This is a genomic window from Rhizobium sp. A37_96, from assembly GCF_053521765.1.
This window is the reverse complement of sequence record NZ_JBNWDS010000003.1, coordinates 1-429257: the sequence shown is the minus strand read 5'-3', so window position 1 is coordinate 429257 and position 429257 is coordinate 1. Positions and strand designations below refer to the sequence as shown.

At 61.3% G+C, this 429257-nt stretch carries 386 protein-coding genes, 3 pseudogenes and 1 riboswitch; of the genes and pseudogenes, 188 read left to right on the top strand and 201 right to left on the bottom strand.

Annotation, left to right across the window (positions count from 1 at the left end; all coding sequences use genetic code 11):
• Positions 1 to 194: 194 nt before the first annotated feature.
• On the top strand, positions 195 to 1556 hold the full coding sequence (locus ACQZ6J_RS13715) for an NAD-dependent succinate-semialdehyde dehydrogenase (RefSeq protein ID WP_449084454.1): 1362 nt from the start codon (positions 195 to 197) through the stop codon (positions 1554 to 1556).
• A 498-nt stretch (positions 1557 to 2054) separates the two neighbouring features.
• Here ACQZ6J_RS13715 and ACQZ6J_RS13710 read toward each other — a convergent pair whose 3' ends face one another.
• The 5 genes from ACQZ6J_RS13710 to bcsN are packed head-to-tail and all read right to left on the bottom strand — an operon-like array spanning position 2055 to position 11267.
• Positions 2055 to 4487 carry a cellulose synthase gene (locus ACQZ6J_RS13710; RefSeq protein ID WP_449084453.1) on the bottom strand — a complete coding sequence of 811 codons (2433 nt, stop codon included), beginning with the start codon at positions 4485 to 4487 and terminating at the stop codon, positions 2055 to 2057.
• Complete coding sequence (locus tag ACQZ6J_RS13705) at positions 4478 to 5527, bottom strand: glycosyl hydrolase family 8 (RefSeq protein WP_163985179.1); 1050 nt, start codon at positions 5525 to 5527, stop codon at positions 4478 to 4480. The genes ACQZ6J_RS13710 and ACQZ6J_RS13705 overlap by 10 nt, the downstream gene beginning before the upstream one ends.
• On the bottom strand, positions 5524 to 8034 hold the full coding sequence (locus ACQZ6J_RS13700) for a cellulose biosynthesis cyclic di-GMP-binding regulatory protein BcsB (protein WP_449084452.1): 2511 nt from the start codon (positions 8032 to 8034) through the stop codon (positions 5524 to 5526). The genes ACQZ6J_RS13705 and ACQZ6J_RS13700 overlap by 4 nt, the downstream gene beginning before the upstream one ends.
• Positions 8034 to 10223 carry a UDP-forming cellulose synthase catalytic subunit gene (gene bcsA, locus ACQZ6J_RS13695; RefSeq protein ID WP_163985181.1) on the bottom strand — a complete coding sequence of 730 codons (2190 nt, stop codon included), beginning with the start codon at positions 10221 to 10223 and terminating at the stop codon, positions 8034 to 8036. Before bcsA ends, ACQZ6J_RS13700 begins: the two co-directional genes overlap by 1 nt.
• A gap of 57 nt (positions 10224 to 10280) precedes the next feature.
• Positions 10281 to 11267 carry a cellulose biosynthesis protein BcsN gene (gene bcsN, locus ACQZ6J_RS13690; protein ID WP_449084451.1) on the bottom strand — a complete coding sequence of 329 codons (987 nt, stop codon included), beginning with the start codon at positions 11265 to 11267 and terminating at the stop codon, positions 10281 to 10283.
• A 364-nt stretch (positions 11268 to 11631) separates the two neighbouring features.
• Between bcsN and ACQZ6J_RS13685 the strand changes: the two genes are divergently transcribed.
• Together ACQZ6J_RS13685 and ACQZ6J_RS13680 are read left to right on the top strand one after the other, a co-directional pair.
• Positions 11632 to 13113, top strand: coding sequence for a cytochrome P450 (locus ACQZ6J_RS13685; RefSeq protein ID WP_449084450.1), 1482 nt, complete (start codon positions 11632 to 11634; stop codon positions 13111 to 13113).
• Positions 13110 to 14123 (top strand): lysophospholipid acyltransferase family protein, encoded by a 1014-nt coding sequence (locus tag ACQZ6J_RS13680; protein WP_449084449.1) that lies wholly within the window; start codon positions 13110 to 13112, stop codon positions 14121 to 14123. The genes ACQZ6J_RS13685 and ACQZ6J_RS13680 overlap by 4 nt, the downstream gene beginning before the upstream one ends.
• Positions 14124 to 14195: 72 nt before the next feature.
• Here the strand turns inward: ACQZ6J_RS13680 and ACQZ6J_RS13675 are convergent, their stop codons facing one another.
• Positions 14196 to 15206: a zinc-binding alcohol dehydrogenase family protein gene (locus ACQZ6J_RS13675; RefSeq protein WP_449084448.1), complete on the bottom strand. Its 1011-nt coding sequence runs from the start codon at positions 15204 to 15206 to the stop codon at positions 14196 to 14198.
• A 152-nt stretch (positions 15207 to 15358) separates the two neighbouring features.
• Positions 15359 to 16495 (bottom strand): mannitol dehydrogenase family protein, encoded by a 1137-nt coding sequence (locus tag ACQZ6J_RS13670; protein ID WP_449084447.1) that lies wholly within the window; start codon positions 16493 to 16495, stop codon positions 15359 to 15361.
• A gap of 461 nt (positions 16496 to 16956) precedes the next feature.
• Here ACQZ6J_RS13670 and fba point away from each other — a divergent pair, with 461 nt between their 5' ends.
• Entirely contained in the window at positions 16957 to 18021 is a 1065-nt protein-coding gene (gene fba / locus ACQZ6J_RS13665; RefSeq protein ID WP_449084446.1) for a class II fructose-bisphosphate aldolase, read from the top strand.
• 9 nt (positions 18022 to 18030) lie between these two features.
• On the opposite strand, the gene ACQZ6J_RS13660 is transcribed toward fba, so the two are convergent.
• From ACQZ6J_RS13660 to ACQZ6J_RS13630, 7 genes are all read right to left on the bottom strand, one after another.
• Complete coding sequence (locus ACQZ6J_RS13660; RefSeq protein WP_449084445.1) at positions 18031 to 19773, bottom strand: glycerol-3-phosphate dehydrogenase/oxidase; 1743 nt, start codon at positions 19771 to 19773, stop codon at positions 18031 to 18033.
• A 60-nt stretch (positions 19774 to 19833) separates the two neighbouring features.
• Complete coding sequence (locus tag ACQZ6J_RS13655) at positions 19834 to 21363, bottom strand: FGGY-family carbohydrate kinase (RefSeq protein ID WP_449084444.1); 1530 nt, start codon at positions 21361 to 21363, stop codon at positions 19834 to 19836.
• A gap of 55 nt (positions 21364 to 21418) precedes the next feature.
• The gene (locus tag ACQZ6J_RS13650; RefSeq protein ID WP_348643450.1) at positions 21419 to 22174 is read right to left on the bottom strand and encodes a DeoR/GlpR family DNA-binding transcription regulator; all 756 of its coding nucleotides are present in this window, start codon (positions 22172 to 22174) and stop codon (positions 21419 to 21421) included.
• Between the two features lie 269 nt (positions 22175 to 22443).
• Positions 22444 to 23391 (bottom strand): D-ribose ABC transporter substrate-binding protein, encoded by a 948-nt coding sequence (locus tag ACQZ6J_RS13645; protein ID WP_163985190.1) that lies wholly within the window; start codon positions 23389 to 23391, stop codon positions 22444 to 22446.
• 104 nt (positions 23392 to 23495) lie between these two features.
• The gene (locus ACQZ6J_RS13640) at positions 23496 to 24548 is read right to left on the bottom strand and encodes an ABC transporter permease (protein WP_163985191.1); all 1053 of its coding nucleotides are present in this window, start codon (positions 24546 to 24548) and stop codon (positions 23496 to 23498) included.
• A 22-nt stretch (positions 24549 to 24570) separates the two neighbouring features.
• Positions 24571 to 26115: a sugar ABC transporter ATP-binding protein gene (locus ACQZ6J_RS13635; RefSeq protein ID WP_449084443.1), complete on the bottom strand. Its 1545-nt coding sequence runs from the start codon at positions 26113 to 26115 to the stop codon at positions 24571 to 24573.
• The gene (locus tag ACQZ6J_RS13630) at positions 26112 to 26768 is read right to left on the bottom strand and encodes a DUF2291 domain-containing protein (protein ID WP_163985193.1); all 657 of its coding nucleotides are present in this window, start codon (positions 26766 to 26768) and stop codon (positions 26112 to 26114) included. The genes ACQZ6J_RS13635 and ACQZ6J_RS13630 overlap by 4 nt, the downstream gene beginning before the upstream one ends.
• A gap of 899 nt (positions 26769 to 27667) precedes the next feature.
• On the opposite strand from ACQZ6J_RS13630, the gene ACQZ6J_RS13625 reads away from it, so the two are divergent.
• The 7 genes from ACQZ6J_RS13625 (at position 27668) to derI (ending at position 34969) form a co-directional block, all read left to right on the top strand.
• Positions 27668 to 29218: an FGGY family carbohydrate kinase gene (locus tag ACQZ6J_RS13625; RefSeq protein ID WP_449084442.1), complete on the top strand. Its 1551-nt coding sequence runs from the start codon at positions 27668 to 27670 to the stop codon at positions 29216 to 29218.
• A 78-nt stretch (positions 29219 to 29296) separates the two neighbouring features.
• Positions 29297 to 30808: a glycerol-3-phosphate dehydrogenase gene (locus ACQZ6J_RS13620; protein WP_163985195.1), complete on the top strand. Its 1512-nt coding sequence runs from the start codon at positions 29297 to 29299 to the stop codon at positions 30806 to 30808.
• A gap of 29 nt (positions 30809 to 30837) precedes the next feature.
• Positions 30838 to 31770 carry a sugar phosphate isomerase/epimerase family protein gene (locus ACQZ6J_RS13615; RefSeq protein ID WP_449084441.1) on the top strand — a complete coding sequence of 311 codons (933 nt, stop codon included), beginning with the start codon at positions 30838 to 30840 and terminating at the stop codon, positions 31768 to 31770.
• Between the two features lie 128 nt (positions 31771 to 31898).
• Positions 31899 to 32843: a sugar-binding transcriptional regulator gene (locus ACQZ6J_RS13610; protein ID WP_449084440.1), complete on the top strand. Its 945-nt coding sequence runs from the start codon at positions 31899 to 31901 to the stop codon at positions 32841 to 32843.
• Between the two features lie 115 nt (positions 32844 to 32958).
• Positions 32959 to 33735 (top strand): DeoR family transcriptional regulator, encoded by a 777-nt coding sequence (locus ACQZ6J_RS13605; protein WP_163985198.1) that lies wholly within the window; start codon positions 32959 to 32961, stop codon positions 33733 to 33735.
• Entirely contained in the window at positions 33732 to 34502 is a 771-nt protein-coding gene (locus ACQZ6J_RS13600) for a triose-phosphate isomerase (RefSeq protein ID WP_449084439.1), read from the top strand. Before ACQZ6J_RS13605 ends, ACQZ6J_RS13600 begins: the two co-directional genes overlap by 4 nt.
• 11 nt (positions 34503 to 34513) lie before the next feature.
• Positions 34514 to 34969, top strand: coding sequence for a D-erythrulose-4-phosphate isomerase (gene derI / locus ACQZ6J_RS13595; protein WP_449084438.1), 456 nt, complete (start codon positions 34514 to 34516; stop codon positions 34967 to 34969).
• 142 nt (positions 34970 to 35111) lie between these two features.
• Here derI and ACQZ6J_RS13590 read toward each other — a convergent pair whose 3' ends face one another.
• Positions 35112 to 35798: an OmpW/AlkL family protein gene (locus tag ACQZ6J_RS13590; protein WP_449084437.1), complete on the bottom strand. Its 687-nt coding sequence runs from the start codon at positions 35796 to 35798 to the stop codon at positions 35112 to 35114.
• A 267-nt stretch (positions 35799 to 36065) separates the two neighbouring features.
• Between ACQZ6J_RS13590 and ACQZ6J_RS13585 the strand changes: the two genes are divergently transcribed.
• Positions 36066 to 36683 carry a hypothetical protein gene (locus ACQZ6J_RS13585; protein WP_449084436.1) on the top strand — a complete coding sequence of 206 codons (618 nt, stop codon included), beginning with the start codon at positions 36066 to 36068 and terminating at the stop codon, positions 36681 to 36683.
• 45 nt (positions 36684 to 36728) lie between these two features.
• On the opposite strand, the gene ACQZ6J_RS13580 is transcribed toward ACQZ6J_RS13585, so the two are convergent.
• Positions 36729 to 37697 carry a DUF1402 family protein gene (locus ACQZ6J_RS13580; RefSeq protein WP_449084435.1) on the bottom strand — a complete coding sequence of 323 codons (969 nt, stop codon included), beginning with the start codon at positions 37695 to 37697 and terminating at the stop codon, positions 36729 to 36731.
• Between the two features lie 211 nt (positions 37698 to 37908).
• On the opposite strand from ACQZ6J_RS13580, the gene ACQZ6J_RS13575 reads away from it, so the two are divergent.
• On the top strand, positions 37909 to 38232 hold the full coding sequence (locus tag ACQZ6J_RS13575) for a hypothetical protein (protein ID WP_246725681.1): 324 nt from the start codon (positions 37909 to 37911) through the stop codon (positions 38230 to 38232).
• Here ACQZ6J_RS13575 and ACQZ6J_RS13570 read toward each other — a convergent pair.
• Complete coding sequence (locus ACQZ6J_RS13570; RefSeq protein ID WP_449084434.1) at positions 38220 to 38894, bottom strand: transglutaminase-like cysteine peptidase; 675 nt, start codon at positions 38892 to 38894, stop codon at positions 38220 to 38222. The two genes, ACQZ6J_RS13575 and ACQZ6J_RS13570, sit on opposite strands and share 13 nt — an antisense overlap.
• A 282-nt stretch (positions 38895 to 39176) precedes the next feature.
• Between ACQZ6J_RS13570 and ACQZ6J_RS13565 the strand changes: the two genes are divergently transcribed.
• Positions 39177 to 41648, top strand: coding sequence for a glycoside hydrolase family 3 C-terminal domain-containing protein (locus tag ACQZ6J_RS13565; RefSeq protein ID WP_449084433.1), 2472 nt, complete (start codon positions 39177 to 39179; stop codon positions 41646 to 41648).
• 204 nt (positions 41649 to 41852) lie between these two features.
• On the opposite strand, the gene ACQZ6J_RS13560 is transcribed toward ACQZ6J_RS13565, so the two are convergent.
• On the bottom strand, positions 41853 to 43928 hold the full coding sequence (locus ACQZ6J_RS13560) for a putative bifunctional diguanylate cyclase/phosphodiesterase (RefSeq protein WP_449084432.1): 2076 nt from the start codon (positions 43926 to 43928) through the stop codon (positions 41853 to 41855).
• Positions 43929 to 44428: 500 nt separating this feature from the next.
• Between ACQZ6J_RS13560 and ACQZ6J_RS13555 the strand changes: the two genes are divergently transcribed.
• Positions 44429 to 45718 (top strand): pilus assembly protein TadG-related protein, encoded by a 1290-nt coding sequence (locus ACQZ6J_RS13555; RefSeq protein WP_449084461.1) that lies wholly within the window; start codon positions 44429 to 44431, stop codon positions 45716 to 45718.
• 135 nt (positions 45719 to 45853) lie between these two features.
• Here ACQZ6J_RS13555 and ACQZ6J_RS13550 read toward each other — a convergent pair whose 3' ends face one another.
• Positions 45854 to 46771, bottom strand: coding sequence for a LysR family transcriptional regulator (locus ACQZ6J_RS13550; RefSeq protein WP_449084431.1), 918 nt, complete (start codon positions 46769 to 46771; stop codon positions 45854 to 45856).
• A 140-nt stretch (positions 46772 to 46911) separates the two neighbouring features.
• Here ACQZ6J_RS13550 and ACQZ6J_RS13545 point away from each other — a divergent pair, with 140 nt between their 5' ends.
• The 4 genes from ACQZ6J_RS13545 (at position 46912) to queE (ending at position 49976) form a co-directional block, all read left to right on the top strand.
• Positions 46912 to 48018, top strand: a complete 1107-nt coding sequence (locus ACQZ6J_RS13545) for an aldo/keto reductase (RefSeq protein WP_449084430.1) — start codon at positions 46912 to 46914, stop codon at positions 48016 to 48018.
• 166 nt (positions 48019 to 48184) lie between these two features.
• A complete protein-coding gene (gene queC, locus ACQZ6J_RS13540) occupies positions 48185 to 48895 on the top strand; it encodes a 7-cyano-7-deazaguanine synthase QueC (protein WP_449084429.1) in 711 nt (236 codons plus the stop codon).
• Entirely contained in the window at positions 48895 to 49251 is a 357-nt protein-coding gene (gene queD / locus ACQZ6J_RS13535) for a 6-carboxytetrahydropterin synthase QueD (RefSeq protein WP_449084428.1), read from the top strand. Before queC ends, queD begins: the two co-directional genes overlap by 1 nt.
• A complete protein-coding gene (queE, locus tag ACQZ6J_RS13530; protein WP_449084427.1) occupies positions 49248 to 49976 on the top strand; it encodes a 7-carboxy-7-deazaguanine synthase QueE in 729 nt (242 codons plus the stop codon). The genes queD and queE overlap by 4 nt, the downstream gene beginning before the upstream one ends.
• 23 nt (positions 49977 to 49999) lie before the next feature.
• On the opposite strand, the gene nrcR is transcribed toward queE, so the two are convergent.
• A complete protein-coding gene (gene nrcR / locus ACQZ6J_RS13525) occupies positions 50000 to 50350 on the bottom strand; it encodes a transcriptional regulator NrcR (protein ID WP_163985212.1) in 351 nt (116 codons plus the stop codon).
• Between the two features lie 328 nt (positions 50351 to 50678).
• Between nrcR and ACQZ6J_RS13520 the strand changes: the two genes are divergently transcribed.
• Positions 50679 to 50882 (top strand): hypothetical protein, encoded by a 204-nt coding sequence (locus tag ACQZ6J_RS13520; protein WP_163985213.1) that lies wholly within the window; start codon positions 50679 to 50681, stop codon positions 50880 to 50882.
• Between the two features lie 74 nt (positions 50883 to 50956).
• Here ACQZ6J_RS13520 and ACQZ6J_RS13515 read toward each other — a convergent pair whose 3' ends face one another.
• Entirely contained in the window at positions 50957 to 51847 is an 891-nt protein-coding gene (locus tag ACQZ6J_RS13515) for an SMP-30/gluconolactonase/LRE family protein (RefSeq protein ID WP_449084426.1), read from the bottom strand.
• Between the two features lie 90 nt (positions 51848 to 51937).
• On the opposite strand from ACQZ6J_RS13515, the gene ACQZ6J_RS13510 reads away from it, so the two are divergent.
• Positions 51938 to 52357, top strand: coding sequence for a GlcG/HbpS family heme-binding protein (locus ACQZ6J_RS13510; protein WP_449084425.1), 420 nt, complete (start codon positions 51938 to 51940; stop codon positions 52355 to 52357).
• A gap of 108 nt (positions 52358 to 52465) precedes the next feature.
• Positions 52466 to 53224 (top strand): SDR family oxidoreductase, encoded by a 759-nt coding sequence (locus ACQZ6J_RS13505; protein ID WP_449084424.1) that lies wholly within the window; start codon positions 52466 to 52468, stop codon positions 53222 to 53224.
• A gap of 407 nt (positions 53225 to 53631) precedes the next feature.
• Here the strand turns inward: ACQZ6J_RS13505 and ACQZ6J_RS13500 are convergent, their stop codons facing one another.
• The 9 genes from ACQZ6J_RS13500 to ACQZ6J_RS13460 all read right to left on the bottom strand — a co-directional run bounded on the left by ACQZ6J_RS13500 (position 53632) and on the right by ACQZ6J_RS13460 (position 63449).
• Complete coding sequence (locus tag ACQZ6J_RS13500; RefSeq protein WP_163985217.1) at positions 53632 to 54042, bottom strand: hypothetical protein; 411 nt, start codon at positions 54040 to 54042, stop codon at positions 53632 to 53634.
• 337 nt (positions 54043 to 54379) lie between these two features.
• A complete protein-coding gene (gene dhaL, locus ACQZ6J_RS13495; RefSeq protein WP_163985218.1) occupies positions 54380 to 55036 on the bottom strand; it encodes a dihydroxyacetone kinase subunit DhaL in 657 nt (218 codons plus the stop codon).
• 54 nt (positions 55037 to 55090) lie between these two features.
• Positions 55091 to 57187 (bottom strand): bifunctional sugar-binding transcriptional regulator/dihydroxyacetone kinase subunit DhaK, encoded by a 2097-nt coding sequence (locus ACQZ6J_RS13490; protein ID WP_449084423.1) that lies wholly within the window; start codon positions 57185 to 57187, stop codon positions 55091 to 55093.
• Positions 57188 to 57319: 132 nt separating this feature from the next.
• Positions 57320 to 57961 (bottom strand): dihydroxyacetone kinase subunit DhaL, encoded by a 642-nt coding sequence (gene dhaL, locus ACQZ6J_RS13485; protein WP_163985220.1) that lies wholly within the window; start codon positions 57959 to 57961, stop codon positions 57320 to 57322.
• Between the two features lie 13 nt (positions 57962 to 57974).
• Positions 57975 to 58967, bottom strand: a complete 993-nt coding sequence (locus ACQZ6J_RS13480) for a dihydroxyacetone kinase subunit DhaK (protein ID WP_449084422.1) — start codon at positions 58965 to 58967, stop codon at positions 57975 to 57977.
• A 33-nt stretch (positions 58968 to 59000) separates the two neighbouring features.
• Entirely contained in the window at positions 59001 to 59774 is a 774-nt protein-coding gene (locus tag ACQZ6J_RS13475; RefSeq protein ID WP_449084421.1) for an SDR family oxidoreductase, read from the bottom strand.
• A 62-nt stretch (positions 59775 to 59836) separates the two neighbouring features.
• Positions 59837 to 60826 carry a substrate-binding domain-containing protein gene (locus ACQZ6J_RS13470; protein WP_449084420.1) on the bottom strand — a complete coding sequence of 330 codons (990 nt, stop codon included), beginning with the start codon at positions 60824 to 60826 and terminating at the stop codon, positions 59837 to 59839.
• A gap of 84 nt (positions 60827 to 60910) precedes the next feature.
• The gene (locus ACQZ6J_RS13465; protein WP_449084419.1) at positions 60911 to 61915 is read right to left on the bottom strand and encodes an ABC transporter permease; all 1005 of its coding nucleotides are present in this window, start codon (positions 61913 to 61915) and stop codon (positions 60911 to 60913) included.
• A 55-nt stretch (positions 61916 to 61970) separates the two neighbouring features.
• On the bottom strand, positions 61971 to 63449 hold the full coding sequence (locus tag ACQZ6J_RS13460) for a sugar ABC transporter ATP-binding protein (protein ID WP_449084418.1): 1479 nt from the start codon (positions 63447 to 63449) through the stop codon (positions 61971 to 61973).
• Positions 63450 to 63821: 372 nt separating this feature from the next.
• Here ACQZ6J_RS13460 and ACQZ6J_RS13455 point away from each other — a divergent pair, with 372 nt between their 5' ends.
• The 4 genes from ACQZ6J_RS13455 to ACQZ6J_RS13440 all read left to right on the top strand — a co-directional run bounded on the left by ACQZ6J_RS13455 (position 63822) and on the right by ACQZ6J_RS13440 (position 67670).
• The gene (locus ACQZ6J_RS13455) at positions 63822 to 64538 is read left to right on the top strand and encodes a FadR/GntR family transcriptional regulator (RefSeq protein WP_449084417.1); all 717 of its coding nucleotides are present in this window, start codon (positions 63822 to 63824) and stop codon (positions 64536 to 64538) included.
• A gap of 62 nt (positions 64539 to 64600) precedes the next feature.
• Positions 64601 to 65572 carry a mannonate dehydratase gene (locus ACQZ6J_RS13450; RefSeq protein ID WP_449084416.1) on the top strand — a complete coding sequence of 324 codons (972 nt, stop codon included), beginning with the start codon at positions 64601 to 64603 and terminating at the stop codon, positions 65570 to 65572.
• 40 nt (positions 65573 to 65612) lie between these two features.
• Positions 65613 to 66515 carry a 5-dehydro-4-deoxyglucarate dehydratase gene (kdgD, locus tag ACQZ6J_RS13445; RefSeq protein ID WP_449084415.1) on the top strand — a complete coding sequence of 301 codons (903 nt, stop codon included), beginning with the start codon at positions 65613 to 65615 and terminating at the stop codon, positions 66513 to 66515.
• A 63-nt stretch (positions 66516 to 66578) separates the two neighbouring features.
• Positions 66579 to 67670, top strand: coding sequence for a lactonase family protein (locus ACQZ6J_RS13440; protein WP_449084414.1), 1092 nt, complete (start codon positions 66579 to 66581; stop codon positions 67668 to 67670).
• A gap of 49 nt (positions 67671 to 67719) precedes the next feature.
• Here the strand turns inward: ACQZ6J_RS13440 and ACQZ6J_RS13435 are convergent, their stop codons facing one another.
• The gene (locus ACQZ6J_RS13435; RefSeq protein WP_449084413.1) at positions 67720 to 69816 is read right to left on the bottom strand and encodes a putative bifunctional diguanylate cyclase/phosphodiesterase; all 2097 of its coding nucleotides are present in this window, start codon (positions 69814 to 69816) and stop codon (positions 67720 to 67722) included.
• A 335-nt stretch (positions 69817 to 70151) separates the two neighbouring features.
• Between ACQZ6J_RS13435 and ACQZ6J_RS13430 the strand changes: the two genes are divergently transcribed.
• Positions 70152 to 71066 (top strand): DMT family transporter, encoded by a 915-nt coding sequence (locus ACQZ6J_RS13430; RefSeq protein ID WP_163985231.1) that lies wholly within the window; start codon positions 70152 to 70154, stop codon positions 71064 to 71066.
• 91 nt (positions 71067 to 71157) lie between these two features.
• Here ACQZ6J_RS13430 and ACQZ6J_RS13425 read toward each other — a convergent pair whose 3' ends face one another.
• On the bottom strand, positions 71158 to 72183 hold the full coding sequence (locus tag ACQZ6J_RS13425) for a GlxA family transcriptional regulator (protein WP_163985714.1): 1026 nt from the start codon (positions 72181 to 72183) through the stop codon (positions 71158 to 71160).
• A 212-nt stretch (positions 72184 to 72395) separates the two neighbouring features.
• Here ACQZ6J_RS13425 and ACQZ6J_RS13420 point away from each other — a divergent pair, with 212 nt between their 5' ends.
• The 7 genes from ACQZ6J_RS13420 to ACQZ6J_RS13390 all read left to right on the top strand — a co-directional run bounded on the left by ACQZ6J_RS13420 (position 72396) and on the right by ACQZ6J_RS13390 (position 78193).
• Positions 72396 to 73277 (top strand): ABC transporter substrate-binding protein, encoded by an 882-nt coding sequence (locus tag ACQZ6J_RS13420; RefSeq protein ID WP_449084412.1) that lies wholly within the window; start codon positions 72396 to 72398, stop codon positions 73275 to 73277.
• Between the two features lie 178 nt (positions 73278 to 73455).
• Complete coding sequence (locus ACQZ6J_RS13415) at positions 73456 to 74208, top strand: amino acid ABC transporter ATP-binding protein (protein WP_163985233.1); 753 nt, start codon at positions 73456 to 73458, stop codon at positions 74206 to 74208.
• Positions 74209 to 74218: 10 nt separating this feature from the next.
• Positions 74219 to 74878 (top strand): amino acid ABC transporter permease, encoded by a 660-nt coding sequence (locus tag ACQZ6J_RS13410; protein WP_449084411.1) that lies wholly within the window; start codon positions 74219 to 74221, stop codon positions 74876 to 74878.
• Complete coding sequence (locus ACQZ6J_RS13405) at positions 74875 to 75537, top strand: amino acid ABC transporter permease (protein WP_449084410.1); 663 nt, start codon at positions 74875 to 74877, stop codon at positions 75535 to 75537. Before ACQZ6J_RS13410 ends, ACQZ6J_RS13405 begins: the two co-directional genes overlap by 4 nt.
• A gap of 48 nt (positions 75538 to 75585) precedes the next feature.
• On the top strand, positions 75586 to 76773 hold the full coding sequence (locus ACQZ6J_RS13400; RefSeq protein ID WP_449084409.1) for an Atu1372/SO_1960 family protein: 1188 nt from the start codon (positions 75586 to 75588) through the stop codon (positions 76771 to 76773).
• Between the two features lie 5 nt (positions 76774 to 76778).
• Positions 76779 to 77996: an FAD-dependent oxidoreductase gene (locus tag ACQZ6J_RS13395; protein WP_449084408.1), complete on the top strand. Its 1218-nt coding sequence runs from the start codon at positions 76779 to 76781 to the stop codon at positions 77994 to 77996.
• Between the two features lie 56 nt (positions 77997 to 78052).
• Positions 78053 to 78193 (top strand): hypothetical protein, encoded by a 141-nt coding sequence (locus ACQZ6J_RS13390; protein WP_449084407.1) that lies wholly within the window; start codon positions 78053 to 78055, stop codon positions 78191 to 78193.
• Positions 78194 to 78416: 223 nt separating this feature from the next.
• Here ACQZ6J_RS13390 and ACQZ6J_RS13385 read toward each other — a convergent pair whose 3' ends face one another.
• The 7 genes from ACQZ6J_RS13385 to ACQZ6J_RS13355 form a co-directional block, all read right to left on the bottom strand.
• Positions 78417 to 79625, bottom strand: coding sequence for a GNAT family N-acetyltransferase (locus ACQZ6J_RS13385; RefSeq protein ID WP_449084406.1), 1209 nt, complete (start codon positions 79623 to 79625; stop codon positions 78417 to 78419).
• A 76-nt stretch (positions 79626 to 79701) separates the two neighbouring features.
• A complete protein-coding gene (locus ACQZ6J_RS13380; RefSeq protein ID WP_449084405.1) occupies positions 79702 to 80847 on the bottom strand; it encodes an LLM class flavin-dependent oxidoreductase in 1146 nt (381 codons plus the stop codon).
• Positions 80844 to 81116 (bottom strand): hypothetical protein, encoded by a 273-nt coding sequence (locus ACQZ6J_RS13375; RefSeq protein WP_449084404.1) that lies wholly within the window; start codon positions 81114 to 81116, stop codon positions 80844 to 80846. The genes ACQZ6J_RS13380 and ACQZ6J_RS13375 overlap by 4 nt, the downstream gene beginning before the upstream one ends.
• Positions 81109 to 82785 carry a dipeptide ABC transporter ATP-binding protein gene (locus ACQZ6J_RS13370; RefSeq protein WP_449084403.1) on the bottom strand — a complete coding sequence of 559 codons (1677 nt, stop codon included), beginning with the start codon at positions 82783 to 82785 and terminating at the stop codon, positions 81109 to 81111. Before ACQZ6J_RS13370 ends, ACQZ6J_RS13375 begins: the two co-directional genes overlap by 8 nt.
• Positions 82782 to 83621, bottom strand: coding sequence for an ABC transporter permease (locus tag ACQZ6J_RS13365; protein WP_449084402.1), 840 nt, complete (start codon positions 83619 to 83621; stop codon positions 82782 to 82784). The genes ACQZ6J_RS13370 and ACQZ6J_RS13365 overlap by 4 nt, the downstream gene beginning before the upstream one ends.
• Positions 83618 to 84664, bottom strand: a complete 1047-nt coding sequence (locus ACQZ6J_RS13360; protein WP_449084460.1) for an ABC transporter permease — start codon at positions 84662 to 84664, stop codon at positions 83618 to 83620. Before ACQZ6J_RS13360 ends, ACQZ6J_RS13365 begins: the two co-directional genes overlap by 4 nt.
• Positions 84649 to 86244 (bottom strand): ABC transporter substrate-binding protein, encoded by a 1596-nt coding sequence (locus ACQZ6J_RS13355; protein WP_449084401.1) that lies wholly within the window; start codon positions 86242 to 86244, stop codon positions 84649 to 84651. Before ACQZ6J_RS13355 ends, ACQZ6J_RS13360 begins: the two co-directional genes overlap by 16 nt.
• A 347-nt stretch (positions 86245 to 86591) precedes the next feature.
• Between ACQZ6J_RS13355 and ACQZ6J_RS13350 the strand changes: the two genes are divergently transcribed.
• From ACQZ6J_RS13350 to ACQZ6J_RS13320, 7 genes are all read left to right on the top strand, one after another.
• Positions 86592 to 88349 (top strand): ABC transporter substrate-binding protein, encoded by a 1758-nt coding sequence (locus ACQZ6J_RS13350; RefSeq protein WP_449084400.1) that lies wholly within the window; start codon positions 86592 to 86594, stop codon positions 88347 to 88349.
• 16 nt (positions 88350 to 88365) lie between these two features.
• A complete protein-coding gene (locus ACQZ6J_RS13345; protein WP_163985245.1) occupies positions 88366 to 89976 on the top strand; it encodes a dipeptide ABC transporter ATP-binding protein in 1611 nt (536 codons plus the stop codon).
• Positions 89969 to 90919, top strand: a complete 951-nt coding sequence (locus tag ACQZ6J_RS13340) for an ABC transporter permease (protein ID WP_163985246.1) — start codon at positions 89969 to 89971, stop codon at positions 90917 to 90919. Before ACQZ6J_RS13345 ends, ACQZ6J_RS13340 begins: the two co-directional genes overlap by 8 nt.
• A gap of 2 nt (positions 90920 to 90921) precedes the next feature.
• Positions 90922 to 91914, top strand: coding sequence for an ABC transporter permease (locus ACQZ6J_RS13335; protein ID WP_449084399.1), 993 nt, complete (start codon positions 90922 to 90924; stop codon positions 91912 to 91914).
• Between the two features lie 144 nt (positions 91915 to 92058).
• Positions 92059 to 93309: an acyl-CoA dehydrogenase family protein gene (locus ACQZ6J_RS13330; protein ID WP_449084398.1), complete on the top strand. Its 1251-nt coding sequence runs from the start codon at positions 92059 to 92061 to the stop codon at positions 93307 to 93309.
• A gap of 11 nt (positions 93310 to 93320) precedes the next feature.
• Entirely contained in the window at positions 93321 to 94244 is a 924-nt protein-coding gene (locus ACQZ6J_RS13325; protein ID WP_449084397.1) for a hypothetical protein, read from the top strand.
• Between the two features lie 21 nt (positions 94245 to 94265).
• The gene (locus ACQZ6J_RS13320) at positions 94266 to 95555 is read left to right on the top strand and encodes an NtaA/DmoA family FMN-dependent monooxygenase (protein ID WP_449084396.1); all 1290 of its coding nucleotides are present in this window, start codon (positions 94266 to 94268) and stop codon (positions 95553 to 95555) included.
• A gap of 185 nt (positions 95556 to 95740) precedes the next feature.
• Here the strand turns inward: ACQZ6J_RS13320 and ACQZ6J_RS13315 are convergent, their stop codons facing one another.
• From ACQZ6J_RS13315 to ACQZ6J_RS13215, 21 genes and pseudogenes are all read right to left on the bottom strand, one after another.
• Positions 95741 to 96802 (bottom strand): amino acid ABC transporter permease, encoded by a 1062-nt coding sequence (locus tag ACQZ6J_RS13315; RefSeq protein WP_449084395.1) that lies wholly within the window; start codon positions 96800 to 96802, stop codon positions 95741 to 95743.
• Positions 96799 to 97893 (bottom strand): amino acid ABC transporter permease, encoded by a 1095-nt coding sequence (locus tag ACQZ6J_RS13310; RefSeq protein WP_449084394.1) that lies wholly within the window; start codon positions 97891 to 97893, stop codon positions 96799 to 96801. Before ACQZ6J_RS13310 ends, ACQZ6J_RS13315 begins: the two co-directional genes overlap by 4 nt.
• A gap of 112 nt (positions 97894 to 98005) precedes the next feature.
• The gene (locus tag ACQZ6J_RS13305; RefSeq protein WP_163985253.1) at positions 98006 to 99046 is read right to left on the bottom strand and encodes an amino acid ABC transporter substrate-binding protein; all 1041 of its coding nucleotides are present in this window, start codon (positions 99044 to 99046) and stop codon (positions 98006 to 98008) included.
• Between the two features lie 216 nt (positions 99047 to 99262).
• Positions 99263 to 99470, bottom strand: a pseudogene (locus ACQZ6J_RS13300) (ISNCY family transposase); the annotation flags it as partial.
• Positions 99471 to 99545: 75 nt separating this feature from the next.
• Complete coding sequence (arsH, locus tag ACQZ6J_RS13295) at positions 99546 to 100256, bottom strand: arsenical resistance protein ArsH (protein ID WP_449084393.1); 711 nt, start codon at positions 100254 to 100256, stop codon at positions 99546 to 99548.
• Positions 100249 to 100677 (bottom strand): arsenate reductase (glutaredoxin), encoded by a 429-nt coding sequence (gene arsC / locus ACQZ6J_RS13290; RefSeq protein WP_449084392.1) that lies wholly within the window; start codon positions 100675 to 100677, stop codon positions 100249 to 100251. Before arsC ends, arsH begins: the two co-directional genes overlap by 8 nt.
• Positions 100674 to 101732: an ACR3 family arsenite efflux transporter gene (arsB, locus tag ACQZ6J_RS13285; protein WP_449084391.1), complete on the bottom strand. Its 1059-nt coding sequence runs from the start codon at positions 101730 to 101732 to the stop codon at positions 100674 to 100676. The genes arsC and arsB overlap by 4 nt, the downstream gene beginning before the upstream one ends.
• 1 nt (position 101733) lies before the next feature.
• The gene (locus ACQZ6J_RS13280; protein WP_449084390.1) at positions 101734 to 102261 is read right to left on the bottom strand and encodes an arsenate reductase ArsC; all 528 of its coding nucleotides are present in this window, start codon (positions 102259 to 102261) and stop codon (positions 101734 to 101736) included.
• Between the two features lie 38 nt (positions 102262 to 102299).
• Positions 102300 to 102653 carry an ArsR/SmtB family transcription factor gene (locus ACQZ6J_RS13275; protein WP_449084389.1) on the bottom strand — a complete coding sequence of 118 codons (354 nt, stop codon included), beginning with the start codon at positions 102651 to 102653 and terminating at the stop codon, positions 102300 to 102302.
• Between the two features lie 129 nt (positions 102654 to 102782).
• Positions 102783 to 105956, bottom strand: coding sequence for an efflux RND transporter permease subunit (locus ACQZ6J_RS13270; RefSeq protein WP_449084388.1), 3174 nt, complete (start codon positions 105954 to 105956; stop codon positions 102783 to 102785).
• Positions 105953 to 107395, bottom strand: coding sequence for an efflux RND transporter periplasmic adaptor subunit (locus ACQZ6J_RS13265; protein ID WP_449084387.1), 1443 nt, complete (start codon positions 107393 to 107395; stop codon positions 105953 to 105955). The genes ACQZ6J_RS13270 and ACQZ6J_RS13265 overlap by 4 nt, the downstream gene beginning before the upstream one ends.
• Positions 107392 to 107766: a FixH family protein gene (locus ACQZ6J_RS13260; protein ID WP_449084459.1), complete on the bottom strand. Its 375-nt coding sequence runs from the start codon at positions 107764 to 107766 to the stop codon at positions 107392 to 107394. The genes ACQZ6J_RS13265 and ACQZ6J_RS13260 overlap by 4 nt, the downstream gene beginning before the upstream one ends.
• A 159-nt stretch (positions 107767 to 107925) precedes the next feature.
• On the bottom strand, positions 107926 to 108309 hold the full coding sequence (locus ACQZ6J_RS13255; protein ID WP_449084386.1) for a hypothetical protein: 384 nt from the start codon (positions 108307 to 108309) through the stop codon (positions 107926 to 107928).
• 398 nt (positions 108310 to 108707) lie between these two features.
• Entirely contained in the window at positions 108708 to 109709 is a 1002-nt protein-coding gene (locus ACQZ6J_RS13250; protein ID WP_449084385.1) for an IS30 family transposase, read from the bottom strand.
• Positions 109710 to 109865: 156 nt separating this feature from the next.
• Positions 109866 to 111170, bottom strand: coding sequence for a hemolysin family protein (locus tag ACQZ6J_RS13245; RefSeq protein WP_449084384.1), 1305 nt, complete (start codon positions 111168 to 111170; stop codon positions 109866 to 109868).
• A gap of 109 nt (positions 111171 to 111279) precedes the next feature.
• The gene (locus ACQZ6J_RS13240) at positions 111280 to 112188 is read right to left on the bottom strand and encodes a TIGR03571 family LLM class oxidoreductase (RefSeq protein WP_449084383.1); all 909 of its coding nucleotides are present in this window, start codon (positions 112186 to 112188) and stop codon (positions 111280 to 111282) included.
• A 181-nt stretch (positions 112189 to 112369) separates the two neighbouring features.
• Positions 112370 to 112945, bottom strand: a complete 576-nt coding sequence (locus tag ACQZ6J_RS13235; RefSeq protein WP_449084382.1) for an RBBP9/YdeN family alpha/beta hydrolase — start codon at positions 112943 to 112945, stop codon at positions 112370 to 112372.
• A gap of 123 nt (positions 112946 to 113068) precedes the next feature.
• Complete coding sequence (locus ACQZ6J_RS13230) at positions 113069 to 113239, bottom strand: hypothetical protein (RefSeq protein WP_449084381.1); 171 nt, start codon at positions 113237 to 113239, stop codon at positions 113069 to 113071.
• 50 nt (positions 113240 to 113289) lie between these two features.
• Entirely contained in the window at positions 113290 to 114123 is an 834-nt protein-coding gene (locus tag ACQZ6J_RS13225; protein ID WP_449084380.1) for a sugar phosphate isomerase/epimerase family protein, read from the bottom strand.
• Between the two features lie 229 nt (positions 114124 to 114352).
• Positions 114353 to 115015: an HAD-IA family hydrolase gene (locus ACQZ6J_RS13220; RefSeq protein WP_449084379.1), complete on the bottom strand. Its 663-nt coding sequence runs from the start codon at positions 115013 to 115015 to the stop codon at positions 114353 to 114355.
• On the bottom strand, positions 115015 to 115935 hold the full coding sequence (locus ACQZ6J_RS13215; protein WP_449084378.1) for a sugar-binding transcriptional regulator: 921 nt from the start codon (positions 115933 to 115935) through the stop codon (positions 115015 to 115017). Before ACQZ6J_RS13215 ends, ACQZ6J_RS13220 begins: the two co-directional genes overlap by 1 nt.
• 229 nt (positions 115936 to 116164) lie before the next feature.
• Between ACQZ6J_RS13215 and ACQZ6J_RS13210 the strand changes: the two genes are divergently transcribed.
• The 10 genes from ACQZ6J_RS13210 to ACQZ6J_RS13165 all read left to right on the top strand — a co-directional run bounded on the left by ACQZ6J_RS13210 (position 116165) and on the right by ACQZ6J_RS13165 (position 127079).
• On the top strand, positions 116165 to 117115 hold the full coding sequence (locus ACQZ6J_RS13210) for a tagatose-bisphosphate aldolase (protein ID WP_449084377.1): 951 nt from the start codon (positions 116165 to 116167) through the stop codon (positions 117113 to 117115).
• Positions 117108 to 118520: an ROK family protein gene (locus tag ACQZ6J_RS13205; protein WP_449084376.1), complete on the top strand. Its 1413-nt coding sequence runs from the start codon at positions 117108 to 117110 to the stop codon at positions 118518 to 118520. The genes ACQZ6J_RS13210 and ACQZ6J_RS13205 overlap by 8 nt, the downstream gene beginning before the upstream one ends.
• Positions 118521 to 118747: 227 nt before the next feature.
• The gene (locus ACQZ6J_RS13200) at positions 118748 to 119737 is read left to right on the top strand and encodes a substrate-binding domain-containing protein (RefSeq protein ID WP_163985275.1); all 990 of its coding nucleotides are present in this window, start codon (positions 118748 to 118750) and stop codon (positions 119735 to 119737) included.
• 109 nt (positions 119738 to 119846) lie between these two features.
• Positions 119847 to 120911 carry an ABC transporter permease subunit gene (locus ACQZ6J_RS13195; RefSeq protein ID WP_449084375.1) on the top strand — a complete coding sequence of 355 codons (1065 nt, stop codon included), beginning with the start codon at positions 119847 to 119849 and terminating at the stop codon, positions 120909 to 120911.
• Complete coding sequence (locus ACQZ6J_RS13190) at positions 120904 to 121650, top strand: ATP-binding cassette domain-containing protein (protein WP_047634459.1); 747 nt, start codon at positions 120904 to 120906, stop codon at positions 121648 to 121650. The genes ACQZ6J_RS13195 and ACQZ6J_RS13190 overlap by 8 nt, the downstream gene beginning before the upstream one ends.
• Positions 121651 to 122017: 367 nt before the next feature.
• Positions 122018 to 122869: a MaoC/PaaZ C-terminal domain-containing protein gene (locus tag ACQZ6J_RS13185; protein WP_449084374.1), complete on the top strand. Its 852-nt coding sequence runs from the start codon at positions 122018 to 122020 to the stop codon at positions 122867 to 122869.
• Positions 122866 to 123636 (top strand): histidine utilization repressor, encoded by a 771-nt coding sequence (gene hutC / locus ACQZ6J_RS13180; RefSeq protein ID WP_449084373.1) that lies wholly within the window; start codon positions 122866 to 122868, stop codon positions 123634 to 123636. Before ACQZ6J_RS13185 ends, hutC begins: the two co-directional genes overlap by 4 nt.
• On the top strand, positions 123633 to 125147 hold the full coding sequence (locus ACQZ6J_RS13175) for an HAL/PAL/TAL family ammonia-lyase (RefSeq protein WP_449084372.1): 1515 nt from the start codon (positions 123633 to 123635) through the stop codon (positions 125145 to 125147). Before hutC ends, ACQZ6J_RS13175 begins: the two co-directional genes overlap by 4 nt.
• Positions 125148 to 125258: 111 nt before the next feature.
• A complete protein-coding gene (locus ACQZ6J_RS13170; RefSeq protein WP_449084371.1) occupies positions 125259 to 126263 on the top strand; it encodes an ornithine cyclodeaminase family protein in 1005 nt (334 codons plus the stop codon).
• Positions 126264 to 126269: 6 nt separating this feature from the next.
• On the top strand, positions 126270 to 127079 hold the full coding sequence (locus ACQZ6J_RS13165; RefSeq protein WP_449084370.1) for a phosphate/phosphite/phosphonate ABC transporter substrate-binding protein: 810 nt from the start codon (positions 126270 to 126272) through the stop codon (positions 127077 to 127079).
• 31 nt (positions 127080 to 127110) lie between these two features.
• Here the strand turns inward: ACQZ6J_RS13165 and ACQZ6J_RS13160 are convergent, their stop codons facing one another.
• Complete coding sequence (locus tag ACQZ6J_RS13160) at positions 127111 to 127692, bottom strand: nucleoside 2-deoxyribosyltransferase (protein WP_449084369.1); 582 nt, start codon at positions 127690 to 127692, stop codon at positions 127111 to 127113.
• A gap of 224 nt (positions 127693 to 127916) precedes the next feature.
• On the opposite strand from ACQZ6J_RS13160, the gene ACQZ6J_RS13155 reads away from it, so the two are divergent.
• The 3 genes from ACQZ6J_RS13155 to pepT all read left to right on the top strand — a co-directional run bounded on the left by ACQZ6J_RS13155 (position 127917) and on the right by pepT (position 131342).
• Entirely contained in the window at positions 127917 to 129164 is a 1248-nt protein-coding gene (locus ACQZ6J_RS13155; RefSeq protein WP_449084368.1) for an adenylate/guanylate cyclase domain-containing protein, read from the top strand.
• Positions 129165 to 129411: 247 nt separating this feature from the next.
• Positions 129412 to 129933: a DUF992 domain-containing protein gene (locus tag ACQZ6J_RS13150; RefSeq protein WP_449084367.1), complete on the top strand. Its 522-nt coding sequence runs from the start codon at positions 129412 to 129414 to the stop codon at positions 129931 to 129933.
• Positions 129934 to 130109: 176 nt separating this feature from the next.
• Positions 130110 to 131342, top strand: coding sequence for a peptidase T (pepT, locus tag ACQZ6J_RS13145; RefSeq protein ID WP_449084366.1), 1233 nt, complete (start codon positions 130110 to 130112; stop codon positions 131340 to 131342).
• A gap of 124 nt (positions 131343 to 131466) precedes the next feature.
• On the opposite strand, the gene ACQZ6J_RS13140 is transcribed toward pepT, so the two are convergent.
• The 5 genes from ACQZ6J_RS13140 to ACQZ6J_RS13120 all read right to left on the bottom strand — a co-directional run bounded on the left by ACQZ6J_RS13140 (position 131467) and on the right by ACQZ6J_RS13120 (position 135193).
• A complete protein-coding gene (locus ACQZ6J_RS13140) occupies positions 131467 to 132087 on the bottom strand; it encodes a hypothetical protein (RefSeq protein WP_449084365.1) in 621 nt (206 codons plus the stop codon).
• A 37-nt stretch (positions 132088 to 132124) separates the two neighbouring features.
• Complete coding sequence (locus tag ACQZ6J_RS13135; protein ID WP_449084364.1) at positions 132125 to 132412, bottom strand: hypothetical protein; 288 nt, start codon at positions 132410 to 132412, stop codon at positions 132125 to 132127.
• Complete coding sequence (locus ACQZ6J_RS13130) at positions 132396 to 134138, bottom strand: diguanylate cyclase (RefSeq protein WP_449084363.1); 1743 nt, start codon at positions 134136 to 134138, stop codon at positions 132396 to 132398. Before ACQZ6J_RS13130 ends, ACQZ6J_RS13135 begins: the two co-directional genes overlap by 17 nt.
• A 458-nt stretch (positions 134139 to 134596) precedes the next feature.
• The gene (locus tag ACQZ6J_RS13125) at positions 134597 to 134884 is read right to left on the bottom strand and encodes a hypothetical protein (RefSeq protein ID WP_163985287.1); all 288 of its coding nucleotides are present in this window, start codon (positions 134882 to 134884) and stop codon (positions 134597 to 134599) included.
• A gap of 30 nt (positions 134885 to 134914) precedes the next feature.
• Positions 134915 to 135193: a hypothetical protein gene (locus ACQZ6J_RS13120; RefSeq protein WP_449084362.1), complete on the bottom strand. Its 279-nt coding sequence runs from the start codon at positions 135191 to 135193 to the stop codon at positions 134915 to 134917.
• Between the two features lie 232 nt (positions 135194 to 135425).
• Here ACQZ6J_RS13120 and ACQZ6J_RS13115 point away from each other — a divergent pair, with 232 nt between their 5' ends.
• From ACQZ6J_RS13115 to ACQZ6J_RS13105, 3 genes are all read left to right on the top strand, one after another.
• Positions 135426 to 135983: a GNAT family N-acetyltransferase gene (locus ACQZ6J_RS13115; RefSeq protein ID WP_449084361.1), complete on the top strand. Its 558-nt coding sequence runs from the start codon at positions 135426 to 135428 to the stop codon at positions 135981 to 135983.
• 73 nt (positions 135984 to 136056) lie between these two features.
• Positions 136057 to 137016, top strand: coding sequence for an acetylxylan esterase (locus ACQZ6J_RS13110; protein ID WP_449084360.1), 960 nt, complete (start codon positions 136057 to 136059; stop codon positions 137014 to 137016).
• On the top strand, positions 137013 to 137741 hold the full coding sequence (locus ACQZ6J_RS13105; protein WP_449084359.1) for an esterase family protein: 729 nt from the start codon (positions 137013 to 137015) through the stop codon (positions 137739 to 137741). Before ACQZ6J_RS13110 ends, ACQZ6J_RS13105 begins: the two co-directional genes overlap by 4 nt.
• A gap of 60 nt (positions 137742 to 137801) precedes the next feature.
• Here the strand turns inward: ACQZ6J_RS13105 and ACQZ6J_RS13100 are convergent, their stop codons facing one another.
• On the bottom strand, positions 137802 to 137990 hold the full coding sequence (locus ACQZ6J_RS13100) for a hypothetical protein (RefSeq protein ID WP_163985292.1): 189 nt from the start codon (positions 137988 to 137990) through the stop codon (positions 137802 to 137804).
• A gap of 353 nt (positions 137991 to 138343) precedes the next feature.
• On the opposite strand from ACQZ6J_RS13100, the gene ACQZ6J_RS13095 reads away from it, so the two are divergent.
• Positions 138344 to 140680: a glucose/quinate/shikimate family membrane-bound PQQ-dependent dehydrogenase gene (locus tag ACQZ6J_RS13095; protein WP_449084358.1), complete on the top strand. Its 2337-nt coding sequence runs from the start codon at positions 138344 to 138346 to the stop codon at positions 140678 to 140680.
• A gap of 37 nt (positions 140681 to 140717) precedes the next feature.
• On the opposite strand, the gene ACQZ6J_RS13090 is transcribed toward ACQZ6J_RS13095, so the two are convergent.
• Both ACQZ6J_RS13090 and ACQZ6J_RS13085 read right to left on the bottom strand, forming a co-directional pair.
• Entirely contained in the window at positions 140718 to 142007 is a 1290-nt protein-coding gene (locus ACQZ6J_RS13090; protein WP_449084357.1) for a DUF763 domain-containing protein, read from the bottom strand.
• A gap of 105 nt (positions 142008 to 142112) precedes the next feature.
• Complete coding sequence (locus tag ACQZ6J_RS13085) at positions 142113 to 143249, bottom strand: aminotransferase class I/II-fold pyridoxal phosphate-dependent enzyme (protein WP_449084356.1); 1137 nt, start codon at positions 143247 to 143249, stop codon at positions 142113 to 142115.
• Positions 143250 to 143377: 128 nt separating this feature from the next.
• On the opposite strand from ACQZ6J_RS13085, the gene ACQZ6J_RS13080 reads away from it, so the two are divergent.
• A complete protein-coding gene (locus ACQZ6J_RS13080; protein WP_449084355.1) occupies positions 143378 to 144049 on the top strand; it encodes a helix-turn-helix transcriptional regulator in 672 nt (223 codons plus the stop codon).
• A gap of 24 nt (positions 144050 to 144073) precedes the next feature.
• Here ACQZ6J_RS13080 and ACQZ6J_RS13075 read toward each other — a convergent pair whose 3' ends face one another.
• The 5 genes from ACQZ6J_RS13075 to ACQZ6J_RS13055 all read right to left on the bottom strand — a co-directional run bounded on the left by ACQZ6J_RS13075 (position 144074) and on the right by ACQZ6J_RS13055 (position 149041).
• Positions 144074 to 144817, bottom strand: a complete 744-nt coding sequence (locus ACQZ6J_RS13075) for an aspartate/glutamate racemase family protein (protein WP_163985297.1) — start codon at positions 144815 to 144817, stop codon at positions 144074 to 144076.
• 4 nt (positions 144818 to 144821) lie between these two features.
• The gene (locus tag ACQZ6J_RS13070; RefSeq protein ID WP_449084354.1) at positions 144822 to 145643 is read right to left on the bottom strand and encodes an ABC transporter permease; all 822 of its coding nucleotides are present in this window, start codon (positions 145641 to 145643) and stop codon (positions 144822 to 144824) included.
• A gap of 1 nt (position 145644) precedes the next feature.
• Entirely contained in the window at positions 145645 to 146556 is a 912-nt protein-coding gene (locus tag ACQZ6J_RS13065) for an ABC transporter permease (RefSeq protein ID WP_449084353.1), read from the bottom strand.
• A gap of 66 nt (positions 146557 to 146622) precedes the next feature.
• Positions 146623 to 147921, bottom strand: a complete 1299-nt coding sequence (locus ACQZ6J_RS13060; RefSeq protein ID WP_163985300.1) for an ABC transporter substrate-binding protein — start codon at positions 147919 to 147921, stop codon at positions 146623 to 146625.
• Between the two features lie 31 nt (positions 147922 to 147952).
• Positions 147953 to 149041, bottom strand: coding sequence for an ABC transporter ATP-binding protein (locus ACQZ6J_RS13055; protein WP_449084352.1), 1089 nt, complete (start codon positions 149039 to 149041; stop codon positions 147953 to 147955).
• A 267-nt stretch (positions 149042 to 149308) separates the two neighbouring features.
• On the opposite strand from ACQZ6J_RS13055, the gene ACQZ6J_RS13050 reads away from it, so the two are divergent.
• Positions 149309 to 150022 carry a GntR family transcriptional regulator gene (locus tag ACQZ6J_RS13050; RefSeq protein ID WP_449084351.1) on the top strand — a complete coding sequence of 238 codons (714 nt, stop codon included), beginning with the start codon at positions 149309 to 149311 and terminating at the stop codon, positions 150020 to 150022.
• 34 nt (positions 150023 to 150056) lie between these two features.
• Positions 150057 to 150209 (top strand): annotated as a pseudogene (locus ACQZ6J_RS13045) (metal-dependent hydrolase); the annotation flags it as partial.
• Between the two features lie 74 nt (positions 150210 to 150283).
• On the opposite strand, the gene ACQZ6J_RS13040 reads toward ACQZ6J_RS13045, so the two are convergent.
• Both ACQZ6J_RS13040 and ACQZ6J_RS13035 read right to left on the bottom strand, forming a co-directional pair.
• Entirely contained in the window at positions 150284 to 150424 is a 141-nt protein-coding gene (locus ACQZ6J_RS13040) for a hypothetical protein (RefSeq protein ID WP_449084350.1), read from the bottom strand.
• A gap of 427 nt (positions 150425 to 150851) precedes the next feature.
• A complete protein-coding gene (locus ACQZ6J_RS13035) occupies positions 150852 to 151106 on the bottom strand; it encodes a hypothetical protein (RefSeq protein WP_112508621.1) in 255 nt (84 codons plus the stop codon).
• A gap of 194 nt (positions 151107 to 151300) precedes the next feature.
• On the opposite strand from ACQZ6J_RS13035, the gene ACQZ6J_RS13030 reads away from it, so the two are divergent.
• The 6 genes from ACQZ6J_RS13030 (at position 151301) to ACQZ6J_RS13005 (ending at position 157378) form a co-directional block, all read left to right on the top strand.
• Positions 151301 to 151996, top strand: coding sequence for a FadR/GntR family transcriptional regulator (locus ACQZ6J_RS13030; RefSeq protein ID WP_163985302.1), 696 nt, complete (start codon positions 151301 to 151303; stop codon positions 151994 to 151996).
• On the top strand, positions 151993 to 153159 hold the full coding sequence (locus ACQZ6J_RS13025; RefSeq protein WP_449084349.1) for a PLP-dependent transferase: 1167 nt from the start codon (positions 151993 to 151995) through the stop codon (positions 153157 to 153159). Before ACQZ6J_RS13030 ends, ACQZ6J_RS13025 begins: the two co-directional genes overlap by 4 nt.
• Positions 153160 to 153198: 39 nt before the next feature.
• Positions 153199 to 154458: an ABC transporter substrate-binding protein gene (locus ACQZ6J_RS13020; RefSeq protein ID WP_449084348.1), complete on the top strand. Its 1260-nt coding sequence runs from the start codon at positions 153199 to 153201 to the stop codon at positions 154456 to 154458.
• Positions 154459 to 154548: 90 nt separating this feature from the next.
• Positions 154549 to 155481: a carbohydrate ABC transporter permease gene (locus tag ACQZ6J_RS13015; RefSeq protein ID WP_163985305.1), complete on the top strand. Its 933-nt coding sequence runs from the start codon at positions 154549 to 154551 to the stop codon at positions 155479 to 155481.
• 3 nt (positions 155482 to 155484) lie between these two features.
• Positions 155485 to 156315 carry a carbohydrate ABC transporter permease gene (locus tag ACQZ6J_RS13010; RefSeq protein WP_113422706.1) on the top strand — a complete coding sequence of 277 codons (831 nt, stop codon included), beginning with the start codon at positions 155485 to 155487 and terminating at the stop codon, positions 156313 to 156315.
• Positions 156316 to 156319: 4 nt separating this feature from the next.
• Entirely contained in the window at positions 156320 to 157378 is a 1059-nt protein-coding gene (locus tag ACQZ6J_RS13005) for an ABC transporter ATP-binding protein (protein ID WP_449084347.1), read from the top strand.
• A gap of 22 nt (positions 157379 to 157400) precedes the next feature.
• Here ACQZ6J_RS13005 and ACQZ6J_RS13000 read toward each other — a convergent pair whose 3' ends face one another.
• Complete coding sequence (locus ACQZ6J_RS13000) at positions 157401 to 158546, bottom strand: M24 family metallopeptidase (RefSeq protein ID WP_449084346.1); 1146 nt, start codon at positions 158544 to 158546, stop codon at positions 157401 to 157403.
• A gap of 257 nt (positions 158547 to 158803) precedes the next feature.
• Here ACQZ6J_RS13000 and ACQZ6J_RS12995 point away from each other — a divergent pair, with 257 nt between their 5' ends.
• From ACQZ6J_RS12995 to ACQZ6J_RS12980, 4 genes are all read left to right on the top strand, one after another.
• Complete coding sequence (locus tag ACQZ6J_RS12995) at positions 158804 to 159031, top strand: DUF1127 domain-containing protein (protein WP_449084345.1); 228 nt, start codon at positions 158804 to 158806, stop codon at positions 159029 to 159031.
• Between the two features lie 69 nt (positions 159032 to 159100).
• A complete protein-coding gene (locus ACQZ6J_RS12990; RefSeq protein WP_449084344.1) occupies positions 159101 to 159952 on the top strand; it encodes a helix-turn-helix domain-containing protein in 852 nt (283 codons plus the stop codon).
• Positions 159953 to 160034: 82 nt separating this feature from the next.
• Entirely contained in the window at positions 160035 to 160196 is a 162-nt protein-coding gene (locus tag ACQZ6J_RS12985) for a hypothetical protein (protein ID WP_449084343.1), read from the top strand.
• 256 nt (positions 160197 to 160452) lie between these two features.
• Entirely contained in the window at positions 160453 to 161079 is a 627-nt protein-coding gene (locus ACQZ6J_RS12980) for a hypothetical protein (protein WP_449084342.1), read from the top strand.
• An 844-nt stretch (positions 161080 to 161923) separates the two neighbouring features.
• Here the strand turns inward: ACQZ6J_RS12980 and ACQZ6J_RS12975 are convergent.
• The 5 genes from ACQZ6J_RS12975 to ACQZ6J_RS12955 all read right to left on the bottom strand — a co-directional run bounded on the left by ACQZ6J_RS12975 (position 161924) and on the right by ACQZ6J_RS12955 (position 167136).
• Complete coding sequence (locus tag ACQZ6J_RS12975) at positions 161924 to 163189, bottom strand: ATP-binding protein (RefSeq protein WP_449084341.1); 1266 nt, start codon at positions 163187 to 163189, stop codon at positions 161924 to 161926.
• Complete coding sequence (locus ACQZ6J_RS12970) at positions 163186 to 163917, bottom strand: response regulator (RefSeq protein ID WP_163985719.1); 732 nt, start codon at positions 163915 to 163917, stop codon at positions 163186 to 163188. Before ACQZ6J_RS12970 ends, ACQZ6J_RS12975 begins: the two co-directional genes overlap by 4 nt.
• Before the next feature lie 495 nt (positions 163918 to 164412).
• Positions 164413 to 164658, bottom strand: a complete 246-nt coding sequence (locus ACQZ6J_RS12965) for a helix-turn-helix domain-containing protein (RefSeq protein WP_163985312.1) — start codon at positions 164656 to 164658, stop codon at positions 164413 to 164415.
• A gap of 319 nt (positions 164659 to 164977) precedes the next feature.
• Positions 164978 to 165511, bottom strand: a complete 534-nt coding sequence (locus ACQZ6J_RS12960; protein ID WP_449084340.1) for an NUDIX hydrolase — start codon at positions 165509 to 165511, stop codon at positions 164978 to 164980.
• A 296-nt stretch (positions 165512 to 165807) separates the two neighbouring features.
• Positions 165808 to 167136 (bottom strand): dicarboxylate/amino acid:cation symporter, encoded by a 1329-nt coding sequence (locus ACQZ6J_RS12955; protein WP_163985314.1) that lies wholly within the window; start codon positions 167134 to 167136, stop codon positions 165808 to 165810.
• Between the two features lie 218 nt (positions 167137 to 167354).
• On the opposite strand from ACQZ6J_RS12955, the gene ACQZ6J_RS12950 reads away from it, so the two are divergent.
• Together ACQZ6J_RS12950 and ACQZ6J_RS12945 are read left to right on the top strand one after the other, a co-directional pair.
• The gene (locus tag ACQZ6J_RS12950; RefSeq protein WP_449084339.1) at positions 167355 to 169232 is read left to right on the top strand and encodes a sensor histidine kinase; all 1878 of its coding nucleotides are present in this window, start codon (positions 167355 to 167357) and stop codon (positions 169230 to 169232) included.
• Positions 169229 to 170602, top strand: a complete 1374-nt coding sequence (locus ACQZ6J_RS12945; protein ID WP_449084338.1) for a sigma-54-dependent transcriptional regulator — start codon at positions 169229 to 169231, stop codon at positions 170600 to 170602. The genes ACQZ6J_RS12950 and ACQZ6J_RS12945 overlap by 4 nt, the downstream gene beginning before the upstream one ends.
• Positions 170603 to 170672: 70 nt before the next feature.
• On the opposite strand, the gene ACQZ6J_RS12940 is transcribed toward ACQZ6J_RS12945, so the two are convergent.
• The 3 genes from ACQZ6J_RS12940 to ACQZ6J_RS12930 form a co-directional block, all read right to left on the bottom strand.
• Positions 170673 to 172280, bottom strand: coding sequence for a hypothetical protein (locus ACQZ6J_RS12940; RefSeq protein ID WP_449084337.1), 1608 nt, complete (start codon positions 172278 to 172280; stop codon positions 170673 to 170675).
• Positions 172281 to 172510: 230 nt separating this feature from the next.
• Positions 172511 to 173386, bottom strand: a complete 876-nt coding sequence (gene yghU, locus ACQZ6J_RS12935) for a glutathione-dependent disulfide-bond oxidoreductase (RefSeq protein ID WP_163985318.1) — start codon at positions 173384 to 173386, stop codon at positions 172511 to 172513.
• Between the two features lie 582 nt (positions 173387 to 173968).
• Positions 173969 to 174115 carry a DUF1127 domain-containing protein gene (locus ACQZ6J_RS12930; protein ID WP_015342994.1) on the bottom strand — a complete coding sequence of 49 codons (147 nt, stop codon included), beginning with the start codon at positions 174113 to 174115 and terminating at the stop codon, positions 173969 to 173971.
• Between the two features lie 229 nt (positions 174116 to 174344).
• A riboswitch (TPP riboswitch) is annotated at positions 174345 to 174441 on the top strand.
• A gap of 50 nt (positions 174442 to 174491) precedes the next feature.
• Between ACQZ6J_RS12930 and thiM the strand changes: the two genes are divergently transcribed.
• From thiM to ACQZ6J_RS12910, 4 genes are read left to right on the top strand one after another with little or no spacing between them, the layout of a single operon-like run.
• Positions 174492 to 175295: a hydroxyethylthiazole kinase gene (gene thiM / locus ACQZ6J_RS12925; RefSeq protein ID WP_449084336.1), complete on the top strand. Its 804-nt coding sequence runs from the start codon at positions 174492 to 174494 to the stop codon at positions 175293 to 175295.
• Positions 175292 to 175927 carry a thiamine phosphate synthase gene (thiE, locus tag ACQZ6J_RS12920; protein WP_163985320.1) on the top strand — a complete coding sequence of 212 codons (636 nt, stop codon included), beginning with the start codon at positions 175292 to 175294 and terminating at the stop codon, positions 175925 to 175927. The genes thiM and thiE overlap by 4 nt, the downstream gene beginning before the upstream one ends.
• Positions 175924 to 176745, top strand: coding sequence for a bifunctional hydroxymethylpyrimidine kinase/phosphomethylpyrimidine kinase (thiD, locus tag ACQZ6J_RS12915; protein ID WP_449084335.1), 822 nt, complete (start codon positions 175924 to 175926; stop codon positions 176743 to 176745). The genes thiE and thiD overlap by 4 nt, the downstream gene beginning before the upstream one ends.
• A complete protein-coding gene (locus ACQZ6J_RS12910) occupies positions 176742 to 177506 on the top strand; it encodes a 3-oxoacyl-ACP reductase (protein ID WP_449084334.1) in 765 nt (254 codons plus the stop codon). The genes thiD and ACQZ6J_RS12910 overlap by 4 nt, the downstream gene beginning before the upstream one ends.
• Before the next feature lie 79 nt (positions 177507 to 177585).
• Here the strand turns inward: ACQZ6J_RS12910 and ACQZ6J_RS12905 are convergent, their stop codons facing one another.
• The 3 genes from ACQZ6J_RS12905 to ACQZ6J_RS12895 all read right to left on the bottom strand — a co-directional run bounded on the left by ACQZ6J_RS12905 (position 177586) and on the right by ACQZ6J_RS12895 (position 179681).
• Entirely contained in the window at positions 177586 to 178458 is an 873-nt protein-coding gene (locus tag ACQZ6J_RS12905) for an undecaprenyl-diphosphate phosphatase (protein WP_449084333.1), read from the bottom strand.
• Between the two features lie 199 nt (positions 178459 to 178657).
• Positions 178658 to 178870: a hypothetical protein gene (locus tag ACQZ6J_RS12900; RefSeq protein ID WP_163985324.1), complete on the bottom strand. Its 213-nt coding sequence runs from the start codon at positions 178868 to 178870 to the stop codon at positions 178658 to 178660.
• A gap of 106 nt (positions 178871 to 178976) precedes the next feature.
• On the bottom strand, positions 178977 to 179681 hold the full coding sequence (locus ACQZ6J_RS12895) for a transcriptional regulator NanR (protein WP_449084332.1): 705 nt from the start codon (positions 179679 to 179681) through the stop codon (positions 178977 to 178979).
• Positions 179682 to 179981: 300 nt separating this feature from the next.
• Here ACQZ6J_RS12895 and ACQZ6J_RS12890 point away from each other — a divergent pair, with 300 nt between their 5' ends.
• On the top strand, positions 179982 to 180998 hold the full coding sequence (locus ACQZ6J_RS12890) for a dihydroxyacetone kinase subunit DhaK (protein ID WP_449084331.1): 1017 nt from the start codon (positions 179982 to 179984) through the stop codon (positions 180996 to 180998).
• A complete protein-coding gene (gene dhaL / locus ACQZ6J_RS12885; protein ID WP_449084330.1) occupies positions 180998 to 181642 on the top strand; it encodes a dihydroxyacetone kinase subunit DhaL in 645 nt (214 codons plus the stop codon). Before ACQZ6J_RS12890 ends, dhaL (ACQZ6J_RS12885) begins: the two co-directional genes overlap by 1 nt.
• Before the next feature lie 115 nt (positions 181643 to 181757).
• Here dhaL (ACQZ6J_RS12885) and ACQZ6J_RS12880 read toward each other — a convergent pair whose 3' ends face one another.
• Both ACQZ6J_RS12880 and ACQZ6J_RS12875 read right to left on the bottom strand, forming a co-directional pair.
• Positions 181758 to 183800, bottom strand: a complete 2043-nt coding sequence (locus ACQZ6J_RS12880) for an oxidoreductase (RefSeq protein WP_449084329.1) — start codon at positions 183798 to 183800, stop codon at positions 181758 to 181760.
• 66 nt (positions 183801 to 183866) lie between these two features.
• Positions 183867 to 184784 carry a DMT family transporter gene (locus ACQZ6J_RS12875; protein WP_449084328.1) on the bottom strand — a complete coding sequence of 306 codons (918 nt, stop codon included), beginning with the start codon at positions 184782 to 184784 and terminating at the stop codon, positions 183867 to 183869.
• Between the two features lie 106 nt (positions 184785 to 184890).
• On the opposite strand from ACQZ6J_RS12875, the gene ACQZ6J_RS12870 reads away from it, so the two are divergent.
• The gene (locus ACQZ6J_RS12870; RefSeq protein WP_163985330.1) at positions 184891 to 185766 is read left to right on the top strand and encodes a LysR substrate-binding domain-containing protein; all 876 of its coding nucleotides are present in this window, start codon (positions 184891 to 184893) and stop codon (positions 185764 to 185766) included.
• Here the strand turns inward: ACQZ6J_RS12870 and ACQZ6J_RS12865 are convergent.
• Positions 185741 to 186733: a GlxA family transcriptional regulator gene (locus tag ACQZ6J_RS12865; protein ID WP_449084327.1), complete on the bottom strand. Its 993-nt coding sequence runs from the start codon at positions 186731 to 186733 to the stop codon at positions 185741 to 185743. The two genes, ACQZ6J_RS12870 and ACQZ6J_RS12865, sit on opposite strands and share 26 nt — an antisense overlap.
• A 106-nt stretch (positions 186734 to 186839) precedes the next feature.
• Here ACQZ6J_RS12865 and ACQZ6J_RS12860 point away from each other — a divergent pair, with 106 nt between their 5' ends.
• From ACQZ6J_RS12860 to ACQZ6J_RS12820, 9 genes are all read left to right on the top strand, one after another.
• Positions 186840 to 187742, top strand: a complete 903-nt coding sequence (locus ACQZ6J_RS12860) for a beta-keto acid cleavage family enzyme (protein ID WP_163985332.1) — start codon at positions 186840 to 186842, stop codon at positions 187740 to 187742.
• 7 nt (positions 187743 to 187749) lie between these two features.
• Positions 187750 to 189240 (top strand): carnitine 3-dehydrogenase, encoded by a 1491-nt coding sequence (locus ACQZ6J_RS12855; protein ID WP_449084326.1) that lies wholly within the window; start codon positions 187750 to 187752, stop codon positions 189238 to 189240.
• Positions 189241 to 189252: 12 nt separating this feature from the next.
• Complete coding sequence (locus tag ACQZ6J_RS12850; RefSeq protein ID WP_449084325.1) at positions 189253 to 190413, top strand: acyl-CoA dehydrogenase family protein; 1161 nt, start codon at positions 189253 to 189255, stop codon at positions 190411 to 190413.
• Between the two features lie 4 nt (positions 190414 to 190417).
• On the top strand, positions 190418 to 192475 hold the full coding sequence (locus tag ACQZ6J_RS12845) for an acetate--CoA ligase family protein (protein WP_449084324.1): 2058 nt from the start codon (positions 190418 to 190420) through the stop codon (positions 192473 to 192475).
• Positions 192476 to 192481: 6 nt separating this feature from the next.
• Positions 192482 to 193264 (top strand): carnitinyl-CoA dehydratase, encoded by a 783-nt coding sequence (locus ACQZ6J_RS12840; RefSeq protein ID WP_449084323.1) that lies wholly within the window; start codon positions 192482 to 192484, stop codon positions 193262 to 193264.
• 127 nt (positions 193265 to 193391) lie between these two features.
• Entirely contained in the window at positions 193392 to 194981 is a 1590-nt protein-coding gene (locus tag ACQZ6J_RS12835) for an ABC transporter substrate-binding protein (RefSeq protein ID WP_163985337.1), read from the top strand.
• 97 nt (positions 194982 to 195078) lie between these two features.
• On the top strand, positions 195079 to 196086 hold the full coding sequence (locus tag ACQZ6J_RS12830) for an ABC transporter permease (RefSeq protein ID WP_449084322.1): 1008 nt from the start codon (positions 195079 to 195081) through the stop codon (positions 196084 to 196086).
• A complete protein-coding gene (locus ACQZ6J_RS12825; protein ID WP_449084321.1) occupies positions 196083 to 196910 on the top strand; it encodes an ABC transporter permease in 828 nt (275 codons plus the stop codon). The genes ACQZ6J_RS12830 and ACQZ6J_RS12825 overlap by 4 nt, the downstream gene beginning before the upstream one ends.
• The gene (locus ACQZ6J_RS12820; protein WP_449084320.1) at positions 196903 to 198534 is read left to right on the top strand and encodes an ABC transporter ATP-binding protein; all 1632 of its coding nucleotides are present in this window, start codon (positions 196903 to 196905) and stop codon (positions 198532 to 198534) included. Before ACQZ6J_RS12825 ends, ACQZ6J_RS12820 begins: the two co-directional genes overlap by 8 nt.
• A gap of 60 nt (positions 198535 to 198594) precedes the next feature.
• Here ACQZ6J_RS12820 and ACQZ6J_RS12815 read toward each other — a convergent pair whose 3' ends face one another.
• Positions 198595 to 199704, bottom strand: a complete 1110-nt coding sequence (locus ACQZ6J_RS12815; RefSeq protein ID WP_449084319.1) for a thioesterase domain-containing protein — start codon at positions 199702 to 199704, stop codon at positions 198595 to 198597.
• Positions 199705 to 199944: 240 nt separating this feature from the next.
• The gene (locus tag ACQZ6J_RS12810; RefSeq protein WP_449084318.1) at positions 199945 to 200730 is read right to left on the bottom strand and encodes a helix-turn-helix domain-containing protein; all 786 of its coding nucleotides are present in this window, start codon (positions 200728 to 200730) and stop codon (positions 199945 to 199947) included.
• 122 nt (positions 200731 to 200852) lie between these two features.
• Here ACQZ6J_RS12810 and ACQZ6J_RS12805 point away from each other — a divergent pair, with 122 nt between their 5' ends.
• Positions 200853 to 202433 (top strand): ABC transporter substrate-binding protein, encoded by a 1581-nt coding sequence (locus ACQZ6J_RS12805; protein ID WP_449084317.1) that lies wholly within the window; start codon positions 200853 to 200855, stop codon positions 202431 to 202433.
• A 21-nt stretch (positions 202434 to 202454) separates the two neighbouring features.
• The gene (locus ACQZ6J_RS12800) at positions 202455 to 204458 is read left to right on the top strand and encodes a CocE/NonD family hydrolase (RefSeq protein WP_449084316.1); all 2004 of its coding nucleotides are present in this window, start codon (positions 202455 to 202457) and stop codon (positions 204456 to 204458) included.
• A 1-nt stretch (position 204459) separates the two neighbouring features.
• On the opposite strand, the gene ACQZ6J_RS12795 is transcribed toward ACQZ6J_RS12800, so the two are convergent.
• From ACQZ6J_RS12795 to ACQZ6J_RS12755, 9 genes are all read right to left on the bottom strand, one after another.
• Positions 204460 to 205380: an alpha/beta hydrolase gene (locus ACQZ6J_RS12795; protein WP_449084315.1), complete on the bottom strand. Its 921-nt coding sequence runs from the start codon at positions 205378 to 205380 to the stop codon at positions 204460 to 204462.
• Positions 205381 to 205500: 120 nt separating this feature from the next.
• Positions 205501 to 205623: a hypothetical protein gene (locus tag ACQZ6J_RS12790; protein ID WP_281411018.1), complete on the bottom strand. Its 123-nt coding sequence runs from the start codon at positions 205621 to 205623 to the stop codon at positions 205501 to 205503.
• 208 nt (positions 205624 to 205831) lie between these two features.
• Positions 205832 to 206230 (bottom strand): (R)-mandelonitrile lyase, encoded by a 399-nt coding sequence (locus tag ACQZ6J_RS12785; RefSeq protein ID WP_449084314.1) that lies wholly within the window; start codon positions 206228 to 206230, stop codon positions 205832 to 205834.
• A gap of 140 nt (positions 206231 to 206370) precedes the next feature.
• A complete protein-coding gene (locus tag ACQZ6J_RS12780) occupies positions 206371 to 208002 on the bottom strand; it encodes an FGGY-family carbohydrate kinase (protein ID WP_449084313.1) in 1632 nt (543 codons plus the stop codon).
• Positions 208002 to 208730, bottom strand: a complete 729-nt coding sequence (locus ACQZ6J_RS12775) for an SDR family oxidoreductase (RefSeq protein WP_449084312.1) — start codon at positions 208728 to 208730, stop codon at positions 208002 to 208004. Before ACQZ6J_RS12775 ends, ACQZ6J_RS12780 begins: the two co-directional genes overlap by 1 nt.
• A 25-nt stretch (positions 208731 to 208755) precedes the next feature.
• Positions 208756 to 210006 carry a sugar ABC transporter permease gene (locus tag ACQZ6J_RS12770; protein WP_449084311.1) on the bottom strand — a complete coding sequence of 417 codons (1251 nt, stop codon included), beginning with the start codon at positions 210004 to 210006 and terminating at the stop codon, positions 208756 to 208758.
• The gene (locus ACQZ6J_RS12765) at positions 210003 to 210824 is read right to left on the bottom strand and encodes an ATP-binding cassette domain-containing protein (protein WP_163985350.1); all 822 of its coding nucleotides are present in this window, start codon (positions 210822 to 210824) and stop codon (positions 210003 to 210005) included. Before ACQZ6J_RS12765 ends, ACQZ6J_RS12770 begins: the two co-directional genes overlap by 4 nt.
• 85 nt (positions 210825 to 210909) lie before the next feature.
• A complete protein-coding gene (locus tag ACQZ6J_RS12760) occupies positions 210910 to 211995 on the bottom strand; it encodes an ABC transporter substrate-binding protein (protein ID WP_163985351.1) in 1086 nt (361 codons plus the stop codon).
• Between the two features lie 201 nt (positions 211996 to 212196).
• Positions 212197 to 213081: a helix-turn-helix domain-containing protein gene (locus ACQZ6J_RS12755; protein ID WP_449084310.1), complete on the bottom strand. Its 885-nt coding sequence runs from the start codon at positions 213079 to 213081 to the stop codon at positions 212197 to 212199.
• Positions 213082 to 213837: 756 nt separating this feature from the next.
• Here ACQZ6J_RS12755 and ACQZ6J_RS12750 point away from each other — a divergent pair.
• Positions 213838 to 214296 (top strand): annotated as a pseudogene (locus ACQZ6J_RS12750) (penicillin-binding transpeptidase domain-containing protein); the annotation flags it as partial.
• A gap of 79 nt (positions 214297 to 214375) precedes the next feature.
• Here ACQZ6J_RS12750 and ACQZ6J_RS12745 read toward each other — a convergent pair.
• From ACQZ6J_RS12745 to cydD, 9 genes are all read right to left on the bottom strand, one after another.
• Positions 214376 to 214603, bottom strand: coding sequence for a hypothetical protein (locus ACQZ6J_RS12745; protein WP_348643441.1), 228 nt, complete (start codon positions 214601 to 214603; stop codon positions 214376 to 214378).
• 53 nt (positions 214604 to 214656) lie between these two features.
• Positions 214657 to 214782, bottom strand: a complete 126-nt coding sequence (locus ACQZ6J_RS12740) for a hypothetical protein (protein ID WP_449084309.1) — start codon at positions 214780 to 214782, stop codon at positions 214657 to 214659.
• Positions 214783 to 214804: 22 nt separating this feature from the next.
• Entirely contained in the window at positions 214805 to 215209 is a 405-nt protein-coding gene (locus ACQZ6J_RS12735; protein ID WP_449084308.1) for a DUF983 domain-containing protein, read from the bottom strand.
• A 197-nt stretch (positions 215210 to 215406) separates the two neighbouring features.
• Entirely contained in the window at positions 215407 to 216810 is a 1404-nt protein-coding gene (locus ACQZ6J_RS12730) for an aminotransferase-like domain-containing protein (protein ID WP_449084307.1), read from the bottom strand.
• A 326-nt stretch (positions 216811 to 217136) separates the two neighbouring features.
• The gene (gene cydX / locus ACQZ6J_RS12725) at positions 217137 to 217262 is read right to left on the bottom strand and encodes a cytochrome bd-I oxidase subunit CydX (protein ID WP_449084306.1); all 126 of its coding nucleotides are present in this window, start codon (positions 217260 to 217262) and stop codon (positions 217137 to 217139) included.
• Positions 217263 to 217280: 18 nt separating this feature from the next.
• Positions 217281 to 218435: a cytochrome d ubiquinol oxidase subunit II gene (gene cydB, locus ACQZ6J_RS12720; RefSeq protein ID WP_449084305.1), complete on the bottom strand. Its 1155-nt coding sequence runs from the start codon at positions 218433 to 218435 to the stop codon at positions 217281 to 217283.
• A gap of 6 nt (positions 218436 to 218441) precedes the next feature.
• Entirely contained in the window at positions 218442 to 220043 is a 1602-nt protein-coding gene (locus tag ACQZ6J_RS12715) for a cytochrome ubiquinol oxidase subunit I (protein WP_163985357.1), read from the bottom strand.
• A 76-nt stretch (positions 220044 to 220119) separates the two neighbouring features.
• Positions 220120 to 221811 (bottom strand): thiol reductant ABC exporter subunit CydC, encoded by a 1692-nt coding sequence (gene cydC, locus ACQZ6J_RS12710; protein ID WP_449084304.1) that lies wholly within the window; start codon positions 221809 to 221811, stop codon positions 220120 to 220122.
• Complete coding sequence (cydD, locus tag ACQZ6J_RS12705; protein WP_449084458.1) at positions 221808 to 223487, bottom strand: thiol reductant ABC exporter subunit CydD; 1680 nt, start codon at positions 223485 to 223487, stop codon at positions 221808 to 221810. The genes cydC and cydD overlap by 4 nt, the downstream gene beginning before the upstream one ends.
• A gap of 799 nt (positions 223488 to 224286) precedes the next feature.
• Between cydD and ACQZ6J_RS12700 the strand changes: the two genes are divergently transcribed.
• The 6 genes from ACQZ6J_RS12700 to ACQZ6J_RS12675 all read left to right on the top strand — a co-directional run bounded on the left by ACQZ6J_RS12700 (position 224287) and on the right by ACQZ6J_RS12675 (position 231663).
• Positions 224287 to 224742: a universal stress protein gene (locus ACQZ6J_RS12700; protein ID WP_163985360.1), complete on the top strand. Its 456-nt coding sequence runs from the start codon at positions 224287 to 224289 to the stop codon at positions 224740 to 224742.
• Between the two features lie 131 nt (positions 224743 to 224873).
• Entirely contained in the window at positions 224874 to 226130 is a 1257-nt protein-coding gene (locus ACQZ6J_RS12695; protein ID WP_449084303.1) for an arsenic transporter, read from the top strand.
• Between the two features lie 57 nt (positions 226131 to 226187).
• Positions 226188 to 226790, top strand: a complete 603-nt coding sequence (locus ACQZ6J_RS12690; protein WP_163985362.1) for a TetR/AcrR family transcriptional regulator — start codon at positions 226188 to 226190, stop codon at positions 226788 to 226790.
• A gap of 41 nt (positions 226791 to 226831) precedes the next feature.
• Positions 226832 to 227809, top strand: a complete 978-nt coding sequence (locus tag ACQZ6J_RS12685) for a zinc-binding dehydrogenase (RefSeq protein WP_163985363.1) — start codon at positions 226832 to 226834, stop codon at positions 227807 to 227809.
• A 201-nt stretch (positions 227810 to 228010) separates the two neighbouring features.
• Positions 228011 to 229189 carry a GGDEF domain-containing protein gene (locus tag ACQZ6J_RS12680; protein WP_449084302.1) on the top strand — a complete coding sequence of 393 codons (1179 nt, stop codon included), beginning with the start codon at positions 228011 to 228013 and terminating at the stop codon, positions 229187 to 229189.
• A 137-nt stretch (positions 229190 to 229326) separates the two neighbouring features.
• Positions 229327 to 231663, top strand: a complete 2337-nt coding sequence (locus ACQZ6J_RS12675; RefSeq protein WP_449084301.1) for a heavy metal translocating P-type ATPase — start codon at positions 229327 to 229329, stop codon at positions 231661 to 231663.
• Between the two features lie 74 nt (positions 231664 to 231737).
• On the opposite strand, the gene ACQZ6J_RS12670 is transcribed toward ACQZ6J_RS12675, so the two are convergent.
• Positions 231738 to 232532: an AraC family transcriptional regulator gene (locus tag ACQZ6J_RS12670; RefSeq protein WP_449084300.1), complete on the bottom strand. Its 795-nt coding sequence runs from the start codon at positions 232530 to 232532 to the stop codon at positions 231738 to 231740.
• A 119-nt stretch (positions 232533 to 232651) separates the two neighbouring features.
• On the opposite strand from ACQZ6J_RS12670, the gene ACQZ6J_RS12665 reads away from it, so the two are divergent.
• Together ACQZ6J_RS12665 and ACQZ6J_RS12660 are read left to right on the top strand one after the other, a co-directional pair.
• Positions 232652 to 233842 (top strand): FAD-dependent oxidoreductase, encoded by a 1191-nt coding sequence (locus tag ACQZ6J_RS12665; RefSeq protein ID WP_449084299.1) that lies wholly within the window; start codon positions 232652 to 232654, stop codon positions 233840 to 233842.
• A 10-nt stretch (positions 233843 to 233852) separates the two neighbouring features.
• Entirely contained in the window at positions 233853 to 234278 is a 426-nt protein-coding gene (locus ACQZ6J_RS12660) for a hypothetical protein (RefSeq protein ID WP_449084298.1), read from the top strand.
• A gap of 95 nt (positions 234279 to 234373) precedes the next feature.
• On the opposite strand, the gene ACQZ6J_RS12655 is transcribed toward ACQZ6J_RS12660, so the two are convergent.
• The 8 genes from ACQZ6J_RS12655 to ACQZ6J_RS12620 all read right to left on the bottom strand — a co-directional run bounded on the left by ACQZ6J_RS12655 (position 234374) and on the right by ACQZ6J_RS12620 (position 243434).
• Positions 234374 to 235414, bottom strand: a complete 1041-nt coding sequence (locus ACQZ6J_RS12655) for an LLM class flavin-dependent oxidoreductase (protein ID WP_449084297.1) — start codon at positions 235412 to 235414, stop codon at positions 234374 to 234376.
• Positions 235415 to 235426: 12 nt separating this feature from the next.
• Positions 235427 to 236365 (bottom strand): ABC transporter substrate-binding protein, encoded by a 939-nt coding sequence (locus ACQZ6J_RS12650; RefSeq protein WP_449084296.1) that lies wholly within the window; start codon positions 236363 to 236365, stop codon positions 235427 to 235429.
• 75 nt (positions 236366 to 236440) lie between these two features.
• A complete protein-coding gene (locus ACQZ6J_RS12645) occupies positions 236441 to 237385 on the bottom strand; it encodes an ABC transporter substrate-binding protein (protein ID WP_449084295.1) in 945 nt (314 codons plus the stop codon).
• Between the two features lie 92 nt (positions 237386 to 237477).
• Positions 237478 to 239256 (bottom strand): amino acid ABC transporter permease/ATP-binding protein, encoded by a 1779-nt coding sequence (locus tag ACQZ6J_RS12640; RefSeq protein WP_449084294.1) that lies wholly within the window; start codon positions 239254 to 239256, stop codon positions 237478 to 237480.
• A 40-nt stretch (positions 239257 to 239296) separates the two neighbouring features.
• Positions 239297 to 239845: a GNAT family N-acetyltransferase gene (locus ACQZ6J_RS12635; protein WP_163985373.1), complete on the bottom strand. Its 549-nt coding sequence runs from the start codon at positions 239843 to 239845 to the stop codon at positions 239297 to 239299.
• An 8-nt stretch (positions 239846 to 239853) separates the two neighbouring features.
• Positions 239854 to 241053, bottom strand: a complete 1200-nt coding sequence (locus ACQZ6J_RS12630; RefSeq protein ID WP_449084293.1) for a M20 aminoacylase family protein — start codon at positions 241051 to 241053, stop codon at positions 239854 to 239856.
• 15 nt (positions 241054 to 241068) lie between these two features.
• Complete coding sequence (locus tag ACQZ6J_RS12625; RefSeq protein ID WP_449084292.1) at positions 241069 to 242418, bottom strand: LLM class flavin-dependent oxidoreductase; 1350 nt, start codon at positions 242416 to 242418, stop codon at positions 241069 to 241071.
• Positions 242419 to 242441: 23 nt separating this feature from the next.
• Positions 242442 to 243434, bottom strand: coding sequence for an LLM class flavin-dependent oxidoreductase (locus tag ACQZ6J_RS12620; RefSeq protein ID WP_449084291.1), 993 nt, complete (start codon positions 243432 to 243434; stop codon positions 242442 to 242444).
• Positions 243435 to 243982: 548 nt separating this feature from the next.
• Between ACQZ6J_RS12620 and ACQZ6J_RS12615 the strand changes: the two genes are divergently transcribed.
• Positions 243983 to 244246, top strand: coding sequence for a hypothetical protein (locus tag ACQZ6J_RS12615; protein WP_449084290.1), 264 nt, complete (start codon positions 243983 to 243985; stop codon positions 244244 to 244246).
• A gap of 169 nt (positions 244247 to 244415) precedes the next feature.
• Here ACQZ6J_RS12615 and ACQZ6J_RS12610 read toward each other — a convergent pair whose 3' ends face one another.
• The 3 genes from ACQZ6J_RS12610 to ACQZ6J_RS12600 form a co-directional block, all read right to left on the bottom strand.
• Complete coding sequence (locus ACQZ6J_RS12610) at positions 244416 to 245144, bottom strand: FadR/GntR family transcriptional regulator (protein WP_163985378.1); 729 nt, start codon at positions 245142 to 245144, stop codon at positions 244416 to 244418.
• Positions 245145 to 245277: 133 nt separating this feature from the next.
• Positions 245278 to 245988 carry a FadR/GntR family transcriptional regulator gene (locus ACQZ6J_RS12605; protein WP_449084289.1) on the bottom strand — a complete coding sequence of 237 codons (711 nt, stop codon included), beginning with the start codon at positions 245986 to 245988 and terminating at the stop codon, positions 245278 to 245280.
• A complete protein-coding gene (locus ACQZ6J_RS12600; protein WP_449084288.1) occupies positions 245985 to 247427 on the bottom strand; it encodes an FAD-binding oxidoreductase in 1443 nt (480 codons plus the stop codon). The genes ACQZ6J_RS12605 and ACQZ6J_RS12600 overlap by 4 nt, the downstream gene beginning before the upstream one ends.
• A gap of 109 nt (positions 247428 to 247536) precedes the next feature.
• Between ACQZ6J_RS12600 and gloA the strand changes: the two genes are divergently transcribed.
• Positions 247537 to 247953, top strand: a complete 417-nt coding sequence (gloA, locus tag ACQZ6J_RS12595) for a lactoylglutathione lyase (protein WP_163985381.1) — start codon at positions 247537 to 247539, stop codon at positions 247951 to 247953.
• Positions 247954 to 248035: 82 nt separating this feature from the next.
• On the opposite strand, the gene kduD is transcribed toward gloA, so the two are convergent.
• The 5 genes from kduD to ACQZ6J_RS12570 all read right to left on the bottom strand — a co-directional run bounded on the left by kduD (position 248036) and on the right by ACQZ6J_RS12570 (position 252824).
• Positions 248036 to 248800 (bottom strand): 2-dehydro-3-deoxy-D-gluconate 5-dehydrogenase KduD, encoded by a 765-nt coding sequence (gene kduD / locus ACQZ6J_RS12590; RefSeq protein WP_449084287.1) that lies wholly within the window; start codon positions 248798 to 248800, stop codon positions 248036 to 248038.
• Complete coding sequence (kduI, locus tag ACQZ6J_RS12585) at positions 248797 to 249633, bottom strand: 5-dehydro-4-deoxy-D-glucuronate isomerase (protein ID WP_449084286.1); 837 nt, start codon at positions 249631 to 249633, stop codon at positions 248797 to 248799. Before kduI ends, kduD begins: the two co-directional genes overlap by 4 nt.
• A gap of 72 nt (positions 249634 to 249705) precedes the next feature.
• Positions 249706 to 250545, bottom strand: coding sequence for an ATP-binding cassette domain-containing protein (locus ACQZ6J_RS12580; protein ID WP_163985384.1), 840 nt, complete (start codon positions 250543 to 250545; stop codon positions 249706 to 249708).
• Positions 250542 to 251609: an ABC transporter permease gene (locus tag ACQZ6J_RS12575; RefSeq protein ID WP_449084285.1), complete on the bottom strand. Its 1068-nt coding sequence runs from the start codon at positions 251607 to 251609 to the stop codon at positions 250542 to 250544. The genes ACQZ6J_RS12580 and ACQZ6J_RS12575 overlap by 4 nt, the downstream gene beginning before the upstream one ends.
• A 132-nt stretch (positions 251610 to 251741) precedes the next feature.
• Entirely contained in the window at positions 251742 to 252824 is a 1083-nt protein-coding gene (locus tag ACQZ6J_RS12570; RefSeq protein ID WP_163985386.1) for a substrate-binding domain-containing protein, read from the bottom strand.
• 166 nt (positions 252825 to 252990) lie between these two features.
• On the opposite strand from ACQZ6J_RS12570, the gene ACQZ6J_RS12565 reads away from it, so the two are divergent.
• A complete protein-coding gene (locus tag ACQZ6J_RS12565; protein WP_449084284.1) occupies positions 252991 to 254028 on the top strand; it encodes an aldo/keto reductase in 1038 nt (345 codons plus the stop codon).
• A 292-nt stretch (positions 254029 to 254320) separates the two neighbouring features.
• On the opposite strand, the gene ACQZ6J_RS12560 is transcribed toward ACQZ6J_RS12565, so the two are convergent.
• Positions 254321 to 255235, bottom strand: coding sequence for an agmatinase (locus ACQZ6J_RS12560; protein ID WP_449084283.1), 915 nt, complete (start codon positions 255233 to 255235; stop codon positions 254321 to 254323).
• A gap of 283 nt (positions 255236 to 255518) precedes the next feature.
• On the opposite strand from ACQZ6J_RS12560, the gene ACQZ6J_RS12555 reads away from it, so the two are divergent.
• The 13 genes from ACQZ6J_RS12555 to ACQZ6J_RS12495 all read left to right on the top strand — a co-directional run bounded on the left by ACQZ6J_RS12555 (position 255519) and on the right by ACQZ6J_RS12495 (position 270653).
• Complete coding sequence (locus ACQZ6J_RS12555) at positions 255519 to 258290, top strand: ATP-binding protein (RefSeq protein ID WP_449084282.1); 2772 nt, start codon at positions 255519 to 255521, stop codon at positions 258288 to 258290.
• A gap of 101 nt (positions 258291 to 258391) precedes the next feature.
• Complete coding sequence (locus tag ACQZ6J_RS12550; RefSeq protein WP_449084281.1) at positions 258392 to 258940, top strand: transporter; 549 nt, start codon at positions 258392 to 258394, stop codon at positions 258938 to 258940.
• A gap of 403 nt (positions 258941 to 259343) precedes the next feature.
• On the top strand, positions 259344 to 260174 hold the full coding sequence (locus ACQZ6J_RS12545; protein WP_449084280.1) for an alpha/beta fold hydrolase: 831 nt from the start codon (positions 259344 to 259346) through the stop codon (positions 260172 to 260174).
• An 82-nt stretch (positions 260175 to 260256) separates the two neighbouring features.
• Complete coding sequence (locus ACQZ6J_RS12540; RefSeq protein ID WP_449084279.1) at positions 260257 to 261198, top strand: MBL fold metallo-hydrolase; 942 nt, start codon at positions 260257 to 260259, stop codon at positions 261196 to 261198.
• Positions 261199 to 261709: 511 nt separating this feature from the next.
• Positions 261710 to 262723 carry a taurine ABC transporter substrate-binding protein gene (gene tauA, locus ACQZ6J_RS12535; protein WP_163985393.1) on the top strand — a complete coding sequence of 338 codons (1014 nt, stop codon included), beginning with the start codon at positions 261710 to 261712 and terminating at the stop codon, positions 262721 to 262723.
• 55 nt (positions 262724 to 262778) lie between these two features.
• Complete coding sequence (locus ACQZ6J_RS12530; protein WP_163985394.1) at positions 262779 to 263567, top strand: taurine ABC transporter ATP-binding protein; 789 nt, start codon at positions 262779 to 262781, stop codon at positions 263565 to 263567.
• A complete protein-coding gene (locus ACQZ6J_RS12525; protein ID WP_163985395.1) occupies positions 263564 to 264418 on the top strand; it encodes an ABC transporter permease subunit in 855 nt (284 codons plus the stop codon). The genes ACQZ6J_RS12530 and ACQZ6J_RS12525 overlap by 4 nt, the downstream gene beginning before the upstream one ends.
• A gap of 81 nt (positions 264419 to 264499) precedes the next feature.
• Positions 264500 to 265582 (top strand): LLM class flavin-dependent oxidoreductase, encoded by a 1083-nt coding sequence (locus ACQZ6J_RS12520; RefSeq protein ID WP_449084278.1) that lies wholly within the window; start codon positions 264500 to 264502, stop codon positions 265580 to 265582.
• 164 nt (positions 265583 to 265746) lie between these two features.
• The gene (locus ACQZ6J_RS12515) at positions 265747 to 266388 is read left to right on the top strand and encodes a DUF47 domain-containing protein (protein WP_449084277.1); all 642 of its coding nucleotides are present in this window, start codon (positions 265747 to 265749) and stop codon (positions 266386 to 266388) included.
• The gene (locus ACQZ6J_RS12510) at positions 266388 to 267392 is read left to right on the top strand and encodes an anion permease (RefSeq protein WP_449084276.1); all 1005 of its coding nucleotides are present in this window, start codon (positions 266388 to 266390) and stop codon (positions 267390 to 267392) included. Before ACQZ6J_RS12515 ends, ACQZ6J_RS12510 begins: the two co-directional genes overlap by 1 nt.
• A 159-nt stretch (positions 267393 to 267551) precedes the next feature.
• Positions 267552 to 268001 carry a manganese-binding transcriptional regulator MntR gene (mntR, locus tag ACQZ6J_RS12505; protein WP_163985399.1) on the top strand — a complete coding sequence of 150 codons (450 nt, stop codon included), beginning with the start codon at positions 267552 to 267554 and terminating at the stop codon, positions 267999 to 268001.
• Positions 268002 to 268225: 224 nt separating this feature from the next.
• Positions 268226 to 269692, top strand: coding sequence for a diguanylate cyclase domain-containing protein (locus tag ACQZ6J_RS12500; RefSeq protein ID WP_449084275.1), 1467 nt, complete (start codon positions 268226 to 268228; stop codon positions 269690 to 269692).
• A 121-nt stretch (positions 269693 to 269813) separates the two neighbouring features.
• Entirely contained in the window at positions 269814 to 270653 is an 840-nt protein-coding gene (locus ACQZ6J_RS12495; protein ID WP_163985401.1) for a mechanosensitive ion channel family protein, read from the top strand.
• A 167-nt stretch (positions 270654 to 270820) separates the two neighbouring features.
• On the opposite strand, the gene ACQZ6J_RS12490 is transcribed toward ACQZ6J_RS12495, so the two are convergent.
• From ACQZ6J_RS12490 to ACQZ6J_RS12480, 3 genes are all read right to left on the bottom strand, one after another.
• Positions 270821 to 271483, bottom strand: coding sequence for a hypothetical protein (locus ACQZ6J_RS12490; protein ID WP_449084274.1), 663 nt, complete (start codon positions 271481 to 271483; stop codon positions 270821 to 270823).
• Positions 271484 to 271853: 370 nt separating this feature from the next.
• Positions 271854 to 272945: an LLM class flavin-dependent oxidoreductase gene (locus tag ACQZ6J_RS12485; RefSeq protein ID WP_449084273.1), complete on the bottom strand. Its 1092-nt coding sequence runs from the start codon at positions 272943 to 272945 to the stop codon at positions 271854 to 271856.
• 154 nt (positions 272946 to 273099) lie between these two features.
• The gene (locus tag ACQZ6J_RS12480) at positions 273100 to 274002 is read right to left on the bottom strand and encodes a LysR substrate-binding domain-containing protein (protein WP_449084272.1); all 903 of its coding nucleotides are present in this window, start codon (positions 274000 to 274002) and stop codon (positions 273100 to 273102) included.
• Between the two features lie 103 nt (positions 274003 to 274105).
• Here ACQZ6J_RS12480 and hglS point away from each other — a divergent pair, with 103 nt between their 5' ends.
• The 4 genes from hglS (at position 274106) to ydiJ (ending at position 281403) form a co-directional block, all read left to right on the top strand.
• Positions 274106 to 275500 carry a 2-oxoadipate dioxygenase/decarboxylase HglS gene (gene hglS / locus ACQZ6J_RS12475; RefSeq protein ID WP_449084271.1) on the top strand — a complete coding sequence of 465 codons (1395 nt, stop codon included), beginning with the start codon at positions 274106 to 274108 and terminating at the stop codon, positions 275498 to 275500.
• 61 nt (positions 275501 to 275561) lie between these two features.
• A complete protein-coding gene (gene amaB / locus ACQZ6J_RS12470; protein ID WP_163985406.1) occupies positions 275562 to 277094 on the top strand; it encodes an L-piperidine-6-carboxylate dehydrogenase in 1533 nt (510 codons plus the stop codon).
• A 5-nt stretch (positions 277095 to 277099) separates the two neighbouring features.
• A complete protein-coding gene (locus ACQZ6J_RS12465; RefSeq protein WP_449084270.1) occupies positions 277100 to 278335 on the top strand; it encodes a pyridoxal phosphate-dependent aminotransferase in 1236 nt (411 codons plus the stop codon).
• Between the two features lie 32 nt (positions 278336 to 278367).
• Positions 278368 to 281403: a D-2-hydroxyglutarate dehydrogenase YdiJ gene (ydiJ, locus tag ACQZ6J_RS12460; RefSeq protein ID WP_449084269.1), complete on the top strand. Its 3036-nt coding sequence runs from the start codon at positions 278368 to 278370 to the stop codon at positions 281401 to 281403.
• A 125-nt stretch (positions 281404 to 281528) separates the two neighbouring features.
• Here the strand turns inward: ydiJ and ACQZ6J_RS12455 are convergent, their stop codons facing one another.
• On the bottom strand, positions 281529 to 282632 hold the full coding sequence (locus tag ACQZ6J_RS12455) for a saccharopine dehydrogenase family protein (protein ID WP_163985409.1): 1104 nt from the start codon (positions 282630 to 282632) through the stop codon (positions 281529 to 281531).
• 138 nt (positions 282633 to 282770) lie between these two features.
• On the opposite strand from ACQZ6J_RS12455, the gene ACQZ6J_RS12450 reads away from it, so the two are divergent.
• On the top strand, positions 282771 to 283202 hold the full coding sequence (locus ACQZ6J_RS12450) for an Lrp/AsnC family transcriptional regulator (RefSeq protein ID WP_163985410.1): 432 nt from the start codon (positions 282771 to 282773) through the stop codon (positions 283200 to 283202).
• 180 nt (positions 283203 to 283382) lie between these two features.
• Here ACQZ6J_RS12450 and ACQZ6J_RS12445 read toward each other — a convergent pair whose 3' ends face one another.
• The gene (locus ACQZ6J_RS12445; RefSeq protein WP_163985411.1) at positions 283383 to 283883 is read right to left on the bottom strand and encodes an invasion associated locus B family protein; all 501 of its coding nucleotides are present in this window, start codon (positions 283881 to 283883) and stop codon (positions 283383 to 283385) included.
• Between the two features lie 409 nt (positions 283884 to 284292).
• Between ACQZ6J_RS12445 and ACQZ6J_RS12440 the strand changes: the two genes are divergently transcribed.
• Together ACQZ6J_RS12440 and ACQZ6J_RS12435 are read left to right on the top strand one after the other, a co-directional pair.
• Positions 284293 to 285315, top strand: coding sequence for an LLM class flavin-dependent oxidoreductase (locus tag ACQZ6J_RS12440; RefSeq protein ID WP_449084268.1), 1023 nt, complete (start codon positions 284293 to 284295; stop codon positions 285313 to 285315).
• A gap of 496 nt (positions 285316 to 285811) precedes the next feature.
• Complete coding sequence (locus ACQZ6J_RS12435; RefSeq protein ID WP_163985413.1) at positions 285812 to 287314, top strand: globin-coupled sensor protein; 1503 nt, start codon at positions 285812 to 285814, stop codon at positions 287312 to 287314.
• Positions 287315 to 287423: 109 nt separating this feature from the next.
• Here ACQZ6J_RS12435 and ACQZ6J_RS12430 read toward each other — a convergent pair whose 3' ends face one another.
• A complete protein-coding gene (locus ACQZ6J_RS12430; RefSeq protein WP_449084267.1) occupies positions 287424 to 288302 on the bottom strand; it encodes a LysR family transcriptional regulator in 879 nt (292 codons plus the stop codon).
• A gap of 169 nt (positions 288303 to 288471) precedes the next feature.
• On the opposite strand from ACQZ6J_RS12430, the gene bla reads away from it, so the two are divergent.
• The 8 genes from bla to ACQZ6J_RS12390 all read left to right on the top strand — a co-directional run bounded on the left by bla (position 288472) and on the right by ACQZ6J_RS12390 (position 297153).
• Positions 288472 to 289347 carry a class A beta-lactamase gene (bla, locus tag ACQZ6J_RS12425; protein WP_449084266.1) on the top strand — a complete coding sequence of 292 codons (876 nt, stop codon included), beginning with the start codon at positions 288472 to 288474 and terminating at the stop codon, positions 289345 to 289347.
• Positions 289348 to 289416: 69 nt separating this feature from the next.
• Positions 289417 to 290640, top strand: a complete 1224-nt coding sequence (ampC, locus tag ACQZ6J_RS12420) for a class C beta-lactamase (protein ID WP_449084265.1) — start codon at positions 289417 to 289419, stop codon at positions 290638 to 290640.
• 545 nt (positions 290641 to 291185) lie between these two features.
• The gene (locus ACQZ6J_RS12415; protein ID WP_163985417.1) at positions 291186 to 291572 is read left to right on the top strand and encodes a hypothetical protein; all 387 of its coding nucleotides are present in this window, start codon (positions 291186 to 291188) and stop codon (positions 291570 to 291572) included.
• Positions 291573 to 291770: 198 nt separating this feature from the next.
• A complete protein-coding gene (locus ACQZ6J_RS12410; RefSeq protein WP_449084457.1) occupies positions 291771 to 292460 on the top strand; it encodes a GntR family transcriptional regulator in 690 nt (229 codons plus the stop codon).
• 67 nt (positions 292461 to 292527) lie between these two features.
• On the top strand, positions 292528 to 294042 hold the full coding sequence (locus ACQZ6J_RS12405) for a putative N-acetylmannosamine-6-phosphate 2-epimerase (RefSeq protein WP_449084264.1): 1515 nt from the start codon (positions 292528 to 292530) through the stop codon (positions 294040 to 294042).
• A gap of 44 nt (positions 294043 to 294086) precedes the next feature.
• Complete coding sequence (locus tag ACQZ6J_RS12400) at positions 294087 to 295412, top strand: ABC transporter substrate-binding protein (protein WP_449084263.1); 1326 nt, start codon at positions 294087 to 294089, stop codon at positions 295410 to 295412.
• Positions 295413 to 295463: 51 nt separating this feature from the next.
• Positions 295464 to 296330: a carbohydrate ABC transporter permease gene (locus ACQZ6J_RS12395; protein WP_449084262.1), complete on the top strand. Its 867-nt coding sequence runs from the start codon at positions 295464 to 295466 to the stop codon at positions 296328 to 296330.
• A gap of 1 nt (position 296331) precedes the next feature.
• On the top strand, positions 296332 to 297153 hold the full coding sequence (locus ACQZ6J_RS12390) for a carbohydrate ABC transporter permease (RefSeq protein WP_163985422.1): 822 nt from the start codon (positions 296332 to 296334) through the stop codon (positions 297151 to 297153).
• Between the two features lie 86 nt (positions 297154 to 297239).
• Here the strand turns inward: ACQZ6J_RS12390 and ACQZ6J_RS12385 are convergent, their stop codons facing one another.
• Genes ACQZ6J_RS12385 through ACQZ6J_RS12370 form a run of 4 tightly spaced genes read right to left on the bottom strand, consistent with a single transcriptional unit; the run spans position 297240 to position 300671 of the window.
• Positions 297240 to 298226, bottom strand: a complete 987-nt coding sequence (locus ACQZ6J_RS12385) for a branched-chain amino acid ABC transporter permease (RefSeq protein ID WP_449084261.1) — start codon at positions 298224 to 298226, stop codon at positions 297240 to 297242.
• Positions 298223 to 299131 (bottom strand): branched-chain amino acid ABC transporter permease, encoded by a 909-nt coding sequence (locus ACQZ6J_RS12380; RefSeq protein ID WP_163985424.1) that lies wholly within the window; start codon positions 299129 to 299131, stop codon positions 298223 to 298225. The genes ACQZ6J_RS12385 and ACQZ6J_RS12380 overlap by 4 nt, the downstream gene beginning before the upstream one ends.
• Entirely contained in the window at positions 299128 to 299877 is a 750-nt protein-coding gene (locus ACQZ6J_RS12375) for an ABC transporter ATP-binding protein (RefSeq protein WP_163985425.1), read from the bottom strand. Before ACQZ6J_RS12375 ends, ACQZ6J_RS12380 begins: the two co-directional genes overlap by 4 nt.
• Positions 299874 to 300671, bottom strand: coding sequence for an ABC transporter ATP-binding protein (locus ACQZ6J_RS12370; RefSeq protein WP_449084260.1), 798 nt, complete (start codon positions 300669 to 300671; stop codon positions 299874 to 299876). The genes ACQZ6J_RS12375 and ACQZ6J_RS12370 overlap by 4 nt, the downstream gene beginning before the upstream one ends.
• Positions 300672 to 300793: 122 nt before the next feature.
• Between ACQZ6J_RS12370 and ACQZ6J_RS12365 the strand changes: the two genes are divergently transcribed.
• The 8 genes from ACQZ6J_RS12365 (at position 300794) to ACQZ6J_RS12330 (ending at position 307988) form a co-directional block, all read left to right on the top strand.
• Positions 300794 to 301528 carry a GntR family transcriptional regulator gene (locus ACQZ6J_RS12365; RefSeq protein WP_204326273.1) on the top strand — a complete coding sequence of 245 codons (735 nt, stop codon included), beginning with the start codon at positions 300794 to 300796 and terminating at the stop codon, positions 301526 to 301528.
• Positions 301525 to 302013 carry a DUF3830 family protein gene (locus tag ACQZ6J_RS12360; protein ID WP_449084259.1) on the top strand — a complete coding sequence of 163 codons (489 nt, stop codon included), beginning with the start codon at positions 301525 to 301527 and terminating at the stop codon, positions 302011 to 302013. The genes ACQZ6J_RS12365 and ACQZ6J_RS12360 overlap by 4 nt, the downstream gene beginning before the upstream one ends.
• A gap of 1 nt (position 302014) precedes the next feature.
• A complete protein-coding gene (locus ACQZ6J_RS12355; RefSeq protein ID WP_449084258.1) occupies positions 302015 to 302368 on the top strand; it encodes a TIGR04076 family protein in 354 nt (117 codons plus the stop codon).
• A gap of 5 nt (positions 302369 to 302373) precedes the next feature.
• Complete coding sequence (locus ACQZ6J_RS12350) at positions 302374 to 303429, top strand: aldo/keto reductase (RefSeq protein ID WP_449084257.1); 1056 nt, start codon at positions 302374 to 302376, stop codon at positions 303427 to 303429.
• Positions 303426 to 303854, top strand: a complete 429-nt coding sequence (locus ACQZ6J_RS12345; RefSeq protein WP_449084256.1) for a DUF4440 domain-containing protein — start codon at positions 303426 to 303428, stop codon at positions 303852 to 303854. Before ACQZ6J_RS12350 ends, ACQZ6J_RS12345 begins: the two co-directional genes overlap by 4 nt.
• Before the next feature lie 54 nt (positions 303855 to 303908).
• Complete coding sequence (locus ACQZ6J_RS12340; protein ID WP_163985432.1) at positions 303909 to 305165, top strand: ABC transporter substrate-binding protein; 1257 nt, start codon at positions 303909 to 303911, stop codon at positions 305163 to 305165.
• Positions 305166 to 305298: 133 nt separating this feature from the next.
• The gene (locus ACQZ6J_RS12335; RefSeq protein WP_449084255.1) at positions 305299 to 306597 is read left to right on the top strand and encodes an NAD(P)/FAD-dependent oxidoreductase; all 1299 of its coding nucleotides are present in this window, start codon (positions 305299 to 305301) and stop codon (positions 306595 to 306597) included.
• 173 nt (positions 306598 to 306770) lie between these two features.
• Positions 306771 to 307988, top strand: a complete 1218-nt coding sequence (locus ACQZ6J_RS12330; protein ID WP_163985434.1) for an SfnB family sulfur acquisition oxidoreductase — start codon at positions 306771 to 306773, stop codon at positions 307986 to 307988.
• A 70-nt stretch (positions 307989 to 308058) separates the two neighbouring features.
• On the opposite strand, the gene ACQZ6J_RS12325 is transcribed toward ACQZ6J_RS12330, so the two are convergent.
• Both ACQZ6J_RS12325 and ACQZ6J_RS12320 read right to left on the bottom strand, forming a co-directional pair.
• Positions 308059 to 309264 (bottom strand): acyl-CoA dehydrogenase family protein, encoded by a 1206-nt coding sequence (locus tag ACQZ6J_RS12325; RefSeq protein ID WP_163985435.1) that lies wholly within the window; start codon positions 309262 to 309264, stop codon positions 308059 to 308061.
• Positions 309265 to 309336: 72 nt separating this feature from the next.
• Positions 309337 to 310380: a substrate-binding domain-containing protein gene (locus ACQZ6J_RS12320; RefSeq protein ID WP_163985436.1), complete on the bottom strand. Its 1044-nt coding sequence runs from the start codon at positions 310378 to 310380 to the stop codon at positions 309337 to 309339.
• A gap of 406 nt (positions 310381 to 310786) precedes the next feature.
• Here ACQZ6J_RS12320 and ACQZ6J_RS12315 point away from each other — a divergent pair, with 406 nt between their 5' ends.
• From ACQZ6J_RS12315 to ACQZ6J_RS12295, 5 genes are read left to right on the top strand one after another with little or no spacing between them, the layout of a single operon-like run.
• A complete protein-coding gene (locus tag ACQZ6J_RS12315; protein WP_163985437.1) occupies positions 310787 to 311794 on the top strand; it encodes a sugar ABC transporter substrate-binding protein in 1008 nt (335 codons plus the stop codon).
• Positions 311795 to 311850: 56 nt separating this feature from the next.
• Positions 311851 to 313401 carry a sugar ABC transporter ATP-binding protein gene (locus ACQZ6J_RS12310; RefSeq protein ID WP_449084254.1) on the top strand — a complete coding sequence of 517 codons (1551 nt, stop codon included), beginning with the start codon at positions 311851 to 311853 and terminating at the stop codon, positions 313399 to 313401.
• Positions 313391 to 314410 carry an ABC transporter permease gene (locus tag ACQZ6J_RS12305; protein ID WP_449084253.1) on the top strand — a complete coding sequence of 340 codons (1020 nt, stop codon included), beginning with the start codon at positions 313391 to 313393 and terminating at the stop codon, positions 314408 to 314410. Before ACQZ6J_RS12310 ends, ACQZ6J_RS12305 begins: the two co-directional genes overlap by 11 nt.
• 2 nt (positions 314411 to 314412) lie before the next feature.
• Positions 314413 to 315390, top strand: coding sequence for an ABC transporter permease (locus tag ACQZ6J_RS12300; RefSeq protein ID WP_449084252.1), 978 nt, complete (start codon positions 314413 to 314415; stop codon positions 315388 to 315390).
• A gap of 36 nt (positions 315391 to 315426) precedes the next feature.
• Positions 315427 to 316824, top strand: a complete 1398-nt coding sequence (locus tag ACQZ6J_RS12295) for an LLM class flavin-dependent oxidoreductase (RefSeq protein WP_449084251.1) — start codon at positions 315427 to 315429, stop codon at positions 316822 to 316824.
• A gap of 3 nt (positions 316825 to 316827) precedes the next feature.
• Here the strand turns inward: ACQZ6J_RS12295 and ACQZ6J_RS12290 are convergent, their stop codons facing one another.
• Complete coding sequence (locus tag ACQZ6J_RS12290) at positions 316828 to 317499, bottom strand: TetR/AcrR family transcriptional regulator (protein WP_449084250.1); 672 nt, start codon at positions 317497 to 317499, stop codon at positions 316828 to 316830.
• Positions 317500 to 317606: 107 nt separating this feature from the next.
• Between ACQZ6J_RS12290 and ACQZ6J_RS12285 the strand changes: the two genes are divergently transcribed.
• Positions 317607 to 318974: a cytochrome P450 gene (locus ACQZ6J_RS12285; protein WP_449084249.1), complete on the top strand. Its 1368-nt coding sequence runs from the start codon at positions 317607 to 317609 to the stop codon at positions 318972 to 318974.
• A gap of 43 nt (positions 318975 to 319017) precedes the next feature.
• Here ACQZ6J_RS12285 and ACQZ6J_RS12280 read toward each other — a convergent pair whose 3' ends face one another.
• Entirely contained in the window at positions 319018 to 320055 is a 1038-nt protein-coding gene (locus ACQZ6J_RS12280; protein WP_449084248.1) for a dipeptidase, read from the bottom strand.
• A 381-nt stretch (positions 320056 to 320436) separates the two neighbouring features.
• On the opposite strand from ACQZ6J_RS12280, the gene ACQZ6J_RS12275 reads away from it, so the two are divergent.
• On the top strand, positions 320437 to 321321 hold the full coding sequence (locus tag ACQZ6J_RS12275; RefSeq protein ID WP_449084247.1) for a LysR family transcriptional regulator: 885 nt from the start codon (positions 320437 to 320439) through the stop codon (positions 321319 to 321321).
• A 27-nt stretch (positions 321322 to 321348) separates the two neighbouring features.
• On the opposite strand, the gene ACQZ6J_RS12270 is transcribed toward ACQZ6J_RS12275, so the two are convergent.
• Positions 321349 to 322215, bottom strand: coding sequence for a D-amino-acid transaminase (locus ACQZ6J_RS12270; protein WP_449084246.1), 867 nt, complete (start codon positions 322213 to 322215; stop codon positions 321349 to 321351).
• 794 nt (positions 322216 to 323009) lie between these two features.
• Between ACQZ6J_RS12270 and ACQZ6J_RS12265 the strand changes: the two genes are divergently transcribed.
• A complete protein-coding gene (locus ACQZ6J_RS12265; RefSeq protein ID WP_163985723.1) occupies positions 323010 to 324155 on the top strand; it encodes a helix-turn-helix domain-containing protein in 1146 nt (381 codons plus the stop codon).
• Between the two features lie 271 nt (positions 324156 to 324426).
• Positions 324427 to 324648, top strand: a complete 222-nt coding sequence (locus ACQZ6J_RS12260; protein WP_163985447.1) for a hypothetical protein — start codon at positions 324427 to 324429, stop codon at positions 324646 to 324648.
• 674 nt (positions 324649 to 325322) lie between these two features.
• On the opposite strand, the gene ACQZ6J_RS12255 is transcribed toward ACQZ6J_RS12260, so the two are convergent.
• Positions 325323 to 325694 (bottom strand): hypothetical protein, encoded by a 372-nt coding sequence (locus tag ACQZ6J_RS12255; RefSeq protein ID WP_449084245.1) that lies wholly within the window; start codon positions 325692 to 325694, stop codon positions 325323 to 325325.
• A gap of 139 nt (positions 325695 to 325833) precedes the next feature.
• Positions 325834 to 326448: a glutathione S-transferase family protein gene (locus tag ACQZ6J_RS12250; protein ID WP_449084244.1), complete on the bottom strand. Its 615-nt coding sequence runs from the start codon at positions 326446 to 326448 to the stop codon at positions 325834 to 325836.
• Positions 326449 to 326545: 97 nt separating this feature from the next.
• Between ACQZ6J_RS12250 and ftrA the strand changes: the two genes are divergently transcribed.
• A complete protein-coding gene (ftrA, locus tag ACQZ6J_RS12245; RefSeq protein ID WP_449084243.1) occupies positions 326546 to 327586 on the top strand; it encodes a transcriptional regulator FtrA in 1041 nt (346 codons plus the stop codon).
• Positions 327587 to 327593: 7 nt separating this feature from the next.
• Here ftrA and ACQZ6J_RS12240 read toward each other — a convergent pair whose 3' ends face one another.
• Complete coding sequence (locus ACQZ6J_RS12240) at positions 327594 to 328007, bottom strand: hypothetical protein (RefSeq protein ID WP_246725687.1); 414 nt, start codon at positions 328005 to 328007, stop codon at positions 327594 to 327596.
• A 424-nt stretch (positions 328008 to 328431) separates the two neighbouring features.
• Here ACQZ6J_RS12240 and ACQZ6J_RS12235 point away from each other — a divergent pair, with 424 nt between their 5' ends.
• Positions 328432 to 329202: an NYN domain-containing protein gene (locus ACQZ6J_RS12235; protein ID WP_449084242.1), complete on the top strand. Its 771-nt coding sequence runs from the start codon at positions 328432 to 328434 to the stop codon at positions 329200 to 329202.
• Positions 329203 to 329460: 258 nt separating this feature from the next.
• Here the strand turns inward: ACQZ6J_RS12235 and ACQZ6J_RS12230 are convergent, their stop codons facing one another.
• Entirely contained in the window at positions 329461 to 330459 is a 999-nt protein-coding gene (locus ACQZ6J_RS12230; protein WP_449084241.1) for a LacI family DNA-binding transcriptional regulator, read from the bottom strand.
• A gap of 166 nt (positions 330460 to 330625) precedes the next feature.
• On the opposite strand from ACQZ6J_RS12230, the gene ltnD reads away from it, so the two are divergent.
• The 6 genes from ltnD (at position 330626) to ACQZ6J_RS12200 (ending at position 336085) form a co-directional block, all read left to right on the top strand.
• Entirely contained in the window at positions 330626 to 331534 is a 909-nt protein-coding gene (ltnD, locus tag ACQZ6J_RS12225) for an L-threonate dehydrogenase (RefSeq protein WP_449084240.1), read from the top strand.
• A 3-nt stretch (positions 331535 to 331537) separates the two neighbouring features.
• Positions 331538 to 332812 carry a 3-oxo-tetronate kinase gene (gene otnK, locus ACQZ6J_RS12220; protein ID WP_449084239.1) on the top strand — a complete coding sequence of 425 codons (1275 nt, stop codon included), beginning with the start codon at positions 331538 to 331540 and terminating at the stop codon, positions 332810 to 332812.
• Positions 332809 to 333459: a 3-oxo-tetronate 4-phosphate decarboxylase gene (gene otnC / locus ACQZ6J_RS12215; protein WP_163985455.1), complete on the top strand. Its 651-nt coding sequence runs from the start codon at positions 332809 to 332811 to the stop codon at positions 333457 to 333459. The genes otnK and otnC overlap by 4 nt, the downstream gene beginning before the upstream one ends.
• A 2-nt stretch (positions 333460 to 333461) precedes the next feature.
• Positions 333462 to 334226 carry a hydroxypyruvate isomerase family protein gene (locus ACQZ6J_RS12210; protein WP_449084238.1) on the top strand — a complete coding sequence of 255 codons (765 nt, stop codon included), beginning with the start codon at positions 333462 to 333464 and terminating at the stop codon, positions 334224 to 334226.
• A gap of 99 nt (positions 334227 to 334325) precedes the next feature.
• On the top strand, positions 334326 to 335312 hold the full coding sequence (gene denD, locus ACQZ6J_RS12205) for a D-erythronate dehydrogenase (RefSeq protein WP_449084237.1): 987 nt from the start codon (positions 334326 to 334328) through the stop codon (positions 335310 to 335312).
• Positions 335309 to 336085 carry an SDR family oxidoreductase gene (locus ACQZ6J_RS12200; RefSeq protein ID WP_449084236.1) on the top strand — a complete coding sequence of 259 codons (777 nt, stop codon included), beginning with the start codon at positions 335309 to 335311 and terminating at the stop codon, positions 336083 to 336085. The genes denD and ACQZ6J_RS12200 overlap by 4 nt, the downstream gene beginning before the upstream one ends.
• 63 nt (positions 336086 to 336148) lie before the next feature.
• On the opposite strand, the gene ACQZ6J_RS12195 is transcribed toward ACQZ6J_RS12200, so the two are convergent.
• Both ACQZ6J_RS12195 and ACQZ6J_RS12190 read right to left on the bottom strand, forming a co-directional pair.
• Positions 336149 to 337111: a S1C family serine protease gene (locus tag ACQZ6J_RS12195; RefSeq protein ID WP_449084235.1), complete on the bottom strand. Its 963-nt coding sequence runs from the start codon at positions 337109 to 337111 to the stop codon at positions 336149 to 336151.
• A 160-nt stretch (positions 337112 to 337271) separates the two neighbouring features.
• Positions 337272 to 338849 (bottom strand): diguanylate cyclase domain-containing protein, encoded by a 1578-nt coding sequence (locus ACQZ6J_RS12190; RefSeq protein ID WP_449084234.1) that lies wholly within the window; start codon positions 338847 to 338849, stop codon positions 337272 to 337274.
• Positions 338850 to 339401: 552 nt separating this feature from the next.
• Here ACQZ6J_RS12190 and ACQZ6J_RS12185 point away from each other — a divergent pair.
• Positions 339402 to 340619 carry an ROK family transcriptional regulator gene (locus ACQZ6J_RS12185; protein WP_449084233.1) on the top strand — a complete coding sequence of 406 codons (1218 nt, stop codon included), beginning with the start codon at positions 339402 to 339404 and terminating at the stop codon, positions 340617 to 340619.
• A 95-nt stretch (positions 340620 to 340714) separates the two neighbouring features.
• Here the strand turns inward: ACQZ6J_RS12185 and ACQZ6J_RS12180 are convergent, their stop codons facing one another.
• The 11 genes from ACQZ6J_RS12180 to ACQZ6J_RS12130 form a co-directional block, all read right to left on the bottom strand.
• Positions 340715 to 342742: a beta-N-acetylhexosaminidase gene (locus tag ACQZ6J_RS12180; protein WP_449084232.1), complete on the bottom strand. Its 2028-nt coding sequence runs from the start codon at positions 342740 to 342742 to the stop codon at positions 340715 to 340717.
• 22 nt (positions 342743 to 342764) lie between these two features.
• Positions 342765 to 343235 (bottom strand): GNAT family N-acetyltransferase, encoded by a 471-nt coding sequence (locus ACQZ6J_RS12175; RefSeq protein WP_163985462.1) that lies wholly within the window; start codon positions 343233 to 343235, stop codon positions 342765 to 342767.
• 23 nt (positions 343236 to 343258) lie between these two features.
• Entirely contained in the window at positions 343259 to 344185 is a 927-nt protein-coding gene (locus tag ACQZ6J_RS12170; protein ID WP_449084231.1) for an ABC transporter ATP-binding protein, read from the bottom strand.
• Positions 344182 to 344997, bottom strand: a complete 816-nt coding sequence (locus ACQZ6J_RS12165) for an ABC transporter ATP-binding protein (RefSeq protein ID WP_449084230.1) — start codon at positions 344995 to 344997, stop codon at positions 344182 to 344184. Before ACQZ6J_RS12165 ends, ACQZ6J_RS12170 begins: the two co-directional genes overlap by 4 nt.
• A complete protein-coding gene (locus ACQZ6J_RS12160) occupies positions 344994 to 345896 on the bottom strand; it encodes an ABC transporter permease (RefSeq protein ID WP_449084229.1) in 903 nt (300 codons plus the stop codon). The genes ACQZ6J_RS12165 and ACQZ6J_RS12160 overlap by 4 nt, the downstream gene beginning before the upstream one ends.
• Positions 345893 to 346876, bottom strand: a complete 984-nt coding sequence (locus ACQZ6J_RS12155) for an ABC transporter permease (RefSeq protein ID WP_163985466.1) — start codon at positions 346874 to 346876, stop codon at positions 345893 to 345895. Before ACQZ6J_RS12155 ends, ACQZ6J_RS12160 begins: the two co-directional genes overlap by 4 nt.
• A gap of 22 nt (positions 346877 to 346898) precedes the next feature.
• The gene (locus ACQZ6J_RS12150; RefSeq protein ID WP_163985467.1) at positions 346899 to 348590 is read right to left on the bottom strand and encodes an ABC transporter substrate-binding protein; all 1692 of its coding nucleotides are present in this window, start codon (positions 348588 to 348590) and stop codon (positions 346899 to 346901) included.
• Between the two features lie 441 nt (positions 348591 to 349031).
• On the bottom strand, positions 349032 to 349427 hold the full coding sequence (locus tag ACQZ6J_RS12145; RefSeq protein ID WP_449084228.1) for a RidA family protein: 396 nt from the start codon (positions 349425 to 349427) through the stop codon (positions 349032 to 349034).
• A 242-nt stretch (positions 349428 to 349669) separates the two neighbouring features.
• Positions 349670 to 351469 carry an NAD(P)/FAD-dependent oxidoreductase gene (locus ACQZ6J_RS12140; RefSeq protein WP_449084227.1) on the bottom strand — a complete coding sequence of 600 codons (1800 nt, stop codon included), beginning with the start codon at positions 351467 to 351469 and terminating at the stop codon, positions 349670 to 349672.
• 64 nt (positions 351470 to 351533) lie between these two features.
• Positions 351534 to 352607: a 2,3-butanediol dehydrogenase gene (locus tag ACQZ6J_RS12135; RefSeq protein WP_449084226.1), complete on the bottom strand. Its 1074-nt coding sequence runs from the start codon at positions 352605 to 352607 to the stop codon at positions 351534 to 351536.
• Between the two features lie 164 nt (positions 352608 to 352771).
• Positions 352772 to 354649 (bottom strand): sigma-54-dependent Fis family transcriptional regulator, encoded by a 1878-nt coding sequence (locus tag ACQZ6J_RS12130; protein WP_449084225.1) that lies wholly within the window; start codon positions 354647 to 354649, stop codon positions 352772 to 352774.
• On the opposite strand from ACQZ6J_RS12130, the gene ACQZ6J_RS12125 reads away from it, so the two are divergent.
• From ACQZ6J_RS12125 to ligD, 3 genes are all read left to right on the top strand, one after another.
• Positions 354637 to 355677: a glycosyltransferase family 25 protein gene (locus ACQZ6J_RS12125; protein ID WP_449084224.1), complete on the top strand. Its 1041-nt coding sequence runs from the start codon at positions 354637 to 354639 to the stop codon at positions 355675 to 355677. The genes ACQZ6J_RS12130 and ACQZ6J_RS12125 overlap by 13 nt on opposite strands.
• Before the next feature lie 169 nt (positions 355678 to 355846).
• Positions 355847 to 356641: an SDR family NAD(P)-dependent oxidoreductase gene (locus ACQZ6J_RS12120; protein ID WP_449084223.1), complete on the top strand. Its 795-nt coding sequence runs from the start codon at positions 355847 to 355849 to the stop codon at positions 356639 to 356641.
• A gap of 89 nt (positions 356642 to 356730) precedes the next feature.
• Positions 356731 to 357618 (top strand): non-homologous end-joining DNA ligase, encoded by an 888-nt coding sequence (gene ligD / locus ACQZ6J_RS12115; RefSeq protein WP_449084222.1) that lies wholly within the window; start codon positions 356731 to 356733, stop codon positions 357616 to 357618.
• 2 nt (positions 357619 to 357620) lie between these two features.
• Here the strand turns inward: ligD and ACQZ6J_RS12110 are convergent, their stop codons facing one another.
• From ACQZ6J_RS12110 to ACQZ6J_RS12085, 6 genes are all read right to left on the bottom strand, one after another.
• Complete coding sequence (locus tag ACQZ6J_RS12110; RefSeq protein WP_449084221.1) at positions 357621 to 358187, bottom strand: methyltransferase family protein; 567 nt, start codon at positions 358185 to 358187, stop codon at positions 357621 to 357623.
• A 3-nt stretch (positions 358188 to 358190) separates the two neighbouring features.
• A complete protein-coding gene (locus tag ACQZ6J_RS12105) occupies positions 358191 to 358928 on the bottom strand; it encodes a glutathione S-transferase (protein ID WP_449084220.1) in 738 nt (245 codons plus the stop codon).
• A 30-nt stretch (positions 358929 to 358958) separates the two neighbouring features.
• Positions 358959 to 359252, bottom strand: coding sequence for a DUF3175 domain-containing protein (locus tag ACQZ6J_RS12100; RefSeq protein ID WP_449084219.1), 294 nt, complete (start codon positions 359250 to 359252; stop codon positions 358959 to 358961).
• A 23-nt stretch (positions 359253 to 359275) separates the two neighbouring features.
• Entirely contained in the window at positions 359276 to 359590 is a 315-nt protein-coding gene (locus tag ACQZ6J_RS12095; protein ID WP_449084218.1) for a plasmid stabilization protein, read from the bottom strand.
• A 39-nt stretch (positions 359591 to 359629) separates the two neighbouring features.
• Positions 359630 to 359824, bottom strand: coding sequence for a hypothetical protein (locus tag ACQZ6J_RS12090; RefSeq protein WP_449084217.1), 195 nt, complete (start codon positions 359822 to 359824; stop codon positions 359630 to 359632).
• Positions 359825 to 360107: 283 nt separating this feature from the next.
• Positions 360108 to 360452, bottom strand: coding sequence for a DUF2934 domain-containing protein (locus ACQZ6J_RS12085; RefSeq protein WP_449084216.1), 345 nt, complete (start codon positions 360450 to 360452; stop codon positions 360108 to 360110).
• A 277-nt stretch (positions 360453 to 360729) separates the two neighbouring features.
• On the opposite strand from ACQZ6J_RS12085, the gene ACQZ6J_RS12080 reads away from it, so the two are divergent.
• The 3 genes from ACQZ6J_RS12080 to ACQZ6J_RS12070 all read left to right on the top strand — a co-directional run bounded on the left by ACQZ6J_RS12080 (position 360730) and on the right by ACQZ6J_RS12070 (position 364058).
• The gene (locus ACQZ6J_RS12080; protein ID WP_449084215.1) at positions 360730 to 362193 is read left to right on the top strand and encodes a phospholipase D-like domain-containing protein; all 1464 of its coding nucleotides are present in this window, start codon (positions 360730 to 360732) and stop codon (positions 362191 to 362193) included.
• Between the two features lie 123 nt (positions 362194 to 362316).
• On the top strand, positions 362317 to 363156 hold the full coding sequence (locus tag ACQZ6J_RS12075; protein ID WP_449084214.1) for an endonuclease/exonuclease/phosphatase family protein: 840 nt from the start codon (positions 362317 to 362319) through the stop codon (positions 363154 to 363156).
• Between the two features lie 104 nt (positions 363157 to 363260).
• Positions 363261 to 364058, top strand: a complete 798-nt coding sequence (locus tag ACQZ6J_RS12070) for an NAD-dependent epimerase/dehydratase family protein (protein WP_449084213.1) — start codon at positions 363261 to 363263, stop codon at positions 364056 to 364058.
• A gap of 25 nt (positions 364059 to 364083) precedes the next feature.
• Here the strand turns inward: ACQZ6J_RS12070 and ACQZ6J_RS12065 are convergent, their stop codons facing one another.
• From ACQZ6J_RS12065 to kdpF, 12 genes are all read right to left on the bottom strand, one after another.
• Positions 364084 to 365124: a sulfate/molybdate ABC transporter ATP-binding protein gene (locus ACQZ6J_RS12065; RefSeq protein ID WP_163985482.1), complete on the bottom strand. Its 1041-nt coding sequence runs from the start codon at positions 365122 to 365124 to the stop codon at positions 364084 to 364086.
• Between the two features lie 11 nt (positions 365125 to 365135).
• Complete coding sequence (gene cysW, locus ACQZ6J_RS12060) at positions 365136 to 366008, bottom strand: sulfate ABC transporter permease subunit CysW (RefSeq protein WP_163985483.1); 873 nt, start codon at positions 366006 to 366008, stop codon at positions 365136 to 365138.
• On the bottom strand, positions 365998 to 366855 hold the full coding sequence (gene cysT / locus ACQZ6J_RS12055; protein ID WP_163985484.1) for a sulfate ABC transporter permease subunit CysT: 858 nt from the start codon (positions 366853 to 366855) through the stop codon (positions 365998 to 366000). The genes cysW and cysT overlap by 11 nt, the downstream gene beginning before the upstream one ends.
• 6 nt (positions 366856 to 366861) lie before the next feature.
• Positions 366862 to 367890, bottom strand: coding sequence for a sulfate ABC transporter substrate-binding protein (locus tag ACQZ6J_RS12050; protein ID WP_163985485.1), 1029 nt, complete (start codon positions 367888 to 367890; stop codon positions 366862 to 366864).
• Positions 367891 to 368050: 160 nt separating this feature from the next.
• Positions 368051 to 368506, bottom strand: a complete 456-nt coding sequence (locus ACQZ6J_RS12045) for a PTS sugar transporter subunit IIA (protein ID WP_163985486.1) — start codon at positions 368504 to 368506, stop codon at positions 368051 to 368053.
• A 103-nt stretch (positions 368507 to 368609) separates the two neighbouring features.
• Positions 368610 to 369302, bottom strand: coding sequence for a response regulator transcription factor (locus ACQZ6J_RS12040; protein ID WP_163985487.1), 693 nt, complete (start codon positions 369300 to 369302; stop codon positions 368610 to 368612).
• A complete protein-coding gene (locus tag ACQZ6J_RS12035) occupies positions 369299 to 372010 on the bottom strand; it encodes a DUF4118 domain-containing protein (RefSeq protein WP_449084212.1) in 2712 nt (903 codons plus the stop codon). The genes ACQZ6J_RS12040 and ACQZ6J_RS12035 overlap by 4 nt, the downstream gene beginning before the upstream one ends.
• Positions 372011 to 372069: 59 nt before the next feature.
• Complete coding sequence (locus ACQZ6J_RS12030; protein WP_449084211.1) at positions 372070 to 372675, bottom strand: K(+)-transporting ATPase subunit C; 606 nt, start codon at positions 372673 to 372675, stop codon at positions 372070 to 372072.
• A gap of 12 nt (positions 372676 to 372687) precedes the next feature.
• On the bottom strand, positions 372688 to 374775 hold the full coding sequence (kdpB, locus tag ACQZ6J_RS12025) for a potassium-transporting ATPase subunit KdpB (protein ID WP_449084210.1): 2088 nt from the start codon (positions 374773 to 374775) through the stop codon (positions 372688 to 372690).
• A 47-nt stretch (positions 374776 to 374822) separates the two neighbouring features.
• Positions 374823 to 374984, bottom strand: a complete 162-nt coding sequence (locus ACQZ6J_RS12020) for a hypothetical protein (RefSeq protein ID WP_163985491.1) — start codon at positions 374982 to 374984, stop codon at positions 374823 to 374825.
• A gap of 12 nt (positions 374985 to 374996) precedes the next feature.
• Entirely contained in the window at positions 374997 to 376700 is a 1704-nt protein-coding gene (gene kdpA / locus ACQZ6J_RS12015; RefSeq protein WP_449084209.1) for a potassium-transporting ATPase subunit KdpA, read from the bottom strand.
• 27 nt (positions 376701 to 376727) lie between these two features.
• On the bottom strand, positions 376728 to 376817 hold the full coding sequence (gene kdpF / locus ACQZ6J_RS12010) for a K(+)-transporting ATPase subunit F (protein WP_163985493.1): 90 nt from the start codon (positions 376815 to 376817) through the stop codon (positions 376728 to 376730).
• A 637-nt stretch (positions 376818 to 377454) separates the two neighbouring features.
• Between kdpF and ACQZ6J_RS12005 the strand changes: the two genes are divergently transcribed.
• Positions 377455 to 378474 (top strand): LacI family DNA-binding transcriptional regulator, encoded by a 1020-nt coding sequence (locus ACQZ6J_RS12005; protein ID WP_449084208.1) that lies wholly within the window; start codon positions 377455 to 377457, stop codon positions 378472 to 378474.
• Between the two features lie 24 nt (positions 378475 to 378498).
• Here the strand turns inward: ACQZ6J_RS12005 and ACQZ6J_RS12000 are convergent, their stop codons facing one another.
• The 7 genes from ACQZ6J_RS12000 to ACQZ6J_RS11970 form a co-directional block, all read right to left on the bottom strand.
• Positions 378499 to 379509, bottom strand: coding sequence for a zinc-dependent alcohol dehydrogenase family protein (locus ACQZ6J_RS12000; protein ID WP_449084207.1), 1011 nt, complete (start codon positions 379507 to 379509; stop codon positions 378499 to 378501).
• 101 nt (positions 379510 to 379610) lie between these two features.
• Positions 379611 to 380669 carry a carbohydrate kinase family protein gene (locus ACQZ6J_RS11995; RefSeq protein WP_163985496.1) on the bottom strand — a complete coding sequence of 353 codons (1059 nt, stop codon included), beginning with the start codon at positions 380667 to 380669 and terminating at the stop codon, positions 379611 to 379613.
• Complete coding sequence (locus tag ACQZ6J_RS11990) at positions 380669 to 381340, bottom strand: D-lyxose/D-mannose family sugar isomerase (RefSeq protein ID WP_449084206.1); 672 nt, start codon at positions 381338 to 381340, stop codon at positions 380669 to 380671. Before ACQZ6J_RS11990 ends, ACQZ6J_RS11995 begins: the two co-directional genes overlap by 1 nt.
• Positions 381337 to 382494, bottom strand: coding sequence for a Gfo/Idh/MocA family protein (locus ACQZ6J_RS11985; protein WP_449084205.1), 1158 nt, complete (start codon positions 382492 to 382494; stop codon positions 381337 to 381339). The genes ACQZ6J_RS11990 and ACQZ6J_RS11985 overlap by 4 nt, the downstream gene beginning before the upstream one ends.
• Before the next feature lie 22 nt (positions 382495 to 382516).
• Entirely contained in the window at positions 382517 to 383341 is an 825-nt protein-coding gene (locus tag ACQZ6J_RS11980; RefSeq protein WP_163985499.1) for a class I fructose-bisphosphate aldolase, read from the bottom strand.
• Between the two features lie 193 nt (positions 383342 to 383534).
• The gene (locus ACQZ6J_RS11975) at positions 383535 to 384527 is read right to left on the bottom strand and encodes a Tim44 domain-containing protein (RefSeq protein ID WP_449084204.1); all 993 of its coding nucleotides are present in this window, start codon (positions 384525 to 384527) and stop codon (positions 383535 to 383537) included.
• A gap of 208 nt (positions 384528 to 384735) precedes the next feature.
• Positions 384736 to 384957 (bottom strand): hypothetical protein, encoded by a 222-nt coding sequence (locus ACQZ6J_RS11970; RefSeq protein ID WP_163985501.1) that lies wholly within the window; start codon positions 384955 to 384957, stop codon positions 384736 to 384738.
• A 341-nt stretch (positions 384958 to 385298) separates the two neighbouring features.
• On the opposite strand from ACQZ6J_RS11970, the gene ACQZ6J_RS11965 reads away from it, so the two are divergent.
• The 7 genes from ACQZ6J_RS11965 (at position 385299) to ACQZ6J_RS11935 (ending at position 393329) form a co-directional block, all read left to right on the top strand.
• Positions 385299 to 385577, top strand: coding sequence for an HU family DNA-binding protein (locus ACQZ6J_RS11965; RefSeq protein WP_163985502.1), 279 nt, complete (start codon positions 385299 to 385301; stop codon positions 385575 to 385577).
• Between the two features lie 429 nt (positions 385578 to 386006).
• Complete coding sequence (locus ACQZ6J_RS11960; RefSeq protein ID WP_449084203.1) at positions 386007 to 387020, top strand: LacI family DNA-binding transcriptional regulator; 1014 nt, start codon at positions 386007 to 386009, stop codon at positions 387018 to 387020.
• 20 nt (positions 387021 to 387040) lie between these two features.
• Complete coding sequence (locus ACQZ6J_RS11955; RefSeq protein ID WP_449084202.1) at positions 387041 to 388360, top strand: ABC transporter substrate-binding protein; 1320 nt, start codon at positions 387041 to 387043, stop codon at positions 388358 to 388360.
• Positions 388361 to 388411: 51 nt separating this feature from the next.
• The gene (locus tag ACQZ6J_RS11950; RefSeq protein WP_449084201.1) at positions 388412 to 389257 is read left to right on the top strand and encodes a carbohydrate ABC transporter permease; all 846 of its coding nucleotides are present in this window, start codon (positions 388412 to 388414) and stop codon (positions 389255 to 389257) included.
• Positions 389254 to 390087, top strand: a complete 834-nt coding sequence (locus ACQZ6J_RS11945; protein ID WP_163985506.1) for a carbohydrate ABC transporter permease — start codon at positions 389254 to 389256, stop codon at positions 390085 to 390087. The genes ACQZ6J_RS11950 and ACQZ6J_RS11945 overlap by 4 nt, the downstream gene beginning before the upstream one ends.
• Positions 390088 to 390117: 30 nt before the next feature.
• Positions 390118 to 392226: an ADP-ribosylglycohydrolase family protein gene (locus ACQZ6J_RS11940; RefSeq protein ID WP_449084200.1), complete on the top strand. Its 2109-nt coding sequence runs from the start codon at positions 390118 to 390120 to the stop codon at positions 392224 to 392226.
• A complete protein-coding gene (locus ACQZ6J_RS11935; RefSeq protein ID WP_449084199.1) occupies positions 392226 to 393329 on the top strand; it encodes an ABC transporter ATP-binding protein in 1104 nt (367 codons plus the stop codon). The genes ACQZ6J_RS11940 and ACQZ6J_RS11935 overlap by 1 nt, the downstream gene beginning before the upstream one ends.
• 100 nt (positions 393330 to 393429) lie before the next feature.
• On the opposite strand, the gene ACQZ6J_RS11930 is transcribed toward ACQZ6J_RS11935, so the two are convergent.
• The 4 genes from ACQZ6J_RS11930 to ACQZ6J_RS11915 form a co-directional block, all read right to left on the bottom strand.
• Positions 393430 to 394527: an FUSC family protein gene (locus ACQZ6J_RS11930; protein ID WP_449084198.1), complete on the bottom strand. Its 1098-nt coding sequence runs from the start codon at positions 394525 to 394527 to the stop codon at positions 393430 to 393432.
• 231 nt (positions 394528 to 394758) lie between these two features.
• Entirely contained in the window at positions 394759 to 395313 is a 555-nt protein-coding gene (locus ACQZ6J_RS11925; RefSeq protein WP_449084197.1) for a DUF1269 domain-containing protein, read from the bottom strand.
• Positions 395314 to 395363: 50 nt separating this feature from the next.
• Complete coding sequence (locus ACQZ6J_RS11920; RefSeq protein WP_449084196.1) at positions 395364 to 395654, bottom strand: hypothetical protein; 291 nt, start codon at positions 395652 to 395654, stop codon at positions 395364 to 395366.
• Positions 395655 to 395817: 163 nt separating this feature from the next.
• Positions 395818 to 397449 (bottom strand): Na+/H+ antiporter, encoded by a 1632-nt coding sequence (locus ACQZ6J_RS11915; RefSeq protein WP_449084195.1) that lies wholly within the window; start codon positions 397447 to 397449, stop codon positions 395818 to 395820.
• Between the two features lie 255 nt (positions 397450 to 397704).
• Between ACQZ6J_RS11915 and ACQZ6J_RS11910 the strand changes: the two genes are divergently transcribed.
• Positions 397705 to 398184 carry a pyridoxamine 5'-phosphate oxidase family protein gene (locus ACQZ6J_RS11910; protein ID WP_449084194.1) on the top strand — a complete coding sequence of 160 codons (480 nt, stop codon included), beginning with the start codon at positions 397705 to 397707 and terminating at the stop codon, positions 398182 to 398184.
• A gap of 61 nt (positions 398185 to 398245) precedes the next feature.
• Here the strand turns inward: ACQZ6J_RS11910 and ACQZ6J_RS11905 are convergent, their stop codons facing one another.
• A complete protein-coding gene (locus ACQZ6J_RS11905; protein ID WP_449084193.1) occupies positions 398246 to 398470 on the bottom strand; it encodes a hypothetical protein in 225 nt (74 codons plus the stop codon).
• A gap of 821 nt (positions 398471 to 399291) precedes the next feature.
• Here ACQZ6J_RS11905 and ACQZ6J_RS11900 point away from each other — a divergent pair.
• On the top strand, positions 399292 to 399885 hold the full coding sequence (locus tag ACQZ6J_RS11900; protein ID WP_163985513.1) for a putative nucleotide-diphospho-sugar transferase: 594 nt from the start codon (positions 399292 to 399294) through the stop codon (positions 399883 to 399885).
• A 34-nt stretch (positions 399886 to 399919) separates the two neighbouring features.
• Here ACQZ6J_RS11900 and ACQZ6J_RS11895 read toward each other — a convergent pair whose 3' ends face one another.
• Positions 399920 to 400849 carry a phytanoyl-CoA dioxygenase family protein gene (locus tag ACQZ6J_RS11895; protein WP_449084192.1) on the bottom strand — a complete coding sequence of 310 codons (930 nt, stop codon included), beginning with the start codon at positions 400847 to 400849 and terminating at the stop codon, positions 399920 to 399922.
• A gap of 97 nt (positions 400850 to 400946) precedes the next feature.
• On the opposite strand from ACQZ6J_RS11895, the gene ACQZ6J_RS11890 reads away from it, so the two are divergent.
• Positions 400947 to 401771, top strand: coding sequence for a helix-turn-helix domain-containing protein (locus ACQZ6J_RS11890; RefSeq protein WP_449084191.1), 825 nt, complete (start codon positions 400947 to 400949; stop codon positions 401769 to 401771).
• A 53-nt stretch (positions 401772 to 401824) separates the two neighbouring features.
• Here ACQZ6J_RS11890 and ACQZ6J_RS11885 read toward each other — a convergent pair whose 3' ends face one another.
• Positions 401825 to 402721, bottom strand: a complete 897-nt coding sequence (locus ACQZ6J_RS11885; RefSeq protein WP_449084190.1) for a helix-turn-helix domain-containing protein — start codon at positions 402719 to 402721, stop codon at positions 401825 to 401827.
• A gap of 95 nt (positions 402722 to 402816) precedes the next feature.
• On the opposite strand from ACQZ6J_RS11885, the gene ACQZ6J_RS11880 reads away from it, so the two are divergent.
• On the top strand, positions 402817 to 404379 hold the full coding sequence (locus ACQZ6J_RS11880; protein ID WP_449084189.1) for a 4-hydroxyphenylacetate 3-hydroxylase N-terminal domain-containing protein: 1563 nt from the start codon (positions 402817 to 402819) through the stop codon (positions 404377 to 404379).
• Positions 404380 to 404389: 10 nt separating this feature from the next.
• The gene (locus tag ACQZ6J_RS11875; RefSeq protein WP_163985518.1) at positions 404390 to 404902 is read left to right on the top strand and encodes a flavin reductase; all 513 of its coding nucleotides are present in this window, start codon (positions 404390 to 404392) and stop codon (positions 404900 to 404902) included.
• A 188-nt stretch (positions 404903 to 405090) separates the two neighbouring features.
• Here the strand turns inward: ACQZ6J_RS11875 and ACQZ6J_RS11870 are convergent, their stop codons facing one another.
• The 5 genes from ACQZ6J_RS11870 to ACQZ6J_RS11850 form a co-directional block, all read right to left on the bottom strand.
• Positions 405091 to 405792, bottom strand: coding sequence for an ABC transporter ATP-binding protein (locus ACQZ6J_RS11870; protein WP_163985519.1), 702 nt, complete (start codon positions 405790 to 405792; stop codon positions 405091 to 405093).
• Entirely contained in the window at positions 405789 to 407504 is a 1716-nt protein-coding gene (locus tag ACQZ6J_RS11865) for a branched-chain amino acid ABC transporter ATP-binding protein/permease (protein WP_449084188.1), read from the bottom strand. The genes ACQZ6J_RS11870 and ACQZ6J_RS11865 overlap by 4 nt, the downstream gene beginning before the upstream one ends.
• Positions 407491 to 408360 carry a branched-chain amino acid ABC transporter permease gene (locus tag ACQZ6J_RS11860; protein ID WP_449084187.1) on the bottom strand — a complete coding sequence of 290 codons (870 nt, stop codon included), beginning with the start codon at positions 408358 to 408360 and terminating at the stop codon, positions 407491 to 407493. Before ACQZ6J_RS11860 ends, ACQZ6J_RS11865 begins: the two co-directional genes overlap by 14 nt.
• A 106-nt stretch (positions 408361 to 408466) precedes the next feature.
• On the bottom strand, positions 408467 to 409648 hold the full coding sequence (locus ACQZ6J_RS11855; protein ID WP_163985522.1) for an ABC transporter substrate-binding protein: 1182 nt from the start codon (positions 409646 to 409648) through the stop codon (positions 408467 to 408469).
• A gap of 50 nt (positions 409649 to 409698) precedes the next feature.
• Entirely contained in the window at positions 409699 to 411360 is a 1662-nt protein-coding gene (locus ACQZ6J_RS11850) for an amidohydrolase (RefSeq protein WP_449084186.1), read from the bottom strand.
• 375 nt (positions 411361 to 411735) lie between these two features.
• Between ACQZ6J_RS11850 and ACQZ6J_RS11845 the strand changes: the two genes are divergently transcribed.
• Positions 411736 to 412095 (top strand): NIPSNAP family protein, encoded by a 360-nt coding sequence (locus tag ACQZ6J_RS11845; protein ID WP_449084185.1) that lies wholly within the window; start codon positions 411736 to 411738, stop codon positions 412093 to 412095.
• A 279-nt stretch (positions 412096 to 412374) separates the two neighbouring features.
• Positions 412375 to 414546, top strand: coding sequence for a CHASE2 domain-containing protein (locus ACQZ6J_RS11840; RefSeq protein WP_449084184.1), 2172 nt, complete (start codon positions 412375 to 412377; stop codon positions 414544 to 414546).
• A gap of 35 nt (positions 414547 to 414581) precedes the next feature.
• Here ACQZ6J_RS11840 and ACQZ6J_RS11835 read toward each other — a convergent pair whose 3' ends face one another.
• From ACQZ6J_RS11835 to ACQZ6J_RS11825, 3 genes are all read right to left on the bottom strand, one after another.
• Positions 414582 to 415631 (bottom strand): FecR domain-containing protein, encoded by a 1050-nt coding sequence (locus ACQZ6J_RS11835; protein ID WP_449084456.1) that lies wholly within the window; start codon positions 415629 to 415631, stop codon positions 414582 to 414584.
• Positions 415632 to 416115: 484 nt separating this feature from the next.
• Positions 416116 to 417594, bottom strand: coding sequence for an aldehyde dehydrogenase (locus ACQZ6J_RS11830; protein WP_449084183.1), 1479 nt, complete (start codon positions 417592 to 417594; stop codon positions 416116 to 416118).
• Between the two features lie 75 nt (positions 417595 to 417669).
• A complete protein-coding gene (locus ACQZ6J_RS11825; RefSeq protein WP_163985525.1) occupies positions 417670 to 419124 on the bottom strand; it encodes an APC family permease in 1455 nt (484 codons plus the stop codon).
• A 317-nt stretch (positions 419125 to 419441) separates the two neighbouring features.
• Between ACQZ6J_RS11825 and ACQZ6J_RS11820 the strand changes: the two genes are divergently transcribed.
• The 10 genes from ACQZ6J_RS11820 to ACQZ6J_RS11775 all read left to right on the top strand — a co-directional run.
• Positions 419442 to 420227, top strand: a complete 786-nt coding sequence (locus ACQZ6J_RS11820; protein WP_449084182.1) for an IclR family transcriptional regulator — start codon at positions 419442 to 419444, stop codon at positions 420225 to 420227.
• Positions 420227 to 421480, top strand: coding sequence for a Tm-1-like ATP-binding domain-containing protein (locus ACQZ6J_RS11815; RefSeq protein ID WP_449084181.1), 1254 nt, complete (start codon positions 420227 to 420229; stop codon positions 421478 to 421480). Before ACQZ6J_RS11820 ends, ACQZ6J_RS11815 begins: the two co-directional genes overlap by 1 nt.
• On the top strand, positions 421477 to 422127 hold the full coding sequence (locus ACQZ6J_RS11810; RefSeq protein ID WP_163985528.1) for an HAD-IA family hydrolase: 651 nt from the start codon (positions 421477 to 421479) through the stop codon (positions 422125 to 422127). The genes ACQZ6J_RS11815 and ACQZ6J_RS11810 overlap by 4 nt, the downstream gene beginning before the upstream one ends.
• A gap of 16 nt (positions 422128 to 422143) precedes the next feature.
• Positions 422144 to 423499 (top strand): aminotransferase class III-fold pyridoxal phosphate-dependent enzyme, encoded by a 1356-nt coding sequence (locus ACQZ6J_RS11805; protein WP_449084180.1) that lies wholly within the window; start codon positions 422144 to 422146, stop codon positions 423497 to 423499.
• Between the two features lie 2 nt (positions 423500 to 423501).
• The gene (locus tag ACQZ6J_RS11800) at positions 423502 to 424785 is read left to right on the top strand and encodes an aspartate aminotransferase family protein (RefSeq protein WP_449084455.1); all 1284 of its coding nucleotides are present in this window, start codon (positions 423502 to 423504) and stop codon (positions 424783 to 424785) included.
• A gap of 7 nt (positions 424786 to 424792) precedes the next feature.
• On the top strand, positions 424793 to 425812 hold the full coding sequence (locus ACQZ6J_RS11795; RefSeq protein ID WP_449084179.1) for a homoserine kinase: 1020 nt from the start codon (positions 424793 to 424795) through the stop codon (positions 425810 to 425812).
• Between the two features lie 54 nt (positions 425813 to 425866).
• Entirely contained in the window at positions 425867 to 426253 is a 387-nt protein-coding gene (locus ACQZ6J_RS11790; protein ID WP_163985531.1) for a 5-carboxymethyl-2-hydroxymuconate Delta-isomerase, read from the top strand.
• 43 nt (positions 426254 to 426296) lie between these two features.
• On the top strand, positions 426297 to 427814 hold the full coding sequence (hpaE, locus tag ACQZ6J_RS11785) for a 5-carboxymethyl-2-hydroxymuconate semialdehyde dehydrogenase (RefSeq protein WP_449084178.1): 1518 nt from the start codon (positions 426297 to 426299) through the stop codon (positions 427812 to 427814).
• A gap of 40 nt (positions 427815 to 427854) precedes the next feature.
• On the top strand, positions 427855 to 428835 hold the full coding sequence (gene hpaD, locus ACQZ6J_RS11780) for a 3,4-dihydroxyphenylacetate 2,3-dioxygenase (protein ID WP_449084177.1): 981 nt from the start codon (positions 427855 to 427857) through the stop codon (positions 428833 to 428835).
• Positions 428836 to 428903: 68 nt separating this feature from the next.
• Positions 428904 to 429257, top strand: a 354-nt coding sequence (locus tag ACQZ6J_RS11775) for an aldehyde dehydrogenase family protein (RefSeq protein WP_449084176.1), incomplete at its 3' end; no start/stop codon positions are given.

The following is a 429257-nucleotide window of genomic DNA, read 5'->3' as shown; positions in this document are numbered from 1 at the left end:
AGGGCGCCAAGGGCGTGCAGCTGGCCGAGCTGGCGCAGAAGAGCTGGGCAGAACGCCGATGGATCGACGTCCCATCGCTCGCCGCAAGATAAGGAGACGCGTCTTCGAGACGGCGACCGGACGCGGGGCCGATGTCGATCGCGTTTCCATGGTTTTTAACGTCAGTGATGAACGATGTTCGGAGGAGAACGAAAATGAGCTTTCAATCCTACAATCCGACGACCGGTGAACTCATCGGAACTTACGAGGAGCACAGTGATTCCGAGGTCGAGCGGCTGCTGCAGCAATCCCATGATACCTGGAAGAGCTGGTCGAAGACGCCGATCGAGGATCGCTCCGCCTTCCTCATCCGACTTGCCGACCTCCTCGAAAGTCGCGCGGAAGAATACGGCGCCCTGATCGTATCGGAAATGGGCAAGCCGCTGGCGGAAGCGGTGGGCGAAGTGAAGAAATCGGCTTTCGGCGCCCGTCATTTCGCCGGCGACGGCCCTGCCTATATCGCAGACGAAGCCATTCCAGGCACGCCGAGCAAGATCGTCTATCAGTCTATCGGCCCGATATTCGGCGTCATGCCCTGGAATCTGCCGTTCTGGCAGGTGCTGCGCTTCTTCATCCCGGCCGCGCTGGTCGGCAATACCGTCGTCGTCAAGCATGCGGAAAGCGTGCAGGGGTCTGCGGCAGCGATCGAGAAGCTGATCCTGGATGCCGGCGCTCCTGCTGGCCTCTATACGAATCTTGTCATCGACCGCCGGCGCGCGCCGCAGATCATCCGTGATCCGCGCATCGCCGCCGTCACCGTAACGGGCAGCACGCAGGCTGGGCGCTCCGTGGCGGAGCAGGCAGGCGCGCTCGGTAAAAAGGTCGTGCTGGAGCTTGGAGGCTCGGATCCCTTCATCGTTTTTGCCGATGCGGATTTCGACAAGGCCGTGCAGATGGCGGTCGTTTCACGCTACTCCAACAATGCCCAAAGCTGTATCGCAGCCAAGCGGTTCTTCATCGAGGAGTCGATTGCCGAGCGTTTTACCGCGGCTTTCGTCGAAGCCGTGAAAAAGATCCCGGTCGGCGATCCGATGAAGTCGGAAACGAAGCTCGGGCCGCTGGCGCGCAGGGATATTCGCGATACCGTGCAGCGTCAGGTCGATGAGGCGATCGCGGCCGGCGCCAAGCTGCTGGCCGGCGGCAAGCCGATCGAGGGACCGGGCAATTTTTACGAAGCGACGGTGCTTTCCAATCTTCCTCATGATGCTCCGGTCGCCCGCGAGGAGTTTTTCGGGCCGGTCGCAATGCTCTTCACCTTCAAGAGCGAGGAGGAAGCGATCGATCTTGCCAACGATACCGAATATGGTCTTGGCGCCACAGTCTGGAGCGGCAACCCCGAAAGAGCCGAACGCATCGCTTCGCGGATCGAGGCTGGTGCCGTGTTCATCAACGATTTCGTCCGATCCGATCCCCGCGCGCCTTTCGGTGGCGTCAAGGGATCGGGCTTCGGCCGCGAGCTCGGAGGTCTTGGCGCTCGGGAATTGACGAACGCAAAGCTCGTATGGAAAGGAGCCTGAGGCTCTTGGCTTGTCATCGGGGCTTTTCGAGTTCGTCGCAGCGCTTCCGTTCGGGTGCGGCGTTGATTGCGGAGCCCGCCAGTCTGCTTTCAAGCGCGGTCGTATGACCTGATGCCCCGCCGTGAAGGGGGCCGTGCGGATGTTGGAAAAGCACTCGTCGAACCTTTGCCTGCACCGTAGGGCAACGTCGCCGGCCATATGCAAATACCATAAAGCCGCCGTGCAAAACTGCGCGGCGGCTTTATGGTTGTTCAGGCGCTTGCCGAATTCCAAGGGCGCCAGGGCCTACCTGGGATTTCGTTACAAAAAATCAGGATGAATGTCCTGTCATATTTCCTCATCGCGAGGCGGGTAACCACGCCTCGCGACCGGGCACCGAGCGATTGGGCAATCGTTTCCGCCGGATTCCTTTGGATTTTGCGCTCGTCGTCAATGTCGAAGCAGCGAAGCCTCTTGCCGAAGTGTTCTCATCAAGCGCTTGATCTCAAGTAGCTACTGTCAGTAATCCCCTGGCTGGGGGTGGGTCGCAAGCATCAGGTCCCTGAGACCGCGGCTGCCGTCGCGGTTGCCGGTGGCGGCAACCGCGGTGAAGATGCGCTCGGCATCGTCGTACATTTTGAGATTGAGGTAGCTGTATCCGCGCAGCACCATGAGATCGACGCGCTCCTGTTGCAGCTGCGCGCGCTGGTCGAGGTAGAGCAGTGTCTCTTGATAGCGTTTGCTTGAAAACGCCGAGAGCGCGCGGTCGGCCAGTATGGCCACTTGAAGTTCGGCCGCGCGCTGATGGTTCATCGGTGCCTTGGTTGCCGCGACGGCTGCGTTGTTCGCCAGCCCGGCCCGCAGATAGGCAAGGCTTTGACCGTAGGCTGCCTCTTCCCGCGACTTGGGATCGCTATTGTTCAGCGCGACGCCGAAGGCTTCCACGGCTTCCATCGGCCGATTGAGGTTCATCAGGCACCAGCCGCGTCCAAGTGCATTGCCCGGTGTCAGCAGCTCCGCATTGGCGGTGGTGGTGCATCCAGCCGGCTGGCGGGCCGAGCGGGTCACTGTCCGGGCACGGGCTTCCGGCGCGGCATAGTCCGGCGAAGGGGCGCGGCGACCGGGAGCAACCGGCTGTGCGGCGATCTGTGTGTTGCCATAGGGCTGGGCTATTTGGGGCTCAGGCGCAACCTGCGAAACCATCGGCGGCGCGCTCTGCAGCGTACCCGGCTGCGTCATTTGCGGTGCCGTCTGGGGCAGCAGTTGAGGTGTCGCTTGCGCGGCCTGGTTGGGAGATGGCAGGGGTGCGTAGACCGGCGTGCGCGGCGCAGGTTCGCCAAGGACCGCGATGCGCTGCGAACGCCCGGCCCACAGCCGCTGAACCTCGGCGACGCCCTGACGATCGTTCAATTGATTGCGCGTGATGGCAAGCCCGTAGGCGGAAGGTTCGTCGTCGGGCTTCCAGCGCAGAGCCGTTTCGAACCATCTTGCCGCCGCCTGCGGCTGATTCATCGAGCGGGCGAACCATCCGAATTGCTGCGCCGTCGGCACGTATTTCTGCTTCGTCACCTCGGCGGCGATGCGGCCAAGGATATCCTCGCTGAGATTGGCGGGCGGTTGCAGGGCCATCAGATTGGCGGTCGCGGCAAGATAGGTCGCCATGGCGTCTTTGGACTCGTTGCGCCACTTGTACATGGCGTCCTCGGCTTCCTGCGGCTTGTGGTCGGCGATCAGCACCAGGGCAAGGCCCTGCGAGATCGTTGCGGAGTCTTCCTTCTCGTGCGCGGCTTTGAACCACTGTTCGGCGTCCGTGTAATTGCCGCGGCGCAGATAGTACCAGCCGAGGAGCGAGTCGTCCGACGCCAGACCCTGGCTGCGTGCGACACGCTCGACTTGCGAGAGATAATCCTGCGCGACCGCCAGCTTCGGATCGTCATTGCCCTGGGCGACGAAACGGCGTGCCAGATCGGTCCGTATGCTGTCGAACTCCCGACCGCCATTGCCATCCGGCTTTTCGAGCGCCAAAAGATCCTGCATCGGCTCGTAAGGCAGCAGGGCAGACGCCTTCTGGACGGTCGCAAGTCTTTCCTGCGGATTGGTGCAGGTCTTCAGAATATACTTGTAGGCGTCCTGGCCTCGTGCTGCGCGATCTGTACGGATGAAGGCTTCCGCCACCCGCCACAGGATGTCGATATCGCTGCAGGTCAGCAGGCTCGGCGTTTTGGCGCCGATATCGATAACCGTCGCATATTGTTTGAGATCGGAGGCGTTGACGAGACGCGTGCGCGCTTCTGCTATGTCGAGACGCTCCAGAAGATCCGTGGGCGCCTGCCAGCCGGCATCGGCCGCCTGGCGATCGGCTATGGCCTTGCGCACTTCGGCATAGCGGCCCTCCGAATAGAACTGCCACATGGCCTCGAGCTGCTTGTCGCTGTTTTGCGGAATGGCAAGCGGGTCGGCAGGGGGTGTCCAGTTCGGATAGAGTGTCTGCAGCCGCGAAATTTCGGCCTGGAGCCGGGCCTTGTCGCCGCGGCTGGCGAAATAGCGCAATGCGCTTTCATCCACCTTGGGCACGTTGCCGGCGGCTTGGGCCGGTGCCGGCTGCGGCGTCGCCGGTTGCGGTGTTGGCTGCTGCGCAGTCTGCTGCGCGGGCGCCGCCTGTGCGACCGATTCGGACGCGACGGCGGATGATGGCTGCGTCGTCGGCGGATCGGAGAGGACCGACGACGGCGCGGTTGCCTGGATATGGTCCGCAAGCGTTTGCAGATCGACCGGCTGCCCCAGGATGCCACCCTGCGTTGTATCGGCGGCGAGCGTGATTTGCGGATCGATGCGTCTGGATTTCGCCAGCTTGATCTTGTCTTCGGGCGAGTCGTGATCTTTCGTCGCGAGCGTAAATCCCGCCACGGCGACGGCCACAAAAGCCATGATCAAGGTCGACTTTATAAACACTCCGGATGTTTCTCCGTGATGAAAGCCAAGCTCAAGAGCTGCAAGGTGGCCGGATAATAAAGCGATGGCGCGAACTGCCGAACCGATGCGGGCAGTTTCGTTCCACTCACCACACACGCCACAACATCGTTAACAATTCTATAACCGGGGTCGGAAAGCAGGTCTTTCGGCTTGCCCGTTACCAGGTCGATCGTCGCCGGTTCGTCGCCTTCGACCGTCATGCCCTGCTGCAGACGTGCGAGCAGAGCTTTGTCGCCAATGCCGGCGCGCGCGAGGTAGAGCGGGATTCTGACGGCATTATAGCCGAATTCTGCGTCGAACCCGTCGGCAGGTGTCGGCTTGGCGCGCAGGCTGACCCAATCGGCGGGCAGTTTGCGCGGGCCGAACTGCATCGAACGCAGCAGGGCGAGCCCGTCGTCGCTCAGCTTCTGCCAGCGATCGGACGGGGCGAGCAGCGCCATGACGGGAATAGCCTCGAAGATCCAGTAAGACGGGTTGATGACGGGGCCGTCCTTGCGGCCCGGAGCCCTGTAGCCGTCCACGCCGGGAATGAGCAGCGTCCGTCCCGCGGCATTCACGACCACGCGGGACAGGATTGCTCTTGCCATGTTTGCGGCGGCTTGCAGGTAATCCTTCTTGTTCCAGGCCGAGCCCGCCAGTGCCAGCGCATAGGCGATCAGCAGATCGCCGTCGGAGGCATTGTTCGTATCCGTCACATGCGGCGTGACGGCAGGATCCCATTTCCAGACGGCAAGGCCATCGTCACGCAGCAAAAGCTCGGTACGCGTAAAGTACCAGATCTGCTCGAAATCGGCCTGATTGTTGGCGAGATAGGCCAGCAACAGACCGTAGCCTTGACCTTCGCTGTGGCTGATGCCGCCGTTGCCGTTGTCGATGATGCGGCCGTTCGTATCGAGGAACTTCGTCTTGTAGTCAGTCCAGGCTTGCGGATCGAGCGCCGCATGCTGAGCGGCTGCCGGCTGGGCGACCGCGAGGATGGCGGCGCTGCAGATCGCAAGAAAGGAGCGCCGGACACTCATTCGCGCCTGCCGATCTTGGAGAGAACGCTTGCGGTGCTGATACCGAGCAGGAAGGAGCCGGCGACGAACAGCAGCGCATAGGACAATATGTTGCTGGAAAGCCAGTTCGCCGCAATCAGGCGGTAATTGGTCAGGGACCAGGGCTGGGACATGACGAATGTGAACCGGCTGACCGGAACCGTATCGATCTTTCCGGTCTTGCCGGAATAGACCGTTATGCGGCCACCGATTTGCGACCATGTGCTCTGCGCCGTCATCGCTTCGACGCCCGTGCGCAGGTCTCCGCTGCTCGGCGCGGTCACGACGGTCCAGGTCGCGTCATTGGTCGGATTGGCTTCCTGCGCGATCAGGAAGGTATTGGTGTTCGATGGTGTGAACACCTGCTCCGAGCTGGGTATGAAACGCAGCGAGCTCAGCGTGATATCGAAATTGCGATGCATCCATTGCTGGAAACGCTCCATCTGTCCCTGCAAAAGCCCGCCGCTGACGCGCGAGCGCCAATCGGCAATCGTCACGGACGCTTCCGGCGTGCCTCCTTGCCCGGGAGCAGGCGGCCGCCAAGCGACCTGGCTCGATGCGGTGATGTTCATCTGCGTCAGAATTGTCGACGGCAGTTGTGAGACGGAGCCTATGAACAGGGCGTTGCGGGTGCCGACCGTGCTTGGCGAAGCGGTCGGCTCCAGCGTGATCGGGTGCCCGGCGACGAGCGCCATCTGCCCGAGCAGCGTCGCGGTCGCGGATAGCGTGTCGGCATCCGCCCGATCGATGAACAGAGCGGTCGGCTCGGCGTCGCGATTGTAAGGGTAGCCGGTGCCGGCAAAGGCCGCGAGGTTCGGACGCTGCGCGACCCTGGCAAAATCGGGGACGCGGAACTGGCTGGTGTCGAACAGCGCGAAGCGGGGCGTCGTGTTGGATGTCGCCGCGGGCGCGCAGGCGGTGTCCTCGTCGGCCATCAGCATGGCCTCAAGTGTCACCGTATTCAGGCCCGGCTTGAAATGACGCATGGTGATGCGGATCGGCAATTGCCGGAAAATGCCGCCGCCCGTCGCGGTGATCGGCTTGGTCGTGGCGATGCTGCCGTTGACATACACGTCGATATGGCTGCCCGGCCGCACATCTTCGGCATAGGCAGCGTCGAGCAGGATGGTGGCTTCACCATAGGCATTCGCATAGAAATCGGATGGAATGGCGACGTTGAAACTGGTGTGGAAATGCCGCCCGGAGAATTCCGTCGTCTTGACGCCCAGCTGTTCGAAGGAAAGGCTGGTGCCGGAATAGATCAAAGGCGCGTCCGGCGCACTCCAGCGTTGTGTCACCAGGAGATCGCGGCGGCTATCGGGGTCGCGGTCGGTCGGCGAAACGACCATATCGATCGCCGAGGAGATCGCCTGCCAGGAGGGGCCGCTGACGAGCAGCAGTTGCTGGCCACTGCGCGGATCGGTGGCAAATGTCGCCAACGCCCCATTCTGGGCGGAAGAGGGAACGGCAAATACCGGCTGCAATTCAGCAGGCGTGCCGACCACGACGGTCATCTTGCCGGGGCCTCCAGGCGGCAGCTGGTCCGTGCCGAAGGAAAAGGTCTCGTTCGGCATTCCGCTAAGTAGTGCCAGCCCCTGCGCGAGCCGCAGGATCGGCTTGGTCGTTCCGGGCTGGGAAAGCGCCGGCACGACAAGGTTGAACCGGGTCTTGCCGACATCGTCGACGCCGATCGCGCGGATTGCGTCCGTGGTCGACAGTTTCTCCGCCTCGCGTCCGGCAAAGCTCAGATAGGTCTTGGCAGGATCGAGATCGGACCACAGTTCGTAGGTCGAAGGAATGTCGCAGTCGACGCGGTGGCGTTGTACCGCCTCGAAGGTGAGCAGATTGGCTCCCGGCTGCAAGAGCCCGCGCGGGATATCGAAGCTCACATTGGATTCGTTATCGGACGAGCCGATCTGCTGCTGGTGCACCACGCGATCATTGATGAGAACCGTAAGCTGCGACGCCTCGGGCGCGACGACGACCGCATTCTGATAGGCAAAGCTGAATTTCGCGGGTGCCGCCGCCTGCTCGGGGGTCAGGTAGATCGACCAGGACTTGCGATCGGCTTCACCCTCAAGGCGCAATTTCGCGAAGGGAACAACATAGCGACGCAACCCGGTTGCCGCGGCTGTCGCGCCCGGCGCGCCCTGTGCGGGCGTTTGAACCGGGGAAGCGGGTGTACCGGTTTGCGTGACAGTCGTTTGCGGCGTTGCCGCCTGTGGCGTGACTGGCGGCGGTGTTGTCGCCAGAGGCGCGGTTGCCTGAGGGGCCGCAGCCTGCGGTGCAACGGTCTGCGGAGCGATGGCCGGAGGTGCCGCCGTCACCGGCGGTGCAGTCTGCGGCATCGTTGTTTGCGGAGCGATAATCTGCGGCACTGTCGGCGGTTCGCCTTTCGGGCGCTCACCCGACATGTCGAAAGGCGTCGTCTGCGCCTGTGCGGCGGCGGCGCCGAAGAGAAGGATAAGGGCAGGTAGGATGCGGTTCATCAGCTTCTCGCCTTCGCATCCTGCCGCTGCTGCGCGCGCTCCGAGCCAACGCCTCTGAAAAGATAGATCAGGCCACGGCTGGTCTGGTAAAGCGACAGGCTCAGGAACCAGATGGTGCCACGGATGATGCCGGGATTGCGGCGCCGTGCCTGCTGGAATTTCGTCCACTGATCGGAATTGGCAAAGACAAGGTCGGCGATCAGGCGATGATCGGCGGCACCCTTTGGAATATACTGGCAGCCGATGGCCGTGATATCCCCCATCTGCTCCATGTTGCGCACGACGACCGACAGCGTCACCATCTCGGCGCCGCTATAGGATTGGAAGCGTATGGTCGCTTCCGACCCGACCTTGATCTGCTCGAGATCCTTGTTGAACACGTTCAGCCTGGCGCCATGGACGGAAACATCCTCGATCGACGCCGAATTCCAGCGACCGTCGATCCCGAAATCGCTGCGGCGATCGACCCTCACTCGTCTTGAAGAGGCGCGCTCCCCGCGCTCCGAAACAACGCCCAGCGCGCAGCCGGAAAGGATAAGGTTGATGATGTTCCAGCCGCCGACGACGAGCGTGACATCCGCCTTATAGGGCTCCGCATAGACGCGGTAGATGGTGACCGCCAGTGCGACGATCTGAACCGCGAAGATAACGAAGAACGGACGGCTGATTTCCGAAAGCCGGCTGACGGCGATCGACTCGTCCTTGGCCGTGACCTTGAAGGTCGGCTTGCGCGGATTGAGCATGACCGAAACGACCGCCGGCAGCAGATGCACCGTCTGGACATATTCGTAGAGCTCGGAAATCCACGGCCAGCGGAAGGATCCGTAGAGATAGTTCTGCATCATCAGGTTCACGAGCATGTAGGCGAGCGTATAGGCAAGGAATTCGCTGCCGGATGCGGTGAAGATTTCAAGATCGAAGAAGAGGTAGAAGAGCGGCGCGAACAGGAAGGTCACACGGGGGAACGGAAACAGCCAGAACAGCGTCGAGGACATGTAGCAAAGGCGCTGCGGCAGCGTCAGACCGCGCTTGAACAGCGGGAATCGGAAGCGCAGGATCTGCATCATGCCCTGGGCCCAGCGGCTGCGCTGGCCAATGAAGCTGGCAAAGGTTGCCGGCTGCAGGCCGGCAATCAGCGGCTTGTCGACATAGATGCTGTTCCAGCCGGCGCCGTGAAGCGCCAGCGCGGTTTCGCAGTCTTCGGTGATGCTGATGCCGCTGAAGCCGTTTTGCGATTCCAGCGCCTTGCGGCTGAGCACGGCCGCAGAGCCGCAGAAGAAGGCCGCGTTCCACTTGTCGAGGCCGCGCTGAATGATGCCGTAGAACATCTCGTTCTCGCTCGGCATGCTGTCGAAGGTGCGCAGGTTGCGCTCCAGCGGATCCGGATTGATAAAGAAATGCGGCGTCTGGACGAGGAAGAGCTTGGGGTCGTCCTCGAAATAGCCGACGGTTTCGCGCAGGAAGTCGCGCGCAGGCGCATGGTCGGCATCGAAGACCGCGATCAGCTCGCCGCTCGAATGCTGCAATCCGTTGTTGAGATTGCCGGCCTTGGCATGTTCGTTGCGCTCGCGGGTCAGATATTCGACGTCGAGGTCGGCACAGAGCTGCTTGAGTTCGTCATGGCGCGCGATGGCGGCCTGCGATTCCAGAACCTTGGTCGAATTGCGCTTCTGCGCGGTGCCGCCGTCGTCAAGCAGCCAGACCTTGAGCCTGTCGGCCGGATAGTCCATCGCCTTGGCGGAGGCGAGCGTATTGGCAAGAAGATTGGTATCCTCGTTATAGGACGGCACGAAGACATCGACCCTCGGGAAATGCGTTGTCTCGGATGCGCGCGTCGTGCGCGGCGGCAGAGGAGTGGCGACGATGAAGAGGCTGAGCATCAGCATCGCCACGTTGTACATTTCCGCAAGATAAAGCAGCAGGCCGGGAATGAAGTTCTCGAGCTGGTTGACCGGCGGCAACGTGTTGGTGGTCCGCCAATATACGTAGCGCAAGACGATGGCAGTGCCGAAGGCGAGCGCAACCAGCCGCCAGGTGCCCTGGCGCTTGAGGATCTTGATGATCGCCATCATGGTGACGACCACGGTGCTGGCAATCAGCTGAGTTTGAAGGTTGACGGGAAGCGTGATCAGCACGACGCCGCATAGCGCTATCACGGCCCATATCAAGATGCTGCGTGCGGTCTGCATCGATGTCCCTTCAAAGGTATTGCCAGACGCCATCCTGGCGCCCCGAGGTGGTTCCGCTTAGCGGCATACCCCAGATATGGCAGCTTCTCGGTTACAGTCCGGTAAAGGCACGATCATATTGCCCGCTGTATTTACAGGTGGTGGCGACGGCACCATCGATGTCGGTCCGCCGGCGCCATTCGTCTGTGAGGAATCGCTCTGTCCATCCGGCAGCGGTACACGCGGGCCGATCATCGGCGGCAGGGTAGGCTGAATCTGCGGCTGGGGTTGTATCACGGCCGGCCTGCGGATGATTGCCGGCCGGGTTGCGGCCGGTCGGTTCTGGTATCCGATGTCGATCGGAGCGGTGCGATAAGGCGTTGCGTCGGGATAGACCATCTCGCCGGGCTTGCCGAGCACGGCGTCGGCGCTGCGTGGTCCGCCGAAAGGGTTCAACGCGGCACCGGCAAAGTGTCCGGCGATCGTATAGCCATAGACGGTGCCCAACAGCTGGCGCTCCGTCGCACGGGCATCGCAGAGCCGTATGCGAACCTGAACCATGCCGAAATTGCGTTGCTCCTGCGACGGAGCGAAGCCGGCCTTCACCTGCTGCCATGCATAGAGGCAGGTGTCGCCCGTCCTGCTCTGGCCGGACGCGTAACCGAACGGGCCGTAGCTGTTCTGAACGAGAACTGCGGAGCGGGCGAGCCTTACGCCGGGTACCGCGGCGGCCATTTCACGGGCAATCGCACCCTCGCTGATCGTGTTGAAGGGCCTGCTCCCAAGCCCGGGATTCGAGCCGGTTATGCCGAGAAACTGCACCTTGAGGAAATTCTGACCGGGAACCGAAGAGGAGGTGAACAGCGAAATCGTCTGCTCCACATCCTTGGCATGCTTGCGCTCGACGATATTGACGATCGCCGGGCCGCCGGGCGGCGGGAAAGCCAACGCCTTGTCGCTGGAGACGGTTTCCACGCCGATCGACTGATGCACCTGGCCGGTTGTCGTGCAACCCGTTCCGAGGCAAGCAAGGCCAATCAGCGCTATCGTTCTTATAGGGTGCATCTTTTGGGATCGCGACAATCGTTTGTGGTCACATTTATCGGCAAATTGCGCGCCGGTTCCGGGAATCAAGTCATTGTATTCGATATGGCGAATAAAGGTGATTATGGTTAACCAAGGGTTAACTTCAGGTCGTCGGCGTGCCGGAAGAGACCAAGAAACCATGCCGAACGCGGCCTGTCGCACTGATGGCGCGAAAAGCGAGACATGGTTGGCGGCCCGCAGGCGCCGGAGGCTGGATGGGCTGCCGATGCCGGAAAGCGCCCACGCGAAGGCAGGTGTTTCGGGGCGCAGAAAGGTCGCCGCTTCACCAAAGCGGGGCTTTTCTGCGGTTGCGAAATGAATATAGTGAGTTCGACCGGGCGTCGTGACACTCGGCCGCCTTCACATTGTCACCGGCCGCAAGGCGCGAAAGTTCTGCACCGTTATGCTGGCCTGGCTTGATCAGAAAACCGAAATCGTCGAACGCACCGATCCGTCATCACGATATTTCGAGCCGGCTCATGCCGCCTATTACAACGGAAAGCCCGGCCAGCCGCTAAAACTCATGCTGCAGGCGCGCAGCGACTTTCTGTCCATCTGGCGTCGGTCGGATTACCGCGAGCATGTGGCGGAATTCAAGCTGCTCGGCCGTCAGCTCATCATCGTCAATTCGCCGGATGCCGTCCGCTATGTGGTCGCCAAGCGCCACGAGAATTTCGAGCGCAAGACGCCGCAGATGCGCCGGGCGCTGGAATATCTGCTGGGAGACGGGCTGTTTATCTCTGACAAGGAGACGTGGAAGCAGCGCCGGCCACTGGTCTCCGACATCGTGCACAAAAACCGCGTGCCGGCTTTCGGTGCCATCATGCAGGATACGGCAAGCGAGCTTGCCGATCGCTGGCAAAGCCTCGGCGAGGGCGCCGAGGTCAATGCCCTGTTCGAGATGGCGGGATTGACGGCCGAGATCATCTCTCGCAGCGTCTTCGGCAACGATCTCGGCGAGGAAAGCGCCAACGCCGTGACGGAAGGTTTCGCCAGCTACCAGTCGTTGGTCGATTCCATCAATCTCGGCTATTTTCTCGGCTTCGACGAGGGGTTGCCGATCATCAAGACGCCGAGCTTGAGCCGGTCGGTCAAACGCATCCATCGCATCATCGATCAGGTGATCGAAGAGCATCTGGCCGGCAAGGGCGATAACAGTTCGATGGTCGAGCTGCTGATCCGCCGGCAGCAGCGCAATCCCGAGCTGAAACTCGATGTCGTGGCGTTGCGAAACGAGGCGGCCACGATCTTCATGGCTGGCCATGAGACCACGGCCGCGACGCTCACATGGGCCTGGTATCTGCTCGCCGGTGCGCCCTGGGTGGAGGCGGCAATTCATGCGGAAATCGAGGCCGTCTGCGGCGACCGGGTTCCGTCGATCGACGACGTTCCGGCTCTTGACTGGTGCCGGGCGGTCATCGAGGAGACCTTGCGCCTTTATCCGCCTGTGCCGATTCTGGCGCGGCAGGCGGCCGAGGCCGACGAAATCGGCGGCGTGAAGGTGCGCAAGGCAGCGCTCGTCATGATCGTGCCATGGATCCTGCATCGCACGGAGACGCTGTTTGCCGAGCCGCACCGCTTTCACCCGGAGCGCTTCCTGGGCGCGGCGCGGCCGACGCCCTACAGTTACATTCCCTTCGCCGCCGGTCCGCGCGTATGCCCCGGTCTGCAATTCGGTCTTACCGAGGCGATCCTCTGCCTGGCGATCCTTGCCCAGCGTTTTCGGGTGCGCATCAGGGAAGGGCACAAGGTCCAGCCGCAGTGTCGCCTGACGTTGCGCCCGCGCGACGGCATGCCCGTGACGCTCCACAGGCGCCGGGGATGACGATGAAGGACGAGACCGGCAGGACGGTTGCCGCCGGCAAGCGCAAGGCCTGGACCTATGAACCGCCGAGGCCACCTCCGTTCGCCGATTTTCTGGCGGGCGGCGCCCGGCGCAAGGCGTTCCTGCGCTATTGGCTCCATGAAAATATCGATAACGCCGCCGATCTGTTCTTCTATTTCGCCTTCATGCTCCTGCCGGCCAGGGTCTGTTCCGCGCTTGGCGGCTGGCTCGGGCGGTTCCTGGCGCCGCGCTTCCATAAAGGAGCTTACGTACGCGCTGCAGCCAACCTGAGGATGATAAGGCCGGAACTCGCAGATGCCGAGCTTGAGAGGCTGCTGGATGCCTATGCCGATTCCCAGGGCCGGCAGATGGCGGAATATTCCGTGGTGCCCAGATTGGCGCGCCGCCATGTGCGCAAGATCGGCCTTGGGGAATTGGTCGAGCGCTGTTCCGAAGGCCCGGTCATCTTCATCGCGCCGCATGTCAGCAACTGGGAGGTGCTCTGGCATTGCCTTCTCGACATGGGGCTCGCCGTCACCATGAACTACGACCCGCCGAAACGCCGCTCGCGCCACTATATCGTCAACCGCTTGCGCAAGGGGGCTGGCCTTGGCATCCTGAAACCGGGGCGCAGCTTCGTGCGCCCCGCTCTGCGGATCCTCGAAGATGGCGGCAACCTGCTGATGTTCTGCGACGAGGGCTTCAACGGCCACATCCGAGCGCCCTTCTTCGGCCGGCCGCCGCATCTTGAAGGCAACTACGCGCTCATCGCGCGCATGGCGCGGAAGACGAATGCGCTGATATATCCGCTTTATATTGTTCGGGAGGCGCAAGCGAGTTTTGCGCTCCACGGCGTCGAGCCATTCAGGCTGCCTGCGAAGGACGAGGTTCGAGAGCAGCTGATCGAGGACGTGCAGTTGCTGAATGCAGTAATCGAACCAATGGTGCGTAACTATCCGGAACAATGGTATTTTATCGACAATCGGATGCCGAATGTCGGTCGCGCGTGATCAACATGATGCCTTCATCTTGTCGGATGAAGGCATCACGGCATGCACTACGCTATTCAGGACAGGCTTGGCTCAGATCTCCAGAATAGCCTTGATGACCCCAGCTTCCGGCTTCAGCCATTCCTTGAAAAGTGCTGGCCCCTCCTGAAGCGGACCGCGATGGGTATTCAATGCTGCCGTCGGCACCCGGCCATTTTCCATCTGCCTCACGACCTCCGCAAAATCGTCCGGCTGAGCGTTGCGGCTGGCGAAGAGGGTCGTTTCGCGCTTGTGGAACTCCGGATCGGAGAAGGTGATGTCGTCGCGCACCACACCGACGAGAACGTAACGGCCGCCATGGGCGACGAAGCCGAAACTGCGTTGCATCGCTTTGGCGTTGCCGGTTGCGTCGATGACGACGTCGAAGAAATCGCCGCCGGTCAGGTGCTTCGCATGGGCCTCAGCGTCGTCGTTGGCGAGCATCGTCCGGTCGGCGCCGAGCGAGGCGACCGTGAATTCCAATCTGTCCTCGCGCATATCCATCACGGTGACGTCTGCGCCGCGCGCCTTGGCGAAGATGACGGCGGACATGCCGATCGGGCCGGAGCCGACGACAAGGACGCGATCTGTGGCGGCAATACCGCCGCGCTTGACGCCGTGTGCGCCGATCGCCAGGAATTCGATCATCGCGGCTTCTTCCAGCGAAGCCTTGCCGGCCGAAATGACGTTTTGTTCCGGCAGGCAGACGAACTCCGTCATGCCGCCGTCGCGATGCACGCCGAGTACGGAAAGGCTTTGGCAGGCATTGGTGACGCCGCGCCGGCAGGCAACGCATTTGCCGCAGGCAAGATAGGGAACGATATAGACGTTTTCTCCCGCCTTGAGACGGCTTGAACCGTTTGCATCCTCGACCGTGCCGGACAGCTCGTGCCCCATGACGCGCGGATACTCGAGAAAGGGATGCTTGCCCTGATAGATGTGAAAATCAGTGCCGCAGACGCCGATGCGTCTGATGCGCACCAGTACCTCGCCCGCGGCGGGGGTCGGGACATCGCGCTCGATCAGGGAGAGACGGCCGGGTTCGTCACAGATCAGTGTTCTCATGGTGATGCGCTCTCGAAAGGCCGGAGATGCCGGCCGTTTGCGTTAAAAATAGGTGTGCGGCCGACGCCGCGAAGCAAGGAGCATCGGCCGTTCCGGCCCCTCCTTGCCAATCCATCTGCTCCAGCCTCGGCTCGAAACTCGTTCAACGACGGTCATGGCGCAGTTTCCATCATGGGATAGCGAGCCGCGATTGCTCTCAGCACCGGCGCGCGCGAAGCACCGCCGGCCTTATCCGCCCAGTCCAGGAAAGCATGGATGCGTCGGCCGACTTTCTCACGATGATGCTGACTGATATCGGCGATGCGATGATTGAGAAATGGATTGAGGAAGCGGTCGAGCGTGGTCGTAACATAGGTCCTCGCCTCGTCGCCCATGCCATTTGCGGCAAAGCCCGGCAGCACTTCGCTTTGATAGAGCGCGTTCAGCCTTGCTCGAATGTCGCTGTCGGCCAATATGGCGCGCACCGTTTCGTCCGCCGGGCGGTCTTCACGCTGCCAGATTTCGGCAAGGAAGGTATGGCCGAGATTGAGAATGTGCAGCTTCAGGCGCTCGTAAGGCTCGAGATCGTCTGTCAGCACGATATTTGGGTGGCTGCAGGGTGGCCGCACGCCCGGAGCCCGCTTGATCGCCCATAGCGCATAAGGTTCCGCAACGGCGCCGATCGGCTCGATCGCTTCCGAGACGATGCGGTCGACCAGCGTCTCGGCGAAAGCGACATGCTCGTCGAGCCAGGCATGGAACCCCGCCGGCTCGGCGTTGCGCCTGGCGCATTCGACGACCACCTGTTTCAGGATGCGGCCGTTACCCGTCATCAATTCGCAGGGAAGGATGACCAACGGGCGGCCGGATGCCTGCCAGCGCTTGACGAGGAGGGCGGCAAGCTTCGCGGGGAATGATCGCGGAACTCGGTCATCCAGGCCAAAGCCGTCTTCCTCGGGACAGGTCCTGTATCCGGTTTCGCCGGTGTTGGAGATGACGAACTCGGCATCTTCGGCAAAGATCGTCGACAGCTCAGCCCAGTGTTCGACGGCGGACAGACCGCGATCGACACTAGTGACCTGCACGGTGCGGTCGATGGGCTGCCCGTCCGCAATGCCGCGGATGATGACCGGATAGCCGTCCGGATTGGCAAAGGCACCGACGCGTCCGCTGCGGCTGCTGGCGCCCGAAACCTGGACGACGGTGATAGGACCGACATCCTGGCCCGCTTGCCGCGCCTCGTGCACGAAGAATGCCGCATGTGCCTGCAGAAATCGGCTGGTGCCGAACTGGATGATCCGCGAGCTCACGCCAAACTCCTCATGCCTTCGATGCCGGTAGGCATGGCTGCTGGGTTGATGTGACATGCAGACACGCAGCTTTCCTCCCGATATCTGTTTTTTATCTATAGAAAACAGTTAAGCGCCCAGAGGTCAAATGTTTTTTATCCGAATAATCAGACGCGGCGATGTGTCTTTCAGGGATGTCGCATGATTGAAGCGCGATCGGCCGGCCGGTGTTTCTTGAGGGGAGGCGATAATTTAAGGCGCCATGCTGCTTTTCATAAATATCACAACAAAATGTCATAAAAAGTGTGATTTTGTAATTTTTATTTGTTATGAAATGCAATGATGATGCGCCTGCATCTGGCCTCAGGTTTTTGAGGAAAGCTGGCGACCGGCGGCAAGCATCCTGTTTTATGGCGCCGCTTGAAACGGACGGCATCATCCGCGCGATCACAGAGACACATCACGACCCCGGAGAGAGTTGAATGGCACGTATTACCTTAAGGCAACTGCTCGATCACGCCGCCGAGAACGGCTATGGCGTGCCTGCTTTCAATATCAACAACATGGAGCAAGCGCTTGCCATCATGGAGGCGGCCGATGCGGTCGGCGCCCCGGTGATCATGCAGGCCTCCAGGGGCGCCCGGGCCTATGCCAATGACATCATGCTGAAGCACATGATGGACGCCGTCGTCGAGATCTATCCGCATATTCCCGTCTGCGTGCATCTGGACCATGGCAACGACCCGTCGAGCTGCATGACGGCAATCCAGGCCGGCTTCACGTCGGTCATGATGGACGGCTCGCTCAAGGCGGACGCAAAGACGCCGGCCGACTGGGATTATAATGTCGTCGTGACGAAGACGGTCACCGACATGGCTCATCTCGGCGGTATTTCCGTCGAAGGCGAGCTTGGCGTGCTGGGCTCGCTGGAAACCGGCATGGGCGAGGCCGAGGACGGTCATGGCGCGGAAGGCAAGCTCTCTCATGACCAGTTGCTCACCAACCCGGACGAGGCGGTCAAGTTCGTACGCGAAACCAAGGTCGATGCGCTGGCGATCGCCATGGGCACCTCGCACGGCGCCTACAAGTTCACGCGCAAGCCGGACGGCTCGGTGCTGGCGATGAACGTGATCGAGGAGATCCACCGCAAGTTGCCCAATACACATCTTGTCATGCACGGCTCTTCCTCGGTTCCCGAAGAGCTGCAGGACATCATCAACAAATATGGCGGGCAGATGAAGCCGACCTGGGGCGTGCCGGTCGATGAAATTCAGCGTGGCATCAAGAATGGCGTGCGCAAGATCAATATCGACACGGATGGCCGCATGGCGATGACGGGCCAGATCCGCCGCGTGCTGCAGGAGGACCCGAGCGAGTTCGATCCCCGCAAATATATGAAGCCCGCCATGGCTGCGCTGACGAAGCTCTGCAAGGAACGCTTCGAGCAGTTCGGCACGGCCGGGCACGCCTCGCGCATCCGGCCGCTGACCGTCACCGAGATGGCCAAGCGTTACACGTCCGGGTCGCTCGACCCTGCTTTTTCCTGAGCCAGGGGATCAGCGTGACGCCGGGCTTGCTGCCCGGCGCAGGCTTTCTTCGGTCAATGTCTGACCATGAAACTTCGACAGCGACACAACGACATCGTCGATTTCTTTGGCCAGTCGCTGCCCGTCCCACTGCAGGGCTGCCGCCGCGATCGCGCCGATTTCGCGCAAGCCCTGGATCGTCAAAAGGCCCTCGATCGCCATGGTCGTCCGACGGAAGACGATATCGGACAGATGCACGACCAGTTCCTGCCGCGCGATCCAATCGATTTCAAGCGCGCTATGGCGCTGCGCGCCGCTGATGCGCTGGCTGTCGCTATAACTGGAGCGATGCGCAAGGATGGCCGCAGCCGTCGTGCCGTATCGGCTTAACAGCTCGTCCGCTCTGCTTGCCTCCACGCCGGTTTTTGCGGCGACCGATCGGATCCAGCTTGCGCGCTCCTTGGAATCGAGCGGGAAATCCCGGCCGCCGCCGATGGCGAGCCTCTCGGTGGAGGTTTTGCGCGCGCGCTGCAGGCGTGTAAGGACCGTATCGGCCACTTCCTCGGCGAAGCCTCGGAACGTGGTCCATTTGCCGCCGACCAATGAGACGATCGGGAAGGGACGCCCGGCCTGCGGCTCGAAGACGGGCGCGGAGTGATCGCGGCTGATCAGGCCCGGCGACGATGCATCCGAGGCGGGCAGGGGGCGAATGCCGCTATAGCTGTAGGTTACCTGGTCGCGATCGAAACGGAGGCCGGGCAGAAGCGACCGCACGCTGTCGAGAAAATAATCGATCTCGGGCTCTTCGCAGCGAACATTGTCCGGATCGTCGCAGGGAATATCGGTCGAGCCGACCAGCGCCTGGCCCAGATAGCCATAGACCAGGCAGATGCGGCCATCATCGGCTTCAAAATAGATCATGTGGCCGTTCAGGCTGCGCACCAGTTCGGGGTGGTCCAGCAGGATATGCGATCCCTTGGTGCCGCCGATCAGATGAGCCGGCGCGCCGAGAGCGGCGTTGACATGATCGATCCAGGGACCGGCGGCGTTCACCACCAGCTTCGGCTTGACCGAGAAGGCATAGCCATCCGCGCGCTGAAAGGTAAGCACGCCATCGGCTGCGGATACGAGCGTGGTGACGTTTGCCGCCAGCGCGCCCTTGTTGGCTGCCAGCCCATCGTTGACCAGCTCATAGACGAGCCGCTCCGGCCGGCTGATCTTGGCGTCGTAATAGATGCCGCCGGCGACGATCTGCGGCGTCACATGCGGCATTTCCTTGAGCGCGCGGCCTTTCAACAGGAATCTGTGGCGCGGCATGACGCGGTTGCGCGAACCGAAGAAGTCGTAGAGCGCAAGTCCGATCTTGATGAGCACCGCGCCGCGGCTGCGGGGAGCGGTCGTCGATCCGAGAAGCGTGCGAAGGGCTGCCGGTATGCCGCGCATCCAGGAGAAAATCGGCACGAAAGTGGGCAATGCCTCGACGCAATGCGGCGCGTTCCTCAACAGCAGGTTCCGCTCCAGCGCTGATTGGGCGACCAGCCGGAACTCGCCGGTTTCCAGATATTTCAGGCCGCCGTGGATCAATCGCGATGGCGCGGCACTCGTGCCCGAGCCGAAATCGGATTTGTCGACGATCAGGCAGTTGACGCCTTGTACGGAGAGATCGCGAAACAGTCCGGCACCGTTGACCCCGGCGCCGAGGATGACGACGTCGACATCTCCATCTTGAAGTTGCGAAAAGCGTTGTTTCAGATCGGCGGCCATATCGGTCATAACATCATCGTCCTGCTGAACTGCCGCGACAACAGCCTGTCGGCGCGGCGCATTGGCGGTCTAGTCTTGGGAGTGTTGATTTGCGAGATCGCCGATCCGCGGCCAGAGTGGCGTCATCGCTTCGGCAATGTCGCGGAAGAGCTGGTAGCGGATGCGATATTCGGCGTTGCGGGCGGGATCCGGTTCATAGGTCGTGGCGATTTTGCCGACATCGCGCGGATCGTTCTGAGGACCCGCATAGACGCCGATACCGGCACCGGCGCAAAGCGCGGCCCCCCAGGCCGCAGCCTCGTCGGTCTCGGTCACGGTAACAGGCATGCCGAGCACGTCGGCAAACATCTGAACGACGATCGGATTGCGCGACACGCCGCCTGCCAAACGTGCTCGATCGAAGGAAAAACCGTCACTTAGGGCGTCAATGTGAATCTTGTGGTTGAAGGCGATGCCTTCAAGGACGGCACGCAACATGTCGCCACGATCATGCCAGCCGCCAAGCCCGAAGAAGCTGGCGCTTGCCTCGGCGCCATAGGGCGAGCCGAACAGGTAGGGATGGAACAGCGCGCTCGACGGACGGGCGAAGGCCGCCTCGATCTCGGGGGCCAGCAAGGCGTGGATCGACTGGCCGGCAGCTTCGGCGTTTGCAATTTCCCTGGCGCAGAGCTTGTCCAGGAACCACTCGTAATTCGCCGACGATGCCGGCGAGATCGACATGTTGTTCCACTGGCCCGGCGCAATCGCATTGCGGCAGAACCAGCGGCCATCGACCCGCGGCTCGGAGGAGAGCGTTTCGTTGATCGAATAGGTGCCGGCGATCACGGCAACGACGCCTTCGGCATAGCCACCGGCTCCGAGCGCGGACGCGGTCACGTCGTGCAGTCCGGCAACGACCGGCGTGCCTTCGGCGAGCCCCGTCCGCTTCGCCACGGCTTCCGTCACATGGCCGACCACTTCGTCAGACCGGGAGACTGGCGGCAGTGCGCCAGTCAGTTCGCCGACGTTGAAGAGCGTCAATGCGTCCGGCGAATAGTTCTGCGTCGAGACATTGGTGAAGGAGGTGCTGGCCTCGGTCCGATCCGTTCCGGCGACATCCGTCAGGCAGAAGCGCAGCCAGTCCTTGCAGCTCAGGATGTGGCCGATCTGAGCATAGCGCTCGGGCTCCTTGGCCTTGATCCAGGCGAGCAGCGCCGATGGAGCCGAGACATGCGGCAACTGCCCGGTCAGCGACAGGGCTTTGTCGGCAAGCGGGCTCTTCAGCCATTGTTCGACGATCGATCCGGCGCGGCTGTCGAGCGAAAGGATGGCGCGTCCAAGCGGCTTTTTTGCCTTGTCGAGCAGATAGATGCCATCGCCATGCGCAGTCGCCGCAATGGCCTGGATGTCGCTGGCGGGACGGTTGCTGAGCTTGATCGCCTCGGCAATGGCGTCGGCGGTCCGGGTCCAGAGTTCGTCCATGTCGCGCTCGACATGGCGAGCCTTCGGCATGAACTGGGTCACGCGACGGCGCGCGACGGCAAGCGGCGTTCCATCGATGTCGAAGATGACGGCTTTGGTAACGGTCAGACCGCTGTCAATTCCGAGCAGACTCGGCATTCTCATTACTCCTGATGGTGAGGAACGTGACGGACGCCCGAGCCTGGGCCAATCGTCAGGATCGTTCCTTGTCGCCCTTGGCGACAACCACATTGATATTCTTGTTCCGCATTCGCTCCAGATGAGCGGCAGGCGTCTTCTCGTCGACGATGACGACATCGAATTCGCTCAGATGCGCGAAACTGTGGAGTGCGCGCCGCTCGAATTTCGTATGATCGGTGAGCAGGATGCGCTTGGCCGCACTGTCGAACATCGCCCGCTTGATATCGACGATCTCGGGCGACTGATGGAACACGACGTCATCTATGATGGCCGACATCGAGATGAACGCAACGTCGGCGCGCAAGCGGTTGATTTCGTTGATCGTCATACGCCCCATGAAGGCGTTGCACCAATTGTAGTATTGGCCGCCGAGCGCCAGAAGCGTTACGTCATGCATATCCTTCAGCGCGTTCATCAGCGTCAGCGAATTGGTGATCGCGGTGAGCGGAACCTTGGCCGGCAGATGCGAGGCCATTTGCAGGACGGTGGTGGAATCGTCGAGGAAGATGGCCTGACCGGGCTCGATGAACTGCATTGCAGCAGCGGCGATCATCTTCTTTTCGCTCGCCTGGCGGTTGGCGCGATAGACGTCGCTCGATTCAATCAGGCTCGTCGCCGCGGCGGAAACGATGCCGCGCGTTTTCCGGAACAGGCCACGGCTGACCAATTCGTCGACGTCGCGATGCGCCGTCATCAGGCTGATGCCGAAACGATCGGTCAAATCCTCGATGCGCATGGAGCCTTCGGCCATCACGGCTTCGGCGATCATCTGCCGCCGGGCGAGCTGGCGGGAATGCCGGCTGTCGCTCGGCAGTTCGTCTTGCAGGAAGGATACGGGGCTTGTCTTGTCTGTCACCTTGGCCTCTGACGCTGAGCCTTGCGGATACTAACGCGCTACAGCGAACGCCATGCTATGTGAAAAGAGTATAAAGAACAATTCTCTACCAGGATTTCTGCAAGTACGGTCTGATCTTCCGCCAGGAATGGTCGATAGCGGTCGAACGATGGGGACGCCGGTGTCCGGCGCCCCCGATATCGTTACTCGGACAGAACGAACGGCGCGGTGTACTTGTCGACATTGTCCTTGGTGATCAGGATGCAATCGAAAAGCTGCTTTTCGCTCGTAGCGCCGGTCTTGCCGGTCTTGATGAAGCTGTCAGCCTGCTTGACGGCTTCTTCCGAGAAGACGGCAACCGGCTGGAGAACCGTGTACTGCAGTTCACCGGCCTTGATGGCGGCGACAGCGTCCGGCGAACCGTCGAAGCCGCCGACCTTGACGTTGGCGAGCTTGCCGGCTTCCTTGAGAGCGGCAATCGCGCCGAGCGCCATTTCGTCATTGCCGGAGATCACGCCGGTAATGTCCGGATGGGCCTGCAGGATGGACTGCATCTTGTTGTGGCCCTGGGTGCGATCCCAGTTGGCAACTTCCTTGGCAACCTTCTGCAGGTCCGGGTACTGGGTCAGAACCGTTTCATAGCCGTTCGAACGCGTTGCGGCGTTGTTGTCGGACGGTGCGCCGAAGAGTTCGGCATACTTGCCCTTGTCGCCAACGGCTTCGACCCACTGTTGAGCACCGATTGCGGCGCCCTGGGCGTTGTTGGAGACGAGCTGCGCCTTGGCGAGGCCTTCCTGGTTGATTTCAGCATTGACCAGGAACACCGGAATACCGGCGGCAACGGCCTTCTTGACCGCACCGACGGAACCGTCGGCGTTGGCCGGATCGAGGATGATGGCGACCGACTTGTTGGTGATGGCCGTGTCGATCAGATTGCTCTCGGTGTTGGTATCGCCCTTGTGGGCGCCGACCGTTGCCGTGTAGCCGAGCTTTTCGGCGGCAGCCTTGGCGACATTGCCTTCCGTCAGCCAGTAGGGGTTCGACGGGTCGTTGACGATGATCGTCATCTGGCCGGCGGCCCAAGCTGCTCCTGTCAGAAGCGGTGCGACTGCAACCGCTGCCATGACGATGCGCAAACCTTTTTTGAACATTAGTCTCTCTCCCTTTTGATGAGCTCTGATGATACCGGCGAACCGGCGGTGCTTTCTCCGATCGGCGATTTTCACCGATCGGTGACAAGTTCGAATATCGAGCGTCAGCCGGACTTGGTCCGGCGTCCGTACTGGATGCTGTTCATGAGCACGGCGAGCACGATGACCGCGCCGGTAAAGACCGTCTGCCAGTAGGCCGACACGCCGATGATGACGAGGCCGTCCGACAGAAAGCCGATGACGAAGGCGCCGAGCATGGTGCCGCGCACCGTGCCGCGGCCGCCCGTCAGAGCAGCACCACCGATGACGACGGCGGCGATCGCCGTCAGCTCGTAAGTGGTGCCGGCGGTCGGGCCGGCCGAAGTCAGCTGCGACGACAGGACCAGGCCGGCGATGGCGGCGCAAACGCCCGACAGGACGTAGACGATGATCTTGACATGCTTGACCGGAACACCGGAAAGATCGGCGGCGCGCTCGTTGCCACCCGATGCATAGAGCCATCGGCCAAAGGCGGTGCGGCTGAGAACGAGGCCGCAGATGATGGCGAGCACGGCAAGCACGATGACGCCGATCGGGATGCCGGCGAGGCGGTTGAAACCGAGCCAGTCAAAGCCGGTATTGCCGAGTTCCGGGCGGCCGCCGAGATTGTTGTAGGTAAGGCCGTTGGTCATCAGCAACGCGATGCCGCGCGCGACATAGAGCACGCCGAGCGAGGCGACGAAGGCCGGAACACGCAAGTAAGCGATGAGAACGCCGTTGACGGCGCCCACGACCGCACCAAGCGCGCACGTCAGGATGACGACGGCCCAGACCGGCGGATAGAGAATGACGCCGAAGCTCGAAAGCGTGACGCCCTGCATCAGGAAACCGGCGATACAGCCGGCAAGACCGAGCGTCGACCCGACCGAGAGGTCGATACCGCCGTTGAGGATGACCAGCAGCATGCCAATGGCAAGAATGCCGAAGATGGCGACATGCGAGGCCATGGTCAGGAAGTTGCCGAGCGTGAAGTAATAAGGCGACAGGAAGGAGAAGACCGCGATGATGACGATCAGCGCGAAGAAGGCGCGTCCTTCCAGGATCAGCCGCACGAGATTGACGTTCCGCCGCTGTCCGTTCGAAACTGGTTTCTTTTCTGTGATGTTCGTGACTGACATAATCAGTGCTCCATGAATGCGGCTAGTGCGCGACCACTGCTTCGCCGGAGGCGGCCATGATCTTTTCCTTGGTGACGTCAGGACCGAATTCGGCAGAGATCTTGCCGCGGTGCATGACGATGATGCGATGGGCGATGCTCAGGCATTCGGCGACTTCCGATGTCGAATAGATCACCGCCAGGCCTTCCTTGGCGCGCTCGGCGAGCAGCTTGAAGACTTCGGCCTTGGCCCCGATATCGATGCCGCGGCTCGGCTCGTCGAGCAGGATCACGCGTGGTTCCGTCGCCAGCATCTTGCCGATGACGACCTTCTGCTGATTGCCGCCGGAGAGCGATCCGATCGGCGCTTCGCCGCCATCGGTCTTGATATGAACCTTGCGGATCGAGTCGTTCACCAGCGCCCGCTCACGACCGCCTGACGTGAAAAGACCCTTGGTAAAGGCGCCGATGCTGGCAAGCGACAGGTTCGACCCGACCGTCATCGTCTGGACCAGGCCATCGCGTTGCCGGTCTTCCGGCACCAGAACCAGCCCCTGGGCGATGCGGCCGGCGATGCTGAGGCCGCCGACGTCGGTATTGCCCAGAAGCACGCGGCCGCCGCTCGATTTCAGGCGCCCAGCCACGCATTCGAGCAATTCGGTGCGGCCCGCGCCCATGAGCCCGTAGATGCAGACGATTTCGCCGGCGCGGACCTGGAGCGACATGCGGTCAACCGCATTGTAGGCAGCACCCGATGGGCCGGGAACGGTGAGGTTGTCGATCGTCAGTGCGACCTCGCCCATCTTGTGGCCGGTCGGAGGACTGCCGAGATCGAAATTGTCGCCGACCATGTTGCGCACGATCCATTCGAGATCGATGTCCTTGCGCTCGGCATAGGCTGTCATGTTGCCGTCGCGCAGCACGACGGCATGATTGGTGATCTGCAGCGCTTCTTCCAGGTGGTGCGAGATATAGACGATCGAGACGCCGCGATTCGTCAGATCGCGGATGACCTTGAACAGAACTTCGACCTCGGTCGCGCTCAGCGCCGATGTCGGCTCGTCCATGATCAGGATGCGCGAATTGACGGAAAGGGCGCGCGCGATTTCTACGATCTGTTGCTGTCCGAGACGCAGATCCTCGACGGGGGTCAGCGGATCGATGTGCTCTTCCAGCTCCTCCATCAATATGCGGGTCTGACGCTCTTCCTCGGCGAAATCGACCACGCCGCCCTTCATGAGTTCGCGGCCCATGAAGATGTTGTCGCGGACGCTGAGATTGGGCGCGAGGCTTAATTCCTGATGGATGATGGAGATGCCGCAGGAGCGTGCGTGCGTCGAAGAGGCAAAGGTGATCGGACTGCCGTCGAGGATGATGTCTCCCGATGTCGGCTGGATGACGCCGGACAGGATCTTCATCAGCGTCGACTTGCCGGCGCCGTTTTCGCCGAAAAGCGTCGTCACTTCCCCGCGGCGGATATCGAAGTTGACACCCTTCAGCGCGTGGACGCTGCCATAGGCTTTGGCGACGTTGCGAGCGGCGAGGACAACTTCGCCCGTGGTTGCGCCGTTTAGCTCGAGCGCGCTCATTTCACGTCGACCTTTACCGGGGTTATGAGCCAGTTCTTCGGATTGATGAGCTTGAACACGCCGACAACCGTAGCCGTCTTGCCCGTCAGCTTTTCCGGATCGAGGCTCCCGAGGGTTGCTTTCTTCATCTCGTTGTTGATGGCGGAACCGGCATCCTGATATTCGATCTGGTTGGTGAACTGGCCGAATTGAATCGTGCCGGTCGCATCGCGTAGATCGGTACCGTTGACCGCGGGGCCGGTTTGCACCCGGACCGTGATCCCGTCCGGCATGCCATCGACCTTGAATTCGTTGAGATTGGCCTTGCGATCGCCGAACGTACCGGTCAGCGAGACGGGAAGGACGGGGCCGGTGGTGGTGGCGACGCCATATTTTTCGCCAGCCGCTTTCTTGTCGGCCAGAACGGCGGTGGCAAGCGTCACCGCATCGACGGCGCGCTTTTCGACATCTGCCTGCACCTTGGGGAATTCCTGTGCGCCGTAGCTTTCGGGCTGGAAGCCCTGCTCGCGCACATCGTGGGCCGAGCCGATCTTGACCACCTTGGTATCGGCGGCAATGGCGCCGATCACGATCACCACGGCGGCGACGCCCGCCACGATCTTGAACTTCGAGCCTGTCGGCTTGGCTGTTGCATATTGAGCTTGCGTATTCATGTTCAAACGACCTTCGGCATGTTTGCCGGATTGCCCGATGGAGAAATGGAGAACGGTTCCGCGCGTCCGCTTAGCTGAGGTCTTGCCCCTGCTTTTGGATCTGCCGGCGCTGCGCTCGGCTTCGGATCGCGCCGCTATCGGAAAGGAAATTCAACATCAGGAGCCTCCTCAGCGTGCGGATGGCTGTCTCCTCCAGCCGTCCATTCAGGTTCACAATCGCCCTGTCGATGCGACATTTGTGATAGAAGTATGTTAATAACTGCAATTCATATGTTATAAATTTTGGGGCCTGTCAACGGCGATTTCTTAGGATTTGTGTATCCACAGCTTCCAGGCACGTCAGCATTCCATTCTCAATATGTATCGAGGCCGCCATCTTGGCTGCTTGCATCCGGCAATTTCACAACGGCATCCGTTTGGTCTGCTTTGCATGAGGATATCTAGTTAATACATTGATATTCATGCGTAATAACAGAGAATCTATCGTGCATGCCGCGCAGGGATAGCGATTCTCCCTGATGGGCGCCATCTTTTGTTTCTGTTTCCCTCGTCGCGTGTTTAAGGCTTCTTCCCGTTGCGGTCGGGGAATTGACAGCAATCATTTTATATGAAAAAAATTACAACACCAGAAAAATATTACTGCAACTGTGATATCTCTATGTTATAAGATACTGAGCCGATCGCTGGATCGCCTCTGGCTTGGATCTGGTCGCGCGGTTGGTGTTGAATATGTGCCGGTGCGCCGTTCGCGCTTGCTTAGGCCGGATCGGCGTGCGGGAGCTGCGATGCGCGCGGGCTGGAACGGATTATACTCGCGGCTGCGTGGGGAGGAATGAAGATGTTCGTGATATATGCCGCAGCCCCTGTCGCAGGGGGAATGATGGCGAAGTGGCCGTGCAATGCCTAAGAGTGACGGGATCATCATCGGGATCGATGCGGGGACCTCCGTTTTGAAGGCTGTCGCCTTCGAATTGTCCGGAAAGCAGATCGCTTCCGCATCGGCGCGCAATCGTTATGAGACCGGCGAAGACGGTTCGGTCACGCAGTCGCTTGGGCAGACCTGGGCGGATTGCGTGAGCGCGTTGCGTGGTCTTGGAGCGAAGGTCGAGAACCTTGCTGCGCGCACGGCAGCGATAGCCGTTACCGGTCAGGGCGATGGAACCTGGCTCGTCGGCGCCGGCAATGTTCCGGTCGACGATGCCTGGCTTTGGCTCGACGCCCGCGCCGCATCGACGGTCACGCGTCTGAGCGCCATGGCGGGCAACCGCGCCCGTTTCGAGGCGACCGGCACTGGCCTGAACACCTGCCAGCAGGGCGCGCAGCTCGCTCATATGGACCGCTTCATGCCGGAGCTTCTGGATCGGGCGGAGACGGCGCTGCATTGTAAGGACTGGCTCTACCTGAACCTCACGGGCGTGCGTGCGACAGATCCGTCGGAAGCAAGCTTTACCTTCGGCAATTTCCGCGATCGCCAATATGATTCGGTCGTGATCGATGCGCTCGGTCTTGCGCGCCGGCGTTCGCTCCTGCCGGAAATCATCGATGGAACCGAGATCAGCCACCCGCTGACGGCCGCCGCCGCCGAGGCCGCCGGCCTGCTTGCCGGGACGCCGGTCTGTCTCGGTTATGTCGACATGGTCATGACAGCGCTCGGCGCCGGCGTGCGCACCGGCGGCCATAACGCAGCCTGCTCGACGATCGGATCGACGGGCGTGCATATGCGCGCCAAGGCGGTAGCCGACGTCCAGCTCAATAGCGAGGGGACGGGATATGTCATTGCCCTGCCGATCCCCGGGATCGTGACCCAGGTCCAGACCAATATGGGCGCGACGATCAATATCGACTGGATCCTGCGGATCGCCGCGGATCTGATGTCCGCGAGCGGCAGCAGGATTTCCTATTCGGATCTCATTCCGCGCATCGATGACTGGTTTGCCGAGGCGCGTCCGACGAACCTTCTCTATCACCCCTATATTTCCGAGGCCGGCGAGCGCGGTCCCTTCGTCAATGCGCATGCCCGTGCCGGCTTTACCGGACTTTCCACGCGGCACGGCTTTGCCGACATGTTGAGGGCCGTCGTCGAAGGCCTCGGCATGGCGACGCGCGATTGCTATGCGGCCATGGGCGACATGCCGTCCGAACTGCGCATTACCGGCGGTGCGGCCCGCTCGCGCGCGCTGCGCGGATCGCTTTCCGCCGCCGTCAACGCGCCGGTGCGGATTTCGGAGCGTGAAGAGGCGGGCGCCGCCGGTGTCGCGATGATGGCAGCTGTCGCCATCGGCGCCTATCAGGACATGGACAGCTGTATCGCCGATTGGGTGACGCCGCTGCTCGGAGAGGCCGAGGCGCCGAATGCGGAAAATGCCGAACGCTATGACCGCTTGTTCGACGCCTACAAGGACGTGCGGCAGGCGATCGCTCCCGCCTGGGACAAGCTGGCCCGGCCTTAGCCCTCAAACTGGCCGGAGAGCGAGCGCCGCCGGAGAAATTTGATTTGATGATGCCCAGTGCATCCGAAGGAGCATGACATGATGGAACCGGAAATCTTTGATCTTTTCGTGATCGGTGGAGGCATCAACGGTGCCGGCATCGCTCGCGACGCGGCCGGCCGGGGCCTTTCGGTGATGATGTGCGAGAAGGGCGACCTTGCGGAGGGAACGTCCTCGCGCTCCGGCAAGCTGGTGCATGGCGGTCTGCGCTATCTCGAATACTACGAATTCCGTCTGGTGCGCGAGGCTTTGATCGAGCGCGAGGTTCTCCTGAATTCGGCAAGCCACATCATCTGGCCGATGCGCTTTGTGCTGCCGCACAGCCCGACGGATCGTCCGGCCTGGCTCGTCCGCCTTGGGCTGTTCCTCTACGATCATCTCGGCGGCCGCAAGAAGCTGCCGGGCACGCGCTCGCTGGATCTTCATCGCGACCCGGAAGGCGCGCCGATTCTCGATCAGTATTCCAAGGGGTTTGAGTATTCCGACTGCTGGGTCGATGACGCCCGGCTCGTCGTCCTCAATGCGATCGATGCTTCGGCAAAAGGCGCGCGGATCCTGACGCGGACTGCGTGCGTCAGCGCCCGTCGCGATCAGGGAACCTGGGTCGTCCAGGTGCGCGACCAGCGCTCCGGCGAGGTACGGACCGTGCGCGCCCGGGTGCTGGTCAATGCGGCAGGGCCCTGGGTCAATGACATCATCGGCCGCGTCGTCGGCTCGAACAGCCAGCGCAGCGTCCGGCTCGTCAAGGGCAGTCACATCATCGTTCCGAAGTTCTGGAGCGGTCAGCAGGCCTATCTCGTCCAGAACCACGACAAGCGCGTCATCTTCATCAACCCGTATGAGGGCGATAAGGCGCTGATCGGCACGACCGACATTCCCTATGAAGGCAGGCCTGAAGAGGTGGCAGCCGACGAGAAGGAAATCGATTATCTGATCACGGCCGTCAATCGCTACTTCAAGGAGAAGCTGCGCCGCTCCGATGTGCTCGAAAGCTTCTCCGGCGTTCGCCCGCTGTTCGACGATGGCAAGGGCAATCCTTCGGCCGTCACGCGCGATTATGTGTTCGATCTCGACGAGACCGGCGGTGCGCCGCTCTTGAGCGTCTTTGGCGGCAAGATCACCACGTTCCGCAAGCTCTCCGAGCATGCGATGCAGCGGCTTGCCAAATTCTTCCCGAAGATGGGGGGCGACTGGACCCGCAGCGCCACTCTTCCCGGCGGCGAGATTCCGAATGCCGATTATGTCGCCTTTTCCGATGCGCTACGCTCGGCCTATCCCTGGATGCCGCGCGCGCTCGTGAACCACTACGGCCATCTCTATGGCGCGCGCACCAGCCAGATCGTTGGTGACGTCACCTCGCTGGCGGGGCTTGGCCGTCATTTCGGCGGCAATCTCTACGAGGCCGAAGTCCGCTATCTCGCGGCCTCTGAGTGGGCGCAGACGGCGGAAGACGTGCTGAAGCGCCGCACCAAGGAAGGCCTGCGCATGACGGCCGAAGAGAAGGCGGCTTTCTCTGCCTGGTTCGATGCCGAACTGGCGCTTGCCGCCTGAACGAACAGACCTTTGCCGGGAGACTGTAAATGCCCTTGACGCTTTCACTCAACACCAATCCGCTGGTGAACCGCTTTGCCGAGCCGGCCGATTTGATCGAGACCGTGGCGCGCGATCTGCGCATTCGCGACCTGCAGCTCACCCACGAGTTCATCAATCCGAGCTGGCAGGCGCCCGTGATCCGCCGGCTGACGCGGGATATGCAGGCAGCGCTGAAGCGTACCGGCGTTCGTGTGACATCAGGCATGACCGGTCCTTATGGCCGTCTCAACCATTTCGGCCATCCGGACAGGGATGTCCGGCGCTATTATGTCGACTGGTTCAAGACCTTTGCCGATATAACGGCCGATCTCGGCGGTCATTCCGTCGGCACGCAGTTCGCGATCTTCACCTACAAGGATTACGACGATCCGGTCCGGCGCGAGGAACTGATCGAGATCGCCATCGATTGCTGGGGCGAGGTGGCGGAGCACGCGCGCGCCGCCGGTCTCTCCTACATCTTCTGGGAGCCGATGAGCATCGGCCGCGAATTCGGCGAAACCATTCAGGCATGCGTAGCCTTGCAGGATCGGCTGACCAGGGCTCCGTTCGCCATACCGATGTGGATGATGGCCGATATCGATCATGGCGATGTCACCTCGTCCAATCCCGACGACTATGACCCCTATGCCTGGGCGCGTGCCGTGCCGAAGGTTTCGCCGATCATCCACATCAAGCAGAGCCTGATGGACAAGGGCGGCCATCGTCCCTTTACGGCGGAGTTTAACGCCAAGGGTCGGATCCAACCCGAACCGCTGCTGAAGGCATTTGCCGAAGGCGGTGCCAAGGACAATGAAATCTGCCTGGAGCTGTCGTTCAAGGAACGTGAACCCAACGATCGCCAGGTCATCTCGCAGATTGCCGAAAGTGTTGCCTTCTGGGCGCCTCATATCGACACGGGCGTCGGCGACTTGCATATCTAGCGGCTGGAGCGGCCGAGTCTGGAATCGTCAAGCTTCCACCTTCTCAAGAGCGAGGTGGAAGCTTGATCTGACGGCCGGAGAGAAAGCAGGCGAGGGGTTATGCGGAAAGAAAAGAAAGGGAACGGTCGATGACGGATGCGGATGCTTCGCTCGCCGTGCGGGCGGCCTGGTTGCACTATGCCGGCGGACTGACGCAGTCCGAGGTGGCAAAGCGTCTCGGCGTTCCCTCGGTCAAGGCACATAGGCTGATCGCGCGCGCGGTCGCCGAAGGCGTCGTCAAGGTAACGATCGACGGCGATATCGTCGAGTGCGTCGAACTTGAAACGGAGCTGGCGGCGCGGTTCGGCCTGCAATATTGTGAAGTCGCGCCCGATCTCGGCGAAGCGGGCTTCGAATTTCGCGCGTTGGGGCAGGCGGGCGCCGGCTTTCTGCGGCGGGAGATCGAGAGCGGCAACAACAAGGTCATCGGGCTTGGCCATGGGCGAACGCTTTCTTCCGCTGTTCATCACATGTCGCGCGTCAATGCCAAGGATTTGCGTTTCGTCTCGTTGCTCGGCGGTCTGACGAGAAACTACGCGGCCAACCCATATGACGTGATGCATCGTATTGCCGAAAAAACCGGAATGCAGTCGCATGTGATGCCGGTGCCTTTCTTTGCCAATACGCGGGAAGATCGGGACGTGCTGCTTGCCCAGCGTGGCGTGAAGGAAGTCTTCGATCTCGCAAATGGCGCCGATCTCAAGCTTGTCGGTCTCGGCACCGTGGATACCGACGCCCAGCTCGTTCTCTCGGGAATGGTCGAGCCGAAAGAGATCAGGGAAATTACGGCGGCAGGCGGCGTTGGTGAAATTCTCGGTCATTTTTTCGATGCCGATGGCAATATTCTGGAGACGACGCTGACGGCGCGCACGCTTTCGGCTTCGCTCCCGCGCAGCGAAAGCGAGCGGCTTGTGGCCCTTTCCGGCGGGTTGCCGAAGGTCGAGGCCATCCGCGCCGTTCTGAAGAGCCGCTGTCTCTACGGACTGATCACGGATGAGAAGACGGCACGGGTGCTGTTGAAAGCAGAAGCTTGATATCGCCGCATGAAAACATGAATCCATCTCAATATAACAAATGTTATGTTGAATTGTGAGATTTCGATGTTATATTCGTATAGTTCCAATTTCGGGCCAATGGCCGGAGTGCAAGGTGAAACGGGAAGAGCGCCAGCAATCGATCATCAATCTGCTTGTCGAGAACAAGACCGTCGATCTTGACGAACTGGCCGATCGTTTCGCTGTGTCCAAGATGACGATCCATCGCGATCTCGACGACCTCGAGCAGGCCGGCGTGCTGCGCAAGGTTCGCGGCGGCGCGACCATCGATGCCGGGACGCAGTTCGAAAGCGATTTTCGTTTTCGCGAACGTCAGGGCCATGATGAGAAGCTAGCCATGGCGCGCTCGGCGCTGGAACTGGTCGAGCCCGGCATGACGGTCATGATCAATGACGGTTCGATGGCGGCGGTTCTGGGCGAGATGCTGCTGCAGAAGCGGCCGCTGACGCTGATAACCAACAATGCCGCAATCATAGACCGCATGAAGAATGAGGGCGGCATCACGCTGATTGCGCTCGGCGGCGTCTATTCCGCCAAGTTCAACGCGTTTCTGGGTGTGGTGACGGAGGAGGCGCTGTCGCGGCTAAGGGCCGATATTGCCTTCCTGTCGACGCCGGCCGTTTCCGGCAAGCTCGCCTATCACATGGACGACAACGTCGTGCGCACGAAGCGGGCGATGATTGCTTCGGCCGCCAGGACCTGCCTGCTCGTCAACCACAATCGCATTGGGCACACCGCCCTGCATGTGATGGCCGATCTTGCCGATTTCGATGCGGTGATCACCGACCATGCGCCCGATGCCACAATCCTTGAGCAACTCCGCCGGGACGGCATCACCCTGACCATTGCCTCGAACCAGGATATGACATGACAGATACGCCTCGCTATTGGATCGGCACGAGCTGGAAGATGAACAAGACGCTGGCGGAGGCGCGCGCCTTTGCCGAGGCCTTGAATGCTGCCGATGCCCTGCGGGACGCCCGCATCCAGCGTTTCATTATTCCGCCCTTCACGGCGGTACGGGAAGTCAAGTCGATCCTTTCCGACAGCTCCGTCAAGGTCGGCGCACAGAACATGCATTGGGCCGACCAGGGTGCCTGGACGGGCGAGATTTCGCCATTGATGCTGAAGGACTGCAATCTCGACATCGTCGAGCTCGGCCATTCCGAGCGTCGCGAGCATTTCGGCGAGACCAACGAGACCGTGGGCTTGAAGACCGAGGCGGCCGTCCGCCACGGCCTGATCCCGCTCATCTGCATCGGCGAGACATTGAACGATCGGGAAAGCGGCCGTGCGACGGACATTCTGAGCGAGCAGGTCATCGGCGCGCTTTCCAAGCTTTCCGCTACGCAGAAGCAGGCCGAAATCCTGCTGGCCTATGAGCCGGTGTGGGCGATCGGTGAAAAGGGGATCCCGGCCGAGCCTTCCTATGCCGATGCGCGTCAGGCCGAGATCATTGCGGTTGCGCAAAACGTGCTCGGTCGGAAAATTCCGTGCCTCTACGGCGGATCGGTCAATCCGCAAAACTGCGAAGAACTCATATCCTGCCCGAACGTAGACGGGCTCTTCATCGGCCGCTCGGCCTGGAATGTCGAAGGTTATCTCGACATCCTCGCCAAGTGCGCCGCCAAACTCTGAGGAGAAATATCATGAAGCTTGCAATTGCTGGAGACAGCGCCGGCGAAGGCCTGGCCAAGGTTCTTGCCGACCACCTGAAGGATCGTTTCGACGTCAGCGAAGTGTCTCGCACGCCGGATGGTCCGGATGACTTTTATGCCAATCTCGCCGACCGCGTCGCGTCCGGCGTCCTCGATGGCACCTACGACAAGGCGATCCTCGTCTGTGGCACCGGCATTGGCGTCAGCATTTCCGCCAACAAGGTGCCGGGCATCCGCGCGGCCCTGACCCATGACACCTATTCGGCGGAGCGCGCAGCACTGTCGAACAACGCCCAGATCATCACGATGGGCGCCCGCGTCATCGGCACCGAACTTGCCAAGGCCATTGCCGATGCCTTCCTGGCGCAGACCTTCGACGAGAACGGCCGCTCGGCCGGGAACGTCAAGGCGATCAACGAGGTCGATGCCAAGTACAACGCCCGTTAAGTCCTGTCTCCCAAGACGCGGAAAGCCCGGCCGATTCGTCTGATCGACCGGGCTTTTCTGTATCTGCGCGATTGTTGCCGCGTCGTGGACAGCGCGTTTGTAGCCTCAGATATGCGCCTCTATAGACCCGGACTATCCACTGCTAGAAGCGATAGGTGATACCTGCGCCAACCAGCCAGGGGTCGAGTTTTGCCTTTCCGCTGACATTGGCGCCGCCGACCGTTGCATCGAAATCCGGGCGCAGGAAAATCTTCTTAACATCGAGGTTGGCGCCCCAGTGTTGGTCAAACATATAATCGAAGCCTGCCTGCAGCGCGACGCCGAACGTATTTTTTACATCGAGGCTGTCCGCGCTCTTGCCGGACTGGTTGTAGAAAACCGTATAGTTCACGCCGGCGCCGATATAGGGCTTGAAGGCGCCGAAATCGGTGAAATGATATTGCAACGTCAATGTCGGCGGCAGCAGCCAGGTCTTGCCGACTTCGCCGAGCCCCGCAATCGAGCCTTTGCCATAGATCTTGGAAGACGTCGTGCCGAGGATCAGTTCCGCGGCGATGTTGTCGGTGAAGAAATAGGAGACATCGAATTCCGGGATGACCGAATTGGATGACGATAGGCCCGATCCGGCGATCCCGTCCACGCGACCGGAATCGTTGGTGATCACGCCGAGAGCACGCAAGCGAATCTGCCAGGGGCTCTGCGTGTTCGGTGCATCGGCGGGTGCCGCCGGTGCGGTCGTTGTCGCGAGGTCCGCTGCCGCTGCCGTGCCGCATCCGGCAATCATCATGCCTGTGGCGATAGCTCCGACGATGATCCAGTTTCCGCTCATTATGTCAGCCCTTTCAATGACGAATATTTTCGCTATGAATCAACCTATTGGGGCCTCGGTCGTGGCGATTTGAGCTAGATCAAAGACACGGTGATTTATCGGCGGCTTTGCCCTGTCCCCGTCACAGGAAAGCGACGCGGGGCGTGTCGCTCGCATCCCGGCTGACGCCGAGCGAAACGCCAGGATTTCAGTTCCGCATCACCAATGCTTCAGCGCTTTGTCAGACGTCATTGCTAAAGCACGGCCGTATTCTCCTGGACGACGGCATTGGCGCGCAAGACTGCAATCATCGTCGGCAACGGAAAGCCGGAGCACGATCTCTCCGGAATCGTGGACGACGCGCAATTCGTGATGCGCTTCAACGAGCCCAACCTTGCCGGAGGCATGAGCGGCGAGCGCACCGACATGGTCATGCTGGCCGCATCGAGCAAGATCCTGTACCGGCGGCTGATCGATCCCGGTTTCACGGACAATGCCGCGCTGAAGGCGGCAAAGGTCCTGATGCTCGCCTATCACCCTGATATCATCCGCAGATATCATCCGCGCCCCAACATCTTCCAGCGCTTGCGCGGCAGGAGGGCCGATTGGACGATGCAAGCGATCGACGTGATGGGCAAGGCCGGCAAGGAGATCCGCATCATGCCGCCGCAGACCTACATTGATGGCTGCAACGAGCTTGATATTGCAGGGTCTCAAATGCGCAAGGTCTTTCCGAGCACCGGCTTCCTTGGCATCCGCTATACGCTCGCAAATTTCCCCGCGTCCGAATGGGACGTCAAGCTATGCGGTTTCAGCTGGGAAGGATGGAAACGGCATGACTGGCGGAATGAGCGTGCCTGGGTCGAAAACAAGATCGTGACCGATCGCGTCAGCCTGCTTGTCTGAACCGCGATGTTCCCGGCTGCGAGCGCCTGGCGGCGCGATGTGCGGTTACTGTTCTGCGAGCAAGCCGCGCAGTTCCGGCAGCCGGTCATTCACCAGCCAGCCATAATAATTCTCTTCCGGCAATTTTTTCCCGCCGGCCGCATCCGCCGCCTGCCGTAGGGCAAGCGCCCGCCGACGCGGCTGCCCGACATTGTAGAGCGTCGCCGTCAGGCCGGGATTGTCGGTGATATCGAAGCCCTGGGCGCGATAGGCGTCGATCGCGTCCCTGACGATCGCCGCGATATAGATCACGCTTCGATCGGGATCCATGATGTCACGATAGATCGCCTGCGGGTCGTCGACGGACAGTTTCGGCAAGCCGCTGGTGGCGTGCACGAGATCGGTAACTTCGAGCGCCGTCAACGGGCTGATCTGGCCAAGACCAAAAGTTTGCCCTGCGAAGAAAGGTTGGAAGAAGGCGCGCTGGAACGTCATGTTTTCATAGGTGACGCCATCGACGACCTTGCCGCGAAAACTGCCGTCCCAGGTTTCGTCGCGGCATTCCCACAATTGCGCGCTGCCGGTGAACGCATCGCAATGGGCGAATTCCGGCCTCTTGACGAAGGACTGGACAGTCACGTCCTTGTAGCTGAACTTGAAATCGGACTGCGAATAGGCAAGGGCCTTGACGTAGTAGGACTTCACCCTGTTCACGATCGTAATGTTATAGGTGTGTTCGCCGACAAGGGCGCCGACGATATGGATGGGGTCGATCTGGTAGGCTTGCGCCGCTTTCCTGATCGAGGCCATCAGATCCTTGTCGTCGCGAAGCACGCCGACGATCTTCTGGTATTTTTCCTCATAGGTCGTGTTGAACGCTTTGGCCCGAAGTACCGAGGTGTTGGGTATGGGAGGCTGGCTGCTGTTGCGATTGCCCGCAGGCACGCGCACGAGTTCGTGCGCGAAGGAGGCGCTCGTCAGGAGCGATATGATGAGCAGACCGAGTGCCGGGATCCTCGACAGGCGTGTTCGCATTCGCAAAGTAACTCTCAAAAATGTTCCCGGGCCCGAGGACGATCTTCATACGCGATCGGCATGCGAAGGCAAGGATCAGTCCTTCTGCCGGCGCGCGAATCACAATAAACTTTCCGTAAGTCGGCTTCCGGCTGCAAAGCGGGTAACGGTATTGTTGCGACGGCTTGCAGGCTTGCCGCTCAGCTTTTCGGGGATGCCAGTGAAACATCTCATGATGGCAGGAAGTATCCTGCTTGCGGCCGCGCCGGGCGAGGCAATTCCGACGATGGCCGACGTGCCGGATCTGGCAAAAGCGGCGGTCGCCCGACGGATAGATGTGCCAGCCTCCGCCATCCATATTCTGAGCGCCAGGCCCAGCGAACGAATGCCCGGCTTCGTCGTGTGCGGCCGGGTTGAAGACTCAACCGGCAACGAAGGCGACGACACCGGTGGCGGCCAGCGCTTCTTCGTCGTCATACCGGGGGATTTCGCCATCCTGGATCAGGACGGCAAGGCGCTCGTCGATACCTACTGGTCCGCCAATCATTGCGGGTGAGCGGCCAGCGCCTTGCTGATCATCGCAAGTTCCTCGGGCGTGCGTCCCGATTCGAGCCGGACCCAGTTGTTCGGGTCGTCGGCCGATTGGCGCTTGATGAAGGTATACCCTGTCGCGTCCCACGTCTTGATCGTATCGGTGAGATTGTCGAGGATCAGATCGCCGTCGTCGGTGCGCGCCATCAGCACCAGATGCCCTTCGTTGTGCGTGTCCAGAACGACCGTCAGCAGCAGCGCCGATCGCGGCCATCCGGCTTCCACGAGCAGCTTCTTCTTCAGCAGGACATAGTCGTTGCAGTTGCCGCCGCCATCGTCGGGATAGGTCCACCAGTTGATGATGCCGAGCTTGTAGATACCGTAATGGTCGTTGTCGCCAATGCCCTGGATCTCGTGATTGACTAGGCTGTCGATCTGCTGCAACTGCGTCCTGCGTTCGCTGTCGAGAGCAATGGATGCATTGCTCTTCTGGCCGAACGTGCATTCGGCAGGTTGGGCTTTGCAGAAGGCGGTCCAGCCGACAGGCGCGCTCGCATCGGCCACGACGCGGGCGAACTGGTGCGGGCGTGCGGCATTGGCATCCGCGGTCGGCTTTGCGGTCGTCACCGTCGAAAACAACAGGCTTGCACCAAAGAGAAGGCTTGCCGTGACCAGGAATGAACGCATACTCGGCTCCATGAACTGGGCTCATGAAATCCGATGCGGTCAAATTTATTCGGAAAAAGATCGTTCGCATTTTAGCGAACTGCCGCCTGCAGCCGCTACGCCGGTTATCGGGCACGGAATTTATGATTTCCCGTTCGTTACGAAGGTGGCTTTGCGTGAAAAAGATATGCTATTTCATCGACATATCACCCTAGCGAAAGCCCATCCGACACGTTTATGATTTGTTTGTCTTAAATGCGAATCTCCGCCGGACGGCGGCCAGGAAACAGCTCGGGGGGCTTAATGATCGACGATATTCTCGACCGAATGACGCTTGAGGAGCAGGTTTCGCTGCTCTCTGGCGCCGATTTCTGGACGACGGCGTCGATCGACCGTCTCGGCGTTCCGAAGATCAAGGTCACGGACGGGCCGAACGGCGCGCGTGGTGCCGGCTCGCTGGTTGCGGGCGTCAACGCCGCCTGCTTTCCCGTCGCCATCGCGCTCGGCGCGACGTGGAATCCGGCGCTTGTCGAACGCATGGGGGTAGCTCTGGCCGGCCAGGCCAAGAGCAAGGGCGCATCCGTGCTGCTGGCGCCGACGGTCAATATTCATCGCTCCGGCCTGAACGGGCGTAATTTCGAATGCTATTCGGAAGATCCCATGCTGACGGCCGCGCTTGCGGTTGCCTATATCCGGGGCGTGCAAGGCCAGGGCATCGCCGCCACGATCAAGCATTTCGTCGGCAATGAGTCCGAGATCGAGCGCCAGACGATGTCGTCTGATATCGGCGAGCGGGCGCTTCGCGAAATCTATCTGCCGCCGTTCGAGCAGGCCGTGAAGAAGGCCGGCGTGATGGCGGTTATGTCCTCCTACAACCACCTGAACGGCACCTATACGAGCGAGCATCCGTGGTTGCTCACGAAGGTTCTGCGTGAGGAATGGGGTTTCGACGGCATCGTCATGTCCGATTGGTTCGGCTCTCATTCGACGGCTGCAAGCGTCAATGCCGGGCTCGATCTGGAAATGCCCGGTCCGACGCGCGACCGCGGCGAAAAGCTCGTGGCAGCGGTGCGAAATGGCGATGTCAAGCCGGAGATCGTGCGGGAAGCCGCCCGCCGCATTCTGGCGTTGATCGAGCGCGTTGGTGCATTCGAGAAAGCGCCGGATCTGAGGGAACATGCGCTGGATCTGCCGGATGACCGCGCCCTGATCCGTGAGCTCGGCGCCGAAGGCGCGGTACTGCTGAAGAATGACGGCATATTGCCGCTCAAGAAGGCAGGGCTCGGGCATGTTGCGGTCATCGGGCCGAATGCGGCGGAAGCCCGCGTCATGGGCGGCGGCAGCGCCCAGATTGCCGCGCATTACAGGATCAGCCCGCTTGAGGGTATTCGTCAGGCACTGTCCAATGCGAACAGCATTCACCATGCGGTGGGCTGCCGCAACAATCGACTGGTCAATGTCTTTTCCGGAGAGATCCGTGTTGAGTATTTCTCAGGCCGCGACCTTGCCGGTCCCGCGGTGGTCGCCGAGGCGGCAAGCAAGGGCGAGTTCTTCTGGTTCGACCTGCCGTCCCTGGAACTCGATCCGAACGATTTTTCCGCCCGCATTTCCGCTTCCTACAGCCCGGCGGAAAGCGGCGAGCATATCTTCGGCATGACCAATGCGGGTCTCGCCAGGCTCTATGTTGACGGCGAGCTGGTCGTGAACGGCTATGACGGCTGGACGCGCGGCGACAACTATTTTGGCACGGCCAATGTCGAGCAGCGGCAGTCCATCCATCTGGAGGCCGGCCAGCGCTATCAGGTGGTCGTCGAATATTGCTCTTCGGCAACGAGCGAGGAAGGGATCAACCTGACGGCGGTGCGCTTCGGCGTGGAAAAGCCGCTCGGCGAAGACGCTATGCTGGACGCCGTTGAAAGGGCTGAGAATGCCGATGTCGTCCTGCTCTTTGTCGGTCGTGACGGCGAGTGGGACACCGAGGGCCTCGATCTTCCCGATATGCGTCTGCCCGGCCGGCAGGAGGAACTGATCGAACGGGTGGCGGCAGTCAATGCCAATGTCATCGTGGTGCTGCAGACAGGCGGCCCGGTCGAGATGCCCTGGCTCGACAAGGTCCGGGCCGTATTGCAGATGTGGTATCCCGGCCAGGAATTGGGTCACGCCGCTGCGGATGTGCTCTTCGGCGATGTCGAGCCTAGCGGTCGTTTGCCCCAGACTTTTCCGAAGCGCCTGTCGGACAATTCCGCCATGACCGGCGATCCTCACGTCTATCCGGGCAAGGATGGGCATGTGCGCTATAACGAAGGCGTTTTCGTCGGCTACCGTCATCATGATGCGCACGGTATCGAACCCTTGTTTCCCTTTGGGTTTGGGCTCGGCTACACGCACTTTTCCTGGGGCGAGGCAAAGGCATCGTCAACGAAGATGGAAGCGGATGGGATGACCATCACCATCGATGTCACCAATATCGGCGACAAGTCGGGTTCCGAGCTCGTGCAGCTGTATGTGCGGCCGCTCGCTTCCACGATCGAGCGGCCGGAGAAGGAGCTGCGTGCTTTTGCGAAGCTTCGCCTGGAGCCGGGCGAAACCGGTACGGCATCGCTGGTGGTGCGGCCCCGCGATCTCAGCTATTTCGATGACGCGACGAAGACGTTTCGCGCTGCGGCCGGTCGCTACGAGCTTCTCGCCGCGGCCAACGCCGCCGACATTCGCTCCGTGGTGACGATTGAGCTGGCAAACGACTGGGCCGGCGAGCTGTCCGATCGTTCGATTTGATCTTCCGAGCCCCGGCGGCAAGGGCGTCGGGGAATTGACGATGGGTCGCAATGACATGCGGCCCAGAATCGCTTCTTACCGTGTCACTGCCCTTAAGATATCCGCAGAGCCTTTCCGCTTTTCTTCGGATCGCGAAAACGCTCTATCCTTTTGTGTTGCTTAGTTCCGGACGGAAAACCGCTACGCACTTTTCCTGGAATAACTCTAGCGCCGGCGCATGCGTTGCGGCGGTACACGCCCGGAAAACGATGCCTCTTCGTCTCCATTCGCGGCCTCCACCTGAAAGATCTGTTCGACCGGCTTCGGGCGGCCGAGGAAGAATCCCTGGGCCTCGTCGCAACCTTCGACACGAAGAATTTCCAGCTGATGATCGGTTTCAACGCCTTCGGCAAGAACCGGTATGTCGAGGCTCTTACCAAGCGTGAGCACGGCACGCACGATCGCCTTTGCCTGGATGCTCTGATCCACCTCGCTCATGAAGGACCGATCGAGCTTGATCTTGTCGAAGGGGAACGAGCGCAGCGTATCCAGCGAGGAATAGCCTGTGCCGAAATCATCGATCGCGATTGTCACGCCAAGCGCCCGGATCTGCCGCAGCACATGCAGGGTGCGGCTCTTGTCGGCGATGATGGTGGACTCGGTAATTTCCAGCTCCAAGCGCGCCGGAGGCAGGCCTGTTTCGAGAAGGATCGCGTGGACAAGCTTGGCAAGGTCGGCATGGGCGAACTGCACCGGCGAGAGATTGACGGCGATCTTGTAGGGCGCGTCCCATGACGCCGCCTCGCGGCAGGCGGTCCGCAGCACCCATTCGCCGATGACGAGGATCGTACCGCTCTCTTCCGCGATGGGGATGAATTCCGATGGCGGCACGGCGCCGCGTTCGGGATGATGCCAGCGGACCAGCACCTCATAGCCGCAGATTTCGCCGGTACTGACGGAGGTTTGCACCTGGTAGTGCAGGTCGAACTGCTCCAGTTCGACGGCGCGGCGCAGGTCCTGTGCAAGCATGTGGCGGGCGCGGGCCGCCTCATCCATTTTGGATTCATAGAAGCAGACGGCGCGGCCGACATCGGCTTTGGCGCGATACATGGCAAGATCGGCATTGCTGACCAGGCGCTCCTGATCGATCCCGTCGTCGGGATAGACGGCGACGCCGATGCTTGCTCCGGTTACGGTCTCGAAATCGTCGATGCGGATGGGCTCGAACAGAACCTTTTCCAGGCGGGCGACAAAATCCAGAAGCTCGTTCTGGCTCCTGAACCGCTTGGCTGCCGCGAATTCGTCGCCGCCGACGCGTGCGACGAATTCGCCATCCTTGACGAGACGCGCGAGGCGGCGGCCGATGGCTTTGAGGGCCTGGTCCCCTGCCTTGTGGCCGCGTAGATCGTTGATTTCCTTGAAACGGTCGAGGTCTATGCCGATGACCGCGAGCTTCACGCCGTCCTCCTCGGCGTGTTCCATTTCATTCTGCAGATTGTCGGCGAAGCTGCTGCGATTGGGCAAGCCCGTCAGCAGGTCGTTGAGCGCCATATGCTGGAGCTTCTGAATGGATTCGCGCGAGGCGCGCTCGTCTATCATGTAGCTCGCAACGCCGGTGCCGATCATGAGCAACCCGCCGCCTGCAACCGCAACGGCCATGGCCTCCATTGCATAGGGGTCGGCAAGGTTTGCGCCGGTTATCAGCGGCGTGACCGAGACGGCAGTCATCGCGGTGAAATGAAGGGAAACCACGGCAAGCACGAACAGGACAAGCCCGGCGATGCCGGCGAAGCGCCAGGGTCGGCGGATCGCCTGATGGAGCGCAAGCGCCGCGAAAGTTACCGAAAGCAGGACGGAGGCGACGACATAGCCTTTGTTCCACTCGACGATGCCGTCGACATGGTAGGCCATCATGCCGGTGTAATGCATGAGGGTGACGGCCAGGCCGACGATCGCACCGCCGAATTCCGGAGCGACGCGCGGCAAGCGCGACAGCGTGACTGCAAAGCCCCCGGCACAGCCGAAGACGGCCAGCAGAAATGAAGCCATGGTGAGGATCGGATCGAAGGTCACGGGTGCGGCGACCTCATATGCCAGCATGGCAATGAAATGCGTGCACCAGATCGAAGACCCGGCGGCGACTGCCGTCAGAAAGACCCAGCCGCTGCGTTGAAGGTCATGCGTGCTCTCGGCGCGCCGCAGCAGGTTGAGCGTGATCCAACCACCGCTGACACAGACAAACGCTGCAAGAAGAACGAGCCACAGATTATGTTCCGTGAGGATGCAGGAGAGAACGCGCACGCAAAAATCCCAACTCTGGTCACCAGGGGCGAGGGCACTTCCGACCGTGGCTTTCGCGCCTGTAATGGATGGCCTTGCTTTCGCGGGTAAACATTAAAAATCGGGTAAAGACAGTTTGGGCATGGCTGTGAGCGCTGCTTATTTCAGGCAGCCATGATCGGGTCCTGAAACGTTGGCCGCATCTTCTTTTTCAGAAAAAAGCTGATTCCAGCGCAAATGAAGTTAATTTCAGGACAAATACGGGGTCGATTTTCATTTGCCGGCTTCTGGTGCCCGTGACTATATTTTCGACTGTTGGTAAATTTTCCACCAACATCGATAATATAAAATGGAATCATATCTATTATCGGATTTTCAACAGTTATATTGGACAATATTATATAAGTATATTTGAAAGAAAACACTCTTTCAATGCGCGAATGATTTGGATACGCAACTAGAATTATAGGAAGAGCTTGCTCGTGAAGAGAGTCTGGGGCCATCGGCTGACGCTGGTTGTTTTGCATAAGCTTTCGCGAAAATTGCTTGGGGACAGGTCGGGCAATTTTGCGGTGACGACCGCCGTGGTTGCCGTTCCATTGATCGCGATGGGTGGCCTGGCGCTCGATGTCACCAATGCAATGCTCGTCAGAACGGAATTGCAGAACGCCGCCGATGCGGCCGCCGTCGGGGCAATCGCCGATTCATCCCCGGCAGTCGCAGCCGCCATGACCATGACGAACGACGGAACGGTTACGATCGGTCAGGACGACGCCAACAAGCTCTTCCTAAGCCAGGCGTCGAACGATCTTCAGAACATACCGGTCAACGTCAATGTCGCGGTGACACGCACGGGAAATATCGTCTCATCGACAGTCAATTTTTCCGCCAACGTTCCGACCACGCTCAGTCAGGTCATCGGGAAGACATCCATTCCCGTCAGCGGCTCGGCCTCCGCCCAGTATCAGACGGCAACATTCATGGATTTTTACATGTTGCTGGACAACACGCCTTCGATGGGGGTCGGTGCGACGGCGACCGATATCCAGACGATGGTGTCGCATACGTCCGATAGCTGTGCGTTTGCATGCCACAATCTCGATACGACGAACAACTACTACAATCTGGCGAAGAGCCTGGGAGTGACGACCCGTATCGACGTTGTCCGGCAGGCAACGCAAAAGCTGACCGATACGGCGGCGGCAAATCGCGTCACGTCGGATCAATACCGCATGGCCGTTTACACCTTCGGCACGCAGGCGGAGAATGCCGGTCTCACCAGCGTATCGCCGCTTCTGTCCGATATGTCGCAGGTCAAGAGTGCCACAAGCGCCGTCGACCTGATGACGATCCCTTATCAGGGCTACAACAATGACCAGACGACTAGCTTCGACACGATGCTGACGCAACTTGCGCCGATCGTCGGGACAGGCGGCGGCGGGACGACCAGTTCCGATCGCCAGAAGATCCTTTTTCTCGTTACGGACGGCGTCGGCGACAGCTACAAGCCCAATACCTGTACCAAGCCGACAACCAGCGGCCGCTGCCAGGAGCCGCTCGACATCTCCTTCTGTCAGCCGCTGAAGAACCAGAACGTCAAGATCGCCATCCTGTACACGACCTATCTGCCCCTGCCGACAAATGGTTGGTACAACCAATGGATCGCGCCCTTCCAATCGCAGATCGGAACGGATCTGCAGAATTGCGCTTCACCCGGTCTCTACTTCGAAGTCAGCCCGACTGAGGGTATCTCCGACGCGATGAACGCCCTGTTCCTGAAGGTCATTCGCACGCCGCGGATCACAAGCTGACGGTATGTCGCCGCGGTGGCATGGTTATCGGCCTTGAGCCGGGCCGATGACGGATTCGGGAGTGCCGAGGATGGTCGTTTCGATGACTGTATCGTCCCGCTGCCAGTAAAAGGGTGGAGCGGGGACAAATAGCACTCACGCCTGACCGGTGGCCGATTGGCGGCCGACCTGCCGTACCGTGTCGATGAAGGCTCTAAGTTTCGGCGCCAGCTCGGCGCGACGTGGGAAATAGAGAAAGAGACCTGCTTCCGTAACAGCATAATCGCTGAGGAGCTGGACGAGCCTGCCGGATGCGATCTCCGCCCGTACCAGGGGCTCGAAGACATAGGCGAGGCCGACCCCGGCCAAGGCCAGTTCGATCGCCGAATGCGATTCCGTGACGATTGCCCGGCCGTTGACGGTGACGGCCACGTCTCGCCCTTCCTCGACGAATTCCCATTGGTAGAGACCGCCGGAGCGGATCAGCCGGTAGCCGACGCAATTGTGGCTGGAAAGTTCGGCGAGCGTGTTCGGCCGGCCGAAACGTCCGATGTAGCCGGGGGAGGCGACCACGATCGACTGGAAGGGTGGCGTGAGGCGCACGGCCACCATGTCCTGCGCGATCATTTCGCCGATGCGTATGCCGGCGTCGAAACCTTCGGCGACGATGTCGGTCAGCCGCTCGTCCGAAAAGATCTCCACCTCGACTTCGGGATAGCGGTCTGTCATGGCGGCGATGACGCGGGTGACCGCCAGCGGCAGGCAGACGCGCGCCGCATTGATGCGCAACAGGCCGCTCGGCCTTCCCTTGACGGCCTTGATGCGCTCGATGCGCTCATGAATGTCCTGCAGCGCCGGGGTGATGGTGCCGATCAGGCTCTTGCCGGCTTCGGTCAGCGCCACGCTGCGCGTCGTGCGCGCAAACAGCGGCTGCCCGAGCCTTTCCTCCACCAGTCGCACGGCATGGCTGACGGCCGATGCGCTCATGTTCAATTCATTCGCGGCCGCGGCAAAGCCTCCGCGGCGTGCCACGGCGGCGACAATGGGCAGATGTATCAGCAGGTCGCGATCCATTGCTGCAGCATATCGCATAATGTGTGCGAATTAAATGACCTTATCGAAAGGATGAAAATCGGCGAACGTCGGCACTCCAAGCGCTGCGGGCTGTCCGGACCATCGGAAGACGGCCCCGCATATCTCAGAGGAGCATGACGATGAGCATGGAGTTTTACACGCTGGGCAATAGTGGGCTGAAAGTCACGCGGCTCGCCTTGGGTACGATGACCTTCGGCACAGAATGGGGGTGGGGAGCCGACAAGGACGCAGCGCGGGCCATCTTCAACGCCTATGTCGATGCCGGCGGCAATTTTTTCGATACTGCTGATGCCTACACAGGCGGCACTTCCGAGACGTGGCTCGGCGAGTTCATTGCCGAACGTGGACTGCGCGACGACGCGGTGATTGCCACCAAATTCACCATGAACCTGAGCGCGCGCACGCCGAACGCGGCCGGCAACGGTCGCAAGAACATCCTGCGCGCCGTCGAGGGCTCGTTGAAGCGGCTCAACACGGATCATATCGATCTCTATCTGCTGCATTGCTGGGATCGCCTGACGCCGCCGGAGGAGGTCATGCGAACCTTTGACGACCTCGTTCGCTCGGGCAAGGTGCGGCACGTCGGCCTGTCGGATGTCCCTGCATGGTACGCCAGCCGTGCCCAGGCCGTGGCCGAATATCGCGGCTACGAGCCTATTTCGGCGCTGCAGCTCGAATATTCGCTGGCCGAGCGCAATATCGAAAACGAGTTCGTGCCGTTCGGCACGCGTTATGGCGCCGGCATCATGGCCTGGAGCCCGCTCGCCAGCGGTCTCCTCAGCGGCAAATATCGTCCAAGCGGCAAGGGGGAAATCTCCGGCCGGCTCGAAACCCTGCGCGGCTCGACCAATCCCGGCTTTCAGAAATTCAACGAGCGCAATTGGGCGATCGTGGCCGAGCTGGAGAAAGTGGCGTCGGAGCTTGGCCGCAGCATGGCGCAAGTGGCGGTCAACTGGGTCATGACCCAGCCCGGGATCGCCTCGATCATCGTCGGCGCCACGAGGCTGGAACAGCTGAGGGACAATCTCGGCGCCCTGGATTTCGTGATACCGGCCGAACTACGCCGGCGCCTCGATGATGTCAGCGCCTTGCAGCCCACCTTCCCCTATTCCTTCTTCGGTCCCGAGATTCAGGGCAGCCTTACCGGTGGTCAGACGGTAGGAGGCAAGCCGGCGGATTACTATCCGGATCTCAATATTTCCGGGAGCTTCGCCGGCGTCAGCTGACCACCTCCCGATCGCAGCGACATGCCGGGAGCCACCGGCGTGTCGGCTTGAAATAAAGAGGATGCCTTGTTTCCTCCGGTTTCTGCTGCTACGGAGCCTGCCGTGGCTATTGATAGCCATGAAATCCGGTCGCAGCCCACCCGGTCAAAACAAGGGATCCTACATTATGAAGACCATCGTCATCTGCTCCGGCGGATTAGACTCCGTTTCGCTCGCCCACAAGGTCGCAGCCGAACATCAGCTTATCGGACTTGTCTCCTTCGATTACGGCCAGCGGCATCGCAAGGAGCTGGAGTTTGCCGCAGCCTGCGCCAGCCGGCTCGGCGTGCCGCATCAGATCATCGACATCACCGCCATCGGCAAGCATTTGACCGGCTCGGCACTGACCGACGACGTCGACGTACCGGACGGGCACTATGCCGAGGAAACGATGAAGGCGACGGTCGTGCCGAACCGCAATGCCATCATGCTGGCGATCGCTTTCGGTCTTGCCGCCGCGCAGAGGGCGGATGCGGTTGCCGTCGCCGTTCATGGCGGCGATCATTTCATCTATCCCGATTGCCGCCCCGGCTTCATCGATGCCTTCCAGCAGATGCAGAACCATGCGCTCGAGGGCTATGCCAGCATTTCGCTCCATGCCCCCTATGTCACCATATCGAAGGCGGATATCGTCACGGACGGCGCGCGGCATCGAACCCCGTTTGCCGAAACCTGGTCCTGCTATAAGGGCGGCGCGCGCCATTGCGGTCGCTGCGGCACCTGCGTCGAGCGGCGCGAAGCCTTCCATCTCGCCGGCGTCGAGGATCCCACCGACTACGAGGATCCCGATTTCTGGGTATCGGCGACCGCGCGATTTTCGGCCGAGGAGGTCAAGTGATGTTCCACATCACCAAGGAGTTTCATTTCTCCGCCTCGCATCGGCTGGCGCACTTGCCGGACGATCATCAATGCGCCCGCCTGCATGGGCACAACTACATCGTCGTGGTGGAACTTTCTGCCAGGGAACTCGATGGGAACGGCTTTGTGCGGGACTACCATGAGCTGCAGCCGCTGAAGCGCTACATCGAAGATGAGTTTGATCATCGTCATCTCAATGATGTGCTTGGCCATGATCGTGTCACGTCTGAATGCCTCGCCAAACATTTTTATGATTGGTGCAAGTCGCGTTTGCCCGAAACATCCGCCGTGCGCGTCAGTGAAACGCCGAAGACATGGGCGGAGTACCGGCCATGAGCGAGGCGCGCATTCGCGTCAGCGAGATCTTCGGGCCGACGATCCAGGGCGAGGGGATACTGATCGGCCTGCCGACGGTGTTCGTGCGCACAGGCGGCTGCGACTACCGATGCGCGTGGTGCGACACGCTGCATGCGGTCGACAGCGACTATCGCGATCATTGGCAGCCCATGTCGGTGAACGAAATCTGGTCGGAGGTGAAAAGGCTTTCCGGCGGCAAGCCGCTGACGATATCCCTGTCTGGCGGCAACCCCGCGATCCAGCCGCTTGGCCCGCTGATCGCGCGCGGCCATGCGGAAGGCTATCGTTTCGCGCTGGAGACGCAGGCAAGCCTGGCCAGGGAATGGTTCGCCGCGCTTGATGTATTGGTGCTGAGCCCGAAGCCGCCGTCAAGCGGCATGGTGACGGATTGGACAGCGTTTGAGGACTGTCTTCGCATGGCGGGTGGCGACCCGCAGATCGCGCAGAAGATCGTCGTCTTCGATGATCTCGACTACGCTTACGCACGAGAGGCCGCCGCCCGCTATCCGGATCTGCCTCTCTATCTGCAGCCCGGCAATCACACGCCGCCGCCGGCCGATGCGGAGGATGCCACCGTCGACATGGACGGCATTGTCGAACGCATGCGATGGCTGGTGGACAAGGTCAGCGCCGACCGGTGGTTCGAGGCGAGGGTGCTGCCGCAGTTGCATGTGCTCGTCTGGGGCAACAAGCGCGGCGTCTGAGTACGGCGCTCGTCGGCGCCGGGCTATTCCCTTTCGCCACGAGCGTCATCGGCGTCCACCGGCGGCTTGAGTTCGGCTTCGAAGATGTCGGCAAGCGTTCTCAATATCTGCTGAACGCCGGGGTGGTCGCAGGTATAGTATCTGAATTGCGCCTGACGGCGGACCTTCACGATCCCTGAGTGATGAAGACGCGTCAGATGCTGGCTCAGCGCCGATTGCGATATTCCGAGCTTTCTGGCCAGACTGTTGACGTCCTCCTCGCGGCCGGACAGGTGAATGCAGACCTCCAGACGCTTGGGGTTCGAGAGCTGGTTGAGAAGCTCTGCATGATAGATGAGACGCTCATCTTCTACGGTCTGATCTGAGGAATACATTGGCGCGGCCGATCGTTTATGGTTAATCTTTGGAGCCCCCGGCATCGCGCGATAATAAACGCAAAAGTTGCAAAATTATGGTCGGAATTATTGCAAAACGTTGCGCCTTCGCGGAGCAAACGGACCTCCCAGTTAAGGTCGATCGCCACTGATCAACCTCTGCTATTTGATAGTTAGGGTCCTATTGTAATTTTGGAATATGTCGCGTCACAGGATTTGCAATTATTCTGTAACAAAATCGAACGAACTGCCTTGTTTTTGTCCGTCTTTTGACATCGCACTGCTAATTAAGCCGGTTATCTTCCGTTGCAACGAACAGGAGGTAACCATGACCCATAGGGACTTGACGATCGCCGAAGTTCTCAGAGACCCGCTGATCCGGCAGGTCATGCGCGCGGATCACATTTCCGTAACCGGATTGGCAGTTTTGCTGCAGAACGCCGCGCGCAGACAGGATCTCGCCCTGTCCGCCAATCTCGCACCCGTGGCGCAGGCGGCTTCACATTCCATGCCACAGGCTGATCTGCGCTGATCGTTTTGCAGGATGCGCTATGGCCACGCCATATCGCGGGCGATCCTGACAGCGCTAATCTAGGTCGTGGCCTGTCAGAGCGCACCGCTCCGATTGAGCGAGATCGAATAGACGCTGGTGGTCGCCGTCATGAAGAGCCTGTGTTTGCCTCGGCCGCCGAAGCAGAGGTTGGAGACGGTTTCGGGCACGAGAATTTTGCCCATCAGATGACCGTCTGGCGCGATGCAGTGCACGCCGTCGGCAGCCGACGACCAGAGATTGCCGTCGCTGTCGAGGCGCATGCCATCGGCGCAGCCCGGCGAAATCACATGAAACACCTCGCCGCCGGATAGCCGCCAGTTCTCGCCGACATTGAAGACGCGAATGTGCTGCGGATCGCTGCCGTGAATGCGGCCGGTATCTGCGACATAGAGCTTCTTCTCGTCGGGGCTGAACGCGAGCCCGTTCGGGCAGTTGAAATCCGTCAGAATGGCGGAGATCGTGCCAGCCGCGTCGACGCGATAGACGTTGCACGGCAGTTCCTGCTCGCTTCTGTGACCCTCATAGTCCGTCGCGATGCCGTAGTGAGGATCGGTGAACCAGATGGCGCCGTCCGAGGCGACGACGACGTCGTTAGGCGAATTCAGGCGTTTGCCCTGATAGCTGTCGGCGATAACGGTGATCGATCCGTCATATTCGGTCCGCGTGACGCGCCTGCCGCCATGTTCGCAGCTGACGAGCCGGCCCTGGCGATCGCGCGTGTGGCCGTTCGAAAAATTCGAAGGGTCCCGGAAGACACTGATGCCTATGCCCGGTATCCAGCGCATGATGCGATTGTTGGGAATGTCGGAAAACAGCAGGCAATTCAGATCGCCGAACCAGACGGGTCCCTCCACCCAGTCAAATCCCGTAGCGATTTGCTTGACCGGGGCATTGCCCAGGATGAATTTCCCGAAGGCCGGGTCCATGGTCTCGAAGAACGACATTGTGACAATACCTCCCAGAAAGTTGCATCGCAGGATCGATCCGTTATCGATAACCCACTCAAACGAATCCGCAAGTTGCGAGGAGAGTGCATGAGCCATATTCTGACGTCGAGTGTCTTGAGCGACCAGGGAGTGATGACGCTCTTGACGGCGGCGATCTCCGCCGCGACCGAGATGGGGCAGCCGCAATGCATCGTCATCGTCGATCAATCCGGTGTGACGCTCGGCTCCTTCCGTATGCGCGGTTCGCGTTTCCAATCGCTGAAGAGCGCGCTTGCCAAGGCGCAAACGGCGGCGTCCATCGGTGCACCGAGCAATTCCTTGCCGGACCATGCGCGATTGCCGCTGGCCGTCGCAACGCATGGCGGGATGACGGGATTGCGCGGGGGCCTGCCGATCCGCGTTGCCGGCACGCTCGTTGGCGGCATCGGTGTCGGATCCGGGTCAGGCGAACAGGATGAGCAGGTAGCGCTCGCGGCGCTGAGGGCAATCGGCGCCGATCTCGACTAGATTTGGTCCGCGCGCGAAATCCACCATGCGCGTTTTCCCGCGGCAGGGAATATTCCCGACAACACAAACACAATGCCGATCATTGGCGCAGTGAAGGAAGAGGAAACGATGTCTCTCGGTCTTTTTGATCTCAAAGGGCGCCGCGCTCTGGTGACGGGGTCTTCGCAAGGCATCGGCCTTGCGCTTGCCAGGGGGTTGGCCGCCGCCGGCGCTGAGCTGGTCCTTAACGGCCGCGACAAGGAAAAGCTTGCCAAGGCGGCGGATGGTCTCGACGGCAAGGCGCATGTCCTGGCATTCGATGCCACTGATCATGATGCCGCGCGGCAAGCCGTCGATACGTTCGAGGCCGAGACGGGTGCAATCGACATTCTCGTCAACAATGCGGGCATGCAGTACCGCGCGCCGCTCGAGGATTTTCCCGCTGACGCCTTCGAACGGCTGCTGCGGGCAAACATATCGAGCGTCTTCAATGTCGGCCAGGCCGTCGCGCGCCATATGATCAGGCGCGGCGCCGGAAAGATCATTAATATCGCCAGCGTGCAGACGGCGCTGGCCCGCCCGTCGATCGCTCCTTACACGGCGACCAAGGGCGCGGTCGGCAATCTCACCAAAGGCATGGCGACAGACTGGGCCGGGCATGGGCTGCAATGCAACGCCATCGCGCCCGGCTATTTCGATACACCATTGAACGCAGCCCTTGTCGCCGATGCCGATTTTTCGGCGTGGCTGGAAAAACGCACACCGGCCGGCCGGTGGGGCAGGGTCGAGGAATTGGTCGGTGCCTGCATCTTCCTCGCTTCTGACGCGTCCTCCTTCGTCAACGGCCATGTGCTTTATGTGGACGGCGGTATCACCGCCTCGCTCTGATGGCCGGGAGTTCCTTCCGGAGCGTCTTTCGCCTCGGCGGCTTGGGCGACGCCGGGTCAGCCAAAGTCTGCGCACCGGCCCCGACGGGATCAACGCCCGACCGCACGAAACCTGCGAGCCGCCGAGCGGGTCGCGGATATCAAGGTGTTGCGCAGTTAGACCGATGCGACGGTTTCATCGCTATTGATGATGCGATGCAGTTACGCCAGGCGCGGCTGTAGCGCCAAGGGAAATGGCACGGGTCATGCCATTTCCTGCTGCCGGGATCGGCGTGTAGCCGGATCTTTTCCGGCCGGTCTCGATGATTGTCATCGGGAGCGAAACGGTTCTTCCGTCGTCCGGCAGCTTTCGGGCGAAAATGAAGAGCATGACGCTCTGTCTTGCCATTATCGAGCGTTCGGATGCGGCTATTCGCCGACGGCGTTCACGATGCGGCAAAGGTTCTTGCTGACGCCGGGAGCGACTTGCCCTGCTTGCACGATGAACACGGCATCGACGCGGCTTCCTTTGCCGTTCTTGCGCACGACGACACGCAGGGTCTGCGGCCTGCCGGATCCGCTCGTTTCCTGTTGCGCGGTCAGCGTGCCGAGCTTCTTTTCCACGTTCACATCGACAAAACCTTCGGCGAGAACGGCGCGCGATACTTTGTCAAACGCGGCATTGGGATTGATGGACGGAAACACCATCCACGTCTTGTAGGTGATGCCGGTAACCAAAGGAACGCCGCTGCTTTCATAATGATCCGAGCAGCCGTCAGCAAATGCCGGGGTCGTCGAAAGAAGGCCGAGAGCGAGGGCGCAAGCTATCCTTGTATGCATGATTTCATAGCCTCGTTGACAGTGGGGGAGACCGTCCAGGTCAATGCGATGATGTTGATAATATCGAGCGGTGGGTGTGTCTATCGATTATTGCGCTCTCGAGTAGTGGAATTTTAGATGGAAAGCATGATCCACGTCCTGCAGGACGGTTGGCGAGAGAACTAGGTCGCTATCGCAGATTGACAATGATGCCCAAGGGCAATTTTCGCGCGGATTTTCCGGCATCTTCCCGCAGGCGAATTCGTTGTCGACTAAATCCGAGGCGGCGAAGCGCCGCGGCCGCAAGCTGGAACGAGTTTAAACCGCTACGGCGGCGATCTGACAATGCAGCGACAATTCAGCTGCCGGTCCTGCCATCCACGAACGTATCCCGCATGGCCCGCAGGATGATTACGGCCGAAGCCGCGCCTGGGTCGATATGCCCAAGAGATCGCTCGCCCAGCCGCGCCGCGCGGCCGCGGGCGGCAACCATGGAGCTTGTGGAATTGGCTCCTGTTTCTGCGGCGTCGAGGATATGGTTCCACATGGCGATGACGTCGCGCGAGTGCGCCTTCGCGTCGACTGCGGCTTCGGCCGCGGGGATCCAGGCATCGAGCATGGTCTTGTCGCCGCGCTGGCCCTTGCCGCGCTGCTGAATGCCGGCCCGCATCTCGTCGACGATCATCGCCTGGCAGGCAGGCGATAGGGATTCGTCCGTTTTCAGCGCCTGCGAAGCCCGGCGAAAGGCTGTGGCATAGAGCGGGCCTGTCGACGCACCGACGGCGTCCAGGAAAGCGGAGGCGGCGGTCGAGAAAATCTCGGACGGCAATGCCCGCGCAAGATCGAGCTTTGCCAGTTCGGCGTTCACCGCCATGAAGCCGAGGGCCATGGTGATGCCGTGATCGGCGTCGCCGATCGCGCCGTCCAGCTCGGAGAGCCGGTCTTTTTCGGCGTTGATCGCGATCGATATGCGCTGAAACATGGTGCCCAGGCATCGCGCGGCTTTTTCCGACATCGTCGTCCTCCCGGTCCCGGCTGTTCCTATGTCGCCAGGCACTTTCTTATAGGTTCATCCGACCTTCAAGGTGAAGGTGTCGCACGGATGATGCAGCAGTTCCGTCAGTTCCTGATCGAGATGCAGGATGGATATGGATGCGCCGGTCATGTCGAGCGACGTGCAATAATGGCCAACCCAGTTCGCCTCGATCCGGATATCCTTGGCGCTCAGCCTCTGCTCGACGCGCCTGAAGAGAATGTAGAGTTCCATAAGCGGTGTTGAGCCGAAGGAATTGATGAGCACGGCGACACGATCACCCGCAACCGGTTTCATCTCCGAGAAGATTCGGTCCATCACCCGGTCGGTGATTTCGTCGGCACTCATCATCTTCTCGCGGGTGACCCCGCGCTCGCCGTGAATGCCCATGCCGAATTCGATATCGTCAGGCCCGATCTCGAAATTGTGGCGCCGCGTCTGCGGCAACGAGCAGGGCTCGAGCGCAACACCCATGGTAAAGGTCCGGTCGTTGGCCTTGCGCGTCACCGCCTCGCAGGCGTCGAGCGATAGTCCTTTGTCGCAGGCGGCACCTGCAATCTTGAAGATGAAGAAGTTGCCGGCAACGCCGCGGCGCCCCTCGCGGTCCTCGATCGGCGACGAGGAGATATCGTCCGTCGTCAGGACGGTGCGAACCTCGATCTGCTGCTCCTGCGCCAATTCCGCGGCCATCTCGAAATTCATGACGTCGCCGGCATAGTTGCCATAGACGAAGAGAACGCCTTTTCCACCGGAGGACGCCTTGGCGCATTCCAGGATCGGCGTCGGCGGTGGCGAGGAAAAGATATTGCCGATGGCGACGGCATCGGCGAGGCCCTTGCCGACATAACCGACAAAGCAGGGTTCATGGCCGGTGCCGCCACCGATCACGAGGCCGACCTTTCCGACCCTCGGGCCATGGCGGGCGACCAGTGTCCGGTTCGATCCCTTGATCGGCGCGACATGCGAGGCATGGGCCTTGACGATGCCTTCGAGCATCTCCTCGACGACGTCGTCGGGATTGTTGAGGAACTTCTTGATATGCGTGCGATAGCTGCTGGGCAACGCGGCGCTATTATCCGTTCTCGGACGATGCTGGGATTTCTGATCGAACTCGGTGACGCCATCCGCGTTGAGAATGCCGCGCCCCGTGGCGGCATCGGTGATGAGCACATTGATATAGCCGCCACGCAATGCCGCGAGGATCGCGGGCACCTTGTCGAAACCGCCGGCGACCGCGACGCGCAGGCTGATGGATTTCAGCATTTCAAGGGATATGCCGATGGTGCGCTCGTCGAGCGGTCCCAGAACCGGCTGGCCCTTCGCATCTATGAAGCGGCCGGCAAGAACGCCGACGGCATTCTTGGCCAGATAGTCCTGCAACGAGACGGATTCGAAGAAGCCGCTGCTGTGGATAGTGGAATTCGGTCTCAGCGACGCCACGCCGAAAACCGCCTTGTTGGCTTTGGCGAGGGTCGAGAACTGATCCTCGACCAGCGGCTCGCGCAGCAGGATGTCGCGGACCTCGGGGGCAGAGACGATGGCGGGCGCGGTAATATTGATCAGCTTGCCGCCTGTCGCATTCGCAAAGGCGCTGGCGCAGAGTTCCGGCGTGTAGGCAAAGCGCGCGCGCGTGCCGCCGGTCGCCTGAACGATGGTGACATCCTGAAGGTTGGGCACATTCGCCTGCTCGCCGACGGCGAGGACCGTTCGTCCCCAGGCGACGGCAAGCGTGTCGCCCGATTTCAGAAGCCTGGCCATGGCCTGCGCGCCGGCCGTCCCGAGGCGGTCGATCAGCGGCCGGGTTCCATCGTCGCTCGGCACGACAAGACAGTCATGCAGGCCAAAATGGCGCTTGAGTTCCTGTGCAATGGAAAGAGAGCTCAGCCGCGAGGGCTCGAGCGAAATATTGACGATGCCGCGGCTGCGTGCGTCGGCAAGATAGCTGTTCACCGTTGCCCGCGAAATCCCCATGATCTCGGCGATATCGCCCTGGGTCTTGCCATCTTCATAATAGAGCCAGCAAGCCCAGACATAGGGATCGTCGCCATAGCGCAGTGGCATGGTGTCGATTGAGTCCGGGACGCCGGCCTTGCTTGCACTATTTTTGCCGACCGAGGATGCCTTGGCTGTCATGACGATTCACAATTCCCTTTTCCCGCCCGAACATGGAAGCAATGGCGCATGTTTGCAAATGCTTCTTCCTGGGGCGGGCGGCGCGCGCCCCCGCGACGGATCGCGGGATCGCGCGGCCTTGGGAGAACCCGTTTATTGCAGCCGTTCGCGCGCACCCAGGGAAAGTTCCTTGAGGATGATCGCACAGGAGGTTGCACCTGCATCCAGCACGCCGAGCGAGCGCTCGCCGAGCCGGCTGGCGCGGCCGATCCTGGCCACGAGATTGAGCGTGGAGTCGCGGCCGGCCTCGGCGGCGGCGACCAAGGCGTCGAGCGCCTCGGCAAAGGACGTGCCGGCCGCATCCGCAGTATCGAAGGCCTCGATCGCCGGAACCAGCGTATCCAGCAGGGTCTTGTCGCCGACCTTGGCCGAACCGATCGACTGGATGCCTTCGAGCCCCGCATGCAGTGCCCGGCTATAGGCCGCACTGTCGATCGCGTCGATGCCTTCGAGCTTTTCGGCGAACTCGGTGAACATGACGCCATAGAGCGGGCCCATGGAGCCGCCGATCTCCGTCATCAGCACGGTGCCGAGCGTGTCGAGCGACGCCGACAGCGACTGGTTCTTGCCCTTCAGGCGCTCCGCGGCCATGCCGAAGCCCTTGGCCATGTTGACGCCGTGATCGCCATCGCCGATCTTGCCGTCGATCTCGCTGAGATAGGCCCGGTTTTCGACGATGCGCTCGGCCATTGCCAGGACGATGTCGCCGGCCGCTGCGTTGTTGAATGTCTGCATGCGTGCGTCCCCCTCAGAGCAGCGTCGTGCACTTGACCTCGACGTCCAGAAGCTCCTTGAGCTCCTCGTCGAGCGCCATCACGGTCAGCGTCGCGCCGATCATTTCCAGCGACGTGAAGTAGTTGCCGATATAGGTCTTGTAGATCTTGAGGCCACGCTCGGAGATCTTCGTTTCGATCGTGTCGTTCAGGATATAGAGCTCGTTGACCGGGGTCGCACCCAGGCCCGATACGAGGACGGCCACTTCCGCTCCGGCCGGCAGATTGTGATCGTCGAGAACGATCTGGCACATGGCCTCGCCGATCTCGGCTGCCGTCTTCAGCGGCTCGACGCGAACGCCGGGCTCGCCATGGTGGCCGATGCCGACTTCCATCGTGCCGGGTTCGATCTGGAAATTCGGATGACCGACGGCGGGCAGGGTGCAGGGACCCAGACCGATGCCGACGGAGCGGCAGCTGTCGATTGCCTTCTGCGCGGCGACGCGGACTTCCTCGAGGCTTGCGCCCCTGGACGCCTTGGCGCCGCCGACCTTCCACATGAAGATTTCGCCGGCCACGCCGCGGCGCTTCTCGCGCTCCTCGGGCGGTGCCGAGCAGACATCGTCGTTGGCGACGACGGTGGCGACCTCGATGCCGTCCTTCGCGGCAAGCTTCGTCGCCATCTTCACGTTCATATTATCGCCGGCATAGTTGCCGTAGAGGCAGATTACGCCGCGGCCGCCATTTGCCTCGCGAATGGCATCGTGGAAGCTCTTGGCCGTCGGCGACGAAAAGAGTTCGCCAACCGCGACCGCATCCAGCATGTTCTTGCCGGCATAGCCGATAAAGGCCGGCTCGTGGCCCGAACCGCCGCCGGTGATCACGCCGACCTTGCCGGCATGGGGTGCATCCTTGGCGACGACGACGCGCGGATTTTCTGCCAGACGAACGATGTCCGAGTGTGCCTTGATGAAGCCTTTTACAGTATCTTCAACGACTTCATCCGGATTGTTGATGAACCGCTGCATGGTCTCTCCTGTAGAATTGTCGAGCGTATGCGCTCAGAGAATGGTGTAGCCGCCGTCGATCAGAAGATCGGCGCCGTTGATCATGTCCGCGCCGGACGACGAGAGGAAAACAGCCGCGGCTGCGATCTCCTGCGGGAAGGCGAAACGGCCGGTGGGGATGCGCTTCTTGGCGGCCTCGCCCTTCTCGCCGGCCCAGGCCTTCTTGCCGAGTTCGGTCAGGACGATCGTCGGCGAGATGGTGTTGACGTTGATGCCGTGCTTGCCCCATTCGGCGGCGAACGTCTTGGACATGCCGATGACGCCGAATTTGGAGGCGCAATAGGCGACATGCTCTTCGATGGCGACCGTCCCGGCCTGTGAGGCAAGGTTGACGATCTTGCCGCCCTTGCCGGCGGCGATCATGGCGCGACCGACAGCCTGTGTGACCAGGAACGTGCCTTTGAGATTGATGTTTATCGTTTTATCCCAATAGTCTAGCGGAAGATCTTCAGCCGGTGCGAGAAAAACGACGCCAGCGCTGTTGACGGCGATATCGATGCCGCCGAAATGCGAGACCGCATCGCTGACGGCCTTGTTGACCGAGGCGGGATCGGAGACGTCGCAGACAAATGCCGCAGCGCCGCCGCCGATTTCGGATGCCTTGGCCTTCGCCATGTCGACATTGATATCGAGAACCGCGACCTTTGCGCCCTTGGAGGCGAATGCGGCTGCGACCGCGGCGCCGATGCCGGAGCCGCCGCCCGTGACCAGGGCGATCTTGCCGGAGAGCGGGAAGTTCAAATCAATGTCTGGAGATGTCTCGGTCATCTTGTTCAAGCCTCTAGCTGGGGATTGGGTGGGGCGAGACGATCGCCCCACCTTCACTGATTCTACTTGCGGGTTTCGAGCAGCTTGTCGACGTTTTCTGCCGTTACCGGGGTCCACGGAACATTGTAGTTCTTGTCCTTGCCGTCGTTGAACGGCATGGCTGGATACTGTTCCCAGATCTTGGATTCCGGCTTGTAGTCGCCTTTCTTGGCGGCGAAGATCGCGAGATCGAGGGCGCCCTGCGCCTGTGCGCTGGCGTCCTGCAGGATGGAGGTCATCGTGCCGTCCTTGACGGCGTGGAGCGCATCGGTGATCCCGTCGATACCGGCAATGGCGAAATCCTTGACGTTGAGCTTCGCGGCCTTGATTGCCTCGATCGCGCCGAGCGCCATCTCGTCGTTCTGGCCGATGACGCCGTTGATCTGGCCCGGGTGAGACGTCAGCCAGTTTTCCATCAGCGTCTGGGCTTCGGCACGCGACCAGTTGGCGGTCTGATCTTCCAGCACCTTCACATTCGGGCACTCGGCAAGCGCCTTCTTGTTGCCTTCGAGGCGCGAGATTTGCGCCGACTGGCCGATCGGGCCTTCGAGGATGACGACGTTGCCCTTGCAGCCGATCTTGTCGAGCACGGTCTTGGCTTCCATGTAGCCGGAGATCGTGTCGTCGGAACCGACATAGGAGGTCAGGAGATCGGAGTTGACGCGGGTGTTGGAGCCGACAACCGGGATGCCGGCGTCATGGGCTGCCTGAACGGCGGTTGCCGCAGCTTCGATATCGATCGGCACGAAGATGATCGCATCGAACTTCTGCGTGATCATCGTGTTGACCTGCTCCTGCTGGACGAGCGCGTCGTAACGGCCGTCGAAGATGGTCAGATCCACGTCGCCGTTCTTGACGGCGGGATGTTCCTTCAGCGCCGCGGACCAGATCTGCATGAACTCGGCATTGAGGCCATAGGGTGCCGCGCCGATCTTCAGTTTCTTGTCCTGGGCGAGGGATGGCGAGGCCAGAAGCGCAGTGGCCGCTGCAAGAGCAATCAATAATTTCTTCATTATAAGTCTCCTCCGTTGAAAGTCCGGCGGCCGTTCTGACGCGCCGTTGGGTTTCCGAGTGCGAACACAGGGATTTCTTTGGGCTCAACCGCCCAGGTTTCTCTTTTGGTCGAGCATGACGGCGCCGACGATGAGCGCGCCCTTGAGGACCTGCTGGTAGTAGGACTGGATCCCCATGAGATCGAGGCCGTTGTTCATGACGCCGATGATCAATGCGCCGATCAGCGTGCCGGTGATGCGGCCGACGCCGCCGGAAAGGCTGGTGCCGCCGATGACGACAGCGGCGATTGCATCGAGTTCGTAGGCGATGCCGGCCTGCGGCAGGGCGGAACCCGTGCGGGCTGCGAGGATCATGCCTGCCAGCCCGGAAAGGCCGCCGGAGATGACGTAGACGAGGAAGCGCAGCTTGCCGACATTGATGCCCGAGGTGATGGCGGCATGCGGATTGCCGCCAACGGCATAGATGTAGCGGCCGAAGCGCGTGCGGTTGAGAACCCACCATGCGACGACGAAGACGATGGCAAGCAAGATGACCGGCATCGGAATGGAGAGGACGCTGCCGGTGCCGATCCAGCGGAAATCGGGCGTGAGAGCGGGAACCGGCTTGCCGCCGCCATAGATCAGCGTCAGGCCGCGTGCTGCCGATAGCATGCCGAGGGTCGCAACGAAGGCGGGAACGGCAAAGCGGGAAACGATGAACCCGACCACGGCGCCGCAGGCGATACCGACCAATATTCCAACCGCAAGTGCGACATAGGGCGGGTAGGGTGCGCCGACGATGCCGGCCGTCGCCGAGGTCGTCGCGAAGCTCGCGCTGACGATGCCGGTCAGTGCGACCACCGAGCCGACGGAAAGATCGATGCCGCGCGTCAGGATGACGAAGGTCATGCCGATCGCCAGCACGCCGTTGATCGAGGTCTGCAGCAATACGTTGGAGATGTTGCCGGCCGTCAGAAAATACTCATTCGAGAACGAGAGGACGGCGGCAAGCAGCAGGAAGGCGAGAAAGATCCCGTATTCCTGAATGATCAATCTGCGCCGGTCCGAGCCGAACCAGGAATTGGGCTGATTGTTGTCAGTGGCGGACATTGCAAATACCTCTTGTTGCCGGGCGCTGGTTCTTGGGCTTCGTTCTCTGTCGCTTTCAGGTCGACAGATGCACGAGCGATTGCGCGTCGGCCTCCTCCCTCTTGAGAATTCCGGCAGAGCGTCCCTGGCGCATCACCAGGATGCGGTCCGACATGCCGAGAACCTCGTCTATTTCGGACGAGATCATGATGACGGTGCCGCCTTCGGCGGCGAAGTCGCAGATGATGCGATAGATCTCGCGCTTGGCACCGACGTCGACGCCGCGCGTCGGCTCGTCCAGCAGCAGCACTTTCGGCTTGCGCAGGAACCACTTGCCGAGCACGACTTTCTGCTGGTTGCCGCCCGAAAGACCGGAAACCGGCATGCTGTCGCGCGCCGCCTTGATCCCGAAGCGCTTGATCATGTCCTGGCTGGCGCTGGCTTCCGCCCGACGGTCCATCGAGAAGCGCGGGCTCATTTCGGGAAGGCTCGCCAGGCAGATATTGTTGCGCACGCTGTCGATGAGATTGAGCCCCGTCAGCTTGCGGTCTTCCGTCACGAAGGCGATGCCGTGCCGCATGGCTTCGGCCGGCTTGCGCACGACAATGGGCTGGCCTGAAAGCCTGATCTCGCCGCTCGTCACGGCGTCGACGCCGAAGATGCAGTTGAAGATCTCGGTGCGGCCGGACCCCATGAGGCCATAGATGCCGAAGATTTCTCCCTTGTGGGCGGTGAAGGAGATGTCGTCGACTTTGCCTTGCGCCGTCAGGCCGGCAACTTCCAGCCCCGGCGTCGCGGTCGGTACGTTCGTCTTGATGTATTCCTCGCCAAGCTCGCGGCCGACGATCATGTGAATGAGGCCGGGCCGGTCGATATCGGCAAGCGCGCCGCTGCCGACATAAGACCCATCGCGGAAGGCCGTGTAGGAATCGGCAATCTGGAAGATTTCGGACAGCCGGTGCGAGACATAGACGACGCCTTTGCCCTCGGCCTTCAGCCGCTCGATGGTGGCAAACAGCTGCTGCGCTTCCTTTTCGCCGATCGCCGAGGTGGGTTCGTCCATGAAGATCACTTCGGCGTCGTGACTGAGCGCCTTGGCGATTTCGACCAGCTGAACCTGCGCGACCGAAAGGTTCATCATGAATTGCGTGGCGCGAATATTGAACTCCAGCCGGTCGAGCAGCGCCTGCGCGTTGCGGTTCATCGTCTTGAAGTCGATGCCGCCGAACCGGGCCGATGGCTCGCGGCCGAGATAGATGTTCTCGGCAACCGTCATGTGCGGGATGGGGCTGAGTTCCTGTTCGATGATGGCGATGCCGGCGGCGAGCGCTTCGGCGGGGCTGGCGTAGTCCACTTCCTTGCCGCGGCGGCGAATGGAGCCGGCATCGCGCTTGTGAATGCCCATCAGAATCTTGAGGAAAGTCGACTTGCCCGCACCGTTGCCGCCGCACAGGGCGTGGACGGAGCCGGGCCGCAACTGAAAGCGCCCGTCGCGCAATGCCGCGACGCCGCCAAAGGACTTTTTCAGTCCCTCTACTTCAAGCAGGAATTCCACTTTCCCCTCCGCACTCCCGATGCCGAAACAAGCTCTGACGACAGAGACGATTGCTGCTCGGCACCAATATTGACAATATTCGGAGTGCTTTCGACAAATGTCAAGCATGCGATTTTGAATTCGCTGCGAGAGGCGGCGAGGCTGTTAAATCTCGGAGAGTGGCCGACGGGTGGGAGGGGCGGAGCGTCGATCGTGGGGAGTGATCGAGGTGCCCCCGCTATCGGGGCGGCGAGCGGAAATCCCAACGTCATCTCGGACGCTCGGCCCGGAAGGTTTTGAAGCATGCTATGTTGACATTAGGTCATATTATGATTTGCTGCGGATAGCAGGTTTCTCGCTATTGGTTGCGGGTGGCTAAACAAGGGATTGAGAATGACGATCAGTGCCCAGGCACGGCAGCGGCTGGCGCAACGGGTCATCGACCAATTGCGCACGCAGATCGAGACCGGCAAACTTCGGGCAGGCGACCAGCTTCCGACGGAGCCGCGGCTCGAGGCTGCGTTTGGGGTCAGCCGGACCGTCGTGCGCGAGGCGATCGCCGATCTGCGAGCAGCCGGGCTCGTCAGGCCGGTTCAGGGGAAGGGCGTATTCGTTTCCGATACGCCGACGAGGCCCGCTCTCATATTGACGCCCGTCGAGATCAAGACCATTCCCGAGACGCTGGAATTGCTGGAGTTTCGTATGGCGACCGAAGGTGAGGCTGCTGCAATCGCGGCGTATCGCAGGACCGCGGAACAAGAGGCAGCCATTGCTGCGGCCAACCGGAAGATGGCTGCTCTGATGGAGCAGGGGCTTTCAACCGTCGATGCCGACTTCGAGTTTCACATGGCGGTCGCGGTCGCGACAAACAACCGCTTCTATGTCGATATACTCAGGCATATCGGCCCGCGCACCATTCCGCGGGGACAGTTTCCGACGCTTCCGGAGGCCAATGATCATGCCTATCTGGAGAAGGTTCATGCCGAGCATGTCGAGATTCTGGCGGCGATTGTCGATCAGGATCCGGAACGGGCACGCCAGGCGATGCGCGCCCACTTGATGGCGAGCCAACGGCGCTACCGCCTGCTGGCTGAACTCCAGCCGCAATAAGGTTCGACATGCCATTTAATCATAATATGTCATATGATATGGCCGTTTAGGGAGCGTGGCGGGTGTATTTGGGAACGCAGATCGAGGCGCGCGACGACGACTATCGGATGTTCGCGCAACTTGGAGTGAAGCACATTTGTGCCGACCCACCCGGGAGGCCCGATAACTGGACCTTGTCCGATCTTGAGCGACTTCGCGACAAGGTCGAAAGCTTCGGGTTGGTGCTGGACATGATTCAGCTTCCGTTGTCGTCACAGCCCGTCGAAAAAGCTACCTATCCCGATATCCTGCTTGCAGGGCCTGATCGCGATCGCCAGATCGATGCCATCTGCAGGCTGATCGAGGATGTGGCGACCGCCGGAATTCCCGCGGTGAAATACAATCTCAATCTCATCGGCATACCGCGCACCCCGGATGAGCGGGGGCGAGGGGGTTCGCTGAACGCGAGTTTTCGATGGAATATGACCGACCCTCGCGCCGCACCGGGCCTTGCGGGCGTGCTGTCGGAAGACGACAACTGGGAACGCATCGACTATTTTCTGGAGCGGATCGTTCCGGTGGCGGAAAGCAATCGCATTCGCCTCGCCTGCCATCCGCATGATCCCTATACACCGCCGGGCTACCGTGGCGTGACGCGCGTCCTCGGTTCGGTCGCAGGCCTTAAGAAATTCGTGCTGATGCGGGAGAGCCCCTATCACGGTCTGAATTTCTGCCAGGGATCGATCGGGGAAATGCTTGACCATCCGCGCGAGGAAATCGACGACGTTATCCGCTGGTTTGGCAGCCGCGGCAAAATCTTCAACGTCCATTTCCGCAACATCCGGGGCGGCAAGCTCTCCTTCATGGAGACCTTCCCCGAGGAGGGCGACATGGACATGGTGCGCTCCGCCCGGATCTACAGGGAAGTCGGTTATTCATACATGCTGATGCCCGACCACGTACCGACGATCAGCGGCCGGGATCCGACGGGCGTCGCCTTCGCCTTCTGCTACGGCTATATCGCCGCTCTTCTCCAGACGCTCGATCAAGCCTGAACGAACACCACTCAACCAAGATCTAGAACAGGATATCGCCATGGACGCGAATGAACTGAAAAAGGCTGTTGGCAGCGGTCTGCTATCGTTTCCCGTCACCCATTTCGGTCAGGATCTGACGTTCGACGAGGCGAAATATCGAGGTCATATCGAATGGCTGGCCGGCTACGGAGCCGCTGCGCTTTTTGCCGCGGGAGGCACCGGCGAGTTCTTCTCGTTGAACCCGGCCGAGATCCCGCAGGTCGTTCGTGCTGCGAAAGCATCGGCGGGCAGCACGCCGATTATCTCCGGGACCGGCTACGGTACGTCGCTTGCTATCGACATCGCCAAAGCGGCGGAAAGGGCCGGCGCGGACGGTTTGCTGCTTCTTCCGCCCTATCTCATGTTTGCGGAACAGGCGGGCCTCATCGCTCACGTCAAGGCGGTCTGCCAGGCCGTCGGTATCGGCGTCATCGTCTATAATCGCGACAATGCCGTGCTCAGCGCCGAGAGCCTGGTCCGTCTTGCCGACGAGTGCCCCAATCTGATCGGCTACAAGGACGGGGTCGGCGACGTCGATAAGGTGATCGAGATTACCACCACTCTCAAGGACCGCCTGGTTTATGTCGGTGGCATGCCGATCCACGAGGTCTATGCGCAGGCCTATTTCGCGGCGGGCGTCACGACATATTCCTCGGCGGTTTTCAATTTTGTCCCGACGTTGGCACAGCGTTTCTACGCGGCACTTCGCTCGCGCGATCAGGTGACCGTCGACCATATTCTCAGAAGCTTCTTCTTTCCGCTGGTGACGTTGCGCAATCGAAAGAAGGGCTATGCGGTGTCGATCATCAAGGCGGGCCTGCGTGTTCTTGGCAGGGACCCCGGGCCGGTAAGACCGCCATTGACCGATCTGACGCCGGAGGAAATGGCAATACTGGAAAAGATTATCGCGGCAGCAGAGTGAGATTTGCTAGAAGGTTCGCATCATCGCCGGTCACGCCGGTACGATGCTCGAACGAGGTCACGCATGGTTCAACCTTCCTTCAGCACAGCGTCTCGCACATTCGTCTATGCCGCCGCCGCTATCGCCGGCACGATCGACATCTACAGCATGGATGAGGCGACTGGCGCGCTCGTGCGGGTGACCAGCGTGGACGTGGGGCATGCCGTCATGCCGATGGCCGTCAGCCCGGACAGGCGGCATCTCTATGCCGTCATCCGTTCGCAGCCCTACCGGGTGCTGACGCTGGCAATCGACAGCGCGACCGGCAGGCTCACCCGGGAAGCCGTAGCGGCACTGCCCGACAGCATGGCTTATGTTTCGACCGATCCGTCAGGCAGGTTTCTTTTCACGGCCTCCTATGGCGGCAACCTGGTCGCCGTCTTGCTCGTCGACGGGGACGGACGCGTCACCGCCGAAGCCAGCCAGGTGATGCCTACGGGGCGCAACGCTCATTCGATCGTCAGCGATCGATCGGGACGATATGTCTTCGCCACAAATCTCGGTTCCGACGCGCTGCAGCAGTTCATCTTCGATTCCGAGATCGGGATACTGGCGGCGAATGATCCCATGCAGGTCGAGACCGGTCCTGGTTTCGGTCCGCGTCACATAGTCGTATCGCCGGACAATGCATCCCTCTACGTTCTGACGGAACTGACCGGCCATGTCATCCACTATGCCCTCGACGCTGTCACAGGCACTTTGACCGAGATCGCAAGTGTCGCTTCCGTGCCCCCAGATGCGGGACTGTCTCCCGGCATTCCCCCGTCGGGGGCAAATGCGGCCGATGACGGCAAGCCGAAGGTCTGGGCTGCGGATATCGGCATCACGCCGAATGGCAGGTTTCTGTTCACGACTGAGCGAACCACCAGCCGGATAGCACTTTTTCATGTCTCGGAACACGATGGAACGCTGACTTACATCGCGAATTATCCGACCGAACTGCAGCCGCGGGGCATCCGTATCGATCCCTCGGGCCGTTTTCTTGTCGCGTCCGGCGAAAAATCCGACAGCTTGTCGGTCTATGCCATCGGCCAGATGGACGGTGCCCTCGGATTGGTCGGCCGATACCCGGTCGATGCGGGCGCGAACTGGATCGAGATCGTGACTTTCACCTGAAGGAGAGACCGCCGGCGACAAGCGTCCAGCGGATGATCGCGCACCGTTCCTAGTCGGCTTTTCCCGACAGCCTGGCGATCAGGCTTTCGATCTCGGAGGCGGGAAGGGGCTTGGCGAACAGATAGCCCTGAAACATTTCACAGCCGGCTTGTTCGAGGAAGCGCGCTTGCTCTTCCGTTTCTACGCCTTCGGCGACGACTTCCAGCTCCAAAGTTCGGCCCAGGGATACGATAGCGGAGGTAATCGCCATGTCGCCGGGCTTGTCGGGGATCTCGGCAATGAAGGAGCGGTCGATCTTGAGACGGGAAAGCGGAAAGCGTCTGAGTGTGCTGAGGCTTGAATAGCCCGTGCCGAAATCGTCGATCGCAAGGCTGACGCCGAGTTTCTTCAGTTCCTGCATGCGCTCGATCGCCCCAGCGACATCGCGCATGATCAGGCTTTCCGTCAATTCGAGCTCGAGCCATTCCGGATCGAGATTGGCCGACCGCAGTGCCGATGCGACCTGATCCGTCAGCGAGCTTTCCAGAAACTGCCGCGCCGACACGTTCACCGCGATGCGGAGCGGCGGCAGGCCCCGGTCCTGCCATGCCCGCGCCTGTCGGCAAGCCTTCTGCAAGACCATATCGCCGATCGAGACGATCAGCCCCGTTTCCTCGGCCAATGGGATGAAGGCACCTGGCGGCAGCAGACCTTCATCGGGATGCTGCCATCGCACGAGCGCCTCGACCCCGATCACCTTGCCTGTGCGGATATCCTTTTGCGGCTGATAGTGGAGCAGGAACTCGTCCCGTTCGACCGCGTGGCGCAGTTCTTCGATGCGTGTGAGCTTGTTGCGCGCGTCTTCGGCCATGGCCGGCGAGAACAGTTGAATGCCGTTGCGCCCGGATTCCTTGACGCGGTAGAGCGCCATGTCGGCGTTTGCAAACAGGTCCGAAGCCGTAGTGCCGTGCTCGGCAGAGCAGGCCACGCCGATGCTGCAGGTTGTCCGGATGGCGACACCGGCGATGGTCAAAGGTTCCGATATCGCTTCAAGGATGGCCTTCAACTTGTCGTGTATGGAATCGTGAGCCTGCCGGAGGACAAGGATGAACTCATCGCCGCCGATCCTCGACACAAGGCCGTCATTTCCAACGCAGGCGGATATTCTCCGGGCGACCACCTTCAGCAATTCGTCACCGGCCGCATGACCGAGATTGTCGTTCACCAGCTTGAAATTATCCAGATCGACGAAGGCGACGGCGAGAGGCACCCCGTCTGTTGCCGCCGTCTCCAACAGACGGCCGAGCTTGCTGTCGAGGAGCGTGCGATTTGGCAGGCCGGTCAGTGCGTCGTGCTCGGCCAGATAGGCGATGCGCGCGATATCCCGATGGCGATCAATGGCGATTCCGACCGTTTGCGCTATGCCGGCAAGGAACTCCGTAAGCCCGGCTTCGTTGCCGTCGGTCTTCGCTACCACCAGCGTTCCGTGCCTGCCGCCATCTCGCGAGGAAATGGGGAATTTCAGAATCTCGCCGGCAATCGGCGCGGGTTGCTCATCACCGAGAATGAAGCTGACTGGCCTTCCGTTCAGCAGCCGCTCAAGCAAAGCGCGCGCTTCCTGGAAAAACAGGTCGAGGTCGACGCCTCGCGCGACCTCCCGCAGCAGCTTCGTTTGTGCGCTCATCAACTCTTCCGCCCGTTTGCGGGCGGATATATCGCGGGAGGCTCCGACAACGCCGATGATGTTGCCGTTCCTGTCTCTCAGCGGCACCCGGGACATCATGAGCCAGCCTTCGCCCCTTAGGCGTCGCTCCTCGACGCCCAGGTCGGCCTCGCCGGTCTCCATGACGCGCCTTTCCACTTCCTCGATCTTGTGGGCATCAGCTAGCGGATGGATTTCCGCGTCCGTCAGGCCAATCAGTTCCTCGACATGCGTGAAGCCGTTGTTGAGGACGGTGGCCCGGTTCGCAAAGAGGAAGCGGCTGTCTCTGTCCTTGGCATAGATGAAGTCCGGCACATAGTTGATCATCGCCTCGAGCCATTCGTAGCGCTCGGAGAGGGACTGATATTGGGCCCGGAGCAATTCGAGCATGCTACGACGCTGCCGGTCGTCGCTCTTTTCATCCCCATGCGGTCGCTTGGGCGATTTACCCGGCTGCTGTGTCATCTACATACTCTCACTCGGCGAGCGGACAATATCGGCAGGCAATTATGCAATCATGACGGCGTATCGAGCATCTTGGCTTCCGAAGCAGACGCGCATGGCTTCTGATCCGACGGCCGGCAGCCTGGCTCATCCATCCGTGTGGATATTGTCATATAATATAATGTATGAATATCCGCTCAATCGGGGCGGTAAGATTGTCGCTGCTTTCCCGAGACGGCCGGCGGCGCGGCAGAGCCTTCTTCTGGAGCAGACAGAGCGGATTGCCTTGCGGGAAGAGGGCAAAACCGGCTAAAGCCCGGATGGTGGGAATTCAAGAATCGCAAGGATAAATCAGTATGCGTGCTGGCAAAGCCGTAGCGAACGGCAATCTGGTGCTCGCCGGCATGCTTTTGATGCTTTTCGGCGACTTTCTGTTCTCGTTGAACGATGCCATGGGCAAATGGCTGGTCGCGAGTTTCTCGGTCGGACAGGTGCTGGTTATCCGTTCGTTCGGTGCGTTCCTTATTCTTGCTCCCATGATCGCGAGACAGGATAAGGCAGCCCTGTTTCGCCTCGAACAGCCCTCGCTGCAGCTGCTGCGGGTGGTGATGGCGACAGTCGATGTCGCCCTTTTTTATGCTGCGGTCACCTATCTGCCGCTTGCCGACGTGATGACCTTCTATATGGCCGGCCCGATCTATGTCGCGGCGATCTCGCACTTCTTCCTGGGCGAGAGGATCGGCTGGCGGCGCTGGCTGGCGGTTCTCGTCGGCTTTATCGGTGTATTGATCGCGCTCAGGCCTTCTGCAGCGATGTTCTCCTGGCCGTCGTTTTTCGGCCTTGGCGGAAGCCTTGCATTCGCGCTGACGCTGGTGCTCGGGCGGCGACTGCGCCAGACGGGCGACGCAACGCTCGTTGCCTGGCAGACGATTGGCGCGCTTGCGGCCGGATTGGTGCTCAGCATCGGCAATTGGCGATCGGTATCGGTTCTTGATATCGGCGCCATGCTGGCGCTCGGCATCGTTGCCGGCAGCGCCCATATGTTGATTACCCGCTCGCTGAAGCTTGCCCCCGCGTCGCTTCTGGCTCCGCTGCAGTACAGCTTGCTCATCTGGGCGATCGTGCTGGGTTTTGTCTTCTTCGGAGATATTCCGGACGCCCAGATCATCATCGGATCTGTCATCATCGTGCTCGCCGGCCTTTTCATCTTCCACCGCAAGAATGTCACCGACACGATCCCCAAGGAAGCCGTCGCCCGGGACGGGCACTAGACGCGCCGCCGGCCATTCTCCAGCGAGTAATCTTGCTGCGCTCGTCCGGTGAAGCGCGGATGCGTCGCCTGGCGGCCCTTTCGGGCGATCTTCACTTGCTGACTTTCCGCATTTCGCTCGGTGATGTACCGTATTTCTTGCGATACGCAGTTGCCAGATGCGCGGAATCGGAAAAGCCGGTTTCATGCGCGATGGCTGTGATCGCCAGCGAGCCATTTTCGAGCAGAAAGCGTGCATAGCGCAGCCTCGTTTCAAGAATGAAATGTTTCGGCGTCATGTCGATATGCGTTTGGAAGAGGCGGGCGAACTGACGTGGCGAAAGGCCCACGGCGGCGGCTGCCTGTTCCGGTGATACGTCGCGTCCTTTCCGGCTTTCGATGAGCACGATGGCCTTTTGCAGGCGTGCGTCGCTCACATGGCGAAAGGTCGATGCTCTTTCGTGGTCGAAGACACTCATGCCCTTCGGAGTTGTGAGGGATAGCTGGTGGACGGCCTTCGCCGCGCGGTCCGGTCCGCAATGATTGTGGATGAGCTGGGTCATCAGTGACAGGATCGAGGTTCCCCCCGGAACGGTGATGCGCCCCTTGTCGATCAGAAAGTCGTCCCGTGTGGAAAAGGCCTGGCGCGGGAAGGCAGTTCGGAAATCCTCCGAATGATAGGGATGGACGGCAGCCTTGCGATCGACGAGCAGGCCTTCCTGCGCGAGGATGAACGATCCCGTGCAGGCCCCGATGATCGTCACGCCGGCGGATGCCGCCACGCGCAGATAGTCACGATGCGAAGCGGGGGCGGCTCTGAGATGCGGCAGCAGGCCGCCAATGGCGACGACATAGTCGAAATCCGTCGGATTGATGTAGGCGGCATCTGCCTGGACGCGGATGCCGCAGCTCGCCGCAGCGCTATAGCCCGGCTTGCCCATGATCGACCAGCGGCAATGAAGCGGCCGCGAATTGTCGCCGAAATCGGCGGCATGACGAAGCGGCTCGATGACGCCCGTCAGCGACATCAGGGGAAAGGTCGGCCAGAGCAGGATGCCCACCGAAATATCCGGCTTGTGGTCGCGCGCCGAAAGCAGGCGTTCGGCCCACAGGCTGTCCAGCCAGCCGACGTAGTCCATATCCTTCTGTCCATCCGAAACGCCGGTCTTTTCGTCCACAGCACTCTCCCTTGATGGGAAAGCATAGCCTGGCATGTCCGTTTTTAAAAGAAAATGTCCAATTTATAAAATCCAACCCGTCGGTTTGGCGGCATTCTTTACGCGTTGAACACAAGCATCCGGACCGCAAAAACAACCGGATCAGGGAACTCTTAACGTCAAGGATCTGACAAATGGCACTTTCTCTTTCGAGAAGGCTGGTGGTGTGCGCGCTGCTGGCAGGCGGGAGCTTTTCGGTTTTTTCGACCGCCGCGAAGGCTTTCGAATTGGTGGAACAGGGCAAACTAACGGTCGCCTTCACCGGCGACATGCCGGGCTCCGGCTGGCAGGACGGCAAGCTGATCGGCTATGACGGCGAAATCATGCAGAAAATCGCCGACAAGCTGGGGCTGAAGATCCAGCCGGCGTTGATGGAGTGGTCGGGCACGATCGCCTCTGTTGAGTCCGGCCGCGTCGACGTCATGCTCGGCACGATGGGCTGGACGGAAAAGCGCGCCAATATCATGTCGCTGTCCGAGCCGATCCACTACTTCAAGAACGGCATCATGCAGTCCGACAAGACCAGCTGGGACAAGCTGTCCGATCTCGAAGGCAAGAAGGTCGGCACGATCACCGGTTTTTCCTTCGTGCCGGAACTCAAGAAAATCAAGGGACTGGAGCTTTCGCTCTATGACACGGCGGACGCCGCCGTGCGCGATTTGATCGCGGGGCGCATCGATGCCGTCATCGGCGATCCGCCGGTCGTTTCCTTTGCGATCAAGAAGAATCCCGATTGGCACATGCATTTCCTCGCCTTCATCGATACCAATCCCGACTTCCCGCTGCTGACCGGTCTCGGTCAGGTCGTCTATGGCTTCAACAAGAAGAACGACGATTTGCACCAGAAGGTCGACGCCATCATCGACGAGATGTGGAAGACCTGCGCGATGAAGGAAATCGGCGAGCGCTACGGCCTTTCCGCCGATGTCTGGTACACGCCGGCTGGCGAGAACTTCCGCGCCGGCGTGGACCGCCCGGCCGATTACAAGCTGCCGTCCTGCAAGACGGCCGGCTGATATCGGAGGAGTGACAGCAAAAGCGCGCAGCGGTTTTGCCTCCGAAGTTGCACGGAAACGGAAAGGACGGAGCCTTTCAGGTGATCTCGTCTCCACCGGTTAAGTCTTCAAGACCTGGACGGCGCATTTTAGGGCGCCGTCCCTCTGGTTCGACCAAAACGATAAAAAGGGGAATGCCATGAGCCCGCTGCTGAGCGTGACGGGTCTGCGCAAGAGCTATGGAACCGTGGAGGTTCTGAAGGGGATCGATTTCGAGGTGGCGGCGGGCGAGAAGATCGCTTTGATCGGCCCATCCGGCTCGGGAAAATCCACCTGCTTGCGTTGTCTTAATTTTCTGGAGAAGCCGACAGCCGGAGAGATCCGCCTCGATGACGAGCAGATCGGCATGGCCGCCGGCCGGCCGATGAACGACCGTCAGCTTGCGCCACAGCGCGCCGAGATGGGCATGGTTTTTCAGCTCTTCAATCTTTGGCCGCATCTTTCCGTGACCGAAAACGTGGCGATCGCCGCCCGCAAGGTGCGCGGCCTTTCGGCGAAGGAAGCGCGTGAGCTGGCGCTCGAAATGCTGGCCAAGGTCCATATGACGCATCGCGCCGATGCGTCGCCGCTCGAACTTTCCGGTGGCCAGCAGCAGCGGGTGGCGATCGCCCGCGCTTTGGCCCAGAAACCGAAATTGATGCTGTTCGACGAACCGACGTCGGCGCTCGATCCCGAACTGGTGCACGAAGTGCTGAAGGTGATGGAAGAACTGGCCGCCGAGGGGCGCACCATGCTGATCGTCACCCACGAGATTGCCTTCGCCCGCGACATCGCGGATCGGGTGATGTTTCTCGACGGCGGCGTGATTGCCGAACAGGGGGCGGCGCGGGAGTTGATTCTCGCACCGCGCGAACGGCGCACGCAGGCTTTCCTCAAGCAGATCCGGCATTGAGGGCGGCGCGATGAGCGGATTATCGATCTTTCTTATGGTGTTGGAGGGGCTTGCCGCCGGCATCGGCGTCACTGTGCTGGTCACGCTCGCCTCACTGGCGCTGGGCGTCTGCCTGGGCTTTGGACTGGCGCTCGCCCGTCAATTCAGCAAGCTGTGGGCGGTTCACGCCCTGATCGACACCTATTGCGAAATCATGCGCAACATTCCGGCGCTCACCCATCTCTTCATCCTGTATTTCGGGCTGGCGAGCATCGGCCTCCGGCTTTCGTCCATCGCCGCGGCCATTCTCGGCCTCGGCCTGATCGGTGGCGCGGTGACTTGCGACCTCTTCCGCTCGGGCTTTGCGGCGCTGCCGAACGGCCAGCGCGAGGCCGCGCTCGCCGTCGGGTTTACGCCGCTCCAGACGATTTTCGACATCCTGACCCCGCAGGCCCTGCGCATCGCATTGCCGTCGCTTGGCAACTACGCCGTCCAGCTTCTGAAGGACACCTCGATCGTTTCGGCCATCGCCGCGCCGGAGATCATGTTCTATGCGCGTTCGATGGTCACGTCCTCGTTCCAGACGACGCTGATCTATGCGACGGCCGCCGGCCTCTACCTGCTGCTCGGCTTGCCGCTGATGCAGGCGATCCGCGTTCTCGAAACCCGTTACGGGAGGGTCAAGGCATGACCGCATTCTTTGAACCCTATGTCGAATACGGTGCGGAATGGCTGCCGGCGCTTCTCGAAGCGATGTGGACGACCGCGGCTCTGTCGGTCACAGCCTTCGCACTCTCGTTGGTCCTCGGTCTCTTGCTGGCGCTGTGCCGCAATGTTCGTTCGCCCCTCCTGCAACGTCTCGTTTCGCTGTATGTTTCGGTCGTTCGCGGCATACCGCTGCTCGCCATTCTGTTCCTGCTCTACTTCGGTCTTCCCGGCATCGGCATCACCTTCAATGCCTTCACCGCCGGCGTATTGGGGCTGGCGCTCGCCTTCGCGGCGCAAGTAGCGGAATTGTTTCGTGCCGGGTTGATGGCGATTGCGAAGGGACAGCGCGAGGCCGCGCTTGCCGTCGGCTTCACGCCGTATCAGAGCTTCAGGCTGATCGTTCTGCCGCAGGTGATGCGTGTCATCGCCGCGCCGCTGATCGTGACTTTTGTTGCGTTGCTGAAGGATTCTTCGCTCGCCTCGCTGATCACGGTCGACGAACTGATGCTGACGGGCCGATCGATGTCGACGGATTATTTCCTCCCGCTGCAAATCTTTCTGGCCGTGGGACTTTGCTACTTCTTCATCGCCTGGCCGTTTTCGCTGCTGTCGAAACGGCTGTCGCCGCGCACTGTCCGTTAGAGCGCATCGCCGTCGCATGACACCTCGTTCGAAACAAGAGACAAGACCATGAATACGAATGACCAAGGACGCATCGCGCCGCGCCGGCCGATCATCCTGACGTCCCCGGATTTCCGGGCGTCCGACATCGCCGAAACCGAGGCGGAATATGTGGTGCGGGCCAACTATGCCGAGGCGATTGCACAGGCCGGCGGCATTTCGTTGATCCTGCCGTATCAGAGCCAGCATATCGCCATGCTGGTTGCCCTAGGGGACGGCGTTTTGCTGACCGGCACGACGCCTGGTCGTGAAGCGCTTCCCGAGCGGCGGGAATTCGAGCTGGAACTCATCCGGCAAACACTTCAGGCAGGCAAGCCGTTGCTCGGGATCTGCAACGGGATGCAGATCATGGGCGAATTTCTCGGCGGAACCTTCACGACGAGCCTGCCGGATGGGTCTGTCGATCATATTCCCGCCGACATTCCCGACCGTATCGCCCACAGGATCGCGGTCGAGCCCGGCAGCATGCTGGCCTCCATTGCGGGAATGACGGAGGTTTCCGTCAATAGCCTGCATCGCCATGCACTGACCGGTGCGGGTCGGTTCCGCATTGCGGCGCGCGCGCCCGATGGGGTGGTCGAGGCGATCGAGGGCGAGACGGATACGTTCTGCCTCGGGGTGCAATGGCATCCGGAATACCACCTGAGCGAATTCGACCGTGCGATCCTCAGGCGCTTCATCGGGCACAGCGCCGGCCGCAAGCCGCAAGCCGATTCGCCGGAAACCTGCTCGGTCCGCAGGCGGCTTGCCGCCCTTGGACTGGCTTTGCCGGAAGCTTCCGGGCCCCCAGGTGCGTTTGTCGGAGCCTTGACCACCGGCAACTTCGTCACTGTGTCCGGTCAGGTGCCGCTCAAGGATAAGGCCGTGCTTTGCAAGGGGCATCTTGGCGGTGCCGTCAGCCTCGATCAAGGTCGGGAATGCGCGCGGTGGGCGCTGCTCAACGCACTGGCACAATTGGAACTCGCCGCCGGCGGGCTGGATCGGGTGAAGGGGTTCGTGCGGCTGGCCGGCTATGTGGCGGCCACTCCGGAATTCACAGAGCACGGCGCGGTGATAGACGGCGCGTCCGAGTTGCTGCGCGAGCTCTTTCCAACGTGCTGGCAGCACGCCCGCATCGCCATCGGCGTCGGATCGTTGCCGCGCGGCGTGCCGGTGGAGATCGAGCTGACCGCCGTGACGAACGGCGGAGAGGGATGATCTCCATGCGAGTTGCCGTCATTGGGGCGGGCGTTGTCGGCGTCGCCTCGGCTTACATGCTGGCGAAGGCCGGTCACGCAGTCACGCTTATCGATGCGGAAGTCGAGCCGGGGCGAGGGGCGAGCGCCGGCAATGCGGCCCAGCTTTCGTGGGCCTATGGCGATGCGATGGCGTCTCCGTCGCTTCTGAAACATCTGCCGGGGATCGTCGCCGGCCATGATCCGGCCTTCCGTGTCCGCTTCCGGCTCGATCCGGATTTCATGATCTGGGGATTGCGGTTTCTCGCCAATATGCCGGACAGGCGCTGGTGGAGCAATACGAGCGCAATCCTGCAGCTCGCGGATGAATCCCGCCGGGAACTAGCCGCGCTTCTGGACGAGGCGCCGCTATCCTTCGACTACCGTGTCGCCGGCAAACTGCATTTCTATCCGGATGCGGCGAGCTTTTCACGCGCCGGTCCGCTGGTTGAGCGCAAGCGCCAGCTTGGATTGGACCAGCGGCTTTTGTCGCGGGCGCAAGCCGATGAGGTCGAGCCGGCCTTGAAGTCCTATCAGGGCGAAATTGCCGGGGCAGTACATACGCCCGGCGATGCGCTTGGGGACGCGGCGGCCTTCTGCCGCGAACTGACCGGTTTCGCTGTCGCTCGTTACGGCGTCGAAAGGCTCTTCGGCGCGAAGGTCGCCGGATTCGAACGCTATAAGGACAGACTATCGGCGGTAAAATTCGCCGACCGCGATGCGCTCGCCGTCGATGCGGCCGTCGTCACCGCCGGGCCGCTGATCCGCACGCTTGCCGCCGCCTTGCCGGAAGCGGCCTCCGTGCAGCCGGTGCGCGGGTATTCGCTGACGGTTCAATGGCGGGACGGCGCGCCGCGCGTAAGCTTGACGGACGTGAAGCGCAAACTCGCCTTCGCCGCCATCGGCGTTCGTTTGCGCGTGGCCGGCCTTGCGGACATCGAAAGATCGGGCGCCGGCTTCGATACGGACCGGTTCGCGGTTCTGCGGGATATGGCAAACAGCGTCCTGCCGGGCTATTTCACAGCGCAAGCCGGTGAAGCGCGTTGGTCTGGCGAACGCCCAATGACGCCATCGTCACAGCCGATCATTGCGCCATCCCGCAGAATTCCCGGCCTCTATGTCAACGGCGGTCACGGCATGCTCGGCTGGACGCTGGCGATGGGCAGCGCGCGCCGGCTGCTTAATATCTTATCTTCGACGACCTGAAGGCTCGGTCTGTTGGCCATCCTCGCTCCTGGCTTTCACAGCCGTTGGAGGGGCCGATGAAAGATCGCGCGCTGGCGGATGTCTGGACTGAGTATCGAGATGATCCGAGAACATCTGGATCTTCTCAAGGACAGGCGGCATCGACCTTTCATGGCTTGCGGGTATCGGCGTGGCAGGTGGCGCTTATCTACTACTGAAGCGCGTTGTTCGCTCGCCTGTGCGAGAGGAAGCCGATCGGTGATCCCTGTCACACTGCCATTGAAGCTATCCGGCCCGCTTGCAATTGCTTCAATTGTTGGCCTGCCTGGCGCGTTGGTTACGACAACTAAAGGGTCCATCGTCTTGGATTATATCCCTTTTTGCTCTTCCAACTCTCCTGCCAGGCAGCTTCGTCGCGGGCTGGGGCAATGCATGTCGCTCTCAGAATGAGATGCCTGAATGAGGCTGGCGGCTGGCGGCAAACACGCGGTCCAGCTCCTCGGCCACGTCCACGGAGGTCGTCTTGATGCGCCCGGAAGCAGCAAGAAGCGAGGCGTTCTGCGCCCCGAAGATCAGCGTGGCCAGTTCCGCGATTGTGACATGAGCCTCCGCCGTCTCGCTGCCTCGCTCCGCACCCTTCGGACCGAGAGACCAGGTACCGCCATTGTCATGGAACAAGTCGTCTTCGACGGCAATCGTGACCTGGCGCGTGCCGCCATATCGGCGGGCCGAAAGCAAGGCTTCGAGATCGAGAGGTCGTATCCAGCTTTCGTCGCGCCGGCCGGATATCTCCAGCGCTCGAGGATTGTGGAGAAGCAAAGGCAGCGGATCATCCACCGGCCGGGATGGAAAGGTGACCTGGTGCAGGATATCCTGCGTGAAGAGGTGGCCAATCAGGGCCCGCCAGGCTTCATCGTCATGGGCGACGAGATCGTCGACGATCACGGTACGACGCGATGAGGTGAACCAGTTGTCCGAGGACTCGACATGGAAGCGCAAATAGCCGCGCTCGTGACCCTCGGCACCGAAGACGACGGCGTGATGGGGCGTTGTGCCGGAGACGGTACGGAATTCCTGAATGGACCACCAGCCATCCCAGCGCGATAGCGTCGCTGCTCGCGGCGACGGATCCGCGTCGGCAATTTTTCGAAACAAGGTGAAGCTCTCACGAGCATCGACGATGCGAAGTCCTTCTCGCGCGGTTGAGACCGCAAGCCCGGTGCGGGTAAGATCGAGTTCATGCCGGACCGACCAGGAGGCAACGCCGTAACCGTATCGGCCGTAGATGCGGGCATCCGATGCCCGCAAGCCCGCGACGACATAGCCATCTGCGCGGGCACGGCGAAGCTGCTCGATGATGAGCTGGCGAGCAATCCCGCGACGTGTCGCGTCCGGAGACACGCCGACATGTGTGACGGAGAGATGGCGCACGCGCCGGCCGCCGGGTAGGGTGATTGATGAATCATAGCCGTTGACGACGCCTCGCAGCACATCGCCCTCGAAGCCGCCAAGCGGTTGGCCCTCTGCCAGAAACCGGGTTTCGGTGTCGGGATTGGTGCGCCCAAAGTCACCGATACCCAGCAAGGCCTGCCGGAACAGGGCAAAAGCCTTGCGCCGGCCGTCTTCATCATTCAGCGATCGTATGTCCATGCGAATGTTGTCCAATGTCATTTTACGACTTTCGGGAATTCAGTCTTCGATTGCAGGTGATGACATGTGCCATTTCTTATGATTGCGCGGACACCGGAGCGAGAAGGCCCCGCGCCTTGAGAAGCGCCGCTGCGCCCTCGCCGAAATGCCAGGCCTCCTCGAGATGAGGCTGCCCGGAGAGGATGAAATGGTCGAAGCCGACGCGATGGTAGGCTTCGATGAGGTCGGCAACTTGCGCATGGCTCCCGACGAGAGCGGTGCCCGCTCCCCCGCGCACGAGGCCATAGCCGGACCAGAGGCCGGGATGGATTTCCAGTTCACGCGCCGAAGCCGGGACGCCTTCGCGCCCCACATGCAGCGCCGACATCTGGCTCTGGGCGACGGATTCGGATTTGGCGAGGAGCTCCCGGTTCTTTCGCACCCGCTCCGGCGAGAGCCAGGCAAGAAGTTTGTCGGCCGTGGCCCAGGCTTCATCCTCTGTATCGCGCGAAATGACATGCAGGCGCACACCGAAGCGCAGCGAACGACCTCTGGCAGCCGCTCGCGCTTTTAGCTGTGCGATATTGTCGGCCTCCATTGCCGGCGGCCGCCCCCAGACCAGGTAGACATCGGCCTGACCGGCCGCGACCTCTTGGGCGGCAGTGCTTGCGCCGCCAAAGAAGATCTCCGGCAGATCGTACGGACCGGTGTCGATGCTTGCCTCGCGGATGTCGTAATGCTTACCCTTGAAAGAAAATGGCTGGTCCGCAGACGCGGACGTCACGCCGCGCACCACCGAGAGGAATTCCTCCGTCCTCTCATAGCGGGTGTCATGGTCCAGATGATCGCCGAAGCGCGCCTGCTCGAAGCGATCGCCGCCCGTCACGACGTTGAGAAGCAGCCGCCCACCGGTCATCCGCTGGAAGGTCGCCGCCTGATGGGCGACGAGCGTCGGCGATATGAGGCCAGGCCTGAAGGCGACGAGAAATTTCAGCCGCTTCGTTTCGCGGGAAAGCGCGGCGGTGGTAATCCAGGCATCCTCGCACCATGTGCCGGTTGGCGTAAGAACGGCGTGGAAATTCTGCGCTTCAGCGGCGCGTGCCACCTCGCCGAGATAGGCGAGAGTTGGTGCGCGGAAGCCGCCGGAAAATTCCACGACATGGCTATCGGCTCCAGAGCCTGTCAGGCCCCGGCTGTCGCCATTTGTCGGCAGGTACCAATGAAGGTGGATGTTGCCACTCATGCCGGGATCCTTTTATTGGCCGCAGCCGAACGATGATCCCGGTCAAGCGCGGTGCGGCTTCCGCGAATGATGGCGAAGGCCGCATCGGGATGATCCGCTCCCAAGGCGCCGGTGCCAATCAGGCGATCAGGGAGCGTCGCATTGGCGACGGGGAGATTGTCGATCACATGGCGCCAATGTCCCTGGGGGACGTGGTTCGCGGTGTTCATTCTGAAGGTGTCCAAAAACAGCGGCTTGCGGGCCGCCTCCCGGTTTGTCAGCTCAATCATGGGGCATTTCTTCAAGGACTCGAGACGCGTTGTTTGCAGCGGATTCCATCTCTCTGTTCCGACCCGGAACCGCGGCAACAAGCGCACGGGCGTAAACGGATTGTGGCGCCAGCAGAAGATCGGCGGTCGCGGCCTCTTCCACGATCAGTCCGTGCTGCATCACCGCAATGCGGTCGGCCACCCTGGCCGCCACGCGCAGGTCGTGGGTAATGAACAACATCGCAAGCCCGAGGTCGCGTTGAAGTTCGGCCAGGAGATCGAGGACCTGTGCCTGCACGGACACGTCGAGCGCGGAAACCGGCTCGTCGGCCACCAGCAGCCGCGGCTTTGGCATCAGCGCACGGGCAAGGCCGATGCGCTGGCGCTGGCCGCCGGAAAAGGCATGCGGCTTCCGATCGGCGGAGGAGGGATCCAGCCCTACGCGCAAGAGCAGCTCCGCCATGCGGGATTCGGCTTCTTCTCTCGATAGGCCGGCTTGCAGCACAGGCTCCGTCAGGATGCGACGGATGCTGTGGCGTGGATTGAGAGAGGATTGCGGATCCTGGAACACCATCTGCACGGCAGGCCGTCTCTCGTGCGTGAACAGCTCCTGAGCACGGCTTATCGCCTCGCCGGAAAGACGGAAGGTGCCGGCATCGCGTTCGACAAGACCGGTGATGACCTGCCCGAGAGTGGATTTGCCCGATCCGCTTTCACCGACCAGCGCAACCGTCTCGCCGATGCGCAATGTCAGATCGATCCCCCTCAGCGCCTGTGTCGCCGGCCGGGCTGGGCCAAGGAAGCGGCGGCGGCTGAAATGGGTCTTGTCAATGCCTTCAAGCTCCAGCACTGGCGGCAGACCTGAAGGAAGCGGAGGGCGCCGGGCTTCAAGTTTCGGCACCGCGGCAAGCAGCCTCTGCGTGTAGGGATGGGCCGGCGCGGCGAGCAATTGTTCCGCGTTCCCCTGTTCGACGATCTCGCCGGCCTGCATGACGACGATGCGGTCGGCGATGTCTTGTACCACGCCGAAATCATGGGTGATGAACAGCACGGCGAGCCCGTGACGGGCCCGCAGGTCGAGAATGAGCCGCAGGATTTCCGCTTGCGTCGTCACATCGAGCGCGGTGGTCGGTTCGTCGGCGATCAGGAGATCGGGCCCGCAGGCCATCGCGATGGCAATCGCCACGCGCTGGCGCTGGCCCCCTGAAAGTTCGTGCGGATAACGCCGGCCGAGCGTGCCCGGATCGGGTAGACGCATGGCGGCAAGAAGCTCTGCGATCCGTTCCGGCGGTGCTGGGTGGCCATGAGCCGTGAGCGCTTCCGCGATCTGCCGGCCGATGGTCAATAGCGGGTTGAGCGCCGTCATCGGTTCCTGGAAAATGTAACCGATCCGCGCGCCGCGCAGGCGCCGGAGCGCCGTTTTATTGAGAGAAAGCACATCCTCGCCCGCAAAACGCAGGTTCCCCCGCTCGACCCGAAGGCCGTTGCCGGGAAGAAGGCCGGCAATGGCAGAGGCGAGCACCGACTTGCCCGAGCCGCTTTCGCCGACAACGCAGAGCACTTCGCCGCGCGCGATGGACAGGGTCGCGTCACGAACGGCAAGCTCCCGCTCGCCGCCCTCCGGAAGCCGTATGTCGATATTTTCGATTTCGACCAGGGGTGCCGTCGCGGCGGATTGCGATTGGCTCATCGCCCGCCTCCCGCTCCGCTTTTCGGATTCATCCAGCGTTCCAGGCCATCGCCGACCAGATTGAAGGCAAGCACGGTGAGAAAGATCGCCAGTCCGGGCAGGGTGGAGAGCCACCAGTTGACGCTGAAGGCGGTACGGCCGGATCCGAGCAGAAAGCCCCAGGAGACGGCGTCACGATTGCCCAGTCCGAGAAAGCTGATGCTGGATTCGATCATGACCGCACCGGCAACGAGAAGAGAGGCCTGGATCATCACCTGCGGCAATACGTTCGGCAGCACATGCAGGAATGCGATGCGCAGATGCGACAGTCCGCTGACACGGGCGGCGCGAACCCAATCGAGCCGACGCAGCGACAGCACCTCGGCGCGGACGATGCGCACGACCGGCGGCCAGGAGATGAGCGCGATCGCCAGGACGACGATGAGGCGGGTCGGTGACAGGATCGCCACGATGATGATCGTCAGCAGGAGCCCCGGAATCGTCTGGAAGAACTCGGTAATGCGCATCACCACTTCATCGACGGCCGCGCCGAGATAACCGGCGGCAAGGCCGAGCGTCACGCCAAGGCCGATGGCAAGGCAGACGACGCTGAGCGCGACGGCAAGGGTGGCGCGGGCACCATGGACGAGGCCGGCGGCCAGATCGCGGCCGAGCATGTCGGTCCCCGCCGGGTAGCCGGGCGACAGCGGCGGCAGATTTGGCCGCGCCACCATGCGCCAGGGATCCCCCGGATAAAGCACGTCGGCGAAAATGATGCAAAAGGCGAGGAGTGCGAGTACGGCGAAGCCGAACAGGACCGGCGCGCGGAGCAAGGGATGGCGTGGGCGGCGGATCATGTCCTCGCCTCCCGGTCGATCCTCGGGTCGATCATGCGGTAGGCCATGTCGGCGACGAGGTTGGCGATGAGAACGCCGAACGAGGAAAGGATGAACACGGCGATAAGGACGTTGTAGTCGCGGCTTGCAAGCGAATCGAAGGCAAGCCTGCCGATGCCCGGCCATGCGAAGACCGTCTCGACTAGGATCGAACCGCCGATCAGTTGGCCGGCCTGCAAGGCCGCAACGGTGATCGTCGGAAGAAGCGCGTTTCGCAGGAGATGATCGCGCCAGACGAGCCAGGCCGGAAGGCCCTTGGCCCGGGCGGTGCGGATAAAATCCATGTCGGAGATCTGCAGGAGCGCTGCGCGGCTGACCCGCGCGTGGATCGACATGTAGTAGAGGCCAAGCGTCAGAACCGGCAGGACCATATGCGCGGCGAGATTGCCGAATGCCGCCCAGCCGCCCTTGGCTGCAGCCGAAGGGGTCTGCATGCCATAGGACGGCAACCAGCCCAGCTTCACGGCGAAGACGATGATAAAGACCAGCCCGATCCAGAACATCGGCATGGCGAAGAAGGCGACGGATATCGTCGTGACGATGCTGTCGATCGCAGAGCCCGGCCGGCGTGCTGCAAGGGCGCCGAGGCCCACACCCGCGACGATGGAAAAGACGAAGGCGGAAACCGTCAACAGCAATGTTGCCGGCAGTCTTTCCAGCACGATGTCGATCACCGGCCGCTGATCGCGATAGGAGGTGCCGAAGTCGAGCCTGACAATCGCCTGCAGATAATGCCAGAGCTGCACGTCAATCGGACCGTCGAGACCGAGATGCTGGCGGATTTCGGCGACGAACGCCGGATCGCTTCCACCCTGATCGCCTGCGAGCAGGAGGGCGGGATCGCCCGGGGCAAGGCGGACGAGTACGAATGTCAGGACGATGACCGCCAAGAGAATGAACCCGGCCTTGGCAAGCCGAAGCGAAACGGCCCTGGCGAAGGCCAAGGCTGCTCCCTGTCCATGCACGCGACCGCGTTTAGACGCCTGGTTCATTTCTTGAGCCAGACCGATGCGAAGTTGTCGTCCGTGCCGAGCGCGGTCGTGATCAGATCCTGCACCCTGTCTCGATACAGGGTGGGGAATACGATGTCATGGGTCCAGACCAGAGGCACGTCATGCGAAACGATCTGCTGCACCTTCGAGTAAATCTCTTTGCGCCTGGCTTCGTCGGGCTCATGGGCGCCCTGATCCAGCAAGGCATCCACTTCCGGGTTGGAGTAGCCGTTGACATTGGCGCCGGTCGTGCCGGCATTGTCGCCCTTGACCGTCTTGTAACCGTAGGAAATACCGATCGCCGGGTCGGCGGTCGTATAGACGAAGTTCTCGGCGATGTCATAGTCGAAGGTGGTTAGTCGTTTGAACCAGCCGGCAACGTCGGTGGAAACGATATCGACCTTGATTCCCACTGCGCCGAGAGCCTCGCGCAGATATTCGGCCTCACGGGACCAGAGTTCGCCATAGGGAAGCGGGACCAGTTTCAATGTGAAGCGCGTGCCGTCCGGCCCCGGCCTGTAGCCGGCTTCGTCAAGCAGCGCCGCAGCCTTCTGCGGATCGAACGGGTAGACGGTTTCGACGCTTGCATCCTTGTAGACAGACAGGCTCGAAAACGGACCGTTGATGGGCTTGCCGAAGCCCGCGAAGATCGTGTTGATGATAAAATCGCGATCGATGGCCTGCGTGATGGCCTGTCGAACCTGCAGTTTCGCGAGGATCGGATTGCGGTTGTTGAGGTGAACATAGCCGATCGGTTGCAGATATTCCCAGCCGTCCTCGCGTGTCTTCACGCCCTCAAGCGCCGATAGACGCGGGATATCGAAATTCTCGACATCGCCCGACCGCAGCGCATCCACCTGGCCGGTCTCGAAAGCAATCGCTCGCGAATTTGCATCCGGTATGATCTGGAAATCGATTTCGTCGAGATAGGGTTTGCCGGCATCCCAATATTTGTCGTTGCGCACGAGGCGGATCAGGCTGCCCTTCTTCCACTCCGCGAACTTGAACGGCCCTGTGCCGATGAATTCGGCATTGGCCGGCGCGTTACGGAAATCGGTGACGCCGACATATTTGTGCGCGGGAACAATGGCTGCGTTCAGCGAGCGAAGGAAAGCCGGATAGGGATTTTTCAGGGTGAAGACGACGGTTAGATCGTCCGGCGTTTCTATGCGGTCTATCTCGTTGCGCAGATCGCGCGAGCGGGCTTGCAGCGCAGGCAGGAAGTCATTGTAGCTGAAGGCAACGTCCTTGGAGGTGAAGGGCACGCCGTCATGCCAGGTAACGCCAGATCTGAGCTTGAACGTATAGGTCTTGCCGTCGGGCGAAACGGTCCAGCTTTCGGCGAGCCGCGGGATCGGCGCCAGATCCTTTTGGGCGTAGCTGACGAGCGAATCGTAAATCTTGTCGCCGACGAAGGTTGCCGGCCCGAGGCGATTGATGCCCGGGTTCAGGGAGATCGGTTCCGGCTGCACGATCAGGTTCAGCGTGCCACCCCTGTCTTCCGCAAAGGCGGCGCCGGAGACAAGCACCAGCCCGAGCAGGGCGCCCAGAAAGCGCGAAGCCGTGTTTCTCGAAAGTCCGTCGAAGGCCATAGATCCTGGTCCATTTATTTTCTATAGATTTGATAGATTTATGCAACGGAATACGATCGTTGGCGCGGTCGTTCCGTTCTAAAAAGCGCAATTTGTGGGGAAAATCGTTCTCCGCTTTCATGATGCGGCCGCCTGCCGTGACGCAGTCCATGCAGACGGTGATTTCGGCGAATGGCTTCGCGGCGTGGATGAGAGCATCTCAAAACGGCACGCTTTTTTCGACGAAAGCCAATTTTCGGCAGATTATTTTCTTCGCGGGCAGCTCAATTGGAACGTTCCACCGTTTCAATTCTACATAAAAACTATAGAAAATAAGTGGAAACAATCGAAGCCGAGGCAAACTCCCAATGCATGTCACTGTCTTTCTCCGCGCCAGGCGGATCGCCGTTTCTTTTCTCGCGGCTTACACGGCCCTTTGCGCCCCGGCGTTTGCCGATGAGCCGAAATTCGGTGGCACGCTGCACATCGCCTCGCTTGAAGCCGATCTCGACGCTTTCGACCCGCTAACCGGCTACAGCATTGAATCTTGGGAAATTTTGCGTGCGACGACACGCCAGCTCGTTACCTATCCCGGTTCGCCGATCGGCCTCAAGGAAGATACGACCTTGGTGCCGGATCTGGCCAAATCCTGGGACGTCAGTCCGGACGGCAAGACCTATACGTTTCATCTGAAGGACGACATTTTCTTCTCGGGCTCCATCGAACGTAAGATCGTCGCCGGCGATTTTGTCTACGGCATAAAGCGCTTCTGCGACCCCAACAAGCAGGTCGCAGCCATCAATTATTTCAATCTCGTGCTGTCGGGCTTTGTCGAATACTGCAAGGATTTTTCCAAAGTGCCGACCGGGGATCTGGCGGCAAGCAAGGCCTTTATCGATAGTCACGAGATTTCCGGTGTATCAGCTCCGGATGACAAGACCCTGGTGATCCATTCCGATACCAAGAACTACGACTTCCTCAATATTCTCTCGATGAATTTCGTATCGCCGGTGGCGCCTGAAATCGCGTCGAAATATTTCCCGGACGCACTGGAATCGCGAAAGAATCTACCATCGAGCGGGCCGTACTATGTTGCCTCCTACGATCAGGGCCAGAAGCTGGTCCTGAAGAAGGCCAAGAACTTCAAGCCGGAATCGGACGAAGCCCGCAAGGCCTATGTCGATGAGATCGATGTCGATTTCACCGCCAACAGCGAAGATGCAGTCGTTCAGAAGATTCAGACCGGGGAGGCCGATCTCTCGCTCTATCTCGACGCGCCTCCGCGTGGCACCATCCAGCAATATGTATCTAAGAATAGCCCCTACCTGCACGCGACCAACAGCGGCTCGGCCAACTTCATCACCATAAACGCGCAGAAGAATGTCACCAGCGAAGGTATCGAGGCGTTGCGCAAGCCGGAGGTGCGCCAGGCCTTGTCCTATGCGGTCAATCGCGCCCATCTGGTTCAATCGCAAGGCGGATCGATCGCGGCCGTACCTCTGTCGCAGATCATCACCTCCACCATCTCGGGCTACGAACAGTTCGATCCTTATCCGACTGCAGGCAACAAGGGAGATCCGGCAAAAGCGAAGGAGCTTTTGGCGAAGGCCGGTTATCCTAATGGCATCACGCTCGACGCGCTCTATCGTACCAACGCACAGAACGAAACGATTGCGGTCACTCTCAAGGAGGATTTGGCGGCTGCTGGCATTACGCTGAACCTAATCCCGGCACCTGCCAGTGGATGGCGGGCTTACATTCAGGATCCGAAGTCGCGTTGGGACGTGTTCCTGAACGGCAGCTTTTCACCCGATTGGCAAGGTCCGAGCACGCGAATGCTGCTCGGTGGTTGGCTGAACTCGGATGCCGCGCCGTGTGGCACCGGAAATGTGTATGCGATTTGCTATAGCAATCCGGAGTTGAACAAACTCGCCGCCGAAGCTTATCCGTCCGACAATGCGACCCCACTCTGGACCAAAGCGGACAAGATCGTATCAACCGATCTGCCTTGGATCCCGCTCTTCGAAAAGCGCAAGATCGCCATCACGTCGGACCGCGTCACCCACTGGACCTGGTCTTCGCTCGCGGTGCAGGCCGACATCACCAACATCGCGGTGAAGAACTAGGCAGTGGCGTAGTTTGATGTCCGTCTTTTCCGTAAATGATCTACGAGTTCGCTTCGGCGGTGTCCAGGCGGTGAGGGGTGTCTCCTTCGCCGTCGAAGCCGGAAAGACGCTTGCAATTGTCGGCGAGTCCGGGTCGGGCAAGAGCGCCAGCCTTCTCGGCGCGACGGGGCTCGTGCCGGCTTCCGCCGTGGTGGAGGGCAGCGTGCGGCACTGCGGCCGGGAGATCCTCGGTCTGCCCCATAGGGAATTACGCAGGCTTCGCGGCGCGAAGATCGGTTTCGTCTTCCAGGATCCGCTCAGTAATCTGCACCCCTTGAAGACGATCGGCGAGCAGATCGGCGAGGCGATCTCGGTTCATGGCGGAGTTGGTCGCAGGGAGAGGCGCGAGCGCGTGCTGGCGCTTCTCGACAATGTCGGTATTGCCGATCCGCAGGCGCGGCTCGCGGACTACCCACGCCACCTTTCCGGCGGCATGCGCCAGCGGGTGATGATCGCCATCGCCATCGCGCTCGATCCAGGACTGATCATTGCGGACGAGCCGACGACGGCTCTCGACGTCACCGTTCAGGCGGCCATTCTCGATCTTCTCAAGCGTCTGCAGCAGGAGCACGGAACCGCGCTGATTTTCGTCAGCCACGATCTCGCGGTCGTGTCCGACATTGCCGACGACGTTGTCGTCATGCGCGAAGGCGTCGTCATCGAGAAAGCGCCTGCGGCCGAGATCTATCTCCGGCCACGGCAGGATTATACCCGGGAATTGTTGGGTGCGGCGCGCCTCGGCGGCCCGAAGACCTACGCGGCGGCCGGAGGCCGGGAAGCGTCCCGCCCTTTGCTTGCCATGCATGGAATTGCCCGTTCCTTCGGCACGCGTTCGGTACTCGATGACGTCTCCTTCACCATAGGCGAAGGAGAGATCCTCGGCCTCGTCGGTGAGTCCGGCTCCGGCAAATCGACCATAGGGCGGCTGATCGCCGGTCTGGACCGGCCCGACGCGGGTCTGATCAGCTTGCGGGGAAGGGACTATTCCCAGCCCGGATCCGGCGGCGTCCTGCTGCAGGGCGATCTGCGCAAGGCTATCCAAGTGGTGTTTCAGGATCCCTATGCCAGCCTCAATCCCAGACGGCGGATCGAGGCCATCCTTTCCGATCCCTTTGTCATTCATGGCTCCATCGGCAAGGCGGAACTGCGCGAGAAAGTGAAACAACTCGTGGCCGACGTGGAACTGCCGGAAGAGATTCTGAACCGGTTGCCGTCGCAATTGTCCGGCGGGCAGCGGCAGCGAGTCGCCATTGCGAGAGCGATCGCGCTCCGGCCCTCCCTGATCGTTGCCGACGAACCGGTTTCCGCCCTCGACATCACCACCCAGGCAAAGGTCATCAGGTTGCTCTCCCGGCTTCGCGACAAGCTCGGAGTCTCCTTCCTGTTCATTTCACATGATCTTGGCGTCATCGGCGAGCTATGCGACCGGGTGATCGTGCTGGAAAAGGGACAGATCGTGGAAACCGGCCAGACGCGACAGGTCTTCAGGCGCCCGGTCCACGACTACACTCGACGGTTGCTCGCATCCATTCCAGGAAACAAGCGTCTATCGGCCGATGCAGAGCTTGAAGAGGTGAGCCATGGCTGACCGCATTCAGTCCGTCGCCGCCCTGGCGCCTTCCGACCCGTCTCCGTCGCCGCTCACCCTGCTTTTGAAGCGCCTGTGGCGCGAAAGGGCGGTGCGCGCCGGCGCCATCATCGTTGGCTTCGTACTGCTGGCAGCGCTGTCGGCGCCCGCGGTCGCCAATCTCCTGGGGCACGGTCCGATGGAACAGTTCCAGGATACGGCGCTCGATGAAATGGGATTGCCCACGGGCCCGACACTCGACTTTCCTCTCGGAGCCGATGGAAACGGCCGCGATGTGCTGGTCAGAACCCTTTACGGTGCGCAGGTTTCGCTCATCGTCGGCATTCCGGCGACAACGATCGCGATGATCATCGGTACGGCCATCGGCCTGGTCAGCGGCTTTTTCGCGGGCCGAACGGATCGTATCATTTCGCAGGCCATAGACGTCGCTCTCTCTTTTCCCTTCGTGGTGACGGCACTCAGCCTTTTGTCGCTCAACCGAGGGGGAACGGGCCAGCCGATCGTTCCGCCGGTCATCGTGGTGATCCTCGTCATTGCCTTGTTTTCCTGGGCCTATTTCGCCCGCCTCACGCGGGGGCTCGTGGTGGAACTGCGCACCAGTCCGATGGTGGAGGCCTCGCGCACGATCGGCGCGTCATGGGCGCGCATCATCTGGTTCGATATCCTGCCGAACATCCTGCCGACGATATTTGTTTACTGGGCCGTGCAGCTGCCCGCCAATATCGTCGCGGAGGCGACCCTCTCCTTCCTCGGTCTTGGCATTCAGGCGCCAATGCCCAGCTGGGGCAATATGATCGCGGAAGCGCAGCGGACGTCCCTCTATCAGAACCAGCCCTGGTTTCTGGCAGGGCCCGGCCTCGCCCTGTTCCTGACGGTGGTGGGCTTCAATACGTTGAGCGCCGGGCTGCGAACCGTGCTCGATCCCCATCATAGAGGCGCGTGATCATGGTGAGCCGGTTTGCCTCCACCGCCGTGCGTTCGCTCTCGACGCTCGTCATCGTCCTCATCCTCTCGTTCTTCATCACCAGGATCGCCTATCGCAATCCCGCCGCGATGCTGGCGCCGCGCAATGCGACGCAGGAAACGATTGACGGCGTCGCGAGAGCGCTTCGCCTCGACGAGCCCTGGTATCTGCAGCTTTGGCACTACCTGTTCCGCGGTCCGGACATCCAGGGCGCGCCGATGGGCTTGATGCACTGGCCACCGGCTCTTGGCTTTTCCTTTCGCAAGCAGGCGCCCGTCACGGATCTTATCCTCGCCAAGGCGCCGGTGACGCTCTCATTGGCCTTTGGCGCGGTGATCATCTGGATGACGATCGCCATCATTTCCGGTGTTGTCGCGGCGCGCTGGCATGGCCGGCTCATCGACCACCTACTCGCCTTCCTCGCCTACGTCGGCCTTTCGGTTCCCACGTTCCTCAGCGGTATCCTGATCTCCTATTTCTTCTTCTTCCAGCTATCGAACCACGGCGTTTCATGGTTCCCCAGCAGCGGCTACGTTCCCTTGAGCGAGGACCCGCTGCAATGGGCGCGACATCTGGTGCTTCCGTGGGCGACGCTCGCGATTGCGGAGATCGGGATTTTTCAGCGCATGGTCAGGGCGAGCATGCTCGACGTGCTCGGGCATGATTTCATCCGCACGGCCCGGGCCAAGGGCGTGCCCGAGCGCCGGATCTATTTCTCCCATGCTCTGAAATCGGCGTTGAATCCGATACTGACGCTCGGCGGGCTGGAGCTTGCCTCCATCATGGGGGGCGCAATCGTGACGGAAACGATCTTCGGTCTGGATGGAGTTGGCCGCATGGCGATCACTGCCGCTCTGGATGGCGATTTCCCCGTCGTCATCGGCACGACCATCTTTGCCGCCGCCGCTTTCATCCTCACGACCCTCGCGGTCGACCTTGTCGCGCTGTGGCGCGATCCGGCAAATCGAAACTGAGCATCTTGGCGGATCAGGCTCACCATCCATACGATGGAAAAATCCAGGCATGAGCACAACGCGCGACCGCGACCGAACAAGCCCGGAGACACATTCCGTTCCCCCGTTTCTCGATGCAGCACCACTAAGAAGGAGAGAACAAATATGACCGCAGTGGATGCCCCAACTTCGCTGACCTACTTGCGCCCCGCCACCGCGACGGAAGAAGACCTCGTGGCGCGCTTCCAACCGGTCTTCGACCGTATCGCCGAGGGCAATGTCGAGCGTGAACGCAATCGTACTTTTCCTTTGGAACAGGTGCAGTGGCTCAAGGATGCCGATTTCGCTCTGGTGCGCGTACCTGAGGAGTTTGGCGGATGGGGCGCCTCGCTTGAACAGACATATTATCTCCTGGCTTTGCTGGCGGAGGCAGACGCGAATGTCGCCCACGTATGGCGCAATCACCTGGCCTTCATCGAAGACCGTCTCAACGCGCGGCCGTCACCGACCAACGACCGCTGGTTCCAGCGCTTCCGTGACCGCGAATTCGTTGGCGGCGGCTGGACGGAAGCCAATAACGGCACCTACGCGACCATAAAGACGACCGTGACCCGCGAAGGCGATCATTACAAGGTCACCGGCGCGAAGTTCTATGCCACCGGCAGTCTCTATGCCGACTGGCTGGACGTGATCGGCAAGGGCGAAGACGGTTCCCTCATTACTACACTGGTCAGCCGTCACCAGCCGGGCGTCGTGCTTACTGACGACTGGCCGGGTTTTGGCCAGCGCACCACGGCAAGCGGCAGCGCCACCTACCGGGATGCCGTTGCGCATGAGGGCGACGTCTTCCCGGCGAGCGAGCGCGTCGTCTACCAGGGGCACTTCTATCAAACGGCGCTGCTGGCCGTGCTCACGGGTATTACGCGTGCGATCCTGCGCGACGGTATTGCGGCGCTCAAGTCGCGCGGGCGCAACTACCCGCAAGGTCTCGATCCGGTACCGGCGCTTGACCCGCAGCTGCTGCAAGTGATCGGCGAGGTGTCGGTTCGGGTTTTCTCCACGGAGACAGCGCTACGCCGTGCCGCGAATTCGCTCGACCGCATCGCCGCTGCCCATGCCGCCGGCGACGTTGCCTTGCGCGACGAGCGGGCGACAGCTGGAGAAGTGGCTGTATCGCAGGCGCAACTCGCGATCATCGACGGCGTCCTCTTTGCCGCCACGCACATCTTCGGCGCTCTCGGGGCGTCCGCAACCTCCGAGGAAACCGCTCTCGACCGCCACTGGCGCAATGCGCGCACCCTCGCATCCCATAATCCGGTCGCCTACAAGGCGCGCATCCTCGGCGACTACTTCGTCAACGACAAGTCGCCCGTGTCGAGCATCGCCCGGCTCGGTCGCGGTGGCCAAGGCAACTAGGGAGACGCAGGATGACCAAACCCTACCTTGCGCTTGGCTTGGCCGGGCCGCATTTGATAGAGCTTACCGCAAGCCGCGCTCTGCTGTCGCGATGGGATAGATTGCCGGTTGCGTTCAGCGTGCTGGGAATCGACCGTGTCGATGGCAGCGCGCCGGCGCCGGTCACGCTGACCAGCAGTGCCGCCGGCGCCACTTTGGCCGGTGCCACCAACTACGGTCGTTTCCTCATCACTGCGACGCCGCAGCGCGACCACCCGTACAATGTCGCGCGCCGCGTCGCCTCGCTTGCCCACCTTTCGCATGGTCGCAGCGGCCTTCTGATCGGCGTGCGCGACGCCTATGCCCCCGAAGGTCCGAAGGAAGCACCGGCCTGGGGTGGAGCAGGGCTCGGCGGTGGGGCGCCGCTCACCGCTCAGACGGCCTATGACGCCGCCCTTGCGGTGCGCGCGCTCGAGCAGAGCTGGCCGTACGACTCGATCATCGGCAATCGTGAGACCGGCATCCTGGTGGAGTCGAATCGTATCGTGCATGTCGATATCAACAACAGCTTCTCCATCGCGGGGCCATTGAACGCACCCGAGCCATCCACAGGCGCGTCGGTGATCGCGTGGTATGCCGCAACGGCTGCGGATATCCCGCCGGCAAGCGCCAACGACCCGATCGAGCTTGTCCTGGGCGCTTCGGGCTCTGTGCCGATCGTGGCTCTGGGGCAGGAGCCGCCGCCACATGCTGTTGCGGGTGTCGTGCTGCGCGCGGGCCTTGAGCAGTCGGTGGGTGATCTCCTCGACACCGCCGAGCGGTGGCTTGCAGATGGTTTTGCTCCCATCGCGCCAGGCGGATCTCTGCGCACCGCGTTAAACCTGACGGCGCCAGCGCCGCTGCCGTCCACGGCGCGCGCGGCTTTCCCTCTGCCGCAACCGCATGTCTCTCTTTAGAGAGCAACGGAGATATCACTCATGACAAACAAGCGATCTGGTCACGTCCTCCTCGGGATCAACGCATTGGTGCTAGGTTATCTGCCGGCGGCATGGAAGACGCCGCTGTTGAAGAAGGATTCCTTCATTGACCCGGATTATTGGACGAACCTTGGCAAGACGGCGGAACGCGGCACCCTTGACGCCATATTCCTGGCTGATGGCCCGCTGCTGGGCGACCCAGCCTATGACGCCAATCCGATCCGCCTCGAGCCAACGGTGAACTGGGGTCATGTGGCCGCGGCAACCCCGCGCGTGGGCCTTGTCGCCACCGCCTCGTCCACCTTCAACGACCCTTTCGAACTCGCCGAGCGCTTCCTCTCATGGGACCAACAAACGGGTGGTCGCGCGGCGTGGAATGTCGTCACCACGCGCGGCGTGCCTGCCGCGCGCAATTTCGGCATGCCCGATATCCCCTTTCGTGACGATCGCTACGAGCGTGCAAGCGAATTCGTCGATGTCGTGCGGGCATTGTGGGAATCCGCGGCCACGGGTCGAGATGTGCATCACCATGGTGAATTCTTCGATGTCGACGGCCGTTTGCGGGTGCCGCCGTCGAAGCAAGGCCACCCGGTCATCTTCCAGGCGGGTGGTTCGCCGCAGGGTCGCGCCCTGGCGGGACGCGCGGCTGAAGGTGTCTTCGCGGCCGAACTCACCAAAAATCAAGCCATCGAGCACTACCGTTTGGTCAAAGGTCTCGCGCGGAGTAATGGCCGTTCACCCGACGATATCAAGATCCTCCCAGGCTTGTTGCTGAGCTTGGGCAGCAGCGAGGAAGAGGCGCGTCGCCGCAGCGATGAGATCCATGACGCAGGCCCGCCATCATATTCCATCGCCTGGCTGTCACAGGCGATCGGCTACGACGCCTCGAAACTCGAACTGGATGAGCCGTTTCCCGAGGATGTCCTCGGCCCGATCAAGGACACCCAGACCTTCCTCGGCAGTATCGGCTTTCGCGAATCGATCATCACGCAGATCCGCAAGACCAACCCCACCGTGCGCGAGTATCTCAAGCAGACGCGGTATACCGGGTCGGGTCATGCCGGATTCGTCGGCACGCCCGAGCAACTCGCCGACCACATCGAAGATTGGTTCCACGCCGGAGCCATCGACGGCTTCAACCTGCAGCCGGATCGCCTGATCGATGGTCTTGCCGTGATTGTCGACGAACTCGTGCCGATTCTGCGCAGGCGCGGCCTGTACCGCCACGAATACGAGACCGAGACGCTGCGCGAACATTTCCAGGCAGCGTCACCAACGCCTCCCTTCTAAGGCCCGTCGCAGCCGATCGGCTTTGGAATTCGATGTTTATCCGATTTGCGGTTCGTTTTGCCCGTGCAAAAGGAAGCGTCATGGGTCAGGTGTAGCCGATCGAATGATGGGAGAAATGACGGCAACCGATATGCTGCCGTTCATTTCCGGGAGGCGAGGGGATTCGCCGACTCGTGCAACCGTCGTCACCGTGCCCGCAGCCGCGCCTCCAGCCACAGGCTGTATCGCGAGGCGGCGAAGCTGATTGCGAAATAGATGCAGGCGGCAAAGATAAACGTCTCCGTATAGAAGCCGAGCCAGTTCGGGTCTGTTGCTGCGGTCTTTGCTGCGTTCAGAAGGTCGGTGATGCCGATGACGGCAAGCAGCGAAGTATTGAGCAAGATGCCGATCGATAGATTGACGATGGCCGGAATGACTGTCCTCAGCGCCTGGGGCAGCACGATCAACCGTGCTGTCCGCCAATAGCCCAGACCGAGGGAATAGGCTGCTTCCGTTTGACCAGCCGGGATCGATTGCAGACCCGCGCGAATGACTTCGGCCAGATAAGCGGAAACGAAGAAGGTGATGCCGACTTGCGCGCGCATCAGTTTGTCCAGCAGCGCGTCTGCCGGCAGCGCCATCGGAACGATAAGCATTGCGACATAAAGCACGGCGATCAGCGGGACGCCGCGCAGGCATTCGATGAAGATCACGGCAAGGCTTCGCAGGATGCCCATTTTGGATCGACGTGCGAGAGCCAGCAGCAAGGCCAGGGGAAAGGCAGTGGCGAGGCCGATCAGCGAGACCAGGATCGTTATCGGCAATCCGCCCCATTGGTTGGTCGGAGCTTCCGGCGGTAGGAGAGTGCCGGCCATCAGCAGCCAGCAGACAGGCACGGCAACAAGCCAGAGAATAAGAAGTCGCTTGCTCCAGAATTGCGGTTTTGCAGATAGGAAAAGCAGAGCCTCGATCCCGAGAATGACCAGAGTAGGGCGCCATTGCAGGGCGGGCGGATAGAAGCCGAAGATGATGAAGCGGAATTTCGCGCCGATAAATGCCCAACAGGCTCCGGCGCCATCGACGTTGCAGTTCTGTGCCGGCCCGGCCCAGACGGCGTCGTCAATAGCCCAGCGCCACAGGGGCATGAGAAACCAAATGGCGACGGCAAGGCAAGCGAGGGTTATGAAGCCATTCAGCTTGCTGTCGAAAAGTCCTGCTGTCAGGGGTCGCCGGGCGCGCTTGGGAAGTGTGATTTGCAATTCGCTCATCGCTGCCGAGCATCCTTGAGCATTATATTTCGATTATAGAGGTTCATCAGAATGGAGACGACCAGATTGATCGACAGATACGCGATCGCGATAATCGCGAGCGCCTCCAGCGTTTGGCCGGTCGTATTGGCGGTTGTATTGGCGACATTCACAAGATCGGGAAAGCCGATAGCCACGGCGAGGCTCGAGTTCTTCGTCAGGTCGAGATAGCTCGATGTCATCAGTGGCGTGATGACGCGGAGCGCCTGTGGCAGAACGACAAGCCGCATGATATGGCCGGGCCGCAGCCCCAGCGCGCGGGCGGCCTCCCATTGGCCGTTTCCAACCGATTGGATGCCGCTTCTGACGATTTCGGCGATGGTGGCGGCGGCGTTGAAGACGAGCCCGGTCAGAAGTCCGGCAAATTCCGGCGTCAGCGACAGGCCGCCGCTGATGTTGAACCCGCCTCTTGCAGGTATTTCGGCTGATATGTGAACACCCGCCGCCCAGCAGATCGTTATAAAAACCGCAACGGCGATGATAGCGATACGGCTTGCGTAAAAACGCCGGCCGAACAACAGGCGTCGCAAGACGAAGATTGTGACGCAGGCGGCAGCGCCGGCGAGGGGCAGCCAGATCAATATGGAAGGCCCATCGACGATCAGCTTGGGGACGAAGACGCCGCGATTGGTGAGGAAGAAGCTGCCGGAAACGTCGATCGCTCGGCGCGGCGGCGGGAGGCTATGGAAAATCGCACTCCACAGAAAGAGCTGGAGCAGAAGCGGCGTGTTGCGGAATATCTCGACATAGCCGCGAACGAAGGACGAAAGCACACGGTTTCCGGAAAGACGGGCGATCCCGAGGATCACGCCGAAGACGGTCGCGAGCAGGCATCCGAAGAAGGCAACATTGATCGTGTTGAACAGCCCGACCAGGAGCGCCCGGCCATACGTATCCGAAGACGAATAAGCAATCAGGCTCTCGCCGATCTCGAAGTTTGCTCGTTGAGAAAGGAAGGCAAAGCCTGGCTTCAGGCCGAGCCTGTGCATCGTCTCGATGACATTGTCGCCGAGATAGCAGAAAAGCGCGATGATGAGGAGTAGCACTGCCACTTGGGTCAGCGGTGAAGGACCGAGCCATTGACGGATTCGATCCGGGAAACCGGGCTTCGCGAAGCCCGGTTCGGAACTGTTCCGTGATGCCATATGCAACAACGGCATGAGATCAGCGGAAGGGCGGAGAGTAGATGAGGCCGCCCTTGGTCCAGAGCTGGTTCAAGCCGCGATCGAAATTGAGCGGCGTACCCTTGCCGACATTGCGCTCGAAGATTTCCCCGTAGTTGCCGACAGCCTTGATGATGTTGTAGGCAAATTTCGGATCGAGGCCAATCGCCTCGCCGAGGGAGGGATCGACGCCGAGGAAGCGTTTGATCGCCGGATCGTCGCTCGTCAGGAAGGTATCGACGTTCTCTTTGGTAATCCCAAACTCCTCAGCCTGGATCGTGGCGTAAACCGTCCAGTTGACGATCTCCAGCCACTGGTCATCGCCGGCGCGGATGGCAGGTGCAAGAGGCTCCTTGGAAAGCCGTTCCGGCAGAAGGATGTAATTGTCGGGCTTGGTGAGCTGGGTCCGCTTCGCGGCCAGATCGGTCGAATCCTGCGTCAAAGCATCGACGCGGCCGGTGTCGAGCGCCTTGGTAAACTCGCTCGTTTCCTCGATCGTGACAGGGGTGAACTTCTTGCCGGTCTTCCGGAAGAAATCGGCGATGTTGAGCTCACCCGTCGTGCCGCTTTGGACGCCGATCGTCGCCCCATCGAGATCTTCGCCCTTGGTGACACCAAGGTCCTTGCGAACGAGCAGCCCCTGGCCATCATAGAAGACGACAGGCCCGAAGTGGAAGCCGAGCTTGAAAGCACGGGTGATGGTTTCCGTCACCCCGGAAAGGAGAATGTCAAATTCACCAGCCTGCAATGCGGGAAGACGCTGCTGCGGTGAGGAGTTGGTGAATTCAACCTTGTCGGGATCGTTGAAGACCGTAACCGCCAGCGCCCGCCCGAAATCGACGAAGAAGCCCTGCCACCGGCCATTGCTGTCGGGTGTGAAGAAGCCCGGTGTCGTGCCCACGCCGACTTTGATAAGACCACGCTCCTTGATCTTGTCGAGGGTTTGCCCCGCTTCGGCTGCGAGAGGCGCAAGGGCCGTCGCAGCGAGTATCAGAGCGCCAATAGTGCTTTTAAAAGACTGAAGTATCGAAATGGGTCGCATGAAATGCTCCTTTAATGTATCGCCCCCGCCGGCGGCATCAAACTTGGGAGGATCAGCCACCGGCAAAAACTAACTTAAATACTTATTATCTATAGAATAGATAGATTATTGCGGATCGCCGGATGAAAATGAAACGATTTGCTCATTAATTCATCATTTCGTTTCAGGCGTTTGCGGTGGCCGAACTTTGCCTTGATACCGCTTTGCATCTTAGGTTCGGGCAACCGCATAGGCATAGGTTTCCACATAACGACGGAGCAGACCGCGCGTCACCTCGGTCTCTTTCCTGCGGCAGGATCCACTTGCGCTCAAACGAAAACGTCAGCTGCGATCCGACACAATGCTGCTCGCGCTTGCACAGGATCTCGGACAACCGATCCGGTGCAAGATTCATCCGCCGATGCGGGTCGTCGGACCGGGCAGGAGCGCAGTCGCCTCAGGTGTCGGTCGTGCTCGGGAGTTCCTCGTGGGCGCGGTTGCGCCGAATAGCTGCCAGCCGTCAGATGGACTCCAATTGCACCCGCTGCTCAAGCTTCTCGGCGTCCTCCTTCCGCTCGCTGTAGCGGTCGGTCAGGTAGGGTGAGGCGTCGCGTGTCAGCAGCGTGAACTTCACCAGTTCCTCGCAGACGTCGACGACGCGGTCGTAGTATGGCGACGGCTTCATCCGCCCGTCGGCGTCGAATTCCTGAAAGGCCTTCGCGACACTGCTCTGGTTCGGGATGGTGAGCATCCGCATCCAGCGACCGAGTACGCGCATCTGGTTCAGGGCGTTGAAGGATTGGCTACCGCCGGACACCTGCATCACCGCGAGCGTCTTGCCCTGCGTCGGCCGGACGGAGCCGACAGCCAGAGGGATCCAGTCGATCTGGGACTTCATGACGCCCGTCATCGCGCCGTGACGCTCCGGGCTGATCCAGACCTGTCCCTCGGACCATTCGGAAAGCTCCCTGAGCTCCTGGACCTTTGGGTGGCTTGCGGGGGCATCGTCCGGCAGGGGTAGTCCCTTTGGGTCGAAGAGCCTGACTTCGCAGCCGAGACGCTCCAGCAGGCGGCGGGATTCGTGAGCGAGCAGCCGGCTGTACGAGACCTCGCGGATCGAGCCGTAGAGGATCAGGATCCGGGGCTTGTGCGCGGAGAATGACGGACGAAGGGCGTTGAGGTCGGGCTGGCGGAGATGGTTTTCATCGAGGGCCGGGAATCCTTCAGACAATGCGCTTGCCCTCCGCGTCGAGAACCCGTTCGCCGCCTTCCTTGGTGAAGGCGCCCTTGTGGGTGTCGGGCAGGATGTCGAGCACGACCTCCGAAGGTCGGCTCAGTCTGGTCCCAAGCGGCGTGACGACGAACGGCCGGTTGATGAGGATCGGATCCTTCAGCATGGCGTCGAGCAACTGGTCGTCGGTCAGAGCGGGGTTGTCGAGCCCGAGTTCCGCGTAGGGGGTTCCCTTCTCGCGGATGGCCTGACGGACGGTCAGGCCGGCGTCCACGATCATCTTCGTCAGCTCGGCGCGCGACGGCGGCGTTTTCAGATATTCGATCACGGTCGGCTCGATGCCGGCGTTGCGGATCATCTCCAGCGTGTTGCGCGAGGTCCCGCAGGCGGGATTGTGATAGATGGTGACGTCCATGGTCATGGCCTTTCGGTTGCGGTGTTCTTGGCGACGGCGGGTGCGGCCTCGTACCAGCCCTTGCTGCGGTTCACGATCCAGACGACCGACAGCATGACCGGAACCTCGATGAGGACGCCGACGACGGTTGCGAGTGCCGCTCCGGACTGGAAGCCGAACAGGCTGATGGCAGCGGCGACGGCGAGTTCGAAGAAGTTGCTGGCCCCGATCAGGGCCGATGGTCCGGCGACGCAATGCTGTTCGCCCGACATCCGGTTCAGCAGGTAGGCCAGCCCGGAGTTGAAGTAGACCTGGATCAGGATCGGAACCGCCAGCAGGCCGATGATCGTCGGCTGCGCGATGATCTGCTCTCCTTGAAACCCGAAGAGCAGGATCAGCGTCGCGAGCAGCGCGACGAGCGAAAGCGGCTGCAGTCTGGACAGAAGGGCGTCGAGAGACCGCGTCGTGCCGTCGGCGGTGAGCAGCTTGCGGACGACCTGGGCGATGGCGACCGGGATCAGGATGTAGAGGACGACCGAGATCGTCAGCGTGTCCCACGGCACTGATATCGCCGAGAGGCCCAGCAGCAGGCCGACGATGGGCGCGAAGGCGACGATCATGATGGCGTCGTTCAGCGCCACCTGCGACAGGGTGAAGTGCGGCTCGCCCTTCGTGAGGTTCGACCAGACGAACACCATCGCCGTGCACGGAGCCGCCGCCAGAATGATCAGCCCCGCGATATAGGAGTCCATCTGGTCGGCCGGGAGCAGGGGACGGAAGAGCCAGCCGACGAACAGCCAGCCGAGCAGCGCCATCGAGAAAGGCTTGACCGCCCAATTGACGAAGAGCGTCACGCCGATCCCGCGCCAGTAGCTGCCGACCTTGGCCAGCGACCCGAAGTCGATCTTGAGCAGCATCGGGATGACCATCAGCCATATGAGTACGGCGACAGGGATGTTCACCTTCGCCATCTCGGCTGCGCCGATGGCATGGAAGACGCCCGGCATCATGTGGCCGAGCGCGATGCCGACGACGATGCAGAGGAAGACCCAGACGGTCAGATATCGTTCGAAGATGGACATCTCATTCCGCCTTTGCGGATTTCACGGATGCGCCTTCGAGCGTGCCGATCTGGCGCAAATGCTGCTCGAGAGCGAGCCTGTCGACGCTGGAATGCGGCAGGGCGAGAAACGCTGATATGCGGTTCCTCAGGAACCGTGCTGCCTGATTGAACGCTCTCTGTATCTCAATATCCGTTCCCTGGACGGCTGCCGGGTCTTCGATACCCCAGTGTGCGGTCATGGGATGACCGATCCAGACCGGGCAGGCTTCGCCGGCCGCGCTGTCGCAGACGGTGAAGATAAAATCCATCTGCGGTGCACCTGGTTCGGCGAAGACGTCCCAGCTTTTTGACGAGAAGCCCGCGGACGGATATCCGAGCGCCTCGAGTTCCCTGATGGCGTGAGGGTTGACTTCGCCCTTGGGTTGGCTACCGGCGGAGAAGGCTCTGAAGCGTCCGCCGCCTTCCTTGTTCAGGATGGATTCGGCGAGGATGGAACGTGCGGAATTGCCCGTGCACAGGAAGAGCACGTTGTAGGTCTTGTCGGTCATTGGTTTGCGTCCGTGTTAGGTCGGTGCTCTGTTTAGTCTCATGTTCGGGAGGCCTCCGGCGGGCAGCAGGGTGTGAGATCGGCGATCAGAGGCGCACACAACTCCGCGTTCCCACCGCAGCAGTCCTTGAGGAGGAATAGGGTCAGTGCGCGGAACCCTTCGAGATCGGCGCGATAGATGATGGAGCGGCTCTGTCGCTCGCTCTTGACGATGCCGGCGCGCTGCAGCGTGGCGAGATGCGCGGACATGGTGTTCTGCGGGACGTCGAGCATTCGGGCCAGCTCTCCCGCCGGAACACCCTCCGGTTCCGCCTTCACGAGCAGACGGAAAGTTTCGAGCCGGGTGGTCTGTGCCAGTGCGGCCAGTGCCGCGATCGCGAGTTTTGATTCCATATATCCAGAATGATGGATGTGTTGGGAGATGTCAACTGAAGGTTCTTTTCGATCAGTACATGGAAGCTGCTTTCAGTCGACAAAGGAGGGCCGACACACGTAGGCGCGACCCTCCCTCGATAACCGGTCTTATTCGGCGGCTTCGAGGCCGCGATCGTCGTCGTCCGAGGCGGCACTTGCTGATTCGGCTGTTGCCGGCAGCCGCCACCCCTTGATCAGCCCATAGACCGCCGGAATGACGATCAGCGTCAGCAAGGTCGATGATACCATGCCGCCGATCATGGGTACGGCGATGCGCTGCATGATTTCCGAGCCCGTGCCGGTCCTCCAGAGGATTGGCACGAGGCCGGCCATGATGGCGACGACGGTCATCATTTTCGGCCGGACGCGCTCGACCGCGCCGACCATGATCGCCGTGTTGAGGTCCAGCTTCGAGAAGGTGCGGCCTTCCTTTTCGCTGGCTTCGCGCCGCTCCTTCATCGCATGGTCGAGGTAGATAAGCATGATCACCCCGGTCTCGGCAGCGACGCCCGCCAGCGCGATGAAGCCGACGGCGACCGCCACCGACGCGTTGAAACCCATCCACCACATCAGCCAGATGCCGCCGACCAGCGCGAACGGGAGCGACAGCATGACGATGACAGTCTCGGTCAGCGCCTTGAAGTTCAGGTAGAGCAACAGGAAGATCAGCGCCAGCGTCAGGGGAACGACGACGGCAAGCCGGGCCTCCGCCCGTTCGAGATATTCGAACTGGCCGCTCCAAGCGACGGAATAGCCTGATGGCATTGTCACGCTCTTGGCAACCGCCTGCTGGGCTTCCGCTACATAGCCGCCGAGATCGCGGTTGGCGATGTCGACGTAGATGTAGACGGCGAGCTGGCCGTTCTCGGTACGGATCGTCGTCGCGCCGCGGGTCAGCTTGACGTCGGCGACCTCTCCGAGCGGAACCGTTCCGCCGCCCGGCAAGGATATCTGCACGTCCCTGGCGATCGACTGCGGGTCGCTTCGGGCTGCCCGTGGATATCTTACAGCCACGCCATAGCGTTCCCGGCCTTCGACCGTCTGGGTCACGACCTCGGAGCCCAGTGCCATGCCGACGACGTCCTGGACATCGTTGATGGTCAAGCCATAGCGCCCGAGCGCCGTCCGATCTGGAACGATATCGAGATAGTAGCCGCCGATCACCCGCTCCGCATAGGCGCTTGAGGTTCCAGGAACAGTCTTCAGCACGGTCTCGATCTGACGGGCGATCTTCTCCATCTCACCGAGATCGGTGCCGTAGACCTTGACGCCGACAGGCGTCCTGATCCCGGTCGATAACATGTCGATGCGGGCGCGGATCGGCATGGTCCAGGCGTTGGAGACGCCGGGGAACTGCAGGGCTGCATCCATCTCCCGCTTCAGACTGTCGGTGGTGACCCCGGGCCGCCATTCCGATTTCGGCTTCAATGTAATGATCGTCTCGAACATTTCCGTTGGAGCGGGGTCGGTGGCGGTGAGCGCGCGTCCGGCCTTGCCGAAGACGCTCTGGACTTCGGGGAACGATTTGATGATGCGATCCTGCGTCTGCATCAGTTCCGCCGCCTTGGTGATGGATATGCCGGGCAGGGTGGTCGGCATGTACATCAGCGTGCCCTCGTCGAGATTGGGCATGAACTCGCTGCCGATATGTTGGACGGGCCAGACGGTGACCCCGAGGATCACGAGCGCCGCCAGTATGGTCAGCGTCTTCACGCGCAAAACGCCCGATATGACCGGACGATAAATCCATATGAGAAATCTGTTCAGAGGGTTCTTATGTTCCGGGACGATGTATCCCCGGACGAACAGGATCATCAGCGCAGGAACGAGCGTCACCGAAAGCAGCGCGGCGGCGGCCATCGAGAAGGTCTTGGTGAAGGCGAGCGGGCCGAACAACCGGCCTTCCTGCGATTCCAGCGTGAAGATCGGCAGGAACGACACCGTAATGATCAGCAGGCTGAAGAACAGCGCCGGTCCGACCTCGCTTGCCGCTTCCACCAGGATTTCCACTCGCGGCTTGTCGGGTGGCGCCCGTTCAAGATGCTTGTGGGCGTTCTCGATCATGACGATCGCCGCGTCGATCATTGCGCCGATGGCGATGGCGATGCCGCCGAGGCTCATGATGTTCGCCCCGATGCCGAGCAGCTTCATGGCAATGAAGGCCATCAGGATGCCGACGGGGAGCATGATGATGGCAACAAGGGCGCTGCGGACATGGAGAAGGAAGGCAATCGTCACCAGGGCGACGACGATCGATTCCTCGACCAAGGTGCCTTTCAGGGTTTCGATGGCAGCTTCGATGAGCGTGGAGCGATCGTAAACAGGAACGATTTCGGTCCCCGCCGGAAGACTGCTCTTGATGGAATCGAGGCTCTTCTTGGCGTTGTCGATGACATCAAGCGCATTGGCCCCGAACCGCTGCAGCACGATGCCGCTCGCGACCTCGCCTTCGCCGTTCAGTTCGGTGATGCCGCGTCGCTCGTCTGGAACGAGTTCGACCCTGGCGACGTCGCTCAGCTTGAGCGGCACGCCGTTCCGGCTCTTCAGGACGATATTCTCGATGTCAGGGATGCCCTTGAGATAACCGCGCCCACGCACCATGAACTCGAACTCGGAGAGTTCGACCGTGCGGCCGCCGACGTCGGTATTGCTGGCGCGCACCGCATTGGCGACGTCGTTGAGCGTGACGCCCTGCGCCTTCAGCCGAGCCGGGTCGACGACGATCGAATACTGCTTGACGAAGCCGCCGACGCTCGCGACCTCGGACACGCCTTCGGACTTGGAGACGGCGAAGCGGATCACCCAGTCCTGCAGCGATCGCAACTCGGCGAGCGATAGTTGCTTGGCGACGACGGCATATTCATAGACCCAGCCCACGCCCGTCGCATCCGGCCCGAGTGTCGGCGTCACGCCCTGCGGCAGCCGGCTCTGGGCGGCGTTCAGATATTCCAGCACCCGGCTGCGCGCCCAGTAGGGATCGGTGCCGTCTTCGAAGATCACGTAGACGAAGGAGACGCCGAAGAAGGAGAAGCCGCGCACGACCTTCGATTTCGGCACGGTCAGCATCGAGGTCGTCAGCGGGTAGGTCACCTGGTCCTCGACCACCTGCGGCGCCTGGCCCGGATATTCGATGTAGACGATCACCTGGATGTCGGAGAGATCGGGGATGGCGTCGAGGGGCAGGGACCGCAGGGCGTAGATGCCGCCCGCGACCGCAAGTGCCGCACCGACGAAGATCAGGACGAGATTGTGGGCGGACCACGAGATGAGGCGGGAGATCATGGTTTCGTCTCCTCTGATGTCATGGCGCTGAGCGCCGAGTTCAGGTTGCTTTCGGCGTCGAGCAGGAAGTTGGCGGCAACCACCACCTTGTCGCCGGCGGCGACGCCCTCGATGATCTCCGTCTGATCCTCGCCCCGGGCGCCGAGCTTGACATCCTTTGGCTCGAAGCGGCCGTCGCCCTTGTCGATGAACACGACCTGCCGGTCACCGGTATCGATCACGGCGCTGTTCGGCACGGCGACCACTGGCTTTTGCGCGCCGGCCTCGATCTCGACGTCGGCATACATGTTGGCCAAGAGCACGCCATCAGGATTGGGAAGCTCGATACGCACTTTCGTCGTCCGTGTCTGCATATCGACCTGCGGATAGATCAGATCGATCAAACCCCTGAACGTTTTGCCGGGAAGGCTCCTGACGGTGACATTGACCTCTGCTCCGTCGCGGACCGACGCCAGATCATATTCCGGCACGTCGGCCATCACCCATACGTTGGAGATATCGGCGATACGGAACAGCACGTCGCCGGGCTTGGCCATCATGCCTGTTGTCGCCGCGCGCTCGAGGATGATGCCGTCGCGCGGGGCGACGTAGCCGATACTGGCCGGCACCTGACGGGTCCGCGCGATCGTATCGATCACCTGCTGGGGAACGCCGAGATTTTTCAGACGCAGAGCGGAGCCCGCGTCTGCATCGCCGCGGCCGTCGTTTCTCCCGGCCGCATACTCGGAGGCGGCAGTCGCTATATCCTTGGAGTAGAAGCTGAAGAGGCTTTGGCCCTTCCTTATGCGGTCTCCAGTGGTGACATTGGCGACGTCGTCCACGAACGAATCCGTCCGCATCGAAATGACGCTGACAAGCCGCTCGTCGAGGGCAACGGTACCGGGCACCTGGATCTTGCGGCTGATGCCGGTCATCTCGGCGGTGGCCGTCTTCACGCCCGTGCGCTGCAGTTTTCCGAGCGAGACTTTTACCGTCGAGGCATCGCTCTGATCGCCCTCGAAGACCGGGATATAGTCCATGCCCATGGAGTCCTTTTTCGGCACCTTGGAAGTATCGGGCAGGCCCATCGGGTTGCGATAATAGAGAAGTTTTCCCTTCGTCGCGGTGGTGTCGGATGACGTTGCGGTCGCTGCCGCTTCGACCGGTTTGGGTGCCGCCGTGGCGAAGCTCACGTCCTCACTGGCATGGACGGCGATGAATGGTCGTCCATCCTCGGTATTTTTCGGTGTTGCGGAAAACCTTGGTTGGCCGTCCGGATGACGGTAATAGATGATCGCCCCGGCTGGAGCGATCATGGAAGCGGCGGGCGTGGCAAGAGCGGGCTTAACAAGATGAAGTCCGAGCCGCGCGCCAAGATCGTTCGTGCCAGCCCAATAGCCTCCCCCGCCGAACAATACGGCGAGGGAGAGCGTGGCTGCCACACGGGATGGCGTGTTCAAGGCGCGGCCTTCAGGACAAGTTCGCCCTGGACCGTATCAGGTTCACCCTGGATCTTGGCGGCAAGCTTGAAGCGCCAGCCGCCCGCCATCGTGAAGTCGGTCTTGAAAGCATAGACGCCGGGTTCGGTCGAGGTGGCGGCCTCGACGGGCGTTGTCATCATCTCCATGCCCTCCGGGGCCATGTCCATGCGGGTGGTGAAGATGACGGCATCGGGAACGGGTTTGCCGGTCCGCTTGTCGATCAGGCGCACGGAGACCAATGATCCCTGTCCCTGTTTGACATCGGTCGAAACAGGCTGGAATTCGTAGTCCTGGGAGGCTGCAAGAGTCACGGTGGCGGAGCCAACGATCAGTACGCCGGCAAGGAGCATCGCTCCCGCGGAAAGAGAGGGCTTGTTCATGATTTTCGATCTCATCGGGACGGATGTGTTGATCGCGTCCTCGGGTCAAAATTGATAGCCATTGGGCAGAAGGAGACGCGCTCAGGCGTTCCACGCTATCCGCAGGCATGTTTCAACAATGGCGGGAGATCAGGCTTTCGGAGGGCGGGCCGGAGGCTCGACGAATGCGGACATCAGTTGCGATGTCGGCAGCAAACCGTAGCGGTGGGACTGCCAGGAAATGGCGAACGACCAGCCATGGCTGTCTGGAGCATGGGCGAAGATCGAGGTCGTGCAGACCAGGGCCAGCGGGCAGCCCTTGGCGCAATCCAGCTTGACGGGATGCTTCTCGGGGCAGCATGGCATCTCTTCCGCCATCTGCATGCCGGGCATGACGCTGCCCATAGCCTCCATCGTCGCCGCACCCGAAGACGCCATGGCGCTGCTGGCCACCCCGATGCTCATCGGGCCGACGACGACCGCGAGCATGGCGACGAGCAGGAACAGACGACGGGCGACCCTCAGCAATTTCATGGGCAAAATATTGGCATGCCGGTTGCGGAATTGGAAGCGGGCTCACGGAGATGTGTTGCCGCGCGACGCCGGACATCGCTCGATCCGAACACGCTGACTGACGGCCGGACCCAAGGCTCGGTCGCCGCCGTGGTCGATAATTGTTTTAGAGGGTGCCATGACGGGCATTCCAAGCAGAGTTCTGCGAACTGATTTTTACCGACGCCCATGCCATCTTGTTGACCAGAACCTTGTGCTCGACCAGGCTGAAGATCGTCATCCTTGCTCCCGACGTTGGCATTGACCAGCGCATCGAGAGGCGAGACTGTCGCATCTCTAACTGGCCCAACTGTCGCATTACTAAATAGCCCTGGAGAAGCTAACCCAAGTGCATCATGGCCGCCTTGGAGGGTAGGGCATCAGCCACCTTCGCGCAAATAGGCAGCAAAGGCTTCGGCGGGGGTCCGGTATCCGAGGCATTTGCGAGGCTGTGAGTTTAGATGATACGCCAAGTCGGTCAGCTGTTGCTGGGTGACATTGGCAAGATCCGTGTCACTAGGCATGAAGCGTCGGATGCGTTTGTTGGTGTTCTCAACGGCGCCTTTTTGCCATGGCGCGCTTGGATCGCAGAACCAGCTCCTCGCGCCGATGCCTTCCTCAAAAGCCCTGAAGCCGCTGAACTCCGTGCCGCGATCGAAGGTAAAGCTCTGCCGCGCCAACGCTGGCAACAGCGAGAAAGCATGAACGATCTTATCCATGATCGGTCGCGAATGACGACTGTTGTTCTTGAGCATGACCGTATAGCGGCTCTTGCGTTCAACCAGTGAGGTGACATTGGTCGGCCCAAGCTCCCGCTTGAAGATCAGCAGATCGCCTTCCCAATGTCCGAACTCGGTCCGATTGCCAATAAAATCAGGTCTTTGGGATATCCTGCAATCGGCCGGGAAGACGTTGCCGCGCGGTCGGCGAGAGCCCCGAGGGCGACGCTTGCGACGTGCCTCCGGCAGGTAGCGATAGAGGCCCAGACCATAATCCTCCTTGCAGTAGACAAAGCGATAGATGGTCTCCGGGCAAATGCGAACGGGGTTTGCGCTGTCTTCGGCAAGGCGACCGGCAATCTGTTCCGGTGACCAATAGGCCTTCAGGCGGTCAATGACCAGCTCGCGCAGTCTTGGATGCCGCCTGAGCTTGCGCAGCCTTCGGCGCCGCTCCTTGGCGATGTCATCGGCGATCGTATCAAAGTAGCCGGTGTACTCGGGAAACTCGCGATCGTGGAAAGTGTTGCGCTTGAGCTCACGATAGATCGTTGAGCGATGACGTCCGAGCTGGCTGGCGATCTCGCCAACTGGCACCTTTCGCTCTCTGAGATGATAAAGACGGCGACGATTGGCGAGGGTGAACTGCTGATAGCAAAGCGACATGCCAAAATCTCCAAAGTGAAGCCATTGAATTTACTGGCATGTCGCACTTGGAAATAGAATGTACCCCCCTACAAGAAAAAATCAGATAATCTATCTTATGGAACTATAGCAAGCCCATGACATGCCGGGATACCGCTCCTCAAATCTCTGGCAATATCAATGCCTTCCTTCGCGAGCACTCTCGTCCGAACTCACCAGCAGTTTGTCGATCCTGCGGCCGTCGAGATCCACGACCTCGAAGCGCCAGCCGTTCTTGGTGAAGCTTTCGCCGACATCCGGAAGATGGCGCAGTTCCTGCAGGACGAAGCCTGCAACCGTTTGGTAGTCACGATCGTCGTCGATCTGGAGGTTCATGAAATCGGCGAATTCGTCTATCGGCATCCAGCCGGACACGAGGTAGCTGCCGTCGTGGCGACGGACGATTGCCTGTTCGCCGCTGGCATCCGCTTCTTCCTGCACGGCGCCAAGGACGGCTTCGAGAATATCGCCCGAGGTGACGACGCCTTCGAAGTGGCCGTATTCGTCATAGACGAGCACCATATGCGCGGAGGAGCGGCGTAGCGCCTTGACCACATCAAGCGCGCTCGAAAGATCCGAAACGATCGGCACCTGCTTGGCCAGCGTCTGAATATCGACGCGGCCGCCGGATGCCAGCGCATCGAAGAAATCCCTGGTCGTCAGCACGCCGACGATTTCGTCCGAGCTGTCCTTGCGCAGCGGCAGCCGCGCCTTGTCCGTGCGGCGAATCTGCTCCCGAACCTCTTCGAAACTGTCCTCGATATCGATGACCTCCACGTCGCGACGCGGCGTCATAAGCCCTCTGGCATTCCGGTCGGCCAGGCGCATGACGCCTGATATCATGGCTTGTTCTTCCGTTGCGATCACGCCGGCGCTCTGCGCCTCCGCGAGAACGGTTTTGATTTCCTCGTCGCTGACGCCGTCTGCCGCCTTGCCGGATTGGCCGAGCGCGCGCAGGACAAATCGTCCCGAAAGATCCAGCAGCCAGACGAGCGGCGCGGCCGCTCGCGAAAGAAACACCATGGCCGGTGCGATCTTGGCGGCCACGGCTTCAGGGGCGCGAAGCGCAACCTGCTTCGGCACCAATTCACCGATGATCAGCGAGAGATAGGTGATGGCGACGACGACGGAGCCAACGCCGATCGCGTCGGCCGCGGCAACCGAAAGCCCTTGCGCGGCAAGCCAGCCCGACAGCCGAGCGCCAAGTGTGGCGCCGGAAAAAGCGCCGGAAAGAACACCGACGAGCGTAATGCCGATCTGCACCGTCGAGAGGAAGCGGCCGGGTTCCTCGGCCAGCCTCATCGCCATCGCGGCACCTCTGCTTCCTTGGTCCGAAAGCACTTTCAGGCGGGCGGGCCGGGATGAGACGATCGCCAATTCCGACATTGCCAGTACGCCGTTAAGAAGGGTGAGAACGATAACGATTGAAATTTCGAGAAGCAAAGTCGGCCCTTTTTTGTTTCAGCGGAAAGATAGGTGGCGCATGCTGCAAATGCCAGCATCCAATAGACATGATTTCCATGGCACCACCATTACGGGCAAATCGCCGATGCTAACGCATGGCCGGCAGGATATCCGCTGCGATCTCCTCCATCACCTCGCCGGGCGGCCTGCCCTGGGCGGCGAGGTTAAAGGCGACATGGTGAATGCCGGCTTCCCGCATCGCCGCGAGCGCTCCGATCAGCCCTCGCCTGCCGCTTCTGCCACCGAGATTCGCCTCCTCATACGCCGCCTCGGGATTGTCGAGCAATTCCAACACCATGGACTGTCCGAATCCGCGGAAATCGGTGGTGACTTTTGTCCGAGCATTGCGCCAGAGCGCCAAGCGATCCTTCTGGATGGACAGCGGGCGGTAATAGGTCATCCAAGCCGACGCGTGCCGGGCGATCCACTCGAGAGATTGCGACGACGAACCCACGGCCACCATCGGAATGGATCCTTGCTGCAGGCTGGGTCTTATGGCGAATTCGCTGCGCACGCGGCCACCTTCGTCAATGACTTCCGGGTTCTGCCGCAGCGCGGCGGCGAGGCGCTCCCAATGAAATTGAAAGAGCGTCTTGCGGTTCTCGATATCCGCTCCGAATATTTCGTACTCCGTCGGCCTGTCTCCCGAACCGAGACCAAGGACGAAACGCCCCTTCGACAAGGAGGCCATCGAAAGGGCTGCCTTGGCGATGTGGAGCGGATGCCGCAGAGGCAGCACGATCGCGCCCGTCGCCAGGGCGATCCTGGATGTGGACGCCGCCAACGCGCCGAGGAAAACCCAGGGGTCGGCATGCCCGACGGGGTCGGGGTAGCTTGCGCTGTTGAGAGGGACATCCCTTACCCACAGGGCATCGAAATCCAGCCTATCGGCGTGGCCTGCCATATCGAGCTGGGTATCGAACCGTATGTCGGTTGAGGTCTTCGCCTGTACCGGCAGGACTATGCCGAATGAAAGTCGGTCTGGATGGAAAAGCACGCCGCGTCCCGAAACTTATTGCCCTGACAGAAAGATAAGGACGATCGCCTGCGAGAAAAGGGCCGCGTTGCGGGAGATCTAGCCATGGATCGAGGCTGGAGCGATATGCCTTGCGGATTGACGGCGACTAGCAAACTAGCTGGCTTTCGCGAACCGCCCGGCATTGCGCGATGGATGCAGCTTACGGTCGATGCGCCGGCGCTGAAAGCAGCGAGAGGAACTGGCCAAGAAGAACGAGGCCTTGCGGCCAGAGTTCCAGTTTTTCAGCAGCGCCAATATGGCCCAGCGGGCCGGCATTGACGAAGACGGAACCCCACGCATCGGCGAACTGCCTTGCCCGTTCGATGGAGACATGCGGGTCGGTACTGCTGGCGACCACCATGGATGGAAACGGCAGAGGCCTCAATGCCATGGGCGCGAATCCGGTGATGGCCGTATTGGCCAGGGCCGCCTCGGTATCCCGATCGGTCGGCGCAACGAGGAAGGCACCTGCGATCCCATCGGTCGATCCCTCCTGCGCCCATCGTGTGAGTAGCGAGGTGCCGAGACTATGGGCGATGATGATGATCGGTCTGTTGCTCTGCGTCACCCTCGCGGACAGGTTCCTTGCCCACTTGACATAGTCGGGGTGATCCCAATCATCCTGGCTGACACGTTGTATCGTGGGGAATGCTCGTTCCCAGTGGCTCTGCCAATTATCCGGCCCGGAATTATGCCAACCGGGGAGCGTAAGAACGTCGAATCCATCGAAAAGCAAGGCCGAATCCCTTTGGTCAGTCTTTCATGTCGGTTGACATGATTGCAGGCATCGGAGCGCCGCGAAAGATACAGACAGGATCGCCGACGCCAAACTGTCTTGGTCGAGCCATCGGTACAGTTTTCAAGCAACTTCGGGAAACGTGAGCGACTGCTTTTCGTCGGGAATTGCGTCGGAACAGGGAGATCGAACGGTCGCCCTCGCCTCGATCAGCACGTCGCCTGCCTTCGACTTTTCAAGCTCAATCGTCATCAGCGCAAGCGGCTTGCTGGTTACGGCCGCTCGTCTATCCATATATTTCCGTTTGAAAACAAAATAGTGTCGCCGATATCTCGTCTTATGTCTTAACTGACGGACTTCGCCCACAAATCGCGTATCTCCTGCCGCATAAGCAGGGATTCTTCCCACCGGTCGGTGGTGTCTTCGTCATCCCTTCCCGTGATCGCATAGGGTTTCGGCCCCAGCTCGCAGGTAAAGGCGAGTGTGGCGTCTTTGCCTGCGCGCTTCCGCCAGCTCTTGAAGCCGTAGTCCCACCAGCCGAGGAAGAGGTCGACCCAAGGCCTGTGATGCGGGAAGGAAATCTCGATCTGGACCTGCTCGCGCGAGGCGACGCGGCCGTGGAAGGCCCAGCAACTATCCAGTATCCGATGAATAAGCGCATGATTTTCGTCGGATACCGGCCAGGCGAATTCCCGCCCGACGAGGAAATGCGAGATGTCGCCCAGCAGCCGCAGATCAGGCATGCGATCGAGCAGGTCGAGCGTGAAGAACAGGTCCGTCGTCATCCGGTCGCGATGCGTCTCGATCCAGACGTCGATGCCCGCCTCATCCGCCAGCCGCTGCCAGCCTTCCAGCAGGGGAATGCAATCCTCCAATCGCCGCAGCCGCACGTCCGGCTGGAGGCAGATGTGATGGACATTGTGTTCGGCGGCGATTTCCAGCACTGGCTTCAGATCATCGACGCTCTTGGGAAAGCACTGGCCTTCCGCCTGAAGTCCGTGCTGCTTGAGCAGGCCCGCGACGCGGGAGACGATGTTGCGATCGTGCCAAGGCGTGCTGATGCCATCGAAGCCGGCGGCGGCGATCTTTCCGATGTTTTCCTCGAGAGAGAGCTCCGGATAGCGAGCGCTGCGTCGCTCCATGGCCCAAAGCGACTGGAATATGAGCAAGTTCTGCATGGTTCCTCCCGTACCGGTAGGCTGCTCAGATCATGAATCCGATGTCTTTGCCAGATGGCGCGGCGATGGGTTTTGATCCCGGGCGCGTTTCATTGCAAGGCCGATGTATTCGGCTGTCCGGAACCCGCAGCGTGATGGTTTTTCATCAAGATACTCCCGGCCCCAGATCGCCGATAGCATCCGGATTGCGGATGCAGGACGTACTGAGGACAGGCAAGTGCAGCTCAGCTCAGGTCAACCTGTTTGCCAGACGAAGAGTGCCGATCGCGTCGATACCCAGGCTAAGACGATCATAATCTTCGACACTTGGATGCCGCGTGGCCGGCGGCCCCCGATGGGTCGCGCTGATGACAAGCACCGAAGCGCCCGCGGCTTCCGCTGCCTCTATTCCCGCCGGCGCGTCTTCGAAAACGAGGCAATCTTCAATAGGTTGCGCCAATGTCCTTGCAGCCAATATGAAGCAATCCGGTGCCGGCTTGCCGTTCTGTACGTCCTCGCCGGCAATCAGAACCGGCGGCCAGGGAAGGCCAGCCGCCTCAAGGCGAACCTTGGCCAGTTCCCGCGGGGCGGAGGTGACGATCGCCCATCGATCCGGCGGCAGGCTTTTCAGAAAGGCGATAGCGCCTGCGATCGGTTCGACGCCGGCAACGTCGTCGATTTCGGCCTGCGTGAGAATCCTGACTTCTTCAGCGGGATCGATCCCCGCGAGGCCGAGCTGGGTGATCGTCTCGATCGCCTTGCGGCCGTGAACCGTCGCCAGCAAGCTGACCGCATCGACGCCTCGCCGTTCCGCCCAGGCGGTCCAGACTCGTTCTGCGACCGCAATCGAATTGAGGACGGTTCCATCCATGTCGAACAGGAAGGCGCCGAAGGAGCGGCTGTCAAAGAGCATCAGGATCGATCCTCGGCTTTCTGATGGGATGACAGGCGATCCAGAATGGCCTGCGCGGTGTTGGCGTCGGTCACCAGGGCGTTGATCATTCCCGACCGCGCCGCGCCGATGATGCCGCTTGCCTTGCCGGGCGTGGCTGCAACGGCGATGCAGAGCGGCACCTTGCGCAATTGTTCGGGCGAGGCTGCAATCATGCCCTCCTCCCCGTCCCAATGCAGGATTTCGCCGGCCTCGGTCACATAGTGGCGCAGCACGTCGCCGGCCGCATGGCTCAGCGCCTTTTCGCCCGGCAGCGCCGCTTCCGAGGGGTTCGCCGCATGCGTCAAGCCGACACCGACGATCGCCGCGTCCAGCCTGTCCCAGAGAGAGGTGACCTGCTGCACCGTGGGGTCGCCCAGAAACGCATCCCTGAGTTCGGTAGAGGAAATATAGGGGGCATGCAGGAAGTGCGGCACGCCGCCCATCTGGGCTGCCGCCTGCCGCACGAATTCGTTGATCTGGAAGTGCGCGGCTGCCTGTTGCATGCCGCCATTGAGCGCAACGGTCGTGATGCCAGGAAACTGCGGCAGGCCGGCCATGGTCACCTCGCGGACCGCCCGCCCCCAACCGATGCCCAGCGTCGAGCCGGAGCGCATACCCGCCTGCTGCAAAAGCGCGCCGACGGGTGCCGCCAGTGCGCTCAGCACGTTGGACGACGGCGTATCGATCACCGCGGCCGTTTGCAATTTCAGGCCGTCGATCAACGCGGCACTCAGATCCTCGGCGGGCGAAAGATCGATCACCTCGATCCGGACGATCCCGACCGCCCGCGCTCGCTGCAGCAACCGTGAAACCGTCGCAGTCGATAGGCCCAGCTTCCTCGCAATATCCACCTGCGACATGTCGGACTGGTAGTGCAATTTGGCGACGGTATGCAGCAATGCGCGATTTGCCGCAGCCTCCTGCGATTGAGACGAATTCAGGTTGAAATTCCTTTCTGCAATGTGTTACATCTACTGCACTTGAGGGAGTTATGGCGCAAAACAGCCGATTTCGCAACGTTTATACAGCGCGCAGCAGCCCTCAATTTCAAGAGCAGTGCCTTCTTCGGGGAGTGGAGAAGGCATGGCTGCGTCGGTGCCGTCTTGCGACGGCTGGAGGAAAGATCACATGACGAAATTGACGACAGCGGAGATGCGCGGCTACCAGCAGATTTGCGGCAGCGACGGCGCCATGATGGTAATTGCCTGCGACCAGCGCGGCGGGATGCGCAGCCTCCTGGCCAAGGATCCGGCCGAACAGGCGGCCATCTCCGACAAGGTGCTGGGGGACACGAAGGCCGATATCGCCCGGTTCCTGGCCAGCAAGGCATCCTGCGTTCTGGTCGATCCGATCTGCGCCGTGCCTGCCCTGGTCGACGATCGGGTCCTTCAGCGCGATACCGCGCTCCTGATCGGGCTCGACGCTTCCGGCTGGGATACATCGCCGGAGGGCTATCGCCTGTCGAAGCTGGTTCCCGGCATTTCCGCACGCCGCGTGCGCCAGCTGGGTGCGACCGGCGGCAAGATCATGGTCTACCTGCGCTCGGACCGGGATGCGGCAAATGTCCACAATATCGAGATCCTGAAGCGCTGCATCGAAGACTTCGCGCATGAGGATCTTCTGCTTGTCGTCGAGTTCCTGACCTACAAGTTCGATGACGAGGATGACGCCGATTACAAGGCCAGGCTACCGTCGCTGATCGTCGGCGGCAGCAGGATCTGCCTGGATCTCGGCTCGAAGGTTTTGAAGATCCCCTATCCGGGCTCGTCGGACGCCTGTGCCGAAGTTACGCGCCTTGCCGGCGCCGCCGGCGACGTGCCGTGGGCGGTGCTGTCGGCTGGCGTCGACCATGAAACCTTCCTGGCGCAGGTCGAAGATGCCATGCGAAACGGCGCTTCGGGGGTCATTGCCGGCCGCTCCCTCTGGAAGGATTGCATCTCCCTCGACCGCTCGGTAACCAGGGATCGGCTGGAATCGGTCGCGGTGCCACGGCTTCGTGAAATCCAGGCCGTCATCACGACGCACTTCAAAGGCGCAGGCTCGCACGGCGCTGACGGAAGGCAGCGCGCCAATGGCTGACATCGCCATCGGCGTCGATATCGGCGGCACGAATATTCGCGCCGCCCTCGTCTCCGCTGCCGGCGAAATTCTTGCCAAGCGGTCGGAACGCACACCGAGCGATCCCTTGCAGGTATTGGAGCGCGTCATCGCGATGGCGCGCGAACTCGACGCATCCGAGGTTTCCGGTATTGGCGTCGGCATACCGGGGCGGGTCGATGTCGCCAGGCGCGAGATCCTGTCCGGCGGTATCGTCAATCTGGCGGGCCTCGATTTCGTCCGGCGGCTGGAGACCGCGCTCGGAAAGAAGGTCGTCATCGAAAATGATTGCAACATGGCACTGATCGCCGAGATGCGCATCGGTGGCGCCAAGGGCTATCAGAATGTTGCGATGCTGACGATCGGAACGGGCATTGGCGGTGCCGTCGCCCATGCGGGTCGCATCTATCATGGCCACAGGGCTGCGGGGCAGCTCGGTCATATCTGCGTATCACAGGACGGTCCGCCCTGCCCTTGCGGCCGGCGCGGCTGCGTCGAGACCTTCAGTTCCGGAACCGCCTTGCGCCGGCACATCGCCGAAGCCGGATTGTCCGTTGCGACGATCCGCGAAGTCTTCGACATGGCGGCCGGGGGAAACGCTGCGGCAACCCGTGTATTGCGCCAATGGGCCGGTCCGCTGCGTACGGCTCTCGACAATATCGCCGCGACGATGGATCCCGAAGTCATCCTGCTCGGCGGCGGCCTCGGCTGCGATGCGGCGCGTGCCCTTGCCGACTTGCCGGCAGAAGCGCCATGGTTTTGCCCGGCAATATTGCCGGCGAAGCTTGCCGACGATGCCGGCGTGATCGGCGCTGGCCTGTCTGTTTTCGGGGATGCCCTTCCGCGGCAGGGAAAGCGGGTCGTTCTGGTGAACGGCGTGCCGGCCTCCGGCAAAAGTCGGCTTGCGAAGGCTTTGTCCCAGCGAACCGGTTGGCCGATCCTGTCTCTCGACGACATCAAGAATCCCTTCCTGCAGCACATCGGCCCTGTCGATCGAGACTTCAACCGGACCTTGGGCAAGGCGAGCTACCAGGCGATCTGGTCTTTCGTCGCGGAAGCTCCCGCCGGTTCGACTTTCATCATCGATGCCTGGTTCGGCTTCCAGCCGAGGGAACAGCTCGAGAGCTATATCGGCGCGGCAAAGATCGAGCATGTCGCCGAGCTGTGGTGCAAGGTGCCGGGGTCGGTTGCCGGCGAGCGCTATACCAGCCGGCTGAAGGATCGGTTGCCCGGCCACCCGGGCGCCGAATACGTGCCGGAGCTGATTGCGCTCGCCGATCGGGCCGAGCCCATGGGTTGTGGCCCCGTAATGACGGTCGACCGGACCCTGGAGCCGGATATGGATGCCATCATGGCGTGGGTATCGCAGGTCTTCGACTGCGGATAAGGTGTGTCGCCGCGCAAGCGATGGCATGATTGCGGAATAATTCGGAACCCGTGTGCGACGCTATGTCCTCGACGGACCATACCAGTATGCACATATTCGAATTATCTAAGTATATCAATGAATTAAAGGAAATTCATTACAGAAAAAAATTACTTGACGCGTGGCAACAACCCACTGATTATCGCTGTGCCGGACAGGGGAGGTTCGGCTTCAAGAGGAGGAAAATTATGGAGCGCCGCTCATTTCTAAAGGCCACAGCCGTGGCATCGCTCGCTACCGGTGTTGCGGCAGTTGCCGGTGGCACTAAAGCTGCAGACAAGAAATTTACGATTGCCCTCATTCCGGGCCTGACGACCGATGCTTTCTACATCACCATGCGCAAGGGTGCCGAAGCGGCAGCCAAGGCGGTCGGTGCCGAACTCGTATTCCAGGGTGGGCCCGATTTCAACCCGGTGACCCAGGTTCCGGTTCTTGACGCGGTGATCGCCAAGAAGCCCGATTTCATTCTCATTGCGCCGACAGACAAGGATCAGTTGATCCAGCCGCTCAAGAAGGCCGCTGACGCGGGCATCCCGATCATTACCGTCGATACCTTCATAGGCACCGGCGTCTACCAGACGGGCAACGGCGATGCCGATTTCCCGCTTGCCTATATCGCTTCCGACAATCTGCTCGGCGGTGCGATCGCCGCACGCGCACTGGCAAAGGCCGTGGGCGAAAAGGGCAAGGTCTACGTTTCCAACGTCAAGCCCGGTGTATCGACCACCGACCAGCGCGAGCAGGGCTTCAAGGAGGAAATGAAGAAATACCCGAACATCACCGTTCTTGAGACGCAGTACAACGACGACGACGCCAACAAGGCGGCATCGCAGCTTCAGGCTGTCTATGCCCGCAACTCCGATCTCGACGGCGTCTTCGGGGCAAACCTGTTCTCCGCCCTCGGCGCCGCCAACGGCGTGCAGCAGGCCGGCCAGACGGGCAAGATCCGCGTCGTCGCCTTCGATGCGCCGACGTCGATCATCGACAACATCAACTCCGGCCTCGTCGATCTGGCGATCGCACAGCACCCGGCTGAAATCGGCTATTTCGGCGTGATGGCAGCCTATGCCCATCTGACCGGGAATTCGATCCCGACGGCGATCGGCACCGGCTTCACCGTCATCGACAAGTCGAACGTGACAGACAAGAACATCGCGAAGTTCATCTACTCCGATTAACTCGGGGATAGCCTGTGCCTCGCCGGTTCGGCGAGGCACATCATCCAACGATGATAGAGCGAACGGCGCCGCAATCTCGTGCCGATAACGCTCCAGTTTGGACCAGTCCATGACAATCGACAATGCAGACGTTCGCAAGACGGATCAGCATGTGGCGCCTCAGGCAGACCACGGCGACCAGGAAAAAACTATCCTTAATCGTATCGCGCAATTGCGCGCATGGCTCTTTCTTGCCGCGCTTATCGTGACGTTCGAGATCTGGGCACGGATCGACTTCGGCGGCACCTTCATCGGCTCCAGCTTCAATTGGCAGTCCGTCGCGGTCTTCGCAGTGGCGCCGCTGCTGCTGGCGATCGGGCAGACTTTCGTCATCATTTCCGGCGGCATCGATCTGTCGACCGGCTTCATCATGGGACTTGCGGCCGTCGTCGCCGCGCACGTCGCCAATATCGCCGGCCTTTATATGCCTTTGCCGCTGGCAATGGTGTTCGGCATTCTCGTCTCCATGCTGGCAGCCGCCGTCCCCGGCTTCGTAAACGGTCTTCTGATCTCCCGGCTCAAGGTTCCGCCGTTCATCGGCACGCTCGGCATGTTCGGCGTTGCGCGTGGCACGGCCTTCCTGCTCGCCGGCGGCACGACGGTGCCCGTCAAGAATTCCTATTTTGCCGAACTCGGCAACGGGCGCTTCTTTGGCGTGCCCTATCTCGTCATCGTCACGCTCGTCTTTGTGCTGATCATGCATTACCTGCTGAGCCAGACCCGTTTCGGCCAGCATAACTACGCCATCGGCGCCAATGCGCAGGCCGCGCGCCGCGCCGGTATCGACATCAAGTCCCATCTGCTGCGGCTCTATATTCTTTCGGCCGTCTGCGCGGGATTGGGCGGGGCGCTCTACGCGGCGCGCTTCACCGCCGGCGCGGCCCAGGCCGGCGAGCCGCTGCTGCTCGATAGCGTCGCCGCCGTCGTCATCGGCGGCGCGAGCCTGTTCGGCGGCTCCGGTACGATCATCGGCACCATTGCCGGCGCTCTGGTCATCGCCGTCATCCAGTACGGCCTCGTCTTCATGAATGTGGAGCCGTTCTGGCAGTTCATCGCCGTCGGCGTCGTCATCATCATTTCGGTGCTCATCGACCAGGCACAGCGCAGGTTCAGCGGAGCGAAGCAGGATGAATAGTGTCACCCCCCTCCTCGAGGTCCGCAATCTCTCGCGTTATTTCGGCGCCGTGCGTGCCCTGGACAACTGCTCCATGGTCGTCAGGCCCGGCGAAGTCGTGGCACTTGCCGGCGATAACGGTGCCGGCAAGACGACGATGATCAAGGCGATCTCCGGCGTCTATCCGCCGACCGCCGGCGAAATCCTGATCGAAGGCAAACCCGTTACCTTCTCGTCACCGCAGGATGCGCGCGAGAAGGGCATCGAGACGATCTACCAGGACCTCGCGCTTGCCGACAACCTGCCGATCGGTGCGAACATCTTCCTCGGTCGCGAGCCGATGAAGAAGCTCTTCGGCTTCCTGCCGGTCCTGGATCGCAAGGCCATGGCGGAAGCGGCGCGCAAGACGATGGCGGAGCTCGACTTTCATGTGAAGCGGCTCGACGCCCCGGTCAGCAATTTCTCCGGCGGCCAGCGCCAGGCAGTCGCGATCGGCCGCGCGGTCTACTGGAATGCCCGCATCCTGGTCATGGACGAGCCGACGGCTGCGCTCGGCGTACCGGAGCAGCGCAAGGTCGTCGCCCTGATCAAGTCGCTGAAGGCGCAGGGGCGTGGCGTCATCTTCATCTCGCATAATCTGCAGGATATTTTTGCCGTCTCCGATCGCATCGTCGTCCTGCGGCGCGGGATTGTGGCCGGGGAGCGGAACATCGCCGACACCAATCACGAGGAAGTCGTCAGGCTCATGATCGGCGGCTAGCGTGAACGCCGGCATGTAGTTCGAAAAGAGGAAGCGGCAATGGCAATGAAACGTCATTGCCGCTTTGCTATTTGCGGCCGATTTGATGCCCGATTCATCCATTGATCCACGGTATCTTGAAACTCGGACCAATGGCCTATCCCGAAAGAAGCGCTCTGCCCGGTGGCCGTAGACCGGGTTGCCAATGGCGAAGCCGCCTTCATTTTAAGCGGTTCCGATTATTGCCTTGCAACTGCCCACGCGCTGTGCCTGTATATACAGGCGACAGGACTGGATAAGCCATGCGAATGCGTATTTACAATGATGAAACAGTGCTTCCGATGATTGCCGCCACCCGCTGCCAGATCGTCGCAACGCGGGTTTGACCATGCCCATCACGGCACAGTCCCTCATGGCATATCCCATTCCCGACATGCGGCGGGCGGTCAGCGCACGGGACGCAATTCTTTACGCGCTTTCCACCGGCTATGGCAACGATCCTTTGGATGCGGCACATTTGCGGCGGGTTCAGGAACGGGACCTCGTCGTCACGCCGACATTGCCGAATGTTGTGGCCGATGCGGGTTCCTGGATGGAAGATGCCGGTGTCGACTGGCAGCAACTGGTCCATGCCGAGCATCGCCTGACGATTCACGCGCCCGTGCCTGTCGATGTGCCCCTGCTTTCGCGCTCGCGTATGCGTTCGATCGTCGACCGCGGACCTGATAGGGGCATGTTCGCCACCTTCGACCGGACGATCATGACTGCCGGCGATGAGAAGATCGTCGCAACCATGTCTCAGACGAATGCCTGTCGTGGCGATGGCGGATGCGGCTCGGCCGGGACGCCGCCCGAAGCGCTGCGGCCTGTTCCATCGCGCGCGAGCGATGCAAGGCTTGCGGTAGCGATCCCGGAGGATGCAGCACTCCTTTATCGCCTGAACGGCGACCTCAATCCGCTGCACGCCGATCCGGCCTATGCCGCCCAGGCCGGGTTTCCGCGCCCGATCCTCCATGGTCTCTGCACATTCGGCTATGCGGGCTATGCCATAGGGCGCCTGCTGGGAAAGCAGGACTTCGCGGATATAGGCTTCATCGCGGCGCGTTTCACGGCGGTCGTTTTTCCCGGCGATACCCTGGAATTCGACATCTGGCGTGACGGACAGGATGTCTATTTCCAGGCGCACGTCCCCGCCCGTGAAGCGACGGTGCTCGATTACGGCAATGCGAGGCTGGCATGACGAGCTTGGAAGCCGAGCCGCCGAACGACATGCCGCGTTACCTGCGGATCAAGGAGCGGATCGTCGGCCTGATTGCCGAGGGCAAGCTCAAGCCGGGCGATCGCGTCTATTCCGAAAGCGAGATCGTTTCCTCCTTCGGCGTCAGCCGCATGACCGCCAATCGGGCCTTGCGGGAGCTGATGTTCGAAGGCGTCTTGACCCGTTGCGCGGGCCTCGGAACCTTCGTTTCCTCACAGCGTGAGGATATCGATCTGCTGCAGATCAGGAACATCGCCGACGAAATATCCGAGCGCGGCCACCGGCACACCGCCAAGGTTCTGGTCGCCGACCGCATCAAGGCGGATGCCCGCATCGCGCAGGCCCTTGATTTGACGCCCGGCACGGAGGTCATGCACAGCCTGATCGTGCATCTGGAGGACGGCCAGCCGATTCAGGTGGAAGAACGCTATGTCAATCCCGCCGTCGCGCCGGATTATCTCGCCAATGATTTCAGCACGATCACGCCGAACGAGTATTTGACGCAGCTGGCGCCGATCACCGAATTCGAACATTTCGTCGAAGCTATCAAGCCGGATGCCGAGATCAGGAAGTTGCTGGGCGTCAAAGCAGATCAACCCTGCCTGCGCGTCTTCCGGCGCACATGGTCCGGCAAGTTGGTGGGCACATGCGCGCTGCTGACCTACCCCGGCAACAAATATCGTCTGGAGGCCGGCTCCAGAAAAAGACACCGGATGCCCGGCGCTTTTCCCGGAGGCAAGCAAGAATGACCGAGGCCGCAGACATGGTGTCCTTAACCGGTGCCGCGCCGACGATCGGCGACATCGCTTCCATCGCGCGACGCGGTGTGCGGATCGTGGTTTCGCCGGAGGTCGAAGCGAAGATCAATGCTGCCCGTGCCGTCGTGGAACGCTATCTGGCTGCCGACCGGCCCGTCTATGGCCTGACGACAGCCTTGGGTGCCGGTGTCGATACGCGATTGGCCGCAGACGATCTCATCGCTTTCCAGCTGCGGGTGCCGCAAGCCCGTGCCGTCGGGGTCGGGGCGGCGCTGCCGCGCGAAGCCGTCAGGGCGATGATGGCTGCTCGTATCGCCGGGATGGCGGCCGGTGGCTCCGGCGTGTCGCTGCCGGCTTTCACCGGTCTCGTCGCCGCGCTGAACGCGGGCTTCCATCCAGTCGTGCCATCGCTCGGCTCGATCGGCGCTGCCGATCTTGCACCCTTGGCCCACATGGGACGGGCCCTGCTCGGGGATGGCGAGGCTGAAGTGGACGGCATGGTCATGCCGGCGCTCGATGCGCTTTCGAAGGCCGGGCTGAAGCCATTGCCGATCGCGCCGAAGGATGGCCATGTCCTTGTGGTCGCCAACAGCCTGTCAGTCGGCAAGGCCTGTTTATGCATTGAGGATATCGAGCGTCTGTTTGACTGGTCGCTTGGCGCTGTCGCTTTGAATTTCGAGGCATTCCGCGCCAATGTATCGGCCTTCGACGACAGGGCACTGGCGGCAAGGCCAGCCTTCGGCCAGCGCGAGGCAGCCGCAAGACTTCGCGAGCTGCTTTCCGGCAGCTCTCTGCTTGCCGATGGCGCCGCGCGTCGTCTGCAGGATCCTTTGAGCTATCGTTGCGCCCCCCAGGTATGGGGCGCCCTCCTCCATGCGATCGGCGAAGCGCGTGTCGCCACGGAAATCGAGCTTGCTAGTTCCGGCGACAACCCTGTCGTGCTCGCCGAAGAAGGGCTGATCCTGTCGCATGGCAATTTCGACATGACGGCCTTCGTTTTGGCCTGGGAGCGGCTCGGCCAGGCAATCGCCCATTGCGCAGCGGCAACGGCCTATAGAACCATGAAGATCATGTCGGCGGGCATGTCGGAGCTGCCGCGCTTCCTGACGCCGCTCGGACAGAGCAGAACGGGGTTTGCCACCGTTCAGAAGACGGTCTCGGCCCTCGAAGCAGAGATACGGCATCTGGCTGCTCCCGTCTCGCTTACGCCCATCCCGGTTGCGGACGGCGTCGAGGATCAGGCTTCGATGGCGCCGAGCGTTCTGGCAAAAATCGAAGCGATGATCGAGCGATTGCGCTATCTTGTAGCGATCGAACTTGTCGCGTCGGCGCAGGCCGTCGATTTGCGCGGCGTCGCGGGCGAGCTTGGCAGCGGAACGTCGCACGCCTATCGACAGGTGCGCCAACGGGTGCCGCCGCTTGAAGAGGACCGCGCCCAAGGGCCGGATTTTCAAAGAATATCGGACTTTATCGCCCATAGCGCCCTGCAGGCGGCTTCCTGAGCGACATGCGGCCAGGCCGTTGCGCCTGCCACTTCCTTTTGCCGCAGGCCATCCAACGGCCCGCATCATTCGATAGACCGGCATTGCCGGTGAAAGGCCTGGAGAACGGTAATGCAGGAAATCTGGATCGACTATTTGAACGCCATCGACGCCAAGGCGCTGGCGCTTTCCAACGACGAAATCCTTGAGGCCGTGACCAAGGCGCTCGATGCGCAAGGGCGCGGCGAGACCGTGATCGAGCCTCGCGTTCATCTCGTGCCGGAGAGTTCGGACAAGGGACATTTCAACGTGCTGCGCGGCTATGTGAAGCCGCTCGACTATGCCGGCGTCAAGGTCGTCGGCGATTTCGTCGACAACTACAAGCAGGGGCTGCCCTCGGAAATGGCGGTCCTCAATCTGTTCGATCCGCGCACCGGCGTGCCGAAGGCCATCATCGACGCGACCGCGATCACCGACATGCGCACCGGTGCCGTCACCGCCATCGGTGCGCGCCATCTCGCCCGCAAGGGCAGCAAGATCCTCGGCCATATCGGCGCGCGCGGCACCTCCTACTGGAATGTCCGGTTGCTCGATCACATCTTCGATTTTGACGAGATCCGCGTGCATTCGCGTCGTCCGGAAAGCCGCGATGCCTTTGCCGCGCGTCTGGAGAAGGATCTCGGCAAGAAGATCATCGTCACGGACAATTGGGAGGATTGCCTGAAGGGCGCCGACATCATGATCGAGGCAAGCCGCCTTCCGGAGCCGACGCCGCTCTTCAAGACTGCATGGGTCAAGAAAGGCGCCTTCGTCGTGCCTTACGGCACCATGAGCGCGCTCGAATTCGACCTGACCGACATCATGGACAAGGTCGTCGTCGATGATTGGGGGCAATGCGGTCCCGGCCGGCCCTTCGGTGCGCTTCGCCGCCATGTCGACGAGGGCAAGGTGACGGCCGAAACGCTGCATGCCGAGATCGGCCAGATCGTGTGCGGCGCCAAGCCGGGCCGTGAAAGCGATGACGAGACCATTCTCTTCTGGCACCGTGGACTCAGCACGACCGATGTCGCGCTCGGGGCGGCGATGGTCGAAAAGGCAAAACGTATGAATATCGGCCAGCGCCTTCGGTTTGCGTGACCAGCCATGACGACTTCAGCCGCCATCGCCTGCTCGCGAATGTACAACCTTAGCCCAAAGATATCAGCATCTTGGGATCGGTTCTTCCATTGGCTTGCGCACCGGTCGGGCGTCGAGCTTGAGGTTATCGCCCATGCGGCTCCCGCTCCGCTTTCCGAGCTGTGGGGGCGCCCCGACATGGGCGCCGTCTTCATGTGCGGCTTTCCATTTTCCAGGCTTGCGGCAGATGAGCGCCCGCTGCCATTGGCCGCTCCCGTTTCGCTGGCGGATTGGGCAAAGGGGCAACCCGTCTATGCGAGCCACATCGTCGCGGCCCGCGAAAGCCCGCTCAAGGAAGCCGATCTTGTGTCCGCCCGTTGGGGTTGGACCGTGCGCGACTCGCAGTCCGGCTACAACGCGCCGCGGGAATTCTTTGCAGCGCTTGCGGGCGGACAGCCGGCCCGCGAGACCATTGGCTCGCTCCTCAATCCGCGCGGCGTTGTCGAGGCGATCCGCTCCGGTGCGATCGATGTCGGCGCGATCGATGCCTACGCCTACCAGCTTCTGGCACTGCACGAACCGGAGATGGTTGCGCCATTGCGCATTGTCGCCACGACGAAACCGGCACCCTTCCCCTTGCTGGTCGCCGCCAGACAGCAACCTCCCGAGATCGTTGAGGCGCTTCGCGGCAACCTTCTCAGCGCCCACCGGGATCGGGAAGGTCTTGCTCTCCTGGCGGCGCTCGGGCTGGCCCGCTTTGCGGAACCGGATATCGCTGCCTATGATCAGCTTCCCGCAAGAGCGCGCGCTATCGATGAGGCTCTTGGACCCTGGTGAGCTTCGGCAGGCAGGCCTAACCGCCAAGCTGTTATGCCCCGGCGGCTTCCTTCAGCAGTTTCTCGGCAGCCAAGCCCAGGCATTCCTCGAATGCGGTCAGGTCCGTAAAGAGCTGATCCGCCGAAACCTTGCGGGTGACGATCACGCCGCCGCGTGCGGCAATGCCGCCGTCGAGCATCAGATTGTCGGCCATGTCGAAGTTTTCCAGCGCCAGCCCGTCGGGACCGCGATGGCGTCCGTCCGGACCAAGATGAACCTCCCCACCATAAAGCCCGCGCACACGCTCGAAGTGGTTTTCGGTGCAATTGGAAAAAGCGAATGCAGGGCAGCCGCGGGCACACATGAAGCCGAGTTCGAAGGCCGTGCCGACATCGGCGGCAACACCGCGAAACGGCGTCAGATTGGCGATGATAAGATCGGCGCTCGACATCAGCTTCTCGTTGATGGCGCTGATGGCAAGGCCGCGCTGCCTGCGTGTTTCCGTCTCGGGAACGGAGAGGTCACCCGGCGAGACCGGCGTAAAGCCATAGCTGCGCGTCAGCGCGATCTTGCGATCGAGGATTTCCCTCGCATTCGGGAGAAATACCTCCGGACCTGCCAAATACGCTCTCATTCCCTTGCCTCTTCGCCAGAATATTGCACCGCGGGAGTTGCGGGACCATATGAGGCCTATGGCCGATTCACGGCGCTTCTGCCATAGCCGGGCGCATAATTTACGATATCGCGAAATAGAGGCGATAGCCGTTCCCGGTCCTTGGCTCGACGCGTATAGTGATGTTCGGGATCGAACGGCGCTGACGGCCTGCGACAGGTGACGGAATTTGTGGGGTAAAGGAAATGCAATCTTCCATTGAGGCTATTGCCGCCTCGACACATGACGATCACGGCAGCTGGCCGACGAAACAAAGCAAGATACTCGATTGGCTGATGAATGACGTCCGCGATCAGCGCTTCATCGACAACATCCTCGTCGAACTCTGCGAAAAGATGCGGGTAGCCGGAATTCCGGTTGCGAGGGCGACCATGCATTTCAGAACGCATCATCCGCAATGGCTCGGCGCGCGGATTCTCTGGCGGACGGGGATGAAGGAGGCCGATATCGCCATGTTCAGCTACGGTGTCGAAAACACGCCGCAGTTTCTGGCAAGCCCCATCAACGAAATCTTCAACGGCGCGACGGAAGTCCGCAAAAATCTGGAGATTTGCGAAAAGGCGGAACTCGACTATCCCCTCTACAGGGAGATGCACGCGGAGGGTTTGACCGACTATATCGCCTGGCCGATCTATCACACGCTCGGAAAGCGTCACATTGTCACGTTCGCCTCGGATGCTCCCGGCGGTTTCACCGAACGGCATATTACTTTCCTGAAGGACCTGCTGCCGGCCCTGACGATGGTGACCGAGATCCGGCTGAAGAACGTCATGGCGCGCACGCTGCTGCGCACCTATGTCGGGCCGCATGCCAGTGAGAAGATCCTGGCGGGCGCCACGACGCGCGGGAGCGGCACCACGGTCGGCGCGGCGATCCTCATCTGCGACCTGCGCGATTTCACCACCATTTCGGATATGTGGCCGCGGGACGACGTGATCGAACTGCTCAACGGCTATTTCGACGCGATGGTCGAGCCGATCGAAAAGCACGGCGGCGAAATCCTCAAATTCATGGGCGATGGGCTATTGGCCATCTTCCCATTGAGCGACCCCAATGCCTGCCACAATCTCCTTCTCGCCATCAGCGAAGCGCAAACGGGCATTGCGGCACTCAATGAGGAGAACCGCAAGCATGGCCGCGAGGTGCTGCGTTATGGCGTCGGAGTGCATGTCGGCGATGTGATGTACGGCAATATCGGCTCGCGCACCCGGCTGGACTTCACGGTGATCGGGCCGGCCGTCAATATCGCGTCGCGGCTGGAATCCCTGACGAAGGAGGTCAAGCGGCCCGTGCTCCTGTCGAAGGCTTTCGTCGATATGGCCGGCTGCCAGCGGGATATGGAAAGTCTCGGCTCCTTCCCCCTCAAGGGTCTGGGGGAACCGGTCGATGTCTTCGCTTTCGCGGCAAAGGAGAAGCTGCTGCAGCACAGCTGATCGTCAGGCGGGAGAAAACCTTGCAAGCCGTCGATTTTGTACGGCGCGATTCAGTCGGTTGCAAAACGTGAAACGATTAGGGGATGCCGTCCCGGATGGACCTCCCTATATTGTGATGGAGATCATGACGATAGCCGCCTTATTTTGGGGATCGTTCTGCGCGTACACACGTTAAATACGGGTTGATTCCATCGGCTCGACGACGAGGGTGCATGCCACCCATAATACTCTGACAAGGAGAAAACAGATGAGAAAAATCCTGACCCTGACGCTTTCAGCAGCATCGTTGATCATTGCAGGCGCGGCTGCAGCGCGGGCGGCGGACATGCCGACGACCTACAATGAGGAGCCGGATCAGCGCAACGGCGTGAAGATCGGCTATCTCGATTGCGAAATCGGCGGCGGCGTCGGCTATGTTCTCGGTTCTGCCAAGGAAGTCGATTGCACCTTCCATTCGACCGTCGGACGCGAGCGCATCGATCACTACACCGGCGCGATCAGAAAGATGGGCGTCGATCTCGGTTTCACGACGCGCAGCCGGCTCATCTGGGCTGTCTTTGCGCCGACAGCCGGCTATCATCACGGCTCGCTGAGCGGCCTCTATCAGGGCGCCACTGTTGAAGCGACCGTCGGTGCCGGCGTGGGCACGAACATCCTTGTCGGCGGCACCTCCGGCTCCATCCATCTTCAGACGGTAAGCGTGACCGGCCAGCTCGGCCTCAACGTCGCCGCAACCGGCACCTCCGTTACCCTGACCTCGACCGATTAAGGCTTTCGGTCGTCCCGATAGCTTGACGTTTGGCCGCTCCCGCAGAACGCTGGAGCGGCCATTCTTTTAAGGCGGACGGCGCAAATCCATTTCGGATTTCACTGTATTTCAGCGTGAAATCGGCTTATCGCCGCTATAATTTACGCAAGACCGAATGATTCATGGGAGCCAGGTTCATGACCGATACCGTCACCGATCGCTTTCTTCGCTATGTTGTCGTCGATACTCAATCGGACCCGACCTCCACCACGCAGCCTTCCACCGAAAAGCAGAAAAACCTCGGACGCATCCTCGTCGCGGAGCTGCTGGCAATGGGACTGACCGATGCGCATCTGGATGAGCATGGCTATGTCTATGCCACCATTCCGTCGAATGTCGACAAGCCGGTTCCCGTGATCTGCTTCTGCTCCCATATGGACACCGCGCCCGATTTCACCGGCACGAACGTCAAGCCACAGATCCTGCGGAACTACGCCGGCGGCGATATTCGCCTTTCCGGCGATCCGCAGCAGGTCATCCGCGTCGACGAGCACCCTGCCCTGCGCGATCAGATCGGCAATGACATCATCACCTCGGACGGCACGACGCTGCTTGGAGCCGACGACAAGGCGGGGCTCGCCGAGATCGTGGCAGCGGCCAAATATCTCGTCGACAATCCCGACATTCGTCACGGCACCATCAAGTTGCTATTGACGACCGACGAGGAGATCGGCCGCGGCGTCGACAAGGTCGATCTGAAGAAACTGGGCGCGCAATTTGCCTACACGGTCGACGGCGAAACGGCTGGACATATAGAAGACGAAACATTCTCGGCCGACAGCGTCGAAATCGTCATCCAGGGCGTAGCCATTCATCCGGGCTTTGCCTTCGGAAAAATGGAGAACGCCATCAAGATCGCCGGAGCGATCATCGACCGGCTGCCGAAAGAGATCGCCCCTGAGACGACGGCGGAACGCGATGGTTTCATCCATCCGACGGGCGTCAGCGGCTCGATGGAGAAGGCTTCGCTCGGCCTCATCATCCGCGATTTCGACGAGGCCAGCCTTGCGACCAAGGAAGCCATGCTGGAGCAGATCGTCAAGGACGTGATGGCGGGCTATCCGGGCTCGTCGCACACATTCACCGTGCGGCATCAGTATCGCAACATGAAGGCGGTTCTCGATCGCCATCCGGAAATCGTGGAAAATGCCGTCGAAGCAATCCGACGCGCCGGCATGACGCCGGTTCGCGGCAGTATTCGCGGCGGTACCGACGGATCCAGACTTTCCTTCATGGGACTGCCGTGCGCCAACCTTTTTGCCGGCGGCCATGCCTTTCATTCGCCACTGGAGTGGGTCAGCCGGCAGGATATGGAAAAAGCCGTGAAAACACTCGTCGAATTGGCGAAGATCTGGGCAGAGCGCTCTTAACCTCGTCCAGGAGTAGACTTTATTCCCAATTTGAAAGCCGGTGGCCCTGTTGCGAAACAGGGTACACTTGTTCGTTTCGATGAAGATGATCGTGACCGAACACCAAGCGGCACTCCGCACCGTCCTACCAATCTATGCGGCCGACATCGTCAAGCGCTTCGCGGCCGCGCCGCAGCATGACGCCGGGGGCATCCGCCGCCCGGATCAATAGATGGCGCGCACCGGCCAACGGGTGAAAGCCCTCCTCTTCTCTCACTATCGGAGGAGGATCGTCAGCCTTCATCACGGGCAGCGCAGCCTGAGCATATTGCGGATGCCCAGCGATCAATGGATCGCGCGTTTCGCATTGTGGCAGGCAGCGGTCGAAACGCTCGACGCCACCCGATGCAGCAACCTTCATCCTGGCCACATCGCCATGCGAGGCGACCTTCTTTCCGACCGGCGTGCCGCTTTTGGCCGCGGCGAGAGGCGATGGCTGCGGGATCGGCACGGACATCAACTGCAGGGCGGGACTTGCATCTACCGCGACCTGCAATCCGTTCTTCGACGAATGCGCCAAAGGCGCAAGGCCGCCTAGAACAATGCGGCCGCTATCGTCGAAGACGCGCATCGCTTGTTCGGTCGGGGCCGTCTGGACGACGATATAGAGAGCACCGACCACTATGCCGCACACAGCAAGCCCGGAACTCAGCCGCCGGGTCATTTCGGTTTGGCCATTCCACCATTTCATCGGCTGCGTATCCATCGACCGCTCCTCTGGAATAGATATCGAATGCCCATTCTCACGAGAACTGTGGCGTGTCCTTTACCGAAACATGGCCAATTGCCGGCCTTTTGCAAAGAAATGTTGACGAGCAGGGAGCGGTGACTGCGAAAACCGGCTCTCGAACACGGACGCCGGCAATAGTCTTCGACGATGGCAAGATGTGGCCTTCTGGCGCCAGTTCATCTGCTTCGCAAGCGCGGCGCGATGGTCGAAGATGGTCAACATAGGCTCGACGCTTTTCTTCGCTGATGAAACTGTAACGCCCCATCATCGTCGTGGTCGCCGCATCAAGCGGCGTTTGCATCACCCGCTTTTTCCGGGCCGCTTCCCCCTGTAGACACGGCCGTTGTCTCCTCCGTTCCGATATCGGATGAACAGACCAGATTGCGTCCGCCCCGCTTGGCTCGATAAAGCCGCCTGTCGGCGACGATAGCCAGCTTCTCCCAATCCGCGATCGTACATTGCGTGCGCCAGTCGACGCCGAAGCTCGCCGTGACCTTCAACCCGTGTTGGTCGCTGATGACGGCCCGCTCCAGCGTTTCCCTCAATCTCTCCGCAGTCGCCCGCGCCGATGCTTCGGTCGCATCGTTCAGCACGATAATGAACTCCTCGCCGCCATAGCGCGCGAAAAGATCATCGGGCTTCAGGCACGGCTCCAGGATCTGGGCCGTCCGCTGAAGCACGAGGTCGCCGACGGCATGCCCGTGGCGATCATTGATCGATTTGAAATGGTCGATATCGAACATGATGATACCGATGCTGCGGGAGCGGGAGCCGGAACCGGTAGCGGCGAATAGCTGCTCCACGGCCTCGCCAAGCGCACGCCGATTGAGAAGACCGGTGAGCGCATCCGTCTGCGAGAGGCGCCTCAGTTCCTCCGTCATCGATTTGCGCTCCGTTTCCAGATGCCGTTTGAAGCGCTGCTGCTCACGCAGAAGATCCAGCCGCCGGAACATCTCGCCCACCTCGCGTCCGGCGTGAGGCATTCGTGGCGGCTGCACGAGGTTGCCGGCGGCAATGTCGTCGATCTGGCGTATCGCGGCAAGCATTGGCTGGAAAAGCGACCGTCTCAGCACATAGGCCAATCCGATCACGACGGTAATTGCCATGCCGGCGAGAAGGGCCGAGATCAGCATGGCCTTCAACTCTTTCTGCTGAACCTTCTCGAGCGACGTCACTGCGGTCGTCTCGATGAGTTCGCGCAGCGTTTCGGTGGACTTCATTCCCGGAACGTATTTCGTCGTGAACTCGCCCGGTGTCGGCGCATTGCCGTTATTCAGATCGAAGGCGACACGCTGAGCATATGGCAGCGATCCAGCGAAATAGCTGACCGCGACCTGATCCAGCAAACTTGCGATGGCCTGGGATTGAAGCGTGGTGGATGCATAGGTCTTCAGAAGCGCATTCACTTCGAGAACGCGGTTCAATTCGCTATCGAACTCGGCCCGATAGTGCGAACGGGCCTGCCCTTGCGAGGTCATCATCATCACCACGTAGGAACCCAGTCTTCCCGCGCGTTCCCGCAGCGTCCCGGCCATCGATGCCAGCATGACCTCGGCGCCCGTTTCCGGCGCCAGCGCAATGATTGATCGGCCGGCGGCATCCCGATAGTCCTGCGCACGGTCCGCCGCGCGGAACATCGTCTGGATCGCCTCCGCAATCTTCGCGCCGCTGCGCTCCTCGAGCGGCGTCGCGGCCACCGCATCGACGGCCTGCCTGCCGGCTTCCAATTGAGCCTTCACCGCCGTGAACGTACTGCGCATCTCCGGCGACTGATCTATTTCCGTGCGAAACAGGGTTTCGAGCCTGGCGATATCCTTGTCGGTCTCGTCGCGGCTTGTCATCAGAGCAGCGGCAAATTGTGACCGCTCCTCGTCCGACGCCCCCATGAGACTATTTGCCGGCCCCCGTTCTCTGGAGATTGTCGCCGCGGCATGCAAGGCGGCATGAAAGCGGCTGAACTCCGTCACGCCCCGCCTGTAGTTGACATAATCGGAAAAACTGAAAGCAATCGTCGAACAGGCCATCATCAAGCAAACCATGATAACAGCTACTGCACCGATCCATTGCAGCTGTTGAATTCCAAGCCGCGACAAGAAATGCTCTCCAAAACTACCGTCCGTTCCAGATTACACCAGATTTGGTGGAATCTTCATTTAACGAACAGGTTCAAATCCTCTTCATTTTCGTGGAGCGATGCTATCGGGTAACCTCCAATGGCCGCAGCTCCCTGAAACATGGGAGGATTGTACTTTGCGGACCGAAATGATGTGCCTGCCCCTTCCGGTGCCGAAGCGCGGCATTATTGCCGATAACCGGCGTCGCGCTCGCAAGCGCAATAGAAAAGAATAGTGCCGAAAATGAGTTCGCAGGATGTATCTATGATGTATCGATACATTCCAGCAAGTAGATTTCGCTTGAAATTCCGAAGAGATGGCAGGAAAAAGTTTCGAACAACCGGCGCGTCAAGCCGGCATAGCAGAACGAGCTAGTCTTGCTCAAAGGCCGAAGGCATGAAATTGGCGCGGGCAGAATAGTGCTGCTGGCCGGCTACATGCGATATCACCAGCGCATAGACCAGGATCGCACCAAGGGCGATGACAATTCCGTTCAGCGGAAAGCTTGTCTTCGAAGGTGTGCCGGACGATGTTTCGGGAGGGCTGGCGGATGCAGCCTTCGTCGCGAAGGGAAGCAATAGTTCCCGTTCTATACGGGCCTGCGCATCGAGGTGCTTGCCATATCTTGTTGTGGGTCGGAACTGAATGACTTCGCCCATTTTTCACGCGGTCCCTTTTACCGCTCGCGGTTATTGCTCATTCTCCTGGCCGTTGTCCGCATCGGTATAATCGACACGAACGACCACCTTTTCAGGCCGTTGCTCACCATGCGGAATGATCACGGTCACGATACAACGTTTCTCACGCGGCTTGACGGACAGCAGGCGTCCTTTCGTTTTCCACAAGACCTGATCCACCGCACTCGAACAATCCTGGATCCTGTAGGCGCCTTGAACGATCTGACTTTGCTCCGCCGATGCGCAGCCTGCAATCGAAACTCCCGCAAGTATTGTTAGCAACCTAATCATGCCTCACTATACTCCAACGCGGGCCGGGAAGCGACAGCGGTTCGCAAAAACCACAGTCTATTTGCGTCATCTTTTCGACATGAGCGGCCAAGTCACAAAGACCAGATCGCGGCGGAAAAGATGGACTCCTCCAGCAAATTCGTGGATGGAGAATTTTCCGGTTTCGTGACGTTTGCAGGATGCTGCGTGCCCCTCATGTCGCCCAAGTCAATCCATTCGCGCAGGGAGCCTAATGCTTATTCTCGAAACGTCCCGACTTGTCCTCAGGCCCTGGCGGGATAGCGACCACGCTCCGTTTTCCGCCATCAACGCGGATGCCGAGGTCCGGCGATACTATTATCCGCACCTCCTCACGTCGGAGGAAACCCGCGAGCTGATCGACGAGGCCAACGAGCAGCTGACACGGAGAGGCTTCGGCTTCCTCGCCGTCGAGCGCAAAGCCGACGGCGCCCTGATCGGCGGCGCGGGACTATCTCGACCCGGACCGGAAGTTCCGGGCAACTTCCCGCTTGAAATCGGCTGGATTCTGGGCCGCGCCCATTGGCGCAAGGGCTATGCGACGGAAGTCAGCCACCGTTTCCTGGAGTTTGCCTGGCAGCAGCTGCAGGCCGAATGCGTGATCGGCTATACCTCCGATATCAATTTCCCGTCGCGCCACGCGATGGAAAAGATCGGCATGGTGCGGGTCGAAGACGGCGATTTCGAAGACACTACTGTCCCGCCTGGCCATATCCTGCGACCGCATGTGCTCTATCGCATCGATCGCCCCACGCAACAGACCCATCAATGAACGGCTGCGGCCGGCGATGTTGGCGATCGAGTTCGCCCTTGCGTCGACGGTGCTTTCACGAGACAAATTTCAGATGACCATACCGACGGCCCATCCCTTTGATTTCGATCCCACCTACGGCATGGAGCAGGAACAGCTGCTCGCCATCCAGCCGCCGGAAGCGCCGCCCGGCTTCGACGAGTTCTGGCAGCAGCGCTACAAGGCCGCCATCGCTATCGATCCGCAACCGCGACTTCGCCATAGCAGGCTGCGACACGACGATTGGCATGTCTTCGATGTCAGCTACATGTCAACGGGATCGTTTCAGATCAACGGCTGGCTGATCGTTCCCCGCACCGGCCAGGTGCGGCGCGGCCTGATCGTCGGCCATGGATATGGCGGAAGAGACCAGCCCGAATTCGATCTGCCGGTCGAAGAGACGGCTGTCCTGTTTCCCTGCAGCCGAGGCCTTTCCCTCAGCGCCAGCCCGCAGATCCCATCCGATGCGTCCGGTCATGTCCTCTACGGCATCGAAAGTCGCGATACCTATATTATCGGCGGCTGTGTCGAGGACATCTGGCTCGGCGTTTCGGCGTTGCATACCCTCTACCCATGGCTTGCCGGCCATATCGGCTATAGCGGCATCAGCTTCGGAGGCGGTATCGGCGCCCTGGCAATTCCATTCGATGCGAGGATCAAGCGCGGGCATCTGGTGGTTCCGACGTTCGGCCATAGGCAATTGTGGTTGACCTTGCCGACCGTCGGCAGCGCCCAGTCCGTCCAGGCCTATCAGAAGCAGCATGGCAGCGTTCTGGAAACGTTGCGTTTCTTCGACGCGGCGATCGCGGCGAGCCGGATCACCGTGCCGATGCTCGTCGCCCCTGCCCTGTTCGATCCTGCCGTTGCGCCCCCGTGCCAATTCTCCGTCGCAAATGCGCTACAGAAGTTTAACGAAATCTTCATCCTGGATGCCGGCCACTTCGATTATGCTGGCAGCGAAGAGCAGAACGCAATTCTGCGAGACAAGGTGGGGCGATTTTTCAAGGTGCCATGAACCGCGAATATCTGCGCTGGTACAGCCCGAGGCTGGAACGAGACATGGAGCTGCTGGTGTTCGGCCACGCAGGCGCAAAGGTATTGGTGTTTCCCACGCGCGAAGGCCGTTTCTGGGAATATGAGCAGATCGGCATCGTCGCAAGCCTTGCCGACAAGCTGAATGCCGGGCAGCTTCAGCTCTATTGCATCGAGGGACTGGCTGCGGAAACCTTCTACGGCTCCCATCGACACCCTGCAGAGCGCATTCGCCGACACAACGCTTTCGAGGAATATATTCTGAACGAAGTCCTGCCGCTGATGGCGCAGAAGAACCCTCATGAGTGCATCATCGTTCACGGCTGCAGCCTCGGGGCCTTCCAGGCCGCCAGCCTCGTCTTCCGTCACCCTCACCTCTTTCGCAAGCTGGTGGCATTTTCCGGTCGCTACGATCTGACGATGAAGGTCGAATCCTTCACGGATCTGTTCGACGGCTATTATGACGACGACATCTATTTTCACACGCCGACGCATTTTCTGCCGGGGCTTGCCTGCGAATGGCAACTGGAGAAGCTACGCCAGATCGATATCGTCATGACGATCGGCGGCACCGACCCTTTCTTCGACAACAATCGCCATCTCAGTCGCCTGCTGGCCGAGAAGCGGATCAATCATCAACTGCACATATGGGATGGGCGCGCGCACCGCGCCGGCGCGTGGCGGAGGATGGCGCCGCTCTACGTCTGACGCGGCAATCGGCTTTCGATATGCCGCGCGCCGAAGCAAGCGGCACTCACCGCCGCCATTTCAGGCTAGCGCAGCCGGGATCGGCCGGAGCACCTTGCGGGCACCGTAGTCCCGCTCGTGGGACTTGCGATGCTGCTGCTCGGAGCCCGCGGAAAATTCGACAAGAATGCGCTCCATCATACCGTCCGGATAGGTTCCGGTGTCCTCGGTCTCGACTTCAGACTGGGCGGTAACGATCTTCAGATTCATCTCTAGTCCTCCGGCTCTGCACGGAAATCCTTGATTCCAATGTTTGTTCCATTAGTATCCGGACAATTGTTAAAAAATTAACTACGTCCGTTAATCAATTGGGGCGCCACGGTATCGAACTTGAACGGCTGGCCGGATTGGAACATTCTCCCGCTTTCGGCGTTCAATCTCTGATTGATTGGGGAGCTTGATGCATCGGTCCGAATTGCCCTGGAAACGGCACCCGTCGCTGCCACAGGATAAACCAACATCGATTTCGACATAGACTAACCTCGGGATCCTTCCGGCGCCCGCGTGGTTTTGCATGCCTTCCATCAATCACTGTCCAATCGGCGGATAGACTGGAGCGGATCATGGCCATTCTCATCACTTCGATCATTCTGGCACTCATCGGCCTGGCGCTTGGCGGCGGCGGCCTTTGGCTGGTGCTGCTCGGCGGCAGCGCCTTCTATGTGCTGGCAGGCCTGGCCTTTCTCGTGACGGCGATCCTGCTTTTCATGCGCAAGGCCGCGGCGCTCTGGCTCTATGCCATCTTCGTGCTCGCCGCACTTGCCTGGGCGATATGGGAGGTGGGCTTCGACTGGTGGCAGCTTGGTCCGCGCGGCGGCCTGATCATTCTGATCGGCCTTTGGTTGCTGACACCCTGGATCCGGCGGCCGCTCGGCTTTCGCAGCCTCGACGGCGTTCATTATGGGGCCAACCCATGGCCGCTCGCCGTCTCGCTGTTCATCGCGATCCTCGCCGCCGCCTATTCGATGACGACCGATCCCCACGATCTCTCGGGCGAATTGCCGACAACGGTTGCGACCAATGCGCAGATGGGAGGCGATGTCCCGAACGGCGAATGGCATCAGTATGGCCGAACCTCCTTCGGCCAGCGCTACTCGCCACTCGATCAGATCAATGCGCAGAACGTTGCCAACCTCAAGGAAGTCTGGCGATACCAGACAGGCGACGTGAAGCGGCCTGACGATATCGGCGAGACGACCTACCAGGTCACGCCGCTCAAGATCGGCGACACTCTTTTCATTTGCACGCCCCATAGCCTGGCGATCGCCCTCGACGCAAAGGACGGCAAGGAGAAATGGCGGTACGACGCCAATGCCGGCCTGAACCCCAACCGCCAGCATCAGACATGCCGCGGCGTCTCCTACTATCACGACAGCGCAGTCGCCGCGGGAGCGCCCTGCGCCGACCGCGTCTATCTGCCGACCTCGGATGCACGGCTGATCGCGCTCGACGCCGCCAATGGCAAGGTATGTTCCAGCTTCGCCAACGAGGGGACGCTGCATCTCGAAACCGGCATGAAGTACAATCCGGCCGGTTATTACTATTCGACGTCGCCGCCCGTGATCGTTGCCGACAAGATCATCATCGGCGGCGCTGTCAACGACAACTACTCCATCCAGGAACAGTCCGGCGTCATCCGCGCCTTCGACGCAAGGACGGGCGCGCTGCTCTGGAACTGGGATTCCGGCAACCCGGACCAGACGGCGCCCCTGCCTGCCGGCCAGACCTATACAACCAACTCGCCGAATAGCTGGTCGGTCTCCAGCGCCGACGAGAAGCTCGGCGTGGTTTATGTCCCGCTCGGCAACCAGACGCCCGACCAGCTCGGAATGGGCCGCAGCGCCAACGTCGAGCGCTTCTCCTCCTCGGTGGTGGCGCTGGACATCAACACCGGCCAGCTCAAATGGGTGCAGCAATTCGTTCATCACGATCTCTGGGATATGGATGTGCCGGCCCAGCCCGTGCTCGTCGACCTGACCAAGGCCGATGGCAGCACCGTGCCTGCGCTCGTCGCCTCGACCAAGCAGGGCGACATCTATGTGCTGGATCGCCGCACCGGAGCCCCGATCATTCCCTTCAAGGAGATTCCGGCGCCCAGCGGCACCATTCCCGAGGATCACGCCTCACCGACGCAGCCGATCTCGGACCTGACGTTTTCGCCGCCGCCTCTGCAGGAAAAGGACATGTGGGGCGTCTCGCTGTTCGATCAGCTCGCCTGCCGCATCGCCTTCCATCAGCATCAGTATGAAGGCCGCTACACGCCGCCGTCGCTGCGTGGCTCGATCATTTTTCCCGGCAATTTCGGCACCTTCAACTGGGGCAGCGTCGCAGTCGATCCCGAACGGCAGATCATGTTCGGCATGCCGACCTACCTGGCCTTCACCTCGAGACTGGTGCCGAGGGCCGACATCCCGCCGAAGGGAGCGGGCGACAAGGGCAGCGAACAGGGCCTGAACCGGAACGAAGGGTCTCCCTACGGCGTCTATATGGGGCCATTCGTCAGCCCGCTCGGCATTCCCTGCCAGGCGCCGCCATGGGGCTATGTCGCCGGCGTCGACCTGAAGACCGGAAAGATCGCCTACAAGCACAAGAACGGCACCGTCCATGACATGACGCCGCTGCCGCTGCCCTTCAAGGTCGGCGTTCCCGGCATTGGCGGCCCGATCGTCACCAAGGGCGGCGTCGCTTTCCTCGCCGCCGCAGTCGACGATTATCTGCGCGCCTATGACGTCACCAGCGGCAGGCAACTCTGGGAAGCACGGCTGCCGGCCGGTGGTCAGGCGACGCCGATGACCTATACGGCCAGCGACAACAAGCAATATGTCGTGATGGTCGCGGGCGGACACGGTTCGGTTGGGACGAAGCCGGGTGACTATGTGATCGGCTATACGTTGCCTTAGCTGAGGTTGAAGCGGGGCTCCTCGCCCCTCGCCCTTCTCAGCTCTTTCGGGAGCGCAGTTGATCCGCCTCCATGTGATCGGCGGCGGGATCGGAGGGCGGTTCCCAGCCGAAGACGCTGCGGCCGCCATAGGAGAAGGAACGGTCGAATTCGCCGGCAACGATCTCCTTGAGATCGGGACCGGTGACATATCGCTCCAGCATTCTCGACTGATCGTCCAGGCGCCTGAGGGCTGACAGTTCCTCGTCCCGGCCGAGCCGACCTTTTCTGACGGCCGATTTCATTACGCTGATCGTCTCGTCGTAGACTTTCAGCGGCACGGGAAAGGGATGCCTATCCTTGCCGCCATGCGCCAGCGAAAAGCGGGCCGGATCGGAAAAACGGCATGGCGCACCGTGGACGACTTCCGCGACCATGGCCAAAGCCTTAACCGTTCTCGCACCCACACCGGGCGTCAGCAACAGCTCCTGGAAATCCACCGGGCCGCGATCGGCCGCGGCGGCAAGATTGCCATGGAGGCGACGCATGTTGACGTCTTCCTCGCGCACGTCATGATGCGCCGGCATGATGAGATAGGGCAGCATCGGTTGAAGCTCTGGTTTGGTCTTTCCTTCAGCTTGCCGTTCCAAAACATTGAATTCGCGGATAATTCCGTCTGGACCGATTGACGAAAGCAAATCAAGTTGCTCGCTGCGAGAGTGTTCTGCGCGCCTGTCGGCGAGGTTGATGATCTCACCCTGCTCGCGCCCTTCTATGGCTGCGTGGGGCGAATCCAGAAAACTCGTCAGACCTTCGGATAGCCAGTGATAGCGCCGCGCCTGTCGCCGCTCGCCGTTCATGCCCTGCTGGACGACGACCCACTTGCCGTCATCGGCGACGATGAAGCCGTGAAGATAAAGATCGAAGCCGTCCTGCACGGCTGCGCTGTCCACTTTTGCGATCAGCCGGCTCTTGGTGGCGAGGGATACGCCGTCGATGCCGACGCGATCGCCGATATGAAGCAGCTCGTCCGGCGTCTTGCGCGATTGCGCACCGCGGCCGCCGCAGACATGGATGCCGAGCTCGCCGGACAGCGGCGTCAGACCGCGCTTCAACGCGCCGAGGACGCTCGTCGTGATGCCCGAGGAATGCCAATCCATGCCCATGACGGCGCCGAAGGACTGAAACCAGAAAGGATTGGCCAGGCGGCGAAACAGCTCGTCGCGCCCGTAATGCTGCACGATCGCTTCGGTGATGACAGCGCCCAGGCGTGTCATCCGGTCTCCAAGCCAGCGCGGCACGCGGCCGCCATGCAGGGGAAGGTCAGCTTTGCCAGCTCTCTGTGCCAAATCCACGACTCTCGTTCTTTACCGTGGCATTGTAGCCCCGGCGTCAGGTCTGCGCCATCCGCTCCGCTCTTCTGATTTCACGCATTTGGAAGCAGGCCGTGGCGGTCAGGCGCGATTGCGCAGCAGGTAGGAACGCATCGCCGCGATGCCTTCGTCGATATTGGCGCGGCCGAAGCCGATGCGGAACCGATCGCCGGGCGTTGGATGGAGATCCGAATGGTAGAGGCTGGCCGGCAGGAGGAGTACGCCAGCCTGCTCGACCAGATCGCGCGCAAACGTCTCGACGCCATCGGCGCCCTTATAGCGCGGATAGCAGACGCAGCCCCCGTCAGGAGTATACCAATCGAAGAGATGCTCGAATTCCGAAAACAGCCCCTTCAACTTCACCAGATTGGAAGCGATCAGACGGTTGTTGCAGTCGAGGATCCTGTAGGCATTCAGCAGGGCGATCTTGGCCAGGCTCTCGCTCGGCCCGGCGTTGCAGATCGAGAGATAGTGCTTCATCCGCTCCATCTTCGAAAGCAGGACGTGATCCCGGCAGGCGATCCAGCCGATGCGCAAGCCCGGCAATCCGTAGGCCTTGGACATGACGCCCAGCGAAAGGCCGCGCTCATAGACGTCGGCGGCGGCCGGCAACAGCGGCTTGCCCTCGACGGTCAGCCCGCGATAGACCTCGTCGCTGAAGAGCCAGATGCCATGCCGCCGGCAGAGCTCCACGAGCGCATCGAAACGCTCCCTTTCGAGGACCTTGCCTGTGGGGTTATGAGGGAAGTTGATCGAAATCAGCCTGGTATTCGGCCGGATCGCCGCGGCAACCGCGTCGATATCGAGCGACCAGGCGTCATCAGGATCGAGCGCCACGGCCGAGACATCGCAAATGCTGAGCGGGATCGTTTCCGCCGACTGATAGTTCGGGGTGACGACGATCGCATGGTCTCCTTTATCGAGAAGCGCATGCATGGCGATGTAGATGCCCTCTTCCGCCCCCGCGAAGCACAGAATATCAGCGCCCTGCATTTGCCCGTAGAGGCCGGCAATGATCGCGCGCAACTCCGGATTGCCGAAGGTCTCGCTATAGCCCAGCCACAGGGTCTCATGCTCCCGCCGCTGCTCCGGCGTCGCCATCGCCAGCAGCTCCGCCATCGTCATGCTTTGCGCGTCGGAGGCGGTCATGTGGTAGCGCGCGCTGAATTCCCACTTCGAGAAATAGGTTTCGAGCTTGAAGTCCGGCAGGAGCGGCATGGGTTTTCTCCATAAACGAGAAGGACCGGCACAAATCCGTGCCGATCCAGTAGACCATGACGTTAGAGAGATATTGACAAACTGTCAAATATAGAGCGATTGTAAATTAACGTGAACGGAAGGCAACCATGGCGAAGAGCGCGAACGCAGGCGGCGCGGAGTGGGCTCAGGAGGATATCCTGCAATTTGTCCCCATCGCGGAAGCGGTGGCGGCACTGCTGAAGCCGCATGCGGAAGTCGTCATCCACGACTTGCGAACCCAGACCATCGCTCATATCGCCAACAACCTGTCACGACGTGAAATCGGCGGCTCGTCTCTTGCCGAACTGAAGGACATCGGAGCCCTCGGCACCGATGTCATCGGCCCCTATCGCAAAACGAATTTCGACGGACGGCAGCTCAAATCCATCACCGCCGTTCTCAGGACCAAGGCAGCCGAGCCGTTCGGCCTGCTCTGCATCAATTTCGACATCGCACCGATCGAGGCAGCGCGCGACGCGCTCAATCTTCTTGCCGCATTTCAGGGAACAGGCGCACAGCCGTCCGCGCTTTTCCGCACGGACTGGCAGGAAACGGTCAACAGCGCGATCGCGGATTTTCTTGGCGAACGCGGGCTCGCGGCTTCCGCACTGGCAAAGGAAGATCATGCGGCGCTCATCGAAGCGCTGGAAGAGGATGGCTATTTCGCCATCCGCAATCTCGTCCCCTATCTTGCCAAGCTGCTCGGAATCTCCCGTGCGACGGTCTACAAGCATCTGCGCGACGCGCGACACAACAAGCTGCAAACGGTTGAGGCGTAAGGCCTTCACCGAAGGTCGCTGCTGTCAGGCCAGCAGCGGCATCGGCGCAAAATCGCGCATCGTACCCGAAAAGGCTTTGGGCAATGGCGAGGCATAGGAACTGCGCTTGCTGGTCGACAGGCCGAGCGATACCAGCGCTTCGGCCTGCTTGACCGCCGCGGCGACACCATCAACGACCGGGACGCCATAGATCGATTGCAGCTCTCTTGCGAGATCCGTCATGCCGGCGCAGCCGAGCACGATGGCTTCCGCTCCATCATCGGCGAGCGCGCGCTCGATTTCCGCCCGCAGCTTTCCGATTGCACCGGAAGACGAGTCTTCAAGCTCGAGGACGGGAATATCCGAAGCGCGAACCTTCGCGCGTCCACCCATGCCGTAGCGCTGGACAAGATTGTCGATGAGAATGCGCGAGCGCTCGAGCGTCGTCACCACGCTGAAGCGCTGCGCCAAAAAAGCGGCCGTCGCAACGGCGGATTCACAGAGGCCAACGACGGGGACATCGCAAAGCATGCGTGCGGCTTCCAGGCCGGTATCGTCGAAGCAGCAGATGATGGCCGCATCATAGCCCGCGGCCTGCCTCTCCTTCAATTCGCGCAGCATGCCGGGTACGGCGATGGCGCCGTCGTAATAGCCCTCGATCGAGGCCGGTCCCATCTGCGAGGTGGCGGCTATGATCTCCGTGCCGGCGCTGGCCACGGCACGCGCGGCTATCGCCGCCTTCTCCGTCATGGAAACGGTGGTATTCGGATTGATGAGCAGCAGGCGCATGGTCTCAACTTTTCTTGGCTTGGCGGCGGCCGAGCATGGTCATAACTGCAAGCGCCACGAGAATGATCGTGAAGGAAAAAAGCGTCGTCACCGTTCCGAGCGCATAGAGAACGGGTGTCGTGACGTTCGTCGTCATTCCGTAGATTTCGAGCGGCAGGGTATTGTAAGTGCCTGATGTCATCAGGGTGCGGGCGAACTCGTCATAGGACAGCGTGAAGCCGAACAGGCCGACGCCGATGAGGCTCGGCGCGATCATCGGCAGCACGACATGGCGGAAGGTCTGCCAGGAACTCGCCCCGAGATCGCGGGCGGCTTCCTCATAGGCCGGCGAAAACCGGTTGAAGACCGCGAACATGATGAGCACGCCGAAGGGCAAGGTCCAGGTCAGATGCGCGCCGAAGGCCGAGGAATACCAGGCAGGCGCCAGACCGCCCTGCTGGAAGACGACACCGATCCCGAGCGAGATGATGATGGACGGCACGACGAGGCTGGCGACCGTCGCATAGAACAGGAATGTCGAACCGCGAAAGCGGCGGCGGAAGGCAAGGCCCGCCAGCAGCGATACGACGACGGTGACGATCATCACCATCACGCCGAGCATCAGGGAACGCTGGAACGAAGCTCCGAAATCACCGACCGCCTGCTTCTCGAACAGATTGGCGAACCAATGCAGCGACACGCCGTTCAACGGGAAGGTCAGGCCGCCATCCGGCCCCTGGAAGGACAGGATGACGACCGCCGAAAGCGGGCCGTAGAGAAACAGCACGAAAACGGTGAAGAAGATCGCCAGGATATAGAATTCCAGACTGCGCTTTTCGCGGTTCATCTCACAGCTCCTTGCGGATGTCGACGATGCGCAGGATAGCGGCGACCATCAGCAGCACGACAAACAGCAACACCACGGCATTCGCGGCCGCGGCCGGATATTGCAGCAGCGACATCTGGTTCTTCATCATCAGGGCGATGGAGGCGCTTTGTCCGCCGGACATGACCTGAACGGTGGAGAAATCCGCCATGACGAGCGTGACGACGAAGATGCTGCCGATTGCCATGCCCGGTTTGGCAAGCGGGATCACCACGTTCCAAAGCACCTGCCATCCACTGGCGCCGGCATCGCGGGCAGCCTCGAACAGCGAACGGTCGATGCGCATGAGCGTATTGAAGATCGGCGTCACCATAAAGAGCGTGTAGAGATGCACCATGGCGAGCACGACGGCGAAATCGGAATAAAGCAGCCACTCGATCGGCTGCGGGATCAGGCCCATGTCGATCAAGGCGGAATTGACCAGTCCGTTGCGGCCGAGCACCGGGATCCACGAGATCATGCGGATGATGTTCGATGTCATGAACGGCACGGTGCAGACGAGGAAAAGGATCATCTGCGTCGATGTGCGCCTGATATGAAAGGCAAGGAAATAGGCGACCCAGAAACCGATGAACAATGTCAGCGCCCAGACGATGGCCGTGAATTTCAGCGTGTTGAGATAGGTCTTCCACGTCACCCAGGAGCCGAGCGTATCGGTGTAGTTGGTGGTGAGGAAGGCAGGGTAGATGCCGGCGAAATCGTAGTCCCAGAAGCTGACGACGCCGATCATTGCGATCGGCAGCAGGAAGAAGAAGCCGAGGATGAGAAACAGCGGCGTTGCCTGCAGATAGGAAAACGCCCAGGCGGGCACGCCAGATCCGCGTCCGGTTTTCGGTGTTGCCTCTGCTGTGTGAGAGGAAGCGATCGTCGCCATGGTTCGGCTCTCCGTTTGGGGATGCCTCCCCCGCAACAGCGGAGGAGGCGATATGCGGATATCGGCTCAGGCAGCGATGAATTCGTTCCAGCGACGAACCATGTAGCGGTCTTCGTCCATCACCGAATTCCAGCAGGCGACGGCTCCCATGCGGGCCTCGAAGGAGCCGCCGTCGCGAACCGCACCGGCCTTTTCCATGACCTTGCCTTCCGGAGAGAGAATATCGCCCTGTGCCGGCTTGCCTTCGATCCAGTAACCCCACTCATCGGCCGACATGAACTGCTTGGCCGTGTCCATGCAGGCGGAGTAGTAGCCTTGGCGGTTGAGATAGCCGCCGACCCAGCCGGAGGTGTACCAGTTGATATACTCATAGGCGGCGTCGAGTTCGGCGCCCTTGAGATGCGCGGCAAGGCCGAGACCGCCGCCCCAGGCGCGATAGCCTTCCTTGAGCGGCTGGAACGTGCAGGCGATGCCCTTGGAGCGCACGGCGGCAACGGCCGGCGACCACATCGACTGGATAACGACTTCGCCCGACGCCATCAGGTTGACGCTTTCGTCGAAGGACTTCCAGAAGGCGCGGAACTGGCCATCGCCCTTGGTCTTGATGAGGAATTCGATCGTCTTGTCGATCTCTTCCTTGGTCATGTTGCCCTTGTCGGCATATTTGATCTTGCCGGCGGCTTCCATGATCATCGCGGCATCCATGATGCCGATCGAGGGGATGTTGATGATGGCGGTCTTGCCCTTGAAGGCCGGATCGATGATATCGGCCCAGCTGGTGATCGGGCGGCCGGTCAGGTCGGGACGAATGCCGAGCGTGTCGGCGTTGTAGATGGTCGGAACCATCGTCATCCACTGTGTCGGTTCCTTGGCGAACTTCTTGGAGTCCTGCGCCTCAAGGAAGCCGACCGTGTGCGGCGCGGTGCCCTGGGCGATGACGCTGTCCGGCTTCATCTTGCCATTGATGAACAACGGCACGATCTTGTCGTAGTATTTGAGCTTCTTGACGTCCATCGGCTGCAGGACGCCGGCCGGGAAGACCTTCTTGGCGATCCAGTATTCGATGTCGGCGATATCGTAGCTATTCGGCTGCGTCACGGCGCGCTGGGCAGCGGCATCGGAATCGGTCGCGGTCATCTCGAGCGTAATGCCGAGATCCGCCTTGCACTTCTCCGCGATCGCGTTGATGTTCGAAACGCCGGTGCCGAACTGGCGCAACGTGATGTTCGATTGCGCCCAGATGGTCGGAAAGCCGGTGATGACGCCGGAGCCGGCCATTGCGCCGAGCGCGGCAGCGCCGGTCTTCAGCAGAGAGCGGCGGGAAATGCCTTTCGTCGTCTTCGTAGTCTTCGTTTCAGTCGTCATGTCAGTTCCCCTTTTTTGATGCTTCGGATTCTCATGCGGACATACAACCCAGAAGGATCGCATCCTCCTGAGCCCAACTCAGCGAGACGGCGTCGCCGACCGCCAGGGTTTTGGCGTCATCGTCGTCGTTGCTTGCGATCACGGTGAAGTCGTCGCTCCCTGCGCCGATGACGGTGATCTTCAGCGTTGCGCCGCGATATTCGATGTTGGAGACCACGCCGTTGAAGCCGAGGCCCTTGCCTTCCGGCTGCGAAAGCTGGACGCGATCGGTACGGACGGCGATATCGACGGCCTCGCCGGCCTGCCGCCCTGCCCCTCTTACCGAGAAGCTTTGCCCCTCCGGCGCGGTCATGGTGATGATGCCGTCCTCGCTCGACGTGACGCGGCCGGACAGGACGTTGTGATCGCCCATGAAGCGGGCGACGAAAGCGGTTGCGGGGCGTTCGAAGACATCTCGCGGTGAGGCAGCTTGCTCGATCCGGCCGTCATTCATGATGACCATGATATCGGCGAGCGCCATCGCCTCTTCCTGGCTGTGCGTGACATGGACGAAGGTGATGCCCAATGTCTTCTGCAGCTTTTTCAGCTCGGCGCGCATGCGGATCTTCAGGAAGGGATCGAGCGCCGACAGCGGCTCGTCCAGCAAGAGTGCCTCGGGATCCGTAATCAGGGCGCGTGCGAGCGCGACACGCTGTTGCTGTCCGCCTGAAAGCTGCGCCGGACGCCGGGTCGCATAGGCCTCCATCTGCATGAGCTTCAGCATGTCGAGCGCCTTGGCGCGGCGCTCCTCCTTGGCCACACCCTTCATCTTCAGGCTGAAGGCGACGTTGTCGATCAGGTCGAGATGGGGAAACAGCGCATAGGACTGGAACATCATCGCCGTTCCGCGCCTGGCGGGCGGGAAATCGGTGACGACTGTATTTCCGAGGCGAATGTCGCCGGATGAAATGCCTTCGTGGCCGGCGATCATGCGCAACGTCGAGGTCTTGCCGCAGCCGGAGGGGCCCAGGAAGCAGCAATAGGAGCCCGCCGGTATCTTCAGGCTGATCGCATGAACTGCGGTGGTCGTGCCGTAGACCTTCGAAACGGACACTATATCGATCTCTGCCGCTTTCGACATCATCTTCCCCTGTTGTTTGAGAAAGACAGTGCATCAATCGTGCCAGTTTTGTTGCAGCGCACTAACCGTCTGCAATTTCAACACTTTTTCACACGCGGAGGATTTTTGCCCCCTGTGAGGCAATTCGATATCTGCTCATCAAATAGGCTATCGTGCTCGATGAGTGCGCATTATTGTATGCAATCCAGCGCACCATTGAATGAGATTTCATTTAACTTCGATCGGAAAGCGGGCTATCATTTCCGCCGAATGCTCAGGTAAACGATTATGAATTCTTCAGCAGACGGGCTGTTGACGCCCAGCGATCTCACAGAAAACGGCACACAGCAGATCCGCGACGCCATTCGCGACGCGATCGTCGAACGCAGACTGGCACCGGGAACGAAACTGTCCGAGAGCGATGTCGGCGGCCTGTTCAACGTCAGCCGAACGCTGGCGCGTGCCGCCTTGCAGGCTCTTTCCTACGAGGGCCTCGTCAGTGTGGAGAAAAACAGGGGCGCTTTTGTCGCCTATCCCTCGCCCGAGGAAGCCCGGCAGATTTTCGCCGCGCGTCGCCTGGTCGAGCCCGGCATATTGAAGTCGGCGGCCGAGCGGATCACCCCGGCTGAGATAAAGCAGCTGAGGCAGCTTCTCGTGGAAGAAGGCCGCCTGATGAACGAACGCGGTCAGTCTGCCCGCAGAGCCGAGATCAAGGCTTCGGGCGATTTCCACCTGATGCTGGCGTCCTTTTCCGGCAATCTCATCATGCAGCGTTTCATGGAGGAGCTCGTCGCCCGCTCATCGCTGGTGATCGCGCTCTACGGACAATCGAGCGCCTCCAGCTGCGGTCATTCCGAGCACGGTGACATCATCACCGCCCTAGAACGCAAGGACGTCGATAGAGCCTGCGACCTGATGCTTCACCATATCGCGCATATCGAAGCCGATCTCGATCTGCGCGAACGCAAGAGCTTCGGCCTCAGGGAAGCGTTCGAGCGGTGAGATGGCGCGCCTGGAGGCGCCTCCCGCGCGGATCAGCGATTATGGCTTGCGGATCGGCGCGAAAGCCGACTTCGTAACCCTGAGGGCGGAACATGTGCCCGAGGCGGTTGTTTCAGTCCCCAAGCCGCGTTCGGTCTACAAGGCAGGCAAGCTTGTCGCCAAGGACGGCATCGTTTTGCGGCGCTGAACCTGGGCATTCCAGGCAGAGGGCTTGATTGCCGCGTGGAGACGCAACGGTGCGGTCACGCAGCCGTGACGCGCCTATCGTTTCAACTCCCGCTCGAATTTTTCGATCTGCTGCAGGACCCAGGGATCATCGGCGGAATGTTGCGCCGTCTCCAGCTCCAGCCGCCGCTGACGGCGGTGGCGAATCCAGTCGATGAAAGCGCGAAGCAGCCACATGTCGATATCCAAGGTTTTCAGTAGCTGAGAGGCCCGGCCGCCAGGCTCGAAAGCCAACCGGAAGCCGGGCCTCAACGGCCGCAAGGCGTTGCGGCGATTACCTTTTTGCCCGCGCAAAAATGAACGCTAGCTGAACATCCTGCACGGAAGGATGGTTTGGTCCGATCTTCGCACCCAGGAAGCGAAACCATGCGGTGTCGAGAATATGCGACCTCTAAAATCCGAAATCGGCGATTGCATGGGCAAATTCGCGGAACTCGCTTGAAGAATGGAGGTTTTTTGCAGGAGCGTACCGTTATGGCCAAAACTGACCTAGCCGGAAGGACATGCGCCGACTAAACAACGCCGCGTCGCTTCCGATTTCCCCGGAGCGGCACAAGCTTAGCCTCGCCTGTGCGGGGCTTTTTTCTTTTCTACTTCCGATTGTTCAACGGCGCGGCTCGCCGCCCGGCGCATAGACGGTATCCTGCTCGAAAGCGAAGACAGAGCCGCAACGGCAACGAATCATATGCTTGCGCGGATCGGTCGATGGGCGCTCGGTGGAAAAGCCGCGCGGCATCTCGTCTATCTTGAAATCACGACTGGCTGCGCGACGATCGTCGGTTTCGGAAACCTCGGCAAATCCGGTGTGATCGCACTTGGCGCATTCCAGCTTTCGTGAATATCGATCTCGCGCGGCCATTCTCTTCCAATCCGGGACTCATGCTGGAAACCTTCTAGCAGCGCCTTGCACGCACTTGAAGGCCGTAAGCAGTCTCCGATCCAGTTCGATTTCCTACCTTAAAAATTTAAGGAGCGAAAAAGGCGGATTGCGTCGAAAAGGGGATTGACCTGATGGCAGATGTCAGACCAATTTACCGCCCTATGACGAAACCGATGCTTACACCCCTTCCTTCCATCGACCGGACGCAGCAAGTCATCGAGGCGCTGTCGACCTTCATCGAGTCGTCGAAGCTGCAGGCCGGCGACAAGCTGCCGACGGAGCGCGAGCTGATGGCAGCACTTTCGGTAGGGCGTTCGACAATCCGCGAGGTAATCACCTATTTCCAGGCTCTCGGGGTCATGGAGACGCGCAAAGGCAGCGGCACCTATCTGCTGAAGCCGGTTTCGAAAGCGACGATTCACATGCCGCTTTCCTTCAACCCCTCGCATCTGCGCGACGCGCTGCTGCAGACGCTGGAGGTTCGCCGCGGCATCGAATGCGAGGCCGGCATGGTGGCGGCAAGAAAGCGGACCGACGAGGACATCGCCATCATCGAGCAAAAGCTCAACGAGATGGAGCGCGTCCACATGGCCAAGGGCACGTCCGGACCGGAAGACCTCGCATTCCATCTCGCCGTCTATGACGCCACGCACAATCCACTGTTCAAGCAGCTTCTCGAACAGATGCGCGAAACCTTCGAGCGCTTTTGGGAGCATCCCTTCGACCGGCTGGATTTTGCCCGCCGGTCCTTTCCCTATCACCGCACGCTGTTCAACGCGATCGTCGACCAGGATCCCGAGGCAGCGCGCGCCGAGACACTTAAAATTCTCGACGTTGTCGAGGAAGACATCAAGGAAATGTCCAAATGACTAACGGACCGGAGCCGTTCGAACTTGCCTCCCTCATTACAGCCCATGACGACGGCAATTTCGCCGAAGCAGTGGTGCCGCCGATCTTCCAGACATCGCTGTTCACCTTCTCCAGCTACGACGAGATGATCGCCTCCTATCGCGGCGAAAAGGTGCGGCCGATCTACACGCGCGGCCTCAACCCGACCGTGCGTATGTTCGAGGAGATGCTGGCAAAGCTCGAGGGCGGCGAGGATGCGCTCGGCTTCGCCAGCGGCATGGCGGCGATTTCGTCGGCCGTGTTGAGCTTCGTGGAGCCCGGCGACCGGATCGTTGCGGTCAAGCACGTCTATCCCGATGCCTTCCGCCTGTTCGGCACGCTTCTGAAGCGGATGAAGGTCGAGGTGACCTATGTCGACGGCCGCGACGAGGAAGCCGTGGCAAAGGCGCTTCCCGGCGCCAAGGTCTTCTACATGGAAAGCCCGACCAGCTGGGTCATGGAGGCGCACGATGTCGGCGCCTTGGCAGCTCTCGCCAGGCAGCACGGCGTCGTCTCGATGATCGACAACAGCTGGGCCACGCCTTATTTCCAGCAACCGCTGAAGCTCGGCGTGGACCTTGTCATCCACTCCGCCTCCAAATATCTCGGCGGACATAGCGACGTGGTTGCCGGCGTCGTTGCAGGCTCGAAGGAAATGATCGCGCGCCTGAAGGCCGAAGCCTACCCCTATCTCGGCGGCAAGCTTTCTCCCTTCGACGCGTGGCTTCTGATCCGCGGTCTGCGCACTCTGCCGATCCGCATGAAGGCGCATGAGGCCGCCGCCATGACGATCGCCAAGCGATTGCAGGAACTCGATGTCGTCGAGCAGGTCTGCCATCCGGGTCTCGCCAACCGCCTGCCGGCCGGCCTGAACGGAACTTCGGGCCTGTTTTCCTTCATCTTCCGCGAAGGTGTTGACGTCCGCGCCTTTGCGGATCGTCTCAAGCTCTTCAAGCTGGGCGTGAGCTGGGGCGGTCATGAGAGCCTGATCGTACCGGGCGAGGTCGTGCTGCAGCAGAAGGCGCAGCCGAATTCGGCGCACACCTTCGGCATCAATCCGCGCTCCGTGCGTCTCCATATCGGCCTCGAAGGAACCGAGGCCCTATGGAAAGAACTCGAGGAGGCGATCGCCGCCGCCTCGTGAAATCATCAAACTGAGAGGAAACCTAAAAGGGGAACCAACATGAAAAGACTGATAACAGCAGCACTCTTTACCGCAATGATGGCCGGAACCGCCTTTGCCGATACGACGCTCAAGCTTGTGGAAGTGATCACGAGCCCGGAGCGCACCGAGACGCTCAAGTCGATCGTCGCCAAGTTCGAGGCCGAAAATCCCGGCACCAAGGTCGACATCATCTCCCTGCCCTGGAACGAAGCCTTCCAGAAGTTCGCCACCATGGTTTCGGCTGGCGACACGCCCGACGTCATGGAAATGCCCGACACCTGGGTATCGCTCTACGGCAACAACGGCATGCTCGAAAGCCTGGAACCCTATCTGGCGAAGTGGGACCATACCAAGGAGCTGACGCCCCGGGCGCTGGAGCTCGGTCGCTACGTCAAGAACACCGCCTATATGCTGCCTTACGGCTTCTACCTGCGCGCCATGTTCTACAATAAGAAGCTGCTCAAGGACGCCGGCGTTAGCGAGCCGCCGAAGACGATGGACGATTTCGTCAAGGCTTCCGAAGCCGTCTCCAAGCTTCCGGGCAAATACGGTTACTGCATGCGCGGCGGACCGGGCGGACTGAACGGCTGGATGATCTTCGCCGCCTCCATGGCCGGCGACAACAAATACTTCACGGATGACGGCACCTCCACGATGAACAGCGCCGGCTGGGCCAAGGGCATCGAGTGGATGGTCGATCTCTACAAGAAGGGCCTGGCGCCGAAGGACAGCGTCAACTGGGGCTTCAACGAAGTGGTCGCCGGCTTCTATTCCGGCACCTGCGCCTTCCTCGATCAGGATCCGGATGCGCTGATTGCCGTCGCAGAACGCATGAACAAGGACGATTTCGGCGTTGCACCGCTGCCGAAGGGCCCGGACGGAAAATCCTTCCCGACCATCGGCTATGGCGGCTGGTCGATGTTCTCCACCAGCCAGAACAAGGATCTCTCCTGGAAACTGATCGCGACCCTCGAAGGGCCGGAAGGCAACCTCACCTGGAACAAGAAGATCGGCGCGCTGCCGGCCTATACCGCCGCTGAGAAGGACCCCTTCTATGCCGGCGATCAGTTCAAGGGCTGGTTCCAGGAACTGGCCGACAAGGACACCGTGCCCACGGTGATGCCGACCTATCTCGAGGAATTCGCCTTCTTCAAGGATTCGCTCGCCATCAAGACATCGCAGCAGGCAATGCTCGGCGATATCTCCGCGAAGGATCTCGCTGACCAGTGGGCCGACTACCTGACCAAGGCCCAGCAGAAGTTCCTGGCCAAGAAGTAAATCGTATATGCGGCGGCGGAGCGATCCGCCGCCGCCTTTACCCATTTGAAACAGACGGCGTTCGAACGCCGCGAACGGGAACACTTGCAGATGACTTCGATCGCCGACACGCCCGACAGGCGCGACGACCGCAGGACGTGGCTGACGCGCCTGGCCGACGCCTCCGAGCCCTATCTCTACAGCGCGCCTGCCCTCATCCTCATCATTGCCGTGATGCTGGTGCCGCTGGTGATCGGCATATCCTATGCCTTTCGCGATATTCAGTTGCTCAACCCGTTTTCCGGCGGTTTCATCGGCCTGGAGCATTTTCGCGACCTCGCAAAAGATGGTGCCTTTTATTGGGCTCTGAAGAACACGCTGTGGTGGACCGGCGCTTCCGTGGCGCTGCAATTCATCTTCGGATTGATCCTCGCGCTGCTGCTGGACAAGCCATTCGTCGGCAGGTCTCTCGTGCAGGCGCTGGTGTTTCTGCCGTGGGCCGTTCCCTCCTTCCTGGCGGGCCTCAACTGGTCGTGGCTGTTCAACCCGGTCATCGGACCGATACCGCATTGGCTCTACGCGATCGGCCTGATGAGCGAGCCGAGCAACATTCTGTCCGATCCGAACTATGCGATGTGGGGACCAATCGTCGCCAACGTCTGGTGGGGCATACCCTTTTTCGCCATCACGCTGCTGGCGGCACTTCAGGCCATCCCGCGCGATCTCTATGAGGCGGCCTCGATCGACGGTGCCGGCTGGTTCGAGCGTTTCCGCTCGATCACGCTGCCGTTCCTCGCTCCGACCATCGCCATCACCGTGCTCCTGCGAACGGTCTGGGTGTCCAACTTCGCCGATCTGATCGTCGTGATGACGGGCGGCGGTCCCGCTGACCGCACGCAGATCGTCGCCAGCTACATTTTCACGCAGGCCTTCAAGCGGCTGGACTTCGGCTATGCCTCGGCCATCGCCCTGGTGCTGCTGGTGTTGCTGCTCGCCTATTCCATGCTGATCATTCTGCTGCGGCAGACCCTGATGAAGGATTGAGCCATGAGACGATCCGTCATTCCTACCATTGCACATCGCCTGGCGATCCTCTGCTATGTCGTCTTCGCGCTCTTTCCGCTCTTCTGGCTGCTCAAGGTGTCGGTGACGCCGAACGACCTGCTCTATACGGAAGGCGTGCGCATGTGGCCGTCGCGCACGACCTGGGAACATTATTCCTTCGTGCTGCAGCACAGCGATTTCCCGACTTTCTTCGAGAACAGTCTGATCGTCTCCGCCTCGACGGCGATTGCCGTCACCATTTGCGCGTCGCTGTCGGGCTATGCGCTTTCGCGCTTCAATTTCCGCGGAAAATACTGGATCGTGGCCCTGATGCTGCTGACCCAGATGTTTCCGCTGGTCATGCTCGTCGCCCCGATCTTCAAGATCCTGACGCCGCTGCATCTGACCAACAGCCTGACCGGGCTCGTCATCGTCTACACAGCCTTCAACGTGCCCTTCGCCACCTTCCTGATGCAATCCTTCTTCGACGGCATTCCGAAGGACCTGGAGGAGGCGGCCATGATCGACGGCGCCACGCAGTTTACAGCCTTCAGGCAGATCATCCTGCCGCTGACCCTGCCCGGCATCGCGGCAACGCTCGGCTTCGTCTTCACGGCCGCATGGAGCGAGTTGCTCTTTGCGCTGATGCTGATCAACGGCAACCAGGCCGCGACCTTCCCGGTCGGCCTTCTCACCTTCGTCTCGAAATTCTCCGTGGATTTCGGGCAGATGATGGCCGCGGGCGTCATGGCGCTTATTCCGGCGGCACTCTTCTTCCTGCTCATCCAACGTTATCTTGTGCAGGGCCTGACGGCCGGCGCGGTCAAGGGTTAGTCACATGGCATCGATCGATATTCAGAACGTCAAGAAAGCCTACGGCCATGTGCAGGTGCTGCACGACATCGATCTTCGGATCAAGGACGGCGAGTTCGTCGTCCTCGTCGGCCCGTCCGGATGCGGCAAGTCCACCTTGCTCAGGATGATCGCAGGTCTCGAAGACATCAGCGGCGGAGAGATCCGCATTGCGGAAAACCGGGTCAACGAACTGCATCCGAAGGATCGTGACATCGCCATGGTGTTCCAGTCCTATGCGCTCTATCCGCACATGAATGTCGCCGGCAACATGAGCTACAGCCTGCGGCTGCGGAAGATGGCGAAGGAGACCATCTCCAAGGCCGTGGCCAACGCGGCGGCAAAGCTCGGTCTCGATCCGCTGCTCGAACGCCGGCCGAAGGCGCTCTCGGGCGGGCAGCGGCAGCGCGTCGCCATGGGCCGTGCCATCGTGCGGCAGCCGAAAGCCTTCCTTTTCGACGAGCCGCTTTCCAACCTCGACGCCCGTCTTCGCGAGCAGATGCGCGCCGAAATCAAGAAGTTGCACGGTGATCTTAAGGCGACGTCGATCTACGTGACCCACGACCAGATCGAAGCGATGACGCTGGCGGACCGCATCGTCGCCATGCATGGCGGCGTGGTGCAGCAGGTCGGCAGTCCGCTTGAACTCTACGATCGCCCCGCCAATCTCTTCGTGGCCGGCTTCATCGGGTCTCCCGGCATGAACTTCCTCGACGCAACATACGAGGGCAGTGCCGTCAAGCTCAAGGACGGCACGCTCGTTTCGCTTCCGGAGCCGCTGAAATTGCCGGTCGGCGCCAAGGTGACGCTCGGCATCCGGCCGGAGCATGTGGTGCTGTCGTCCAATCCGTCCGACATGGCCGCCAATGTCGAACTCATCGAACCCACCGGCTTCGGCATCATCCTGCATCTTTCGCTGCATGGCCTGCCGTTCAAGGTATTCACGCTGGATCGCAGCGCGCTGAGCGCGGCCACCCAGGTCAATGTTGCTTTCCCGGCGCAGTATCTGCACGTCTTCGACGAGGAAGGAAAAAGGGCGGCTTAACCGCCGCCCTTCCGGGAAATTCTCAATCTGCAAAGGGCTTGGTCGGTCCATTGGAAGGCTGGGTAAACCAGTGCGGGCCGTCCGACGCCATGTAGATATGATCCTCGAGCCGGATACCGAATTTCTGCGGAAAGACGATCATCGGCTCGTTCGAGAAGCACATGCCGGCTGAGAGCTTCGTCGCATTGCCGCGCACGATGTAAGGCTCCTCGTGAATCTCCAGCCCGAGGCCATGACCGGCGCGATGCGGCAACCCCGGCAGCTTATAGTCGGGACCGAGCGAATGTTTCACGAGCACGGCGCGCGCCGCGTCATCCAGGCTGGAGCAGGCAGCGCCCAGCTTCGCGGCATCGAAAACGGCCTGCTGCGCTTCGCGCTCGATCGCCCAGGCGTCTTCGAAGGCGCTGTCGCCGCTCTTCAGCTTGTACGTCCGTGTCAGGTCGGAGTGATAGCCGTCGATGCGGGTGCCGGTATCCACCAGAATGACGTCGTCTTCGCCGAGTGTCTGGTCGCCGTTGGCGCCGTGCGGCAGCGACGTGGCCTCACCGAAAGATACGATGCAGAAGGTTGAGCCACCATGGGCGCCAGCCTCGCGATGTCGCCGGTCGATGAACTCGACCACTTCCGAGGCGCGAATCCCCGGCTTGAGCAAGGCATGCGCCTGCCTGTGCACATCGAGCGTCAGGTTCATCGCATATTGAATGAGCGCGATTTCAGCCGGAGATTTGATCCGGCGCAGGCTGTTGATGACCGGTCCGCCGTTCGCCAGTTTTTCGGCTCCGAGCTCCGTCGCCAGTGCGTTATAGAAGTAAAGCGGCATGTTGTCGTCCAGCGCCAAAACACCTGACTTGCCGAGCACGCGCGCGATCAATGCCGCGCTGCTCTCTTCTTCCTGCCATTCGAGGATTTCGGCCGGCAGATGCGGCAAGGTCTCGACCCGGCTGCGTTCGAAACCCGGTACGATGTAGTAAAGCCCGTTCGGCGTCACCAACGCACCCAGAAACCGCTCGCTCGCATGCCAGATCAGCCCGGTAAAATAACGCAGGCTCTCCGTCGGCCCGAGCAACAGGCCGGCCAATCCCTGCGCGTCGAGCAATTGGCGAAGACGCGAGAGGCGTTGCAGCCTTTCCTCTTCGGTGATCCGGGGTACTGGATGTTGCCACGACATTTCTGGTCTCCTCAACTATTTCCGTTTTATGCATTTTCATTCGTATCAGGCGCAACACCACAGACACTATCGCTCTTGTGGGCAAAGTGTCGACAACGAAAATGCTAACATTCCAATCACTTTGCGCTTCGCTCCAGCCGCTCCGCAATGCGGCGTCAGGGCCATAGCCAGCCTGCTCGATCGCTAAATTATCTGACAGCGCGAACGCTGCCCCAATGGTTCACTGCCTCCATCGAAACAGACGGTGGAACATCATCATGCAAATCGCAACTATCATAGTTCCCTCCCAGCGGATCCGCGCCAGCCGCAAGGCCCGGCGCACGCCTCTTTCGGTCGTCGCCGATATGGTGCGCCTGCTTGCACGCAAGATGGTCGAGCGGAAAAACCGCAATGCGCTCATGGAACTGTCGGACGATCAGTTGAAGGATATCGGGCTTTCACGCGGTCAGAATGGAAGCGACGTCCATGTCTACAGCCGCTACTAAAAAGATGAAACGGGACGTGCTAAGTTCGTTCGGCGCAGCGAACTTCAGCGCTCTGATGGGGATTTCGGCATGTCAGACATTTCGACAGCCTTGCTGCTGAAGACGAAAACCGTCCTCATCCGCGATGTCGTCTGCAATGGCGAATGCCGGCATAAGAGCGACGAGGAATGCGCCCACAGGACCAGCCTCGTCTATCCCTATCGCGGCGTCTTCAAGCGCGACGTCGGGCAAAACGATGCCGTTGCGGAAGCCAACCAGGTGCTGTTTTTCAATCGCGAACAGGGATACCGGATCAGCCATCCCGTCGAGGGCGGCGATTCCTGCCTGGACCTGATGATCGACGAGACCGTCCTTCACGAACTTGCGCCAAAAGAGCAGGTTCACGCCGGTGACGGCGTCATCTTCCGTCGGCAGCGGCGGCGCATAGACCCTCGGGCCCAGGCGCTCGTGGCGATGCTGCGTCACGGCTTGAGCCGTAACATAGCCGAAAGCCTCGAAGGAGAAACGCTGGCGCTGACCCTGGTGCGCCGCTCGCTCGGCGAGCGCACGTCTCATGCGGCCGGCGCAAGCTTCGGCCGGCAGAAACTTGTCGACCGGGCCAAGCTCGTCCTGTCCTCCGATCTTGCGCGGCGATGGACGCTTGCGGAGATCGCCAGGGAGGTCGGCGTTTCGCCGGTTTACCTGACGCAGGTCTTCCAGCAGGTCGAAGCCATGCCGCTCTATCGCTACCAGTTGCGGCTGCGGCTGGCGCGCGCACTCGATCTTCTCGGCTCCTATGACGACCTGACCATGCTTGGTCTCGATCTCGGCTTCTCCAGCCACAGCCATTTCAGCGCCGCATTCAAGCAGACCTACGGGCTGACGCCGGCGGAGTTCCAACGCTCCGCGCAGTTGACGCCGAAACGCTATACGGCTCGCTAAAGATTCTGACAGCGCTCCAGGGATGATCGGTGCTCTCATGACCCTGCCCCGACATGGGGAACGATCAGGAAAGGATCATGAGATGAAGAAAACCACATGTGCAGCCTGCGACTGCGAGCTGGGTGCGGAGACCATCAAGGTCAATCTTGGCGGCAAATCGGTCGAAGTATGCTGCGAGGAGTGTGCGGCCGCCCTGAAGGAGGCGGATCAATCGACATCGGTCGCGTCCGCCGGCAAGGAGTAAGGCCGCCACAAGAGACACTGGCGATCGCCGCTCCGGGAGGGCCGCGATCGTCGATGTCCAAGCCGCGCAACGGCTGCGGCGATCCTCGCATCCGGCCAACGAAGAAAAATTTGTAATGAAGTATTGCCGCAAAGCTCACAGAAAACTTCGTTCGCAACATTCCTCTTCCGGGACATACTCGGAAACATAAGGACGTATCGCGTTCATACAGCCTCATTAGCCTCCGCATCGGTTAATCGCAATGAAGGTACTGATCATGAGGCAACGATACATCGTCGCAACTTTATTCATAACAGCCATGGGCGGCATGGCCGCGGCAGCCTATGCCGCCGAACCGCCGGCTGCGCCTGACACGCAGAATCCCGCCATTGCCGAGACAGCGCCGCCCGCGCCGGCGGATATGCCGCCCTTCGGCTGGCCCCACCCTGGCCCGCATCCCCATGGACCGATGATGGCGTTTGGCGCTGGCATGCCCATGCCGCACATGCCGCCCGGTGGCTTCCCGCATGGCGACAATCCGGCGTTGGAACTCGCAGGCAAACTGTCGGCGATCGAAACATTGATCGGCATTCGCAGCGCCCAGCTCGACGCCTGGAGAGACTATACCAATGCTTTGACCGATCTCTTGGCCATGCCGAGGCATCAACCGCCCGGTCCGCCGGTCGGTGACGATGCGCCCCCTCCCCAGACCGCCCAGGATGCCGGCAAGCCGACGGAACTCTTCGGCGAGCGCATTGCCGACCGCGTGCTGGATCGCGCCGCCAAGGCAACCGTGCTCAAGGACAAGGTCGCGGCTTTGCGCAATGTTCTGACATCCGATCAGCTCGCCAAGCTTGAAGATGCCGAACGATCCCTCGTCGCCGGTCCTCATCCATTCCGCTGAGCGACAACACGGGAGCAGGCCAGGGGAAATCCCGCGCCAAGTGATAGCCTAGACCAATTTCTCTCCGCCTCCAGCCGATCGAGATCCCCCCGGACGCCCCGATCGGTTGCAAGGCGCGGCTCTTTGAAGAGCCGCATGGTCCGGAAGTGCCCGCCCGGCGCTCCCGGACCAAAGATGCGTTGGTATCAGCGGCCATATCGCCACCAATATGGGCCACAAAAGCCATTGGTATCGCCCTGCTTACGTCGCCACGGCCGGGATTTTCGCCGTTAAACAAGATCCGTATTCGGCCCGGCCCAAATGATATCGTGCCAAGACACCGCCAATAACAGGAAATATGTAGGCGGCTATTGGAATGGCGCTGCCGTTTACTCTGATAGGCGTGTGAAGGGAGGATCGTCCGACGGCATTTACCGTGGTGTACAGGCACGCAACGACATGCAGGCCATTGGCGACACGCCGCGCTTAAATCATTGATTTTTTGGAAATTTTCAATTCTGCCACCGGAGACAATCCGGCTTCGCCATTCGTGTTGGGGGCGTCATGGCGAAGCCGGGTATGCGGGGCGATCAAAGCCTGCTCGAGTCAAGCTGGTGATCGCCGTCAAACTACAACAGTTGCTGCCCCGAACATTTCCGAACATTGCTGAAACAAGGCATTTTGAGGAAATTTGGTGTCTCGGCTTTTCCATCGAATTCGCATTATTTAGCAAATTCCGCGATAGCATCATCAATACTGTCGTTCGTAGAATTTTCGGGAATTCTACGCAAGTAAAACCTGTTTTACCGGAAAAATGCGGCGTGAACTGACCGCCGCTTTGCAGGGCGCCGACGATCGCTCTGCTCTAGCTCGCGGCCTTCGCATCGGCGCTCTTGAACGAGACGACTTGCTCCAGCCCTCTCGGCTTGCGGTTGCGCACGGTGATCTCGCCTTCGAAGCGCGTGACGATCTCCCGCGCGATAGCCATGCCGAGGCCGGCGCCGGGGAAAGATCTTTGTCGTGCTATATCGATTCGGAAAAAGGGCTCGAACACCTGGTTCAGCCGATCCTCTGGAATACCTGGCCCCGTATCGATAATTCTCACCACCGCGCGGTTGCCGAGATGAGTGACCGTTACCGTCGCCGATTGGCCGTGTGTCGCGGCATTGATGAGCAGATTGCGCAGCGCCCTGGTGACGGCGAGCGGCCCCGCGCAGATCGTCGTCTGCTCCATCTCGCCACTATCGATGTTCATATCGATTGCCCTCAGCTCCGCGACGATGGCCGCGACGATCTTGTCGAGCCTGACCTGTTCGAGGCTATCTCTGGAAATCTCCTCCCGGACGAGGCCGATGGCACTGTCGGCAATCCGGTCGAGCTCCTCCAGATCGGCAAACCATTTGCGCCGCTCTTCGTCATCCCGGATGAACTCCGCGCGCAGGCGCATCCGGGTCATCGGCGTTCGCAGATCGTGACCGGCGGCGGCAACGAGCCGCATGCGGCTTTCGGTGGCGGCCTTCACCCTGGCGGACAGGCCGTTGAGCGCTTGCGCCGTAGCGCGAACTTCGCCCGGCCCGGTTTCAGGTATGTGCGGCAAGGTGCCGTCGGGGTTGACCGCGGCAACCGCCTCTTCCAGCAGGCGCAGCGGTTTCATGATCTTCGAGGCGGCAAAGATCGAAACCAGCACGCTGCCGATGATGATGAGGCCAAGCCACCCCATGAGGATCTTCCAACCGCCCGGCGGCGGGCCGTGCTGCGGCATCGGCAAGACCAGCCAATTGCCGTCGGAGAGTTTCAGCGATGCGATCATCTCTCCCGTCGATTGGCGCGTTATGGTCGCCTCGCGCATGCCGGTAATTCGAAGCAGCGCTTCCATGAGAAAGCGGGAGAGTTCTTCGTCGCGCTGGCCTTCGACCGGCTTGGGCGTAATAACCAATCCCGCCGATGCTGCCGTGGCCCTGTCCTTTTCAGCAAAGGTCGCCAGAATGGAAAGCTGCCTGGCCATGCGCTCGACCATCATATCCGGCCGCGGCCCGCGCATGACGAGGCTTGCCACGAATGACGAGGAAATGACCACCAGCACGATGGCCGTCAGCAGAAGCAACGCCAGACGCGCACCAAGCGACCTCATGAATCGCCCTTGATAGCCATTACGGGGACGACCAGCTGATAGCCACCATTACGAATGGTTCTGAAAATTGGCTCTTCCACGGTCTCACCGAGCTTGCGGCGTAGCCGGCTCATCAAGACGTCGATCGAGCGGTCGGCCGGGTCACGGTCGCGACCCTGGGTCAGATCCAGCAACTGATCGCGCGACAATAATCGGCCAGCCCGCTCCAGGAAGGCTTTCAGAAGATCGAACTCCGCGCCGGTCAGCGCGATCACCTCGCCATTGTCCCTGCTCACCCGCCGAAGCTGCGGATCAAGCATCATATCCGCAAACTGATAGCGTCTCTGCTCGGGCTCGGAGGATGAGTCCTCGTTCGTGCGGCGCAGGACGGCACGGATGCGTGCGGCCAGCTCGCGCGGATTGAACGGCTTGCCGAGATAGTCGTCCGCGCCGATCTCAAGACCCAGAATGCGGTCTATATCCTCCTTCAGCGCCGTCAGCAGGATGACCGGCACCCGAGGGCGGCGGTTTCGCAGATCTCGGCAGAGATCGAGGCCCGATCCGTCGGGAAGCATGACATCCAGCACCAGCAGATCGGGCTGGCGTCGGTTGAGCGCATCGTTGCATCCACGAAGATCGCTCGCCGTCGACACGCGGAACCCCTGCTCCTCGAGATAGCGGCTGAGCAGCGAACGTATCTCGTGATCGTCATCGACTATCAGAATATCCGGCGCGACGTTCGCATTCATAGGCTTCATTCCGTTTTCTCAACCCTTATACAAGCTATCGACTCTCTGAAAAGAAGGGTTTTGCGGCACCAATACGGAAATTTCGGGCGAGGAAATGTTGGTTTACAAAATTCCCGGCATCAGAAACGTTGGGCAACACAATAATGCCGGGTAGTGCCAAGAATGCGAAACCAGGGCTGCGGACGACGCATCGGCCCGATGAAACCACGCCTCTCGATTGGCCTGTTCGGCGCCGGCGCGCAAGACGGACCGGCCACAGCGGACGAAATCGCCGCAAGCTCCATGGCTCACCAACCGCATCGGGGATGCCATGCACATAATCACGGGACGAAAGAGGGGCGAACCTGGTGCAGCGACGTCCTGCCTTTCACTTATGCAGGAACATACGCGCTTCAACGACATGACGCACGTATAAATTGCGGTCGTTGACATGAAACTCCCACGTGACTCCGCCACGAAAGGAGTTGAAGAGGCGCACCGAAGTGCGCCTCATGTTCAGACGATGAAAAAAGTCGAGGGCGGAACCTGCAATGCGAGTGCAATGCGCCGAAGTTTCGCCGGATCGGCCTCTGCACCAGCCTCTATTTCAATGATTTCCTCACTGGTGAGGCCACAGGTTTCAGACAGGTCATCAACCGTATAACCGATGGCTTCACGCGCCTGCCGCACGGCAGCAGCGATTTCGCCATGGGGAACGGTGGAAGCCTTTGAACTATCGATATTGTTCGGAGTAATGGACATGAAATTTCTCCTTCCAAAGTCCGCCGGCCGGTTCGTTGCCGGGTGAAGGCAGCTATTGCAGCCATGAGGCATATCGACCTAAACAGACGCGGCCGAACGCTCGGTCAATATAGGCATCAATGCGGCAAGGGCAAGCACGGAAGCGCATAGCTGCCAATCCTCCAGCTCTCGGCTCATATCGTGTTTTAATATTCGGTGAAAGCCACTACACGCCTTGGTTATAAAAATGCCGTCCTTCACCGCAATTCCAATCCCTGCACCCCATTTTCCCTTCACCAAGATGTGACAGGCGGAAGCAAGAATCCTGCGCGAAGGACGACTATTTCCTGCCTTTCGCCTTGCGTATCTTACGCTCGGCCGCAAGCAGAAGGCCCTTGAGCTCCGGCTCCCGCACACGATTGGCCGCCTCGACGAAGGAAACCCATTCGACACGGCGCTGGCCTCGCTCGGGAAAATCCTGGAACGTCCGGTCGACCTCGAGCAGACGCAGTTCGACGATACAGGGGACGCGACCGCCATCGGCAAGCTGCTTCAGATAGGTAAAGTATCCGAAAGGCTTTTTCTTCACCTTGCCGCGTACGCCGGCCTCCTCAAAGGCCTCTATGGCGGCGACCTCATGCGGCTTCTTGCCCTTGATGGGCCAGCCCTTGGGAACGACCCATCGGCCGCTTTCCCGGCTCGTGACGAGAAGAACTTCGGCGTCCGCCTGCTCAGAACCTCTCCTGTAGCAGATAGCGGCATATTGCTCGTATGCACGGCCACGAAGCAAGGTATCGGCATGGGAGGCAAGTTCGGACAAAAAAGTCTCCGTCTGCCTCAAGGCCTTCTTTTGTACCGACACGGAAGACGCCATGTGCGGCTACCGGCGATGACGTCGATTGAGGAAAATCCATCGTGGCGTTGGGTGATATGCGCCCACAAGAATTGTCTGTGACACGCTGCCCTCCCATTCCGCTCGCGACTCTGCCGAAATTCACAACTGTCTTATTGATCCTGTGATCCGTTGCAGTGACAGTTTTATGAAGGAGGCTGTTGATGATGCCGGTCGGATGGGTTGCAACGGCCGACACATGAACGTGGCTATACGCACGAAAACTGAAACGGCCCCGCAGAGGGGGCCGTTTCATCCTTGGGAGGATGCGGCGAAGCTTACTCGGCGGCCTGCAGGGCAGGCACCTCGATATCTTCGCTCAATTGCCCCGCCATGGCGGCAGCAAACTTGGTCTTGTCGAGCTCGTTTTCCCAACGGGCGACGACGACGGTGGCAACGGCGTTGCCGACGAGGTTGGTCAGGGCACGGCATTCCGACATGAAGCGGTCGATGCCGAGGATCAGCGCCATGCCGGCGATCGGAACGGAAGGCACGACGGCAAGAGTGGCGGCAAGCGTGATAAAGCCGGCGCCGGTAATGCCGGCCGCGCCCTTGGAGCTCAGCATGGCCACCAGCAACAGCAGGATCTGGTCACCGAGCGACAGCGACGTGTCGGTCGCCTGGGCAATGAACAGCGCCGCCAGGGTCATGTAGATGTTGGTGCCGTCCAGATTGAAGGAGTAGCCGGTCGGGATGACGAGGCCGACGACCGAACGCTTGCAGCCCGCACGTTCCATCTTGTTCATCAGGCCCGGCAGTGCTGCCTCCGATGAAGACGTGCCGAGGACGAGCAGCAGCTCTTCCTTGATGTAGCGGATCAGGGCCAGGATCGAGAAGCCGTTATAGCGCGCGACGGCGCCGAGCACGACGAGCACGAACAGCAGCGACGTCAGGTAGAAGGTGCCGATCAGGAATGCCAGGTTGGCGATCGTGCCGATGCCATACTTGCCGATGGTGAAGGCCATGGCGCCGAAGGCGCCGATCGGCGCGAATTTCATCAGCAACGATACCATGCGGAAGATCGGGGTGGTCAGCGCCTGCAGGAAATCGACGACCGGGCGGCCGCGTTCGCCGGAAGCGCCGAGCGCAATGCCGAACACGACGGAGAAGAACAGCACCTGGAGAATATCGCCCTTGGCGAAGGCGCCGACGATCGTGTCCGGAATGATGTTCATCAGGAAGCCGACGACCGAGGCATCATGAGCCTGTGCCGCATAGTTGTTGACGGCCTTCGTGTCGAGCGAGGCCGGATCGATGTGCATGCCCGCGCCGGGCTGAAGGACGTTCGAAACGATCAGGCCAACGATCAGGGCCAAGGTCGAGAAGGTCAGGAAGTAGATGAACGACTTGCCGACGACGCGACCGAATTTCTTCAGGTCGGACATGCCGGCGATACCCGTCGCGACCGTCAGGAAGATGACGGGGGCGATGACCATGCGCACCAGCTTGATGAAGGCATCACCGAGCGGCTGCATCGATGCGCCGAGCTGCGGATAGAAATGGCCCAGCAGGATGCCGGCGGCAATCGCGGTGAGAACCTGCACGTAGAGGTGCCGGTAGAAAGGAAGCTTGCCGTGCGGTTCAGCGGCAGCGATGGGAGCAATCATGATGTCCTCCGTTAAGCCCAACCGATCTCTCGGCCCTCCGGGCGACGACTAGAATTCAACAGCCTCCGACTGTTCCATCTGCCTTTGCAACGCCTGTGCCAACTCGGGGACTTGGTTATAAATATCTGATTTCACGCTATTTATTTATACTGAGGCGAAAGCTGCCCCGGTATTCGTGCGATAATCCGCACAGATTGATTTGCCGTTCGCGCGAAATCATGCACAATGGACGGATGCTGCAGCGCCCGGCCACCGAACGATTTCTGACGCCCGCGCAACTGGGCCGGCGCTCGCGCCGGATCTGGTTCGTCTTTGCGTTTCTATGTGCGGCCATCATCGCAGCCGCGCTTTATGGCGCGAGCTTCTACGGCCGCCTTTCCGCGATCGAGACGTTGCAGAGACAGGGCCATACGGATGCGAACCTCAAGGTGGCCCTCTTGCGGGCAGTCCTCGAACGTCCGCGCGCCCTCCCCCTCTTGCTTGCCGACGACCGGCAGGTACGCGACGCGCTTGCCGGCCAACGCACGGATGATGTCGTGTCCCTCGACCGAAAGCTGGAAAGCCTGGTTTCCGGCACGAGCGCTTCCGTCCTCTATGTCACCGGCAAGGACGGCGTCGCGATGGCTTCCAGCAACTGGCGGGAGCCGCTGAGCTTCGTCGGCAACGACTATTCGTTTCGCGATTATTTCCGCAAGGCGATGGAAACGGGAACCGCCGAGCATTACGCGCTCGGGACGGTCAGCAACCGCCCCGGCCTCTACATTTCCCGCCGTGTCGGCGATGCCGCTTCGGCTTTGGGGGTTGTCGTCGTCAAGATGGAGTTCGATCAGCTGGAGGCCGATTGGAGCGAAACCGGCCGACCGGCTTACGTGACCGACGAACACGGCGTCGTTCTCATCACCAGCCTGCCTTCCTGGCGCTTCATGACGACGGCGCCGCTGGACCGCGATGAAGCCGCGACCATTCGCAAAAGCCTGCAATTCGGCGCGGCTCCGCTCTCGCCGCTGCCGATCAGCCGCCCTGAAAAAGTAGGCCCGGACGCAACCATCGTGCGTGCCGTTCTGCCCGGAAGCAGCGCTGCCGAATATTTGCGGCTGACCACGCCCATCCCGTCGACGCCATGGCAGCTCGGCTATCTCATACCCACCGATCAGGCGATCGCGTCTTCCGTGCGCGAGACACGCTTCCTCACCCTCACCGTCCTGTTGCCGATCCTTGCCTTTGCCGCCTTCCTCCTGCGTCGGCGCGATGTCTCCGCCATGCAGACCGCCGTCAGTAGGATCGCCCGCGAGGAATTGGAGCGCCGCGTCCTGGAGCGGACCGAGGATCTCAGCCGCGCCCGCGACCGGCTGGAGGCGGAAATTGCCGATCACCGGGCGACGGAAGCCAAGCTGCAGGGCGTGCAGCAGGATCTGGTACAGGCCAATCGCCTCGCCATTCTCGGCCAGGTCGCAGCCGGCGTCGCCCATGAACTCAACCAGCCGGTCGCCACCATCCGCGCCTATGCCGAGAATGCACATGTCTTCCTCGACAGGCAGCAGACCGGACCGGCCAGGGAGAATCTCTCCGCCATCGCAGCCCTGACGGAGCGCATCGGCACCATCACCGAGGAGCTGAAGGCCTTTGCCCGCAAGGGCAGGACCGCGCCGCAACCCGTGGACGTCAGAAGCGCGATGGAGGGCGCAGTCGTCCTTCTGAGAAGCCGGTTTGCCGGCCGTCTGGATGCGCTCAGGATCGAATTGCCGCCGCCGGGGCTCAGCGTCGTCGGGACGCGCATCCGGCTGGAGCAGGTCCTGATCAACCTTTTCCAGAATGCCCTGGAAGCTCTGGAAGGCAGCGACCAGGCGAAGGTGGACGTGTCGGTGCATGAATCTTCGCATGAAGTCGAGATAGTTGTCTCGGACAACGGACCCGGCATTCCGGCGGCGATCCTCGATTCGCTGTTCACGCCCTTCAACACATCCAAGGAAAAGGGTCTCGGCCTCGGCCTCGTCATTTCGAAGGATATCGTCGTCGACTATGGCGGGCGGATGGATGTCGAAAGCAACGACAGCGGCACCCGCTTCTCCATCCATTTGCGCAGGGCCACTCCATGAACGAAAGCTCCCCCGTATTCCTCATCGACGATGACAAGGATCTGTTGCGGGCGACAAAACAGACTCTCGAACTTGCAGGCTTTACCGTCTCCGCTTTCTCCGCCGCGACCGACGCTCTCGTTGCTCTGGACGCCGGGTTTGCCGGTGTGGTCGTCTCCGATATCCGCATGCCGCAGATGGACGGACAGCAGCTTTTCGCCCGCATCAAGGGATTTGACGCCGATCTGCCGGTCATTCTGGTAACGGGTCACGGCGATATCCCGATGGCGGTGCAGGCGATCCAGGACGGCGCCTATGATTTCATCGCCAAGCCCTTTGCCACCGACCGGCTGGTGCAGAGCGTACGGCGCGCGGCGGAGAAACGACGGCTGGTGCTGGAAAACCGCACGCTGCGGCAGGCCGCCGAACAGGCGCAAGGCGATTTGCCACTGATTGGCCAGACTCCGGCCATGGACCGCCTGCGCTACACACTGCGGCAGATCGCCGATACGGATGTCGATGTGCTGGTAACCGGAGAAACGGGCAGCGGCAAGGAAGTGGTGGCCAGCCTGCTGCATCGCTGGAGCCGCCGTGCGAAAGGCAATTTCGTTGCGCTGAACTGCGGCGCCCTGCCCGAAACCGTGATCGAAAGCGAGCTTTTCGGCCATGAGCCGGGCGCCTTCACCGGTGCGCAGAAAAAGCGTATCGGGCGGATCGAGCATTCGAGCTCCGGCACCCTGTTTCTCGATGAGATCGAAAGCATGCCGCCGGCGATCCAGGTGCAGATGCTGCGCGTGCTGGAAATGCGTGAGGTAACCCCGCTCGGCACCAACGAGGTTCGTCCCGTCGATCTTCGCGTCGTGGCAGCCGCGAAGGTCGATCTTGGCGACCCCGGTCAACGCGGCGATTTTCGCGAGGACCTCTATTATCGGCTCAACGTCGTCACCCTCGCCATCCCGCCGCTGCGCGAGCGGCGCGACGACATTCCCCTGCTCTTCGGTTATTTCGCCGAGCGCGCGGCAGGCCGTTTCAAGCGCGACGTGCCGGCCGTTTCCGTGGCCGTGCATCGCTATTTGCAACAGCACGACTGGCCGGGCAATGTGCGCGAACTCTCGCATTTCGCGGAACGCTTCGTTCTTGGGCTGGAGGCGACGGCCCTGCCGAAACCCGCGGAGGCGCCTGCCATCGATGCGGGGCTTTCATTGCCCGCCCGCGTCGAGCGCTACGAGGCTGAACTTATCCGGGAGACCCTGCTGCAGAACAATGCCGACGTCAGGAAGACGATAGAGGCGCTCGGCATCCCGAGGAAGACCTTCTACGACAAGCTGCAACGCCACGGCATCGTCAGAGGCGATTTCGCCGGCCTTGATGGCGACGACCGGCGAAACTGACGGATGGAGCGAGGATCGATATCAGGGTAATTCCCAGCACTTCCATAGCGCCGTTTAAAGCGGAAACACGCTATGCACTCGCAAGCCGCGCGGCAGAGGCGGAAGAATGCCGGGCCGCGATCTCAGCCGTCCGGTCGAGTACGATCATGGCCTGGTCGATGAGGCTGGCAAGCGCTTCGGCACTCTTGCAAGCACGGACGACCAGCGGCGCGCTCAGGCAGATTCTGAGAGCGCTTGCCGGCACATCGCCGAAGTCGGCACATCGCACGGGTTGGCCGAGGCGCACCGCCGCAAATCCATCGTCCTCGACGGCCAGTTCCTTGTAGACGGCCGCGGTCTCGCCTGCGTTCAACAGGCCGATATCATTGGCATTGCGCAGATAGAACGAGAAGATCGACGGAATTTCGTCCCAATGGCGGATCGCCGACGCGCCCCAGAGGCAGTGCCGATCGAGCGGCCGGCTGTCCAGCGATAGAAAAGCAGGATCGCCGGCAAGCCGCGTGGTCACAGCCTCGGCGAAGGTGGAGAGGACTGCAACGATCTGCTCCTCCGGAATTGCGGCAAAGGCTTCGAGCTCGAACAGGGCCGCCTTCCAGCGCAGGAGCAAGCCGAAATTGGCGCGCTCGGACAGCGTTTCACGCGCCACCCAATCCTCCGGCCATTCCGCCTTTCCGCAATAGTCGGCCAGAGCCACCGGCAGAGGGCGGTTTCTGAAACGCTCCGACATTTGCGGCGGGCAGAGGAGCGCGCCGCTGAAAATCGGCCCCGCCAAAAACTTGGAGCCCGTTAGCGCCACCATGAAGCCGTGCGCAAGGTAGGCGCGGATCGTCGCTGCCGACAGGCGGAACTGGCAGGCATCGATCATGATATCGAGGATGCCGCCGAAACGCGCCTTGAGACGCAACACGCTTTCCAGGCTTGGCGCCAACAGGCTTGTCTTGGAAACGTCGGTCACGACGAGCAGGCATCTCAGCCCCGCGGCGCGGCCAAGCTCGATCAGGCCGCGCAATTCGTCTTCGATCTCGCTGTCGGCGCGAAGGGAGCCGTCCTTGTTGCGAACGGCAATGGTTGCGTTGCGCGTTGCATCGCCGGCTCGCAGTTCCTCGCCCTTGGCGACCGCGCGGTCGCTGCTGACCCTGCCCATGAAATGCCGGCCGGAGGCGGCGGTCATGACGCCGCTTCCCGTTTCATTGCCCATGAGCGTGATGGTCATCAAGGCCCGATCGTCCTCGCGCGCCAGAAGCGAGGCGGCGAAGAGATGAATGTCGGTGCCCGATGTCGCCAGAATGGCATCGACATGCGGCTGTTCGGCCCGCTGGTTCAGCCCAAGCAAACGCAGCAGGTCAGAGCGCACATGTCTAAGCTCACGCTCGTAGATCGCGGCCGCCTGGCCGGCTTCCATGTCGCGGATCAGGCCATCATAATAGGTGGCAACCTCGGCAAAGGCGGCCGCAGAAATCGTCGACGCCGTCGAGGATCCGAACGCAAGGTCCCTTGGGCGGGGCGCAGGACCATAACCGTACATGTTCAGTCCGCTGGCCGCATCGCAATCCAATCGTTCGTCACCACCCGAAATCAGGTGCTTCAAAAGCATCTCTCGCCCCTCGCCCGATTGCTGCGACGGCGCGCCCGCGATGACATCTTTATCCAGGGCACGGTCACCAGCAATCTGCTGCATGGAAAAGCATTCCTCTTGCGTCATGGGTCAAACGCATCGCGGGAGCGCGTTGCGTTCTATGCCGGGCGGTACACTTGCGGCAGCAGGACATTAGACTTGGCAAGATGGAGCGAGGCTGACTTTCCCGGAAACAGACAGGCCCGGAAACAGCGGAGATCGGCTACGGCGACAATAAAAAACTCGCGGCCCGGAGACCGCGAGTTCGCAAGAATGCGCGCTAAAACTATCTGTCAGCCTGCGGCTGCGACCTTGTCCTGCGTCTTGGTCTCGAAATCGCTGGCGTCGTGGCGCTCGCGCAGTTGTTCGGAAGGATCTCCCGACATGCGATTGACCATGCGGCCACGCTTGACGGCAGGCCGTGCATAGATCTGGTCGGCCCAGCGCTGAACGTTCTTGTAGTCCTGCACCTGCAGGAACTCGGCCGCACCGTACTGCCAACCCTTGGCAAGACCGCCGTACCACGGCCAGATGGCGATGTCGGCGATCGTGTAGTCGCTGCCGGCGATGTATTCGCTCTCGGCCAGACGGCGATCGAGCACGTCGAGCTGGCGCTTCACCTCCATGGCGAAGCGGTCGATCGCATATTCGATCTTGGTGGGGGCGTAGGCGTAAAAATGACCGAAACCACCGCCGAGATAGGGCGCGCTGCCCATCTGCCAAAACAGCCAGGACAGGCATTCCGCACGCGCCGGCTGCTCGGTCGGCAGGAAGGCGCCAAACTTTTCGGCGAGATATACCAGGATCGAGGCCGATTCGAAGACGCGGACCGGCTTCGGGCCACTGCGGTCCAGCAAGGCAGGGATCTTCGAATTGGGATTCACGTCCACGAAACCGCTGCCGAACTGATCGCCTTCGCCGATCTTGATCAGCCAGGCGTCATATTCCGCGCCGCTATGGCCAAGCGCCAGCAGCTCTTCGAGCATGATGGTGACTTTCACGCCATTGGGCGTTCCCAGCGAATAGAGCTGGAGGGGATGACGACCGACCGGAAGTTCCTTTTCATGGGTCGGCCCGGCAATCGGACGGTTGATGTTGGCGAACTGGCCGCCATTGGCCTTGTTCCAGGTCCAGATTTTCGGCGGCGTATAGTCGGCAGAACCGGTCATGGGCATCCTCCTGTTTCGGGAATCAAGTTGAGGGTAGGTCTTCGATGTAGCGCGCTACATATCCCGCACATAGTGGCGGCTGTTCATTTTTGCGAGAGGAGCCGTGGGACCCTTCGACACGCTGGGACGGGTGTGTCGTCGGCGGGCAATTGCAGCGCCCGGATGCAGGGCCTCAGTCTCGAGCGAGTCGAGCCACCGGAAATCCGCTCGATATCGCCTGAAACGAAAAAGCCTGCCGCGGGAGGAGGTGCGGCAGGCTTTCTACAAGAACCGAACAGCAGATGGGAGGAGGAGTTCCGCTGTTCCAGCAGCGCCCCTGGGAGGAGGAGAAGGGCAGCTGCAAAGCGAAGAGATGCGGGAGGAGGTGCATCGCTTCGATAGACATAACATACCCGATTTTTGCTCACTGGATAGGCATTTATTTGCAGGGCAGTTATGCGTTATGCGAAAAGCGGCAGGCTTCACCTATCTTTCGCAACGCGAACAGGGCCACTGAAGCGCTAGGTCCGGACAAAGCAAAAGCGCCTGCTCGGAAGAACAGGCGCTGGCATAAAGCAGCTTTATAAGGAGCCGTTGCGGCCGTTAGCGAGCGATTGCTGCGCGGGCAACGTTGCGGATTTCGCCGCGATCGATACCCAGATCGTGCAGTTCGCGCGTGGACATACGGCCCAGTTCGGCGACCGTCTGACGATACTTGCGCCAGTTGTTGAAAGAGCGTGCTACGTTCATGATGATCCCCTTTCCTTGGGCTTTCGAAGCTGAGCTGCCGTCCTTGGCGCTCCGTTCGCTTCGATGAGTAATATATAGCTGAAGCCCTTCGCCTTTTGCAGAGCTAAGGTATCACTGCACCCATGCGCTTGTTGCATGGGTCGCCCGAAAAGCAAGCAGCACCTCTCCAGCGTCGTGGCATTTGCGATTTTCTGATGACAGCGCCGTCTTTGTCTGCGACAAGGGATGAGATGAGAGACAGGGGCGTCCGCTATCCGGCGGGCTGAGAAGTACCCTTTGAACCTGAACCAGATCATGCTGGCGGAGGAAGTCGCTCGGGACCTCGGGAAGCATAGCTCGTCGTCCCTTAGCGTCTCGCCCCGCCTGAAAGGGCGATATGCAAGACCAAATCAAAACAGGCAGGCTGCTTGACACCATGCGCGCCAACCCGCCGCTGGTGCAGTGCATTACCAATTTTGTCGCGATGAATGTCGCAGCCAATGTAATGCTTGCGGCCGGCGCGTCGCCGGCGATGGTGCATGCCGAAGAGGAAGCGGGCGAATTTGCCGCGATCTCCGGCGCGCTGACGATCAATATCGGCACGCTCTCGACCGGCTGGCTTGCCGGCATGCTGAAGGCCGCGCAGTCGGCCAATGCGGCAGGCAAGCCATGGGTCCTCGATCCGGTCGCTCACTATGCCACTGCGTTTCGCCGCAATGCCGTCGCCCGATTGCTCGAGCTGCGGCCGACGATCATTCGCGGCAACGCGTCGGAGATCATCGCCCTTGCCGGCGGCGCCAGCCGCGGCCAGGGCGTGGACAGCCGGGACCCGGTCGAGCAGGCGGAAGAGTCCGCCCGGCAGCTGGCCGAAAGGCACGGTTGCGTCGTCGCTGTCACCGGGATCACCGATTTCGTGACCGACGGGCAGAAGGCACGGCGCATTGCCGGTGGTTCGCCGTTCATGCCGCAGGTCACCGCGCTCGGTTGCTCCCTCACCTGCCTTGTCGGCGCCTTTGCCGCGACGGCGCCGGACGCGGCATTGGATGCGACCGTGGCGGCACTCGCCGTCTTCGCCGTCGCCGGAGAGCAGGCAGGAACGAGCGCGAATGGTCCTGGCTCCTTTTCCTGGCGCTTCCTCGATGCGCTGGCGAACCTCGACCAGGAAACGCTGGATCGCGAAGCAAGGATATCGGCAGCATGAAAGACTTCGATCTCTCGCTCTATCTTGTGCTCGATCCCATACTATGCGCCGATCTCGGCATGGTGGAGACGACGCGTGCCGCTATCGCTGGCGGCGCCACGATCGTACAGCTGCGCGACAAGCATGCTCCGACCGCAGCGATGATCGAAACGGGTCGTGCCCTCAAGCAGATCCTGCATGGAAGCAATGCGCGGCTGATCGTCAACGACAATGTCGAGGCTGCCATCGCCATCGGCGCCGATGGCCTGCATATCGGGCAGGAGGATATCAATGCCGCCGACGCCCGTCGCATGATCGGCCCGGAGATGATCCTCGGTCTCTCGGTGGAAACCGAGGCGCTCGCTTCCGCCATAGATGCAAGCATCGTCGATTATGCCGGGGTCGGTCCGGTTTTTGCCACGCCGACCAAGCCCGACCACAAGCAGCCGATCGGCCTTGATGGTCTTGCCCGTATCGTCGGGCTCTGCCCGGTTCCAACGGTCGCGATCGGCGGCCTCAAGGCGGAGCACGCGGCAAATGTTCTCACGGCCGGCGCCGATGGTCTTGCGGTCGTCTCAGCCATATGCGGCACGCCCGACCCGCAGGCAGCCACGGCCTTTATCGCCAACGCCATCAAGGAGGCCCGTCGATGATCCGCAATGTCCTATCCATCGCTGGCTCCGATCCTTCCGGCGGCGCCGGCATCCAGGCCGACCTGAAAGCCTTTTCCGCCCTCGGCGTTTACGGAATGGCCGCCCTCACGGCTTTGACGGCGCAAAATACGCAGGGCGTCTTCGGCGTTCATCCGGTGCCTCCCCAATTCGTGGCGGATCAGATCAACGCAATCTTTGCCGATATCCGCGTCGATGCCGTCAAGATCGGCATGATCGCCAACGCCGCGATCGCCGAAGCCGTTGCCGACATTCTGGAGCAACATCGCGATGTGCCCGTCTTGCTCGACCCTGTCATGATCGCCAAGGGCGGCGCCGCGCTGCTTGCTGCCGATGCCGTCGATGTGCTGACCACCCGATTGCTGCCCCTGGCAACGGTCATCACGCCGAACCTGCCCGAGGCGGCGGCGCTCTTGCATGACACGGAAGCGCGAAGCCGGGAAGACATGGCGCGCCAGGCACTTGCCCTGGCCGAGCTTGGGCCCTCGGCAGTGCTGGTAAAGGGCGGTCATCTCGAGGGTGACGAAAGTCCGGATGTGCTTGCAAGCTCCGGCCGCCTGACATGGTTCGAGGCCGAACGTTTGCCGACGAAGAATACGCATGGGACGGGTTGTACGCTTTCCAGCGCAATCGCTGCCGAGATCGCCAAGGGCTTGCCGCTGCCGGAAGCCGTCGCCGTCGCCAAAGCCTATCTCGCCACCGCGGTTGCGGCGGCAGGTCAACTTTCCGTCGGAAGCGGCCACGGACCCGTACAGCACTTTCATGCGCTATGGGCAGACAAAGAAGGAGTGAAGAAATGAGCCTGCCAATCAAGGACCAAATCATTATCGTGTCGGGCGCCGGCCGCGGGCTCGGTGCGGCCATCGCAAGTGCCTTTGCCCGAGAAGGCGCGAAAGTCGCTGTCAACTATCGCACAAGCCGTGAGCAGGCAGAGGCGCTCGCAGCACGGCTTGGCGAACGCGCCCAGGCGTTTCAGGCCGATATTCGCGACCTCGAAGATACGAAGCGGCTTGTCGCGGAGGTGACGGACCATTTCGGAGCGCCGACGACGGTCGTCCACAATGCGTTGGCCGATTTCAGCTTCAACGGCGACGCACGTTCGAAGCTGGATGCTTTAAGCTGGGCCGAGATGGCGCTGCAGCTGGAAACGGCCCTGCAGGGAGCGCTGAACCTGATACAGGCTGCACGGCCGGCAATGGCGCAGGCCGGCTTTGGCCGGGTCGTCACGATCGGTACGAACCTTTTCCAGAATCCGGTCGTGCCCTATCACGATTATACCGCCGCCAAAGCCGCCTTGCTGTCGCTCACCCGCACGGCTGCCGCCGAGCTCGGCCCGCTGGGAATCACGGTCAACATGGTATCCGGCGGTCTCCTGCGCACGACGGATGCGAGCAGCGCTACCCCGGAAGCCGTCTTCGACATCATCGCCGCGAATACGCCGTTGCGCCGCGTTACCACGCCAGAGGAGGCGGCCGATGCGGTTGTCTTCTTCGCAAGCCCCTGGGCACGCGCCGTCACCGGCCAAAACCTCATCGTCGATGGCGGCCTCGTCTTCGGATAGCAGGTCCATCATGGAAAGAGGCGCTGCCTGGCAGACAGCGCCTCTGTTCAAACCTTGACGCCGGATCGATGCTGGCCGCTTAGGCCCAGCCCATGGCCAGCACGCCGAACAGGATGACGACGCCAAGTACGATACGGTAAATGACGAAAGGCCAGGTCGAGAAGCGCTCCAGGAAATGCATAAGTCCCCATATGGTGATAAAGGACGATATGCTGCCCACAATGAAGCCGACGAGCAGAACCGACCAGGCTTCCATCGGAATATGCGCCTTGTAGAGCTCGAAAAGCTCCTTCAGGCCGGCGAGCGCGATGGCCGGCAGGCCGAGCAGGAACGAAAACCGGGCGGCTTCCTCGCGCTTCAAGCCAAGGAACAAGGCGCCCGTCAGCGTCGAGCCGGAACGCGAGACGCCGGGAACAAGCGCGCCGACCTGCGTGATGCCAACGAACAGGGCGTCCATGAGCGTCATCTGCTCGATGCCCTTCCTGTGGCGGCTATAGAGTTCCGCGGCTGCCAGAAGCAACCCCATGACCAGGCAGGCGATGCCGATCACCCAGAGACTGCGAAACGACGTTCCGCACGCATTCAGGGATGACGACAGCAGAAGGCCTGCAATGACGATCGGCACGGTCGCGATCACGATGGCGATAGCAAGCCGCATCGCAGGCGAGCGCCAATCCCTCTGCCTGATGGCATCGAGCGATCCGAAGGTGACGTACCGAACGTCGCTCCAGAAATAGGAGACGATCGCGGCAAGTGCGGCAAGCTGCATCGCAGCCGAAAAGGCCGAACCCGGATCCTGCCAGCCAAGCAAGGCCGGCACCAAGCGCATATGGGCCGTCGAAGAGACCGGCAACAGCTCGGTCAATCCCTGCACGACACCCAGGATTGCGATCTTGGCATAGCCCAGGGCAACAAAGCCCGTGTCCACGCCTTGCGTACAAACATCAGCCACGTTTTGACATCCTCAGTTCTTCATGGGGGCTTGCACCGAAGCGGTGCGACGAACTTGCTATGAAACTGTTTTCCAGCGCGAAACCGGCACCCTCTATCGAAGGCGTCGCCAATTTCGCGTCATGACAGGGCGAGGATATAGCCGTGCAGGCTGAACTCTATCTGAAATTGTCAGTCACGATTTCCCGTTTGACGGTTTTCTACGCCTCATCGTCAGGCAATGACTGCATGTAACGAAGGATCACGTAGAACACGGCGAGCAGAGCAAATGCGCCTGCCGCGCGATGAATCTCATGTGCCAAAGTGTGATGATGCCTCACCAGAAGGCCTGTCAGATTGTACAGGGTTATGGCTGCGACCGTCAGGACGGGTGCCAGAAAAAGCGCCATGTTTCGATGAATGAAATTGATCATCGCGAATACCTCATTTGTATTCCGCCAGATACACCGAGGATTGGGGAGGAATTAGGACGAACGCCATGTCCGCGAGCAGGCCCCGGAAGACCTGCCGGCGCAGCTGTTATTTCATGTAGAGCGCGCGCGACCGTTCCAGATGCCGGAGCATCGCCTGTTCCGCCCCGTCGGCATCGTGCTCCGCCAGACGTGCCAGGATTTCCTCATGTTCGACCAGCGTGAATTTCTCCTTGCCGGCCCAGATCAGCATATCGGTGTGATAGGCTTTCAGCCATGCGAGCATGGCCTCGCTGACCGCAACGAAAATGGGATTGCCGGAAATCTGGGCGATGCGCGTGTGGAATTGGATGTCGGCCGAAATGAACGCCTCGGCATCGCCCAATGCCGCGCGCTGCCGCTCGATGATCTCGCGAAGTTCGCGGATATCCGTTTCTCTTGTACGCTGAGCCGCTTCGCGCGCCATGCCACGTTCGAAGAAGATGCGCGCGCTCTTCAGGTGCTCGAGCGAATCGGACGATTGCGACAGCATGATCTTCGCCGTCGGATCGACCTGACGGAAGATCGATTTCGCCGTCAGTTGCAGCACTTTCGCCCGCTCGCCATGCGAAATATTGACCAATCCCATGTTGGCAAGCGCCTGCATGGCCTCCCGGATCGCCGGGCGCCCGACACCGAAACGCTCCATGAGCACACGCTCGGACGGCATTTCATCCCCGGGCTTGAGTTCTCCCGACGTGATCAGACGTTCCAGCCGATCGAAGACTTCATCAGATAGCTTTCGCCGGACAATTTGCTCGACTGGCTGCCCCATGAAACTCCGCCTCCTCAAAGCTTTTTCCACTTTATGCATTTTTTGCCTGCCGCAGCGTAAGCCCATAACAAAAGCGTTATCGGCTGCCGAGCAAAAAAACGTCTACGTCACGCGGCAAATTGTCGGCAAGAGGAGCCTTGTGTCGCACTCGGCGGCACGCTGCCCAACCGCTCCGCTGCCGTCGGCGCAGTCCCCAGAAATACGGAGCCTATATCATGGCTCCCGCAGCGTTGATGGATTGACCTTCATTCACAGACGCGCATCTTACTCGCAACAATCGTAATGATTTGGGAGAATTGCGTGAAGACAAAGAAGCTGATCAACGAAGGTGCCGCGGCCGTGGATGAAATGCTGGCCGGGATCCTGGCGGCCCATCCGCGCCACCTCCGCGCCGTTGAAGGATCACCACGCTCGATCGTGGCGAACCATGGTCCGAGGACCGGCAAGGTCGGCCTGGTCATCGGCGGTGGGTCGGGACACGAGCCGACGTTTCTCGGCTTTGTCGGCAAGGGGCTGGCGGATGCCGCCGCCATCGGCAATGTCTTTGCCTCGCCGCCGCCAGACCCCATCATCGAATGCGCGAAGGCCGCCGATGGCGGCGCCGGCGTGCTGTTCATGTATGGCAACTATGCCGGCGACGTCATGAATTTCGACATGGCAGCCGAGATGCTTGCCATGGACGATATCGAGGTGCGCACCGTGCTCACGACGGACGATATCGCCTCAGCGCCGGTAGCACAGAAGAAGCGCCGCCGCGGGGTTGCCGGCAACGTCTTCATTTTCAAGGCGGCGGGCGCCGCCTGCGATCTGATGTACGGTTTCGACGACGTCGAACGGGTGGCGCGATGGGCCAATGAACGCACCTATACGATGGGCGTCGCGCTATCGCCCTGCTCGCTGCCGCAGACGCGGAAGCCGAATTTCGAAATCGGCGAGGACGAAATGGAGATCGGCATGGGCATCCATGGCGAGCCCGGCGTCGCTCGCGGCCCGATGAAATCGGCGGATGAGGTGACGAGCGAGCTCGCCGGCAAGATTCTGGACGAGATGAAGCCGGCGCGCGGCGACCGGGTTGCCGTGCTCGTCAATTCTCTGGGTTCGACGCCGCTGATGGAGCTTTACATCATGATGCGCAAGCTCAAGGCGATGCTCGACGATGCAGGTCTCGTCATCCATGTGTCCCTGGTCGGCAACTACTGCGCATCGCTGGAAATGGCCGGCGCCTCGATCACGCTCATGCATCTCGACGACGAACTGCAGCGGCTGATCGATCATCCCTGCGATTGCGCCATGTTCCGCTCCGGCGAGGCACTGTGATGACGACGATTGGAACGGAAGACCTGCAAGCACTTTTCGCGCGGCTCGCCGAGGCGATGGCACACGAAAAGGATCGTCTCTGCGCGCTGGACGGCGTCATCGGCGACGCCGATCACGGCATCGCCATGGAACTCGGTTTTGCCGCTGCCGCAAAGGCGGTTTCAGAGCTGGATCCCGCAACGGCAGACCCGACAGCGGTCTTCAATACGGCGGCGAAATCCTTCCTCAATGCCGTGGGCGCCTCGTCGGGGCCTCTCTATGCGACGGCCCTCATGCGCGCGGGCGCCGTCGCCAAGGGCAAAGCCTCGCTAAGCGAGGACGACATGGTCGATATAATGACGGCTTTCGCCAAGGGCATTCAGGACCGGGGCAAGACGGAGGTCGGCGAAAAGACGATGGTCGATGCATGGGCGCCTGCCGCAGCCGCCTGCCGCGACGCCCGTAATCGGGGCTTGCCGCTCGCCGACTGTCTGGCAGCCGGCCTCGCGGCGGCCGAAGCGGGAGCAGAAGCGACGAAGGCGATGATCGCCACAAAAGGCAGGTCATCCCGGCTTGGCGACCGCGCCCTGGGACACATGGATCCGGGGGCGGCTTCGGCGGTGGTGGTGATATCGTGCTTCAAAAGCCACTTCGCATTCGAATAGCGATCAAGGCTGCTGATAATTTAATAGAATAGAAAGATATAAGAAGCTGAGAAATATATATTTTTCTCAACTCTTTCTGTTGATTTTCGGCCGCTTAGCGACGCACCCGGCGACTTCACAGCAGCGAGCAATAGCGCAACGCATCGTAGATGGCAGCGTGGATATTGCGGCTCGCGATGGCGTCTCCGATGCGGATCAGATCGAAGGAGCCGGCCTCGTTCTTCGCTGGCAATGGCGAACGGCGCGCTATCAGGGCTGGATAGTCGATAGCGCCGAGGTTGCGCGACAGCGGTTTCAACTCGAGGTAAAGCTCGTCGTTGGCCATCGTGCCGTGCTCGACGACCACCTGGGACACCCGACGCTCCCATTGGGTCTGCTCGGAAAAATCGGAGCCCAGAACCGCGACAAGGGCGTTTCCGTCGCGCCGTACCGATTTGAGCCGCGTATTGATGGTGACACGGACGTTCTTCTCGGCGAAGGCTTTCGCATAGGGCACATGGTTCATGCCGCCCATTTCCGGCGCAAAGAAACGCTCCGGCGAGACCAGTTCAAGTTCGGCGCCGCTGTTGGCGATGACCTCGGCGGCCGACATGCCCGGATGCCCGCCATTGTCGTCGTAGAGCAGGACCTGGCCCTCGGGCTTGATCGCGCCTGCGAGAATATCCCATGACGAGGTGACGAGCGCGTCCCCCCCCTCCAGCTCAGGAGATTGCGCGATACCGCCGGTCGCCACAACGACAAGATCAGGCGCGAAAGCCATCACCTCATCGGCGCCGGCATAGACGTCGTAGTGAATGGTGACATCGAGACGTTCCAACTCCGCAAGCCGCCAATCGATGATGCCGATCATCTCCTTGCGCCTCGGATTGCGGGTCAAAAGATTCACCTGTCCGCCGGCCTTGCTGCTCGCCTCCAGCACGTCGACGGTGTGGCCGCGCTCGGCAAGCACGCGTGCCGCCTCCAGACCCGCAGGGCCAGCTCCGATGACGACGGCCTTGCGCGGCGCGACTGCACGCTCGATCCGGTGCGGCATCTCGGCCTCGCGGCCGGTTGCCGCATTGTGAATACAGAGCGCTTCGCCGCCCTCATAGATGCGGTCGAGACAGTAGGTTGCTCCCACACAGGGGCGAATATGGGCTTCCTGTCCGGACATCACCTTGCTGACGATATGCGGGTCGGCAATATGGGCGCGCGTCATGCCAACCATGTCGAGCTTGCCTTCCGCGATCGCATGGCGCGCTGTGGCGACATCGCCGATGCGGGCCGCGTGGAAGACGGGAAACTTCGTCGCCGCCCTCACCTCGCCGGCAAAGTCCAGATGCGGTGCCGACGCCATGCCCTGGATCGGAATGACGTTGTTGAGCGCCGCGTCGCTTTCAATATGGCCGCGAATGATGTTGAGAAAATCGATATTGCCCGATGCAACCAGCCGCCTGGCGATCTCGACACCTTCTTCCCGCGAAAGCCCCTTTTCCCAATCCTCGTCCGCCACCATGCGCATGCCGACGATGAAATCCGGCCCGACCGCCTTGCGAATGGCTTGGGTCATCATCCTCGAGAAGCGCATGCGGTTTTCCAGCGAACCGCCGAATTCGTCATCCCGCCTGTTCGTGGCCGGCGACCAGAAACCGTCGGTCAGATGGCCATAGGCTTCGATCTCGATACCGTCGAGGCCGGCGGCCTGCATGCGCTGGGCGGCGGCGGCGAAATCGGCGATGATGCGTTCGATGTCCCAGTCTTCCGCCGTCTTCGGGAAAGCCCGATGCGCCGGTTCGCGGATCGGCGACGGCGCCAGCACAGGCAACCAGTCACCCTTGTTCCATCCCGTGCGGCGGCCGAGATGGGTCAATTGGATCATGACCGCGGCGCCGAACTCGTGACAGTCGTCCGCAAGCTTCTTCAGCCAGGGCACGATCTCGTCGCGATAGGCATGGAGGTTGCCGAAGGCCGGCGGAGAATCCGGCGAAACGACCGCAGACCCCGCCGTCATGGTCAGCGCGATGCCGCCCTTGGCTTTTTCGCGATGATAGAGCCTGTATCGGTCCGTCGGCATGCCGCCTTCCGAATAGGCCGGCTCATGCGCCGTCGACATGATGCGGTTCTTCAGCGTCAGGTGCTTGAGCTGATAGGGCTGGAGCAAGGGATCGTTGGAGGTCATGACGCTTTCATCGCTTTTGTGAAATCGAGGCCAAGCCGTCATCTTTGCCGAGATGGGAGCTTATGGCTATAGCTCGTTGAGTTGGACGCGAGCGCGGCGACCGTGCCTGAGGTCGATGGCGGTATGCCAGACGATCGTCGCGAAGATGATCGCACCACCGACGAATGTCGCCACGGGCGGAGTCTCGGAGAAGAAGAGCCAGACCCAGAATGGCGTCAGCACGATTTCCATCGAGCTGATGAGCGCGGCGTCCGCAGCGGGCATCTTTCTCGACCCAAAAAGGAAAAGAACAAAGGCCAGCGCGAAATTCGTCGCCCCGAAAGCGGCAAGCAGAAGCCAGTTCTGAAGGTCTACCGAACTTGTCGAAGCGAAGGGCACGAAGATCACGAATGTCAGCAGCCCGCTGACGACGCTCGAGGGCAGGATCGGAATGCTGCGATCCATGCGCGGGATGACGATGATCAGCGCGAAGGTGATCGTCATGCCGAGCGCGAGCAGATCGCCGACACCCGTGCCGCCGCCGATCGACGAGGCCACGATGACGGCGACGCCGATGAGACAGACGCCACCGGCAATCAATGTCCGCTTCGCCACACGCTCCTTCAGCATGGCCCAGCTGAGAAACGCCGCGATAAATGGCGCCGTCGCGTAGATCATGGTCACATTTGCAACCGTGGTCATGTAGAGCGCGCCGATGAAGCAGGCCTGACTTATCATCTGGCAGGCCAGCATCGCCAGACCGGCCGGATGGAAGATCGATGCCCATTGCCGCCGCGAAAACCCACCTTCGAGGAAAAAGCTGGGTATCAGCAGGAACAGGCCGCCGAACAGCGAGCGCCAGGCGATCGCCGTCCATATGTCCGTGGTCAGAAGGCGTGCGTAGATGCCGCTGCAGCTCCACGCAAGCATCGCCGTAGCCACAAGTATGACGCCCCTCTCGTAATCGCTGGCAAAAGCGGAGCGGGCCGGTAACTGGAATGTCATGTAATGGACTCAGGAACAGAAGGAATGTTCCCTGTGTGCGCCGATATTTGACATCAGGCAAACGAATAGTAGAGATAGTAGCTATCGGAAATATTTGTGACCCTTCATGCGCGAACCCATCGAAAGCGACCTGCTGCGGACCTTTCTCGTCATCACCGAGACGTCCAATTTTTCGGCCGCGGCGCAAAGGATCGGCCGGACGCAGTCGGCGGTAAGTGCCCAGATAAAGCGGCTCGAGGAAACCATCGGCGAAGCCGTGTTTGAAAGAAGCGCTCGGGGAGCCGTGTTGACACGCGCCGGCAACCAGCTGCTCCCCTATGCGCAGAGGGTGATCGAACTCCTGAACGAGGCTGCGGCGACCATCCGCACCAAGCCTCTGGATGGTCCGGTTCGGATCGGGATTCCGGAAGAATATAGCCAGACCGTACTTCCGGCGGCGCTGGCCGCCTTTGCCATCCGGCATCCAGCCGTCGAGGTCACGGTCTCATGCGACTACACGGCCCATAATCTGACCGCTCTGGAGAAGGACGAGCTGGACCTTGCCGTCGTCTTCGATTGGAGCAACCAGACGAAAGGCGAAGTCCTGTGTATCGACCCCACCGTCTGGGTGACATCCATGGTGCATCGGCTGCACGACGCCGTGCCGCTGCCCATCGCAACCTATCGGAATTCGACATGGGCGCGCGATTTCGCCTTGCGCTCCTTGGAGCAGCAAGGCCGCGCCTACCGTATCGCCTTCATCGCCGATACGAGTTCGGGCTTGAAAAATGCCGTTTCCGCCGGGCTTGCCGTGACGACGCTCTCGCGCAGCAACATTCCGCATGGCTGCCGGGAATTGACGAGCGACGACGGGTTTCCGCCGGTCGATTCCTCGCGCGTCGTGCTTCGCCGCAATCCCTATCATTCGAGCGAGGCGATCCGCGAGCTGGCGGACATGGTGCGCGAAGCCTTCCAGCCTATGTCGGCTCTGCTGCAGCCGTAGGGCGTCGGCGTAGCCTGCGGCGCGTGCCGGAGGGGCTTTCGGAAAAGCTTGCCCGGTAGCTGCGCGAAAATGCCGATGCAGAATTGAAGCCGGTCGCGGCCGCGATCTCGGCAAAGGAAGCCTTGGTCTCGATGACCTTGCGCCGCGCCGCATTGAGCCTCAGCGCCAGGTAGTGCACATGCGGCGGCGCGCCGATGCTCTCCTGGAACAACGCCTGCAGGTGGCGCGCACTGACGCCGATGCGCCGCGCCAGGCGGGTGAGAACCAGCGGCTGCTCGATGTGGTCTTCCATCAGACGGATCGCCTGGGCAACCCGCGGATCCCGCATCCGCAGGCCGGCCGTGGATGGCGAAAGCTCCGCCACGCTCTGCGTGCTGGCCGGCTCGTAGATGAACAGGCGGCTGACCTCCAGTGCCAGCGAGTAGCCCTGCCGCCGGCGGATGATCTCCAGCATGAGATCGACAGTCGGCAGCGAGCCGGCGGTGGTGATGCGCTTGCCGTCGATCACGAAACGGTCCTTGACGGCGCGTACCTGCGGATAGGCAAGCCCAAAATCGTCGAAATCCTCCCAGTGAACGGCGGCCGAAATGTTGTCCAGCAGGCTCGCTTCGGCAAGCAGCCAGGTGCCGGACTCGATGCCGGCGACCATCGAACGGTGGCGTGCGGTTTGCGACAATTGCATCTTCAACGCCTGCGTGGCGCTGCGCCGCCAATTGTAGCTGGCAAGCACGAAAAGCGGTGTCGTGTCCGATGTCGGTTTGAAACTGGAGGAGGCTGGCACTGGGATAAGGCTGGTCGTTTCCGCCGGCGAACCATCCGGCGTGAAGAGACGCCAGCGATAGAGCTCGGCTCCGGAAATACGGTTGGCCCCGCGCAACGGTTCGATGACCGAAGCAATCAGAATCAGGTTCGTCTCCGGAAGGATCAGGAGGTCGATGTCGAGCGTCTCGTTGGCGGAAGTGAGCATCGCGCATTCCTTCGGTCTTTCCGAAACTGTATTATATGCTTCCGATAATGCAAAGCATGAAGGCGTCTCATGGCTCGTAATGTCCTTAATACGAGGGAGAACAAAAATGCCTCTTGCGATGAACAGAGATGTTTTCATCACCTGTGCCGTGACCGGCGCCGGCGACACGGTTTCCAAATCCAGCCATGTTCCGATCACTCCCAAGCAGATCGCGGACTCCGCGATCGACGCCGCCAAGGCTGGGGCGGCAGTGGTTCACTGCCATGTCCGCGATCCGGAAACGGGCGCTGCCAGCCGCCGCAACGAACTCTACAGGGAAGTCACGGACCGGATCCGTTCGGCCGATGTCGATGTGGTGCTGAACCTGACCGCCGGCATGGGCGGCGACCTGATTTTCGGCGATGTCGAACGCCCGTTGCCTCTGAACGACAGAGGCACCGACATGGCCGGTGCGTCCGAACGCGTCAGCCACGTTGCCGAATGCCTGCCTGAGATCTGCACGCTCGATTGCGGCACGATGAACTTCAGCCTCGGCGATTATGTCATGACCAACACGCCCTCGATGCTGAGGGCCATGGCCAAGAAGATGACCGATCTCGGCGTGCGCCCGGAGATCGAGGCCTTCGACACCGGTCATCTCTGGTTCGCCAAGCAGCTTGCCGAGGAGGGTCTCATCGAGGACCCGGTTCTCATCCAGCTCTGCATGGGCATCCCCTGGGGGGCGCCCGACGACCTGAACACCTTCATGGCGATGGTCAATAACGTTCCCAAGAGCTGGACCTTCTCGGCCTTTTCCATCGGCCGCAACGCCATGGCCTATCCGGCAGCTGCGATCCTTGCCGGTGGCAATGTCCGCGTCGGGCTCGAAGACAATCTCTACGCCGGAAAGGGCATGCTCGCGACCAACGCGCAGCTTGTCGAAAAGGCGGTACAGGTGGTCGAAGGCATGGGCGCGCGCATCATCGGCCCCGAAGACGTCCGCAAGAAGCTGAAACTGACGAAGCGCTGAGGCCACGATGACCAAGATCAACAAGGCAGCCTGCATCGGCGGCGGCGTCATCGGCGGCGGATGGATCGCCCGTTTTCTGCTGGCCGGCATCGATGTCGATGTCTACGACCCGCATCCGGAGGCAAAGCGCATCGTCGGCGAGGTGCTCGCCAATGCCGAAAAAGCCTATGCGATGCTGACCGGCGCGCCGCTTCCGCCGCGCGGCAAGCTCACATTCCGGGACACGCTGGAAGCGGCCGTCGACGGTGCCGACTGGATACAGGAAAGCGTGCCAGAGCGGCTGGACCTCAAGCGCAACGTCCTGACGCAGATCGACGCGGCTGCCCGGCCGGATGCCCTGATCGGCTCGTCCACTTCGGGCCTGCTGCCGACAGATCTGCAACGCGACATGCGCCACCCCGAGCGCCTCTTCGTCGCCCATCCCTATAACCCCGTCTATCTCCTGCCGCTGGTCGAAATCGTCGGCGGCGAAAAGACCAGTGCTGCAACCATCCAGGCGGCGATGGACAGGCTGCCGCCCATCGGCATGAAGGGCGTGCATATCGCCCGGGAGATCGAGGCCTTCGTCGGCGACCGCCTGCTGGAAGCGCTGTGGCGCGAGGCGCTGTGGCTGATCAAGGACGATATCTGCACCGTCGAAACGCTTGACGACGTCATTCGCTATTCCTTCGGCCTGCGCTGGGCGCAGATGGGTCTGTTCCAGACTTATCGCATCGCCGGCGGCGAAGCGGGCATGCGTCACTTCCTGGCGCAATTCGGCCCGGCATTGCAGTGGAACTGGACGAAGCTGATGGACGTCGTCGATCTCGACGATGCCCTCGTCGAAAAGATCGGCCAGCAGTCGGACGAACAGGCCGATGGCCTGTCGATCCGCGAACTCGAGCGCATCCGCGACGAAAACCTCGTCGGCATCCTCCAGAGCCTGAAGGGAAGCCATGGCGGCAAGGGCTGGGGCGCCGGCAAGCTGCTGAAGGATTTCGAGCAGCAGCTTTGGGCCGCCGGCGGTGGCGAGAAACAAGCGCCGGACGTTGCAAAGCCGCTACGACTGATCGACACCAAGGTCAGCCCGGCTTGGGTCGACTATAACGGCCATATGACCGAGCACCGCTACCTGCAGGTGTTCGGCGACACGTCGGACGCGCTCCTGCGCCTCATCGGCGTCGATCTCGATTATGTCGAGCGCGGCCATAGCTATTACACGGTGGAGACCCATATCCGCCATCTCGGCGAAGCCAAGCTCGGACAGGCCATCCATTCGACCGCGCAGATCCTCGCATCCGAAGAAAAGCGGCTGCATGTGTTCCATGCGCTGCACGACACGGTGAGCGGCGACGTCATCGCGACCGCGGAACAGATGCTGCTGCATGTCGATGCCAAGGCGGGCAAGGCCGTTGCCGCACCGGAGGAGGTGCTGAGCAAACTGAGGCCGATCGCCACGGCGCACACAGCCTTGCCAGTGCCGGAGGGAGCCGGCCGTCATGTGGGACAAAAACGCTAGGAGGAAGCGATCGTGAATTTCGGACTCAGCGAAGAACAGGAGATGATCGTCCAGACGGTCAGGGACTTCGTGGAGACGGAGATCTATCCGCACGAGAACGAGGTCGAGCGCACCGGCATCGTGCCTCCGGACCTAGGGGACGAGATCCGGCGCAAATGCATCGAGCTCGGCTTCTATGCCTGCAGCTTTCCCGAGGAAATCGGCGGCGCCGGCCTCGATCATCTGACCTTCACGCTCGTCGAACGCGAGCTCGGCCGCGGCTCGATGGCGCTCACGGTCTTCTTTGGGCGTCCCTCCGGCATCCTGATGGCCTGCGAGGGCGAACAGCGCGAGCGCTATCTCCTGCCGGCGGTACGCGGGGAAAGGATCGATGCGCTTGCCATCACCGAGCCGGATGCCGGCTCCGACATGCGCGGCATGAAATGCGTGGCGCGACAGGATGGCGATGATTTCGTGCTCAACGGCACGAAGCATTTCATTTCGCACGCCGACGTCGCCGATTTCGTCATCGTCTTTGCCGCAACCGGCGAGGAAGATACCCACAGAGGCGTCAAGAAGAAGATCACCGCTTTCCTGGTCGATCGCGGCACGCCGGGCTTCGATATCCTGAAAGGCTATGACTCGGTTTCTCACCGCGGCTATCACAACTGCATCCTGAACTTCACCGACTGCCGACTGCCGAAATCGCAGGTGCTCGGCGAAGTGCATCGCGGCTTCGATCTTGCCAATCAATGGCTCTATGGCACGCGCCTGACGGTCGCTGCCACCTGCGTCGGCCGGGCGCGCCGCGTCTTCGATCTCGCCCTGCCCTATGCCGCCGAGCGCAAGCAGTTCGGCAAGCCGATCGGCGCCAATCAGGGCGTGTCGTTCAAGCTTGCCGACATGATTACCGAGATCGACGCCGCCGACCTTCTGACGCTGTCCGCTGCCTGGAAACTGGATGCCGGCATCCCGGCCAATCGCGAGATCGCGTCGGCCAAGCTCTACGCCTCCGAGATGCTCGCACGCGTCACCGACGAAGCGATCCAGATCTTCGGCGGCATGGGATTGATGGACGATCTCCCGCTTGCCCGCTTCTGGCGCGACGCCCGCGTCGAGCGCATATGGGACGGCACCTCGGAAATCCAGCGGCACATCATCAGCCGCGACCTGCTTCGTCCGTTCGGAGCATGAGCCCATGACGCAACACTCGCTCGACCGCCTCATCAGACCCAGAACGATCGCCGTCTTCGGCGGTCGCGAGGCGCGGCGGGTCATCGAACAATGCGATCTCATGGGGTTTGCCGGCAAGATCTGGCCGGTGCACCCGACACAGGAAAGCGTGCTCGGCCGCCGCTGCTATCGGTCGGTCGCCGAGCTGCCGGATGCGCCGGACGCCGCCTTCGTCGGCGTCAACCGGACGCTCACCGTCGATATCGTGCGGGAACTTTCCGCCAAAGGCGCCGGCGGCGCCGTCTGCTACGCCTCGGGCTTCAGCGAGGCGGTTGCGGAACTGACCGACGGGGCGGATTTGCAGCGAGCCCTGGTCGAGGCGGCCGGCGCCATGCCGATCGTCGGCCCCAACTGCTATGGCGTGATCAACGGCCTCGACGGCGCCCTGCTCTGGCCTGACCAGCATGGCATCGTGCGCACGGAGCGCGGTGTTGCGATCCTCACCCAATCCTCCAACATCGCTATCAATCTCAGCATGCAGAGGCGCGGCCTGCCCATCGGCTATCTGATGACGGCGGGCAATCAGGCGCAGATCGGCTTGTCGGATCTTGCCTGTGCGGTTCTCGAAGATCCTCGCGTCACCGCAGTCGGCCTGCATATCGAAGGCTTCGGTAATATCCGGGCGCTGGAGGCGCTGGCAACGCGCGCCAGGGAGCTCAAGAAACCCGTCATTGCCCTGAAAGTCGGCAAATCCGAACAGGCGCAGCGCGCAACCGTATCCCACACGGCCTCCCTTGCCGGCAGCGACGCCGTTGCCGACGCCGTTTTCGATCGCCTCGGCATCGGTCGCGTTTCGACCTTGCCGGAGCTGATCGAGACGCTGAAGCTCCTGCATGTCGCGGGTCCGCTCGAAAGCAATGCGATCTCCTCGATGAGCTGTTCGGGCGGCGAGGCGTCGCTGATGGCCGACGCCGCCGTCGGCCGGAATGTCGAGTTTCGTGCCCTGAAGCCCGAGCAATTGCCGGCGCTGCGCGCAAGCCTCGGCCAGATGGTGACGCTTTCCAATCCGCTCGACTACCACACCTTCGTCTGGGGCGATCTGGCGCGGCAGACCGAGGCTTTCAGTGCCATGTTCGCCGGCGGCTATGCGCTCAATCTGCTCGTCCTCGACTTCCCGCGCGAGGATCGATGCGACGGCGCGGACTGGATGATCACCGTTTCGGCCGTTGCCGCGGCCGCCGAGCAGACCGGCGCGCGCGCCGGCATTCTGGCGACGCTGCCCGAGAACATGCCGGAAACAATCGCGCAGCAACTGATCGAAAACGGCATCGTGCCGCTCTGCGGCATCAGCGAGGCGCTTGTGGCGGCTGAAATCGCCTGCCGTATCGCCGACGCCTGGAAAAGGCAGCAGCCATTGCCGCTTCTCAGCACGCCGGCCCGCATGGGCGAGATGGAGACGCTGAGCGAGGCTGCGGCAAAGGCCGAGCTCGCAGCCGCAGGCCTTATCGTCCCGCGCGGCAAAACCGCCGCCACGGCGAGCGATGCCGCCGAATGCGCGGAACAACTCGGCTTCCCGGTGGTGCTCAAGGCGCTCGGCGTCTCGCACAAATCCGATGTCGGCGCCGTCAAGCTCAACCTGTGCGATAGGAATGCCGTCAGAGATGCTGCCGAAGGCATGGCCCATGTCGCGCATGGATTTCTCGTCGAGCGCATGATTGACCGCCCTCTCGCGGAGCTGATCGTCGGCGCGGTCCGCGATCCGGTCGTCGGCTTGACCCTGACGGTCGGAGCGGGCGGGATTCTCGTGGAATTGCTTGAAGATTCTATCGTTTTGCCGCTTCCGGTCACGAAAGCCGAGGTCCTGGACGGCATTTCGCGGCTGAAGGTCCGCAAATTGATCGAAGGATTCCGCGGCAATGCTGGCAGCAGCCTCGATATCGTGGCCGATGCCGTCGTATCAGCGGCAGAATATGTCGTAAAGAATGCCGCACAGCTTGAAGAACTAGACATTAATCCATTGATGGTCCTACCTGAATCTCGCGGCGTCGTTGCTGCGGATGCTCTCATTCGGCGAAGGAGGTAGCAGAAGTTGCAAGACCCCATTCGTACCCGATGCGAGGACGGCATCCTCGAAGTCATCATCGACCGGCCCAAGGCGAATGCCATCGACCTGGCGACCAGCCGCAAGATGGGGCTGATCTTTCGCGATTTCCGCGACGATCCGTACCTGCGCGTCGCCATCGTCACCGGCGCGGGCGAAAAATTCTTTTCCGCCGGCTGGGATCTGAAGGCTGCGGCTGATGGCGATGCGGTCGACGGCGACTATGGTGTCGGGGGCTTCGGCGGCCTGCAGGAGCTGCGCGATCTCAACAAGCCGGTCATCTGCGCCGTCAACGGCATCTGTTGCGGCGGCGGCCTTGAGATCGCACTTTCGGCCGATCTCATCATCGCCGCCGCCCACGCGACTTTCGCGCTGCCGGAGATCCGCTCGGGCACCGTCGCCGATGCCGCATCGATCAAGCTGCCGAAGCGCATCCCCTATCACATCGCCATGGACATGCTGCTGACCGGCCGCTGGCTCAATGTCGAAGAGGCCCATCGCTGGGGTTTCGTCAACGAAATCGTCATGGCCGACAAGCTTCTGGACAGGGCATGGGATCTTGCCCGCCTGCTCGCAAGCGGGCCACCGCTCGTCTATGCCGCGATCAAGGAAATCGTTCGCGAAGCGGAGGGTTCGACGTTTCAGACTGCCATGAACAAGATCACCAAACGGCAGTTTGCGACGGTCGATGCGCTCTATTCGAGCGAGGATCAATTGGAAGGCGCAAGGGCTTTCGCGGAGAAGCGAGCCCCAATCTGGAAAGGAAAGTAAAAGGCGGCGGCAACCGCAACATCTTCCCGCATGTCGCGGGCAACAGGCTTCAGGCGGAAGAGGAACCGAGACCTGAAGTGGCTTGCCCGGGAATTTTGTCAACACGGCAAGAAGAAGGAACAGGGGAATGAACGACTATACGAAATATCTGGCAGGCCGCGTCACTGCGGGCGGCCTCAGCCGCCGCGAATTCATGGGACGCGCAATGGCGGCCGGCGTGACTTTGACGCTCGCCGACAAACTCTTTACCGAAAGTGCGATGGCAGCCGAACCGAAGCGCGGCGGTCATCTGAAGCTCGGCCTCGAAGGCGGTGCTGCAACCGATTCCAAGGATCCGGCGAAATTCCTGTCTCAGGTCATGTTCTGCATCGGCCGCTGCTGGGGCGACATGCTGGTGGAATCCCACCCGCTGACCGGCGCCGCCGTTCCCGCGCTGGCCGAATCCTGGGAGCCGTCGAAGGACGCAGCCACCTGGACCTTCAAGATCCGCAAGGGCGTCAAGTTCCATAACGGCAAGGAACTGACGATCGACGACGTCGTCGCCACTCTCAAGCGCCATACCGATTCGAAATCGGAATCCGGCGCGCTCGGCGTGATGAAGTCGATCAAGGAAATCAAGGCCGATGGCGACAACCTCGTCCTGACGCTGACCGAGGGCAACGCCGACATGCCGTTGCTCTTGACCGACTATCACCTCGTCATCCAGCCGAATGGCGGCAATGACGATCCTCTCGCCTCGATCGGCACCGGTCCCTACAAGATGGTCAGCTTCGAGCCCGGCGTGCGCGCCACGTTCGAGCGCAACAAGGACGACTGGCGCACCGACCGCGGCTTTGTCGATAGCGTCGAGATCATCACGATGAACGATGCGACGGCTCGTATCGCCGCGCTATCGTCCGGCCAGGTCCATTACATCAACCGCGTCGACCCGAAGACCGTCGATCTTCTGAAGCGCGCGCCGACCGTCGATATCCTGTCGACAGCCGGCCGAGGCCACTACGTCTTCATCATGCATTGCGACAAGGCGCCCTTCGACAACAATGATCTTCGCCTGGCGCTGAAATACGCCATGGACCGCGAGACCATGGTCAAGAAGATCCTTGGCGGCTACGGCAAGGTCGGCAATGATTTCCCGATCAACAACACCTACGCCCTCTTCCCCGAAGGCATAGAGCAGCGCGCCTACGACCCCGACAAGGCCGCCTTCCACTACAAGAAGTCCGGCCACAGCGGCTCGGTATTGCTGCGCACCTCGGAAGTCGCCTTCCCCGGCGCCGTCGATGCGGCCGTTCTCTATCAGGAAAGCTGCAAGAAGGCCGGGATCGAGATCGAGGTCAAGCGCGAGCCGGGCGACGGCTACTGGACCAACGTCTGGAACGTCCAACCCTTTTCCACATCCTACTGGGGCGGAAGACCGACGCAGGACCAGATGTATTCCACCGCCTATCTGTCGACAGCGGACTGGAATGACACCCGCTTCAAGCGCCCGGACTTCGACAAGCTTCTGCTTCAGGCCCGCTCCGAACTGGACGAAGCCAAGCGCAAGGAGCTCTACCGCGCCATGGCGATGATGGTGCGCGACGAAGGCGGCGTCATCCTGCCGATGTTCAACGATTTCGTGAACGCCTCCACCAAGCATGTGAAGGGTTATGTCCACGATATCGGCAACGACATGTCGAACGGTTACGTCGCCACCCGCGTCTGGTTGGACGCCTGATGCCTCAAGCCGGGCGAAAACGCCCTCATCTCTGACGAAGCCGGGGCCGCGGAAGCCTTTCGCGGTCCCCCCGACGTTTAAGCGCGAGGCATCGGCCATGTCCAATCCACCTTCTGGAACCGTTCTGCCTGGGCTGCGGTTCAAACAGCGTTTTCCGCTGCTGTCCCTGATTATCGAGCGCTGCCTGCTCAGCATTGTCTTGCTGTTTGCGGTCTCAATCCTCATTTTCGGCGGGCTGGAAGCCCTGCCGGGCGATTTTGCGACCACGTATCTCGGGCAGTCGGCGACGCCGCAGGCGGTCGCCAATATCCGAGAAGAGCTCGGCCTGAACCGGCCCATCGTCACCCGTTATGTGGAATGGCTCGGCCATGCCGTGCAGGGCGACTTCGGCACCTCCTGGGCCAGCAAGAACTCCGTCAGCGAGCAGATCGGCAAGCGGCTCGGCAATTCGCTGTTTCTGGCCGGTTTCGCCGCGCTGATCTCGGTGCCCCTTGCGGTCTGCCTCGGCATGTTGGCCGTGCATTTCAGGAACCGGCTGCCGGACAAGATCATCAACGTCATTTCGCTGGCGGCGATCTCGCTGCCGGAATTCTTCATCGGCTACCTGCTGATCATGTTCTTCTCGGTCAAGTACGGCATCGCGACCTTTCCGGCGACAGTCTATGACGGCATGGGCTTCCTCGATCGGCTGCAGGCGATTGCCCTGCCGACGGCAACGCTGGTGCTGGTCGTGCTCGCCCACATGATGCGCATGACCCGCGCGGCCATCCTCTCGGTCATGTCCTCCGCCTATATGGAAACGGCCGAGCTCAAAGGGCTCTCCACCTTCCGCGCCATCGTCAAGCACGCCGCCCCCAACGCGCTGGCGCCGATCATCAACGTCATCGCGCTCAACCTTGCCTATCTCATCGTCGGGGTCGTCGTCGTCGAAGTCGTCTTCGTCTATCCCGGCATGGGCCAGTACATGGTCGATGCCGTTACCGTGCGCGACATGCCGGTCGTCCAGGCCTGCGGCCTGATCTTCGCCGCCGTCTACATCTTCCTCAACATGACGGCCGACATTCTGGCGATCGTCGCCAACCCGCGTCTGAGGCATCCGCGATGAGATTGAGAGATATCCCCATCACCGCCTGGATCGGCATCATCGGCATCCTGATCGCCTTGATCTGCGCGATCTTCGCCCCCTGGATCGCCCCTTACGGCGAGACGGAAGTCGTCGGCAACGTCTGGCAGCCTGCCGGTGCGCAATATTTCTTCGGCCTAGACAATCTCGGCCGCGATATCCTGTCGCGTCTCATCTACGGCGCCCGCACGACCCTGTTCGTCGCGCTGGCGGCGACGATCATCTCCTTCTCGCTCGGCATCATCCTGAGCTTTACCGCCGCCGTCTCGCGCGGATTGATCGATACGGTCTTTTCGCGCTTCAACGACCTGATGATGTCGATCCCGACGCTGATCTTCGCGCTCGTTGTGCTGGCGGTGCTGCCGCAGAACCTGATCGTGCTGATCCTCGTCATGGCCATTCTCGACTCCACCCGCGTCTATCGCCTCGGCCGCGCCGTGGCGCTCGACGTCGCCGTCATGGAATTCGTGGAGGCGGCCAAGCTTCGCGGCGAAGGCAAGATCTGGATCATCTTTCGCGAGATCCTGCCGAATACGCTTTCGCCGTTGCTGGCGGAATTCGGCCTGCGCTTTGCCTTCTCGATCCTGTTCCTGTCCACCCTCTCCTTCCTCGGCCTCGGCATCCAGCCGCCGTCGGCCGACTGGGGCGGCATGGTCAAGGACAACAAGGACGGCATCATCTTCGGCATTTCCGCCGCCCTCGTGCCGGGCTCCGCCATTGCGGCGCTCGCTATCTGTGTCAATCTGGTGGTCGACTGGCTCTTGAAGCGCACCTCCAGCCTCAAGGGAGGACGTGGCGATGCCTGAGCTTCTTTCCGTTCGCGATCTGAAGATCGAAGCCACCAGCTATCCGCCGGGGGAACCGCCGAAACGCGTCACCATCGTCGACGGCGTCTCCTTCGACCTCCAGAAGGGCAAGGTGCTCGGCTTGATCGGCGAATCCGGCGCCGGCAAGTCGACCATCGGCCTTTCCGCGCTCGCCTATGGCCGTGGCGGCGCCGAGATCACCGGCGGCCAGGTTCTGCTTGACGGTGCCGACATCCTGCCGCTCGGCAAGTCCGGCATCCGCAAGATCCGCGGCGCCCGCGTCTGCTATGTCGCGCAATCGGCAGCGGCCGCGTTCAATCCGGCGCACAGGCTCGGCGATCAGGTGATCGAAGCCACCGTCAAGCACCGCCTAATGACGAAAGAGGAGGCGAGGAAGCGAGCGCTCTATCTCTTCCGGGTACTCGGCCTGCCCAATCCGGAAACCTTCGGCGAACGCTATCCGCACCAGGTCTCCGGCGGCCAGCTCCAGCGTGCCATGACCGCCATGGCGCTCTGCTCCAACCCGGAGCTGATCGTCTTCGACGAGCCAACGACCGCGCTCGACGTGACGACGCAGATCGATGTGCTGGCGGCGATCAAGCATGCCATCGAGGAAACGCACACGGCAGCACTCTACATCACCCATGACCTTGCCGTCGTTGCCCAGATCTCCGACGACATCATGGTGCTCAGGCATGGCAAGACGGTGGAATATGGCAGCGTCCAGCAGATCATCGAGGAGCCGAGGCAGGACTATACCCGCGCCCTCGTCAACGTTCGCCAGGAGGTGAGAGCCGAAGCCGTCGACCAGTCGAGCGCACTTCTGAAAATCGAGAATATCAGTGCGCAATACTCAAATGGTTTCAAGGTATTGCACGATGTTTCTCTACATGTTCCCAAAGGGCAGACATTGGCAATCGTCGGTGAATCCGGCTCGGGGAAATCGACGCTCGCCCGCGTCATCACCGGCCTGCTGCCGCCAAGCGACGGACGGATCTCCTTCGACGGCAAACCACTGACCCCGGCCTTGAAAAATCGCTCGCGGGAGGAGCTGCGGCGCATCCAGCTGATCTACCAGATGGCGGACACCGCCATGAACCCGCGCCAGACCGTGCGGGATATCATCGGCCGGCCGCTGACCTTCTATGACGGCCTGCACGGCGCGGCAAAGACGGCGCGTGTCAAGGAGCTGCTGGACCAGATCGAAATGGGCAACGGCTTCATCGACCGCTATCCGGCGGAGCTATCCGGTGGACAGAAGCAGCGCGTCGCCATTGCCCGCGCGCTTGCCGCCAAGCCGGAGCTGATCCTCTGCGACGAACCGACATCGGCGCTCGATCCGCTGGTTGCGGAGGGCATTCTGAAATTGCTGATGAAGCTGCAGGAAGAGGCGCGTCTCTCCTATGTCTTCATCACCCACGACATCGCCATCGTGCGCGCCATCGCCGATAGCGTTGCCGTCATGCATCGCGGCAAGCTCGTTCGCTTCGGTCCGAAATCGCAGGCGCTGTCGCCACCGTTCGACGACTACACCGACCTGCTGCTGAAATCCGTGCCCGAAATGGAAATCGGCTGGTTGGAGCGTGTCCTGACGACGCGAAAAATGGAGAGCGCAGGAAATTAGAAGCTGGGCACCCAATGCGTAGCGGCTCAGTCTGTACTCGCTTTCGTGCCGCCGGAGAGTTCAGCGCATAAGGTGTTTTCCGAGTTCGCGAGCGAGCGTGCCGGCATTGCGTCCGACGATCATGCTCTGGTGATTGCCTGGCACGTCGACCCAATCCGCATGCACAAGAAAGCGCGCCCATATGGACTTTGGATCGCAATCGACGGGAGAGCCTTGAAGACTGCGATAGAAAGTCAGTGGCCCGTCATAACGATCCGGCTTGTAAAGGCCTTTCATGCGCAGGAGTTGCCTGGCAGCTGCATCATAAAGCGGGGGATAATCCCCTACCCATTGCGGCGCCAGCTCCGGATAATAGCCTATCCGTGGGTCCGCGTAGCGGAACGAGAGGGGCTTCAACCTTCTTGCGAGATGTTCCCGTCGCTCGATAGCCGGCAGGCTCAGCTTTACCGGTGCCTGGCCGCGTGCCTGAGGGGCCGTTCCTGTTCGGTTTCTCTTTCTGCTTCGAGCTCTCCGCCAGCGCTGCCACATGAAGCCGCCCCAGGTCATCAGCGGCCACTCCTGTTCGCCCAGAGGGGTATCGAGCATCCCGAGGAACGCAATCTCTTGGCCCTGCGCCCTCAAGGCACGAGCCAACTCCAGAGCAAAAACACCGCCAAACGAATAGCCGAGCAATCGATAAGGCGCCCCTATCCCCGCCGCTCGCAGCGCTCTCAGCGTGCTTTCAACCTCGTCCTGTACTGTTGCCGGATATTGAGGATCGCGATTGAAGGCCGTCAATGCGACGCCGAGGATCGGTCCCGGAAAGCTGATTTCCTTGATGAGTTGCTGCATTTCCAGAAAGCAGCTTGCTCCCCCGGCGAATAGCAGCAGCGGCGCCCCATCATCGCCGCCTCGGAGTTCTATGATTTTCGGTGAGGCCGAGAGGTCCTCGTGATTGGAAATTGCAAAGCCGAAGGCTTCAAGGGTGCGATGACGATAGAATATATTGACATCCATCTCCTCGCCGGTTTCGCTCCACAGACGTTTTATGAAATTCAACGCCCGGTTGACGGAAACCACATCGGGAATGTCCGCTTCGCGATCCAAACTGATCTTCGCTTCCTGGCGAAACAGATCGTCAAAGTAAGTATGCGAACTGGAATCTACATCCGGTCTCGTAAAGAGAAGCATCCAGGCACCCCCAAATGTGAAAGCATGCGTCACTAAACGATATAATGAAAAGTATTCTTATAAAGTGATCCTTAATATATTCTGTAAAAGCACAACTTCCGCATCGGTTTTCGAGAGTTTCAACCTTATGCTAACCGAGGGGCACGGACCGACCACCGCCAGGCACTGCGATGGCGAGCGCGCTATCAGGCTATCCGCTATGCCCGGTCCGGATGCAGGCCCGTTCGAACATTGGCATCATCAATACTCTGCCGGCACTGCATAGACTTCGGCGGAGGGATCCGCGAGGAAGGAGCGCACCGTCGGCGGCAGCTGGCGCGACGACAGTGGCAGCGGCCCGCAGCGTGACAGAAGTTCGCGCAGGTCGGGCTCGGCGCCAACGTGTCTCCAGATCATCCGCGAGGCGTAGGGAAGGTTTTCCCTCCGCCAGGAGACCCCCATGGTTGTTCCGCGCAAATAGACGCGCTGATGCTCGTCGAAGGGCAGGAGAATCGTCTGCGACAGCATGGAGTTCGGGCCGATGACACGCTCCGTTATGAAGAGCCGGTTTCTATGAAACGCCGCCAGGCCCACATATTTTGAAAACTGCTGGATACCGTTTCCGGGGTCCCTGAGACGCTCCATGGACTTGACGCGCACCAGGCCGCCCTGCTCGCTAAGGCGACTGCACGAGCAGACAACCATCCCCGGCCAGGACGGTGAGCGGTGATAGGTCTGGAAATAGCCGATATGACGTCTCAGGGCCGTAAGATTTCCCGGAAAGGCCTTCAAGAGCTCGGAGCTTTCATTGAGGCTGAGAGCCGGTCCGCGAAGCCGTTCGCGAAAGAGCTTGGGGGCGAGAAGAAAGTCGGCGGCATCAAGATCAAAATATCTGGCTATGCGGGCCAGGTTGTGGGCGGACGGTGTCGTTTCGCCGTTGATGTAGCGATTGAACTGCTGCCGATTGATATCGATTGCACGACATACATGCGAAATGGAACGCTGTGTGGCACAGGCAATCTTGAGATTTTCGGCCAGGTGCGGCATCGATGGCTCCGTCTTGATGATACCAGCGTAAACTCGCTTAAACATGCGTCAAGTCGCGAAATTGCGTGAGCCGGCCCGACCTCTAGGTTTCCTCTTACAAAACCGAAAAAGAGGGAACTGCAATGACGAGTGAAAAGGATCAATCTTCGCATCTGAAAATCGGCCGCCGCCGTTTCCTCGGCGGTGCGGTCGCCCTCGGCGCTATGCCGAGCCTTGCCTCAGGCCTGTTGATGCCGCGTGACGCGCGCGCCCAGCAAGCCAAACATGGCGGCCATCTGAAGCTCGGTCTCAAGGGCGGCGCCACCAGCGATGAGCTCGACCCGGCAACATACAGCGCATCCGTTTTGTTCGTCATTGGCCGCCTGTGGGGAGATGCGCTGGTCGAATCCGATCCCAAGACCGGTGCGCCCTTGCCGTCGCTGGCAACTTCCTGGACGCCATCGGCGGACGCTTCCGTCTGGACGTTCAAGATCAGGGACGACGTGCAGTTTCACGACGGCAGCAAGATGACCGTCGCCGACATCGTCGCCACGCTCAAGCGCCACGCGGACAAGAATTCGCAGTCGGGTGCGCTCGGCCTGCTGGCCTCGATCACCGGCATCGAGGAAAAAGCGGGGGACCTTGTCCTGTCGCTTTCGGAAGGCAATGCGGACCTGCCTCTCCTTCTCACCGACTACCATCTGATCATTCAGCCGAAAGGTGGCGTGGAAAAGCCTGCCGCCGCTATCGGCACCGGGCCGTACATTCTGAAAAACTTTGAACCCGGCGTCCGCGCGCTCTTTGAGAAGAACCCGAAGGATTGGCGCTCGGACCGAGGCTATGTCGACAGCGTCGAAATACTCGTCATCAACGACAACACAGCCCGCATCGCCGCCTTGGCGTCCGGTCAGGTCCATTTCGTCAACAGCGTCGACCCGAAGACCGTGCCCATGCTGAAACGCGCGCCGAATGTCGACATCGTCCGGAGTGCCGGCAAGGGCTTCTACTGCTTTCTGATGCATTGCGACACGGCGCCGTTCGACAATAACGACCTCCGGCTCGCGCTGAAATATGCGATCGACCGCCAGTCGATCCTGGACAAGGTTCTGGGCGGCTACGGCACGATCGGCAACGACTATCCGGTCAATTCCAACTATGCGCTGGCACCGACCGATATCGAGCAGCGCCCCTACGATCCAGACAAGGCCGCCTTCCACTTCAAGAAATCGGGTCTCGACCGTCCGGTCCTGTTGCGCACATCCGACGCAGCTTTCGCAGGTGCCGTGGATGCCGCGACCCTGTTCCAGGAAAGCGCGCGCAAGGCCGGGATCACCATCGACGTGCAGCGTGAGCCGGAAGACGGCTACTGGACCAATGTCTGGAACAAGCAGCCTTTCTGCGCCTCTTTCTGGGGTGGCCGTCCGACACAGGATTCGCGCTATTCCACCTCCTATCTTTCGACCGCCGAATGGAACGACACGCGTTTCAAGCGCCCCGAGTTCGACAAGATGGTGCTGCAGGCAAGATCCGAGCTCGATGAAACCAAGCGCAAGGCTCTCTATCGCCAGCTGGCGCTGACGGTGCGGGACGATGGCGGTCTGATCCTGCCCGTCTTCAACGACTATCTGATGGCCGCCTCGAAAACGCTGAAGGGATATGTCGACGACATCGGCAACGACACGTCCAACGGCTATATCGGCAGCCGTGTGTGGTTTGATGCTTAATCATCTTCGGGATATATGACCATGGCAGAGCGCAGCTTCACCACCATCGAAAATCACTGGATCACTCTCAAGGACGGCACGCGGCTCGCCGCGCGCATCTGGATGCCCGACGGCGCGGACAGCGATCCCGTGCCGGCGGTCTTCGAATTCCTTCCCTACCGCAAGCGCGATGGAACGAGCCCACGCGATGAATCCACCTATCCGGTCTTTGCCGCAGCCGGCATTGCCGGGGTGCGCGTCGATATAAGAGGTTCCGGCGAATCCAGCGGCATCATCGACGGCGAATATACCGAGCTCGAGCTTGCCAATGCCTGCGAGCTGATCGCCTGGATCGCGGCGCAGCCGTGGTCGAACGGCTCGGTCGGCATGATGGGCATTTCCTGGGGCGGCTTCAACTGCCTGCAGGTCGCGGCCCTGAAGCCGCCGGCGCTCAAGGCAGTGATATCGATCGCCTCCACGGTCGACCGCTATAATGACGATATCCACTACAAGAACGGCTGCCACCTCTCGGCCCAGCTGTCCTGGGCGGCGACGATGCTCGCCTACCAGTCGCGCTCGCCCGATCCGGCCATCGTCGGCGACGACTGGCGGGACATGTGGCTGCAGCGCCTCAAGCAGGAGCCCTTCTTCATGGAGGAATGGCTCCGGCATCAGCGCCGCGACGACTTCTGGCGGCACGGGTCGATCTGCGAGGATTTCGCAGGCTTCGATATTCCCGCCATCGTCATCGCCGGCTGGGCGGACGGCTACCGCAACACGCCGCTGCTGGCCGTCGAGGGTCTCGGAGACACGGCAAAGGCGCTTATCGGCCCCTGGGTTCACAAATATCCGCATTTCGCCTGGCCGAAGCCGCGCGCCGACTTCCACGGCGAGGCCATCAACTGGTGGAACCGCTGGCTGCGCGGCGAGCGCAACGGTGCCGAGAACACGCCCTCCGTGCGCGCCTATATTCTCGATTCGATAAAGCCCGCCACGCGTCGCGATTTCGATCCGGGCTTCTGGATCGCCAAACGGGAATGGCAGCCACCGGAAATGCAATCCTTCTACGTCGAGCAGTTCGGCACATTGATGGAGGGTATGCCGATCCCGCATGCGCCGGAGCATCCGGTCTATCTGCGCTCACCGCTCGACACCGGCACGGCCTCCGGTGAGTGGTTCACCCTGAAGCCCGATGCCGAAATGGCGATCGACCAGCGCATCGACGATGCCGGGTCGCTGACCTTCCAGACCGCACCGCTGACGGAGGACCACGATTATCTCGGACGCCCAGTTGTGACCTTGACGCTGCGATGCGACGCGGAGACCGCCAATCTCTGCGCAAGGCTCGTCGATATCCATCCGGACGGCACGGCAACGCGCGTCTCCTTCGGCGTTCTCAATCTTGCTCATCGCAACGGCAATGCCGAGCCGGAGCAACTGATTAAAAGTCAGCGAGTCACCGTGACCGTGACGCTCGATGCCTGCGGCTATCGCTTCCGCAAGGGGCATCGCATCCGCCTGTCGCTCTCTTCCGCCTATTGGCCGATGGTCCTGCCGCCCCCGGAAGATCCAGGGCTGACGATCGACATCGCTTCTCTCGGCCTCGCCCTGCCCAAGCTCGGCGCGCATGAGATCATCGACGTGAAGCAGCCCGACAATCCCGATCCCCTGCCGAAATATATCGAACATGCGCCGGGCTCGACGAAGCGGCAGGTGGTGCGCGATCTCTCGGCAGGTCGAACCCGCTATGAAATTCAGGAGGATACAGGTCTTTCCGAACATCCTGGCACAGGTCTTTCCACGCGTCAGTTGCGCGAGGAAGTCTGGTCGATCGCACCAAACGACCCGCTATCGATGGCAGGCGTCTCGACATGGACCTGCGACATGCAGCGCCTCGGCTGGTTCGTCCGCACGGTTGCGACTTCCTCCATATCCTGCACGGCAAAGGACTGGATCATCAGCGCCTCGGTCATCGCCTATGAAGGCGAAACGCAGATTTTCGAGAAGATATTCGAAGAGACGCGTATCGCCCGCGACCTGATGTAGGTCAGCGCGAACCGGCAAACCGGCTTGCCGCCGCGCATATGGCGGCAAAGCCGGCCTGGGCGCCTTCGCTCATATGCCTTGCCCGCAGCCAGGCATGCACCATCTGCGGCTCTTCGCGGAACCAGACTTCGACACCCGCCTGCGCAAGACGCGCCGCATAGTTGCGGCCGTCGTCACGCAGCGGGTCGTAATGCGCCACCGTAATGAAGGCCGGCGGAAGACCGGCCACGGAAGATTGAGCAAGCGGTTCCGAGACCGGATCGCCCGATGGAGCCTGCAGGATGGTGCGATAGTAGCTGACATCCGCCGTCGTCAGACCCGGCGCCTCGGCCATTTCCTCGTAGGAACCGGAAACGAGATCGCCGCCCAGCGCGGGATAGATCAAAATCTGGCCGACGACGCCGGACAGCCCCTCGGCTTTCGCCCGCACCGCCAGCCCAGCCGCCAGATTGCCGCCGGCGCTGTCGCCGATCAGCACGACCGACTTTTTTTCGGCAAGCAGCTGTTTGAGGACGATGAAGCAGTCGTCCGTCTGCGCCGGCCAGCGATATTCCGGCGCCAGCCGATAGTCGACCGAGATCAGTTCCGCACCGGCATGATCGGCAATCTCGGCGCAGATGGCATGATGGCTATCGAGCGAGCCGACGACGAAACCGCCGCCGTGGAGATAGAGGAGGTTCGTTGCCGTGCGGAGATTGGCGGGCTTGTAGCGTCGGACCGGAATCGTTCCAGCCGCGAACTCGTCCCTGGTCTGCAGGCCCTCCGGCAAGAGGCGGTCGAACCGGGCGCACAATGCGTCGTACCATGCGCGCTGCTGGGTGATCGAGGCCGTTACCGCATCCGGCGGATAGAAGGAATCGCAGATCTCCATGAACTGCAGGATGCCTGCCTCGCTCGGCATGGGACGCTCAGCAGACGCCATCGGATATCCTCGAATCGTGGATGCTGGCCGAAGATAGCGCGGCGCGCTCAGCGAGTCTTCTCTGCCTACGGCCAATTGCGCCGCGATGGCGACATGGAGATGCCGCGGAAAACGAAGGGCTTAGTCGGCGGCAAACACGCTTTTCGACGGCAGAGAAAAGCCAGTCGGCATCTGCATGCATTGCGCATTGGACCAGGTAAGCGCTGCAAGCGCGAGTGCCGCGCCGATCACGAGCCGGATCATGATATGTCCCCCAATTCAAGTCGGTGCCGATACAAGGTCCGTCACCCCGCCGGCGCAATTCACTCTCTGGTCCTGCGCCGTAAAACGACAGGAGAGTTTCGCTGATACCAGCGTCTTGCGGCCGACTTGTGGCGAAGCCGCGGCAATAGGCCGGTCCCTCCTGATAGAACGACCGGTTCAGCGGAAACGGGGTCGAAGGCTCCGGCGTTCATCTCGCCAGATATTGCTCGTCGGTGACATGTTCCATCCAGTCCACCACCTTGCCGTCGACATGTTCATGGATGGCGATATGGGTCATGGCAGTCGTTGGGGACGCGCCATGCCAGTGCTTCTCTCCCGGCTCGAACCAGACGACATCCCCTGGGCGAATCTCCTCGACCCGACCACCCTCGCGCTGAACCAGGCCCAGGCCGGCAGTGACGATCAGGGTCTGGCCGCGCGGATGGGTATGCCATGCAGTCCTTGCGCCCGGCTCGAAGGTGACGCTAGCGGCGGCGGCTCGACGCGCCTCGTTAGCAGCAAACACCGGATCTATCCGCACAGCGCCGATGAACCAATCGGAGGGCCCTTTGCCGGAGGGTTGTGTCCCGTTTCTGATGACATCCATTATGCTCTCCTCTCAATGGCCCCGGCTTGCGGGCATGCCGGCAACTTAGCTCCAAAACAGGGCAAGAGTAGAGGCCGATAGCTCGTTTTACAAACAAACCGCAAAAGAGTGCCGCTAACGGGTTCCTTCGCTGACGGCGGCTAAGACGCCATCAACGCGCGAATGCTGCGGTCGGCCGCTTGCAGCAATTCGAAGGCTTCATAGCGCCTTTCGTGCAGCGCCATCGTGGTGCTGCCCGCCGGCTCGAACCTTTTGGCCAGCCGCGACATGGCTGCCATGGCCTCGACCAGAGAGCCGCAATGTCCGGCGGCCGTGGCCCCAAGCATGGCTGCACCGAGAAGCACAGGCTCTTCGGTATCGGAAACGGCGACCGGCCTGCCGGTCGTATCCGCCAGGAGTTGGCGCACCAGTCCGCTCTGGGCAGCACCGCCGCTGGCAATGATGAGATCGCAGGCGATGCCATCCTGTGCCAGTTTTTCAAGCAACTGTCGGAGGCCGTAGCCGATGCCGCAAAGGCCGGCGACGTAAAGAGCGACCAGATCGTCGATACCGGTTTCAAGGCCAAGACCGGAAATGACGGCACGAGCGTCGGGATCGGCGTAAGGAGATCGGTTGCCGAGGAATTCGGGAACGACCTGGATGGAGTTCACGAGTTTCACGACGTCGGAAGCACTCCTGCATGCCTTCATGGCCTGGCGATCGAGCCAGGCGACCAGCGAAAGGCCGTCGCCTTCGGCCTTGGCGCGCGCCTCCTCCGTGGCCGGATGCATGGTGACGAGATGATCGATCGCCGCACCGGCCGCGGACTGCCCACCCTCCGTCAGCCAGAGGCCGGGCACCATGGCCGAATAGTATGGCCCCCAGACCCCGTCGATGAACACGGCCTCGCCGCTCGACGCCATCGAGCACGCCGATGTGCCGAAGATATAGGCGAGCCTGTTGCTGACATCCGCCTTACCATCCGGCCCCTGCCCGCCCAGCGTGCCGACGCCGCCGGCATGGGCATCGATCAGCGAAGCACCGACCGGCGTACCGGCCGCAAGGCCGAAATCGCGGGCGGCGGCTTCGTTCAGGCCTTCGCCGAGCGCCGTGCCCGGCTCGACGATCTCGGTGCCGATCCGCGCGAAGCCCTCGTCCGCCAGTTCACCGAGGCCGATATCCTTGAAATATTGCGCGTCCCACCGCTTCTCATGGGCGAGATAGGTCCATTTGCACGTCACCGTGCATACCGATCTCTGCAACGAGCCCGTCGCGCGCCAGGTGAGATAATCGGCAAGATCGAAGAAATGATCCGTTGCGGCGAAAGACTGCGGCAGGTTCCGCTTCAGCCACAGAAGCTTCGGCGTCTCCATCTCGGGCGAAATGCGACCGCCGACATAGCGCAGCACGGCATGATGTCCCGCATTGATCTCCGCCGCCTCACCGGCGGCGCGATGATCCATCCAGACGATGATGTTGCGACCAGCGTCACCCGATGGTCCCACGGCGACGGGCGCGCCATCCGCCTTGACCGCGACCAGCGAGCATGTCGCATCGAAGCCGATGCCGGCGACACGATTAGCCGCTATCCCTGCCGTTTCGACAGCTTCCCTGACGCTGTCGCAAACCGCCTTCCATATCTGCTCGCTGGATTGCTCGACGATGCTGCCGGCCTCGTGCCAGATGGTGATCGGCCGCTTGGCCGCCGCAAGAAGATGGCCATGCGCATCGAAAACCCCGGCCCGGGCGCTGCCGGTGCCGACATCGATGCCGATGAAGTAAGGTGCCGTCATCAGAGATCCGTACTCAGAGGCAGGATCACCAGATCCCGAATGACAATGTTGCGTGGCCTCGATAGCATGAAGAGGATGGCCTCCGCCACTTCCGTCGGCTCCATGAGACCGCCTGCGGCGATCGCCTCATCGAGCTTTGCCTGCGGCCAGTCGCTGATCAACGCCGTCACCACCGGCCCCGGTGCCACGGCGCCGACCCGGATGCCGTGCTTGGCGACCTGACGCCGCACCGTATGCGTGAAGGCCTGAACGGCATGCTTGGAGGCCGTGTAGATCGGCTCCCAGACCACGGGCACAAGACCGGCGATCGAACTGGTCATGATGATGTCGCCGGTCTTGCGCTCAATCATGTGCGGCAGCACCATCCGGACCGAACGGAAAGCGGCGTTGATATTGAGATCCAGCATCCGGTCCCAGGCATCGGGATCGCCCTCCGCGACCTCGCCGCCGATATAGGCGCCGGCATTGGCATGGAAGATGTCGAGCTTGCCGAACCTGCCGAGGATCTGCGGCATCATGGTGGCGACGCTCTCGGGGTTCAGGAGATCGACGACGACCGGAAAGGCATTCGGACCCAACTCCGCGCAAAGGCTTTTCAGATTGTCTTCGGCCCTGTCGACGAGGGCGACGCTCGCGCCCTCGTTCAATAGCGATTTGGCGCATTCCAGGCCAATTCCGGAGGCAGCCCCGGTGATGGCGGCGACTTTACCGGTAAAATCCTGTCTCATATCAATCCTTACCTTTTTGTAGAAATCAGCCGCGCCCATGCGAGGCACGGGAACGGCGAGCCAGCGAGTCGACGATGACGGCAATGGCAAGAACAGCGCCGGTAATCATGTAGCGAAGCGCCGACGACAGATCGAGCATGGTCAGGCCGCTCGCGATCGATTGGATGACGATGATGCCGAGCAGCGCGGAATAGGCGCTGCCGCGGCCGCCGAAGAGGCTGGTGCCGCCGATGACGGCCGCCGCGATCGCATTCAGATTGACGTCTCCCGTACCCGCCTGCTGGCTGGCCGATGCCAGGCGCGCAGCCGCCAGCACGCCGCCAAGGGCCGCGAACATGGCGCAAAGCACGAAAGCGCTGGTGTAGATTCGCCGCACGTTGATGCCGGCGCGGCGCGCTGCCTCGCGATTGCCGCCGACCGCCGACATGGACCGGCCCCATTGTGTGCGCGTCAGCGCATAGTCCATGAGGATAACCAGCACCACGAACACGGCGAACATCCAGGGAATGCCGCGATCCTGATTGAGATAGAAGGCGACGAACTCCAAAGCCACGGTGATGACAGCCGCTTTGGCCAGGAGGCCGCCGACGGAGGGAGCCGAAAGGTTCGCCTGCTTGCGCCGCCGCGCCGCGCCGAGACCGGCAACCAGCATCACCGCACCCGGAATGAGCGCGAAGACATAGGCAAGCGGCCGGGGAATGACGAGGAGCTGGCCGAAATTCACGATCGCCGAGCCATAGGGCAGATTGATGGAACCCGTCGCGCCGAGCAGGTAGAGCTGCATGCCGAGCACGGCAAGAAGCCCCGCCAGCGTGGCGACGAAGCTCGGCATGCCCAGCCGATTGAACAGAACGGCATAGACCGCACCGATCACGCCGCCGACAACCAAAGCCGCCAGGATCGCCAAAGCCACCGGCCAGCCCTCGTTCACCCAAAGCATGCCGACCATGGCCGAAGCGAAGCCGCTGATCGACCCCACCGAAAGATCGATTTCGCCGACCATCAGCACGCAGACGATGCCGAGCGAAATGATGCCGACGGTCGAGGCATCGAACAGCAGGTTGGCAAGGTTGTTGCTGGAGAGGAAGGTCGGGTTGAGCGTGCCGAACACCGTCCAGATGATGACGAGGCCGACAACGACAGGCAGCGAGCCGAGATCGCCGGAGCGCACCTTGTCGATGAACGAACGGATGGTGGCTGCAAGCCCTGCATCATGGTTCACACGGACATCGCCGCGATCGAGCAACAAAGTGGATTGCTTGCTGTCCTCACTCATGGCTGGCCCCCTTCTCTCTGCTCCTGCTGGGCCTGACGCCGCACGGCGCGGCGCGACACCGAATTTTCCGTAGCACCGGTGATGGCGCTGACGAGTTCCTGGTTCGAGGTGTCGGGATAGAAGATCCCATTGTTGCGGCCGAGGCGAAGGACGACGATGCGGTCGGCGACGGCGCGCACGTCCTCCATATTGTGGCTGATCATGATGACGCCGAGACCCCTGTCACGGACGCGCTCGATAAGGTTCAGCACCTCCGCCGTCTGCGCCACGCCGAGTGCCGCGGTCGGCTCGTCCAGCATGATGAGTTTGGGCTCGAGCAGCAGCGAACGGGCGATCGCCACCGTCTGCCGCTGACCGCCCGAAAGGGATGCGATCGGGATGCGCACGCTCGGGATGCGCGCCGCAAGCTCGTTGAGCAAGGTCCATGCGCGGACCTCCATCGCGGTTTCATCGAGCTTCAACGGGCTCAGTTCGCGGCCGAGAAAGATGTTGGCGACGACATCGAGATTTTCGCAAAGCGCCAGATCCTGGAAGACCGTGGCAATGCCGAGATCAAGCGCGGTTGCCGGATCGCTGAGCGTCACCTGCTTGCCGCGGAACGTGATCGTACCCGAACTCGGCTGGTGGACGCCGGCCAGAACCTTGACGAGCGTCGATTTGCCCGCGCCGTTGTCGCCGACGAGTGCGACGACTTCGCCGGCATGTACGTCAAGATTGATATCCGTCAGTGCCGAGACGGCGCCGAAGTGTTTGGAGATCCCCTTGAGGCTGAGCACAGGCTCGCCTGACGGGGCTCTTGGATCGGAAGCGTCACTCATGACTAGCTACCTTCTCGGGTTGAAATGCTGGGATGCGTTTGGTTTCCGGCCGCCGAAGCGGCCGGATCTGAAGGGTTGGGAAAGCTCAGCTGCCGATACCGAGCTTCTTGCAGCCATCGGCATAGCGGTCGATGCAGAGCTGGTCCGGCGTCTGGATCGGCTTACCGTTGACGGCCTTGTCGATGATTTCGGCCTTGAGATTTTCGGACGTAACCAGTGCCGGCGTGAAGAGCTTGGTCGGCGTGTCGAAGAGCTTGGTGTCGGCTTTCGGCGTCTCGCCGGAAAGCAATTCGATCGCGACATTGGCGGCAGCGGCGGCAACGATCTCGCTCGGCTTCGAAATCGTGTTGTACTGATCGCCGGAAATGATGAGCTGCAGGCCGGCGATCGTCGCGTCATTGCCGGTGACCGGCGGAACGGGATCGAAACCGGCCGCCTTGAACGCGGCGACAGCTGCGCCACCCGTGCCGTCATTGGCGGCAACGACGCCGAGGATCTTCTTGCCGAAACGGGTAATCTGGCCGCTTGCCCATTGCTGCGCCTTGGGCGGCGCCCATTCCGGCGTATCGAATTCGGCCAGCACCGGATATCCGCCCTCGGCGAGACCGGCATGAATGCCCTTCTTGATCAGGCCGGCGGCCGCATCGGTCGGCGAACCGTTGATCTCAAGAAGGCCGCCGTCGCCCGCCTTCACGTTCTTGGCCTTGAGATGATCGACCAACGATTTGGCGATCATCTTGCCGATCTCCTCGTTGTTGAAGGAGACATAGTAGTCGGCGGCAGCCGAGGGAATCGGACGGTCGTAAGCGATGACGCGCACGCCCTGGCTCTGCGCCAGCTTGACCAGCGAGGCGGCGGCCGTGGAATCGACCGGGTCGAGCACGATGGCCTTTGCGCCCTGCGAGATCGCCGAATTGAACTGCTGCTGCTGACGCGAGGCATCGCCATTGGCATTCTGGTAGATGACCTTGCAGCCGGCGCAGAGCTTCTTCATTTCCGCCTGGAAACCGGGGAAGTCATGCTCTTCGTAACGTGTCGAGCTCTGGTCGGGCATCAGGAAGGCGACGGTTGCGTCGGTCACCTTGGCGGACTGGGCGAAGGCGGACGTGCCGGCCAGAAGGCCGACGGCAAGTGCGGCTGCACCGGCGATTTTGAGTGTGACATGAGTCATTGGAATTTCTCCGTTCCAAATGGTAATAGTTTCCCTTGACCATCACGGCTGTCTGCACGCGATGTTCTTGTTCGATGCTCGCCGGCAACGGTCATCCAACCGAGGCGGCTGCTATTTTTTGGACAAGCGTTCTCCTTCGGGCGACAGAGGTGCCCGTTCGCTTGGTCCGAATATCGTCTCTCCTCCCTGTCCTCCCTTTTGTTAGGCGGCCTCCACCGCGCGTGCGTGCTGTGCCAATAGTGATCTGAACCGGGAAGGCGCCATGCCCTTCTGATCCAGGAAACGCCGATTGAAGTTCGAGATATTGTTGAAGCCTGCCGCAAAGCAGATGTCGGTGATCGTCATCCCGGCCTCGCTCATCAACAGATGGCAGGCGAAGTTGATGCGCAGCCGGTTGACATATTGCACCAGCGCTATGCCGGTATGACGGCGAAAGCTGCGCGAAAAGGCGCTCGGGCTCTGGCCGGTCAGCTCAGCGAGGTCGCATTCGCTGAACGGCTCGGTCAGATGCGTGTTGATGTAGGCCAGCGCCTGGTTGACGCCTGCCGACATGAAACCGGATGGATCCGGCTGGTAGCCGGCGCTGGCAAGCGTGCGAGTCCCCTGGGCGCTGCTCATGGCATCGAGAATATTCATGAAGAGTTCGATGCGGCGGATGCCTGCCGCCTCGACCAGTTCGCCAAGGATCGGGCCGACGACGGCGGCAGTCTCGGGAGTGAAAAGCGCGCCTCTGCGACTTGTTTCGAGAATACCGCCGCAAGCGGAAAGCTCCGGGAAAACCCTGCTGGCATCGGCGAAGAAGGATTCGGAAAACTGCAGGACGCGGCAGCGCAGCGGCAGGGTGACGCCAGCGGGCACATCGCTCACCCAGTTGTGCGGTAGGTTCGGTCCCGTCAGGACCAGATTGCCCGGCTCGAACTCGCCGATGAAATCCCCGACGAAATATTGACCGGTTGTCGCCACCACATGATGGATTTCATATTCGGGATGGAAATGCCAGCGAACCGTACGGTAGGGATAGCCGTGCTCCCAGGCCTTGAAAGACTCGCCGCTGCCGATCGCGACCACTTCCAAATCGGGATTCATCAGCAAGCCTCCTTTCGTCCGTCCGCCTCGTTGCGGTTACGGCGCCTCCTCCCAGAGGCCATTGCGTCTTCCATGTGGTAAATCTACCCCTCGCAATAGCCTTCCGCTACTACGCCTTGTACGTTCGGCCGATACTTTTTTGACATGAAGGGTGGCTTGTTTGGTCAAATGTGCAGTGCGGCATGGGCACTGCGATGCCGAAGCATCGATATCCGGCGTAGAGCGCCGAGAGCTCTGCCCGGAGCCGACAAGACAGACGAAAGCCTCTCAGCAATCGTCCATCTCGCCGGAGCCGTCATCAATTCAAGATGAATCCCCGCAGACCTTGATCCGAGGCGTCAAGGGTGCGTTCGGCGGGCGCTATGGTCCGCTCGTTTCGTTATTTCTTCTTCCCTTGATCGTGATGCCATTTGATGGCGAAGAACATCCCCGTGCCTAGCACGAGAACCTTGAACGTAATGAAGATTATAGGGAACCAATCCATCATTTTGAGTATTTCCAGGCTATTACCTGACGCTACCTATCGTGGGGCGCGCTACCCCAAAACTGCTGCATACAACAGCAGCCATTCTGACGCAGGTGAGATCATAAACTTTCGGTTGGTGATGAAACGACCGTCGGCGTCACGAACGGCGAAGTCTGCCCGCTTTGGCCATTACGCCAGTCCCGGAACCTCGCCGCCGTCCAATCACTCGACTTAGCTGCGATACGTGCTGCCGACAGGCTTACGGATAAAGGCGGCGGAACGTCACCCAGAAACTGGGGAAGGAGCGCTTTGCCGCCTATGTAAAGCAATTCCGCTACGGCAATGAAGACGTGGATGGAACGCCGCAAGACGATGGCCTGACGCACGCTTGGCTCATGAATTCTCTAGCGATCTCCGCCGACGAGCAATGCAGGTTCGTCTCCGACTTCCTCAATGGTAGTCTTGGCGTCGGAGCAAATGCTTATAGACAAACCCGCTTGTCACTTCCTGCGTACCCTGGGTCAGGGGGGTGGATGGTTCACGGAAAAAGTGGAAGCGGGTGGCTCAGAAATAGCGCCGGCCAGATCGATAAATCGCGGCCGCAAGGCTGGTTTGTCGGATGGGGCGAAAGGCAGGGACGAACCGTTGTCTTTGCGCGCTTCCAATTGGATGCGAAACCATCAGCTACGCCGGGCGGTACTTTGGCGCGTAATTTTATCCTAGAAAACCTTTCCGCGTTGGCCGGGTAGTAAGAGTTTGTTGCAAGCGAAAGCCCCACCAGCGTATGCCGATCGGGCTGCGAATTCACGTTCTTCGTAGGCGATGCCATCATGAGAGGCCCAAGTCCAAACCGAGCATCCTGCTGAGAACGAAGGTAACGACACCCGCACCTAGGAGCAACAGCACGAAGATTGCCGCTATCTTGCCGCCCATACGTAGCGCCGCGCGTCTCTCCTCCTCCCCCTGATCGTGATGCCACTTGACGGCGAAGAACATCCCCGTGCCCAACACGAGAACCTTAAACACGATGAAGACTATAGGGAACCAATCCATCATTTTGAGTATTTCCAGGCTATTACTTGACGCTATCTATCGTGAGGAGCACGAGCTCAGAACCGCTGCTTCAGCAGCTTCATGTTTTGTTCAAACCATCGGCGAACCCAATTTCGATCGTAACGTTCCCATTCCCACGGCATAGTGGTGTCATCATCCATCTCGCCGCAGCCGTCATCCATTCAAGATGAATCCCCGCAGACCTTAATTCGCTGCGTGCGACGTATCGGTCGCCGGAAGACGGACGAGTTTGCCTTCCTCGGCCTTGTAGAAATACTGGCTCGCCACCAGCCACCCCTTCAGCGGCCGCAATGGCGGAATGCAGGTCGCCAGCATGAAGGGTCCGGTTACCAGGAACTGAACCCAGATCGGCGCCGAGAAGGCCACCTCCAGCCAGACGCCGAGAAGCACGCTCGGAATGCAGGCAAAGCAAATAACGAAGAACGCCGGGCCATCGGCGGGATCCGCGAAGGAATAGTCGAGGCCGCACGCTTCGCACTGCTTGCGCAAGGTCAAGAACCCATCGAATAGGCGACCCTGCCCGCAACGAGGGCAATGGCAACGAAGGCCGGTCTGAATCGGGCTCAGCGGAGGATATTCGGTATCCATGGCGGCTCACTCCTGAATCAATATTCCAAGGATGTGCAATCAATAATTCGATTGCATGCATTCAATATAGTTACAATGAATGCAAATGACGAGTCCATCTGGCAGAATGACGCAGGAGGAGAGCCGGCGCATGACGAGAGATCGTCTCCGCGCCGAAGCCGGATCCGTCCAGTCAACGGTGAAACAGCGATGAAGCTCTAAAAGAAGGAGGCGGCCATTTCCGGCGGGCCTTCGAGCGCGTGCGCCATGAAATCGAGCGCACCCTTCAACGCCTCGCGACTGATCGGGCCACCGAGGCAAACGCGCACGGCCTCAGGGACGATGCCCTCCACCGTGAAGGCATCGCTTGCGACGACGCCGATACCTGCATTGCGCATATGGCTGCCGAAAGTCGCGCGGGTCCAGCCGTTGGCCAATGGCAGCCAGATATTGAAACTGATGGGATCGGCGCGATAGCTTCCGGACGGCAGAATTTCAGCCACCATCGCCTGCCGGGCGGCGGCCTCCGTGCGAATGAAGCGCAGGATGCCATCGGCCGTGCCGTCTTCGATCCAGCGTGTCGCCAGCGCCATGTTGAGCGGCGACGCCATGACATTGTTGCTTCGCATCGCACTGACGAAAGGCCAGATCGACTTGGTGTCCGGCGCCACGACGAAGGCGAGGCGAAGCCCCGCGCCGATGCATTTCGCCAATCCGCCGATGTGCCAGGTCAGGTCCGGAGCAATGGCAGCCATCGGTGGCGGCGCGTTGAGCGGAATGAAGCCATAGGCATCGTCCTCGATGATGGGCACGCGGTATTTGCGGGCAATGGCGGCAATCGCCTCGCGCCGCTTTTGCGGAACGGTCAATGTCGTCGGATTTTGCAGTGTCGGATTGAGGTAAAGTGCCTTTGGCCGCAGACGTTCGCAGCTTTCCCCAAAGGCGTCTGGCAGAATTCCGTCCTCGTCCATCGGCAGCCCCGCGAGATTGAGCCGGAGCTGGGCGGCAATCGAACGCATGCCGGGATAGGTGATGTTTTCCGACAGCACGGTTTCGCCGGGCTTGGCCAGAAGGCCAAAGATCGCCAGCAGGGCCGGATGCGCGCCGGGCGTCACGAAGATGCGCTCCTGCGAGGGGGTGAGCCCGCGCCGGCTAAGCCAGGCACCGGCCGCCTCCTTGTCTATGCCCGCGCCACCGAACCCCTGATAGCGCAGCAAGGGAATGAGATCGGCCGCCACGACCGACATGCCCTCCCGCATGCGGGCGACGAGATCCGGATCATTCGGCTCCGGCGGAAGGTTCATCGAAAAATCGATGACGGAGGCGCGACGCGGATCAGGAGCGGTATCGAGGGAGAAACCACGCCGCTCCCTCTCCTGTCTGCCGGTAACGAAAGTCCCCCGCCCCACATGCGAATCCACCAGCCCGCGCTTCTGTGCCTCGACATAACCGCGCGCCACCGTCGTGAAGTCGATGTTGAGACGCTTGGCAAGCGCCCGTTGCGGCGGCAACCTGTCGCCCGCGGCCAGCACGCCGCTGCGCAGATCCATCTCGATAAGATCGGCGATGGCGATGTAACGGGGGCTGGAGGAGCGGCTGAGGTCAGGGTGCCAGTTTTTCATTTCATGCTCCGCAAGGGGAACCGGACCTGAACTGCAACGGGGCCGGCATTGATCGCATATTGTTGCATACAACTTACATCATGTGGAACCATCGGCTCCAGTTTTCACTTGGATAAGACCAAATGTCGCGCCCGCTCCGCCGATGTCTCGCATTCAGGGAGATTTTTGCAATTGATCGCGTGAAGGGTCGCTATGATTGCACACAAAGCACGCGGCCGCAAAAGCTCGCGTGGTTTGGAAAAGTGACCTCATGGCAATCGGCGCACCGGTTTTGGCCGGCGCGCCGATCGTATGGCTAAAACCTCGGTCAAGGACGGGCGACCCGTTTATTTCTCCTGAGGGCGCGCGGCTTTCGCCTTCGCTTGATCGTCCACGAGTTCGTACCACATGGCATTGAGGACGGCGAATGCCGCCGCCAGAGGAAAGCCGAGAAGCCAGGCAAAGTACCACATAGGAAATCTCCTTCAGGATCAGTAGGCGTGACCGCCCTTGTCGTTGACCGTCTTCTCGTCGACCTTGCCCCACAGCACATGGTAGACCCATGCGGTGTAAGCCAGGATCATCGGCAGGAAGATGATGGCGACGACCAGCATGATGAACAGCGTCATGTGACTGGACGACGCGTCCCAAACCGTCAGGCTGGATCGCGGATCGAGCGATGACGGCAGGAGGAAGGGGAACATCGACAACCCGACCGTCGAAATCACGCCGAAGATGGAAAGCTTGCTGAACAGCAGCACGGTGACTTCCCGCCGGCCAAGCATGGCGAGCAGCGCCGCAGCCGCGCCGACAAAGCCGAGAACCGGCGCGATCGTCATCCAGGGATGCGTGCTGTAATTCGAGAGCCATGCCTTCGCGCTGCGCTCGACCGTCTTCAGCAAGGGATTGGACGGCCCGCCGACGTCGATGGGGCTCACGATGTGATAGCCATCGATACCCATCCACAGAAACAGGCCGCCGAGCGCAAAGAGCACGATCACGGCCAGCGCCGCCACGATGCCGAACCGGCGGGCGCGTTCGGCTACCACGCCATCCGTCTTCACCTGGAGCCAGGCTGCGCCGTGCATGACGAGCATGGCAACGGACAAGAGGCCACAGAGAAGGGCATAGGGGTTCAAAAGGGCGAAGAAGGATCCTTCATAATAGATGCGCATATCGTCGTCGAAGCGGAAGGGCACGCCCTGCAGCACATTGCCGACCGCAACGCCGAAGATGAGCGACGGCACGAAGCCGCCGACAAACAGCGCCCAGTCCCAGCCCGCCTTCCACCGTGCGCTATCGCGCTTGGAGCGATATTTGAAGGCGACCGGTCGCAGGATCAGCGCGAACAGGATGGCGAACATGGCGAGATAGAAGCCGGAGAAGGACACGGCGTAGAGCGGCGGCCAGGCGGCGAAGATGGCGCCGCCCCCGAGGATCAGCCAGACTTGGTTGCCTTCCCAGGTCGGGCCGATCGAGTTGATGGCGATACGCCGCTCCGTATCCGTCCTTGCGACGAAGGGAAGGAGCGTGCCGACACCGAGGTCGAAGCCGTCGGTGACGGCAAAACCGATCAGCAGCACGCCGAGAAGCAGCCACCAGATGACACGCAAGGTCTCGTAGTCGATCAATTCATGCAGGATCATGGCAGGTCACTCCGCAGCCGGAACGAGGTTTTCGGAAATCAGCTTGGCCTCCGGCTTGTCGTCCGCTTCGGGACCCTTGCGGATCGCCTTGATCATCAGCGTCATCTCGATGACGATGAGGACGGTATAAAGCGCGGCAAAGCCGAGAATGGTCAGAAGCACGGTGCCGGCACCGAGGTTGGAAACGGCCGCCGCAGTCGGCAGCACGCCTTCGATAATCCACGGCTGGCGACCGAACTCCGCAACGACCCATCCCAGTTCGATGGCGACCCATGGCAGCGGGATGGCAAATACCGCGACCCGCAGCAGCAGCGGATACCGGTCGAGACGACGCCTTGCCGACAGCCAGAAGAAGACCGCCGTCAGCAAAATGAAGAACATGCCGAGACCGACCATGATACGGAAAGCCCAGAAGATCGTCGGCACATGCGGAATGGTATCGCGGGCCGCCTGAGCGATCTGCTCCTCCGTCGCCTGGCGCGGATCGTCCACATAGCGCTTCAAGAGCAGCGCATAGCCGAGTTCATGGCCGATATCCTCGAAGGACGTGCGCGCTTCGGCGGTGGCAACGTCCTGCGAGGCTTCGCCCGGCGTAGCCGGCTTTGCGGCGCGAATCTTGATCAGCGCGTCGTAAGCCTTGATGCCCTGGCGAATATGGTCCTTGGCCTGCGCCTCGAGCTTGTCGATGCCGGCGATCTCCGTCGTCAGCGAGCGCGTGCCGATCAGACCCATAGCCCAGGGAATGTGAATGGCATAATGGGTCTCGCGGGCCTGCTGGTCGGGAAAGCCGAAGGCGGTAAAGGCGGCCGGTGCCGGCTCGGTCTCCCACATGGCTTCGATCGCGGCGAGCTTCATCTTCTGATGCTCGGTCGTCAGGTAGCCGCTCTCGTCGCCGAGGACGACAACGGAAAGCGCCGAAGCCAGGCCGAAGGATGCCGCGACCGTCATGGAACGCTTGGCGAGCTCGACGCTGCGGCCGTTCACGAGATACCAGGCCGAGACGCCGAGGACGAAGACGGAAGCGCAGACATAGCCGGCCGAAACGGTATGGACGAACTTTGCCTGCGCCACCGGATTGAAGACCACGTCGAAGAAGCTGACGATCTCCATCCGCATGGTCTGCGGGTTAAGCGCCGAGCCCACCGGATTCTGCATCCAGCCATTGGCGATCAGGATCCACAAAGCCGAGAAATTCGAGCCCAGCGCCACGGCCCAGGTGGCGACCAGATGGCCGACCTTGGACAGCTTGTCCCAGCCGAAGAAGAACAGGCCGACGAAGGTCGCCTCGAGGAAGAAGGCCATCAATCCTTCGATCGCCAGCGGCGCGCCGAAAATATCGCCGACATAGTAGCTGTAATAGCTCCAGTTCATGCCGAACTGGAATTCCATCACGATGCCGGTGGCGACGCCGAGCACGAAGTTGATGCCGAACAGCGTTCCCCAGAACTTCGTCATCTGCCGCCAGATCTGGCGGCCGGTCATGACATAGGTTGTTTCCATGATGGCGAGCAGCACGGAAAGGCCAAGCGTCAACGGCACGAACAAAAAGTGATACAGGGCCGTCATGGCAAACTGCAGGCGCGATAGCGCCACGATATCCAGTTCCATAGTCTTTCTCCCACCCCCTACGGTGTGTCTGACAGGAATGCGACGCCATTCGACGCGTCGCGGGCATGTTCACCTCTCAATCCGGCCGCAACCGGTTGAGAAGCATTTCGAATTCCGGTGCGCCGCGGCATGCGCTGGCGGCGATGCGACCGCCATCCAGGAGCACGATGCGGTCTGCCAGGGCAGCCTCGCGGCGAATATGCGTTGCGATCACGAGGCTGCGCCCGTCGGCAGCCAAGGCAAGCCGTTCGAGCACGGCGCGGGCGGTGGCGGCATCCAGGCCTTCCGTCGGTTCGTCGAGCAACCAGAGCGGCGTGTCGCGCAGCAGAAGCCTTGCCAGCGCCAGCCGGCGCAGCTGCCCGCCGGACAGGCCGCCGCCCCCCTCGCCCAGGCGGGTCGAAAGACCTTGCGGCAGCGCCTCGATATCGTCGAGCAGGCCGGCCGTTGAAAGCGCGTCCCGTAGGCGATCGTCATCCGCATGGGGGTCCGCCAGCTTCAGGTTGCCTCGGACCGTGTCCTGAAACAACGCGCTGCGCTGCGTCAGTGCCGCTGCCGGCAGGCCGGCGACGGCACCGCTCGTCGCGGCAATCTCGCCTGCAAGCAGGGCCAGCAATGTCGACTTGCCGGCGCCGCTCTGCCCGACGACCGCCAAACGCTCGCCGGCGGCAAGCGACAAAGACACATCCTGCAAGACCGGATGCGATGATCCCTCGTGCCCTGCGACAACAGACGTAAGCTGGAAAGCGCGGCCGGCCACCGGGTCAGCACGCTGCGTCGGAGCGGAGGCAACGCTCAATCGAGGAGCAATGCGCCTTGCGGCAAGCAGGGTTCGGCCGAGTTCGAGGGCACCACGTCGCAGGGCAGCGAACGGCTCCGTGGCAGCAAAGGCGACGAGGAGCGCCAAGGCAGCGGCGGGAGCGCCGATCGTTCCCTGTCTGGCAAGTAGGGCGACGATCAGAAGCGTGGCCGTCAACAGCAATGTGGACCCAAGCGAAAAGCCTGCTGCGACGGCATTGTCGATCCGGTTCAGGGCATCGTCAGCCTTGGCCAGCCGTTCGTCGGCTTCGGCAATCGCGGCTCTTTGTGCCTGCAATTGCCCGGCCATTGCCAGATCGGTCTGGCCGGCGACGAGATCAACGGCACGGGCGCGCAGCGCCTCCATCGCGTGGGCGCGGCGGCGTCCCGGCTTCAGCGCCAGGTGGCCCGCAACGAGGGAAAGCCCAAGACAGAGCGCGACCAGCCATATCCCGGCCATGATCCCGAACAAGGGGGCGATGAAACAGAGTGCGATCATGACGGCAACGGCGGCGAGAACCGCAACGGCGGCCGGCACCAGCACGCGCAGATAGAGCGAATCGAGCGCATCGACATCGCTCGTCAGTCGGAACAGCAGTTTTGCAGGCCTGCGGATCATGGCCGCGGCGGCTTCGGGCTCCGCCCAGCCGCGAAACAGCCGTTCGCGCAGCGCGGCGAGAACCCTGAGGGTGGCGTCATGGGTGACGAGCCTTTCACCGTAGCGGGCAGCCGTTCGGCCGATGGCAAGCATGCGTATGCCGGCCGACGGTACGAAGACGTCGAAAACCGCGGCGCTCGTGACGCTCAATCCGGCAAAGGCCGACGCGGTGATGAACCAGCCGGACAGTCCCAGCAACGCGCCGCCGGCAAGCATTGCCAAGGCGGACAAACCCGCGCCAAGGGCAAGGCTCGCGCCGCGCTCGATCCAGAACAGCCTGACGAGAGGAAGAAGTAGCCTGAAGGAACGCCTCATGCGGCCGCCCTCGGCGCCTGCCCATCCAGGCGCACGATCCGGTGCATGCGCGCCGCAAGCACCGGATCGTGCGTGGCAACGATCAGGACCCGGCCTTCGGCGAGCGCAAGCAATGCATCCGTCACGACGGCAGCCGTTTGCGCATCGAGATGCGCGGTCGGCTCGTCGGCGAGGATGATGTCGGCCCGCTCATCGACCATCATGCGCGCCAGCGCCAGCCGCAGCGCCTCGCCACCGGAAAGACCAAGTCCCCCTTCCCCGACCGCTGACACGCGCTCGGGCGTGAAGACCCGATCCAGACCGACACCCGCAAGAGCCGCCGCAACCGCTTCGCCGTCGATGCCGACGCGCCCCAGGGCAATATTGCGCGTGACGCTGGCGGCAAAAACATGAGGCGACTGGCCGATCCATGCCATGCGGCGGCGCAGTCCGTCGACGGTATCGTCGCGCAGCGGAATACCGCCGATGCGGATGACACCCGTGTCATGCCGCGCCAGACCGGCCATCAACGACAGAAGCGTGGTCTTTCCCGAGCCACTGGCGCCCCAAAGCGCCACATGCTCGCCTGGCCCTATGGAAAGATCGAAATGATCGATGACGGCCTCCCGCTCCGGGCCGTGCCGAAAAACCAGATCCGAGATCTCGACCGACGCGGGACCGGCCGCGGTGGATGGCCGCGGATCGACACCGCCAAGGATGGTTTGATGCGAAGATGCCAGCTCCGCCAGCGCCGAGAGCGCGGCCTCGCCATTGGCGCGGTCGTGCCAGACAGCGGACAGCTCACGCAACGGCTCGAAGAAAGCGGGGGCAAGCAGGAGAATGAAAAGGCCCTGCGTCAAAGTCAGATTGCCCTCCCAGGTGCCGATTTCGACCGAACCGAGAAGGCTGAAGCCGACGTAAACGGCCGTCGCCGCGACGCCGAGCGCTGCGAAGAACTCCAGGACGGCCGAAGACAGGAACGCGATCTTCAGCACGGCCATGGTGCGGAGCCGCAGCGAGTCCGCATCCGCGCGCAGACGCAGTGCGGTAGCATCGACGGCATCGAGCGCGCGAATGGTGGCGAGGCCCCGCAGGCGGTCGAGCAGAAAGGCATTGATGCCGCCGGTCTCGGCGAGCTGCTCCTCGCTGGCGGCTTTCGCGCGCCAGCCGATCAACGCCATGAAAACCGGGATGAGCGGCGCGCAGAGCACGAGGATCAACCCCGCCAGCCAGGAAATCGGCACAATACAGACAAGCATGACAAGCGGCACGGCGCTCGCCTTCATGCGAGCCGGACGGAACCGTGCGAGATAAGGCACGACGGCTTCGGCCTGCTCGCCCAAAACGCTTGCCGCCAGGCCGGATGCGGGACGGCCGCTATCGAGGGGTGAACGCAGTGCAAGCGCCGCGGCCGCAGCAGCACGCCGAGTGCTCAATTCCCTGCGCGCAGCCCGGAACGCAAGCCGCCCGCCAGCGGCATCCAAGCCGGCTCTCAGGACCCCGATGGCCGCAACGACCGCAGCCGGTGCCGCCACGTCGCTCACGCCGCCTCCCCGGCTGATCGCTCCCACGCCCATGGCCAGCATTGCCGCTTGAGCGATCCACCCGAGAGAAGACAGGCAAAGCAGGGCGGATGCGAGGCCGAGACCGGGACACTTTCCGGTGGCCGGGCCAGTTGCCGTGCGACGGGCCGACAAACTAACCGACGAAGGCGGGTTCGCGGCATTGCGTCTTTCCAAGATGCCATCGGTGGCGGAGGAAGCAGTCACCTTAGCCCGTCCTTTCCAATTCCATGCCAAAAAGGAGGGCCCGCCGACCGGCAGGACCGGGTGACCTGCCCTGCAGACACACCGGTCCTTCGTCGAACCCAGAACGCACTTGCCGCAATCGACGATATCGGAGCGCCAATATGACTGGCTTTCCGCCTCTTGTCAGCGACAAGAATAGCAACAGCCGTCTCGCTGATGGGTTGAAACCATGGCAAGCTGTTCGCGACATGGTTCTAGGCATGTTGTGCACTGCGCAAAAGCATGCAGGATGTCGCAGGGCGCCGCTGGAGCGATGGCAGATTGACGCAGAAGCCTATGATATTTTTGAGCCGCCGCGAGAAAGACCATGAGCTGAGCGGCGGTTAAACTGTTTGCGTTGCAGCAATTTTCTCGATGTCCGCAGCATCTTGCCTTGCGTTGGCGGCATGGTCCTGACGGGCCGCGCTGATAATAAAACCGCGACCATTTGACCTCGATCATGGCAATAGACGACCGAAGCGCCGAATCATCCGGTCGAATCGGCAGCGCCTGCAACAGAACCCGCCGCGCCCGACGGCGTCGAAAGCGCACAGATGTGTATGGTTCGCATCATTGCTGCGACGACACTTGACGGGGCGCGCCAATATCGCTGTGCTGGACACTCGTTTACTTCTCCGGGCAAGTTTCAACCGGCGAGATTGCGAGTCGGGTTTGGAAACTGCAGCGGTCGACGCATGAGGAGAGCTTGATGTACGACAAGATCATTTGCGCTATAGGGCTGGGATCACGCGAGCGTGCCGAACGCCTGTTACGCACCGCCCATGCCCTTTTGTCGCCTGAAGGTGAACTCACCGTCGCGCACATCATCGATCGTTTCCCATCCGGACACGAAAGCCCCGACGAATGGGCGGTCTCCGTCATCAAGGAGGCAGAAGAAAAGCTGGGCGCCCTGTGCAGGCGCCTCGGCATCGCCGCCTCCATAGAAGTGCGCCCGGGGACGGCCTCGAAAACACTGCTGACGATTGCCAAGGAGAAGAAAGCAGACCTGATCGTCCTTGCGACGCATAATTCGGATATTCTCGATCGCATATTCGGCTCCACGGTCGAGTATGTCATCCGACACGCCGATTGCTCCGTTCTCGTCGAGCGCGCGGACACGGCGCATGACGACACGACCAAGACGGGCAAGACAAAGCACGCATGAAACCCGCCGGGATGAGGCGGCTGCATGCAGTCCGTTGCGGAAGATTCAGTCGAACACCATTGCCGTAACGGTTTGCTATACCCTCCAACAATGCTACCTACCCGCCTCGATCCATACCCAAGACGAGCTGCATGACCGAATCCGCCATCACCTGGAGCATCGCCGGCCTGACAGCCTTGGGCGTCGTCACGCGCCCCTTCCGATGGCCGGAAGCGATCTGGGCGGTTCTCGGCGCAGCACTTCTGCTCGCCTTCAGGCTCATCGGCCCGGCCGACGTCTGGGCGGGGGTATCGAAAGGCTTCGACGTCTATCTGTTTCTGATCGGCATGATGCTTCTGTCGGAGCTTGCCCGGCGCGAGGGGCTGTTCGACTGGGTCGCGGCAATCGCCACCTCGCATGCCAGGGGTTCGCCACGCCGGCTGTTCCTGCTCGTCTATGTCGTCGGCGTGGTCGTAACGGTGTTTCTGTCGAACGATGCCACTGCCGTCGTGCTCACGCCGGCGGTCTATGCGGCGTGCCGGGCGGCACGGGTCAAGGATCCCATGCCGTACCTGCTGGTCTGTGCCTTCATCGCCAATGCCGCCAGCTTCGTGCTGCCGATTTCCAACCCCGCCAATCTGGTCATCTTCGCAGGCGGCGAAATGCCGCCCTTGTCGCGCTGGATGCAGACGTTCCTGCTGCCCTCCATCGTCTCGATCGTCGTGACGTTCGCCTGCCTTTACTGGGTGCTGAGACGCGCACTTGCGGAAGACACGATCGCACGCGATGTCGGCCAGCCTGCCCTTTCGCATAGCGCGCGGCTGGCCGGGTGGGGGCTTATCGCAACGGCTCTCATCCTGATCGGGGCGTCCGCGATGAATGTCGATCTCGGCATTCCGACATTCGCCGCCGGCGTCGTCACGACGATCATCGTTCTGGCGCTTACCCGGCAAAGCCCGATCGAGACGGTTCGCGGCATAAGCTGGAGCGTATTGCCGCTGGTTGCGGGCCTCTTTGTCATCGTCGAAGCGGTCAATCATACAGGCTTGACCGCGCTCCTGTCGGAAAGGCTTGCATCGCTGGCGGCGCAATCCCAGGTACAGGCGGTCGGAGCGGCCGGGTTTTCGGTTGCGATCGTCTCCAACCTCGTCAACAACCTGCCGGCCGGGCTTTTCGCCGGCAGCGCGGTGCAGGCGGCCCATGTCCCCGACGCCATTGCCGGAGCGGTGCTGATCGGCGTCGATCTCGGTCCCAACCTGTCGATCACCGGCTCGCTCGCGACGATCCTCTGGCTTGCGGCCCTGCGCCGGGAGGGGCTTCACATGGGAGCGCTGACCTTCCTGAAGATCGGCGCCGTCGTGATGCTGCCCGCGCTGATCCTCTCGCTTGCAACACTCGCGCTGATCTGACGGCTGACAGCATCGAGTTTATAGACGACCGGTCGATTATTTGTTATCGCACCGCTCATGGTGACAAAGAAGAAATCGGAGCTGACTCGGAGCCACATTCTCGCAATCGGGCGGGAATTGGTGCTGCGCAAGGGTTTCGGCGGCGTGGGCCTGAAGGAGCTGCTCGAACAGAGCGCTGTGCCCAAAGGGTCTTTCTATTACTATTTCGCGTCCAAGGAGGCCTTCGGCTGTGCCCTGCTGAAGCAATATTGTTCCGACTACGCCGAGCGCCTCGATGCGCTTTTCGGCTGGAAGGGCAATGGCCACCAGCGGGTGATGCATTATTGGAACGCCTGGCTTTCCGATGGCAATACCGCCAGCCTGGCCGACCGGTGCCTGGTGGTCAAGCTTGCCGCCGAAATCTCCGACCTCTCCGACAATATGCGCGTAATCCTGCTCGGCGGCGTCGAGGATCTTATTCGCCGCCTCACCAAGACCATCACCGAAGGACGCGAGGACGGCTCCATTTCACCTTCCTGCATTCCAGAAAAGACGGCTCGTTCGCTCTACAGCCTGTGGCTCGGTGCGGCGATCCTGGCCAAGCTTGGAAAAGACAGAACCCCGCTCGACCAGGCCATGCTCGCTACCGAACAAGCGCTTTCCACGCCCGGCGGCCTTTGACGCAAGCCCGGACCAGCATGTCAACTCACAAGGAAAACAAAATGCGCAGTGCCATCCACGATACCTTCGGCGATCCGACTGCGGTCCTTTATCTGGCCGACATGCCCTTGCCGGAGCCTGCCGCGGGGGACGTGCGCATTCGCACCATTCTCTCCCCCATCCACAACCATGATCTTTGGACGGTACGCGGCGCCTATGGCTACAAGCCGATCCTGCCTGCGATCGGCGGCAGCGAAGCGGTCGGCATCGTCGATGCCGTGGGATCCGGCGTCGACAAGACTCTGATCGGCAAGCGCGTCGTTGCGGCCGGCGTGCATGGCACCTGGGCCGAGCAATTCACGGCGCCGGCGGCAAGCCTCGTCCCCGTGCCCGACGTCATCAGCGACGAAGCCGCGGCTCAGCTCATCGCCATGCCGTTCAGCGCCATCGCGCTTCTGGAATCCCTCAACGTCGGGCCTGGCGACTGGATTATACAGAATGCCGCGAACGGTGCCGTCGGCAAGACGCTGGCGATGCTGGCGCACAGCCGCGGCATCCACATGATCAATCTGGTCAGGCGCGATGGCGGCATCGACGAGCTGTCGGCATTCGGCATCGGAAACGCCGTCTCGACCGCTTCTGCCGACTGGAAGGCGAAGGTGCGCGCCATGGTCGGCGACGCGCCGATCCGGGCGGCCGTCGATTCGGTCGGAGGCGTTGCCAGCAACGATCTCGCCGACCTGCTGAGCGAAAATGGCCTGCTGGTTTCTTTCGGCACCGCAGCCGGCAAACCCATGCAGATCGCCTCGAGGGCCGTCATCTTCAAGCAGCTGACGATCAAGGGCTTCTGGGGCATCAAGGTCAGCGCCGCCATGTCCGCCGACGAGCGGCGGCGGTTGATCAGCGAACTGATCACCAGGGTCGCTTCCGGCGAGGTCAAGCTGCCGGTGGAAGCAGCCTACGACATCACCGAAATCGCCGAGGCGGTAAAGTCTTCGCTGGCGCCCGGAAAGGCCGGCAAGGTTTTGCTTAAACTTTAGATTTCCCGCAACGGTACTCGCCGGCCGTCGATCCCGCGACCGGCGATGCCCTCATTGCCGGGTGCGCGATTGGCTTGCCTGAACGCGGCCGCCTCAATTTGACCCTTTACGACTGATTCATTCTCCAGATGGTTCTTTAGATACTGCTCAGACTTTTGCGCTATCTAACGGAAATTATTTATGTCATTCGGAGAGTCATCGGTGAGCGCCGTGACATTGGAAGAGGTCGATCGCCAAATCCGCAACGGGTTTAGGCTTCTTCGTTTCAAGCCCGCGATCGAATCGCTCTTCCTTCAGGATTACACCGCCCACCGGGTCAAGCTCGCCCCAATTTGGGCTATCGTCGGTACGCTGATCTACGACATGGTCTATTTTGGCGACCGCACGATGATGGCGAATGTCTTCCCGCAGCTCGTCATCGTCCGCTTCGGGATCTTCACGCCCTTCGCGCTGTTCAGCGTCCTGGCCCTGAGGCGATGGCCGAGCGCGTTGAACTACGATCTGCTTGCCATCGGCGTGGCGGTTCTCGGCGCCCTTCTGCCGATGTCGGTCGCCATGCGCAGCGGCAGCCCGTACCTGTTCGTCTATCAGAACGGCAACGTGGCCGCCTTCCTCTTCTTCGTCATCGCGCTCCGGCCTCGATTCGTGACGATCCTCCTCGGTCTCGCGCTGATGTGCGCCGTGCAGTTCACCACCACCAAGCTCAGCGGCGCCTTCGACGACGTGGTCTATGCCGGCATCGTCACCTTTTACATAACGCTGGTGATCTTCCTGGTGATCAGCGCCTACATTTCCGAACACAAGGACCGGCTGAACTTTCTCAATCAGCTCCGCGGCGGCCTGCTGCATGTGCAGCTCGAACAGAAATCGGAACGCGACGAGCTGACCGGCCTCTTCAATCGGCATTCACTGGAGCGGGTGCGCTCCTCGATCTGGCGGACGAAGAGCGGCACGACCTCCGTCGCCATCGTCATGATCGACATCGATCGGTTCAAGCTGTTCAACGACGTCCATGGCCATATCGAAGGCGATGATTGTATCCGCGCCGTCTGCCAATGCATCTCGCGCGAAATCGGCGTCAGCGGAACCACGTTCCGTTTCGGCGGCGAGGAAATTCTGATCCTTCTGCCCAATGTCGACCGCGAGAAAGCCTTTGCGATCGCCGAGCGAACACGCAGGGCGGTCGAAGCTCTCGGCATCCGCCACCGCGGGCTCGACGATGGGCAGGTGATCACCGCCAGCCTCGGCGTCGCCTGGGGCGAAACCTCGAGGCAATCGCTTGAGGATCTGCTCAAAACGGCCGACACAGCGCTCTACGAAGCCAAGCGCCACGGCAGGAACGCCGTCTTCCCACCGCACGCTCTTCCGGAATTGTCCTAGCCAGATCCACCGGAAAGACGGCTCGACCGGTTAGCGACATCCGCTAATCATCGTGCAGAAATTCGGAAAATCGCTCTTGTCCCTCTAGTAGCTAGAGGATGTAGCAATGGTTCCAACAGCCAATTCGGAACCGGAAGATGACTTCGACAACACAACAGAGCCGCTATCGCGTGGAAGGCATGGATTGCGCTTCCTGCGCTGCGAAAATCGACACGGCCGTTCGCCGTCTTCAGGGTGTGGAGGACGTCTCGGTCTCGGTGACCGCCGGTACCATGACGGTCAGGCACCAGGGCGATCCAGACCTTCTGCCGACCATCGCCAAGCGGGTCACCGGGCTGGGATACAAGCTCTTTCCACTTCCCCAAGGCAATGTCGCCACGCCCAAGGTGGAAAAGGACGACCATGCCTGCGGCTGTGGCCACGATCATCACGAACACCAATCGCACGACCATGACCACACAGGGCACGATCACGATCATGGCGGCCACGCTGACGGAGGCAGCGGTCATCAGCACGATCATGAGGGGCATGGCCACGGCTCGAACGAGCGTGAGGCGGCAGCTGCCGGCCTTCACGGCCACGACCATGGACCGACCAACGGGCCCTGGTGGAAATCGGCCAAGGGCCGCCTGACCATCGCCAGCGGCGTGGCGCTTGCGGCAGCCTGGGGTATCGGCAAGCTCATCCCCGCACTGGACGTCTGGATCTTTACCGCCGCCATGCTGGTCGGCCTGCTGCCGATTGCGCGACGGGCCTTCATGGCCGCGAGGATGGGAACGCCATTCTCGATCGAAATGCTGATGACGATTGCCGCGGTTGGCGCTGTTGTCATCGGCGCCAGCGAGGAGGCTGCGGCCGTCGTATTCCTGTTTTTGATCGGCGAACTGCTGGAAGGCGTTGCCGCCGGCAAGGCGCGTGCCAGCATCCAGTCGCTGACGAACCTCGTGCCCAAGACCGCTCTCGTCGAGGAAAACGGCAAGACCCGCGAAGTACAGGCGGAAGACCTTGCCGTAGGGGCCATCATTCTGGTTCGGCCAGGTGACCGCATTCCGGCCGATGGCGTGATCCTCTCCGGCGAAAGCGCCATCGACGAAGCGCCGGTCACCGGCGAAAGCACACCCGTGCGCAAGGGTGCCGATGCAACCGTTTTTGCCGGCACGGTCAACGGCGATGCCGTGCTGCGTGTGCGCGTGACCGCAGCGGCGTCCGACAACACCATCGCCCGCGTCGTCAAGCTGGTCGAGGAGGCGCAGGAATCGAAGGCGCCGACCGAACGCTTCATCGATCGCTTCTCCCGCTATTATACTCCGGGCGTCGTCTTGGTCGGAGCGCTCGTCGCCATCGTGCCTCCGCTGCTTTTCGGCGGCGCCTGGGGCGAGTGGGTCTACAAGGGTCTGGCCATCTTGCTGATCGGCTGCCCCTGCGCCCTCGTCATCTCGACACCGGCCGCCATTGCCGCTTCGCTATCCTCAGGCGCGCGGCGCGGGCTATTGCTGAAAGGCGGCGCCGTGCTCGAAAATATCGGCAAGGTCACGGCTGTCGCTTTCGACAAGACAGGCACGCTGACCGAAGGCAAGCCCAAGGTCACCGATATCGTCGGCCTCGGCATGAACGATGCGGACGTGCTGCGATTGGCGGCGGCGCTCGAAACCGGCTCCAGCCATCCGCTCGCTCGCGCCATCCTCGACCGCGCGACAGCTACGGGAACGGATATCCCCCAGGTCATCGATGCCAAAGCCATCGGAGGCAAGGGTGTCAGCGGCACGGTCGACGGTATAGACGTATTCCTCGGGTCGCCGCAGGCGGCAGCCGACAGGGTTTCGCTGCTTCCGGAGCAGTCAGCCCAAATCGCCGCCCTCAATGATGAAGGCAAGACCGTCTCCATTCTCGTTGCCAACGGCGCTGCCGCGGGCCTGCTGGCCATGCGCGACGAACCGCGTGCCGATACGGCAGCCGGCCTCAAGGCGCTTTCCGATGCCGGCATCAAGACGATCATGCTGACGGGCGACAACCAGCGCACGGCACAGGCGATCGGCAAGACGCTCGGCATCGAGGTCAGGGCGCAGTTGCTGCCCGAAGACAAGCAGCGGATCGTCGGCGATTTGAAGCAGCAGGGCTTTCGCGTCGCCAAGGTCGGTGACGGCATCAACGATGCGCCGGCACTGGCAGCCGCCGATGTCGGGATAGCCATGGGCGGCGGGACTGACGTTGCGCTGGAAACGGCGGATGCCGCCGTGCTGCATGGGCGCGTCGGCGATGTTATCGAGATGATCGACCTTTCCAAGCGGACAATGACCAATATAGGCCAGAACATCACCATCGCGCTCGGCCTGAAGGGCGTCTTCCTGGTCACGACGATCATCGGCATCACCGGTCTCTGGCCGGCGATCCTCGCCGATACCGGAGCCACGGTGCTGGTCACCATGAACGCCCTGCGCCTCCTCGCCGTCAGGCCTCGCCGCGTCGCGGCCTAAGACCGTCTGCCCGGGCGTCGATCGCAATATCGGCGCCTCTTCTGCCGCCATCCGAAGTTCCGGCAAGTGCGCCATCAAGATTTTCGGACGGAGAGATATCGACGCGGCGACAGGCCGAATGCCTTCCTGAACATGGCAATGAAGCTGCTGGCGCTCGCATATCCCAGGCTGTCGGCGACCTGCGCGATCGGATTGCCGGCGCTCAGATGTTCAAGCGCAAGCAGCAACCGCGCCTGCTGCCGCCAGTTTGCGAACGACATGCCTGTTTCGATATTGAAAAGCCGCCGGGCCGATCGTTCCGATATGCCCGCCTGCTGTGCCAGGGCATGAAAAGTGTCCTCGCTGGCAGGATCCTGCAGCACGGCGTCCGCAATACGCAGAACCCGCCGGTCCGCCGGCATCGGCAAATGCAGGCTTTCGCGCGGCGCGGCCCGAACCTCGTCCAGCAGGACAGCCGCCAGACGACGCTGCTGTGGGGAAAGCCGCTCCTCCCAGCGCCAGGTCGTCGTTCGGCGCACCAGCGCCCGCAAAACCTCGCTTACGCTGAGAACGCACGGATCCTGGGGCAGGCCGGCGCTGGCTTCCGGCGTCAGGAGGATGCCCCAGCCGCTCAGCACGCCATTGATCCCGGCCTTATGCATGACGCCCGGCGGAATCCATCCCGCACGCTGCGGCGGCAGCAACCACGACCCCGTGGGCGTATCGACGCGCACGAGCCCGCTTTCAATGCAGAAAAGCTGCCCGCGCGTGTGCGCATGCCAATCATATTCCAGGGTTCCCAGGCGGAAGGCGCTGCCGGGCTCGTCCGACCCCCAGAAGGCGATGAGCGGCGGCCCGTCAAGGCGATCGCCGATATCTTCGATATCCATATTCCGTTTGGCCGTTTCGCAACATTTATAGTCCGAATGTCGTTATCACGTTCCGGCGGGCGCGCGCTATTCTGACCTCGCAAAATCGAAGTCGAATAGTGAATGGAATAGAAGAATCCATGCAGGACTTTCATGTCGTCATCATCGGCGCGGGCCTCGGGGGCCTGTGCCTCGCCCAGGGATTGAAGCGCGCCGGCATCCGCTTCGACGTCTACGAGCGCGACCCGGCAGCCGATAGCCGGCTACAGGGTTATCGCATCCGCATCGATACGGATGGACAGCGAGCGCTGGAGGCGTGCCTGCCGCAGGGGCAGTTCGATCTTTTTCGGGCGACCGCCTCCATCAGCCCACGGTCGGGCCGTTTCCTGACGCCGCAGCTTCAGCCGATCGCGGGCCGCACGCCGATGAGCTGGGATACGGGAGAGGATGAAGACGACGGCGATCTCAGCGTCAATCGCCTTACCCTTCGTGAAATCCTGCTGACCGGGATCGAGGACCATGTTCATTTCGATCACGCGCTCACTCAATACCGCTGCCTGGAGGATGGCCGCGTCGAGGTTCAGTTCGAAAACGCCTCCGTGGTTTCCTGCAACCTGCTCGTCGGCGCCGACGGCGTGAATTCGCAGGTCCGCCGTCAACTGGCACCCTATGCCGAGCCGGCGGATACGGGCTCGATATGCGTTTACGGCAAGAGCGAGCTGCCACGCAACGGCGCCGCCGATCTGCTTGAAGACGGTACGACGGTGATCTTTGCCGATGGCTGCACTGCGATTTTCGATCTCATGCGGTTCCGCGACGAGTTTCCCGCCCTTGCCGCCAGTCTCGCACCCGATTGCAGGCTGACGCCGGTCTCCGACTATCTTTATTGGGCGCTGATCGGCCCCCGCCGGCGATTGGGGCTGGAAACATACGACCACACCCGCGACCTGCCGGTCTTGCTGAGAACCGCAATGCGCGGCTGGCGTCCCGAACTGAGGCAGATCATCAGCCGGAGTAAGGCCGAAGCCGTGGCGGCGCTTCCCGTTCGAACCGGACGCCCCGATGCTCTTTGGCCGTTCGGAGCGGTCACGCTCATGGGTGATGCCATCCACGCGATGAGCCCCGCCGGCGGACTTGGCGCCAATACCGCGCTCGAAGATGCCCGCACGCTTTCACAGATCCTGGCGGCGGCCGGCAAGGAGCCAAGGACGACCTGTACGGCACTCCTGGACTACGAGGCCGACATGCGCGAACGGGCGACCCGCGCCATCGACATTTCGGAGCGCGGCGCCGCGATGCTGTTCGCAGCAATCACCGACAAGATCGCTTGAGGAGAATAGCATGACAATCGATGCAACCACTTTCGCCTTTCACGATGTTTCCCTGTGGCCGATCGTGCGCCAATCGGCCCGGTCCGTGCGGCCGGGTTATGCGGCACAATGGGCACGCGAGATGGACGCTATCCTTGCAATCTCGATGCCTTTCGTCGTCATCATGGAAGGCGATCAGCCTGCCGAGGATCACGAGGATCGCAAGGCACGCGGCATATGGCTGAAGAGAAACAAGGCGGCGCTTGCGGCAATTTGCAGGGCTGTGATCGGGATCGAGGCGAGCGCCATCAAGCGCGCGGCCATGCAAGTGCAGATGAGCCTTGCCACGAAAGCGTTCGGCACGAGGATGGAGATCGTCGCGTCCCAGGAAGACGCCCTGCAGCTGGCGGAGCGAATCCTTGCCGGAACGGAAGATACGCGCCCGTCCATCGGCTAGCGAATCAAAACGTCCGCGCCATCCTCAGCGCGGCATCATCCAGGCCGGATCGGCAATCTGCCGATCCGGTTGCGCGGTTTTCTATCCCACAGACCTCAGGATGCCGACCGGCGGAGAAGCGCAGGTTCTTTCCAGCCAATCTCCGGAGCGATCAACGTTACGAAGTCGTGAATGATCTGCCGATACTCCTCGTCGTGGAACTCGTAGGGCAGCTCCAGCCGGAATTCATTGACATGGGGCAGGATCGGATCGTTGCGCAGGCGCTCCAGAATCTCCTCCGACGAGCCGACGAGATCGCGCGCGAAAAGCGTGCGGCGCTCGCCTTGCGGAGACAGCGTTCGCTCATGGCGGCCGGCGGCATAGTCGGTATAGCGCTTGCGCGTCACGGCGTCGGCGCTGTCGAAGGGTACGATGACCCGGCCGAGCGCCACGCGCCTCGTATCGCCGCCGGAGGTCCGATAGGTTTCCAGCTGCCGCGACTGCGCGACGAAGAAATCGTCGGTCTGCTCCCCCGTCGTGACATTGCCGATCAGCAGGTTGAAACCGTTGCGCCCTGCCCATTCGGCCGAACGCAGCGAGCCGCCGCCATACCAGATGCGATCGATCAATCCTTTCGCATAGGGCTGCAGTCGCGGACGCTGCGGACCGAACGGCGTCTTGATGACCGTATCCTGATTGCCAATATAGGCGCCCTTCAGATTGTCGGCAAAGCGCAGCACCCTCTGATGAGAAAAATCATGGCTCTCCCAGTCGCCATCGAAAGCGAGCGGGCCGATCAGGTCCGCATGCAGCGGACGGCCGGCGCTGAGGCCGATATTCAACCGTCCACGCGACAGCACATCCACGGTCGCCAGATCCTCGGCCAGCCGATAGGGGCTTTCATAGCCGATGGGTATGACGGCCGTGCCGAGCTCGATGTGGCGCGTGCGCTGTGTCGCTGCCGCGAGAAAGGCGCTCGCCGAGGAGATGCCGGGTTCGAGATGCCGCTGGCGAACCCAGGCGCTGTTGAAGCCCCTGCCTTCTCCGTATTCGAGCAATTGCAGGGTTTGCTCCAGGCCCGCTAGCGGATCTTCATCCGGATAGTTTCCTGGCGTGAGAAAGCCGATGTGGCTGATCGATGGGGCTGGGCGGCTCATGCAGCTATCTCCTCAAAATTTCGGCAGGCCCGGCGGATTGGTTTCCGACTTCGGCAAGGCTTCTTCCGCAAGATGCCAATGGTCGAGGATCCTGGCGTAGCTGCCATCCTTGATCAGCCCGTTCGTTGCGAGGGTGAGTGCGGCCGCCAATCCGCTGCCCTTGCGCGTGGCGATCGCGACATCCGAGCGATCCGGCCAGCCGGCACTCAACGTACCCACGCGTTTGATGTTCTTGTCGCGGGCGGCGATGTAGACCAGCTGGGCGTGCGGCTGCACGATGACTTCGGCGCGATCCGACTGGAGAGCCAGGAGGCTTGCTGCATCATCATCGTAATATTGCAGCTCGATCGGCTTCAGGCCGGCTTTGACATCCTCGTCGCTCCATTTCAGCAGAATTCGCTCCTGATTGGTGCCGGCACCGACGATGATGCGCAGGCCCGCCGCATCCTTCGGCTCCTTGATGCCAGTGATCTTGCTGTCGGTTTTGACGAAGAAACCATGCAGGCCCTGTCGGTAGGTGGAGAAATCGAACTTCTCCTTGCGCTGTTCGGTCACCCCGACATTGGAGATGACGGCATCGTATTTGCCCGAGGTCAGCCCGAGCGGCCAGTCGATCCAGGCGACCGGAACAAGCTCAAGCTTCAATCCGAGCGCGTCGGCGATGGCGGAGGCATAGTCAGGATCCGCCCCGACCACGGTCTTGGCATCCGTCGCATAGGTCGCAAGCGGCGGCCCGCTGGGCGCCACCGCCACGGTGAACGTCCCTGGCGTGACAAACTTGAAATCCTTGGGGATCGCGGCGATGGCAGCCTCGTCCTTGGCAGCATGAACACGCCCGGGCTGTTCAGGACCGAGATCGAATTCGTCGGCGGCGTGAACGGCACCGGCTCCGATCAGGGAAACCGTCGCTACAGCGGCAAATATGGTTTTGAGATTGGGAAAGAAAGTCACGAACAGGTCGCTCCATGAATAAGACAGGGAGCGGATCGACACGGGCCCCACCGGCGCCGATCCGCTCTACCAACATTACGAACCGCTCTTCGGCAGGCCCGCAGGGTTGGTCTTGGACTGATCGATCGCCTCGGCGCTCAGGCTCCAGTGCTTGAGCACCTCACCGTACTTGCCGTCCTTGATCAGATCATTGAGTGCGAGGGTGACGGCGTCAGCCAATCCGGCTCCCTTCTTCGTCGTCACGGCGATTTCCGCCGTCAGTGGCCAGCCACCGGATACGATGCCCACGAGCTTCCTCGTGCCGTTGATAGCCGCGTTGTAGGCCTGCGTCGCATTCGGATTGAATTCGACATCGGCGCGACCGGACTGCAGCGCGAGATCGGCAGCGGCGCGGTCATCATAATACTGCACCTCGATGGGCTTCAGCCCGGCCGCCACATTCTCCCGGTCCCACTCGAGAATGATCTTCTCCTGGTTGGTGCCAGCGCCGGTGATGACCTTGAGACCGGCTACGTCCTTCGGTTCCTTAATCGACGTGGTCTTGCTGTCGGCCTTCACGTAAAAGCCGAGCACGTCCTTGCGATAGGTCGAGAAATCGAATTTCTCCTTGCGCTCCTCGGTAACGGTCACGTTGGAGATGACGGCGTCATATTTGCCGGAGGAAACGCCGAGCGGCCAGTCTTCCCAGGCGACAGGCACCAGCTCGAGCTGGAGGCCGAGGGAATCGGCAAGCAGCTGGGCGAGATCCGGGTCGGCGCCGACGACGGTCTTGGCATCGGTCGCATAGGTGGCGATCGGCGGATCCCAGGGGTTGATCGCCACCGTGAACTTACCGGGATTGACGAACTTGAAGCTCGGCGCGATCGCCTTGATCGCCGCCTCGTCCTTCTCCGCTCTGACGCGATTGGACGTATCCGGGCTGAGATTGAACTTTTCGGCCGCACCGGCCGCCGTGCAACTCATCACCACGGCGGTTAACACGCCGGCAAAAGCATATTTTGCTCTATCAATGAATGCCATTTCCCTTCTCCTTTTCAATTTTAAGTTGTTTATATTGTTGTCGTTGGCCAGACGCCTGCTACGTCAGGACGTCCTATGGCTGCCTGTGTCTGCTAGAGAACCTTGGCGAGGAAGGCGCGGGTGCGCGGGTGCCTCGCATCGTTGAAAACCTGTACCGGCGAGCCGATCTCGATAATGTGCCCGCCTTCCATGAAGACGACGGTATCGGCGACCTCGCGAGCAAAGCCAATCTCGTGGGTGACGATCACAAGGGTCGTGCCGGTGCGGGCAAGCTCCTTGATCACGTCGAGCACTTCGCCGACGAGTTCCGGATCGAGCGCCGAGGTCGGCTCATCGAACAGCAGTACCTTCGGCCGCAGCGCCAGAGCACGAGCGATCGCCACACGCTGCTGCTGGCCGCCGGAAAGCTGGCGTGGATAGGCATCGATCTTGTCGCTGAGTCCGACGCGGGCGAGCAGCTCCTGTGCGAATGCGATAGCCTCATCCCTGCTCAGCCCACGCACCTGAATCGGCGCCTCGATAAGGTTTTCCAAAACAGTGAGATGCGGGAACAGGTTGAAGTTCTGGAAGACCATGCCGATGTCGGTCCGCCGCCTCAGGATATCCTTCTCCTTGAGCTCGTAGAGCACATCGCCCTTCTGCGTGTAGCCGACAAGTTCGCCGTCCACCGAGATGAAACCGCTGTCGACGCGCTCCAGATGATTGATGGCGCGCAGCAAGGTCGATTTTCCGGATCCCGACGGGCCTATGATGGCGGTCACGCTGCTGGCAGGCAGGTTGAGTTCGATGTTGTCGAGGACTTTGAGCGCGCCGAAGCTCTTCGATATGCCGTGGATGCGCACGGCCCCACCCTTCGCACGCCAGTCGGCAGGATTCTTCTGGCTTCCAAGGCTCCCGATGCTTGCCTTCGTGGAGACTGTCGTCGAAACGCGACGCAAGCGCTGGAAATAGGCCTGGAAGGGCAAGGGCGTCGGATTGCGCACCGCTCCCTTGGAGAAATAGCGCTCGATGTAGTGCTGCGCGATCGACAGCACCGTCATGATGACGAGATACCAGACCGTCGCCACCATCAGCAGCGGGATGACTTCCAGATTGCGGCGATAGATGACCTGCACCGTGTAGAAGAGCTCCGGCAGCGCCAGCACGTAGACCATGGACGTGCTCTTGGCGAGACCGATGATCTCGTTGAAGCCTGTGGGAAGTATGGAGCGCATCGCCTGCGGCAGAACGATGCGAAAGGCCTGCCGGCGACGTGACAGGCCGAGGGCGGCCGCCGCCTCCAGCTGCCCCTGGTCGACCGAAAGGATGCCGCCGCGAACGATTTCCGCGAAGAAGGCCGACTGATTGAGCGTCAATCCGAGAAAGGCTGCGGCAAACGGCGTCAACAGCTGCGTGGTCGGGTAATCGAACAGCACCTTGTCGGTGAACGGGACGCCGATGCTAATGGTTTCATAGAGATAGCCGAGATTGTTGAGAACCAGCAACAACACAATCATCGGGATCGAGCGCAGCAGCCAGATATAACCCCAGGAGAGGCTTGCTAGCAGCGGCGACTTCGATACGCGCGCCAGCGCCAGCGCCGTGCCGAGAATGGAGCCGGAAACCGCCGCGAGCGCCGTCAGAAGCAGCGTCCTGCCGAGGCCCACCAGCACCGGCTCGGCAAAGAACCATTCCGCGAAAACATTCCAGCCCCAGCGGGGATTGGTGAAGGTGGAATAGAGGATGACCGATATGACAAGTGCGGCGAAAATCGTGCCCGCAATGCGTCCGGGGTGCCGCGCGGGCACGATGCGGTAACGCGAATAATCCGTCTTCGTCTCGGCGGTTCCCGTGCCGGGATCGACACTCGCAAAATCCGTCGTTAGCGCCATGATGCTTACCCCTTATGATTGTGATTGATCCGGCTCGCCGTTATCGGCCGGCGGCGGCCAGACGTTGCTGCGATCCGGAGGCTTCGGCGGCATAGGACAAGGCCAGGCGGCTGATATCCTTCTCGAAAGGCAGGCTCTTGTAGACTTCCGGATCGACCGACGTGTCGAAGAGCGCGGTGTAGCCGTTGGTCAGATAGAGGCCGACGGCCTCGGGCTGGCGGAAGCCCGTCGTCAGATAGATGCGGTGATAGCCCTGCCGCGCCGCCTGGGCCTCCAGCTCGACGAGCAGCGTTCGCGCCAATCCCTGACGACGAAGATCGTGCCTTGTCCAGATGCGTTTGAACTCCGCGGTGTGGTCGTCGTAGTGCTTGAACGCCCCGCCGCCGATGGTCTCGCCGTCCCGCAACAACAGCAGGAAGTTGCCGTGCGGCGGCGAAAAGGCCTCGGGCGGATAACGATTGAGTTCGGCCGCCGCACCCTCCGCGTTGAAATAGGTGCCATAGCGACTGTCATACTCATGGATCAGCTCGTCGATCAGCGGCTTCGCGCGCGGATCGACCGGGGTCGTATAAAGAAACGTATCGCTCATGTCGGTCGTCACCTGTTGTCATCCGCAAGGAAAGTTTCGGCGAGCCGCACCCAATAGCGGGCCGCGGGCGCGATGATGGCGTCGTTGAAATTGTAGTGGGCGCTGTGCAGCGGCGCGCTGTCGCCGTTGCCGACGAAGAGGTAGCTTCCAGGCTTGGCCTGCAGCAGGAACGCAAAGTCTTCGCTTGCCGTGCGCGGCCGGAAATCCGCCTCGATCGCCGCCGGGCCAAGCGCCTGCACCGCGACGTCGCGGGCAAAAGCCGTCTCGTCCGCATGGTTGACCAAGGCCGGAAAGCCCAGGCGATAGTTGACCTCGGCGACGGCTCCGAAGCTTTCCGCCTGCGCACGCGCCAGTGCCGGAATGCGCTCCCGAAGCTTCTCGCGCACCCCTTCGCTGAAAGCGCGCATAGTCAGCTTCAACTCGACGCTTTCCGGAATGACGTTCGATGCGGAGCCCGCATGAATCGAGCCCACCGTCGCCACGGCCATGTCCTGCGGATCGATATTGCGCGATACGACGCTTTGCAGAGCCGTAATGAAGGAAGCCGACGCCAATACGGGATCGACGGCCCGATGCGGTTCGGCACCATGACCGCCCTTGCCGACGATCTTGATAACCGCCTGGTCGACGGAGGCCATCGCCGGGCCGGCAACGAAGCCGAATTGCCCTTCGGGAACGCCGGGCCAATTATGCAGGCCGAAGACGGCATCGACCGGAAAGCGATCGAAAAGCCCTTCCGACAGCATCTTGCGCGCACCCGCGCCGATCTCCTCGGCCGGCTGGAAAATCAGGCGCAAAGTGCCGCTGAAACTGCCGCTTTCCGCAAGATAGCGGGCAGCGGCCAGCAGGATGGACGTGTGCCCATCATGTCCGCAGGCATGCATGACACCAGGATTGCTGCTGGCGTAATCGAGCCCGGTTGCCTCCTCGATGGGCAGCGCGTCCATATCGGCGCGGATGCCGATACTTCGATTTCCACCTCCCCGCTTCAGAGTCGCGACAACGCCGGTGCCGGCGATGCCCGTTGCAACCTCATAGCCCCAGTCGGCAAGAAACGACGCGACCTTCTTGGCGGTTCGGTGCTCCTGGAAGGCGAGCTCGGGATATTGATGCAGATCGTGCCTCAACGCGATGATCTCGTCGATATAGGCGGCAATCCCTGCCTCGACTTGATCGGTGACCGAAGCGGACTTGATGATGGCGTTCATGGCGATCGTCCGGGCTCAGGCGCCCACGGCCTTTGCGGGTTCGATGCCATCGGGCTCTGCCGCGTAGCGGCTTTCGCGGAACGGCAGGCCAAGGTGATCGCGCAGCGTCTCGCCCTTCAGCACCGGATCGAAATAGCCGCGCTCCGTCAGGATCGGCAGGACATGCTTGGAGAAATCGTCGAGGCCTTCACCAATGACGGGGAAACCGAGGATGAAGCCGTCCGCACCCTCCTCATCCACCCAGCGGATGATCTCGCTGGCAATATGCTCGGCGGTGCCGATGAAGGAAGTGCGCGGCGTTGCGGCATCGAGCGCCACCTGGCGCAGGGTGAGCCCCTTCTCCCGCGCGGTCTTCTTGATCCGATCGGTCGTGGCGCGGAAATTGTTGCGGCCGATGTCGCCGAGATCGGGGAACGGCTCATCGAGCGGATAGGCGCTGAAGTCGTGATGGTCGAAGAAGCGGCCGAGATAGGCGAGCGCCTCCTCGATGGTGACGAGATTGCGGATCGCCAGGTATTTGGCGTCCGCCTCCTCCTGGGTCGCGCCGACGATCGGCCCAATACCCGGGAAGATGCCGACATCGGCAGCACTGCGGCCATGCGCGATCGCGCTCTGCTTCACCTGCTTGTAAAAGGTCTTGGCGTCTTCGAGCGGCCCGCCATTGGTGAAGACGGCGTCCGCATGCTTGCCGGCAAGCCGGATGCCGGAATCGGACGCGCCGGCCTGGAACACCACCGGTTGGCCCTGCTTGGAGCGACCGATATTGAGAGGGCCTTCGATGCGGAAAAAGCGGCCCTTGTGGTTCAGGCGATGCAGCTTGGACTTGTCGGCATAGACGCCGGTCTCGCGATCGCGCACAAAAGCGTCGTCGTCCCAGGAGTCCCACAGCCCCTTGATGGCATCGAGATATTCGTCGGCGATCTCGTAGCGCAGCTCATGCTCGGGATGCTCGCGGCTATAATTGCGGCCGGACCCTTCGAGCGGCGACGTCACAGCGTTCCAGCCGGCGCGACCGCCGCTGATGACATCCAGCGAGGCGAATTGGCGGGCGATAGTAAAGGGATCGCTGTAGGACGTCGAAACCGTACCGACCAGACCGAGCTTCGTCGTAAAGGCAGCGAGCGCAGAGAGGATGGTCAGCGGCTCGAACCGGTTGAGAAAATGCGGGATCGACTGTTCGTTGATATAGAGCCCGTCCGCGACAAAGGCGAAGGCAATGCCGGCATCTTCCGCCTTGCGGGCCGTCTTGACGAAGAAGTTCAGATTGGTGCTGGCGTCGGCTGGAACGCTTGGATGCTTCCAGGCATTCATGTGGCCGCCCGGGCCTTGCAGCATGATACCGAAAGTGACGTGTTTTTGAACCATGATGATTCTCCTGGGGTAGGTGCTCAGGCCACGAGCGAAAGGCGCTCTTTGGCGAGCAGTTCTATGGAGTTGAGCCGTTCAGCCGCTGTCAGAGCCGGGGTGTCGAGCACGAACTCCTCGACGCCGTAGCGGCGATGGAGCGTGTCGAGTTCATCGCGGATCTGCGCTGCCGTGCCGTGCAGCACGCTTGGCGCCTTTTCCTCGGTGCGGAAATCCGAAAAGCCCGCCTGGCGCGCGAATTCCGCCGCCTGTTCCTGGGTGCCGACATTGACGCTCTGGCCATTGGGCAGGAAGAGCTTGACGATGCGCAGCTGGCCGACGCGTTCCTTGGCATGAGCTTCGCTTTCGGCGGCAAAGGCAGCGAGCGCCAGGATCGGAACTTTACCGCCGGTCGCGTGCTCATAGGCTTCGAAAGTCTTTTTGAGATTTTCCGGATCGCCGTTCAGATGGCCGGCGAACACCAATGTCCATCCCTTCTCGGCTGCAAGTTTCGCGCTTTCGACGCTGGCGCCAAGGAGAAAGCGCTCCGGCGAGCGTGGCGGAAATGGCGTCGCCAAGGCACCCTCGGAACGGGGATCGGCGGCGAAGTAGGCGTTGATATCGGATAGCTGCTCTGCGAAATCGGGCTTTTTTTCAGGGTCGAAGGCACGCTGCAGCGCGCGCGTCGACAGCGGAAACCCGCCCGGCGCCTTGCCGACGCCGAGATCGATGCGGCCAGGCGCAAGCGACGCCAGAAGGTTAAAGGCCTCGGCGACCTTATAGGCGCTGTAGTGCTGAAGCATCACGCCGCCCGAACCGACGCGGATCTTCGATGTCCTGGCGAGAAGATAGGCAATCAGAACCTCGGGCGCCGAACTTGCGAGGTTTGCCATATTGTGGTGCTCGGCGACCCAGAAGCGATGATAGCCGAGTTCTTCGGCCCTGATGGCCAGGCGCGTCGTGGCGCCGAGCGCATCCGTGGCGCTGAGCCCCTGTTCGATCGGGCTCTTGTCGAGAAGGCTGAGGAGATAAGACATGCCGTTTCATCCATGTTCGCACTCAATGCCGACCATCGAATGCTGTAATCTATAAAAAACATAGATTTTAAGTTATTTAAGAAACAGCTTTCTTTTTCTTCCGCCAGATGCGGAAAAAATCGGCAATTGCATGCAGGCTGGTGGATGCAGCCGCAACAAATGTCACCCGGCGAGGGTTGCGCGACTGGTTGCACCCAAACAGATGTCACAGTTGCTAGATGCGACCGAAATGCGGGCGCCGCCGGCGATAGCCTCGCAAGGGATCGGCCCCATGGCGCCCCAATCGACGTTTCGGTCGCGCTGAGAAGCTTGCTCCGCGGTATCGTTGGATACGGCGAGGATCGGATCCAAACTATGAGACAACTTGGATTCGCGAGGACCGGGAATTGAAATCGGGCCAGCCGAGCTTGAGCCTATCGACCTAATTCACGACTTGTAAAAGTACGATTTCGATGATTGGATTGCTGCCGGTTCGGATAAATGTCCGAGTACGACCAAGACGTTGACAGCATAACAGTAACGCTGGATTGTCCGAGTTGGAGTGTGCGATGAAGCGTCTGATATTAGCGGTATCGCTGAGCGCCGTTCTTGCGTCCTGTCAGGCTGGCGGTGCTGCGCTGAAGCCCATTCCAGGAAGTATTACCTATGGTGGGCAGCCGTCACAGCGTCTGATGAAATCGCCCATCGGCAGTTTGGTTCCCCATGACTTTACAGATCAATGGGGCGAGCGCGTTCGAGAGACATACATATTGCAACCGGACCGAAGCTTGAAACTGGTGGATCGAGTTTACCTAGACGATCCGCCTGGCTGATTGGCGGCTGCAGACCTTGGCGAACAAGGCTCCCCAAATTCCTATCTCTGGATTGAGCATTGGAGCTTAGCCGTCGATAGCCATGGTCTCCATATGTGAGATGGCAGCTCTCAGCTGTCCGGATCCCAGGAAGTCGGATAAGCTCGCGATTGGCGCCGATTTCGACAGGCTATAGGCCGCTGACCGCCACCTGCCGTAACTGTTCGAACCGAGCAATGCTTTCCGACAAATGCGTTCGCATCGTGCTTCGAGCTGCAGCCTCATCTTTGTTTCGGATCGCCTCGAATATCGCACGATGTTCCCGGGTCATACGAGCAGTGTGGACCCCGCGCTCCTCCTCTGACAGCAGATCAAGGCGCGCCCACTGGCGAGGAATCATCGCGCTTTCGTAGGCATCGAAGACGCGGGCGTAATAAGGGTTGCGGGACGCCACCATGATCGACCGGTGAAACGCGAAATCCTCCTTGGCGCCGTATCCGCCATCCGCAATCGCCGAGTCGATCGCATCCAGACAAAACTGAAGTCTTGCAATGTCTTGGTCGCAGGAGCGCAATGCGGCAAGCGCGACTGCTTCGCACTCTATTCCGAGCCGCAATTCCAGCACGTTCAGCACGTCATCGATGGTTTCGAGGTCATTCGGGACGATAGAAAACGCCGGGGGCTTGGGGTCGTTGGTGACAACCGCACCATATCCCTGCCGCGTTACGATCAACCCCTTGGCGCGTAAGGTTGCGAGCGCCTCGCGCACGACCGTCCGGCTGACGCCCGTGGCCTTCATGATCGCTTGTTCGGTCGGCAGCTTCTGCCCAGGCTGAAGGTCCCCGGACTCGATCTGAGCAGCCAGCGTGTTGGCCAGTTCGCTTCTTAGATTGGGAGACTGCTCGATCGCCTTGAACAACTGCCAAACCTTCCTCGTATGTGCGCCTCAAAACAACCTTACATCTATAGGGATGTCGTTTGCCTACTACCTGAGTGTACGAGGAAATGCAAAAAATGGAACGAACTCGCGCGAGCGACAACGCTGACCAGGTTCAGGGGTTCTCGATTCCCACGCGACCTGCGGCATTGAGCAAGTGCAGCTTCATTGCCGCCTTTGCCCGGGCCTCGTCCCCTTCGATGATCGCGTCGAGTATGTTTTGATGCTCTCCAAGAGTGACGGCTGCCAAAACCTCTGATTTCTGCTGATTGCCGGACACGAGAATGCTTTCACGGATCCGCTCAGAAACAAAGACCAAGAACTGCACCATGTACGGGTTCCCGGTTGCAGCGGCGACGGTCCTGTGAAATTCAAGGTCGGTCTTCAACCACATCACGCTCCCGTACGGCGCGCCTTTCATGGTTTCCAACGCGTCGCTCATTGCCCTGAGATCATTGTCGGACCGCCTCAAGGCAGCAAGTCCCGCCGCTTCGACTTCCAGAAAGCCGCGAAGCTCGAAAAGGCTGCGAAAAGCGGCGGTATCGGACATCTCCCCGTGGCTGATCGTCAGGACAGTATCGTTTGCTTCCTCCGCAACGAACGCACCCCGCCCCTGCTGCGACCACACCCGCCCCTCCGAGCGAAGCCGAGCGATCGCCTCGCGGATAACGTTTCGGCTGACGCCAAAGGTTGTCGCCAAGGCTTGCTCGGTTGGAAGTTGATCGCCTGGCTTCAGGCGACCCTGAGCTATCTCACGCGTGATCGAGCTGGCTACCAGCGTCGACAAGTGAGGACCGCGATTGACCCTATCAAGCTTCAGCGTCATCGAGAGTTAACCTCCGTTGTGGCTCGCGCTCCATAGATTCGACCCTGGCTCAGTATCTGGTGGGGATCGAAGCTGTTCTTGATGCTTCTGGCAATATCCAGGGTAACGTCGTCAACCCGTTGCAAAAAGGCTCCCCTCTTGCCTAGACCGATACCATGCTCCGCGCTGATCGACCCATCGTGACGATCAACAACCTCGAACAGGGTGGCCTCGGCCGCGTGAAAGAAGGCGTCAATGTCCTCCGGCGGCATATTGAGCGGCGGCACCACGTTGAGGTGCACGTTGCCGTCTCCGACGTGCCCGTATGTAACGGGCAAGGCGCTGGGATATCTGATGTTCAGTTCGATGAGAGCGTCTTTGATGAATTCGGCAAGCCGCGATATGGAGACCGAGACGTCGGATCTCAGGTAGCGCCCTCCGCGTCCCTGCGCTTCCACCATCGTTTCTCGAAGCAGCCACAGTCGTTGGGATTGAGCCTCGCTCGAAGCCATTGTCCCGTCGATTATGAGTTCGGCTGCATCGGCCAAGAAGCCCTCGACCATTGATCGTACGTCAATACGTCCGCCCCCGGATACTTCCATCAGAACGTAAACCGGACAGACCTGGCTCAAAGGATCAAGAAGGTCGCTCCTTGCGGAGACAGCTATATCGATCCCCACACGAAGGATCAGTTCGAATGCTGTCAGCAAGTCGCTGCAATCGCGCCTGGCCCGGGCATAGAGAGCCATCGCGTCCTCGACGGAGCCAAGTCCGATTAGGACTGTTTCGATCTGCTGAGGCTTGGGAAAAATCTTGAAGGCGGCGGCGGTAATGATGCCAAGCGTTCCCTCGCTTCCGATGAACAGCTGTTTCAGGTCATACCCAGTGTTGTTCTTACGAAGCGTTTTCAGGCCGTTCCAAATCCGACCGTCGGGCAGAACCGCCTCAAGGCCGAGTACCAGATCGCGGGTCATACCGTATCGCAGCACATTGAACCCGCCGGCGTTGGTCGCGATGTTGCCGCCAATCCTGCAGCTACCCTGGGCGCCGAAGGTGATCGGAAGGATGCAGTCTGCCTCCAGCGCTCGGTCCTTTGCGTTCTGAAGCACGCAACCAGCCTCGGCCACCAGGGAGAAATCGATCGGGCTGACTGACCGGACCCTGTCCATTCGCTCCAATGACACGACGAGCTCCTGCCTTGGCACCGCGCCACCCACGAGCCCGGTGAGCCCGCCTTGCGGAACGACATTAATCTGGTTGGCATGGCAGTATGCCATCACCACGCTGACCTCGTCCCGATTGCGGGGCCGTGCCACCGCCAGCGCTGAGCCGCGATATTCACCGGACCAGTCCCCCGAGTAGGGCGCAATCAGTTCAGGGGAAGTCAGAAATGTCCCATCAGGCAACTGCGCAACGAGCGCGTCAAGCGTGTTTACCCGACGGTTGACAACCTCCGACATCCTACCTCCCCAATTAATCACGTCTGTCGCGACTATGTTGCTTGCACGGTTATCATACAACAACTATTTTGTCGCCGACACGGGCATTTAGTCCGTTCAGGAGGATAAAATGACCGAAACGAGCAACAATTTTCGAATGATGCACACCATGATCAGGGTGTTCGACCTGGAAAAGTCGATCGCCTTCTATACCGGGCTGCTCGGGATGAAGCTGCTCCGGCGCGAGGATTTCGAGGGCGGCAGGTTCACACTCGCATTCGTCGGTTACGGGCCGGAAGATAGCAGCACAGTCGTCGAACTTACCCACAATTGGGATCAGGCGGCTCCATATGAAATCGGAACCGGCTTCGGGCATCTCGCCCTTGGTGTCCGGGACATCTACGGGGTGTGCGCCCAACTCGAAAAGCAGGGAGCCAGCATTCCAAGGCCGCCCGGCCCAATGAAGCACGGGACAACCCACATCGCATTCGTGGAGGATCCGGACGGCTACAAGATTGAACTCATCGACCTCGATACGGCGGGCTGAGCACTGCAAATCGAGACCGGCACCGACATGGGTGCGGCCGGTCTCGACGTCTATCACCACCATTTTCGATATGCGTGGCGGCTCACCGGGCAAGCCAACCGCCGTCGACCGGTATAACAGTTCCATGCACGTAGTCGGATGCCGATGACGCGAGAAATACGGCAGCCCCGCCAAGCTCGGATGGACTGCCCCATCGCCCTGCTGGTATGCGAGACAGAATGCTCGCTGAACGGTCGGGATCTTCCCGGAGGGCGGTTGTGTTGTTGGTCACGAAATAGCCCGGAGCGATCGCGTTGACATTCACTCCCTTTACAGCCCACTCACATGCGAGCAGACGGGTTATTCCCGCAAGACCGCTCTTCGACGCCGTGTAGGACGGTATCCGGATGCCGCCCTGAAACGACAGCATCGATGCGATATTGATGATCTTTCCTCGCCCTTGGCCGATCATGTAACGTCCGGCGGCCTGGGAAAGAAAGAAGGCAGTCTTTAAGTTCGTGTCGATGACTGCATCCCAGTCCTCCTCGGTGAAATCGACTGCGTCGGCCCGGCGTATGATCCCGGCATTGTTCACCAAGATGTCGAGGCCACCGAACTTCTCTATCGCCTCCGACACGATGCCTTTTACGGGTTCCAGTGATGAGAGATCTGCCGTCACCGTGTGAAATTGCCGCCCGGTTGCCTCGACCAGAGATCTGGTCTCTTCCATGGACGATCGGCCGACCCCCACGACGGACGCACCGGCTTCGGCAAACGCAACCGCGATCGCCTGGCCGATGCCTGTATTGGCGCCCGTGACGACCGCAACGCGGCCCGTGAGATCGAAGGCATTGGCCACGTTGCTCATCGAAGGTCCCCAACCGCGATATGATCCATGTCCGTGAAGCTCTTATTGTCACCGGCCATGGCCCAAATGAAGCTGTAGTTCTTGGTCCCCGCTCCGGAGTGAATGGACCAAGGTGGCGAGATCACGGCCTGATGGTTCGCCACGAGGATATGCCGGGTCTGCTGCGGCTCGCCCATGAAATGGAATATCCGCTGATCCGGATCGAGGTCGAAATAGAGATAAGCCTCCATCCGCCGATCATGGGTATGGCTCGGCATCGTATTCCAGACGCTTCCGGTCTCCAGCATAGTGAAGCCCATGGTGAGCTGGCATGACTGGCAGACCTCTGGATGGATATACTGATAGATCGACCGCTTGTTCGCCGTTTCGGGCTCTCCCGGCGTGAGATGGCGAGCGTCAGTCCTGGTCAGGTGAACCGTCGGATGCTGTGCATGGGCAGGAGCCGACACAAGATAGAACCTTGCCGGGTTCTTCTGATCGCGATTTTCAAAGCGGACGTTAAGCGTGCCTTTCCCAACATAGAGGCAATCGAGGTGGGCCACGTCATACGTTATTCCATCCACTGTAACGCGTCCGGCTCCGCCAACGTTGAGCACGCCCAGTTCCCGCTCTGCTAGGAAAGAAGACTGACCGACCTCCTTTGGCGTTGAAAGCGCCAGGCCGCCCTCGTCGGGCATGGCGCCACCAACGATCATTCGGTCATAGTGGGAGTAGGTCAGCAGGATTTCTCCGCTCTGGAAGATTCTTTCCACGAGAAAGTGCATACGGAGCGTTTCGGTATCAAATTCGCGCACGGCATCGGGGTGGGCAGCGTGTCTGACTTCCACTTGCATTTTACTATCCTTGGATTGTGGCGCGGTCCGCGCCGCCTGCTGGCGAACGCGGTACCGGCAAGAAATGTTGGATCAGTGATGCGGAAGCGTGGCCCGGCCTTCCGCAGCTGAGGCAGCCGCAGATATCGCGTTCTTCCCCAACCCCGATTTAACGACCCTGATCAGCTCTTCCTCGGTGGTCTCCGAGGTTGAGGCATCCAGAACGATCTCACCCGCGTGCAGGAAGTTGATGCGATCACAGACTTCGAAGATCTGGTTGTAGTTGTGAACGATCATGATAACAGACACCTCGCGCTGCCGCCTCAGGTTCTGGATGAGGCCGAGAACATGGGCGCTTTCCCGCACCCCGAGCGCGGCAAGTGGCTCGTCGAGGATCAGGATGCTCGGCGAGGAGTAAATCGACCGGGCCACTGCTACGCATTGCCGCTGACCACCGGACAGTAGGTCGACCGTGTTGTTGACATCGGGAATATGGATGCCGAGCGTGTCCAGATAGGTGCGCGACAGCGTCCGCATCTTCTTGTTGTCGAGCAGATTGAGGCCAAGAAAGCGCTTCCGCTGCTCACGGCCCAAGAACATGTTGTGATAGATGCTGAGGTCGCCGATCAGTGCCAGATCCTGATAGACCGTCTCAATTCCCCTGGCCCGGGCATCGCGGGGAGATGCGAAGCGGGTCTCCTCTCCATTCGACAGGATTTTGCCCGTGTCCGGCTGATGGAAGCCGGAAAGGATCTTGATGAGGGTCGACTTTCCAGCACCGTTGTCACCGACAAGGGCCAGGACCTCACCCCGCTTTACCTTCAAGCTTACATCGACAAGAGCTGTCACGGCACCGAAGGACTTGCTGATATGAGATACTTCAAGAACGTTGGGTGCGTCGGCAGCAAGTGGCTTGATTTCCTGTTCCATCATTTCCGCTTCCTCGTACGCAGTCTGTCGACTTGAACATTGAGAACCATGGCCGCGACGATCGCCGCCCCGAGATAGATGTCAGACGTCGTTGCCTGGGCTCCGACCATGACCAATCCGTTATTGAGAGATGACACCACGAAGGCGCCGATCATCGCTCCGATCAGCGTACCAGAGCCTCCGAGCAGCGAGGTCCCACCGATAACCGCAGCGGCGATTGCCTGTAGTGTAAGGAACGGACTGCCCGCCAAGGGATCGGCAGACGAGAATTCCATCGTGTTCAGGACCCCGGCAAAAGCCGCCAATCCTCCCGCGATCATGAAATTGTAGATCTTGATGCGATCCGTCCTGATGCCGATCTCGCGAGAGCCGACGATGTTGCTGCCCGTCGCAATCGTATGAAGGCCGAACGTGGTCTTCGAAAGCACGCCTGCGAGAACGATGACGACCACCAAAGACCACAGAAAGGGCGTGAAGGCGGTGATCACGTTCGCTGAAAGCAGCGGGCCCAGGGGATCGTACAGGCTTTCGCCGAACATCGAATTGAACGGCTCCTGGATCGGCGCGACAATCGGCTGACTATCGTAGATCGAAACAACAATGCCCTGAAGGAGGAACAGCGTTCCCACGGTGGTGATCAGTGATGGCACGCGAAAGCGAACGGTTATGAAGCCGTTGACAAAACCCACAAGGACACCGATGGCGACGCCAGCGATTGCGCCAAGCCACAAGGGAACACCCCAGACGATCGACATTAAGACCATGATGTATGGCGCAAGCGAGAACGTGCTGCTCAGCGAAAGATCGATCTCGCCAGTGATCATCAGCATGACCTCCGCTGCGGCCACGATGGCCAAACGGCTGGTGTCACGAAGGACGACGCTCATGAACTGCATCGAAAGGAAGCCGCCGCCGCTGGCGATTTGGAAATAAATGACAAGGACCACGGCGACGACGGCAATGCTTGCCTCCGGGTACTTTGAAAGTAGCGTTGCTAGCCGTTGTCCGGCCGTCAGCCCGGGCTGGGGCGATTTCGATTGGTTGTTTTTCAAATCCACATTCATCATTCTCTTCCCTCCCGCCATAAAAGCGGATGTGGTGCCTTTGGGAATTGGGCACGGCATGCCCTTGGCCCGCGCAGTGGGACGTATCGCGACCTCGGAATTCGGCCGCGATACGATGTGCAAGCGGTGGAGCGCTTACTTGGGTTCGTTCGGCGTGCGCCCCTCGAACCGGGTATCACCGAGATAGGCGTCCACATTCTCTTTGGTGACGTAGGCCTGGCTGGTGTCGCTATTCGCGGGTCCAACGAGGCCACCCGACAGCTTGTGAAGGTACAACTGCTGGACCGGCAAGAAGCCCTGAAGGTAGGACTGCTGGTCGGTCGTGAAGGTGACGTCTCCGGATTTGATGAAGCCCAGCGTCTGTGGGAACAGGTCAAACCCGGCGACGATGGCCCCCTTCTTTGCCAAGCCGTATTTGTTGGAGATGAACCCGCAGGCGTAGGTATCAGCACCGCCCGTGCCGAACATGCCGTCGACATTGGGATGGCTGAGATGGTAGGCTTCGATGCGGGAGATCGCCGTCTGCGGATCGACGCCGGCGTTGAGGGTCTCGTAGGTCACGCCGTTCCCCGCATCCTTGATCGCCTGAATGTAGCCATCAAGCCTGGGCTGGGTGTTCAAGGCACCGGGCACACCAATAGTCAGCACCACATGTCCGCCTTTGGGGACGAGCTTCAGCCATTTCAGCGCAACATTGTAGCCTGCCTGGAAAAGCGGCTGGCCGATGTAAGACAGGCGCTTGTTCGGACTACCTTGAGGAACATCGGCGTTGAACGCAACGACCGGGATACCGGCGGCAGTGGCAGCGGCAGTAGCGGCGTCAAAAGCGGTCGGATCGACCAGGCAAACGGCGATGCCGTCAGCCTTCTGGGCAATTGCCGTCTGCATGGCACTGACCATCTCGGAGACGACGCCTTTCTGCGAACCCGTCCACTGATAGCTGCAACCGAACGCCGCACAAGCATCTTGGGCACCGTAGATGGCCGGAGTGAAAAACTGGTCGAGAGTGACGTGGCAAATGAAGAAGAACTTGTAGTTCTTTTTCGGCAGCCCGCTCGAAGCCGCATCGGCCGCAAGTGCGGTGCCGCTCTTGGCACCGGCCGCCAAAGCCGCCGCGCCTAAACCCACCTTCGCAGCCAGGCCAAAGGCATCACGCCTGCTCAGGCCTCTGGATGGCTCAATAAATTCCGGATTCTGGTCATCAGACTTATTCGTCACTGCAACCTCCCTATCAAACGACAGGAGCCGCACCTCCCGTGCCCTCTTTTGTCGTCGGGTTACATTGTTGTACGACAAGTTTCATGTCAATATGTTTTTGGGGCCGGGTCGCTGGAGGGCGAGATCGGCCGCCTGATGGAAACTCAACTCAATTGGCAGGAAGCAGATGTCAGCCATTTCATCGAGGACCGTATCAAAAGACGGATTGAAGGTTACAACGATGGGCCTGGGAGGAACGGGTCTCGGAAATATGTATAAGGCGACAGCCCCGGAGGTGGCGACCCAGACGGTCCACGCCGCGTTTGAACACGGAATCCGCTACTTCGACACTGCGCCGGTCTACGGATTTGGGCTTGCCGAATCGCGGCTTGGCGCGGCGGTAAAGTCCCTCCCCCGCAGCGAGATCGTGATCTCGTCGAAGGTTGGCTATGGCCTCATTCCCATCCCGGAGAGCGAAGTCAAGCCGGTGCTTTGGGAGGACGCTCCAGCCTTCAAACCAGAATTCGACTATTCCCGGGACGGCACTCTGCGCTCCATCGAGCAGAGCCTGAAGCGACTGGACACCGATTATATCGACATGCTGGCGATCCACGATCCCGACGAAGCGACGCATTTTGAGCCTGGAGAGGACCCATACGCTCGTAGTCGATTTAAGGAAGCGATGGACGGCGCCTACCACGTCTTACATGATCTACGCTCCCAAGGGGTGGTCAAGGCTATCGGTGTGGGCATCAACCAGTGGCAAATGCTTCAAGACTTTGTCGTCGCGGGTGAATTTGATTATTTCCTGCTGGCGGGGCGTTACACGCTGCTCGAACAAGAGCCTCTGAAGCCGCTTCTGCCGATCTGCGAGCAGCGCGGGACCAAAATTATCATTGGCGGCCCATACAATTCCGGAATTTTGGCCTCCGGTCCCGTTAAAGGGGCTATGTTCAACACAAAGATTGCCCCACAACGGATTCTCGACAGGGTCGCCAAAATTCAATCCGTCTGCGAACGTCATGGCGTCCCAATGGCGGCGGCCGCGCTTCAGTTCCCCCTTGGCCACCCGGTTGTCGCGAGTGTGATCCCCGGAGCACGATCCGTATCGGAGCTGGAGCAAAACCTCACCTTTATGAACTTTCCGATCCCGGCCGACCTCTGGACCGATCTGGTGGCGGAAGGTTTGATCGACCGGGAGGCACCTCTTCCAACTAGCCCCTAAGGCAATGATCACTGTGCCTGCGGCCGGAACGCTGCAGGCACAGTTTCACAATGAGCAGGATGAAGTCGACTGCGGCGGAAGGGTGAGGTGACCGCCTGAGGCCGAACAGCGGGATGGAGAACCGTCCGGGGTCAATAGCGTCTACCGATTCTGTCGCGAGCAAGAGATCAAATTTGCCTGCCTTTCAGACCAAAGTTTGCGGTTGCGCCGCCAACCGCTGCGAAGTGTGTATCAACCCGATCCTCTCGGCAGCAGCTACAACGTCGGTGACTATCCCCATCAGGTTCGGATCTTATGAAGACTGCCGTACTATCGTGCCGATCGCATTCGCAAGAAGGCGTGCGGCCGTCAGGGCCGAGAGGCCGTCGATATCGGCGGGAGGATAAAACTCGACGAGATCAAATCCGGCAATCCTCGCCCGCTTGCCGAGACCCGCGATCAGGTCGATCACCTGCGTATAGGTCAGGCCGCCGGGCGTACGTGCTGCCACTCCAGGCATGATAGCGGGATCGAGGCCATCGCAATCGAGGGTCACGACCACCCGCGCTCCCTCCGGAATATGCCGCAGGGCCGCTTCGACGCCCTGCGCATGAACCTCGCGGGCAGTGACCAAACGGCTGCCATAGCTCCGCGCCGCTTCGATTTCGGCGACGCGCGCGCTGCCGACGCCGCGGACGCCGACCTGCACGATACCGGCGACATGCGGCATCTCGCTCGCCCGGCGCATCGGGTTCGAATAGCCGTAGCGCTCGCCATGCAACTCGTCCCGCCAGTCGATATGGGCGTCGATCTGCAGGATCCAGACAGGCCCGTGATCCGAAAAGCCGGAAAAGAAGGGAATAGGCACGGAATCGTCACCGCCCAGCAGGATCGGCACGGAAGGCAAGGCCAGCACCTCGCGCGTCTTCGCCTCGATCCGGGCCCTGTTGCCGGCATTGTCGTGCATGACGGTCGGGATGTCGCCCACGTCGATGCAGCAGACGGGCTTGCCATCGAAAAGCGGGCCGCCGAGGTCGAAATCCCAGTGCTCGATAAGCGCGGCATCGCCCTGGCTTGCGGCGCGGATGGCGCCGGCGGCCAAGGCATAATTGCTGCTGTCCTTGCCGGGATAGGTGCTGCCGTGACCAGCCGCGAAGATCACCGCGCAGGGCGTGCGTCCGGCGGCCAGGCGGTCGGGAAGGCCGAGGAAAGAAGGTGAAGCAGTCATTTCGCGATGATCCTGATAGTGCTTGGCTTAGGATTTCAGTGTTGAAGGTAGCCTGAGACGCAGGCGGCATGTCCCCGTTCCGAAGCGCGGGCGGCCATGCGGGTCTTCTCCCGCTTCGGACTTTTTCACCCACAGCCCATCGTTCACGGCCGGAAACCTTTCCATGCGGCATGGCGGAGACGAGGCTGCTCTGTCATTGCCCAGCCTCCGGCCAATTCAGAAGCATTGTTGACATCAAGTCTCTCCACAGATCAACCTGTCAATCCGTGGCTGGAGATATCGCTTGGAAGAGGAGCTTCGTTTCGGGCCGTTCTCGATCGTGCCTGCAAGGCGCAAGCTTTTGCGGGAGGGAGAAGTCGTTCCGCTCGGAAGCCGGGCCATGGATATCCTCCTGTTCCTGATCGCGCATCGGGGCGAGCCGAAGACAAATACGGAGATCGTCAACCACGTCTGGCCGACGACATTTGTCGGCGAGGCGAACTTGCGGGTCCACATGTCGGCGTTGCGCAAGGCGCTTGAGGATCGTCAGCGCGACTCGCAAATCATCGCCAATACTCCCGGTCGCGGCTATACCTTCATTGCCGCGGTGGAATCCGAGGGCCGGGACAGGAACGAACCCGCTTCCGCCAATCGGCAGACATGGGCAGATCAGCCAACGTCCCGGATCTTCGGGCGAAAGGCGGCGGTCGCGGCCATCACCGGCCAGCTCGCCAGAGGTCGCCTGGTGACGATTGCCGGGCCGGGCGGAATTGGAAAATCCGCCGTGGCACGCCTGGCAGCGTCCAACTATGCCGGCGAGGCCGATGTCTTATGGATCGACTTTTCGGAGATCGGCAGAGGTGAGCTTGTCCAGACCGTGGTCGCTTCGGCTCTCGGTGTAATCTCGCGCACGGATAATATCCTCCCCGAAATCATTTCCTTCCTGAAGAGCCGGAGGCTTCTTCTCGTTCTCGACAGCTGCGAGCATCTGGTCGCCAATGTCGCGGAGTTCGTGGAGAAGCTGCTGGCGCAGACATCGGAGATCCGCATCCTGGCCACCAGCCGCGAGCCGCTGCGCGCCGAGGGCGAGCGGGTGCATCGCCTGCTGCCGCTCGAACTGCCGCAGGAAAGGATGAAAGCCGGGGACGCGCTTGCTTCGCCCGCCGTCCAGCTCTTCGTTGAACGGGCCGACGCCTGTCTCGGGGGCTATGAATTGACGGATGAGGATGCTCCTCACGTCGTCGACATTTGTACGCGGCTGGACGGCATTGCCTTGGCGATCGAGCTTGCGGCCGGGCGCCTCGAGACGATCGGCGTGGCCACGCTTTCCCGCTCGCTGTCGGACGGCTTTCAGATCCTCACACGCGGACGGCGCACCGCGCTGGCACGCCATCAGACGCTGAGAGCCACGCTCGACTGGAGCTACCAGATTCTCCCTTCCGCCGAGCAACAGGCGCTGAACGCGCTTTCCGTACTTCCGGGCTGGTTTGCAAGCGACATGGCCGCCGCGATCCTGTCCGTCGATGAAACGGATGATATTCTGGCGGCACTGGTCGCAAAATCGCTCATCGCAGCTGCAACGCCCTCCGGTGAAACGCTCTACCGGCTGCTCGACACCACCCGGCTCTATGCGGCGGAAAAGCTGAAGGAAGCAGGCGAGCGCCACGCGGCCATGACGAGGCTCGCGGAGTATCTCACCGCCCTGTTCGAAAGCGCCGAACACGAGCTTTATTCGGTTTCGATGGAGGAATGGTCGCAAGAATTCGGCCAATACGTGGCCTCTCTTCGCGCGGCCCTGGAATGGGCATTTGCCGAAAGCGGCAACGGACTTCTCGGCGTCAGGTTGACGGTCGCCGCCCTGCCGCTCTTTTTTCGCCTTTCCCTGCTCGACGAATGCCTGGCTTGCGTGACCCAGGCGATCCGTTTTCTGGAAAGCCAGCCCGGATTGGACGAAAGACGCCGCATGAAGCTCTATGCGGCGCTCGGCTGGCCGCAGCTCCGCTCAACCGATGCCCCCGAATTCGGCGTGGCTGCATGGAGCACGGCATATCGGATCGCCGAAGAACTCGGCGACGTAGATTATCAGCTGCGCGCGCTGTGGGCGCTATGGGTGGACGCGATCAACCGCGCCCAACCCAGACTGGGTTTAACATTCGCCGAGCAATTCGGGGCGCGGGCGCCTTTTTCCTCCGATCCAACCGACGTAATCATCGGCAGGCGCATGAAAGGAGCGACGCTGCACTGGCTGGGACAAGCGCAGGAGGCGCGCGAACAGCTGGAAAGGATGATGGCCGAGTATCAGCGCGTCGCACCGCAACGGCATTCGGTTCGCTTCCAGTTCGATCAGAAGGTGACGGCAAGCATCATTCATGCACGATGCCTGTGGCTGCTCGATCATGAAGATGAAGCGCTTGCTGAAATCGAGGAAACGCTCCGCTACGCCGCGGAGATCCGGCACGATCTGTCCCTGACCACCGTGCTGGCGGAAGCGGCCTGCCCGCTCGCGCTTCTCGCCGGACAGGACGAACTGGCTGCGGATTATATCCAGCGCCTGCGGGACCATACCAAGGCTTTGTCGCTCGATGTGTGGCATACCTATGCGGACTGCTTCGAGGCCGAATTGCACTTGCGGGCCGGTCGGTATCAGGAATGCCTTCGGCAATTGCAGCGGGGCATGCCAGTTCTGCGCGGTGCCGGATTCATTCTCTTTCAGACGATCTTCCAATCGGTGGAAGCTCAGGCTCTCTCACGGCTCGGGCATCACGAGGAAGCATTGGCAACCCTCGACGCCGCCCTGAACCACTGCGAATCCTCCGGCGAACGGTGGTGCCTGCCGGAACTATATCGGGTCAAGGGGCTCGCCGTGCTTGCCGCGAACGGTCCTGCCGCCGCGCAAACAGCGGGGCATTGCTATCGCACGGCGCTGGGGATTGCCGGCGAGGACGGTACGAAGCGCTGGGAACATCGCATCCGGACATCGATCTCCGACCTTCCTGCCCCGATCAGCCCGGCATCCGATCGTGATGCGGCGTTAAACCCCGATACTGCGAGCCACGCCTCCGGGATCGCTCCCTGACATCGCAGCCAAGAACGATCCCTGATTTACAGGAATTTACAACTTTCAACTCGTCGGCCTCTCCCGGGCGTTGCATGATCGCCGGAAAAGGAGAGTGTTAAATGGACGGCCTTCCGCCTATCCGTCTTCTCATAGCCTTGGCCGATGGGCGACACGGAATTCTCAGCGACGAGTCTCTGATCGAGAGGATTGCGCCGCCATACTACCTTTTCAAGGATCATTTCGCCGAGGTGGTTCTTGCCACGCCGCTCGGTGGCTTCCCCGCCCTGTCGACGCAGATGCGACGCCGCTCGCACCAGGATCAGCTGGCGCAGCGATTTCTCTCCGACCGTCATGCCCGCGACGATCTGGCGGACACGTTAGGCATCGATCAGATCGTCATCGACGATTTTGACGCGGCATTCTGCATCGGGACTTCCGGCGACATGCAGGCTTCGGACAAAGGTAGCCTCGTGCCGACCGTCCGATCCTTCCTCGATAGCGGAAAACCCGTGGCGCTCGTGCCCGGCTGGACACTCGATCTTTCGTCTGAAAAGGCGATGAGCGGGCTGGTCATCATGGGAGACAACGCCGAATCCTCGATACTCGCCGCCCACGCCCTCCTGAAGGTGGCGCAGGAAAGACGGAACCTCATGGCAAGTCCGACCTGACCTCCGCGGCCGGCAACCCGGATCGCAACACGCCGCATGCCTCGTGTCATCGCACAAGAGGCCGTCTCCTCCTGCTCTCCTTGCGAGAACTCCTCTTCCGAGCAAATCGCTATTCCATCGCCTGCGCCTGATTTACGGCCCCGGTTCATGTGGTCGCCATTTGCATCAATTTACGACGCTTAACTCGTGTTGCCGCCGAAGCTGGGCAACGATGCTTTCGTCGAAGTTGGCCGGCAGGCCCGCGAAGGAGACAGTCATGAACGAGCGAGCCCTTGCATTTTCGGCAGAAGCGACACGACGGGACGTGCTTGTGGCGGGAGGCATCGCGATCGGCGCGATGGCCTTGCCCAGGTCCGCGATCGCCGCAACGAAAGCAGATTCATCTCACGAAGGGATAAAGATCATGTCATTTATCAAGACCAAGGATGGGACTGAAATCTTCTACAAGGACTGGGGTCCGCGCGATGCGCAGGCGATCGTCTTCCATCACGGCTGGCCGCTGAGCGCCGACGATTGGGACGGCCAGATGATGTTCTTCCTCGACAAGGGCTACCGTGTCATCGCCCATGACCGCCGCGGCCATGGCCGTTCCACCCAGACCTGGACCGGCAACGAGATGGACACTTATGCAGCCGATGTCGCAGCCCTGACGGATGCGCTCGATCTGAAGAACGCGGTCCATGTGGGCCATTCCACCGGCGGCGGCGAAGTCGCCCGCTATGTCGCACGAGCCAAGCCCGGCCGTGTAGGCAACGCGGTGCTCATCGGCGCGGTGCCGCCGGTCATGGTCAGATCCGACAAGAACCCGGGCGGTCTGCCGCTGGAGGTCTTTGACGGTTTCCGTGCGGCGCTCGTCGCCAACCGCGCGCAGTTTTTCCTCGATGTGCCGGCCGGCCCCTTCTACGGCTTCAACAGGCCAGGCGCAAAAGTCAGCCAGGGCATCATCGAGAACTGGTGGCGGCAGGGCATGGCGGGCGGCGCCAAGGCCCACTACGATTGCATCAAAGCCTTCTCCGAAACGGATTTCACCGAAGACCTTGAGAGAATTACGGTTCCGACGCTGGTCATGCACGGCGACGACGACCAGATCGTCCCCTATGCCGATTCCGCGCCGCTATCGGCCAAGCTCCTGAAGCACGGCACCCTCAAGACCTACCATGGCCTACCGCACGGCATGTGCACGACGCATCCCGACATCGTCAATGCCGATCTGCTGGGCTTCGTCCGCAGTTGACGACGATCGCCGTCGGCGCACCGCTACCACTCTTAGCAGCGCGCCGACGAACAACGAACAGCTAGAAACAGGAGACCGCAAGATGCGTGATCACCGGGAATTTCGGTTGGATGCGACACGCCGGGAAGTGCTTTCCGCTGCGATTGCCGGCGCCGCCGCTCTTCTTCTGCCGCGCGACGTCTACGCAGCGGAATTTCGCCATCTCACCCACGGCGCCTTCGACATCACCGTCGTCAGCGACGGTTTTCTGACGCTGCCGGCGGAGATACTGCTTCCGGACGCAACGCCGGAAGAGCGAGAGGTAATATTGCCGAGGCTGGGCGGGGATGCTCAGGGCGCGCCCGTACAGACCAATATTCCGCTTATCCGGCATGGCGACGATCTCATCCTGATCGACAACGGCTCCGGCACGCATTTCCAGGCGAGCGCCGGTAAGCTGGCCGCCAATCTGAAGACATTGGGCGTGGAGCCGGAAGCGATCACCAAGGTCATCTTCACACATGCCCATCCCGATCATTCGGGGGCAACGACGACACAGGACGGCAAGGTCCTCTATCCGAACGCACAGTATTTCGTGAACGAGGCGGAATGGAACTTCTGGACCGACAAGGACTACGAAACCCACATGCCGGCCGCGCTTCATGATTTCGCCCGCGGCGCCCAGCGCGACCTTTTTGCGGTCCGGGATAGATTGACCATGATGAAACCCGGCCAGGAAGTCGTGCCGGGCATGAGCGTCATCGCGACGAGCGGCCACACACCCGGCCATGTCTCCTTCGAACTGGCAGGCGACGGCAATCTGCTGATTACCGGCGATGCCTGCACCAGCGACGTCATCTTCTTCGAGCATCCTGCCTGGCACTTCGGCTTCGATACCGATCCAGACGTCGCGCTCAAGAACAGACAAATGCTTCTCGACCGCGCAGCGGGCGAAAAACTCAAGATGCTCGGCTACCACTGGAGCTATCCCGGCATCGGCTATGCCGAGCGAAAAGACGGCGCCTACCGCTTCGTGCGGGCATAGAGAAGATCCGGCGCCATATCGCCCGAGCAGGCTCATGCGTCATCTCCTGCTCGGGCAAGACAACCTCATGCTCTGTCGTGCCCCGAGGGGCAGCCTGGACCACCTCCCGAACTGCGCCGAAAGATTGCTGTTCCGCGGCGGAACTTTGATACGACTGCGATTGAAACCACACCGCTACCCAAAGGCCAAATGGCCCGCTTTCCATGACGACGCGGAACAACGGGCGGCTGCAGATAGTCATTTCGGTGCATCTTTAAGGGAAAGGGCGGCTGCTCGACGCCTTGTCAGTGTTCGCATGATTTCGCGTGCGTAGTGGTTTGCCGATCATGCTAGCTTTGCAGGCCGGAAACATACCCGCGCTGTTGTCTCCTTCAATTCAGACAAACAATTCCGCTTATACTCTATAAAAATAGTTTGTTATTTCTATCGATCCTCTCCCCTTCTTCGCTAGGCTTTGGTCATTGCACTCAGGGAACCGCCGGAAGACTGAGATCCGGCCAAGGGGACAAACATGAAGTTCAAGACACTGATCGCTGCAGCCGCCATCGGCCTTGCCAGCATTTCAATGGCAGCCGTCGCGGCTGCGGCCGACAAGAAGGTCGTCGTCGGCTACCAGACGGATGCGTTGCCCTCCTCCGTCGCGATCGCCAATGGCGATTTTGCCAAGGAGACGGGCTACGACATCGACTTCCGCAAGTTCAATTCCGGCGCGGAGATTTTCGCCGCCATCGCGTCCGGCGATGTCCAGATCGGCTATGTCGGCTCAAGCCCGTTTGCGGCGGCCGCCTCGCGCGGGCTCGAGGTGAAGGCTTTCTACCTGTCGTCCATCTCGGGCATCGACGAAGCCCTGGTCGTGCGCAACGGCTCCGGCATCAACACGCTCGCCGATCTGAAGGGCAAGAAGCTCGCGGCTGCGCCCGTCTCCACCGATCACTATCAGCTTCTGGCCCTCATCAAGTCTCTCGGGCTGACCGAGAAGGACGTGCAGGTCTTCGCCATCCCGCAGCCGGAAATCGTCGCAAGCTACAATCGCGGCGATATCGACGGCGGCTTCGTCTGGGATCCGGCACTGACCGAGCTGAAAAAGGGCGGCAAGGTGCTCGTGACATCCAAGGATGTCGCCGACAAGGGTGCCCCGACATTCTCCGCCTGGGTCGCAACCTCGAAATTCGCGGCTGACAATCCGCAGTTCCTGAAGACCTACGCCTCGGTCATCAGCAAATACTATGCCTCCTTCGCAGCCGACAAGGCCGCGTGGGGACCGGATAGCGACAATGCGAAGGCGCTCGCCAAGCTTCTCGGCGGTACGGCGGACCAGCAGGCCGCCGCGCTGAAAAACCTGACCCTCCTGACGCCCGACGTACAGGCATCGGCCGCATGGCTCGGCGGCGGCGACCAATCCGGAGCAGCCAAGATCCTCAAGGACACCGCGGCTTTCCTGAAGAGCCAGGGGAAAGTCTCCGACGTCCTGCCGAATTACGGTGCATTCGTTACAGCTGACGCGCTTGTAAGCGCAAGCAACTGATCCTCCCTGACACCGGCGCGCTCGGCGCGCCGGTGTCGAACCTTTGAGAGGCCCCATGCTTCAAGTCGACCATGCCAGTGTTTTCTTTGCGGCGCGTGACGGCAGAACCGTTCACGCGCTCGACCGCGTTTCCTTCGACATTCCGGAGCGCGGCATCGTCGTCGCACTCGGCGCCTCCGGTTGCGGCAAATCCACGCTGCTCAACGCGATCGCCGGCTTCCTACCTCTTTCCGAAGGCAGGATCACGCTCGACGGCAGGCCGGTTTCCGGGCCTGGCGCCGACCGCGGCGTCGTTTTCCAGAAGGATTCATTGCTGCCATGGAAGTCCGTCATCGACAACGTAGCGCTTGGCCTGCAATTCGCCGGACTGGGGCGGCGTGAACGGCGCGACCGTGCATCGGAACTGCTGCGGCTCGTCGGGCTGACCGACTTTGCCAATGCCTTGCCTTATGAACTGTCGGGCGGCATGCGCCAGCGCGTCGGCATAGCCCGCGCGCTCGCCACCGACCCGGACATATTGCTGATGGACGAGCCCTTTGGCGCCCTCGACAGCCTGACGCGTGAGCAGATGCAGGAATTGCTGGTCTCCATCTGGGCCAGAACCAACAAGCGCATCTTCTTCATTACCCATTCGATCGAGGAGGCGCTGTTCCTCGGCACCGAAGTTCTGGTCATGTCGCCGAGGCCGGGGCGCGTCGTCGCCCGCTTCGAGCTCGATTTCGTGCATCGCTTTGCCGCCAGTGGCGACACGAGGGCGATCGTCACATCTCCCGAATTCGGCAATCTCCGGGAAGAAATTCGCGGCATCCTTCACAACGCCGAGACCATCAGGAGCGCCGCATGAGCGACATCATCGAGACGCGACCGATCGTCGTTTCCCAGAACGAGGCGCAACCGAAGCTGGTCCGCCTTCCCGATTTCGGTGTCGGCGACAAGCCCACCGTCACCATCAGCATCGTCACGGCAATCGCCTGTCTCGGCCTTTGGTGGCTAGTTGCCAAGCTCGGCCTTGTGTCGCATCTCTTCCTGCCGCGCCCGGACGAGGTCTTGACACAGATCGGCGTCGTCTATCGCGACGGCTATGCCGGCGCCTCGCTATCCGAACATATACTGGCAAGCCTGTTCCGCATCATCGTCGCTGCGGCCATCGCAATCGTCGTGGGCATTCCCGTCGGCCTGCTGATGGGCCTTAATCGCTGGGCAAAAGGCGTGCTGGATACGCCGATCGAATTCTACTGGCCTCTGCCTCCCCTTTCCTATCTGCCGCTGATGATTATCTGGCTCGGCATTGGCGAGACGTCGAAAATCACGCTTCTCGTGCTGGCGATGTTCGCGCCGATTTGCCTTTCCGCCCAAGCCGGCGTCCGTTCGCTGCCGCTGGAGCGCGTCAATGCGGCACGCTCGCTGGGGGCAAGCCGGTTGCAGCTCTTCTTTGCCGTGGTCCTGCCTTCGGCCCTGCCGGAAATTCTGACCGGCGTCCGGATCGCGTTCGGCATCGGCTGGGGCACGCTGGTGGCCGCCGAGCTCATCGCCTCGACCCGCGGCATCGGTTTCATGATCATGTCGGCTTCGCAATTCCTCGCCACCGACGTCGTCTTCGTCGGCATCGGCATCATCGCCGTTTGCGCTTTCGCCTTTTCGGCCGGAATCCGCATTCTCGAGGCCGTCCTGGTTCCGTGGAAAGGCAAACTTTAAGCATACCGGCGCCGTGAGCCATGGATGAACCATGACCGGCGCCGGCGTGGAATATCATATCCAAGTCAGGCAGGCCCAGGCATGAGCAGCAATTGCGAATTTCTTTGGTATATCCCCAATGACGTCAAACCCGGCCATCGCGGCGATTCCACTCTCGAGAACCATAACAGCCTTGAAACCCTGACCAGCCACGCCAGGGCCCTGGAGGATCACGGCTGGAAGGGCGCGCTGATCGGCACAGGCTGGGGCCGGCCCGATACGTTCACTGTCGCCGCAGCGCTGACGGCCCGCACCACCACCTTCGAGCCGCTGATCGCAATCCGGCCGGGCTATTGGCGACCGGCGCATTTCGCGTCGGCCGCCGCCACGCTCGATCATCTGAGCGGAGGCCGCGTGCGCGTCAATATCGTATCGGGCAAGGACAACCTGGCCGCCTATGGCGACAGCGAGGGCGACCAGGCGCATCGCTATGGCCGCACCAAGGAGTTCATGCGGCTCACCCGCAAGCTCTGGACGGAAGAAAACGTAACCTTCGAGGGCGATCATTTTCGCGTCAGCGAGTCCACGGCCGCGCCGCGCATCCGGCGCAGCGGCGAGCGCCTGCACCCCAAGCTCTATTTCGGCGGCGCCTCCGACGCGGCCGAGCGCGTTTCGGCCACGGAAGCCGACGTACAGCTCTTCTGGGGCGAGCCTCTCGCCGATATCGGCGAGCGCATCAGCCGGCTCAAGGCATTGAGCAGAGACCTTGATCGCGATCTTCCGCCATTGGAATTTGGGTTGCGCATCACCACGCTCGTCCGCGAGACGAGCGAACAGGCCTGGACCGATGCCGAAGCAAAGATTGCCGAAATGGCACAGAACAACGGCGTCGGCTGGAACGATCACCGTCAATCCATCGCCGTCGGCCAGAAGCGGCTGTTCGATCTGGCCGCGCGTGGCGATGTGCTTGACGACAATCTCTATACGGCGCCGAGCAAGGTCGGCGGCGGCGGCGCGGGCACCACATGGCTGGTCGGTTCGGCCGAGGATGTCGCCCGCTCCCTGCGCAAATATCGCGATCTGGGCATCACGCATTTCGTCCTTTCGGACACGCCCTATCTCTCGGAAATCAAACGGCAGGGCGACCGATTGCTGCCGCTCCTGCGCGAACAAATCCCAGCCTGACCGAGCGGCGCTCTTCAGCATAAGCCGGTTTGCGTTCGACGACACTGACGCAGCGTGTCCACAACAAACCTCAGCGAGGCCTGAAAACAACACCGTTCCGCGCCTTTCCAAGCCGCGCGTTGTCAATTATGACAATTTCGTGACAATGGACGCATGGAGCTTTGATGTTAGGCTGGTTTCGCAAACTCATGCCGCGCGAGGATCGTTTTTTCGATCTCTTCGCGCAGCACTCGCGCACGATCGTCGGTGCTGCGGAGGCGCTGAACCAGCTGCTTTCCGGCAAGGACATCGAGGGAAAGTGCCGGCAGATCGTCGAATTCGAAAATCAGGCTGACGAGATCACGCGCGATGTGCTGCTTGCCGTGCGCAAGAGCTTCATCACGCCATTCGATCGTGGTGACATCAAGGATCTGATCATGTCCATGGATGACGCCATCGACATGATGCACAAGACCGTCAAGACCATCCGCCTGTTCGAGCAGAAGAGCTTCGATCCCCGCATGCAGCAGATGGGCGGAGTGATCGTCAAGGCGGCGCATCTCGTCGCCGAGGCGGTGCCGTTGCTGGATCGCATGGGCGCCAATGCCACCCGGCTTGCCAACATCACGGAAGAGATCGTCAAGGTCGAAGGCCATGCGGATGAATTGCACGACCAGGGCCTGAAGGAGCTTTTCCGCAACTACGGCACCTCCAACGCCATGGCCTATATCATCGGCAGCGAGATATACGGCGAACTGGAAAAGGTCGTCGACCGCTTCGAGGACGTCGCCAATGAGATCAACGGCATCGTGATCGAGAGTGTCTGATGGGGGCCTCGCTCGCCTTTCCGCTGCTGGTGGCAATCATTGCCACGGCCCTGTTCTTCGATTTCCTGAACGGGCTCCATGACGCCGCGAACTCCATCGCGACCATCGTCTCCACCCGTGTCCTGCGACCGCAATATGCGGTTCTCTGGGCCGCGTTTTTCAATTTCATCGCCTTCCTGTTCTTCGGCCTGCACGTCGCGGAAACGTTGGGGACGGGCATCATCGATCCGAATATCGTCGATGCATCCGTCATTTTCTCCGCGCTGATGGGGGCGATCGTCTGGAATATCGTCACCTGGATATTCGGCATCCCGTCGAGCTCGTCGCATGCGCTGGTCGGCGGCCTGATCGGCGCCGGCCTCGCCAAGGTCGGCGTCAGTTCCATCGTCTGGCTCGGCGTCCTCAAGACCGCCGGCGCGATCGTCATGTCTCCGCTGATCGGCTTTTTGCTTGCCCTGTTCCTGGTGCTTGCCGTGACATGGCTGTTCGTCCGGCAGACGCCCTTTGCCGTCGACCGCACATTCCGCATCATGCAGTTCTTTTCAGCCTCACTCTATTCCCTTGGGCATGGCGGCAACGACGCGCAGAAAACGATGGGGATCATCGCCATACTTCTTTATTCCCAAGGATATGGCGGCGGTTCCTTCCACGTTCCCTTGTGGGTGGTTCTTTCGTGTCAGACAGCCATGGCTTTGGGCACGCTGCTCGGCGGATGGCGGATCGTGCATACGATGGGTTCGAAAATAACGCGCCTCAACCCCATGCAGGGTTTCTGCGCCGAGACGGGCGGCGCTCTGACGCTCTTCGCCGCGACCTGGCTCGGCATACCGGTTTCGACGACCCACACGATTACGGGCGCCATCATCGGCGTCGGCGCCGCCCGGCGAGTGTCGGCCGTGCGTTGGGGTATTGCCGGCAATATCGTGATCGCCTGGGTGATCACCTTGCCCGCTGCCGCCGCTATGTCGGCATTGTGCTATTGGAGCGTCCGGCTTTTCTCGTAAACGGCGGTCGCGTCGTAGCCTTGGACATGAAACCCAGAGTTTCCGTCCCTGATTAGCGGTGTCTATACCCCCAATTAGGGTTTCATTGCGCTTGCGATTTATTTATAGGCAAGGCTAAATATCTTCACCACTTTCTGAACCTTGCGAAGGTGAGCCGCCTTGACGAAATTGCCTCTTACCCCGGAAAGCCGACTTGCTTCGACGGAAGTCGAGTCGCATGCCGAGGCCTTTCAGAAAAGCCGTGACGACAGACGCACGGAATTGATGGAAGACTACGTCGAGCTCATTGCCGATCTGATAGAACACGCCGGCGAAGCACGCCAGACGGACATCGCGCAGAGGCTGGGAGTAACACAGCCGACGGTCGCCAAGATGCTCAAGCGTCTGGCGGAGGAAAATCTGATCACGCAGCGCCCGTATCGCGGCGTCTTCCTGACGGAAGAAGGTCAGCGCCTGGCAATCGCAACGCGCCGCCGCCATGAGGTCGTGGAAGCTGTCCTGTGCCGTCTCGGCGTTGATCCCGATACCGCAAGGAATGATGCCGAGGGCATCGAACACCATGTCAGTGAGAAAACCCTCGAAGCGTTTGAGCGCTTTCTGAGAACATAATAGCCGTGTTTACCGCAAGGAGTCGGGTGGTCAATTGTACCGATCGAGCCATTTTGGGCACAGTTTCGACAAGAATGAACTGAAAACAGGATGCCGTTGGCTGATCGGCTTGACCGGGCGCCAAATATCAACGCAAGCTTTACAAATGTTCGCTAAGCAGAATCCAGCGAACAGCCGGCTTTGTGCTTCGAAGACTGATTTTTCGGCCGGCGCAGGGAATTGGAATGAACGCCCAGGATTTTAGCAGCACAGTGTTCGATCTCGCGCCTGTCGCCATGTGGCTGGAGGATTTCAGCGGCGTCAGGGAGCAATTCGACCTCTGGCGGGCTGAGGGGGTAACCGACCTGCGCGCCTTCCTGCTCGCCGATGCGCAGCGCGTCGCGGCCTGTTCACGAAAGATCAAGGTCCTTGCCGTCAATGCCAGGACACTGGAGTTGTTCGAAGCGCCGTCCTTCGAGACGCTCATAGGAAGCCTTCACCAGATCTTCCGGGACGAGATGCTTCAAAGCCATGTGAACGAGCTTGTCGCGCTCTGGGAGGGCAAGACCGAATTTTCGAGCACGGCCATCAACTATTCCCTTGGCGGCAAGAGGCTCGATATCCAGCTTCGCGGCGTCATTCTCCCCGGGCACGAAGAGTCCTGGGACAGGTTGCTGCTGACCACCGAAGACGTGACAGCGCGCGAGGAAGCAAGGCGCCAGGAAGAGCGGCAACGCCGCTATGCCGAGGGAATGTTCGAGCATTCACCCGTGTCCCTATGGGTCGAAGATTTCAGCCGCATCAAGATCCTGCTCGATCAAATCCGCAACCGCGGTATCGTCGATTTCCAGGTATTTCTCGACGTGCATCCGGAATTCGTCCAGCAATGCATGAGCGAAATCAGCGTGCTCGATGTCAATCAGGCAACGCTCGATCTGTTCTGTGCGCCGGATCGGCAAACCCTGCATCAACGGATCGGTGAAGTGTTCCGTGACGACATGGAGAAGCATTTCCGCGGGCAATTGGTGGAATTGTGGAACGGCCGTCTCTTCCATCAGCGTGAGGTGCTGAATTATGCCCTCGATGGATCGGAGCGTCACGTTCTGCTGCAGTTTTCCGTCCTTCCCGGTTTTGAGGACGACTGGTCGCTGGTGCAGGTGGCACTCACCGACATTACCGCCCGTAAGAAGGCAGAGGCCTATCTCGAATATCTCGGCAAGCACGATGTCCTGACCAGGCTCTACAACCGCGCCTTCTACATGGAAGAGCTCAACAGGCTGGAGCGCAAGTCGCTTCGGCCGGTGTCGGCCATCATCATCGATCTCAACGGCCTGAAGGAAGCCAATGACGAGAGCGGACACGATGCCGGCGACGCTCTGTTGCGCCGGATGGGCGAGGTACTGAACAGCGTCGTGTCCTTGCCGAATCATGCGGCCCGCATTGGCGGCGACGAGTTTGCCGTTCTCATGCCCGGTGCGGACGAGATTACCGCCGGAGCGATGGTCGAGACGATCAACGAACTGCTCAAGATCAACAACCAATTCTACTCCAGCGCGCCGCTCAGCGTCGCTGTCGGCGTGGCGACGAGCGAGCCCGGCGAGACCATTGAAGCGATGATCAAGCGCGCCGATCTCGGCATGTACGAGCAGAAAAAGGCACATTATGCCGTTGCCGCGAGCCTTGGCGCGCATCAGGCAAAGCACGGCGCTTGAAGCACCGGCACGGAATCCATCCCGCACAATGACTTGAAACGGCCGAGGTTCGTGCGCCCGACGATCGGGAACAAAGATCGCGACTTCTCATTTGGCTCTCTGAAAAAGACGGAGTTTTGAAATGGAAGATCAAACGACCAACATCGTCGTCGCCACCCGCACCGCGCTCGACCAGGCCTCGGCACTCGCGGTTCAATACGGCTTCTCGCTTCTCGGTGCGATCATTCTCCTGATCGGCGGCTGGCTCCTTGCCGGCATCATCAGCCGCTCGGCCTATCGCGTCATCTCGCGCATCCGCGGCATCGACGAAACACTGGCGAGCTTCTTCCAGAACGTCCTGCACTACAGCCTGCTCATCCTGGTCTTCATCACCGTCCTCGGGCAATTCGGCGTTCAGACCGCCTCCATCATTGCCGCGCTCGGCGCCGCCGGCCTGGCGATCGGCCTGGCGCTGCAGGGCACGCTTCAAAATATCGCGGCCGGCATCATGCTGCTGATCCTGCGGCCGTTTCGCGTCGGCGAATATATCGAGACGGCCAATGTCAAAGGCTACATAAAGGAGATCGGCCTCTTCGCGACGGAGATGAAGACGGCGGACGGCCTCTATCTCATGGCGCCGAACTCCACGCTCTGGAACACGCCCATCATCAACTACAGCCGCGAGCCGGATCGCCGCCAGCAATTGTCCGTCGCCCTGGCTGACAACATCGACATCAACCTTGCCCGCAAGACCATTCTGGACGTCTTGAAAGCGGATCAGCGGATCAAGAATACGCCAGCGCCAAAAGTCTATCTCGATGATCTGGCCGTCGATCAGGCAGTGCTGAACATCGAGTATTGGACCGTAACCACGTCCTGGTCCGATGTCCGGCACGACACCGTATCGAAACTGAAAGCACGGCTTGCGGAATCGGACGTCGCGATCAAGCTGCCGACAGAGCCGGCAAGCCAAGCCGACTGACCGTCTCCGCATGAGCGCTAAGCCTGCCGCCAGCAGGGAGCTGCACCAGCGGCAGGCTTCGCAAGGCCATGAGACCTCGAGCAAGATCGATCTCTTGCTTGCCTTAAACTTCCCCGAACGACATTTGTTCCGCACGTCTGCGGCCGCGACAAGGGGCGGGCCGAGGCCTACCATTTGATGCGGTAGTCGACCCGGAAATTGCCGGACGGCACGAAAGTCTGCGGGTCGGCAAAGGACGCCGAGAAATTGAGGTTCGGCGCCAACGGCTGCTGCAGCGAAACGGTGCTGGAAAAGATACTGCCTGCGTCCGTCAGGTTGCCGATCGCGGATATGGAGGTTCCCGTCCAGGGAACAGCGACTGTGACGGCGTGCGTCGCGGCAATGGAATTTCCTGCGTTCCGCGCGCCCGCATAGTTCACGTTCAGCGACCGGGATGTGCTCATGTCGAGATTGTTCCAGACAGCCCAGCTCCGCGAACGCTCGAGGCAAAGCGTTCCGGTGCCGTTGACGGTATCGACCCTCAATGCAACTTCGCGGCGCCATACGGTCGAGAAGCGCTTGTGATCATCGACTGCCCTCCCCCAGAACGTTGCCAGCCGGCTGCTGCGCACAATTCGGCCATTTGCCGCTCCACCCAGGCCGAGATCCATGCCCGCGCTCATCTCCCACGCCATCGGCAGCCGAAAGCCGAGCGTCGCCTTGTATGTTCGCGGCGCCAGCTTGACCGGCGACCAGATCATCAGATCGCTGGCCTTGGCCGTCTGCGGCAAGCTGACGCTTGCAAGAAGACCCAGAACGCCGCGAAGGGCGCGTTTTGACTTAAAGCTCATGAAAAGCCCGATTATCTGTGCCCCGACGCAAGGCTCGGGGCGCACTGAGACAACAGCCGGAGACGGAACAAACGCCGCATTCTGGCCTCGGATTGATGTGTTCGGTTGAGCGCTTGCAAAGCACAGCGCGCCGGAGCCAAAGTCATGGCATCCGGGTGAAGGGAATAGCGCCGCCGCAAATCAAGCGGCCCCTTCGCCAAAAGAATCCCATCCGATGGCGCGCTTGTAAACCCCTTGGGGCAAGTTTTTTGCTGCAATGCACACTTGCCGCAGCCGCGATGATGGCGCGCCGGCAAGCCGTAGGATCAGCGAGAGGCGATCATATACGCCCCTGTCGAGCGCCGGTGAAGGCAGGGAAAGCGGCTATTCCTCACTCTATCCGCAACCCGGCCTTCTTCAGAAGCGGAAGCACCCGGTCGCAGAAATAGGGAAGCTCCTGCGTGTAGTTGACGAAGGACAGGGCAATTCCGGCATAGCCCTGCTCGGCGATCGCAATCATCTCCTCCGCGATCCGCTGAGGCGTGCCGATCAACGGGTAGCTGCCGGCACCGCCGGCAAAACGCTGCCGATAACGGTCGTAAGCATCGCGATCATGGGATTGCGAGAACTCCTTCTTGCCGGCCATGTGCTGGTCGACGGCGTCCTGATCGGCCATGGTCACGGCGTAGCGGGTATAATAATCCTCCGCCTCCGCCTGCGTCTCGCGGCAAACCACATGGCAAACCGTATAGACGCCGACCTGCCGGCCTTTTTCTTCCGCTCGTCCCGCGATGTCGACCACATGCTTTCCGGCTTCACCGATCTCGGTAAAGGTGGTGAAGAGATAATCGCAATGGGCCGCGGCAAAATCGCGGCCGGGGCCGCCGAATGCCGCGTTCATCGTCACCGGCCGCGGTGCCTGCAGGCTTGCCGGGCGGCTGACGGCTTCCTTCAGATTGTAATAGCTGCCCGCATAGTCGAGCGGCTCATCGGACGCATAGAGCTTTTCGACGATTTCGAGCCATTCGGCCGCCTGATCGTAACCCTTTTCGACCAGCGGCACGCCGAACATGCCGAATTCCTTCGGGTTCCAGCCGCAGACGATGTTCAGTCCGGCCCTCCCCCCGCTGATATGATCGACCGTGGCGAGCGACTTGGCGGCATAGAGCGGATGAACGAGCGGCACATGCACCGTCATGAAGAGGCCGATCCGCTCGGTTGCGGCGGAAAGCGCCGCAGCCCAGGTGAAGGTCTCGAACGACCATTCGCGCACGCGGTTCTTGCCGCCGAAGCCACGCCAGCGGGCAATCGGCAGAAAGAATTCGAGCCCGGCCCGGTCGGCGATCTGCGCCGCGGTCAGATTATCCTGCCAGCCGGCGGTCCAGCGCTCGGGCACGCCGGTGATTGCGAGGCCGCCATCCGCATTTGCGGAAAAAACGCCGAGCTTCAACCGGTTCGGTCCCTTCAGCGGATGCATCTTCATGGTGGCTTGCTCCTCCCTGAGTTCACCTCTAGCCGACCCCCTGTTGGATGTGCGGCAGCCCGACATGAAAATGTGTGACGCCGGCAAAGAGAAATTTCAAGCTTAAAATTTATCAATCGGCGCCGATGCGTGAAAACGCCGGGCCGGTCGTGACCTAAGGCTGCGGCGTAACCTCGCTAAGCAGCCAGTCCTGAAACAACGTCGCCGTCTCGTTCGTCTGCTTCTTTTCCGGCATGACGACATAGTAGCTGTTCTCGGTCGGCATCGGCAGATCGAACAGGGGCAGGAGCGTACCGGCTCTCAGCTCGTCCTCGATCAGATAGGTGGGCAGAAGCGCCACGCCGATCCCGGCGATAGCCGCAGCGATAATCATGGAGAACTGGTCGAAGCGCGCACCGGGATAGGCGTTGTCACTTGGCAGGTCCTGCAGGTCGAACCATTGCGCCCATAGCTTGGGCCGCGTTGTCAGGTGAAGCAGCGGAGCCTCCGCCAGCTCGCCCGCCGAGCCCAGAGCAAGCCGTCCGGCAAGCTCTCGGCTGGCTACGGGCAGAACGGTCTCATTGCAAAGGAACGTCGCAACGGCGCCCGCCCAGGCCGGCAGGCCGTAGTGGATGGCAAGATCGAAATTGTCCTCGTCGAAGCTGAAGGGCTTGGAGCGCGATTCCACGGTAACGGCAACATCGCGATGCTCGTCGAGGAATCGGCCGAGGCGGGGCACCAGCCAGCGCGTGCCGAAGGTCGGCAAGGTCGCGACTTTCAACGACAGCTTCATCTGGCCGGCGGCAACGGCGCCGATCATCAGGCGCTCCGAGCGCAAAAGCAGATCCTTCACCTCCGGCAACAGCCGAAGGCCGGCCTCGGACAGGACGACACGCTGCCGAACGCGCTCGAACAGCTTCAGGCCCGTCTGCCGTTCCAGATCGCTGATCTGCCGGCTGATGGCGCTTTGGGTCAGATTGAGCTCCTCCGCGGCGCGCGAAAAATTCTGGTGGCGCGCGGCGCATTCGAACGCCTGCAGATTGACGATGTCCGGGATAAGCCGTCGACGCATGGTCATTCCATTTCCGCATCAAGTTAGAATTCTCTCTCACAAGACTGACGCCGGAACAAGAGATATTCTGCCAAATAGGAATGATATAGCTTTCAGGAAGAGATCGCACATGAAGCCTGATCACGTCTCGACCAGCGATATTCGCAGCGCCTTTTCGGCCGCCATGTCCGCGATGTATCGCGAAGAAGTGCCCGCCTACGGCACGCTCATGGAACTGGTCGCCCGCGTCAACGACGAAACGCTGGCGGCTCAGCCCAAGTTGAAGGAGCGGCTGGAGGCGACGGATTATCTCGACCGCATCTCCGAGGAGCGCCACGGCGCCATCCGGCTCGGGACTGCGGCGGAGCTTTCGACGATGGCGCGCGTCTTTGCCGTCATGGGCATGTATCCCGTCGGCTATTATGACCTGTCCACCGCCGGCGTGCCGGTCCACTCGACGGCATTCCGGCCGATCGGCGATGCGGAACTGAAGCGCAATCCCTTCCGTGTCTTCACCTCGCTGTTGCGGCTAGACCTCATCGCCGACGAGGATCTGCGCAAGGCGGCCGCGGACATTCTCGCGAAGCGCAAGATCTTCACGGACGGCGCCGTTGCACTGGCCGAGAAGGCCGAGCGCGATGGCGGCCTGGACAAGGACGACGCCCAGCGTTTCGTGAGCGAAGTGCTGGAGACCTTCCGCTGGCATGACGAAGCCAATGTCGATGCCGCCATGTACCATCGTCTCCATGATGCTCATCGCCTGATCGCCGATGTCGTGTCGTTCAAGGGGCCGCACATCAACCATCTGACGCCGCGCACCCTCGATATCGACCGCGTGCAGGCACTGATGCCTGACTACGACATTGCGCCGAAGGCCATCGTCGAAGGACCGCCGACGCGCTCTTGCCCGATCCTGCTGCGTCAGACCTCGTTCAAGGCGCTTGAAGAGCCCGTCTCATTCCGCAATGCCGAGGGCATCTGGGAAGAAGGCTCGCATACGGCCCGTTTCGGCGAGATCGAGCAGCGTGGCATTGCGCTGACGCCCAAGGGCCGTGCGCTCTATGACAGGCTGCTGGATCAGTCGCGCAAGATCGTGCGTCCGGCCGCCGACGGATCGAACGCACGCGAGTATGAGGCCGCGCTCGCGCAGAGCTTTGCCGAATTCCCGGACGAGTGGTCGGCAATCCGTGCCCAGGGCCTCGGCTACTTCACCTATTCGCTGACGGCCAAGGGCAATGCCGCCGTAACGAACCACGGCGATATCGACGCGCTGATCGGCCAGGGCCTCGTTCAGTTCGATCCGATCGTCTACGAGGATTTTCTTCCCGTCAGCGCCGCCGGCATCTTCCAGTCCAATCTCGGAGATGGCGCGCAACAGGAATTCGTTGCAAGTCCGAACCAGCAGCGTTTTGAAACAGACCTCGGCATGAAGGTGCTGAACGAATTCGACCATTATGCCGGCATCGAACAGGCGTCGATCGACGCCTGCCTGCGGGCACTATCCAAGCAAGACGCCGCCGAGTGAGGCGATGCGGCCACGAGCCGCCCCTCCCAACCCGGATCAAAGACAAGTGGAGTTTCAAAAGATGAACATCGCAGCAAAGAACCCCTCCGTCGCAGCCGAAGCCGCTGCCATTCTCGAAAAGCTCGGCGTCGACAAGGCGCTCTACACGCAGGGCGACATGCCTTCCTACTCCCCGGTCACCGGCGAGAAGATCGGCAGCCTCAAGACCGTTTCGGCCGATGAAGCGGCAAAGCGGATCGAGAAGGCCCATGCCGCGTTCCGCGCCTGGCGCCTCGTGCCGGCACCCAAGCGCGGCGAGCTGGTCCGTCTGCTGGGCGAAGAGCTGCGTGCCGCCAAGGACGATCTCGGCCGCCTCGTTTCCATCGAAGCCGGCAAGATCCGCTCCGAAGGTCTCGGCGAAGTGCAGGAAATGATCGACATCTGCGATTTCGCCGTTGGCCTCTCCCGTCAGCTCTACGGCCTGACGATCGCCACCGAGCGTCCGGGCCATCGCATGATGGAAACCTGGCACCCGCTCGGCGTCGTCGGCATCATTTCGGCCTTCAACTTCCCGGTCGCGGTCTGGTCGTGGAACGCAGCCCTGGCGCTGATCTGCGGCGACTCCATCATCTGGAAGCCCTCTGAAAAGACGCCGCTGACGGCGCTGGCCTCGCAGGCGATCCTCGATCGCGCGCTTGCCCGCTTCGGCGATGCGCCGGAGGGTCTGTCGCAGCTGCTGATCGGCGACCGCGCAATCGGCGAAGTCCTGGTCGATCACCCGAAGGTGGCGCTCGTTTCGGCAACCGGCTCGACGCGCATGGGCCGCGAGGTCGGGCCGCGGCTTGCCAAGCGTTTTGCCCGCGCCATCCTCGAACTTGGCGGCAACAATGCCGGCATCGTCTGCCCGTCGGCCGATCTCGACATGGCGTTGCGCGCCATCGCCTTCGGCGCCATGGGCACCGCCGGCCAGCGCTGCACCACGCTGCGCCGCCTGTTCGTCCATAAGAGCGTCTACGACCAGCTCGTGCCGCGGCTGAAGAAGGCCTACCAGAGCGTCTCGGTCGGCGATCCCCTGCACTCCTCCGCCCTGGTCGGCCCGCTGATCGACAAGGCAGCCTATGACGGCATGCAGAAGGCCATCGCCGAAGCCAAGGCCCATGGCGGTTCCGTCACCGGCGGCGAGCGCATCGATGTCGGCCATGCCGACGGCTATTATGCAAAGCCGGCGCTGGTGGAAATGCCGAAGCAGGCAGGCCCCGTTCTGGAAGAAACGTTCGCTCCCATCCTCTACGTCATACCCTATGACGATTTCGACGCCGTTATCGACGAGCACAACGCCGTTGCGGCCGGCCTGTCGTCATCGATCTTCACCCGTGACATGCAGGAATCCGAGCGCTTCCTCGCGGCTGACGGTTCGGATTGCGGCATCGCCAACGTCAATATCGGCACCTCGGGCGCCGAAATCGGCGGTGCATTCGGCGGCGAGAAGGAAACCGGCGGCGGCCGCGAATCCGGCTCCGACGCCTGGAGGGCCTATATGCGCCGGGCGACCAACACCGTGAACTACTCCAAGGCCCTGCCGCTTGCGCAGGGTGTCTCCTTCGACATCGAGTAAGCACCATGACGATCGCCACCAAAATCGAAGAGGCGGGCTTCCAGCCCGCTTCGCGCATCGCTTCCATCGGCGTATCGACCATTCTTCAGATCGGCGCTCGCGCCAATGCGATGAAGCGGGAAGGCTTGCCGGTCATCATTCTCGGTGCCGGCGAACCGGATTTCGATACGCCCGACAACGTCAAGGAGGCGGCCAAGGCCGCCATCGATCGCGGCGAAACGAAATACACGGCCCTCGACGGCACGCCGGAGCTGAAAAAGGCCATCGCCGGAAAATTCAAGCGCGAGAACGGCATCGATTACGCCCTCGACGAAATCACCGTGGCGACGGGTGCCAAGCAGATCCTGTTCAACGCCTTCATGGCGTCGATCAATCCGGGCGACGAGGTCATCATCCCCACGCCCTACTGGACCTCCTATTCCGATATCGTCGAGATCTGCGGCGGCGTGCCCGTGCTGATCCCGTGCGATGCCGCGGCCGGCTTCCGCCTGAAGGCGGACCAGCTCGAAAAGGCCATTACCCCGAAGACGCGCTGGCTGCTGCTGAACTCGCCTTCGAATCCATCGGGTGCGGCCTATTCGGAGGCCGACTATCAGCCGCTGATCGAAGTACTGCTGCGCCATCCGCATGTCTGGCTGATGGTCGATGACATGTATGAGCACATCGTCTATGACGGCTTCCGCTTCACCACCCCCGTCGCGATCGAGCCGAGTCTCAAGAACCGGACGCTGACGGTCAACGGTGTTTCCAAGGCCTATGCCATGACCGGCTGGCGCATCGGCTATGCCGGCGGTCCCAAGGCGCTGATCAAGGCCATGGCCGTCATTCAGAGCCAGGCGACTTCCTGCCCCTCTTCCGTCAGCCAGGCGGCGGCAGTCGCGGCGCTGAACGGCCCGCAGGAATTCCTGTCGGATCGCAAGGCAAGCTTCCAGCGTCGCCGCGATCTGGTCGTCGGCCGGCTCAATGCCATCGAAGGACTGGATTGCCTGGTGCCGGAAGGTGCCTTCTATACATTCTCGGGCTGCGCCGGCATACTGGGAACGACAACGCCGTCCGGAAAGTCCATCGAGACGGATGCGGACTTCTGCGCCTATCTGCTCGACGAAGCCCATGTCGCCGTGGTGCCGGGCTCTGCCTTCGGACTGTCGCCTTATTTCCGTATTTCCTATGCGACGTCGGAAGCCGACCTCGTCGAAGCGCTCAATCGCATCGAACGGGCCTGCGCTGATCTCCGGCGATAGTCATCGGGTAAAACGCCGGAAGCCTTCGTACCATGCTCCCACGCCTCGTTTCGGCGAAAGACAGTCGTAAGCAGCAGATCGGCGCCTTCGGGCGCCGGCTGGCCGCGCTCGGCTTCCGTGGCGACGTGGAGATGGATGAAGGCGCCAGGACGGTGGCTTCGACCGACAATTCCATCTATCAGATCAAGCCTGCGGCCCTTGTCTATCCGCGCGGCGCCGACGATCTGAAGATCATCGCGACGACCATATCGGAACCCGCCTTTTCCGACATGACCATCGCGCCGCGCGGTGGCGGAACCGGGACGAACGGCCAGTCGTTGACATCGGGTGTCGTCGTCGACTGCTCCAGACATATGAACCGAATTCTGGAGATAGATCCTGTTCGGAGGATCGCCCGCGTCGAGGCCGGCGTTGTCAAGGATCAGCTCAACAAGGCCCTCAAGCCACACGGCCTGTTCTTCGCGCCCGAGCTTTCCACCTCCAACCGCGCCACGATCGGCGGCATGATCTCGACCGATGCCTGCGGCCAGGGCTCGTGCCTTTACGGCAAGACCAGCAACCACGTTCTCGGCCTTCGCGTCGTGCTCTGCGATGGCAGCGACTGGTGGTCGCGTCCCCTCGGTGACGCGGAACTGGAGGAGATCAAGGCACGCGAGGATCGGATCGGAGAGATTCACAGGGTCGTTGACGGGATCGCCGGAGACAAGAGCGAGCTAATCGCGGCCACCTTCCCGAAGCTCAACCGCTACATGACCGGCTACGATCTCGCCCATATCCGGCGCGAGGACGGCCGCTTCGATCTCAATGCGGTGCTGTGCGGTTCGGAAGGCACGCTTGCCATGATCGCGGAAGCAGAGCTTAACGTTCTGCCGATCCCGGCGGAGGCAGCGCTCATCAACATCCGCTACGATGATTTCAACACCGCGCTCGAGGACGCACGGCGGCTGGTGGCGCTGAAGGTGGCCTCGGTCGAGACGGTCGACGAGAAAGTGCTGGGCCTGGCGAAGGGCGACATCGTCTGGACCAATATCGCCCGATTCTTTCCCGAGGATGCATCCGGCTCCGCCAACGGCATCAACCTCGTCGAGCTGCTGGCCGACGACCGCGAGGAGCTGGAGCGCAAGCTCGCTCACGTCACCGCCGCCCTCGACGACCTCTCATCCGCACGTCACAAGGGCTATACGATCGCCCGCGACAGGGCCGAAATCGAGGCGATATGGTCCATGCGCAAGCGCGCCGTCGGCCTGCTCGGCAATGTCGAAGGACCAGTGCGGCCGGTGCCCTTTGTCGAGGACACCGCCGTCCCGCCCGAGCATCTGGCCGCCTATATCGGCGAATTCCGGGCGCTTCTCGATGCCGAAGGACTGGATTACGGCATGTTCGGCCATGTCGATGCCGGCGTGCTGCATGTTCGCCCCGCGCTGGACCTGACGCGCGCCGACCATCAGCCGCTCGTGCGCAAGATCAGCGACGGCGTGGTCGCGCTGACACGCAAATATGGCGGCGTGCTCTGGGGCGAGCACGGCAAGGGCGTACGCTCGGAATATGTGCCGGAATTCTTCGGCGATCTTTATCCCTGCCTGCAGGACATCAAGCGCGCCTTCGATCCGGGTGATCGCCTCAATCCCGGCAAGATCGCCTCGGCCGCCTCTCGTCCGCTGCTCAAGATCGACGAAGTGCCGCTGCGCGGCGATCTCGATCGCATCATCGGCAACGACATTCGCGCCGCTTTCGACAATGCCGCCTATTGCAACGGCAATGGCGCCTGTTTCGACTTCGACGCCGCAAGCCCGATGTGTCCCTCCTTCAAGGCGACGGGCGACCGGCGCTATTCGCCGAAGGGGCGCGCGTCGCTGATGCGCGAATGGCTGCGTCTGCTTGCCGAGCGCCAGGTCGATCCCCGACGCGAGGCGGAAGCGCAACGTAGCGCCAACCGCGTCGGCAATCTGCTTCGCCGGACGGCCAACTCGCTCAATCCGTCCAACCGTGACGACTTTTCCCATGAAGTGCGGGCGGCGATGGATACCTGCCTCGCCTGCAAGGCCTGCGCGGGGCAATGTCCCGTCAAGGTCAGCGTCCCGGCCTTCCGGTCGAAGTTTCTCGAGCTCTATTATGGGCGCTATCTCAGGCCCTTGAAGGATCCGATCGTCGCCGCGATCGAGACCACGCTGCCGCTGATGGCGCGCATCAAGCCCGCTTACAATCTGCTGACCGGATCCAACGCCGGTCAGGCATTGATGCGGCTTGCCGGCCTCACGGCTCTTCCGACCATGCCCGCGATCTCGCTGCAGCGGGAGGCCGCTCGCCTCGGCGTGCGCATCGCCACGCCGGAGCGTCTGGCGAAGCTCTCTCCCGAGGAGCGCGCTCGATCGGTCGTCATCATTGCCGATGTCTTCTCCACCCATTTCGATCCGGCTGTGGTCATCGCCGCGCTCAAGCTCGCGCTGAAGATGGGCATGAAGCCATGGATCGCCAGCCCGCAGCAAAACGGCAAGGCCCTGCATGTGCATGGCTATCTCGGCCGCTTCGAGAGGACGGCAGCAAAATCGCGGGACTATCTCGATCGTATCTCGCAGACGGGCATCCCGCTTGTCGGCATCGACCCATCGATGACGCTGACCTATCGCAGCGAATATGCCGCGCTGCCCTCTGCCCGGCTGCGGGCACCGGTGCTGCTGCTTCAGGAATGGTTCGCCGCCAATCTCGATCGATTGCCACAGCCGAAAGCCTCACCCGGCGAGCGTTTCACGCTGCTTGCCCATTGCACGGAACGAACGAATGCGCCGGCCGCGCTCAAGCAGTGGTCGCTGCTGTTCGAAAAATTGGGCATCAAGCTCGATATGGCCGATGTCGGCTGCTGCGGCATGGCCGGCACCTTCGGCCACGAGCTGCGCAATCGGCCTATTTCGGAAAAGCTCTATGCGATGAGCTGGCAAGACAAGATCGCCGAGAGCGGCACTCAAAACATCGTCATGGCCACCGGCTTTTCCTGTCGCTCGCAGGTCGCCAAGATGGAACGCCGGACCATTCCGCATCCCGTCGAGATCCTGAATAGTCTGATCGGCTGAAACGCAGCGCGATCTTTCAGATTGGCTGACGGCGCTTGGGCTTCTGATTTTGCACATGCCGGTATCGTAAAACAGATGTGGCGCCCAACAGGCGCCACATACAAATCATCATGGATAAGCGCTAATTACACCGCTTCTCTCATCTTGATCTTTTCCAGGCTGTAGACCTGCCCGAAGCGATTGGCGAGGAAATCGCCGAGATCGATTTCTTCCTGGCAGACGAAGCCCTTGGCGGGCAGCTTGCCCTGGGCCAGCAGATCGAGCACGGTGGTGATGCCGGCTGCGGTGGTGATCTGGATAGCGCTCATCTTCTTGCCGGCGACAATGCCAGCATAGACCTTGTTGGCATAAGTCTCCTGCATGTAGCGGCCTTCGCGCCAGCCGCATACGGTGACGAAGACCACGACCACGTCCTGCATGGTGGCAGGAAGCGCGTTCTCGAACAGATCCTTCAGCACATCGCGGCGGTTCTTGAGGTTCAGGTCGTTGAGCAGCGCCTTGATGATGGCCTGATGGCCGGGATAGCGGATCGTGCGGTAGTTCATCGTCCGCACGCGGCCGGTCAGCGTCTTGGCAAGGGTTCCAAGCCCGCCCGAGGTGTTGAAAGCCTCGTAGGTGACGCCGTCGAGCGAGAACTCTTCGCGCTCTTCCATCGCCGGAACGGTCACGAGCTTGCCTTCGACGATCGCTTCGCAGGGCTCGATATATTCGTTGATCAGGCCGTCCGTGCTCCAGGTCAGATTGTAGTTCAGGGCATTGGACGGATACTGCGGCAGCGCGCCGACGCGCATACGCACGCTGTCGAGGCTGTCGAAACGCTTGGCGAGATCATTGGCGACGATCGAGATGAAGCCCGGAGCGAGGCCGCATTGCGGAATGAATGCGGTGTTCGCGCCCTGCGCCAGTTCCTCTACCTTCTTCGTCGTCGCGACGTCTTCGGTAAGGTCGAGATAATGGACGCCTGCCTCGAGCGCCGCTTCGGCCACGAAGCCGGTCAAATGGAACGGTGCTGCCGACAATACGGCAAACTTGCCCTTCAGGACGGCGACCAGACCCGCGCGGTCGGCAATGTCGACAGCTGCCGTGGAAATCGCCGGATGGCGGTCGATCTTGTCCAGCTGCTCCTGGCTGCGGTCGGCGACGACGACCCTGTAATCGCCCGTCTCGGCCAACATCAGAGCAATCGCCCCACCGATCTTGCCTGCGCCGATAACCACTATGTCTTTCATATGACTCCCCTGCATTTCATTGATAAGATTTTTATAAGTGTAGACAGGAGTTGAACGATTCATAGCGACGAAAAACGCATTTCGTTGTATAAATCTATACAAACTGACGACATAATTTTGCAAAACGCAGGAGCCGCCATGCAGGTTACGGATAAGGATCGCGAGCTGATCGCCCTGCTCGGCCAGAATGCCCGCATGCCGGTAGCAACGCTCGCCAAAAAGCTGTCGCTGTCGCGCACCACCGTCCAGGCCAGGCTCGAACGGCTGGAGCGCGAGGGCGTGATTGCGGGCTATGGCGTGCGGCTTTCGGAGGCCTATCTTTCCGGCCTGATTCGGGCGCATGTGCTGATTACGATCGCACCGAAGGCGCTGTCGGCGGTGACGGCGTCGCTGGATGCGATCCCGGAGGTAACGACGCTGCATTCGGTGAGCGGCACCTTCGATCTCATCGCCATCATCGCAGCGCCCTCGATTTCCCAGCTGGATCAGTTGATCGACGGAATCGGCACGATCGACGGCGTCGAACGCACCCTCTCGTCCATCATTCTTTCCACGCGAATCTCACGCTGAGGGCATCTGCGACATTTCTGCCTGTTCATGCCGAAGTTCGCCCGTCGAAGCAGAATGGCAGGCACGACAGTTCGTTATAGCAATCGCATTGACAGGCTGTTGAATAAAGAAAAGCCGAGGAGCAGGCTGTTGGCGCTCTTCGGCTTCCCTTCCGCCAATTGGCCTATGGTGCCGGCGGCCTCATTTGCAGGTCTCTATCCGCTTCAATGCAGCCGTAATGCCGGAGAGCGAATAGGAGTAGCTCGTTGCCGTTCCCCGTTTGGAGGTTGCCTGCAATTGCAGTTGGGCGCCACCTTTCATGGCGCTGACAAGGGTCGGCTCCTGCGTCTCGTCTTTCACCCAGGCATGCCGGTCTTTCGTGAACATCGGGAATGTCTTGTCACCCACCATCGCCGTCATCGGCGCACCGTCTTTCGGATCATAGCCCATCGCAGCTTCGGGAACCAATTTGTCGCCGGAAGACAGGCGCGAGACGATGAAGAAATTGTCGCCATGGTCGACATTGGCGGGCTGCTGGGCAACCGGCCTCGACAGGACATAGCAATTGACGCTGTCGCCCGACTTATAAGAATACGCCCCCCAATGATCGAACTGATCGATGCGAACGGGCACTTCCGCATGCGCGATACCGGCGCCGAATGCGACGAAGACCAGAGCGGGGGCGAATTTTCTTGCAAACATAGTTTCCTGCCATTTCTTGTTTCAAGGACGTTGAAAGCGAGAGATGCACTCACACGCGCGGCAGTTTCGGTGCGGTGCGTTATCTGATTGTTAACGCGTCGGTTAAAATTTGTTCATGTTTGGAGAGGCCGCAAAGGGATGGCAGGCGAAAATGCAGGCCGGCGACGACCGTAAGGTAGTCAAGGCCTCAGCCGTTTCCGGTGTCTCCATCCATGTTGACGATCAGTTCACAGATTGCGCTGTTCCAACCAGTTGCATCCATGCACATATACGCACTCGAAATCACGGTTCTTGCGAGCCATGGAATGATGACGCGGATAACGGACGCCTTGGACGCGTTGCCTGTATCGGCATCGTCACCTGTGGCAAGAAATCGAGCCGGACACACCAGACATAGTAGGATGGAATCATGAAAAAGATCGGTTTTCTTTCATTCGGCCACTGGACGCCATCGCCCCAATCGCAGACACGCTCGGCAGCCGACACGCTCCTGCAATCGATCGATCTCGCCGTCGCCGCCGAGCAGTTGGGCGCCGATGGCGCGTACTTCCGCGTGCACCACTTCGCGCGTCAGCTTGCCTCGCCGTTTCCCCTGCTGGCAGCCGTCGGCGCCAAGACCAGCCGGATCGAAACAGGCACGGCGGTCATCGACATGCGCTATGAGAACCCGTTCTATATGGCAGAGGATGCAGGTGCTGCCGACCTCATCGCCGGCGGTCGCCTGCAGCTCGGCATCAGCCGCGGTTCTCCGGAACAGGTGATCGACGGATGGCGCCACTTCGGCTATGCGCCGACGGAAGGCGAGAGCGACGCCGATATGGGCCGAAGGCACACGGAAGTGCTGCTCGACCTGCTGCGCGGCGAAGGATTTGCCCAACCCAACCCGCGCCCGATGTTCCCCAATCCTCCCGGTCTTTTGCGTCTGGAGCCCTACTCCGAAGGCCTGCGCGACCGCATCTGGTGGGGCGCGGGTTCCAACGCCACGGCCGTATGGGCGGCAAAGCTCGGCATGAACCTGCAGAGCTCGACGCTCAAGGACGACGAAAGCGGCTTGCCCTTCCACGTCCAGCAGGCCGATCAGATCAAGGCCTACCGCGAGGCATGGAAAGAGGCCGGCCACAAGCGCGAGCCGCGGGTCTCGGTAAGCCGCAGCATCTTCGCGCTGGTGAACGATCTCGACCGCGCCTATTTCGGCAGCAGCGGCAAGGACGCCGACAAGATCGGCTTCATCGACGACAAGACGCGCGCCATCTTCGGCCGCAGCTATGCCGCCGAGCCGGATGTATTGATCGAGCAACTGGCAAAGGATGAAGCCATCGCCGCGGCGGACACGTTGCTTTTGACCGTGCCGAACCAGCTCGGGGTTGATTACAACGCCCACGTCATCGAGGCCATCCTGACCCACGTCGCACCGGCGCTGGGATGGCGCTGAAGCGCTCCCGGAAAGACGGATGCCGGAGCACGGATCTGGCGGTTTGTACCGCCGATATTGCTCAGGTCTGACAACACGGAAACATCGCCTTCAATCGCCCGCGGCATCCTTTCTTCGCGGGCGATTCGCTTTTGAACTCACGTCAACGCGAGCGCCACATCAGACATGACGAAAATCCGCTCGAAAGAAAAATCGGGCGGCGCCCGTCTCCGGCGTCGATCAGGATGAGCTCGACAGTACGCCGCAACGACGAGAAACTATTGCCCTCTCATCTATCTGCCGAGTTTAGGCCCCAATGCCATTTGCTCCGTGTCGAGATAGGTGCTGACGGGTAGCCCTCAGCACGTATCTCGGACAATGATGTTGCAACGCCGATGTGTCGGCAACCCGCCAACGCAAAGCTGCGACAATCGCGCCCAGAAACTGGGCCGGAACCTAATGAATTTTTAACCATGACTGTGCCCTAACTGCTTGAAATTCTTTCTTGGAGCAGATTATGGTGCGCGCATCGAAAATGGACGAGTTGAATGATCGACTCGACTTTGTTGGACTGGGACAGGATGCCCGGCAGGCTCTGTCGGAGCTGCAGCCGATCATCGAATCTGCCGTCAAAGGGTCTCTCGACGTCTTCTACGAGAAGATCGCCAAACACCCCGCAATGTCGAAGTTCTTCTCCTCGCAGCAGCATGTGGCGCACGCCAAATCCAAGCAGCAGGATCATTGGAAAACGATCGCTTCGGGCAAATACGGTCCCGATTATGTCGAAGCGGTATCGGCCGTCGGCAGGACTCATGCGCGCCTGGGGCTTGAGCCGCGCTGGTATATCGGCGGCTATGCGCTGATTCTCGAAGGCATGGTGCGGTCGATCGTCGCACAGCAGCTCAAGGGCATCATGCAGCGCAAGCATGAACAGGCCCTGTCGCGGCGGCTGTCGGCGATCATCAAGGCCGCGTTGCTCGATATGGACTACGGTATTTCGGTCTATCTGCAGGTGCTCGCCGATGAGCGCGATCGCGCGGAAACCGAACGGGCTGCCGCGCAGCGCGAGCAGGAACGCGCCCTCAATGCGCTTGGCATCGCGCTGAAAGGCCTCGCCAACGGCGACCTGACGGCCGAGATTACCGAAGCGCTTTCGGCCGAGTTCGAAGTTCTGAAAGGCAACTACAACGAATCGCTGACGTCGCTCGGAACGGCGATGCAGCACATCGAAGATTCGGTCACCCGCGTTCGCGACGAGGCCGGATCGATCTCCTCGGCCGCCGACAACATGGCAAGGCGCACGGAGCAGCAGGCTTCGGCACTCGAGGAAAGTGCGGCTGCGATCGATCAGATCACGACGATTTCCGAACAGACGGCCGAGCGGACGCGCGAAGTGCAGGCGATCGTCAAGGAATCCGCCTCCGAAGCGGAACGGTCCCGCGAGGTCGTTCAGCAGGCCGTATCCGCGATGGGCGATATCGAGACCTCGTCGCGCAAGATGACCGATATCATCTCCGTCATCGACGACATCGCCTTCCAGACCAACCTTCTCGCGCTCAACGCCGGTGTCGAAGCGGCAAGGGCCGGCGAACAGGGCAAGGGTTTCGCCGTCGTCGCCCAGGAAGTGCGCGAACTGGCGCAGCGCTCGGCAACCGCCGCAAAGGAAATCAAGGATCTGATCGACAGGTCGTCGAACGACGTACGCCGTGGTGTCGAACTGGTCAATCGCACGGGCGAAGCCCTGACCCTGATCGGCAATCAGGTCGCGTCCATCGACCGCAATGTCGGCGCCATCGCCCGCTCGACGCAGGAGCAGGCGGTCGGGATCAGCGAAATCAACTCCGCCGTCCGCAACATGGACCAGATGACACAACAGAACGTGGCGCTGATGGAAGAGACCAATGCCTCGACACGGCACCTTGCCGATATCAGCAACGAGCTCGCAGGCCTGGTCGGGCGCTTCAAGACCGTGCGCTCCGGCACGCGGACCGGCGCTGTCAGGCTGAAACTCGCAAGCTAAGGCAGCAGCTATTTTCAGACATCGGGCGCCGTGTTGCCGCACTGCTCTTCGATGGCTTTAGATCAAACGGCTCCGGACGCAGGTTCGGGGTCGTTTTCGTCTGTGCGAGCTATCCCGGCATCTCCTCGATTTCCGCCATCAGCCATTGGCGAAACGCCTTCATCGAAGCCGTCTCCGCCCGTGACTTCAACCGCGTCAGCCAATAGCTTCCGGTCATCGCGGTAATCCGGAAGGGCTGCATGATCCTGCCGGCCTCGATATCGTGGGAAAACATCGCGACGGGCACCAGCGCGACGCCGACGCCGCGCGCGGCGGCCTCGACCAGCGTCAGCGACGAATCGAACATCCAGCCTCGAAGATGAGGCGGCGGCAGCCCTGCCGCCCGGAACCAGAGCGCCCATTCGTCGAGCCGGTAGGATCGCAGCAGTTCAAAATCGGCAAGATCGGCGGGCGTGTGCAATTGCGCACCGATACCGGGCGTGCAGACCGGGGAGAGCGGCGCATCCATCAGGTGGATCGCCTCCGTTCCATGCCAAGCGCCATCGCCGAAGCGCAGGAAGAAATCCAGCCCGTCGAGCACCATGTCGGCGCGGTTGTTGTTGGTCTTCAGGCGGAGATCGACATGCGGATGCTGCGCCTTGAAGCTGCCCAGGCGCGGCAAGAGCCAGCCGATGGCGAAGGTGCCGACGACACCGACCGTCAGGATCTCGGCGAAATTTCCTTCCTCCAGCTGGCTGAGCGTAGCGCTCATGCGGCGAAACGCATCGGTCAGCACCGGCAGCAGCGCATGCCCCTCGTCGGTCAAGGCAAGACCGCGAGGCAGGCGCTTGAATAGCGTTATGCCCAGCACATCCTCCAGCGCCTTGACCTGGTGGCTGATCGCCGTCTGGGTAACCCTAAGCTCAAGGCCCGCCCGCGTAAAACTGCAATGTCGCGCCGAGGCCTCGAAGACGCGCAGGGCGTTCAGAGGCAGCTGTGAGATGTCCATTGTGTCCTAAGGCCAAGTTTTTCTCATGTCTAAGCCCAAAATTGATCGTTTGTCGAGGGCACGAAGGAACGCCATAGTCCGCGTCGCAAGGTGATTTGCAGGGTTCCAATGACTTCCACGGGGCCTGACACGCGCACCTCTGCCCAACGTAAATCGAAGTGGAAACACGATGACGATCTTATTGTCGCGCCGGCAAAGCCTTGCCGGCAGCTTGCTTGCGCTGCCTGTTCTGGCAGGGATAAGCGGGGTTGGACGCGCTGCGGACGATCGTTCGGGTGAAGCGCGGCTTGCCGCGCTCGAGAGCAAGCACCCGGGCCGCATCTGCGTCAGCATTCTCGACATGGCAAACGGCAAGCGCATCGAACACCGCGCCGGCGAACGCATCCTGATGTGCAGCACCTTCAAGGCGCTGGCGGTGGCCCTGGTACTTGCGCGTGTCGACAAGGGCCAGGAGAAACTCGATCGGCGCATTCGCTACACCAAGAGCGATCTTGTCGATGGCTCGCCGGCAACCAAGGCACATGTACGCGACAGCGCGGGCATGAGCCTTGCGGAACTCTGCGCGGCGGCGGTGACCCTCAGCGACAATACGGCCGGCAACCTGTTGCTTGCGAGCTTCGGCGGCCCGCAGGCGCTCACGGCCTTCTGCCGCAGCCTCGGCGACGAGACCACGCGCCTCGACCGCACCGAACCCACGCTGAATTACCACGACAGGCAGGACGACGAGCGCGACACGACGACGGCGGCGGCCATGCTGGAAAACCTGCGGCGGCTTCTGTTCACTGACGTCCTTTCGGCTGCCTCGCGATCGCAGCTGGCCGCGTGGCTGATCACCAACAAGACGGGCGACGCCCGCCTGCGCGCCGGCCTTCCGAAGGACTGGCTGGCTGGCGACAAGACAGGAACGAACGGCGACAAGGCCGGCAATGCCAACGACATCGCGGTGCTATGGCCACCCAACCGGGCACCCATCATCGTCACCGCCTATTGCGAAATACCCACGATCGCGGCCGACGAGCGCAATGCGATCGCCGCCGCGATCTGAAATCGAAGGAGCCCGACAGACGCCGCCGCCCACCATCGGCACCATCCCTTTTCGGCCGTGCGACCCTGCATGGCCGGTCATTACAACGAGGATATCATCTTGAATATACGTTCCACGTCTCTCCGGAAGCTCGGCATCGTCTCGGGCTGCCTTTTCTATGGGATCGGCGCCCATGCCGCCGAAAACAATGACCAGGATCGGCTGGCGCGGGCGGTCAACGAGACCATCCGCCCGCTAATGAAGGAAAACGACGTGCCGGGCATGGCAATCGCGCTCACCGTCAAGGGCAAGCGCTATGTCTTCAACTATGGCGTTGCCTCGAAGGAAAGCGGCCAGAAAGTCACGAACGACACGATTTTCGAGCTTGGCTCCATCAGCAAGACGTTTACCGCCGTACTCGGCTCTTACGTCGAGCTCAATGGAAAACTGTCCTTCTCCGACAAGGCGACGAAATATCTGCCGGAACTGGCGGGCAGCAGTTTTGACAGGATCAGCCTTCTCGATCTCGGCACGTATACGGCGGGCGGTCTGCCCCTACAATTTCCGGAGGGCGTGACCGATCAGCAAAAGATGATGTCCTATTATCGCAACTGGCATCCTTCCTTTGCACCCGGCACCTACAGACAATATTCCAACCCGAGCATCGGCCTGTTCGGTTATCTCGCGGCGCAGGCCATTGGAGAGCCGTTCGACACGCTGATGCAGGAGAAGATCCTTGCCGGCCTTGGACTCAGCCACACCTATGTCCGCGTTCCGTCGTCTGAGATGGGCAATTATGCCTATGGTTATTCAAAGCGCGACAAGCCGATCCGCGTGAATCCCGGCGTTCTGGACACGCAGGCATACGGCATCAAGACCACGGCATCCGACATGCTTGCCGTTCTCGAAGCCAATATGGGAGGCGCCAAACTCGGCGGAACCCTTCAGCGGGCGATCGACGCGACACATGTCGGCTATTACAGCGTGGGGAACATGACGCAGGCGCTCGGCTGGGAAACTTACGCCTATCCGACGACACTTGCCCGGCTGCTGGCCGGCAACTCGTCCGACATGGCGCTCGACCCGCACAAGGTCGCCCGCCTCGATCCGCCGCAGCAACCGCGCAAGGAAATGCTGTTCAACAAGACAGGTTCGACGAACGGCTTTGGCGCTTATGCCGCCTTCATTCCCGCGCGGCAGGTCGGTATCGTCCTGCTGGCGAACAGGAATTTCCCAATTCCCGCTCGCGTTTCGGCGGCCTACAAGATCCTGACCGTCGTCGAAAGCCTGCAGGAAGCGAACGCTGCCCAATAACAGCAGGCAGGGATTTTTCCCTGTCTCAACAAACGGCCGGCGCTCGGAAAAACATCGAGGGCCGGCCGCCTTCATCACGTCTGTCACCTGCTACGGATGATCTGCGGAACGGCGCGGAGCAGCATCGGCTTGGGAGGCTTCTGTTCCGTTCAAGAATTCCTGCAGGAGCCGGGTTATGCGCTCTGGCGACGTGCCCTTTGCATATTCTTCCTGAATCCGGCGTCTGACCAACATTTCCAAGACTGACATGTCTTTCACCTCATATATCCGGCGCAAGGAAAATGTCGCTCTCAATGACTTGCGAGGCAAGTTACAGTTTTTTCATGGTCTTGATGGTCCCGCTGGACAGATGTTCGCCGTTTTCCTGCCCGCTTCATGGCGCAAACGGTCTTGACCGAAGCGTGGTCGATCCTCTACTTGGCAAATCCCCGCTCATCGTAGAATTGAAAGCGGCCAATCGGTCGGTTGTTTGCGCTTCGTTAACTTCCGTGCTTTAGCGGGCCACTCCCCGACCTTTGGATGATGTCGCCTGCAAGGAATGAATAATGCCCGTAAAGAAAAACTCTGCCTCTGACGTTTTCCAGCGCAAGATTTCGGATTTCTGCGATATGCGGCTGAAGCCGCTGCTGCAGCCGCGCAGCTTCGAGAACATCAAAGGCTTCATGATCGGGCTGGTGGTATTCCAGTCGCGCCCCCCGCTTCGGGCCGGTCGCGTGGACTTTCAGGAAATTGCCACCCTGTGCGGCATGGACGAGGAAATGAGCCCGGAACTCAAGCGCGTCGCTCAACCTGGCTTCGACGCGATCCTCCGCTGGCTGGGCGCGACAAAGACCAATACCTCCCGCACCATGCCTGCCGTCTCGAAGGCCCCGCTGCGGGTCCCCGCCAAAGCTGTTTCCACGCAGCCCCAGCGCCGGGCGCTCGCTTCCTGATACGAACTGCGTACCGGCCCGCCCATGGCCGGCCGGTAAGCGCCCGATCACCTCGACAGATCGCAAAAACCTGTACAGTATAATACCAGTATCGAGCAGGACGAGATTTTCGTCCCCATGCCATCGAAGGGAAGGCTCGCCTTGGCAACTGATATTATCGAACTGGTCAGGAACGAACTTGCCTCCGGCGCGCAGGGAATGCCGCTCTACAAGCAACTGAAGACGGCGCTTGAGGCAGCCATTCGCAGCCATCCCTTCAAATCCGGTTCCGTGTTGCCCGGCGAGAGATCGCTCGCGGAAGCCTTGTCGCTGTCACGCGTCACGGTCCGAAAGGCACTGGCCATGCTGGAGGAAGAAGGCATGCTGAGCCGCCGGCAGGGCGCGCGCAGCGAGATCGGCTCGCGCGTCGAGAAATCGCTTTCCACGCTCACCAGCTTCTCGGAAGACCTGCGCGCGCGGGGAATGGAACCCGGCTGCGTGTGGATTTCCAAGCAATTGACCCGTCCTTCGCCGGCGGAAATGATGGCGCTCGGCATCTCGGCGCATGCGCAGGTCTTGCGAATGCGCCGGGTGCGGACGGCCGATGGCGCGCCGATCGCCGTCGAACATGCCGCAGTCCCCGTGCGCTTCCTCCCCTCGCCTTCGCTCGTCGGCGATTCCCTTTATGAAGCGCTCGCCCAGCGCGGCTTTCTGCCCCGGCGCGCCGTGCAAAGAATGCGGGCGCGCGCTGCCTCTCCCGAGGACGCGCAGCATCTGCGCTGTGAGCCGGGAGCACCGATCCTGACGACGGAACGGCGCTGCTTTCTCGCCGACGGAGAGATCGTCGAATATTGCGAGACACGCTACAAGGGCGAGGTCTACGACTTCGTCTTCGAACTGCAAAGATAATACCAGTTTGAAACCGGTTGCTTTCCGGTAATCATCCTCTATCGTTGCGCTCCGAAAGGGGTGCCGAATGCGCAAGGAAGATCTCAACCTGAGCCTGATCGTCTCATGCCAGCCCGTGCCGGGCGGGGCTATGGATGAGGCCATTTTCGTCAGCGGCTTTGCCCGCGCGGCGCTGGCGGCAGGCGCTCGCGCACTGCGCGTCGAATCGGCAGCCTATGTCGCGGCCGTCAGGGCCGCCGTCGATGCGCCGATCATCGGCATCGTCAAACGGGACCTCGATGACAGCCCGGTCCGCATTACCCCCTTTGTCGCCGATGTCGAGGCGCTGGCCGATGCCGGTGCCGATATCATCGCCTTCGATGCCACCGACCGGCCGCGGCCGGCAACCATCGAGGCATTGCTTGCTGCTATCAAGGCGCGGGGCCTGCTGTCGATGGCGGATTGCTCCTGCCTCGAGGATGCGAAACAAGCCCTTAAAGCCGGCGTCGATTTCATCGGCACGACCATGTCCGGCTATGTCGGCGGTCCCGAACCGGTCGAGCCGGATATCGCCCTGATTGCCGCCATGCGGCAGCTGACGCCCTATGTGATCGCAGAAGGCCGCATCCGCACGCCCGAGCAGGCGGCCGATGCCGTGCGGGCCGGCGCCTGTGCCGTGGTCGTCGGGTCGGCGATCACGCGCACCGAGCATGTGACGGCCTGGTTCGACGACGCCGTCTCGGCTGCCTTCTCGGAACGGGACGGAGCAACGCTGGCGATCGACATCGGTGGCACGAAGACCCTGGCGGCGCTGGTCCGGGGCACGCAGGTGCTCGCGGAAACGACGATTGCAACCAGCCGGGAATCCGGCCCGGACGCATGGCTCGCGGCCATTGCGGAGCAGGCCAGGCACTGGGCCGGCCGATACGAGCGTGTCGGCATTGCCGCGACAGGCCTGATCGATGAAGGGCGGTGGTCGGCCCTCAATCCGGCAACACTTGCAATTCCAGATCATTATCCGCTGGCGGCGCGGGCAAGCGAATTCTTCGGCAAACCGGCTTTTGCCGTCAACGATGCCCAGGCTGCCGCCTGGGGCGAACACAGGTTCGGTGCGGGCAACAATGAAGATACCGTATTCCTGACCATATCGACCGGCATCGGCGGCGGTGTCGTGGTCAACGGACGTCCGCTGCTCGGCCTTGCCGGTCACTTCGGCCTGCTTCGCGGGCCTACGCACGGCCAGTCGCCATTGGAGGATGTCGTTTCGGGCCGCTGGATGGCGGCCGAAGCCGCCCGCGCCGGGCATCCTGCTGAAGCGCCGGAGATATTTCAGAAGGCGCGCGAGGGCGCCGGCTGGGCTGAGGCGATCGTCGCACAGTCCGCATCGCGCGTCGCGCTTTTATGCCGCGACATACAGATGATGTTTGCGCCGAAGCGAATTGTCATCGGCGGCGGCATCGGTCTGGCATCCGGCTATCTCCAAGCCGTTGGCGCGCAGTTTGCCGGGCTCCCTCCGCATCTGGCGCCGCGCCTCGTTGCCGCAAGTCTCGGTCCCCATGCCGGCATTATCGGCGCGGCGGATCTTGCCGCACGCCATCGATAAACAAGCCTCGGATAACTCAACAACGATAAGGAAAGGGAACAACAATGAAATTCAAGCACATATCGTCCGCAATGCTCGCCCTGACGCTGTCGGCGACGGCGCTGCCGGGGCTGGCAAGCGCCAAGGTCGTCGTGCTCGGCTGGCCGGGCGGCTCGGAGGAGACGGCGCTGCGCGCCACCACGGATCTCTACAACAAGACGGCATCGGATGCCGACAAGGTCGAGCTTCTGTTCTTCAATCGCGACGGCTTCTTCGACAAGCTGCAGGCCGACATGGCCGCCGGCTCCAACGCCTTCGACGTCAACCTGGTCGCGACCTATTCGATCGGCCGCTATGCACCCTATATGGAGCCGATCGAGCTCGATGCCGATGCGCCGAAGGTGTTCGGCGACGCGGTGCTGAAGACCATGCAGTTCGACGGCAAGCAATATGGCGTGCCGACGGACCTGTCGCTGCATTTCATGTACTATCGCAAGGATCTCATCGACGCCCTCATCGCCGACCCCGATGCCAAGGCCACATATGCCGAGATTTCCAAGAAATATCTCGGCAAGGAGCTTGCGCCCAAGCAGCCCGACGAGTGGACCTGGGACGATTGGGCGGCCACCTCGCTCTATTTCAGCAAGCAGGCCAACCGCCGGAGCCCGGTCCGCTACGGCACCGTGCTGCAGATGAAGAACCTTCTCTTCAACATGATGGTGTTCCAATCCCTGCCGCGCTCCTATGGCGGCGACTGGATGGACGCAAGCGGCAACATCACGATCGACTCGGACGCCTACAAGACGGGACTGAAGCTCTACAAGACGCTTTATGACGCCGGCGCGTCGCCGAAGGATTCGCTGAGCTACGAATATGCCGAAACCAACGCGGCCTTCAGCTCCGGGCAGACTGCGACCGCCCTGCAATGGAATGCAGCCGCGGCCGAGCTCACCGATGCGAAGAAATCGCCGGCCGTGGCCGATGTCACCGGCATCGTCGCGCCGCCGGCCGGACCGAACGGACGAGCCGACCATATTCACGGCCTCGGTCTTGGGCTGAACAAGAACGCGCAGAACAAGGAAGGCGCCATCAAGTTCCTCAAATGGCTGTCGTCCGAGGATGCCGCCCTTGCCTATGCCCGGGCGGGCGGCTCGCCGGCGCTGACGCCTGACGTCGTCGCCAAGGTGGCGAAGGAGCGCCCCGATCTTGTGAAGCTTGGCGAGTTTGCCAGCAAGTATGGCTACGTCATGACAGGCGCCACCTCGGCAAAGGCGCTTTCGGTCTATGAGCTTCAGGCCAAGGAATTCACCGGCTACTGGTCCGGCCAGCAGAGCCTCGAGGATGCGCTTGCCCACACCAAGGCAGGCATGCAGGATCTCTTGAAGAAATAAGGAGAAGGCCGGATGCCGGCTTGACGGCATCCGGCCGCTGCGGCTGAACCCATGGCTCTTGTAAAACGCGCCGAAAGCAGGCTCTACCTGGCACCGCTTGTCGGGTTTCTGCTGCTGTTCCTCGGCTTTCCCGCTCTCCTCAATCTCCTTTATTCCGTTTCCACCGTTTCGTTCGAGACCTTGCGCAGCCCCCGGATCAGCGGCTTCGGCAACTACGTCACGGTGCTGACGGAGGCGGCGTTCTGGCAATCCGTCTGGTTCTCCTTCCGCTTCGGCATCATTACGGCGGTTGCGGAGTGCCTGCTCGGCCTCTTTCTGGCGATCTTCCTCAAACCGCTCTTGTCGGCACGGCCCGTCCTGATGGCACCGCTGATGCTGCCTTTGATGGTCGCGCCCGCCATGGTCGGCCTGATGTACCGCCTCGTGCTGCATGAGTTCGCCGGCCCGGTGCCCTACTATCTTTTCGAATGGTTCGGCGACAGCCCGGCTTTCCTCGACTACACCAATGCCTTCCGCACGCTCGTCGTCGTCGAAGTGCTGCAATGGACGCCCTTCGCCTTCCTGCTCTTTTACGTCGCCTATATCGCCATTCCGGAAGATGTGCGCGAGGCGGCAGCCCTGGACGGCGCGACCGGTCTGCAGCGGCTATGGCGCATCGAACTGCCCCTGATGCTGCCGACGCTGACCGTCGCCTTCTTCATCCGCTTCATCGACGGCTTCCGCGTGTTCGACAATGTCTACGCCCTGACCGGCAGCGGCGCGGGCGGATCGACGACGTCGCTGTCGATCTACATCTACCAGGCATTCTTCAAGGAAGGCGCCATCGGCAAGGCGGTCGCGGCCTCCGTCGTGCTGTTCATCACATCGTTGCTGGTTCTCTACGGCCTGAACTGGCTGGGCGCGCGAAGGAAGAAATGAGATGCTGAAGCTCCTGCGCTGGCTCGTCTATGGCATCGTCGTCTTCGCCATGAACTTCCCGATCCTCGTCACCCTCATCACCTCGTTCAAGACGACGCGCGAGATTTCCAGCAATCCCGGCCTGTGGATCGAACAGCCGACCTTCGACAACTACCTCAAGGTGCTGACGGACACCGAACGCTTCAACATCTTCCTCTATCTGGCAAACAGCGCGGCGGCGGCGCTCACCGGCACGCTGCTGGCGATCCTGCTCTCCTTCCCGGCGGCTTACGTGATCGCCCGTGGCGAGACCGGCCGCAAACTCCTGCTTCCGCTCGTCATCAACCTTCGCGCCGTCCCGCTGGTCGTCTTCGCGATCCCGCTTTACATGATGTACCAGTGGCTCGGCCTGCTCGACACCCGGATCGGCCTCGGCCTCATCCTGACGATCGTCAACATCCCGCTTGCGCTGGTCATGCTGGTCAACGCCATATCCGACATACCGCTGGAGCTGGACGAGGCCGCGACGGTCGACGGAGCCAGCGTTTTCCAGATCATGATCAGGATCATTCGTCCGGTGATCCGACCCGCGCTCGTGACCACCTTCATCTTCGGCTTCATCACCGCCTGGAACGAATTTCTCTTCGGTCTGATGCTGACGACCAATCGCGCCGTGCCTATGACGGTGGGCGCCTCGTTCTTCTTCGCCGCCAGCGGCGGCGGGGTGCAATGGGGCCTCGCATCCGCCGTCATGATCCTCGGCGCACTGCCGCCGGCACTGCTTGGCCTGGTAATGTATCGGCAGCTTTCCGGCTCGATGACGGCAGGCGCCGTCAAGGGCTAGCGTTCAAAAGCCTCGCAATCCACGACAAGATCCAGGCCTATGCGCCTGAAAACACGCCGATATTCAAGCCCTTTCGCGCACCCCCTTTACGAAGCGGCATTACTTTCGTCCGCAACCGGTTTCGCCTCGGGCGCGACTGTGGACCTCCGCCGCGGCATATCGCCGAAGAGGCCGCCGGGGCGCACCAGCAGAATGATGCAGAGCATGACGCCGATCGCCACGATCTGCAGCGACGCGGCGCGGGCCTGCTGCTCCGGCGAGAAGAGGACGCTCGTCAAAGCGCCCGATCCCGCCCAGATCGCCCAGACAACGATGCTGCCGATGACGGCGCCCTTGTTGCTGCCCGAACCGCCGACAATCAGCATCACCCAGACCTGGAATGTCAGGGTCGGAACATAATTGTCCGGCGCGATGAAGCCGATGAAATGCGCCTGCATGGCGCCGGCAAGCCCCATGATGGCGCCGCCGACGGCAAAGGCCTGCACGCGATAGAAGCGAGCGCTCTTGCCGAGGGAAACCGCCGCGCGCTCGTCCTCGCGCAGCGCCTTCAGCACGCGTCCCCACGGACTTTTCGCCAGATGCTCGAGCGCGAAATAGGCGATCAGCATCACGGCGACAACGACGCCGAGATTGGCAAGATTGAAAAGCAGGGGCGTTTCGGCAAGGCTGGAGAACGGACGGGGAATGAAGCCGATGCCGAAGGGACCACCGGTCAGCCGCTGCGCATTCAAGGCCACAAGCTGAACAACCACGGCAACGCCGAAGGTGGTGATCGCCAGATAATCCGATTTCAACCGGAGCGTGGCAACGCCGATGACGGCGGCGGCAAGTCCGGCAACGACCATGGCCCCCAGCCAACCGACGATAACGGGCAGATCGAAGCCGCCGAAGCGCCCCGCCGTATCGGGCGTCGTCAACAGAGCCGACGTATAGGCACCGATGGCGACAAAGCCGGCCAACCCGACATTGAAGAGGCCGGTCAGCCCCCATTGCAGGTTCAGACCGAGCGTGATGAAGGAAAAGATCAGCGCCGTCGTCAGGAAGAAAGCGCCATAGCCAACAATATCCATCATCGCTCTCTCACTCCGAAAAGGCCGATCGGCCGAATGAACAGCACCGCCATCAGGATGATGAAGGAGATGGCGGCACGCCACTCCGCCCCAACAAGCTGAACCGCAGCCGCCTCGGCAAGGCCGATGATCAGGCCGCCGAGAACCGCGCCCGGCACGCTGCCGATACCGCCGAGAATGGCGGCGGCAAACATCGGCAGCAGCATGTCGAAGCCCATCAGCGGTCTTATCTGCACGAGAATGCCGATCATGACGCCGGCGACGCAAGCCAGGCCGCCGCCGATCAGCCAGGTGACGCGCACGACCTTGGCGACATCGATGCCGACGACGCGGGCAAGCGCCGGGTTCTGGCTGAGCGCCTGCATGGAGCGGCCCGTCTGCGTCCGGGTCATCAGCATGTGCACGCCGAAAACAAGCAACGCCGTGACGATCAAAAGCGCAATCTGATCAGGCGTGATGCGGATACCGAAACCGATAGGCATGGCGATCTGGATGGCGCGGCTGAAATAGGTCGGACGCGAGGTGAAGAGGAATTCGAGCAGGCTGCGCAAAGCCATCGAGGCGCCAAAGCTCGCCATGACGACGATGATCGACTGGCCCTTGGCTCGCAACCTGGCAAACAGCACCTTGTCGAGCGCCAGGGCGAGAAGGCCGGTAAAGCCCATCGCGACGACAACAGCCACGATCAGCGGCCAGCCGAAGGAGAGCGGCCCGATGGGCGCGACCTTGCCGAAGACCGCACCGATGGCGCTGACGACGGCAAGGGTCGCATAAGTCCCCCAGGCCATGAAATCGCCATGGGCGAAATTCGAAAAGCGCAGGATCGAATAGGTCAGCGTCACGCCGATGGCGCCAAGGCCGATCATCGACCCCGTCAGCAATCCGTCGACGATAAATTGCAGGTTCATGCCGCGCCTCCTCTTGCTGACGTCGCGGGCCGCTGGCCGAGATAGAGTTCGGCGACGACGGGGTCGTTCCAAAGCTCCGACGCAACCCCTTCGTGCCTGTCCTTGCCTTCGACGAGGACATAGGCGCGGTCGCCGATGGCCAGCGCCGCCTTGGCGTTCTGCTCGACAAGGAGAATGGTGACGCCCGATTTGCGGATATCGGTGAGCATGTCGAAAACCATCGAGACGAATTTCGGCGAAAGACCCGCCGAGGGCTCGTCGAGCACGAGAAGCTTCGGATGGACGATAAGCGCACGCGCGACCGCGAGCATCTGTCGCTGGCCTCCCGAGAGATTGCCCGCCGCGATACGGCGATGACGGGCAAGATCCGGAAAGGTCGCGTACATTTCCTCGATACGGCCAGGCACTTCTTTCGCCTTCAAGATACCCCCTGCGACCTTCAGGTTGTCTTCGACGGACATCAGCGGAAAGACATTTTCCGTCTGCGGCACGAAGGCAAGGCCGAGCCGCACCATATTGTGCGCAGGAGCACCCGTAATATCCCTGCCGGCAAGCTCGACCTTGCCGCTTTCAACCGGCACAAGGCCGGCAATCGCCTTGATGAAGCTCGACTTGCCGGCGCCGTTCGGGCCGAGCACGACGACGATTTCCCGTTCGGCCACGTCGATCGAAGCGCCGCGCACGATCGGCACGCCCGGCTCGTAACCGGCTACGAGATTGCGAACGCTCAGCACAGGTGCGCTCATGCCGTGCCTCCCAGATAGGCTTCGATGACGCGCGGATCGCGGGCGACCTCTTCCGGCGTGCCCTCGCATAGAAGCTGACCTGCCGCCATGACGAGCACGCGGTGGCACAGACGCGTGACCATGTCGATATTGTGCTCGATCAGGAGAAAGGTGATGCCGCGCTGATTGATATCGCGGATGCGGTCGATGATCGTCTCAAGAAGAGTGGCGTTGACGCCGGCGGCGGGTTCATCGAGCAGGATGATGGCGGGATCGGCCATCATGACGCGCGCAAGCTCCAGAAGCTTGCGCTGCCCGCCTGACAGCACTCTTGCCGGCTCGTGTGCCAGGCGCGTCAGGTGTACAAGGTCGAGAAGCTCCATCGCCTTGGCATGGGCGGCCTTCTCCTGCCCGGCCACTTTCCATGGCTGCAGGAAATTCGGCAACAGACGTTCGCCCGCCTGATCCTGGGCAGCCAGCATGACATTGTCGAGAAGCGTCAGATTGGGGAACGGGCGCGGGATCTGGAATGTCCGGCCGAGGCCGCGGCCGATCCGGCGATGAGCCGCCTCGCCTGCGACCGCAGCGCCGTTCAGGACGATCTCGCCGCTGCTCGGCGCAACGCTGCCGGCCAGAAGATCGAACATCGTCGTCTTGCCGGCGCCATTCGGGCCGATCAAGCCGAGAATCTCGCCTTGGCGCACATGAAAGGAAACGTCGTTGACGGCGGTGACGCCGCCGAAACGCCGCACCACGTTCCTAGCCGTCAGAACAGGCCGGGCTTCCTCCCCATGCCGTTCAGTTGTCGTACTCATGAGATCCCTCTGGCCGGAAAGCAGTCGCTGCCGCTTCCCTGATTATTTGATTTGTGATCACACTTGCATTGATCACGCTAATCGGCTTTAATCCGCTTCGCAAGCCGAAAAAGGGATTTCGAATGCAAAAGGCCACCGCCGAAAAGAGCGATCCGATTGCCGCACAGCTTGCGCCCGTGGGCCGCGAGACGGTTCAGGACCGGGTCTATTCCGAGCTGCGCCGCGCGCTGATCGGCGGCCTGTTCGAGCCGAGCCAGGTGCTGACGATCCGGGGCCTGGCCGATGCGCTGATGACGAGCACCATGCCGGTGCGCGAGGCGCTGGGCCGGTTGATTACCGAAAAGGCGCTGGAAGCCCTGCCCAACCGATCGGTTCGCGTACCGCCAATCACGCTCGAGCGCATGGACGACCTTCTGCGCGCGCGCATCCTCATCGAGGGCGAGGCGATCGCGCTCGCCGCCACCCGCATGAATTCGCGCCAGATCGCCACCATCGAGAGCATGCTCGGCGAATGGGACGAGATGCGTGCGCTGAAGCACAAGAAAGACGTCGACCGCGAGGTAACGCTCAACCAGGCCTTTCATTTCGAGATCTATCGCGCCTGCGGTTCCGCCGTGCTGATCCCGATGATCGAGAGCCTGTGGCTGCAGTCCGGTCCCTGTATCCGCGTTGCCATTTACGCCTTCTCGGATGCCGGCGAAGTCGATACGGCGCATTATCACCGCACGATCGTCAAGGCGATCGCCACGCAAGACGCTAAGGAAGCCCGCGATGCCCTGGTCGCAGACATCAGTCGGCCCTTTACCTTCCTGCGCAACAAACTGGAAGCCGAAGCCAAGAAGGGCCTATCCGCATGAGCCAACGCGCCATCAAGATCTCCGAATCACGCTCGGGCCTCAGCGTCCTTGCGCCGCTGCTGGATGCCAAGGCGCCTGACAACGCCGCCTTTCTCTGGACCTATCTGAGCGAGCCGCGCGTGGTCGGCGGCATTCATGCCATGTGGACCGGCCCGGAAATCTCCTGCCCCATCCCGCCGGTCCATCTGAAAGACGCCACCTACGCCACAGCGCTGCCGGCCGAAAACGCGACGCTGACGCCGCAGCCCGGCGATATCGTGCTCAGCTATGTGCCGCCGCGCATGTGGGGCGGCAATCCCGATGCGATTTTCGATATCGGCCTGTTCTATGGACAGGGCGCGCGCCTGCTCTTCCCGATCGGCTGGCTTGCCGGCAGCGTCGTCGCGCAGGTCCGCCCCGACGAACGCGAACACTTCGCTTCAGCCTGCGGCATCATCCGCCGCAACGGCGCCTGCGACGTCACGTTCGAACGCGCGGAAATCTGAGATGGCAGCCGCAGCCGACGACAGTTTCGAACTCTTCGACCTCAGGATCGAGGCCGTCATTCCCGAAGGCAAGCCGATCTATTGCGGCGCCAAGCCGGGAGATTATTTCGAACTCAAGGGCGAAATGCTGTCGCTGCCGCCGGGCCAGGGCTTTTCGATCTACTCCATATCCGCCGTCCTGCCGTTGCTTGCGGCCAAGCAACGGCCGACCCACAAGAACGATTGGATGACGTCGGACGCGGAAATCGCCTGCCCCGACCCGAACTGCGCGAGCCGGCTGCGGATCGTCAGAACGGGCAAGCGGCGGTTCAGCCACGCCGAAACCACGGCCGTACCGTTGCCTGAAGGAGAATGAACCGCATGACCGCCAAGACTTTTGAGCTCAGCCCCGGATACGAGATTTCACGCGTGATCCGCGGCGGCTGGCAGCTTGCCGGAGGACACGGCGCCATCGATCGTGCGCAGGCCGTGACCGACCTGATTGCCGCCTTCGACGTCGGCATCCGCACCTACGACTGCGCCGATATCTATACGGGCGTCGAGGAGCTGATCGGCGAGGCACGCGAGCGGCTTCGCAACGAGCGCGGCGCCGAGGCCGCAGGCGCGATGAAAGTCCATACGAAGCTCGTGCCCGACCTGGAAAAGCTGGCAACGATCAACCGCGACTATATTCGCGGCATCGTCGATAAATCGCTGCGCAAGCTGAAGACCGAGCAGCTCGATCTGGTGCAGTTTCACTGGTGGGACTACTCGCTGTCAGGCTATCTCGATGCGCTCGGCTGGCTCGACGAGATGCGCCGCGAAGGCAAGGTGCGCAATGTCGGCACGACGAATTTCGACACGCCGCATATCGCCGAAATCCTTGTGGCCGGCATTCCCCTGGTCAGCCAGCAGCTGCAATATTCGGTTCTCGATCAGCGGCCGGCAAACAAGCTCGCGCAGCTGGCGGCCAAGAACGGCGTGAAATTCCTGTGCTACGGCTCGGTGGCCGGAGGTTTCCTGAGCGACAGATGGCTCGGACAGCCTGAACCGGATATGCCGCTCGAAAACCGGTCTCTGGTCAAATACAAGCTGATCATCGACGATTTCGGCGGCTGGGAGCTGTTCCAGTCGCTGCTCGACACTTTGAAGGCCATCGGCGAGCGCCACGGCGTCGACATCGCCACGATCGCCAGCGCCTGGGTGCTGGAACAGCCGCAGGTCGCCGCCGTCATCGTCGGCGCGCGCAATCAGGCGCATGCGCTCGCCAATGCGAAGATCATGGACATTGCACTCTCCGATGAAGATCGCCGGCAGATCGCCGGGGTTATCGGCCAAAGCCCTGGCATCGAGGGCGACGTCTATACGCTGGAGCGCGATCGCACCGGCAGACACGGCTCGATCATGCACTACAACCTCAATGCGGGGAAGGTATGAGCCAGCAATCACCTCTTTTTCGGAAGGCCAGCGCCGAGGTCGTGGATTTCCATCGCTTCTTCGAAGGATGGTACGACGCCGCAACGGCCGACGGCATCGACTTCGGCCGTTGCGAGCGCACCTTCGGCCAGGCTTTCCGCATGATCCCGCCGACCGGCCGCATCTTCGACCGGAATGAAACCATCGAGCTGATCCGGGCAAACCGCGCGAGTTTTCGCGGCGATTTCACCATCGAGATTTCGGATATCCGCGCGAGCTTCGAGACCGACGACGCTATCGTGCTCACCTATGTCGAAGCCCAGTCGCGCGCCGGCAAATACAGCCGGCGTCAGGCAAGCGCGCTTTTCACCGCAAGTTCATCGGCACCCAACGGTGTCGAATGGCAGCATCTGCATGAAACCTGGCTGCAGATGCCGGACAACTGACAGGTTCCTAAAAAACCAGACATGAAAATCGTTGACCGAACAAGGGGAACAAAGATGAAGAAGACGATATTTCAAATCACCACGGCTCTGGCGCTTCTCGCCGCGGCCGGTGCTGCCAACGCTGCCGATTGCAAGGTGACGGTCGGCCTCGTGATGGAACTGACCGGCCCCGCCGGCGAATATGGCCAGGCGGGTGCAAAGTCCGTCGAGATGGCCTTCAGGGACATCAACGCCGCCGGCGGCGCCCACGGCTGCGATCTGGTGACGGATACGCGCGACAGCCAGAGCCAGGGTAACGTCGCCGTCGATGCGGCCACCCAGCTCGTGCAGGTCAAGAAAGTTCCCGCCATCATCGGCGGCATTATCTCTTCGGTCACGATCCCGATCCTGACCTCGGTGACCGCCCCCGCGAAGATCGTGCAGGTGTCGCCTGCCGCCTCCTCGCCGACGCTGACCGCGCTCGGCCGCGACGGCAAGACCAACGGCATCTTCTTCCGCACCATCACCTCGGATTCGCTGCAGGGCATCGCCGCCGCCAAGTACGCGATCGACAAGGGCTTCAAGAAGCTGGCGATCATCCACGTCAACAGCGATTTCGGCGTCAACATGGTCGCGGAATTCTCCAAGGCCTACAAGGCGCTCGGCGGCACGATCGTCTCGACCACGCCCTATAATGAAAAGCAGTCGAGCTATGCATCGGAAGTCACCGCCGGCATGGCCGGTAATCCGGACGGCCTCTATCTCGTCAGCACGCCGGTCGACGGCGCAACCATCGCCCGCACCTGGATCTCGCAGGGCGGCCCGCAGAAATTCCTGCTCAACGACGGCATGAACAGCCCGGACTTCATCGATTCCGTCGGGGCCGACTATCTGAAAGACGCCTACGGCACCTCGTCGGGCACCACGCCGACGCCGTCGACCGATTACTTCAACAAGAACTACAAGGATTTCTCGGGCATCGAGCCCTCCAATCCGGCTGCCGACCGCGCCTATGATGCCGGCGCGATCGTCGGCCTCGCGCTTGCGATCGCCGGCGACGACACATCGAAGCTGAAGGACGCCATGTTCAAGGTCGTCGATCCGAATGGCACGCCGATCTACGCCGGCAAGGAGGAATTCGCCAAGGCCCTCGGCCTGATCAAGGAAGGCAAGCCGATCCGCTACGAAGGCGTCATCGGACCGGTCTCCTTCGATCAGTATGGCGACATCACCGGCCCCTTCCGCCTTTGGAAGATCGCCGACGGCAAGGTCGCGACCGATGGCGAATTGTCGATGGAAGACGTCTCGGCCCTCAAGGACAAGATCAAGTAGGCCACCAATCCATTCAGGAGAACGAGGCGCTCCGGTCGGAGCGCCTCGTGCAAAGAAAATCCCTGCGCAATCCCTTCAGCGGCTGACCGGTTGAGACCGCTCCCTGGCATAGTTATTGAGAGATCCTCCGCTGATGCCCAGCCACGTTGCTCGCCCCATCAATCCGACCTTGTGGACACTGACGGCCAGCCGTGCTCCCGAGCTTTCAAGCGAGGCTCCGTCGCGTTGCGACGTCGTCGTGATCGGCGCCGGTTTCACCGGTCTGACCGCGGCCCTTCATCTTGCCCGTGCCGGCCGCTCGGTCACCGTTCTCGAGGCCGGACAATTGGGGGCCGGTGCGAGCGGCATGAATGCCGGCTTCGTCGTCCCGAATTTCGCCAAGGCCGATCCGGCCACGGTGCGCCAGAAGCTGCCGCGCGCCGAGGCGGATGCGCTGCTGTCTCTTGTTGGCTCCGGTGCCGACCAGGTTTTCGCGATCATCGCAGAGGAACAGATCGCCTGCGACGCCGCGCAGACCGGCTGGCTCCAGCCAGCCTATGGCGACGACATGGCGCAGATCCTGCGCCGGCGGGCAAAGGATTGGACGGAGCTCGGCCGTCCCGTCGACTTTCTCGACGCGCGCGCCATCCGCAACGAAACGGGCATGGACATCTATTCCGGAGGATTGATCGACCGTTCCGGCGGCACCATCCATCCGTTGAACTATCTCTACGGACTTGCGCGCGCGGTAACGCGGCGTGGCGGCGTGATCCGCGAGAACAGCAGGGTTGAAAGCGTCGAGCGAGACGGCGAAACCTGGCGCATCGGTTTCGCGGATCATGAGATCGAAGCAGAGGCGGTCATTCTCGCCACCAATGCCTTTACCGACGGCATAGCCTCGCGCATGGGGCGAACCGGCGTGCCGCTCAAGGTCTATCAGGTAGCGACCAAGCCGATCGACACCGAGACCGTTGCGCGCATCGCACCGAACCGCCGCCCCGTCGGCGATACGCGTTCCAACCTTTTCACCTACCGGCTCGATCGCGACAACAGGCTGATCAGCGGCGGCATGGCGATCAATCCGATCGGCGCCTTCGAGCGCGTCGGCCACGCGGTCGTCGACCGGCTCGTCTCCGAGCTTCGCCTGCCGCGCCATCCGGGCATCGAGATCGTCTGGACCGGCACCGCCATCATGACGCCGGATTTCCTGCCGCGCCTCTACCGCTTCGGCGAGGGCTTTTTCGGGGGCATCGGCTGCAACGGCCGCGGCATCGCCATGACGGCGCAGCTCGGCCGGACGCTTGCGAGGCTGGCGCTCGGCGAAACGGCGGAATCCCTGCCGATCCCGCTCCAATTCAGCCGCCCGCTGCCCTTTCACGCGCTCACGCCCATGGTCGCTTCGCTTGCCCTGGCGCATGCGCGCTTTCAGGACTGGCGAAGCAGCCGCCCATAGGGGCCGACATCACAGGCGTCAGAAATAGAAGCGCGACAACAGGCAGTAATTAACCAGCAATTCTATAGATAAAGAAACGAAGAAGCGACCGCGTCCGCAAAAACGAAATGCCTTTTCTCGAAGCCCGGCTTTGAATGCTGCATCGTGGCGCCGAATGAAATCGGAGTCCGCCTATGAACGCGCAACTGCATCATCTCACCTCCAAGCACCCCGAAGCCACGTTGCTTGAGAGCGAGCAACATGCATTGGCCGTGGCACAGGAGCTTGCCAAGCTCTTCGCCGCCACCGCCTCGGAACGTGACGGCGAGCGGCTGCTTCCCTTCGCCGAGATGGATGCCCTGTCGCAATCCGGATTGTTGGCGATCACCGTTCCGGAAGAATATGGCGGCCTGGATGTCTCGAATGCAACTCTGGCCGAGATCACGGCGACCCTCGCCCAGGCGGACGGCTCGATCGGGCAGATCCCGCAGAATCATTTCTATATCCTCGAGGCCTTGCGCATCGACGGTTCCGAAGACCAGAAGCGCTACTTCTTCAGCCGCGCATTGGCCGGCGACCGCTTCGGCAATGCCCTGTCGGAGAGGGGCACGAAGACGGTCGGGCACTACAATACCCGTATTGTCCGCGACGGCCCGGGCTATCGCATCAATGGCCGCAAGTTCTATTCGACAGGCGTTCTTTTCGCCGATTGGATAACGGTATTCGCGCTGGATGAAGCCGACAAGCTCGTCATGGCCTTCGTTCCGAAAGGCACCGAGGGCGTCGAAATCATCGATGATTGGGATGGCTTCGGGCAGCGCACGACAGGCAGCGGCACCACCGTCCTCAACAATGTCTATGTGAATGCCGATCATGTCGTCCTCCATCACAAGGGGTTCGAGCGGCCGACGACCATCGGCTCCGTCGGCCAGATCATCCATGCCGGCATCGATCTCGGTATCGCCAGGGCCGCCTTCGCCGAGACGCTTGATTTCGTGAAGACCAGATCCCGCCCCTGGATGGATAGCGGCGTCGAGCGGGCCAGCGACGACCCACTGACAATCGCCAGGATCGGCCAGATCGCCATCCGGCTGGAAGCAGCCGCCGCGACCATCGAGCGCGCCGGCCGCAAGGTCGATGCCGCGCAGGTCGAGACCACCGAAAAAAGAGTGGTCGAGGCAACCCTCGCCGTTGCGGCGGCCAAGGTATTGACGACGGAAATTGCCATCGAGGCAACGAATACGCTGTTCGAACTTGCCGGAACGGCATCGGTCAAGCTCGACCTCAATCTCGACCGTCACTGGCGCAACGCCCGCACGCATACGCTCCACGACCCGGTTCGCTGGAAATATCACGTCGTCGGCAACTACCACCTCAATGACGTCCTTCCGCCGAAGAACGGCGCGCTCTGATAAAAGCTCAAACAAAAGCCCCGTTGCCGATGTCCGGCAACGGGGCTTTTGCATGGCCGGCGATATCAGATCAGCTATAGAGGCTGATCTCGGGAATCCGGTCGTTCAGAACGAACTCCCCGACCTCCTTGGCTTTATAGAAGACCGGGTCGTGCAGGGTATGAGTCCGCACATTGCGCCAGAAGCGATCGAAGCGATATTTCTCAGCGGTCGAGCGCGCTCCGGTGAGCTCGAAGACGCGTGATGTTATGTCCAGGGACGTGTGCGTAGCATTGACCTTTGCCGCATAGGCTTCAGCCGCCGCTTCTCCGCGTTCACGCGCCGTCGCCTTGTGCCCTTTCGCAAGGGCCTTCTGGACCGCTGCTGCAGCATTGTCGGCTAGCGCAGCCGACGCCTTCAGAGCGGCGGTGAATTCGCCGACACGCTCCAGAATATACGGATCGTCCGATGCGCGCTCGACGCCGGAGGTTACCCAGGGGCGCGTCGTGGTGCGGACATAATCGAGAGCCTCGCGCAGCGCTCCTTCGGCCGTACCGAGATAGAAGTTCACGAAGACCAGCTGAATGAGCGGCGTGTTGAACGTGGCAAGAACCGGTGCCTCGCCGCCGGTCGATGCCGCCCTGTCCAGATCCTCTTCATAGACAGGAAAATCGTGGAACTCGACGCTGCCGCTGTCGGACACGCGCTGGCCGAAATTGTCCCAGTCGTCATTGGCCTTGTAGCCCGCGCGGTTGGTTGGGACGGCAAAGCCCACGATCTTGTCGTCGAGCGCCGCATTGGCGTTGATGTAATCGGAAACATGGGCGGCCGTGGAGAAAGATTTGCGGCCGTTCAGCACATAGCCATTGCCGCGGCGCGTCAGCACGAGGCCGGGATCGCGGGGATTGACGGCGGCACCCCAGTAAAGGCTGTTGGCAACGGTCTTGCCGCCGAGTTCCTGCGCACGCCCCTCGTCGAAGGCCCAATAGACATATTGGCTGTTGACGTAATGATAGCCGAGAAGCTGTCCGATGGAGCTTTCTCCGCGCGCGAGGATGCGAACCAGCCGCAAGCCATCCACCCAATCGAGACCACCGCCGCCGATCTGCGACGCATGCAGGGCGTTCAGCAATCCCGCATTCTTTAACTTGACGATTTCGCCGAGCGGCGGCCGACCTTCACGATCGAGCTCCGCGGCGCGCTTGGAAAGATCCGCGGCAATCTCTTCCGCTCTGGCAAAGAGGTCTTCCCGCGTGGCGTTTCTGTTGCTGGCGAAGACGACGTTGGACTGGCTCATGATGTGAACTCCGGTTCATGGACGTAATCCGGCGGGATCAAGAGATCCCGCCGGCGGATCGAGGTCGGCTGCCTAGAAAAGCTTGTCCGGAATCCAGCTGGCGGTCACCGCATCGCTCGTGCTGAAGGCCGGGATTTTCTGCGCCAGTTCCTCGATCGTCTTGACGCCGGCGGCGCGAAGCCCGTCCTGCGTCAGCAGCGTCGGCTTGACCGTGATCTGGTGCGGCACCTCCTGCCCTGCCACCTGCAGCGCGGCGGCACGGATGGACACGGCGCCGACGACGGCCGGATTGGTCGCAACCGTCGCGACCCAAGGGCTGCCCGGCTCGGTGATTTCCTGAATGTCGGCCGTCGACACATCAGCCGAATAGATCTTCAGCTTGTTGGCGATGCCGAGGTCGGTGGCGGCGAGCTTCACGCCGCGGGCGAATTCGTCATAGGGAGCGAAGACGACGGTGATATCGGGATTGGCTGTCAGCGCCGCCTTTGCCTGGTCGGCCGTCGACGTCGCCGTGGTATCGCTGACATTGCCGAAGCGGGCCTTCTCGACGACCCCGGCATTCTGCTTCTTGAAGCTGTCCCAGACCTCGTTGCGGCGGTCGAGCGGCGCAAAGCCGGCGACATACACATAGCCTGCCTTGAAGCTGTCGCCATTCTCCTTGACGACCTGCTTCAGGGCGAGATCGGCAAGCTCGTGATCGCTCTGTTCGACCTGCGGAATCTTCGGATTGTTGAGATTGACGTCGAAAGCGACGACCTTGATGCCCTTGTCGAGCGCCTGCTGGACGACATCGCCAAGCGATTCCGGCAGGCCGTGGTCGATGACGATGGCCGAGACGCCGAGATTGATCGCCTGGAGGATCTGCTCGCGCTGGGCGGCAGCGTCCTGGCGACCCGGGAAGACGCGGAGATCGATGGCAAGCGCCTTGGCCTGCGCTTCGGCGCCGGCCTGATAGGCCTGGAAGAAGTCGCCGGCGGAGATATAGCTGATGAGAGCAACCTTCACGCCACCCTTGTCGAAGGGAGCAGGCGCGCCGCTCACGCCATCGGCCAGCGCAGCCTGTGTAACAAGAAGAGGGGCAACGGCCGACAAGGCAAGCCGTGTGATAAATTTCATCGTCGCGATCCTCACGATCAATCGGAAGCGTCGTCTGACGGAACGATGACCTGCGACGCATACAATTATTAGATATAAACTCTATGTTTTTAGTAGATTTAATCATTCGATTTTGCCGGCCTTCGGAGATTCTTTGTTCGCCGGCCGAATAGATGGCGGCAAGGACATGCCTCGCGAATGGCCCCCTGTTCGACGCACAATCCCGATACCCGCCCGGATTCCGCGAGCACCGATTGAACACGACCGGCCTCTATGGCCCCAAAAACCCGACATGCCTGATATCGAGATGGCATCATGGAAATTTCCACATGCGCGCCGGTTTTGGAAAAACGTTTCTCCGTAATTATTTAAATCTATCTATTTTGTAATCTATTGGCATTTTTTGGATTGCTGGAAAGGTACTTTCATGACCAATGAGAAAACGACCGGACTTGGACGCCGGGATATTCTGAAGCTGACCGCCGCTGCCGGGACCGCGCTCGCCGCTTCGAGCCTTCTGTCGAAGACCGCCGCGGCTGCCGACGACGCCCTGTCGTTGAAAGGCAAGCGCGTTGCGATCAGCGCGACCGGAACGGATCACTATTTCGACCTTCAGGCCTACAATGCGCAGATCGAAGAGGTGAAGCGGCTGGGCGGCACGCCGATCGCCGTCGATGCCGGCCGCAACGACGGCAAGCTGGTGTCGCAGCTGCAGACGCTGATCGCGCAGAAGCCGGACGCCATCGTCCAGATTCTCGGCACGCTGAGCGTCATCGATCCCTGGCTGAAAAAGGCGCGTGATGCCGGCATTCCCGTTTTGACCGTCGACGTCGGCTCGACCAACTCGGTCAACAACACCACGTCGGACAATTGGGGCATCGGCAAGGACCTGGCGCTGCAGCTCGTCTCCGACATCGGCGGCGAAGGCAATATCGTCGTCTTCAACGGCTTCTATGGCGTGACGCCCTGCGCGATCCGCTACGATCAGCTCGTCAACGTCGTCAAATACTTCCCGAAGGTGAAGATCATCCAGCCGGAGCTTCGGGATGTCATTCCGAACACGGTCCAGGACGCCTTTGCCCAGATCACCGCGATCCTCAACAAGTATCCGGAGAAGGGGTCGATCAAGGCGATCTGGTCCGCCTGGGACATTCCGCAGCTCGGCGCCACGCAGGCCCTCGCCGCCGCCGGCCGCACCGAAATCCGCACCTACGGCGTCGATGGCAGCCCGGAAGTTCTGCAGCTCATCGCCGATCCCAATTCACCGGCAGGTGCCGATGCGGCCCAGCAGCCGGCCGAAATCGGCCGCACCGCCATCCGCAATGTCGCCAAGCTGCTTTCAGGACAGACGCTGCCGCGCGAAACCTATGTCCCTGCCCTTCTGGCGAACAAGAGCAACGTCTCTGACGTGATCAAGAAGCTCGGCATCGGCTGATCTGCAAACAGGCGATGCGGATGCTCCGCATCGCCCCTCATGCGAAGGGCATTTTCATGACCGCACCAGAGCAGGCGAATACGGCGGAGAGTGCGCCGCATATCCTGCGTTTCGATGGCATCGTCAAGCGCTTCGGCGGCGCAACGGCGCTCGCCGGAGCCTCTCTTGCCATCAGGCCTGGCACCGTCCACGGGCTTGTCGGGCAAAACGGCGCCGGCAAATCGACGCTGATCAAGCTTCTGGCAGGTCTGCACACTCCGGACGAGGGCAGCATCGAGATCGAAGGGCGGGCCCACGATCGCCTGACGCCGCATCTGTGCGAAGATCTCGGCATTCACTTCATCCATCAGGATCGGCTGCTCGTTCCGACATTCACCGTCGGAGAGTCCCTCTTTCTCGGCCGGGAAATTCGCCTCGGCAAAACGCCCTTCCTCGACCGCAGCGCCATGCAACGCCGCGCCAGCGAACTCCTTGCCAATTATTTCGGCGTGGATCTGCCGAAGAATGCCCTCATCGGCGAGCTTTCGACAGCGGAACGGCAGATCGTCCAGATCACCCGCGCTCTGCTGCACAAGCCGAAGATCCTCGTCTTCGACGAGCCGACGGCGGCGCTGGTGCGGCAGGAAGCGGAGATCTTGTTCCGTCTCATCCGCCGTCTGCGCAGCGAAGGCGTGACCATCGTCTACGTCTCGCATTATCTCAACGAAATCGAGGCGTTGTGCGACGATGTTACCGTGTTGCGCAATGGTGTCGACGTTGCTTCCCTGACTGAAAACGAGATATCCGCCGGACGGATCGCGAGCCTGATGGTCGAGCGCGATATCGCAGACATGTTTCCCAAGCGGAAAGTGGAACTGTGCGGGGAAATCCTCAAGGTTCGCAATCTCTCGGCAACGGGCCGTTTCCATGATGTCAGCTTCTCGCTGCGGCGCGGCGAAATCCTCGGCATTACCGGATTGCTCGGCTCCGGGGCGAAAGATCTCGTGCGCACCCTGTTCGGACTGCAGACGACAACATCCGGGACGATCGATATCGACACGCGCGGCCTGAAGCCGTGCAACCCGGTCGAAGCCGTCGATCGCCAGATCGCACTGGTGCCGGAGGACCGGCGCGGCCATGGCGTGGGGCTGGATCTCAGCGTCCGCGAGAACATCACATTGTCGAGCCTTGGCCGCTATACGCGCTTCGGCTTTCTCGACCGCAAACGGGAGAGCGACGATACCGACGAGCTGATCAGGCGGCTGCAGATCAAGACTTCCGGTCGCGAAGCGCTGGTGCGCACGCTCTCGGGCGGCAACCAGCAGAAAGTGGCGATTGCCAAATGGCTGAGCCGCCGATCGGAGATCTATCTGCTGGACGAGCCGACGGTCGGCGTCGATATCGGTTCGAAAGTCGAGATCTATTCGCTGATCGGCGAGCTTGCCGCACGCGGCGCCGGCGTGATCGTGCTGTCTTCGGACCTACCGGAATTGGTGGGCATCACGGACAGGATTCTGGTCCTGTTCCGCGGCCGCGTCACCCGCGAATTGATTTCCTCACAAACCACAACGGACGAAGTTCTGTCGGCATCCACCGGTGCTTCGGAAGGATTGCGCCATGTCGGCTGATGTCCAGTTTGCCTCCCTCCCCGACAATCCCGCGGCACAGGCGTTGCCCGCCGGTGGAAAGCTTGCGGCTACGGCCCTGCGGTTCGGTTCGCTGCTTGCCTTTGTCGCGATCCTGGTGATTTTCGCGCTGACTGCGCCCTACTTCCTGACGGTCGGCAATATCGGCAATGTGCTGGGGCAATCAGCTATTTCGGGCGTGCTCGCCATCGGCCTGACGATCGTCCTGATCGCCGGCGGCTCCAATGTCGTCACCGGAGGCATAGACCTCTCGCTTGCGGCCAATATGGGCCTGAGCGCCGCCGTCTATGCAACCCTTATCCAGCTCGGCTTCGGCGATGCGGTCGCCATAGCCGGCGCGCTCGTCACCGGGCTGGCAATCGGCGCCGTCAATGCCTCGGCGATCGTTTTTGCCGGCATCGTGCCGTTGCTGGCGACGCTTGCCGTGATGAACGTCGTCGCCGGGCTGGAACTGGTCCTGACGCAGAACACGGTGCTGCCCGCCTCGACCGACCTGCTGACCGTTCTTTCCTCTTCGGACGGCTTTGGCATCCCCATCCTTGCCTACGTGCTGATCGGCTTCACCGTCATCGTCGCGGCTGTCGTGCAATTCACCCCGCTCGGTCTGAGGCTCTATGCCGTCGGCGAGTTTCCCGAGGCAGCCCGCGCCGCCGGATTGCCGTTGAGGAGCCTGGTTGCGGGCGCCTTCGTCGCCAGCGGCCTTTGTGGCGGGATCGCCGGCATTTTGTCGGTCGCCTATCTCAGCGGCAGCACCACCGGCTCCGGCGAGATGCTGCTTCCGGTGGTCGTCACCGCCCTGCTCGGCTCGGTCTTTTCGCGCCGTCTGGTTCCAACGATCGGCGGCACGCTGATCTCGACGCTATTCGTCGGCTTCCTCATCAACGGCTTCCAGCTGCTCAACCTGCCCAGCACGCTGGTCAGCGGCGTTCAGGGCCTGCTGATCCTGATCGTGGTGTCGGCAACCACCCTGCTGCGCAAACGGGAGATCTGACCATGTCCGCGTCCATTGCATCGGGACGGCCGCTGGCGAGTGTCGCACGCTACGGGCTCATCGTCGCCCTCATCGCCGTCTTTTCACTGTTTTCGGCGGTCGCGCCGACATTCCTCAGCGTCGGCAACCTGCAAAGCATTCTCGTCAACAACTTCACGTTGCTCGCCATCGTCTCGATTGCCATGACCTTTGCCGTCGCTGCCGGCGGTATCGACCTTTCGGTCGGGACGGCCGTCGACTTTGCGAGTTTCGCCTTCGTCTCCGGCATACTGGCTGGCCTGCCCGTGCCGCTTGCCGCTCTCGCGGGCCTTGGCGCGGGCGCTTTGGTCGGCGCATTCAATGCGGTGCTGATTTCGGCGATCGGCGTATCGCCATTCCTGGCAACGCTCGGAACGCTGTTCATCGGCCGCAGCATACAACAGCTGCTGACGGATGGCGGCAACCCGGTCTATCTGCCGCCATCGGGCGTACCGGAGGCTTTTCGCTTTATCGGGCATGGAACGCTCGGCAACATCCCCGTGCCGCTTCTGATCGCCGCCATTATCATCGCGGGCACGGCCCTTTTGTTCGCGCGCATGCGTTTCGGCCGCGTCGTGCTTGCCATCGGCATCCAGCCGCGCACGGTGCGCTATTCGGGGATCGGCCTGGCAAAGCATGTAGCCGTGACTTTCGTTCTCGCCAGCACGATTGCCGCCTTTGCCGGGCTGATACTGACGGCGACGGTCACGGTCTATATCCCCTCCTCCGGCAACGGCTTCATGCTCAACGCCATCGGCGCCACCTTCATCGGCACGACCTTTTCGCCGCTGGGCCGGCCGAACGTGGCCGGCACGGTGCTCGGCGTCCTGCTTCTGAGCATCGTCGCCAACGGCCTGCTGCTGACGGGCCTGAACTTCTACTGGCAGCAGGTCGGCACCGGCCTCCTGATCTTCGCCGTGCTCGCCTTCAGCTTCGTCAACAAGAAAGCCGTCGGCGCCTGAGCGCCGGCCGAACGATACAATCGCAGGAACAGCAATATGACACGCGAAATCAGGCTCAACGCCTTCGACATGAATTGCGTCGGACACCAGTCACCGGGCCTCTGGCGCCATCCGCGCGACAAATCCTGGACCTACAAGGACCTCGATTATTGGGTCCATCTGGCAAAGACGCTGGAGCGCGGCAAATTCGACGGCCTGTTCATCGCAGACGTGCTCGGAGTCTATGATGTGCTGAACGGCAATGTCGATGCGGCCCTGCGCCATTCGGCGCAGGTGCCGGTCAACGATCCGCTGCAACTCATTCCGACCATGGCCTACGAGACCGAGCATCTCGGCTTCGGGTTGACCGCGTCGCTATCCTTCGAGCATCCCTATACGTTCGCCCGGCGCATTTCGACCCTCGATCACCTGACGAAGGGCCGTGTCGGCTGGAACATCGTCACCTCCTATCTGAACAGCGGCGCCCTGAACATCGGCCAGACTGGCCAGACGCAGCATGACGACCGCTATGCGTTGGCGGAGGAATATCTCGAAGTCTGCTACAAGCTCTGGGAAGGCAGCTGGGAAGACGACGCCGTCATCCGCGATCGCGAAAGGGGTATTTTCACGCGGCCGGAGAAGGTGCATCCGATCCGCCATTCCGGCACGCATTTCAATGTCCCCGGCATTCATCTCAGCGAGCCGTCGCCGCAGCGAACACCCGTGCTCTATCAGGCGGGAGCATCGAGCCGCGGCAAGGATTTCGCCGGCGCGCATGCCGAATGCATCTTCGTCGCCGCCCCCTCCAAGGCAGTGCTGAAGCGCTATGTCGCCAACGTTCGCGAGGCGGCCGAGCGTGTCGGCCGCAATCCCCGCGAAATCCTGTCCTTCAACCTCCAGACCGTTATCCTCGGCGAGACCGACGCCGAGGCACAGCGCAAGTTCAACGAATACCGCCAATATGTTTCCCTCGAAGGGGCGCAGACGCTGATCTCCGGCTGGACGGGCATCGATTTCGGCCAGTTCTCCCCCGACGAGGTGCTTCGGCACCGCTACACCAACGCGGTGCAATCCGCCGTCGAGACCTTCACCACGATCGACCCGGGCAAGGAATGGACCGTGCGCGAAATGGCCGATTGGGTCGGCATCGGCGGCTTCGGCCCGGTCTTCGTCGGCTCGCCGCAGACCGTCGCCGATCTCATGCAGGAATGGATCGAGGATACGGATGTCGACGGCTTCAATCTGGCCTATGCCGTGACGCCCGAAAGCTTCGAGGATGCCGTCGATCTCCTGGTGCCGGAATTGCAGAAGCGCGGCGTCTACAAGACCGAGTATCGCACAGGCACGCTGCGGGAAAAGCTTGGCGGCAGCGGCCCGAGGCTTGCCGCGCCGCATCCGGCGAGCGGCTATCGCAACCTTGGCGAAACCACGAGCGCTTCTCGACGGGTCGGGTAGACCTCAGGCAAAGGGCTCCGCCAGCATCGCCTCCAGATCCGCCTTCGCCTCGGCCGAAAGATAGGGGCGCAACAGGCTCGCGACCTGGCCGAGCCCCCAATGCACATGCCGGGGCGTCAGGTCGCGCACCCCTTCCTGAAGGCCGAGATAGACGGCGAAGTAGGTCGAAACGATCCACATATTGGTCATCAGCGGCTTGCGCTCGTCCGCCGCGACACGGATCAGGCCGGCATCCTCCATTCGCTGAAAGATGACATCGACGGACAGGCGCATACCGGCGCTGACCATCAGGATCGGCGTTCGCAAGCCGGGGGCGATTGCCAGCAGGCCCGGAATGTCGCGAAACAGGAAGCGGTGGGTCCAGACGAGGGAGAACCATTTACGCAGAAAGCCGGCATAGGCTTTCGAATCCGCGCCCGCGACGGCATCCGCCTGCTTGACCAGCGCCAGCGCATCGGCCTCGAAGCGCGAAAACAGGGCCAGCACCAGCGATTCCTTGGTGCGGAAATGATAGTAGAGATTGCCCTGGTTGATGTGCACGGACTTTGCGATTTCCGCCGTCGTCACCGCCTCCGGGCCCTTGTGGTTGAAGAGCGACAAGGTCGAGGCGAGGATCCGTTCGCGCGTATCGGACCCGGCCGCAACCCCTGTCTTTTTGCCTTTGTTTGCCGGCATGCTCTTTCCCCACTTGAAGCCCTAAGGTATCCACCTTATTCTTTGTAAGGCAAATACCTTAATCCTGATCTACAGGCATCCGCCGGGGCGAACAAGGAGATAGAAGGATGAATGCAAGCGTGAACGCTGCCGATCTCTCGCAGACGACGTTTCCCCTCACCCCGCGCTCGATGCCGCATGTCCTGCTTTCGCTGATCCGCAATCCGCTCGATGCGCTGCCGCCGGAAGTCTTCACCGAGCCTGTCGTCTTCACCAAAGTCGGGGGAAAGCTTAGGGTCTATCTCACCGACCCCGAACTCATCTATCAGGCGCTGGTCCGCAATTCCGATGCGCTCGGCAAGGGTGAGGATGTCCGTCGTGTTCTGGGGCCTGCGCTCGGAAACGGTATCCTGACCTCGGATGGCGCGCACTGGAAATGGCAGCGCCAGTCGGTGGCCGGCGCCTTTCGCCACGAAAAGCTTTTGGAGCTGCAGCCGGCGATGATCGCAGCTGCCGGGCGCAGGCGCGATCTCTGGCTCGCCGACAAGAACGGCCCCATCGACCTATGCCCGGAGATGATGCGCACGACCTTCGATATTATCGTCGAGACGATGATGTCGGGCGGCGATGGCATCGATGTCGACAAGGTCGAGCGCAATATCACCAACTACCTCAAGCCGACCGGCTGGAAATTCGCGCTCGGGCTGCTCGGCCTACCGGAGTGGATGCCTCATCCCGGCAAGGAAAAGGCACGATCGGCCGTTGCCTTCCTGCGGGCAACTCTCGGGGCCGTGATTGCCGAGCGGCGGCGGAGCGGCGAGGAAAGGAGCGATCTGGTCTCCATGCTCCTCGGCGCCGCCGACCCTGAAACCGGCCGCCAAATGAATGACGAGGAGGTCATCGACAATCTCATGACCTTCATCACCGCCGGACATGAAACGACGGCGCTCGGTCTTGCCTGGACCTTCCATCTGCTCGCCCGCCATCCCGACTGCCAGGCGAGACTCTTCGAAGAGATCACCACGGTGACGGGCGGAGGCCCTCTTCTTGGCGAGCATGTCGCCAGGCTCACCTATGCCAGGCAGGTCTTTTCCGAGGCCATGCGGCTTTATCCGCCGGCGCCGATCATCTCGCGCGCGGTGGTGCGCGAATTCACCATCGGCGCGCATACCATTCCGGCCGGCACCATCATCTATGTGCCGATCTACGCCGTGCATCGCCATGCGGACCTGTGGGAAGAGCCGCAGCTCTTCGATCCCGACCGCTTCGAGCCGGAAACGGCGCGCAATCGCCATCGCTATGCCTTCATGCCCTTCGGCGCCGGGCCGCGCGTCTGCATCGGCAATGCCTTTGCGATAATGGAGGCGGTCGCGATCCTCGCCGTCCTGCTGCAGACCTTCCGCGTGACCAGCTCGAACGAGCCCTCGCCCAAGCCGGTCATGAAGGTCACATTGCGGCCGATGCATCCGCTAACGCTCAATCTCATCGAGCGCTAGACGAAGGCATCGCTGGCACTGCCTCCAGCAAAAAGAGGCTGCCTCAGCCGCCCCATGTCTGTTCGAGGACACGAACCCAGTTCTGGTGGGCGATCTTTACGAGCGCCTGGTCGTCGAAGCCGTGCGCCCGCAGGGCGTCGATCAGCTTCGGCAGGCCGCTCGCGTCGCCAAGCGATGCCGGAATGGTCGTGCCATCGAAATCGGAACCGAGCGCCACATGCTCGATACCGATCCGCTCTGCGATATAGGCGGCGTGCCGGACGAGCACCTCGAGCGGCGTATCCGCATTCCTCACGCCGTCGTCACGCAGGAAGAGCACGCCGAAATTGATGCCGACTAGACCGCCGGTATCGCGGATCGCGTCGAGCTGCCTGTCGGTCAGATTGCGGCTATGCGGGCTGAGCGCATATGTGTTGGAATGCGAGGCAACCAGCGGCGCATTCGACAATTTCGCGATATCCCAAAAGCCCTGCTCGTTCATGTGCGACAAGTCGATCATGATCCTGAGTTCGTTGCAGGCGCGGATCAGATCCTTGCCGGCATCGGTCAGGCCGGGGCCGATATCCGGCGGCGACGGAAAACGGAAAGGCACGCCATAGGCAAAGACGTTCGGGCGGCTCCAGACGGGTCCAAGCGAGCGCAGGCCGGCCTGATGCAGGACGTAAAGAGCATCGAGATCCGCCGCCACCGCTTCCGCGCCCTCGATGTGGAACACCGCCGCGAATTGGCCCTCGGAGATCGACCGCCTGATGTCCGCGGCCGAGCGACAAACCTTAACCGCTCCCTCGGAGCGGGCCTCGATCGCGAAGAGAAGACGGGCCATGGCCAGGGTTTCGTTCAGCGCATCGGGCTGAGCTGGCGCCACGAAATCGGCGTTGTCGGTTCGCGGCTGATCCGGCGAGGGTATGAATATCGCGCAGAGCCCGCCGGCCAAGCCGCCACGGCGGGCTCGGGGCAAATCGATATGCCCGGCGGACTCGCCGTTCAGGAACGCATTGACGGAATTCAGGCCGCCGCGACGCAACCGGAGTAGCACGTCGTTGTGGCCGTCAAAGACGGGGATTATCGAGGATTCAGTCATGTTTCATTCCAAAAACTGCAGTTGATATCTGCGTAGGTAGGCTTGGCGGGATGGGCAAATGCAAACCACGCATAGGGTCTGCCAAAAACGGAAATAGTCGCTCGCAGGACGCGCTGCTAGAAACTTTCGCGACGATACGATAGCGGCTGGGCCGTGCCAAGCCTTGTCGGCTTGCCATTGGATCGCTGCTACAAGAGCAGATGGGGATTTCGTATGGTTTTCAAGCGCGTCTGCCGCGATCTTCCAGGATCGGAAAGGCTGGAATTGGTGCTCGGCCGCGCATGAATGATCGAATATTGCCCCGCAAGCTGATTGCATTCCCGGCTCATTCAGGCCAAGGAGAGGCCGGTTTTGACAGCCGGTTTCTTTCGGGAGCTTCGAGTGGAAGTTAAATGGCTTGAAGATTTTCTGGCGCTGGCGCGCACGCTGAACTTTTCAAAGGCCGCCGATGAGCGCCATGTGACGCAATCCGCCTTCAGCCGGCGCATCCGGCAGCTGGAAGGATGGGTCGGAGCGAGCCTGATCGATAGGGCGACCTATCCGTCGCGGCTGACGGCCGCCGGCGAACGTTTCGTACCCGTCGCGGAACAGGCGTTGCAGGCGCTCTATCAGGCACGGCGCAATCTCCAGCATGAGGACGGCACGGATGCGCGCACCGTAACCCTGACGGCGCTGCACACTCTGTCCTTCACCTTCTTTCCGGATTGGCTCAGCCGGCTCAATGCCCGCATTGGTCCGGTCGTCTCGCATCTGCGCCCCGATTCCGGCAGCATGGAAGAAAACCTGAACTCCCTGATCGACGGGGAGAGCGACTTTCTTCTCACTTACCAGCATCTGCATGTGCCGATGCTGCTCGATCCACAATTCGAACACCATACGCTCGGCCGCGAAACGATCATCCCGGTCAGCGCAACAGGCTCCGACGGCACGCCGCTTCATGGGATCGAGCCGGGCTTCTCGCATGTCAGCTACCAGAAGACGTCCTTCTTCGGGCAATTGGTGGCCGGCGCCTTCGGCGAGCGCCTGCCCGCCGAAAACCGCGTGCATGTCGGCAGCATGTCGGTCGGCTTGAAGGGAATGGTCGCCGCCGGCTTCGGGCTCGCCTGGATTCCGGAAAGCCTCGTCACCACGGAGCTTGCCGATGGCCGGCTCGCGCGCGCGGCGGATGCGGAGTGGAATATCGAGGTGGAAATCCGCCTCTATCGCTCGCGCGAGAATCGCCGCCCGATCGTCGGGCGAATCTGGTCGATGCTCGACAAGCCCTGACGATCGATATCGGCCGTCGCAACGGGTTCAGATTGCGGTGCGCCGGGCATTCTCCATGTAGAGTGTGCGCAGGCGCCGGAACATCGGACCCGGCGTGCCATCGCCGATGACAGTGCCATCGACATTGGTGACGGAGACGATGAAATTGGAAGCGCTCGTCAGCCATGCTTCCGCGGCGGCTTGCGCCTCCTCGACGGAGAAAGGCCGCTCTTCGAGCACCAGCCCCTCTTCGCGCGCAAGCTCCAGAACGGCAAGCCGCGTGCAGCCGGGCAAGGTCGCCTGGCTGTTGGCGCGGGTCACGATGCGTCCGTCACGCGTGACGATATAGGCCGTGGACGACGCACCCTCGGTCACCACGTCGTTCTCCACCAGCCACGCCTCGTCGAAACCTTCCGCCTTGGCGGCACGCTTCGCCAGCACCTGCGACAATAGGCAGACGGACTTGATGTCGCGCCGCGCCCAGCGCTGATCCGGCATGGACCTGACCTTGAGGCCCTTTTCGACGGCGGCGACATGTTCGAGCGTCTTTGCCTGCGTGAAGAGAACCAGGGTCGGCTGCAGGTTCTCGGAATAGAGGAAGTTGCGATCCTCGGCGCCGCGCGTGTACTGGAGATAGACAAGCCCTTCGGTCAGCCGGTTTTCTTCCACCAGGCGCTTCTCGATCGCGACGATCTCGTCCGTCGTAATGGGCAAGCGGCCGCCGATCTCTCCCACGCTGCGCTCCAGGCGTGCCATGTGCAGGGCGCTGTCGATCAGCTTGCCGTCAAGAACTGCGGTCACCTCATAAATCCCGTCCCCGAAGAGAAAACCACGGTCGAAGATGGATAGATGCGCCTCATTCTCAGGCAGGAATGCACCGTTGAGATAGACGGTGCGGATCGTCGCGGCAGTCATGAAAACTCCGTATGATTGGGGCTGAAATCGGATATTGGCGATGCGCCTGCAAAGGCAGGCCGATGGGCCGGACCGTTGAGCCTTTGCCTGTTGCGGCATTGAAACTTTCGGCTCTTATGGCCACGGCGAATAAGATGAGATCGTTGCCCGATGCGGGCGGAGCGATCGTGGCAAGTCGCATGACCGACGCGCGGAGCGACGATATCGGCAATCCCGTTCAAGGAGCCGGGCTCGAAATGACCGGGTACGAATCCAAGTTCGCATGTTCTGCGCCGCTTCTGGTCCATCATCGATGCCTCATCAAGATCGGCGCGACATTACTCTGCCGTACAGCCGGAAGGCATAACAAAAACGGAATAGTTTCAGACCGCCTTTGCAAAAGCGCGTAGCTTCTATGGGTTCCGTTTGCGCGCGCGAGGTTTCGACTGAGCCCCGCTCCACGAACGCAAATGTCCCAGCACGATACGGGTCAGCGCGGATCTGCTGCCATATTTTAGGGCAATTGCTGCGCGAATATGATGTTGGTGACCCGCAAGACTTGCCTTTTCGGATTAGCGCCGCAAATGAAAGTGTTGGCGTCATCAAAGAGCCGGAGATACGGCGAGAGTTGCAACATCCCGTTTCGCTGGAGAAGACAGCCCGAAACAGGCTTGGGACCTTATCCAGTTGAACCAGAGGACGGCCTTCCGCCGAAATCGTGGGTTAAGATGTGACGGCGATGCTCTGTCCTGGCGGTATTCGAGGAGACCGGATTGCCTGATTTGCGACGCGAAGAACAATCCGCATCTGCGGTCATCGAGGCGAACGAACAGCCGCCGCGCAAGGACAGGAAGTCCTCGCCCTCGGAGCGGCGACGCTTTCCACGACCGGAACGAGCGGCTTCCGACGAAGCATTGCAGCCCCCGGCCTTGCAGCCGTTACGGTTTTCCACGCGCGACCTGGAGCCGGCGGCACAATTTGCCGCCTGGCAGGCCTATGTCGCGCCCCTGGTCGATGTCCGCCTGCCGGACAACACCCCGCAGGACGCCAGCTTCCCTGCCGATCATATTGCCTGGAATCTCGGCGGCATGCTGATCGTCCAGCAAGATACGCCCCCTCACAGCTACATGCGCTCGCAGGCGAAAGTGAAAGCCAATCTCATCGATCACTGGCATATTTCCGTGCTGCGCGACGGCCGAACATGGACGGAGGTCGATGGACACGTCCTCGAAGGCGAGCCGGGCAAGGTGGAGTTGCGCTCTCTCGGGCATCCTTTTCGGGGGCGTTCGACCGAGGCGACGAGCCTCTCGCTGTTCCTGCCGCGAGAACTGCTGTTCGATGTTCCAACCCCTGTCGAAATCGAAAACAACATCGCCCTTTCCGGGGTCTTCACCAGCATGCTGATCGAATATCTCGATAGTGTCGAAGACAATCTTTCGCGCTTTGCGGCTACGGATCTACCGCATGTCGTCCAGACAGTGCGCAACATGATCGTGGCGTCCGTTTCGACGTCCGCGGCGCAATCGACGGGAGTGGAACAGCACAGCGCCCTTGCGGTAACGGAACGCGTGCGGCGGTTCGTCGAAAGCAATCTCACTTCGGGCGAGCTGACGGTGGAGCAGATATGCCGCGAACTCGGCATATCCCGCACCAGGCTTTACCAGATTTTCGAGCAATATGGCGGCGTACATCACTATATTCAGCGCCGCCGTCTCTTGTCGGCCCATGCCGCGCTCAGCGACCCCGCCAACCGGGAGCAGATCATCGATATCGCCTTTGCGGTCGGATTTTCCTCGGCGGCACACTTCAGTCGCGCGTTCAGCAAGGAATTCGGCTACAGCCCGCGTGAGGCGAGAAACCTCACCATTCCGCGCTACGTTGGGCAAGTTGCCTCGCCGACATCGCCCGGCGGCAACCACTCCTTTGAAGAGTGGCTGAAAACTCTCGGCTACTATCACTAGAGACGGTGATTTCAGCATCCGCGCAAGCGCAAAGCGGTCGCTTCGCGCGAGGCGAAGGCCTATCCCCTCAGCAGCTCCATGGACAAGGTCACGCGATTGCACTTCAGCGATGGCGAAAATGGACGCTGCTGCAAGTTTCCGGATGCACGGCTAACGACACACGGCACGTAACCCATTAAAAATGAAGGGGAATAGTCGTTTTGACACCAAAGTCCCGGCGCGTGGCAAATGTACCCTGCGTCCGCCTGGGCAAGCTTTAGGGAACATAGCAATGGTATCGACCCGTCAGACCATACAGATCAGCAAGCCGCAGCACCCCTCCAGCGATGCCTACCGCGCAGTCGAGCGCGAGGAAGTCCTTGAGGTCGCCTTTCGCGATTTCGTGCAAATGGTGCTTGCTGCCGGCTGGAACGAGCCGGAAGTCGCTCTGACCCTCGCCGATATCGCAGATGATTATGTCATGGCTCTCGCTGGGAGAGTTGCCGAAAAGTAGTGTCGCGTAAGCGTAGGTGCTCCGCAGGGGTGAGCACCGACGCCATCAGCAACTCTTCACAGCATGCCGTCGGCGCTACCGCCCAATAAGAAGGCGGCTCGCCGGCGGCATGAGTTCTTTGCGATAGCTGGAAGCATGCCTACTTCAAGCCGCGCCTCGGCCGGGCGAGACCTGAAGAAAGCGAGTAACGTTGAAGGTCAGGCAGCGTCTCCGGTTTTGCCACGATATGGAAGCGGCGATCGAGTTCCATCCGACGCCCATCCCAGGCACGGCAGATGGAGAGTTTCGAACGGTGTAACCGACAATCGGAATGGGTCTGCCGGCAGCGCGAAGTTCGCAGGTTTCACGCTCGGCGACCGCCGCTATGTGGGTTTCAAGGCAGGCTGTTCGGCTGCCCGGATCACAGCTCCTGCATCCTCCTGGAATGCGCGACGCACAACGAGGTAAACCGCCTGCGAAATACGCAGGAAGCGGCATGCGCGAAATCTGAACATGCGGGCGGCTGCGCCCTTGTGAAAACGAAATTGGCCCTTGCCTGGAAACAAACGAACGGGCCGCGACAAAACTAGAAAGTAGCGGCAGCGCATCCCTTTCAGCCAGTCGAAAGGATACGCTGTCGTGAAGGTAAGCGGGAGCCGATCCGCACTCGGCTTCCGCTTACGCCATATCGGGCATCAATCGATAACCGGGCAGCCGCGCCGGTTGGCGAAGACCATGCGGTCCGGGCCACCGTCATTCCAGCCACGAACGACGATGCGCCGCCCGTTGCTGTCGACAGAATCGATACGCCGGAAGCCTTCCGCGCGGGCAGCCCGCATAAGCTCACGCCGGCCGCAGCCCCGATCGCGATCCCAGTCCCGGTCTCGGTCTCGATCCCAACCGCGCGGCGGACCTCGCCAATCCCGTCCCTGATCGCGCTGCCAGGGCGGCGGTGCGTAGCCGTCATCGCCACCATAATATTGTGCCGAAGCGACCGACGTCATCAGCTGCAGAGCCGCCAGTCCAATCAGCGCAACACGCGAAACCCGTACCAAACGTTCAAACATTCCCTACCCCCATTTCCTGTCTTGTGGACAAAGGGAGAGATACGTCGAGCCGCCTGAACTCAGTGTGAATGCGACGGCCGACTCCGTTTGCGCGCGGGAACCAGGGATCTGTTCACGGTCGGCGCCGAGCGCATTTTGATCAACTGAAGGGAAAGGCGCGAAACTCCTCAGTTGCCTCGCCGCGTGCCGAAAGTGCTTCAAGGCGCGGATAGATTCCGGCACTGACGACATCGGGGAGCATTTCCCGTGTGAAGCGAAACGCAACCGCGACGGTGATATCGGCTTGCAATGGGCGCTCTGCGAAGATCCAGCGACCGGGCCCTGGCATTTCCACTTCCAGCAGGCGATATGCGGCATCAAGCTGGCGCCGCACCCGATCGAGCCAAGGCTGGTGCTGCTTCTCCGAAGGTCTGAGATTGTGCTCATAGACAATCTGAACCGTCTTTTCACACGCCGCGAGCGCAAGCCCGATAATTCGCAGCGACCGCACATGAGCCGACGGATCGGCGGGCAGGAGACTGCGTTCCGGCGCCGATATCCGCTCGACATGCTCAAGTATCAGGCTCGACTCCATCAATACGGTCCCGTCGTCCGTCACAAGTGACGGCGCTTTCACGACCGGATTGATATCGGCGAACGCATCGAACGTGCTGAAGACCGAAAGCGGCTCATGCTCGAATGCGATATCGAGCGCGCGCAATGATATCGCCACCCGCCGGACAAAGGGCGAGTCCAACATTCCGATCAGTTTCATATCGTCACCGCCATTTCGCTGCATGATCCTGCGGCGGATAGTAGCGAGGCGCGCATGGCTCTTGCCAGTGGCCAAAATGGCCATTATCGCAAGGATCATGCCAAAACACACCAACCCGCTCGTCGTCATTGCCGCCTATAACAACCTTTGCACGTTCGAATTCGGATGCGCGTTCGAGGTGTTCGGATTGTCGCGGCCTGAAATGGGTGCCGGCTGGTATCGCTGCATGACGGCAGGGGTGGAGCCAGGACCCATCCGGGGTGCCGGCGGCCTCCTCGTCAGTCCCAACGGCGGCCTCGAGCTGTTCGAACAGGCCGATACGGTGGTCATCCCCGGCTGGCGCGGACCAAAGGCCAAGGCGCCCAGGCTGTTTCTCGAAGCGCTGCAAAAGGCGCATGCCAACGGCACACGCCTGGTATCGATCTGCGGCGGCGCCTTCGTGCTGGCCGAAGCCGGCCTGCTCGCCGGCAGGCGCGCGACGACCCATTGGCACCATGCCGGGAAGCTTGCCGCAACTTACCCGGACATCGATGTCGAACCGCATTCCCTCTATACCGACGAAGACGACATACTCACATCGGCCGGCAGTGCTGCCGGGCTCGATCTTTGCATTCATGTCGTGCGCAAGGATTTCGGCGCCAAGGCAGCCAACAGCGTGGCCCGGCGTCTCGTGGTCGCCGCCCACCGAGAGGGCGGCCAAAAACAGTTCATCGAACGGCCAGTCGCGCCACATGCGACGACACGGCTATCCGCGTTGCTGGATATGATCCGGGGCAACCTCGCCCAGCGATGGACCATCCAACGCATGGCGCAGGAAGCCTCCATGAGCGTCCGCAGCCTGCATCGGCACATCCGCGAAGCGACAGGGGCAGCACCGGGAGAATGGCTTCAGAAGGAGCGGCTTGCCAGAGCGCGGGAACTCCTGGAAGAAACCACCCTGCCGATATCGATCATCGCGGCAAATGTCGGCCTGGGGACCGCGACCAACTTCCGCAACCATTTCGGCGCGACCATGGGACTGTCACCGGCAGCCTACCGGTCGAAGTTTCGCAGCACTGGGATCGTGCAACAGTCCGAACATTCCGCCCGCAAGCTCAAGGGCAATCCGATCCCCGGCCCGCATCCTGACTTCGAATGACCTTACGCTATCGCGATCTCGGCATCTTGGAGACGTAACCCTGTCCTCGCGAACGGGCGGCCACCCGCAAGAACTGGTTCCCCTGATGCCAGTCGGCAACAGTCGAGTGGATCGACTTTGACAGGAACATCGCGCCGGCCAGGCAATAGAGCAGCGCGATGATCGTGGTTTCGACGACCAACGGTAAAAATGCAAAGCGGGCTTCCGCGCTTTCCTCTTCCTCGGGAAGCAGCTCAGGCAGGCCAAGCATCATGGCCACGAGCGGCGAAGCGAGAATGACGACGAATGCCATCCCATGAAACCAGAGACGCAATCGAGGTAGCCGCGCCGCCGCCCAAAAGGCCAGAAGCGGAGCACCGATATTGCATATCAGGCCAAGCGAAACGGCAATCTCCGTCGGCAGGATCGAATTATCGTACATGAGTTCCCCAATCCCTTTTTTCTATCGAGATTAGTACCGCGCGCACGGAATGACAACTTGGTCATATTTGGTAATTGCCGGCGCTATTCGGGAACTTTGTCGACGCCGAGCCGCAGGGAATGTTGACGATCGGACCCGATGAACCGCATACATGCCGCATTGATCCGGCACTATGGAGCGAGCTACGGGAACCCGACGAGCGCCAACGTTACCGCACGCTGCGTTCACGCACAGCGCGACGAAGCCGCTGATCGTCGTAAGCCTGGTGCCCGAGGGATCGAACGCATCCGGACAGACACGGTTCGCGACGGTAGCCTAGGTGGCATTTCCGTTTTCGTCGATCTTATCGAAGTCCTGTTTTACATAATCGCAGTTGCAACAGGCCGCACAACATATAGTCTGGCGGGCATCGTGGGAGAGATAGATGGCGGCAGAAAACTCCGGAACCTTAGCGCTGCTGATTGATGGCGACAACGCTTCGCCAAAGATCGTCGTCGGTCTCATGGCTGAGATTGCCAACTACGGAACGGCTAGCGTCAAACGCATCTACGGTGACTGGACCGGCCCCAACCTCAAGGGCTGGAAAGAATGCCTGCTCGAACATTCAATCCAGCCAATTCAGCAATTCGCCTATACGACCGGAAAGAACGCGACCGACGGCGCAATGATCATCGACGCCATGGACTTGTTGTATACTGGCCGCTTCTCGGGATTCTGTATTATCTCCAGTGATAGCGATTTTGCGCGGCTGGCGGCGAGAATCCGAGAACAGGGCGTTACCGTCTATGGGTTCGGCGAGCGGAAGACCCCTCGCCCCTTCATCACCGCCTGCGACAAGTTCGTCTATTTCGACGTGCTCAATGCTCAGGCTGCAGAGGTAGAGGAAGCAGCGGCCCCCGCCCAAAACCCAGTCCAGGCCAAACCTGCCGCCGTAAAGGCGACGCCTAAAAAGGTGGGATTGGATAAAGCGGCACGAAACATGTTGACCAAAGCGATTATCGCAACTGCTGACGAAGACGGTCGAGCCAATCTGGCTCAAGTGGGAGGGCATCTGGCGAAGCAGGCGCCCGACTTCGATGCACGCAACTACGGCTTCCCGAGGTTAAGCGATCTCGTGAAGTCGTCCGGGATCGTCGATGTGGAGCGGGCGCCGGATAACGCCAAAACAATCCTGGTTCGCCTCAAGAAAGCTTAAGCCGGCAACACGAACGCAAGACGAGGATTGCCCCTACCGGCCGATCGGGCAGCGCATCGCGGAAGCGGGTGCGCCCGCGGCATGTCGTGGCATTTGCTACATAGTGCAGCATCGATCCATATGGCAGTCTCGCCCTGCAGGCTTCCGAATTTTGCCTACCCAAAAATTTGCGCGAGGTCTTGTTGCCGAACGCAGGACCGCCGCTCTGTCCTCCCGTAGCCGCTGGGCATCATGGCTCCATGGTGCGGATGTCGGCGCCTAATCCCCGATTCCGGTAATGGTCGGCTTGAACCTGATGGTTCGCTCGCCGACATCCCCTTCATCGGCGACGGCGCGGCGGACCAACTGCGCGGCAATTTCGCCGATGGCGCGTCGCGGCGAACGGGACGTCGCGATCGGCGCCGGCAGGGAATTGATCAGATCCAGCCCGTTGAACCCGGCGATCAGGACCTGCCGGGGAACTGCGACGCCCAGCTCCATGCAGGCGAACAATCCGCCGCTCGCCATGTCGTCATTGGAGTAATAGATGCAGTCAAGATCCGGCACGGCCGCAAGCATGGCCGTTGTCAGCTGCTTTCCGAGAGCAATCGAGGAAAAGGCATCATCGATCCGTTGCTCCGTGAAGCCCAGGCCATGGGCGCGCAGGACCCGCTCGAAGCCAGCCTTGCGCTTGCCCGCGCGCTGATCCTTTGCCAGCGCACTGCCGACATAACCGAACCGGCTGCGCCCAGCCGCGATCAGCGCTTCAGCCATGTCCTCGCCCGCCGCCCCGTGGGAAAGCCCGACATTGAAATCGATCGGCGCGCCGTCGAGATCCATGAGCTGGATGACCGGAATATCGGCATGGCGAAGCAGGCTCACCGTCTCCTCCGGCTGGTCGAGACCGGTGACGATGATCGCGCAAGGCTGCCAGGAGAGCATGTCACGGATGATCTCGCGCTCCTTGTTCACGTCATAATCGGATATGCCGAACACGGCCTGCATCCCGGAACCGTCCAGACCGGCGGAGATACCGGCCAGCACCTCGGGAAAGACGATGTTCGACATGCTGGGAACGACGACGGCGACCAGATTGGTGCGTTGCGAGGACAGCGAGAGCGCAAGCCGGTTGCCGACATAGTTCATCCGCGTCGCTGCCGCGAGGACCCTGCCGCGCGTCTCGCTGGAGACGTCCACAGCGCCGCGCAGGGCGCGCGATGCCGTCATCTTGCTGACGCCCGCTTCGATCGCGACTTCTTCCAGAGTGGGTTTGCGCATCCCCAAGCAACCCTCGATGAACCATGGCGACCGGCACGCGGCCGCTCTTCTTCATAGAAGGTTTCCTCGAAAAGGCAAACATCCGCCACTTGACAATTCGTGGGGAATTGAGGCTTGTTACCGATACCGGTATCGATAACATTGCTAAAATCACCGAGGTAACACCGTGCAGCACACGACAAAGGCCGCCGTCATCGGCCTGGGATCCATGGGTTGGGGCGCGGCCCTCTCCCTTCTCAAGGCGGGCTTTACCGTGCGCGGCTGCGATGTTCGCAGCGAGGTCCTCGCCCGCTTTGCCGAAAACGGCGGCACGCCCTGCACGACGCCCGCTTCCGCGGCGGAAGATGCCGACGTGATTCTTGTCTATGTCGTCAACAGCAAGCAGGTCGAGGACGTCCTCTTCGGTGAGAACGGTGCGCTCGAAACCGCGCGGCCCGCGACGGTATTCCTGCTCTGCACCACCATGGCTCCGAGCGCCACGACGGCCATCGCCGAAAAGCTGGAATCATCGGGGATGCTCGTTGTCGATGCCCCCGTTTCCGGAGGGCATGTTCGCGCGCTTTCGGGCGAGATTACCGTCATGGCATCCGGCACGCCCGAGGCCTTCGACCGGGCATCCGCGGTGCTCGACGCCATCTCTGCCAAGGTGTTCCGGCTGGGCGATCGCCCCGGCCCCGGCTCGCAAGTCAAGATGATCAACCAGTTGCTCGCCGGTGTGCATATCGCCGCGACGGCCGAAGCCATGACGCTCGCCGCCAAGGCCGGCATCGACCTGAAGACGCTTTATGACGTGATCCGCGTTTCCGCCGGTTCGTCCTGGATGTTCGAAAACCGTGGCGAGCACATCGTATCCGGCGATTATACGCCACGCTCGGCCATCAATATCTTCGTCAAGGATCTCGGCATCGTGACGGCGGAGGCCAACAGCGTTGGCGCCCTCACGCCGCTTGCCGCTACGGCGCTCGACCTCTTCGTGGAAGCATCGCAGGCCGGCTTGGGCCTGGAAGACGATGCAGCCGTCGCAAAAATCCTGGCGGCCAAGAGCGGCGCCATCCTGCCGGGCGTAAAGGGCTAGACAATGACGCTTCTGCTTGGCTGCATCGCGGATGACTTTACCGGCGCGACCGATCTTGCCGCGCTGCTGGCGCGCAGCGGATTACCCGTTTCGCTGCGGATCGGCGTACCGCGGGAAAAGCGCGCCCGGAGCGAGACGTCGGCCTTCGAGGTCATCGCCTTGAAATGCCGGACATCGCCGGTCGAAACTGCCGTCGAGCAGACCGGGCAGGCGCTGGAGTGGCTGAGGCAAGCCGGGGCGAGCCGCTTCTTCTGGAAATATTGCTCCACATTCGACAGCACGGCCGAGGGCAATATCGGCCCGGTCGCGGAGATGCTGATGGCGAAGACGGGCGCGGCCCAGACGATCTATTGTCCGGCCTTTCCGGAGAATGGCCGCAGCGTCTTCATGGGCCATCTGTTCGTCGGAGAGCAGCTTTTGTCCGAAAGCCCGATGAAGGACCATCCGCTGACGCCGATGCGCGATTCGAACCTTGTCCGGATTCTGGCGCCGCAGGTGATCGGGGCCGTCGGCCTCGCCAACCGCAATATCGTCTCGAAAGGCCCGACAGCGCTCAGGGCAAAATTGGCGGAACTCAGCGACGACGCTATTCGGCATGTGATCGTCGATGCCGTCTGCGACGATGATCTCGGCACCATCGCCGCCGCATCGTTCGACATGCCCCTGCTGACGGGCGGCAGCGCGATCGCCGGCCAATTGCCGCGACTTTACCTGGAGCAAGGGCTGGCAACGCTGCCCCGGCAACGACAAGCGCTGCCGAAGGTCGCCGGCAGCCCGATCGTCCTGTCGGGCAGCTGCTCCGCCATGACGCGCAGGCAGGTCGCCAGCTATGCGGGACAGGTCGCGAGCTTGCGGCTGGATCCGGTCGCGCTCGCCGAAGGCGGCGCGGCGGCCGCCTGCGAATGGCTGCGTCAGCAACCAGCCGACGCGCCGAAACTCATCTACGCCACCGCCGAACCCCAGGAGGTGCGGCATGCGCAGGAACGGTTGGGCCGGGAAAGGGCGGGCCAGGTGGTCGAGGAGGCTCTGTCCGAGATCGCCCGCGAGGCTTTCCATCACGGCGCACGCCGGTTCGTCGTTGCCGGCGGCGAGACCTCCGGCGCAATCACCCAGGCGCTCGGCGTAACGCATCTGACCATCGGGCCAGAAATAGCGCCCGGCGTGCCCTGGACCTTCACGACAGCTGGAGGGGAGGCAATCGCGCTCGCGCTCAAATCGGGCAATTTCGGCGACGAGACCTTCTTCACCGATGCCTTCCACCGATTGGAGACCGCATGAGCGAAGAAGCCGACCTGCGCGAACAAATCTGCACGATGGCCAAATCGCTTTACGATCGCGGCCTGACCGCCGGCTCCTCAGGCAACATTTCCGCCCGTCTCAGCGACGGCCGCCTTCTGGTCACGCCAACGGGCAGCTCCTTCGGGCGCCTCGATCCCGCTCGCCTGTCGTTGTTCGACGGTGAGGGCCGGCTGATCGGCGGAGACAAGCCGACGAAGGAAATGCCGCTGCACGCGGCCTTCTATGAGACCCGGCCGAAAAAGACAGGGGCCGTGGTGCATCTTCATTCCAGCCATTCGGTTGCGCTCTCGATATTGCCCGGCGTCGATGCGGAGAACATGCTGCCGCCACTGACGGCCTATTCGATCATGAAGCTCGGCAAGGTGAAGCTGCTGCCCTATTTCATGCCGGGTGACCCGGCCATGGGCGACGCCATCCGCGGCCTTGCCGGCAAGCGCAGCGCCGTGATGCTGGCAGCGCACGGACCCGTGGTCTCGGCCAAGGATCTGGAAGCGGCCGTCTATGCGATAGAGGAACTGGAAGAGACGGCCAAGCTTGCCATGCTGACGCGCGGAGCCAATCCCTCGCTGCTGACCGATGCGCAGATCGCCGATCTCGTTCGAACCTATGATGTGGAGTGGGACTGAACATGCCGCGCTTTTCCGCCAATCTGGGATTTCTCTGGCAGGAGCTCTCCCTTCCCGACGCGATCCATGCTGCCAAAACGGCCGGCTTCGATGCCGTGGAATGCCACTATCCGTATGACACCCCGCCCGAAGCCGTGCGTCAGGCCCTGAGCGAAACCGGCCTCGCCATGCTCGGCCTCAATACCGCGCGCGGCAATGTCGCGGCTGGCGACAACGGCCTCGCCGCCATTCCCGGACGGCAGGACGAAGCCCGCGGCGCTATCGATCAGGCAATCGACTATGCCGTCGCCATCGGCGCGCAAAACGTCCATGTGATGGCCGGCAAGGCCAATGGCGAAGAGGCGCGAACCACTTTCCTCGCCAATCTTCGCTATGCCTGCGAACGCGCCGATACGGCAGGCGTGACCGTGCTGATAGAGCCGCTGAACCAGCGCGACGCGCCGGGCTATTTCCTGCAGACGGCGGACCAGGCGCTCGACATCATTTCCGCAGTGGGTGCGCGGAACCTCAAACTGATGTTCGATTGCTATCACATCCAAATCATGCAGGGTGACCTGACGCACAGGCTGCAAGCGCATGTGGCGGCAATCGGCCATATCCAGATTGCGGCCGTTCCGGATCGGCGCGAACCGGATCACGGAGAGATCGACTATCGTCATATCCTGCGCTTTCTGGAAACGCTCGGCTATGACAAGCCGATCGGCGCGGAATATCGGCCGGCAACCACGACGGACGCCGGTCTCGGCTGGCTGCAGGCCTATAGATGAAAAGGCCGCCGGCATTCCGAATGCCCGATGGCCGCCAGAGAGATTCGCTCGGGAATTATCCCGAAGACTGATATCAGCCCGTTGGGAGGAAAATCCGATATGCATGTTTTGATCCTTGGCGCTGCGGGCATGATCGGCCGCAAGCTCGTGACCCGTATTGCCGCCGAGCCGAAAATCCTCGGACGGGCCATCGATCGCCTGACGCTGGTCGATGCCTTTCAGCCGCCAGTGCCGGAATCCCTCGCATCCGTATCGAAGGCCTTGACGGTGGACCTTGCGACATCAGGCGTGGCCGAGAGGCTCATCGAAGACCGTCCCGATATGATCTTTCACCTCGCCGCCATCGTCTCCGGCGAGGCCGAGGCCGACTTCGACAAGGGTTATAGCGTCAATCTCGACGGCACGCGGGCGCTCTTCGACGCCATCAGGCAGCAAGGCCTGAAATCCGCCTATGCACCGCGCGTCATTTTCGCCTCCTCCATCGCCGTGTTCGGAACACCCTTCCCCGAAACCATCGGCGATGAATTCCTGACCGCGCCGCTGACGAGCTACGGCACCCAGAAGGCGATTGCGGAGCTTCTGCTTGCCGATTATTCGCGACGCGGCATTTTTGACGGCATCGGCATCCGGCTGCCGACCATCTGCGTGCGGCCCGGCGCGCCGAACAAGGCTGCTTCCGGCTTTTTTTCCAACATCCTGCGTGAACCGCTGGTCGGCAAAGAGGCCATTCTACCGGTCAGCGACACCGTGCGCCACTGGTTCGCAAGCCCCCGCTCCGCGGTCGGCTTCTTCGTCCATGCCGCAACGCTCGACACCAAGAGAGTGGGGGCCAGGCGCAATCTCACCATGCCCGGCCTCTCCGCACTCGTCTCGGATGAAATCGACGCATTGCGCCGTGTCGGCGGAGACAAGGCCGTTGCTCTCATCCGGCGCGAGCCAGACCCGGTGATCGAACGGATTGTCGCCGGCTGGCCGACACAGTTCGATGCTGAGCGCGCGCGCGATCTCGGCTTCAGGGCAGAGCAGAGCTTTGAAGAAATATTGCAGGTGCATATCGAGGACGAATTGGGCGGGAGGCTTGCATGACGGAGATATCGTCGAACACACAGAACGCGATCGCGCTGGTGACCGGCGGCGGCACCGGCATCGGCCGCGCCATCGCGAAGGCACTCGGCTCGGCCGGTTTCAAGGTGGTTATCTCTGGACGCCGGGCTGATATTCTCGAAAAGGCCGCCCGCGAGCTGTCGGAGGAAACCGGCGCGGAATTTTTCGCGGTTGCAGCCGATGTCAGCGATCCGATATCGGTCAAAAGCCTGTTCGATGCCATCGCCGACCGATATGGCCGCCTCGACCTTCTCGTCAACAATGCCGGTATCGGCCTGCCGGCCGTGCCGATGGAGGAACTGACCATCGAGCAATGGAACGCGATCGTCGGCGCTAACCTGACCGGCGCATTCCTCTGCACGCAGCAGGCGTTCCGCCTGATGAAAACGCAGGTGCCGCATGGTGGCCGTATCATCAACAACGGATCGATCTCGGCGACGACGCCGCGGCCGCATTCGGCGCCCTATACGGCCACGAAGCACGCCATCACCGGGCTGACGAAATCGACGGCACTCGATGGCCGCCCCTTCGACATCGCCTGCGGTCAGATCGATATCGGCAATGCCGCGACCGACATGACGGCGAGGATGAGCGCCGGCGTGCTGCAGGCCAACGGCGAGACCGCAACCGAACCGACGATCTCGGCCGAGCATGTCGCGCGCGCCGTCGTCTACATGGCAAGCCTGCCGCTCGATGCCAACGTCCTGTCGATGACCGTCATGGCAACGAAAATGCCGCTCGTCGGCAGAGGATAGCGAACAGCAACCGGCAGCGTCGGATTTCCGGCGCTGCCGACAGCATAGGGACAGCGTTTCGGCTCAGATAGCCGGTCGCGCCGAAGGCTTCACTTGCCTGCGCTCGATCAGGCCGCCGATGCTGAAGATCAGCACCTCGATCTCCGTGTCGATCTTGTCGCCGTCGAGCAGCCTGACGACGTCGTCTATGCCTGATACGGCCTGGCCGTCGATGGCAAGCAGGTAATCTCCCTCGTGCAAGCCGCCTTTTTCCGCGGGACTATCCTTTTCGACACGACGCAGACGCACCGCCGTCGAATGCGTGCCGCCGGCCTCCAGCGCGATGCGCCGATGCAGCTCGACCGTATCGGCGGCAATGCCGATATAGGCACGCCTGACATGGCCGAAGCGCAGGATTTCGGACACCACATGCTTGGCGGTGTTAGAGGCCACCGAAAATGCGATGCTCTGCGCGCCCTGGATGACGGCGGTGTTGACGCCGATCACCTCGCCGGCAGACGAGACCAGCGGGCCGCCGGAATTGCCCGGATTGAGTGCGGCATCCGTCTGGATGATATCGTCCATCAACCGCCCGCTGGCCGCGCGCATCGACCTGCCGAGCGCCGAGACGATACCGGCCGTGACGGTCCATTCGAAGCCAAGCGGATTGCCGATGGCAATCGCGATGTGACCGCGCTTGAGCGATTTGGAATCCCCGAGCCTTGCCCAGTTTCCGGGCCAGTCATTGGCGCGGATGAGCGCAAGGTCGGTATCCGGATCACGCCCGAGCACCCTTCCCTCGACGGTCGCCCCTTCCGGGGTCTTGATGCGCACGGCTTTCGCATCGTCCACGACATGATTGTTGGTGACGACGAGACCATCCGGCGAGATGGCGAAGCCGGAACCATGCCCGGCGCGGCCTCCCAATCGCTCGATCCGGCTGACCGCCGGCCCGACAAGATCGACGGCACTCGATACCGATTGGGAATAGGCATCCAGCAGCCCGGTATCGGATGACGGCTGGATGTCACGATCAATGAAGCCCATGAAAACTCCTCGGACGCGAAGCGTCGCATAGAGGAACGGCAGCGACTGAAGAAAGCAGGAGGCTGTCGGTTCGACAGATTGAAATGGTAACTATTCAGATGAGGAGGCGTCATCTGAAGTTCAAGAGCCGGCCGGTTGCGCCGTCCCAGGTGGCGAAGCCCTATCTCGACCGTCTCGAAACAGTCTGATGGCGTCGGCCGGCGCTCGCGGTGCGCCAGGTATTCCGCCCATTGGCCTTGGCGCGATAAAGAGCGCGATCGGCCTCCTGAACGAGCGTTTCCCCGTTCTGGCCATTTTCCGGAGCCGCCGAAACGCCGATGCTGATGCCGATATCGACCATGGCGCCTCCGATGTGGAATGAAGACTTGAACGCCGCGATGCAACCTCTCGCCACCTCGCCGACGTCTGCCTCCTCCCCTGTCATCAGGATGGCGAACTCATCGCCCCCCAGGCGCGCGACCATGTGTCCTCTTGCCGCGCCGCGCAGCCGTTCGGCCACCATCTTGAGAACCTCGTCACCTGCGGCGTGGCCGAAGGTATCGTTCACCGGCTTGAACCCGTCGAGGTCGAGGCAGAAAACGGCGACGCCCTTGCCGCCGCTCTCCTTCAGCGCATCGCCGAGAGCCTTGTAAAAGCACATGCGGTTCGGCAAGCCGGTCAGCATGTCGTGTTGCGCGAGGCGATTGGCCTCGGCCTCGGCGAGAATCCGATCGCTGACGTCGGCGATGGTTAGCAGGAAGCGACGCTCGAGCCCTTCATGCAGCAACCGGACATAGATGAGGACGTGGCGCTCCGTGCCATCGGCTATTCTTTGCCGCCAGACCGTCCTGGCCTCGCAGTCACCTTCAAGCCTGACCAGCGCCTTGGCAAATCGATCGGTCTCGCTTTCGACATGCATGTCGCCTGCTCTCATCGACAGCAGTTGCGCTTTTCCGAGACCGTAGAAGTCCAAGGCTGCCCGGTTGGCCTGGAGAATCTGGAGGCTGCCGCCATCGCACAGGAGCATCGGCATCGGATTGGCGTCGAAGAGCTGGCTTAGCCACTCCTCACGCTGCTTCAACTCGCTGATGTCTATCCGCATACCGATCGCGCCGCCATCGGGGGTGCGCCGATCGTCATGGCGAAGCCACCGGCCGTCACGAAGCTGCTGCTCCTCCTGCGAGACCGGCTGACGGAATTTTCGCATGCGCTGCTGCAGCCAGCTATCCTGGTCTCCCACGACTTCCGGCATGCGGCCGCTAGCGAGGCTGATCTTCAGGATATCCTCAAAGGCGATGCCCGGTTTGAGGTGATCCGCGATATCGGGATAGAGTTCCGCATATTTCTCGTTCCAGAGAACATAGCGATCGTTCGCATCGAAGACGCAAACGGCTTCGGGCAACATTTCTATCACGTATCGGAGACGCAGATTGGCCTCCCGCGCCGCCATGGCCGCCCGGCGCTCCTCGTTTTCCGGTTCGACCAGAACCGCGGTCAGCGTCCCGGACGTCGAGGGCCACGTCATGACCCGCACCTGACAATCCCGCCGCTGACCGTCGCGGGTTACGATCAGCGCCGGCGCGGCGGCCGGAGGCAGCGGCCAGTCCGGCACCAGATCGCCGATGACGGAGGGCGCGTCTCCAAGAGCAAAAAGGCCACGCGCCTCGGCATTGGCAAAGACGATCGTGCCCGCGGCATCGAGCACGAGCGCCGCTATTGGACATGCTTCGAGAAATGCGACGATTTCCGTCTCCAGCATTTGATCCCAGTATGGCCTTTCAAAGGTGTCCCTGAATTCAAGTATAGCATTCGATGGTAAAGGAATGCCGTAAACCGGGATCCTGAGTTCGATCACGGTTTCACATCCGAAGGATGCGGCCCTGCATCACCACGACATGGAAGCGATCCGGCTTTCCCGCCACCGATCCACATGCCGCATGGCCGGATAGGTTCGCTAAAGAACACCAGTTTATTCGGCGCTTCCGCCCGCGCGCCAGCAAGGCTGGAACTGTTTTCGCGGCCAGTTCAGCCTGCTCCAATCTGTCATGTAGAAATCGCGGCCGTTAAATTCCGGCCCGAGGCTTGCCGCAGTAAAGATCCGCTGCGAGCATCCACGGAAAAGAAAAAAACCTATGTATTATCCTCCGCCATGGCCAACCGGACCGTTCGCGACTTGAACCAGCCGGCAAAAGCATGGAAAGTAACGATACAGAGGCAAGCAACGGCAGGCAGCCGCCCTCCCTCACGCAATGGCAAAGCGTGACAAGCAATAACACAAACGAATGCTGATCCAGCAATCCCCAAGCATCTCATGAAGACAATTTCCGGCACGAATCTCGAACAGGCCAAATCGCATAACCGGCGTGTCGTGATCGAAGCCATACGCACCAACGGACCGATGTCGCGCGCGGCCATTGCCCGCATGACCGCACTGACCACGCAGACGGTTTCGAACATCGTGGAGGAGTTGTCGCGCTCGCATCTGCTGATCCCGATGGAGGCGCAGAAGATCGCGCGCGGCCAGCCGATCATTCCTTACACCATCAACCCTACCGGCGCCTATTCCATCGGCCTCGAACTGGGCCGCCGGCGCGCGGTCGGCGTGCTCACGGATCTGTCGGGCACAGTCCGCGCCCGCATCGAGCGCCATGTCGACCGGCCGGGGCCGGCCGAGGCGATGCCGATCTTTGCCGCGATCGTCGGAGATCTGCAACAGGCCTTTACCTTCGATCGTGACCGGCTGCTCGGGGCCGGCATCGCCCTGCCCGGACGTTATGCGGATGGCGGCGTGACGTCGCTCAGCCCGCTCAACCTGCCGGGCTGGCAGGATTTCCCGGTCGCAAGCGAACTGGAACGGCTTATCGACCTGCCCGTGCTGGTCGAAAACGATGCGACGGCCGCGGCGATCGGCGAGCGTCTCTACGGCGTTGCCCGCGGTCTTGGAAGCTTCGTCTATCTTTTCCTGGCGGGAGATGGCGGCATCGGCGCCGGCATGTTCCTCGACGGCCATCTCTACAAGGGCAGCCGCGCCAATGCCGGCGAAATCGGTCACATCATCGTCGAGCCGCACGGCAGGCTCTGCACCTGCGGCAAACGCGGCTGCCTCGATCGCTATGTATCGCCGTCCGTTGCCTATGAATGTCTCGGCATCGAGGATGCCCAGGAGCGGGACCCCGACGACCTGGATGCCATGATCGCCGCAAACAGCCGTGGTCTGAAGGCCTGGCTCGAACAGGCGGTGCAGCCGCTGCGCCAGACAATCGATTTTCTCGAGCTTGCTTTCGATCCGCAGACGATCGTGCTTGGCGGCAGCGCGCCGACATCCTTGATGACCGGCCTGGCCGAGCACGTCGAACCGCTCCATATTCCGGTAAACCCGACCGAAAGGCGCACTATTCCCCGCTTGATGATCGGCGCGACAGGCAAGGACACCGCCATCCTCGGCGCGGCGGCCCTGCCCATTTTCTCGGAAACGAACCCGCAGTTCGACGTCTTGCAGAAACCGCTCACGCACCGTAGCGCCGTGTAACGGCGCAGGCTCCGCAGACCCTCCGAACTGCGTTTTATCAATGTCGCTCAGGCGCGACCGACATGGGCCGCGCCTGAGAGCCATGCATCAGGCTATCAGAATTGATGCAGGCCGTAGAGTAGCGGCATGGTGCCGGCCAGCGCCTTGAACCGTTCCCAGGATTTCGCCGAGGGCTTCGTCCAGCCGGTCTCCGCCAATGCCGAGAGGCGCGGGAAGACCAGCCGGTCGAAGATGGCGCGATCAGTCATCGACTCCGACCAGATGCAGGCCTGAATGCCACGAAGCTTTTCCTTCTGGGCATCCGTCCAGCCACCGACGGGATCGAAGGTGTAGAGTTTTTCCGGATCCGAATGGCCCGCCCAGCTTGCGCCAGGCTCGTCCCAATCCGGGCGCATCGCCATGTCGAGATAATAGACCTGCCCCGGGCAGACGACGATCTCGTATCCGCGGCCGGCAAGCTCGGCCGCGACCTCGACGTTACGCCAGCTGCAGAGATAGCTCTTGTCCTTGTCGATCCTGTCACCGTGGGCGGCTTCTTCCCAACCGCCCGTCACGCAGCCCTTCGAGGCAAGAAACGCCTGGATACGCTCCAGGAATTCCGCCTGCAGGTAGGCCGCGCCCGAGCCGTGAATATCGTCGGCGCCATGCGTGTTGGTGATGACGTTCAAACGCTTGGCATGGGCGTCCGCCACGTCGTTGCCGGCGAGTTCGCGCAGCCGCGCCAGCGCTTCCGGCGAGCCGGACCAGGCACCGAGCGGAACCTCGTCGGCACCGATATGGATCGTCTTGAACGGGAAGAGCTCGATCAGTTCCGAGAGGATCGTTTCGATCACCTCATAGGTCTTCTCACGCGCCGGGTTGATGCAGTTGTCCGGGAAGCCTTGGACCGAATAATAGCTGCCGGCCTCGTTGGGATCGCGCAGCTCGGGAATTGCCTGGAGCATGGCGTAGCAATGACCGGGTATGTCGATCTCCGGCAGAACCTCGATGCCAAGACCGTTGGCATAGGAAACGATATCGCGCACGACGGCCTTGGTATAATAGCCGCCGGTGCGAGCCGGGCTGGAGCCGAGAAGCGGCGGCATCGGCAGGCCGTGGCCGCGCCATGCGCCGATCTCCGTCAGCGCCGGATAGGCATCGATCTCGACGCGCCAGGCTTCATCATCAGACAGATGCCAATGGAAGCGGTTGAGCTTGTTCCAGGCAAGCACCGCCATCAGCTTCTTGATTTCAGCCGAACCGTAGAATTGCCGTGCGACATCAAGGTGCAGGCCGCGCCAGCTCATGACAGGCTCGTCGACGATTTCGCCACCCGCCGGGAAGTGGAATGCCTGTGGATATAGACGCGCGCCGCGCCAGATCTGGCCAATGGTAACGAGACCGTAGACAAAGCCGGTCTGCGCGCTTGCTTCGACGGTTACGGTCTCAGGCGAAAAAGCGAGCCTGTAGGCCTCGGCGCCGAGACCTTCAACCTGGCGCAATTCCACCGGCACGGCACCTTCCGCCTCGGAACGGATGAGACCTTCAGCCGAAAAAAGGTGCTCGACAAGGCTCGTGAAACTTGCGGCGGCAGCCTGCGCTTCCGGCGCCGTAGCCTTCAGGGCAAAGCCTGCCGGCAGCGGGCGGCGGGACGATACGGCTACGCGGTTCGGCCAGGGAATGATCGACAGCGGCACCGGCGGATTAGCTGGCACCGGATAGATCTCCGCGCCGCGCTTCAACGGCGCATTGCTCGCCGATGTGCGCGTCGGCTCGGTGCCAAGCGAAATCGTGGTGCCGTCGCGCAAAGCGAGATAGGCGCTGTTGGCGCCATCGTTCCAATGGCGAAACTGCCAGCTCAAAGCACGAACCGTGATGGTCCAGGTTTCGCCTGCCCCCAGCACGAAACCTTCCGGCGGCTGGAACTCGGTGAAGTTGGAAAGCCGCTTCGTAACCGTCGCGCCTTCGACGATGCCGGCCGGATCGACGCGCCCGGGGCCGCTGACACAGAGCGAAAAGCCCGAGAGCGGCTCCGAGGACAGGTTCTTCAGCCGCAGGACGTAGGAAAACTCCTTGTCGTCGGTCGGCGGGTTCCAGGTGGTTTCAAGCCGCAGAGCCAGGGATCGCGGTGTGGACATGGGCATTCTCTCTTCCTGAAGGGATTGTTCAAAGCTTGAGCATGCCGGCATAGATGCCGGGAGCCGAATTGGGGATCATTATGGCGCCGACCGTCTTCTCGTAGAATTCCGAAGGGCCGACATCGCCGATAACGGTATAGCCGTAGCCCATGGCCTTCTGATCATTGAGGCATGCAAACAGCAGCGCGCGGCCGATGCCGAGACCGCGTACGCTTTCATCGACACCCGTCGGGCCGAAAAAGCCGCGCGCCGTCGCCTCGTGGCAGGCAAAGCCGACAAGTTCGCGATCAAGCGTGGCGATAAAGCATGTCGGCGGCTGGCGCGTCATCGCCACCGTCGTCTCGCTTGCCCATCCCTCGCTGAAGTGCTTGCCGACCCAGCCGACGATGAGCCGCAGTTCCGGCGGCAGCGCGCGCCGGATGGTGACGCCGGCCTTCGCCATGCGCTCGGGCGACTGCGTGTCTGCCGGCAGGGTCGATAGATTGACCAGGTAATCCAAGGGAAAAATCCTTCTAGTTCGATCTAGTTCGATGCGACGAGCGCACGCATGAAATGATTGGGGCCGAGCTGTTCCACCTCGGTCGAGATCGGCCGGCTGAGCGAGCGGATCTTCTCCGCCTGTTCAAGAAAGCGGGCGCTGCCGCCGGTCACGAACCTGCGGCCGCCATGCGGCACCGCCGAAAGCAGCAACTGCGTATAGGGATGCTTCGGATTGGCAAGGACAGCATGGGAATCCCCCCACTCGACCATCTGGCCGGCAAACATCACCACGATCTCTTCCGCGACATGGGCTGCCGTCGCGATATCGTGGGTAATGTAGAGCATGGCGAGATCGTTTTCCCGCTTTACCCGCGCCAGCAGATCGAGAATGTCCTTGCGGATCGATACGTCCAGCATCGACGTCGGCTCATCCGCCACCAGCACGCTCGGCGCGACCGCCAGCGCGCGAGCGATGTTGACGCGCTGACGCTGGCCGCCGGAGAGCTCATGCGGAAACTTCTGGCGCGTTACCGCTGGATCAAGCCCGACGCTTTCGAGCAGCTTCGATATGTCGTCGTCCCGCTCGGCCTTCGGCTTGTCCTGACCATGCAGTTGCAGCGGCCGGGCGATGTGGTGGTTGATGGTGAAAGCCGGGTTGAGGGAGGAGAACGGATCCTGGAAGACCATCTGGACGTCCTTGCGGTACATCCGCTCTTCCTTGCCCGAACCGCGTGCCGTGCGGTCCTGCCCACGGAACAGCAGCCTGCCGGCCGTCGGCTTGTCCAGCCGGGCGATGATGCGGGCGCATGTGGTCTTGCCGCAGCCGGATTCACCGACCAGCGCGAGCGCCTTGCCTGCAAAGAGGGAGAAGGAGACGCTCTTCAAGGCATGCACGGTGCCGAAGTGGCGCTGGATATCATCGAGCCGGATGACGGGTTCTGCAGTCACGGCCTGTATCTGCGGTTTCATGCGAAAACTCCGGAAAGGTGAGCGCTGGCCGGAAGCTGCGGGATGGCGTTCCAGAGCTTGCGCGTATAGTCGTGAACGGGCGATTGGCTGACCTGCGTGACATCGCCGACCTCGACCAGTTCGCCTTTCAGCATGACGCCGATGCGGTGGCACAACTGCGCCATCAGGTGCAGATCATGAGTGATGAAGAGTACCGAGAACCCGTAGGTCTGCTGCAGGTCGAGAACCTGTTCCAGGATCTCCCGCTGCACGACGACGTCCAGAGCCGTCGTCGGTTCGTCCATGATGATGAGTTCGGGACGCAACGCCAGGCAGATGGCAATGACGATGCGCTGGCGCATGCCGCCGGAAAACTGGTGCGGGTAATCGCTGACGCGATGCGCGGGAATACCCACCAGCTTGAACATCTCCTCGGCGCGGGCACGCGATTCCTGGCGCGAGCACCCGGTATGGCGATGCAGGACGTCGTGAAACTGCGCTTCCACGCGCATCAGCGGATTGAGCGAATTCATGGCGCTCTGGAACACCATGCCGATGCGCTTCCAGCGGATCCTCTGCAGCTCGTTTTCCGGCATCTTCAACAGATCCCGGCCATCCAGGCGAATGCTTCCGCCGCTGATCCAGGCAGGCGCCTTGGAGAGCCGCGTGATCGCATAGGCGATCGTGCTCTTGCCGCAGCCGGACTCGCCGGCAAGACCGAAGATCTCGCCGCGACCGATATTGAAGGACACGTCCTTCACCGCCCGGAAATCGCCCTTGTCGAGCAGGTAGTCGATATTGAGGTGTTCGATCTCAAGCAGGTTGTCGCTCATTGGCCAGACCTCATCATGCGGTTGCGGGCGCGGGTCAGACGGAACCAACGGGTCAATGCCGGGCCGGAGCGCAATTGCGGATTGGCGATTTCGTCGAAGGTGAAGTTGATCAGCGCGAGGCCAAGTCCCGTCAGCGCGATGCCGATCGCGGGCACGCCAATATCCCACCAGGCGCCGACCATGATGGCCGAGGCATTTTGCGCGTTGTAGAGCATGGTGCCCCAGGTGACCTTCAGCGGATCGCCGAAGCCGAGATATTCGAGCGTGGTCTGGGCGACGATCGCGTAGATGATGCTGCCGACCAGGTTGATGCCGATCAGCGGCGTCAGGTTGGGCAGGATCTCGACGAAAATGATACGCCAGGCCGGCTCGCCGATCATCTTGGCGGCGGTGACGAAATCGCGGTTGCGGAGCGCCATCGTCTGCGAGCGCGTCATGCGCGCGCCCCACGGCCACGAGGTCAACGCGATGATAATCATGATCGTCATGGGGCCGACTGTGCCCGCGAAAGAGGCAAGCAGGATAAGTAGCGGCATGTTCGGTATGACCAGCACGGCATTGGTGGCAAGGTCGAGTACGGCATCGGTCTTGCCGCCGGCGTAGCCGGCGATGAGACCGATCGCGGTGCCGATCACGGTAATGACGATGCCTGTCGCAAAGCCGACGGAAAGCGAGCTTCTGGCGCCCCAGACGAACTGCTTGTAGACATCCCGGCCCATCTTGGTGGTGCCGAATACATGCTCGACCGATGGCGGCTGATGCGAACGGCCTACGCGAGCGCCGGGCTCGCCCGGAGCGATGACCGGAGCGAAGATCGCCATCAGGCACAGCGCGGCGACGATGACGAAGCCGACGAGCGCCTTCTTCTGACTGAAAATGGATCGCGGAGAAAAGCTCATCGTCCTGCCTCCCTCAATCGCGGATCGACGAGACCGTAGATGATGTCGACGAGGAAATTGGCGCCGAGGGTCGCGAGCGTCATCAGCAGCAATTGTCCCTGAATGACGGGATAGTCTCGCGCCACGCTGGCGGTAAACAGCGTCAGGCCGAGCCCCGGATAGTTGAAGACGATCTCGGTGACGATCGAGCCACCGAAGACGGCGCCGAGTATCAGCGCAAGGTTGGTCAGGACAGGCAACAGGGCATTGCGGGCGCCATAGCTGAACATGACCGCGAGGTTGCTGAGCCCCTTTGCCCGGCCCATCGTCACATAGTCTTCTCCGAGCACGACGATCATGGACGAGCGCATGGTCGTCTGGAATTCACCGACGAGAAAGGGCGAAAGCGTCAGGACCGGCAGGATCGCATGCATGAAAACGCTGCCGAAGAAGGTGAAGTTGAAGCCCGGATCGAGGTTGGGATCATAGGCATATCCCACAGGGAACCAGCGCAGCGACACGGCGAAAACGAACAGGCTGGTGAGCGCCACGATGACGGGTGGTATCGAAAACAGGATCACGGCGAAGGGCGATACGATCGTATCGAACCGCCCGCCGCGCCTCCAGGCCGAGATGGCGCCGAGTACGACGCCGACGCACAACGAAAATATGATCGCTGTCACGACCAGGAAGACGGTCCACAGCGTGGCCCGGCTCAATACCTGGACCACCGTCTGCGGATAATATTTGACCGAAACGCCAAGATCGAAGGTGGCGAGCCCTTTGAGATAGTCGAGGAACTGCAGCATGATCGGCTGATCGATCTCACCGAAGCGGGCCTTGATCGCCTCCACGGCCGCGGGCGTGGCCCGCGGCCCGAGCTGGGCGACCATGGCGTCGACGGGGCTCCCCGGCATAAGCCGGGGAAGAATGAAGTTCACGACGATCGCGAAGGCCAGGGCCACCGCATAGACGCCGAGGCGCCGGCTTGAAACACGCATCTCTGCTTCCTTCGCTGTGGTCTTATTGGACCGGCTTCAGACGCAGCAGATGCATGAGACGCATGCGATTGTTGTCGTGGTTTTCCGGGTTCATCACCGGATCCTTGTCGGTGACCCAGCCGGTGAAGCGCTTGCTGGAATACTGATACCAGGTCGGTCCGTTGAAGACCGGCACGACCGGGAAATCATCGGCGATCAGAACCTGGATATCATTGAAGATCTTCTTGTGATCGCCATCGGAAGACGACTTCAGATATTGATCGAAGAGCGCATCGAGCTTCGGGTTGGAGTACCGCGGCGCGGAAACGGTGAGCTTTCCGGCATAGGCCGTCGACAGGCTCTGATAGTAGCCCTGGAACGGCGTGGCGCTATCGGCTCGCGAGTTCATTACGACATCGAAGCTGCCGTCCAGCAGCTGCTTGCGCCACTGCTCGTATTCGGGCGTGGCGACAGAGGCGTTGATGCCTGCAGCCCGCAGCCCTTCGACGGCGATCTGCACGGCGTCGATCCAGTCGGTCCAGCCGTTCGGCACGATGATAGCGAAGGTGATCGGCTTGCCGCTCGGCGTGGTGCGGAAGCCATCGGCGCCCTTCTTGTAGCCGGCATCGTCGAGGATCTTGCTCGCCTTGTCGGTGTCAAAGCCCATGAAGGCGTCCTTGTCGCCTTCGGCAGCCTTGTTGCGCCAGCTTTCGAAGCGCGGCGGCAGACCGCTGGCATGCAGGTTGACGACCGGATAGCCGAAGCCGGCGATATCGACCATCGACTGGCGGTCCATCGCCAGGCTGAAGGCGTGGCGGAAATTGAGATCCTTGAAGGCCTCGAGATTACCGGCATTCGACGACTTGAAGTTCATCTGGAAGGCCACGGTTTCAGCCGGCGGCTGCCAGTAGCCATTATGCTCGGGGTCGAGTGCGACGAAGGTCTTGTCGATCTGCGGCAGGAACGAACCGATCCAGTCGACGGTGCCTTCCGGCAACAGCGCCAGCATCTGGTCGTTGCCCGAGATCTGCGGCAGGCGCAGGCAATCGACATGCAGCGAGGCGGCATCCCAGTAGTTCGGATTGCGGCACTGCTCGTAGACCTGCGGCGTGAAGCGGCGGACCTCGGTCATCGGGCCGGAGCCGACGGGCTTTTCGTTCTTGTAGGCGACCGGATCGGCAATGTCCTTCCAGATATGCTCCGGCACGACGGCGAGATCGGCCAGGGATTCGGGGAATTCCGAGTTCACGGCCTTGAGGTTGATTTTCACCTGTGTCGGCGAAGGCGCCTCGACGGAAGCGACTGTCTGGCCGACGCCGACCGTATCGACGGCCGGGTTCTTCAGCATCAGGTCGATGGTGTACTTCACGTCGGCCGAGGTCAGCGGCTGTCCGTCGGACCACTTCACGCCGGGGCGGAGATCATAAGTGATCGACAAGAGATCGTCGGAGAACTTGTAGCTGGTCGCCAAACGCCAGACCGGCTTGCCGCCATCATTGGCGTTGAAGATGACCAGCGGCTCATAGATGAAATCCATCGTGCTCTGGCGACGACCGGCCAGATCGAAAGGATTGAAGTTGCTGACCCAGCTGGTCTGCTCTTCGATGTGCATCGTCAGCACGGCCTCGGCCGCCGAGGCGATGCCGGAGCCGAAAGCCAGCGAGGCTCCGAGTGCCGCCGCTGCCCAAGACGTCCGATGGAAGAGATTTCGCAATGCTCTTTTCTTCATTCCCATTTGCAGTTCCCTCTCGTTGTTTTCGAGTAGTCAATCAAATTGATTTAATATCGAGTTTCGAGACTCGTCAATCGCAGATTGGAAATCAACAGGGGACGGCTTCGGCATTGGCAAAGGGCGCCGCCGGACGGGCAATCGCTTGCCGCAATCGGGTTCTGGAAGAAAATCAGGGATGTGTGTGCCGCAGCGCTTCCGCGATATCGAGACCGAGTCACGGCTCGAACGCGCCGATCGGCGGCGCGAAAAGTGCCGTGAGAAACGGCCGGGAAGCGACGTCCTCGATACCGGCGCGTGAGCCGTGGCATCGAGGACATAAAATCAGATGTGCGGGAAATCAGTCATCCGATCGGCAGCCCCGGGACTTGGGGCGGAGCTGCCGGATATGTGGATTGCGGTGCGGCAATGGCCAGATCGCAATCAGCGCAGCAAAGATGCTCTCGCTCAGTCGACGGGCTTGTAGGCAACCACGTCCATCTCGACCTTCACGTCGACCATCATCGGCGACTGGACGGTCGAGCGCGCCGGCGGGTGATCGATGAAGTGCTTTTCGAAAACGGCATTGAAGCTCGAGAAGTCGCGCGCATCGTCCAGCCAGACATTGACCTTCACCACATGCTCGAGCGTGCAATCGGCGAGCGCAAGCACGTCCTTGATGTTGGCGATGACCTGCTCGGTCTGCGTCACGATATTGCCGCTGACGATCTCGCCGTTGCGGGTCGGAACCTGACCCGAGACATAGACGAAATCTCCGGCCCTGACAGCCTTAGCGAAAGGGCGGCGCTGGCCGCCGGCTTGGTTGTCGGCGACATCAAAACGGATCAGCTTGTTCTTGCTCATGATGTGTTCGGTCTCTCTCTGTTGTCGAAATCCGCAGCCGCCATCGCTTCATCGCAAAGAGGCTCGGGCGCGGCTCCCCTGGCACCTTCATTAGCGGCGGTAGCGCCGCCACGCCAGATCGTTTCGTTCGATTCAGAGTTCCATGTCGACCAGATTTGCTACGGCTTCAACCGAGACATTAACTTTAGCATTTGTTGAAGCCGCAGCAATTTCAGATGATTACAATCATATCCTCCAGCTATCTAGCGCTTGTGATGGACAGCCTGCAAGCCGTAGACGGGTGTCGGAATGCCTTCCATGCGCGCCTTCAATTGCAAGGAAAGATACTGGGAATAGTGCCGCGACTGATGCAGATTGCCGCCATGGAACCATAATGCTTCCTGCTGCGTCGGCTTCCACATGTTGCGCTGTTCGCCTTCCCATGGACCCGGATCCTTCGGCGTATCGGAACCCAATCCCCAGACCTTGCCGACACTGTCGGCGGTTTCCTGGTCGATCAGATCGGCGACCCAGCCATTCATCGAACCATAGCCCGTGGCATAGACGATGACATCCGCCGGAATCTCCTGGCCATTGGCAAGCTTCACGGAGTTTTCCGTAATCTCGTCAACCTGGCCTGCCGCGAGCTTGACCTTTCCATCGATAATCAGCTGCGATGCGCCGATGTCGATATAGTAGCCCGAACCGCGCCGCAGATATTTCATGAACAGGCCCGATCCGTCCGCGCCCCAGTCCAATTGGAAGCCGGCCTTCTCCAGTGCCGCGTAGAAATCGGCATCCCGTTCACGCATCTGGTTGTAGAGCGGAATCTGGAATTCGTGCATGATCCTGTATGGCAGCGAGGCAAAGATCAGGTCGGCCTTTGCCGTCGTCACGCCGTTTGCCAGCGCCTGTTCCGAATAGAGCGCGCCGAGCCCGATATCCATCAGCGTTTCGGACCGAACGATATGGGTGGTCGAGCGCTGGATCATGGTCACATCGACACCGGCTTCGTGCAGCGCTGCGCAGATGTCGTGGGCCGAATTGTTCGAGCCGATGACCACCACTTTCTTTCCCTTGTAGCCGTCCGGCCCGGGATGCTGAGAGGAATGGTGCTGCTCTCCCTTGAAATTCTCCCGCCCCTTGAAATCCGGGATATTCGCCTTGCCGGACATGCCGGTGGCGAAGACCAGCTGCTTCGGCCGGAGAGTGACTTCCTCGCCGTCGCGATCGACGACGATGGTCCATTCCTTCGCCGCCTCATCCCACCTTGCCGACTTCGCCGTGGCGCGGGTCCAGTAGTTCAGCTCCATGACCTTCGTATAGAATTCCAGCCAGTCGCCGATCTTGTCCTTCGGTGCGAAGACGGGCCAGTTCTTCGGGAAATCGATGTAAGGCAGGTGATCGTACCAGACGGGGTCGTGCAGGCAGAGAGACTTGTAGCGTTTGCGCCAGGAGTCGCCCGGCCTGTCGTTCTTTTCGAGGATGATGGTGGGAACGCCGAGTTGGCGCAGCCGAGCGCCGAGGGCGATGCCGCCCTGCCCGCCACCGATGATGACGACATAGGGCTGCTTGTCGTAGCCGAGCGTTCGGGCTTCTTCCTCGCGCTCCTCCTTCCAGGTCTTGGCGCCGATATTCTGGCCATGCTTGGCGCCCAGCGGGCGCGTGAAACCGGCCTTTTCCTCATGCCCCTTCAATTCGACCAGGGCGGTCAGCAATGTCCAGATGAGCCCGTTCTTGAAACGGATGAGGCCGTAGCCGCGTCCGACGCCGGTTTCGAACGAAATCCAGCTCTCGAGTACGCCGTCCCCCTCCGTGGCCTCCTCGCCGGCGGAGACTCGAAAATTCGAGGGCTTCGTGCCGGCAAGCTGGGCCTGCAGCATGTCGCGGACCTGATCGCGGCCTTCGACGGTCTTGATGTTCCAGGTGAAGGCGACGAGATCGCGCCAGTAGCATTCCTCCGCAAACATGGACACGGCCTCGTCGATCTGGCCGGCCGCAAGCGCCTCGCTGAATTTATCGAGAAGCGCCTGAATACGGGTGGTCGGGGTTTTGTCGAGCATTTCATCTCCTCCTGCTCTTTGAAGATTTTCGGGGCGGCTCCTCAACCGCTCCCGTGGATCGCGGTTATCGCGACAGATCGATCAAGATCTTGAGGTGCTTGCCGGCGGGATCGAGCAACTGGTCGAAGCCCTCGGTGACGGCTTCGGCGAGCGACACGAACTTGGTGACGATCCGCAGGGCCGGAATCTGGCCGCTGGCAATCAGCCTGGCAACGCGCGGCCAGTAATGGGTCGGGTAAGCCCAGGAGCCGCGGATATCGATGTCCTTGAAGGTGACGTCGAACCAGTTCAGCGGGTTCTCGTGAGGGTGCAGGCCCGTCTGGACGACGACGCCCTGCTTGCGCACGGCATCGGCGCAATTCTTCAGGGCGTGCTCGTTGCCGACGCATTCGATGGCGATATCGCAGCCCACGCCGCCTTCCGTCTCGCGGCGGATGACATCTCCGACATTCGCCGATCTCGGGTTTATGGTCCGCACGTCCCTGAGCGCCTCTCTTGCGAGCGCCAGCCGCGTATCGTTGAGATCGGACATGAAGAGCTGCGTCGCGCCGGCTGCGCGCGCCGCCATTGCCGTCAGGATGCCGATCGGCCCCGCCCCGGTAATCAGCACGCTGTTGCCGGCCGTCACGCCGGCCCTGTCGCAGGCATAGACGGCGACGGCCGTGGGTTCGATGAGGGCGGCCTCCTCGTCGCTCAGGCTCTCGGGGATAGGCTGCACGTTGTAGTCGTTGAGCAACGCCGCCCCCGCCATGCCGCCGGACTGCCACGACAGGCCGGCAAGCGCGAGCTGCGAACTTAAGTGAAACAATCCGCGATCCGCATAGTAATCACCCTCGCGGGGCATGATGAGCGGCTGGACCGAGACGCGATCGCCAAGCTTCACATGGCTGACGCCCTCGCCTATGGCCTTCACCACTCCGCCGAATTCGTGGCCGAGAACCTGCGGCCCATGCGCCTTGGTAAAGGGATGCGGCTCCTTCGGCACGAAGATCGGGCCGTAGGCATATTCATGCAGATCAGTGCCGCAAATGCCGCAGAAGCGATTTTCGATCAACACCTGGCCCGGCCCTGGTTCAGCCGGCGCCGGAATATCTTCGATACGCAGATCCTTGGCGGCATGGAAGCGGAGAGCTTTCATTCCTGTTTCCTCCTCGTTTGCTCTTGCAACAAGAAGACAGCAAGCGGCATGCCAGACAGCGGCAGAACCGGAAACCTCAATTTTTCAATGGCTTATATTTCAACCCGAAGGCCATGCATCGAACATGCAACACCTTCGCTGCAACAGGTGTTGTAATGATTGCGTCAGTTGAGGCGCTTCAGCCGGCGATGGATCGTGGAGCGATTGACGCCGAGTTTGCGGGCGAGCGCCGAAACGTTCTTGCCGCATTCGTCGAGCGCCTTGCGGAGATCGTCCGCCGGCTGCTCGCCGCGCGGCAGGGGCTGGTCGTCGCACAGCGCATCCGGCAGGCACTCCATGGTGATGACGCCGTTTTCCGAAAGCGCGGCCGCTACGCGCAACGCATTGGAAAGTTCGCGAATATTCCCTGGCCAGCCATGGTGCAGCAAAGCCGCGCGGGCAGATGCATCCAGCCGGTAGAAGTGTCCGTTGTCTCGACCGATACGCTGCAGAAGATGATCGATCATGGCCGAAAGATCCCGCCGCGCGCGCAGCGGCGGCAGCGCCAGGGTGACGGCATTGAGCCGATAATAAAGATCCTGCCGGAATTGCCCGAGCGCGACCAGCTCCGCCAAATCCCGATGCGAGGCCGAGAGCAGACGCAGATGCACCGGCCGCGCCTTCAATGCACCGACGGGTAGAACCTCGTTTTCAGAAAGCACCCGCAACAGGCGGCTTTGCAGCGCAAGTGGCATGTCGCCGATTTCATCCAGGAACAATGTTCCGCCATCGGCCTCTTCGATCAGGCCGCGCTTGCCTTTCTGGTTGGCGCCGGTAAACGCGCCGGGCGCATAGCCGAACAGCTCCGATTCCATCAGCTGCTCGGGGATCGCCGCGCAATTGACCGCAACGAATTTTCCGGCAGCGTCGCCGCTGTCATGGATCGCGCGCGCCAGATATTCCTTGCCGCTGCCGGTCTCCCCCTGGATCAGGATCGGAATGCCGCGGCCCGCGAGTTTGGCGGCGCGCGCCTGCAGGCGCTCCATGGCCGGATCGCCGAAGCTGAGGTCCTTGAAGGGATTGCGAAGTTTCGCGACGTCCGCGCTCGGCACGCGGCGAAAGCCCGAGGCCGGCGCAATGGCGCTGGCAAAGACCGCCAGACCGCTCTTTGCCTTGAGCAGCCTGTCGCCATTCGGCTGCCCTCGCATCAGCAGGGGCAGATCGTCGAGCTCGATATCGAAGAAGCGGTCGATCGGCTGACCGATGAACTGGCGGGTCACGATCCCGTGCATGTCCATCGCGCGGGCCAGCGCCCCGAAGCCGCCATGCGTCATGCCGGTAATGCGGCCGCTGCCGTCGAGCGCGATCGCCGCGTCCGGATCGACATCGAGAAATTCGGGCGAGCGCGCCAGGCGCAACACCCAGTCGTTGCGCGTGCGCGTCATCAGGTTGGCAAGCTCGATGCGGCGGGCGGTCGACGCGACAAGATGTGCGGCAAGCTGCTGACTGGCCTTTGCCGTCGGCGAACGAAGCTGTGAAATATCGAGCACCGCCGTCAGATCGCCGAGCGTGTCGAAGATCGGCGCTGCCGTGCAGGTCAGCCCGATATGGCTGGTGTCGAAATGGTCGTCCTGATGGATGATGACCGGCTCGCCCGAGACGATGCAGGCGCCGACGGCGCAGGTCCCCGCCCGATTCTCCGACCATTCGGAGCCGAGATAGAGCCCCGCCTTGCGCAACTGGTTGTCGAAGGTCGGATCGCCCATGAAGTCCACGGTCACGCCGCGGGCATCGGACAGGAGCAGCACATAATTCTGCTCGACGACCTGGCTGAAGAGCCGCTCAAGCCCCGAGCGTCCGATGCGGATCAGTTCCTCCGCCTGCTCGCGATGCTCGCGGAGCTTCACCTCCGGCACGATATAGGCTTCCTGCGCGGCGGCGGGATCCAGCCTGTAATCGTTGAGGCAACGCAGCCAGGACTGCACGACCGGGGCATCGCGCGGGCTCACGGCCCCCATCGCAACGCGCTCGATCTCCTTAATGTGCGACAATGTCGACACCATGGATGGCTCCTCCCGAAAACATGGTCGCATATTCGAGCCCTATCAACAACGTATCATTCCGCCTGCTGGCAGCATCTGTAAGGCTGCTGTCAGCCGAACGGGACATGTTCGCTTCCGGAAAGCGGCGCTGCCGCTTCGAGATGGAAGTGGATGAAGGCATGAACAATGCAAGGCTGGCCGCGGCTTCGCTGACAGTGTTTCTGATCAATCTGGACCGGGCGGGCGATCGCCTTGCGGCGATGCAAGCCAAATTGCAAGGAAGCGGCCTCTCGTTCGAGCGCGTAGCCGCTGTCGATGGCAATTCGATCGATTTTCCAACGCCGAAATTCAGTGAAATTTCCTTTCGTTTCATGCATGGCCGCCGGCGTAATCCGGGCGAAATCGGCTGCTATCTGAGCCATATAGAATGTGCCCACCGGCTGCTTGCCTCGCAAAACGAGTTCGCTCTCGTCCTTGAAGACGATCTCGAATTCCCCCCGGATCTTGTCGATATCCTGGAAGCCGCGCTCGAACAGGATGCGCGATGGGATATCCTGCGCCTGTCGAGCGTCAGCGCAGGCAGAAAGTTCGATTTCTGCAAGCTTACGGAAAGCCGCAGCCTTGCGATCGCGCTGACCCGGGAAAAGGGATCCGGTGCCTATCTCATCAATCGACGGGCAGCCAGATGGTTCGTCGAGAAACTCCTGCCGATGCGGCTGCCGTTCGATCTTGCCTTCGATCTCGAATTCTTCCGGGGCCTCAAGTCGGCTTTCGTCATTCCGGTTCCCATCAATCAGCAACTCGGGTTGCCATCACAGATTCAGGGGCTTCGACAGCGACGGCGCTACCATCGTTCGCGTGCGCACTATCTGACGGTGATACCATGCCGGGCGTTCATTGAAGCGAGCCGGCTGCTGACCCGGACTCCGAGGTTGGTGGCCTTGCTTCTTCAAAGCCGGATTGCGGCCACGAAACGCGGCCGTCGCGAACTCGGTGCCGAGATTATGGCTTCGCTCAACGGAACGACGCAACTTGGCGATCCGCAATGAGATGGGGAAGGCCCGAGCCACGTCAGGCTTCGCCGCCCGATTTATTCTAGCGGCTGCCGGGATATCGCGTCCTTTTGCCAAGCCTGCCATGGTTGCCTTTCCGCCCTTGAGCCTGATAAGACGAGGCATATTTCGTCATATGATTGGTTGATGTTCAGGAGGATTTGTCATGACAGAACTCGCGCAATCGCTTGCGTCCATTCGTATCCCCGATCTGGCCGGAAAGCGGGTGCTGATAACAGGCGCCTCGACCGGCATCGGCGCCGCCGTCGCACGCGCCTTTGCGGCACAGGACATGAAGATCGGCCTCCACTTCAATGCGAGCCGCGAGCCGGCGGAAAAGCTGGCGGATGAAATCAAGGCTGCCGGCGGCACGGCGCATCTCATCCAGGGCGATGTCTCGCAGGACGGCGGGACAGAACGCGTCGTCAAGGACGCAGTCGAAGTGCTGGGTGGCCTCGATGGCCTGGTGAACAATGCCGGCGGCATGCTGGGGAGGATTCCCACGGCCGAGATGACGGACAAGCACTATGAGCGGGTCATGAACCTCAACGCCCGCTCCGTGCTTGCGGCAACTCGCGCGGCCCATCCCCATCTCAGGCAGCAGGGCGGCTTCATCATCAACACCACCTCGATCGCCGCGCGCAATGGCGGCGGCAACGGCGCTATCCTCTATGCAGCCTCCAAGGGCTTCGTCTCGACCATCACCCACGGCCATGCCAAGGAATTCGTCAACGACAAGATCCGCGTCAACGCGGTCGCGCCAGGCGTCATCGCAACGCCGTTCCATGAGCGCTATACCAATGACGAGCAGATGGAGTTGCAGCGCAAGACGATTCCCATGGGCTTTGTCGGCACGCCGGAAGATTGCGTCGGCGCCTATCTGTTCCTCGCCTCCGCGACGCTTTCCGGCTACATCACCGGCCAGATCATCGAGGTCAATGGCGGCCAGTTGATGCCGTAAACACGGCTTCCGATCGCTTTGCGCGCCAGGCAATGCTAGTCTGCCCGGCGCGGCGACCTTCACGTCGCAAAAGATGGAGCGCATCCAAGATGGCAAAGACGCCCATTCAAGACGGCATCGAAACGTCCGTGAAATTGACGCATCCGGACCGGATCTACTGGCCCGACGATAAGGTCAGCAAGCAGGACCTTCTCGATTACTACGCCCTGGCCTGGCAGCGGATGAAACCCTTCGTCGCCAATCGTCCCCTCGCCCTTCTGCGCTGCCCCGACGGCATCGACGGGCCGCGCTTTTTCCAGAAGCATGCCTGGAAGGGCATCAATCCGCATATCGAGGAAATTGCCGACCCCGAGGACAAGGAGGCTGCAAAGCTTCTGAAGATCGAAGACTTCGACGGTCTGGCCGCTCTCGTCCAATCGGCGGCGCTGGAAATTCACCCCTGGGGCACGACCATAGATCATTGGGAAGAGCCCGACATGATCATCATGGATCTCGATCCCGGCGAGGATGTCGCCTGGAGCAAGGTCGTCATCGCGGCAAAGGAAATAAGGGAACGGTTTTCCAGGCAGGGATTGACCTCCTTCGTCAAGACATCCGGCGGCAAGGGGCTGCATGTCGTGGCCTCCCTGAAGCCGCAGGCGAATTGGCCGCAGGTGAAGGATGCCGCCGAGGCCATCGCCCATGCCATGAGCGCCGATAGCCCGGAGACATATCTATCGGTCGCCAGCAAGGCGAAGCGGGAAGGCCATATCTTCATCGACTACCTGCGCAACGGCCGCGGCAATACCGCCGTGGCTCCCTATTCGACCCGCGCCAGAAAAGGGGCGGCCGTTTCGATGCCGGTCAGCTGGGAAGAATTGGACGGCAGGATCGGCCCCGCCTCCTTCACCGTCGGCAATGCCGCCTCGCGCTTGAACCGGTCGAGCGCCGACCCTTGGGCCGATTTTTCCAAAGCCGCTTCGCCGCTGAACCTGTGATCCTATACGAGGAACGGGATCAGCGCCGGTGTCCGCGATTTGTAGTCGGCATAATCGCGGCCGAACATCTCGCTCATCCAGCTTTCCTCGATCTGAACGCGCCGCAGCACGGCATAGAGTACGGCGGCGATAGCAAGCACGGCAGCAACATCGCCACGCGCGATGGCCGAGCCGATGATAGCGAGCATCAAGCCCGAATAGATCGGATGGCGGACAAGCGCATAGGGACCGGACCGTATGAGCGCGTGATCTTCCTTAAGCGTAATCACCCCGCTCCAGTTGCGGCCGATGTGATACCTGGCCCACACCGCGAAGAGCAGGCCGATAAGCGTCAAGGCCGCACCAATCGCATAGGTCGCCGGATGATGCGGGAGGATGGCAAATCGCAGCGGCCCCAGCCACGAACGGTCAACCACCAGAAGGAAGGCACCGATCCAGATCGGCAAGGTATTGCCGAGCCGTGATAGCGGATCCTCCTGCCGCACGCTTTTCTTGACGCCGAACGAGGCAAACAGCCAGATCAGCAGCCAGACGACCCAGCACGCGGGAATAAATTGATAGAGGAGCATCGCTCACGCCGTATCTTTATCCAGCTCCGGATAGTGCCGGAAAATGCCGTTCTCATTGAAGGGAATACGGCGATCGGATTCAAGATAGCGAGCAATGTTGGGCCGTTTCATGACGGTTGCATGCAGCGCCGTCAGATGCGGATAGCGACGACCCAGATGTGCCGTCGCCCGCGGGAAAGCATAGCGCAGGCCCTCATAGACCTGGAACAGCGACAGATCGACGTAGGTGAGCGCATTGCCGAAGATATGGCTCGGTCCATGCGGGTTTTGCTGCAGGACGCGTTCGAAGTATCCGAGGAATTTCGGAATGCGGTTTTCGATGAATTCGGCGGCGCGGTCCTTGGCCTCGTCCTTCTGGTCCTCGTAATACTTCGATGTGGCGATGGGGTGGTGCGTATCATGGACCTCGGCGACGAGATCGGTAATCGTCAGTTGCAGGCCATTCAATACGTGCCGCTCTCCTTCGCCCTTCGGCGCAAGGCCAAGTTTCGGGCCGAGATACATCAATATATTCGCCACATGCGGAATGATGAGGTCTCCGTCCTTCAGAAACGGCGGAGCAAATGGAATATCGGAGCCAGCTCCGCTTTCCATGATCGCCAGCATGGCCGGCATTCCCTGCCCCTTGCTGGCCGAGCCCCGGCAGATATCGACATAGTCGGCACCGGCCTCCTCCAGCGCCAGCCGGACGAATTCACCACGCCCCTGGACGCCGTTCCAGTAGTAGAGTTCATAAGGCATTCGGCTTTCCCTCTCGAGAATGAAACACGGTCACTTGCGGCGATCGCCGTGCAAGTCTCTATGCAACTCCCGTCGCGCTTCCCTCAAGATCTCCCGGCGTTGCCGGCCAAGCCGGCTTCCGCTGCGGTCAATATAGAAATTCAGCATCGACAACGCCGAACGTAGGGGATCGAACTTGCGATGACTACCCATGACGGCGCGCTTCCTGATGGAGGCGACGATGATCTTTGGATCGTAAGCCGCGAAGATGCCGTCCTTGATGGGCAAGGTCTCGCGCTCGGTGCGCCCCTCCGGCAAAACCTTCCGACGCAAAGCGCCTTTCATGGCGGCATCCTCTCGCACACGGATCAGGAATGCGCGTGCCGCTCGTGCCGCTTGCGGGTCGCTGCCGCCTTCTTCGCGGAGGCAGAGCGCTCGGTTGCGGGGCGGTTGGCGGAAGCGCGCCCGCCGATCCTGCCGCCCTCCTCGGACGACTCATGATTTTCAGGATGGCCGCGACCCGAGCCGGATTTCTTGCCGCCGCCACTTTCCTTGTTCACGGTCGCCCAGGCGCGTCGCTCGGCTTCGTCATGAGAAACGCCGCGATCCTCGTAGCCTTCCTCGATATGCTCGGCTTTGCGCTTCTGCTTGTCGGTATAGGCGGATTTGTCTCCTCGTGGCATGATCTTTCTCCTTGTTGCGGATGAAAGACCAACACATCGTTACGGAAAAGGTTCCGAGATGCGGCCGGGAGAGTTGCGATCGGCGGGCAGCGGCCACAGGCGCCGATCGCGGCGCCGCGCCGCGCGATTTTTGGCCGAAGCCGGGAAAAACACGCCGACGGAACGGTCGATGATCAGAATGAGGATCAGCGCCGCCAGGAGATAAAGTGCAGCGAGCACGAGAAGCGACGTCACTCCACTACCTCCGCGCTGCCGGCAAAGCGCATGGAACAGTGCGCCGCGACGATAATCGCGACAGTCATTTCCAGATCATCGATATAGTGACGGCGCATTTGCGAGGCTCCCTTCGCACTCAGTAGCACCGATGTGTGACAACTATTTCGCGATTGGGATCCAAATGACCGAAATTACTGCGAATCTCTCCCCCGGAGGTTCCTTTAGAGAAGAGGGGCGGCCCGATGTCTGCCATCGGGCCGCCCCCATCTCCGCCACATCTCCAAAATTGCAGTGCCCGATGCTACGCCTTTGCGGCTGTCGCTTTTTTCGATGCCTTCTTTGCTGCCGGCTTGGCTGCAACCTCGTCGGCCGCCGCCGCCGCGGCAATCACCGTCTTGCGCTTGGCCTTGGGCTTGACCTCGATTTTGCCGGCTGTCGTCACACTTTCCTCGAGTGCGAAGCGCTCGCCGCTCGCACGGTGCCAATGATCGACATCACGCCCGTAGGGATGGCCTTCTTCTTCCCATATGGCATATGCGCGCTTCTTGATCCATTCGTCCCGGGATTCCAACATCTGCCGTTCTCCGTTCGCATCATTGAACAAGGTTTGATGAACAATGCCCGTTCTTGAAATGCGGGCTTTCACGCCTCCCCCGAGCAGCCAAGACGCCATGGCTTCAAATTGCCAAGGCTCGTTTTCTTCTGTCTCGACTCTCGAACCGCAGTGGCGCTTCAAACAAGAAACACTGGTTACCGTGGGGGACGGTAGCGAAGCAGCCGAAGCCCCCCAACTATGAAGGCGGGAGCAAAATGGTTCAATTAAAAATATCTAATACGCTGAGTTTTCGCACTACTATCGACGACATCCCGGTAATCGCACGCGGGATCATTGCAGCTTTTGCGGGCAAAGATATACTCCTACCATGATCGACCTGGTGGACGCCCATTGGGGCCAAATTCTTGCCGTCCTGTCCATTGCCATGGGGACGGCTGCCGCCATTCATGCGGCGATGACCAAAGAAGACGTCCGCGCCGCGATCGGCTGGGTCGGCGTCGTCATCCTGTCGCCCATCATCGGTGCGCTGCTCTATGCCGTCGCGGGGATCAACCGCATCCGCCGCGCCTCGCTCAGCTCGCAGCGCGAGGCACTCTTCCGCAAGGATGCGAACGGCGAGCTTGCCAGCTTCGATGCCGATGACGAACAGGTACGGCGGCTCTTCGGCGACCGTTTCGGCTCGATGAAGACGCTCGGCGACCGTGTCGTCCGCTACACGATGAGCACCGGCAATACCATCGAAATGCTGACCAGCGGCGATGTCGCCTATGCGGCGATGAAGGCCGCCATCGACGGCGCCGAGCGCAGCATCCTGATGGAAACCTATATTTTCGATCGGGACCCCATCGGCCTTCGCATCGCCGACTCCCTGATCGCCGCCGTCAAGCGCGGCGTCAGCGTGCGCGTGCTGATCGATGCCGTCGGCGCCCGCTATTCCGTACCGAGCATCATGGGCTATCTGAGCGAGGGCGGAGTTCACGTCGATGTCTTCAACGGCAACGTCATCATCGGGCTCCGGCTGCCCTATGCCAACTTGCGCACCCACCGCAAGATTCTGACCGTCGACGGGCGGATAGCCTTTACCGGCGGTATGAACATCCGCCAGGGCTTCACCCGCGAATTTGCCCAGGACCACTGCGCCCGCGACATGCATTTCTGCGTGACGGGGCCTGCCGTTGCCGATCTTTTCAACACCTCCGCCGAGGATTGGCGCTTCACCACGGGCGAAATGCTGAATGGCGCTGAATGGCGGATTGCGACACCTTCCAACGAACCCGGGGCACCGGTCTTCATGCGCGTCGTCGCCTCCGGCCCCGACCGGAGCGTCGAAACCAATCACAAGATGCTGATCGGCGCGCTGTCGGTCGCCCACAGATCGATCCGCATCATGTCGCCCTATTTCCTGCCGGACAGGGAGCTCATCAGCGCGCTGGTCACCGCCGCCCGGCGCGGGGTCGAGGTCGATATCGTCGTGCCGACGGCCAACAACCTGGTGCTGGTCGATCGTGCCATGACGGCGCAATTCGACCAGATGCTGAAGAACTATTGCCGCATCTGGCGGGCCGTAGGTCCGTTCAACCATTCCAAGCTGCTCGCTATCGATGGCATCTGGGCCTATGTCGGCTCTTCCAACCTCGATCCCCGCTCGCTGAGGCTCAATTTCGAGGTGGATCTCGAGGTGCTCGATCGCGGTTTTGCCGGCACGATCGATGCCCATATCGGCGCCATCCTGGAGACGGCGCACCCCGTCGATCTGGAAACGCTTCAAGCACGGCCTTTTGTCGTACGGCTCATCGAGAAGATCCTCTGGCTCGGCTCGCCCTATCTCTGATGGTCATCGCCATGAACAATCTGTCCTTGTCGCAGCCTTTTTACATGACAACGCCGACGATCGCTTCCTATACTCCGGTTCATGTACCCGACATGGTCTGATCAAGGAACGGTCGACGGATAGATGCGGAAAAAGAAAGAAAGTCTCCGTGCGAGCATTCTGGACAGTCTGAAGAACCGAAAGAAATCGCGGCCCAAGCTGGCCGCAGAGCCGGATCGACCCGAAGGCACATTGATCGCCTCGTACAATGTTCATAAATGCGTCGGCGCCGACCGCCGCTTCGATCCGGAAAGAACCAGTCGGGTCATTCACGAAATCGACGCTGATGTCATCGGCCTGCAGGAGGCCGATACGCGCTTCGGAGAGCGCACGGGCCTCCTCGACCTGCGCCGGCTGGAACGCGAAACGGGGCTTATCCCCGTCCCCGTCGCCGGCGTCACGAAGGCGCATGGCTGGCACGGCAATGTCGTACTTTTCAAGCAAGGGACGGTGCGAAACGTCCACCAGATCAATCTGCCGGGGCTCGAGCCGCGCGGCGCCCTGATTGCCGAACTGGAACTGGCGCGCGGCGGGAGCCTCAGGATCATCGCCGCGCATCTCGGCTTGCTGCACCGCTCGCGGGCCCAGCAGACGCGCCTCATCGTCGACCTGATGAACGACGGCAGCGATACGCCCACTATCCTGCTTGGCGATCTCAACGAGTGGCGCCTGGGAGACCGCTCGTCCCTCAACACCTTCCAGAGCGCCTTCGGGCCGCTGCCTCCCGCCGTCCCCAGCTTTCCATCGGCGCTGCCGCTGCTGGCGCTTGATCGCATCATGGCAAACCGTCGCGGCATGATCTCCGCGGTCGAAGTACACGACTCGCCGCTGGCGCGCATTGCTTCGGACCATCTTCCCATCAAGGCCGTGGTCAGCCTGGAAACGCCCGCCAGCGACGCCAGGGTGCATTCGCATATCGCCTAGACATCATCGACATATTTCATGTTGGCTACACGGATATATATAATGACTGCCGAAAGAGCATCTTATAGTCTGCCGGCCGAAATGATCGATCCGGGAGACAATCCATGCTGAAAACTCTGTTGCTGACCGGGGCCGCCGGCGGCGTCGGGCAGGCGCTCAGGCCGCTTCTGTCGCAAATTGCCGAGAGCGTCGTATTGTCCGATCTCGCGCCGATCAGCGACCTGCGTCCGAACGAGCGTTTCGTCTCCTGCGATCTGGCCGACCGCACCGGCGTCGAGGCCCTGCTTGCCGGCGTCGACGGCATCATCCATCTCGGCGGGATATCGGTGGAGAAACCTTTCGATCTCATCCTGCAGGGCAATATTGTCGGCCTCTACAATCTCTACGAGGCTGCGCGTGCCGCCGGCAAGCCGCGCATCGTCTTCGCAAGCTCGAACCACACGATCGGCTTTTATCGCCGGGACGAGCGGATCGACAACAAGGTGCCGACGCGGCCGGATTCGCTTTACGGTGTTTCGAAGGTGTTCGGCGAAGCGGTCGCGAGCCTCTACTTCGACAAGTTCGGCCAGGAAACGCTCTCCGTGCGCATTGGCTCCTGCTTCCCTGAACCGCGCAATACCCGCATGCTCGCCACCTGGTTCAGCGTCAACGATTTTCTCTCGCTTTGCGGCTGCGCTTTCGATGCGCCAAGGCTCGGCCATACCATCGTCTACGGAGTGTCCGACAATGACGAGCAATGGTGGGACAACAGCAATGCTGCTTTCCTCGGCTGGAAACCGCGCGACAGCGCCGCTCCGTGGCGTGCTGAAATCCTGTCGCGAACACAGCAGGAGGATCCGAACGATCCGGCGGTCATCTATCAGGGCGGCGGCTTCGCCTCGGCGGCCCATCCGGAAGACTGATCAGCCAGGGATCGCTGGCGACACGTCAGCTTCCGTTGCGGAACAGCTTCCAGCGGGTTGGCCGGAAGGCGACGCGATTGCGGTCCAGCGCATCGGCCTTGTTCGGCGGCAGCTCGATCTCGATGCTTTCGTGACCTGAGCCGATATCGATCTCGAGATGACGAGTGCCCGCAACGCGTCGGCTTGCGGCGAGCAGACCGGCGATCGCGCCGCCATCGCAAAGCTCGATATCATGAGGGCGGAAATAGAGATGGGCCTCTCCCTCCGGCTCGTGCGGCGCGCTCAGCCCCAGCGGCTTATCGTCGAACCAGATCTCGCCGCTGGCGATGCGTACCTTGATGCGGTTGGACTGGCCGATGAAACCGTAGACGAAGGGAGAGTTCGGCGTGTCGTAAATTTCGTCCGGCGTGCCGACCTGCTCGATGGCGCCCTTGTTGAGCACGACGACACGATCGGCAAGCTCAAGCGCTTCTTCCTGATCGTGCGTCACGAAGACGGTGGTGTGGCCGGTCCGGTCATGGATTTCCCGCAGCCATTTGCGCAAGTCCTTACGGACCTGCGCGTCGAGAGCGCCGAAAGGCTCGTCCAGAAGCAGAACATTCGGCTCGACCGCCATGGCGCGCGCCAGAGCCACGCGCTGCCTTTGCCCGCCGGATAGCTGGGCCGGATAGCGCTTTTCCAGGCCATTAAGCTGCACCAGTTCCAACAATTCCAGCGCACGCCGGCGAATTTCATCGCGCGGCGGGCGGCGCGAAGCCGAGCGCACTCTCAAGCCGAAGGAAATGTTTTCCAGCACCGTCATGTGCCGGAACAGCGCGTAATGCTGGAACACGAAGCCGATGTTGCGCTGCTGAACGCTCTTTCGCGAAGCATCGTCCTCGCCGAAGAAGATCCTGCCCTCGGTTGGCGTTTCCAGCCCCGCGATCAGGCGCAGCAGCGTCGTTTTGCCCGAGCCGGACGGGCCAAGAAGCGCGATCAGTTCGCTTGAGCGAATATCCAGTGACACGTCATGCAATGCGGGAAAGCGACCGAATTCCTTGCGCAGGTTTTGAACGCGAACTTCCATCAAAAATTCCTTCAGTGACGCCGGCTGGCTGCGATCTCTTCGCTATAGCGCATTTCCAGCAGCGTCTTCAGTATAAGTGTGACAAGGGCGAGCAGAGCCAGGAGCGTGGCAACGGCAAAGGCCCCAGAGAAATTATAGTCGTTGTAAAGGATCTCGACCTGCAGCGGCATGGTGTTGGTTTCGCCGCGAATGTGGCCCGAAACGACCGAAACGGCGCCGAACTCGCCCATGGCACGAGCATTGCAGAGCAACACGCCGTAAAGCAGGCCCCATTTGATGTTCGGCAGCGTGACATACCAGAAGGTCTGCCAGCCATTGGCTCCGAGCGAAAGCGCCGCCTCCTCGTCCGCATTGCCCTGCTCCTGCATCAGCGGGATCAATTCACGGGCGACGAAGGGGAAGGTGACGAACATCGTCGCCAGGACGAGCGCCGGAACCGCAAACAGGATCTGTATGCCGTGGCTCTGCAACCAGGGGCCAAGCGTGCTGCTGGAACTGAACAGCAGCACGAATACCAGACCGGATATGACCGGCGAGACGGAGAAGGGCAGGTCGATCAGGGTCGTCAGGAATGCCTTGCCCTTGAACTCGAACTTGGCGATCGCCCAGGCGGCCGCGACGCCGCAGACAAGGTTCAACGGTACGCTGATGCCGGCAACGATCAGCGTCAGCCGGATCGCCGCGAACGTCTCGTCATCGACAAGCGCGTCGAAGAACGCCTCTATGCCTTTCCGGAAAGCCTCGACGAAGACGGCAGCCAAAGGCAAAAGCACCATCAATGTCAGAAAGGCGAGCGAGATCAACACGAAGGTGATGCGCGCAACCCGGCTCTCTGTGATGACGGATTGACCCGTATCGGCGGCGGCAGAAAGATCATGCGCCATAGCCATATCTCCTTCTGCTCCACGACTGGATGAGGTTGATGATCAAAAGCATAGTGAAGGAAATGAACAGCATCACCGTCGCGATCGCCGTCGCAGCGGAGTAATTATATTCCTCCAGACGGATGACGATGAGCAGCGGCGCGATTTCCGAGACATAAGGCTTGTTACCGGCGATGAAGATGACCGAGCCGTACTCACCGGCGGCGCGCGCGAATGCCAGGGCAAAGCCCGTCAGCGCCGCAGGCGCGAGGCCCGGCAGCAGTACGCGGGTTATCGTCTGGAAACGGGAGGCGCCGAGCGTTGCCGCCGCCTCTTCGACCTCGCGATCGATTTCCTCCATCACCGGCTGCGCCGTGCGCACCACGAAGGGCAGGCCGACGAAAATCAGCGCGATGACGATGCCGACCGGCGTGAAGGCGATCTTGATGCCGAGCGGAGCCAGGAACTGGCCGATCCAGCCGTTCGGTGCGTAAAGCGTCGTCAAAGCAATGCCAGCAACCGCCGTCGGCAGCGCGAACGGCAGATCCACCATGGCATCGACGATGCGCTTGCCGGGAAAACGGTAGCGCACCAGCACCCAGGCCAGAATAAGCCCGAGCACCGCATTGACGAGCGCGGCGATGAAGGCACCGCCAAAGCTCATGCGCAGCGCATAAAGCGTGCGCACATCAAGGGCCAGCGCCCAGAATTTCGACCAGCCGAGAGCGCTGCTTTTCCACAGCAATCCCGACAGCGGAATGAGAACGATAAAGATGAGCCAAGCCAAGGTAACGCCGAGCGCCAATCCGAAGCCCGGAATGACGCTCGGCTGCCGTAACCGCCACCGTTTGCGGGTTATAGAATGCATTCAGCCTTATTGCCCCGGCTTGTAGACCTGATCGAAGATGCCGCCATCGTCGAAGAACTTCGGCTGAGCTTGAGACCAGCCGCCGAAATCGTCAATGGTTGCCAGCTTCAATGACGGGAAACGGGCGATATCCTTGGGATCGGCCGCTTCCGGCTTGATCGGCCGGTAGTAATGCTTGGCCGCGATCTTCTGACCTTCATCCGAGTAGAGATAGTTCAAATAGGCTTCGGCGATCTTGCGCGTGCCCTTTTTGTCGACATTGCCATCGACGACGGCAACCGGAGGATCTGCACGGATCGAGAAAGACGGGGTCACGACTTCAAATTTGTCGGGGCCGAGCTCGTCGAGCGAGAGATATGCCTCATTCTCCCAGGCGAGCAGAACATCGCCCAGCCCGCGCTGTACGAACGTCGTCGTCGATCCGCGCGCGCCGGTATCGAGAACCGGCACATGCTTCAGGAGCTGCGTGAGATATTCCTGCGCCTTGACATCGTCGCCGCCATTGGCCTGCTTGGCCCAGGCCCAGGCCGCCAGGATGTTCCAGCGGGCGCCGCCCGATGTCTTCGGGTTCGGCGTGATGACTTCAACGCCATCCTTGACCAGATCCGGCCAGTCCTTGATGCCCTTGGGGTTGCCCTTGCGCACCAGGAAGACAATGGTCGAAGTGTAGGGAACGGAATTGTTCGGGAACTTGGTCTTCCAGTCGGCGGGGATCTTATGCGTCGCCTTGGCGATCGCGTCGATATCGCCTTCAAGAGCCAGCGTCACGACATCGGCGTCGAGACCGTCGATGACCGAGCGGGCCTGCGCGCCCGAGCCACCATGCGACGCCTTGATGTCGATGGTTTCGCCGGTGTCCTTCTTCCACTTCGCGGCAAATACCGCGTTGAAATCCTTGTATAACTCTCGTGTCGGATCGTAGGAAACATTGAGAAGCGTCTTGTCCGCCGCCCAAGTCGGCGCAATCGCCGCGACAGAGAAACTGCCGATCAGAACCGCGGTGGCGAGAAGCCGGGAAAGCTTTATCGTCTGCATGGATGCACCCCCTTCGTTTGTCCTTAAACCCTACCAACTTGGTCGTATAAAGTAACGAAGACTGTTCCCGTTTTCAGCAGCCTCGGAGAACAGCATCCCATAGAATCCGGAAAAGTGAAATCACATTCCCGAACAACAATCCATGGGCGACAGACCCGATTCAGACAATGGCTTCGGACATGAAGACCGAATAGAGCTCGGCGGCGGTCTTTGCTTGCCGCATCGCCTTAAGGACGCCTTCCGTTCGCAATCGTCTGGCGATCGCGGCGAGAACGTTCAGATAGTCGCTCCGGCCGGCTTCGCCGAACAGCAGCACGAACGCCCATTCCGTCGGCACGTCGTCGATGGCCTCGAAGTCCACGGCATGCGCGAAGCGTACCATCAATCCCCGCGGCCGAGTCATGCCGGCAATGGCCGCATGCGGAACGGCAACGCCATTGCCGATCCCCGTGGTGCCGAGCTTCTCCCGCCCTTCGAGGGCGCGCAGGACCGTTGCTTCGTCGATGCCGAAGCAACTGGCAGCCTTGGATGACAGCATCTGCAGCGCCCGCCATTTGGTCGGCGCCGGAAGACCGACGAAGACGTGTTCGGGAAGAATGATCGTGGAAAGGTCCATGGTCTCACTCAGGGGTCGAGCAATCGATAGTTATGGAGCGGTTTTCATTGCCGCGGGATCGAGACGAGGTCACACCGATAATCGGCTGGAAGTCCCTGCCGCCTCAATCGGGCTCGCGCAGCCGATAGCCGACGCCCGTCTCGGTCGTGATATATTGCGGCTGATCGGGAATCTCCTCGATCTTCTGCCGGAGCTGGCGAACGTAGACGCGCAGATACTGCACATCGGCGGCCGGTCCCCAGATCTGCTTCAACAGGAACTGATGCGTCAGCACCTTGCCGGCATGCTGGGCGAGCACGCGCAGGATGTCGTATTCCTTCGGCGAAAGCTTGATCTCCCTGCCATCCACCTTGACGATCCGCTTGACGAGATCGATGGAGAGGCCGCCTGTCTGGAAAATCGCCCTCTCGCCCTGCTGCTGCAGGCGATGGCGTAGCGCCACGCGGATCCGGGCTGCCAGTTCGTTGACGCCGAAGGGCTTGGTCACATAGTCGTCCGCCCCGCTTTCCAGCGCCTTGACGATCCCTGCTTCATCGGTACGGCTCGACAGAATGACGACCGGGATCTGCACCCCATCCTCGCGCCATTCCAGGAGCAGGTCCTGGCCCGATTTGTCGGGCAGGCCGAGATCGAGCACGATCAGGTCGGGCTGGTCCTCGACCACCGATGCGTGGGCCGATGCGGCATTCTGGGCCTCGTTGACGACGTAGCCCTGGGCGCCGAGGCCGACACGCAGCAGCTTCCGGATCGGCGGCTCATCATCGACGACGAGTATCTTGACGGCGGTGGTGTTCATTTCAGTTCATCCAGCTTCGGGATATCCGTTGGTTTCGGCAGGCGAATGGTGAAAACCGCCCCCTGCCGATCCGTTCTGTTGCCGGCGGCAATCGTGCCGCCCATCGCCTCGATGAAACCGCGGCAGATGGAGAGACCGAGACCGGTGCCGGCGCGCACCTGATCTCCCTTGCGTACGCGATAGAACGTGTCGAAGACGCGCTCGAGATCGGCGGGAGGAATGCCCGGCCCCTCGTCCATCACCCGGAAGACGATGTTGTCGATATCTGCCCAGGCCTCCAGGCGGATGGCCGACTCCTCGGGTGCGTATTTGGCGGCATTGTCGAGCAGGTTGAACAGGACCTGTTCGAACAGGACCGGATCGACCTTCACCATCGGCAGATCGACGGGCATCTGCACATCGACACGATGATGAGTCAGGATCTTTGACGCCCGCCGCAACGCGCTGCCGACAATATCGCCGGCATAGTGCAGGGCATAGTTCGGCTCCATCGCGCCGGACTCGATCTTGGTCATGTCGAGCAGGTTGGCGATGAAGCGGTTGAGGCGCTCGGATTCGTCGATGACGGTCGAAAGGAGGTCGACACGATCCTCCTCCGGCAGCGTTTCCAGATAATCCCGCAACATGCCCGCAGCACCCAGGATGGCCGCGAGCGGCGTCTTCAGATCGTGTGAAATGGATGTCAGCAGCGCGGAACGCAGCCGATCCGCCTCGACGGCCAGCTTGGCCCGATCGACGTCGGCGACCAGCTGCACGCGCTCGATGGCAAGCGCCGCCTGGTCGGCAAGAGCGTCGAGCAGCCGCTGCTGCTCCGGCGTCAGCAGCGGGCCGTCGCGGCGATCGCTGTCGAGACCGATGACGCCGACGGCGGTGCGGCCGGTGCGCAGCGGAACATAGAGACGCTTGGCGCCCGGCAGGGTATCGGCACCGCGGCCGGCGGCATGATTGTGCTCCCAGGCCCAGCGCGCCGCCGCGATATCGGCGTCATCGAGCGTGTCGTCGGGCGGATAGCCGGCACGGACAGCGATCGTGCCGTGCTCCGGCAAGAGCAGCACGACCCGCAGCTTCAGCATGGAGGCAAGCTGAAAGGCCGTTGCCCATAGCACATCGTCGAGCGTACCGGTCCCGGCGAGTTTCTTGGAAAAGAGATAGAGATCTTCCGTGGTTCGCGCCCGCTGCCGCGCAGCGACAGCCTGACGCTGCACTGTCGCCGTCAGATTGCTTGCGATCACCGCGACGCCGAGGAAGAAGAAAAAGGCGAGCACGCTTTCCGGATCGCTGATCGTCAGCGTGTAGCGCGGCGGCAGGAAGAAAAAGTTGAAGGCAAGCGCACCGAGAAAACAGGAATAAAGCGCCGGGCGCAAACCCTGCGTTACCGCGCTGGCGAGAACCGCCATCAGGAAGACGAGCGCCAGATTGCGCACGTCCAGCACCTGGTCGAGGATGACGCAAAAACCGAGCGCAATGGCGACATAAAGCGTCGCCAGAACATAGCCGCGCAGTTGGAAAGGAGGCGGCGAAGGTGCCACCTTGACGCCGCGGGTCGCAGGCTGGCCATCCGCATCGCTGCCGGAAATGACGTGAACGCTGATCTCGCCGGCCCTGCGGATGAGATCGTAGGAAACGGAACGGCGAGACCAATCGCGCCACGATCCGATCTTCGGCGAACCGATGACGATATGGGTGACGTTGTTGCTGGCGGAGTGACGAATCAGCTCCTCCGCCACTTCCCGCCCCGGAATGGTGATGGCTTCGCCGCCAAGCTGCTCGGCAAGCCTCAGCGTTGCGGCAATCGTGTCGCGCTGCGCTTCCGTCAGGCTGATGGAGCGGTTGGTTTCGACATAGACGGCAGCCCAGGGAGCGCGCAGGCGCGACGCCATGCGCGACGCATAGCGCACCAGCGAGGCCGAGCGTGGATGATGGTCGATGGAGACGAGCACGCGCTCGCCTGCCGCCCACGGCCCCTGGATCGCGTGCGCCTGCATATGGGTCAGCAACTGGTCGTCGACGCGTTGCGCCGTACGCCTCAGCGCCAGCTCGCGCAGCGCCGTCAGATTGCCGGGCGTGAAATAGTTGGTCAGCGCCCGCTCGGCGGTCTTCGACACATAGACCTTGCCGTCATGCAGCCGCTTGATGAGATCATCCGGCGTCAGGTCGATAATCTCGACGTCGTCGGCAAGATCGATGACGGAATCCGGCACGGTCTCGCGCACGCGGATGCGGGTAATCTGCGAGACGACGTCGTTCAGGCTTTCGACATGCTGGATATTCAGCGTCGTATAGACATCGATCCCGCGTTCGAGAAGCTCCTTGACGTCGAGATAACGCTTCGGATGGCGGCTGCCCTGCGCATTGGTATGGGCGAGCTCATCGACCAGCACCAGCTCCGGCCGGCGCTTCAGGATGGCATCGAGATCCATCTCCTCAAGCGCACGTCCCTTGTAATCGACATTGACGCGCGGAATGATCTCGAAGCCGTCAAGCAGGGCCTGCGTCTCTCGGCGGCCATGGGTCTCGACGACACCGACAACGACGTCAACGCCGTCCGCGATCTTCGCCTTGCCCGACATCAGCATCTCATAGGTCTTGCCGACGCCCGGCGCCGCGCCCAGAAAGATCTTCAGCCGCCCGCGCGTCTCTGCCCTCGCCTTTTCAAGAAGCGCATCGGGCGAAGGCCTGTTCAGCATGTCGCGACTGTCGTCTGCCATCAGCGGATCGTCTTTCCTGACAAGGTCGAGACGGCGGCAACCGTCTCAACCCCTTCAACTTATTGACTCATAGAAGCATCAAGTGCCTGGTTCAATGCCAGCACATTGACCACCGGCTCGCCGAGAACGCCAAGCTCGCGCGGCTCGACGGCAGCATCGACGAGCGACCGCACCTTGGCCTCATCCATGCTGCGGGCCCTGGCGACGCGAGGGACCTGGAAATAGGCATCGTCCGGCGAAATATGCGGATCGAGACCGCTGCCCGACGTGGTGACCATGTCGATCGGAACCGGCATATTGGGGTTCTGCGCCTGCAGCGCCGCCGCGTCGCCCTTGATGCGGGTAATCAGGCTCGAACTGGTCGGGCCGAGATTGGAGCCCATGGAATTGACAGCATTATAGGGTGCGGCAACCGTCTTGGTGGCATCATTCGGGTCCGTTCCGGTCGTGGCCGACGGACGACCATGGAAATACTTGTCGGTCGTGAAACTCTGGCCGATGAGGCTGGAACCGATAATCTTGCCGTCCTTTTCCACCAGGCTGCCATTTGCCTGGTGGGGGAAGAGCGCCTGGGCAGCGCCCGTCATGGCAAGAGGATAGGCAAGACCGGTCAGAACGGTCGTGGCGACGATCATGACGATTGCGGGTCTGATTTGTTTCAACATGAGAGAAACTCCTTAGGCGAGACCGATGGCGGTAATCGCCATATCGATGGCCTTGATGCCGATGAAGGGGACGATGATGCCGCCGAGGCCATAGATCAGCAGGTTGCGGCTGAGCAGCGCGCCGGCGCCGATCGGGCGATAGCGAACCCCCTTCAGCGACAGCGGGATCAGCGCGACGATGATGAGAGCGTTGAAGATGATGGCGGAGAGAATGGCGCTCTGCGGCGTCGCCAGCCCCATGATGTTCAGCATCTTCAGCTGCGGATAGAAGGCAATGAACATCGCCGGGATGATGGCGAAATACTTCGCGATATCGTTGGCGATGGAGAAGGTGGTGAGCGCGCCGCGGGTCATCAGCAGCTGCTTGCCGATTTCGACGATTTCGATCAGCTTCGTCGGATCGCTGTCGAGATCGACCATGTTGCCGGCCTCGCGGGCGGCGACCGTACCGGTGTTCATGGCAACGCCGACATCGGCCTGGGCGAGTGCGGGCGCATCGTTGGTGCCGTCGCCGCACATGGCGACGAGCTTGCCCTGCGCCTGCTCCTGGCGCATCAACGCCAGCTTCATTTCCGGCGTCGCCTGGGCGAGGAAGTCGTCGACGCCGGCCTCCGCAGCGATGGCAGCGGCCGTCAGCGGATTGTCGCCCGTAATCATCACCGTGCGGATGCCCATGCGGCGCAGCTCGGCGAAGCGTTCGCGGATGCCGCCCTTGACGATGTCCTTGAGATGGATGACGCCGAGAAGGCGGCCGTCGCGGGCAACGGCGAGCGGCGTACCGCCGGCCTTGGCGATCTCGTCGGCGATCGACTGCAGCTCGCGCAGCGTCTCGCTGGTCGTGCGGGACATGACAGCCGTGCTTTCGGCGGCGCCATTGGCCGCCCCTTCGACATAGGCAACCACGGCATCGACGGCGCCCTTGCGGATCGAGGAGCCTTCGAGGTCGACGCCGCTCATGCGCGTCTGGGCCGTGAAGGGCACGAAAGTCGCCTTCAGGCTCGTCATGTCACGGCCGCGGATCGCATATTTCTCCTTGGCAAGCACGACGATGGAGCGGCCCTCCGGCGTTTCGTCGGCAAGCGAGGCAAGCTGGGCGGCATCGGCGAGATCCTGCTCGCTGATCCCCCGAACCGGGCGAAACGCCGTCGCCTGGCGGTTGCCGAGAGTGATCGTACCGGTCTTGTCGAGGAGCAGCGTGTCGACGTCGCCCGCGGCTTCGACGGCACGGCCCGACATGGCAAGCACGTTGAAGCGCACCAGGCGGTCCATGCCGGCAATACCGATTGCCGACAGCAGCGCGCCGATGGTGGTCGGGATCAGCGTTACGAACAGCGCAACCAGCACGACCGTCTGGATCGAGCCGCCGGCATAGGCGGCAAAGCTCGGGATCGTGACGGTGGCCAGTACGAAGATCAGCGTCATGCCGGCGAGCAGGATGTTCAGCGCGATTTCGTTCGGCGTCTTCTGCCGCTCGGCGCCTTCCACCAGCGCGATCATGCGGTCGATGAAGGTCGAACCGGCGGCGGCGGTGATGCGAACGCGGATTTCATCCGACAGAACCTGCGTGCCGCCGGTCACGGCCGAGCGGTCGCCGCCCGACTCGCGGATGACAGGAGCGGATTCGCCTGTGATCGCGGCTTCGTTGACGGAGGCCACGCCTTCGATCACTTCGCCGTCCGAGGGGATGATGTCGCCGGCTTCGACGAGCACGACGTCGCCGACTTTCAGGCTGGTGCCGGGCACCATCCTGTAGTCGGTGCGGCTATTGCCAGCCAGAAGCTTCGCCTGGGTTTCGGTGCGCGACTTGCGCAGCGAATCCGCCTGCGCCTTGCCGCGGCCTTCGGCGACGGCTTCGGCAAAATTGGCAAACAGCACCGTGAACCACAGCCAGATATTGATCTGCAGCGAAAAGCCGAGATTGCCGCCGCCGGTGACGAGGTCGCGCAGGAAGAGAACGGTCGTGAGTGCCGATACGACGGCGACCACGAACATGACGGGGTTCTTGGCAAGCGTGCGCGGGTTCAGCTTCTTGAAAGCAGCGCCGACCGCCGGAACGAGGATGCGAGAATCCAGAATACTCGCTGATTTTAACTGGCTCATAAGAGGCTCCAGCGTGAAGAGGAAAACGTCAGATCGGAACGCACCGATCAGCCGATTAGAAATCCGAAGACGACAAGACCGAGGAACAGCGTGACCATCGCCAGCAGAATGGCGTCGGAGGCACAGGTCGTTCCGGCCGGGCCACGCCCCCTGTCGAAGGGGCGTGGATCGATGACTTTTCTAAGCTTGCTCAGAAGCGGCTGGCTCATGGCCCTCATTCCTTAAAAGGTCTGTCCCGCGATCATCGACAGGTGTTCGACGATCGGCCCAAGCGCGAGCGCCGGGAAGAAAGTCAGGCCGCCGACGATCAGGATCGTGCCGACCAGCAGGCCGACGAAGAGCGGGCCGTCCGTCGGGAAGGTGCCGGCGGAGGCGGGAACCGTCTTCTTGGCAATCAGGGAGCCGGCTATCGCGAGAGCCGGTACGATGACCAGGAAGCGGCCGATCAGCATGACGATACCGAGCGTGATGTTGTACCAGCTGGTATTGCCGGTCAGGCCACCAAAGGCCGAGCCGTTGTTTGCCGCCGCCGACGAGTAGGCGTAGAGGATTTCGGAGAAGCCATGCGGACCGGAATTGCCGACCGAGGCCACCGCCGACGGCAGCACGACGGAGATCGCCGTGAAGATCAACATGCCGAAGGGCAGGCAAAGCACGGCAAGCATGGCCATCTTCACTTCCTTGGCCTCGATCTTCTTGCCGAGATATTCCGGCGTGCGGCCGACCATCAGGCCCGCCACGAAGATGGCGATAATGACGAACATCAGGATGCCATAGAAACCGGCACCGACGCCGCCGACGATGACTTCGCCGAGTTGCAGGTTGATGAGCGGGATCAGGCCGCCAATCGCGGTGAAGCTGTCCAGCATGCCATTGACCGCGCCGCAGGACGCGGCCGTGGTGATGACGGCAAACAGCGAGGAGGCAGCGATGCCGAAGCGGACTTCCTTGCCTTCCATATTACCGCCCTGGAGACCAAGCGCGTGGATCAGCGGATTGCCGGCGGCTTCAGCCCAATAGGTGACGATCACGCCCGCAATGAACAGAGTGCCCATGGCAGCCAGGATGGCCCAACCCTGCCGCTGGCTGCCGACCATGCGGCCGAAGACGTTGGTCAATGCCGCGCCGACGACGAAGATCGCCAGCATCTGCAGCAGATTGGAAATCGCGTCCGGATTTTCGAAAGGATGCGCCGAGTTGGCGTTGAAGAAGCCGCCGCCGTTCGTGCCGAGCATCTTGATGGCAAGCTGTGAGGCGACCGGACCGACGGCAATCGTCTGCTGCGCGCCTTCGAGCGTCGTCGCATCGACATAAGGGCCGAGCGTCTGCGGCACGCCGAGATAGACGAAAGCCAGTGTCAGGACAATGCAGATCGGCAAGAGCACATAGAGCGTCGCTCTCGTCATATCGACCCAGAAATTGCCGATCGCCTTGCCCGAAGCGCGCGCAAAGGCGCGGATCAGCGCAATGGCGATGGCAATGCCGGTTGCGGCGGACACGAAGTTCTGCACCGTCAGCCCGGCCATCTGCACGAGATAGGACATCGTGCTTTCGCCGCCGTAGTTCTGCCAATTGGTGTTGGTGACGAAGCTGGTGGCCGTATTGAAGGACAGTTCAGGCCCGACGGCGGTCATGCCGGCGGGGTTGTACGGCAAGCTGCCTTGCAGCCGCTGCAGGGCGTAGAGAACGAGGAAGCCGGCCAGGCTGAACAGCAGCATGGAGACCGAATAGGTCGTCCAGTGCTGTTCTTCGCGTTCGTCCGTGCCGGCCAAACGATAAAGCCCGCGCTCCACAGGACGGAGGACGAAGCAGAGGAAGGTGCGCTCGCCGGTAAAGACACGCGTCATGTAGCCGCCGAGCGGTTTGACGAGCAGAAGAAGGATCCCGATGTAAATGAGGATCTGAAGCCATCCGTTGAAGGTCATGGAGGTAACTTTCCCTATCCAGCGCTGTTAGAAGCGCTCGGGGCGAATGAGAGCGTAGACCAGGTAGACGGTGAGAAAGAGGGTCACGCCGCCACCGAGAATGTAATCGAGAAGCATTGTCGTCTCTCCGGCTAGAGGCTGTCGCAGGCCTTGGTGTAGGCGACGCAAAGGAGGAAGAATAAAACGCCGATCCCGACAAGAATAATGTCCATCATCGATCGCGATTCCTTGATTGTTATTGTTGAATGCAGAAATGATGGAGAGCGCCCTTACCCAGAGCGCCTCTTTTTTCCTGCCGACGAGGAAGATCACTTGGGATGCATCTTCCACACACAATATGCGACCGAACCGCATTAAGGTTCGAGACGGCGCGAAAGCGGAAGATATAAAAATCTTATAAATGCCGATGGGGTCGCGGGAGGCTGCGGCAGCGCCCGGCCGCTGCATGAAAAACCAACGGACGTCCATGACCACAGCGACGTCGCGATATTAATTTTTCAGCGTATCAAATTGATTTTAAATATGAAATTAGGCATAGTCATCAACACGCTCCCTGCCGCATCAAATGCAGCCGATGACCGGACGGCAGCCGTGGGGTGCGCTTCCTATGCTGAGGCGGCATGAGGCGGATATAAATAGCGTCCATCATGCTTGATGCCGCATCCTGGCGGTGATTTAGTCCAGGCCGGGAATGAATGGAGTTTTGCAGCTCGCCTCATGACCATTCGGCGGCCAGACAAAGAAATGCGAGCAAGTGACGACCAGCATCAGACATATCGCCAAACTCGCAGGAACATCGGTCTCGTCAGTCTCGCGCGTCCTCAACAATAGCGGCTATGCCTCTCCGGACCTGCGAGAGCGCGTGGAGGCCGCCATTCGCGCGCTCAACTACACTCCGAGCAAGGGCGCGCGCATGTTGCGGGGGGCGCCGAGCCGGATGATCGGGCTGATGCTGCCGTCGATCGACGTGCCCTTCTTCGGCATCCTTGCCCATGCCATCGAGCAGGAATTGTTCCGGCGCGGCTATCAGACGCTGATCTGCAGCACCGCCGAAAACATGGGTCACGAGGCGCGCTACATTTCCATGCTGCTGTCCCAACGCGTCGACGGCGTCATCGTGGCAAGCGCTTTCGGCAGCACGAAGCACTTCGAGGCGCTGCGCGACGCCGGTATCCCGATCGTCGCAATCGACCGCGAACTCACCGGCATCGCGGATGATGCGGTCATGGCCGACCATGAGGAAGGCGGACGGCTGATGGCGCGGCATCTAATCGGCCTTGGCCATCGCGCAATCGGCATCGTCGGTGCCCCCGCCCATAGCCAGCCCGTCCAGCTTCGCCTTCAAGGTATCGCGGTGGAGATGGCGGAAAACGGTCTCGCGCCCGCCGCCGTCAGCATGGCCGAGGAGCATAGCTTTGCGGCCGCCTATCCGCTTGCCAAGGAATTGGTGGCCTCCCGGCCCGAAATGACGGCGATCATCGGCACGACCGATATTTCCGCGATTGCCGCAATCCACGCCGTTCAGGATCACGGCTTTGCCGTGCCCCGCGACTATTCGATCATCGGCTTCGACGATCTGCCTGAGGCGGCCTATGTCTTTCCACGGCTGACGACCGTCGCACAGCCGATCCGCAGTGTCGGCGAACAGGCGGCACGGCGATTGGAGACGCTGATCGAAGAGCAGGCAGAAGGTCAAGAACCTGCGGAAGACGCGGTCATCAAGGTGCCCGTCACGTTGATCGTACGCGACTCCACCGGCCCCACCCGCAGATGAATTGACGCCGCCTGCCGGCGCAATTCAGGGCCGGACGATGACCTTGATCTCGCCGGCCAATGGCGCACTGCCGACCACGCTCGCCACCTCCTCGAGGCCGATCGTCTTCGTGACAAGCGAATCCAGCTCCAGAACACCGCTCGCCACCAAGGCCGCAGCCCGTGAGTGGGTGAAGGGATTGAGATAGGCCGGCCGGATCTCCACTTCGTTGAAAAGCAGATCGAATGGCAGAACAGGAACTTCGAGAGCCGCCGGCGTCACTCCGAACAGCACGAAGGCGCCGCCGCGTCGCACCATCCGCACGCCGGTCTGGAAGGTTTCGGGCACACCGGCGCATTCGATGACGACATCCGCACCGCCATCGGTCAAATCCCTCACAGCGGCAACCGCATTGGTCGCCGTCGGATCGAGGGCCTGCGTCGCACCCAGCCGCAATGCCGCCTCGCGCCGCGACAGCTGCCGGGTAATCAGGATAATCCGATCCGCGCCGGCAAGGCGCGCCAGTTGCACCATCAGCAGGCCGATCACGCCGCCGCCCAATATGACAACGCTATCGCCCGGACGAATCTGGGCCTTGTCGATCGCGTGGATGCAGCAGGCAATCGGCTCGCAAAAGGCGCCGTGAACGGGATCGAGATCCGCAGGCAGAGTATATGCCTGGCCGCAGGGAAGCGCCACATACTCGGCAAAGCCGCCATCCCTGGTCACGCCGATGGCCTTCAGATTGGCGCACAGGTTCGGTCGTCCACGACGACAGGCCGGGCAGGTGCCGCAGGCAATATTCGGGTCCACCGTGACAAGCTCTCCGCCAACGAATGACGAAACGCCCTCGCCCGCTTCCTCGACGAGGCCGCAGAACTCATGGCCCAGGGTCACCGGGATCGCCGTCGGATATTCGCCTTTGAACATATGACGGTCGGATCCGCAGATGCCGGCGGCCAGAACCCGGACGATGATTTCCCCCGGTCCCGCCCTCGGCTTTTCGACCAAGCTCATAATCATGGATCCGACTGATTCCAAACGGACTGCCCTCATTCTCCTCCTCCGAGCATAGGGGTCGCTTCTGATCCCGCTGCCGACGCCTCAACAGGCACTATAGCATCCAACCATACGCGTTGCCGCCCCGGAACCGGGCGCTAGGCGCATGCAGGCTGTATCTCCATCACATCCTTCAGAAGCGTCGCCATCTCAGGGATGCCGTCCGTCGCGGTTGCCCCTTTGAGGCAACGGGCGGCAGCGGCATGGGCTGCGGCGCAGATGCGCTCGGCAGGCCAGTCCTCATGCAAACCGTAGAGCACGGCAGCACAGAAGGCATCGCCGGCGCCGACGGTGCTGACGATGTCGGCCGGATCCACCGGTCGAGAGCGCGAAACGATTGCCGGACATCCCGGTGTAAACCAGAAGCAGATTTCCGGGGCATGAATGACCGCCGCCTTGGCAACACCCGCCGCCAGCAACCCCTCGCCGGCCGTCAGAAGAGCGGCCTCGATCAGTTCGCCCTTTGCATCGCGCACAGCGATACCGGTTGCCCGCCCCGCCTCGATTTCATTGATGATGAGGAAATCGCAATATGGCAGGGCCGCGCCGACCTTGGCGGCAAACTCGGGATCCTCGCTGGAGACGAAATCGACGCAGGTGGTGAGACCCGCATCGCGGGCGGCTTCCAGCAGCCGCGAGGCCCCGGATCGGTCGCCGGCATCGAGCGCGTCGAGACCGGGCAGCAACATCAGATAGCCGAGATAGAACAGACGATAGCCGGCCTCCGCAAAGACTGCGGGCGAAACAAGCGCATCCGTCACGGCATCGTTGGCGCCGCCATGGTAGAAGAAGGTACGATTCTGGCCCGGCACATTCATGACATGGGTATGCGCCGTCGCGCGGTCGGGAAGCTGCCGCAGGCCGCTCACATCGATACCGGCATCCTGAAGGCGCGTCTTGACGATCTCTCCGTCGATATCCGTGCCGATGCAGCCGGCCGCGGCGAGCTTTCCGGAAAAGCCGAACGAGGCGAGATCGGCAACGACATTGGCCGCCCCTCCGCCGACGCCGACATCCTGGTGCAGGATATGCGCAAGATTACCCTGCTCGGGCCAGTAGGACAGCGTATGCACGCGGTCGACGATGAAGTTTCCCGCGCAGACAATGCCTCCCTCGCCTCTCTTTTCGCTATCGCGAACCTCCTCCCCGGTCCGCATCAGCCACCAGCCTCGTTCCACAAGGGTCTGAGAGGCGGCTCATCCTCCTCGATCGCGGCAAAGCGGCCGATCGGCTCCAGGAAGTAGTTGTCGCTCTTGTCATCGTTGACCTGGCTGACTTCACCGACGAACACCGGCCCGCCGCCCTTTCGGCCGTAGAAGCGGTGATAAAGCCCGGTGTGGATCGTCACGCTCTGGCCGGGAGAGAGAACAAGCGGCTCCCACGCGGCAAGCTTTCTCGGCAAGCCATCCACCGGAACCGTCACATCATCCTGCAGCACATTGCCGTCAGCGTCGGTCGCCGCGAATTCGATCACCAGATCGCCGCCGGCCCTGTTGATGATGTCCTCCATCTTCGCCTGATGGCGATGGGTCGGCGTCACCTGCCCTTCCTCGACGAAAAGCAGCTTCTCGGCATAGGTGCGCTCGCCTTCGACACCGACAATGCCGTTGCGCAGGCAAAAGAGCACGAGGCCGCACTCGGCGAACCGGCCGGAGCCGAAGTCCGTGACGTCCCATCCTAGCTGATGGGCGCGCAGATAGCTTGCCGCTTGCGGACGGGCGGTGAAATCCGCCGCGGTCCAGTGACCCCATTCCGGCAAGGACCATTGCCACCGTTCGAGGGTTTTGTTAGCGCGCCTGAGCGCTTCATTGATCTCGGAGCGCTTCATCGGGCGGTTGCTCCTTCGTAGTCGACCGGCACGACGATATTCTCGCGGCCGGATTTGAGTGCGGCCGTCAGCACCGCGTGGTGGGCCCGGGCCTCTTCCGGCGTGGCGCAACCAAAACCGTTGGCGTTTCCGCCGGCCAGTTCATCGACGAAGGCGGCCCACATCTGCTGAATGGCATCGGCGAAGCCGAACTCGAAAATCTTGCCTGTTATCGCCGGGAAGAGCGAGCCATAACCGAGATCTTCGGTGCTCCAGGCCTGCGTGCCGCCGTTATAATCCATCCACTGCCATTGCCGCGGCGATTTCGTCGTGAAGAAGGCGCTCTTCTTCATGCCGAGAATGCGAATGTACCAGGTATTGGCTTCGCCCGGCGCGATGCGCCAGGTCTTCAGCACCATCGGAAAATCCTGGTCGCCGGCGGTGACGCGGGTGCTGATCGTCGCATTGTCCCAGGTGGTGCACGGCGCCATGCCGCCCTTGCCGTCCGGGCGTTCGGTGATCTTCTTGACCAGTTGTGCGTGCAGCGTTTGCGGACGCCAGCCGAGCCGCAAGGGCACATGCAGGACATGCATGCCGAGATCGCCCATGCAGCCATATTCGCCGTTGATATCGGCCATGCGTTTCCAGTTGATGGGCTTTTGGCGATCGATGTCGGAGGAATGCAGGAAACCCGCCTCGACCTCGAGAATATCGCCCATCTCGCCGCTTTCGGCGAGCGCGATGACCTTCTGCGCTCCGGGGAAGAACGGCATTTCCGATGAGCAGCGAACCAGAAGCTCGGGATGTTCAGCAAGAACCGCCATGATCTCGCGATTCTGCGCCGCATCCATGCCGAACGGCTTTTCGCCAAGCAGATGCTTTCCGGCCTTCAGGATGTCGATATAGAATTGCTGGTGAAGCACATGCGGCACGGCGCAATAAACGGCGTCGACATCCGGATTGGCGAGCAGCGCCTTGTAGTCGCCGGTGAACTCCCGGACAGACGGCACATTGCCCTTGAACCAGTCCAGAAGGCCCGCATTGGTGTCGCAGACGGCAACGATTTCCGGTCGCGCCCGCGCATCGGCAAGATGCAGCCAGCGCGCCGCAGCGCTCGCAAATTCGCGCCCCATCAGACCGCAGCCGATGACGCCGAAGCGGAATACTTTCGTCATGCTCTCTCCTCCCCAGGATGCGTCAGGCGAGATGCCGCGAGGCGTCTTCGACGGAAGCCTCCTCATGGACGATCGCCATCAGGGCACGCGTCATGCCCGCGGGATTGTTGTGCTGGATGACGTTGCGGCCGTAGACGATGCCGCGCGCACCCTGTTCCATCAACTGTTTCGTGCGCGTCAGGATCTCCTGATCCGACACCCGGCCGCCGCCGCGCACGAGCACCGGAAGGCCCTGCGCGATCTCGATGACGCGATGATAGTCCTGAACATCGTCGCAAGGATCCGCCTTGATGATATCGGCGCCGAGTTCGGCTGCCTGGCGCACCAGCGGCAGGATCTTGTCGATCGCGCCATCGACCATGTATGCACCCTTGGAATTGTCCTGCATGACCAGCGGCTCGACCATCAGCGGCATGCCGTAGATCTCGCATTCGCGCTTCAGGCTATTCACGTTGCGCACGCAGGCGCGATAAACCTCCGGCTGGTTCGGCAGCATCAGGAGATTGACGACGACGCAGGCGGCATCTAGCGCAATCGCCTGCTCCACGCCCCGGTCGATGATTTCGGAAAACAGCGCCGATGGCAGCGGATTGCCGTAGATATTGGCGATATCCGTCCGCAGGACCAGGGCCGGACGGTGCTTGCCGGGGATCGCCTGCAGAATGGGCGCCGTGCCCGGCGGAAGCTGGATGGCATCGGGCGCGGCATCCGCGATCACCTTGATGGCCGTTCTCATATCCTCGATGCCGGCAAGGAAAGTCCGTTCATTGAACATGCCGTGGTCGATGGCGACGTCGAAGCAATTTCCGGACACGCCAAACAGGCGGTTGAGCCGCGCGGATTTCATCCATTTCCTCCCGATGTGGTAACGTTTCCACACGCGAACATTAACGGATGCATTTACCGAGTCAAGGCGGATGGGGATATCGCTTCCACATCGCCTGCTCGTTCGAATTCCGGGTAGATGTCTATGAGCTCGCCGGCCCTATCGCCCGCCCCGACGCTTCGCGGAGCGGGCTTCCGGCAATACCAGTTCCCGCTTAGTGGGTACCAGTCCCCTGAATGGCGGACAGTATCCAGTCGGAGCCGAGCTTGCGCACGAAGGTCCAGAGTTCGGTCGTTTCCGATGGATTGCGGTCGTCGCCGTCGACGAGCTTTCCGGTCGCACGGTCGACCACGGCGTCGATGCTCGAATAGCGCATCGCGAGCGTCGCGTACTCGCTATCGCCCTCGCGCCAGGCTTCGGCAATGTCGCCCTGCAGAAGACGAACATCGGAGACGCTGTTGCGCACGCCATGGGTGGCGTTCTCGCCGAGTTCTTCCGCCAGGTAGGACATGGCTTCAGGCGTGGTCAGGCGTCGCAGCGTCGCATAGTCCTCCGCGCCATAGGCCGACTGGATTTCGGTCAGCAGGTGCTCGAAGCGATCGAGATCGGCCTGCTGCAGCCCGATTTCGTCATTGGCCTGCCGCGCTTTCTGCGCAGCTGCCGTCCCGCCGCCAATGGACGGGATGGAGAAGGAGGGACGAGGCGATGCGTTCGCGTTGTTCATGGCGCTGTTGTTGTAAGACGCGCCCGGCCCTGCATATTGCGTGCGCTGACGATTTGCGAAAAACCGCATGGCAAAGCTGATTGCCAGCATGATCAGGCCGATCTGCAGCAGCAAGCCGAGGAAGCCGAAGCCGCCGCCGAAGCCATGGCCGAGCATCATGCCGAGGAGACCGCCGGCAATCAGGCCGCCGATCATCGATCCGCCGAAACCACCGAAGAAGCCGGGACGCTGCTGTGCGCCGAGTGGCGGCTGGGCCGCGGGTTGCTGCTGCGGCCGCGGCGTCATCGTCCGGTCGATCGGGGCCGCCTGCGTGGGAGCCGTCCGCGTTATGGCAGGCGTGTCGAAGGTGCGCATACCCCGGCTTCCGAACCCACTGGATCCGGCCCGGCGGGCATCGGCAATGTCAAAGGTCGCCAAAGAGGCGGCGGCGGCAAGGACGACGACGGCTGCGATCTTGGCAAAACGCGGTACTGCACTCAGCATTGGCTCTCCTGTCATAGGGCAGAAAGACTGTTTCCGCCCTATATGGGGATGCCAGTTTGCGATTGTAAGGCCACCATTTTAGATTGCTTCTATGTAAAGGCACAATCATGAGGAAGCGACACCCTATCCAAGCCGGGAGTTTCCTCTGTGAAAAGCCGATAGAGCGCTCAAGCGCAGGCTTCCCTTATTCGATCGAACAGCGATGCGCCTAGTCTTCGTCGATCGTTTCCAGCAGCCCATCGTAAACTTCCATCAGCGCGTTGGTGATTGCCTGTCCAAGCGCATTGCCTGCCGCTCGGACATCCTCGTCCGTGCCGTCCCGCGCCGCCTTTGCCAGCTCGAAGCCCTGCTCACTGATGATCTGTTTTGCAACTTCGATGGCCCAGAGACCGAAGTCGCCGCGATTGTCTACATGGATCGGATCTACCATTGCTTCTCCCCATCATTCGTCACGATCACGCCACTATACGCTCATCCGGCGGAAGGCCAGCGCTGATTGCGCAACCACGTTGCACATACCTCTCCACGCCATAAGGTTGAAGCTTGTGGAGTGGATTCGGGCTGTTTTGGCAAGGCGTGCCCCTACACTCCCTACCAGCGTTGCCGACGGCGCAATTTCAGAAATCACCCGCTGAAGGCGTGCCAAGCCGCCTCCATGCGTCGGAAATTGTGGAAATGCAGACTTTCCGGGCCTTTCCGGCCGAGACTCCAGGTGACAATGGGCATCCGCAATGGAAATGATTCCGGCGTCATCAATGCGGGGGAAGCCTCATGACCACTACAAACGAAATCGCAGACAAGATTGCCGAAGAGCACAAGCTCACCAAAGTTCAGAGCAAGGCAGTCGTCGAAGCCGTCTTTGCAGCCATCACCTCAGCCGCAACGTCCGGCGCAGAAACCTCGATACCCGGCTTTGGCAAGTTCAAGGTCAAGGATACGCCGGAGCGCGAAGCACGCAATCCGGGAACAGGCGCAACCATCAAGGTTGCAGCGTCCAAGAAGCTGACCTTCACGCCGGCAAAGGCACTGAAGGACGCGCTCAACAAGTAAGAGCCTTTTGGCTCCAAAAGCCACCTGACAGTAGAAATGCCGGCCCGCTGAAAGGCCGGCATTTCTGTTTTTGTCATCAGGTCGATATCTCGCTTCGCATCGGTTGATGTCGCCGGCAAGGCAACAGTACCCCCCGCCACCGGATCACGATCGCGAACAGCCAGGACGTTCCGGTCTTCGTCTTCGGTGACGACTGTCCTGCCGATCACGCAGGACGCGCGGCAGCGGACAAAAGGCCTCGGCTTTCATACGTCCTCCACGATCGCGCCGGAAGAACCGCGGATTGGGGTTCCGCGCCTTGCCATAGGCAGCATCTCGCGACCGAAGTTCATCCGTCCCTTGTTTGTATCGCAACTCGCGGTGACGCTTGACACCGCCTAAATGGGCTTTTATTGATACGTATAACTAATACGTATAAGCAAACGAGTGATGATAAACGGACGAGCAACGCAAAAGGATGTCGCGAAAGCGGCCGGGGTCTCTCAGGCAACCGTTTCCATGGTGCTGAGCGGCGGCGGCGCGTCGATCCCGGCGGAGACATGGGAACGGATCACCAAGGCGGCGAAAGATCTCGGCTACGTACCGAACCGCTTCGCGCAAGCGCTCAAGACGAGCCGCTCGATGACCATTGCCTGCATCGTGCCCGATATCACCAACCCCTTCTACCCCTCGCTGATCCGCGGCATCCAATCGGTGGCGGACGGGCTGAACTACGATGTCATCACCGTCAATACGGACGGCACGCCCGAGCGCGAGCGCCACTTCCTGGATTGGGCGCGGCAGGGGCGCGTCGATGGCGTGATCGGCGTCTTCTTCTCGCTGAATGCGCGGGATCTCAGCCCATTGGTCGAGGCAGGCGTTCCGGTGGTGCGAATTGAATCGTCCAAGAAGCGCGGCGGGGACATCCCGGTCGACGACATCTACGTCGATAGCCGCGCGGCCGCGCAGGCGGTGACGGAATATTTGCTGGCCCTCGGCCATAGCCGTATCGCCCTCGTTGCCGGCCGCGGCGGCCCGCAGGCCCACCGGATCGAAGGCTATCGCACGGCGCTTGCAAAGCTCGGCCATCCCGATCACGTCGTCATCGACGACGAATTTTCCGAAATGGGCGGCATACGTGCGGCCGAAAACATCCTCGGCGGCGATTTTCGCCCCACCGCGATCTTCGCCGCAAACGACCTGATGGCGATCGGCGTGATGCAGTCGCTGCGCGAACGGCGCATCCGCATCCCCGACGACATCGCCGTCGTCGGCTTCGATGACATTTCGGCGGCCAAGCTGGTCACTCCGACCCTGACCACGGTCGCGCAGTTTCAATGGAAAATGGGAGAACGTGCCGCGCAGACCCTGATGGATCGTCTGCGGGGAGAGAAGACAGGTGCAGGAACTGCAGTCGAAATGCCCTTCGACCTGGTCGTCAGGGGCTCAACGAGCAACGAATAAAAGCAAAATTGGAGGAGACTATGCACAGACGTACCGTTTTGAAGGCAGGCCTCGGCCTGGCCACCTTGCCGCTCATGTCCCGCTTCGCATCCGCGGCGGATCAGAAACCCGTATCCTTCTGGTATGAATCCGCTTCGCCGGAAAACCAGGACAACCTGAAAAACATCCTGATCGACCCGTTCAATGCAGCGCACCCCGACGAGCTTCTGAGCATCGACTTCCGCGGCTCCGATCTCGACAAGCAATTGCGCATTGCGATGGTGGCGGGCACCGGTCCCGATGTCGTCTTCACGGCCGGTCCGAGCTATGTCGCGGCAATGGCCCAGGCCAGTCAGCTTCTGCCGCTGGATGATTACGCCAAGAAATATGGCTGGAACGAGCGGGTGCTGCCGCTCTTCCTCGATCTCGGCCGCTACAACGGCAAGCTCTACGCTCTGGCAAAGACCTACGAAACGCTCGGCCTCTTCTACAACAAGACCCTGTTCGACCAGAACAAATGGAAGGTGCCGACGACGATACCTGATTTCGAAGCACTCGCCGACGAGATGAAGGCCAAGGGCCTCACCCCGTTCGGCGCGGGCAACGCCGACTGGCGCCCGGCGAACGAGCACTACGTCTCGATCGCCTTCAACTCGATCGCAGGGCCGGAGAACGTCTACAAGGCGCTGACGGGCGCCATTCCGTGGACCGATCCTGCCTTCGTCCACTCGATCGACAAGCTCGCGGAGTGGTGGGACAAGGGCTACTTCGGCGACAACTATTTCTCGCTGACGCTCGAGCAGGCTTTTGCGCAGATCGCCAGCGGCCAAGCCGGCATGGCGCCGACCGGCACCTGGAACTTCACCAACGTCCAGACCTATTTCCCGCAGAACAATGCGGAGCCGGGCTTCGTCGGCTTCCCGAGCGAGAAAGGCGATCCGATCTTCGCGCTTGGCATCGGCTCGACATTGTCGATCAACGCCAAATCAAGCAACACCGATGGCGCCGCAGCCGTTCTCGACTACATGTTCACGGACGACTACTACAGCAAGATGAACTCCGTCTGGCAGGGCGAATGGAACCTGCCGCTGGCCGATCTTTCCAAGGTCAAGCTGTCGGACAAGGTGCTGCCTCTCTACGAGGATGCGATGAAGCAGCTGGCCGGCGCAGTCGGCGCAGGCAAATATGGTTACACGACCTGGACTTTCCTGCCACCTGCCACGGACACCTATCTGGTCAGCGGCATGGAGGAGGTCTGGCTCAAAAAGACGAAGTCGGCCGACTTCCTCAAGAAGCTCGACGAGACTTTCAAGCAGGAACGCGATGCCGGCAAGGCGCCGGCGGTTCCACCCCGCGCCTGACGGACCGCCGCAGGGCGGCGCCAAAAGCGCCGTCCCTGCCCGGAGGATATTATGCACCGACTCTATCTCGTCCCGACGATGATCATCAATGTCATCATCGTCCTCGTTCCCGCTTTGCTGACGGTGGCGCTCGCCTTCTGCAGCTGGGACGGCATCTCCTCGCCCACCTTTGCGGGCCTCGACAATTTTCGCGCGCTTGCCGACGATCGCGTTTTCTGGCTGGCGCTTGGCAACAACATCATCTGGACGGCCGTTTTCCTGACCGTGCCGATCCTCATGGGATTGCTGGCAGCTTCCATGCTGCTGATCGTGCGCCGCGGCAGCAATTTCTTCCAGGTCGTCTACTTCCTGCCCGTCGTCATCGCAACCGCAATCACGGCCCGCATCTGGCAGGGCATGATCTACAGCCCGGTCACCGGCGTCTTCGGCCTCCTCAAGAAATATGGGCTGCCGATCCCCAATCCGTTGACCCAGCCGCCGATCGCGCTCTTCGGGGTCGCTACCGTCGACCTCTGGCATTGGTGGGGGTTTCTCTGCGTCATCTTCTTCGCCGCACTTCGGCAGGTGCCGCAGGAGCAGATCGAAGCCGCCCGCATCGAAGGCGCGACCTATTTCCAGATGATGCGCTACGTGCTGCTGCCCGGCATCCGGCCAACCATCACGCTGATGATGATTATGACCGTCATCTGGTCGTTCCTAGCCTTCGATTTCGTCTACATCCTCACGCAGGGCGGCCCCGCCTTCTCGAGCGAACTGCTCTCGACGCTCGCCTACCGCAAGGCATTCTATGATCTGAACGTCGGACAAGCGGCAGCGGCAGCGCTTGTCATCAGCCTGTTCGGGCTCGTCGGCACGTTCTTCTACGTTCGTATCCAGACCAGGGAGGGCGAGCAATGAGGCTCGTGGAAAGCCGTCTGACCCTTTGGGTCTGCTATATCCTTCTTGGCATCTTCGCCTTCCTCGCGCTCTTCCCGATCGCCCTTCTGGTGCTGAATTCGCTGAAGCCCGCTGCCCAGATCGTCCAGAATCCGCTTGGATTGCCGCAGCCGATCCGATGGCAGAATTTCGTCAACGCCTGGAACCACGCGAAGTTCTCGAAGACCTTCATCAATTCGGTGATAGTGTCCGGCACGACCATCGCACTCGTCTGCACGACATCGTCGCTGACGGCCTATGTGATCGCGCGCCGCAAGATCAAAAGCTGGAAGATCTTCACCTTCTATCTTCTGGCAACGACGACGGCGCCAATCCAGCTCTATATCTTCCCGCTCTATTTCGGCTTTGCGAAGCTCGGTCTCATCAACAATATCTTCGGCGTGGCGCTGATCTATACCGCGCTCTACAGCCCCTTCGCCGTGATGCTGCTCAGGACCTACTTCCTCGCTGTCCCGAAGGAGCTCGAAGAGGCCGCGATCGTCGACGGCGCGACGCACTGGCAGGTGTTCTGGCGGGTGATGCTGCCGATCGTCTCGCCCGGCATCCTCACCGTGGCGCTGATCATCGGGCTGAATTCGTGGAACGAGTTCCTCATCGCCACGACCTTCCTGCAGAAGCAGGAGAACATGACGGCCGTCATCGCCTTCTTCCTGCTGTCCGGCCAGTACAGCTCCGACTGGGGCGAGATCATGGCGGCGGCACTCATCATCGTCGTGCCCGTCGTTGCCCTCTTCGTCTTCATGCAGAAGCGCTTCATCGAGGGCATGGCCGGCGGCTCGGTCAAGGGTTGAACGATTTTTCAAATATACATGGAGTGAATGATGCAGCTTCCGAACGACTATCTCGAACGTGTCTATGCCGGCGTCCTGGGCAAGCTCGTCGGCGTCTATCTGGGCCGCCCTTTCGAAGGATGGACCTATCAGAAGATCATGGAGGAACTCGGGCCCATCGAGTATTACGTCCATGAGCGCCTGAACCAGCCTCTGGTCGTCACCGACGACGATGTCGCCGGCACCTTCACCTTCATCCGCGCGCTTGAAGACTATGGCATCAAGCCGGATCTCTCGGCCGAAGAAATCGGCAAGGCCTGGCTGAACTATATCGTCGAGGAGCGGTCGATCCTCTGGTGGGGCGGCAACGGCAATTCGACCGAACACACGGCCTGGCTCAACCTCAAGAAAGGCGTGCCTGCGCCGCATTCCGGCTCGATCGCCACCAACGGCCAGGGTGTGGCCGAGCAGATCGGCGCCCAGATCTTCATCGACGGATGGGCGATGGTTGCCCCCGGCCAGCCGGAACTGGCAGCCAGGCTCGCCGAACAGGCCGGCAAGGTCAGCCATGACGGCGAATCCGTCTATGCCGCCATGCTCTGGGCTGCGATGGAGGCTGAAGCGTTCGTCGCCTCCGACATCGATCACCTCATCGATACCGGCCTGAAGCTGATCCCGCGCGACAGCCTGATTGCCAGGCTGATTGCCGACATTCGCAGCTGGCACAAGGCGCATCCCGATTGGCGCGACACGCGCCAGAAGATCCAGGACAACTACGGCTACGACAGATATCCCGGCAATTGCCATGTCATACCCAATCACGCCCTGATGATCATGACGGTGCTTTACGCGCCGCACGATTTCCAGAAGGCGCAGATGATCGTCAACACCTCCGGCTGGGACACGGACTGCAATGCCGGCAATGTCGGCTGCCTGCTCGGCATCATGAACGGTCTCGACGGCCTTGCAGAGGGCCCGGATTTCCGGGGGCCCATCGCCGACCGCATGCTGATCTCCTCGGCCGACGGCGGCAACTCCATCAACGATGCCGTGCGCCAGGCATACTTCCTCACCAATCTCGGTCTCCAGCTCGCCGGCCACCAGTCGCTCGGCGCGCCGAAGAACGGCGCGCAATTTCACTTCTCGCTTCCCGGCAGCCAGCAAGGCTTCCGCCCGCAAACCGATCTCGACATGGCAAGCGGCGTGCGCGTCGGCAATACCGAATTCGAGAGCGGCCGCGCGCTGACGATCGGCTACGAAGCCCTTGGGCCGGCCCAAAGCGCCGTCGTGACGACGCCGACCTTCTCGCCACGCGAAATGCTCGACATGCGCACCTATGACCTGATGGCGACGCCGCTCGTCTATGCCGGCCAGGTGGTGAAGGCACGCGTCAAGGCCGATCAGCAGAACCGGGGCGCGATCGAAGCGCGCCTGCGTATCCGCGTCTATGACGAGCGCGACCAGCTCCGCGATATCGACTCCGATCCGGTGGCCCTCCAGCCCGATGCCGAGGCCATCCTCGAATGGACGCTTCCCGACACGGATGGCCAGCCGATCGCCGAAATCGGCATCGCCGTAAACGGCACCGGCAGACGTGCCGATGGCCGGCTGCTCGTCGACTATCTCCGCTGGGACGGGGCACCCAAGCTTACCCTCAAGCGCCCGGCCGGCGATAGCGATTTCTGGCGCATGGCCTGGGTGAACGGCGCGAGCTTCTTCTCCAAGCGCTTCCCGGCCGCATTCCGGATCTCGCAGAACCAAGGCGAAGGCATCATCATTCACGGCACGCGCCAATGGACCGACTACCAGGCCTCCGGTCAGGTGATGATTCATCTCGGCAATTACGGCGGCCTTGCCGTCCGTGCCCAGGGCCTGCGCCGCTACTATGGCGCCCGCGTGACGCGCGACGGCAAGATGCAGATCGTCAAGGTCCGTGACGAGGACACAAAGGTCCTTGCCGAGACGGCCTTCAAGACCGAGTTCGACAAGCACATTGCGATGAAGGTCACGGCAAAGGGGAGGCAGATCACCTTCGAAGCCGATGGAGTTTCGGTGACGGCGGAGGACACCGCCGCGGATGCCTTCCACGACGGCGGCATCGGCCTGCTTGTCCATGAAGGCGCCCTTTCGTCCAACGAGATCCGGATCGGAGGGGCATGATGGCCACCGTTACCATAGACAAGGCCCGCAAGGCCTACGGCGCCGTGGAAATCCTCCATGGCGTCTCCGTCGATATCGCCGACGGCGAATTCGTCGTCCTGGTCGGACCGTCGGGCTGCGGAAAATCCACCCTTCTCCGGATGATTGCGGGCCTTGAAGACATCACCGGCGGCACGGTCAGCATCGGCGGGCGCGTGGTCAACGACTTGCCGCCCAAGGAGCGCGACATTTCCATGGTCTTCCAGAATTATGCGCTCTATCCGCATATGACGGTCGCCGAAAACATGGCTTTTTCGCTGACGCTCGCCGGAGCCCCGAAGGAGGAGAAGCAGAAGCGCGTGGCGCATGCCGCGCAGATTCTCGGTCTCACCGACCTGCTCGGGCGTTATCCCCGCCAGCTTTCAGGCGGCCAGCGGCAGCGCGTCGCCATGGGCCGCTCGATCGTTCGCGATCCACAGGTCTTCCTGTTCGACGAGCCTCTGTCCAACCTCGATGCGAAACTTCGGGTGGCCATGCGCGCCGAGATCAAGAGCCTGCATCGGCGTCTTGCGACGACGACGGTCTACGTGACCCACGACCAGGTCGAGGCGATGACCATGGCCGACCGGATCGTGGTCATGAACGGCGGCCATATCGAGCAGATCGGCCGGCCGCTTGAGCTCTACGACAATCCGCAAAGCACGTTCGTTGCCGCCTTCATCGGCTCTCCGGCGATGAACCTCCTGAACGGGCGCTTCGACAGCGCCGGTGGCCGACCCGTCTTCAAAACGAATGACGGCATCCTGTTGCCCCTGCCCGACGATGCTCCGAAGCTCGCCAGCGTGGAGGGGATATACGGCATTCGCCCGGAATATTTCACCCTGTCGGCCGCCAATGTCGGCATTCCGGCGCGTGTGGTGGTGGTCGAGCCGCTCGGTTCGGAAACGCATGTGACGGCGACGGTGGGCGAACAGACGATCGTAACCGTCTTCCACGAACGGCTGAATATCGAACCGGAACAGACGATCTGGCTACAGCCGCGGACGGAGCGCATCTGCCTGTTCGATGCAGACGGGCGACGGCTGAACGAAAAAGCTGCCGAGCGAAATCTGCAGCATACGTAAGGCAAACGGCGCCGCCGCACGGCGGCGCATCGCGCCCTGAGCTCTATCAAGCTTGAACCATCCGGGCAGGTGATTGCCTTGAGGATCAGCAGGCCGGTCTTCAACTGACCTTGCTTTCGCGAATGCGGTCGGCAAGATCCAGAAAGTTCTGGTGCATACGGCGTAGTGTGAAATCGAGACCGAACAGGCGTCCGGTCTCGCTGAACCCCATGGATTGCGCCGCCTCGGAATTCTGAAGAGCGCTGAAGGCGGCTTCGAAGGCCTTATCGCCTGCCGATAGCACGTCGGGATCGATGTCCGCGCCCGTGCGAAGCGCCCCGCCGCACACTTCGGCGAAGCGCGCCTGGGCTTTCAGCACCCCTGCGGCCTGCAGTCCGATCGCTTCAACGATTGCCGGCGGAAAAGGCGTTTCGACGATATGGCTCACATAGGTCATGTCGTTGCGAATTCGCCAGAGAGAACGCGGGATGGCCTCCGAAATTCCCTGTCTCGACAACCAGAAGGCACGCTCGCGCTGGGCGTCGGTAAAAAGTGCCTCTGTCGCCATCAGGGACTGACGAAGCGCGATATTGGCTTCCGTGGCCGAGACCGGCTCGCCCTTTTCGACCGCGGACGCAAGCGTTCGCAATATCTGCGCCATGACGTCGAGCGCCGATCCGAACCGATCGAGCACCATGGTCCGCGATCGCGTCGGCAGAATGAAGAGGCTGGCGAGCACGCCGACGACACCGCCGAGCGTGATTTCCGCGATGCGGTCGAGCACGAAGACCTCGACGGGAACGGAGGCGGAATGGGTCAGCATGACGATCGCGGCCGTAAGCCCGGCATTGCGCAGGCGAAGCACGCGGGCCGCGGCGAAGCTGGACAGTCCGACGACGAAGATCAGCGAGATGCCGATCGCGAGCGGCTCCCGCGGCGTCAGCAGGACCGCGATGCCTCCGAGCACGGCGCCCGCAACCGTTGCAACCAGCCGGTCGGCGGCGGCCCCAGCCGTCGCGCCGACCGATGCCTGCATGACGATCAGCACCGTGAATACGGCCCAATAGCCCTGCTGAAGATGGAGAAGCTGGGAGACGGCATAGGTGATCGTGCACGCGATCATCACCCGCAGCGCCTGCACCGCTGCGCGCTTGGTCTGGACGAGGGATGCTTTCGGCTTTGACGCGGGTTCGCCTTGACGAGATACGGGCTCGGTCATCGCGCAACTTTTCGTCTGGAAACGTATGCTGACAATGGCCGTTCGGGTCTTGCCCCTCCCTCTGCTGCAACGCCATCGATCACCGGATGGGACCAACACCTAGGATGGCAGCATTCCTCGCGATATGGAAGGCGCATGCACTGCCACGAGCGGGCTCGTTCATCAGTCTCCGGCCGCGCTTCCTGTGCGGAAGCACGGCCTATAGCGGACCGTGGCTACCCGAATCCTCCGTCAAACCGTAGCGGAGGCCGCGGATGTTCCGGCTGAAGACGGCGATGTCTCGTCAACAAGAACCTGTCGCAGCCGCGTTTCCTGATCGGGTGAAAGCGAGGTGCGCAGCAACCGCGCATGCTCGCCCTTGAACTCGGCGAGAACCTTCTCGGGCTGAACCTTGCGGATCAGCAGGAAAAGCGCGGAGCTGTTCGTCGGAATGGTCTCGGCAAGCTTCTCGATGAGACCATCATCGATGCCGTAATCCGCCATCGATCCGGCAAGAGCGCCCGATCCGGCGCCGATGGCGCCGCCGACGACCAAGCCTGCGAGCGGATTGAGGAACAATAGTCCCACCAGCGAACCCCATAGCGCGCCCGAGAGGCCGCCACTCGCGGCACCGGCCGCGGTCAGATTGACGCTCTGCTTGAGGCGGACCTTGCCGGTCTCGTCGCGAACGGCGATCACGGCGTCTTCCAGATCGATCAGATATTCCTTCTCGAGCTGGACGAGGCGGTTGAGAACGGCGTCCGCTTTGTCGGCATTATCGAAACCAAGCACTATGAGTTCTGACATCGAAATCCTCCGGGTCGTGTTGTCGGGATAGAAGTAGGGCGTCGAGCCGATTAGTGAACAGCTGTGCTAATCAACCGATAGGGATGAGTAGCATTGAACTGCGAGATCATTGCGACAGCCTGTTGCAGCAGTATTTCCGCATTTTCGGGATCGTCGCGGGCAAGTTCGTCGGCGTTGATGCGGATCGCTTCCGCCATATTGGTCGAAAGCGCTGCAAACTGCTGGTTGCCCTCGACGAAGGCCTCGCGGGCGTTGCCTTCCAGCGTCCTGGCAATATCGATGAGAATTTCCTCGCGCTCTTCGACGCTGAAGTCTTCGATGGTTTTTGTCTTGTCTTCCATTTTGGTCACTCACTCGTAATAGACGTGATTTGCACCGAGCTCATGAAGCCTCGGCTGCTACTGACGTAAGAAGACGGAAATTCAGGTTCAAGGTCCGGCTGGTTCAGTCACTCGCTGCCACCGCATTCGCTGGCCGCTGCGATCGGCGAACGAGCCGCAAAACTCACCCCGCATAGCGCGCCTCCAGCAAGTCCAGTTCCCGCACGAGCTTCATTGCGATCTCGTTGCCGAGCTGCTTTGCCCGCAGCTTGCGAAAAATCTCCTTGCGCTCCGCGCGAACAGCCGCCAGTCGCAATTCCAACTCGATGCCCATCGTGCGCCTGGAGAGCGCGACCTCTTCGTCGCCGCCGGTCTGGTTGCGGATGCGCTCGCGATAAAGCTCCATCACCCGTGACGCTGCGTCCACATAGAGATCCGCGTCCTCCCGCCCCTTGGAAAGCGAATGCTGAAGGCGTGCGACCTCCGTGATGGCCGCCTTTGCCGCGTCGACCCGCGCCGCGACCTCGTCCTCCTCATGCTTCGTATCCTTCGGAAGTTCGAGATTTTTCAGCAGCGGCGGCAGGAAAATCGTTGCCAGGATCAACGACATGATGATGACGCCCATTGCCAGGCAGATCGCCAGATCGCGCGCGGGAAAAGGCGAGCCGTCATTCAGGGTGAAGGGCAAGGTGAGCACACCGGCAAGCGTAATCGCGCCGCGAACGCCGGCAAAGGAGAATGCCGCAAGAATACGCCAGTTCGGCGAGGTCTGTCGCCGCCGTCTCTGGCGAAACAGCGTCAGATGAAGCGATAGCCAGACCCAGATGAAGCGCAATGCGACAAGACCGAAGGTGAGACCGACGACATAGGCGGCCAGCCACCAGAATTCGTGATGACCCGTCACCTGAACCGTGGCGGACGCTTTTCCCACGATCGACGGAAGTTGTTCGCCGAGCAGGACGAAGATCGTGCCGTTCGCGGCGAACTGGATCATGTCCCAGACCGTGCTTCGGCGCACACGGGTCGCCGCCATGGCCCGCCCCGAGCTTTCGGCGACGCTCATGGTCGTTCCAGCCGATACGGCCGCGAGAATGCCGGAGCAATGGAGATGCTCGGCGATGAGATAGGCCGCGAAAGGGATGAGGATGCTGACGAGGATCTCCGAGCCGCTTTCCTCGCCATAGCGAAGCGATACGCGCGTGCTCAGCCATGTAATGACCCACGTCACGCTCACGCCGATCGCAAGGCCGCCGAGTGCCGTCCACAGGAAGCTGAGCGTCGCGTCATAGAGCGAGAAGCTGCCCGTCAATGCCGCGGCGATCGCGAATCTCAAGCACACGAGGCCGGATGCGTCGTTCAGAAGGGATTCGCCTTCGAGTATGTGCATCATCCGGGGCGGGATAGGCACCCTTTGCGCAATAGCAGACACGGCGATGGGATCGGTCGGCGAAATGACGGCCGCCAGGGCGAAGGCGACGGCAAGCGGCATCGCGGGGATCATCCAGTGGACGAGCAGCCCGGCTCCCAGGACAGTGAAGACGACAAGCCCCAGGGCCAGTTCGACAACAATGTTCATATCCTGCCGGATTTCGTCGGCCGGAATCCGCCATCCATCCAGGAAGAGCAGCGGCGGCAGGAACAGCAGGAAGAAAATCTCGGGATCCAGCCGCACGCTGAGATCGGCCGAGAGACCGACGACGGCTCCGAGCGCGATCTGGATCAACGGCAGCGGCAGCACGATGGGTATCGCCCGGGAAATCGTTCCACTGACGACGATGGCAAGCAAAAGTACCAGGGTCGTGGTGATGATCTCCATTGTCCTGCCTTTCGCTTCACATGCTCTGGTGGTCTCAAGGTGGCGAATGCCAACGGTTGCGACCTTAGCCTCAGGCAACCTTTAAAACAAACTTGGCCGAAAATGAGAAGGGCATCGGCAGCCAATCACCCGCTCATCGGGTGGAGGCGTGAGACGGCTCCCTTCAAGCGGGAACATCCAGCCTGTCGCAGGGTTTAACCGATGCCGCCTGCGCAAGGGCGAGCTTTGCGATCCAGGCATAACGAGGAGAAAGCCATGACGGACCTTGATGAAAATGCTCGCGTCTGGGAGCTGATCGAGAAGATCGGCTTCTGCATGCTGACCACCCAGATATCGGGCAGCCTGCGCGCGAGACCCATGGCCGCTCATGCCGAGCCTATAGAAAACGCGGTCTATTTTCTGACCGATGTCGCAGGGCACAAGGATGACGAGATCGCCCGCTTCCCGAATGTATGTCTGGCGTTCGCCGACACCAAAGGCCAGAAATACGTTTCGATATCCGGCATCGCCGAAATCGCCAACGATCGCGAGCGCGTCAGGGAACTCTGGACCACGGGTGCCAGGGCATGGTGGCACAGCGCCGACGATCCGGCCATTCGCGTCTTGAAAGTCACGCCGTCTTTCGCCGAATACTGGGATAGCCCGGGCACCATCATCAGCTGCATCAAGATGGCGGCCGCCGCGATCTCGAATTCGAAACCCGATATGGGTGAGAATGCGAAGGTCGAACTTTAGACCCGCAGGCATGGGCGAGCCGGCAAAGGGATGCCTGGCTTACATGGCCGCCCGGCCGGATCTATTCTTCCCAGTCCTCTTGATCGGCCGAAAGCAGATCCACCAGCGCCGCCACCGTGCCGGCGGGCAGATGGCGGCCTTCTCCGATCAGCGCCTCGTCGCTGTTGACCCAAGCCCAGGCCTCGGAGAGTTCCGTTGGCGTCGCGCCTGTGGCAACGATCTCGGCAAGCAACGCCTCGTCCACAGGGCCGAGTACGGCGGTGACATCGTGCGAGGTCAAAGTCATGTCCTGCTCCTCTTCCCGTTTGTCAGACCATGAACCTCGTCGGTATATAGAAACTTGCCGATGGACGTCCACCCGCGACGGCACGACTGAAGCGTCGGGGAATCCAGTTAATTAATTGAATCAAATAGATAAAATTTCCCTTCTCCGTTGCACGAAAATGATCGCGCCCAGAGGCGTCTCCTGAAGACAGGCCCTTGAATCTCGCATGGCAAAAAGCTGCCGCGGATCGGAGAAATCGAAGCGGATGGCAATACGGGATTTCGGTCAGGCTAGCCTGGAATCACGCAGGTCAACCGGCCGATCAGAATGTCGGGCCGGCTGACCCGCCTTTCAGCGTGAAGTAAGCAAAGGCTGCTACGAAAAATGCGATGACGGCCAGGATCGCCAGAAGACGCTTCGGCCAGGGAGGGGTCTGCCTCGGCGGCTTGGGCTTCGGGCGACGTTCAAACTTGATGACATTATCGGACATGACAATCGATTAGCGAAGATCAAACGGTTTGCCAATCCGGTCCGAACGTCAGGGCGCGACGTTTCCGCCATCAGCCGGCCGGAATGCTCAATTCACCCAAATTATCACTCTCGCCCACGACGCTTGGGGGCTGCGGCGGCGGTGGCTATCCGATTGGATCGACAAACCTCGAAGGTGCCTCTTGAATATCCTGAACAAAATTCGCCCCTGGACTGCCCAACAGCGTGCCTTGATCGTCCCGTTCCCGACAGACCAAGATCTGCCGGAACGCAAATCCAAGGCAGCGGCCCTCGATGGTCCCGTCGTTGCGTTTTTCACCGAGGGCAGTTTTTACGAACGGGAGAAGGAGCGCATGGCCCGCTCAGCGGAGCGAATTGGACTGAAGGTCCATGCGACGGCATTACCGAACGCCGGCAGCTGGGTGCTGAACGCCGGCTTGAAGCCCGGTTTCCTGTTGCAGGAAAGGGCGAAGCTGCGCGGCCCACTGCTTTACGTCGATGTCGATGCCGTCTTCCACCGCAATCCCTGGCCGGAACTTCGCGGGCTGGATTGCGATATCGCCGTCTACTACGAAGCCGATGGCAGTCTGGTCAGCGCAACCATTCTCATCAATGACACGCCGGAGGCGGCCCATCTGCTGGAGCTTTGGCGGCAGGGATGCCTCGCCAGTCCCGATATGTGGGATCAGCTCGTTCTCCAGCAGATCATTGCGGAGGATGCAGGAAGCACCCGCCCGCAGTTCCGCGTCATCCGGTTGCCCGTATCGTTCTGCTGGATTTTCGATCGGGTCGAAAACGAGCCTGTCAGCGAGGTCTTCATTGAGCAGCTCCAGGCAAGCCGTGAGGCCACGAAGCGCAAACGCTGGTTCGGCCGCATCGGCAAGCGCCTGCAACGTCGTCGCGACCGGGTGGACGAGATAGAACGCATCCTGAACGCGGCCCGTTGATGACTGCACTGGACGGCATCCCGCGACAAGATCGTCACAACATGTCGCCGAGCGTCCAATGGTTGTTCCAGCGGGCATCGATTTCGTCCTCGACATTCTGATATCGGATGTCGGTGGACAGACGCAGCCGGTGCTGCCTGTCCTGGTTGGTGGTCGAGGCGTGGATCATGAACGGCGAATGGAGCATGACGTCGCCGGCTTCATAATCCGCCACCAGCCAGCGCGTGTCGAAACGCTCCGCCATGTCGGGCAGGTCCTTGGAAACCCAACCGCCCTCCGTCATGTTGCGATTGAAGGCGCTGACACGCTCTTCGGGGCTGAGATCCTCGTTTTTCTCGGCAAATTCCCGTTCCATGTCGACACCGATGGCGTGCGATCCTTCCAGATAGGTCAGACCGCCCATTTCGACGGGGATATCGCCGATCGGAATCCAGGCCGTGACGATCCTGCTGGTGCCGCCGCGAAGATAGACGAGATCGTAATGGGCCGGCGTTGCCGTCGCCGTCCCTGGCCGGACATGGCGCATGATCTTGCGCTTGTGCAGATAGGAAATACCCGAGAGCAATTCGTCCATGAAGCGAGAGATGCGGGGTTGGGCGCAGAAACCCTCATAGGCGACCGAGCGCACGAGAGACATCAGGCAGCGATCAACGTCCCTTCCTTCGAGCGCTGCGGCAGATGCGATCCCATCCCTGGGGTCTGTTCCCTCCGCAATCAGTCCCGTTTTCGCCATATGGCCGAAGACCCAGCCGCGGAAGTCGATGACATCGTTGCGCGGCAGGAATCCCTTCAGCCACACGTAGCCGTTCTCTTCGTAGAGACGACGGATCGCATCGATGCCGATGGTGGGATCGGTGGGGGTGAGAAAACCAAGCCGGTTGGACGCCGTGGAGAGAACCTTGCCGTTGGCAACAAGGTTGAGGTCGCCTTGGCCGGATTGCTTCGCTTGTACGGAAATCGACATTTCACTCGCCTATGACCTGTGTTGATTACCGGTTGAATCTAGCGGGCATGAATGGTTCACTCCATGGACGAAAACCATACTGGACTTTTCGCTCACCATGAGAGCAACGGATGCCATCTATCGATCGCCGCTTGCAGCCGCCGCGGGCCTGGCCGTCACCGGCAGCGGCAGGCAGCACGCCATGCAAGCCGTCAGGGCACGAAAGCTGCCGAGCTATGCGGTGGTTCTTGTGGAGAAAGGCCAGGGCTTTCTCGAAACCGAGGTCGGCGGCTGCCTGGGCGTGAAGGGCCCGGCCCTCTTCTGGCTCCTTCCCAACCGCCAGCACTCATATGGTCCCGATGCCGAGGGGTGGAGCGAGCGCTGGGCGCTGTTCGAGGGTTCGCTGGTACGCGATTTCCTCCGTCTGCGCCTCATCAACGAGCAGAACCCGGTTATCGATCTGCGCAACCTCGATCGCGTCCAGCGCCTTTTCGGCAGCATTCACGCCGATCTCCTCGAGGATACGAACCTTGCAAGGGCTTCGGCCGCCGCCTCTCTGCACCAGATCGTCATCCTGGCGGCGCAACAGGCCAGCCAGGCCAGGCCCTTGGTTCCGGAAGGCCCGGATATGGCCGCAATCGTCGAGGTCCTCCGCCGCAGAGCGACGCAACCCCTCGATATGGCCGCCTTTGCCGCCGAATACGGGATGTCGCCTGCGACGCTGCGCCGAAAGGTTACGGCGGAGGTTGGGTTGCCGCCGAAGGGTTTTCAGCTCCGCATACGGATAGATCACGCCAAAGAACTGCTGGCGACGACAGACGACAAGATCGAAACCATCGCGTCGAAAATCGGCTTCGAAGACGCTTTCTATTTTTCACGGCTGTTCCATGAGCGTGAAAACTGCACGCCGCGCGAGTTTCGCGCGCGGTACAGAAGAACTTGAAGTCAGGCGGGTTCGGAGCCGGCTTTCCGCTGATACTCCCGAATGCCGTCCATTCACTGGGCGGCCGCGCGGCCGGAAGGATCTCGCTCTAGGTTCCGCCGCCGCCAGGCGGCCGGTGCCTCACCCATCCGCTTGCGGAAAAAACGGGAGAAGTAAGCGGGATCCTCGAAACCAACCTCGCGGCCGATATCCTCGACAGAGCGAATGGTGAACATCAGCAGGCGCTTGGCCTCCAGCAGGCGTCGATCCAGCAGCATTTCCTTGACGGTATGCCCGAACACCTCGCGCGCCGCCTTGTCAAGCAGGTGCGGCGTCGTGGCGAGCAAGTCCACATAGTCGCGGACGGGCCAATCGCTCTTGTAGTGCCGGTCAACGGCGCTGCGCAAAGCCAAGGCAAGAGCCACGGTCGGCGACGCCGTCGGCAATGCCGCGCTGCCGCCGAGCCGGTTCATCAGCGACAGCACCACACCGATCAATCCCAGCATGACCTTTTCGCTTTGACCGCCGCGCTCGCGGTATTCCTCGCTCACCATCCCAAGAAGCGTGTCGATTTTTTGCCAGGAAGGATCTTCCGGGCGACCCGTCAGAAAGGTCGGCACATCGAGGCCGAGATCGGCATGCGGCGCAAGCGCCTTCAGCGTATCGTCCGATATCGAGACGACGATGGCATCCGACTGATCGTCCACCTCGAATCCATGGATGATATTGCTCGGTACGAAGCCGATCGTCGGAGCGGAAAAATTCCAAGTCCGATCCTCGATGCGATAGCGGCCGCCACCTTTGTACCAATAGGTGATCTGCCCCATCAGCGGATGTTTGTGGGATGCGACATGCCCGAAATGCAGTGTCTTGCGGTCCATGACCGTTTCCACATGCAGGAAACCGACATCGAGCGCCCGGCTCGGCTCGCCATAAACGAAAAAATTCGGGATCTCATTCTTCTGGGACATGCCGGAAAAAGTACCAGCGAATTGCCCCCTTTGTCCATGGCTCCGGCGACGCGCCGGACGTAGCATCGGGCATGATCTCAAGGGAGGAATACGAGATGCGAGCTGAAGATTACCGCAGCGACAAGACCCGTCCTTTTACCGGCGCCGAATATCTGGAAAGCCTGCGCGACGGCCGTGAGGTCTATATCAACGGCGAACGCATCGCCGACGTCACATCTCATCTCTCGATGCGCAATTCCGCTCGCTCGATCGCGCGTATGTACGATGCGCTGCACGACGAAAAGACCAGGGATCGCCTGACCTCGCCGACCGATACCGGCTCGGGCGGCTATACGCACAAATACTTCCGGGTCGCGAAATCCTCCGCCGAACTCGTCGCCCAGCAGGGCGCCATCGCCGATTGGGCGCGCATGTCCTATGGCTGGATGGGCCGCACGGCCGATTACAAGGCCGCCCTCATGAACACGCTCGGCGCCAATGCCGACTGGTACGGTCCGTTCAAGGACAATGCCCTCTCCTGGCACAAGCGCGCGCAGGAATCCGTGTTGTTCATGAACCATGCGATCGTCAATCCGCCGATCGACCGTCACAAGCCGGCCGATGCCGTCAAGGACGTTTTCGTCCACATCACCAAGGAGACCGACGCGGGCATCTATGTCTCCGGCGCCAAGGTGGTGGCGACGTCCTCGGCCCTCACCCACTACAACTTTCTCGCCCAGAGCTCGGCAACGGTCACGGAAGACCCCTCGCTGTCGGTCATGTTCATCGTTCCGATGAATGCACCCGGGATCAAGATGTTCTGCCGCGTCTCCTATGAGCAGACCGCCAATACGGTGGGCCAGCCTTTCGACTATCCGCTGTCATCGCGCTTCGACGAGAACGATGCGATCCTGGTGCTCGACAACGTCTTCGTGCCCTGGGAGGATGTGCTCGTGCTGCGCGATGCGGCGAAGATCCTCTCCTTCCATCCGGCCTCCGGCTTCATGCACGGCTACTGCTTCCAGGGCTGCACGCGTTTCGCCGTCAAGCTCGACTTCATTGCCGGGCTGCTGGCAAAGGCACTGCGCGCGACCGGCGGCGATGCCTTCCGCGGCAATCAGGCGTCGCTCGGCGAAGTCATCGCGCTTCGCCACATGTTCTGGTCCTTCTCCAACGCCATGGCCTATAACCCGCAGCCCTGGGCAAACGGCGCGGTGCTGCCGAACATGGAAGCCGCCCTTTCGTACCGCACCTTCATGTCGGAGGCCTATCCGCGCGTCATCGAAACCGTGCGCAAGGTCGTCGCCTCCGGCCTCATCTACCTGCCCTCCTCGGCCAAGGATTTCGGCAATCCGGAAATCGACCGCTATCTCGCCCAATATGTGCGCGGCTCCAACGACATGGGCCATATCGAGCGCATCAAGATCATGAAGCTGCTATGGGACGCGACCGGCACCGAATTTGGCGGCCGACATGCGCTCTACGAGCTCAATTATGCCGGTGCGCCGGAGGAAGTCCGCCTGCAGGTGCTGAAGGGTGCCGAGCGCGGTGGCCGGTTGAAGGAAATGGAAGCCCTCGTCGATCGTTGCATGAGCGACTACGACGAAAACGGCTGGACCGGCGACACCTGGCTTCCGCCGCTTGGGCAAGCCTCCCCCATCCGCAACGCCGCCGAGTGAGGCCGTCGCCATGGAGGAGCAACTCTCGAAAACCGAATTTCGCAATGCGATGGCGCGGGTCTGCGCGCCAGTCAACGTGATCACCACCAACGGCCCCGCGGGCCGCGGCGGCTTCACCGCGACGGCCATGTGCAGCGTCACCGACGAACCGCCGACACTGCTGGTCTGCATGAACAGCCGCTCGGCGCAAACAGCCCTCTTTTTGGAAAACCGTCGTTTCTGCGTCAACGTGCTGACGCAGGAACACAAGGAACTGGCCGGCTATTTCGCCGGTCAGCGCGCGGAAATGGAGGAGCGCTATGCTGCGGCGGATTGGATCGATTTCCGCTCCGGCAGCCAGGCGCTTTCCGATGCCATCGTCTCTTTCGATTGCCGCCTGACGGAAGCGCGCCTCGTCGGCACGCACCATATCTTCATCGGCGAAGTGATGGATATTCGCAGCCGCAAGGATGGGCACGCCCTCCTCTATTTCGACCGCAACTATGTCCACGTACCGACCCAGGCGGGCAGCTTCGGCGGCTAGAGCCTTTCTGCTTCTCCTCGGAATCGCGAAAACGCTCTATCCTTTTGTTCTTACGCAATTCCGGGCGGAAAACCGCTATCCACTTTTCCTGGAATTGCTCCGCGCTCCAGAGTATCCAAAGGCCAAAAGAAAGGGGATGCCTTCATAGATCGCATCCCCTTTCGTTGTTGCAGAGCGCCGTTGCGTCGTCAGGCAGCGGCATCCCCGAGATAGAGGCGATGAAGCTGCGCCGGATCGTTGGCAAGCGTGGTGCAATCGCCGTCATAGACGATGGCGCCTCGTCGCAGCACATAGGCGCGGTTGCCGATCGCAAGGGCAAGGGCGGCGAACTGCTCGACCAGAATGACCGCCATGCCGGCGTCGGCCAGTTGCCTGACGGCCCGCATCAGGCGGCTGACGATGACCGGCGCCAGACCGGAGGACATCTCGTCGATCATGACGACCTTCGGTCTCGTCAGGAGCGAGCGGGCGATAACGACCATCTGCTGCTCGCCGCCCGACAGCATGCCGGCCTTGATATTGCGCCGCTGGAGCAGTTCCGGAAACAGGTCGTAGGCCTCCTGAAGATCCGCGGCCGGATCGAGCGCCACCTTGAGATTCTCCTCGGTGGTCATGTCCGGAAAGACCGTTCGCCCCTGCTCGACATGGCTGATGCCGGCTCGGGCGCGCAAGCCTGCGCGCAGCTTCAGCAGTTCCGCGCCGTCCATCGTGACCGAGCCGGACGCGGCCGGGATGATCCCCGAAAGGCTTTCGAGCAGCGTTGTCTTGCCCGCCCCGTTCGAGCCGAGAAGGACACTGATCTCGCCACTCGAGACAGTGAGATCCACGCCGCGAACGACCGGAATCCCCGAGCGATTGACGACGAGACCCTTGATGGAGAGCGCAGTCATTCGGCAGCCTCCTCGAGTTCGATGCCCATGTAGGCTTTCTGAACGATCGGCATGGCGAGCACGCTTTGCGGATCACCACTGGCGATCACGCGCCCGAAATCGAACACGGTGATCGCCGAGCAGGCCCGCCGCACGAGATCCATGTCATGCTCGATCAGAAGCACGGCACTGCCGAAAGTCTCCGGAATGGCGGCAATCCGCTCGCCCAGCTTCACCGCGTCGGCATAGGACTGGCCGGCCGCCGGCTCATCGAGAAGGATGACAGGCGCGCGCGACGCGACGACACCGGCGACATCGAGCAGGCGGCGCGTGCCGGCATCGACGGAGGCGATCGGCGTATCGGCCGGCGGGCAGTCGAACCATTGCAGAATGGCGGAAAGCTCGTCGTCGCTGATGGTGCCGGCGGCAAGCCGCATATAGTTTCCGACACTCAGTTCCGGCGCGATGCGTGTCGTCTGCCAGGTGCGGCGGATGCCCAGCCGGGCGCGGCCGGTGGCGGAGAAGCCTTCCAGGGGCTTGCCGTTCAACTTGATCGAGCCGTCATAGCGGGCCAGAAACCCGGCGATCGCGTCGACCATGGTCGACTTCCCAGCGCCGTTCGGTCCGACCAGGCCGACGACCGTGCCGGCGGGCACCTTCAGGTTGACCTTGTCGAGCGCGACGACGGCACCGTAACGGACCGTCAGATCGCTGACCTCCAGCGCCAGCCCCTGCTCATGGGCGGCGGCGGCCGGAAGATGGCCTGTTTGCCTGTGCGTGAATGCGCCCGAACGTTTTGGAAGCAGCTTACCCGCCAGCCGTGCCCAGGTCTCGCTGATGGTTTCGCCGGAGGAAAGAGCATGCACGGCGCCGATGGCGAAGAAGACATTGCCGACATCCTGCGGCAGGTTGAGCCTGCGCAGGAGTTCCGGAAACAGCGTGATCAACATGCCGCCTATCACGGCCCCGAGCGTGAAATGCGCGCCGACCATGGTCGCAACGGCAAAGAGCGCCAGCGACTGCATCATCGAGAAGTTTTCCGAGACCAGTGTCCCGAGATAGCCGGCCAGCAGGCCGCCCGACACGCCGGAAACGAAGGCGCTGATGGCAAAGGCGCTGAGCTTTGCGCGAGGGATCGAGACCCCATGCGCCGCTGCCGCCCGTTCAGAATGCCGGACGGCAAGCCAGGAAGCGCCAAGCCGGGAGCGGCTGACGAATTCGAGAGCCACCGCGATCACGCCGTAGACGACGAGCACGAAGATAAAGAAGCCGTAATCACCCTCAAAGAGCGAGGGCCGCACGACTTGCGTGAACGTGGTCTGTCCCGGAAATGTGATCGTCGCCAGCACGGTGTCGAACGCCGCGGCGAAGCCGAGGGTAACGATCGCCAGATTGATGCCGCGCAGGCGCAGCGCCGGCAGGCCGATGGCGATACCGACGGGCACGGCCGCGAGACCGCCGACGATCATCCAGACGACAAGACCGCCCGGCGCCTCGATGACGTTCAGGTATCCGGTCACCCAGGCGCCGACGCCGGCAAAGGACATCTGGCAGAGCGAAATCATGCCGGTGCGTCCGGCGACCAGGCCGAGGCTCTGCAACGCGATGCCGGTGATGAAAACCGCCGTGAGCAGGAATACCCAGTATTTGGGCAGAAGCAGAAGAATAAGGGCGCCGACGGCCGCAAGCGACAGGGCCGTCACAATGGCAGCGCGGAAACTAGCGTGCTTCATCCCAGCGGGCTCCTCTTTGCGACCACAGAAGGACGGCAAGAATGACGATAAAGGGAACGGTGCTGCGATACTGGCTGACGAAATCGATCGCGCTGACGGCGCCTTCCAACACGCCGATCGTCATGCCGCCGAGAAGAGCGGCCCGAAAGCTGGCGAAGGCGCCGATCAGGGCCGCCGCCAATGCCGGCACGACGAGCAAGCTCAATGAGGCAAAATCCGGCGAGCGCAGTGGCGCAATGATCATCAGTGCGAAGGAGGTCACGGCCCCCGTCACCGCCCACACGCCGAGCGCCAGCAGCCGCACCCGAATGCCGATCAGCTCCGCCGCCATCGGCCGCTGGGACAGCGCCCGCAATTGCAGACCGATGCGGGTCCGGGCCAGGAATTGCTCCGTCGCTATGGTGAAGACGACGGAAAGAAGAAGCGTGGTGACGGCCGCCCAGGTCACCTCGACACCGGCGAGGCGGAAAGCCGACCCGGCGATGATCTCCGGGAAAGAATGCGGATGCTGGCCGCCGGAAAGGCGCAGACCGATGGCAATGATGCCGACCAGCAGCGCGGCTGTCACCGCCGCCTTGGTGGACGCATTGGTATTGGCAAACCACGTCGTCATGACGAGACCGATCAGGATACCGCTGACGGCGCCGGCGGCGATGCCCAGCAGGGCGGCCGGCAACAACGGCACGCCGGCCTCATGCAGCGCGACCATGATGAAGGTGCCGGTGGCACCGATCGCGGCGCCGGTAAAATTCACGACGGCCACCAGACGATAGGTGAAAATCGCGCAGACACCCAGGATGGCATAGGCACCACCTGCGGAAAGACCAGCCACAGCGGCTGTGAAGAGAGCGTTCATTGCGGAACTCCGGAGACGGGCACGTCGTGCCTCGCCAGATCAGATCAGCGCGTCGGGCCGGTGCCCGGCCCTGCCGTTGAAAGGACAGGGCCGGGCACACGCGCCATTACTTGGCCTTCGCCAGCGTGTACCAATCCGGCGTCTTGACGGTCCACTTGCCGTCGACGAGCTGCATGATCTTGGTGGCCTTCATCGGCGAGTGAGCCCGGGCGTCACCGAAGACATAGGGGCTGCCGGCCAGCGAATAATGCAGCTCCTTGCCTTCCTTCAGCGCGGACGTCACCGCATCGCGGCTCACTTCGCCATCGATGCCGGAGATCGTGTCGATCATGACCTTGGCGGCGAGGTAGCCGCCCTGCGAAAAGGCGGTCTTCGGCAGACCTGCCTTGTCCATCGTCTTGATCCAGTCGGCGTTCGCGTCGTTGTTTTCCGTATAGGGCTCCCATTCGGTGCCGACATAGATCGGCTGCTTGCTGTCGGCCAGCGCCTTGGCGACGCCTTCGGTATAGCCGGGCGCAAGGAACAGCCAGTTGATGCCGGAAATCTTCTGGGCATCGGCGGTCTTCACCCATTGCACGACGCCCGGCTCGACCTGATTGGTGAGCACGGCATCGCAACCGGCGTCACGCGCCTTGATGACATAAGGCGTCAGATCACCCTGCGGCGGCAGGGTCATGTCGACCAGGCCGACATTGTTGCCGCTCATCTTCTGCCATGCCGCGACCGCGTTGCCATAGGCTTCCTGCGTGCCGCCGAGGATCAGGAAGAAAGCGCAGACCTTCTTTGCCCCGAGGTTCTTCGTCGCATAATCGAGCATGACCGTGGTCAGCGTAAAGGGGCCGACGTTCACGGGCGAGATGCTCGGTGCGTTGAAGCAGAGGGGATCGACGCCGACACCCTGAACCGAGAGCACGTCGTTGCGGTTGTACGTTCCCGCATTGACGGCGCAGTCGAGCAGGCTCGCGCCGCCCGCGAGCGCCACGACGCCTTTGTTGTCGATGAGGTCGCGTGCGGCCTGGGCTGCCACCTGCGGATCACCCTTGTCGTCGGCGAGCGAGTATTCGATCTTGCAGCCGTTGATGCCGCCCGCGTCGTTCAACTGCTCGAAGACAGCCTTGGTGGCCTTCGGCGCGTCGGAAAAGTCGACCACGCCCGTAACGGTCGAGACGGCCCCGATCTTGATCGGCCCGTCCTTGCAGGTCGGGCCGGCCGCAAAGGCGGACGATCCCGTAAATGCCAGGCCGGCGGCCGCCAGCCCCAGAGCAATGAATGCGGATCTCAATTTCATTTCTGTTCCCTTTCCCTTTTATGTGCGGCGCTTCCTCTTCGCCGCGCCCTCTAGCGCTGGTAGACGGCTTGACCTGCGAAATAGGTGGTCAATACTTTCGTGTCGGCGATGCGATCCGCCGGCACCTCGAAGACGTTCTGATCGAGCACGATGACGTCCGCGGACTTGCCTACGGCAAGCGAACCCGTTTCAGCGTCGATCCGCATCGCCTTTGCCGAATTGAGCGTGTAGATCTCGATCGCCGAGGCCAGATCGATCGCCTGCTCGGCCCAGAGCGAGACGCCCGGAAAGGCGCCGGATGGATTCTGGCGCGTCACCATCCCCTCGATGCCGTTCCAGGGATCCGGGATCGGAATGACCGGCCAGTCGGACCCGCCGGCCAGCAGCGCCCCGGTGGCCTTCAGGCTCGCGATCGGCCAGAAGCGCGTGGCACGCTCTTCGCCCATCGCCTCCTTGTGGCCCTCGAGGAAGGTCGTCGGATACCAGATCATCGGGCAGAGATCGGCGACGACGCCGAGCGGGCCGAAACGGCTGACATCCTCATCCCGGATGTAGCTCGCATGGGCGATATGATGCTTGATATCGGTCGGACCGTTGAAATGTCTGACCGCCTCGACCGCATCGAGCATCTCGGTCACGGAATAGTCGCCGGTGCAGTGAATCTTCAATCCCATGCCGAGCTTTTCGGATTTGTCGATGTGGCGAACCAGATCGGGATAGCTGACCAGCACCTCGCCGCGATGACCTTCAGGATGCGCGGCATCCGCAACATAGGGATCATGGAAGGCGGCCGTGCGCGCGCCGGGAACGCCATCCAGAAAGATCTTGGTGAAATTCGGCTTTACATGCGCACTGCGGAAGTCGTCCCGCAGGGCAAGCAGGGCATCGCCGGAAAGACCGAACATGAAGCTCGGCTCGATCAGCGGCAGCGAGGTCACAGCCCAGGCGGTCAGCGTGCCCTTGATATCGAGATGCTTGAGCGCCTTCAGGATCGGCAGCACCGAGGCGGCGTCCTGGAAAGCCGTCACGCCGTAGGAATTGACGATCTCGATGGCGCGCGCAACCGCGGCCTCGCCCATCTCTTCCGTGAATGCCTCGGCGGCCGTCCGCTCGACGATGCCGGCGGCGGATTCGATCAGCAGACCTGTCAGCCTGCCGCTGGCGGGATCGCGCCCGAAGGAACCCTGCGGCGGATCGGGCTGGTTGTCGGAGATGCCGGCAAGCCGCATCGCCTCGCTGTTGACCCAGCGGTTATGCATGGTCTCGTCGCGCAGAAGAACAGGATGTCCAAGGCTGGCTTCGTCGAGCTTCGTGAGCGAGGCCCCGCTATTGAGCGCCGTGATCATGTCGGCGCCCCATTGATTGGCGACGATCCACTGCCCTTGCGGCAGGATCTCGGCCTGCGCGCGGACATGGGCACAGATCGCATCGACCGATGCGCCGGCGGGAAGCTGGGTTTCGAACAGGTCGGCCTGCCCGCCCATCATGATATGGTTGTGGATATCGACGAAGCCCGGCATCGCCATCTTGCCGGCAAGGTCGACCACTTTCGTATCCGCGCCCTTCAGCGCTTCGATTTCGACCCTGTTTCCGACGGCCATGATGCGGCCGTCCTTGATGGCAAGAGCCTCCACCCAGGGGTGGGCCGGCTCGACAGTATAGATTCGTCCATTGGTCAGAATGAGGTCGGCGGAGCCGAGCATGGTGGTCATTGATCTGTTCCCGCTTCGGTTCATTATTCGAACCACTTATTCAAATATTAGGGTGATGCAGACCGACACGTTTGTCAATATAGTTCACACGTTAATTATATCGGCGACGATGGCAATCGACTGTGGAAATCCGATCGAATATGCCGGACGACGGTCGAGACTTCGAAGCCGGAGCGCGCGCAACTGACAAAAGAGCCACCATCGGCACCGCCGGCCATCGGGCGGCAGCCCATGAAATCCGCCGTTTGAGGAAGCCTCCTCATTGTCATATGTCTGGCGTCGGTGACGAAGGGCCGTATAAATGCCGGTGAGCCGGTCGACGGGCTTGTTCGCAAAGCCCCGTAAATCAGGCCGGCAGCTCGCCGAGGAGTTTCCATGTCCACCAGCCCCGTGATTTGCGAAATTCGCTATTTCATCGACCAAAATGCAATGGACGAATTCAAAGCCTATGCCCGGACGTGGATGACGCTGATCGAGCGTTACGGCGGGACGCACTACGGATACTTCATTTCTCGCGAGGGTCCGGCCGGGTCCGCCGTAAGCTTCCCTGGCATGGGCAGGGATGGCGCCAGCGACATCGCCATAGCGCGGTTCACTTTTCCGGATGACGCAGCCTATTTCCGATATCGTGAAGAGGCAGCCAGAGACGCGGACGGTGTCGAGGCGAATTCACGATATGGCAATAACCCGCCATTTCGGAGCTACGAGCGTGTCTTTCTCGAGCGGCTTCTGTGAACGGCACGCCATGTCTCTTATCGGGTAAGACATCCACCTCTCACGAGGTTTGGCCAGACAACGACATCGAGGTTCCGCAAGCGAATCCTGCAAGGCTCATGCCTGATATGACCGGCTGAAAATTCTGTTCCGCATCTCTTGGATACTTTGCTCATTGCATCGTTGCCGGGAACAAGGCAGCATATTCTTCCTTGGTGCAATTGCAGACCAATAGATCTCTGTATTTTCCGAATTGCTGCTTGTTGCCGAGGGATGCGGGGCAAAAGGACTGACACCGCAATGGTGACGCGTGCGCAGCAAGTTGGCGTCGTTATCGGCCTGGCCATCGTTACAGCACTGACGATCCTGCGGGCAAGCGATCCTCAGTTGCTGAGGCTCGCCCGCGATCTGACATTCGACCAGTATCAGCGCCTGGTGCCCCGGACCTTCGAGAACCAGCCGGTCCGGGTGATCGACATAGACGAGGCGTCGCTACGCGAGTTCGGTCAATGGCCTTGGCCGAGAAACCGGATTGCCGCCCTTGTGGACAGGCTTTCCGATATGGGCGCTTCCGCCATCGCTTTCGATATTCTCTTTGCCGAGCCCGATCGCCTGTCTCCCAGCAATGTCGTTCGCGATGTCACCGGCATCGACCCCTCGCTGCTGGGCAAGCTGCCGGATAATGATGAGATTTTTTCGCAATCGCTGTCGGGAAGACCGGTGGTCCTGGGCTTCGGCCTGTCCAACGAAGGAAGCTATCTGCCGCCGGTCAAGGCGGGCTTTGCCTATACGGGCGAAAGTCCCTTCGATGCACCGCCGGCAATCAAAGCCGCAACGCCGCTGCAGCCGAAACTGGAGGCCAATGCCGCCGGTCTCGGCCATATCAGCCTCAACCCGGGCGCATCGTCGGCGGTGGTGCGCTCGGTGCCGCTTTTTCTCAGCAGCGGCAAGCAGCTTTACCCCAGTCTTGCGCTCGAGGCGCTCCGCGTCGCACAAGGGGCCTCCACCTACATACTCGACGCGGCGCCGGACACGCCGAATACGCTCACCCGGGTCAAGATCGGGAATTTCGTGGTGCCGGTAACGGCGGCTGGAGAGCTCTGGCTCTATATCAGCCCCGATACGCCGGAACGGTATATTTCGGCAAGCAAGGTGCTTGCGGCAGGAGGCGTCTCCGCCGATATCAGAGCCGCCATCGAGGGCAGCATCGTGTTCGTCGGAACCTCTGCGTCCGGCCTCCAGGATGTCCGCACGACAGCCCTTGGTGAAAACGTGCCGGGTGTTTCCATCCATGCGCAGATCCTCGAGCAGATCCTTTCAGGCCGCTTCCTTTCCCGGCCGGATTGGGCAGACGGGCTGGAAATCCTGTCCATCGCCGTACTGGGCAGCCTGCTGGTGATCCTTACCACCTTCGTCAATCCGGCCGTTGCGCTTGGCTGCGGCCTGCTGATTACCTTTTTTGCTCTTGTGGCCTCCTGGCTCGCCTTCCTTTACGGCGGCCTCCTATTCGACCCGCTGGCGCCCATTGTCGCCGGATCGATCACGCATTTCGCGGCGACGGCATTCCGCTTTCTGGTGACCGATCGGGAGCGACGCGACGTACGGCGGGCTTTCGGCCACTATCTCTCGCCATCGCTGCTCTACCGCATCGAGCATACGCGCAATGCCCTTCGCCTTGGAGGAGATGAGCGCGAGCTGACCGTCATGTTCGTCGACGTGCGAAACTTCACCCAGATCAGCGAAGAGTTGACACCCAGCGCCGTCGTCGCGTTTCTCAACACGCTGCTCGATGCGCTGAGCCACCATGTCATTGCCAACGATGGCACGCTCGACAAGTTCATCGGGGATTCGATCATGGCCTTCTGGAACGCTCCCGTGGATGTCTCCGACCATGCCGGCAAGGCCGTGCGGGCGGCCCTGGGCATGCGGGAAACGCTCAGCCGCCTCAACAGCGACGATGCATTCGGTTTCGGAGACGCGCGGCGGGTCGGAATAGGAATCGGCATACATACGGGACTTGCATGCGTCGGCAACATGGGCGCCGAGACACGCTTCAACTACACGGCGGTCGGCGATGCCGTGAACATTGCCGCACGCATCGAATCCGCCTGCAAGGACATCAGCTTCGATATTCTCGTGTCGGAACCGACAGCAAGCCTGCTGCCCGATTGCGCCCTGCTCGAGGCCGGAGCGCTGACGCTGAAGGGCAAGAGCATGCGAACCAAGCTCTTTGCGGTGGTCGGCGATGCGCGCCTGGCAAAGGCCGCTGATTTTACCGAGCTTCAGGCCATGCACAGGCGGCTTGTCGCTGCCCTGCAAATACGGTCGCCGAGCAGCCGCAAACTTCTCGGTGCCACAAAACTCAAGGCGGAGGTCGCAACGACTGGGCTGCTGCGGGAGTTTTACAGCCAGATTTCGCGCCGAGCCGGACACTTCGTCGATGAACCTGCCGAAAAAGCGGCCGACCTCTAGCTGATCCCGCAACCGCCGCCCTCGTCTCCTGTCTCCTACCGGCGATGATGCCCCTGGTCGTGATTGTCATGATCGCCGTCATCGCCATCGCTGTTCCGGTTGCTCCAGTCATGGTGGCCCCAGCCGTGGTCGCCTCTACCATGATGATGGTCATGATGATCGTGGCGATCGTGATGGTCATGATGGTGGTGATGCTCGCCTTCGCCGCCGCCGTGCTTGGGTGGCTTGCCGGGCGTGCTCGGCGGATTTGGGACATTCGGCGTGCTGGGAGTTTCGGACGTGTCCGGTGCAGTGGTGCTCGGCGATTGCTGTGTGCTGGGTACGTTCGGCGTGTTGGGCTGGGTCGGAGCGGGATTATTGGCCGGAACGCTGCGCGGCGATGTGCCGCTCGGCTGATCTTTCATCGCCGTCGACAGACCGCATCCGCCACCGCCGGCAAAGCCCATTCGTCCTGAAAGTTGTTGATCTCCGGATAGAAACGGCAGGGCTCGCTGGTTGCCGAGCGTCTTGAGAATGTCGCGGTTGACCCGGCGAGGATCGCTTATCTGACCGTTGCGGTTGGCAACGACGCAGTCGCATTGCTGCTTCAGCTGCCTGCAGCCACCCGCGCCGCAGAACTGAGCGGCTCCGTTCAAGAGAACGACAGCCGTCGTGCCGTTCGCTCCGACATAGAAATCAAACACCGTCCCGCGCACGCCGATCGTTCCGGCGGGCGTTACGATTTGATAGGCCGAGGAGTTTGAATTTCCGCTTATCCAGCGAAAGGTCCCCTTCGCGGCATTTATGGTAAGCTTTTTCACCGAGCCCGAGTCATCGAAGACGAATTTGTCGATGACCACGGACGAGCCGGCTCCGACAGCCAATTTCGTACCATCTCGAAATGTGAACTGTCCGAGGCCGGAAAGGGACGTGCGAATTTTCTCGTCCCGGTGGACCGGATCATCGACGGCCAGCGGACCGCCGGCGCCCGTCACTTCGGTCTTGATCAGCACCGCCTGGCCGACCGCCTCGGCGGCTTCTGAAGACAACGGCGCGAGCAGCGTCGCGCTCAGCACAGCGATCGCGGCGTCACGCAGAGACAACATCCCACCCTCCAAGATTATTTCCATTTTACCATGGGATAATCCCGGATGTCCCATCATCCTTTCTGAGTATAGGCGGTGAAGGCAGAGCTATTGCCGCATTGGGTCCGGCGATAACCGGACACAATCCATGGTGTGTGTTCTCGACAAAACTTCACGAAGACCGTTCGGCAAGACCTATGCGACATTCCGGCTTGATCGAATTCTTCGATATGACCGCCTGCCACTCTAACCCCACCCATCAAGATTGACCGGATGTTATCGAAGCGCAGTATTGAACCGATCTTCGAAGGAACTCGTCGCCTGACACGGCTTTATCGCAGAAGTGGCGTGACACGCTTGAGCATCTATTGCTCTAACTATATGTTTTAAAATATTTTTATGGAATATATCAAGGCGCGTCCATCACGCGTCGCTGGCAGAACGAACATGTGCGAGACGCGGTGTCGGCCGGCGTCAGACCGGCCGATGTCGGGATAGGACAGCTTCAGAGCTGGATCCATGCCGTCTTCAGGTCGACATACTTATCGAGCGCGTGCAGCGACTTGTCGTGGCCGTTGCCGGATTGCTTGACGCCACCGAGCGGCACGCTGTTATCGGCGCCGCCATAGGTGTTGACATGCACCACGCCGGCGCGGATCCCACGCACCATCCGGTGGGCGCGCGACAGGTTGGACGTCCACACGGCCGAGGCCAGGCCGTATTCCGTGGCATTGGCGATCTGCAAGGCCTCCGCCTCCGTCTCGAAAGGTATGATCGACAGGATCGGCCCGAACACTTCTTCGCGTGCCAGGGTCATGGACGGCGTCACCTCAAACACCGCAGGCCGCATGTAGTAGCCGCCGGTCTCCTCGAGAATGCGCGAACCGCCGGTGCGCAGCGACGCGCCCTCCGACACCGCCTGCGAGATAAAGCCGAGATCCTTCTTCAGCTGGATCTCGCTGGAAATGGCACCTGCTTCCGTCGTCAGCTGCAGCGGGTCTCCGACCTTCATGCTCTCGGCGATGCGAGCGACCTTCTCGGAGAAGGCGGCGTGGATCGACTTTTCGACGAGCAGCCGCGAACCAGCGACACAGACCTGCCCGGAATTGCGGAAGATACCATAGGCCGACACCTTGGCCGCCTGATCGAGATCGGGCGCATCGGCAAAGACGATGTTCGGAGACTTGCCGCCAAGCTCCAGATAGACACGCTTCAGGTTCGAGCGCGCCGAATATTCCAGAAGCCGGCGTCCGACGGGGCCGGAGCCGGTGAAGGCGAGGACGTCGACTTCCATATGCAGTCCGAGCGCCTCGCCGCAGACCGCGCCGCGCCCGGTGACGACGTTGAATACGCCTTCAGGCAAGCCGGCTTCCGTGCAAATTTCGGCAAGCCGCAGCAGCGTCAGCGACGCGCCTTCGGCGGGTTTCAGCACCACGGAATTGCCGGCGGCAAGCGCCGGGGCAATCTTCCAGGCGCCGATCATCATCGGGAAATTCCATGGCACGATGGCGGCCACGACGCCGATAGGCTCGCGATGGACGAGACCCAGAATATTCTGCGCCGTCGGCGCGATCTCTCCATAGACCTTGTCGATCGCCTCGGCATAATAGCGGAAGGTGCCTGCGGCACTGCCGGGCTCGGCCTTCAACGCCATCGAGATTTCCGTGCCGTTGTCCCTTACGCCGAGCACGGCCAGTTCGAGTGCGTTCTTCTCGATCAGTTCGGCAATCTTCAACAGAACTTTCTTGCGCTCCGCCGGAGCGGCTTTCGACCAGCTGCCCTTTTCGAAAGCATGACGTGCCGCCTTGACGGCAAGATCGACATCTTCGGTGCCGGCATCGGCAATCGTGGTCAGCCTCGTTCCGTCGATCGGCGAAATGACATCCATGGCAGCGCCGCTGACCGGCTGGCGCCAGGCGCCGCCGATGAACAATGCCTGCGGGGCAACGGATAATGTCCGGAGCTGGTCGATCTTGTCCTGCATCTCATTCTCTCACAAAGAGGGTGGCTCTTACGAAGAGGGTGGCGGGTCCTCCCCGCCACCCCGATTGGAACTGGCTCAGGCTTCCTGGCCGGCACCGAGGCGGGCATAGCTTGCCGCATCCGACGACTTCAGGCGAGCCGCAGCGATAAATCCGACGATCGCCGCGATCAGCACGAGCCCCGGCAACACTACGGCAAGCGCGCCATTGGCACCGGCAATCGCGCCGAAGTTCGCCGAGATATAGTAGACGAGCGCGAGAAGGATCAGACCCGTCACGATCGGCAACACCTTGATCGCCAGCACGTTGCGCTCGAGCCCCGGATTGCGGCTGAAGAACGCCACGATCGAGAAGGCGGTGAACGCCATCAGCAGGATGATTGCCAGCGTGGCGACATTGGTGAGCCAGGAGAAGAGCGCCAGCACCGGATCCTGACCCGTCACCGCAAACAGCGTAACAACGAGCACGGCGATGACGGTCTGAATGATCGAACCGACATGCGGGCTCTGGAAGATCGGATGCGTGACGCCGACCGACTTCGGCAGCAAGCCCTCGCGACCGGCGACATACATGTAACGCGCCACGCCATTGTGGAAGGCGAGTATGCCGGCAAACAGGCTGGTGATGAAAAGAACGCTCATCACGACGGTGATCCAGTGGCCGACATAGCGCTCGGCAAGGCCGAAGAGGAAGGTCGTCGGATCGGCAAGGCCCTGCAGGGTCGGAACGAGCTTGTCGACGCCCGCGCCGGCCACCATCAGCCAGGAGGTCAGCATATAAAAGAGGCCGATGATGAGAACGGAAATGTAGGTCGCGCGCGGCACGGTCTTTTCCGGCTCGCGAGCCTCTTCGCTGTAGATGGTCGTTGCCTCGAAGCCGATGAAGGCAGCAAAGCAGAAGAGGAGACCGATGGCCGGCGTTCCGCTCCAGAAGGCCGTAGGCGTGAAGGGCGCGGCAGAAAGACCTGCATCGCCGCCCTTGACGAAAATAGCAGCGTCGATGACGAGCACGACGACATATTCAAGAATGACGAGCACCGTCAGCACCTTCGCCGATAGATCGACCCGACGGTAGCCGAAAACGGCGACGAAGGCGACGCCGATATAGCTCCAGACCCACCAGGGGAGATCGATGCCGAGCTGATCGGCAAAGAACCCCTTGGTTGCCGCGCCAAAGAGCCCGAGAACGCCGACCTGCATGGCATTATAGGCAAGGATCGCGATCAGGGCAGCGGCGCCGCCCATGAGGCCGCCAAGGCCTTGAGCCGTGTAAGCATAGAAGGCGCCGGCATTGCGGATATGGCGGGCCATGGCGACATAGCCGACCGCAAACAGCAGCAGAATGCCCGTCACCAACAGGAAGGTGAGCGGTATGCCCGGTCCATTGCCGAGCATCATGGACAGCGGCACGCCGCCGGCAACCGCCGTCAGCGGCGCTGCGGCCGAAACGACCAGAAAGGTCACGGCACCCACGCCGAGACTGTTCTTGCGCAGCTGGTTTTCAGCCGCGCCTTGCGAATTTTGTGTGTTCATCTGCGTTGGTTCCCCTTGTTTAAGAACATCCGATCATCGCTGCGACGGTGCGCAGGCGACCTCCACCAAAACCGGACTGACGAGCGGGGTTTATGCTTTTGTTGATTTTGCCGTCGTCAGCGCTTATGGTTCATTATTTGAACCACAGCTTCAAATATAGACTTGCAAACATTCCTGACCTCTGTCAAGTTATTTCGCATGTTAAGTATCTTGGGTCGCTGCTATCGTGCTGCGGCGCAGGGTCAGCGACCTGATTTGACGAAAGGCCCCGGCTGGACGCACAAAATCGGAAGCTGACTAACCCAAGAGGAGGAACGATGAGCACGATCGGAAAGGCGCTTGCATTGCTGGACACCCTGTCACGGCTGGACAAGGAGGCGGGTCTGACCGACATCGCCCGCCTGTGCGCGCTGGACAAGGCGACGGCACGCCGCTTTCTGGTGGAGCTGGAAAAGTACGGCTTCGTCGAGCAGGATCTGGAGACGCGCCGATATCGCATCGGCTCTGCGCCGGTTCGCCTCGCACGCATCCGCGAAGCGCGCTTTCCGCTGCTGCGGATTGCCATCCCCTTTATCAGGACGCTCGCCGAATCATCGACGGAGACCGTGCATCTCTCGGAATTCTCGGGCGGACGGCTTTCGACCGTTCATGTGGAGGATTCGCCGCGCGCCCACCGCATCATCGTCGATGTCGGCAGCCTTCTGCCCCTTCACGCCACGGCATCCGGCCTTGCATTCCTCGCCTTCTGCCCACAGGCGGAGATCGAGGAAGCGCTCGGAAAGCCGCTCGAGCAATTTACCGACCACACAGTCGTCGATCCGCAGCTGCTGCGCGCGATGCTCGATGAGACGGCGGCACGCGGCTTTTCCATCAGCCATCAGGGCCTCGAGGCCGGCGTCATCAGCACGGCCGCGCCGGTGCGCACGCCCAATGGCCATCCGATTGGCTGCGTGGCGATTGCCGCACCTCTCTCCCGCACCTCGAAGACGGCCATCCACGAACTGGGCGCGCAGGCCGTCGCCGCGGCCAATGCGATCTCAGAAAAATATTATGGGTCGGAAAGACCCATGGGAACCATTCCAAAAATCAGGAGGACAGATTGATGAGCCCTGGGGCTTCCCTGCCGAGGATACTCGTCATCGGAACCGGTGACACCAAATGCGACGAACTGCAATTCATGGCATCCGTCATAGAGGAGGCCGGCGGCCAGCCGGTCATGATGGATGTCAGCATTCTCGGCGATCCACCCTACACTCCCGATTATTCCAAGCATGACATAGCCAAGGCCGCCGCGACCACCATCGGGGAAATCACCGAAAGCGGCGATGAAAACAGCGCCATGGCAGCCATGGCGAAGGGCGCATCGGCTCTGACCCGGCGTCTCTATGAGGACGGGCAGGTCGACGGCGTGATCGTGCTCGGCGGCTCGATGGGCACGGATCTGGCGCTCGATGTCGCTGCCGTCCTGCCGCTCGGCGTCCCGAAATTCGTGGTTTCCACCATCGCCTACTCTCATCTCATTCCACCCGAACGTATCGCCCCGGACCTGATGATGATCCTGTGGGCCGGCGGTCTCTATGGTCTGAACAGCATCTGCCGTTCCGTCCTGTCGCAGGCTTGCGGCGCGGTCGTAGGAGCGGCAAAGCATGGCAGCAGGCCCGATCACAAGCGCCCGCTCGTCGGCATGACCTCGCTCGGCTCGTCCTGCCTGAAATACATGAAATATCTGCGGCCCGAGCTTGAAAAGCGCGGTTATGACGTCGCCGTGTTCCACTCCACCGGCATGGGCGGCCGAGCCTACGAAGCGATCGCCTCCCAGGGCGGCTTTGCTGCCGTCTTCGACTTCTGCATCCAGGAAGTCAGCAATCATCACTACGGCTCCGTGGTCACCTCCGGACCGGACAGACTCGAGAATGCCGCCCGCGCCGGCATTCCGCAGATCGTCGCGCCCGGCGCAGTCGACATGGTCGATCTTCAGGCTTGGCAGGCACTCCCGGAGATTTTCGCCGACCGTCCGTATCACGCCCATAACCGGCTGATCGGATCGGTAACGACATCGCCGGAGGGGCGCCGCGAAGTCGCCCGCTTGATCGGACAGAAGCTCGCACGTTCCGACGCGAGGATCGCCTTCCTGCTGCCGACCGAAGGGTTGCAGGAATGGGACAAGCCGGATGAGCCGCTGCATGACCCGGAAGGCCTCGACGCTTTTCTCGATGAGATGCGGCACGCCATTCCATCCTCCGTCGCGCTGCAGGAAGTCGATGCCCATATCAACGCGCCGGCCTTCTCCGCCGCCGCACTCGCCATCTTCGACACCTGGGTCGCAGAGGGCGTCATTCCGGAGGGACGACCATGACAAAGGAACGCGCTCTTATCCTCGACTTCGGCGGCGTCGTCACCCGCACCCTGTTCGAAACGCACGACATCACCGAACGCACGCTCGGACTTCCGAAGGGGTCGCTGACCTGGCTTGGACCGTTCGATACGACGACGGACCCGCTCTGGGTCGCAATGCAGAACCGCGAGATCACCGAACGGGACTATTGGCTGACGCGCACCGGCGAGGTCGGCAAAATGGTCGGCGAAAACTGGACCGACATGCAGACCTTCGTGCGCCGGGCGCGCGGCGCCGAGCCGGAACTGGTTCTGCGTCCCGAAGCCCGCGACGCCATCCTGCGCGCCAAGGAGGCCGGTCTCAAGCTCGCCATCCTGTCGAACGAACTCGACCTGTTCTACGGCGTCGAGTTCCGCGAGCGTTTTCCGCTGATCGACCTTTTCGACGTCATCGTCGATGCCACCTACACGAAGATCCTCAAGCCCGATCCGCGCGCCTACGAACTCGTTCTTTCCGAGCTCGACCTGCCGCGCGAGGCCTGCGTCTTCGTGGACGACCAGAAGAAGAACATCGAAGGCGCCGAAGCCGTCAATCTGCCCTATGTGCATTTCGACGTGACCCGACCTGCCGAAAGCTATGCCCGCGCACTTGCCCTGCTGGGGCTCTGAACCAAGAGGAATCGACATGCGTGAAACCAATTTCATCATCGAAAACAATGCCCGCCACCTGTGGCACCCGATGGCTCACCCGGCCGAAATGCAGGCGCATCCGCCGCGCATCGTCAATTCCGGCGAAGGCGTCGAGATCGTCGATATTCAAGGCAAGAAGGTGCTGGACGCCGTCGGCGGCCTGTGGAACGTCAATCTCGGCTACTCCTGTGAACCGGTAAAGAAGGCGATCCGCGACCAGCTCGACGAGCTTCCCTATTATTCGACCTTCCGCGGCACGACGAACTCGCCGCTGATCGAACTGTCCTACGAGCTTGCCGAATGGTTCAAGCCGGATGGATTGAGCCGTTCCTTCTTCACCTCGGGCGGTTCGGATTCGGTCGAGACCTGCCTGCGGCTGGCGCGCCAGTACCACAAGGTCAACGGCCAGCCGGAGCGCACCAAGTTCGTCGCACTGAAGAAGGGCTATCACGGCACGCATTTCGGTGGCGCCTCCGTCAACGGCAACCAGAACTTCCGCCGCAACTACGAGCCGCTGCTTCCGGGCGTCATCCACCTGCCCGCCCCGTTCACCTACCGCAACCCGTTCAACACCACGGACGGCGCGGAGATTGCCGCTGCCATCGGCAGGCTCTTCGAGGATGAAATCGCCTTCCAGGGCGCCGACACCATCGCCGCGTTGATCGTCGAACCGGTGCTGGGTGCCGGTGGAGTCATCGTCCCGCACGAGACCTTCCTGCCGCTGATGCGCGAGATCTGCGATCGTCACGGCATCCTGCTGATCGCCGACGAGGTCATCACCGCCTTCGGCCGCACCGGTGCCTGGACCGGATCGCGCCTCTGGGGTGTCAAGCCGGACATGATGTCGACGGCGAAGGCCATCACCAACGGCTATTTCCCGTTCGGCGCCGTGATGATCTCCGACAAGGTCGCCGAGGCCTTCGAGAGCAACAAAAACTCGGTCGGCAACATCGGCCACGGTTACACCTATTCCGGCCATCCGGTAGGCGCCGCCGCAGCGCTTGCGACATTGAAGGAAACCAAGAGGCTCGACGTGGCCGCCAATGCCGCTGCCCGCGGCGAAGAGCTGCTGGCCGGATTGAAGGCGTTGCAGAACAAGCATGAATTGATCGGCGACGTGCGCGGCAAGGGCCTGATGTGCGCCATCGAACTCGTCAGCGACCGGGCGAAGAAGAGCGGAGCTGCCAAGGACGTCGTCCAGAAAGTCCATGACGCGACGTATGAGGCCGGTGTCATGGTCCGCACGTCCGGCGCCAACGTCATCATGTCGCCGCCGCTGATCGTGACGGCCGGGGATGTCCAGACGATCCTGACCGCGCTCGACGCAGGTCTCGCCGCCGCGAGGGCCTGATGATGTCCGACAATGCAACCCTTATCGCGCGACGCGAGCGGCTTCTCGGACGGAACATGTCGCTCTTCTACGACGACCCGGTGCATCTGGTGCGCGGCGAAGGCGTCTGGCTCTGGGACGCCGATGGCCGCAAGTATCTGGACTGCTACAACAATGTGCCGCATGTCGGCCATTGCCATTCCCGCGTGGTCGAGGCGATCACGCGGCAGGCCTCGACGCTCAACACGCATACGCGCTACCTGCATGAAGGCATTCTCGACTACGTCGAGCGGCTAACGGCGACCTTCGACAAGAGCCTCAATGCCGCGATCCTGACCTGCACGGGCAGCGAGGCGAACGACGTGGCCTTGCGGATGGCGCAGGCGGTAACCGGCAAGACGGGCGTCATCGCCACCAACCACACCTACCACGGCAATACGGCCGCGGTGTCGCAATTGTCGACCCGCATGCCCCCGGTCGGAGGTTTTGGCGGCCATGTCCGGCATGTGCCGGCGCCGGATAGCTACCGTCCGCTCGGCGGTGAAGGCGGAGACGCCTTCGCCACGGCTTTCGCAGCCGAAGTCGAGAAGGCGATCGCCTCGCTTCAGGACAGCCCGCACGGCTTTTCGGCCATCATCATCGATCCGTTCTTCGCCAATGAGGGCTTCCCGGATCTGCCGCAGGGCTTTCTGGACAAGACGGTCGCAGCCGTCCGCAAGGCGGGTGGCCTCGTGATTACCGACGAGGTGCAGCCTGGTTTCGGCCGCACCGGCTCGCATATGTGGGGCCATCAGCACGCCGGCATCGTCCCCGACATCGTGACGCTCGGCAAGCCGATGGCCAACGGCCATCCGGTCGGCGGCGTCATTGCCAATGTCGATACGATAAACGCCTTCCGCAAGGCGTTCCGCTACTTCAACACCTTCGGCGGCAATCCGGTCTCCTGCGCGGCGGCCATGGCTGTGCTCGACGTGATCGAAGACGAAAACCTTCTCGAGAACGCCCGCAGCGTCGGCGAGTACACGCGCGACGCGTTCGATCGGCTTGCCGAAAAGCATTCGATCATCGGCGACGTGCGCGGCTGCGGCCTCTTCATGGGCACCGAATTCGTGCTGGACAGGCAGACGAAGGAGCCGGCCGCCGCACAGGCGACCAGGATCGTCAATGAAATGCGCGAACGCGGCGTGCTGATGGGCAAGATCGGCATTCACCAATGCGCCACGAAGATCCGCCCGCCCATGCCGTTCACCAGGGAGAATGCCGACTTCATGTTGTCGATTTTCGACGACGTCCTGTCCGGCCTGTGAGGCAAGCATGGCTGATCAGTTGCCGCAGACCATCCGCGACGCTCTGCAGAAGCGTGCGCTGGAGGCACTCGACCATTGGCCGGTAAAGGCCGACGAACCTGTCCTGATGAAATATCGGGAGAATGCCGTCTTTCGCATTACGCTCGAGGACGGACAGTTCGCGGCGCTCAGGCTGCATCGGCCGGGCTACCACGACGAGACGAGCCTGCGCTCGGAACTGTATTTCATGGCCGCCCTCAAGCTCGGCGGCCTCGACGTGCCGAGCCCGGTGCCGACGAGCGACCGGCAGAGCCTCGTCCGCCTTCCCGCCAATAGGCATTTCGCCGAACAACATGCCGACGTGGTGAGCTGGATCGACGGCGTTCCGCTCGGGCAGAGCGGGACACCGCTCTCGCAATCGGCTGACATGCAGGCAAAGGTCTTCTTCCGCATCGGTCACAGCATGGCCACCATGCATGAGCTTGCCGACGCCTGGAGACCGCCGGAGCGGTTTCGCCGCCCGGCATGGAACACCGAAGGTCTGGTGGGAGAGAAGCCGCTTTGGGGACGGTTCTGGGATTGCCAAGGCCTTTCGTCCGATAGCGCCGCCGCGCTCTCGGCATTGCGCGGCGAGCTGCGCCGCGCCCTTGCGAACGCGGACAGCCGAAACCTCGACTATGGGCTGATCCATGCCGATCTCGTGCGGGAAAACATCTTCCTGACGGGAAAGGACAGCAATGTCGCCTTCATCGATTTCGACGATGCGGGGCATGGGTTCCGCCTGTTCGATCTCGCGACGACCTTGCTCAAGAACCGCAGGGAACCCGCCTATCCGGCAATCGAGGAGGCGCTGATATCTGGCTACCGCAGCCGCCGTGCGCTCTCCGACGCTGCCTTGGCAAGCCTGCCGCTCTTCATGGTGCTGAGAAGCCTCACCTATATCGGATGGCTCGCCGAGCGCCCGGAAATTCCGGACGCCGCGGAACGCCTGTCGCGCTACGTCGACGAAAGTCTGGAGATGGCAAGAAAGCTCGATACGGCTGCTTGACATCTTTCGTATAATTGTTAACGTGTTAAGTAAATAAGGGATCGGGAGGACTCAATGCCACATCTCGCCATCGAATATTCGGCCAATCTGGAAGGCCGCGCCGATATCGGCGCGCTCTGCGAGCGGCTGTTGAAGACGGTTTTGGAGACCGGCCTTTTCGAGGTCGGCGCCGTGCGTGTTCGCGCCTTTCGCGCCGATCATTATGCCATCGCCGACAGGCTGCCCGAGAATGCGTTCGTCGATCTGAACTTCCGCATCGGGAAAGGCCGAACAGACGATGAGAAAAAGCGCACCGGCGAAGCGATTTTCGCCGCGGCCATCGACGTTCTGAGCCCGCTCTTCGAGACGCCGCATTTCGCCCTGTCGCTGGAAATCCGCGAGATCGACGCGGAGCTGAGCTGGAAGAAGAACGCCATCCATCCGCGGCTGCGCGGCAAGTGACACCTCCCCTTGGCGGGACGACATAACACCAAAGGAATAGACGATGTCCAAATTGCAGGAAAACATCGCGAAGGCGGAAAGCTTTCTGGCTCGGTTCAAGGATCGCGGTGTTCTCAACCGCATCAATGGCGAGGATGTGCCGGCTGACGATGGTTCGACCTTCGAGACCATCTCGCCCGTCGATCTGAAGCCGCTCGCCACCGTTGCCCGCGGCAAGGCCGCCGATATCGATCGCGCTGCGAAGGCCGCAAAGGCCGCCTTCGCCGAATGGGCGGCCATGCCCGGCGACGCGCGCAAGAAGCTCCTGCATAAAATCGCCGACGCGATCGTTGCGCGGGCCGAAGAGATCGCCTTCGTCGAATGCATGGATACCGGACAATCGCTGAAGTTCATGGCCAAGGCCGCCCTGCGCGGAGCCGAGAATTTTCGCTTCTTCGCCGACCGCGCGCCGGAGGCCCGTGACGGCAAGGCGATCCGCGCCGACGGCCAGATGAACCTAACGACGCGCGTGCCGATCGGCCCCGTCGGCATCATCACGCCCTGGAACACGCCCTTCATGCTGTCGACCTGGAAGATCGCCCCGGCTCTCGCCGCAGGATGCACGATCGTCCACAAGCCGGCCGAATTCTCGCCGCTGACCGCGCGCCTGCTGGTCGAAATCGCCGAAGAGGCCGGCCTGCCCAAGGGCGTGTGGAATCTCGTCAACGGCTTCGGCGAAGATGCCGGCCGCGCGCTGACCGAACACCCATTGATCAAGGCGATCGGCTTCGTCGGCGAAAGCCGCACCGGCTCGATGATCATGAAGCAGGGCGCCGACACGCTGAAGCGCGTCCATTTCGAACTCGGCGGCAAGAACCCGGTCGTCGTCTTCGCCGATGCCGACCTGGAGCGTGCGGCCGATGCCGCCGTCTTCATGATCTATTCGCTGAACGGCGAGCGCTGCACCTCGTCCTCGCGCCTGCTGGTCGAGGAAAGCGTCTACGACAAGTTCACCGCAATCGTCGCCGAAAAGGCCAAGCGCATCAAGGTCGGCCATCCCCTCGATCCGGAAACGGTCGTCGGCCCGCTCGTTCATCCCGTGCATGAAAAGAAGGTGCTGGAATATATCGAGATCGGCAGGTCCGAGGGTGCAACGCTTGCAGCCGGCGGCGAGAAGGTCAACGGCCCTGGCGGCGGCTGCTATGTCTCCCCCACCCTGTTCACCGGCGCCAACAACAAGATGCGCATTGCCCAGGAAGAAATCTTCGGGCCGGTGCTGACCGCCATCCCGTTCAAGGACGAAGCCGATGCGCTCGCCCTTGCCAACGACGTCCAGTACGGCCTGACCGGCTATCTCTGGACATCGGACGTGACCCGCGCCTTCCGTTTCACCGATCATCTCGAAGCCGGCATGATCTGGGTGAACTCGGAAAACGTACGCCATCTGCCGACCCCCTTCGGTGGGGTCAAGAACTCCGGCATCGGCCGCGACGGCGGCGATTGGTCCTTCGATTTCTACATGGAAACCAAGAACATCGCCTTCGCCACCAAGCCGCACGCCATCCAGAAGCTCGGCGGCTGAGCCGCCAGTATAGATAAAGACGCATAAAGAGGAGGAACCCATGCCCCTGCCGAAACCCAATCTCTATCCGCCCTTCAACATCGTGCGCCTCAGCCATGTCGAATTCGGCGTCACCGATCTCGCCAAATCGCGCGCCTTCTATGTCGACACGCTCGGCCTGCAGGTGACGGACGAGACCGCCGATACCATCTACCTTCGGGCACTCGAGGAACGCGGCCACCATTGCATCGTGCTGAAGAAGTCCGACAAGGCGGAAGCCCGCGACCTCGGCTTCAAGGTGTTCGGCGACGAAGACCTCGACAAGGCGGCGCATTTCTTCAAGGGCAAGGGCCTGCCGGTCGAATGGGTCGAGCGCCCGTACCAGGCGCGGACGTTCCGCACCCGCGATCCGCACGGCATACCGCTTGAATTCTATTCGAAGATGGACCGGCTGCCGCCGATCCATCAGAAATACGCCCTCTACAAGGGCGTGAAGCCGCTGCGCATCGACCACTTCAACTGCTTCTCGACCAATGTCGACGAGAGTGTCGCCTTCTACAACGAGCTCGGCTTCCGCGTCACCGAATACACCGAGGACGCAGAAACCGGACGTCTCTGGGCTGCCTGGACGCATCGCAAGGGCGGCGTCCACGATATCGCCTTCACCAACGGCCGCGGGCCGCGCCTGCACCACACCGCATTCTGGGTGCCGACGCCGCTGAACATCATCGACCTGCTCGACCTGATGGCGACCACCGGCTGGGTTTCCAACATCGAGCGCGGACCGGGGCGCCACGGCATCTCCAACGCCTTCTTCCTCTATATCCTCGATCCGGACGGCCACCGCATCGAAATCTACTGCTCGGACTATCAGACGGTCGATCCCGATCTGGAGCCGATCAAATGGGATCTCAAGGACCCGCAGCGCCAGACACTTTGGGGCGCACCCGCTCCCAAATCCTGGTTCGAACATGGTAGCGTGTTTTCCGGTGCGGAAGTGGCGGAGCCTGACCTGAAGGCACAGCCGATTATCGCGCCTTAAGCGTTACCCTTGAGAGCGGGCGAGAAACGCCCGCTCCTCATCAACGTTCGCGAGGCGAGGAGGCATTCATGCATTTGAAAGACGCAACATTGTTCCGGCAGGCAGCCTTGGTCGGCGGGGAGTGGATCGAGGCCGATCCCTCCGATGCGATCAAGGTCGACAATCCGGCAACCGGCGAGATTATCGGGCTTGTTCCCAATCTGGGTGCCACCGAGACGAAAAAGGCGATTGCCGCGGCCGAGATCGCGCAAAAAGAATGGGCCGCCCGCACCGCCAAGGAGCGCTCCGGCATCCTCCGGCGCTGGTTCGAGCTGATGATGGAGAACCAGGACGATCTCGGGCGCATCCTGACCGCCGAACAGGGCAAGCCGCTTGCCGAGGCCAAGGGCGAGATCGCCTATGGTGCGAGCTTCGTCGAATGG

Excerpts from the sequence above, each read along its gene's own strand:
- ACQZ6J_RS13715 (WP_449084454.1), top strand. The coding sequence starts at position 195 with ATGAGCTTTCAATCCTACAATCCGACGACCGGTGAACTCATCGGAACT.
- ACQZ6J_RS13705 (WP_163985179.1), bottom strand. The coding sequence starts at position 5,527 with ATGAGTGTCCGGCGCTCCTTTCTTGCGATCTGCAGCGCCGCCATCCTC.
- ACQZ6J_RS13700 (WP_449084452.1), bottom strand. The coding sequence starts at position 8,034 with ATGAACCGCATCCTACCTGCCCTTATCCTTCTCTTCGGCGCCGCCGCC.
- bcsA (WP_163985181.1), bottom strand. The coding sequence starts at position 10,223 with ATGCAGACCGCACGCAGCATCTTGATATGGGCCGTGATAGCGCTATGC.
- bcsN (WP_449084451.1), bottom strand. The coding sequence starts at position 11,267 with ATGCACCCTATAAGAACGATAGCGCTGATTGGCCTTGCTTGCCTCGGA.
- ACQZ6J_RS13680 (WP_449084449.1), top strand. The coding sequence starts at position 13,110 with ATGACGATGAAGGACGAGACCGGCAGGACGGTTGCCGCCGGCAAGCGC.
- ACQZ6J_RS13675 (WP_449084448.1), bottom strand. The coding sequence starts at position 15,206 with ATGAGAACACTGATCTGTGACGAACCCGGCCGTCTCTCCCTGATCGAG.
- fba (WP_449084446.1), top strand. The coding sequence starts at position 16,957 with ATGGCACGTATTACCTTAAGGCAACTGCTCGATCACGCCGCCGAGAAC.
- ACQZ6J_RS13660 (WP_449084445.1), bottom strand. The coding sequence starts at position 19,773 with ATGACCGATATGGCCGCCGATCTGAAACAACGCTTTTCGCAACTTCAA.
- ACQZ6J_RS13655 (WP_449084444.1), bottom strand. The coding sequence starts at position 21,363 with ATGCCGAGTCTGCTCGGAATTGACAGCGGTCTGACCGTTACCAAAGCC.
- ACQZ6J_RS13650 (WP_348643450.1), bottom strand. The coding sequence starts at position 22,174 with ATGATCGCCGAAGCCGTGATGGCCGAAGGCTCCATGCGCATCGAGGAT.
- ACQZ6J_RS13645 (WP_163985190.1), bottom strand. The coding sequence starts at position 23,391 with ATGTTCAAAAAAGGTTTGCGCATCGTCATGGCAGCGGTTGCAGTCGCA.
- ACQZ6J_RS13640 (WP_163985191.1), bottom strand. The coding sequence starts at position 24,548 with ATGTCAGTCACGAACATCACAGAAAAGAAACCAGTTTCGAACGGACAG.
- ACQZ6J_RS13635 (WP_449084443.1), bottom strand. The coding sequence starts at position 26,115 with ATGAGCGCGCTCGAGCTAAACGGCGCAACCACGGGCGAAGTTGTCCTC.
- ACQZ6J_RS13630 (WP_163985193.1), bottom strand. The coding sequence starts at position 26,768 with ATGAATACGCAAGCTCAATATGCAACAGCCAAGCCGACAGGCTCGAAG.
- ACQZ6J_RS13625 (WP_449084442.1), top strand. The coding sequence starts at position 27,668 with ATGCCTAAGAGTGACGGGATCATCATCGGGATCGATGCGGGGACCTCC.
- ACQZ6J_RS13620 (WP_163985195.1), top strand. The coding sequence starts at position 29,297 with ATGATGGAACCGGAAATCTTTGATCTTTTCGTGATCGGTGGAGGCATC.
- ACQZ6J_RS13615 (WP_449084441.1), top strand. The coding sequence starts at position 30,838 with ATGCCCTTGACGCTTTCACTCAACACCAATCCGCTGGTGAACCGCTTT.
- ACQZ6J_RS13610 (WP_449084440.1), top strand. The coding sequence starts at position 31,899 with ATGACGGATGCGGATGCTTCGCTCGCCGTGCGGGCGGCCTGGTTGCAC.
- ACQZ6J_RS13600 (WP_449084439.1), top strand. The coding sequence starts at position 33,732 with ATGACAGATACGCCTCGCTATTGGATCGGCACGAGCTGGAAGATGAAC.
- derI (WP_449084438.1), top strand. The coding sequence starts at position 34,514 with ATGAAGCTTGCAATTGCTGGAGACAGCGCCGGCGAAGGCCTGGCCAAG.
- ACQZ6J_RS13590 (WP_449084437.1), bottom strand. The coding sequence starts at position 35,798 with ATGAGCGGAAACTGGATCATCGTCGGAGCTATCGCCACAGGCATGATG.
- ACQZ6J_RS13580 (WP_449084435.1), bottom strand. The coding sequence starts at position 37,697 with ATGCGAACACGCCTGTCGAGGATCCCGGCACTCGGTCTGCTCATCATA.
- ACQZ6J_RS13575 (WP_246725681.1), top strand. The coding sequence starts at position 37,909 with ATGATGGCAGGAAGTATCCTGCTTGCGGCCGCGCCGGGCGAGGCAATT.
- ACQZ6J_RS13570 (WP_449084434.1), bottom strand. The coding sequence starts at position 38,894 with ATGCGTTCATTCCTGGTCACGGCAAGCCTTCTCTTTGGTGCAAGCCTG.
- ACQZ6J_RS13565 (WP_449084433.1), top strand. The coding sequence starts at position 39,177 with ATGATCGACGATATTCTCGACCGAATGACGCTTGAGGAGCAGGTTTCG.
- ACQZ6J_RS13550 (WP_449084431.1), bottom strand. The coding sequence starts at position 46,771 with ATGGATCGCGACCTGCTGATACATCTGCCCATTGTCGCCGCCGTGGCA.
- ACQZ6J_RS13545 (WP_449084430.1), top strand. The coding sequence starts at position 46,912 with ATGAGCATGGAGTTTTACACGCTGGGCAATAGTGGGCTGAAAGTCACG.
- queC (WP_449084429.1), top strand. The coding sequence starts at position 48,185 with ATGAAGACCATCGTCATCTGCTCCGGCGGATTAGACTCCGTTTCGCTC.
- queD (WP_449084428.1), top strand. The coding sequence starts at position 48,895 with ATGTTCCACATCACCAAGGAGTTTCATTTCTCCGCCTCGCATCGGCTG.
- queE (WP_449084427.1), top strand. The coding sequence starts at position 49,248 with ATGAGCGAGGCGCGCATTCGCGTCAGCGAGATCTTCGGGCCGACGATC.
- nrcR (WP_163985212.1), bottom strand. The coding sequence starts at position 50,350 with ATGTATTCCTCAGATCAGACCGTAGAAGATGAGCGTCTCATCTATCAT.
- ACQZ6J_RS13520 (WP_163985213.1), top strand. The coding sequence starts at position 50,679 with ATGACCCATAGGGACTTGACGATCGCCGAAGTTCTCAGAGACCCGCTG.
- ACQZ6J_RS13515 (WP_449084426.1), bottom strand. The coding sequence starts at position 51,847 with ATGTCGTTCTTCGAGACCATGGACCCGGCCTTCGGGAAATTCATCCTG.
- ACQZ6J_RS13510 (WP_449084425.1), top strand. The coding sequence starts at position 51,938 with ATGAGCCATATTCTGACGTCGAGTGTCTTGAGCGACCAGGGAGTGATG.
- ACQZ6J_RS13505 (WP_449084424.1), top strand. The coding sequence starts at position 52,466 with ATGTCTCTCGGTCTTTTTGATCTCAAAGGGCGCCGCGCTCTGGTGACG.
- ACQZ6J_RS13500 (WP_163985217.1), bottom strand. The coding sequence starts at position 54,042 with ATGCATACAAGGATAGCTTGCGCCCTCGCTCTCGGCCTTCTTTCGACG.
- dhaL (WP_163985218.1), bottom strand. The coding sequence starts at position 55,036 with ATGTCGGAAAAAGCCGCGCGATGCCTGGGCACCATGTTTCAGCGCATA.
- ACQZ6J_RS13490 (WP_449084423.1), bottom strand. The coding sequence starts at position 57,187 with ATGACAGCCAAGGCATCCTCGGTCGGCAAAAATAGTGCAAGCAAGGCC.
- dhaL (WP_163985220.1), bottom strand. The coding sequence starts at position 57,961 with ATGCAGACATTCAACAACGCAGCGGCCGGCGACATCGTCCTGGCAATG.
- ACQZ6J_RS13480 (WP_449084422.1), bottom strand. The coding sequence starts at position 58,967 with ATGCAGCGGTTCATCAACAATCCGGATGAAGTCGTTGAAGATACTGTA.
- ACQZ6J_RS13475 (WP_449084421.1), bottom strand. The coding sequence starts at position 59,774 with ATGACCGAGACATCTCCAGACATTGATTTGAACTTCCCGCTCTCCGGC.
- ACQZ6J_RS13470 (WP_449084420.1), bottom strand. The coding sequence starts at position 60,826 with ATGAAGAAATTATTGATTGCTCTTGCAGCGGCCACTGCGCTTCTGGCC.
- ACQZ6J_RS13465 (WP_449084419.1), bottom strand. The coding sequence starts at position 61,915 with ATGTCCGCCACTGACAACAATCAGCCCAATTCCTGGTTCGGCTCGGAC.
- ACQZ6J_RS13455 (WP_449084417.1), top strand. The coding sequence starts at position 63,822 with ATGACGATCAGTGCCCAGGCACGGCAGCGGCTGGCGCAACGGGTCATC.
- kdgD (WP_449084415.1), top strand. The coding sequence starts at position 65,613 with ATGGACGCGAATGAACTGAAAAAGGCTGTTGGCAGCGGTCTGCTATCG.
- ACQZ6J_RS13440 (WP_449084414.1), top strand. The coding sequence starts at position 66,579 with ATGGTTCAACCTTCCTTCAGCACAGCGTCTCGCACATTCGTCTATGCC.
- ACQZ6J_RS13435 (WP_449084413.1), bottom strand. The coding sequence starts at position 69,816 with ATGACACAGCAGCCGGGTAAATCGCCCAAGCGACCGCATGGGGATGAA.
- ACQZ6J_RS13430 (WP_163985231.1), top strand. The coding sequence starts at position 70,152 with ATGCGTGCTGGCAAAGCCGTAGCGAACGGCAATCTGGTGCTCGCCGGC.
- ACQZ6J_RS13425 (WP_163985714.1), bottom strand. The coding sequence starts at position 72,183 with ATGGACTACGTCGGCTGGCTGGACAGCCTGTGGGCCGAACGCCTGCTT.
- ACQZ6J_RS13420 (WP_449084412.1), top strand. The coding sequence starts at position 72,396 with ATGGCACTTTCTCTTTCGAGAAGGCTGGTGGTGTGCGCGCTGCTGGCA.
- ACQZ6J_RS13415 (WP_163985233.1), top strand. The coding sequence starts at position 73,456 with ATGAGCCCGCTGCTGAGCGTGACGGGTCTGCGCAAGAGCTATGGAACC.
- ACQZ6J_RS13410 (WP_449084411.1), top strand. The coding sequence starts at position 74,219 with ATGAGCGGATTATCGATCTTTCTTATGGTGTTGGAGGGGCTTGCCGCC.
- ACQZ6J_RS13405 (WP_449084410.1), top strand. The coding sequence starts at position 74,875 with ATGACCGCATTCTTTGAACCCTATGTCGAATACGGTGCGGAATGGCTG.
- ACQZ6J_RS13400 (WP_449084409.1), top strand. The coding sequence starts at position 75,586 with ATGAATACGAATGACCAAGGACGCATCGCGCCGCGCCGGCCGATCATC.
- ACQZ6J_RS13395 (WP_449084408.1), top strand. The coding sequence starts at position 76,779 with ATGCGAGTTGCCGTCATTGGGGCGGGCGTTGTCGGCGTCGCCTCGGCT.
- ACQZ6J_RS13390 (WP_449084407.1), top strand. The coding sequence starts at position 78,053 with ATGAAAGATCGCGCGCTGGCGGATGTCTGGACTGAGTATCGAGATGAT.
- ACQZ6J_RS13385 (WP_449084406.1), bottom strand. The coding sequence starts at position 79,625 with ATGGACATACGATCGCTGAATGATGAAGACGGCCGGCGCAAGGCTTTT.
- ACQZ6J_RS13380 (WP_449084405.1), bottom strand. The coding sequence starts at position 80,847 with ATGAGTGGCAACATCCACCTTCATTGGTACCTGCCGACAAATGGCGAC.
- ACQZ6J_RS13375 (WP_449084404.1), bottom strand. The coding sequence starts at position 81,116 with ATGATTGAGCTGACAAACCGGGAGGCGGCCCGCAAGCCGCTGTTTTTG.
- ACQZ6J_RS13370 (WP_449084403.1), bottom strand. The coding sequence starts at position 82,785 with ATGAGCCAATCGCAATCCGCCGCGACGGCACCCCTGGTCGAAATCGAA.
- ACQZ6J_RS13365 (WP_449084402.1), bottom strand. The coding sequence starts at position 83,621 with ATGATCCGCCGCCCACGCCATCCCTTGCTCCGCGCGCCGGTCCTGTTC.
- ACQZ6J_RS13355 (WP_449084401.1), bottom strand. The coding sequence starts at position 86,244 with ATGGCCTTCGACGGACTTTCGAGAAACACGGCTTCGCGCTTTCTGGGC.
- ACQZ6J_RS13350 (WP_449084400.1), top strand. The coding sequence starts at position 86,592 with ATGCATGTCACTGTCTTTCTCCGCGCCAGGCGGATCGCCGTTTCTTTT.
- ACQZ6J_RS13345 (WP_163985245.1), top strand. The coding sequence starts at position 88,366 with ATGTCCGTCTTTTCCGTAAATGATCTACGAGTTCGCTTCGGCGGTGTC.
- ACQZ6J_RS13340 (WP_163985246.1), top strand. The coding sequence starts at position 89,969 with ATGGCTGACCGCATTCAGTCCGTCGCCGCCCTGGCGCCTTCCGACCCG.
- ACQZ6J_RS13335 (WP_449084399.1), top strand. The coding sequence starts at position 90,922 with ATGGTGAGCCGGTTTGCCTCCACCGCCGTGCGTTCGCTCTCGACGCTC.
- ACQZ6J_RS13330 (WP_449084398.1), top strand. The coding sequence starts at position 92,059 with ATGACCGCAGTGGATGCCCCAACTTCGCTGACCTACTTGCGCCCCGCC.
- ACQZ6J_RS13325 (WP_449084397.1), top strand. The coding sequence starts at position 93,321 with ATGACCAAACCCTACCTTGCGCTTGGCTTGGCCGGGCCGCATTTGATA.
- ACQZ6J_RS13320 (WP_449084396.1), top strand. The coding sequence starts at position 94,266 with ATGACAAACAAGCGATCTGGTCACGTCCTCCTCGGGATCAACGCATTG.
- ACQZ6J_RS13315 (WP_449084395.1), bottom strand. The coding sequence starts at position 96,802 with ATGAGCGAATTGCAAATCACACTTCCCAAGCGCGCCCGGCGACCCCTG.
- ACQZ6J_RS13305 (WP_163985253.1), bottom strand. The coding sequence starts at position 99,046 with ATGCGACCCATTTCGATACTTCAGTCTTTTAAAAGCACTATTGGCGCT.
- arsC (WP_449084392.1), bottom strand. The coding sequence starts at position 100,677 with ATGACCATGGACGTCACCATCTATCACAATCCCGCCTGCGGGACCTCG.
- arsB (WP_449084391.1), bottom strand. The coding sequence starts at position 101,732 with ATGTCCATCTTCGAACGATATCTGACCGTCTGGGTCTTCCTCTGCATC.
- ACQZ6J_RS13280 (WP_449084390.1), bottom strand. The coding sequence starts at position 102,261 with ATGACCGACAAGACCTACAACGTGCTCTTCCTGTGCACGGGCAATTCC.
- ACQZ6J_RS13275 (WP_449084389.1), bottom strand. The coding sequence starts at position 102,653 with ATGGAATCAAAACTCGCGATCGCGGCACTGGCCGCACTGGCACAGACC.
- ACQZ6J_RS13270 (WP_449084388.1), bottom strand. The coding sequence starts at position 105,956 with ATGATCTCCCGCCTCATCTCGTGGTCCGCCCACAATCTCGTCCTGATC.
- ACQZ6J_RS13260 (WP_449084459.1), bottom strand. The coding sequence starts at position 107,766 with ATGCTCCTTGCCGGCGTACTGATCGTTGGCTCCGCCACCGTGACTCTT.
- ACQZ6J_RS13255 (WP_449084386.1), bottom strand. The coding sequence starts at position 108,309 with ATGAAATTGCTGAGGGTCGCCCGTCGTCTGTTCCTGCTCGTCGCCATG.
- ACQZ6J_RS13250 (WP_449084385.1), bottom strand. The coding sequence starts at position 109,709 with ATGTCGCTTTGCTATCAGCAGTTCACCCTCGCCAATCGTCGCCGTCTT.
- ACQZ6J_RS13230 (WP_449084381.1), bottom strand. The coding sequence starts at position 113,239 with ATGGATAGACGAGCGGCCGTAACCAGCAAGCCGCTTGCGCTGATGACG.
- ACQZ6J_RS13225 (WP_449084380.1), bottom strand. The coding sequence starts at position 114,123 with ATGCAGAACTTGCTCATATTCCAGTCGCTTTGGGCCATGGAGCGACGC.
- ACQZ6J_RS13220 (WP_449084379.1), bottom strand. The coding sequence starts at position 115,015 with ATGCTCTTTGACAGCCGCTCCTTCGGCGCCTTCCTGTTCGACATGGAT.
- ACQZ6J_RS13210 (WP_449084377.1), top strand. The coding sequence starts at position 116,165 with ATGACGAAATTGACGACAGCGGAGATGCGCGGCTACCAGCAGATTTGC.
- ACQZ6J_RS13205 (WP_449084376.1), top strand. The coding sequence starts at position 117,108 with ATGGCTGACATCGCCATCGGCGTCGATATCGGCGGCACGAATATTCGC.
- ACQZ6J_RS13200 (WP_163985275.1), top strand. The coding sequence starts at position 118,748 with ATGGAGCGCCGCTCATTTCTAAAGGCCACAGCCGTGGCATCGCTCGCT.
- ACQZ6J_RS13195 (WP_449084375.1), top strand. The coding sequence starts at position 119,847 with ATGACAATCGACAATGCAGACGTTCGCAAGACGGATCAGCATGTGGCG.
- ACQZ6J_RS13190 (WP_047634459.1), top strand. The coding sequence starts at position 120,904 with ATGAATAGTGTCACCCCCCTCCTCGAGGTCCGCAATCTCTCGCGTTAT.
- ACQZ6J_RS13185 (WP_449084374.1), top strand. The coding sequence starts at position 122,018 with ATGCCCATCACGGCACAGTCCCTCATGGCATATCCCATTCCCGACATG.
- hutC (WP_449084373.1), top strand. The coding sequence starts at position 122,866 with ATGACGAGCTTGGAAGCCGAGCCGCCGAACGACATGCCGCGTTACCTG.
- ACQZ6J_RS13175 (WP_449084372.1), top strand. The coding sequence starts at position 123,633 with ATGACCGAGGCCGCAGACATGGTGTCCTTAACCGGTGCCGCGCCGACG.
- ACQZ6J_RS13170 (WP_449084371.1), top strand. The coding sequence starts at position 125,259 with ATGCAGGAAATCTGGATCGACTATTTGAACGCCATCGACGCCAAGGCG.
- ACQZ6J_RS13165 (WP_449084370.1), top strand. The coding sequence starts at position 126,270 with ATGACGACTTCAGCCGCCATCGCCTGCTCGCGAATGTACAACCTTAGC.
- ACQZ6J_RS13160 (WP_449084369.1), bottom strand. The coding sequence starts at position 127,692 with ATGAGAGCGTATTTGGCAGGTCCGGAGGTATTTCTCCCGAATGCGAGG.
- ACQZ6J_RS13155 (WP_449084368.1), top strand. The coding sequence starts at position 127,917 with ATGCAATCTTCCATTGAGGCTATTGCCGCCTCGACACATGACGATCAC.
- ACQZ6J_RS13150 (WP_449084367.1), top strand. The coding sequence starts at position 129,412 with ATGAGAAAAATCCTGACCCTGACGCTTTCAGCAGCATCGTTGATCATT.
- pepT (WP_449084366.1), top strand. The coding sequence starts at position 130,110 with ATGACCGATACCGTCACCGATCGCTTTCTTCGCTATGTTGTCGTCGAT.
- ACQZ6J_RS13140 (WP_449084365.1), bottom strand. The coding sequence starts at position 132,087 with ATGGATACGCAGCCGATGAAATGGTGGAATGGCCAAACCGAAATGACC.
- ACQZ6J_RS13135 (WP_449084364.1), bottom strand. The coding sequence starts at position 132,412 with ATGCAAACGCCGCTTGATGCGGCGACCACGACGATGATGGGGCGTTAC.
- ACQZ6J_RS13130 (WP_449084363.1), bottom strand. The coding sequence starts at position 134,138 with ATGATGGCCTGTTCGACGATTGCTTTCAGTTTTTCCGATTATGTCAAC.
- ACQZ6J_RS13125 (WP_163985287.1), bottom strand. The coding sequence starts at position 134,884 with ATGGGCGAAGTCATTCAGTTCCGACCCACAACAAGATATGGCAAGCAC.
- ACQZ6J_RS13120 (WP_449084362.1), bottom strand. The coding sequence starts at position 135,193 with ATGATTAGGTTGCTAACAATACTTGCGGGAGTTTCGATTGCAGGCTGC.
- ACQZ6J_RS13115 (WP_449084361.1), top strand. The coding sequence starts at position 135,426 with ATGCTTATTCTCGAAACGTCCCGACTTGTCCTCAGGCCCTGGCGGGAT.
- ACQZ6J_RS13110 (WP_449084360.1), top strand. The coding sequence starts at position 136,057 with ATGACCATACCGACGGCCCATCCCTTTGATTTCGATCCCACCTACGGC.
- ACQZ6J_RS13105 (WP_449084359.1), top strand. The coding sequence starts at position 137,013 with ATGAACCGCGAATATCTGCGCTGGTACAGCCCGAGGCTGGAACGAGAC.
- ACQZ6J_RS13100 (WP_163985292.1), bottom strand. The coding sequence starts at position 137,990 with ATGAATCTGAAGATCGTTACCGCCCAGTCTGAAGTCGAGACCGAGGAC.
- ACQZ6J_RS13095 (WP_449084358.1), top strand. The coding sequence starts at position 138,344 with ATGGCCATTCTCATCACTTCGATCATTCTGGCACTCATCGGCCTGGCG.
- ACQZ6J_RS13085 (WP_449084356.1), bottom strand. The coding sequence starts at position 143,249 with ATGCCGCTCCTGCCGGACTTCAAGCTCGAAACCTATTTCTCGAAGTGG.
- ACQZ6J_RS13080 (WP_449084355.1), top strand. The coding sequence starts at position 143,378 with ATGGCGAAGAGCGCGAACGCAGGCGGCGCGGAGTGGGCTCAGGAGGAT.
- ACQZ6J_RS13075 (WP_163985297.1), bottom strand. The coding sequence starts at position 144,817 with ATGCGCCTGCTGCTCATCAATCCGAATACCACCGTTTCCATGACGGAG.
- ACQZ6J_RS13070 (WP_449084354.1), bottom strand. The coding sequence starts at position 145,643 with ATGAACCGCGAAAAGCGCAGTCTGGAATTCTATATCCTGGCGATCTTC.
- ACQZ6J_RS13065 (WP_449084353.1), bottom strand. The coding sequence starts at position 146,556 with ATGGCGACGATCGCTTCCTCTCACACAGCAGAGGCAACACCGAAAACC.
- ACQZ6J_RS13060 (WP_163985300.1), bottom strand. The coding sequence starts at position 147,921 with ATGACGACTGAAACGAAGACTACGAAGACGACGAAAGGCATTTCCCGC.
- ACQZ6J_RS13055 (WP_449084352.1), bottom strand. The coding sequence starts at position 149,041 with ATGTCGAAAGCGGCAGAGATCGATATAGTGTCCGTTTCGAAGGTCTAC.
- ACQZ6J_RS13050 (WP_449084351.1), top strand. The coding sequence starts at position 149,309 with ATGAATTCTTCAGCAGACGGGCTGTTGACGCCCAGCGATCTCACAGAA.
- ACQZ6J_RS13040 (WP_449084350.1), bottom strand. The coding sequence starts at position 150,424 with ATGTGGCTGCTTCGCGCTTTCATCGACTGGATTCGCCACCGCCGTCAG.
- ACQZ6J_RS13035 (WP_112508621.1), bottom strand. The coding sequence starts at position 151,106 with ATGGCCGCGCGAGATCGATATTCACGAAAGCTGGAATGCGCCAAGTGC.
- ACQZ6J_RS13030 (WP_163985302.1), top strand. The coding sequence starts at position 151,301 with ATGCTTACACCCCTTCCTTCCATCGACCGGACGCAGCAAGTCATCGAG.
- ACQZ6J_RS13025 (WP_449084349.1), top strand. The coding sequence starts at position 151,993 with ATGACTAACGGACCGGAGCCGTTCGAACTTGCCTCCCTCATTACAGCC.
- ACQZ6J_RS13020 (WP_449084348.1), top strand. The coding sequence starts at position 153,199 with ATGAAAAGACTGATAACAGCAGCACTCTTTACCGCAATGATGGCCGGA.
- ACQZ6J_RS13015 (WP_163985305.1), top strand. The coding sequence starts at position 154,549 with ATGACTTCGATCGCCGACACGCCCGACAGGCGCGACGACCGCAGGACG.
- ACQZ6J_RS13010 (WP_113422706.1), top strand. The coding sequence starts at position 155,485 with ATGAGACGATCCGTCATTCCTACCATTGCACATCGCCTGGCGATCCTC.
- ACQZ6J_RS13005 (WP_449084347.1), top strand. The coding sequence starts at position 156,320 with ATGGCATCGATCGATATTCAGAACGTCAAGAAAGCCTACGGCCATGTG.
- ACQZ6J_RS13000 (WP_449084346.1), bottom strand. The coding sequence starts at position 158,546 with ATGTCGTGGCAACATCCAGTACCCCGGATCACCGAAGAGGAAAGGCTG.
- ACQZ6J_RS12995 (WP_449084345.1), top strand. The coding sequence starts at position 158,804 with ATGCAAATCGCAACTATCATAGTTCCCTCCCAGCGGATCCGCGCCAGC.
- ACQZ6J_RS12990 (WP_449084344.1), top strand. The coding sequence starts at position 159,101 with ATGTCAGACATTTCGACAGCCTTGCTGCTGAAGACGAAAACCGTCCTC.
- ACQZ6J_RS12985 (WP_449084343.1), top strand. The coding sequence starts at position 160,035 with ATGAAGAAAACCACATGTGCAGCCTGCGACTGCGAGCTGGGTGCGGAG.
- ACQZ6J_RS12980 (WP_449084342.1), top strand. The coding sequence starts at position 160,453 with ATGAGGCAACGATACATCGTCGCAACTTTATTCATAACAGCCATGGGC.
- ACQZ6J_RS12975 (WP_449084341.1), bottom strand. The coding sequence starts at position 163,189 with ATGAGGTCGCTTGGTGCGCGTCTGGCGTTGCTTCTGCTGACGGCCATC.
- ACQZ6J_RS12970 (WP_163985719.1), bottom strand. The coding sequence starts at position 163,917 with ATGAATGCGAACGTCGCGCCGGATATTCTGATAGTCGATGACGATCAC.
- ACQZ6J_RS12965 (WP_163985312.1), bottom strand. The coding sequence starts at position 164,658 with ATGTCCATTACTCCGAACAATATCGATAGTTCAAAGGCTTCCACCGTT.
- ACQZ6J_RS12960 (WP_449084340.1), bottom strand. The coding sequence starts at position 165,511 with ATGGCGTCTTCCGTGTCGGTACAAAAGAAGGCCTTGAGGCAGACGGAG.
- ACQZ6J_RS12955 (WP_163985314.1), bottom strand. The coding sequence starts at position 167,136 with ATGATTGCTCCCATCGCTGCCGCTGAACCGCACGGCAAGCTTCCTTTC.
- ACQZ6J_RS12950 (WP_449084339.1), top strand. The coding sequence starts at position 167,355 with ATGCACAATGGACGGATGCTGCAGCGCCCGGCCACCGAACGATTTCTG.
- ACQZ6J_RS12945 (WP_449084338.1), top strand. The coding sequence starts at position 169,229 with ATGAACGAAAGCTCCCCCGTATTCCTCATCGACGATGACAAGGATCTG.
- ACQZ6J_RS12940 (WP_449084337.1), bottom strand. The coding sequence starts at position 172,280 with ATGCAGCAGATTGCTGGTGACCGTGCCCTGGATAAAGATGTCATCGCG.
- yghU (WP_163985318.1), bottom strand. The coding sequence starts at position 173,386 with ATGACCGGTTCTGCCGACTATACGCCGCCGAAAATCTGGACCTGGAAC.
- ACQZ6J_RS12930 (WP_015342994.1), bottom strand. The coding sequence starts at position 174,115 with ATGAACGTAGCACGCTCTTTCAACAACTGGCGCAAGTATCGTCAGACG.
- thiM (WP_449084336.1), top strand. The coding sequence starts at position 174,492 with ATGCAAGACCAAATCAAAACAGGCAGGCTGCTTGACACCATGCGCGCC.
- thiE (WP_163985320.1), top strand. The coding sequence starts at position 175,292 with ATGAAAGACTTCGATCTCTCGCTCTATCTTGTGCTCGATCCCATACTA.
- thiD (WP_449084335.1), top strand. The coding sequence starts at position 175,924 with ATGATCCGCAATGTCCTATCCATCGCTGGCTCCGATCCTTCCGGCGGC.
- ACQZ6J_RS12910 (WP_449084334.1), top strand. The coding sequence starts at position 176,742 with ATGAGCCTGCCAATCAAGGACCAAATCATTATCGTGTCGGGCGCCGGC.
- ACQZ6J_RS12900 (WP_163985324.1), bottom strand. The coding sequence starts at position 178,870 with ATGATCAATTTCATTCATCGAAACATGGCGCTTTTTCTGGCACCCGTC.
- ACQZ6J_RS12895 (WP_449084332.1), bottom strand. The coding sequence starts at position 179,681 with ATGGGGCAGCCAGTCGAGCAAATTGTCCGGCGAAAGCTATCTGATGAA.
- dhaL (WP_449084330.1), top strand. The coding sequence starts at position 180,998 with ATGACGACGATTGGAACGGAAGACCTGCAAGCACTTTTCGCGCGGCTC.
- ACQZ6J_RS12880 (WP_449084329.1), bottom strand. The coding sequence starts at position 183,800 with ATGACCTCCAACGATCCCTTGCTCCAGCCCTATCAGCTCAAGCACCTG.
- ACQZ6J_RS12875 (WP_449084328.1), bottom strand. The coding sequence starts at position 184,784 with ATGACATTCCAGTTACCGGCCCGCTCCGCTTTTGCCAGCGATTACGAG.
- ACQZ6J_RS12870 (WP_163985330.1), top strand. The coding sequence starts at position 184,891 with ATGCGCGAACCCATCGAAAGCGACCTGCTGCGGACCTTTCTCGTCATC.
- ACQZ6J_RS12865 (WP_449084327.1), bottom strand. The coding sequence starts at position 186,733 with ATGCTCACTTCCGCCAACGAGACGCTCGACATCGACCTCCTGATCCTT.
- ACQZ6J_RS12860 (WP_163985332.1), top strand. The coding sequence starts at position 186,840 with ATGCCTCTTGCGATGAACAGAGATGTTTTCATCACCTGTGCCGTGACC.
- ACQZ6J_RS12855 (WP_449084326.1), top strand. The coding sequence starts at position 187,750 with ATGACCAAGATCAACAAGGCAGCCTGCATCGGCGGCGGCGTCATCGGC.
- ACQZ6J_RS12845 (WP_449084324.1), top strand. The coding sequence starts at position 190,418 with ATGACGCAACACTCGCTCGACCGCCTCATCAGACCCAGAACGATCGCC.
- ACQZ6J_RS12835 (WP_163985337.1), top strand. The coding sequence starts at position 193,392 with ATGAACGACTATACGAAATATCTGGCAGGCCGCGTCACTGCGGGCGGC.
- ACQZ6J_RS12830 (WP_449084322.1), top strand. The coding sequence starts at position 195,079 with ATGTCCAATCCACCTTCTGGAACCGTTCTGCCTGGGCTGCGGTTCAAA.
- ACQZ6J_RS12825 (WP_449084321.1), top strand. The coding sequence starts at position 196,083 with ATGAGATTGAGAGATATCCCCATCACCGCCTGGATCGGCATCATCGGC.
- ACQZ6J_RS12820 (WP_449084320.1), top strand. The coding sequence starts at position 196,903 with ATGCCTGAGCTTCTTTCCGTTCGCGATCTGAAGATCGAAGCCACCAGC.
- ACQZ6J_RS12815 (WP_449084319.1), bottom strand. The coding sequence starts at position 199,704 with ATGCTTCTCTTTACGAGACCGGATGTAGATTCCAGTTCGCATACTTAC.
- ACQZ6J_RS12810 (WP_449084318.1), bottom strand. The coding sequence starts at position 200,730 with ATGCCGCACCTGGCCGAAAATCTCAAGATTGCCTGTGCCACACAGCGT.
- ACQZ6J_RS12805 (WP_449084317.1), top strand. The coding sequence starts at position 200,853 with ATGACGAGTGAAAAGGATCAATCTTCGCATCTGAAAATCGGCCGCCGC.
- ACQZ6J_RS12800 (WP_449084316.1), top strand. The coding sequence starts at position 202,455 with ATGGCAGAGCGCAGCTTCACCACCATCGAAAATCACTGGATCACTCTC.
- ACQZ6J_RS12795 (WP_449084315.1), bottom strand. The coding sequence starts at position 205,380 with ATGGCGTCTGCTGAGCGTCCCATGCCGAGCGAGGCAGGCATCCTGCAG.
- ACQZ6J_RS12790 (WP_281411018.1), bottom strand. The coding sequence starts at position 205,623 with ATGATCCGGCTCGTGATCGGCGCGGCACTCGCGCTTGCAGCGCTTACC.
- ACQZ6J_RS12785 (WP_449084314.1), bottom strand. The coding sequence starts at position 206,230 with ATGGATGTCATCAGAAACGGGACACAACCCTCCGGCAAAGGGCCCTCC.
- ACQZ6J_RS12780 (WP_449084313.1), bottom strand. The coding sequence starts at position 208,002 with ATGACGGCACCTTACTTCATCGGCATCGATGTCGGCACCGGCAGCGCC.
- ACQZ6J_RS12775 (WP_449084312.1), bottom strand. The coding sequence starts at position 208,730 with ATGAGACAGGATTTTACCGGTAAAGTCGCCGCCATCACCGGGGCTGCC.
- ACQZ6J_RS12770 (WP_449084311.1), bottom strand. The coding sequence starts at position 210,006 with ATGAGTGAGGACAGCAAGCAATCCACTTTGTTGCTCGATCGCGGCGAT.
- ACQZ6J_RS12765 (WP_163985350.1), bottom strand. The coding sequence starts at position 210,824 with ATGAGTGACGCTTCCGATCCAAGAGCCCCGTCAGGCGAGCCTGTGCTC.
- ACQZ6J_RS12760 (WP_163985351.1), bottom strand. The coding sequence starts at position 211,995 with ATGACTCATGTCACACTCAAAATCGCCGGTGCAGCCGCACTTGCCGTC.
- ACQZ6J_RS12755 (WP_449084310.1), bottom strand. The coding sequence starts at position 213,081 with ATGAATCCCGATTTGGAAGTGGTCGCGATCGGCAGCGGCGAGTCTTTC.
- ACQZ6J_RS12745 (WP_348643441.1), bottom strand. The coding sequence starts at position 214,603 with ATGATGGATTGGTTCCCTATAGTCTTCATCGTGTTTAAGGTTCTCGTG.
- ACQZ6J_RS12740 (WP_449084309.1), bottom strand. The coding sequence starts at position 214,782 with ATGGATGACGGCTGCGGCGAGATGGATGATGACACCACTATGCCGTGG.
- ACQZ6J_RS12735 (WP_449084308.1), bottom strand. The coding sequence starts at position 215,209 with ATGGATACCGAATATCCTCCGCTGAGCCCGATTCAGACCGGCCTTCGT.
- ACQZ6J_RS12730 (WP_449084307.1), bottom strand. The coding sequence starts at position 216,810 with ATGAAAAACTGGCACCCTGACCTCAGCCGCTCCTCCAGCCCCCGTTAC.
- cydX (WP_449084306.1), bottom strand. The coding sequence starts at position 217,262 with ATGTGGTACTTTGCCTGGCTTCTCGGCTTTCCTCTGGCGGCGGCATTC.
- cydB (WP_449084305.1), bottom strand. The coding sequence starts at position 218,435 with ATGATCCTGCATGAATTGATCGACTACGAGACCTTGCGTGTCATCTGG.
- ACQZ6J_RS12715 (WP_163985357.1), bottom strand. The coding sequence starts at position 220,043 with ATGGAACTGGATATCGTGGCGCTATCGCGCCTGCAGTTTGCCATGACG.
- cydC (WP_449084304.1), bottom strand. The coding sequence starts at position 221,811 with ATGAGGCGTTCCTTCAGGCTACTTCTTCCTCTCGTCAGGCTGTTCTGG.
- ACQZ6J_RS12700 (WP_163985360.1), top strand. The coding sequence starts at position 224,287 with ATGTACGACAAGATCATTTGCGCTATAGGGCTGGGATCACGCGAGCGT.
- ACQZ6J_RS12695 (WP_449084303.1), top strand. The coding sequence starts at position 224,874 with ATGACCGAATCCGCCATCACCTGGAGCATCGCCGGCCTGACAGCCTTG.
- ACQZ6J_RS12690 (WP_163985362.1), top strand. The coding sequence starts at position 226,188 with ATGGTGACAAAGAAGAAATCGGAGCTGACTCGGAGCCACATTCTCGCA.
- ACQZ6J_RS12685 (WP_163985363.1), top strand. The coding sequence starts at position 226,832 with ATGCGCAGTGCCATCCACGATACCTTCGGCGATCCGACTGCGGTCCTT.
- ACQZ6J_RS12675 (WP_449084301.1), top strand. The coding sequence starts at position 229,327 with ATGACTTCGACAACACAACAGAGCCGCTATCGCGTGGAAGGCATGGAT.
- ACQZ6J_RS12670 (WP_449084300.1), bottom strand. The coding sequence starts at position 232,532 with ATGGATATCGAAGATATCGGCGATCGCCTTGACGGGCCGCCGCTCATC.
- ACQZ6J_RS12665 (WP_449084299.1), top strand. The coding sequence starts at position 232,652 with ATGCAGGACTTTCATGTCGTCATCATCGGCGCGGGCCTCGGGGGCCTG.
- ACQZ6J_RS12660 (WP_449084298.1), top strand. The coding sequence starts at position 233,853 with ATGACAATCGATGCAACCACTTTCGCCTTTCACGATGTTTCCCTGTGG.
- ACQZ6J_RS12655 (WP_449084297.1), bottom strand. The coding sequence starts at position 235,414 with ATGAGCCGCCCAGCCCCATCGATCAGCCACATCGGCTTTCTCACGCCA.
- ACQZ6J_RS12645 (WP_449084295.1), bottom strand. The coding sequence starts at position 237,385 with ATGGCATTCATTGATAGAGCAAAATATGCTTTTGCCGGCGTGTTAACC.
- ACQZ6J_RS12640 (WP_449084294.1), bottom strand. The coding sequence starts at position 239,256 with ATGGCGCTAACGACGGATTTTGCGAGTGTCGATCCCGGCACGGGAACC.
- ACQZ6J_RS12635 (WP_163985373.1), bottom strand. The coding sequence starts at position 239,845 with ATGAGCGATACGTTTCTTTATACGACCCCGGTCGATCCGCGCGCGAAG.
- ACQZ6J_RS12630 (WP_449084293.1), bottom strand. The coding sequence starts at position 241,053 with ATGAACGCCATCATCAAGTCCGCTTCGGTCACCGATCAAGTCGAGGCA.
- ACQZ6J_RS12625 (WP_449084292.1), bottom strand. The coding sequence starts at position 242,418 with ATGGTTCAAAAACACGTCACTTTCGGTATCATGCTGCAAGGCCCGGGC.
- ACQZ6J_RS12620 (WP_449084291.1), bottom strand. The coding sequence starts at position 243,434 with ATGTCTTATCTCCTCAGCCTTCTCGACAAGAGCCCGATCGAACAGGGG.
- ACQZ6J_RS12615 (WP_449084290.1), top strand. The coding sequence starts at position 243,983 with ATGAAGCGTCTGATATTAGCGGTATCGCTGAGCGCCGTTCTTGCGTCC.
- ACQZ6J_RS12605 (WP_449084289.1), bottom strand. The coding sequence starts at position 245,988 with ATGACGCTGAAGCTTGATAGGGTCAATCGCGGTCCTCACTTGTCGACG.
- ACQZ6J_RS12600 (WP_449084288.1), bottom strand. The coding sequence starts at position 247,427 with ATGTCGGAGGTTGTCAACCGTCGGGTAAACACGCTTGACGCGCTCGTT.
- gloA (WP_163985381.1), top strand. The coding sequence starts at position 247,537 with ATGACCGAAACGAGCAACAATTTTCGAATGATGCACACCATGATCAGG.
- kduD (WP_449084287.1), bottom strand. The coding sequence starts at position 248,800 with ATGAGCAACGTGGCCAATGCCTTCGATCTCACGGGCCGCGTTGCGGTC.
- kduI (WP_449084286.1), bottom strand. The coding sequence starts at position 249,633 with ATGCAAGTGGAAGTCAGACACGCTGCCCACCCCGATGCCGTGCGCGAA.
- ACQZ6J_RS12580 (WP_163985384.1), bottom strand. The coding sequence starts at position 250,545 with ATGATGGAACAGGAAATCAAGCCACTTGCTGCCGACGCACCCAACGTT.
- ACQZ6J_RS12575 (WP_449084285.1), bottom strand. The coding sequence starts at position 251,609 with ATGATGAATGTGGATTTGAAAAACAACCAATCGAAATCGCCCCAGCCC.
- ACQZ6J_RS12565 (WP_449084284.1), top strand. The coding sequence starts at position 252,991 with ATGTCAGCCATTTCATCGAGGACCGTATCAAAAGACGGATTGAAGGTT.
- ACQZ6J_RS12560 (WP_449084283.1), bottom strand. The coding sequence starts at position 255,235 with ATGACTGCTTCACCTTCTTTCCTCGGCCTTCCCGACCGCCTGGCCGCC.
- ACQZ6J_RS12550 (WP_449084281.1), top strand. The coding sequence starts at position 258,392 with ATGGACGGCCTTCCGCCTATCCGTCTTCTCATAGCCTTGGCCGATGGG.
- ACQZ6J_RS12545 (WP_449084280.1), top strand. The coding sequence starts at position 259,344 with ATGTCATTTATCAAGACCAAGGATGGGACTGAAATCTTCTACAAGGAC.
- ACQZ6J_RS12540 (WP_449084279.1), top strand. The coding sequence starts at position 260,257 with ATGCGTGATCACCGGGAATTTCGGTTGGATGCGACACGCCGGGAAGTG.
- tauA (WP_163985393.1), top strand. The coding sequence starts at position 261,710 with ATGAAGTTCAAGACACTGATCGCTGCAGCCGCCATCGGCCTTGCCAGC.
- ACQZ6J_RS12530 (WP_163985394.1), top strand. The coding sequence starts at position 262,779 with ATGCTTCAAGTCGACCATGCCAGTGTTTTCTTTGCGGCGCGTGACGGC.
- ACQZ6J_RS12525 (WP_163985395.1), top strand. The coding sequence starts at position 263,564 with ATGAGCGACATCATCGAGACGCGACCGATCGTCGTTTCCCAGAACGAG.
- ACQZ6J_RS12520 (WP_449084278.1), top strand. The coding sequence starts at position 264,500 with ATGAGCAGCAATTGCGAATTTCTTTGGTATATCCCCAATGACGTCAAA.
- ACQZ6J_RS12515 (WP_449084277.1), top strand. The coding sequence starts at position 265,747 with ATGTTAGGCTGGTTTCGCAAACTCATGCCGCGCGAGGATCGTTTTTTC.
- ACQZ6J_RS12510 (WP_449084276.1), top strand. The coding sequence starts at position 266,388 with ATGGGGGCCTCGCTCGCCTTTCCGCTGCTGGTGGCAATCATTGCCACG.
- ACQZ6J_RS12500 (WP_449084275.1), top strand. The coding sequence starts at position 268,226 with ATGAACGCCCAGGATTTTAGCAGCACAGTGTTCGATCTCGCGCCTGTC.
- ACQZ6J_RS12495 (WP_163985401.1), top strand. The coding sequence starts at position 269,814 with ATGGAAGATCAAACGACCAACATCGTCGTCGCCACCCGCACCGCGCTC.
- ACQZ6J_RS12490 (WP_449084274.1), bottom strand. The coding sequence starts at position 271,483 with ATGAGCTTTAAGTCAAAACGCGCCCTTCGCGGCGTTCTGGGTCTTCTT.
- ACQZ6J_RS12485 (WP_449084273.1), bottom strand. The coding sequence starts at position 272,945 with ATGAAGATGCATCCGCTGAAGGGACCGAACCGGTTGAAGCTCGGCGTT.
- ACQZ6J_RS12480 (WP_449084272.1), bottom strand. The coding sequence starts at position 274,002 with ATGACCATGCGTCGACGGCTTATCCCGGACATCGTCAATCTGCAGGCG.
- hglS (WP_449084271.1), top strand. The coding sequence starts at position 274,106 with ATGAAGCCTGATCACGTCTCGACCAGCGATATTCGCAGCGCCTTTTCG.
- amaB (WP_163985406.1), top strand. The coding sequence starts at position 275,562 with ATGAACATCGCAGCAAAGAACCCCTCCGTCGCAGCCGAAGCCGCTGCC.
- ACQZ6J_RS12465 (WP_449084270.1), top strand. The coding sequence starts at position 277,100 with ATGACGATCGCCACCAAAATCGAAGAGGCGGGCTTCCAGCCCGCTTCG.
- ydiJ (WP_449084269.1), top strand. The coding sequence starts at position 278,368 with ATGCTCCCACGCCTCGTTTCGGCGAAAGACAGTCGTAAGCAGCAGATC.
- ACQZ6J_RS12455 (WP_163985409.1), bottom strand. The coding sequence starts at position 282,632 with ATGAAAGACATAGTGGTTATCGGCGCAGGCAAGATCGGTGGGGCGATT.
- ACQZ6J_RS12450 (WP_163985410.1), top strand. The coding sequence starts at position 282,771 with ATGCAGGTTACGGATAAGGATCGCGAGCTGATCGCCCTGCTCGGCCAG.
- ACQZ6J_RS12445 (WP_163985411.1), bottom strand. The coding sequence starts at position 283,883 with ATGTTTGCAAGAAAATTCGCCCCCGCTCTGGTCTTCGTCGCATTCGGC.
- ACQZ6J_RS12440 (WP_449084268.1), top strand. The coding sequence starts at position 284,293 with ATGAAAAAGATCGGTTTTCTTTCATTCGGCCACTGGACGCCATCGCCC.
- ACQZ6J_RS12435 (WP_163985413.1), top strand. The coding sequence starts at position 285,812 with ATGGTGCGCGCATCGAAAATGGACGAGTTGAATGATCGACTCGACTTT.
- ACQZ6J_RS12430 (WP_449084267.1), bottom strand. The coding sequence starts at position 288,302 with ATGGACATCTCACAGCTGCCTCTGAACGCCCTGCGCGTCTTCGAGGCC.
- bla (WP_449084266.1), top strand. The coding sequence starts at position 288,472 with ATGACGATCTTATTGTCGCGCCGGCAAAGCCTTGCCGGCAGCTTGCTT.
- ampC (WP_449084265.1), top strand. The coding sequence starts at position 289,417 with ATGGCCGGTCATTACAACGAGGATATCATCTTGAATATACGTTCCACG.
- ACQZ6J_RS12415 (WP_163985417.1), top strand. The coding sequence starts at position 291,186 with ATGCCCGTAAAGAAAAACTCTGCCTCTGACGTTTTCCAGCGCAAGATT.
- ACQZ6J_RS12410 (WP_449084457.1), top strand. The coding sequence starts at position 291,771 with ATGCCGCTCTACAAGCAACTGAAGACGGCGCTTGAGGCAGCCATTCGC.
- ACQZ6J_RS12405 (WP_449084264.1), top strand. The coding sequence starts at position 292,528 with ATGCGCAAGGAAGATCTCAACCTGAGCCTGATCGTCTCATGCCAGCCC.
- ACQZ6J_RS12400 (WP_449084263.1), top strand. The coding sequence starts at position 294,087 with ATGAAATTCAAGCACATATCGTCCGCAATGCTCGCCCTGACGCTGTCG.
- ACQZ6J_RS12395 (WP_449084262.1), top strand. The coding sequence starts at position 295,464 with ATGGCTCTTGTAAAACGCGCCGAAAGCAGGCTCTACCTGGCACCGCTT.
- ACQZ6J_RS12390 (WP_163985422.1), top strand. The coding sequence starts at position 296,332 with ATGCTGAAGCTCCTGCGCTGGCTCGTCTATGGCATCGTCGTCTTCGCC.
- ACQZ6J_RS12385 (WP_449084261.1), bottom strand. The coding sequence starts at position 298,226 with ATGATGGATATTGTTGGCTATGGCGCTTTCTTCCTGACGACGGCGCTG.
- ACQZ6J_RS12380 (WP_163985424.1), bottom strand. The coding sequence starts at position 299,131 with ATGAACCTGCAATTTATCGTCGACGGATTGCTGACGGGGTCGATGATC.
- ACQZ6J_RS12375 (WP_163985425.1), bottom strand. The coding sequence starts at position 299,877 with ATGAGCGCACCTGTGCTGAGCGTTCGCAATCTCGTAGCCGGTTACGAG.
- ACQZ6J_RS12370 (WP_449084260.1), bottom strand. The coding sequence starts at position 300,671 with ATGAGTACGACAACTGAACGGCATGGGGAGGAAGCCCGGCCTGTTCTG.
- ACQZ6J_RS12365 (WP_204326273.1), top strand. The coding sequence starts at position 300,794 with ATGCAAAAGGCCACCGCCGAAAAGAGCGATCCGATTGCCGCACAGCTT.
- ACQZ6J_RS12360 (WP_449084259.1), top strand. The coding sequence starts at position 301,525 with ATGAGCCAACGCGCCATCAAGATCTCCGAATCACGCTCGGGCCTCAGC.
- ACQZ6J_RS12355 (WP_449084258.1), top strand. The coding sequence starts at position 302,015 with ATGGCAGCCGCAGCCGACGACAGTTTCGAACTCTTCGACCTCAGGATC.
- ACQZ6J_RS12350 (WP_449084257.1), top strand. The coding sequence starts at position 302,374 with ATGACCGCCAAGACTTTTGAGCTCAGCCCCGGATACGAGATTTCACGC.
- ACQZ6J_RS12345 (WP_449084256.1), top strand. The coding sequence starts at position 303,426 with ATGAGCCAGCAATCACCTCTTTTTCGGAAGGCCAGCGCCGAGGTCGTG.
- ACQZ6J_RS12340 (WP_163985432.1), top strand. The coding sequence starts at position 303,909 with ATGAAGAAGACGATATTTCAAATCACCACGGCTCTGGCGCTTCTCGCC.
- ACQZ6J_RS12335 (WP_449084255.1), top strand. The coding sequence starts at position 305,299 with ATGCCCAGCCACGTTGCTCGCCCCATCAATCCGACCTTGTGGACACTG.
- ACQZ6J_RS12330 (WP_163985434.1), top strand. The coding sequence starts at position 306,771 with ATGAACGCGCAACTGCATCATCTCACCTCCAAGCACCCCGAAGCCACG.
- ACQZ6J_RS12325 (WP_163985435.1), bottom strand. The coding sequence starts at position 309,264 with ATGAGCCAGTCCAACGTCGTCTTCGCCAGCAACAGAAACGCCACGCGG.
- ACQZ6J_RS12320 (WP_163985436.1), bottom strand. The coding sequence starts at position 310,380 with ATGAAATTTATCACACGGCTTGCCTTGTCGGCCGTTGCCCCTCTTCTT.
- ACQZ6J_RS12315 (WP_163985437.1), top strand. The coding sequence starts at position 310,787 with ATGACCAATGAGAAAACGACCGGACTTGGACGCCGGGATATTCTGAAG.
- ACQZ6J_RS12310 (WP_449084254.1), top strand. The coding sequence starts at position 311,851 with ATGACCGCACCAGAGCAGGCGAATACGGCGGAGAGTGCGCCGCATATC.
- ACQZ6J_RS12305 (WP_449084253.1), top strand. The coding sequence starts at position 313,391 with ATGTCGGCTGATGTCCAGTTTGCCTCCCTCCCCGACAATCCCGCGGCA.
- ACQZ6J_RS12300 (WP_449084252.1), top strand. The coding sequence starts at position 314,413 with ATGTCCGCGTCCATTGCATCGGGACGGCCGCTGGCGAGTGTCGCACGC.
- ACQZ6J_RS12295 (WP_449084251.1), top strand. The coding sequence starts at position 315,427 with ATGACACGCGAAATCAGGCTCAACGCCTTCGACATGAATTGCGTCGGA.
- ACQZ6J_RS12290 (WP_449084250.1), bottom strand. The coding sequence starts at position 317,499 with ATGCCGGCAAACAAAGGCAAAAAGACAGGGGTTGCGGCCGGGTCCGAT.
- ACQZ6J_RS12285 (WP_449084249.1), top strand. The coding sequence starts at position 317,607 with ATGAATGCAAGCGTGAACGCTGCCGATCTCTCGCAGACGACGTTTCCC.
- ACQZ6J_RS12280 (WP_449084248.1), bottom strand. The coding sequence starts at position 320,055 with ATGACTGAATCCTCGATAATCCCCGTCTTTGACGGCCACAACGACGTG.
- ACQZ6J_RS12270 (WP_449084246.1), bottom strand. The coding sequence starts at position 322,215 with ATGACTGCCGCGACGATCCGCACCGTCTATCTCAACGGTGCATTCCTG.
- ACQZ6J_RS12260 (WP_163985447.1), top strand. The coding sequence starts at position 324,427 with ATGGTATCGACCCGTCAGACCATACAGATCAGCAAGCCGCAGCACCCC.
- ACQZ6J_RS12255 (WP_449084245.1), bottom strand. The coding sequence starts at position 325,694 with ATGTTTGAACGTTTGGTACGGGTTTCGCGTGTTGCGCTGATTGGACTG.
- ACQZ6J_RS12250 (WP_449084244.1), bottom strand. The coding sequence starts at position 326,448 with ATGAAACTGATCGGAATGTTGGACTCGCCCTTTGTCCGGCGGGTGGCG.
- ftrA (WP_449084243.1), top strand. The coding sequence starts at position 326,546 with ATGCCAAAACACACCAACCCGCTCGTCGTCATTGCCGCCTATAACAAC.
- ACQZ6J_RS12240 (WP_246725687.1), bottom strand. The coding sequence starts at position 328,007 with ATGTACGATAATTCGATCCTGCCGACGGAGATTGCCGTTTCGCTTGGC.
- ACQZ6J_RS12235 (WP_449084242.1), top strand. The coding sequence starts at position 328,432 with ATGGCGGCAGAAAACTCCGGAACCTTAGCGCTGCTGATTGATGGCGAC.
- ACQZ6J_RS12230 (WP_449084241.1), bottom strand. The coding sequence starts at position 330,459 with ATGCGCAAACCCACTCTGGAAGAAGTCGCGATCGAAGCGGGCGTCAGC.
- otnK (WP_449084239.1), top strand. The coding sequence starts at position 331,538 with ATGACGCTTCTGCTTGGCTGCATCGCGGATGACTTTACCGGCGCGACC.
- otnC (WP_163985455.1), top strand. The coding sequence starts at position 332,809 with ATGAGCGAAGAAGCCGACCTGCGCGAACAAATCTGCACGATGGCCAAA.
- ACQZ6J_RS12210 (WP_449084238.1), top strand. The coding sequence starts at position 333,462 with ATGCCGCGCTTTTCCGCCAATCTGGGATTTCTCTGGCAGGAGCTCTCC.
- denD (WP_449084237.1), top strand. The coding sequence starts at position 334,326 with ATGCATGTTTTGATCCTTGGCGCTGCGGGCATGATCGGCCGCAAGCTC.
- ACQZ6J_RS12200 (WP_449084236.1), top strand. The coding sequence starts at position 335,309 with ATGACGGAGATATCGTCGAACACACAGAACGCGATCGCGCTGGTGACC.
- ACQZ6J_RS12195 (WP_449084235.1), bottom strand. The coding sequence starts at position 337,111 with ATGGGCTTCATTGATCGTGACATCCAGCCGTCATCCGATACCGGGCTG.
- ACQZ6J_RS12190 (WP_449084234.1), bottom strand. The coding sequence starts at position 338,849 with ATGCTGGAGACGGAAATCGTCGCATTTCTCGAAGCATGTCCAATAGCG.
- ACQZ6J_RS12185 (WP_449084233.1), top strand. The coding sequence starts at position 339,402 with ATGAAGACAATTTCCGGCACGAATCTCGAACAGGCCAAATCGCATAAC.
- ACQZ6J_RS12180 (WP_449084232.1), bottom strand. The coding sequence starts at position 342,742 with ATGCCCATGTCCACACCGCGATCCCTGGCTCTGCGGCTTGAAACCACC.
- ACQZ6J_RS12170 (WP_449084231.1), bottom strand. The coding sequence starts at position 344,185 with ATGAAACCGCAGATACAGGCCGTGACTGCAGAACCCGTCATCCGGCTC.
- ACQZ6J_RS12165 (WP_449084230.1), bottom strand. The coding sequence starts at position 344,997 with ATGAGCGACAACCTGCTTGAGATCGAACACCTCAATATCGACTACCTG.
- ACQZ6J_RS12160 (WP_449084229.1), bottom strand. The coding sequence starts at position 345,896 with ATGAGCTTTTCTCCGCGATCCATTTTCAGTCAGAAGAAGGCGCTCGTC.
- ACQZ6J_RS12155 (WP_163985466.1), bottom strand. The coding sequence starts at position 346,876 with ATGCGTGTTTCAAGCCGGCGCCTCGGCGTCTATGCGGTGGCCCTGGCC.
- ACQZ6J_RS12150 (WP_163985467.1), bottom strand. The coding sequence starts at position 348,590 with ATGGGAATGAAGAAAAGAGCATTGCGAAATCTCTTCCATCGGACGTCT.
- ACQZ6J_RS12145 (WP_449084228.1), bottom strand. The coding sequence starts at position 349,427 with ATGAGCAAGAACAAGCTGATCCGTTTTGATGTCGCCGACAACCAAGCC.
- ACQZ6J_RS12140 (WP_449084227.1), bottom strand. The coding sequence starts at position 351,469 with ATGCTCGACAAAACCCCGACCACCCGTATTCAGGCGCTTCTCGATAAA.
- ACQZ6J_RS12135 (WP_449084226.1), bottom strand. The coding sequence starts at position 352,607 with ATGAAAGCTCTCCGCTTCCATGCCGCCAAGGATCTGCGTATCGAAGAT.
- ACQZ6J_RS12125 (WP_449084224.1), top strand. The coding sequence starts at position 354,637 with ATGTCGACACCATGGATGGCTCCTCCCGAAAACATGGTCGCATATTCG.
- ACQZ6J_RS12130 (WP_449084225.1), bottom strand. The coding sequence starts at position 354,649 with ATGGTGTCGACATTGTCGCACATTAAGGAGATCGAGCGCGTTGCGATG.
- ACQZ6J_RS12120 (WP_449084223.1), top strand. The coding sequence starts at position 355,847 with ATGACAGAACTCGCGCAATCGCTTGCGTCCATTCGTATCCCCGATCTG.
- ligD (WP_449084222.1), top strand. The coding sequence starts at position 356,731 with ATGGCAAAGACGCCCATTCAAGACGGCATCGAAACGTCCGTGAAATTG.
- ACQZ6J_RS12110 (WP_449084221.1), bottom strand. The coding sequence starts at position 358,187 with ATGCTCCTCTATCAATTTATTCCCGCGTGCTGGGTCGTCTGGCTGCTG.
- ACQZ6J_RS12105 (WP_449084220.1), bottom strand. The coding sequence starts at position 358,928 with ATGCCTTATGAACTCTACTACTGGAACGGCGTCCAGGGGCGTGGTGAA.
- ACQZ6J_RS12100 (WP_449084219.1), bottom strand. The coding sequence starts at position 359,252 with ATGAAAGGCGCTTTGCGTCGGAAGGTTTTGCCGGAGGGGCGCACCGAG.
- ACQZ6J_RS12095 (WP_449084218.1), bottom strand. The coding sequence starts at position 359,590 with ATGCCACGAGGAGACAAATCCGCCTATACCGACAAGCAGAAGCGCAAA.
- ACQZ6J_RS12080 (WP_449084215.1), top strand. The coding sequence starts at position 360,730 with ATGATCGACCTGGTGGACGCCCATTGGGGCCAAATTCTTGCCGTCCTG.
- ACQZ6J_RS12075 (WP_449084214.1), top strand. The coding sequence starts at position 362,317 with ATGCGGAAAAAGAAAGAAAGTCTCCGTGCGAGCATTCTGGACAGTCTG.
- ACQZ6J_RS12070 (WP_449084213.1), top strand. The coding sequence starts at position 363,261 with ATGCTGAAAACTCTGTTGCTGACCGGGGCCGCCGGCGGCGTCGGGCAG.
- ACQZ6J_RS12065 (WP_163985482.1), bottom strand. The coding sequence starts at position 365,124 with ATGGAAGTTCGCGTTCAAAACCTGCGCAAGGAATTCGGTCGCTTTCCC.
- cysW (WP_163985483.1), bottom strand. The coding sequence starts at position 366,008 with ATGGCGCATGATCTTTCTGCCGCCGCCGATACGGGTCAATCCGTCATC.
- cysT (WP_163985484.1), bottom strand. The coding sequence starts at position 366,855 with ATGCATTCTATAACCCGCAAACGGTGGCGGTTACGGCAGCCGAGCGTC.
- ACQZ6J_RS12050 (WP_163985485.1), bottom strand. The coding sequence starts at position 367,890 with ATGCAGACGATAAAGCTTTCCCGGCTTCTCGCCACCGCGGTTCTGATC.
- ACQZ6J_RS12045 (WP_163985486.1), bottom strand. The coding sequence starts at position 368,506 with ATGGACCTTTCCACGATCATTCTTCCCGAACACGTCTTCGTCGGTCTT.
- ACQZ6J_RS12040 (WP_163985487.1), bottom strand. The coding sequence starts at position 369,302 with ATGAACACCACCGCCGTCAAGATACTCGTCGTCGATGATGAGCCGCCG.
- ACQZ6J_RS12035 (WP_449084212.1), bottom strand. The coding sequence starts at position 372,010 with ATGGCAGACGACAGTCGCGACATGCTGAACAGGCCTTCGCCCGATGCG.
- ACQZ6J_RS12030 (WP_449084211.1), bottom strand. The coding sequence starts at position 372,675 with ATGTTGAAACAAATCAGACCCGCAATCGTCATGATCGTCGCCACGACC.
- kdpB (WP_449084210.1), bottom strand. The coding sequence starts at position 374,775 with ATGAGCCAGTTAAAATCAGCGAGTATTCTGGATTCTCGCATCCTCGTT.
- ACQZ6J_RS12020 (WP_163985491.1), bottom strand. The coding sequence starts at position 374,984 with ATGAGCCAGCCGCTTCTGAGCAAGCTTAGAAAAGTCATCGATCCACGC.
- kdpA (WP_449084209.1), bottom strand. The coding sequence starts at position 376,700 with ATGACCTTCAACGGATGGCTTCAGATCCTCATTTACATCGGGATCCTT.
- kdpF (WP_163985493.1), bottom strand. The coding sequence starts at position 376,817 with ATGCTTCTCGATTACATTCTCGGTGGCGGCGTGACCCTCTTTCTCACC.
- ACQZ6J_RS12000 (WP_449084207.1), bottom strand. The coding sequence starts at position 379,509 with ATGAGGGCAGTCCGTTTGGAATCAGTCGGATCCATGATTATGAGCTTG.
- ACQZ6J_RS11995 (WP_163985496.1), bottom strand. The coding sequence starts at position 380,669 with ATGCGGACCGGGGAGGAGGTTCGCGATAGCGAAAAGAGAGGCGAGGGA.
- ACQZ6J_RS11990 (WP_449084206.1), bottom strand. The coding sequence starts at position 381,340 with ATGAAGCGCTCCGAGATCAATGAAGCGCTCAGGCGCGCTAACAAAACC.
- ACQZ6J_RS11985 (WP_449084205.1), bottom strand. The coding sequence starts at position 382,494 with ATGACGAAAGTATTCCGCTTCGGCGTCATCGGCTGCGGTCTGATGGGG.
- ACQZ6J_RS11980 (WP_163985499.1), bottom strand. The coding sequence starts at position 383,341 with ATGAAATCCGCGCGGCTCAACCGCCTGTTTGGCGTGTCCGGAAATTGC.
- ACQZ6J_RS11975 (WP_449084204.1), bottom strand. The coding sequence starts at position 384,527 with ATGCTGAGTGCAGTACCGCGTTTTGCCAAGATCGCAGCCGTCGTCGTC.
- ACQZ6J_RS11970 (WP_163985501.1), bottom strand. The coding sequence starts at position 384,957 with ATGGTAGATCCGATCCATGTAGACAATCGCGGCGACTTCGGTCTCTGG.
- ACQZ6J_RS11965 (WP_163985502.1), top strand. The coding sequence starts at position 385,299 with ATGACCACTACAAACGAAATCGCAGACAAGATTGCCGAAGAGCACAAG.
- ACQZ6J_RS11960 (WP_449084203.1), top strand. The coding sequence starts at position 386,007 with ATGATAAACGGACGAGCAACGCAAAAGGATGTCGCGAAAGCGGCCGGG.
- ACQZ6J_RS11955 (WP_449084202.1), top strand. The coding sequence starts at position 387,041 with ATGCACAGACGTACCGTTTTGAAGGCAGGCCTCGGCCTGGCCACCTTG.
- ACQZ6J_RS11950 (WP_449084201.1), top strand. The coding sequence starts at position 388,412 with ATGCACCGACTCTATCTCGTCCCGACGATGATCATCAATGTCATCATC.
- ACQZ6J_RS11945 (WP_163985506.1), top strand. The coding sequence starts at position 389,254 with ATGAGGCTCGTGGAAAGCCGTCTGACCCTTTGGGTCTGCTATATCCTT.
- ACQZ6J_RS11940 (WP_449084200.1), top strand. The coding sequence starts at position 390,118 with ATGCAGCTTCCGAACGACTATCTCGAACGTGTCTATGCCGGCGTCCTG.
- ACQZ6J_RS11935 (WP_449084199.1), top strand. The coding sequence starts at position 392,226 with ATGGCCACCGTTACCATAGACAAGGCCCGCAAGGCCTACGGCGCCGTG.
- ACQZ6J_RS11930 (WP_449084198.1), bottom strand. The coding sequence starts at position 394,527 with ATGACCGAGCCCGTATCTCGTCAAGGCGAACCCGCGTCAAAGCCGAAA.
- ACQZ6J_RS11925 (WP_449084197.1), bottom strand. The coding sequence starts at position 395,313 with ATGTCAGAACTCATAGTGCTTGGTTTCGATAATGCCGACAAAGCGGAC.
- ACQZ6J_RS11920 (WP_449084196.1), bottom strand. The coding sequence starts at position 395,654 with ATGGAAGACAAGACAAAAACCATCGAAGACTTCAGCGTCGAAGAGCGC.
- ACQZ6J_RS11915 (WP_449084195.1), bottom strand. The coding sequence starts at position 397,449 with ATGGAGATCATCACCACGACCCTGGTACTTTTGCTTGCCATCGTCGTC.
- ACQZ6J_RS11910 (WP_449084194.1), top strand. The coding sequence starts at position 397,705 with ATGACGGACCTTGATGAAAATGCTCGCGTCTGGGAGCTGATCGAGAAG.
- ACQZ6J_RS11905 (WP_449084193.1), bottom strand. The coding sequence starts at position 398,470 with ATGACTTTGACCTCGCACGATGTCACCGCCGTACTCGGCCCTGTGGAC.
- ACQZ6J_RS11900 (WP_163985513.1), top strand. The coding sequence starts at position 399,292 with ATGGCCCGCTCAGCGGAGCGAATTGGACTGAAGGTCCATGCGACGGCA.
- ACQZ6J_RS11895 (WP_449084192.1), bottom strand. The coding sequence starts at position 400,849 with ATGTCGATTTCCGTACAAGCGAAGCAATCCGGCCAAGGCGACCTCAAC.
- ACQZ6J_RS11890 (WP_449084191.1), top strand. The coding sequence starts at position 400,947 with ATGAGAGCAACGGATGCCATCTATCGATCGCCGCTTGCAGCCGCCGCG.
- ACQZ6J_RS11885 (WP_449084190.1), bottom strand. The coding sequence starts at position 402,721 with ATGTCCCAGAAGAATGAGATCCCGAATTTTTTCGTTTATGGCGAGCCG.
- ACQZ6J_RS11880 (WP_449084189.1), top strand. The coding sequence starts at position 402,817 with ATGCGAGCTGAAGATTACCGCAGCGACAAGACCCGTCCTTTTACCGGC.
- ACQZ6J_RS11875 (WP_163985518.1), top strand. The coding sequence starts at position 404,390 with ATGGAGGAGCAACTCTCGAAAACCGAATTTCGCAATGCGATGGCGCGG.
- ACQZ6J_RS11870 (WP_163985519.1), bottom strand. The coding sequence starts at position 405,792 with ATGACTGCGCTCTCCATCAAGGGTCTCGTCGTCAATCGCTCGGGGATT.
- ACQZ6J_RS11865 (WP_449084188.1), bottom strand. The coding sequence starts at position 407,504 with ATGAAGCACGCTAGTTTCCGCGCTGCCATTGTGACGGCCCTGTCGCTT.
- ACQZ6J_RS11860 (WP_449084187.1), bottom strand. The coding sequence starts at position 408,360 with ATGAACGCTCTCTTCACAGCCGCTGTGGCTGGTCTTTCCGCAGGTGGT.
- ACQZ6J_RS11855 (WP_163985522.1), bottom strand. The coding sequence starts at position 409,648 with ATGAAATTGAGATCCGCATTCATTGCTCTGGGGCTGGCGGCCGCCGGC.
- ACQZ6J_RS11850 (WP_449084186.1), bottom strand. The coding sequence starts at position 411,360 with ATGACCACCATGCTCGGCTCCGCCGACCTCATTCTGACCAATGGACGA.
- ACQZ6J_RS11845 (WP_449084185.1), top strand. The coding sequence starts at position 411,736 with ATGTCCACCAGCCCCGTGATTTGCGAAATTCGCTATTTCATCGACCAA.
- ACQZ6J_RS11840 (WP_449084184.1), top strand. The coding sequence starts at position 412,375 with ATGGTGACGCGTGCGCAGCAAGTTGGCGTCGTTATCGGCCTGGCCATC.
- ACQZ6J_RS11835 (WP_449084456.1), bottom strand. The coding sequence starts at position 415,631 with ATGTTGTCTCTGCGTGACGCCGCGATCGCTGTGCTGAGCGCGACGCTG.
- ACQZ6J_RS11830 (WP_449084183.1), bottom strand. The coding sequence starts at position 417,594 with ATGCAGGACAAGATCGACCAGCTCCGGACATTATCCGTTGCCCCGCAG.
- ACQZ6J_RS11825 (WP_163985525.1), bottom strand. The coding sequence starts at position 419,124 with ATGAACACACAAAATTCGCAAGGCGCGGCTGAAAACCAGCTGCGCAAG.
- ACQZ6J_RS11820 (WP_449084182.1), top strand. The coding sequence starts at position 419,442 with ATGAGCACGATCGGAAAGGCGCTTGCATTGCTGGACACCCTGTCACGG.
- ACQZ6J_RS11815 (WP_449084181.1), top strand. The coding sequence starts at position 420,227 with ATGAGCCCTGGGGCTTCCCTGCCGAGGATACTCGTCATCGGAACCGGT.
- ACQZ6J_RS11810 (WP_163985528.1), top strand. The coding sequence starts at position 421,477 with ATGACAAAGGAACGCGCTCTTATCCTCGACTTCGGCGGCGTCGTCACC.
- ACQZ6J_RS11805 (WP_449084180.1), top strand. The coding sequence starts at position 422,144 with ATGCGTGAAACCAATTTCATCATCGAAAACAATGCCCGCCACCTGTGG.
- ACQZ6J_RS11800 (WP_449084455.1), top strand. The coding sequence starts at position 423,502 with ATGTCCGACAATGCAACCCTTATCGCGCGACGCGAGCGGCTTCTCGGA.
- ACQZ6J_RS11795 (WP_449084179.1), top strand. The coding sequence starts at position 424,793 with ATGGCTGATCAGTTGCCGCAGACCATCCGCGACGCTCTGCAGAAGCGT.
- ACQZ6J_RS11790 (WP_163985531.1), top strand. The coding sequence starts at position 425,867 with ATGCCACATCTCGCCATCGAATATTCGGCCAATCTGGAAGGCCGCGCC.
- hpaE (WP_449084178.1), top strand. The coding sequence starts at position 426,297 with ATGTCCAAATTGCAGGAAAACATCGCGAAGGCGGAAAGCTTTCTGGCT.
- hpaD (WP_449084177.1), top strand. The coding sequence starts at position 427,855 with ATGCCCCTGCCGAAACCCAATCTCTATCCGCCCTTCAACATCGTGCGC.